The organism is Rhodococcus sp. IEGM 1381, assembly GCF_030056795.1.
In the GTDB taxonomy this organism is placed as follows: domain Bacteria; phylum Actinomycetota; class Actinomycetes; order Mycobacteriales; family Mycobacteriaceae; genus Rhodococcoides.
On the sequence record NZ_JASHKQ010000001.1, the window covers coordinates 858,752 to 1,318,408 of the forward strand.

The window sequence follows — 459,657 nt, forward strand, 5'->3', positions numbered from 1 at the left end:
GCAGCTGGGCGCACAGCAATCCAGGAGGTCGTCCGCGGTGGAACCAGGGTTCGACGACGTGGTGTCCGCGCTGCGCGCTGCCGGGTGTGTGTTCGCCGAAGACGAAGCCGAGATCCTTGTCGAGTCCGCCTCGAACCCGGCAGAGCTCGCGGAACTGCTGGGGCGTCGCATCGCCGGTGAACCGCTCGAGCACGTCGTCGGGTGGGTGTGGTTCTGTGGTCGACGCATCGCCGCCGAACCGGGCGTGTTCGTTCCCCGTCGCCGCACCGAATTCCTCGTGGAATGTGCTGCAGCACTGCATCCTTCGACGCTCCTCGACCTGTGTTGTGGTTCCGGCGCGATCGGGCTCTCGGTCCCTGGCATCTCCGAGTTGCATGCGGCCGATGTCGACGCCGTGGCGGTGGAGTGCGCCGAACGCAACCTGGATGCCGTCGGAGGTACGGTGCACTGCGGCGATCTGTTCGACGCGCTGCCGCCGGAGCTGCACGGCAGATTCGACGCAATAGTCGTCAACGCCCCGTATGTCCCGACGGGCGAGATCGAGCTGATGCCGAGAGAGGCGCGATTTCACGAGCCGCACATCGCGCTCGACGGCGGCGTGGACGGTGCTCGGATCCATCGGCGGGTTGCGGCGCAAGCCCACCAGTGGCTGGCTCCGCACGGCAGTCTGCTCATCGAAACCAGTGCCCTGCTGGCGAATTCGACGTTCGAGGCCATTCACGATGCTGGGTTTGCAGCCAGTATCCGCGAATCCGAGATACTCGACGCCGTCGTGGTGATCGGTTCGGCGAGCGAGTAGTGATCCATCACGTGTTTCGATAGTGGGTCTTGGTGGCATGCATCGGTCATGACTACATTGCTGTTCGCGGTTACCGCTGCCGATCACTGGACCTTGAACGACGGAAGCAAGCACCCCACCGGGTACTGGGCCGAAGAACTCGTCGAATCTCACCGCACGTTCATCGACGCAGGATGGGACGTCACGGTGGCCACGCCGGGCGGTAAGGCACCGGTCGTCGACGAGGGCAGCCTGGCGGTCGACGCCAACGGCGGTGACGAGCAGAAGGTGGCGGATCAGAAGAGCTACCTCGCGTCGATCGAGTCCATCCTGTCCTCCCCCGCAGTGCTGGAGGAGCAGAAGGCGTCGGACTTCGATGTCGTCTTCGTTCCCGGAGGTCACGGACCGATGGAGGATCTCGCCGTGTCCGAGAGTTTCGGCGCGCTGGTGGTCGACTTCCTGGACGCGAACAAGGTGGTCTCCGCTGTGTGCCACGCGCCGGCAGCGCTGCTTCCCGCCGTTCGCTCCGATGGAACCTGGGCGTTCGACGGGTACGAGCTCACCGGCTTCACCGACGAGGAGGAGACCCAGGCCGGGCTCGCGGACAAGGCCCCGTGGCTCCTCGAAACCCGGCTGCGTGAGAACGGTGCGAAATTCGAGAACGCCGACGCGTGGTCGCCGCATGTGGTCGTCGACCGGAACCTCTACACCGGTCAGAACCCGGCTTCGACGCGTCCGCTCGCGGAGAAGCTGGTCAGTGCGCTGAAGTAGTCGCCCTGATGCACAAGATGGCGGCCGGTGTTCTGCCCACGGAGAACGCCGGCCACCGACGGGAACATCACTACTGCTTTCGAAGTTGAGTCCGGATAGCTCAATCTTTGGAGGAGAAGTGACCGAAACCGTTCGTGTCCCCGTACTGTTCCTGACCGACCCGATAGTCCTGCCCGGAATGGTGGTGCCCGTCGAACTCGACGAGGCTGCGCGCGCCGCCGTCGATGCGGCGAAGGCCAGCAACGATGGCACGCTGCTCGTCGCGCCCCGTCTGGAAGACCGTTACGCCGCGTACGGAGTCCTCGCGACGATCGTGCAAATGGGACGCCTGGCCGACGGGCGACCGGCCGCTGTCATCAAGGCCACGCGCCGCGCGCATATCGGCCACGGAGTCAGCGGTCCCGGTGCAGCCCTGTGGGTCGAGGCCGAGACCGTCGCAGACGTAACCGCGAGTGATGACCTCAAAGCCCGTGCGGCCGAATACAAACAGCTTGTCGTGGCGATGCTGCAACGCCGAGACGCCTGGCAGGTGATCGACTCGGTCAACAAGCTCACGGATCCGAGCGCCATCGCCGACACGGCCGGCTACGCGTCCTACCTCACCGATGTGCAGAAGCGCGACCTTCTCGAAACCCCCGACGTGGCAACGCGTCTGGATTCGCTGATCGAGTGGACCAAGGCGCATCTCGCCGAGGTCGAGGTGAACGACAAGATCTCCGGCGACGTGCGCGAGGGGATGGAGAAGACCCAGAAGGAATTTCTGCTCCGGCAGCAGTTGGCCGCCATTCGCAAGGAACTCGGCGAGGACGAGCCCGACGGTGCCGACGACTATCGTGGCCGCGTCGAGGCTGCCGACCTGCCCGAGAAGGTGCGCGAGCAGGCCCTGCGTGAGGTCGGCAAGTTGGAGCGCGCCAGCGATCAGAGTCCGGAATCGGGCTGGATCCGAACCTGGCTCGACACCGTGCTCGACCTACCGTGGAACAACACCACGACCGACAACACCGATATCGATTCTGCTCGTGCAGTTCTCGACGCGGATCATCACGGACTCGACGATGTGAAGGATCGGATCGTGGAGTACTTGGCCGTCCGTGCGCGACGCTCCGAACGGGGCCTGCAGTCCGTCGGTGGGCGCGGATCCGGCGCAGTCATGGTGCTCGCGGGCCCGCCCGGGGTGGGCAAGACCTCACTCGGCGAGTCCGTCGCACGTGCCCTCGGCCGTACCTTCGTGCGCGTCGCTCTCGGAGGCGTTCGAGACGAGGCCGAGATCCGTGGGCACCGTCGCACCTACGTCGGCGCACTGCCGGGCCGAATCGTGCGGGCCATCGGTGAGGCGGGATCGATGAATCCCGTTGTGCTGCTGGACGAGATCGACAAGGTCGGTTCGGACTACCGTGGAGATCCCAGTGCCGCTCTGCTCGAGGTGCTGGACCCGGCGCAGAACCACACGTTCCGTGATCACTACCTCGATCTGGATCTCGACCTGTCCGACGTGGTGTTCCTCGCCACGGCCAATGTGATCGACCAGATTCCCGGCCCGTTGCTCGATCGCATGGAACTGGTGACCATCGACGGATACACCGAGGACGACAAGGTCGTCATCGCCCGGAACTACCTGCTTCCCCGTCAGATGGACAGGGCTGCAGTCACGTCCGCGGAGGTGACGGTGACCGACGCCGCACTACGCAAGATCGCTGCCGACTACACCCGCGAGCCCGGGGTGCGGCAACTCGAGCGGCTGTTGGCAAAGGGCCTACGTAAGGTGGCGACGAAACTCGCGGGTACCGCCGACGTTCTGCAGATCGACGAGCCGGATCTGGTGACCTACCTCGGTCGTCCTCGCTTCACCCCTGAGGCGCACGAGCGAACCGAAGTACCCGGTGTGGCAACGGGTCTGGCGGTCACCGGACTCGGCGGCGATGTGCTGTTCATCGAGGCGGCCTCGACCGACGGCGATCCCGGTTTGAAGCTCACCGGTCAGCTCGGCGACGTGATGAAGGAATCCGCGCAGATCGCGTTGTCCTATGTGCGTTCGCACGCAGCACAATTCGGCGTCACGCCCGAGTCGCTCGATCGCAGCATCCACGTGCACGTTCCGGCGGGCGCGGTGCCGAAGGACGGCCCGTCGGCAGGCGTGACCATGGTGACGGCACTGGTGTCGATGGCCACTGGCCGGCCGGTGCGATCGGACGTCGGCATGACCGGGGAGGTCACGTTGAACGGTCGGGTGCTGCCGATCGGCGGGGTGAAACAGAAGTTGCTCGCTGCGCAACGAGCGGGGCTGAAGACGGTGTTCATTCCGGCTCGCAACGAACCAGATCTGGACGACGTGCCCGCAGAAGTGCTGGAAGCGTTGGACGTCCGTCCGATGACCGATGTCGCCGACATTCTGGCGCTCGCGCTGGAACCGGTGGCAGCAGCCGCGGCGGCTTGATCTCCGCAAGGGGAGCCGCGCTTGACCTCGAGCTAGGTCGAGGTTCTACCGTGATGACATGAGATCGACGACATGAGGGTGATGACATGAGGGTGCTGACATGAGCATGGAGATGACCGCCTGGAACCAGATGTATCGGTCGATGAACAGGCCCGATACGCAGTCGTCGTTCTCGAAGGAGACGGCCCGCAGGATTCTGACGTTCGCGGCGCCGCATCGCCGCGCTCTCGGCGGGTTCCTGGTGCTCAGCGTGGCCTCCGCCGTTCTCGCGGTGGCCACGCCGGTACTCGCCGGCCGAGTGGTGAACGCCATCGTCGACGGACGAGAGCTGCGCGTGGTGGCGATGTTGGCGATCGCCATCGCGGCGATCGCTCTGGTGGACGCCGTGGTCGGTCTGATCAATCGGTGGCTCTCGGCGAACATCGGCGAGAGCTTGATCCTGGATCTGCGGACCGCGGTGTTCGACCATGTCCAGCGGATGCCGATCGCCTTCTTCACGCGAACGCGCACCGGTGCGCTCGTGAGTCGGCTCAACAACGACGTGATCGGAGCGCAGCGCGCATTCAGCACCACGCTGTCCGGGGTCGTCAGCAACCTGGTGACGTTGGCGTTGACATTGGTGGTCATGATCGGGATTTCCTGGCAGATCACGCTTCTCGCACTGATTCTGCTGCCGGTGTTCGTGCTTCCCGCGCGACGGATGGGTCGACGCCTCGCGCGGCTGCAGCGTGAAGCAGCAGCACACAATTCGGCGATGAGCACGCAGATGACCGAGCGTTTCTCGGCTCCTGGGGCGACGCTGGTCAAGCTGTTCGGTCATCCCGAGCAGGAATCGGTCGAGTTCGCGGTACGCGCCCGGCGCGTACGCGACATCGGCGTCCGCAGTGCCATGGTGCAAACGGTGTTCGTGACGGCACTGACGCTGGTCTCGGCGCTGGCTCTGGCCGTGGTGTACGGCTTGGGCGGCTTCTATGCGCTCCGGGGGTCACTCGATCCGGGTTCGGTTGTGGCACTGTCGCTTCTGCTTGCTCGGCTCTACTCGCCACTGACCGCGCTGGCGAGCGCGCGCGTGGAGGTCATGAGCGCACTGGTGAGCTTCGAGCGGGTTTTCGAGGTACTCGATCTCGTTCCGCTCATCACCGACAAGCCCGATGCGAAGACTCTGCCGGCGGGACCGGTGGCCGTCGAACTCGACGATGTTCGGTTCGCGTACCCCTCGGCAGACAAGGTCTCGCTCGCCTCGCTGGAAGAGGTGGCGACCTTGGATTCGCGCGGCGGAGAACAGGTTCTGCACGGTGTGTCGTTCCGCGCCGAGCCGGGCCAGATGGTGGCGTTGGTCGGGTCCTCCGGTGCCGGCAAGTCCACGATTGCGCAGATGATTGCTCGCCTGTACGACGTCGACGGCGGCGCTGTCCGCCTCGGCGGTGTCGACGTGCGAGATCTGACGGCCGAATCCGTCCGCGGCACAGTCGGAATGGTGACCCAGGACGGTCACCTGTTCCACGAGAGCATCCGGTCCAACCTGTTGTTGCCGAGGCCCGGCGCCACCGACGACGAAGTGTGGGATGCCCTGTCGAGGGCGAGGCTCGCGGATCTCGTACGGTCCCTGCCCGACGGCCTGGACACGGTCGTCGGCGAACGTGGATACCGGCTCTCCGGTGGTGAGCGTCAGCGCCTGACGATCGCGCGGTTGCTGATCGCGCAGCCACGGGTCGTCATTCTCGACGAGGCCACGGCGTCACTGGATTCCACGTCCGAGGCCGCGGTGCAGGCGGCGTTGGCCGAGGCGTTGGAAGGCAAGACCTCGGTGGTGATCGCGCACCGACTGTCGACCATCAGGGCAGCCGACGTGATCCTGGTGATCGAGGATGGGCGAATCGCCGAGCGCGGCACGCACGACGAGCTCCTCGCTGCGGGAGGCCGCTACGAGGAGCTGCATCGGACGCAGTTCGCTCAGTCGGGCAGGTCGGACCAGGCACTTCAGGGTGCCGGCACCACGGTGGACGGGTCGTCGTCGGTTGCCGCGGCGAGCATCGGGGTGAATCCGTCGATTGCGTAGTCCAGCGACAGCGGGCTCGAATAGCCAAGAGCCGAGGGCAGATCCGTGCTGAACGAGCCGATGTAGACCGTTCGATCCTGCTTCACGACGTCGAGGGCCGCGATCAGTGGGTTCGCCTGGAGTTGCTCGCGGCTCTGGCCGGCGATGACGAGTACGTCGGTGTCGAGACGCCCGAGGTTCTCGGGACTGATCGTCTCGGATGCGTCGGGAATCTCGAAGCCGAGGTCGGTGAAGAAGAGCGCGCGGATGTCGTCCTTGCCGAGCAGCAGGTAGCTGCCGTCGTCCATGACGAACGCGAGAGACAGTGACTTGCCGGTGAACTGGGGGTTCTCGGCCTCGGTGGTGGCGAACTTCTGCTCGAGCGTGGCCGTCTGGTCCTGTGCTTCCTGACTCTTGCCGAGAGCTTTGCCGACGACCGCGAACTCCTGTTGCCAGGTTGCCGCGGGTACGTTGTCGTAGCCGCCGATGTCGGCGATCGTGGGAGCCATCCCCGAAAGCTTGTCGTATTGACCCTGGTCGATGAACGAGTACGGCCCGAGAATCAGATCGGGTGCCTGCGCGGCGATCTGTTCGAGGTTGAGATCGGTGCTGCCGACCTCGGGAATCTCGGTGCCGCCCAGTGCCTCCTGGGCCCAAGGGCGTTGCCGGTAGTCGTAGCTCAGGTTGCCGCGCGTTGCAACGGGCTTGACCCCGAGAGCAAGCGTGAAGTCCTGCTCGTTGAACCCGATCGTCACCACGCGGGTGGGCTCGGCGTCGACGACCGTCTCGCCGAACTTGTGCTCGATGGTGACGGGGAAGCCCGCCTCGCTTCCGGAATCACCGGACGGGGCGGTTGTGTTGTCGGATGAACAGCCGACCGCCAGTGCCAGAACTGAGGCACCGGCGGCGACGAGCTGTACAGACTTTTTCATGTGATCTCCTCGCGCAGGAACTGAGCGAGGTTAGCCTAACCGACCTATCAAAGCGTCAATCACGTGCCATGGATCGGTGGTGCGATCAGCAGTTGGTCGTGGCCGGCACACCCGCGAATCGCTGGTCGATCCATTCGAGGGCCTGTGGCAGGCCCAGCACCGCAGCGGTCAGATGATCGTTACTGGGCACCTTCACCTCGGTCACCAGCACCCCGGCGCGGCAGTATCGGGCGATTGTGTTGTCGATGGCGCTGACCGGGATCAACGCATCGGTGGGGCTGTGCCACTCGAAATACGGTGCCTTCGGAACTCCGGGATACAACTCGACGCTGTTCTCGTTGACGGCGGCGATCATCTCCGGGCTGTTGATCAGGTCCAGCGTGCCGGCGACCTCCATGGCACTCTTGCCTGCGCCCGCGGCGATGATGTCGTTGGTGCACCCGTTCTGGATCTTGCTCTCGATCTCCTTACCCACAGGGTTGAGCTGAGAGCTGATCGGGATGCGGGTGGGGTATTCGCGTTCGATACCGAGCGCGGCCGCGAACGCGAGTCCGAACATGGGGTGCGGGGCAAATCCGAGATCGCGGGCCATGCGCTCGAGGTTCATCGGAGCGCCACCGTTCGCGCTGCCGACGATGTTCAGCTCGGGCGCGTAGTCGTTCTGCAACGCTGCGGCCCACGCCGTCGCCATGCCGCCACCGGAGTACCCGGCCAAGGCGACCGGGCTCTGCTGAACCTGGATGGGGTCGAAGCGCTGCGTAGCTCGAATGCTGTCGAGCACGATCTGTCCGCCGAGCTTGGCGGCGCCGTAGGCGCTTCTCGGTCCGAGATGATCGGCGATGGCCACAGTCCAGCCGCGCTGCAGTACAGCGTTGAGTGCCGGTGCCTCGCGAATCGCCAAATTGGGGTCATTGGACCAGAGTGCTTGTGAAGGTGCACATTCGAGACCGAGTGCATTGATGATGTGTTGGTAAGAAAGCAATGGGCCGTTGGGTGCTTTGTTGTGCGGAACCATCACAGTATTGATTGCCGCAATGGGATCACCCGCCGAATCGGTCGAGCGGAACTCGAGCTGCCACACGTCGATATCGAAGAATCCGGGCGGCGGTGGCATGGGTCGGCTGGAGATCACATCGCCCGGCTGTAGGGCGTCCAGATCGGCGGGCGGTGCACCGAACCCGTCTGCGATGGGGGTCGGCATCAGCGGCTCCGCTGCCGCCTGACCTGCGCCGACGAGCGACGAACACAGTACTGCTACTGCCGTCAATCCGGCAGCGCCTGCCAGCTTGAGAACCCGCATGTGGTAAACCCCTCCGTGCCTGAATCGAAACGACGTGCGCTCCGATGATCCGGCAAGCCCCCCGTGGGACCGGCCCGCAAATCGATATAGCTGTTACAGCATGAATTGTTACGCTCCCCCCGGAAACGATAGGACGAACGGTACGCACTCGAGGATTTTATGGCAACAGAAGAACGGTGTTTGTGCCGGTTTCCCTCGAAGGTGTCGAACATCGTGACGGGCGTGACGGTCTCGCTATTCGGGAGCGACGTCCTCCGGTGATTTGTCGGAGCGCAGACCGCGCCAACTCGGATGCCGTAGATGACCCGATTCGGTCGATTCGTAGAACCGAACCTCGCCGACGAGACTCGGTTCCACCCACACCGCTCCGTTCCGATCGGCGGTCGGCAACACCGAGGAGAAGGGACTGTCCGACGTCTCGAGAGGCGTGAGAAGGGCGGCGAGCGTATCGAGTGCACGGTCGTCGAACCCGGTCCCGACGCGACCCACGTAACGAAGGCGGTCGCCGTCGGGGATTCCCATCAACAACGAGCCGAATCCGCCCGCACGACGACCCTGGCCCCGACGCCATCCACCGATCACGACGTCCTGCGTTCGCCAGTTCTTGTGTTTGATCCACGTGTGGGCGCGCTTGCCGGGTTGGTAGACGGAGTCGGTTCGCTTGGCGACGACGCCTTCCCACCCACGTTCTCGGCTTTCGGCGACGGCATCGGCGGCGGAGCCGGTCAGTCGCGGAGGCACCAGCACCGAGTCGAGTCCGGTGGTGAGCAGCTCGAGCAGCCGTCGACGATCGGAGTACTTCTTGCGCAGTAGTGAGGTGCCGTCGAGGTAGAGCAGATCGAAGGCGATGAATCGGATCTGGCCGGAGTTGGCGTTCTGCAGCATCTCGAAGCTGCTGGTGCCGTTGTCGTCGAACACGACGACTTCTCCGTCGACAACGGCGTCGTGGTCGGATAGGTCGTCCGCCAGAGATTGGAGTGCACCGAACTTCTCGGTGTAGTCGTTACCGCTGCGGGTGCGGAGCGTCATGGACCCGTGCGTGAGTTCTGCGACGATGCGGAATCCGTCCCACTTGCCCTCGAACGACCACTCGTCGTCGCCGAGACCCAGAATGTCGCCGGCGGTGGCGAGCATCGGCGAGATGTTCTTGGGTGGGGGATTGTCGCTGGTTGCATTCTCGCTCGTCTTATTTTCGGTGGCTGCGCTCGATGCGTCCTTCATCAGATGCATCAGCCACTGGTTGCCCTTGGTGCGAATCAGGGCGAACCTGCCGCGGGCCTTCGACCCGTTCAGGACGACGATGACTTCGTCGTCGCGCCATTTCTCCAGCTCGTAGGTTCCGCTGTCCCAGATCGACACGTCGCCACCGCCGTACTCGCCCTTGGGTATCCGACCCGAGAACGTCGCGTACTCGAGTGGATGGTCCTCGGTGTGTACGGCCAGCCGGTTCTGCTTAGGATCGTCCGGGATGTTCTTGGGGACGGCCCACGAGACCAGGACGCCGTCGTGCTCGAGTCGGAAGTCGTAGTGCAGGCGCCGGGCATGATGCTCTTGGATGACGAAGGTGTCGTTGTTGCCCTGCGGCTCGGCGGTCGCGGGCACTGGCTCGGGAGTTCGGTCGGCGCTCCGCATGCTGCGGTACTTGTCGAGTTTGTCTGTGGCGGTGATGCTTTCGGCTCGCTGCTCGCCCGTGGTCACGGCGGGATCCAAGTCGGCCAGTAGATCGCCGGCATCGGTGAGACGCTCGAGGACTTCTTCGAACCGAAGCTGTTGCAGACCAGGCGCTTCCAGTTCGTCCCAGGTGCGAGGTGCCGCGACGGTGGGGAGTGTTCGCCCGCGAAGCGAGTACGGTGCGACCGTCGTCTTCTTGCCGTTGTTCTGACTCCAGTCGACGAACACTCTCCCGGTGCGCTTCGCTTTTGCCATGGTGGCGGTCACCCGATCCGGCGAACGCTCTTCGAGCAGCGTGGCAACACGTTTGGCGACGGTGGACGCGCCCGACGTCGACAATGGCTTCTCGAGTGGGACGTACAGGTGAATTCCCTTGCTGCCGCTGGTGACCGGATATGCCGTCATACCGATATCGCCGATCAGATCTTTTATCTCGCAGGCTACTTCGGCGCACCGGGCGAGGTCGACGTCATCACCGGGATCGAGATCGAAAACCATGCGGGTGGCGGGGCCGGGCTGGGTGCCGTCGAATCGCCACTGCGGCACATGCGCTTCGATGGCTGCCTGTTGGCCGAGCCACGCCAGATCGGCTGCGGTGGAGAACAGCGGGTAGGTGACCACGCGGTCCGAATGTTGCATCGACCGGCGATCGAGCCAGTCGGGTGCGGATGCGGCGAGGTTCTTCTCGAAGAACGACGACTGGTCGACGCCGTTCGGCCACCGTTTGCGGGTCACGGCGCGGTCGACGAGATGAGGCAGCATCGCATGCGCGACGGCAACGTAGTACTCGATGATGTTGCCCTTGGTGGTGCCGGTGTCGGGGAACAGCACTTTGTCGAGGTTGGTGACGGAGACCTTCCGTCCTTCGATCTCGAGCGTGGCCATCGTCTCAGGTTAGTGGCCGTCGTCAGAACCTGCGGGCGAGTTGTGACAGGCTCTTTTCTCATGGCGACGATCAGTGTCTCGGTACAGATGCCCGAGAATCCGCAGGGCGCGTGGGACAAGGCTTCCGCGCTCGACCGGTTCGACGAGTGGATGACCATCCACGGTGGGTGGTGCAGCCCACCACCCAAGAAGGTCGGCAAGGGCACCGAAGTGGAGTCGCTGGTGAAGGTGAAGGGCTTCAAGAACACGATCAACTGGACCTTCACGCAATACGACGAGCCCAAGCTGATCGAGATGTCCGGCCGAGGCAAAGGCGGGGTGAGAATCTCGCTCACTGTCCATGTGCGTGAGGCCGAGGGCGGATCGGAGCTGACGCTCGACGCGAAATTCGGCGGGGGTGTGCTCTTCGGTCCCGTGGGATCGGTGGTGGCGCGCGCTCTCGACACCGATGTCAAGAAATCCGTTGCGAACCTTGCGGCCATGAAGTGACATATCCTTGCTGAAGTAGCTGCAGAACAACCTCTTCCAGCCCCGCACCGTGTTCTCGGTGCGGGGCTGGTCTCGGTTTGCGCGGGTGGCAGGTGGCCGGGTTATGCGATGTGTGGGCCGGCTCGGGCGTGGGATTGTCGGGGTTCTCGGTAGGGGTCGACGGTGGCAGGTGGGATGAACCAGGGGTGGTTGTCGGTGCCGATGAACACTTCCCAGTCACTGTGGTGAATGAGTTTGTGGTGGAATCCGCACAGTAGAACGAGGTTGTTCATGTCGGTCGGTCCGCCGTCGGTCCAATGCCAGATGTGGTGGCCTTCGGTCCAGGCTGCGGGTTTGCCGCAGCCGGGGAACGCGCAGCCGTGGTCGCGCGCGGTGAGGGCGCGTTTCTGTTTCGCGGTGACGGTGCGGGCGGTGCGGGCAAGGTTGATCGGGGATCCGTTCTCGTCCATGACGATGGCGGTGAGGATGCAATCACACGCCAACTGCCGGGACGTGTTGCGGGAGAGTGGTCCCATCCAGGGCAGCCACCCGACTGTGGTGCCGTCGCCGAACAGATCCCGATACGCGCCGCGATCGGCGGTGGCTGCATGGGTCTCGTTTCCGGATTCGTTTGCGGTGCTGCCATTCTCGTTGTTGTCCACGCCTGCGCCTGCTGCAGTGTTGCGGAGGTTGGTGAGGTCCTGCAATCGGATGTGCAGGTTGAGGTGCGGTTTTTCTCCGCCTTCGGTGGGGCGGTCTTTCGTAGCGAGGTAGTGGTCGATGATCTGCCCGAACGCCTCGGCTCTGCGTAGGGCGGGGCTGCGGTCGTCTCCGGTTCTGGGTGTCTCGGTGCCGTCGGCGGCGGGTCGGGGTTCGGTCAACGGTGAGAGGGCGGTGAGGAGTTTTTCTCCGGTGATGGCATCGAAGTCACCTTTCAACGCCAACCGCCCATTCAGGGTTTTCGAGGCGAAGAGTTCGTTGCGGTCGGTGTCTTCGGGTGGTGGTTTCTTGCCACCGTAGGTGTCTTCGAGTTTGGTGATCGCTTCGCGGATGCGGCCGGTGCGCGCTTGTGGTCCGGTCGCAGCGGTGATCATGGCGGCGCGGGCGATGTCTTGGCCTTCTCGGGGGAGGTTTTTCGGTGGGGTTTCGGCGAAGGTGAGGATCAGGGCGGCGTGGTCGACGGTCATGACGCCGGTGTTGACGGCGTCGGCGATGTCGGGGAAGTTCTTCAGTCCGCGCCCGAGTGCGACGATCTTGGTGGCTTTGCCGGGGCTGAGCAGGGTGGTGGAGGTGAGCCAGCCTGCGGGGCCGGGGAAGCCGAGCTTCTCTCGGGCCACGCGGGTGTCGATTTCGGCGACGAGGGCGATACGTCGGGCTTCCATCAACTGGATTTGGTGGGAGACATCAGCAGCGTCGGCGAGGAGTTCTGCCTCGCTCAGTTGCCAGATCTCTGCGGTCATGGAGACAAGTGTATCGAACATGTATTCGACTGGCAATGATAGTCGAATCGAAAACTATTGCCCTGCATAAGGATTCGTGAAGTGGAACCTGTCGGTGTCCTGTAGTAAGGCCCCATCCGCGCACTCCAAGCCCGCCGCCGGGATCCCAGCGTTTCACGGTTGGAAGTCGTCTGGACCGGCCCATGTATCCACGTCGGTCGAGACTTGCCGTATGTCTGGCAACAGACTCTTACTGCTGTCGAGTCTTTCGCAACCACCACAGTCCCGCGATGGGGAGTACCACGGGGATGAAGACGTATCCGGATCCAAAGTGCGACCACACCGTCGGCTCCGGGAAATCCTGGGGCTGGATGTAGCTGAGAGTGCCGATACCGATGACTCCGACGAGTTCGATGATGCAGGACACCGTCACCACTCGTCGGGATGCTTCCGTTGCTCGTGCGAGTCCCACCGTCGCGATGATGTAGACCACCGCAGCGAACGCCGACAGCAGGAACGCCACCGGGGCGTTGTCGAATCGGGTGGTGAGCTGCACTATCGAGCGCGATGTCGCGGCAACGGCGAACACCGCGTAGACGGCGATGAGAAAGCGCCCGAAGCCGGTGCGCGTCGCTTGCTGGAGGTTGTCAGGCATATCCGGCCCAAATCTGGCTCAGGCGCAGCACCATGGCTGCGAGGGTGAGGACGGCGACGAGCAGGACCGCTGTGCCGCCGCGGGAACGGTCACCCAGGGACCACCACGTTCCCAATGGAAGCAGGAACAGCAGTCCGACGAGATACGAGCCGAACGTCAATCGGTGTATCTCGCGATCCGAGGTGAACATCATGACGAACCCGATCACGGCCTGAAGCGCTACGACGGCCTCGGTGGCTGCGATCGTCCAGAACAGTGCTCGGTCGGCCTTGTTCTTCAACAGAACGGGTCGGTTCGTGGCGAGCTTCACGAGCACCCAGATGCCCACTACCAGGGACAACGCGTACAACAAGCCGGTGACGGCGCCGATCATCGTGTTCCTCGTCCTGCTCGCAATGTATGGGTGGACCGGCCTTCACAGTAGCCGCGTAACGCCACGTCAACACTGTGAGGCCCTCGAAACACGGCGTTGTTCCGAGTGTGACCAACCGGAAATGGATGGGGCTTGTACTTGTCCCATGGCCGAAGAGGATCTGCTCTCTCGCCGGACATGACCTCTCTTCCTCAGGTGGCCACCGGTGTCCACCGCATCTCGAGTAGTTGCCCACTGCATTCAGCCCGCTCTGCGAACCTCAGGAGATACCAGTGTCAGACCTCGACCAGTCCATCGCCGAGAACATCAAGAAGTCCCTCGAAGAGATCCCGCACCCTTCACTTCCCAAGGGCAGCAACATCTACGGCTCCACCAAGATCTTCCCCGACTACAAGGCCGAGAACGGCGAAAGCTACTTCACGCTGGTACACGGTATCGCCCACGAGTCCTCGGTATCGTTCGTCGCGGTACTCCAGGCGACGCGCGCCCTGCGTAAGGGCTTCGAGTCGGCCATGTACTTCTACGGCCCCGGTGCCATCAATTGCCTTGCCACTCGCGGATTTCCGACCACCGGTGACTCCGGCTTCCCGGGCGAGCAGAACATCAACGACTCCCTTGCGACGTTCATCGCCGAGGGTGGCACGGTGTTCTGCTGCCGCTTCGGGCTGGCTCTGCACGGCGGTCGTGAAGAGGACCTCATCGAAGGTGTCATCCCGGCCCATCCCCTCGACGTGCAGGACGCGCTGATCCACTACGCGCGCAAGGGTGCCATCATCAACTCGACCTACATGGTCTAGGAGCGAACCATGTCGGTCAGTACGCGTGTAGATCTGGCGTTGCTCGGAATCCGAGGATCCACGCCGGTCTCGAGAACGGCAGGCGCCGGGCCGAGCGACGACGGGCATGTCACCATCGATGGCCTCGGCGCAGCCATCCCACGCAATCCGCTCAGCCCGTACGTTCTCGAAGAAGGACGAGTGTTGTTCGACGGCAACGACATCGGTCTCGACGTCCAAGCCGTCGACCGTCCGAAGTTCTACGACCTCGCCACCGCAGACGGGATTGCCTACGAAAAGATCGCCAAGCTCCACGGCTCCAGCGTTCTCGCTACGACCGTGGTGCAGACGTGCATCCGTTACGACGCCGACCAGCGGTGCCGATTCTGCTCCATCGAGGCCTCGCTCGAGGCCGGCGACACCATCGCCGTCAAGACCCCGGCGCAACTGGCCGAGGTGGCAGAGGCGGCGGTACGGCTCGACGGCGTCACCCAAATGGTCATGACGACAGGAACTTCGGCCGCGAAGGATCGCGGTGCCCGTCATCTGGCCCGCTGTGTGCGCGCCATCAAGGCCGTGGTTCCTGATCTGCCGATTCAGGTGCAGTGCGAACCCCCGGGTGACCTGCAGACGATTCAGGATTTGTACGACGCGGGAGCCGAATCCATCGGCATCCACGTCGAATCTCTCGATGACGAGGTTCGACGCCGGTGGATGCCGGGCAAGGCGTCGGTATCGATGGACGAGTACCGCGCAGCCTGGAGAGAGGCAGTCCGGATCTTCGGGCGCAACCAGGTCTCGACCTACATTCTGGTCGGCCTCGGTGAGGATCCGGACGAATTGGTTTCCGGTGCTGCGGAACTCATCGAGATGGGCGTGTACCCCTTCGTCGTTCCGTTCCGTCCACTTGCCGGCACGTTGGCAGTCGATATCGATCGCGCGACGGCCCCGGGCCGAGACGTACTCGACAGCGTCACCCGACGCGTCGCCAAGGAGCTCCAGGCAGCAGCGATGCTCGGCTCCGATCAGAAGGCAGGCTGCGCGGCATGCGGTGCGTGCAGCGTCCTGCAGAATGCGGGAGGCTGAGATGTACAGGGTGGACGCGCAGGATCTTGCCGGATTGTCGGGCGCTGCAACCACTGTCGTGGAGCCCGAGTTCATGGTCCAACCGTGCGACAGCCCGGCGCAACTGAGCTCGTACCGCGCGCTACGCAGGGCAACGTTCGTTGCCGAACAGGGTCTGTTTTCCGGGACCGATCAGGACGATGTCGATGACGACCATCGCACTGTCGTTCTGGTCGCCACCGACCGGGACGGCACCGTGCTCGGTGGAGTTCGCCTTGCGCCCTGCACCGCAACAGATCTGGGATGGTGGGCCGGCAGTCGCCTGGTGGTGTCTGCTTCGGCGCGCACCTCCGGTGTCGGGCCCGCACTGGTTCGCGCAGCCTGTGCGCATGCCGAGAGCCGAGGCGTACTTCGGTTCGATGCAACGGTGCAGAAGCGCAACGAGAAGCTGTTCACCGGTCTCGGGTGGATCAGACGCGGTGACGTGGAGGTCGCCAACACGCCACATGTGGCGATGTACTGGCCCATCGACCGAATCGAACGGCTGGTGTCGTCGACCAAAGCGATGCTCGCCGGAGTACTCGCACCTTTGACGGCACAGCCGCTCGGGCTCGGGGCCAAAGGCTTTCGAGGCGACGACGGGGTACCGGTACCGGGAAGCGACATGATCGCGGCCTGCGACGCGATCATTCCTTCGATGGTCGATCGTGACCCGGAGTGGGCCGGGTGGTGCGCGGCCCTGGTGAACTTGAACGACCTGTCGGCGATGGGAGCCCGAGCCGTCGGGATGCTCGATTCCGTCGGCGCACCCACGCAGTCCCGACTGACTCGTATCATTCGCGGACTCGCCAATGCCTCTGCGGCATGGCAGGTCCCGGTACTCGGTGGCCATACCCAGGCCGGCGTGCCGTCCTCGCTGTCGGTCACTGCTCTGGGGCGCACAGTGAATCCGGTGCGGGCCGGCGGCGGCAACGTCGGCGACCGGCTGACGCTCACCGCCGATATCGAAGGTGAATGGCGACGCGGATACTCTGGTCAGCAATGGGATTCGTCCTCACGGCGCAACACCGAGGAACTGACAGCAATGGCGTCGTTCGTTGCCCGAACCGCACCCAAGGCAGCCAAGGACGTCTCGATGGCCGGCCTGGCAGGTACTACCGGGATGCTGGCCGAGGCAAGCGGAACCGGTGCCGTATTGGACATCTCCTCGATCCCGAAGCCCGACGCCGCGTCGATGGGCGAGTGGATCACGTGTTTTCCTGGGTTCGCGATGATCACCGCGGACCGTCCCGGTGCACCTGTTGCACCGTCCGGACCTGCACTGTCCGCAGTCTGCGGAGAGCTCACCGATATTCCGGGCGTCGCGCTGCGATGGCCCGACGGAATCACCACGCGCGCGGTCACGTCCACCGTGACCGGATTGGGAGAAGCATGAACAACGTCACCATCTCCGTCGCCGCAGCCGAGTTCGGGCGCGACATGGAACAGGGCTACGCCACCATCGCCGCGTTGCTCGAGGAAGCGCGCAATCGAGGCAGTCAACTGCTCGTCCTACCCGAGGCGTGCCTGGGCGGATATCTGCCCAGCCTCGGCGGCGGCGACGAAAGCGAGGAATCGCGACAGCGCCGGTTGAAGGCACTGCCGCCCGCCCTCGAGCTGGACGGGCCCGAAATCAAGCGTGTCATCGACATGGCGGGCGATACCGTCGTCACCTTCGGTTTCTGTGAGAAGGACGGCGACGCCCGCTTCAACGCCGCAGTGACGGTCGACGGCAGCGGAATCCTCGGCTCGTACCGCAAGGTGCACCAGCCGCTCGGTGAAAACCTTTGCTACGACGCGGGAGACAGCTACTCCGCCTTCGATACTCCGGTCGGCCGAATGGGCATGCAGATCTGCTACGACAAGGGATTTCCCGAAGCGGCTCGCGAGCTTGCCCTCGACGGTGCCGAGATCGTTGCCTCCATCTCCGCATGGCCGACGGCACGTACCGCGACGGTAGAGAACATGGAAGAGGACCGCTGGAAGCAGCGCTTCGACATCTACGATCGCGCTCGTGCTCTCGAGAACCAGATCATCTGGGTCGCGGCGAACCAAGCGGGCACCTTCGGATCCCTTCGATTCGTCTGCAGCGCCAAAATCGTCGGTCCCGGCGGAGAGATTCTGGCCGGCACCGGCGTCGAACCGGGACTGGCGACGGCCACCGTCGACGTCGATGCGCTCATCGGGGCAGCACGTGGCGGCGGTATGTACAACCTGCGTGATCGCCGGCCGTCGGTCTATCGGACCATCACCAAGGAGCCGGTCCATGCCTGAGATGTCGTTTGTCGTTCGCTGGCCCGACGGGCGCGAACAGTCCTGTTATTCACCGTCGCTGGTGATGCACGACTACCTGACGCCCGGCGCGGAGTACACGGTCGAGGAGTTCGTCGAGCGCACGTCCGAGGCGCTGACGGTGGCGAGTGATCGAGTTCTCGCCAAGTTCGGTATGCGGTGCACCTCGGCCGCGCAGCAGATGGAAGAGATTCACGGCGTCAGCGCCTCGTACCGGGCCGGTGCCGTTCGCGTACTGAGTATGTCTGGAGCTGAATTGCTATGACAGAGAACCACAATGCAATAGACCACCACAGGGTGATTGTCATCGGCGGTGGGCAAGCCGGCCTGTCCATCAGCTGGCATCTGACGCAGCGTGGCATCGAACATGTCGTGTTGGAGCGCGACACGATCGCGCACGAGTGGAAGGACTCCCGGTGGGACAACTTCACCCTCGTGACGCCTAATTGGCAGTGCGCACTTCCTGGATACTCCTACGACGGTGACGATCCCGACGGATTCATGCAGCGTGACGACGTGTACGCATTCGTGCGCCGCTACGCCGAGAGTTTCGATGCACCGGTGCGAGAGCATGTTTCGGTGGATCAGGCGTTGCAGTCATCGGCGGGTGGCTTCGATCTGCAGACTTCAGCCGGGCCGATGCACGCCGACCAGATCGTCGTTGCGGTCGGCGGCTACCACATCCCCACCATCCCGCGTTTTGCCGAGAAGCTTCCACGTGACATCGTCCAGATCCACTCCTCCGAATACCGCGGCTCGCATCAGTTCCCGGACGGCGACGTGCTGGTGGTCGGCACCGGCCAGTCCGGCGCGCAGATCGCCGAGGATCTGCACCTCGACGGCCGCCGCGTTCACCTGGTCACCGGCACCGCTCCCCGTGTCGCGCGTTTCTATCGTGGCCGCGACTGTGTCGCCTGGTTGCACGACATGGGCGTCTACGATGTCTCCATCGAAGATCAACCCGGCGGCGTCGGCAAACGCGAGAACACGAACCACTACGTCACCGGACGTGACGGTGGTCGAGACATCGACCTGCGTGCATTCGCCACCGAGGGCATGCAGCTGTACGGCCGTCTGCTCGGAGCCGAGGACGGCGTGCTTCGGTTCGCGCCCACTCTCGAGGCGTCCCTCGATGCTGCGGACCGTGTTGCCGAGAGCATCAAGGACAACATCGACGCGTACATCGAGCGTGAGGGAATCAGCGCGCCCACCGAGGAGCGCTACGTACCGGTGTGGCGTCCCGAGGCCGAGACCACCGAACTGGATCTCGCTACCTCCGACGTCAAGGCCGTCGTGTGGTCGGTGGGCTTCCGTACCGACTATCGGTGGCTGAAGGTCGGAGCCTTCGACGGTGAGGGGCACCCGACGCACAACCGAGGCGTCACCGCGGTCTCCGGCCTGTACTTCCTGGGCCTGCCGTGGCAGCACACCTGGGGTTCGGGACGTTTCGCCTCGGTGGCCAGAGATGCCGCGTTCCTGGCCGATCAGATCGGCCTGGAAATCAGTGCCGCGCAACCGCAGAGCCAGATGGTCTGATTTCGACGTGGCCCCCATCAAGATCGGCGCGCTGGCAGCGCATTTCGGCAGAGATGTCGATCGGGCCGTACTGAAGATCACCACGATCATTTCCAGTGCGGCCCGAGAGGGTCTCGATCTCCTGGTGCTGCCCGACGCCTCCCTCGGGGGCTACATCGACAGTCTGAGGAATCCGGATCCCGCGGAGTTGCCGCCGACGCTCGATCCGGACGGTCCCGAGCTGGCCGCGATCATCGCGGCGGCAGGGGACATGACGGTCTGCATCGGATATACCGAGTTGTCGAAAGGCCTGCGGTACAACGCTGCTGCGTGCCTGACTGGAGACGGGATTCTCGGCAGTCACCGCAAGGTGCACCAGCCACTCGGAGAGTCCTTGGCCTATGCGGCCGGCGATCGGTTCGAGGCCTTCGATACTCCGGTCGGACGGATGGGCATGCTGATCGACTACGACAAGACTTTTCCGGAATCGGCGCGAGCGTTGGCGCTCGACGGCGCGAGAATCATTGCGGCACTGTCGGCATGGCCCGCCAGCGTCACCGATCGGGCGTCCTCGCTGCCGAACGACCGGCAGTCCCGGCTGTTCGATCTGTACGACGCCGCCAGGGCCGCGGAGAATCAGGTGGTGCTGGTGTCGTCGAACCAGACCGGGGTGATGGGGTCGCTACGCTTCCTGGGGCAAGCGAAGATCGTCGGACCCGGTGGTGACGTACTGGCGAAAACGTGGTCCAAAGGCGGCCTGGCCGTGCACGAGATCGATGTCGACGCCGAAGTCGACCGGGCCCGCAGAGGATTGCACCACCTCGCCGAACGTCGCGTCGACGCCTACCCCAATTTGCTGCAGGAGAAGCCGGATCAGTGAAGATCGCACTGTTGACCTACTCGTCCAAACCCCGCGGCGGTGTAGTGCATACGCTGGCCTTGGCCGAGGCGCTGGCGCGCTACGGGCAGGACGTTTCGGTGTGGTCTCTGGGCCGCGGCGGCGACAGTGAGTTCTTTCGTACGGTCGACCCGGCCGTCACCGTGCGGATGGTGCCGTTTCCGCAGCGGGAGAACGAAAGTGTCGGTCAGCGGATACTGCGGTCGATAGACGTTCTGCGACAGGCGTTCACGCCGGACCAATACGACATCGTCCATGCTCAGGACTGCATCTCCGCAAACGCCGTCGGTCGTTGTATCAGGACCATCCATCATCTCGACGAGTTCACCACGCCCGAACTGGCGGCGTGTCACGAACGCGCGATCACCGCGCCCTACGCACGCATCTGCGTATCGGCAGCGGTAGCGAGCGATGTACACCGAGGATGGGGAGTCGAACCCACGGTCATCCCCAACGGCGTCGACGCCGAGAGATTCACTGCCGCTGCGCAGTCCGGTCGAACGCACTGGCGCGAAAAGTTCGGCCGATACGTGCTCGCCGTCGGCGGTATCGAACCACGCAAGGGCAGTCTCGATCTACTCGACGCCTTCGCCGGGCTGTCTCGACGCAACGTGCAACTGGTGTTCGCCGGCGGCGAGACGCTGTTCGACTATCGCGACTATCGGACGGAATTCGACCGTCGTGCAACAGAACTCGGCATCGAGCCGGTGATACTCGGAACCGTCGACGATGGCGAACTGCCGCACCTCGTGGCGCAGTCCGCCGTGCTGCCGTTCTTCTCCACGAAGGAGGGCTTCGGCCTGGCTGCCATGGAGGCGCTCGCCGCGTCGATCCCGGTGGTGGCGCGTGATCTGCCGGTATTGCGAGAAGTATTCGGAGACAGCGTCACCTACGCATCGTCGGTGCAGGCCATGTCGAGCGAGTTGGACCGTGCGCTCCACGAGTCGCGAGATCCACTACCGGGGCTGGCGTTGGCGCGCAGCCTTACCTGGGACGGGGCCGCGCGTCGGCACATCGAGTTCTACTCCTCGCTCTTGTGACCGCCCCGCTTGTTGCGTTCGAGTCGATGAGGCTTGAGCTTGTGGAAACCCTTGACCCGCAGTGAGCGAATCGATTTCAAGTAGAACTCGGAATCGTGGCGCAGTTCCTCGGTCATCACCGTGTCGACGAGAGTCGTTCCCGGATAAGCAGAACTGGTCAGACGCGCGGCCATGTTGACCACCGAGCCGTACAGATCTCCGTACCGTGCCAGCACCGGTCCCCAAGCCAGCCCGACGCGCAGATCCGGCATGTCTTCCTGCTCGGCGAACGCGTCCTGCAGATCGAGTGCGATGTGAGCGGCGTCCTCGGGGCTCTGCGCGCTGAACATCACCTCGTCGCCGACGTTCTTGATCACCGAACCACGCCCGCGGGCAATGATATTGGTGGCCAGCGACTCGAATTCCTCGAGCAGAGTCGTCAACTCACCGATGTCCAGCCGACGCGTCAGGCTGGTGTATCCCACCATGTCGGCGAACCCGACGGCCATCGTGGGACTTTCGGTGGCGTCGTCGGGCGCGGCGATGGATCGACCGGCGGCTGCGGCCAGGTGCCTACGCCAGGTGTATCCCTGCAGTGCTTCGAGGGTGGGGACGGTTTCTGCCGCGATCGCGCGGGCGTTGCGCCGGATCGCGTCGATGTCGTTCTTGTCGTCGTCGCTGTCGATGATGCGCTCGAGTATGTGAGAGTTCACAACGCCCACTTGCCATTCCGCGAGCCTGGACATGGACTGCCCGAGCGTCCGCGCGATCGCGACCTCCATCTCGGGCTTGATCACCTTCTGCGCGGTCAGTGCAGTGATCAGCTTCAGAGCTTCCAGATCGGCGTCGGTGTAGACGAGTGCCTCGGTATCGGTGTGGATGGGAAAACCCATCCCGATCCACAGGGCAATGACTCGCTCGAGTGGAATGCCGGACTTCTCGACGATGTCCGCACGGTTGTACTTGGGCTCGCCGCCCAGTAGATTTCGCTCGATTTCCGTCTGTACTACCGAGTTGATCTGGTTCTCAGGCATATCCCAACGTTCTGTCGAAATAGGAACGAACATCGTCCACGTACTCGTCGATCTTGTCGGGCTCCCAGTCCGTGGTGGGGATGGGCTCGCCGACGGTGACCCTGACCGTACCGGAGTGGACGGTGAAATCCTTTTTCCACATCACGTCACCTGCGTTGTGGATGACGATGGGCACGATGGGCACACCTGCTTGCATAGCCAGGTGGAAGCCGCCCTTCTTGAATCGGCCGAGACGTGACGTCGGCATCCGTGTCCCCTCGGGTGCGATAGCGACGGAGATACCGCTGTGGAGCTTCTCGATTGCGGGGCGCATCGCTTCGCGCGCTTGTGAGGGATCACCACGATCGACGTAGGCGACGTCGAAAATCCTGCCCAGCAGCGCGAATCGCGGGTCGCGTTCGAGTTCGCGTTTCGCCACTGCGGTGATGTCTCGCCGAAGGATCGACGTGACGATGATCGAGTCCGCAGTGCTCTGGTGGTTGAACATGAAGACGGCCGGGCGGGCCGACCAGGCATTTGCCGTACCGGTGACGTCGAGCTTGACGCCGGCCAGAGTGAGCGCGATGTCGGGCGCAATGGTGCTGGTGATGTTGGCACCGGTGCGGCGACTCCGCGTCAGAATGCCAAGGCCCAGTCCGATCGACGCGCTTGCGAGCACCGATCCGAGCGCCGCTGTGCTGCGTACGGCCGAGGTGATATCCGTGCCGCGCTTCGGGCTTTCCAGCGTCAGCGCGGGCCAGTTCTTCTTGGCGGCATAGCGCGCGAGATCGGGGTCGGGATTGAGGGCGACGGGGCGTCCCACGGCCTCGAGCAGCGGCACGTCCTCGCCGCCGTTGGAGTAGGCGAAGCAGCCTGCCAGGGCGATGCCTTCACGCTCGGCGTAGTCGATCGCTGCCTGCGCCTTGCGCGGACCCCACAGTGAATCGCCGACGAGTTCGCCGGTGAGGATTCCGTCGGTGACGACGGGGGTGGTGCACAGCAATTCCTCGAACATCATGTCCTGCTGCACGGGCAGTGCCTGGTACGGCGTGGCCGAGGTAGCCATCACCAGGCGGTGCCCGGCATGTCGGTGAGCCTCGACGAGGGCACGAGCCTGCGGGTAGATCATCGGCGCAATCTCGTTGCGGAACAGCGTGTATGCCTGTTCCATCAGATCTTCCTCCCGACGGCCCTCCAAACCGCGGACGGCTTTGCCCATCAGATTGTCGACGGGGGAGTTGCGCATCCGCATCTCGACGACGGCGCTGGAGATCTCCCACAGCTCTTTCACCGTCACGTCGAGGGTCTTGAGACGTTCGAGAAAGACTGCGCGGGCGGAGAATCCGTTGATCAGCGTGCCGTCGAGATCGAAGAATGCCACGGTGTCTCGGCCCGGTGGTGCGGCGGCGATCGCGATCAGTCGATCGTCGAACTCGGTCATGAATTGTTCTCCTCGGGGGCCGAGATCGGTTCTACCTCACGCAGCATCTGGTGGGCCATGTCTCGGATCGTGCGAACCTTGCGGGCCCACTCGTCGATCTCGAGTGCAAAGTCTCTGCGTCGGCGCGCGACACCGTCGGAGCCGGAATCGACGAGATCCCTGTTCTCGGCCAATTGCAGTGCAGTGTCGAACAATTCGCCGGAAATAGACTCGCTGTGATCGAGTTGCTGACGCAATCGCCTGGCCTGAGCGGCGCCGAGGCACTCCGCGATGAACTTCGGCTTGTCGAACTCGCCGCTCTGCGGCAGCAGCATCAGCTGGTCTGCCACTACCTGATACGCCTCGAAGATCGGCTGCAGTACACGGTGCGCCAGGTGCAGATCCTGCGATCGTAGTTGGTGCGCAGCATAATCGGGGTCGCTGATCTTGGTTCGCCAGTCCGGGTCGATCAGGTCGACCTCGGATTCCAGCCGCTGCCCGAAGTCCTTCTTGTCGCCGAAGAAGAACTCGAACTTGAGCAGATCGCGCAATTGCAGCGCGGACTGCCACAGCAACTCCTGCGTCAGAGGTGCCGAATCGCCGCTGGTCGGCAGCACCACCAGTTCTCCGATGGCACGCATGACGAAGAAGTGAATTGCGTTGTTGCGGAAGAATGCTGCGACCAGATGCTTGTCCTGAGCCAGATAGAACAGTGGCTCGGGGCCATCGTCGAATCGCTTGACCACGTTGGCGTTGACCTGTGCGACGACGGCCGAACGCACCACATCGACGTCGGCGATGTCGACGCCGCCCGCGGTGGGCAGGTTGCGGCGCTTGATGTAGCGGGCGAGCGGGGCGATGATGGCCCACATCTCGTTGACGTTGAGTGCGCGATCCTCGATGCCCAGCAGGGCCATCGTGACCAAGGCCGCCGGGGTCACCGGTGTGGCGTCGTTGATCGCGTGGGAAACGCCGAGCGCGATCTTCTGGACCGCGACTCGCTTGTCGGCGTTCTCGGCGACGATCGACGCCACCGACATCGGTTCGCCGAAGTTCAGATACACGTTGCCGCGCAACGTGCCCTGCGCACGGATGTACCCGATGGCCATCCGAATGCCCTCGGCCTGCTTCTTCGCCCCGTGCGATTCCTCGGCCATCGCGCCGACCTCGTGCAGACGGTCGTAGGTGATGGACGTCGGAATCAGATAGACGTCCTCGGCGTCGCTCGACTCCAGGGCGTCGACCAGATAGGTGAGCAGGCCGAACCTCGGCGGACGAAGCTTCCCGGTGCGGCTGCGTCCGCCTTCGATGTACCACTCGAGGTTGAACCTCTTGCTGAGCAGAAAACTCATGTACTGACGCAGCGTCCACTTGTAGATCGCGTCGGAGAACTTGCGCTGAATGAGCACGACGCCACTGCGTTTGGCGATCGGACCCAGCGGCCAGAAGCCGACGTTGATGCCGCCCATGACGTGATTGAGCGGCAGACCCTCGGCCAGCAGCGCCGGGCGCAGCACGAGCGGGTCGAGGTAGGAACGGTGATTGGGTAGGAACACCAACGGATAGTTCTTGTTGAGTTCGCGGACCTTCTGCAGCTGATCGCGATCGACGTCGACCTTGTACGCCCGCGAGAAATACGCCCCGAGGGTGCCCCACATCTCCACTGCCCGGCGGGTCTCGGTTGCGACCATTTCACCGAGAATGTCGTTGACGCGCTTGTCGACTGCGTCGCGGTCCTGACCGACCTCGTCCGCAAGCGCGGTGATGCCGTCGCGGAACTTCTTCTGCTCCGTCATGTCCTCGACGACGAATCGCGGAATCTTGTACTCGGAGCCGATGACGCCACGCTCGGCCTTGTCCAACGCCAGACTGGCCTGGCGCAGGATGAACGACGAGAGCGAGGTGCCGCCGCCCCGTTCGAAGCGATCCTGCAGATCACGGAGGGTCGCGGGCTCGCCGACCAACACCGCCGAATGATCGGGATCGTCGTTCGCCACCCACCGCTGCCATACCTGGGTGGGCTTCGATCGACCGCGCGGAGCGAAGATGCGGTGCAGAATGCCGTTCTTGCGATCGGACAGCGTTACGCGCAACGGAATGAGGAGCGGATCGTCGGCGTACCCGCGAACACTCTCCGCCAGTGAGGTTCTCGCTTCACCGGACAACACGACCGACGGCGGCCGGGGCTCGCCGTCGGGAGTGGTCGCATCGATCCACTGATTCAGAGCCTGAACCTCGAGGGTGGATTTGGCGTCGAGCAAATACACGTGCGGACCGTCGCTGAGCGACTGTTCGTCCGCGTCGAGGTGGTACATCGAGGCTCCTGTTCCGTACCGACAGAAGAAGGCACGTCGCCAGGCTACGCGGGAGATACCGGCCGCGAGGGTGGTTCGGCGAGGTCGCGACGGGACGATATTTCTCGACGACGCGCACAGCTACTCGCGGGTACCACGCCGGCAGTCGATGTGACGTTCAGTGTCCCGGAGTGGAGCTTGCGGAACGACCACGGGCACTTTTCGAGAGTGAATGTCACGTCGAGTGGACTCGGCGGGCGCTCGGGACGGCCGTCGTATAAAGTGAGAGCCATCGGCTTTCTCGGCCACCAAGTCTATGCGTTAATCCAAGTAACAGTTACTTGCGGTTACAGTTACTCGGATTAACAGACACTTCGCGATATTCCCCCGACGGTAAGCAGTCGACGTGTCCCGCGCCCGGTCGATGACATCGACCGAGTATCTGTGCGACAGTATTCGCAAACACTTTCGAGAAAGGCCGGTAGTCGATGCCACCCCGTGGGCGCGCCGTGAACGATTCGTTGACCCCAGAGAATCTGACGACGCTGGCTGCGGCGCTCGCCGAGGGGCGTCGGGCCACCGTCTATCTCCGTGAACCGAACCCCAGCCTCGGACTGTCCGACGGTACGTCGGCGAAGGTGGTCTCGATCGACGGCACCACGGTCACCATCAGCCCGAAGGGTGTCAACGACGAATTGCCCTACGAGGCAGAGGAATTGCGCATCACCCGCAACGCGGCAACCCCGCCTGCACCGGCCAAGCGCGTCCCTGCGAAGAAGGTCGCGCTGCCGGTGGCCACCGGCCCGGTTCGGACGGAAGCAGTCGCGGCAAAGCCGACAACAGCGCCGGTGCCTGCCAAGGCAGTGGTGGAACAACCCAAGGCAGTGGTGGAACAAACCAGGGCGCAGCCGCAACAGCAGGCTGCTCGTCGCGCCAAGAAGGCTCCAGGCGGGGTCAGCGTCACTATTCACGCCGGGGCGGACAACGACTGGTCGGTCACGGTCACCCAGGGTGCGAAGCGGCCCACCAAGGCGCAACCGGTGAGTCCGGAGTCGGTGAGCAGGGCCGTGCGAGAGTTGGGCGACCCCATCGCACGCGACGCGGTCGAAGCCGTCATCTCCCACGCGCGCGAGGAGGCTGCTCGCCGCGTTGCAGAACTGAGTCGCCAACTGGAGGAGGCGCGCACCACCCTTGCAGCCCTCGAGCAGGACGTATGAACCACTCGCTCGTGTTCGTACACGTGTTGTTGCTAGGGTTCTGCCGACACCGCTGAGAGGGAGTACATGTTCAAGAAATTCATGCTCGTCGTCGTGGGGGCGGCTGCAATCGTAGCCAGCGTCGGCGTGGGGACCGCATCCGCGGCCGCTCCAGCTGCTCTCGGCGGCGGCTCGGGGATCATCGTCGGTGGACAGGCCGAGTGCACGCTGACCACGATCGGAAACGACCGCAACGGCAACCTCGTCGGCTTCACCGCCGGCCACTGTGGCCAATCGGGCGATACCATCGTTCCCGAGTACGACACCTCCCTCGGCGAGGTCGGCCGCATCGCATTCTCCAACCCGGAGTACGACTACGCCGTCATCGAATTCCAGCGCGACAAGGTTGCTCCGATCAATCGCGTCGGCAACGTGACCATCTCTCAGGTCGGCCCGCCGACGGCGTTCCCGAACATCGTCTGCAAGGAAGGCCGTACCACCGGCAACACCTGCGGCCTCGCGTACGGCGACATCCTGCAGTCGCAGGAGACCTGGGCTCAGCTGTGCGTCGTCGAAGGTGACTCGGGCAGCCCGGTCGTCGTCGGCAACACCCTCGTCGGCATGGTCAACGCTTACCTCGGCGTAGCGTGCTTCGGCCCCGAGGTCGGCACCAACTTCGATGCGATCCTTCGCAATGTAGATCAGGGCAACGGACTCGGCGCAGGATTCGTCCCCGCTCCCTGACGGTCCACAGTTCGTACCGAATGTCCCGCTCGAGCAATCCGTTGCTCGCCGGCGGGACATTCGTCGTTTCGAAGGTCCCGGAGTTGTCAGCGGGCGCGTGCAGACGAGTCGACCGCCCGGACATCGGCGACGATTCGTTCCGCATCCTCCGGGGCGATCCCCAGCAAAACAAGGCTCGACGTCGTGGCGGCCCCCGCTGGGTCGGTGAGCAGTCCGGCGTTGGTGGCCTCGAGGATGGACAGCGCAATCGCCTCGATATTGAGGATGAGTACCTCTGCGGCTTGATACGAGGAGAACACGCCCTCCCGCTGACCGCGTCGGATGACGGCGGCGGCCGCTTCTCGCATCGGGCCGAGAAGATTGTGAATACCGTTGTGGCCCAGATCTGTTCGTGCGACAGCGAGAAGCAGGCGGTACTGGTCGCCGACCCGCGTGAGGGCCAGCGTCTGCCGGACGAAGACCGTCACGGCCGATTCGTCGGCGGCGGGAACGCGGCCGAGAGCCGACGCGATGCTGTCGGCCGCCTCCAGTGCAATACCGTCGATCAGGGCTTCGCGAGAGGCGAAGTGGGCGTAGACGGTTCGCCGAACCACCCCTGCCGCGGCCGCGACGTCGTTGATGGTTGCATCCGGATTGTCCGCCAACACCCGTTGTGCGACATCGAGAATTCTCGCTCGGTTCGATCGGGCGTCACTGCGCTGCACGGGCGGCGTTGCGGCACCGCGTGCAGTCGATCTCGACTCCGTCGTCTTTCGCACAGGTCAACAACTAGCACGATCATGCGCGGAGAGTGTGGTTGCCGCCACAAAAGATTGCCGATCTTAGACGATCCTTCCTAAGCTGCACAGCACTGTGCAAGGTGTGTCGGCACTTTGCCAACGGGGGGGAACACAATGACGTTGCTTGCGATGACGCCTGTCCAAGATATGCACAAACCGTATCCACGACGCTGGTCGGCTCTGGTGGTCCTGTGTCTGAGCCTGCTGATCGTGGTCATGGCCAATACGTCCCTGTTGGTCGCGGCACCGTCGATGACTCTCGACCTGAGTCTGACGAGCAGCGACCTGCAGTGGGTGATCGACGGTTACACCGTCCCCTATGCGTCACTGATGCTGCTGTGCGGCGTGATCGGCGATCGCTACAGCCGTCGTGGGGCACTGATTCTCGGCTTGATCATCTTCGTGGCAGGTTCGATCGCCGGGGCACTCACCGACGCCACCCTCGGCGTCATCCTGGCGCGCATCGTCATGGGAGTCGCCGCGGCGATCGTCATGCCCGCAACCCTGTCGCTGTTGGTCGCCACCTTCCCGAAGCGCGAGCGCGCCACCGCCGTCACCGTTTGGGCGGCCACCTCGGGACTCGCCATCGCGGCCGGACCATTGCTGGCGGGTTGGCTCCTCGAGAGCTTCACCTGGCATTCGACTTTCCTGATCAACGTTCCTATTGCGTTGGCGGCCATCGTCGGAGCCGTCGTTCTGGTTCCGCCGTCGCGGGCCGTGGGCCCCGGCGCGATCGACTGGGTCGGTGGACTGCTGTCGGTCCTGTCCGTATCGACCGTCGTCTACGCCATCATCGAGGGCATGCACTTCGGCTGGACCGTCGGGCCGTTGTACTTCGGGCTCGTCGGACTGCTGTCGATCGTGGGCTTCGTGGGATGGGAACTGCGTCATGACAATCCGCTGCTCGACGTCCGAATGTTCTCCTCCCGCATCCTCGGTGGTGCCACCCTTGCGGTGCTCGTGTTCTTCCTGGTCACGTTCGGTGCCATCTACTTCGTCGCCCAGTACCTCCAGTTCGCCCTGGGCTACGGCCCGGTGTCGACCGGCGTGCACCTTCTCCCGTTGGCAGGAGCAGTATTCGTCGGATCCGGAATCACGATGTGGCTGACGCCCAAGTTCGGGCCCCGCGTCACCGTGACCGCAGGCATGATCGTGGGAACGCTGTCGGTCGTCTCGCTGATCGGAATCGACCCGACCGCAACGTACTCCGACTTTCTACCCGTGCTGACCCTGCTCGGTCTCGCGATCGGATTGTCCGTCTCGCCATGCACCGACGCCATCATGGGCGAATTCCCGGACAGCAAGCTCGGTGTGGGTGGCGGACTCAACGACACAGCGCTCGAACTCGGCGGCTCGCTCGGAATCGCCGTGCTCGGTTCGGTGCTCGCCGCGTCCTATCGCCAGGGAATCGAAGGCTTTCTGCGCACCTTCCCCGGTAAGCAACCGAACGGCCAGTACACCGGGCAGGCCGCGGAAGGGCTTGCTGCTTCGCAGGATTCGCTTGCCGGTGCAGTGATCGTGTCAGATATCATCCGGGCCCAGAATGCGTTTCTCAGTGGATTCGCAGACAACTTGCAGGCCAATGCCATCGCCGCGTTCGGCGACGCAGTAGCGCACACCAGCCTGGTTGCCGCCGTGGTGTTCGGCGTCGGCACGGTGATCGTGGCGCTGCTGATCCCCTCGCGGAGCGCGGCACTGGCGACGTCGTCGGAGAGGATCGCGTTCGAGCCGATCGTGCCCTTCGCCGTTCCGCCGGCCAAGGATGGAGCAGCCGAACGTGAGGTAGCCGAACTCGAGCAGCTACTGGAACGGCCGTCGGCCGCGAAAATCGAAAGGCCCAGTGCGCGACACGCACTACGTGCCGCCGAGGAGGACGCACCGAAGGTCGTGCCGAAGACTGTACCGCCGCGCACCGTGGCCGAGCCGGCTCTGGTGGACGCAGAACTCGAACGCCCCAGCATCTACCAGCTGGCCTCGAAGGTGTACGAACTCGATGCATCGGTCGCCCGACAGGCCAGTGTGAACGCCAAGTCCGGTGAGCGGGTGACGATTCACCAGCTCGCGTTGTCGAACCTGGCGCGCACCCGACGCGTCGAGGCAGAGGAAGCCCTCGACGCCGCACTCGAACTCAGCGACCTCCCGGCTGCGCCGGAGCCGGTGCAACGCGATGCTTCGCTGCAGACCTTCTACCAGAGGGCGAGCACGCAACATGCGAACTGCACCGAGTTCAAGGAACGCTCGAGCTCGATGTGGGCAATGCCGCTGTAGCTCTCCCCGCCCGCCCACCCCACTGGGATCACACCCGCCCGCGTGAATGGACCATCGCACCGCCGAGACGTATGCAATGTGCCATCGACGCGCACGGTGTACTCGCGTGAATGGACCATTGCACCGCCGAGACGTATGCAACGGTCCATTGACACAGCGGGGAGGTGAGCGGGGGAACGGCGGGGGTGGGGAGCAGGGGATGGGTGAGTGCTAGATCAGCACCGCACCGTGGGACGCCGAGCCGACCAGCTTCGAGTACTTCGCCAGCACTCCCCGGGTGTAGCGCGGCGGCAACGGAGCCCAGCCCTGTGCGCGGGACTCCAGTTCGGCTGCATCGACCAGAAGATCGAGGGTGCCCTTGCCGACGTCGAGTCGAATTTGGTCACCGTCTTCGACGAAGGCGATGGGGCCACCGTCCACGGCTTCGGGGGCCACGTGTCCGACGCACAGGCCCGTAGTGCCGCCGGAGAACCGTCCGTCGGTGAGCAACAGGACATCCTTGCCCAGGCCCGCGCCCTTGATCGCACCGGTGATGGCGAGCATCTCACGCATTCCCGGTCCGCCCTTGGGGCCCTCGTAGCGAATGACCACGACGTCGCCTGCCGCGATGGTGCCGTCTTCGAGAGCATCCATGGCCGCGCGCTCACGCTCGAAAACTCGTGCGGTACCGACGAATACGTCGGAGTCGAAGCCCGCAGACTTGACGACGGCCCCGCCCGGAGCAAGTGAGCCCTCGAGGATGGTGATGCCGCCTGTCGGGTGGATCGGCTTGTCGAGTGCGCGCAGCACCTTGCCGTCGGGATCGGGCGGTGCGATATGAGCGAGGTTCTGCGCCACGGTCTTTCCGGTGACCGTCATGCAGTCGCCGTGCATCAGGCCGGCGTCGAGCAGGGCCTTCATCACGACGGGTACTCCGCCGATGGCGTCGACGTCGGTCATGACGTGCTTGCCGAACGGCTTGACGTCTGCGAGGTGGGGAACCTTCGCGCCGACGCGGGTGAAGTCGGCGAGAGTCAGCTCCACCTGAGCTTCGTGGGCGATGGCCAGCAGGTGCAACACAGCGTTGGTCGAGCCACCGAAGGCCATGACGACGGCGATTGCGTTCTCGAACGCTTCCTTGGTGAGGATGTCGCTGGTGCGGATGCCGCGTCGGAGAAGGTCGACGACGGCCTCACCGCTGGCGTGGGCGAACCCGTCGCGTCGACGGTCGGGTGCGGGTGGAGATGCGCTGCCGGGCAACGACATTCCCATGGCCTCGGCTGCGCTGGCCATGGTGTTGGCGGTGTACATGCCGCCGCAGGCACCTTCGCCGGGGCAGATGGCGCGTTCGATGGTGTCGACGTCCTCGCGGGACATCAGTCCGCGCGAGCACGCGCCGACGGCCTCGAACGCGTCGATGATCGTCACCTGGTGCTCGCTGCCGTCGGACAGGGTCGCGAAGCCGGGCAGCGTGGAACCGGCGTAGAGGAACACGCTCGCCAGGTCCAGACGTGCTGCGGCCATGAGCATTCCGGGCAGAGACTTGTCGCAGCCGGCGAGCAGGACGGAACCGTCGAGACGCTCGGCGCTGATGACGGTCTCGACGCTGTCGGCGATCACCTCGCGGGAGACGAGCGAGAAGTGCATGCCCTCGTGCCCCATCGAGATGCCGTCGGATACCGAGATGGTGCCGAATTCCAACGGGTACCCGCCGGCCGCGTGGACGCCCTTCTTGACGGCCTTCGCGAGGCGCTCGAGAGAGAGGTTGCACGGGGTGATCTCGTTCCACGACGACGCGACGCCGATCTGCGACTTGCCCCAGTCGCCGTCGCCCATTCCGACGGCGCGGAGCATGCCGCGGGCGGCGGTCTTCTCCAACCCGTCGGTGACGTCGCGACTGCGCGGTTTGACGTCGATGTCGGTGGGTTGCTTTTCCGTGGGATTCTGCGGGGTCGTCATGACTCTCCTGAGCGGTCGGCGGATCCGCGTCCTCAGGTTCCGCTCCTGAGTCGCATTCACCGTCAACACTAAACCTGTGGTTGCCGTCGTCGATCGGCCTGCACCCAACTCCTCTGTCTCAAATGCCCTCCACCGAGTGACGAACGGCCCTGTCGAGCACCACGAGCTGGGGGCGACAGTGGTGTGGAGCCACCGCATCGCGGTGGGAGGTCGAGGAGAGACGATGAACGATCAGCCGGATACGGCCGTGGTGGAGATGCTGGTGGAGCTCGCGTGTCGGGCGCCGTCGGTGCACAACAGTCAGCCGTGGCGGTGGACCTACTCCGCACGCGGACTCGATCTCTACACCGACAGCTCGCGGTTGCTCGGGGTGATAGACCCGACCGAGCGACAGATGGTGTTGAGCTGTGGGGCAGCGTTGGACCACCTCGACAAGGCTGCTGCGGCGTTGAGGTGGACTACCGAGATCGATCTGCTGCCCACACCGGGTGCGCCCGATCATCTCGCGCATGTTCGGTTCGTTCACGACGCGCATCCTCGCTCGCACGAGTTCGATCTGTTGGCTGCGATCAACCGCCGCCACTCGGATCGGCGGGCGTTCGGACCGGTGCCGAGCAATCGCATTCTGACGCGGTACCTCGGTCAGGCGCACTACGGCACCGAGACGACCGTCCTGTCGGCGGAGTCCAAACAGACGTTGGCGAAGGCCTCGACGCTGAGCGCGAGCGTGCGAAAGTACGACGCGACCTATCAGGCGGAGATCCGATGGTGGGCCGGGCACTCGTTCCGCTCGGGAGGAATTCCGCCGGAGGCCCTGACAAGCCGGGCCGACGCGTCGAGGGTGCAGGTCGGGCGACAATTTCCCGAACCGCATCGGGTCGCCAGAACTGTCACAACCGAGCCGGTCGAGGACGAGTCCACCGTGGTGTTGCTCGGCACGGCAGCGGACGAACGCCTCGATTGGTTGCAGTGCGGCCGAGCCATGTCCGCATTCCTCTTGGCAGCAACCGCGGACGGGCTCGCGACGTGCCCCTTGACGCACCTGACAGAACAGTCGGGGAGCAGGCACCTGGTCGAGTCCCTGGCCCCGCAAAACGGCCTGGCGCAGGTGCTGATTCGAATCGGCACCCCCATGATCGGCTCGCCGCCACCCCGAACCCCGCGACACGCCGTGGCGTCGGTGCTGTCTGCGCCCGCCCGCACACCGAACAGGAGACGATCGTGATTCTTGCAGCTCATCAAAAAATCGTTGTGGGCGTCGATGGTTCGCCCAGTAGCGTCAGCGCTGCGCTCTGGGCAGCGACCATCGCAGAGAGGTTGGGCTCTCCGATGCACATCGCCCAGGCCGTGCAGCAACCCGCGTTCTACCCGGGCGAGCCCGCATCGGTGATACCGAGGGAGGTGTGGGACGAGCAGCGGCGCGCGGCCGAACTCGTCGTCACCGACGTTGCTGCCGCTGTGCTGGCCCGGCATCCGAACAGTGCCGTGACCACCTCGGTGGAGGAGACGTCCGCATGCGCGATGATGATCGAACTCTCTCGTACCGCGCGGATGCTCGTCGTCGGCAATTCCGGTTCGGGCCCGATCGTGTGCGCATTGTTCGGGAGTACGGCGCAGGAGGTCTCGAACGCGGCCCAGTGCCCGGTGATCGTGTGGCGGGAGGGAGCCGACGCCGTCGACGCACCGATTCTCGTCGGTATCGACGGCAGTGCGACCAGCGAGGTGGCCGTCGAGCAAGCCTTCGAACTGGCCTCGTTGTTCGGCGTGTCGTTGATCGCCGCGCTTGCGTGGAACTCGTTGTCCCAGGGTGCGGCATCGTCGCTACCTGGATCGGCCGACACCATCGAGATCGAGCGTGAGCAGCGGATGCTGATGTCGGAATGTCTGGCCGGGTGGGCCGAGAAATATCCGGATGTCGGCGTCGAACATATTGTGCAACAGGGTAACCCGGCACACCTGCTGGTCGACCTGTCCAAGCGAGCCGGTCTCGTGGTGGTCGGCAGTCACGGTCGAGGAGTGGTGGCCAGAGCACTGTTCGGATCCACCAGCAGCAACCTCACGCGGCACGCCCGCTGCCCGGTGATGATCTGCAGAGACTCGACGACAGAAGGAGCCCGGCGATGACGAACGACGGAGCACCGGTCTGAGCGGCGCCGACCCGCGCGGCTACGAAACCTTTTACGTCGAGCACGAATCGAGCGGATGCCGCACCGATATCGACACAGACGCAGAACTGGTTATGCGATGACACCCTCTATTCGATGCGGCGCGGTGCCATCGGCGGTGACGCCATGTCGCAGTGCGGTGGGCAGTTCGACGTGTCGCCGGTACCGCGGATCAGTACTGCCGCGATGACGGCACCGATCAGCAACAGTCCGGCACACAGCAGCATCGCTGTGTGGAAGCCGGCCGAGAACACCTCTGGCGCAGAGTAATCGGAGCCGGCGATACCGGCGAGGGCAGGCAACGCAGCCACGGCCAGTAGTTGGCTGGTGCGGGCCACGGCATTGTTGACCCCCGACGCGATGCCGGCGCGGTCGGTGGACACCGCACCCAGTACGGCTGCGGTCAGTGGGGCGACGAGCGCGGACAGGCCGAGACCGAACACGATGACCGCAGGCAGAATGTCCGTGACATAACTGGATCCGGGACCGATGCGCAGCATCAGCAGCAACCCGAGAGCCGACAGCAGCGGCCCGACCGTCATCGGAATTCGTGGTCCGATGCGCCCGGCCAGTCGGCCTGCGCGGGCAGACAGTACGAGCATCAGGGCTGTGATCGGCAGCGTCGACATGCCGGCCGCGATCGGTGAGTAGCCCACGGCGAACTGCAACTGCAACACCAGAAGGAAGAACACTCCGCCCAGGGCCGCATAGACGGTGAACGTGACGAGGTTGGCCGCCAAGAACACTCGGGAGGCGAACAGTGCCGGCGATACCAATGGATCGTGCGAGCGGCGCTCGATCACCACGAACACCCCGACTGCGACTACCCCGAGCACCAGCGCCAGGGTGTGCGACTCGATCAACCCGTACGTGAGCAGACCCAGTGCCGCCGCGACCGTCACCGCGCCCGGCACGTCGAGGCGACCGGACGCGTGCGGATCTCGGCTCTCCGGAACATGTTTCGCGGCAACCGACACGACCACGACAGCGAGTGGGATGTTGATCAGGAACACCGCACGCCAGCCGACGGCGTCGACCAACCAGCCGCCGAGCAACGGGCCGATGGCCGACGCGACGCCGCCCAATCCCGACCACAGCCCGATAGCCGCTCCCCGATCCTCGGCCTTGATCGAGGCCGAGATCAGCGCGAGAGAACTGGGAGTGAGCAACGCCGCGCCGACGCCTTGCAGCAGCCGCGCCGCGATCAGCACCTCGATGTTGGGAGCGAGGCCGCACAGCACCGACGCGGCCGTGAACCAGACGGTGCCCCAGACGAACACACGTCTGCGCCCGAGCCGGTCACCGAGTGAGCCGCCCAACAGAATCAGCGACGCCAGGGCCAGGGTGTAGCCGCTCAGAGTCCATTGCAGACCGGTGACTCCGGCACCGAGGTCGCGGCCGATCGCAGGCAACGCGATATTGACCACGGTGGCGTCGAGCATCGCCAGAGCCGAACCGAGCACGGTGGCGGCGACGATCCACCGACCCCTCGCACTGGAGAGCGGGACTGCCGGGGTGTCGGTCACAATCGTTCGACACAGACGACGAAGTTGCGGGTCTCTTTCTCGTACCCGTAGAGAGCCGGGTCGGGGCAGTCGTCGACCGAGAAGGTGCCCTGCAGGATCGTCACGACGCGGCGAGTGTCGGCACCGGGGGTGGCGCAGTCGACGCGTTGGGCGAACTCACCGACGATGTCCATGCATCCGCCGACAACCCAGTCGATGTCGAGGCACAGGGCTCCCTGCTCGATGTCGAAGTAGGTCTCGTAGTAGTACTGATCGGCGTCCGCGGGGCATTCGGCCGATGTCGGCGTCTTGGCGAAGACGACGTAGTTGGACTCTGGCGATCCGCAGTTCGCGTTGGCGATGGTGGCCTCGTCGACCGTTCCGCCGAGGTTCACGCATTCGCCGATCTCCACATCGATGTCGACGCTGCCGCCGTCGTCGATGTCGGGGGTCGGGGCGCTGGTGGTGGTGCGAGGAGCACTCGTCGTGGTGGGCGCGATGGTGGCGCCCGAGATGGCGACGGCGGTCCCGGATACTTCCGAGGCGCACCCGGCGAGCATCAGGGCCGTGCACGCCGTCAGCGCGAGAACGAGAGCGCGGACCGAACGGTTGGATGACGCCATGGTGAGTCCTGCCCTCGTGAATTCAACCGTGCTGTGTGCATCGATCGTCTGTGTGTAGAAAATATCGGACTTGGTTGTCGGCCGCATGAGGCAGGATGATCTGCGTGGATCTTCCTCTTGCCGTGCCGGTCGCGCCGATGCTCGCCAAAGCCGCAAAAGTGGTGCCCGCCCAGCCGGAGGACGGGCCTGCGGTGTGGTCCTACGAGCCGAAATGGGACGGTTTCCGCGCCATCGTCTTCCGCGACGGTGACGAGGTGGTGCTCGGTTCACGCGGGGGTAAGGACCTGGCCCGCTACTTCCCTGAGTTGGTCGAGGCGGTCAAGGCAGAGTTGCCCGAGAAGATCGTCGTCGACGGCGAAATCGTCGTTCCCCGGGAGAAGAACGGGTCCACCCGCCTGGATTGGGAGTCCTTGTCGGAGCGAATTCACCCCGCGGCGAGTCGGGTGACGATGCTGGCGGAGAAGACACCCGCGCAGTTCATCGGATTCGATCTGTTGGCCGTCGGACACGAGGACCTGACGAGCGAGCCGTTCTCGACGCGACGAGCGAGATTGCTCGACGCGGTCGGCACCGGCGGGCCGAGTTGCTTCGTCACCTCCGCCACCGATGATGCGGCGGTGGCCGAGGATTGGTTCGAGCGGTTCGAGGGTGCCGGGCTCGACGGTGTGGTGGCCAAGAAGCTCGACGGGCTTTATCTCCCGAACAAGCGTGAGATGATCAAGATCAAGCACGCCCGCACCGCTGACTGCGTGTTGATCGGTTATCGTATTCACAAGTCCGGCAACGGTATCGGATCGTTGCTGCTCGGTCTCTACGATGGTGACGATCTCAGGATGATCGGCGGCGCATCGGCGTTCACCGACAAGCGGCGGCTCGAACTGCTCGAGGAACTCGAACCGCTCCGACTCGGCGAGGACGTCACCTACGACGGTGAAGCGACCCGCTGGAATTCGTCGAACGACCGCAACTGGATTCCGGTGCGCATCGAGCGGGTCATCGAAGTGGCCTACGACCAGATGGAAGGGGCACGGCTACGGCACGTGGCGCGGTTCCTGCGCTGGCGACCCGATCGCGAGCCGCGTTCGTGCGCCTACGACCAGCTCGAGGTTCCGGTGCGCTACGACGTTGCCGATGTCATTGCCGGGGGCCGGTAGTCATGGCCGCGAAAACTCCACCGGCGTTCGTGCAGGCCGGCGAACGTGAAGTGCGAGTATCGAGCCCCGATCGTGTGATCTACGAGGCAACCGAACGCACTCCGGCGATCACCAAACTCCAGGTGTGCGAGTACTTCGCGGCCGTCGGGGAGCCGCTGATGCGGGCGATCGGAGACCGCCCCACCGCGATGGAGCGATGGCCCGACGGCTATCGCGAGGGCATGCGATTGGCGCTCGGCCCACAGGACAAGGAGGGCGACGGCTTCTATCAGAAGCGGTTGCCCAAGGGTGCGCCCGAGTGGATCGAGACGGTGAAGATCGCGTTCCCCAGCAAGCGCACTGCCGAGGAACTGTGTCCCTCGGAACCGGCTGCGCTGGTGTGGGCGGCTCAGATGGGCACGCTGACCTTTCACCCGTGGCCGGTGCGGCGGCCGGAGGTGGACCATCCCGACGAGTTGCGTCTCGATCTCGATCCGCAGCCGGGCACTACGTTCGCGGACGCCCTACGGGTCGCCGATGTGACCCGAGAGCTGTTGGAAGAATTGGGCTTACGTGGCTACCCGAAGACGAGCGGCAATCGGGGCATTCACATCTACGTCCGCATCGAGCCGCAATTCACCTTCGAGCAGGTGCGCCACGCGGCCATCGGTCTGGGCCGCGAACTCGAACGCCGCGACGGCGGGGTGACTGTCAACTGGTGGAAAGAGGAACGCGGAGAACGCATCTTCATCGACTACAACCAGAACAACCGTGACCGGACAATCGCCAGCGCATGGAGTCTGCGGGCTCGACCGGGCGCGCCCGTCAGTACTCCGATGACGTGGTCGCAGTTGGCCGACGTCACCGATCCGCGTGAATTCAACCTCGTCACAGTGCCGGAACTGGTGCAGGACGGCGACCCGTGGGCCGATATGGATTCCCAGGCCTACTCGCTCGAACCCCTTCTCCACCTGTGGGAAACACTGCCGGGCGGGGAGCTGAACTTCCCACCCGACTATCCCAAGATGCCTGGCGAGCCGCCGCGAGTGCAGCCGTCGAAAAAGGTCGCCGAGCATTGGGATGCAGAGGGTAACCGCACCTGATCGCGCGGGCATCCGGCTGCGTCACCATCGTGGTTGTTCGGACCGGCGCGCTTTGCCTATTGGTGATCGCCGCTCACCAGTAGAGGGTTCGATATCGAACGCTTCCCTGAATTCTGCCGACCAGGTTGCCGGTCACCCACATCCATGCGCCGCGGCGTCGTCGCGACCAACCCCATGGCCATACGGGGGCGGTTGCGGCGACCACGGCGACGTGAATGGGAAACCACCACCATTGCCGGCCCGGTGCACCGTGCTGCTTGGCTGCGCGTGCCTCGGCGCATCCGTACTGTGCTGCCTGCGAATAGGATTGGCGCATGCTGGTCCGAAATCGATATGCCACCGTAGCAGCGGATGCCCAGCCGAAACGGTATCCGGCGGCCTGCACACGCCAACAGAAGTCGACGTCGCTGCCCGCCGTCGGATACGACTCGTCCCACCCGTCCACAGCGTCGAACACGGTTCTGCGAACCGCGAGATTGCATCCGAAACTCATCGGCAGGTGCCGCCCCAGCACCACCGGTGCCGAGGGGTCCGGTAGAGCTCGCCACGATGCAACGACGGGGTCGTTCAGCGTGTCCCGCTCGAGCGGGCCGCCGACCAGATCGGCCGACCTCATCGAATCCACCAACGACTGAGCCCATTCGGGATGCACCGCGTCGTCCTGATCGCAGTAGGCGATCGTGTCGTATTTCGCAGCCCTCGTACCCACGTTGCGCGCATGCGAGGTTCCGGGAAGATCGAACGAGTCGACTACTCTGAGCGACAACTGCTCGCGCGACGGATGGGCTCCGACGTACTCGTGTAGTTCGGGGCTGTTCTCGTTGTCACTGATGATCACCTCGAGCGCATCGCAGTATGTCTGTTCGGTCAGGGCGGCCAATTGCACCTCGATGTCCGGCAGGGCGTCGAAGGCCGCGATGACAACCGACAAACCTTTCATCGCATGTCCTCTCGCAACTCTCCGACTGTGGGGGTGCCGCTGCCGTCCACGACACGGGTCAGCAGGGCGATCATCGCGTCGGCGACTCGGCGCACAGTCGATTCATCGAACAACGCAACCGGGTACAGGATGTTTCCGGTGACTCCGTTCGGTTCTCGTCCCGATCTGTGTTCGCGCAAGGTCACCTCCAATTCGTGTTTGGCGACGGTCCCCTCGACCACCACCGGCGAAATCCGGGTACCGCCGATATCGATCCCGTCACCCGTGTCGAGCGCATCCTGAACGATGAGAGTTGCAGGAAACAGCGGGTTTTCGGCAAGTGAGGCTGTGATGCCCAGTGCGTCCAGGAGAGTCGGTGCCGAAATGTCCGGAGCCGACAGCGCGGCCGAGAGTTGTTTGCGCACGTGCACCACGAGGTCCGCGAACTCGACGTCGTCCCGCACGTCGAGACGCATCGGTACATCCTCCGAGAAGTTACCGACCACGTGCTCCAGATCGGGGTGCGGACGGTTCGAGTTGGCCGTGGCCACGCTCACGTCGCCGTCGCCTGCCACATCGGCGAGCACCACTGCAAACGCGGCTTGGAAGACCGCGAACGAACCGCTTCCGAGTCGTCCGGCGTAGGCGACCAGATCGCGATGGAGATCGGCACCGATCTCGAGTTCGACCACTGCCCCCTCCGACTGCCAAGATGCAGGCTTCGGCCGGTCGGTCCGCAGTTGTGGCCGCGGCGATGTCCGTCCGAGGCGCTCGACCCAGTACGCGAGTTGCCTCGTGTACTCACTGTTCTCGTCTTCTGTTGAGCCCAGCACGTTCCGACGCCACGCTGCAAAATCACGAAAGCGGATGGCCGGCGGCGGTACGTCGTATGTTCGTCCGGCGTTTCGTGCTGCAAGTGCGCCCAACATGTCCGCCACGAGCGGACCCATCGATTGTCCGTCCGCGCTGAGGTGATGCACGACGAGCGCCAACACCACGACATCGCTCGAAAGGCGAAAGATGCTCGCCCGCAGCGGAAGTTGGGTCTCGACGTCGAACGGTCGCCAGCCGAAGTCTCTGAGCTCCGCCGCAACTCGGTCGGTATCGCAATCCACGGCGAGAACCTCGATCCTCGCCGCGTCGGCAGCCACGACGTCGAGGCGATAGCCGTCCGGGCCGGTGGGGTGAAGGGTGCGGAGGGATTCGTGCCGTGTGACGACGTCGGCGATGGCTCCTCGCAGAGCGTCGAGGTCGATCGCCGCCTCCAGTCGCACCGCGAAGGGCACGTTCCAGTCACCTGTTGCGCGTTGGGCCATCGCTACCCGAATTCTTTCCTGCGATGGTGCCAGCCGTACGTCCGGATCGCCGTTCAGACGTACCAGAGGAATCGCGTGTTCCGATGCCCGCGTTTCGATGTCCGCGGCCACGTCCTCGACCGAGTGGTGATCGAACAGGACGCGAACCGGCACTGCCCTACCCAGTTGTTTCTCGACGAGAGCGATCACTCTGGTCGCCCCGAGTGACGTGCCGCCCAGCTCGAAGAAGTTGTCGTCCAACCCGACTCGAGCCGTCGATGTCACCTCCGCGAGCGCGTTCGCGACCACCGTCTCCTCGCGCGTCCGGGCGGCGCGGAACGGGCGTTCGGCCATCTCGGGCAACGGCAACCGCGAGCGGTCCACCTTTCCGTTGGCCGTCGTCGGTATCGAATCGATCCGAAGAACACGACGCGGAATCATGTACTCGGGGAGCGCACCTCGTAGTCGTCCGGGCAGCGCATCGAGATCGAGGTCTGCGGTGCCGACCACGTGAGCGACGAGCCAGGCATCCGCCGTTCCCGAAGCGACGACGCCCACAACGGCCTCGTCCACGTCGTCGTACTTGCGCAACGCCGATTCGATTTCCCCCGGTTCGATCCGGAAGCCTTGCACCTTGACCTGCCGGTCGGCGCGTGAAATGTAGTCCATCGACCCATCCGTACGCATGCGCACCAAGTCCCCGGTGCGGTACATCCGCGTCGACGGCGAGTACGGGTCGGCGACGAACGACGTAGCCGTGCGAGCGGGGTCTGCGTGATATCCGCGGGCCAGCTGATCACCGGTCACGTACAGCTCGCCGACTGTCGACCGCGGCACCGGCCGAAGCCGTCGATCGAGCACCCGGACTCCCACGGCCGGTTGCGCTGTGCCGATGGGCACGGTCGCACCGCTACCGTCGGCATCGATCACCTCATGTCCTGTGACGCTGACAGTGGCCTCGGTCGGTCCGTACAAGTTGTGTACCGCCGCGTTCGACACCGCGGCAAGGCGACGGCACAGGTCAGCGGGCAGCACCTCGCCGATGCAGAGCACCAGTCGAACCGTCGGGGGAAACGTGGGCCGTTCGAGGAGCATCGCAAGCGATGTCGGAACCAGGCAGAGCACAGTGACGCCCGAATCGGTGATTGCCTGGGCTGTTGCCGCTGCGTCTCGCTCGGATCCTTCCGGTGCCAGTACGATTCGGGCCCCGACACCGAGCGCCCACCAGTACTCCCACACCGACAGGTCGAATCCGGCGGGGGTGTGCAGCAGAACGGCGTCGTCCGAGGTCAATCGGTAGCGATGTTGCATCCACTGCAACTGCGTCGTGACCGCGCGGTGTGGAACGGCCACGCCTTTCGGAACACCTGTAGAACCCGACGTGAAGAGGACGTAGGCAGTATCGAGCGCACGGGGAACCGGCAGTGCGACCGGCCCGCTCGTGCGGTCACCGACCGCCACCACCTCCAGACCAGCGAAGACTGAATGACTCGATGCGTCGGTCTCGGCGATCACCACCGCCGGGGCGGCGGCCGCGAGGACAGTTGCCGTGCGCTCGCGATCCGCGGGGTACACCGGGACGTACGCACCACCGGCGGCGACCACCGCATACAGAGCAACGATCTGGTCGACGCTGCGGGGGAGTGCGACAGCGACCGTCGTGTGCGGACCCACACCGCGGTGTACCAATACCTCGGCAAGTTCTCGCACGCGCGCGCAGAGCGCGCCGTAGCTGTGTTCGCTGGGTCCGTCCACTATCGCGATCTCAGACGGTTCGAGTGCCGCACGATCGAGAAATGACTGCGGCAGAACAAGATTCGACTGAGCAACCGACGTAGAGTCGATCAGTGCGAGGGTTTCCCCGACTGCGATGTCCAGGTCGCCGACCGGCGTTGTCGGCGACGCAACGAGGCTACGAAGCAGCGAGACGTATCGGGTCGCGATGGTGTCGACGGTTGTGTGGTCGAACACGTCCGTCGAATACGCCAATTGCGCATCGAGACTTCCGTCGACAGAAGGAGCCAGCGTCAGATGAAGCTCGAACTCGGCCACCGCAGTGTCGGTGTCGACAACGTCGATCGTCAGTCCCGGCAGTTGCAGGTCGAGTCTGCCGATGTTCTGAAACGACAGGGCGACTTGAAACAGCGGATGGTGTGCGCGGGTGCGCGGCGGGTCGAGCATCGCGACGACTCGATCGAACGGGGTTTCGGCGTGAGCGAAGGCTGCGAGATCTGTCTCGCGGATCGACTGCAGCACAGCATTTCCCGTAGCAGCGGGATCGACGGCTGCGCGTAACGTCACCATGTTGACGAACATGCCGACCACCGGGTCGAAACGGTCGTCGCCTCGACCCGACACCGGCGTGCCGATGAGCACATCGGCGTTGTCACCGATCCTCGACAACAGCACCGCCAATGCCGTGTGCGCGATCATGAACACGCTGGCTCCGGTGGCAGCGCCCCAGTCGCGCATGGCTGCGTGCACGTCCGCATCGACGGAGAACTCCGTGCGGCTACCGCGTCCCGACATCACCGCAGGTCGAGGGCGGTCGAAGGGGAGATCGACCGCCGCAGGGCCGGCCGCCAGCGTGGACCGCCAGAAACGCTCTTCCACCGAGACCGGCGCGGAGCCTTCTGCGAGGGTGGCGCGCTGCCACACCGCGAAGTCGATGTAGGTCAGTGCCAGCGGCGGGAAGTCGGGGCGGAGTCCGGCCGTCCTCGCGGCGTAGGCGAAAGCAAGTTCCTCGGCGAGGCGAACGACCGATACTCCATCCACCGCGATGTGGTGGAAGACCAGCGCGCACAGGTACTCTCGATCACCGGCATGGCCAGGATCCTCGACGCGCAGCAACTCGGCGCGGACGGGTGGTTCGCGCGTGACGTCGAATTCGGTATCTACCACCAGACGCACCAGTTCTGGATACGACTGCGAAGTAGCCGTTCGGGTCAGCAGTGCGCCCGCCGCACAGTCGGGTGGCAGCACTACCTGGTGCGGGCCCTCCTCGGAATCCGGGTACACCGTTCGCAATACCGCGTGACGACGCACCAAGTCGCTCAGAGCCAGGCCGAAGGCAGCCTCGTCCAGCTCACCGGTCAAGCGCATCACGAGGGGAATGTTCTCGGCCGTCGAGGACGGATCCAACCGGTTCAGGAACCACATGCGCTGCTGGGCCAGCGACAGTGGGATTCGATCCGGTACTGCCACCGTGCCAGGGACCGGGCCGACGTCGCGCGCAGACTCGGCGACCGCCTGCGCGAACGTGCGCACATCGGGTGAGTCGAACAGCGTCCGAACCGCAACGGCGCGACCCGTCGCGGCTCGCACCCTCGAGACCACCCGTGTCGCCGACAACGAGTCGCCACCCAGATCGAAGAAATTGTCCGCGGCGGAGATCCTCGTTGTCCCCAGCACGTCGGTGAAGACACCGGCCACGAGAACTTCGAGATCGCTGGCGGGAGCGACGAACTCGTGCCGAGGCAGTACCGGCTCTGGTAGTGCGTCCAGGTCGATCTTGCCCGCTCGGGTCAGTGGCAATTCGTCGATCGTAGTCACCGCTACCGGGACCATGTACCGCGGCAGCGTCTCGGCCAGCCGGGTTCGGACCGAGGTCACGTCGACCTCGCATCCGGCCACCGCGGTCACGTACGCAACGAGGGCTCGGTCGACTCCGAGGTCCCGCACGACGACTGCGCCGGCGGCGATGGTCGGATCATCGCGCAGTGCGGACTCGATCTCACCGATTTCGACGCGCTGGCCGCGAATTTTCAGCTGGAAGTCGCTGCGCCCGTGATGGAACAGAGCACCCTCCGACCAACGAACCAGGTCGCCGGTACGGAATGCACGCGACCCGGGAGGCCCGAACGGGTTCGCGACGAATGTCGCCGCAGTCAAGGCAGGTCGGCCATGGTACCCGTCCGCAACACCCGCACCGCCTACGTAGAGCTCGCCGACCACGCACGAGGGGACCACCGACAGCGCCGCATCGAGCACCTGGACTGTCGTGTCGCGCACCGGTATTCCGATCGGAACCGAACCCGTGATCTCGCCGATCGGACCGGCAACCGTCGCAGCAATGGTTGATTCGGTGGGTCCGTACGCGTTGAACAACCGTATTCCGCTGCGCACCCACCGTCGGGCGAGCTCGGGCGGACACGCGTCGCCGCCCACGACGACGACCTCGAGGTTCGGGAAGGCACTGGTTCCCGTGCCGTCGAGCGCGGTGGGGTCCAGGGCGATGGTGTCCAGGGCGCCGGGGGTGAGGAAGGCATGGGTGATTCGCCCGCGCACCAGTAACTCGGCAAGATCGTCGCCGCCGTACAGGTCCGCCGGAGCGACCACGAGCTCCGCACCTGCGCTCGAGGCGAGTAGCAGCTCCAGGATCGACGCGTCGAAACTCTGTGCAGCACCCCGCAGTACGCGGTGCTCCGGACGCACCTCGAAGCGCGTGCGCTGTTCCTCGGTGAACGCGGCCAGTCCTCGATGCGATACGGCTACCGCCTTGGGTGTGCCCGTCGACCCGGACGTGTAGATCAGGTAGGCCGTCGCGTCGACATGCAGTGATCCGACCCGCTCTGCGTCGGTCACCGGGCTGGGGTCGAGGCCGTCGAGATGGTTCAGGACAGCGGTCGAATCGACGACCACTGCCGAATCGGAATCGCAGACCGCCGCATACGCGTGCACTGTCACCACGGCTCGAGCACCCGAGTCTGCGAGCATGTGCGCAATCCGAGCCGGCGGTGTCGAAGGATCGATGGGAACGACGGTCACCCCGGCCTCCGCGACAGCGCGTACTGCCACGACCGCGTCGACGGAACGACTCATACAGACTGCGACGACATCGCCCACGCCCAGGCCCCGTCCGATGATTAGCCGTGCGAGCCGCGCGACTGCAGCTTGCACCTCGGCGGTCGACATCGTCCGTCCGGTAGCACCATCGGTCAGTGAACCGCTGCCGCGCAACAGCTCCGGGAACGTTCGTGCCGGTACGGCACAGTCGGTCGGTGGATCGGTCGGACGTTCGCGGCGCGCGCGAACGTCGATTTCGCGGACGGGGCGGTCGGGGGATTCGACGACGGCAGCGAGTACCGTCACCCAACGGTCGAGCAGCACCTGTGCAGTGGACGCGTCGTACAGGTCCGGCCGATAGATCAGTGTCAGGTCGTAGTTTCCCTCGGGTCGGCGGCGCGCGGTGAACTCGAGATCGAACCGTGCGACCGCAATGTCCATATCCGTAACGCTCACACCGGCAGGAGCGGACGCGGCATCGAGCGAATCGTCGACGTCGAGAGTCATCTGAAAGATTGGGTGGTGTGTCGGTTCACGTTGCGCAGCAACAGCATCGACAACGTCTTCGACATCGACATCGGCGATGTGCAGCGCATCGAGAAGCACGTCCCGCGCGTGCTGCACGGATTCGGTGAAGGTCGACGTCGGACGGTAACGGTCCCGCAGCGTCACCATCGTCACGAACATGCCCACTGTTCCTCGACTGGCCGGATCGGCACGGCCGGCGGTGGGCAGCCCGAGGACGATGTCGTCTCCTGCGCCCGATCGCGCGAGAGTGGTGATCAGTGCTGCATACAGAACTGCGAAGGGCGACGCCGCGACGCGACTCGCGACAGCGAGCAGATCATCGCGATCCACACCATCGGTGTGTGCCCGCGCGATCGCGCCGCGATAGGTCGGTGCCAGCGGGCGCGGGTGGTCGGGAATGGGCACACCGAGAACCGGCGCGTCGCGCAGAACGTCGATCCATCGGGCGATCTGCGCACCACGGTCGGCTTTCGCTCCTGCAGTGCGGTGCGCGAGCCGATCGTGGAATCCTGCTGCTGGAGCTGCCCATTCGGGGATCTCACCCGTGCTGCGTGCTGCGTACGCGTGCACCAGGTCGCCGCCGAGGATGCGCATCGACCAGCCGTCCGCAGCGATGTGATGCACGACGAGCACCAGCAGGGTCTCCGACTGCTTCGGTACCACCACCAACCGCACCGGCACGTCGGTCGTCAGATCGAACCCGGTGGTGACGACGGCCGTCTGTTCGTCCTCGGTGACAACACGCACGAGTAGCTCGCACGCTCGATCGTCGATTTCGGCCAGCACCAGCGGAGACGGTCCGTCGCCGTTGTCCGGGTAGATCGTCCGCAACGCCTCGTGCCTGCAGACGACGTCACGCAGCGCCCATCCGAGCGCCACCATGTCGACGTCCCGGCCCGGAACGGTCAGCGGCAGAACGATGTTGTAGGCAGCCGAACTCGGATCGATACGATTGTGTACCCACATGCGACGTTGTGCAGCGGTCATCGACAACGATTCTTCTGCAACGGCATTCGGCTCGAGAGTCGTCTGTGCGCCGCCCGCGTCCACGAGCTCGGCGAGGAGCGCTGCGGAGCGGAACTCGAAGACCGTCCGCAGTCCGATGTCGACACCGAGTCGGTGGGCAATTCCGGATACGACCACCGCAGCGGTGAGGGAGGTGCCGCCGACGTCGAAGAAATCCGAGTCGACGCCGATCGACTCGACATCGCCGTGTCCAGTATCGACAGCGGAACGCACTACCTCCAGAACGACTCGCTCGGTGTCGGTGCGGGGTGTGGTTCTGGTGCGTTCGGTGCGCACCGGTGCGGGAAGCGCTCGTCGATCGATTTTGCCGGCGGAGCCCAGTGGCAACTCGTCCAGGATCACCGTGCGGCTCGGAATCATGTGTTCGGGCAGCTGATCCCGAGCGCAGCGAGAGATGATCTCGTGATCGACGAAGCGTCCACTCTCGGGCACGACGTAGGCCACCACCTCACCGGCGGCGGACAGTTCGGCACGCACGACGACGACGACGCGTGCCACCGCCGGGTGACGGCGGAGGGCGGCTTCTATCTCGCCCAATTCGATGCGTAGACCGCGAATCTTGACCTGAAAATCCGTGCGGCCGAGAAACTCCAGAACGCCGGGGACCGTCCGGGACCACCGCACGAGATCGCCGGTGCGGTACAACCTGTTTCCCGCATCGTATGGATCGGCCACGAACCGTCCCGCAGTCAGGGCAGCACGGGATACGTAACCGAGTGCGAGTTGAACACCGCCCAGGTAGAGCTCGCCGGCGACACCCGAGTCGACAGGGTTCATCCGGGTGTCCAGCACGAGAGTGCGCGTCCTGGCCACCGGTCGACCGATAGGGACGGAAAGACCGTTCGACGGCTCGGTTCCCACCTCGTGTGCGGTGACGTCGACGGCAGCCTCGGTGGGGCCGTAGAGGTTGTGCACCGTTGCCGGCAGCTGCATCCGCGCTCGTGTCGCAGTGCTGCTGCCCAACGCCTCGCCACTGGTGAACAGAAGGCGCAGAGTCGGATGCCGACTCTCGGTCGACGCCAGGAATACATCCAGCACGGACGGCACGAAATGCACGACGGTGATGCCTTCGGCATCGATGATCGAGGCTATCCGGGCCGGATCTCGGTGAGCGTCGGGTTCGGCTACGACGGTGCGGGCACCGTTTGCGAAGCCCCAGTACAACTCCCAGACCGACACATCGAACGTGACAGGCGTCTTGTGCAGCACGGTGTCTCCTGCACCGATGGGGTACTTCGCCTGCATCCAGTCCAGGCGGTTGACGATACCTGCGTGCGGCACCGCAACGCCTTTGGGCTCACCGGTGGACCCGGAGGTGAAGATGACATAGGCGGGGTGCGAGGAATGAAGGGAGGCAACGCGATCCCGGTCCGTCACCGGTTCGTCGGAGCCGCTGTCGAGCTGCGCGGGAGTGCGCACCAGATCGGCCAGCGAAGCCGGAATGCGCGCTTCGTCCGGCGCCACTATCAGCATCGGTTCTGCGAGGTCGGCCATGGTGAGCAGTCGCGAGGACGGTTGCTCGAGATCCAACGGCAGCGCGGCACCTCCAGCTGTGATGACGGCGTGCATGACGATCATCAGCTCGATCGATCGAGGTAATGCCACACCGACCACGGCACCGGGGCCCACGCCTTCGGTGATGAAGCCACGGGCCGTACGGGCGACAGCTCGCGCGAACTCGTCGGCATCGAGAGTTTTGCCGGCCATCGTCAATACGGGATGTGCTCCGACCGGACGGATCACATCGGCGAGCGTGCGATTCGAGTCCGGCGTGTCGGGACCAGCGCTCCACTCGGATATTTCGGCGCGGCGGCTCGGGCCCAGCAGATCGAGATCGCCCACCGGGGTGGGGGCGTCCCGTACCAGGGCGTCGAGAACGCGGCGGAAGGCGGCGGCAAAGCCCGTGACGGTCGACTCGTCGAACAGATCGGTGGCGTAGGTCCACCGGATACCGAGCGGCCGGCCACTCCCGGGGGAGGGCTCGTCGACCGTGATGTGCAGATCGAAGCGCGCTACGGGTAGATCCAACGGACGGACTTCGACGTGCAGCCCGTCGTGGTCCCAGGCGGGCGGCAAGGCTTCCTGGATCGAGAGCATGACCTGGAAGATGGGATGGTGGGCCGCAGATCGATCGACGGGCAGCATGGTCACGAGGTCTTCGAAGGGTACTTCCGAGGCCGCGAGGGCAGCGACGAGCGCATCGCGGCTTCTCGTCATCGTCCGACGTACCGTGGCACCCGCGTCCACCTGAATACGAAGTGCGACGGTGGAGACGAACATGCCGACGAGGTCGTCGAGCTCCGGCAGCCCGCGTCCGTCGACTGGGGTTCCGATGACGATGTCCGACGTACCGCTCAGACGTGACAGTGTCACCGCGAGAGCCGAATGCAGTGCCGCGAACACTGTTGTGCGGTCTCGGCCCGCCACCGAGCGAAGCGACTCGACGGTGTCGGGGTCGATTTCGTCGAGCACCGACGCGCCTGCATGGGTCGGAACCGGCGGACGCGGTCGATCTGTCGGCAGAGGAAGTGGGCCGGGCAGATGCGCGAGGGTGTGTTCCCAGAATCGGTAGCGCTGCGCGATGCTCGGGTGCCGGTCGGTGTTACCGGTGCCCAACAGATCCCGTTCCCGCATGGCGTGATCCGCGTACTGGACCGGCAACGTCGGGCGGGCGAAGGGCTCACCCGAGGTACGCGCCGAATAGGCCGCGAGTACGTCGAGAAGCAGCGGCCGGAACGAGCCTGCGTCGGCTGCGATGTGGTGCACCACCACGACGAGGGTGGTTGCTCCGTCCGAACCCCGGTCGAGCGTCCAGCGCACGGGGGGATCGACCGTCACATCGAATCCGCGGCGCACCGTCGTCTCGACGTCGAGCTCGGATGCCATCGACTCGGTCGTGTCGGTGAGGGGGAGCACCCGCTGTGTGGGCTCGCCGTCGACCGCGGGATACACGGTGCGCAGCACCTCGTGCCGTTCCACCACGTCATGGATTGCTGCGGTCATCGCGTCGATGTCGAGCGCACCGGTGAGCCGAACTGCGAGGGGCAGGTTGTACAGCGGCGAAGTGAGGTCCAGCTGATTCAGAATCCACATTCGGCTCTGGCTGCGTGACAGTGGGATCGGCCCGATCCGTGGACGAGCGACCAGCGCCGGACGGGGCTGATGACCGGCCGCGTCGATCCAATGCGCGAGCCCCCGCACCGTCGGGGACTCGAACACCGCCGAGACCGGGACATCGGCCCCGAGGTCCGCGCCCAACCGAGCTGCCAGCCGGGTGGCGGCGAGAGAATTGCCGCCGAGATCGAAGAAGTCGTCGTCGATACCCGGGCCCTCGGCATCCATGCCGTCGATGCCGAGTACGGCGCGAAAAGTGTGCGCCACACGATGCTCGGTGGCGGTGTTGGGCGGACTCGCTCCGGTCTCGGGAAGCACAGGCTCCGGCAGAGCGTCTCGATCCAGTTTCCCGTTGGTGGTTCGAGGTAGCGCCTCGAGAACCGTGATGCCCGACGGAATCATGTACACCGGCAGCCATCCGCGCACCCGCTCGGTGACCGACACGGTGCTCAGATCGGCCACGTCGGTTCCCGCGTCCGGAACCACGTAGGCGTGCAGCCGCTGACCGCGTAGCACGACTACGGCGACCGCACCGATTCGCGAATCGCGCGTCAGGGCGGCTTCGATCTCGCCCAATTCGATGCGTTGACCGCGCAGCTTGAATTGTGAGTCGTTCCGACTCAGAAATTCGAGCTCGCCGTCGCCGCGTAGGCGAACGAGATCCCCGGTGCGATACATGCGATCACCGGCACCGAACGCGTTGGCCACGAACCGCTCTGCGGTCAGATCGGGCCGTCCCTCGTAATGCGACGCCAGTTGAGCCCCGGACAGATACAGCTCACCGGGTACACCCGCCGGGACGGGATGGAGCCGACGGTCGAGGACGTGAACACCGGTGCCGGACATGGGGCGTCCGATAGGCACCGACGCGCCTGCATTCGATGTACCGACGTGATCGTCGTCGCGGTGCCGCCGTCGATGAACCGTGACACCGACTGCCGCCTCGGTCGGACCGTACAGATTGTCGACCACCGCGCCGGTCGCGTCCATCGCGAGGTCGGCGGTGGCTGCGGGCAGTGCCTCACCGATGCACATGATTCGCGTCGATCGGCCGGGCGCGGTGTCGAGGTGAGCGACGAGCAACGATGGAACGAAATGGACGTTGCCGATCTCGTTGCGGCGCAGAAGATCCGAGATGTACCTAGGATCGCGGTGACCGTCTGGGCGGGCAACGACGGTGCGCGCTCCGCTGAGGACAGGCCCGAACAACTCCCACACCGAGAGGTCGAACGTCAGGGGCGTCTTCAGGACGCCGGCGTCGTCCGGGCCGGATGGGTAGTACCGCGTCTTCCAGCGCAGTTGGTGAGCAACGGCCCCGTGCGAGAGCGCAACGCCTTTGGGTGTCCCGGTCGAGCCCGAGGTGTAGATCACGTAGACATCGTGGGCAGGCCGCAGGGGCGCGATTCTGTCGGCGTCGGAAAGCGGAGCCGACGAGTGCGTACCCGAGCTCAGAGTTCGTAGATCCAACGTGTCTACGCTGGTGCCGAAATTGATTGCATCGCAGTCGGATTCGGCGATCGCAAGCTTGGCCCCGGAAGACCCTACCACCGTGGCCGCGCGTTCGCCCGGAGCATTCGGATCGAGCGGAACGTACGTTCCCCCCGCGAGCACGACCGCCCACACGGCTTCGATCATGCGCGCCGAGCGTGGAAGTGCCACCAGCACACGGGTTCCTGGGGCCACTCCGTGAGAGATCAGCGCGCGCGCCGACCGATGGATGCGTGCCGCGATCTCCTCGTAGGACGTTTCGGTACCGGTTTCGTCCTCGACGATCGCGATCCTGCCGGCACCCTCGACGAGTCCGGCCGCGAGCAGATCGGCGACGGTGCAGGCCGGTTCGTCGGTCACAGTACCGACGGATTCGACTTCGGTCGGTGTGGCGACGGCGAGATCTCCCAGTGCTGCCGTCGGATCGGCCATCGCGGCGTCGAGGATATCGGCGAACAAGTCGGCGAACCTCTCGACGGTGTTGTGGTCGAACAGGTCGTGGGCGTACTCCCATTGGATGTCGAGGCCGGATGATCGCTCGACGACGGTCATATGAAGGTCGAATTTTGCGACGGACGTCTCCAGATCGACTACCTCGACGTCGATGTCGTCCAGCTCGAAAGAGACCGGTGCCAGGTTCTGGTACGAGAACCCGACCTGTACCAGTGGATGGTGACTCGCCGCGCGGGGAGGGTTCAGGAGCTCGACGATGCGCTCGAACGGGACGTCCGAATTCTCGAACGCCTCGAGGTCGTGTTCGCGAATTTGCCGCAGCAAATCTGCGAAGGAGCGGTGATCGTCGACCTGCGATCTCAGCACGACGGTGCCGACGAACATGCCCACGAGGTTCTCGGTTGCCGGATCGTCGCGTCCAGCGACGGGAGTACCCACGGCGATGTCTATGGTTCCGGACATCCGGGCCAGCAACGCCGCGAGGGCCGCATGCACGACCATGAACGGCGTTGTCGAGTGTGCCGCCGCGCATTGTGCCAGCGCGGCAACCTGCGCGGCGTGGACGCGGCGAACCACCCTGCCGCCTCGAAGTGACGCCACCGCGGGACGCGGACGGTCGAAGGGCAGATCCAGTCGCTCCGGCAGGTCGCGCAACCGTTCCTTCCAATACGCCAGCTGTTGCGACGCAAGAGAATCCGGATCGGTGTCTCGGCCCATCTGATCGTGATGCCACATCGTGTAGTCGGCGTAGGTGACCGGCAGTGCGGGCCAGTCCGGCTCGCCACCCTCTCGGCGGGCGCGGTAGGCCGTGGCGAGATCGCGTGCGAGCGGCAGAGTGGATGACCCGTCGGCTCCGATGTGGTGCACGACGCAGACCAACACGACATCGTTGGGTTCGATCTCGAGAAGTTCGATGCGCAGCGGGATCTCACGGCTGACGTCGAAACCGGTCATCGCGACGTCCAGGGCGCGGCGGGCCGCATCTTCCTCGGACACCTGCAGCGTGACGATGTCGACCAACGCGCTCGCCTCGTCGACGTCGTGCACCTGCTGCACGGGTCCATCCGGGGTGTCCGGATAACTCGTGCGCAGGGTTTCGTGTCGACCGACCAGGTCCGTCACCGCAAAGCCCAGCGCTCGAATGTCGATCGGTCCGCGCAACCGCAACACGATCGGAACGTTGTAGGTGGCAAGTCGAGTGTCGAATTGGTTGCTCACCCACATTCGGTGCTGCGCAGGAGACAACAGAGCCGGTCCGACTCGACCCTCGGCTCGAGTCAGTGGCCGCCGCACCCTGCCACCGGTCGACGCGTCGACGGCCATCGCGTCGAGTGCGGACGCCATGCCTGCGACGGTGGGTGCCTCGAAGACCACCCGCATCGGAACGTGCACGCCGACCTTCGTGCCGAGCAGGGAAGTGAGTCGTGTTGCCAAGAGCGAGTTCCCGCCGAGTGCGAAGAAATCGTCGCCTGCTCCGTACGACTGACCGCCGGGTCGCGGACCGAGTACCGATGCGACGATCTCGGCCACAGCGCGCTCGGTGGGGGTTCGCGGTGCGACGTGTTCGGCCGGCGTCAGGTCGGGAGTGGGTAGTGCCCGACGGTCCACCTTGCCCGACGTGGTCAAGGGCAGCGTGTCGACGACGACGACGGCCGAGGGAACGGAGTGGGCAGGCAGAACGTTTCGCAGATATTCGACCACTCGGGTCCCGAGTTCGTCGGAACCGGTCCGATCCGGTTCCACGTACGCCACCAGGGTCGGTTGTCCGGCCACGGTCCGCACGTCCGCGACACCGCGTACCACTCCGGTTACGTCGTGCAGAGCTGCATCGACCTCACCGAGTTCGATGCGGAACCCGCGAACTTTGATCTGATCGTCGGAGCGCCCCAGGTAGGAGTAGGTGTCGTCGGCATTGACTCGGACGACATCACCGGTACGGTAGATGCGAGATCCGTTCTTGTCCAACGGGTTCGCGATAAATCGCGCGGCGGTCAGGCCGGCCCTGGCGTGATAGCCGATGCCTATGCTGGCGCCGAGAACGTACAGCTCTCCCACGCCGCCGTCGGGTACCGGTCGTAGGCGGTGGTCGAGCACCGCGATGCTCGTGCCCGTGATCGGACCGCCGATCGTGACGCGTTGGCCGGGAACGAGAGGGCCTGCCACCGTGGCCATCACGGTGCACTCGGTGGGACCGTAGGCGTTGTACATTCGGCGACCCGGTGCCCAACGTTCCGCCAGGGTCGGTGCGCAGGCCTCACCGCCGACGATCACGACCTCGAGGTCGACGGTTCCGGCGGGATCCACCGATGCGAGCGCCGCAGGGGTGACGAACGCATGGGTGACCCGCTCGGTGACCAGAAGCCGCCACAGGTCTTCACCGCCGTACACGTCGGTGGGGGCAATGACCATCGTGGCACCGGATGCAATTGCGAGAAGCAATTCGAGGACGGAGGCGTCGAAGCTCGGTGAGGCAAAATGCAGTGTCCGCGAATTACTTCCGACGCCATAGCGGTGTATCTGCTCGGCTGAGAACGACGCGAGCCCACGATGGCCGACGACGACGCCCTTCGGCAACCCGGTGGAACCGGAAGTGTAGATCATGTAGGCCGGATCGTCCACGTGCAGCGGACGTGTTCGTTCGGCGTCGAGGACCGGTGCCGGGGATTCCGTGAGGAATTCATCGGTCAGGATCGGCGATCCGATCTGGAGCCAAGTGATGCCGGGGTGGGTCGACACCGGCTCGTCGCTGATTCCGAGTAGTACGCCGCTGTCGGCGAGAAGATAGTCGATGCGTTCGTCCGGCAATTGCGGATCGATCGGAACGAAGGCTCCGCCGGCCTTGGTCACCGCCAATTCCGCAGTGACGGAATGCAACCCACGGCGCAGCAATACGGCCACGAACGTTCCGGGGCCCACGCCGTGATCGACGAGGACTCGAGCGAGACGGTTGGCACGCGCATCCAGCTCTCGGTAGGTATCTCGACGGTCGTGCGCGACGACCGCAACTCTGTCGCCGTGGAGTCGGACAGTGCGATCGAACATGTCCGGCAGCAGGGCAGGTTCGATCGCGGGCGGTCCGGATCGCGTCGGGACGACGGCTCGGCCCATCGGTAGGTCGACGGCCACATCGTCACCGGAAGACGAGACGAGTGCGGTGAGCAAATCGAGCAGCCGTCGATGGTGTCCTTCCAGCTCGGCCTCGCCGTACGCTGTGGGGTTGGCCTCGAGATCGATGCGAAGTCCACCGGCACCGGTGTGTACGTTCACGGCCAGATCGTCGATCGGGCCCGTCGTCAAGATGTGGGCCCTGCCCGTGCACGGTCCGAGTGCCGTGTCGCTGCGGAAGGTCATGATGTTCACCGGGGTACCGAAAAATCCACGCCCGGTGCCGATTCCAGTGGATTGCGTTGCCGCGCGCATGTCTTCGAAGCGGTAACGCTGGTGCCGCAACCCGCCCATGATTTCGCGGCCGGTGACGTCGACCAGGGAAGCGACAGTGGTCGCCGACCCGATATGCGCACGTACGGGCACCACGTTGGACACCATGCCGCCGGACCGTCGCAGCAACGCGTTGGTGCGCGCCGATACAGGTAGCGACAACGACAGATCGGACACATCGGCCATCCGGGCGACGTACAGAGCCGTAGCGGCCGCAACGAGTGCAGGCACCGTCGTGTTCCAGCGTGAACAGGCATCGTCGACGGCTCGATACAGGGCGGGTTCTATCTGGGCGCCGACCACGCGGGACCGGACGTCGTACCGGCCGCTCGATTCCGCCAACCGAACGGGCGGACCGAGATCGGCCGTCCGTTCGGCCCAATACAGAGCATCACGGTCGAAACGCGTGGACTGCCGGTAAGCGGCCTCGTCCGCGACGAGATCGGCAACCGATCCCGCCTTGTTGGGCGATACGGCACCGCCTGTGACTGCAGCGGTGTACAGCTCCGCGACGCGGTCCGCGAACACCGTGGCCCCGTAACCGTCGAGCAGCACGTGATGGATGCGGGTGTACCAGAACCACCTGTCCTCCCCGATGCGCAGCGTCGCCACTTCGATGAGGCGTGAGCCGTACATATCGAACGGCGCGGCGAACTCGGCCGACATCCACGCCAGTGCCTCGGAAACGGGGTCGTCGCGATCGCGTAGGTCGAGGTGCACCATCTTGTCGCGGAGTGTGCGGTCGACAATCTGTCGGGGTTCGGAATCGCCGCGTTCGAGGCGGACCATGACGGTGTCGAATTCCTCGGCGACGGTGCGGCCCGCGTCGTCGAGAATCGCGGTGTCCAGCGGACCACGTACGTCCACGTACTGCGCAATGGTCAGGGGCGTGAACGGGTCCAGTTCCTGCGCAAACCAAATGCTTCGCTGCGCAGCAGAAAGTGGAAACCCGTTGCCGGGATTGGACATGAGTCAGCGTTCGCCCACGCCGGCGAGAATGTGTTTATCGATTGTCGGTGTTACCGAATTGCACACGTAACTGAGCGTAACATCGCATTCGCAGGCGTGATGCACTTGTCCACGTGCATTCGGCATTCTCGAAAGATCTACATCCTCTTATCATCGACAGTTGTCGTGGCACAGTAAGTTGATTGCGAGCGAACCGCTCCGATGGATTCCCCGCCGACCTCAGGAGCGCAGCGAGTCGATGTCCCCCACAAGTCAATCCGACGCCGTTGTGGTATCGGACCTGAGGAAGACATTCGGCGATGTCGTTGCGTTGGATGGGTTGTCTCTATCTGCGGAGCGCGGGACTGTTCTGGGCATTCTGGGCCCCAACGGTGCAGGTAAAACAACGTTGATCGAGATCTTGTGCACGCTTTCGGTGCCCGATTCGGGGAATGCGCTCGTTTGTGGTTACGACGTGGTCACCCAGGGCCCCGATGTTCGGGAACGTATTTCGATGACCGGGCAGTATGCCGCGCTGGACGAGACTCTTACCGGTGCGGAAAACCTTGTCTTCTTCGGAAGGATGTCGGGTCTACGCCGAGCCACCGCTCGCGAGCGCGCGAAATACCTGCTCGATCTGTTCGACATGACCGGGGCGGCGCAACGCCCGGTGTCGACGTACTCCGGCGGCATGCGCCGACGACTGGACATAGCGTGCGGGCTCGTCGCGAAACCGTCGGTTGTGTTCCTCGACGAACCCACCACCGGATTGGACCCCCGCAGTCGACAGAGTGTGTGGGAGCTCGTCGAGTCACTCAAAGCCGACGGCATCACGACGGTGCTGACGACTCAGTATCTGGATGAGGCGGATCGATTGAGCGACCGCATCGTCGTCATCGATCACGGCAAGGTGGTCGCCGAAGGCAGCCCGGACGACCTCAAGACCCGGGTGGGTGACACGTTGTGCGACGTGATGCTGACCGATGCCGCCGATGCACTCCGGTTGGCCGCCGTACTGACAGTCCACCTCGATTCCGCATGCAACGTGGTTGCGCGTGAGTCGACTATCCGCCTGACCGCAATCGACGGTGTCGACACCATGGCGGAGGTCATTGCCGCAGCCTCGCGAATCGGCGTCGGATTGCGAAATATCGGGCTCCGCACACCCTCGCTCGATGATGTGTTTCTCGCTCTCACCGTGCCGAGCACTCGGTGACGACGCCGGTAGTGGATCCGGTGGCGCGGTCGTTGCAGTGGCCGAGCGAACGCGCGCTTTCCCGCGACCGGTCCGCCGTGGTGCGTCAATGCGTGGCGATGACCTCACGGGCAGTGACTTCGGCTCGCGTCGAGAACGAGTTCCTGATTGCGGTCATAATGCCGGCAGTCTTTGCTCTCGGCCTCTACCTTCCGCTCCGATCGATCATGCAACAGCAGGATGTGAACTACATCCAATTCCTGCTGCCGATCGTCGTGCTGCAGACAGCGGCGTTCACTGCGGTCAGTGCTGCGCAGCGGTCGGCGATGGATGCCATGCGGGGTATGAACAAGCGCCTGTCGGCCATGCCGGTCAATCAGTACGTTCCGCTGATTTCCCGCATGCTCACCAACACGCTGCGCTCGATCGTGTCGGTCTTCGCCGCAATATTCTGCGGAACTGTGCTCGGGTTCCGGTTTTCTGGATCGCTTGCATCGACAATCGGATTCGTTGCATTTGCCTTACTCGTCGGCACCGTATTCGCACTCGGCGCGGACGCGCTCGGTCTGATCGCCCGCCGCCCCGAAGCGACGTCGCAGCTGTTGGTTCTTCCTCAACTCGTGCTCGGCCTACTGTCCACCGGATTTGTTCCGGAAACCGGTTTCCCGGAGTGGGCCAGGCCGTTCGCACGCAATCAGCCGGTCTCGCATTTCGCCGCCACGCTTCGTGAATTATCAGACGGGACAATCAGGTTCGCGACGATTCTGCCCGCCGGCCTGTGGCTGGTAGGGCTTTCGGTGGTGTTCGTCCCCGTGGCTGTGCTCGCGCAGAGGAAACGCACGTGAGTGAACTGACATTCGTGCCCCGCGACGGGCGGCTGCCGGAGGGGTCGGCCGGGTCGTTGATGCGTGCCTCGTGGCTGCAATGCTCACGAATTCTCGTCAAGTGGATTCGAGACCCTGTCACGCTCCTGCAGGCCTTGCTGTACCCGGGAATCATGGTGCTGCTGTTCTGGCTCGTTCTGGACCGCTCGGTGTCCCAAGCGACAGGACGCTCGCCCGTCGACGGGATGGTTCCGATGGTCGCTCTCGTAGGTGCCATGTCCGGAGCCTCGATCAGCGGTATCGGCCTACAACGCGAACGGGACAACGGCCAGCTGACCAAGATGTGGGCCTTGCCCGTGCACCGCGCGTCGGCGATGGTGGGACGGCTGTGCGCCGAGGTGATCCGCGTTCTGGTGACGGTCCTGGTCATTCTCGGCGTCGGGGTGGTCGTCGGCTTCCGCATCGATACCGGGGCGGCCGGACTGATCGGTGTGCTCGCGATCGCCTTGCTGTTCGGCCTGTCCTTCTCCGTCATGGTGACGGCACTCGCTCTGCGCGGTGACAAGACCAAGGTGGTGGAGTGGACTGCCGTCGGCACCAACATAGCGCTGTTCTTCAATTCGGGATTTGTGCCGGTGTCTTCGTATCCCGGGTGGTTGCAGCCTGTCATTCGGTATCAGCCGCTGAGCTGTGCTGTCGATGCCATGCGAGCCGTCGCCACCGGGTCCGATCTGACACGATCTCTCACGGCCACCGCTGCGTGGAGCACCGTCTTGGTGGTGTTGTTCGCACTGCCCGCCGTCCGCGGCTACCGCCGCGCGGCCCAGCGATGACCGGCGATCAGACGTAGAAGACCCTGTTCTCGACACTGCCCCAGACGCGGCCGACGAGGTTGCCGGCGAAGAACACCCACCTTCCGCGATCGAGGCGGGTGATCAGCTTCGGCAACAACGGGTTTCGCAACAAGACGAGGGCGATCACGTCCATTGTCATCACTGGGTGCCGACGCGGCATGCCGTAGGACCGGTAGTCGGCGTAGAGGCGGGCATCGCCGCGGCCGCACATCACCGACTGATGCCATAAGCCGCGTCGAGTCGGCCGAAGCCTGTATGCGGTCTCGGCGTCTCTGGCGTGAGTGAGGCCGAAACCCGCGAGCTGCAGGCGGAAGGCCAGGTCGGTGTCTTCTCCGCCGCTTCGATACGACTCGTCGAAGCCACCCACGGCCCGATATGCAGCCGCCGTGACTCCGAAAGAAGCACCGGTCAACACCGGTAGAAACTTCCACCATTCCTGGAGCGCGTCTCGCGGGGGTGCCTCACGCCAAGCCCGCACCCTAGGGCTGTTCACGTCACTTGTCACCAGGGTGCCCGCCACCGCCTCGGCGCGTCGAACTCCGTCGACCAACGCCTCGAGCCACATCGGCGATACCTTGTCGTCGGCATCGCAGAACGCGAGGAATTCACCCCTGGCAACGGATGCACCCGTGTTTCGGGCATACGAGGCACCGGGGGTCGCAGAGGCATCGATCACTCGGAGCTCGTAGGCCTCACACCGAGGACGGGCGGCGACATGCGCGGCCGTCCCGTCCGTGGATCCGTTGTCGCACAACAGAACCTCGAACGGTCGGTCGTATGTCTGCCGCTCGAGCGCGTCGAGTTGCTCGTCGATGGTCGTACGTGCGTTGTACGCGGGAATGACGACGGTGGCAGTCGTCAGTACGGTCACGACAGTCGTGCGCGCCGCAGAACGCGCTCCGGGACTCGGCCGGTATCGCCTCGAATTCCGGCACGAAGACCACTGAGCGTCAAATAGATTCGCGCAAGTCGATGGTCACCGGCAACGAAGAGGCCACCGCGCGCCAATGAATCCTTCAGGACGGACACCATGCACCACAGGGGCTCGCTCCGCGCGTACCGCCGGTACACGGTCCATCGGTTTCGCATGATGTAGTAGTGCCGGAACGGCGCGTCACCGCGAAACTCGAGACGCCCCGACGACGATCGCAGAAGCAGCGAGATCGGCCACCGTGGAGACCACACCATGGGGCGGCCCATCTGGTGTTCCATCCGAGATCCTGGGATCACCAGCGCATGACCTCCGTTGGCTCGTGCCCGAAGATAGAACTCGGTCTCCACGCAGTCGATGAACAGCTCTTCCTCGAACAGACCGATCTTCTCGAACAGTGATCGGGTGATGATCATGCCCGACTGAATCGGTTCGAATGCGAGGGTCAACCCCTTGTGCGCGAACCAGAAGGGGGCAACGAGGTCGTTGATGAGCGACGTCGAGAGCATGACGTCGGGCAGACCGAGCGACCGCGCGAGTTCGAGGTGCGCGATGCCCTTCTCGACGTAGTCGTCGTCGAGCACCGTGTCCTGATCCAGCGTGAGCACGGCGTCGGCCCCGGTGTCGAGCGCATGCTGCACCCCGACGTTCAAGGCATGGGCGATCCCCTTGTTGGTTTCCGATTCGATGACGACGTAACCGAGTTCGCGGCAGTGATTCAACACGGTGGAGACATCGCTCGGAGATCCGTCGTCGACGACGATGATCTCGTCCACCTGACGCGCCGCGACCTCGCAGGTGTCGAGTAGGGACTGTCCGGGTTCGAAAGCGGTGACCACTGCGGTGATGGTCATTCGGTAACCCCGGCGCCGCCGAGCGCGTCGCGCAGTAGAGGCCAGGCGGAGTGAAGTTCGTCCTGCCAGTACAGCCAGGAGTGCGTCCCTACCGTTGGACGGTGGATGGTGGCCGGAATGCCGAGGGCCTCGAGACGTTCGGCCATCGAGTCGGTGCAGTACCGGGCGGCCGCCTCGATGGCTCCACCGACCACGATCTGTTCGTACAGGGGCGGCGATCCCGGACGGCGCGGTGCCTCCGGCGTGTCGTACGGACCGGCTAGCCCCGAGCCGCTGGAGATATAGATTGCCTTGCCTCGCAGCGCTTCTGCCCGTAGATAAGGATCACGCGCCACCCATTCCGGTCCGTTCCACGGGCCCCACATGTTGGTTGCGTCTGCGCCGGAAGCGATCTGGACGACCCCGCGAACGGCGGCCTGACCATCGAGGGTCGACGTGCGGGCGCAACCGCTGAGCGATGCGACTCCGACGTAGCGTTCCGGCGTCGTGGCGGCGAGGTCGAGGACAGACGTCGCCGACATGGATATCCCGGCGATTGCGTTACGCCCTGTCGTGCTCAGTGCGGCGTCGATGACCTCGGGTAGTTCCTCGCTGAGGAACGTTCGCCATTTGGGCTGCCCGACAGCTGGATCCGGTGAAATCCAGTCGGTGTAGTACGAGCCGATGCCGGCGGAGGGGACGACAACGTTGACGTGCTGCGGCGCGAAGAACGCCTCTACGTCGGTTTGTGCGAGCCACGTTGCGCCATCCTCGCCGCCGCCCGCCCCGTTCAGCAGGTACAGCGTGGGCGCGGGTTCCGCGGAGTCCGGCCGCAGCACATCGAGCGGTATTTCGCGGTCCATGGACGGCGAGTAGACCGTCATCGACCAACGGTCTCCCGACACGTGATCGAAGGACGTCACCCTGGCTGCACCTTCTGTTTCGTCCGCGTACGCCACACCACCGGACGTCAGGGGCAGAAGTATCAGCGACGCCGCAAGAATTCCCCCCAGGGAACGCAGTCGCAGGGCGAAGGCATTCATGGTTGTGAGACTACCCAATGAAGCGCGCACAGCGCAGTGAACGGCATCGGGCGATTCGAAGTCGCGGCGTCTCCCGATGTACGTTGTCGGGTCGGATCGCCCTCAGGTGAAACGCCGGACGGTTTTGCGAAGGCTCAGTGACTTTCTTCCAGTGCTTTGATCAGTGTCGCCGCATCGTACGGTCCGATGTGTCGGGTCAGGTTCTTGTCGCCGCGACCCAGGTAGAAGGTCGGGGTGCCGCCCACATCGGAGGAGGTGGCGTCGAGTTCGTCGTCCTCGACGCGCACCACGTAGTCGCCGGTGCGGATGTCGTCCTCGAATCTGTCCATGTCGAGGCCGAGTTCACGTGCGTAACCGTCGATGTCGTCGGGTTCGAGGGCGTCACTGTTACGGAACAACACGTCGGCCATCTCCCAGAACTTGCCCTGCGCTGCCGCGGCCTCGCTGGCGTAGGCCGCGTAGCGGGCATGGGGGTGATAGTCGTCCAGCGGGAGGTGGCGGTAGACGTACCGGAGGTCGTCACCGAAGTGCTTGCGTACCTCGGCGACGCTGCCGGTTGCCTTGCTGCAGAACGGGCACTCGAAGTCGGCGTACTCCACGATGGTCAAAGGAGCGTCGACGGGACCACGGATGTGATCGCGCTTGGCGCTGACCGGACGCAGAATGCGCAGCGACGCTTCGGCTTTCGGTGGGTGAATCTTCGCGTCGATGCGGAACAGGATCCAGCCGAGCAGCGCGGCGATCACCGAGGCCGCCAACACGCCGACGCGGGCCTCGTCGGCCAGTAACGGGTCGTCGAGCGCGAGGTCGATGATGAACAGCGAGATCGTGAATCCGATTCCGGACATCGCCGCACCGCCCGCGATGTGCGAGAGCGTCAGGCCCGGTGCCAGGGCGGAGGGCCGTAACTTGGCGAAAATGGCTGATGCGCCGGTGATTCCGCCGAGCTTGCCCAGGACGAGACCGGCGATGATGCCCCAGGTGAGCGTCGATGTCGATGCAGCCTTCAGGGTCTCGGAGCTCAGCACCACTCCGGCGTTGGCGAGTGCGAAGATCGGCACGATGATGAAAGCCGTGTACGGCTGATAGAGCCGCATCAGCCTCTCGTTGACCGAGACAGCTTGATCCAGGCCGAGTCTCGCTGCTCGTGCGTATTCGGGATTCGGTGATTGACGGAAGGCGCGGGTGAGGTCCGATGCTCGCTCCACCTCGGAGCGGCGCGGCGGGTAGACCGGAAGAATCAGCGCGATCATCACGCCGGCGAGAGTGGGGTGAACTCCCGACTCGTACATCGCGACCCACGTGAACAGTGCGACGACGAAGTATCCGACACCGCGCCACACCTCGAGCCGACGCAGTAGGAAGATCAGCCCGAGCCCGATGAACGCCAACACCAACGGCACCACATCGAGATCGTCGGTGTAGAAGAACGCGATGATCGCCAGCGCGCCCACGTCGTCGGCTACCGCGAGCGTGAGCAGAAAGATCCGCAACCGCGCGGCCTTCTTCGGGCCGAGGACGGCGAGTGCCCCGAGCAGGAACGCGGTGTCGGTGGAAATGACGACACCCCACGCCTGCGCTGCGGGGCCGGAGGGGTTGAAGGCGAGGAACAGCAGCGCGGGTGCGGCCAGGCCGGCGAGTGCAGCCACGATCGGGATGGCGGCGCGTGATCGGTCGGTGAGCTCACCCATCGCGAACTCGCGCTTGACCTCGAGACCGACGACGAAGAAGAACAGCGCCATGAGCCCGTCGTTGACCCAGTGGGCCAGATCGAGAGAGATGCCGTGCTCGCCGACGGTGACCGAGAGCTCTGTGTGCCAAAACGATTGATACGTCTCACCCAGGGGTGAGTTCGCCCAGATCAGGGCGATCAGGGTGGCGGCCAATAGGAAGCCTGCCGCCAAGGTCTCGCTGTTTCTCTCGCCGCGAGCCCGCGAGATCCGTTCGACGAAGCGTGCCATCGGCCGGTTCGTCGGCGTGATCTGATCTGCCATCTGCAGTCCGAGTCCTTCTTCGAGGAGTGTTGTGAAGCAGTCTGTACCAACACCACCATCGGCGCTTTCCTTCCATGCACTCGAGTAGGGTTGTCGGGCCGCGGGCCCGAAGCGCCGGGAGAGATATGCACGACATATTCGGGAAAAGGCATTAGTCCGCGGACAAACGGGAATACGAGCCCGACTCACCCCTGCCACGAAGGAACATCCATGCGTGATTTCATCTGCCGCAAATGCGGACAGAAGCTGTCGTTCGAGAACTCACTGTGTCTGAGCTGCTCGAGCGCACTCGGCTTCCATCTGCCGAGCAGGGCGCTGCTGGTGCTCCCGGACAAGGCCGACGACGGCGTCGCCGAAGCCGAGGTGGACGGTGCCATCTGGAAGACGTGCGCCAACCTCAACACCGCGCGCTGCAATTGGCTGGTCGACGCATCCGATTCCGACGACCTCTGCCTGTCCTGCCGGCTGACGCGGACTCGTCCGGCCAACGACGACCTGGACGCGATGGCGGCCTACGCGGACGCGGAGACGAACAAGCGTCGCGTCATCCTCGAGCTCACCGAGCTGGGCCTGCCGATCGTCGGCCGGGACGAGGACGCGTCGACAGGTCTGATGTTCGATCTGCTCTCGAGCGCCAACCAACAGGTAATGACCGGGCACGACAACGGTCTGATCACCCTCGACCTCGCCGAGGGCGACGACGTGCACCGCGAGCAGCTCCGCGTGGAGATGTCGGAGCCCTACCGCACGCTGGTCGGGCACTTCCGTCACGAGATCGGCCACTACTACCAGATGGTGCTGGTCGGAAACGGCGAACACCGCGCGGCGTTCGAGGAACTGTTCGGCGATCCGGATTCGAGCTACCAGGATGCACTCGATCGCCACTACAGCGAAGGTGCACCGGAGGGCTGGGAAGACACCTACGTCTCGTCCTACGCCACCATGCACCCCGCCGAGGACTGGGCCGAGACCTTCGCCCACTACCTGCACATCCGCGACACCCTCGACACGGCCGCGGCTTTCGGGATGGCACCGGCCGGATCCACCCTCGAAAGTCCGTTGCCCGGCGAGGTCGGCTTCGATCAGATCATCGAGTGGTGGCTGCCGTTGTCGTGGGCACTGAATCAGATCAACCGCTCGATGGGCCACCAGGACCTCTACCCGTTCGTGCTGCCGCCGACCGTGGTGAAGAAGATCGGATACGTTCACTCCCTGATTGCACCCAGCACACTCTGATGCTCCGCTAACGGTTCTTGAGCTTCGCCGCCTGGGGCGTATCCTGTGTTGTCGGCATGCCGCCGACACCGGGTACGCCCCGTGCAGTAGCGGGCAGAGTGCAGCAGTAGGACGAGGTGACCACCATCAGCGAGCAGACACTGAACGCGTCGGGCGCGATCCCGCGGGTTACCGACTTCCAGCTGAGTCGACGGCTGGCCGAGGTGGCCGAGAAGCTGCGGCGTCAGCATTCGGATCCCGATCGGGTTCTGGCCGTCATCACCGAGTCGGCGGTCGCCAATGTCCCGTCTGCGGAGTTCGCGTCCATCACCACCGTGCTGCAGGGCAAGTTCGTGCACAGTGCTGCGCTGTCGGGTGAGCCTGCCGGCCACTGCGACAAGATTCAGGAGCAACTGGGCGAGGGCCCGTGCCTCGAATCGGCCGTCGAACAGAAGACCATCAGAATCGACGACATGGACAGCGACACCCGCTGGCCACTGTTCGCAGACGCCGCGTCCGCGCTCGGGGTCAAGAGCATGATCTGCTTCCAGCTCTACGTCGAGGGAATCAACTTCGGCGCTCTGAACTTGCATTCCACCCGCACGAACGCGTTCTCGGAGGAGGCCGAATCCATCGGCTCACTGTTCGCTGCCCATGCCGCCATCGCGTTCTCCACCGCACGCGAGGAGCAGCAGATCCGGGCCGCGTTGACGAGCCGAGACCTGATCGGTCAGGCCAAGGGCATGTTGATGGAGCGGTACAACCTGAACTCGCAGGCAGCATTCGCGTTGTTGGCCAAGCTTTCTCAGGACACCAACGTCAAACTCGCCGACCTCGCCGAACAGCTTGTGATCGACGCGGCGAAGTCGACCGACTGAGCCCCACCAGTAGAGATCGAGCGCAGTCAGCGCACGTCGAGGCCGTCCGTACTCGCGACCGACACCGCCGGACCGTCCGAGACGACGAAGACTTCGATTCGGACGTCCTCGTCCAGGTAGCGGCTGAGCAGAGCCAATCCTGGTGTTGCGGCGATGATCTCGTGTACTCGATCGCCCGAGATCGGATAGTCGTCCACATCGTGACGCCAGTGCGCTGCCACCAGCGTGCCGCCGGTCTCCAGATGCTCGACGACGCGATTCATGGCCGACGCCAGATCGGCGGCATCGAGGTAGTACCCGACCTCGCTGACGACGACCAGATCGAAGGTCTCCTTCGCGTCGGGCAGGGCCGACCAGTCGTCCGTCAGAGACCACAGCGCGAATTCCACTGCAGCAGAATCCTGTACGCGAGCCCGAGCAGAGTCGAGGGCGCTCTGCACCACGTCGGTCGAGACCACGTGCTCGCACCGTGCGGCCAACTGTTCGGTGAGTACACCGATCGAACAACCGGGCTCCAATGCCCGCCGGTACTGCGGCTTGGGTAGCGAGGCCATGGTCAACGCGTACTTGCGCCGCTCGTACCACTTGCTGTCGAGCATGAACGGATCATCCTTTGCCGCATAGACATTGCGGAAGTACTCGGCGCTCAGGCTCGTTCGAGAATCCTGGCTCATGCGAACACCACCTCGAACTGTCGCCGGTAGCGGGCCAGGATATGCGGCGGCAAGACGGCTCGATCCGCGGGGTGATCGGACAGGGGCCGGATCTGAGAGTCGAACTGCTCGATGGATGCCCGTTTGGCCTCGAGGGTGTGCGGTGGAAGATCGATCCGGCGACACCGTGTCCACGGGACCGCAGGATGCTCCGGAGTTGCCCAGTGCCACATCCAGATCGGGTATTCCACCACCGGTATTCCGACCGCGTTCGCCGCGGTGAGGCACGCTCTCGCGGTGGCTTCGTGATCGGGATGGCCGTCCCCACGCCACGGCGTCAGGCACCAGGTACCCGGGGTGGCGTCGAGCAGCGGCATCAACGCGTCGGCCACTGCACTTTCGTGGTGCTCGACGGCACCGTCGGTGATCTGCAATCGCGTCGGAGAGTGGTCGATTCCCAGCTCGGCGAGCGCACGTTCGGACTCGATGGGGCGTCGTGCACGCAGGTCCTCCGCTGTCACCGTCGGGGATCCGGGATGTGAGCCGTCGCCGTCGGTCACCGCGACCACCCGCACGTCGACGCCTGCCGCGGCCGCCAACGACAGCAATCCACCGACACCGAGAATTTCGTCGTCCGGGTGTGGGGCGACGACGACCATGGTGACGACGTCATTCCACTCGAGGCCGGGGACGGACCAATCGGCCGTCATCCAGTCCGATTCTGCGGTGCCGACATCGACTTCCGAGTCGAAGGCGTTCTCTACCATGGGTTGTCTTCCTCGGCGATGTCGCGGCCGAGGGCTTCGAGGTCGCGCTCGGCGTGGCTCTGCCGCAGGTAGACGGTGAGGTCGGCGACGCGTCCGGCATGCTCTGCATCGCTGCACAGGGGGCCGGCACCGAGAGCCCGACCGACGCGGTCGATGCACTGCGTGGCCGCATCCTCGACGACAGCGCGTACGATCCGCGCCCGCGTTCGAGCGCGACCGGAGCGGTCGAACGGATCTGCGTCCACCTCGGCCGCCGCGGTGGTCAGCGCACTCGATGCCGCGCCGAGTGCTGCCGCGATGGCACCGAGATGGGCCGCGCGATGTGGATCCGGCCGCTCTCGCACGGCAGCGTGCAGGGTATCCGCGACAGCGCACGCGCTGCCGAACCATGCCGCCGAAACTCCGATCGCCCCGTGCCAGAATCCCGGCCGAGTCAGGTAGTCGGTCGGACCTCCGACGGTGACGGCGGGGACGGCATCGAATGCAACCGAACCCGAATCGCTCTCGCTCATGCCCACGGCATGCCATGTGTTCGGTACCGGGGCGACGCCCTCATGGGTCAGATCGACGGCGAACAACCGGGGACTTCCGTCCACGCGGGCGGTCACCAGAGCATGCGTACACAGCGATGCGCCGGAGCACCAGGGCTTGGTTCCGGTCAGAACCCAGCCCGAATCCTGTTGGACCGCTTCGAGAATCGGTGCCGGCGGTTCCGCTGCCCACACTCCCCAGATCTGCCCGCGCTCCGGCGTCGGGCCGTCGAGTTCGTGCAAGATCGCGATCGCATCGGTGTGCGCCTCCGACCATCTGCCGAGAACGGTGTTGTGCCGACTGAGGGCGGCGAGCGATTGCCATCGCAGGTCTGTGTAGCCCGAGCCGGGTAGGGCCAGGTCGAGACGCCCGTCGGCCTCGAAAGCCAGGAAGGCGGCGCGCAGCCCCGTGTTCTGTTTCGGGGGGTCGATCGATGTGCGGAATTCGGTGTCGATCATGCGGAAGGCTCCAGAGAACGTAGGAATTCGGCCATACCTTCGGGCGCTCTGCCTCGGAGTCGTCCCGACGTGGTGACCGAGATGTCGCACACCCGACGGCACGCGATGCCGCCGAGCTCGAGGCGTCGGACCAGGTCGTGATCCTCGCCGGTGGCCAGCGGCGCGAATCCGCCGACGGAGAGGTAATCCGTCGCTCGGATACCGAGATTGGCGCCGTGTACGTGTGGATGGCCGAGTTCGTGTCGGTAGTGCGCGTCGTAGGTCGATCGCAGCCGTACGTCTTCTCCGACGCGGCCCTCGAACTCGACGGACACCGTTCCCGCCACCGCCCGAGCGCCGTCGGTGGCGTGCCGAAGATGGCCGAGTAACCAGTCCTCGCCCACCCGGGTGTCGGCGTCGGTGGTGGCGAACCAGGTCGTGGCTGCGAGTTCTGAAGTGTGGTTCGAGAATCCGGCTGCCCGGGCTGCTCCGACGTTGCGGTGTTCGACTGTCACGGTCGACACCGATGGGTGACGGGCGGCGATCGAGGCGGACTCGTCGGTGCACGCATCGAGCACGACGATCGTCGATACGGTCACCGGGGCCACCTCGACGACGCGACGCTCTGCCCGCGACAGTGCCGTCAGGCAGGCGTCGAGCAGATCCTGTTCGTTGTGCGCTGGTACGACGACGACGATGTGACAGACGGGGGTACGGCTGGGGATACGGGGAGAAACTTCGACGACCACGGTCCACCCTTTTCAGACACCGGACTCAGGACAGTCCGCGAACGGGAAACCGCCGGTGTCTGGACGGATGAGGTTCATTCTCTAGTACCCGTTCCCGGCCTGTCGACACATGCGCTCTGGCCAGCTGAGACAATGTCCGGGTCGGGTTGAAGCAAGGTACTCGTACTCGGGGTTTCTTTCGGCCGTTTCGGAAATATCCGATTAGCAAATGTCCGAGCGGTATGTGTTAATGGGCGTTGCCCCGCGGTAGCACTGCTGATGGGCATCACGACGCAGTACGAAGGATGGTCGGGTCACATGGCAACACAGGTTCGCACTCGCAGGTTCGCCCGTATCGGGGCAATCGTCGCAGGTACAGCCCTTGCTGCATCTGCAGCACTCGGATCGGCGCAGGCCGCACCGCTGTGGCCCGGTGGCCCGGATATCTCCATTCCCGGCTTGCCCGGATCCTCGGATCCCGCAGCTCCCGCACCGCAGCAACTCGTTCCGCAGCTCGCACCGGCCAACTTTGCAGATCCGAGCATCAGCCCGTCCGGCGGCGAGGTCGTCGGAGTTGCGCAGCCCATCGCAATCCGCTTCGACGAGGCCATCGGCGATCGCGATGCCGCACTGCGGGCCATTCGCGTCACGACGAACCCGTCCGTCGACGGCCACTTCTACTGGATCAACGACAGCCAGGTCCGGTGGCTGCCCAACGAGTTCTACCCGGCGCATACCCAGGTGACCGTCGAAGCGGGCGGCGCGAAGGCCGAGTTCTCCACCGGAGACTCCATCATCACCACGGCCGACGACAACACCAAGCAGATCACCGTGACCCGCAACGGCGAGGTCGTCAAGACCATGCCCACCTCGATGGGCAAGGTCGGCCACGAAACTCCGAACGGCACCTACATCGTCGGCGAGCGCTTCCGCGACATGTACATGGACTCGTCCACCTACGGCGTCCCGGTGGACTCCGAGGAGGGCTACCGCACGTACGTCGAGTACGCCACGCGCATTTCCTACAGCGGCATCTTCGTGCATGCAGCCCCGTGGTCGGAATCCCAGCAGGGCTACTCCAACGCCTCGCACGGCTGCCTCAACGTCAGCACCGAAGACGGCAAGTGGTTCTTCGAGAACGCCCAGAAGGGCGACCCCGTCGTCGTCGTCAACACCGACGGCGGCACCTTGAGCGGATCCGACGGCCTCGGAGACTGGAACCGCTAGAGCGGCTTCGCCGCATGTGACTGGAACTTCGTAGCCCACTACGAAGTTCCGCTCACATAGGTTGGTCTGAGCGTCAGGGGACGTTGGGGCTCAGTTCACCATTCGTTAGCCGAGACTGAGCACAGTCCTCGCGGTGAGTGCAACAACCGAACGAGTGCTGCCCACGGCACGCAAGAACGGGCCTGCTGGTCGTTCCGGCAGGCTCCACTCCGGTCTCTTCTCGCGGCCGTGGACCGACTACGCACTGTTCCTGATTCTCGTGGGCCCAAACCTGGCCTTGCTGGCGGTGTTCACGTATCGGCCGCTGGTGGAGAACTTCCAGTTCTCGTTCTTCGACTGGAACCTGTCTTCACCCACGTCCACGTTCGTCGGCTTCGACAACTACCGCGAGTGGGCCTCCCGCGACGACACCTGGCAGATCGTCGGCAACACCGTCGTGTTCACGGTCGCGGCCGTCGTCGGGTCGTTGGTGCTCGGCCTGGTGCTCGCCCTGCTGCTCGATCGAAAGCTGAGGGGCCGCAACTTCGTTCGCTCCGCCGTGTTCGCCCCGTACGTCATCTCCGGCGCAGCGATCGGCATCGCATTCCAATTCGTCTTCGACCCCAACTTCGGCCTGGTGCAGGACCTGATGCGACGCTTCGGCCTCGGCGCGGTCCCGGATTTCTATCAGGACCCCAAGTGGGCGATGGTCATGATCACCGTCACCTACCTGTGGAAGAACCTGGGATACACCTTCGTCATCTACCTTGCGGCTCTGCAGGGTGTGCGCAAGGAACTGATGGAAGCGGCCGAGATCGATCAGGCGAGCCGCTGGACCACGTTCCGAAAAGTGCTTCTACCGCAGCTACGTCCGACGACGTTCTTCCTGTCGATCACAGTGCTGCTCAACTCACTTCAGGTCTTCGACATCATCAACGTCATGACGCGCGGCGGCCCACTGGCCACCGGAACGACCACGATGGTCTATCAGGTCTACGAGGAGACGTTCCGCAACTTCAGGGCCGGCTACGGAGCAACCGTCGCGACGATCCTGTTCCTCGTGCTGTTGATCGTCACCCTCGTGCAGGTACGAATCATGGATCGGGACGATCAGCGATGACAGTGGTGGACAAGCCCGCGACGACCGCGGCAAAAAAGACCTCCGGCGATCCGCAGCGCACGCGCCGAAGCGCGAACATCCTCGGTTACGCAGCCATGGTTGCCGTCCTGTTGATGATCGGGCTGCCGCTGTTCTGGATCCTGATCACCTCCTTCAAGGATCGACCGGATATCTACGTGCAGCCGGTCACGTGGTGGCCCAGCGTCTTTCACCCGCAGAACTACGACGAGGCGACGACGGAGGTGCCGTTCTTCACCTACCTGCGCAACTCCATCATCATCACCACGGCCGTGTCGTCGATCAAGTTCGTTCTCGGGGTCCTCAGCGCCTACGGTCTGGTGTTCCTGCGGTTCCCGGGCAAGAACATCGTCTTTCTCGTCATCATCGCCGCGCTGATGGTGCCCAATCAGATCACCGTCATCTCGAACTACTCGCTCATCTCCGAGTTGGGCTGGCGGAACTCGTTCCAGGGCATCATCATTCCGCTGGCCGGTGTGGCCTTCGGTACCTTCCTGATGCGCAATCACTTCCTGTCGTTGCCGCCGGAGATCATCGAGGCCGCCCGCATGGACGGTGCTGGGCCGGTACGGCTGATGTTCCGAGTGATCCTGCCCCTGTCGGGTCCGACGATGGTGGCCTTCGCCATCATCACGATCGTCACCGAATGGAACGAATACCTCTGGCCGTTCCTGATGTCGGACGACTCGTCGGTCGCGCCGCTCCCTGTCGGCTTGACCCTGCTGCAGAACAGCGAGGGCTACACCAACTGGGGCGCGGTCATGGCCGCGACAGTGCTGACCATCCTGCCGATCCTTCTCGTTTTTCTCGTCCTGCAGCGCCACATGATCAAGGGCCTCACCTCCGGTGCGGTCAAGGGCTGATTCACCTCACTATCAGGAGTCGAACACCATGGCACACATCATCAATCGGCGTGGCTTTCTCACGCTCACCGGTGCGGCTGCAACCGCTGCCGCCCTCGCAGCCTGCAGCGGACCCGGATCGGGCTCGTCCGGCGGCGGCGGTGTCGAGGGCGATGCGAGCACCATCAACTTCTGGTCGAACCACCCGGGCAAGTCCCAGGAATTCGAGAAGGAACTGATCTCGCGCTTCCAGGCTCAGAACCCGGGCCTGACGGTCAACCTCATCGACGGCGGAAAGAACTACGAGGAGGTGTCGCAGAAGTTCAACGCGGCACTCTCGGGCGACGATGTGCCCGACGTCGTCGTACTCTCGGACGTCTGGTGGTTCAACTACGCACTCACCGGTGCGATCGAGCCCCTCGACAAGCACTTCTCCGCGGCCGGAGTCGACCAGTCCGACTACGTGGATTCGCTGCTGGCGGACTACAACTGGAACGGCAACCACTGGGCGCTGCCGTATGCGCGTTCGACGCCGCTGTTCTACTACAACAAGGCCGTCTGGTCGGCCGCCGGACTCCCCGATCGCGGACCGGCCACCTGGCAGGAATTCGACGAGTGGGGCCCACGCATCCAGGCCGTCGTCGGAAACGGCAAGCTCGCCCACGGTTGGGGTAACGCCGTGGACTACCTCGGGTGGACGTTCGAGGGACCGATCTGGACGTTCGACGGTTCGTACTCGGATCAGTTCCAGCTCAAGTTCGACGACCCCAATACCATTGCGGCAGGCAAGTTCCTGCAGGACATGATCCACACCAAGAAGTACGCCGCGGTGTCCAACGACATCGCCAACGACTTCGCAGCAGGCATCATCGCGTCCACCATCGCCTCCACCGGTGACCTGTCGACCATCAAGGGCGGCGCCGCATTCGAGTTCGGTACCGCCTTCCTTCCCGCCACCGAGGGAACACCCGGTTGCCCCACCGGCGGTGCGGGCCTGGCCATCCCGGCGAAGATCTCGGACGAGCGAAAGGTGAACGCGCTCAAATTCATCGACTTCGTCACCAATGGTGCCAACACCGCCTACTTCTCGCAGAACACCGGGTACATGCCGGTCCGCAAGTCGGCGCAGCAGGACCCGTCGGAGATCGCGTTCCTCGAGGCCAACCCCAACGCGAAGACGGCCGTCGACCAGTTGGCGCGTACCCGCTCACAGGACTACGCCCGGGTGTTCGTTCCCGGTGGCGACAAGATCATCGGTAGCGGACTCGAGCAGATCGCACTGCAGAATGCCGATGTCGCAACGACATTCGCGTCCATCTCGGAGCAGTTGCAGCAGATCATCGACCGCCAGATCACCCCGAAGCTGCCGAAGTAATGGCCGCCGTTCACTACGCCGGTGTCTCGCACCGGTACCCGGGAGCCGATGCGCTCGCTGTGGACAGCCTGGAACTCGACATCGCGGACGGTGAATTCATCGTCCTGGTCGGGCCTTCGGGCTGCGGGAAGTCGACGAGTCTGCGGATGCTCGCCGGCCTCGAATCCGTCGAGAGCGGTCACATCGACATCGGCGGAGTGGACGTCACCTCGTTGGCCCCGCGGGCCAGGGACGTCGCGATGGTGTTCCAGAACTACGCGCTCTACCCCAACATGACCGTCGGGGACAATATGGGCTTCGCGCTGCGCAACGCCGGAATGAGCAAGGTGGACACCGCAGCACGGGTGCTCGATGCGGCGAAGATGCTCGAGCTGGAGCCGCTGCTCGATCGCAAGCCCGGCAAGCTCTCCGGCGGCCAGCGCCAGCGAGTAGCGATGGGGCGCGCCATCGTGCGTCAACCCAAGGTGTTCTGCATGGACGAGCCGCTGTCGAACCTCGACGCCAAGCTGCGAGTGTCGACCAGAGCCCAGATCGCCGGTCTGCAGCGACGATTGGGCACCACCACGGTGTACGTCACCCACGATCAGGTCGAGGCCATGACGATGGGTGACCGGGTCGCGGTGTTGCTCGACGGCAAGTTGCAGCAGATCGCCGCTCCGCGGGAGCTGTACGACAACCCCGTCAACACGTTCGTCGCGGGATTCATCGGGTCACCCGGCATGAACCTCGTCGACGCCCCCGTGCACGACGGTGCCGCCGTACTCGGCGAACTGCGCATCCCGGTCCCGTCGTCGGCGCGTGAGCGCGTGGTGGTCGGAATTCGTCCGGAATCGTGGGATCTGGTGGGCGACGGCCTCGGGCTGCAGCTGACCGTCGAGCTGATCGAGGAACTCGGTGCGGAGTCGTTCGTCTACGCATCCGCACCCAGTATCGACGGTGGGTGGACGACGACCTCCGGACGTATCTCGGTTCGCGTCGACCGCAAGCTGTCCATCGCACTGGCCGAGACGGTTCGACTGGTACCCAAGCTGGACGAGCTGTTCTTCTTCGACTCTGCTACCGGCCTGCGGTTGTCGTAGCAGGTTCACCGAGATCGATCGGCAGGGTGGCCCATCCGTGAAGGACACGGGTGTTGCGACGGGTTCCCTCGCCTGCCGAGCGCAGGTGGGGGAACCTGTCGAACAGCGCTTTGAGGCCTACTTCCGATTCGGCCTTGGCCAGTGCTGCGCCGAGGCAGTAATGGCGGCCGCCCGAGAACGACAGGTGCTTGCCTGCGTTGGCGCGGGTGACGTCGAATCTGTTCGGATCCTCGAACACCAGCGGGTCTCGGTTGGCCCCGGCGAGCACGAGGATCACCAGTGATCCCTCCCTGATCGGCACGCCCTCCACCACGACATCGTGTTTGGCGGCTCGCGCGGTCAGCTGCACCGGAGATTCCATCCGCAGCATCTCGTCGATGGCAGTGGGCCAGTGCGACGGGTCCTGCTGCAGTACGGCGAGTTGATCGGGGTGATCGAGCAGCAACCGGATTCCGCTACCGAGCAGGTTGACGGTCGTCTCGAATCCTGCTGCCAGCACCAATCCTGCGGTGGCTTTGAGCTCTTCGTCGTTCAGGCCGATGCCCTCGTCCTTCGCGGCGATCAGCTGGCTCATCAGATCGTCGCCGGGAGTGCGGCGCAGCTCGGTGATGTGCTGGGAGAGCCAGGCGTCGAATCCGATCAGCCCACGCTCGACCTGCTTGAACTGGGTCCATGACAAGCCGATGTCGAGGCTCGGTGCGGCCATCTCACCGAATTCGAGAACCCGCTGGTTGTCTTCCACCGGAACGCCGAGGATTCGCCCGATCACCGCGACCGGCAGGCGCGCGCAGTAGCGATCGACTATGTCGACAACCGGAGAACCGTCGGACAGTTCGTCGAGCAGTGCGTCGGCGGTTTCCTGTACCTGATCGCGCATCTGCGCCACGGCCCGAGCGGTGAACACCGAGGACACCAGTTTGCGGTACCGCGTGTGATCAGGCGGTTCGACCGAGAGGAGAGACGGCGGCAGAATCGGGTGCAGGGCACCGGATCTGGTGTGTCGTTCGATCCACTGCAGCGGTGCGGGCAAGGTGCCGCCCAGTCGAGTGACTCTGAAGTCGTCGGAGCGGAGCAGGTCGAAGGCCACCCGATGGTGCACGGTGATGTTCGAGATGCGGGTCTTCACCAGCGGTGCCGTGCCGCGCAGCTTTTCGTAGACCGGCGTCGGATTCACCCGCGTCGCTGGATCGGCCACCAGCATGGCCTGTGGATCGCCCGCTGCCGCTGCTCGTTTGGCCGCGAACCGAATGACCCCGTGCGCTGCAAGCCATCGCAGAAATTCCCTCATCCGAACACCCTCCCCTTGTCCTACCCGGTACTACCAGATCTTGACGCGCTCACCCGGCTCCAAGTACAGCGCATCTCCGGGCTGTACGTCGAAGGCTTGGTGAAAACTGTCCAGATTGCGCACGACGCCGTTGCAGCGGAACTCCGGCGGCGAGTGCGGATCGACGGCGAGACGACGGATCGCCTCGGCATCTCGTGCCTTGGTGCGCCACACCTGCGACCAGCCGAAGAACACGCGCTGCAACCCGGTCAGGCCGTCGAGCACCGGTGCTTCTTTGCCCTCGAGCGAGATCTCGTAGGCGGCGACTGCGATGGACAGGCCGCCCAGATCACCGATGTTCTCACCGATAGTGAATTCGCCGTTGACCTTGTGCCCGGGCAGCGCCGCGGGCTCGAACGCGTTGTACTGCTCGATCAGGGCCGTGGTGCGCTTGCCGAACTCGGTGCGGTCGCTGTCGGTCCACCAATCGACCATGTTGCCGTCGCCGTCGTACTTGGCACCCTGGTCGTCGAATCCGTGGCCGATCTCGTGGCCGATCACCGCGCCGATGCCGCCGTAGTTGGCCGCGTCGTCTGCCTCCGGGTCGAAGAACGGTGGCTGCAGAATGGCTGCGGGAAAGACGATTTCGTTCATGCCGGGGTTGTAGTAGGCATTGACGGTCTGCGGCGTCATGAACCACTCGTCCCGATCGACCGGACCGCCGAGCTTGTCGAGATCGCGCTGGTGGTCGGCGGTGTAGCCGCGGCGGTAGTTACCGAGCAGATCGTCGGCGCTGATTTCCACGCCCGAGTAGTCGCGCCAGCGATCGGGGTAGCCGATCTTGGGAGTGAACTTGTCCAGCTTGTCCAGAGCCTTTCGACGCGTCTCCGGACTCATCCATTCGAGCTCGGAGATGTTGCGGCGGTACGCCTCGGTGAGGTTCTCGACCAGCACCTGCATCCGAGCCTTGGAGTCGGCGGGGAAGTGGCGGTCGACGTACAGCTTGCCGACGGCCTCGCCGAGAACGTCCTGCACCAGGGAGACTCCACGCTTCCAGCGCTCTCGGTTCTCCTCGGTGCCGGTCAGCGTGGTTCCGTAGAACGCGAAGTTCTCGTCGACGATCGCGCTCGTCAGGAAAGGCGCGCGAGAATGTACGACGCGCCAGGCGAGCCACGCCTTCCAGGCTTCGATGTCCTCGGAGGCCCACAGCGCAACGAAAGTGCTGAGGAACGACGGCTGCCGCACGACGATCTCGGCGAACTGATCGGTCGAAGCTCCGAGACCGGAAATCCATGCAGCCCAATCGAACCCGGGTTCATTCTCGACGAGGGTGTCGAATTGGACGAGGTTGTAGCTCTTCTCGGCATCACGCCTGGCGACGACATCCCAGTGGCCTGCGGCAATTTTCTTCTCGAGGTCGAACACCGTCTGTGCGTCGTACTCGATACCGCTGAGCGCGAACATCTTCGAGATGTGCGCGATGTAGCTCGTACGAATCTCGGCGTATTCGTCCTGGCGGTAGTACGACTCGTCGGGCAGACCGATGCCGGACTGGCTGAAGTGCACGAGGTAGCGATCGGACTGCTTGGCGTCGGTGTCGACGTACTGGCCGATGCCACCGCCCACGCCCGTGCGTTGCAGTGAACCGAGAACGCCTGCGAGCGTGACCAGATCGGCCGCGTCGGCGACGGCGGTGAGCTCGTCGGCGATAGGCGTGACGCCGAGCTGCTCGGCACGGTCGGCATCCATGAAGCTCGAGAACAGGTCGCCGATCTTCTGTGCGTCGCTGCCCACGGGGGGATTCGCGGCGGCGGACTCTTCGATGATGGTCTGGACGTCCACTTCGGCGCGGTCGTACAACGTCCGGAAGGCCCCGTCGACGGCGCGGTCTGCCGGGATGTCGTAATCCTCGAGCCATTTGCCGTTGACGTGCACGAAGAGGTCGTCCTGCGCGCGTGTGTTCTCGTCCTGGTAGCTGAGATCGATGCCCGAGTTCACTACTGAAGTCATGCGTCCATCTTTACACTCTTGCGCTTGATTGAACGGGTGTTTAATGTGTTGTACATGCGTACAGCAACCGAGGATCTCACGACCAGGGCGCGAATCCGCGATACCGCGATCGACGTCTTCGGCGCACAGGGCTTCACCGCCGGGTTGCGGTCGATCGCCACGGCGGCAGGCGTCTCACCTGGGCTCGTCAACCACCATTTCGGATCCAAGGAGGGTCTACGCACGGCCTGTGACGAGCACGTTCTGCGGGTGATCCGGGAATCGAAGTCTGCGTCGGCCGGCCCCGCCGGGATGATGGAACAGCTCGCTCGCATCGACGAGTACGCGCCGCTCGTCGCGTACATCGTGCGGAGCTTCTCGGCGGGCGGCGCACTGGCGCGAGAGTTGTTCGAGCACATGGTCGACGACGCCGTCCGGTACATCGACGACGGTGTCCGCGACGGCCGGTTCACGCCCAGCCGAGACCCCGCGGCCCGCGCCCGATTCATGACCCGACAGAACGTGGGCGGCCTACTGCTGTACGCGGCGATGGCAGGCCCCGACGTCGACTTCCGCGAAGCCCTCACCGCGCTCGGAGACGAAATCATGCTCCCGGCGCTCGAGCTCTACACCGACGGATTGTTCACCGATTCACAGGCTTTGGACGCGTACCTGGAGGCCAAGAAATGACCGAGGCAATCGAAGTCGCCGGATTGGTGAAGACGTTCGGTTCGGTCCGGGCGCTCGACGGACTCGACCTGCGCGTCGAAACCGGGGAGGTACACGGCTTCCTCGGTCCCAACGGAGCAGGAAAATCCACGACGATTCGCGTACTGCTCGGGCTCGTCCGTGCGACGTCCGGCACCGTGCGACTGCTCGACGGAGACCCATGGGCCGACACCGTGGCGTTGCACCGACGTCTGGCCTACGTCCCGGGCGATGTGACGCTGTGGCCGTCGTTGACCGGCGGTGAGGTGATCGATCTTCTCGGCCGAATGCGCGGCGGCATCGACGCCACGCGCCGCGCCGAACTGCTCGAACGGTTCTCTCTCGACCCCGGCAAGCGCTCCCGCACCTACTCCAAGGGGAATCGGCAAAAGGTTGCGCTGATTTCGGCCCTGGCGTCGAACGTCGAGCTGCTGATTCTCGACGAACCCACATCAGGACTCGATCCGCTGATGGAACAGCACTTCGCCGACTGTGTGAAAGATGCTGCCCGACGCGGAGTCACGGTGCTGCTGTCGTCACACATCCTGTCCGAGGTCGATGCGCTGTGCAGCTCGGTGACCATCGTCAAGGACGGTCGAACGGTGGATACCGGCACGCTGGCATCGATGCGTCACCTCACCCGAACCACCGTGACTGCAGAGCTCGACCGGCTGCCCGACGCCCTCGACACACTCCAGGGAGTCAGCGCAGTGAGCGTGGACAACTCGACTGTCACGTGCACGGTGGAGAACGAGGCCCTTCCCGCGGTACTGCACGTGCTGGCCGACGCGGGCGTGCGAAGCTTGGTCAGTTCGCCTCCGACTCTCGAGGAGCTGTTCATGAGGTACTACGCATGAGCGGCACGGGAGCACTGCTGCGGTTGTATCTGCGCCGCGATCGCCTGGTATTGCCGCTCTGGGTCGTTCTGCTCGGAGCGCTCCCGCTGCTGTACGCGGTCAGCTTCGAGGGGCTGTATCCGACGGCGGCAGACCGCCAAGCGTTCTATCTCGGCACCGTGGCAGTGCCGGCACAGGCGGCGCTCGTCGGCCCTATCTTCGGCAGCGACCTCGGTGCCCTGGTGTCGTGGCGCGCCGGACTGGTACTCACACTCGTGCCGTTGGCGGCGATCCTCACCGTCGTTCGGCACACCCGCGGTGAAGAGGATGCGGGGCGTACCGAGCTGATCGGGTCGACTGCAGTGGGCAGATACGCAGGGCTGACAGCGGCCGCGCTGCTGGCGGGCGGCGGCGTTGTGGCGACAGGAATGTTGTCGTTCGTCTCGCTGTGGGCATTCGGTCTGCCGGTGGCCGGGAGCCTCGCGTTCGGCGCGTCGATCGCCGTCGTCGGTGCGGTGTTCGTCGGCTGCGCGGCGCTGGCAGCACAGGTGGCGTCCGGGGCTCGCGCGGCTCGCGGCTACGCCCTCTGTGTTCTGGCCGCAGCGTTCGTCCTACGGGCGATCGGCGACATCGGCTCGGGAACCCCGTCGTGGTTCTCACCGATCGGGTGGTCGGCGCAGGTGCGGCCGTTCGCCGACGAGAGGTGGTGGCCGTTGCTGCTGTCGCTTGCGGCTGCAGCCGCGTTCTGCGCTGCAGCGTTCGCGGCCGCGAATCGACGCGATCTCGGCAGTGGTCTGCGGGCCGAGCGTCGTGGCCGGGTGGCCGCAGTGCCGTCACTGGCCGGGCCGGTCGCCCTCGCCTGGCGACTGTCCCGCGGAACCATCGTGGTCTGGACCGTCGGGCTCGCCTTGTTCGGTATCGCGATCGGATCTTCCACGGACGGAATCGGTGACCAACTCGGCAGCAGCACCGCAATCAGCGACGCACTGAACAAGTTCGGGGGCACCACACTCGAACAATCGTTCATCGCCGCAGTGCTGAGCATCGTCGGCATCATGGTGGCGGCCTATTCGGTATCGGCCCTGCTGCGGCTCCACGGTGAGGAAGAGGCAGGTCTGGCCGAGATCGTTCTTGCCACCAGCGTCTCGCGGATCCGATGGTCGGCAGGGCATCTACTCCTGGCCGTCCTCGGCCCGGCGTGGCTGCTGCTGGTCGTCGGCCTCACCATCGGGCTGACGTACGGGTCGGCAACGGGCGACGTCTCAGGCGAATTGCCGTCCGTCGTGGGCGGCGCACTGGCTCAGCTCCCTGCCGTGTGGGTGGTGGCGGCCATAGGCGTGGCTCTGTTCGGCGCTGTACCTCGGTTCGCGACAATCCTGTGGGCCGTCCTGGGCGGCTTCGTCGCGCTCGGCCAGATAGGTGCGGTTCTCGGGCTGCCGCAGTGGTTGCAGGACATCTCGCCGTTCACCCACCTGCCCAAGCTGCCTGGTGCAGAGTTTTCAGTGCTGCCATCGCTGTGGCTCGTCGCGATCGCTGCAGCAGCCGGCGGCGTCGGAACGATTGCGTTCAGGAGAAGGGACGTCCGCGGCTGAGTCCATCAGCCACGACTCAGTTCGGTGTCGAGTCGTCGTACTGGTTCTCGACGTTCTGCTGGAATTCGTCGGCACATTGCTGTTGCGCTGCAGAATCGCTGCCTGCGTTGCTGATGCAGTCGGTGAAGTCTTGTCCACCGACTGCGTTGAACAGGCCGACGCCGACGACGACGAGAACGATCGACAATGCTGCGGCCACAAAACCGAGAATGATCGCGATGAGTGACACGGTGCCATTGGTGGCGACGCGCTTTTTGTACCTGGACCGTCCGATGAAGCCGAGAACGATGGCGATCAGGCCGAGAAGAATTCCGCCGACAATGGTCCAGGAGAACAACACACCCAGAATCGCCAGGACCAGAGCGATCGTGCCGACGGTGTTCTTCGGGGCTACCGGCTGCTCTTGATATCCGCCCTGCTGGTACCCGCCCTGCTGGGGGTATTCGCCGGGTGACGGATAGTTTCCGGGTGGGGGATAGTCACCGGGCGGCGGGTTCTGATTCGACACGTTGAGTACCTCCGAAATCGGCGATCATGAACGCTGGGAGTGTATGCGGGTGTCTGCCGTGCGCACAGGCGACGCGTGCCCCCGTGATCAACTTGTCATCGAACGTACATGTCAGCCGCCGAGACGCGAGTGCATCTCCCAGATCAGGATCTCGGCTGGTTCGGTGGCAGTAATGCTTTGTCCACCAGTCGAACTCATACGGACAGCATCGCCCTCGTACAGTTCACCGACGCCCTCCATCGAGACGGTGCCGCGGGCGACGAAAACGTGGACGAAAGGCGCGTCGGGCACCGTTACCGATCTCCCGGGCATCAACCTGGCCGCGTGCAGCGCTGCCGACTTCTGCGAGATCCCGATCGCGGCCTCACCGCGGTGCTTGTCCATACCCGACGCCACCGTGACCAGCCCGCCGCGCAGCAACTCGTCGCCGATTTCGAGTTGCTCGTATCCGGGTGTGGTGCCGGGACTGTCCGGCAGCACCCACATCTGCACGAAGCGAACGGGTTCGGTGTGCCGGTTGCCGTCGATGCTCCAGGAGTCGTTCTTCTCCGAGTGCATGATGCCTTTGCCCGCGCTCATCCGTTGCGCGAGCCCGGGATAGATGATTCCGGAATGACCGATGGAGTCCTGATGCACCAGCGAACCCTGCACCACCCAGGTGACTATTTCCATGTCGCGATGCGGGTGTGTCTCGAAACCCTGACCGGCAGTGACGATGTCGTCGTTGTTGACCAGTAGTAGTCCGTGATGGGTGTTGTCCGGGTCGTAGTGCTGGCCGAAGGAGAACGAATGTTTCGAGTCCAGCCAGGACACACGGGTTTTCAGTCGATCACCTGCGCGGTGCACATCGATGTGAGCGGTCAGTGGGGCGGACATGTGACCACTCTACGAGCATGTCGGTGTGCCGGCGTACGACCTGCATAACGTTCGGGTGTCTTTGCCGTCGGTGTGTGAGCGTCGCCGGGAGTGGGTAGGTTTCGCTTCGTACGGTCACAGCTCCGCACACTCCAAAGAAGGCGGCGAGACATTTTCATGGTCGGTTCCAGCTCGAGTGCTTCACGCACGGTCGAACCTCAGCTCGCGGAGGCTTTGGCGACGTGGCTACCGGCGCAACGGTGGTTCGGTGCCAAGGGATCGACCGTGGATTCGGTGCAGATCATCGAACGCGAAGTTCTCCACGACGAACCACATTTCGCGGCCGAGCACCTGCTGGTGGAGGTGCAGCTGACACAGGACGGCGCGGTGGTGACCCAGACCTACCAGGTGCCGCTGGGCTTCCGCACCGAGCTGACCGACGAGCTCCGGCCGTGGGTGCTTCCGGTTGCGGGTGAGATTGCCGTGTTCGACGGGTTACGGGACCCCGAGATCATCGGCCTGTACGGCGACGCCTTCGCTTCCGGAAATTCCACGGGCAGCATCGAATTCAAGATCGTCGATGGTTCGAGTGTGCCGAGCGGTCTGCCCGGTCGGGTTCTGGGAGCCGAGCAGTCCAACACCTCGGTGATTCTCGGTGATCTGCTGTTGCTCAAATTGTTTCGACAGGTTCCACCGGGCGTGAGCCCCGATGTGGAACTGCATCGCGCCCTGGCGGAGGCAGGCAGTGCCAACGTCGCACCGCTGCGGGGCTGGCTGGAAGCGGTCGTCGGCGGCGAGCCGACCACTCTGGGCATGATTCAGGACTTCGCTGCGAACTCCACCGAAGGCTGGACCGCAGCGCTGGCAAGTGTTCGCGAGGCGTTCGATTCCCCCGATACGCCGATCGAAGAACTGCCCGGCGATTTCGCGGGGGACGCGCATCGAATCGGAGCTGCCGTCGCGCACGTGCATTACGACCTGGCCTCGGTGCTGGGCACCGTCGAACGCTCGGTGGAGTCGACCGCCGTCGAGGAGATCCTCGCCCGCATCTCGGGCGTTGCGCGGGTCGTGCCGGAGATCGCTCGATTCATTCCGGCGGCGACTGCCCTGATCTCGCGGGCGGAGGCGTCGAACAGCACCACCGTGCAGCGCATCCACGGCGATCTGCATCTGGGGCAGGTGTTGGGGACTCCCGAGCGGTGGCTGCTCATCGACTTCGAGGGTGAGCCCGCCAAGACCTTGGCCGAGCGTAAGCAGATGGACAGCCCCTTGCGTGACGTCGCCGGAATGCTGCGCTCGTTCGACTATGCCGCCAACCATCTGCTGGTCGATCAGCCCGAGGACCCCTCGATGCGGGAGCGCGCGGACCAGTGGGCCGCGCGCAGCATCGCCTCGTTCTTCGATGGATACGCCTCGGTGGCCGGGCACGATCCGCGGGACGAGGCCGATCTGTTGCGCGCATACGAACTCGACAAGGCCGTCTACGAGGTTCTGTACGAGGCGCGCAACCGGCCGACCTGGTTGTCGTTGCCGATGCGTGCTGTGGAGCGCTTGGTGAGCTGATCGGTGAGCTGGGGGTGCACGTCGACGAGCCTGTCTACGGCAAGTACCGTATTTCCTGACACGGGAGGCAGGACATGAACGGTATCTTGGCAATTTTCGGCATCGCGGTGGTCGTCATCACCATCCTCGTTGTGGTGGTCCTCGTTGCGGTGTTGTTCGTCGCGTCGATCAAGCCCAACAGTCTCAATATCGACCTGGACCGCAAGAAGCGCGCTCGGGAAGAAAGTTCCTCCAAAGCCTGAGATGTCCGTCACGTCCGGGACCGATTCGGTCGTGCTCGGAGTTGTATCGAATCGAAGCGCCGACTGACGCTTCCGGTTCTACAACTGGAGATCTCGTGAGCACTTCGCTGAAAGCCTCGGCCACGGCCGGGCCGTCGGGCTGTTCGCCCCGGATGAAGTCGAGGATGCTCGGAGAGTCGGTTCTCGCTCAGTTCACTCGGTTCGTTGTCGTCGGGGTATCGAGCAACGGTGTGTACGCCCTGTTGTTCGTTGCCCTCGCATCCCTTGGATCGTTCACCGCAAATCTTGCAGGCGTCGGTGCCAGTACCGTCCTGGCCAACGAACTGCACCGCCGTCACACCTTTCATGCGACCGGCAGGGTCGGCTGGTTTCAGGCACAGTGGGAAGCCGGCGGGCTCGCTCTGATCGGTCTCGGTCTGAGTACCGCCTCACTGGCCGCGATGCACGTTCTCTTTCCGGGCGCACCGGCCTATGCCCAGGTTGTGGTGGTGATCGCTGTCAGCGGTCTTTTCGGTGCCGCCCGATTCCTCGCGCTTCGCGGTTGGGTCTTCCGCACACCGAACTTCTCGGGTATCGAACCTGCCCGACAATGACCTGTGACGTCGCACCACGCGGTGTCGGCGTCGGTTGCTACGTCTAACAGATTCTCGGCGAGGCTCCACACCCGTCGGATTCTTGGCTCTAGGCTCGTGAGCTGACGTCGATGCGAGGAGACATGCCAATGGCGAGGGATCTGACACAGCTCGAGCTTCTGCAGGAGCTGGTACCCACTGCCGAAGACAACGTGAACCGTCACATCACGATGGCACGCGAATGGCATCCCCACGACTACGTGCCGTGGGACGAAGGCCGCAACTTCGCCGCCCTCGGTGGCCAGGACTACGACCCGGAGCAGTCCAAGCTCTCCGACGTCGCCCAAGCCGCGATGATCACCAACCTGCTCACCGAGGACAACCTGCCCTCCTACCACCGTGAGATCGCCGAGAACTTCTCCCGCGACGGCGCCTGGGGCACCTGGGTGGGCCGGTGGACCGCCGAAGAGAACCGCCACGGCATCGTCATGCGCGACTACCTCGTCGTCACCCGCGGCGTCGACCCCGTCGCCCTCGAAGAAGCCCGCATGATCCACATGACCAACGGCTACGCCTCCCCCGCCGGAACACAGGTCGGACTACTGCACTCGGTCGCGTACGTCACCTTCCAGGAACTCGCCACCCGCGTCTCGCACCGCAACACCGGCAAGGTCTGCGACGACCCGATCGCCGACCGGATGCTCCAGCGCATCGCCGCCGACGAGAACCTGCACATGATCTTCTACCGCAACATCACCGGCGCAGCGATGGACATCTCCCCCGACCAGACGCTGCAGGCCGTCTCGGACATCGTGATGAACTTCGTCATGCCCGGTGCCGGGATGCCGAACTTCCGCCGCAACGGTGTGCTCATGGCCAAGCACGGTATCTACGATCTGCGTCAGCACCTCGAAGACGTCGTCTGGCCGGTGCTGCGCAAGTGGAACGTCTTCGAGCGCAACGACTTCACCGCCCGCGGAGAGAACAAGCGCGAAGAACTCGCCGCGTTCCTCGAAGACCTCGAACGCCAAGCCACCAAGTTCGAGGAAATGCGAGACCGCTCCCTCGCCCGCGAACGCGCCAAGGCCGAAGCACGCGCGTCGTAAGTTTCCCAGGTGAACGGAACTTCGTAGTCCGCTACGAAGTTCCGTTCACATAGGGTGTGGTGTGAACGAATTCTGGGACCGCATCTCCGCGGTGAGTCCTGATCCGCCGGTGTGGATCGTCCAAGTTGCGGCTCTTGTTGCACTCGTCATCGTCGTGTTGCCGCAGACGTGGCGGATCGCGCGCAACGTGGTCACCATTGCGCACGAGGGCGCGCACCTGTTCGTCGCGCTGATCACCGGCCGGCAGCTGATGGGGTTGCGCCTGCATTCCGATACCTCCGGCGTCGCGATCTCGAAGGGCAAGCCCACCGGTGTCGGCGTCATCGCCATGACTTTTGCTGGCTATGTCGGGCCGTCGCTACTCGGCCTCGGTGCCGCCTTGGTGCTCGGGACCCAACATGCGGTGGCGGTACTGTGGATCGGCGTGATCTCGATTGCGTTGATGCTGTTGATGATTCGCAACATCTACGGCTTGCTGTCACTCGTCGTCGTCGGCGCTGCTCTGTTCGTCGTGTCCTGGTGGGGTACGGGTGAACAGCAGGTCGCGGCGGCGTATTTCATCACGTTCTTCCTGCTGATCGCCGGTCCGCGGCCCGTTCTCGAACTCCAGAAATCCCGCAGTGCCGGACGGGCGCGGGACTCGGATGCCGATCAGCTCGCCCGACTGACCTTTCTGCCCGGCATCGTCTGGGTCGGGCTGTTCCTGCTCGTCACCGTCGGCTCACTTGCATTGGGCGCGTGGCGCATTCTCGTTCCGGTGCAGTGACGGTAGGTCAGCTGTCGGTCTGCTGATTCGTCGTCAACGACCCCACCAGTCGCGCTATGCGATCTGCGCGGGTCCGAGGTCTTGCAGCGTTGTCGATCGGCATCAACAACTGACGCCGTTCGCTCGCACGCGTTCGCTCCCATGCGGCCGTGCAGTGTGCGTCTTCCATCGCTCGAGCCAGGTCCTCGGGGACCGGCACCAGATCGGGGTCGGCCGGCGCGAATTCGCACGACACCAGATCACCGGCAGCCACGCCCAGTCGGCGCTGTAGCTCCGCGCCGATGTAGACGAAGGATCCGGTCATCACATCCGGATCTGCTTTGTTGAGACCGAGGTTGACACTCGACCCGTCGATCCACCCGTAGATCCGGCGAGTCGGCCACCGCTCCGCTGCTTCGGCCAAGTCTGCTGGGATGCAGATGATCGTGTAAGTGTTCCTGCCCCAGGTCAAGGGTTCGAGAACACCGTCGAACCGTATGTGATCACTCACGGATGCCTCGCATCGTCGACACGCCATCGATGGGAATTCCGCCCACAGTCGCAGCATAATCGAGTGACGTCTCCGAGACGGGGACGGATTTCGGAGCCGACGAACGAAGGGGTGCGCATGACCGTCATGGACGACGCACCGAGAGTGCATGCCGAGACTCGTGCGCAGTGGCGGACTTGGCTGGCCGCCCATCACGGAACTGCGGAATCCGCGTGGCTGGTGTCGTGGAAGAAGGCCACTGGGAAACCGGCGATCAGCTACGACGACGCCGTCTTGGAAGCACTCGCGGTGGGGTGGGTCGACAGTCGACCCCGCAAGCTGGACGACGAGCGAACCATGTTGTATTTCTCGCCCCGGAAACCCGCGAGTGCGTGGTCCCGTCCGAACAAGATTCGCATCGAGACCCTTCGCGAAGCAGGCCTGATGTTTCCGGCGGGGGAGCGAGCCGTCGAGGCTGCCGTGGCCAACGGAGCATGGACCGTACTCGACGAGGTCGAGGATCTGATCGTTCCCGAGGATCTCTCGGCCGCTTTCGCCGAATACGCAGGCTCGGAAAGCAATTGGACCAAGTTTCCGCCGTCCGCGCGTCGAGGGATTCTGGAGTGGATCGTCACCGCGAAACGGGCCGAGACCCGAGCCGCGAGAGTGCAGGAGACCGCTCGGCTCGCTTCGATCGGCGAGCGGGCGGCTCGATGGCAACCGAAGCGCGTCATGGACGACGACAACGGCCGATGACCGTCACGGTCGAAGCGACCCTCGAAAGAGTATGTCCAGCAGTTGGTGTCGCGCCTCCATCGGGGACATCAATTTTTTCAGAACGTGAGGCGTCATCGAAGTGATCCCCGCGATGACGAGGCCCGCCAGTAAGTCGACATCCACATCGGCCCGCAGCCGTCCCTGTCCGTGCAGAATCTGCAGCAGGCTGCGCACATCTGTGCGGAAGCGCTCGACATGTTCGGTGACCGACTGTGGCGGTGATCTCAGCGCGGCAGCCGTGAGCAGTGCCCTCGTCGGAGATTCGACGAAATAGGTCAGTTGCAGGTCGATGTAGTTCTCCAACAATGCGATCGGGTCAGATCCGGCATCCGCGTCGAGCACGCCCTGAAGCCGTGAATCGACCTTCGCTACCTCCTGCACGACCCAGGCGTCGAGTATGCGAGACACGTTGGGGAAGTAGCTGTACAGCGTCGGTCTCGAGACCTTCGCGCGGACAGCGACGGCCGACATGGTGACGCGACCGGTGCCCTGATGGTCGGCCAATTCGATCGCGGCAGAGATGATCCGTTCGCGCGCGGACACCTCGCTGTCTTTCGCCACAGACGCCCTCCGCCCGCTCCTTGTCACTAGCCTTACAACCTGTAAGGCTAGTGGGTATGGCACACACACCGAACTCGGGCCCGGACTCCGCCCACGGCGAGTCGGGGTCTTCGTCGACCACGGCAGAACACACACTCGCACCGGACAGGCTGCGTCGTCTCCGCATCTGGAACATTTCCCTGTCGGCGCTTCATGCGATTCAGGCCGTTGTGGTTCTCGTCATCGCATCCGACTTCGCTATCGACCTGACCACCGCGTACCCCGCCGGACCCCCGGGAACCCGGGTCCCGGAGGCCCAGGCGGCGTTCGCGGTTTCCATCGGAATCGCCGTCGCAGTCTTCCTTGTGCTGGCGGCGGTGGACCACTTCGTCACCGGGGTACCGCTGCGAAAAGCATACGAGCGCAACCTCTCTCGCGGCATCAACCCGTTCCGGTGGCTCGAGTACAGCGTCAGTGCCACAATCATGGTCATTCTTATCGCCCTCTACGCCGGCATCACCCAGGTCACCGCCATCATCGCGATCATCGGTGCCAACGTCGCCATGATCCTGTTCGGCTGGCTCCAGGAACGCTCCAACCCGCCCGGGGGCCGGCCTGATCTCACCGCGTTCTGGTTCGGTTGCATCGCCGGCGCGGCACCCTGGGTAGCGATCACCGTGAACCTCGTCGGGGCCTCGGAAGTCCCCTCGTTCGTGTACGGAATCTTCTTCTCGTTGTTCATCTTCTTCATGAGCTTCGCCGCCAACCAGTGGCTGCAGTACCGAGGGGTCGGACCGTGGAAGGACTACGTGTTCGGCGAGTTCGTATACCTCGTCCTCAGTCTCGCCGCGAAGTCTGCTCTGGCGTGGCAGATCGTGGCCGGATCCCTCGCTTGATCGGACGGAGCAGAAACCAGCATCCGCGACACTTCGATGACGTCGTCCTGATCACCGGCGCGACATCCGGTATCGGTGCCGGACTCGCCACCCGATTTCACGCGCGCGGTGCCCAAGTCGTTGTCACCGGCCGCGACCGCACCCGACTGAGCTCCATGGCCGCCGAACACCCTGGCATGATGCCGGTCGTCATGGACGTCGCAGACCCGGAATCCGTGCGCCGCGCCATGAACGACATCGAATCAGCGCAACCACACGTCACCACTCTGATCAACAACGCCGGAGTTCAGCGCCCACTGGACTTCTCGGCGAAGGAGTTACCGGCGATCACCGACATCGCCGCCGAGATCGCAACCAACTTCACCGGACTCGTGGACGTCACCTCGACCGCGTTGCCTCTCCTGCGCCGAGCCCCTCGCGCACGGGTGGTGCACGTGGGCTCCGGTCTCGGCTTCGTTCCACTCACGGCCGCTCCCGTGTATTCCGCGACCAAAGCGGCCGTGCACTCGTTCGCCGTGAGCCTGCGTCATCAGTTGCGTTACAGCAACATTCAAGTTGTGGAACTCATCCCGCCGGTGGTCGACACGCCGCTACACCGCAGCATGCAGGCTGCGCCGCCGATGGCGATGCCATTGGACAAGTTCCTCGACTCGGTGATGGCCGGACTCGACAGCGGGGGCGACGAGATTGCGATCGGACTGGGTCGAGTGTCGATCATCGGATCACGGCTTGCCCCGTCGATCCTGCTCAGGCTCATCAATCGAGACAGTCCGCCCCCCTAGAACACCACCCACAGCAGCGACGCGAGTGCGAATATCGCGAGACCGAGTGTCGTTTCCATGACGGTCCATGTCTTGAGCGTCGTCTTCTCGTCCATGCCGAAGAAGCGGCTGACGAGCCAGAAGCCGGAATCGTTGACGTGAGAGAGAACGGTTGCTCCGGCAGCGAGTGCGAACACCAGCAGCGCGATCTTGAAGTTGCTCAGATCCAGCTCGGCCACCTGGGTCGAGATCAGTCCGGCCGTGGTGGTCAATGCGACGGTCGCCGAACCCTGCGCGACGCGAAGAGCGGTGGCGATCAGGAAGGCCTGCAGCAGGATCGGCAGTCCGAGGCCGGACAGCGAGGTGGTGAGCGACTGTCCGATCCCGCTGGCCCGCAGCACTCCGCCGAACATGCCGCCGGCACCGGTGATCAGGATGATCGAGCAGATCGGTCCGAGGGCCTGGTCCATGTACTTGGCACCGTCGGCCACCGGGAAGCGTCCGGGCGCGAGGATGAACAGGGCCAGCAGCAAGGTGATCAGCAGCGCGATGGGCGTCTGGCCGATGAGAGTCAGGGCAGCCGCCCAGGTTTCGTCGCCGGTCAGCACACCGGAGGTGGTCAGTGTGTTGACGACAGTGTTGAGCGAGATGAGCACCAGTGGCGTCAAGAGAATGAACAGCACTGCGGCGAACTTCGGGGCCGGGTCGCGGAGCGCGGCCATTTCCTTGTCGTGTTCCTCGGAGTTCTGCGACCCGTCTGCGAAGAGGTCTGCAGGCATGGTGACGAATCGTTTTCCGAGCTGGGTGCCGACGAGGTAGGAGCCGACGAACCAGGCGACGACGGCGACGGGAACGCCGATGAGCAGTACCGATCCGATGTCTCCGCCGAGCAGTTCGGTGGCAGCGACCGGGCCGGGGTGCGGTGGGACGATGGCGTGCATCGCGGCGAACGCGCCTGCCGTCGGGAGTGCGTAGAGCAGGACCGAGCCGCCGAACCGTCTGGCGACCGTGAAAATTATGGGTAGAAAGACCACGAGACCGGCGTCGAAGAAGATGGGGAAGCCGAAGATGAGTGCGGCGACACCGAGTGCAAGTGGTGCCCGTTTGGCTCCGAACCGGTTGATCAGGGTATCGGCCAATACTTGAGCGCCACCGGTGATTTCGAGCAGTCTGCCGACCATGACGCCGAGGGCGACCAGTAGCGCCACCGAGCCGAGGGTCGAACTGAAGCCCGAGAGCAGTGCCGACGGCACGTCTGCAAGTGGGATTCCCGCGGCGACGGCGGTGAGGGCGCTGACCAGGACCAGGGAAACGAAGGCGTGCAGTTTCACCTTCATGATCAGGAAGAGCAGGATTGCGACGGCCGCGGCAGCGATCAGCAGCAGCGCCGTCGTGCCGTAGGCCGGTTCGATCGGATCCATCGGTGTACCTCGTTCGCTCGACTCGAATTTCGACCATAACGGACAGTCGTGACGTCGCGCGGGGTAACGAGCGCCGGTTGTCGGTCGGCGGTGGGAGTGTGGAGTACCGTGCGGGTATGAGTGATGGGGATCACGTAGTGGGTGGGGATCGTTCCGAAGAGCCGTCGAAGGAGCAGTTGCGCGAGCAGGCACAGCGCTACGCAGCGGCGGCCCGGCTGAAGATGAAGGAGCGGCGCGAAAAGGCGTCCGGGGGACTCGGAGCCATAGTTGCCGAACGCGCGGGCGGTTGGGACCTCGACGATCAGAACACCGTGGCGATGGACCGTCAGCAGAAGCTCTGGAACGGGGTGATGGACCGCTACTTCCGGATGGAGATCGACGGGTGGGAGACCATTCCCGAGTCGCCGGTTCTCGTCGTCGGCGTGCATTCGGGTGCGCCGTTCGTGTGGGATGCGTGGACCGTTGGTGCCCAGTGGTGGCGACACTTCGGCGAGAAGCGCATTCTGCACGGCACTGCGCACGACGCCCTGATGGCGTTTCCGTTGATCGGCAAAGTTTTTCGATCCATGGGTGTTCTTCCGGCGGCGCCGGACTCGATGTCGACGGCGCTGGCCGAGGGCCGAGACGTCATCGTGTGGCCGGGCGGTGAGGTCGATTCGTTGCGGCCCTGGAGCAAGCGCGACGAGGCGACTCTCGGTGGCCGAACCGGCTTCATCAAGCTCGCCATCCGGATGGGCGTACCCATCGTTCCGGTCGCGACAGTCGGAGGGGCCGACGCCATGCCGGTACTCATTCGCGGCGACAAGCTGTCGAAAGCGTTGAAGCTGGACAAGATTGCGCGGTTGAAGGTCTTTCCCATCGCGATCTCGCTTCCATGGATCATTGCGCCGGCGGCGCTACCGCAGATTCCTTTGCCCGCGAAGATTCGTACCCGATTCATGCCGCCGATCGAACTCGACCACGATCCGGCACGGTGCGACGACGAGGCTTATGTAGACGCGAAGTACGAGGAGGTGCGCTCGAGCATCCAATCCGGGATGGATGCCTTGGCCCGCAAGCGGAAGTTCCCTGTCTTCGGCTGATTTCGGCTCACCTGGCAACGCGGACCGAAGCTGACCGCGATCGTTCCTAACGTCTTCGTCGTACGGATTCACTCAGTGCGACGAGGGGCGTCACAGATGATCGAAACATCGGGATTGACCAAGACTTTTCGGCAGGGCAAGAAGACCGTGGAGGCGGTGCGCGGCATCGATCTGACGATCGGTGAGGGTGAGCTGGTGGCTCTGCTCGGCCCGAACGGGGCCGGCAAGTCGACGACTCTGCGCATGTTGACGACGTTGCTCGAACCGACGTCGGGCTCGGCGCGGATCGCCGGATTCGATGTGGCGAAGGACCGGGACAGTGTTCGACGCAGTCTCGGCTACGTCGGCCAGGGCAACGGTGCGGGGCACAATCAGCGCGTCCGAGACGAACTGGTGGTGCAGGGGTTGTGCTACGGCATGACGCGTCGACGATCACGCACTCGCGCAGACGAATTGATCGAGGCACTCGAACTCGGCGAGCTCGCGGCTCGCACTGTGTCCACGCTGTCCGGTGGGCAGCGGCGTCGACTCGACATCGCGTTGGGGTTGGTGCACCGGCCATCGTTGCTGTTTCTCGACGAACCGACCACGGGTATGGACCCGCAGAGCCGAGCAAATCTCTGGGATCACATTCTGCGGCTCAGAAGGGAGATGGGCACCACCATCGTGCTCACCACGCACTACCTCGACGAGGCCGATTCGATGGCCGAGCGGGTGATCGTCGTCGATCGCGGCACCGTCATCGCCGACGACACCGCCACGGCACTCAAATCGGAGCTGGCCGGTGACCTGATCGTCCTCACCGTGTCCGACGCGTCGGCGCTGAGTGCGCTCCTCGTCGGTGCTGCCGGGGTCAGAGACGTGACGGTTGCGGGTTCGCGGTTGAACATTCGGGTCGAGCGGGCCGAGGTGGTTCTTCCGGATCTCCTGCGGCTCAGCGAGTCTCATGGAATCACGGTGCACACGGCAGACATGACGCGACCTACACTCGATGATGTGTTCCTCGGCCTCACCGGGCGCAGTCTTCGTGAGAGCGCCGCAGCGGGCAACCCCGATATCGACAACACTGCCCTCGAAACCGCAGGCGCGGCAGGAGAACTCCGATGAACGTACTCTCTGGAAGTGTCTTGGTGATGGGCCGCGAATTGCGGCCGATGGTGCGCGATCCGTTCACCGTCATCTTCAGTCTCGTGCAGCCGCTGATCCTGCTGGCGCTGTTCGGCCCGCTTCTCACCGAGGTCCCGGGTCTCGGCAGCGGCAACGTGTGGGACTGGTTCGTTCCGGGGGTGCTTGCAATGATCACCATCTTCGGAACGTCGATGACGGGCTCGAACCTGCTGGCCGAATTGCAGCAGGGTTCGCACGAACGGATGTTGGTGACGCCGCTGCCGAGGTCGTCTCTGCTCGTCGGTCGCGCGTTCAAGGAAATGGTGCCGCTGGCCGCTCAAGCCGTGCTGATCGTCCTGGTGGCACTGCCGCTCGGGTTGTCGGTGAATCCCGTCGGCGCGGTCGTGGGTATCGTGCTGCTCGGTGTGTTCGGTGTCGGGCTCGGCGCATTGTCCTACACGCTGGCTCTCGCTGTGCGCGGGCAGGATTGGGTGTTCTGGTCCATCCAGCAGACATTGATGTTCCCCCTGCTCATCCTCTCGGGCACCATGCTTCCGCTGACCGCAGCCCCGGGATGGATGCAGTTCTTGGTGAACATCAACCCACTCGGGTATCTGGTCGATGCCGAACGTGCACTGTTCGCGGGCGAGTTCACCGGTTCGACGGTGACGGCAGGTGTCGTTGCGGCCGCGGCCACCGCGGCAGTCGGACTTGCCGTCGGGATCCGGGCTATGGGCTCTTCGCGGGTGTGAGGCTAAGCTCGCGTCATGGATCGGCCTGCGGTAATTCTCGAAAACGATGTGACCGTGTACGACTTCTACCTGCGCCACCAGCAGAATCGTCAGGTCGCGAGGTTGGCGTACGCCACCTTGGCCAGGCGCTTCCGCCCGCGGGTGTCGTATCCCGACGGTGCCCGTGAGGAATTGCGTCGTCTGGTCTATGACAACACCAGGCTGCTCATCGCCGTCAATCATCTGACCGAGAACGATCCCTACACCCTCGCAGCGGCGGCCTGGGCATCGCCGCTGCGTCCGGTGATCGGGCGTACGAGGGTATTGGCCAAGGACGAATTATTCCAGGAACCCAAGCAGCGCAAGCGAATCGACATGATGGGCGGCATCCCGGTCTTCCGTGGGAAGAATCATGGAATGCGCGCAGTCAGCGCTGCAGGTAACCGCATGATGGATGTCAGTGCCGAGCGCATGAAGCGGGGCGACGACCTCGCAGTGTTCCCCGAGGGCACCTGCAACCTGGAGGATCCGACGACGGTGCAGCACGTCGGCAGCGGCATCGGCCACATCGCGCTGCGGGCACGCAAGCTCGGCGTCGAGCCGGTGCTGGTCTGTATCGGGTTGAGCTACGGTCCTGGCACGCCGAAGGTGAAGCAGGCGAGCGTCTACATCGATACGCCCATCACCGAATTGCCCGAGAAGCCGATCGATTTCACTCGGGTGGTGGCGGAGGGAATGCAGAAGGCACTCGACGGGGCAGTCGCCGCGTACTGACGGAGCTAGCGCGATCGCTTGGCGGGGCGGTGTGTCAGCGCGTCGAAAACGCCCGAGATGATGGCTGCAACTTTGCGGCCCTTCTCTCGCTCGAACAGGGTGATCGTGGCGGCCCGTTCGGCGAGAGCGAGCAGGTGCCCGAACAGCCCGTGGTCGTAGGGTTTGAGCGATTTCGGGGATCGGCGGTGTTTGATCGCGTAGTACACGATGTCGCGAGCCATTGTGTAAAGCCGGCGGCTCGAGTAGTTGTAGGTCGTGAACCGCCAGTGCACTCGGCCCGCACCGAATTCGTGCTGGATGCTCGCGGCGGTATCGCGCACGATCGTGTACCCGGCCATTCTCAGGCGTAGGCAGAACTCGAAGTCGACGTAATCGACAAACATTTGTTCGTCGTAGCCTTCGACCACGGACCACGCCGTCACGTTGCAGAGGGACCCAGAGGTGATGCAGGCATCCACCTCGTAGACAGTGGGACCCGTGGGGTCCGAGCCGGACCGGACATTGGGATCGAGGATATTCGAGCACACGATTCCGACTCGGTCGCCGGTTCGGCTCATCAGTACGTCGATCATGTTCGTGCTGCACACCGAATCTTGATCCAGTAACAGAACCCACTGTGCCTCATCGGCAGCGGCGTTCTCGACGATGATGTTCAGGGCCGCTGCTATGCCGTGATTCTCGAGGCGTTCGATGACAACGACGTTCCGATAGCGCTCCGTCAGTCGACGGATTTCGTCGATGTTGCTGGAATTGTTGTCGATGACTCGGACGATATCGACTTGATCGACTATCGCGTCGAGGTTCTCCTCGAGCCTGGCCACATCGGGATTGAACGTGACGATTCCCGCAGCGATTGTCATCTACAGCTCTCCGTAATGTGCCGTTCGCACGACACCGGGGGTGCGAGGGTAGTCGAGAGACGAAAGTACCGCAGAGTGACCGCGGCAGGGCAGTTGCCCGTCGGCCGTGGGCTCGGCCTGATACAAACAGGTGACAGGTAATTCGGATCGGCGTCTTCGTAGGAGATATTCGTGAGTGATCAGATCAAGACGGCCATCGTCACCGGTAGTGCGCGTGGAATCGGCGCAGCGGTGGCGAAACGGCTGGCCAAGGACGGGTTCGGAGTAGCCGTGGTGGACCTCGATGAGGCCGCATGCAGCGACACTGTCGGTGCCATTGCGGCCGCAGGCGGGCAGGCGGTGGCCATCGGAGCCAACGTCGCCGACGAGGAATCGGTCCAGACCGCGGTCGATCGCATCGCGAGCGAGTTCGGTGCGCCGACCGTGCTGATCAACAACGCCGGTATCACTCGCGACAATTTGCTGTTCAAGATGACGGTGCAGGACTGGGATTCCGTACTCGGCGTGCACCTGCGTGGGTCGTTCCTTATGACCCGCGCGGTGCAGAAGCACATGATCGACGCCAAGTGGGGCCGAATCGTCAACCTGTCGAGCACGTCCGCCCTCGGTAACCGTGGACAGGCCAACTACTCCGCCGCCAAGGCCGGTATGCAGGGATTCACCAAGACCCTCGCTATCGAGCTCGGCAAGTTCGGCGTCACCGCCAACGCCATTGCCCCTGGGTTCATCGAGACCGAAATGACAGCGGCGACTGCAGAACGCGTCGGAATGCCGTTCGAGGACTTCAAAGCTGCTGCAGCGTCGCAGATTCCGGTCAATCGTGTCGGACACCCCGACGACATCGCGCATCTGGCCTCGTTCTTCGTCAGCGAGGGTGCCGGCTTCATCTCGGGTCAGGTCGTCTACGCCGCTGGTGGTCCGAAAGACTGATCTCTCCAGATGCGTCAATGGACCATTCACGAGCCCAGACGGGTGTGAATGGTCCATTCACGCGGTTCGACGGGCCACCGACTACGGCAGGATCGAGTCGACGTAACCTCCGTCGACTCGTAGTGCACCACCGGTGGTCGCGGAGGCTTGTTCCGAGCTCAGGTACACGATCATGTTGCCGATTTCCTTCGGCTCGATCAGCCGTCCGATGAGCGACTGCGGACGGTGTTCCTTCATGAAATTCGCCTGAGCCTCGTCCCACGGCAGTTCGTCGCCGACGAGTTCTGCGACGAACTGCTCGACGCCCTCGGTGTGGGTGGGTCCGACGATGACCGAGTTGACGGTAACCCCTTTCCCTGCAGCAGCTTTCGCGAATCCGCGGGTCACCGCGAGCAGGGCGGTCTTCGTCATTCCGTAGTGGATCATTTCCTCGGGAATGACGACCGCGGAATCGCTGCAGATGTTCTGGATTCGGCCCCAGCCGGCTTCGGTCATCGCTGGTAGATACGTGCGGATGAGCCGGATGGCGGACAGTACGTTCACCTCGAAGTAGCGACGCCATTCGTCGTCGTCGATCTCGAGAGCCGGCTTGGCTCCGAAGATTCCGAGGTTGTTCACCAGAATGTCGACCACCGGGACCTTGGCGAGCAGTGTTTCGACTCCTTCGGCCGTCGCGAGATCTGCCGCTACGACGATCACTCGTGCGCCGGGTATCTCGGTGAGGAGTTGTTGCTCGGCCGCATCGAGTGCGGCTGCGCTGCGTCCGTTGAGTACGACACGCGCACCGGCACGGGCCAATTCGGTGGCAATCGCCAGTCCGATGCCTTGGCTGGAGCCGGAGATCAATGCGGTTCGGCCGTCGAGGTCGATGTTCATGGAGCCTCCCAATGTTGTGGAACGACTCCAGTGTGCGCCTCCTCGAAGATGTGAATGGTCCATTCACCGGCCCTGACGGGGGTGAATGGACCATTCACGCAGAATCGAGCGCCACTACGAATACGTGTAGAAACCCTTGCCGGTTTTGCGGCCCAGCATTCCCGCGTCCACCATGCGCTGCAGCAGGGGCGGCGGCGCGTAGTGCGGTTCGCGGAACTCGGCGTACAGCGATTCGGCCACCGCGAGGGTGACGTCGAGGCCGACGGTGTCGGTCAGACGCAGCGGACCCATGGGGTGAGCGCAGCCGTTCACCATGCCCTCGTCGATGTCCTCCGCACTCGCGAATCCGGACTCGAGCATGCGGATGGCCGAGACCATGTACGGGATGAGCAACGCGTTGACGATGAAACCGGCGCGATCACCGGCGCGAATCGTCTTCTTGCCCAGGGTGTTGCCCGCGTAATCCGTCACCGCGGATACTGTCTCTTCGCTGGTGAGCAGACTGACGACGATCTCCACCAACGGCAGCACCGGCACGGGGTTGAAGAAGTGCACCCCGACCACCTTGTCGGGACGCTTCGTTGCGTTGGCCATCTTGATGACCGGGATCGACGAGGTGTTCGTGGCCAGGATTCCCTCGGGCTTGACGATGGAATCGAGCTTGCCGAACAGTTCGAGTTTGAGCGATTCGATCTCCGGTGCCGCCTCGACCACAAGGTCGCGGTCTGCGAAATCGTTGATGTCGAGCGTCAACGTGATTGCAGCACGGGCCTTCTCGGCCGCGTCGGATTCGATGCGGCCGGACTTGACGGCGCGAGCGAAGGACTTGTCCAGGCGGGCTTCTGCGGCGTCGGCCGTCGCCTGGCTCGTTTCGAGGATCAGCACGGAACTGCCGGAGCGAGCACACATTTCGGCGATACCGGCACCCATGGTGCCGCCGCCGATGACGCCTACGAGTTCGATATCGCTCATTTGAGCAGCGCCCGCGACATGACGACACGCTGAATCTGGTTGGTGCCCTCGTAGATCTGGGTGATCTTGGCGTCGCGCATCATGCGCTCGACCGGGAAGTCGGTGGTGTATCCGGCACCGCCGAAGAGCTGAACGGCGTCGGTTGTCACTTCCATGGCCACGTCGGAAGCGAAGCACTTCGCTGCCGCGGAGATGAATCCCAGGTTCTTCTCACCGCGCTCGGCGCGAGCCGCGGAGCTGTAGACCATCAGACGAGCGGCTTCGACCTTCATCGCCATGTCGGCGAGCATGAACTGCACGGCCTGGAAGCTCGAGATCGCGTTGCCGAACTGCTTGCGGTCCTTGGTGTATGCGATGGCTGCGTCGAGGGCGCCCTGTGCCAGACCGACGGCCTGTGCGCCGATGGTGGGGCGCGTGTGGTCGAGCGTTTCCAGCGCAGTCTTGAAGCCCGTGCCGGGATCGCCGATGATGCGATCGCCGGGGATCTTGCAGTTCTCGAAGTACAGCTCGGTGGTGGGCGAGCCCTTGATGCCGAGCTTCTTCTCTTTCGGGCCGATGCTGAAGCCCTCGTCGTCGATGTGCACGATGAACGACGAGATGCCGTTGGCACCCTTGTCGGGATCGGTCACGGCCATGACCGTGTACCACTCGGACTTGCCACCGTTGGTGATCCAACACTTGGCACCGTTGAGGATCCAGTCGTCACCATCGGCCTTGGCTCGGGTTCGCATAGCGGCGGCGTCGGATCCGGCTTCGCGCTCGGACAGGGCGTACGAGGCCATCGCGCCACCAGCGAGCGACGGCAGGACCTGCTTCTTGAGCTCCTCGGAGCCCTTGAGGATCAGGCCCATCGTGCCGAGCTTGTTGACGGCGGGGATCAGCGAGGACGAGCCGCAGACGCGCGCGACCTCTTCGATGACGATGCAGGCCGCGACCGAATCGGCACCCTGACCGTCGTATTCCTCGGGAACGTGGATGGCATTGAAGCCGGAAGCGTTGAGGGCCTTCAAGGCCTCTTCCGGGAAGCGTGAGTCCTCGTCGACCTCTTTGGCGTACGGAGCGATCTCCTTCTCCGAGAGTGCCCGAATGGCGGCACGCAGTTCGTTGTGCTCCTCGGGCGATTGGTACAGATCGAAGTCGGGATTTCCGGCCATATCGGCCACGCTCCTTGAATGTAGGGGGTCGGCACTACCCAATCAGGGCACTCAGTGCCAAGGATGCAACCATCCTACGTCCGCAGCCCGCTGGTTTCAAGGACAGGTCCACGTTATGCGGCACTGAGTGCCACCTCTCGGGTTAGTCAGTCTGTTGTGTGATCGGCCAAGGCGTCGACGACTTTGGCGACGGACACGCCCCGCGGAAACGAGGCGACGACGATCTCGCCGTGGAATTGCGCACGTACATGCGCCAACGCAGTCCGCAGGTCGCTGACGGACGTGGGCAGGCCGTCGCGAATCATCCGTCGGAGGATGTAGTTGTGCGTTGCGGTCACCGAGGCCGAGAACTGCAGAATTTCCAAGTGCGAATGATTCGGCCGCACTCGCTGCAGATATTCGACGAAGAGTCGGTCGTAGCGAAACACGGTGACGATCTCTCGATCGCGCAGCGCAGGGTTGCGGTGCACCACCTGGTAGCGCAGGCGCGACATCTCGATCCAGTCGGAGAATCGCTCGTACACCTGCTGCGCGGCGTCGCATACCGCCTGCCAGGGATCGCCTTCGTTCGAGTCGAGGAATGCGCCCGCCTGCTCGAGCAGGATTTCGTGATCGGCGAAGACAACGTCTTCTTTGGCGCGGAACTGACGAAAGAACGTCCGTCGCGAGATTCCGGCGGCTCCGGCGATGTCGTCCACCGTCGTCGACTCGTAGCCCTTGACCGAGAAGAGGTCGAGAGCCGCCGTGGCCACGGTGAGCCTGAAGTCGGTGGATTCGTCGGGTTCTCCGCGCATGTCAGTGAAGGTAGCGGAGTTTCGGCGAGGGCAGGGAGGGCACTCGTCGCGTGAGCTGATTGCTAGTGTTCGCAAGTAGCCTGCTGCGCGGCGGTGGGTGGCACGGAGGGACGTCATGGTCACGGATTCGAGTCGACCGCTGTACCGAATGAAGGCCGACTTCTTCAAGACGTTGGCTCATCCCGCACGCATTCGAGTGCTGGAGTTGTTGAGCGAACGCGAACACGCGGTGTCCGAGATGCTGCTGGAGGTGGGCATCGAACCGGCGAATCTGTCGCAGCAGTTGTCGATTCTGCGACGCGCAGGTCTCATCGAGGGGACTCGCGAGGGGTTGTCCGTGACGTACACGCTGACGTCGCCGAAAGTGGCAGACCTCCTGGTGGTGGCCCGAGAGATTCTGTCCGGGGTAGTGGCCAACCAGGTCGAACTGCTGGACGGCGAGTCCGGATCGCGCACCTGACCTGACGGTCCGGAACGGTGTCGAGCGTCTCCCTGTTGTCTTGATTCATTACTTGCTAAACTTAGCAATCAGGTAGATCAGGTTCGATGAGTTGTCAGGAAGCGTCGCATGTCCGAACCGACGAAACACACCCGCACGAACGACGCACTGACGGCTGTGTCCGCACTCCTGCCCCAGTGGAGCGAGTGGAAGCCCGCGTTCCGCGCACCGGGCGCGGATCTGTTGGCAGGCCTGATCGTGGCACTGGTCGCGTTGCCTCTGGCCCTCGGATTCGGCGTCAGTACCGGGCTGGGTGCCGCGGCGGGTCTGACGACGGCGATCATCGCGGGAGTCGTGGCCGCGGTGTTCGGCGGATCACGGTTTCAGGTCTCGGGTCCCACCGGTGCCATGACTGTGGTGCTCGTGCCGATCGTCGCCGAGTGCGGGCCGACCGGAGTGCTCGCCGTCGGATTGATGGCCGGGGTCATCCTGCTCGCCCTTGCCGTTGCGGGCGTCGGCCGAGCTGTGCGGTACATGCCCGCACCCGTCATCGAGGGTTTTACCGCCGGAATCGCCGTTGTCATTGCACTGCAACAGGTTCCATCGGCACTGGGTGTCACCGATGCCGAGGGTGAGAAGGTGTGGCAGTCCGCGTTCGACGCCGCCCGTTCGTTCGTCTCGCACGCGAGCGTCCTGACGCCCACCGTGGCTGTTGCCGTCGCGATCGTCATGCTCGTCGGCGGCCGGTTCGCTCCCAAGGTTCCGTTTTCGCTCGTCGCGGTGGCCGCAGCAACGGTGGCCACCCAGCTGTTCGACCTCGACATCGCCACGATCGGCACGATTCCGTCGTCGTTGTCCGCCCCTGATCTGAGCTTCTTTCACATCGGTGACGTCACGGCACTGCTGGCTCCAGCGTGTGCCGTCGCCGCGCTGGCGGCCTTGGAATCGTTGCTGTCCGCCACTGCCGCGGACTCGATGGGCGTCGGCGCACGACACAACCCCGACAGAGAGTTGTTCGGACAGGGTCTTGCGAACATCGCCGCTCCCTTGTTCGGTGGGATTCCCGCCACCGGAGCCATCGCACGGACTGCGGTCAACGTCCGATCCGGGGCCCGTACCAGGCTCGCAGCCCTCGTCCACGCCGTGATTCTCGCCGCGATCATGTATTCCGCCGCCGGGCTCGTGGCCCACATCCCGCTCGCGGCCCTGGCCGGGGTGCTGCTGGCGACCACGGTGCGCATGGTCGAAACCGCATCGATCCGGGCGATCACTCGCGCCGGGCGCGGCGACACCGTGGTGATGGTGTCGACCTTCCTCGTCACGGTCGTCTTCGATCTGGTGACGGCAGTGGCCGTCGGGGTCGGGTTCGCTGCCGTATTGGCCCTGCGAGCCGTCGCGCGATCCGCCACGGTCGAGCAGGTTCCCCTGGACGCACTCGACGCGGTCTCGAAGGAAGAAGGCGACCTGCTGCGCGAACACATCGTCGCGTATCGAATCGACGGCGCTTTGTTCTTCGGTGCAGCGCACAGCTTCCTGCTCGAACTCGCCGACGTCTCGGACGTGAAGGTGGTGATCCTGCGCATGTCGCGGGTGACCACGATCGATGCCACCGGAGCCATCGTCCTCAAGGACACGATCACCGAACTCGAACACCGTCACATCGCCGTTCTCATTTCCGGAGCCAAACCCGAACACCTGCGTCCCCTGGCGGCGTTGGGCGTGTTCACCACCAAGGACGACGATGCTCGACGCGTCTTCGACACCACTCCGCAGGCCATTGCCTACGCGCGCACGCTGGTGACCGAGGTAACCACTCTTCGCGGGTAGGGTCTTAGATCACACTTGCGTAGGAAAGGACCAGCTCACCGTGGCTCTCGTTGCCGGAATCGACTCCTCCACCCAATCGTGCAAAGTTTTCGTTCGTGATGCCGAGTCGGGGGAGTTGATCCGCCAGGGTCGAGCCGGTCATCCCGACGGCACCGAGATCGATCCGCAGCGGTGGAAGGACGCGCTCGACGAGGCGGTCGCCGACGCGGGCGGGCTCGACGATGTGGACGCGGTGTCGGTCGGTGCGCAGCAGCACGGCATGGTCTGTCTCGACGACGCGGGTGTCGTGGTCCGTAAGGCGTTGTTGTGGAACGACACTCGGTCGGCTGAGGCGGCAGTCGATCTGATCACCGAGTTGGGCGAGCAGACCGGCGGGGACGGCGGGCAAGCCTGGGCCGACGCCGTCGGAGTGGTTCCGTTGGCCTCGATCACGGTTGCCAAATTGCGGTGGCTGGCCGACAACGAGCCAGAGAACGCCGATCGCACTGCGGCGGTGTGCCTTCCGCACGATTGGCTCAGCTGGCAGCTCGGTGGCGCGTCGGGGCTCGACGCCTTGGCTACCGATCGCGGTGACGCGAGCGGCACCGGCTATTTCTCGGCGGCGTCCGGCGAGTATCGAACGGATCTGTTGCAGTTGGGTTTTCGTGGGCGTAACCCGATGCTGCCGCGCGTGGCTGCGCCGAACGAGGCGATCGGCCGCACGTCGGGGGGTGCGCTGATCGGGCCGGGAACCGGAGACAACGCCGCAGCAGCGCTGGCTCTCGATGCGCAGCCCGGTGACGTGGTCGTGTCGGTGGGCACCTCTGGCGTCGTCTCGGCGGTGACCTCGGTTGCCGCAGCGGACGGTTCGGGTCTGGTCGCCGGATTCGCCGATGCCACGGGTCGTCAACTGCCGTTGGTGTGCACCCTCAACGCAGCTCGGGTGTTGGACGCTACGGCACGCCTGCTGGGCGTCGACCACGACGAGCTGTCCCGGCTGGCACTGTCGACGACGAGCGAGGGGCTGGTCTTGGTGCCGTACCTCGAGGGTGAGCGCACCCCCAACCGTCCCGATGCATCCGGTGCGATTCATGGCCTGCGACTGAACAATTCGACGCCGGGCCACCTCGCGAGAGCGGCCGTCGAGGGGCTGCTGTGTGGTTTGGCCGACGGTATCGACCATCTGCGTGTCCAGGGTGTGGAAACGAAGCGGGTGCTGCTGATCGGGGGCGGTGCAAAATCGGCTGCACTCCGCGAGCTGGCCCCGGCGATCCTCGGCGTTCCGGTGATCGTGCCCGAGCCGGGTGAATATGTCGCCGACGGTGCCGCGCGTCAGGCTGCATGGACGTTGGCCGGTACGGCTGAGCCGCCGACCTGGGCGCAGGCGGCGTCGAAGACATTCGAGGCAGACCCCACCCCGGCGGTGCGAGAACGCTACGCCGAGGTGCGGGATCTGACCGAGGGCACCACCGCCATGTGAGCGGAAACTCGTGACCCACTACGAAGTTCCACTCACGTGCGGCGCAGCCGCTCTCACGCTCTACGGAATCAGGCGTGCGTCTCGGTAGCGCTGGATCACCGAGGCGATGGCATCGGGCGTGGATCGGAAACCGAGGAAGCCGGCCTTCTTCGACTTGTTCATGTCGGTCAGGCATTCCATGTCGCGGCCGAGGTCGCCGTCGGTGTGCCACCACGACGCCAGCCGGGAGACATCGCTCTCCACCAGATCGTGCTTCTCCGCGATGCGCTTCCACGCAGCAGCCGCGTCGGACATGCGGGGTTCGAGTGGACGCGGTTCGGTGTCGAAGCCCTCGGGCTCGACACCGAACATCTCGGCGAACTGCGGCCACAGCCAGCGCCAGCGGAACACGTCGCCGTTGGCGATGTTGAACGCCTCGTTGTGTGCATTGTCATCGGTGGCGGCCCAGACCATCTGCTCGGCGAGCAGGTCGGCGTCGGTGAGGTCGGTGAGTCCATTCCACTGGGTTTCGGAGCCGGGGAACACGAACTTCTCACCGAGTTCCTTGCAGATCGATGCGTACACGGACAGCGTCAGCATCATGTTCATCGCGTTGCCGACCGCGAATCCCGAGATGGTGTGCGCGCGGTGCACGCTCCAGCCGAATCCGAACTTCTCGGCACCGGCGAACAGTTCGTCTTCCTGCGCGTAGTAGAAGTTCGGGGTGTCGAGGCGGTCCTCGGTCTCGTGGAACGGCGTCTCGGCCATCACCGCTTCGCCGTAGGCGTCGAACGGTCCGAGGTAGTGCTTGAGACCGGTCATCAGTGCAACGTGCTTGACCGAATCGAGGGGGCCGAGAACGTTCAGCACATTGCGTAGGGTCGCCGAGTTGACCTCGATGTTCTCCTGCTCGGAGTCCTTCTTCATCCATGCGGTGAAGAACACGATCTCGGGTCGTACTTCCTTCAGTGCCTCCTCGAGCGAGGTCACGTCGAGCAGATTCGCAGCCACCGGCACGACGCCGTCGACGGGGGTACTTCCGCTGCGACTCAGTCCGTAGGTGGTCCAGCCTGCATCGAGTGCGGCATGGCACAGGGCCTGCCCGGAGATGCCGGTGGCACCGACGATCAGCGCGCGCGTGCTGTTCGTAGTCATCGTGCCCGGTTACCCAGTGCGACCGATGCAACACGTGACACGGCCATCACATCAGGGCGAGTACCTGCTGTCCGACGAGAACGACTGCGCCGGCGGTGGAGACGCTGATTGCGGTGATGCGCAGGCGTCGACGGTCGAGAACGCGATTGACCAGTCGGGAGAGCAGGAATCCGAGAACGGTTGCAGGTGCCAGGAACACGAACAGCGTCGCGGTATGGGCGTCCACCGCGCCTGCTACCGCCAGTACCGCCAGCGAGATGATCGAGCCGACGAGGAAGAAGCAGCTCATGGTGCTGCGCAGTTCGGCTCCGGTGTTGCGTTGCCACACCAGGGCCATCGGCGGTCCGCCGATGGAGGTGGCCGTTCCCAGAATTCCCGACGCGGCCCCGGCCACCACCAAATTTCGTCTGTGCGGCAACGGGACCCAGCCGAAGGAGGTCAGGGCGACGCCACCCAACACCACGAGTGCGAGCAGGATGGCCAGACCACGCTCGGGTAACAGGACGAGCAGCAGTGCTCCCACCGCTGAACCGGGTAGGCGGCCGGCCAGCGCCCACCCCGCGCCCGAGAGGTCGAGGGCGGTGCGATCACGAACCAGAACGAGCACACTGACGACGACGGCGAGCATGATGAGCGTCGCCGGGATGAGGCCGGGGTCGACGATGGCCACGATGGGCGCGGCGAGCATGCCCATGCCGAATCCGATGGACGCCTGCATCGCCGATGCGAAGAAGACGGCCAGGGCGATGACGACGAATCCGGTGACGCTCAGGTGTGTCGCCATCACGTCCCGACAGCGACGAGGCCGAGATTGCCTGCGACGAGCGGATAGTGGCATTCGGCAATGTGATCGGCCTCGTCGGCGTCGAGCGCCACCGGGGGTGCCTCACTGGCGCACAGTTCGGTTGCTTTCCAGCAGCGCGTGCGGAACCGGCATCCCGACGGTGGATTGAGCGGTGACGGTACCTCGCCCTTCAACAGGATCTTCGTCCCACGGGTCGACGCGTCGAGTGTGGGTGCCGCCGACATCAAAGCCGCCGTGTACGGGTGCGCGGGGCGCTCGAATACTGCTTCGGTAGCTCCGGATTCGACGATACGGCCCAGGTACATCACCGCGACACGGTCGGCGACGTGGCGGACGACCGACAGATCGTGCGAGATGAACACATACGAGATGCCGAGCTGCTTCTGTAGGTCGTTGAGCAGGTTGAGCACCTGCGCCTGGACCGAGAGATCGAGTGCCGAGACAGGTTCGTCGCAGATGATCACGTCGGGGTTCAACGCCAGGGCCCGGGCGATGCCGAGGCGCTGGCGTTGACCGCCGGAGAACTCTTGCGGGAACCGGTTCTCGTCGCTCGGTCGCAGGCCGACCAGATGCAGCAGTTCGCGCACTCGTGCAGAACGATCGCGTCGAGTCTTGTACAGGCCCTTGTGAGTTCGCCACGGCTCGCCGATGATGTCGCCGGCCGTCATCCGCGAGTTCAGTGAACCGTACGGGTCCTGAAACACCATCTGTACTCGTCGACGCCACGCGAGGAGTTCCTTGCCGCGCAGAGCGAACGGATCGATGCCGTCGAAGGCGACGGTTCCCGAGTCGGGTCGCTCGAGCATCATCAGTGTGCGCGCGAGAGTGGACTTGCCGCAGCCTGATTCACCCACCAGGCCGAGTGTCTCGCCGCGTCGCAGATCCAGGTCGATGGCGTCGAGAGCACGGAGCTTGCCGCGGCCGACGTCGAAGGTCTTGTTCAGGCCGCGCACGGTCAGCAGTTGCTCAGACATGGCTGGTTACCTCGTTCGGGAAATGGCATGCCGACGTGCGGCCGGTGCCGACGGATTCGAGCGGCGGGCGAGTGCTGATGCAGATCTCCCGGGCGAGAGGGCAGCGGGCCTGATACACGCATCCGTCGGGGATGGAGTGCAGGTCCGGTGGGGTGCCGCCGATCGACTTCAGATCCTCACCGCGCACGGCGTGGACGGGTACCGAGTCCAGCAAGCCCTTCGTGTAGGGGTGGCGCGGTTCGCCGAACACCTCGGACACCGGTCCGGTTTCGACGACGTTGCCCGCGTACATGATCGCGACCCGGTCGGCCTCCTCGGCCACCAGGGCGAGGTCGTGGGTGATGAGTACGACGGCCATGTCGTGTTCGGTGCGTAGTTCCTTGAGCAGAGCCATGATCTGCGCCTGCACCGTGACGTCGAGGGCGGTGGTGGGTTCGTCGGCGAGCAGTACCGACGGACTCAGGGCCACGGCCATCGCGATCAACAGGCGCTGACGCATGCCACCGGAGAACTGGTGTGGGTAGGAGTCGGCGCGGGATTCGGGCTCGGGGATGCCCACTCGGGCCATCAGCGCGATGGCTTCTGCCCGCGCTTGTTTGCCGGACATGCCGCGGTGGATCCGAAACGGCTCGGCCAGTTGGGTTCCCACGGTGTAGACGGGATTGAGTGCCGTCAGTGCATCCTGGAAGACGATGGCCAGTTCGGTGGCCGCGATGGTGCGTCGCACCTTGGTCTTGGCCGTCACCAGGTCCACCTCACCCATCTCGACCGAGCCGCCGGTGATGTCGGCGATCGGTTCGAGCAACCCCACGATGGCCTGTGCCGTCATCGACTTGCCGCAGCCCGATTCACCCAGCAGAGCGAGGGTTTCACCGCGGCGGGCGCTGAAGGTGACGTTGTCGACGGCGCGGATGACGCCCGACGGCGTCCGCAGGTCCACGGTCAGTCCGCGCACGTCCAGGGCGACGCTGCCGGTGTCCGGTCGCTGAGGTGCAGCTGCCGGTGCGCTCATGAGACGACCTTTCGTACGGGGAGCAGGCGGGACCGCTTGGAGCGCGGGACATTGAGTCGCCAGCGCTGCGCCGGGTCGGTGGCGATGCGGGCCCAGGCGGCGAGCACGGTGGCCGAGACGGTCGTCAGCACGATGGCCAGGCCGGGGAAGAACGAGAGCCACCACGCGGTCTGCAGGTAGGTACGGCCCTGCGAGACCATCAGGCCCCAGGAGACATCCGGCGGCTGAATGCCGATGCCCAGGAAGCTCAATGACGATTCGGCGAGAATGACGAAGCAGAAGTCGAGGGTGGCGACGGTGAGCAGGGTCGGCAGCAGGATCGGGGCCACGTGGCGTCGGATCACCGATCCGCTCTTCGCGCCGAACGTACGGGCGGCATCCACGAACAACCGACTCTGCAGTTCTGCGGACTCGGCGCGGGCGGTACGCAGGTAGATCGGGATACGCGTGACCGTCAGGACCAGAACGATGTTCGCGGCGCTGGGCGAGAAGACGTAGAGCACCACGACGGCCATCAGCAGGGAGGGAAAGCTGAGGATGACGTCGGCGACGCGCATCGCCGCGGTCTCGCGCCAGCCGCGATGGAAACCGGCCCACATACCGATGAACGAGCCGATGATCGCAGAGAGGATCACGGCCGGAATAGCCACCGAGAGTGTGGTTCTGCTGGCCACGATCAACCGGGCCAGCATGCTGCGCCCCAGTGGATCGGTGCCGAGGATGTTCATCCAGCCGGTGTCGAGGGTGAACGGTGGCAGGTTCGAGCGGTCGAGATCCTGATCGGTGGCGGCGTCACCGACCAGCATCGGGCCGAAGATCGCGGTGAGGAAGACCAGCACCAGGATCGCGGCGGCGACGGTGGCCACCCTGTCTCGCAGCAGCAGCTTCCACAGCGGAGCCGACGCCTTGCGGGCTTCTACCGGAACCATAGGTGGAACATCCTCTGGCTCTGACGTTTTCGGGGATTCGAAGTCGAGTGACATGTTCTTACCTAGACCTTCACCTTGTCGCGAACCCGGGCGTCGAGCAATGCATAGCAGGCATCGATGACGATGTTGAGCACGAAGATGCTCACCGCCGTCAACAGCACGGCCGCCTGCAGAACAGCGAAGTCGCGCTGCAGGATGGCGTCGATCATCAATTTTCCGATGCCGGGCCAACCGAAGATGGCCTCGACGACCACCGCACCGTTGACGAGCCCGACCATCAGGTCGCCGGCCACTGTCAGCGCCGGTGCCGCGGCGTTGCGCAGAGCGTGGTGGGTGACGACTCGAAGATCGCCTGCTCCTTTGCTTCTCGCGAGCCGAACGTACGGTGCAGACAGTGCCGAGACCATCGCACCGCGCACCACCTGTGTCAGTACTCCGAGCGGGCGGATGAGCAGCGTGGCGATCGGCAACACCCAGGAGAGCATTCCGCTGTCCACGCCGGAGGTAGGCAGCCAGCCGAAGACGATAGCGAAGACGTAGACGCCCATGATGGCGAACCAGAAGTCGGGGATCGACGCGGCCGTCATCGACAGCAGGCTCGAGATGCGATCGGCCAGCGAGTTCGGTCGGTACGCAGCCCAGCAGCCAATGATCACGGCGCCGAGGATGGCGAGGAACATCGTCGCGAAGGCGAGCTGCAGCGTTGCGGGGAAGGCGCGCAATGCCATCGCCGACGCGTCCTCACCGGTGCGGAGCGACTGCCCGAAGTCGAGTTGCACGACGCCCTTGAAGTAGTCCAGCAGCTGCGTCAGCACCGGCTGATCGAAGCCGTTGGTGGCGCGAAACGCCTCGCGCTGTGCCTGGGTGGCCGACTCGGGCAGGTACAGGCTGGTGGGGTCGCCGGTGAGACGAGCGAGGAAGAACACGCCGAGCAGGACGACGAACAGTGGGATCAGGCTGGTGTAGATCCGTCGGCGCAGAAATCTGAACATGTCAGGGCCTCTCGGTATCGGCGCGCGTCATCGCGGCCAGGTGCATTTCGTCGACCGTGGCCGAGTCCGGCGTGTAGTCGACCGAGGCGGCCTTGGCGAGCACCCCGTTCATGTGTGCGATGTAGGCCATCTGCATGATGTCTTTCGGTTCGTCCGCGAACACCTGCGCGTAAGCGGCCTGCCTGTCTTCTCCGGTGAGTGCGCCGGCAGCGGCGATCTCCTTGTCGAAGTCTGCTGTTCCGTAGGCACTCTGGAACCCGTCACTGGTGAAGTACTGATCGACCGTGAACGCGGAGTCGCCGGCCTGGTTGCCGTGCTGAATTACCAGCAGATACGGCCCGACGTCCGGGAACGGACGTTCCTGGTATTCGGCGGTACCGGCGGCGTCCATCATTTCGATCTTGACGTTCATGCCGATCTTGGACAGTGAGTTCTGGATGACCTCCACTGTCTCGTTGATCTTGGGGAACTGTCCGGTGCGTCCGATCAGGCGGATCTCGGTGTCCACCGGTACCCCGTCTGCCCGTGCCTCGTCGATCAACGTGCGGGCCTGGTCCATGTCGTACGGCCACGGCGTCAAGTCCTCGTTGTAGCCGACGACACCTTCGGAAATCAGTTGTGCTGCAGGTGAACCGAGACCCCTGAACAAGGCCTTGACGATGCCGTCACGATTGATCGCGTAATTGATCGCCTGCCGCACTCGCATGTCGTCCAAGGGTGGCTGCGCGGCCTGGATGCGCAGCGCCGTGGTCTCGTTGTTGGGGTACGCCACCCCGAGGTCGCCCGCACCGTCCTCCGGTCCGACTGACGTGGCGATCTCGGCTTCGCCGTTGGTCACCATCGAGGCGCGGACGCTGCCCTCGCTGCGCCACTGGTACTCGGCCCTGGTGTACTCGGGTTTCGGGCCCCAGTAGGTCTCGTTCCGTACCAGCGAGAGCTTCTGGCCGTAGTCCCAGCGCTCGATCGCGAACGGTCCCGTTCCGATGGGCTCCCGCACCCGCTCGGTGTAACTGGCTGTGCGCGGGACCATTTCCACGAACGAGAGGCGAAGCGGCAGAATGGGGTCGGGTTCGGGAGACTGCACGGTCAGCGTCATGGGGTCGACCACCGTGACCACCAGGTTCGCGTCGCCGAACACGTACCCCTCGACGTTGCATCCCAGTTCCGAATTGACCGTGCGGTCGATGGAGAACGCGGCGTCCTCGGCTTCGAAGGGGCTCCCGTCGCTGAACGTCACGCCGGGGTGGATGGCGAACGTCCACTCGGTGTCGGAGGTCTGCTCCCAGGAGTCGGCGAGCTTGGGTTCGAGATCGCCGGTGCTGGGATTGCGCTCCATGAGCGGCTCGGTGATGTTCGAGCGAGTGACGACTCCGACCGACGTGAGCGAGACGTCGCAGGCTTCGAGGGTCGGAGGTTCCTGGGGCAGGACGATGCGAAGAGTATCGGCGCGGGCGGCTCCGCCGTTGTTGGAGTTGGCGACGGTGCAGCCGCTGGCGATCAGTGAAAGTGACAGTGCGCCAACAGCAAGTGCCGCGACGCGGTGGGTCCGTCCCTGCTGCACGAAGAGTGCAGGGCTCATGGTGGCCTCCAGTGGGAAAAGGATCCGCGTCTGCGAGTTGCAGCCGAATCTGTGACGGTAGACACACGGTATGAGCGGGCTGTCTTCACCGTCAACCGGACGAAATGCCCTTTCGGGCCAGTTCCATGGGTCACAAGGACAGTTGTGATGAGGTCTGAATCACATTTGTAGTGGGCTGACCAGGCCGGATGTGGCGAAGGCTGGACAAGCCTGCATCGGCAATGCGTCGTTCATGCCGTTTGGGTATCGGTCCATGTTATTTCCGTGTTGGACAGGTATTCGAGAAGCGGCATACCGTACAGGAAACGCGCACGTTCCACCATCTCGCGAGGAGAACAATGGTCACCGTCAGCTCGCAGAGTTCCTCTGTGTCTCAACCGGATTCGCAACAGGGCGGTCGAGTGCTCCGAGTCGGACCGCTCAAGCCGTCGCTGATGGACACGTTGGTCACCGAGTACGACGCGCTGGTTCTTCCCGAGGGCGACGAGCGCGAGCGTTTCCTCACCCAGCACGGTGATTCGGTCACCGCGGTCGTCACCTCCGGCCGCACCGGCGTCGATGCCGCGTTGATGGAGCGATTGCCGCAGCTCGGAGCTGTGGTGAACTTCGGGGTCGGATACGACACCACCGATGTCGACGCGGCAGCTGACCGCGGCATCGCCGTCAGCAACACTCCCGATGTGCTGACCGACTGTGTGGCAGACCTGGCCGTCGGCCTGGTGATCGACACCATGCGTGGGCTCTCGTCCGCCGAGCGGTTCGTGCGCGCAGGCCGATGGCCTGCCGAGGGCAACACGCCACTGACGCGCCAGGTCACCGGCAAGCGTGTCGGAATCATCGGGCTCGGCCGCATCGGTTCGGCAATTGCCGATCGGCTCAAAGGGTTTCGCTGCGAAATCTCGTACCACAATCGCAACGAGATCGACGGTTCGCCATTCGCATATGCAGCCAGTCCTCGAGCGCTCGCCGGCGGTGTCGACGTCTTGATCATCGCGGCGTCGGGCGGCTCGGGAACTGCGCATCTGGTCGACCGCGCGGTACTCGAAGCTCTTGGACCGCAGGGGTACTTGATCAACGTGGCCCGCGGAAGCGTCGTCGACGAGGACGCGCTGATCGAGTTGCTCGCCGCGGGGAAGCTGGCCGGTGCCGGTCTGGACGTCTTCGCCCACGAACCGAACGTGCCGGACGCGCTATTGGCGATGGACAACGTGGTGCTGCTGCCGCACGTGGGCAGCGGAACGGTGGAGACCCGCGCCGCAATGGAGGCGCTCACGCTCGAAAACCTCGATCGATTCCTAGCCGACGGCACCCTCGTCACACCGGTGACACGATGACCGTCATCGTCGGCTACTCGCCGACCACCGAAGGAAAAGGCGCACTGCCCTTCGCATTCCGTGAGGCACACATGCGCGGGACCGATCTGATCGTCGTCGCCGAGGACAACAGCGCGTCCGACGCCGAGTTCGGTGCCACTGTCGAATCGGCTCGCGACGAGGTGTCTGCTGTCGGTGTGACGACCAAGGTCCACGACAACGAGCCCGGCCGCTCGCACGCCGACAACCTGATCGACCTGTCTTTCGACGAGCAGACAGAACTGGTCGTGATCGGCATCCGACGCCGATCTCCCGTCGGAAAGCTGTTCATGGGCAGCATCTCTCAACGCGTTCTCCTCGAGGCGCATTGCCCGGTGACGGCCGTCAAGCCGCCGGTGGGGTTGCCGCGCTGAGTGCTGTCGGTGTGACGTCGACTGAGGTCGTGTTGGACTACCGCAGCCGAGCAAGGGTGTTGAACAGTTCGGCGGTGAGAGCAGTCCCACTGTTGGTGCTACCGCCGTCGGTGTGGATAGCGTCCGCGATATCGTTGTCGTCGGTAGTCGCAGCCGCTCCGCTCTGTCCGCCGAAGGTGTCGGTCGCGTAGGACAGCGTGCGGTCGGTTCGACTGTCGATGGTATCGACGGCCTGCCACATGGTTCCGGCTGTTTTGTCACCGGGGTATCCGATGATTCGGCTCTGGCGACCGACCAAGTTCACGCCGTCGACCGATTCGATGCCGTACCAGCCGACACTGTCACCGGCTGGGGCATCGAGTTTGATCAATCCCCAGTCCCTACCCGGTGCACCGTACTGGGCATCAAACCAGACTTCGGTTGCCAGGAATGTCCCGTAGGGGTTGTTGCCGACACCGTTGCGTGCGGGCGCGAACACTATGTCGACCGTGGGGGCGGTGCCGTCGGAGAGGCAGTGTCCCGCGGTCACGACGGCGGTCGGCGAGATCAGCCAACCGGTGCAACTGCCGGTCATTGTCCGTGTGCTGTCGAGGAAAGTGATCTGACCCGAGCGACGGTAGGGGGTCAGCTGTGTGTTGTAGACCTGAGCGCGATCGTCGGGGCCGATAACCGAACGGGGGCTGGGTAGAACGGGCCCGTTCGACGAGTCGGTCGCCGAATATCCGACGTCTGTAGTCAGGTCGTCGTGAGGAAGAGGATCGCTCAGGTCCGCGTTGCCGTTGACGACTCTGTAGCCGACCGGGTCGATCGACAGTCCCGTGGTGGGTGCGGCGCCCGCCGCACCACCGACGCCGGCCAATGCGGGGATCATCAGTGCCAGCGTTGCGATCGTCGTCGTGGTCGACGACCGCAGTCGAATCGGTTTCTTCATCTCTCGCCTCTCTCGCGGCTGTGCGACGGTGTTGAGAAACGAAAAGCCTGTCGGCGCAAGATTATTGTGCCGGCAGGCTTTCCTATGTTTCGTCAGAACAATTTCAGCACCGAGTCATTGGCGAACCGTGCGGTTACGAATCAGCACAGCAACTCCCATCCCGGCCGAGGCCAGGATCAGCGGTGCAACTATCGCCATGTTCGAACCGATGGCAGTGAACAGTACGAAAGCCGCGAGAGCCGCAAGAAAATACACGGCAGCGAAACGTGGTGCCCAGAGAACAGAACTCACGGTTCCTCCTAGGTCAGAAGCACGATGCAGCGGCACCGGTGGCGGCACCCGACACGCCACCGATTATGCCACCGATGCCTGTGCCGAGCACTGGGACGGTGGAGCCGACCCCCGCTCCTGTAAGCCCACCGAGGCCGGCGCCGCCGGCAGTGCCCAACGCGCATTGGAAGAAGCCTTCTTGGGTCTCGGTGCCCGGGGCAGATTCGGGGGATGACTTGGCGGGGTCGATCACCTGGATGTGAAGCCCGTCCGAGCCCTGCACGTATCGAAGGTTCACCGGCGCGCCGGTTTTGTCCGTTGTCGCTGTCGGCAGCGTCTCGGACGTGTTGCCGTCGGTGAGGGATACACCGGTATCGGTGACCGCGACAGACACGCCTTCGCTGGGATGTAGCACGAACTCGGCTTGCGAGACCTGAGTCAATGTTCCGACGCTATGGTCGGCCGCAGAGGTGACCGGCGTGGGTGCGCTTGAAACGTCCTGGGCCTGCGCCATTCCCGACGACAATGCAAGAGCAGTGAAGCCCATGGCAGCAACGACGGTCGAGCGTCGAGCAGTGCTGCGAGACAACATGTATCCCTTCCTCAGGGGTATCGACAGTCCGACGACCGTCGATTGCTCGACGTGCAAGAAAGCTGACCACACGACGAGCCGTCCAATCTGGCGGTACATCCGGGCGGTATCGAGCCGATCGGATGCACTCATGAATCATGAGGGTAAGCAACGACTATCCGCTACAGTTGTCGCGTAGACGGGATGATTGTTGACAAGGGGATGTCGAATTGGTGAAGGCCGTTCCGCAACGTGGGGCTCGACTCCAGCGTCCGCGGCCGTTGGAGTCGATCGCCGACGAGGAGTCGCTCACCATGGCCGATGTGGTCCTCCTGTCCGGAGTCTCGACAAGTACCGTGTCGAGGCTGTGGTCCGACCACTTTTGGCTGGACAGGGTCGCGGGTGCGACATTGCAAAACTTGGTCGCCGTCATTCCCGACCTCGCCGAGTACGTCACTCGGCGAAGTAGAGCACGCGTGATCGAAGCGGCGCTTCTCCAGTGCGCCGATGTGGGCCTGGAAGTGTCGATCTCCGAGCTCGACGCACTGATGAGACGACCGGACTCAGGGCGTCACGTGGCTGCGGTGCTGAGTGCGGCCACGAGCGTGATGCGCCAGGACCGGCGCTCGGCGAACGCGTGGTTGACGCGCTCTTGGGGATCCGCCCCCGACGTCGCGCTCGACGCGCTGTTCTCGTCGGGTCCGAGCTCGTTGCTGATCAATCAGAACTGCTTCCTTTCGCAGGCAACTCGGATGGTGGAGACCGGGACCAACACCTCCGACAACTCTCTGTACAGCACGGTGGGTTCAGGAATTCTGGTTCACAAACTCGCCAAAGTTCATGGGGCATCACCGATCACCGTGACCGACGCACCACAGCGCAGCTCCGCATTTCTCTACCGAAGCTCCAGGATCGGTACGATTCTCGCAAATGCTGACGTCGACGTCGCCAGGCGCTACGCGGCGGACGTGAGGGCAAGCCCGTTGTTGCAGCGCAACGAAATATGGTCACTTGCCTCCTACAGTGCCGACCTCGCGCAGTCGACGGACTTCTCACTTCCCCCGACAACAACGCTCATCGATACCGTGGAGATCATCCTGCACGACCTCGAAGACAGGAACGAGGCGTACGTGCACTATCTGGTGACCACAGCGATCGTGGCAGTTCTGGCTCACGACAATGGATTCGGGACCTCCAAGTCGCGGTTGGCCGACACGCTGAGACACAGAATCGACGACGGTATCCATGACTCGGGGGTGCGTTCTGCGTGCGATGCGTTGCTCACGGTCATCACATCAACAGGTGACACGGGGAGACGAGATGCTGGGTGACCTCGAAGTGTCGCGCGGGTATCAGCAGAACGCGGCGTACTGGGAGCGCATCGTTCGGCAACGGCTCGACAAGTTTCAGACGGAGGTCACCGACGTCGCCCTGCTGGATCTGGTCGGTGACCCCGAAGGCGTGCGCGTACTCGACGCGGGTTGTGGCGAGGGGTATTTCACTCGCGAACTCATCGCACGCGGGGCTGCGCACGTGCACGGCGTCGATACCTGCGCCGAGCTGATCGTTGCAGCTCGCGAGCACCCGAAGAGTGGAGACAGCCGCGCGGAATATCATCACGCCGATGTGGCCGACCTACCGTTGCCGGACGCGAGTGTCGACGTCGTCGTCGCGAATCGTCTTCCCCACGGGATAGCCGACCCAGCCAGAAGGTTCGTCGAGTTTCGCAGAGTCCTGCAGCCTGCGGGGCGGTTGATCGTGCTGTCCATGCATCCCTGCTTCTACGCCGCCCGCACAGATCGAGAGGGGATCGGCTTCGCGTCCACGATCGACGACTACTTCGGTGTCAGAACGGTCCAGCAGCGTTTCCACGTTGCGGGTCTGACCTCGCCTGCAGAGTCCTTTCAGCAGTTCTATTCGTTGGAAGAACACATCGGGATGATCACCGCGGCAGGGTTCGCCGTCACGAACCTGCGAGAGCCTCGCCCGTCTGCTGAGCAACGACAATCCGACACATTCTGGGCAACCAATTTCACCCGTCCACTCTTCATGCTGCTCGAATGCGCGCCGATGGTTGCCAGATGAGGTCGGTGCGGTTCCGTAGTCCACGGCGGTTGTCGGACCATCGATCACGCTCCCTGCCGACAAATTATTCATCTGCCCACCGTCGAAGGTGGGCATCTGGACAATAGGTTGGCAAACGGCAACCTCACACCGCTTCTACCGACTGCGCGCCCCCGCTATGACGTGATCGGGGGCGCGCAGTCGATAAAAAGGGCGCTCACTTGCGGTTTCGGGCACGCTCTCGATCAGAGGCGCGTCACGACCATTCCCGTGTCGGCAGCACGTCGGACATGAAGCGGTGCAGTGCCGGGTTGTCGTTGTCGACTCGCCAGGCGGCGTCGAGTTCGACGGGGCGTTCCTTCACGGTCCGAACCGGCCGGAAGACAACACCTTCCGGCCGCATGGTCGACGCGGACTCCGGCACTAGAGCGAGTCCGATGCCGGAACGAACGAGCACCAGCATCGTGTGCACCTGGGTCACGTACTGCACGTAGCGCGGAGACACCCCGACGATGGTGAAGGTGCTGATCAGCAGTTCGTGGAAGTACCGGGCATCGACCGGCGAGTACATGATGATCGGCTGCTCGTCGAAGTCCTCCACCGACAGTTCGTCTTTCTCGGCCAGCGGGTGATGCTCGGGCATCGCTGCGATCAACGACTCGTGCAGCACCGGCCGGGACGCGATGCCCGGTCGCTTGAGTGGTGGCCTGGCCAACCCGAGATCCAGATCGCCGACGGCCAACGATTCCATCTGTACCGCCGAGACCATTTCGCGCAGAACGAGTTTCACGTCCGGTAGTTTCTCGCGTGCGGCGTCGAGCAACTGTGGGAGCACTGCATGCGCCGACGCGCCGGTGAATCCGACGACGACGGTCCCCAGGTCTCCGGTGGGAACGCGTCGCACCGTCAGTAGTGCGCCCTCGGCGAGGTCGAGGATGCGTCGGGCCTCGGGAAGGAAAGCCAATCCCGCGGCCGTCAGGGTCACCGATCGGCTCGTGCGGTCGATCAGCTGAACACCGACTTCGTTCTCGAGCTGTTGGATTTGCCTGCTCAGCGGCGGTTGCGTCATGTGCAGCCGTTCGGCAGCGCGGCCGAAGTGCAGTTCTTCGGCGACGGCGATGAAGCAGGACAATCTATTGAGCGAGAACATCGATTCATTCCTTGCATCGCGGAGTGAGATTCGTTGTGCCTTTGTGTATGAATCTAGCGCACTGCTCGATGCCTCGACGATTGACAACCTTCTCTCCGGTAAGAGTAGAGTTTCCCGCGGAGTGGACGCCGTGTCTGTCGCAGTCCCTCGCACCCATCGAACGGAGTTGTCGTGTCTCGAGCTGCCCAGGTGCCTGCCACCGCCGTCGAAGACGTCTCGGTGCTGGGTGCGTTGCGCTCACCGAGGCGGCTCAAGACCGAGGTTCTGGCGGGTCTGGTGGTGGCACTGGCGTTGATTCCGGAAGCCATTTCGTTCTCGATCATCGCTGGGGTCGATCCCCGCGTCGGGCTGTTCGCGTCGTTCACGATGGCCGTCACCATCTCCATCGTCGGTGGCCGACCGGCGATGATCTCCGCAGCCACAGGGGCGATCGCGCTGGTCGTGGCCCCGCTGGCACGTGAATACGGCCTCGACTATTTGATCGCGGCGGTGATCCTCGGCGGACTACTGCAGATCCTGCTCAGTGTGCTCGGCGTGGCCAAGCTGATGCGCTTCATCCCACGCAGCGTGATGGTCGGGTTCGTCAACGCGCTGGCGATTCTGATCTTCTCCTCGCAGATCCCGTATCTGATCGGTGTGCCGTGGTTGGTCTATCCGATGGTCGCGGTGGGCCTGCTCAGCATGTTCTTCCTGCCCAAGCTCACCACCATCGTGCCGGCACCACTGATTGCCATCGTGATACTCACTGCTGTCACCCTCGTCTTCGCGCTGGCCGTGCCCGACGTCGGCGACGAAGGTGAATTGCCGTCCTCGCTGCCGTCGTTCTTGATTCCGGACGTGCCGTTCACCGTCGACACGCTGTCGATCATCGCGCCCTTCGCGCTGGCCATTGCGCTGGTCGGGCTGCTGGAATCGCTGATGACGGCCAAGCTCGTCGACGACATCACCGACTCGCACTCGAACAAGACCCGCGAGGGTTGGGGACAAGGTGTGGCGAATCTGGTCACCGGCTTCACCGGCGGCATGGGCGGATGCGCGATGATCGGCCAGACCATGATCAACGTCAAGGTCTCCGGTGCCCGCACCCGTATCTCGACGTTCCTCGCTGGTGTCTTCCTGCTGATTCTGGTGGTCGGTCTCGGTGACATCGTCGCGCTGATCCCGATGGCCGCGTTGGTCGCGGTGATGATCATGGTTTCCGTTGGAACTTTCGACTGGCACAGCATCAACCCGAAGACGTTGCGCCGCATGCCCAAGAGCGAGACCCTCGTCATGGTGGCCACCGTGGCGGTCACCGTCGTCACCCACAACCTCGCGTACGGGGTCGTCGTCGGGGTGATCACTGCGATGGTGCTGTTCGCTCGCAGGGTCGCTCATCTGACCGAGGTGGTCGACGTGGCTCATCCCGACGACGACACCCGCGTCTACGCGGTGAAGGGCGAGTTGTTCTTCGCGTCGAGCAACGATCTGATCTATCAATTCGACTACGTCGGAGATCCGAAGAACATCGTCATCGACATGTCCGAGTCGCACATCTGGGACGCATCCACGGTGGCGACCCTCGACGCCATCTCCACCAAGTACGCGGCCAAGGGAAAGACGGTGGAGATCGTCGGCTTGAACGCGCCGTCGACCGAGCGGCACGATCGTCTCAGTGGAAACCTGGGCGGCGAGCACTGACTAGGGTGGTTGGTCGGGCGAAGAGAGGCGGCACATGGCAGACGACGGCATACACATGCAGATCGGGCAGGTAGCTCAGAAAACCGAGCTGTCCATCCGCACTGTCCGTCACTACGACGACGTAGGCCTGGTCACGCCCTCTGCCCGCTCCGCAGGCGGATTTCGGTTGTACACCGAGACCGACGTCGAACGCCTGCTCGTCATTCGCCGGATGAAGCCCCTCGACTTCACGTTGGCCGAGATGAAGCAGCTACTGGAATCCCTCGACATTCTGGGCGACGAGAACGCGGCCGACGACGCGAGGTCGTCGGCCGCGTCTTTCGTTCGCGAGTGCCACACCAAGGCCGAGGACAGCTGCCGCACGTTGCAGCGGCAGCTCGCCTACGCCGAGGAGCTGACCGAGGTGTTGTCCACTCGCGGTGCAGCGGCCCAGCTCTAGCCGTCCACGACCACCGGGACGATGAGCGGCTGACGGCCCAGGGTCTGCTTGGCCCACCGGGCCGATTCCTGGACGATGCGCTTCTCTATGTGCTCGCGCGAGGCGACGTTGACGTCGCTCTCGCGCGTGAGAGTCTTGCCGATCGCTTTGGCCAACGAGTCGAAAGCGTTGGCCTCGTGGGCAAATCCGCGTCCGATGAAGTCGACGTCGTCGACCAGCAGGCCGGTGTCGGGATCAACGATCGCAATGACGGTCAGCACACCCTCGTTCGCAAGCAAGCGACGTTCGGCCAGCGAATCCTCGGTCACCCCACCGACGGCACTGCCGTCGACGTAGATCAGTTCGATGGGAACGCTTCCGGTGATCTGCGCGACGCCGTCGAACAGGTCGATGACGCTTCCGTTCTCGGCGATCAGCACGCGATCGCGTGGCACGCCGGTTTTGATCGCGAGATCGGCGTTGGCGCGCAGGTGCCGCGATTCCCCGTGTACGGGAAGCACATTGGCGGGTTCGAGGATGTTGTAGCAGTAGACCAACTCGCCGGCGCTGGCGTGACCGGACACGTGCACCTTCGCATTTCCCTTGTGCACCACCCGTGCACCCTTGTCGACGAGGCCGTTGATGACGCGGTAGATCGCATTCTCGTTTCCGGGAATGAGGCTGCTGGCCATCAGCACGGTATCGCCGTCGCCCACCTTGATCTGATGCTCACCCGACGCCATCCGTGACAGCGCGGCCAGTGGCTCGCCCTGTGATCCGGTGCAGATCAGCGTGATCTTGTTCGCGGGAAGACGATTGAGCTTCGGCAGGTCCACGACGAGCCCGTCGGGCACATCGAGGTAGTTCAGGTCGGTCGCAATCTTCATGTTGCGCACCATCGATCGACCCACGAAAGCAACCTTGCGGCCTTGCGCATGCGCGGCGTCGAGTACCTGCTGAATACGGTGCACGTGACTGGCGAAGCTCGAGACGATCACCCGTCCCGATGTTTCGCGGAATACCTTCTCGATGGCCGGGACCAGATCGCGTTCCGAGACCATGAACCCGGGAACCTCGGCGTTGGTCGAGTCCACGAGGAGGAGATCGAGCCCTTCCTCGCCGAGGCGCGCGAACCCGCGGAGGTCGGTGATGCGACCGTCCAGCGGGAACTGGTCCATCTTGAAGTCGCCCGTGTGCAGTACCAGTCCGGCGTCCGTGCGAATCGCGATGGCGAGACCGTCGGGGATCGAGTGGTTGACGGCGAGGAACTCGAGCTCGAACGGGCCTTCCTGACGCGTCTGCCCCGCTTCGACCTCGATCAACTTCGTCGAGACCTTGAACTCCTCGAATTTGGCGGCCAGGAAGTTCAGCGTCAGCCTCGCCGAGATGACGGGAATGTCGCCACGCTCGCGGAGCAGGTAGGGGACGCCGCCGATGTGGTCCTCGTGACCGTGGGTGAGGACGATCGCGACCACGTCGTCGAGACGATCCCGGATGCAACTCCAGTCGGGGAGGATGACGTCGACGCCGGGCTGGTGCTCTTCCGGGAACAGCACACCACAGTCGACGATGAGCAGTTTTCCGTCGTATTCGAACACGGTCATGTTCCGGCCGATCTCGCCGAGACCGCCGGTCGCGATCACGCGAAGGTGCCCTGCCGAAAGCGCGGAAGAGGATCGCTTTCTCGGTGCGGCGGGGGATCTGCGGTTGCGTGGTGATCTAGACATACCACTTACGCTACGGGGGGCCTCCGACCTGGTGTCGACCCCGGTCCAGAGATCTCGGGATTCGCGTCACGATGCACCGTTCCGGTCGGCCGGTCAACGTCGTGCTGTGCCCATGACATCACGGGGACTTTTCGAGGTATTCGGTGGTCCAGGGCCCGATTGCGGTGCCGATGAGGATTGTGTCTTCGTCAGCGCCGTCGAAGTGAGCGGCTCCGGCAGGAACCAGGAGAAACGAACCCTGCGGGAATCGGCGCGTGGCGCTCACGTCCAGGGCAGTGCCGTAACCCAACCGGAGCTCTCCGGCGGCGACGACCAGGTGGACGTCGGCGCTGTGGGAGTGGGCTGCGTCGAATACTCCGGCGGGGACGAAGAATGCATAGCTGAACATGATGCCGGGATCTCTGGTCCCTGCGAGTGTCGCCGACCGCGTGCCGTCGTCGTGGAACGCATCCCAGGGAATGGCCGCTGTGTCGAATGCGATCGGATCGATACTCGGACGAATCATGGGTGCCACGCTAGGGACCGTTGTTCGGCAACGCTGGCGGCTTCCGGACGGCGCATTCGCCCACCGAGTATCGCAATGGTTGTGCGCACCATTGCGGAATCACGCGTCATCACTTTAAAGTGATGACACGCATCATCGGATTGCGTCTCGTGCGGGAGAGGTTCGTCAGCATGCACATTCACACCGTGGTGATCATCGGCAGCGGCTTCGGCGGCCAGTGCGCAGCGAAGGCATTGCTCGATCGAGGCATCGACGATCTCGTCATTCTGGAGCGACGCCCGTTTCTCGGCGGCACGTGGAAGCAGAACCGCTACCCGGGTGCAGCCGTCGACGTGCAGAGTCCGCTGTACTCGATCGCGTCGGAACCGTTCGAATGGTCACGCATGTTCGCCGAACGCGAGGAGCTCGAGCGGTACACCGACCACGTGCTCGAATCGAACGGTCTGCCGGCTCGCACGCATGTCGATACCGATGTCCAGAAGATCGAATGGGTGGGAGACCACTGGGTCATCGCCACCTCGCGCGGCGGTTACGCGGCCAAGTTCGTCGTCAACGCGTCGGGGCCACTGAGCACACCCGTCGTACCGCCGTTCCCCGGACGTGAGCGGTTCCAGGGCACCCAGTTCCACACCAACGACTGGCACACCGAGTACGACCACGCAGGCAAGCGCGTCGCTATCGTCGGCAGTGGTGCCAGTGCCGCGCAGGTGATTCCCGCGATCCAACCCGACGTGGCGCAGCTGCACGTCTTCCTGCGCACCCCGCACTGGGTGATGCCTCGAAACGATCGCGAGTTCACGCCGTTGCAGCGGAAGCTGCTGCGGCTCGGGCCTGTTCGCAGACTGGTGCGCGCGGGCATCTACTGGAGTCTCGAGACCCGCATCATCGGGTTCAAGTACTCGCGGAGAATGTTGAAGGCCGTGGCCCAGCGAACTGCTCTCGAGCACATCGAGTCTCAGGTTCCGGATCCCTTGCTTCGAGCGAAGGTCACCCCGGACTACGTCATCGGGTGCAAGCGGGTTCTGCTGTCCAACACGCTCTATCCCGCGCTGGGGCAGGCGAACGTCACCCTGCACGACAAGAACGACGGCATCTCGGAGATCACCGAGACCGGAATTGTCACTACCACAGGCGAACACGTCGATGTCGATCTCCTGGTGTGGTCCACCGGATACGACGCCACCGACGGCGTAATCTCCTACCCCGTGATCGGACGCGGCGGCCGGGCCCTGTCCGATGTCTGGGATCCCTACCCGCGCGCCTACCTCGGCACCACGATTCCTGGCTTCCCCAACCTGTTCGTCGTCACCGGACCGAACACCGGAATCGGGCACACCTCCGCGATCTTCCTCATCGAGGCTCAGATGGAGTACATCGTGCGGGCCATCGACGCCGTCCGACAGGTGGGTGCGACCGCCATCGAGGTCACCGCTGCCGCCGAGCAGGAGTACACCGACACTATTCATCGCGAGATGGACGGCACCGTCTGGAAAGACAGCGGCTGCCACAGCTGGTACCAGTCCAAATCCGGACACGTGGTCGCCATGTTCCCGGGATTCAGCTTCACATTCCGCCGCTGGGCCAAGCGTTTTCGGCCGGAAGCCCATCACATCCACCGGTCATCCACCGAGGTGACGACGAAAGACGAGGTTTCGGCATGAGCAAGCACACCGGACAGGTAGCGCTGATCACCGGAGCGGCAGGCGGTATCGGTTCCGCCGTGGCGACCGCACTGCATAGACGCGGTGCCTCGATCGTTCTGGTCGACATGGCGTCGACCGATCTCGAGTCGGTAGCGGCGAAGCTGGGCAACCAACGCGTGGCAATCGCCTATGCCGACGTCACCGTGCGGGAGCAGCTCGACGCGGCCGTCGCGACCGCGATCGACACCTTCGGCAAGCTCGACGTCGTGATGGCCAACGCTGGAATCTCCAGCGGTGCACAGGCATCGACCGTCCGTTCCATCGACGACGGAGTCTTCGAGCGTGTCATCGGCGTCAACCTGATCGGCGTGTGGAACACGGTGCGCGCCGCCCTCCCACACATCGTCGAATCCGGCGGATACGTGTTGCTCACCTCGTCGACGTATGCGTATCTCAACGGACTGGCGAATGCGCCGTATGCGGCATCGAAGGCGGCCGTCGAACAGCTCGGTCGTGCTCTGCGTTCGGAACTTGCAGGCACGAAAGCGACGGCGGGAGTGTTGTACCCGGGATGGGTGGCAACGCCGATCGCCGAGGTTGCGTTCGGCGGCGACACCGTCGCGACGGCCATGATCGCCCGAGCCTTCCCCACTCCGCTGCTCCGCCCGATCACGCCTGACAAGCTGGCCCGTGTGGCGGTTCGAGGTATCGGTCGCCGAGCTCCACGCATTGCCGTACCCGGCCGGTGGATCCCGATCTCGATATTGCGCGGCATCGTCAACCCGATCATGGACGCCGCGATGGAGCGGGACGCCGAATTGATCCGTCTGACTGCCGAACTGGATGCCCGACGGCGATGAGTGCAGTGTCCGACGCGGCCGGCCGGGCGTACGGCGGTGAGAGTGCCGCTGATCGGGACGATCGCAGACGTAGGCAGTTGATGGACGCGGGCCTGCGGATGTTCGGCAGCGGCGGGTATCGAGCCGCAACCGTCCGCGGACTGTGCCGCGAGGCCAAGATCGCCGACCGGCACTTTTATCAGTACTTCGACAAGACCGAGGACCTACTGCTAGCAGTCTACGCCGAAAGCATTGCACGCCTCACTGATTCGGTGTCCGACGCGATTGTGCAGGTGAATCGGGACGGCGATCTGAGGGAGGTTGCGAAGCAGTTGCTCGACCCCTTCTTCCAGGTCGTCGAAGATCCGCACCTGGCTCGAGTGGTGTGGATGGAGGTGCTCGGGGTCAGCCCTCGTGTGGAGCAGACGTACCTGACGGTGATGCAGGAGTTCGGTGCGCTGTTGCTCGGTTACCTCCGCACGTTCGCGGGCGACGTACCGTCGGGCCCCGATATGGATGTCGACCTGCTCGCGACCGCCGCAATCGGCGGCATAAGCCACACCGCGATGACCTGGTATCAGAGCGGTTATGTCGCAGAGCGTCGCATCGTCGTCGCCACCATCGCGACGATGCTCGCCAACATCGTCGCGCCGCTGAAGGCGTAGAGCCCGATCACCAACGCGGGCAGGTGTTCTCGAAGCTAGGATCGATGCTCTGCATGTAACCGGTGTCGTCGCGGTCGCGAATACCGCAGTCGAGGTACTGCTGATGCAGCGCCGCGAGCGCATCCTGGTCGATCTCGATGCCCAGACCGGGCCCGGTGGGAACGGCCACTGCGCCGTCGACGAAGTTCAACACCCCCGGCACGACGACGTCCTCGTGCTTCCACGGCCAGTGCGTGTCGCAGGCGTAGGTCAGGTTCGGTGTTGCTGCGGCAAGGTGGACCATGGCCGCCAGACTGATGCCGAGGTGGCTGTTCGAGTGCATCGACAGTCCGAGCTCGAAAGTGTCACAGATTCCGGCGAGCAACCTCGAGCGCTGCAGGCCACCCCAGTAGTGATGGTCGGACAGCACGACCTGCACCGAGTCCTTCACCACGGCAGGCTTCAGGTGATCGAAGGCCACGACACACATGTTGGTCGCCAGTGGCATCTTCGCCTCGCGCGCGACCTCGGCCATCCCGTCGAGTCCGGGTGTGGGGTCTTCGAGGTATTCCACGATGCCGTCCAGCTCGGAAGCGACTCGGATGGAGGTGTCGACCGTCCACGCGGCGTTGGGGTCGAGCCGAAGCGGCAGCTCCGGGAATGCTTCGCGGAGCGCCTTGATTCCGGCTATCTCTTCGTCGGGTGAAAAGACGCCGCCCTTGACCTTGATGGCTCCGAAGCCGTACTCGCCGATCATCTTTCGGGCCTGCCGTACGAGGCCGGCCGGGTCGACTGCCTCGCCCCACTCGTCCGGCTGTGCGCCGGGATGCGCTGCCCACTTGTAGAACAGGTACGCACTGAAGGGAACCGAGTCCCGGACCTTGCCGCCGAGCAGGTCGGAGACCGGTCGACCGAGCACCTTGCCCTGAACGTCCAGGCAGGCGATCTCGAACGGCGAGAACACTCGGTCGGTGGTACTGGCCGTGGTGATCATTCCTGCGACGCCGTCTCCGCCGGTGATGGACAGCGTCCCGAGGGCCGTATCGACGGCATCTCGAATGGCGTTGAGAACGAACACGTCCAGGCCGGTGATGGCCTGAGCTGCGGCATCGAGTCGGGCAAGATGCGCAGCGTCGGCGTAGGTCTCACCGAGCCCGACGACGCCGGCATCGGTATCCAATTCGATGATGGCGCGCAATGCGTAGGGCTGATGCACCCCGACGGTGTTGAGCAACGGGGGATCGACGAAGGCGATCGGAGTGATCCGGGCACCGGTGATCAGAACCGGATCCTGCATCAGTGCACCGCGAGCTCGTCCGCCAACACGGCCCGGCCGGCGGCAACGATTGCGGTGAGTTCCTCGAGATGCGGTGCGCTGATGTCCACCAGCGGCGGGCGAACGGGTCCGGCCTCGATGCCCTCCATCGTCACGCCTGCCTTGATGAGGGAGACGGCGTAACCGGGCACCTTGTCGCGTAAGCGCACGAGCGGGTGGAAGAACTCGCGAAGCAATGCGGCAGTGAGCTTCTCGTTACCGCTGTCGAGAGACCGGTAGAACGCCAGCGCCAGCTCGGGTGCGAAGGCGAACGTGGCCGAGGAGTACAGCGTGACACCGATCGCTCGGTACGCCTGCTGGGAGACCTCGGCGGTGGGTAGTCCGTTGAAGAACTGGAAGGGCTTGCCCGACGGCTCCAGGGCATCCAGAACTGCGCGGACGATGCGGCCGACCATATCGAGATCGCCTGTACCGTCTTTGAATCCGACGACGGTGGGCAGCTGCGCAACCTCGACGGCCGAGTCCTCGGTGAAGCGAGCGTTGCCGCGGTTGTAGACGATCAACGGCAGATCGGACGCTGCGGCCACGGCCTTGGTGTAGTTGACCAGACCGGCCTGCGGCATCGTCACCAGGTACGGGGGCAGCAACAGGATGCCGTCGGCTCCGTTGGTTTTCGCGCTCGCCGCGAACGCCTTTGCTTGGGCGACGGATCCGCCGGCACCGGCGTACACCGGCACACGGCCCGCGACGACGTCGACTGCAGTGCGCACGATCTTGCCGAACTCCTCGCTTTCGAGGGCATGGAATTCGCCGGTGCCGCAGGCGATGAACACTCCACCGGGTCCGGCGTCGACACCCTTCGCGATGTGCGCGGCCAGCAGGTCGTAATCGACCTCACCGGAGGCGGTGAACGGGGTGACGGGGAAGAACAGGACTCCGTCGAGCATGGTGGTCTCCTCGAGAACTAGGTGGGGTGAGTCAGTCTTGGGTGAGTCGGCCGTCGACACGACGGAAGATCCCGTCGGGATTTCCGTCGGCAATTGCGCTGGGCAGCAACGATGTCGGCACGTCCTGGTAAGAAACAGGACGCAGGAAGCGCTCGATTGCGAGCGATCCGACCGAGGTGGTGCGGGAATTCGAGCTGGCGGGGAAGGGGCCGCCGTGGACCATCGCGTGGCCGACCTCGACGCCGGTGGGCCATCCGTCGAACAGGATGCGGCCGGCCTTGAGTTCGAGGACCGAGAGGAGCTTGCCCGCCTCGGTGTGATCGGTCTCGTCGGCATGAACGGTGGCGGTGAGCTGACCTTCGAGCAGCGTGGCGACGTCGCGAACCTGCTGCGCGTCGGTGCACCGAACGATGAGGCTAGATGCGCCGAACACCTCGGCCTGGGCCGCCTCGGAAGTGAGGAATGTATCGGCGTCTGTCTCGAACAACGCTGCGCGGCAGGCGTTCGGGGCCTGGGTGTCGGTACCGCGGGCGAGTTCGGTCACGACGCCGCTCAGTGCGTCGACGCCCTCGGCGTAGCTCGTGGCGATGTTCGGGGTGAGCATCGTGGTCGGGGCAGAGTCGGCGACGGCAGTAGTGGCCGCCTCGGTGAAGGATTGCAAGCCCGGGCCGTCGACGGCGATGACGAGACCGGGGTTGGTGCAGAACTGACCCGAGCCCATCGTCAGCGATGCGACGAAGGCACGGCCGAGTTCGGCTCCGCGGGTGGTGAGAGCGCCGTCCATGACGAACACCGGGTTGATGGAACTCATCTCGGCGTACACCGGGATGGGCTCGCGACGACCGGCTGCGGCGGCGACGAGAGCCGTTCCACCCGAACGTGATCCGGTGAATCCGACGGCCTTGATACGAGGGTCGGTCACCAGAGCGGTTCCGAGTCCACGGCCGGAGCCGAAGAGCAGAGAGAATGTGCCCGAGGGCATTCCAGTGGCGGACACCGCGTCGGTGATGGCGCGGCCGACCAATTCGGACGTTCCCGGATGGGCATCGTGTGCTTTGACCACTACGGGACATCCGGCAGCGAGAGCGGAGGCGGTGTCGCCGCCGGCAACGGAGAAGGCGAGCGGGAAGTTGCTGGCCCCGAACACCGCAACGGGGCCCAGCGGAATCTGTCGCTGGCGGATGTCGGCGCGCGGAAGCGGTGTGCGCTCGGGCTGCGCCGGATCGATGCGGGCACCGTTCCAACTACCCTCGCGCAGAACCGAAGCGAACAGGCGGAGCTGGCCGGTGGTGCGGCCGACCTCGCCGGTGATGCGGGCCAATGGAAGTCCGGACTCGGCGACGGTCCGCTCGATCAGCGTGTCGCCGAGAGCTGCGATGTTGTCTGCGATGGTTTCGAGGAACTGGGCGCGGGTCTCCGAAGAGGTGGCACGGTAATCGGCGAATGCTTCGGCCGCTGCGGCACAGGCCTTCTCGACGTCGGTATTGTCGCCGTGACCGTAGGCGGGTTCGAGGTTCGCGCCGGTGCTGGGGTCGATTCCGTGAATCTGCGTGCCGCTACCGAAGACCGGGACGCCTGCGATGATCATCCGGCCGGTGAGGTGGGTGGACTGTGTCGTCGACGCTGTCATGGGGTGACTCCTAAGGCTGTGGTGCGGTCCGTACTCTGACGCCGAGGCGTGACCTGGCTCATAGCTCACCACGGTAGAAGGCCGATCGATACATGTCCAAGTCAAATGATGTCGCGTTTGATTCAGTCTCGGTATCGATCTTGCTGCCAGGCCCGATGGGCTCGGTCCGCGATCACCGATACCACTACGGCATCGGTCGATGCGCAGATGGTCTTGGACAGGAATCGATCGGGACTTCTACTGTCGTCTGTGAGCCGAGTCACCGATGGCGTACGAGAAAGGTCGGACATGAACGTCCACACCAGCACACCCGTCGTCTCCGAGATGCGCGTCATTCCGATCGCGGGGCACGACGACATGTTGCTGAATCTCAGCGGAGCCCACGCCCCGTACTTCACCCGCAATCTGGTGGTGCTCACCGACTCGGACGGGCGCACCGGCGTCGGCGAAGTGCCGGGAGGCGAGGCGATTCGGCAGACGCTGGAGGATGCGCGCGTGCTCGTAGAGGGCCAGGGCATCGGCCGGTACAACGCAGTGCTGGCCGAGATGCGTCGCGCGTTCGCAGATCGTGATGCCGGTGGCCGCGGCGCGCAGACGTTCGATCTGCGGATCGCCATCCATGCGGTGACCGCCGTGGAATCGGCGCTGCTGGATCTGTTGGGTCAGCACCTCGGCGTCAGCGTCGCCGCGCTGTTGGGTGACGGACAGCAGCGCGAGAAGGTTCAGGCTCTGTGCTATCTGTTCTTCGTCGCCGATCGGACCAAGACCGACCTCGCCTACCGCGGTGCAGACGATGAGGTCGCGGGAGCCGATGACTGGATGCGTATCAGGCACGAGGAGGCGATGGATCCCGAGTCGATCGTGCGCCTCGCCGAGGCGGCACAGGCCCGATACGGGTTTCAAGACTTCAAGCTCAAGGGTGGTGCGCTGCCCGCGGCCGAGGAGGCTGCCGCGGTGCGCGCGCTGGCCGAGCGATTCCCCGAGGCTCGAATCACGTTGGATCCCAACGGCGGCTGGCTCCTGAAGGACGCAATCGAGACCTGCCGCGGCCTCCGCGACGTGCTGGCCTATGCCGAAGATCCTGTCGGACCCGAGGGCGGTTTCTCCGGACGTGAGGTGATGACGGAGTTCAAGCGTGCCACCGGACTGCAGACCGCGACCAACATGATCGCTACCGACTGGCGCGAGATGGGCCACACCATCCGGTCCGGTGCCGTGGACATCCCGTTGGCCGACCCGCATTTCTGGACGATGTCCGGGTCCGTACGAGTCGCGCAGCTATGTGACGCGTGGGGCCTGACGTGGGGATCGCACTCCAACAACCACTTCGACGTCTCACTGGCCATGTTCACCCACGTGGCCGCGGCCGCTCCCGGGAACATCACCGCCATCGATACACACTGGATCTGGCAGGACGGCCAGCGAGTCACCAAGGAGCCCTTCACGATCGAGGACGGGTACCTCACCGTGCCCGACAAGCCTGGCCTTGGCGTCGAACTGGACTTCGAGCAGATCGACGCGGCACACGAGCTTTACCAGAAGGAAGGTCTCGGTGCCCGCGACGACGCCATTGGCATGCAGTATCTGATCGAGGGTTGGACCTTCGACAGCAAGCGGCCGGCTCTGGTTCGATGAGTTCTGGTGCGCTGATGAAGATCGTCGTCGGCGATCGTAATGTTCTCCCGCACCGCGAGCAGTTCGAGGCGGGCTTGCCTGCCGAGGCTCAGGTGATCTGGTGCGTGCCTTTCGACGAGAGTCGGGTCATCGACGAACTCGCCGACGCAGACGTCTACGTCGGCGGCAAGTTCAGTGCGGCCATGGGTGCCGCAGCGCCGAAATTGCGTATGGTGCACGTCGCGGGTGCCGGCACGGACAACGTCGATCGCTCCGGATTGGGCCCCGATGTGCAGGTGTGCAACACCTTTCATCACGAGCAGTCGATTGCGGAGTACGTCGTCGCAGCAACGGTGATGCTGCGCCGCAAGTTCTTGGAGCAGGATCGCGCACTCCGCGCGGGGGTGTTCGCCACTGCCGTCTACGACCCGAGCATCGCGCAACCGTTGTCGCTGAGTGGTGCTCGCATCGGATTCGTCGGGTTCGGACACATCGGTCGGCGAACCTGGCAGCTGTTTCGGGCATACGGCGCAACCGGTGCAGCGGTCACCGGAAGCGGGCGGGCACCGGATGAGGGTCTGGAGTGGGTCTCGGGTACAGACGATCTGGGCATGTTGATCGATTTCGCGGATGTTCTCGTGGTCTCCGCACCGCTGAACGAGCGCACGCGCGGCATGATCGGTGCCGAGGAGCTGAGCAGGCTCGGCAGCGATGGGGTACTCGTCAACGTCGGTCGTGGGCCCTTGGTGCAGGAGCAACCGCTGTTCGACGCGTTGTCTTGCAACGCGATTGCCGCGGCCGCCATCGATGTTTGGTACCACTACCCGGGTCCGGATGGGATAGGGGAGCCGAGCTCCCTGCCGTTCCGCGATCTCGACAATGTGCTGATGACTCCGCACTCGTCCGGCGTTACGCATCACACGTTCGTGGGCAGGGTCGCCGATATCGCGTCGAACATCGATGCACTGGCGGCATCGATCGGCCGTTAAATAGTGTTGGACGAGTATTGGTAACCGAAATAAGCTGTGAGGCAGTGTAACTCGATGACGACGCCAGGAGCCTGAGATGACCATAGCCCCCGACAAGCCCACCAGTGGCCTCACTGCCCCGGATGCTGCGATCACTGCGCTGGCAGCCGGTGCGGCGACCATCGACCGCATCGTCGAGGTGACACTGTCCTCGATCGTATTGCCGCTGCGGAACCCGATCAGTGACGCCAAGGTCCTCACCGGCCGACAGGAGGCGATGACCGAGGTGGTGTTCCTGTTCGCTGAAATTCGTACCGAACAGGGCCATGAGGGAATCGGTTTCGGGTATTCCAAGCGTGCGGGCGGGCCGGCCCAATTTGCGCATGCCCAGGAGATCGCTCCGGTACTCATCGGCGAGGACCCGAACGACATCGGCAAGATCTGGACCAAGCTGGTCTGGGCCGGAGCCTCGTTGGGCCGCAGTGGTGTTGCCACGCAGGCGATCGCCGCGATCGACATCGCGCTGTGGGATCTCAAAGCCAAGCGTGCCGGGTTGCCGCTGGCCAAGCTGATCGGCTCCGCACGCGATTCGGTGCAGACGTACAACACCTCCGGCGGATTTCTGCACACTCCGATCGAGGAGGTCATGGAAAACGCCGCGATCTCCCTGGCCAACGGTATCGGTGGCATCAAACTGAAGGTGGGGCAGCCGGATTGGCGTACCGACATCGCCCGCGTCACCGCGGTGCGCGAGTTTCTCGGCGACGACGTTCCGTTGATGGTCGACGCCAATCAGCAATGGGATCGGCCGACGGCGCAGCGTATGGGCCGCATACTCGAACAATTCGACCTCGTGTGGATCGAGGAGCCGCTCGACGCCTACGACGCCGAGGGGCATGCTCAGCTCGCTCGTAGCCTCGATACCTCGATCGCGACGGGCGAGATGCTGGCCAGCGTCGGAGAGCACGTCCGCCTCATCGAGGCAGGCGCAGTGGACATCCTGCAGCCCGACGCACCCCGCATCGGCGGAATCACGCAGTTCCTGAAGTTGGCCACCCTGGCCGAACACAACAATCTGCAGCTCGCCCCGCATTTCGCCATGGAGATCCACCTGCACCTCGCGGCTGTGTATCCCCTGCAGACATGGGTGGAGCACTTCGACTGGCTGGACCCATTGTTCGACGAGCACCTCGAAACACGGGACGGACGGATGCACCTGTCCGCTCGACCGGGTCTGGGCTTCACGTTGAGCGAGCAGGGTCGGGCGTGGACGGTCGCGATGACGGTGGTGCGCTAGCTGGTACCAGCCCCAATCACATGGGAATGATGCGGCGCATGAGCGATCTGGCTGCGGCGACGACTAGCTGACGATTGTGCGTGTGCACGAATTCGAATCGTCGATCCGCGTCGGCGCAGTCTTCATCGCCCAGATCGCGGGCGATGAGCGCCGAGAAATAGTGCTGACCGACCGCGGTGATCGTCCACTCTCGGGTGAACTCCTCCGTGGGGTCGAGATCTGCTCCGCGCACACCCGGCGCGGGTTCTCCTCCCAGACCGACGCCCACGGCCGCGACAAATGCGTGCTTGGTAGCCAGAAATGCGTACTGCTCAGCGACAGGCGGGCTGAACCATCGGTAATGCTGGAACGTGGACATGAGGGCCAGCGAATCATTGGTATCGCGGGCGTGGTCCTCGATCTGGCGGGAGATGGCGCGGATGAAGGCTTTGGTTCCGATCGACGGAGCCACGAGCTCGAACAGATCCGATGGCAGGTTCGGCACCAGACCGGAGTTCGCAACGGGCTCGCTCAGAATCGACAGCGCACCCGGTGCGGTCCGCACCGACTCGGGCAGCGGACCGGGCCTTCCGAACAGCCATCCCTGGCCCAGTACCGCCCCGAGAGAGTGAGCGCGGGCGAGGTGTTCGTCGGTTTCGATGCCCTCTGCCAGAACAGTCGCCCCGGTCGCCTCGGAATGCGCTCGTACTGCGGCGATCACGCGCGCCTGCGCTCGATTCGGATCTCGCTGCACCAACGAACGGTCGAGCTTGATGATGTCCGGTGCGACGAACTCGAGCATGGTCACCGTGTCCGGATGCACGCTGATGTCGTCGAGAGCGATGCGGCATCCTGCCCGCCGCCCGTCGGCAACCACGGCCAACAACACCGCGGGATCGGCCAGCAGTGACCTCTCTGTCAACTCGAGCACCACGGAAAATCGGCCTTCGGCTGCTGCGAACGCGCGCCTGGCGGCGTCGGTCGGTCCTGTCGCGGTGTGGGGTTCCACGTTGACGAACAAACACAGTTCCTGTGCCATCCCTGCAGCGAGTGCCGCGTCGACCGCGCCTGTGCGACACGCCCAATCGAGATCGTCCACCACGCCCAGATCTGCCGCCGTCGAAAACACGGAATCCAGGTTCAGTAGGGGCAACTCGGGCCACCGCGCCAGAGCCTCGTACCCGAGGACGGTTCCCGTGCCGAGCTCGATCACGGGTTGGAACACCGGGCGGACAGCGTTCACATCGGCGAGGGCAGAGGCAATCGCCTCGTGCGAGGAACGCTCGCGCACAGCGTCGTCCGGCATGGAGGTGTCCTTCTTTGCGATCGAACAATGATTTTTCAGCTCATTTGGACGTTACCCGCCTGGTCGGTGTTCGGTAGAGGTAGGACACGCATCCGGGTGCGCGTCAGCGAACTCCCTCGGCGCGCAGTTCTCGCGCCCAGGCGGCCGCGTGATCGGTGAGCACCGCGGCGATGCGTTCGAGTTCGCCCGGGTACGAGGCGACTTCGGCGGGCATCGAGACGCTGAGCGCATCGGTGGCCGGGATGCGGTACGGCACGACGGTGGCGATGCAGACGACGCCGACGGTGCCCTGCTCCTGCTCGAGTGACCACCCTCGTCGGCGAACCTGGCCGAGTTCGGCGATGAGGGCGTCGCGATCGACGATGGTGTTCTCGGTGTACCGCTCGAGCTTCTCGGGTAGCAGCGCAGTCACCTCGTCGGTCGTCAGTTCGGCGAGCAGAGCCTGACCCAACGCGGTGACGTGGCATGGCAGCTTGCGTCCGACGCGGTGCATGCGGCGCACCTCGAGCTTGGAGCCGCGGCTGGCAAGGTAGATGACGGAGTCCTCGTCGCGTCGGGCGAAGTGGACGGTGTGCCGCACGTCCGATCGCAGTGCTTCGAGCACTGCGGCGGCTCGGCTGACCACCGAGTCCTTGTCCAGGTAGGACGTTCCGGTCAGCAGGGCGTGCGTGCCGATGCCGTAGCGGGAGCCGGTCTCGTCGGCCTCGATCCAGCGCAGTTCCTTGAGCGTCCGCAGCAAGGCGTGCAGACTCGATCGCGGATACCCGCACGCTTCCTGCAGTTCGCCGAGGCTCATGCGCGTGGGGGACGCGGCCAGCGTCTCGAGGATGTGGATCGTGCGTTCCGCGGATTTCACCGGCTGGCTCTCGGACACCGTTGCGCCCGTGACATCGTTCACCATGGAGACAGTGTCCCTCATGATGAACGATGCTTCATACGCGGACACGAATGTTGTCGACGAACACTAGTACTCGGCGATCAGATTGTTCGAGACGTACTCGAGGTCGATGTCCTCACCCAGGCCCGGTCGGGTCGGCATCTGCACCATTCCGTTCACGTCGATGGGGTCGACGATGGACTTCAAGTGCGGCGGCACCCAGTCGTAATCCACCAGCGGGTGCAGCAGTCCGCGCTCGTACCACTGAATGTTCGACGCGCCGCCGACGAGCGCGAGGTTGGGAGCGCCGTTGCCATGGATCTCGCATTCGAGCCCGAACCCGTCGGCCATGTGCACCGTCTTGAGTGCAGGGGTGATGCCGCCGCCGTTCATCGCGCCGACCCGCAGAATGTCGCAGGCGTCGCTTGCGATCCAATCCGCCCGCGAACGATGCCGACCGGGAGTGGTCTCCGGGCCGATGACGGGAGTATCGATCTGATCCGCCAACCACTTGTACGAGCGCATCGAGAACTCGTCCATGGGCTCCTCGAACCAGTCGAAGTTCAGTGCGTCGAGTTCCCGCCCGAGCTTGAGTGCATCGGTACGCGAGTACCAGTGATAGCCGTCGAGCATCAACGAAAATCCGGGTCCGACGGCATCTCGCACCGCAGCGCAGGCCTCGATGTCGCGTGTGAGGCTCGGGGCCCCTTCGAGCGGCGGCATCCAGGTGTGCAGCTTGATTCCCTGGTAGCCCCGATTCTTCAGTGTCACCGCGAAATCGGCATACTCCTGCGGGCTCGACAGCCCGCCGTCGATGTCGTCCCCGCACATGGTGCTCGCGTAGGCCTTGACCTCGCTGCGGGCTCCGCCGAGGAGCTTCCACACCGGGGTGTCGAATCGGTTGCCGGCCAGATCCCACAGCGCCTGATCGACGTAGCTGCATGTGTGCTCGGGAAGTTCGACGGCTCTGGTGCGTTGCCTGACCGCGAACTTGCGGTCCATCTCCTCGCGGTGCAGCGGATCGGTGCCGATGAGGACCGGTCGAAAATGTTGATCCACTTGATCTTCACGCAGATAGTTTGTCTTGCCCAGGACGTAGCCGCTGACGCCGTCGGAATCGGTGATCCGCAACAGTGCCTGGGTGGTCGGGACGGACGGTCCTGGGTGTCGATGACCGTAGGAATCGACTGCGGTGCGTGCCTCGGTCTTGAAGACCTGGACGGCAACCTCGGTGATGACGCTGGACATGGCGGTGAATCCCCTATTTACCCTGTCGGGCATCGTATTTGGCTTTGGAGCGGTTGAGTTTCTCGGCGAAGTCGTCGGCGAAGTCCTGAGCGCTGAGCTGCCCGATGAGCACCTTCTGCCACTGGCCCAGCATCTGGACCTGCACGATCTTGCCGAAATCGGGCAGGTAGTCCGGCGGGGTCACCAGCACGGTGCTCGGGTCGTCGAGCGCGGCCTGAGCCGCCTGCACGGACGGCATCGCCTGGAAGGCCGGCGCGGAGCGAGCGGTCGTGTTGACCGGAATCTGGCCGACGTTCTCGTTCCAGTAGGCCTGCGCGTCCTGCGAGGTCATGTATTCGAGGAACTTCCAGGCCGCGGCCTGATGCTTGCTGCTCTTGAACACCGTGTACGACGGGAACGGGTCCGTCATCACCGTGCGAACACCATTGTCTGCCAATGGGAGTGCTACCGCTCCCACCTTGTCGCCGAGCGACTTCTTGTGATTGCTCAGAGATCCGAGGTTGTGCTGCATCATCGCCACCGAACCGCCGCCGAAGCTGGCGACCATCTGCGGAAAGCCATTGTTGACGTCGGCGGTGGGGGTGTCTACGTCGTAGAGAGCTGCGAAACGTTCGATGGCCTCGACCATCTCGGGTCGGTTGACAGTAGCCTCGCTGCCGTCGAAGAAGTTGTCGATGCCGGTGGTGGCGAACATGTGCTGCAGCAGCGGGTAGATCGAGCCCGCGCCTCCGCGGATGGTGAACCCGTAACGACCCGCGGACTTGTCGGTCAGTTCGTCTGCGGCCTCGTAGAATTCGTCCCAGGTGTCCGGTGGCTCGATGCCGGCCTCGTCGAACCAGTCCGCGCGAAACCACAGCGTGGCGTTGTTACTGGTGAACGGCAGACCGTACAGGTTCTCGCCGCCGCCGGATTCCATCGCCGACTCGATGATCTTGGGGTCGTACTGGTCCTTCTGCGGTGAGGTCGCCATGAAATCGTCGAGGGGAATGACCGCGTTCTGCGCGACCAGCGGTGCGAGGTACGCGGTGGACACGATACCCAGATCGGGAGCTGACCCACCGGCGAGCGCAGTTTGGTACTTCTGCTGAGCGCTGTCCGACGGCAGGCCGACGTACTCGATGTCGATGCCAGGGTTGACCTCTTCGAAGCGCCGAATCAGCTCCTCGTACAACGGGGTTCGATCCGGTCCGGCATTGTTGTCCCAGAAGGTGAGGGTGCCGCTGTTCGGATCTCCGAGTTCACCGTCGGGCAGGGAGGTTTCGGAACTGCAGCCGGCGAGAACGAGCGTGGCGACGGCACCGACGAGTACTGCGCGTCGCGAAAAGTGTGTGCGTTTCATGATCAGCCCTTCACCGCTCCGGCACTGAGGCCCTGGACGAGGTACTTCTGAATGACGGCGAACACTGCGACCACCGGCACCGCGGCGATCAGGCCGCCGGCCGCGAGGACGCCGAAGTCGACGTTGTACGAGCCGATCGTGTAGCTCAATCCGACCGGGAGGGTGAACTTGTCCTGGCTGCTGATGAACATCAGGCCGAACAGGAAGTTGTTCCAGCTGCCGATGAAAGCGAACGAGCCGACGGCGATCAAGCCGGGTCGTAGCAGCGGAAGCATGATGATGCGGAATGCCTTCAGGCGTGAGCAGCCGTCGACCATCGCGGCTTCCTCCAGTTCCACCGGGATCTGAGAGATGAAGCCCGCCATCAACATTGCTGCCAGCGGAAGTTGGAAGACGGTGTCGGCGACGATCAGTCCGAACAGGTTGTTCACCAGTCCCATCTCGCGGAACACCTGGAACAGCGGAATGAGCAGCATCGCACCGGGGACGAACTGGCTGCACAGCAGCGCCATCACCAGGGGGATCTTGGCACGGAACTTGAAGCGCGCCAACGCATAACCCGTTGCCAGCGCAACGAAGGTGGTGAGCACGAGAGACAGGCCGGCCACGATGAGGCTGTTCTTGAAGAAGAAGCTGAAGCCCAGGGTGTTCCAGACGGTGTCGAAGTGGTCGAGCGTGATGGGCCAGGGAAGCATCGAATTGGAACCGGCGGGCCGGAACGCGAAGACGATCATCCAGTAGAACGGGACGAGCGTGAACAGGAGGTAGACGGCCAGCGGGAGGCCGACGCTGAACACGCGGGGCTTGGTGCGGTGCACGCGCACCTTGTCGGAACGGTCCAGCGGCGGAGTGGTCACGACGGGACGGTCTGCGGTAGTGGTCATGTGCGTCAGGCCTTATCGCTGTTGAATTTGCTGAGGCGCAAGTAGAGGATCGAGCAGAAGAGCAGGATGAGGAAGGCGACGGTGGTGAGCGCCGACCCGTATCCGAAGTCCTGCGCGGTTGTTGCGAGCTGAGAGACGTAGAGCGGCAACGTGGTTGTCACGTCGGCCGGTCCGCCCGCGGTGAGGGTGTAGAGAAGATCGACGTTGTTGAACTCCCAGACACCGCGGAGCAGGGTAGACAGGATGATCACGGCCTTGAGGTGCGGCAGTGTCACGAAGCGGAAGCGCTGCCAGCGGTTCGCGCCGTCCACGTTCGCTGCCTCGTAGAGGTCCTTGGGCGCACTCTGCAGTTCGGCGAGGATGAGAATGGCGAAGAACGGAACGCCGCGCCAGAGTTCGGCAACGCTGGTGGCCCAGAACGCGGTGTCCGGATCGGCGATCGGCGCGGCGGTACCGTCGCCGATGCCCATGTTGCCGAGCAGTTTGAACAATCCGGTCGACGGGTTGTAGATCAGCAGCCAGATGCCGGTGGTCAGCACGCCGGAGACGGCCCAGGGCGAGAACACCAGGGCTCGGGCCAGGCCGCGTCCGCGGAAGACCTCGTTGACCAGCAGGGCCAGGCCGAGGCCGAGGAACAACTGGAACACGACCTGCACGCCGACCCACTTGGCGGTGACGACGAGGCTGTTCCAGAAAGCGTCGTCGGCGAACATGAGCCGGAAGTTCTCCAGGCCGGCGAAGCCGTTGTCCCACGGCGTCGTCGGGTTGTAGAACTGCGTGCTGTAGTAGAAGACGCTGCCGACCGGGTAGAAGATGAACACGGCCAGCAGGATGACGACCGGTGCGATCAGGATGTACGGGGCCGAGATGCGGCGCTTGCGTTTCGGCCGCACGGGAGGGACGGCCGCGCTCTGCGCGCGGGTGCCTCCCGACCGGGGTGGTGTGGTGGTGACCATGGGGACGCTCCGAAGCGTTCGGGGCCGGATGGGGGAGCCGGCGAGTGGGTCTGGCGGGGTGCTTCCGGCCCTGGGGATTTGGGCCGTGGAAAGTCTTCGTATGTTCACATATATGAACTCACGTCTGCTATGTGAATTTCTGGACCAACTATGACGGCTGTCACAAGCACTGTCAAGCATGACCGGTCACACGTGCAGGCCGAGCCAGCTCGCCGCGGCATCCTGCATCGTCCTCGTGAAGCGGTGTGGCTCCGAAAACCACTGTGTAGACAGCGTTTTCGAGTCTCGGTAGTCGCGGCGCAGTGACGCCTCGGCCTCGCGCATACCTCCCGTGCCGAAATGGGAGTCCTGCTCGGCGAATTGGACCAGTAGTGGAGTCGGTGCAGCCGAGCCGGCAATCTCCGGCCAGTCGCACACCGCGGGCAGGCCCGGGGTGATCATCAGCCAGCTGGTGTTGTCCGCATGACCGTCCGCGATATCGGCGTACGTGCTCATGGAAGCGGTGATCACCGCTGCTCGCAGACGGTCGGTGCAGGCCAGCAGGTGTGCGACGCGGGCTCCGCCACCGGAGAATCCAGCGGTGGCGATGCGGTGTGCGTCCACCTCGGCGCAGTCGCTCAGTACGTGCAGTGCTGTCAGATCTTCCAGCAATACCCGTCCGGCCAACGAACTGCCCTGTAGCGCTGCTATTTTCGCCAGGCCGTGCTCGTGCTCGCGGGCGGCTGCCTCGTATCGCTGCTGTCCCTCGAGGTTTGCGCCGGCTCGACGGGCCCGCTCGGGGAGGTCCTCCCACGGCACCCGGCGACCGCCCCACGGGAACACGTCGTGGATCAGAACTGCGAAACCCGCAGCAACCAGGCGTGCTGCGGGTGCGCCGCCGCCGTACCCGTGCTCGCGCAGTGCGGCGATGCCGGGCGCGATGCCGTCGGGACCGTCGGCCACCTTCTCTTTGCCGTAGAACTTCACACCGTCGTGGCCGTGCATGAGCAGGATCGCGGGCAGTGGGTGCTCTGCTTCCGGGGGCGTCAGCAGCCACGCGGACGTGTCGTTCCAGGTCAACTCCACTCCGCGGACGCCGTCACGTGTCCACCTGCGACCGCGTGTCACCTGCCGGGGTGGTGGGGTTTCGGCGATTCCGAGGGCATTCCCGATTGCCGCGCGACGGGCGAATCGTGGACAGCCGAGGTCGAATTGTGTTCCCATGTGTGAACTCTGTTCTCTCTATCGAACAAATCAGCCATCGAAGGATGACCCCTATGACCGTCGACCGCATCGTCGCGCACGCCTATCCCTGGGACGTACTCGGTGATCCACACTTCGTCGAGCGCGCCCGCAGGCTCGGGGTGCGCGAGATCTCGCTCGCCGCGACGTACCACTCGACCAGGGCGGCAACTCCGCTGCACCCCCAGCACAAAGTGGTCGATGCTCACCATGCCGCGCTGTATCGACCGGTTCGTCCCGAGGGGTGGGCCGGGCACACGATCACTGCGCGGACAGCCGACTGGGGCGGGGCAGAGGATGCGTTCGGCCAGGCCGCGGCCGTTCTGCGCGACGCCGGGTTCCTGGTCAACGCCTGGATCGTGCTGACGCACAGCACAATTCTCGGCCACGCCCACCCCGATGCAACGGTCGTCAACTGCTTCGGAGATGCCTATCGCTATGCCCTCGCTCCCGGGCATCCCGACATCGTGCGGTACTGCGCCACGCTCGCGGCCGAAGCGATCCGCGGCGTCGAGGTACATGGTATGTCCGTCGAGGCCTGCGGACAGCTGGGTTTCGCGCATGTCGGACCACATGAGAAGACGGACGGCGCGTTCCCTGGAATCGGCGACACACTGATGTCTGTCAGCTGCACGCAGCGTGAGCTCGACGCATGGAGCGCGCGAGGCATCGACTCGGCGAAGGTGATGCAGAAGTTGCGCGACGGCGTCGACGCCTTGTCGGCCGGAACCTTGCCTGCGGGTGCTGCGATCACGGACGTGTTGGACGCCGACGAGATCGACGCGGTGGTGGCGGTCCGACACGCCGACGCTGACCACCTTCGTGCGGAAGTGCTTGCCGCGGTGCGTGAACAGGCACCATCGGCACGCGTGACGCTGCACGGTCACCCGGATCCGTGGAAGACCGGACCGTCGCCTGCGCTGACCGCTGCCGCACCGGCCGATGTCGACGCGGTGCTCGTGTCGGCCTGGCCCGGTACTGCCGAGACGGTTGCGGTGGTCGAGGCCACCCGCGCGGCCGTCGGCGACGGGGTTGATGTGGGTGCTTACGTATCGGTACTGCCGCCGAAGAAGCTGGACGAGGTGGCCGCGCATGTGGCGGCCACCGTCGACGCCGGGGCGAACGAGCTGCACCTCTATCACCTCGGTCTCGTCAATCGACCCCAGCTCGATGCGCTGGGGTCGATCGTCACAACGTATTCGTAGGGGTCCGCAACGGGTGCTCCACTCGACCGGCCTCGGCGCGGAATCCCGCAGTCTGGGTGGTCGAGTGGAGCAGAACGTGCATCACCGCATCCGTTGGCCGAGCGGGTGATCACAGAACGCTCCGCCGACTCGCTGCAGGATCGGATCGCTGAACGTCCACTCGTGTTCGGCCAGGAACTGCTCGGCGAACTGTTCCGCATCGTCGCGAGGCAGGTATCCGATCTCCGCACCCTCGTTGCCGGACCACCACGCGCGCGAGTTCTTCGAGATGCCCCACACTGTGTGAAAACCCTTGGCGCTGTCCGACAGTGACGCCTCGATCAGTCGAGCAGTGTCGGCGGGTGACATCCAGGTGGCAAGGCCGCGGTAGTTCGGCGGCGCGTCGAAGCTCGAGCCGATACGCAGATTGACGACGTCGATGCCGAAGCGGTCGTGGTACATCCGGCCCAGGGCTTCGACCGCGGCCTTGCTCCACCCGTAGAAGCCGTCGGGTCGCGGCGCGGCGTCCCCCGGAAGCGGTGCGCCGCCCGTCTCGTCGTGCGTCCAGAAGCCGACGGCGTGATTGCTCGACGCCACCACAACGCGGGTGACTCCGTGCGTCACCGCGGCCTCGAAGACGGCCTGAGTGCCGTCGACGTTGACCGACAGGATGTTGGCCCACGAGTCCTCGGTGCTCAATCCGCCGAGGTGCAGAATCGCGTCGACACCGTCCACCGCAGCGGCCACGGCGGCGCGATCGGTGACCGATCCCTGCACGAATTCCTCGGTAGCAGAATCGATGTCGGTGATCTCGGCGATATCGAACAGGCGCAGCGTGCGGCCGGGAGCCGCCAGCAGAGGCCTGAGCATCGCACCCATGTTGCCTGCGGCCCCGGTGATGAGCACTCGTGAAACGGTGTCGGTCATTCTTCTCGAACTCCTTCGGTGGAAACCTTGTAATGGGGATCACAGTAATACATACTTCTAAACGAAGTCAGCATTCTGGCATCCATTCACATATATGAACACCACTCGGATCGTCCGGCACGTTCCTGCCGGTGAAGGGACCACCATCATGGCCACCGTTGCATTTCAAGGCGTCACCAAACTCTTTCCCGGCGGAGACAAAGCTGCCGTCGACCAACTCGATCTCGACATCCAGGACGGTGAATTTCTCGTCCTCGTCGGCCCGTCCGGCTGCGGAAAGTCGACGTCGCTGCGGATGCTCGCCGGTCTGGAAGAAGTCGACAGGGGAGCCATCACCATCGGCGGCAAGGACGTCACCGACCATCAGCCCAAAGACCGCGACATCGCGATGGTCTTCCAGAACTATGCCTTGTACCCGCACATGACGGTCGGCGAGAACATGGGATTCGGACTTCGCATCGCCGGCGAGGACAAGGCCGAGATCAAGCGTCGCGTCGAGGACGCAGCCAAGATCCTCGATCTCACCAAGTTTCTCGACCGCAAGCCCAAAGCGCTCTCCGGTGGTCAGCGTCAGCGAGTTGCCATGGGCCGCGCCATCGTTCGCAAGCCCCAGGTGTTCCTCATGGACGAGCCGCTGTCCAACCTCGACGCCAAACTTCGGGTGCAGACCCGCGCGCAGATCTCCGCGCTGCAGCGTCGACTCGCAACGACGACCGTGTACGTCACCCACGATCAGGTCGAGGCCATGACCATGGGCGATCGCGTGGCCGTCCTCAAAGACGGTGTGCTGCAACAGTGCGACTCGCCGAGGCGCATGTACGAACACCCGAACAACGTGTTCGTCGCCGGCTTCATCGGATCGCCTGCAATGAATCTGCTCGAGCTGCCCCTCGTCGACGGCGGCGTCCGCTTCGGCGGCGAAGTCGTCCCGGTTCCCCGCTCCGCCATCGCCGGAATCGGGGAGAGTTCCGTGACACTCGGCGTGCGGCCCGAGGACCTGCAGATCACCACCGGGGCAGGCCTCGAAGTGACCATCGACGTCGTCGAAGAACTCGGAGCCGACGCCTACGTCTACGGCCAGGCCGATATCAACGGCACGCGTCAGCCCATCGTGGTCCGCGCCGACGGCCGCATCCCACCCGAACGCGGATCGACGATCACGCTCTCCTACGCCGCCGAGCGCACCCACCTGTTCTCTACGGTGACCGGAGAACGTTTGGTCGACTAGCACCACTACGCGTTGCGCACAGTACTGTCTCCCGAGTGACAGACGCGCACCAGGTATCGCGATGGTCCGCGATCTTCAGACCGACGCCGCTCCGGTTCATGGCAGCAGGGTTTGCACTTGCCATGGTCGTCGGTGCGGGCGTGCTGATGATTCCGGCGGCCACCATGCCCGGGTACGACACGGATTTTCTGCAGGCGTTGTTCACGTCGACATCGGCCGTCAGTTTGACCGGCCTGATCGTGGTGGACACGCCGGTGTACTGGTCGGGTTTCGGGCAGGGCGTGATTCTCGGCCTGATTCAGATCGGCGGATTCGGGATCATGACGATCGCGTCGTTGGTCGGGTTGGTCCTGGCCGATCGAATCGGTTTGCGAGGCAGGCTCAATGCGGCCGCCGAGGTACGCACATCCGGGCTGGGCGACGTCAGGAGTGTCATCGTCGGTGTGTTCCGCACCAGTCTGATCATCGAGAGCGTGATCGCGCTCTGTTTGGCCGCGCGATTCTTCGTCGGATACGACGAGCCATTCGGCCGCTCGCTCTGGCTGGGGGTCTTTCATTCCGTGTCGGCATTCAACAATGCCGGATTCGCCCTCTTCAGCGACAACATGATCGGGTTCGCCACCGATCCGTGGATCTGTGTGCCGCTGCTGATCGCGGTCGTGTCGGGAGGTATCGGATTTCCGGTCCTCTTCGAGATCGCCCGTCATGTCCGATCGCGGACCCGCGGCGTTCGGTCTCGCAAGCGGTGGTCGCTGCACACTCGAATGACGCTGTCTGCCACCGGTGTTCTGCTGGTTCTCGGACCGACGGTGGTGTTGCTCTTCGAGTGGTCGAGGACTCTGGGCGGCTTCGGCTTCTGGGACAAAATGCTCGTCGCGACGTTCCAGGGCATCATGCCGCGCACCGCCGGATTCAACAGTGTCGACTATGCGGATGTGGACAACGCGACCCTGCTGATCACCGACGTACTGATGTTCATCGGTGGTGGCAGCGGCGGTACGGCGGGTGGCATCAAGGTCACGACGTTCGCATTGCTGCTGTTCGTCATCCTGGCCGAGATCCGCGGAGACCGTGAGGTGGCGGTGTTCGGTCGTCGAATCGACGCGCGCGTGCAGCGTCAGGCGTTGACCGTCGCGTTGATCGGCGTTGCGTTGGTACTGGCCCCGGTAGTGGCGTTGCTGGCGGGTACGAACTTCGACCTCGATGTGCTCCTTTTCGAGGTCGTCTCGGCATTCGCCACGGTGGGGCTGTCCACCGGCATCACCGCACAGTTGCCCGGCTGGGGTCAGGTGGTTCTGATCGTCCTGATGTACCTGGGCCGCGTCGGTTCCATCACTCTGGTCAGCGCCCTTGCTGCCCGCGACCGCGGTCGGCGTTACACGCTCCCCACGGAAAGGCCGTTCATTGGCTAGGAAATCGTCGTCCGAAGTCGTTGTCGTTCTGGGTCTCGGCCGCTTCGGCACATCGCTGGCACTCGAACTGATGGAGCAAGGAGTCGAGGTTCTCGGCATCGACAGCGACGACGCTGTGGTGCAACGTGTCTCGGATCAGCTCACGCACGCGGCCGTAGCCGATACGACGGACGAGGAATCGTTGCGGCAACTGTCGGTGCACGAATACGACCGCGCCGTCGTGGGCATCGGATCCGATCTGGAGGCCAGCCTGCTCACCGCGTCCGCGCTGATCAACCTCTCGGTGCCCATCATCTGGGCCAAGGCGATCAGCGTCGCGCACGCCAAGATCCTCGACCAGATCGGCGTCCACCACGTGGTCCGGCCCGAGCACGACATGGGTAAACGGGTGGCTCACCTGGTGCGTGGCCGGATGATGGACTACATCGAGTTCGATGACGGGTTCGCCATGGTCAAGACGTCACCGCCGGCCTCGCTCATCGGAAAGAAATTGGGCGAGAGCGGGATCCGCGCCAAGCACCGTGTCACCGTCGTTGCGGTCAAGCGTCGAGGCGAAGGATTCACCTACGCCACAGCAGATACGGTGATCGGCGCAGGCGATACCGTCATCGTCTCCGGTCAGGTCCGAGACGCCGAGCGATTCAGTGAGTCGACGTGAGTGACTCCAGGGTTGCGCGCGCACCGTTTTCCTGAAGTGATGTCAGCTGTTTCGTGTACTCGGCGACGAAGCGTTCGTTGTCGATCAGATCCCCGAACACCGCGCGGTTGGCGATGAAGGCCGTCGGATTCTCGCGCTGACTCTGCGCGATGGGGATCAGTGAATCCTTCAGCTGATCGACGATCTCGATCGGCTCTCCCGATTCGTCGACGGCCTCGGCGTAACGAGCCCAACTCGCCACGACTGCGGTTGACCGTGCGATCTCGCCGCCGGTCTCGAGGTTCTTGCGAATCACGGGCAAAAGCCACTTGGGAATTCGATCCGAGGACTCGGCGCACAGGCGTGCGACGGTATCGCGGATCTCCGGATTGGAGAATCGTTCGATCAACGTCCGCTTGTACTCGGTCAGATCGATACCGGGGACGGGCTGCAGCGTCGGCGTCGCCTCGTTGTCCATGTACGCGAGCAGGAACTCCGAGAACAGCGAGTCCTGGCAGACCTCGTGTACCAGGCGATAGCCGCTGAGGTAACCGAAGTACGCGAGTGCCTGGTGACTGGCATTGAGCAGGCGAAGCTTCATCAGCTCGTACGGGGTGACGTCATCGACCACCTGTACGCCGACATCTTCGAACGGTGGTCGACCGAGCGTGAACGAATCCTCCAATGCCCACTGCGTGAACGGTTCGGCCGCGACCGGCCACGCGTCCTCGATGCCGTAGCGATCCGAGAGCTCCTGCATCACTTCGGGAGTGGTCACCGGGGTGATGCGGTCGACCATCGAGTTGGGGAACGTGGCCTCGGACTCGATCCAGTCCGCGAGCTCCGAATCCTTCAACCGGGCGAACGCGAGGAACGTGGACTTCGCGATGTGGCCGTTGCCCTCGATGTTGTCGCAGGACATGATCGTGAACGGCTTCATGCCACGATCCTTCCGACGCGCCAATGCCTCGACGACGAGTCCGAAAGTTGTTGCCGGCACGGCACCGTCAGCGAGATCCGCGACTATCGCCGGATTCTTCTCGTCGAACTCCCCGGTGGTCGCGGAGAAATTGTACCCACCTTCGGTGATGGTGAGCGAGACGATCTTCACCGCCTCGGACGCCATCTTCTCGATGACCGCCTCGGGGTCCTCGGGGGCGAACAGATACTCCACGATCGACCCGATGACTCGAGTTTCCCAGGTGCCGTCGGCGTGCTTGAGGGCGAGAGTGTAGAGGCAGTCCTGTTCCGCCATCACCTCTTTCATCTTGCGATCGTTCGGCAAGACACCCACACCGCAGATCCCCCAGTCCGACGCCTCGCCGCGCTCGAGCAAGCGGTCTACATACATCGCCTGGTGGGCGCGGTGAAAGCCGCCGACGCCGAAGTGCACGATCCCCGTGGTGACTGCGGCTCGGTCGTAGGTCGGTACCTCGACGTCGGTGTGGACTTCTGCCAGAGTGCTCGCCCGAAGCTTCATGCGTTCTTTCCTTCTCCTCGAAAACCAGGTATCACAACAGCTTTGATGCTTCCGGACTGCTTGTCCGCGTTCAAGGCATCTTCGACGCCGTCGAGTCCGAACCGCGCCGTCACCATCGCGTCGAGATCCACCATGCCCGACGCCACGAGGTCGCGTGCGATGGGCCAGGTGTTGGCGTAGCGGAAGACACCGGTGAGCACCAACTCTCGGTTCTGAATCACCGAGATCGGCAGGGGGTAGTCCGATCCGCCCATGCCGACGAGGACGACGGTGCCGGCCGGCCGGACCGCTTGAATGCCGTCGAACACCGCGCGCGCCGCACCGGAGGCGTCGATGAAGGCATCGACCGACAAGGTGCGCACGTCCTCGGTGGTGGGGTCGAGGACTCGTGTTGCGCCGAATGTTGTTGCGTTGGCACGTCGGGAGGCGTCTAGGTCGGTGACGATCACCTCGGTGGCTCCGAAGGCGCGGGCCACCTGTGCGGTGACGATGCCGACGGGGCCTGCGCCCGCGATGAGCACGCTCGAACCGGCCGAGATTCGCGCCTTCTGTACCGATGCGATGCCGACCGACAGCGGCTCGAAGAGAGCTGCGGCCTCGTCGGAGATGGTGTCCGGAATGCCGTGCGCGAACGTCGATTGGATCAGCACGTATTCCGCCAGTGCGCCGTCGATGGGCGGGGTCGCGAAGAATTCCATGGCCGGACACAGGTTGTAACGGCCGGCGCGGGATTGGGCGCTGGTGGGATCCGGCCGTTGCGGCTCGATGGATACGCGCTGCCCGACGCGGGTGCCGGGGATATCGGAGCCCACGGCCACGATCACGCCCGCGGCCTCGTGCCCGAGCACGAGGGGGCCGTCGACCACGTAGTCGCCGATGCGTCCTTCGCGGTAGTAGTGCGCATCGGATCCGCACACCCCCACGGCCGTGACCTGCACGAGGACCTCATCGGACGCGGGTGTGGGGACGGGCCGTTCTTCGAGCCGGATCTCGTGCACGCCGGTGAGCACGCTGGCCTGCATGGACTGTGGCACGGGTCGCTGCTCGCGAGGGGGTGTTGTGTAGATCACACCTTAATGTTAGCTTAGTGAGCAGATGAACACGAGCTGAGCATCTGCTCACCAGTTGGGGAGGCGTAATGAACGGATCGGAGCCCAGTGGGGCAAAGTCCGCGCGGTCCGGAGAGGATCTCCGTCTGGCTCTGCGCGCCGCCACGATGTACCACCTCGAAGGTGCGACGCAGGCCGAGATCGCTGTGAAGCTGGGGGTCTCGCGACCGACCGCAGGACGATTGGTCGCTCGTGCTCGTAGTCAGGGTCTCGTGACGATCGAGATCAACGTTCCCGACGATTTGCAGGGCACGGTGCATGCCGACGTCGAGCGAGAGCTGGAGGCGAAGTTCGCGCTCACCGAGGTTCTGGTCGTCTCGGACGTCATCGACGGAACGGACGCAGGCTACGGGTCCCTGGGCCGCGCGGCAGCGACGTTGCTCTCCCGTCGACTCAAGGATCAGGACGTTCTCGGTTTCACCTGGGGACCCGAAACGGTGGCGGTCGCCAGTTCGCTCAGGACCAGGTCCACCAAATGTGCTGCGGTGGTACAACTCGACGGTTCCATCACCTCGGCCGACTATCAGACCGGTGTCGAGTACACACTCGGACGGTGCGCTGCGTATCTGCAGGCGACACCCATCCGGCTCAACGCGCCGCTGTATGCCGATCAGGCGACAGTCGTTGCATTGGAGCAGGATTCCGTGATCTCGCGCGCCCTCAAAGCCGGGACCGATGCTGATGTGATGATGTACGGCATCGGTCCCGTTTCCACGTCCACCACGTTGTTCGAGGGCAGCTTCATCGACCTCGACGTTCTCGACGAACTGCGCCGCCTCGGTGCCGTCGGCGAAATCGGCGGACGGTTCTACGACGCCGACGGACAGGACACCGGAGGATCGCTCCCCGGCCGAACCGTGTCGGTGGGGCTCGACGCCATCAGGGCGTGTGATCGGGCTGTGCTCGTCACCGGTGGACAACGTAAACACGAGGCGCTGCTCGGTGCTCTGCGCGGCGGACTGGCCTCGATCCTGGTGACCGACATCGAAAGTGCACGTTGGCTCGTTGCGCAAGCTCCTGCAACAGCAACCTCCAATGGAAAGGTATTTCAGTGAGGGTTCTACCGAAAGTGGCTGTCGCGGCCTCGCTCGCGACGACCTTGGTGTTGTCCGGATGTGCCGGAGCCGGCTCGTTCGGTGGTGACGGTGACGGCAAGACGATCACCGTTGCGATCGTCTCGAATTCGCAGATGTCCGATGCCATTTCACTCGCTCCGGAGTTCGAGGCGGAGAACCCGGGCATCAATCTGAAGTTCGTGTCGCTGTCCGAGAACGAGGCGCGTGCCAAGATCACGGCGTCGGTGGCCACCGGCGGTGGTGAGTTCGATGTGGTGATGATCAGCAACTTCGAGACCCCGCAGTGGGCGGAGAACGGGTGGCTGACCAATCTGTCCGAGTATGCCGACGCCACCCCGGGATACGACGAGGACGATTTCATCCCCACGTTGAAGGAGTCGTTGTCCTATGAGGGCAGCATGTACTCGGTGCCGTTCTACGGTGAGTCGTCGTTCCTGATGTACCGCAAGGATCTGATGGAGGCCGCCGGCATCACGATGCCCGAGGAGCCCACCTGGCAGGAAGTCGCCGACGCCGCAGCGAAGCTCGACAGTCCTGACGTCTCGGGTATCTGCCTCCGCGGAAAGCCCGGTTGGGGTGAGGTTCTGGCACCGCTCGACACCGTCATCAACGCCTTCGGTGGACGGTGGTTCGACGAGAACTGGAACGCTCAGCTCAACAGCCCAGAGGTGGAACAGGCCGTTCAGTTCTACGTCGACTTAGTGCGTGAGCACGGTCAAGCCGGTGCAGCGACAAGTGGTTTCAGCGAGTGCGGAACGCAGCTCTCGCAGGGAAACACCGCTATGTGGTACGACGCAACGTCCGCTGTGTCGGTGTTGGAGGATCCCACCTCGAGCAACGTCGTCGGCAAGATCGGCTATGCCAAGGCTCCGTCGGCAGCCAAGGGCGACAACGGGTGGCTGTACTCCTGGGCCCTCGGCATCCCGAAGACATCCGAGAATCCGGACGACGCCTGGAAGTTCGTCTCGTGGATGACCAGCAAGGAGTACCTGAACAAGGTGGGCAACGAATTGGGTTGGGAACGAGTGCCTCCCGGTAGTCGCTTGTCCACCTACGAGATCCCCGAGTACGAGGAGGCGTCGGCGGCCTACGGTCAGGTCACCCTCGACTCGATCAACGGTGCCGACCCGAACAACCCGACCGTGGATCCGGTTCCCTACACCGGAGTGCAGTTCCTGACCATTCCCGAGTTCCAGGACCTGGGAACCCGCGTCAGCCAACAGATCAGCGCCGCAGTGGCAGGACGAATCAGCGTCCAGGACGCGCTCGAGCAAGCGCAGCAGTACGCCGAAGTGGTCGGCAAGACGTATCAGGAGGGCCAGGGATGACCACCACCGAAACACGATCGGCGCAGGCCGATTCCGAGGAATTCGTACCGAGACCCAGGACGATCTCGAAAGCGGAAGGGTGGCGTCGCCGCGGCCCACTGCTGCCGGCCATGGTGTTCGCTATTCTGGTCACCCAGGTTCCGTTCCTGTTCACGCTGTACTACTCGACGCAGTCGTGGAACCTCGTTCGACCGGGTTCGCAGAAGTTCAACTGGCTCAACAACTACGTCGCCGTCTTCCAGGACAGCCAGTTCCGTGAGGTCGCCCTCAACACGGTGATCATGATCGTCGGAACCGTCATCATCTCGGTGGTTCTCGGATTGTTCCTGGCTCTGCTGCTGGATCGGAAGTTCATCGGCCGCAGTCTGATCCGCACACTGTTGATCACCCCGTTCCTGATCACCCCGGTTGCCGGTGCATTGATCTGGAAGACCACGATGTTCGATCCCGTCTTCGGCCTGATCAACTTCGCACTGAGCCCGTTCGGTGTGGATCAGATCGACTGGGTCTCGCGTTACCCACTGCCTGCCGTCATGGCCAACCTGATCTGGCAGTGGACTCCGTTCATGATGCTGCTCATCCTCGCCGGCCTGCAGTCCATGCCCAAGGACATCGCCGAGGCGGCGCGTGTCGACGGTGCGGGTCCGGTCAAGCTCTTCCGTGAGCTCACCCTCCCGCATCTGCGCCGATTCATCGAGCTCGGTGCCGTTCTCGGTGCGATCTATCTCGTCAACACCTTCGACGCCGTGTACATGATGACCTCGGGCGGGCCGGGTGTCGCCAGCGCGAACCTGCCCTTCTACATCTATCAGCGCGCGTTCCTCGGCTTCGACATCGGGCAGGCCGCGGCCATGGGTGTCGTCACCGTGGTGGCCACCATCATCGTCAGCACCCTGGCGCTGAGACTGATCTTCAAGAGCTTCAGCGGAACCGAGGAGGCAGCGTGATGAGTACCGCAACCGTAGAGAAGTCGACCGACGCCGCGCCGATCAAGCGCAAGAGCAAGTGGGGGCCGGGGTCCATCTGGTCCTTCGTGGCCTGGGTCGCGGGCATCGCGTTCTTCTTCCCGGTGCTGTGGATGGTCCTCACCGGCTTCAAGCAGGAGGCCGACGCCTACTCCGACCCGCCCAAGCTGTTCTTCACCCCGACTCTCGATCAGTACCGCGGCGTACTCGACAGCGGCATCGGCACCACTTTGCTGAACTCGGCGTTCGCGACCGTCGTCTCGACGATCTTCGTTCTGCTGCTGGGTGTTCCGGCTGCCTTCGCACTGTCGCTGCGACCGGTCAAGAAGACGAAGGACGTGCTGTTCTTCTTCATCTCCACCAAGATGCTCCCGGTCGTTGCGGCGATCGTCCCGTTGTACGTCATCGTCGGCGACATCGGAATGCTGGACAACATCTGGACCTTGGTCGTGCTCTACACCGCGATGAATCTTCCCATCGCCGTATGGATGATGCGCTCGTTCTTCCTCGAGGTGCCGAGCGAACTGCTCGAGGCCGCGAGTATGGACGGGGCATCGCTGTGGACTTCGGTGCGCGAGGTTATCTTGCCGCTCGTCTCGCCCGGTATCGCGGCGACGTCGCTCATCTGCGTCATCTTCTCGTGGAACGAGTTCTTCTTCGCGGTCAACCTCACTGCCGTTCAGGCCCAGACGATTCCGGTGTACCTCGTCGGATTCATCACCGGCCAGGGCCTGTACTGGGCCCAGCTTTCCGCTGCTGCGACGTTCGCAGCACTTCCCGTCGTCCTTGCCGGATGGTTCGCGCAGAACAAGCTCGTGCGCGGTCTGTCCTTCGGCGCAATCAAGTAGGAGAAAGTCTCATGGCTGCAATCACGTACAAGAAGGCATCCTGCGTCTACGAAGGTGCCGACAAGCTCGCCGTCGATTCACTCGACCTCGACATCCAGGACGGCGAATTCGTCGTGCTGGTCGGGCCTTCCGGCTCCGGAAAGTCCACTGCACTGCGCATGCTCGCCGGCCTGGAGGAGATCGACGGTGGTGCCATCGAGATCGGTGGCAAGAACATGGTGGGTGTGCCGTCGAAGGACCGCGACATCGCGATGGTGTTCCAGAACTACGCGCTTTACCCCAACAAGACCGTCGGGGAGAACATGGGCTTCGCACTGAAGATGCGCGGTGTCTCTCTCGAGGAGCGCACGAAGAAGGTGGCCGAGGCCGCGAAGATCCTCGACCTCACCGAGTACCTGGACCGCAAGCCCGGCAAGCTCTCGGGTGGCCAGCGTCAGCGAGTTGCCATGGGGCGCGCTATCGTTCGTGAGCCGCAGGTGTTCTGCATGGACGAGCCCCTGTCCAACCTCGACGCGAAGCTGCGAGTCCAGACGCGTACCCAGATCGCGGCGTTGCAGCGACGGCTCGGCACCACGACTGTCTACGTCACCCACGACCAGGTCGAGGCCATGACGATGGGTGATCGCGTTGCCGTGTTGCGCGGCGGCAAACTGCAGCAGTTCGCCTCTCCCACAGACCTGTACGACAACCCCGTCAACGCATTCGTCGCCGGCTTCATCGGTTCGCCGGCGATGAACCTGATGACGGTTCCCATCGGCTCGGGTGGCGTGCAGATCGGTAGCTTCCTGATTCCCCTCGAACGCGACGAGCTGACCAAGCTCGCGAGCCTGGGTCTCGACAACGTCACCGTCGGGCTACGGCCGGAGCAGCTCGGCATCGTGCACGGTGGCGGTGAAGGCTTCGAGGGCAAGGTGGATCTGATCGAGGAACTCGGTAGCGAGTCTTACCTCTATGCGCACCTGGACGACCCGAAGGTCAAGGGTCTCGACGGGGGACCCGTGTCGTTGGTTGCGCGTTCGGCTGTGCGTGCCCCGGCCAAGATCGGCGAAAGCATCGGCCTGACGCGACTCGACGGTGCGATCCACCTCTTCCACCCGGAAACAGGGGAGCGTATCTAGCGCGGTTGGTACGGGGCTTTTCTGGACAGGATCAGCGCCGTCAGAAGCGCAGCACCCCAGGCCAGGAAGATGCCGTCGAAGAACAGGTGACCGTATTTGACGCCATCAGGAGAGGAGCCTGCGGAACGACCCGGGTCCAAGTTCTCGTCCGAGACGACCAACCCGATCACCGCCCCGACGAACGACGCTCCGCCCCAGAGAATCAGCAGTACAGAGCCGGGCCAGGATATGCCGAGGATCAACGACGGCAACCAGGTCCGGTTCTGTGCTGCCAGGCGGGGCCGGTTCATGTAAGCGAGGGCCGGAAGAATTGCCGCTGCGAGTTTGACGAGTGCAAGCACCAGCAGAGCCGTTCGGGCCGTTGCCGGTTCGGAGTCGACCCACTCCGTGGCGAAGGCGCCGACGGTGTCGAGCATCCATCGGCCACCAGCAGCCCAATAGGCGGAAAACGCGGCGTGGACAATCCCCAGTGCACATGCGATAGCGAAGTATCTGATGGTCACGGTGATCGAGGCTAGCCGAGTTGTCACCCCCGTTCAGGGGTAGCGAGGGATTGTTCATCTGCCCTACCGTGGCGGTGATGGGCATCACAGGCGCAGGAGGAAACATGGCCGAGTCGGCATACACGGCATTCAGGAACGCGCGCGATCTACTGCTCGACGCGTACGGCGAGTACGACCGAGCTGTATCGACTTTCGAGTGGCCATCGTTCGGTGAGACGTTCAACTGGGCTGTCGATTGGTTCGACGCGATTGCCCGCGGCAACGACGGCACCGCCCTGTGGATCGTCGAGGAGGACGGCAGCGAGTCCAAATTCAGCTTCGACGACATTGCGCGTCGCTCCGATCAGGTGGCTCGGTGGCTCGAATTACAGGGAATCGGCCGCGGTGACTCGGTGATCCTGATGCTGGGCAACCAGGTCGAACTCTGGGAGTCGATGCTCGCGGTGATGAAGCTGGGTGCGGTTCTGATGCCGACCACCACGGCCATCGGCTCCAGCGATCTGACCGATCGGGTGGTGCGCGGCAATGCCCGCGCGGTGATCGTGAACCCCTCGGACACCGGCAAATTCGACGACGTTCCCGGTGACTACCTGCGCATCGCGACCTCCGCACACGAAGGCTGGCTCGATTACGCCGATGCTCGATCAGTGAAGGCCCGGCCGTTCGAGTCCGTCACTGCGCCCGACGACCGCCTGCTGATGTACTTCACCTCCGGCACCACCAGCAAGCCCAAGCTCGTAGAGCACACTCAGATCTCCTATCCCGTAGGCCATCTGAGCACCATGTACTTCCTCGGGTTGCGGCCGGGCGATGTGCATCTGAACATCAGCTCGCCCGGCTGGGCCAAGCATGCGTGGAGCTGCTTCTTCGCGCCGTGGATCGCCGAGGCGACCATCTTCATCTACAACTACGGCAAGTTCGACGCGTCGGCATTGCTCGAGCAGATCCGTCGCGCCGAAGTGACGACCTTCTGTGCGCCACCGACAGTGTGGCGCATGCTCATTCAAGCTGACCTCACCGGCGGCGGGGGTTCACTCCGTGAGGCAATCGGTGCCGGCGAGCCACTCAATCCCGAGGTGATCTCCACTGTGCAGCGGGAGTGGGGCCTGAACATTCGCGACGGATTCGGGCAGACGGAAACCACTGCGCTGGTGGCCAATACGCCCGGTGCCGTGCTCAAGTCCGGTTCCATGGGCCGGCCACTGCCCGGAGTGCCAGTGGTGATCGTCGACCCCACCACCGGCGAACTCGCCGACGAGGGCGAGATCTGCCTCGACCTGGCCCAGAAGCCGTTCAACCTGATGACCGGCTACCTCGGTGACCCCGAACGCAACGCCGCTGTCATGGCCGACGGTTACTACCACACCGGCGACGTCGCATCGCGGGACTCCGACGGGTACATCACTTACGTCGGCCGCACCGATGACGTCTTCAAGGCCTCCGACTACAAGATCTCCCCGTTCGAGCTCGAAAGCGTTCTCATCGAACATCCCGCAGTGGCCGAGGCCGCAGTGGTGCCTGCCCCCGACGAGACGCGACTGGCCGTCCCCAAGGCATATGTGTCGTTGGCGTCGGGCTGGGAACCGAATGAGGACACGGCATTCGAGATCTTGAAGTACGCCCGGGAGCACCTGGCCCCGTTCCTGCGTGTTCGGCGTATCGAGTTCTTCGAGCTGCCCAAAACCATCTCGGGGAAAATCCGCCGAGTGGAGTTGCGCGCCCGCGAGGACGCTGCCGTCGGACCGCTGGTGGGCGAATGGCGAGACGACCAGTTCCCCGCGCTGAAGAGGTGACGTGAGCGCCCACTATTCGCTGTGGGAAGCGGGATCCCGTTTCTCGAGGCGAATAGTGGACACTCAGGTCAGTTGTGGGTGCGGTGTGGTGCTCGCGTCTCGAGGGCTGGGCCGGGGTGGGTTCGGTTGTCGTAGGTGATGTGAGTGTCCACTATTTGCGGTGGGAGGCGGAATCCCGCTGCTGGAGGCGAATAGTGGACACTCAGGTCAGTTGTCCCAGAACCGTTCGAGGACGCCGAGCACCTCTTCGGAGGCGGCCATCGTTGTCGCATGATCGAATCCGCGAATGAGGTGCAATTCGGAGTTGGGCACGAGCGCTGCGGCAGCCTGCGTGTCGTCGAGTCTGGTGCCGTCCTCGCTCCCGACGTAGAACAGCGACGGCTGAGTGAATCGCTGGAGCGCCGCGTCGGATAGACCGGGATCTGCGTCGCACGCTCGAATGTATGCGGCCATGGCCAGAGCATCGTTGGCAGAGAACACCGCTCGCGTTCCTGCATCGATCGGGAACATACGGTGGCTGTTCCACGCCTGGAGAAATCCGTCCATGCCGCGCTGCTCCAACACATCGGCGCACCCGGGGAAGAAGAGGCGGTCGAACGAGCCGGCCTGCGCGCCGTGACTACCGCCGCCGACGGCCAGTGATCGCACTCGCTCGGGCGCGGCCGCCGTCAAAGCCAACCCGGCCCGTGCCCCGAACGAATACCCGAGGTAGTCGACTGTCGGCGCGCCTACCGCATCGAGTACCGCCGTCAGATCGCCGACGATGTTGCCCATCGCGTAGGCGTCGGGAGTATGCGGCTTCTCGCTGCGTCCATGCCCGCGACTGTCGATCAGAATCAGCGTGCGAGTCGCGCGAAGAGCTTTGACATATCCGAACGTCCGCCAAATCGTGTGCGTCAGAAAACTGCCGTGCACCATCAACAACGGCGGCCCGGACCCCACCACCGTGTATGCGATCCGTGTCCCATCGTCGGCATTCGAGGTGTACTCCACCCCGCGATTGTTGCCCGCCGGGTCCACTCAACGTGACATTGACCCCCGAAAAGGCCACCAAATGTCACATTGAGTCCCTACGGGTGGGCGTTTCTTCGGCGGACTCGGCGGTTGGGGTGAGGTCGATGATGCGAATCGGGGCTATGGCATCGAGGAACGGTCGATCGTGGCTTGCGACGATCAGTGCACCCTCGAATGTCTCCAAGGCTTCGATGAGGTGTTGGCGGCTGGCGATGTCGAGGTTGTTGGTGGGCTCGTCGAGCATCAGTAGTTTCGGAGCAGGGTCTGCCAGTAGGATTCGCGCCAGTGCAGCCCGCAGTCGTTCTCCGCCGGAGAGGGTGGCGACGACGGCATCGGCGTCGGATCCGCGGAACAGGAATCGGGCGAGTTGTCCCCGGATCTGTTCGGCCGTGGCGTGCGGTGCCACGTCGGCGACGTTCTCGGCCACGGTGCGGGATTCGTCGAAGACGTCGAGTCGCTGCGGTAGATACTTCCACGGCACCTCTGCTCCGGCAGCATGCAGACTGCGCAACAGGGTGGTTTTGCCGCTCCCGTTCGGCCCGATCAATGCGAGGCGCTCAGGGCCCACGATGTGCACGTCCTCGTGCGCCAGAACTACTTGCCCAGGATGGACTTTCGTCGCCGGCAGGTCGACGCGGATCTCTCTGTCGTCGCGCAGCAGGTCCTCGGCTGCGGACAGGGACGACCGGGCATCGTCGACGCGATCGGTGTGGGTGCCGCGTAGCTTTCCGGCCGATTCCTGTGCGGCTCGTTTTCGCGCACCCATGATGATTTTGGGTTCGCGCTTCTGCTCTTCCATCTTCTTGCCGTAGCGCAGCCGTCGGTCGAGTTTGATTCGTGTGTCGATCAATTCGCGTTCCTGCTTACGGACGTCGTTTTTGGCGTCGCGAATGCTGGCACGGGCCGCGTCCTGCTCTGCGTCGACGACCGACCGATAGTGCTGATAGTTGCCGCCGAACATGCGTAGTCGCGAGATGCCGCTGCGTTCGGCGCGCACCTCGGCGATGGAGTCGACCCGCTCGAGCAGTTCCAGGTCGTGGGTGCAGACGAGCAGCACTCCCGCATACCCCTGGACTGCTGAGTACAGCCGTTCTTTCGCAACCTGATCGAGGTTGTTCGTCGGCTCGTCCAGCAGCAGAACGTCAGGTTCGACCAACAACTGCGCGGTGAGAGCCAACAACATGGCTTCGCCGCCCGAAAGGGTACCGACTCGCCGATCGAGGTCATCGATCGAGCCGACGATGGTGCCGAGTCCGAGCTTGTCGAGCAGCGCCAGTGCGCGCTCCTCGATGTCCCACGCGGATCCGACGACGGTGAAATCGTCCTCGGTCGATATCCCGGATTCGATGCGGTGCAATGCGTTTCGGATCGAGTCGATGGCCAGTACCGAGTCCACTGGGACATCGGGATCGAGTGCGATGTCCTGACGCAGATAGCCGAGTACGCCGGGTAGCGAGATCGAACCGTGCTGGGGAGTCGATTCACCGGCGAGCAACTTCAGCAGTGTCGACTTGCCGGCACCATTGGATCCGATGAGACCTGTTGTGCCGCTGGGAAATGTGACCGACAAAGCGTCGAACACGGGGTCTCCGTCGGGCCAGGTGAACGTCAGGTTCGAAACGAGCAACGAGGATGAATGAGGCATGGGCGCTCCAAAGGTAAGCATGCGGACGAGCTGCAAGCGTCTAGAACCTTTGGAAGAGCAATGGCCTCTCCGAATCTGTGGGCAACAGGGCGAACGCCACCGTAACCCCGAACCCGAAGGGCACGCAATCGAATTAGATCGACGGGCCCTTCTTGCGTAGCTCGTCGACCGTCTCCATGGCCCCGCGGAGCTCGTCCAGCCACTCCTGAGTGTGTTCGCCGACCAGCTTCACGGCCCAGGCAAGGGCGTCCGCGCGGGAGCGAGCGACGCCGGCGTCGACGAGGGTGTCTAGGACGCGACGCTCGGGCTGACGCAGGCGCGTCATGACCGGAACGGCGAGATGGGTGAACAGGATGACCTCCGATTCGGTCCGAACTCCCCACGCGACCTTGCGGCCGTATCGCTTCTCGGCTTCGGCGGCGATCTGCATGCGGTCGCCGCGGGTCGTTTCCCGGAACCGAGCGATGCGGCCCTCGACGGCCGCGGGTGAACTGTCCTGTTCGGTTGGCAGGGTGCCGATGACGACGATCTCCTCACGATCGACCTCGATCGAGGCGTCCCCGTCGAACCAGCTTCCGGGGAGTCTGCCGCCGAACCACTCGACTACATCGGTGGCATTCGGGATGTCTGCGTGCTGCCAGCCGCCGGGGCGTCCGAACGAGCGTCCGTTGGGTTTCATGAGGTCTCCTCGGTGTGAAGTAATACTGATTACATAATTACTCTCATTTTGGGAATCGCGCCACCATCGGTTCGTCGGTGGCCTGAGGCATGATCGACGTCGTGCGCACATCGAGAAAGTCGACTACTTCGGCCGTCATCCTGACCCTGGTGCTGGTTCTCGCTGCCTGCGGTCAGAGTGGGCCCGATCAGCCGCAGACCGTCGCCGAGCAGTTCGCGGAGGCGGTCAACAGCTCCAACATCGACCAGGCGGCCGCGCTGACCACCGATCCGGCCGGAGCGAGCGCAGCGCTCACCGAGTTGTACGACGGGCTCTCGGGCGGCGGAACGGTCACGGCCACTCCTGATTTCGAGGCTGTCGACGCGAACGAGGATGCCGGCACGTTCACCTTGAACGCCGGCTGGCGTTTTTCTACGACCGGCGACGGCACCGCCGAACCGGACGGCGAGCCGAAGGAGTGGAACTACACCACGTCGGCCACTGCAGCCGAGACCCAGCAGGGGTGGAAGATCACCTGGGATCCGGCGATGTTGGTGCCCGGGCTGACGGCCGATTCTTCGGTACGGTTCACTCCGACGGATGCTCTGGTGGCACCTCGTATCTTCGACGGCAACAGCGTCGAACTCATGTCGCAGCAGGTGGTCACCCTCGTCAACGTCGATGCCACGGCTGATCCGGTGGCCGTTGCGAATCTCGTCGGACCCGTCGTTCCCGGCATCACCGCCGAGTCCGTTGCGTCGACTGTTGCTGCTGCGCAAGGTAATTCAGCGACCATAGTCTCGCTCCGTCAGGCGGACATCGACCCCATCGGTGCCCAGCTCGCTACGATCCCCGGAGTCACACTGGCACCGCAGACGCGGCTGTTGGCCACCGATCGCAATCTCGTCTCGCCGGTACTCAGTGATTTGACGACGCTGTGGGAGCAGGAGCAGGCGGCCAATCGCGGCTGGGCGATCCAATCGGTCGCAGCCGATGGCACCGTCACCCAGCTCGCCGGACGCGATGCAAGCACCGGCGAGGACATCGCGGCCACCGTCGACTCGGCGCTGCAACTCAAAGCCGAGAATGCCCTGGCGTCGTTGCCGCAGCAGGCAGCGATCGTCGCGCTTCGGCCGTCGACGGGAAATGTTCTGGCCGTTGCTCAGAACGCCGCCGCGGACGCCGAGGGCCCGATCGCCTTGACCGGCCTGTACCCGCCGGGGTCGACATTCAAGACGGTCACTACCTCGGCTGCCCTGCAGTCCGGAGCCGTCACCCCCGACACGGTGTTGCCGTGCCCGGCGACCGAGAACATCGAAGGCAGGCAGATCCCGAACGACGACAACTTCGTACTCGGCGACGTGCCGCTGCACACCGCGTTCGCAAAATCGTGCAACACGACGATGGGCCGGCTCGGCGTTGCTCTCCCGCCGAACGGTCTCACCGACGCGGCTGCTCAGTTCGGACTCGGCGTCGACTACGTCACCCCGGGCCTGACGACCGTCACCGGCTCGGTGCCGGCGGCCGATACCCCGGCGCAGCGCGTCGAATCCGCCATCGGCCAGGGTCAGGTGACCGCGTCACCGTTCGGTATGGCGCTGGTGGCCTCGTCCATTGCCAACAACGGCTTGCTTCCGCCGACGATCGTCGCAGGGAAGCCCGGCGTGGGCAACATGCAGCCGGCAGCGGTGAACCCGCAGGTCACCGAGCAGCTGAAGACGATGATGCGCGAGACCATCACCGGCGGCACAGCCACGGCGCTGAACGACATCCCCGGGTTGCTCGGCAAGACCGGCACCGCCGAATTCGGTGCCAACAACGAAGGCGCTCACGGTTGGTTCGTCGGAATTTCCGGCGATCTCGCGTTCGCAGTCTTCGTGAACAATGCGGGCAGCTCGACGCCGGCCATCGAAGCTGCGGGTCGTTTTCTGAGGTAAACCGACCGCGACGTATCTCAATCGTGACCGGCTCGTATGAATACTGTGCTTGTTACTCGTGTGACTACAGTGAATATTGTGACTCATGAGTTCTATGAGTCGTGTCCGTCGTGGCCCGCGCAAGGTTCGCGGTCGCTACCTCGTCGCTGTGGCAGCCTCGGCGACATTGACGGTCTCGGCCGTGTTCTGGATGGTCGATCGGCCACCGAGCGAAGCCGAACTGTTGGTCTCGACGTTCGTCGATGCGCTGGACAACCGCGATGTCGCGGCGGCTGCCGCGCTGACGACCTACCCGAACGCCGCGACAGCAGCTCTGAACCAGATGTTCGACGGCTTGTCGGCCGACGGCACGTCCTCGGGCGATTTCGACCTGACCCAGTACATGGACCTCTCCGACGAGAGCGGCTTCTTCACTCTGGCGTCGGCGTGGAACTTCGGCGAGGGCAAGGACTGGAAGTACAGCGCACAGGGCTCGACCAAGAAACTCAGCGTTGGCTGGCGCATCGCGTGGGATCCGGCCACCCTCGTACCCGACCTCACCTCCGGTGGCTCGGTCCGTTACACCCGCACCGACGCCGCGCCCCCGTTGATCTTCGACGCCGCGAACAACGTGCTGATGAGTGAGCGGACCATCAACGCCATCTCCCTCGACCCGGCGCAGACGAGTGATCCGGTCGCGTCCACTACGCAACTTGCCGACATCATCGATGTCGTCGCGCCGCTCATCACCTCCGAATCTATGCTGGCAGAACTGAATTCGGCCGGCGGTGCACCGATCACCGCGGTGACTCTGCGCGACGACGACTTCGCCGTTCTCGAGGACGATCTGCGCGCCGTGCCGGGTGTGGTGGTCTCCCCGCAGCCGAAGCTCATCGTCGACGAACGGCGAATCACCTCACCGGTGCTCGACTCTCTGCGCACCGCATGGCAAGCCGGGCGCGACGCCACCGCAGGCTGGGCCGTCGACACCTACACCGTCGACGGAACCGGCGAGCGACGCGTCGGATTCCAGGGGCCGGGTGGGCCGGATCTGCACGCGACGCTCGATCCACGCGTGCAACTCGCGGCAGAGAACGCTGTGGTGATGGCGGGAACGTCCGCGTCGATCGTGGCGTTGTCCACCTCGACCGGTGCGATCATCGGTGCGGCACAGAACAGTTACGCCAACGAGCAAGGAGACGTGGCCTTCGGTGGTTCCTACCCGGCCGGCACCGCGTCTGATCTGCTCGAGGCTGTGCAGTCCGATCGTGGTGACGACAGCGGCGAGGACGCAGCCGCGCAGCTCGGCCTGGGAATTCACTACTCCATGCCCGGGCTCGACGCCTACACCGGAACTCCCGCCGGAAGTCGTAGTGCAATCGACGGCATCCGGACCGTGTCCACTGCCTCCGGGGACGAGGCGACCGTGACGCCGTTCGGACTGGCGCAGATGGCAGCCGCGATCTCCCGGGGCAGCGCGCCGACCCCGATGATCGTCGCCGGACAGACCGCGGTCGCCGATCGCGAAGCCGAGCCGATCGGAACGGACGCGACAAACCGGTTGCGCGGCATACTCGCCGACTCGTCGAGCAGCAGTGGTCTCGATACGTTCGACGGCGTCCAGGGCTTCGCCGGGGAAAGCGGCGACGACCGCTTCGTCCTCGCCACCAGTGGTGACGTTGCCTTCGCGGTGTACATCGAGGACGCCGACGGTGGGGATCAGGCAGTGCGGATGACGAGCCGGTTGTTGCAGGAAATGGCGAACCCGGTCGAGTGATTTCGGGCAGGAGTGGAGCCTGCGGAATGACCAGGGAGTCGGCCAGGTAGTTAGTCACGGTAGCTTTGCACGGTGACTGTGCCCGATTTCGGACTACTGGTGGTGGCCGGGTTCTTCGCCGGCCTCATCGGGTTCGTCACCGGCCTCGCCTCGCTCGTCTCCTATCCGGCGCTGCTGGCGGTGGGTTTGCCTGCCGTGTCGGCCAACGTGACGAACACGGTGGCGCTGGTCGCTGCTGGCGTCGGCGCGACGGCGAGTTCCTCGGCCGAGCTGGCCAAGGACGGCAAGCAGCTTGTTCGCTACGCGGCGTACTCGGCGCTCGGCGGTACCACCGGCGCGATTCTGTTGCTGGTCACCCCGGACGGATCGTTCGAGACGGTCGTGCCGTTTCTGGTGGCAATGGCGGCCATTGCGCTGCTGCTGCAGCCGAGTATTCGAAAGCTGTCCGGGGAGAAAGAGTTTCCGAGGCTCTATCCGCTGGCTCTGTTCGCGGTAGCGATCTACGGTGGCTATTTCGGGGCAGGGGCCGGTGTCATTTTCCTCGCGTTGGCGCTGATCTGTACGGCGGATACGTATTGGCGCGCAAGCGTTCTGAAGAGCTTCTTCCTCGGTATCGCGAACCTGATTGCGGCGATCATCTTTTCGTTCTCCGGCCACGTGCATTGGCTGGCCGCCCTTGCATTGGCGATCGGATGTTTCGTCGGCGGTGCCTGCGGGCCACCGACGGTCAAGGTGATCTCGCCGATCGTGCTGCGCATCGCCGTCGGGATTCTAGGTCTCGGACTTGCCGGTTGGCTGGGGTATCAGGCCTTCGGCTGACAGTCAGGTCAGTTGTGCCTCAGCTTCTCGGGGGACGCCGCAGCAGCCACCGGTCGACGGAGCGTCGGGCTCGTCGAACAGGCCTGCGCCGCCACAGACTCCCGTGTCCGGCAATGTCAGCTCGACCTTCCGTGCGCCCTCGTGGTCACCTGCGAGTTCGGCTGCGATGCTGCGAACCTGCTCGTAGCCGGTCATCGCCAGAAATGTCGGTGCGCGGCCGTAGCTCTTCATGCCCACCAGGTAGAAGCCTGGCTCGGGTTGGGTAAGTTCTTCGACTCCGTGCGGGGACACCGATCCGCACGAATGCATGTTGGGGTCGACCAACTCCGCGACGAACTTGGGTGCCTGCAGGGTGGGATCGAGATCGAGGCGAACCTCGGACAGCCACGACAGATCCGGGCGGAACCCGGTCAGCGCGACGATGCGATCGACGCATCCGATGCGAGCGCCGGCATCACCGACAAGGGTCAGCTGATCACCCTCCGCCGCAACGGTTTCGGTACGGAAGCCGGAAACCACGGTGAGGAACCCGTCGTCGACGGCCTTCTTGGCGCGTTGACCCAGAGCGCCGCGGGCGGCGAGTTCGTCGGCTTCGCCGCCGCCGAACACGTCTGCGGTGACGCTTCGGCGCACGGCCCAGGTGAGCGTCGTTCCTGGTTCCTCTGCAGCGAGTTCGGCGAAGGTGATGATGGCGGTCAGGGCGGAGTGGCCGCTGCCTGCGATGACGGTGTGCTTGCCCGCGAACTGGGCGCGAATCGCCGGATCGGTCAGATCGGGGACCCGGTAGTCGATTCTGTCGGCGGACGACTTCTCGCCGATGGCCGGAAGTCCTTCGCTGCCCAGTGGATTCGGTGATCCCCAGGTGCCGGACGCATCGACGACCGCGCGGGCGAGGATGCGCTCCTCGCTGTCGTCGGGATGGCGGATGTGTACCGAGAGGAGTTCGGTGTCGCGTCCGGCGTCGACGACGCGGTCGCGTCCGCGGCGGGCAACGCCGACCACCTCGCAGTCCACTCGAACCGCGTCGCCGAGGACGTCTGCGAGAGGCGCGAGATACTTCTCGACCCATTCGCGTCCGGTGGCGTAGGTGTCACCGTTCGGTGCAGCCCAACCGGTGGGTTCGAGCAGGCGTGCTGCCGCGGGGTCGACGACCTCGGACCACGGGGAGAACAACCGAACGTGAGTCCACTCCGACACCGCCGAACCGGCCGACGGTCCGCGTTCGAGAACAACGACGGCAGAGCCGGTTTCGGTGAGATGTGCGGCGGCGGCAAGACCGATGGGGCCTGCACCGACCACTACTACGGGGTATTCGTTCATGATTGATCTACCTTTCCTCGTCGAGCGGGAATGTTCACTGCTGCGCGTGCGGTACGGCCGACGCCGATGAGCGTGGCCGACGCCGGTCCGGTCCAGTCGCCGTACCCCAGGAACATCAGGGTCGGCTCGCCTCGAACATGGTTGTCGTCCAGAATGATTCCCGACCCGTCGGCCTGTAGGTGCAGTGACCGCAGGTGCCGCAGCGCAGGCCGGAAGCCGGTGCACCACACGATCGCATCCAGCGTCTCCGTCGTGTGCCCGTCGGTGACGCCGTCGGAGGTGATCGCCGTGAACATCGGCCGAGCATGCAGGACTCCTCGATCCCTGGCCTCCTTCACCGGCGGGACCATGACGATGTCGCCCAGACCGGCGACCCCGCCGGAGTCCGCTTCGCCCTCGGCAAGAGCGCGAGCCCGATCGCTGGCGACATCGAACAGCACTCGGCCGTCGACGTCGTCGGGCAGAAATTTCAGTTCGCGGTTGGTGAACCACAGGGTCTCGGCAACGGTGGAGATCTCCGCGAGGATCTGCGCCGCGGAGTTACCGCCACCGACGATGCCGACTCGCTTGCCTGCGAACATGTCCGGCGTGCGGTAGTCGGCAGCATGTAGCTGCGTCCCGTCGAATTCACGCATTCCGGGATAGCTGGGCCAGAAGGGTCGAGACCACGTTCCCGTTGCATTGACGACTGCCGCGGCACCGTACGACTCGCCATCGGTGTCGATTCGATAGCCGCCCTCGACTCGATTCACGGACCTCACGTCGACGGGCCGGTGCACCGGCAACTCGTACTTCTTCTCGTACGCCCGCAGGTAGTCCACCACGTGCGATGCCGGCGGAAAGCCGTTGCGCCATGGCGGCATCGGCCAACCGGGTAGGCGTGAGTACTCGGCCGGCGAGAACAGGTGCAGCGACGGCCAGTAGTCCTGCCAGGAACCTCCGGCATGCGTCTGGTTGTCGAGGATTACGAAGTCGAGCCCGGCTCGCCGCAGGTAGTAACCGGCGGCCAGTCCTGCCTGACCGCCGCCGATCACCACCACCTCCGAAGTCGTTCGAGTCAAGCGTTGGTGCCACGCAATCTGGATGCCAGTTCCTCGACCCGAGCAGCGATGTCGTCACGCACCAGACGCATCCGATCCATGCCGTCGATGCCGCGTTCGGACGGCTCGTCGGTGTTCCAGTTCTCGAACGTCGGACCGTCCACGGGTTCCACGTGCGCCTCGCTACCGAGGGTGACGACGTAGTCCATGCGGGCGAGCAGAGCTGGGTCGATCGGCTTGGGTGCTTCGCCCGACAGGTCGACGCCGACTTCGAGAAGAGATTCGGCCGACAGCGCGTTGACGCTGCCGCCGGGTTTCGTTCCGGCAGAGTGCACTTCGATCGAATCTCCGGCGACCTTACGCATCAAACCGGCGGCCATCTGTGACTTACCGCCGTTCTTGACGCAGACGAACAGCACGCTGGGGGTGTCGGACATCAGGACTCCTTTGTCGCTGTGTTCGCGGATGGATTGGGGGAGAATCGTTTACGCAGTGCGAGCGAGACGTAGACGAGGCCGACCAGTACCGGCACCTCGATGAGTGGTCCGACGACTCCGGCGAGTGCTTGCCCGGATGTCGCGCCGTAGGTCGCGATGGCCACGGCGATCGCGAGCTCGAAGTTGTTGCCAGCTGCGGTGAATGCGAGGGTAGTGGTGCGCTCGTAGCCCAGACCCATCGCGGCACCCAGGGCGTAGCCGCCGCCCCACATCACCGCGAAGTACACCAGCAGTGGCAGCGCGATACGCACCACGTCCAACGGCTGTGAGGTTATCCGATCACCCTGCAGCGCAAAGAGAATGACAATCGTGAACAGCAGCCCGTAGAGCGCCCAGGGGGCGATCCTGGGGATGAACTTCTCCTCGTACCACTCGCGGCCCTTGGCGCGTTCACCGAAGAAGCGCGAAGCGAATCCGGCGATCAACGGTATTCCGAGAAAGATGAGTACCGACTTGGCGATCTGCCACGGCGACGCCTCGATGGTGGTCTGCTCGAGTCCGAGCCAGCCGGGCAGCACCGAGAGATAGAACCACCCGAGGACGGCGAACATGAAGACCTGGAACACCGAGTTGATCGCCACCAGCACTGCGGCGGCTTCCCGATCTCCGCAGGCGAGATCGTTCCAGATGATGACCATCGCGATGCATCGAGCCAGGCCGACGATGATCAGGCCGGTTCGGTATTCGGGGAGGTCGGGCAGGAAAAGCCATGCGAGAGCGAACATCAGGGCCGGACCGAGGACCCAGTTGAGGAGTAGCGATCCGATCAGCAGACGCTTGTCTCCGGTCACGGTATCGAGGCGGTCGTAGCGCACCTTGGCCAGCACCGGATACATCATGATCAGCAGGCCGATGGCGATCGGGAGTGAGACTCCGTCGATCGAGATGGACGACAGCGCGTCGTTCATCCCGGGGATCATGCGTCCGAGCACCAGTCCAACGACCATCGCCACGCCGATCCACACGGGCAGGAACCGGTCGAGGGTGGAGAGTTTGCCGACCACGGCGGTATCGGTCGAGGTACTCATGCCATGACCTCCGTTGATTCTGCAGCGTTCAGTACCGTCGACAGTTGTTGCAGCGCAGAGGGAATTACCGAGTAGTAGACCCAGGTGCCGCGTCGTTCGCAGTCGAGTAGGCCGGCCTCGCGAAGCACCTTGAGGTGATGGGAGATGGTCGGTTGCGAGAGGTCGAATGCAGGGGAGATGTCGCACACGCACGCTTCGCCGCCGGCGTGACTGGCGACGAGACTGAGCATGCGTAGGCGCACGGGATCACCCAGTGCTTTGAACATGCGGGCGAGGTCTCCGGCCCAATCCGCGTTCAGGGGTTCGCGGATCAGCGGCGAGCAGCACTCCTGGTCTTGATTCGACATGCGTCTATATTGACGCTCATCGAATCAGTCGTCAAGTGGACAGTTGCCGAACCCGAAGAAGGCGGTAGGTGACACCGAGCACGACCACGACGGTTCCGACGACGATGGAGGTGGCAGGCAGTGTGGCAATCAGGACGACGCATCCGATACTGCCGACGATCTGCAGAACCTTGGGGTACCGCCGGTGCTGAGAGTCCTGGGTATAGGCGCTCACGTTGGCGACCAGGTAGTACAGAAGAACCCCGAACGACGAGAAGCCGATGGCATCACGCAGATCTACCACGAGTACCAGGACGCAGACGATCGCTGCCAGCACGATCTCGGCCCGGTGGGGGACCGAGTAACGAGGATGGACTGCGGTCAGATACGACGGCAGATCGTCGTGGCGAGCCATCGCCAGTGAGGTGCGTCCGATCCCGGCGATCAGTGCGAGCAATGCTCCCAGTGCGGCTAGGCCGGCGCCGATCCGCATGAGCGGAGACGCCCACGAATGTCCCGATGCCACCACGAGATCGACCAATGGGGCAGACGACGAGGCCAGGAGCTCGGGCCCGAGGACCGACAGCAGAGTCAACGCGATAACGGTGTAGACCAGCAGCGCGATACCGAGGGCGGAGACGATGGCGCGCGGAATGGTGCGCTTGGGTCGGATGACCTCCTCGCCGAGGGTGGCGATACGCGCGTAGCCCGCGAAGGCGAAGAACAGCAGCCCCGCCGACTGCAGAATGCCGTACCACCCGTTCTCGGTGAACGAGCCGAGTTTGCCGACGGCGGGACCGGACGAGCCGGTGAGGCCGAGAACGACCCCGATGAGAAGCACGGCGAGTACCGCGGTGACCAGAACTTTGGTCAGCGACGCAGTGCGAGTGATGCCGAAGTAGTTCACCGTTGTCAGTAGCGCAACAGCAAGCACGGCAACGAGTTCGGTGTATCCCGCGGGTGCGACGTAGGCCGCGAACACCAGTGCCATCGCCGCCGAACTCGCAGTCTTGCCGATGACGAAGCTCCACCCGGCCAGGAAGCCGGGCCACTCGCCCAGTCGCTCACGACCGTAGATGTACGTGCCGCCCGACGTCGGGTACTGCGCGGCCAGCTGAGCCGACGAGGTGGCGTTGCAGAACGCCACCACCGCGGCGATGGCAAGACCGATCAGCAGGCCCGCTCCCGCGACGGCCGACGCCGGGGCGAAGGACGCGAACACCCCGGCCCCGACCATCGAACCGACACCGATGGCGATGGCGTCGAACAGTCCGAGGCGACGGGCCAAGGGCGCCGGGTCGGTCATGCCGGACAACAATTCTCGATCACGGCGGCAACTGTAGGTGCTGCGATCGATTCAGCGCAGTTCCTGGAACTCGGACAGCAGCGCGAAGGTGGACTCGCACAGTTCGGTCTGCGTCAGCAAGATGCCGATTGTCCCGTCCGGGTCGACGAAGAAGTCGGTGCCCTGCCCGCCGGACCAGCCGTACCGACCGAGGTGATCTCCTTCGGTGACGACCGAGACGCCGAATCCCCACCCCATTCCCGCCCAGAAGCCCGGGTAGAAACTCTCGTCGGTCTTGATCGACGCGGGCACCTGGTCATCTTTCATCAGCTCCAGGTGTTCGGTCGACACCGACGTCGCGATCGCGCGAAGAAAGCGGTGAAAATCGGTCACCGTCGACACCAATTCGCCGTGACTCACCTCGACAGGGGGCGGTCCCGCGTAGGGCCCGCCTGCGGCGGGTTCGGTCTCGATCAACGACCCGACCTCGAACCGGTAAGCCGCCGTCAGGCGATGGCACCGGTCGGTCGGTACCCACAGTCCGGTGTCGAGCATGTCGAGTGGCTCGAACAGGTCGTCGCGGAGGTGATCCTGCAGAGACCGGCCGACGATGCGAGAGACGAGGATGCCGAGGATCGCGAAGCCGTGGTGGTAGCGCCACCCGGCACCGGGCTGAAAAGCCAGAGGGAGATCCGCCATGCGTGCCAACCACTCGTCCGCGCCGAGCGGAGACGGCGCGGGGCCGGCTTCGGTGTCGTTGTCCCTCATCGCCCGGGCCAGCGAGGTGTCTCCCATCTGAATTCCGTACCCACTGGTGTTGGTGAGCAAGTGCCGCAACGTGATCGGTCTGTCCTGAGGAACGGTGTCGTCGAGTGCAGCGTCGGGGCGGGTGAGCACGGGGCGGCGGGCGAGTTCGGGTAGCCAGGGCACGACGTCGTCGTCCAGCGTCAGTCGGCCCGCCTCCACGAGCCGCAGGGCGGCCACGCTGGTGACGATCTTGGTCATCGACTGAATCCGGACGATGGCGTCGGCCGACATCGGTGGACCGCCGACCGCCGATGATCCGACCGCGATGGGTTCCGCATCAGGGCCACCCAGGAGCGCTACCGCCCCCGGCATCAGTCCGGCGTCGATGTGCCGGGTCAACAGTTCGCGCACGGTTCCGCTCACGGACTCATCGTGTCACCCGAGCGGTCCGGATTCCAACGATCGCTACTTCTCGTTCTGGTACACGTCCGGGATGCCGTCGTGGTTGTCGTCGCGCGTCTCTTCGATGTAGAAGTCCCGGTACGCCTTGTTGCGGGTTCGCAGAATGATCGAGGCGATGGTGGCCGCAATGATCGAACCGGTCAGCACAGCGACTTTGACGTGATCGTCGCGCTGAGTTCCTTCGCCGAAAGCGAGGTCGCCGATCAGCAGCGACACGGTGAAGCCGATGCCCGCGAGCATTGCGACGCCGAAGACGTCGAGCCATTTCAGTCCGGCATCCAGTGTCGCCCTGGTGAAACGGGATACGAGATACGTGGTGCCGAAGATGCCGATGGCCTTACCGATGACGAGGCCGGCGATGATGCCGATGGCGATCGGATCGGTGAGGGCACTGCGCAGACCGGAGAAGCCTCCGACTGTCACGCCGGCCGCGCAGAAGGCGAAGAGCGGCACCGCGATTCCCGCGGAGATGGGCCGAATCTTGTGCTCGAAGTGTTCGGCGAGTCCGGGGCCCGCATCGGGGCCGCCGTTGGCCTTGCTCCGGATCACCGGGACGGCGAAGCCGAGCAGAACGCCCGCGACGGTGGCGTGGACGCCCGACTCGTGCATGAGCACCCAGGTCACGACCGCCAGTGGGATCAGAATCCACCACGAGCGAATGCGCATCTGCACGGCGACGGCGAACAACGCCAGCGGAATCAACGTCAGACCGAGCGCGATGAAGTTGATGTCGTCGGTGTAGAAGATTGCGATGACACTGACGGCCAGGAGGTCGTCGACCACGGCCAGAGTCAGCAGGAAGGTCCGCAACGCGGTCGGAAGATGCGTGCTTATCACCGCGAGAACGGCGACAGCGAACGCGATGTCGGTTGCGGTGGGAATGGCCCAGCCGAGGAGGGCTCCGTCCCCGGTACCAAGGTTGAACAGCACGAAAATGACTGCGGGAACTGCCATTCCGCCGACGGCCGCGGCCACCGGCAATGCGGCGCGGGCCGGATCGCGCAGATCACCGGCAACGAATTCGCGTTTGAGTTCGAGTCCGACGACGAAGAAGAAGATGGCCAGCAGCCCGTCGGCGGCCCACGTCGACAGCGTCAGATCGAGATGCAGTGCCGAGGGTCCGACGCGGGTGCTCATCAGAGAGTCGTATGCCGCGGACCAGGGTGAGTTTGCCCAGATCAACGCGACCATCGTGGCGACGAGTAGCAGCGCGCCACCGACGGTCTCCTTGCGGAGAATTTGTGCGACGCGTTCGGCCTCGGACCAGGAGCCGCGGGAGAACAGCGGCAAACGCGTCTTGGAAGGTGGTGAATCTGTCATGGTGACAACGCCTTTCGGTAGCTTCGTCGCGCTGTGAGCCACCCGAAAATCAGTCAGTAGGCGCGCAGCACGAAGTTGTTGCCGACCAGACTTCCCGGCGCACCGTAGGCAACACTATCGCGAAAAGGTCCCTGTCACCGAACCGAGGGGATAAATCTGGCGAGCGCGCGCCAGCCGAGCAGCAGAACCGCGGTGGACAGGGTTGCCACGATGATGAACGACCCAGCTGTTCCTTGCCCGGTCACCGCACGCAGGACCATGCCCAGAGCGACCGTCATCACCCACACGACGATGCCCGTCGGGACGATGAGGAACGCGTCGAACTTGTTGCGGTACAGCGCGAACGTGACGATCCAGCCGATGGCCGCACCGACGACGAACGGCCAGGCGGTGTGGAAGAGGCCGGACAGCGCGGCGGCCTCGGCATGGCTGCGTCGGCCGATCGCGGCGAACAGCACGATCATCAGCAGGTCGAGGACGGCAGCAACTGCGGGAGTGCGAAACTTCACGCGCCCCACTGTAGACACCTACGGCGAAAGGCCCGCACCGGCGAATGCGGTGCGGGCCTTTCGGTGGACCTCCCGGACTGGATCAATGCGGGTTTCAGTCGCTTGGACTGCAACAAAGCCGCATTGATCCGGCGGGGGAGAGCTGAAGCTGAAAAATTACGCCTGCAGTCCGGCTTCGATTTCCAGGTTCAGCGTGATCTTGTCGCCGACGACTGCGCCGCCGCCTTCGAGGGGCATGTCGATGCTGATGCCGAAGTCCTTGCGGTTGATGACGGTGCTGGCCTCGAAGCCGGCGACCGGTCCGTTACCCATGCCGGCGTTGACGCCGTTGAACTCGAGCTTCAGGTCGACGGAGTTGGTGACGCCGTGGAGGGTGAAGTCACCGGTGACGATGAAGTCTCCGCCGTCGGCCTTGACCGAGGTGGACTTGAACGTTGCGGTGGGGAACTTCTCGACCTCGAAGAAGTCGGCGGTCTTCAGGTGGCCGTCACGCTGGGCGTTGTCGGTCGTGATCGAGGTGACGTCGATCTCGGCGTCGACCGACGGGGTGCCGTCGGCGTCGACGGTGATGGTGCCGGTGAAGGCCTGGAAACGGCCGCGGACCTTGCTGACCACCAGGTGGCGGACGGTGAATCCGACGGTGGAGTGGGCTGCGTCGATGGCCCAGGTGCCTGCGGTGAGCTCGGGAAGTGCGATGGCGGTGGTCATGGTGACTCCTAGTGGGTTGAAGTTTCAATGCTCATAGTACACAAGCGGACCGGGGTCCGTATATATTCCGTATGAACAAAAAGTGACGAACGCCACCGAGCCCCTGCGTTTATGCCGGCTCCGGATCGCCCTTCGCGTCCCGGATGTTCTCGGTGCGACGCAGCTCGGTGGTCTCCTGCTGTTCGAGTGCAATGTCGAATTCGAGATCGGCGTGCTGATGCTTGCGAAAGAGCATCAGAAAAACGACCCACCCGACGATGGCGACGAGGATGAAGCTGACCCCGCGGTAGACCAGTGCCGAGGCGACGGCCTGCGACGCGGTGATCGATGCGGCGCTGGTCAAGAACGCGATGAGGGTGGCGTCGACGACAACCAGGCCGCCCGGCGCAAGTGGAACGGATCCGACGGCTTTGCCCGCCGCGAAGGCGATGAGCAAACCGGACAGTCGTGGATCTGCGCCGACGGCGAAGCACGCGAACGCCAGGCACGCCACGTCGCCGAGTCGATGTACGGCCGACCACGACAGCGTCAGCGCTCCGTCGCGTTTGCCGAGCTGGACGGACTGAATCTGACCGATGATCTTGTCGATCCCCTCGGCCCCGGCGTCGAGTTCGTGGTTGCGGAACGCGTTGTAGCGACGCAGTCCCCAGCGCGCGATGGTTTTGATCGACTGGGGATGATTCGAGATGTAGCGGACGGCGACGACGATCGCGATGACTCCGGCGATCGGCAGCACCACGGTGAACGTGTTGAACGAACTACCGACGACCAACCCTCCGGCCACCCCGAGGACGGCCAGTCCCGCTGCGGCGATTACGCCGGAGATGGCCAACTGCCACGACGCCACCACCGGGCTCGCGCCCCAGCGACGGGTCTCGCGGTAGGTGAACGCCGTCGAGAAGACCTGCCCGGCGGGGAGCGTGAGCGCCATCGCGGTACTGCCGTAGATGACGGCCACGGACTTGCGCTGACGTACTTTCACGCCGCCTGCGTCGAGCAATTGTTTCTGCACCCGGCCGAACGCGCTCAGTGACACCGCTTGAGCGAGGACGCAGGCCGCCAGCCAACCCCAGTGGATTTCGCGGACGGCGGTCCAGGATTCGTGCAGCCGCGGCCACAGGTAGATCGCCTCGCCCACCAGCAGTGCCACCAGGGCGATTCCGGCGATCCACTTGACCCACCGGAGCCGGTTTCGCGGACGCCGCACTGCGGGTCCGCGGGTGGAGCTGGGGTCGGGCACCTTGTCAGACTAACTGTCGCCGGGTGTGACGTCGGGATACTCGATCGGCCAGGCCAGGTGTGTGGCCCGTCGTCGACCACGCAGTTGAACCTGGTCTCCCAACTCCCACTGTTCCTGTTCCTCGTCGTCGGCGAAGTACAGGGCCGAGGTCGACGCCAGGACGCGTCCGGGACGCAGTTTCGCCAACTCGGTGAGTCGCGACGCCTCGTTGACCGGGTCTCCGATGACCGTGTACTCGAAGCGTTCCGACGCACCGATGTTGCCGGCGACGGCCAGCCCCGCGGAGACACCGATGCCGATGTCGAGGCCGGTGATCTCGTTCAGTGCGAATCGCAGTTCACGGGCGGCCGCGAGCGCGGCGGTGGGGGCGTCCGGGCGATCGAGTGGGGCTCCGAATATCGCCAGGGCCGCGTCGCCCATGAATTTGTTGACGAAGCCGTGATGACGTCCGACGACATCGACGACGACGCGGAAGAACTCGTTGAGCAGCACCACGACCTCGCTCGGTGGGCGCTCGGAGGCCGTGGCGGTGGAGCCGACCATGTCCACGAACAGCACCGCCACGAATCGTGTTTCGCCGCCGAGTTCGGTTCCGAATTGCAACGCCCGACGCGCCACGTCCTCGCCGACGTGCTGGCCGAACAGCTCTCGCAGGACGCGTCGTTCCGCCGATTCCTCCATCATGCGGTTGAAGCCGACCTGCAAGCGCCCGATCTCGCTGCCGTCGAACACGTCGACCTCGACGTCGGTCTCGCCGCGCTGAACGCGTTCGATGGCGCTGTGCAGTTGGCTGATCGGGTCCGAGATCTGGCTCGCAGTGAGCATCGACAGTACGAATGCCTGCACGATGGCCAACACACTGAGCAGGATGATGGCGACGGCGAGCGCGTTGGGGGAGAACACCAGATCTGTGGTCAGCTGGGTGGCGCACAGCAGGATGATGCCGATGACGGGCATCAACGTTCCCAGTCCCCACGTCATGGCCATGCGGGTACCGACGCCGGGCGTCATCGTGCGGTCGAAGCGGCCCTCGCTCAGAGCCAGTGCCGCGACCGGCCGCAGGATGCGCTCGCCGAGCATGTACGTGAATCCGAAGGTGACCGTCGCGGCCATTCCGACGGTGACGATGACCGCGATCGACAGCGATGGCATCTCTGCGATGGTCAGCAGCACGAAGATGATCCCGCCGATGATCCACAGAATCAGGTGCACGATCGCCTGACGCAACGGCGCGTGCAGCGTCGTCATCTGTTCCTTGCGGGTGGGCGGGCCACCGCGGAGCTGCCACCTGATGACCGAGCGCAGCAGTGTGTACGCGTAGATCAGGCTCACCACCAGGGCGACACCCAGATACGCACCGAAGATATACACGTTGCGGACGCGGTCGGCGACGATCGATTCCGATTCGGGGATGGGCAGGCCGTAGCGCACGAACGCGAACACGAGCACGGCCCCGAAGACATTGGCGATGAGCATCGAGAGCATATAGAGCGGCCAGCGACTCTTCAGGGTGAGCGAGACCGCTCGGAAAGATGCCAGCACAGGTTAAATTTAGCGGGTGAGCACCGACGAGTTGCGGGCGCAAGGTACGGGGGCGTCCCCGGACCCCACTTCGGCGGCAGATTCGGTGCACCCGCTGGTGCGGGTCGGGGCTGAATGGACGTGGCGACTGCTTGTCCTGTTCGCCGGATTCATCACTTTTGCCTACGTTGTGGCGAAGCTGAGCACCGTCGTGATTCCGTTGGGCCTCGCGCTGCTGGCATCGGCGATGCTCGTGCCGGTCGTGGACTGGATGCATCGGCGCGGAGTGCCGCGGGCCGTCGCGGTGATCATCGTGATCATCGCCAGCATCGGCGTCGTCGCCGGGATCATGACCTTCATCGTCGAGCAGTTCATCGAAGGTCTACCGCAGGTGGGCGATCAATTCACCCAGTCCATCAACGGCGTCGAGGAATGGCTCAGCAACGGACCGCTGCACATCAGCGAGGACCAGATCAGGCAGGCCACCGACAACCTGGTCAAGGTCATTCAGGACAACCAGGAAGCCGTCACCAGTGGAGCACTGACTACTGCCGCGGTGATCGGTGAGATTCTCACCGGCGCACTGCTCACACTGTTCACCCTCATCTTCTTCCTGTACGGCGGCGATCAGATCTGGCAGTTCGTCACCAGGCTCGCGCCGACCGGAGTCCGCAGGAAGGTCCGCACCGCGGGCATTCAGGGTTTCGGGTCTCTGGTGGGATACGTCCGCGCGACGGTTGCCGTGGCGGCCGCCGATGCCATCGGCATCGGTGCCGGTCTCGCCATTCTCGGCGTACCGCTGGCTCTCCCGCTGGCCTCGTTGGTGTTCATCGGCGCGTTCATCCCGATCATCGGTGCCGTGTTGACCGGATTCGTCGCCGTGTTCATCGCCCTGGTGACGAAGGGCCTGATCACCGCCGTCATCACCCTCGGCATCGTGATCGCCGTCATGCAGCTCGAAGGGCATGTGCTGCAACCACTTCTGCTCGGACGCGCGGTACGGCTGCACCCACTGGCGGTGGTGCTGTCCATCACCGTCGGAATTCTGCTCGCCGGCATCGTCGGGGGCCTGCTCGCAGTACCGATCGTCGCAGTTCTCAACACCGCCGTGCGGTCGCTGCTGGCCGACGATCCGCAAGAGGTCTACGAGGAACTCGAGCCGACCGACCCGCTGTACGCCGCCGACGCGAGTGATCCGCACACACCTCCCGGTGCCGACGAGCCCGATCGACTTGCCAAGGGAGAACTGAAGATCCCGGACCCGAAGAACGATGCGGACGGCTGATCGGGTGCGGACGACGCTCACCTCGTCCGATCCCGACACCCCGCTGTGGCGGGCCTCGCAGGCCTTTCGCCTGATCACCCTCGTCTACGCCGTCAGCTATCAGGCTGCCACCGTCGACAACTACACCAACCCACGGTTGAGCTGGGTGTTCGTTGCCCTGATGGCCGTGTGGTCCGGGGCATCGGCGCTGATGCTCGCGCGCGCATCGCTGCCGCGCTGGCAGGTGGTGCTAGTGGATCAGATCATCGTCATCGCACTGATGGCGTCGACGCGGTTGGTGGCTGATTACGACTGGTACAGCACTCGCCAAACCCTGCCGACCACGCTGTGGGCCACCAATGCCGTCATCTCCGCGGCAATCTTGTTGGGCCCCAAGGGCGGGATTGCATCCGGTGTCGTGATGTCGGTGGTCAGCGCACTCGTTCGCGATCGCTTCGACTCCGACCTCTGGTCCGACGCCACCGCCCCGGTATTGCTCTCGGCCGGGTTGGCATTGGGAATGGCGTCGAACACTGCCCGGCGCGCCCACGAAGAGTTGCGTCGCGCAGCCCGATCTGCCGCGATCACCGAAGAACGTGAACGACTCGCCCGGCAGGTGCACGACGGGGTGTTGCAGGTACTGGCCCTAGTACGCCGGCGAGGGCTCGAAATAGGGGGGCCTGCAGCCGAACTCGCGAATCTGGCCGGTGAGCAGGAAGTTGCTCTGCGGGTGCTGATCTCGGAACAGGCCGCTCCGCGTGGCGATCACACCGGCTCGATCGTCGACGTGCGAGCGCTGCTGCGCACGAAGGCGAGTACCACTGTCTCCGTATCGACTCCGGCGGATCCGGTTCTCGTCGAATCCGAGGTGGCCGAGGAACTCGACGCTGTCGTGGCGACAGCGCTGTCCAACGTCGAACTCCACGCCGGTGCCGATGCCAAGGCCTACGTGCTGCTCGAAGATGTCGACGGTGAGTTGATCGTCAGTATCCGCGACGACGGCCACGGAATCCCGGCTGGACGGCTCGCCGCCGCCGAAGCCGAGGGCCGGATGGGCGTCTCGAAATCGATTCTGGGCCGCGTCGAATCCCTCGGTGGCACAGCACTGCTCGATACCGCCGACGGCGAGGGGACCGAATGGGAGATTCGTCTTCCTCGAACGAAGGAACCGGGATGACAGAGGAAACGAATGCCGAGATTGCGGTGATGGTCGTCGACGATCACCCGATGTGGCGCGACGGCGTCGCCCGTGATCTCGAGGCCGCCGGATTCAGGGTCGTCGCCACAGCGGACGGCGTCGCCGCTGCCGGGCGCCGCGCCCGAGCCACCACTCCTGACGTCGTGCTGATGGACATGCACCTGCCCGACGGCAACGGAGCCGACGCCACCGTCGCTGTCCTGGAGGCGTCGCCCGAGACCAAGATTCTGGTGCTCTCCGCCTCTGCCGAACGCAGCGACGTGCTCGACGCGATCAAGGCGGGTGCGACGGGTTACCTGGTCAAGAGTGCATCGGCGGAGGAACTGTTCGACGCCGTCCGCGCGACATCGGCCGGGCAAGCGGTGTTCACTCCCGGCCTCGCGGGTCTGGTCCTCGGGGAGTTTCGGCGGATGTCGTCGTCGCCCGAACCGGAATCCGACGCTCGCCCGACGCTGACCGACCGGGAAACCGAGGTCCTGCGACTGGTGGCAAAGGGTCTGAGCGCCAAGCAGATTGCGACGCGATTGACGCTCAGTCACCGCACTGTCGAGAACCATGTGCAGGCGACGTTGCGGAAATTGCAGCTGGCCAATCGCGTCGAACTGACCCGCTACGCCATCGAGAAGGGCCTCTAGGGGTTTGTGTCGGCAGCAGCGGGGCACTCTGCATCCCATGACCGACAGCGAAGATGCAGTGGACACCACCGTCGACCCGGCGAAGCACTCGAAAGGTGTCGATGCCGATCTCGATCAGACCGATGCCGAACGCGACGAAGCGATCGACGAGTTCGACGGCCATCTCGACGGATCGGGGGAGAAGCCTTCCCTACCGACGCCCGAGCCGACCCACGTCGCCGACAAATCCGGCGAGAAGACCGTCACGCGCTCCGAGTAGCGCTACTGCGCACACAGTTTGCCGAGCGCGAACTTGGCGACCGGGATGTATGGCAGAACCAAGGCCATCGGTCCGTCGATCGTCAGCCAGGCCCTGGTCCCGTTGGGCTGTGAGACGACTCCGTGCGTCAGGTCGACCCCGATGGCATGGTTCTGGAACCACGCCGACCATGCCCAGGTCCACGAGCGCTCGTCGACCGAATGCACCCGAAAGTCGATCGGCAATCCCAGCGGGCCCAGCACTCGGCCGGTGGTGTCCGGGGTGAGTCGCTCCCCGCGGTATTCGACGCCGATGATCTGGGGAGCCCAGGTCCTCCATGCCGTCGGCTCCATGTAGCGCTCCCAGACATCGGGCGCGGCGGCGTTTCCGGTGAATTGCAGTGTCACTCGCATCTGTTCCATCTACCCGCTGGTAGCGATCCCCACACAGAAATTTCTCGAGGGTTGGGCCACTGTCCATCGCCGCGGTGCCCGGTGGACGCGCGGATGAGGAGACTGAGCGGGTGCGCATCGTCCAAGTGGCAAACTTCTACGGCCCGCGGTCCGGTGGTTTGCGGACGGCCGTCGACCAGCTCGGATCGGGTTACGTCGCTGCTGGTCACGACGTGACGCTGATCGTGCCAGGCGCACTGTGGAGCGAAGAACTGCTGCCCTCGGGAGTGGTGCGCATCGAGGTGCCCGCACCGCAGATCCCAGGCACCGGCGGCTACCGCGTGGCGGACCCGCGCCGGGTGTCCGCAGTGGCGTCCGGGCTGCGGCCGGACGTCATCGAAGTGTCGGACCGGCTGACGCTGCGCGGCATGGGTAGGTGGGCCGCACGGCGGGATGTGCGGAGCGTGATGATTTCCCACGAACGCCTCGACCGTCTGCTCGCGCAGACGATGCCGATGCGCTGCGCCCGGCCCTGTGCCGATCTGGCGAATCTTCGCACCGCCGAGCAGTACGACGCCGTTGTGTGTACCACCGAGTTCGCGCAACGGGAGTTCGAGCGCATCGGCGTCGGCAACGTTCATCGGGTGCCGCTCGGGGTGGATCTCGACCTGTTTCACCCGCGCCGTCGGCGGGTGGTCGACCGATCGGCATGGTTGGGCGACGCCGATCGCCTGCTGGTTCACTGTGGCCGGCTGTCGGTGGAGAAGCACGTCGAGAGAAGTATCGATTCCCTTGCTGCGCTGATTGATTCGGGCACACGTGCTCGATTGGTCATTGCCGGCGATGGCCCCCGTCGCGCTGGCCTCGAACGACGCGCCCGCGGCCTACCCGTCGACTTCCTCGGTTTCGTAGCAGGCAGATCGACCGTCGCCGCGCTGCTGGCCTCGGCCGACATCGCTCTCGCACCCGGCCCACACGAAACCTTCGGACTTGCCGCGCTGGAATCACTGGCAGCAGGTACACCCGTCGTCGTCTCCGAGTCCTCGGCATTGGCCCAGATCGTCACCCCGCACTGCGGGGGATCCTCGAAGAACACTGCAGATGGATTCGCCGCGGAGATCGAGCGAGTACTCGAACTGCCGGTCGACGGACGGCGCACCGCGTCGAGACTGCGCGCCGAAGAGTTCGGTTGGCCCGCGTCGGTGTCCGGAATGCTGTCGGTTCTCGGCGGTCGCGCAGCCTGAGATCTTCGCTACCCTGAGTGCATGGAGGCAAGGGATCTGCGAGTGTCCGATGCCGAGCGTGAACACGTCGGGCAATTGCTGCAGCGCGCCGTGGGCCAGGGCATGCTCTCGCTCGGTGAGTTCACCGAGCGAATGGACACTGCTCTGGCGTCGAAGACCCGCGGTGAGCTGAACTCGGTACTGGCCGACCTGCCCGGGATGCAGATCGCCGAGGAGCACCGCCCGGCACTGAAAACCTTCGCCACGCCGACCCCACAACAGCCCCCACGCCGTGTTGTTCAGGAGCATTGGGGGCACACCAGCGGCGCGTCGGACACACTGCGCGGCACCATGTCCACGATCACCCGCAAGGGACCGTGGGACGTGCCGCCGAGCCTGCGCGTCTCCACCCGCATGTCCACGGTGACGCTCGACTTCACCCAGGCAGTCATGTCGACGCAGGTGGTCGAGATACACGTCGACGACTACTGCAGCACCGTGACACTGATCGTGCCCACCGAAGCGACCGTCGACCTCAACGGTGTCGACACGGTGGCGGGCAGCGCCACCAACAAGGTCCGCACCGGCCCGCCCTACGGGCCGCTGCATCTTGTCGTGTCGGGCAAGGTCCGCCTGGGCTCGGTGACCGCAAAACATCCCTTCGGCAGTTCCATCCGCAGGATGTTCGGCTAGCCGGCCGTTCTACTCGAGACAACCGAGTAGCACTACTCACGCTTTTCGGCGGCAATGCTCGCAGTATCTAACCCATGACTTCTTCCCAGAACTCCGGGCTGGATCCGCAACTCGTCGCGCGACTGTCCAGTCGTTTCGATTCCCTGGGCGACCACATGCGTCAGGTGGCCGTCGATCTGCAGACCCTGCAGTCGCAACTCGGTGCCGCTCCCCAGGCTCCTGCTCCTGCTCGTGCTACCCAGGCCCATGCCCCGGCGCCGCCCGCTCCCGTTGCAGTGTCCTATGCGCCGACGCCTTTCGTGCCGCAGCAGCTGCCGCCGCAGAACTACGGTCAGCCGATGTACCGGACCATGGGACAGCCCGCGGGTCAGCCGGTGGCCCAGTCGGCGGCCCAGCCGGTGGGTCGCACGCAGCCGGTTGCCCCTGGCCCGGTCGCAGCGCCGCGTGGGCCAGTAGTTGCGCCGCGTCCGCCCGCTCCGCCGAGGGAGCCCTGGTGGCAGCGCGACGGGGTCATCAGTCGTCTGTTGGCCGTCGCCGGGGCCGGCGTCACCCTCGTCGGTGTCGTGATGCTGTTGGTGCTCGCGGCACAGGCGGGGTGGTTCGGCCCGCCGCTGCGGGTCGCAGCTGGAGCCGTCTTCTCCCTCGCGCTGATCGGTGCGGGCGTTCGGGTGTTCGGGCGCTCGGGTGGACGGGTCGGCGGAATTGCTCTCGCTGCCACCGGCATCGCGGGCCTGTACCTCGACGTGCTTGCGACGTCCGTTCTGTACGGCTGGCTCGATCCCGTGATCGGGCTGATCGTCGCATTCGGAATCGCAGCTGCCGGAACAGCTCTGGCGGCGGCGTGGAAGTCGCAGCCGATGGCAGTGTTGATTCTGGCCGGCGTCGCGGTGTGCGGCCCGGTACTGACCGAGGGCCTCACCCTGGCGTTGATCGCATTCTTCATCGCCACCTATGTCGCCGGCTTCCCCGCCCAGATCGGTCGGAATTGGCAGATCCTGCAGGTTGTTCGGACCGTTCCCCTCGTCGGCGCGGTGTTGGCTGCGGTCGCCACTGCCGACATGAACGGCTCGACCGATAACTACTGGCTGCTCCTCGCCATCGTGCTCACGGCAGTGCTCGGTATCGGAATGTCGTTGGAGTTGCTGCGCCGCAACGTCTCCGATGTGGTTGCGACCGTGATGATCGCCCTGCCGGCGCTCCCTGTCCTGCTCTCCGTCGACATCTTCGACCGCGGTGTTACCGTCACCCTTCAACTGGTCCTTGCTGCTGCAGCAGTGGCGATCGTGGCTGTGGTGAGCTGGTTGCCGCAACATGCTCGCATCACGGTCGCGGTGATCGGTGCCCTGGCCACGTTGCAGGCTGCAGTCGAGTCGACGACCCTCGAGATCCGTCCGGTCGTGCTGTTCGCTGTCGCTCTCGCTCTGCTCGCCGTGGCGCACAGCACTCGCTCGACACTTGCGTACCTGATCGGCAGCGGGTTCGGCGTGATCGGGGCACTGATGTTCGTCTCGGTCTGCCCGCCCCGGGCGCTGTTGGACTCCGATTTCGCCGTCGGCAGTGCCGGCATCGTGATCGGTGGAATCCTGCTGGCAGCAACGGCCTTCGCCTTCGCCTATGTACTGGCCGAATTGGACCTGGTCGACGACGGAATGCAGACCCTCGCCATCGTCTGCGGTGTCCTCGCGCTCTACGGACTGACGGCGGCGACAGTCACGCTCGGCATCGGAATCGGCGGCGAGACAACAGGATTCACGGCAGGTCACACTGCTGCGACCATCGAGTGGATGATCGCAGCCTTCGCGCTCCTGGCCTTCGGGCTGCGTAGCGTCACGCACGCCCATGTGGCACTCGTGGCCGGACTGGCCCTCACGGCGGCGGCCATCGCGAAGCTGTTCCTGTTCGACCTGGTCGCGCTGGACGGACTGTTCCGCGTCATCGCCTTCATCGCGGTGGGTATGTTGCTGCTGATCGCGGGCACCCGATACGCCAAGGTGTTCGCTGATCGGGAGAGTGCAGCAGTTTCTTCCTGATCCCCTGCTGCGTCAATGGACCCTTGCACACGTCTCGGCGGTGCAGTGGTCCATTCACGCGTTGCGGGGCAGACGCGTCAGTCGTCTTTCGGGACTGTCTCGCCCAGTCCGAGCTTGCGTTGCATTCGTTTCATTCCAGCCGGTGCCCACCAGCTGGCGTCGCCGAGCAGTTTCATCGTCGCAGGCACCAGGAACATGCGGATGACTGTCGCGTCGATGATCAGAGCGGCGATCATGCCGTAGGCGATGTACTTCATCATCACCAGATCCGAGAACGCGAACGCTCCGGTGACGACGATGAGGATCAAGGCCGCAGCGGTGATGATGCGTCCGGTGTGAGAGGAGCCGATATGGATGGCTTCGCTTGTACTGGAGCCCTTTTCGCGAGCCTCTACCATCCGGGACAGGAGGAATACCTCGTAGTCGGTGGAGAGTCCGAAGACGATTGCCGCGATCAGCAACAGGATCATCGCCATGATCGGTCCGGGTGTGAAATTCATCCACCCAGCTCCATGGCCGTCGATGAAGATCCACGTCAGAATGCCCATCGTCGACCCGAGCCCGAGCGTCGTCATCAGTACCGCCTTGATGGGCAGCACCAGCGATCCGAACGTCAGGAACATCAGTACCGTGACGACGATGACGACCAGTGCCGCCATCAGAGGTAGGCGGTCGACCATCGCATCGATCGAATCCCGTTCGATCGCAGGCGTTCCCGTCACCTGCAACGTCGTGCCGTCCGGAGTGTCGATGCTGCGGAGGAATTCGATGGCGGGCGCGCTGTCGTTACGGTCGATCAACCCGGCCTTGAAAACGATGATGCCGTCTTTGCTGGCACCGACCGGGGTGAATTGCTCGATCAGGCCGGGTGCGTTGTTCGCCTGGGTGGTGATGGCTCCGAGTGTGGGACCCTGCGCGTTCTGGATCACCAGCTTGATGGGCTCGGTGCGCTGGCCGGGGAACAACTCGTCGAACTGTTCCTGCGCCACCCGCGTCGGATTGTCCGGTGGCAGATACGTTTCGTTGATTCCGCCGAACGCGAGATTACCGATGGGCAATGTCAGGGCCAGCAGTCCGAGAACGATGGTGACGACCACTTTTTTGGGATTGCGCATCACCCAGTGCGTGAGCTTGCCCCACCTGCCGTTCTCGATCTCCTCCGAGGACTTCGTCTTGCGCATGAACGCGAGGCCGAGGGCATCGACGCGTGGGCCGAGAATCGACAGAATGGCCGGCAGGATGGTGATCGCGTTCAGTGCCGCGAGAGCGACCGTCGCAATCGAACCCAGGGCGACCGATCGCAGGAACCCGTGCGGAAACAGCAACAGGCCACCGAGGCACGCGACGATGATCGTCGCCGAGAACGCCACCGTGCGACCGGCCGTCATGACTGTTCGACGGACCGCATCGGGCGTCGATCGGCCGTCGCCCAGCTCCTCTCGGAAACGGGAGACGATGAACAGGCCGTAGTCGATCGCCAAGCCCAGCCCCACCAGCGACACCACCGGCGCGACGAAGGTGTTGACCTCGGTGACGTGGGTGAAGAGCTTCACGATGCCGTTGGCTCCGATGACCGTCAGCGCGCCGACGATGAGGGGGAGCGCGGCAGCAACGACACCGCCGAAGACGAAGAACAGCAGCACCGCGACGGCGGGGATCGCGAGGACCTCCATGCGATGGATGTCGTCGGTCATCGTCGACTGCAGGGAGGCAGCCACCGCCTGTTGTCCGGCGACCTGCACATCGACACCGTCGATGTAGAAGGCGTTCTGGACGGCCTGGAAGTTCTCGGTCAGTTCGGTGTCGTTGCTTCCGACGATCGCGATACTGGCGATGGCGTGCTGCTTGTCGGCGGTGCCGAGCGCCGCGAGCACGGGTGCTTCCGCGGTTCTGAAATAGCTGCCGTTGATCTTCGCGATGCGGTCGGGGTGGTCGGCGACCAGCGAATCGAGGTTCTCGGTGATGGCTGCATCGAACGACGGATCATCGATGTCAGAGCCCTCGGGAGCGGTGTAGAGCACGATGACATCGCCCTGGGTGTCACGCCCGAACGTCTCGTCAGCGAGATTGCTGGCCGCGGCCGACTGCGACGTCGGATCGTCGAATCCGCTCTGGCTCAAGTGGTCCGGTAGATCCCAGCCGTACGCCGCCAAGATCGCCAGCCCGGCCACCATCACCCCGAGAACGCTGTACCGAAGACGGTGGACGAAGTTTCCCCATCGAACGAACACGTGTGTGTAACTCCCCCTCGGTGCACGCGGCGTCACCGCCTCGCGAATGAAACTCCGACCCCCACTACGAGGCAGGAGTGTAGCCTGCGCAACGACCTATGCAGGTGAGTCGCTCACATGCGCGGCAGCGTTCGATCAACGTGAACGGTTGCGTTCCCTCGCAAGCAATTCGCTGACACTGAGTACGTGCCCGTTCTCGCCGCCGCGATGACGGCCACTGTCGCCACCCTCGGTTGCGGGTGCTGCCCGACGGCCCGACGGCCTGTCCGACTCGTTCGACGCGGATCCGTTGGTGCCATTGCGTTCGGACCCGGTGTGTTCGGATCCATTGGTGCCGTTGTGCTCGGACACATGATGCTCGGACCCGTTGCTGCCGTTGTGCTCGGACACATGATGCTCGGACCCGTTGCTGCCGTTGCCGTTTCGATTCGAGCTGCTTCCGGCGGACCCGTTCGATGCGGAGCCGTTCTGAGCGGAGCCGTTCTCGCCATGACCGTTCCGATGGGATCCGTTGACGGGCGTGTTCGGCCGACTCGGAGGCGACGCACTGGGTGCGCGAAGATCGGCGAGCCAGCTCTCGATGGACCGTGAATCCGGTTCCTCGGCTCGAGGTGCTCGCGCTGGTCGGGGTCGGGGTCGGCTGGGCGGTGCGACCGGCGGCCGCGGTGCACTCGGTGTGCGCGACGGCTCGGCCGACGGAGAATCTGCAACCGGATCGACCGGGGGCGCAGGCCGAACGACGTCTGCGGCCTGGGTCGGCTCCGGCTCGACGGTCGGACGTGGACGTGGCGGCGTCGGCTGACTCGGGGCAGAGCGCGGAGCTTGCTGCGCCGGGGGAGCGGCCGGAGTTGCGCGGGTCGGCTCGGGTGGTGTTGCCGGCCGTCCCGTCACACTGCGCCTGGACTCTTCTTTTGCGGCGTGGGTCGCCCGGATGGGGCCCGAACCATGGGGCGCAACAACAGGAATGGGCTCGGTGAGCGGTTCGCTGCGGCGCGGTGCCGGACGTAGCGGCGGTGCGATCGTGGTGGACGGTGCACCCCCGGCGAGGGCGAGCTCTGGTACGTCGGCGATGGGGAGGAGCTCGTCTTCGAGGATGGTCTCGCCGAGTCCGAGCTTGCGCTGAATTCGCTTCATCCACTGCGGAGCCCACCAGCAATCGTCGCCGAGCAGTTTCATCGTGGCGGGCACGAGGAACATGCGGATGAGAGTGGCGTCGATGATGAGTGCGGCGATCATGCCGTACGCGATGTACTTCATCATCACCAGATCGGAGAATGCGAACGCTCCGGTTACAACGATGAGGATCAGAGCCGCGGCAGTGATGATACGTCCGGTATGCGAGGTTCCGATGCGGATGGCTTCGCTTGTGCTGGCACCCTTTTCGCGTGCCTCGACCATGCGTGAAAGTAGGAACACCTCATAGTCGGTGGACAAGCCGAACACAATCGAGATGATCAGCACCAACACCGGAGCCATGATCGGACCAGGGGTGAAATTCATCAGCCCCGCACCGTTGCCGTCGATGAATATCCACGTCAGAATGCCCATGGTCGCCCCGAGACCGAGGACGGTCATGAGCACCGCCTTGATCGGCAACACCAACGATCCGAACGTCAGGAACATCAGCAGCGTCACGATGAACACCACGAGCACGGCCATCAGCGGCAATTTGTCGATGAGTGCGCTGATCGAGTCCTGCTCGATGGCGGGCGTGCCACCGACGAGGACCGACGCCCCGTCGGGTACGTCGATGCTGCGGAGGAAGTCGATGGCGGGTTTGGAGTCGTTGCGATCGACCAGTCCGGCCTTGAAGACGATGATGCCGTCCTTGCTGGCACCGACCGGCGTGAACTGCTCGACCAACCCAGGCGCGTTGTTCGCCTGAGTCGTGATTGCCGCAAGGTTGGGACCCTGCGCATTGCTGATCACGAGTTTGATGGGCTCGGTGCGCTGACCCGGGAACAGGGTGTCGAATTCGCCCTGCGCTTCGCGGGTGACGTTGTCGGGAGGCAGGTAGGTCTCGTTGATGCCGCCGAATTTGATGTTGCCGACGGGCAGCGTCAGCAGCACCAGACCGAGCACGATGGGCACGGTGACCTTGACTGGGTTGCGCATCACCCAGCGGGTGAGGCGGCCCCACATGCCGTTCTCGATCTCCTCGCTCGACTTGGTCTTGCGCATGAACTTCAGACCCAGCGCGTCCACGCGTGGGCCGAGGATCGAGAGCATGGCGGGCAGAATCGTGATGGCCGTCAGTGCCGCGAGCGCGACGGTGGCGATGGAACCATAGGCCACCGACTTCAGGAAGCCCTGTGGGAAGAGCAGCAGGCCACCGAGCGAGGCGACGATCATCGTCGCCGAGAACACCACGGTGCGACCGGCCGTCATGACCGTGCGGCGCACGGCCTGTGGCGTCGAGTAGCCGTCGCCGAGTTCTTCTCGGAATCTCGAGACGATGAAGAGCCCGTAGTCGATGGCCAGACCGAGGCCGACGAGCGAGACCACGGGCGCAACGAACGAGTTGACCTCGGTGAAGTTGGTGAACACCTTGACGATGCCGTTGGCTCCGACGACCGTCAGGCCACCGATGATCAACGGGAGGGCGGCGGCCACCACGCCACCGAAGATGAAGAACAGCAGCACCGCAACGGCCGGGATGGCCAGTATCTCCATGCGCGCGATGTCGCCGGCCATCGTGGATTGCAACGCACCTGCCACGGCCTGGAGTCCGGTCACCTGCACGTTGACGCCGTCGATGTAGAAGACGTCCTTGACGGCCTGATAGTTGTTCGTCAGTTCGGTGTCGTTGGCACCGTTGATCGCAATGCTGGCAATGGCGTGCTGCTTGTCGGTGGTGCCGAGTGCGGCGAGGTTGGGCGCGCCCGTCCCGGGGAAGTAAGTGCCGTTGATCTTCTCGATCTGGTCCGGATGGTCGGCAACCAGAGAGTTCAAATTATTGGTGATCGCCGACTGGAACGCCGGATCGTCGATGGTCGAGCCGTCGGGCGCGGTGTAGAGGACGATGACGTCACCCTGCTTGTCGCGACCGAACGTGTTGTCCGCCAGACGGGCAGCCTGGGCCGATTCCGAGGTCGGATCGTCCCAACCGCTCTGACTGAGATGGCTGTTGAGATCGAGACCGTAGGCTGCGAAGCCCAGCAGCCCGGCCACCATGACACCGATAACGGTGTACCGCAGCCGGTAGACGATGTCTCCCCATCTGGCGAACACTTAAGAAACTCCTTGGCGCCCGACGAGCAGGGCGGACAGCGGTCGGAAGGGCTGCAGCCACGCGCCCTCGTCGGGGAGGGAATCGAGACTCACCCGTGGCAGCGGCTCACGGAAGACGCCCGGAATGTCCTCGAGATCGAGAAATTCCAGGATGTCCGACGTGACAGCCCAGCTTGCGTGCTCCCGGAAGCCGAGTACCTGTACCGGCACTCCGGTTGCTGCGATGGCCTCCAGCGGGCCCTTGAACGCTTGACCGTCGGCGGACGCGACCATGACCCCGGCGAGGCCGCCGTCACGGTTGCGGAAGTCGATGTGGTCGAGCATGTCGGCGTCGACATCGCTGTCTTCGTCGACCTTGGGCTTGGCGAACACCGCGAAGCCCACGTTACGCAATGCTTCGACCCAGGGTCGGACGACATCGGCACTACCGGGAGCAATATTGGTGAACACCGTCGCCTCGGGTTCGAGAGTGGCGGTGCCCGAGGTGGAAAGTTCGGCGGTGCGGCTGAGCAGCCAACGGCCCAGCGCATCGAACCGTGGGCGGTAGGCGGCGGTGGGTCTACCACCCAGAATTGCGCCCAGCCCCATGTCCAGATTGGGGGCGTCCCAGACCAGCAGGACGCGCTTGCTGTGGCGCGATTCACCGATCGCGCCGAGTGCGGAGGGGTCGACCACTGTGTCGGGCATGTCCGTACTGACGCTCATGCTGTCTTCTTTCCCCAGATCAATTCCGTCACCGAGCTGCCGACCAGCTGTGCTTTGCCCTCGAACTTGGTCACCGGCCGCTCGTGCGTCATGGGCGATTCCCAATCGAGAACGGTCAAACCGGGTTCGGCGTTCCCGGCCTCGGCAATCCACTCAGCGTATTCGGCATGATCGGTGGCCACGTGCAGAACGCCGCCCGGCTTCAGTCGATCCGCGATCATCGCGAAGGTCGGCCCTTGCAGCAGGCGACGCTTGTGGTGGCGAACCTTGGGCCAGGGATCGGGAAAGAAGACCCGGACTCCGGTCAACGACTCCGACGACAGCATGTTCTCGAGCACGTCCATTGCGTCACCGCGAAGCAGCCGGATGTTCTCGATGCCTTCTCGTTCGATCTGCTGCAGCGTCTGCGCCAGGCCGGGACGGTAGACCTCGACGGCCATGAGGTTGACGTGCGGCTCGGCCGAGGCCATCGCCGTGGTGGCCGTGCCGGTACCCGACCCGATTTCGAGAATCGCCGGTCCGCTGCGGCCGAACCAGGTGTCGATGTCGATCTGCTCGTCGGCGACATCTCGGCCGATGCGCGGCCACAGATTGTCCCAGGTGCTCTGTTGAGCCTCGGTCAGCGCTCCACGCCGAGAGCGGAAGCTCGTCACTCGTGGGTACAGCCGTGAGCCCCGTTCGTGGGTGCGCGCTGCGTTCTCCTCGATGTCGACAGAGGTGTCCTGAGACTCGTTCACGGGTCCATTGTCGCGCATCCACGGGGCGTGTGACACGTGGGTCTCGAGTTGAAGTTGAGACTTGGCGTCCTGCCGCTGATCAGGGGCAGGAAAGGCGCGACTAATTACAACAGTGCAATTCTCCGGGGCGGGTCGTCCAGCTCACCGATGTGCCAGAATCGGTGCCGCAGCAGGGGGCTGTGCGCCGCGTCCGGGGGCAGACGGCGGTCGTTCTGGGGGGATCGAATATGAGCGTGGCGAGTTTGGACCGACTGCGTGACCGCACCGCCGCGAGCTCGATCGGGGTACCTGCCGACGACGGTGCTCGGGAGGCGGTCGACACCGCGCTGCAGGATCGACTACGGCCGGTGATCGTGCGCGTGACTGGTCGAACCGGAGTGGGCAAATCTGCGATCCTCGCGATCCTCGAGTCGGTGCGCCTCGACGCGGACGGCCTCGATGTGCGGGTGCACGAAGACAGCGGCACCGACCGCACGGACTTCGACGTTCTCGTCTACGTGATCGCAGGTGCGGTATCGCCGGTCGACACTGCGTTCCTGAGTTCTCCTCCCGGCGGCGCGTCGAACAGGACCGTCGTCGTGCTCACCAAAGCGGACACCCTCGACGATCCCGCGGCAGCGGCTGCAGCGGCCTCGCACCAGCTCGAACGGACGGTCCTGCCGGTGATGGGTGCGACCGCAGCGGGACTGCGCTGCACGGGACTGGGCGGCATGGGTCGGTCCGGGGTTTCGCTCGTCATGGCCGACGTTCGCGCCGTCGCTGCGAGCGCGGTGGGCCCAGCAGACCTGTTGACCGTGGATCGCTTTCTCGCCGCCGACATCACCGTCTCGACGCGTCGCCGAGAGGCGCTGATCGAGTGCATCGAACTGCGCGGCGTGGCCCTGCTGATCGACGTGCTGCGGCAGCGAACCGCTGCGTCCGACGGTGATGCGCTGCGTGAGTTGGCCGATGCCACCGGTGTCGACGCGGTGCTGGCCGCGGTCACGACGGCGGTGTCGGCAGCCGCAGCGAGCCGCGACGCAGACCTGCACTGGAGTCTGCAGCAGATCTGCGCTCGGCATCGGCAGGTGCGCGGCGCCGTCGAGTCGTACCTGGCCTCGGACGAGGCCGTGGCAGCGGAAATGCGCTGCGCTGCTCTGCATTTGAGGGTGCCGATCGAGACCGGTTCCGAGCAGGTCGTGGTGGAGCAGGCGGCTCTGTGGAAGCAGCGCGCGGCCACGGCCTGGGATTCGGGACTGCGTCGGTCGGCACTTGCGCTGTGTCGGGGCTACGTGCGGATGCTGCGGCGATGACTCCACTGTCGGAGGACATGAAAAGTGTTCTGCGGCGCTGGAACTCGGATGCTCTCGACCGGATCGCACGGGCGCGGGAAAGCCGACCCGCCGGGGTTCACCTCACCGGCACGGCCGGATCGGGGAAGTCGGAGCTGCGGCGCGAGCTGTCCCGGCTCGGTGGCATCGAATTCTCGGATTCGGTAGCCGACGCAGCTGTCGTGTTGATCGTCGTCGACGCGTCGGCTCCGGTCGGTCGCTTCGAGATCGAGCGATGGCGAGAGGCACTCGAATCCACGCCGGTCGTGTTCGTGGTCAACAAGATCGACGTGCACAGGCACTGGCGTGAGGTGGTGGCCGCCGACGGTGACGTGGTTGCCGAGTGCGTTCCGCGAGCGGTGGAGTGCACGTTTCACCCGATCTCGGTCCGGTTGGCAGGGGTGGGGAGGGACAGTGGTGACGCGGCAGTGTGCGTCGAATCCGGCCTCGGGGCCGTGACCGACCGGCTCGGCGCGCTGCTGCTGGATGCTACGGCTCTTGGATCGCAGCGCAAATACGCTGCGGCGGTGCAGGACTGCGTCGCAGGAGCCAGAGCATCGATCGTAGCGAGAGCTCGCGCAGTGACCGGGGGCAGCGACTTGGCCCCGCTTCGAGCGCGACGAGCCGCGCTCGTCGGTGAACGAGAGAACCTCGGTGGTGATCGACGTGCGCTGTTGCACAATCGGATCCAGCGGGTTCGGGTGGACTCGCTCCATGCCGCTGCCGAAGATCTTCGCGAACTGGGCGTCGAGGTGAGGCGGTCGATCGACGGGGCCCGACGGGCCGAGCTGAAGCATCTGCCCGCGCACTTCGCCGAGTCGGCGCGCGGTGCGCAGAGTCGAGCCGACGCCGCGCTGACCGCGGGACTGCGAGCGGTGGAGTCCGATCTGGGGCTCACCCCGACGGTCGCCCAGTCGAATGTGGAGGACGCGTCGCTCGACATCGGGGCACCGTCCCGGCGTCGCGGTCTCGAGGACGCCATCATGATCGTGGTCGGGGCGTCGGCAGGGGTCGGGCTCGGACGCCTGGTGGTCTCCCCGATGGCGCTCGTGCAGGCATGGGCGGTGGCCAACACCGTGATCACCCTCGTTCTCGGCGGGGCGCTCGCGTGGTGGTTGACGCGGTCGCGGGCACTGGTGGCCGATCGGGCACACATGCGGAGCTGGACGCAGGAATGCCTGGCCCGGGTGAAGTCCGCGGTGGAGCAGCGGCTGCTCTCCCGCATTCTCGAAGCCGAGTCCGCTCTCGCGGCCGCAGTCGCGGTCGCGGACCGGGAGGCCGCGGTCCGCATCGACGTCGCGCTTGCCGAGGTGGACGGCGAACTGCGCAGGCTTGCCGACCACCGATCGGCGCTGCTGTCGGCGTGCGATCGCGATCTCTCTGCACTCGAACGGGGGCTGGAGCGATTCCGCGGCCCGGTGGAACCGTTCGATGCGTCCGTGCGTCGGAGTCAGTAGGTGCAGTGTGGGTCGAACAGGTGAGGGGCGTCGATGATCGCGGTGGATGGCTTCGCGGCGGAAGGTTTTCCCACGGATGACGTGGCGCAACACGAGTTCGACGCGGGTTCGCCCGGTGTCTCGGCTGATCTCTTGGATCTCGACGGCGACGGTCACTACGAGACCACCGTGCGGCATACCGGTGCCGGGATCACTGTGGCGACCGACGTCGACGGGGATGGTGTGACAGACAAGTTCACTGCCTTCGGACGTGACGGGCAATACCGAAGCTGGGAGATTTTTCGAGAAGCGAACGGTATCGGGCGGGGCGAAATGACCGAATCGGGCGAGCTGTAGCGCGAAAGAACGGACCAGGCATCGCCCCTGCTCGAGGGCTTCTTGCGCGGATCTTTCCCAATCTGAATCGGTCTTGTGACCAATCGGACAACACCCTGTTTCTGGATTCACGTCGCTCGGCGTTAACCTGATGAACAGGACATCCGGCGCTCGGTCCTCGGGTTGCCGTACCCAGTAACATGGTGTACTGCAGCTCGGACGGCCGAGCAGCGCCCCGCCGAGAGGGGAAAACCGAGATCTACTCGTGCGTGCTTGCCCACAGCGATCGTGCGAATTCTTCCCGGTTCCGGCTAACCCCAGGAGAGTTAGATGACCTCAGCGACCATTCCCGGTTTGAGCGGCACCGACAGCGTGCCGACTCGACACAAAGAACTGCTTGCCTGGGTTGCTCAGGTAGCCGAACTGACCGAACCGGACTCCGTGGTGTTCGCTGACGGATCCGACGCCGAATGGGAGCGCCTGACCGGCAAGCTGGTCGAGGCCGGCACCTTCACTCGTCTCAACGACAAGAAGAAGCCCAACTCCTTCCTCGGCAACTCCGACCCCTCGGATGTCGCTCGGGTCGAGTCGCGTACGTACATCTGTTCCAAGGAAGAGATCGACGCCGGTCCCACCAACAACTGGATGGACCCCGCCGAGATGCGGACGCTGATGACCGAGCTGTACCGCGGCTGCATGCGCGGACGCACCATGTACGTGGTCCCGTTCTGCATGGGACCGCTCGATGCGGCCGACCCCAAGCTGGGCGTCGAGCTCACCGACTCCGAGTACGTCGTGGTGTCCATGCGCGTGATGACCCGCATGGGCCAGGCTGCGCTCGACAAGATCGGCGACGACGGCTTCTACGTCAAGGCACTGCACTCGCTCGGCGCTCCGCTGGCCGAGGGTCAGGCCGATGTGCCGTGGCCGTGCAACGACACCAAATACATCACCCAATTCCCCGAGGACCGCGAGATCTGGAGCTACGGATCCGGTTACGGCGGCAATGCACTGCTGGGCAAGAAGTGCTACTCGCTGCGTATCGCCTCGGCGATGGCTCACGACGAGGGCTGGCTCGCCGAGCACATGTTGATCCTCAAGCTGATCTCGCCCGAGGACAAGGCGTACTACATCGCGGCAGCATTCCCGTCCGCATGCGGCAAGACCAACCTCGCCATGATTCAGCCGACCATTCCGGGCTGGCGCGCCGAGACCATCGGCGACGACATTGCGTGGATGCGCTTCGGTGAGGATGGTCGTCTCTACGCCGTCAACCCCGAATTCGGTTTCTTCGGCGTCGCGCCCGGCACCAACTGGGACTCGAACCCGAATGCGATGAAGACCATCGATCAGGGCAATTCGGTGTTCACCAACGTCGGCCTGACCGATGACGGCGACGTGTGGTGGGAAGGGCTCGAAGGCAAGCCCGAGCACCTCATCGACTGGAAGGGCAACGACTGGACGCCCGAGTCCGGAACCGATGCCGCACACCCCAATTCGCGTTACTGCGTGCCGATGGCCCAGTGCCCGTCCATGGCTCCCGAGTGGGACGATCCCCAGGGCGTGCCGATCTCGGCAATCCTGTTCGGCGGACGTCGCAAGACCACCGTTCCGCTGGTGACCGAGGCCCGCGACTGGCAGCACGGCGTGTTCATGGGAGCCACAGTCGGCTCCGAGCAGACCGCTGCCGCCGAGGGCACCGTCGGTACCGTCCGACGCGACCCGATGGCGATGCTGCCGTTCCTCGGCTACAACGTGGGCGACTACTTCCAGCACTGGATCGACCTCGGCAAGAACGCCGACGAGTCCAAGCTGCCGAAGGTGTTCTACGTCAACTGGTTCCGCCGCGGCGACGACAAGCGCTTCCTGTGGCCCGGATTCGGTGAGAACTCGCGCGTGCTCAAGTGGATCGTCGAGCGCATCGAGCACAAGGCAGCCGGCGTCGAGACACCGATCGGCGTGGTCCCCACCGCCGAGGCACTCGACATCGACGGTCTCGACACCACCGTCGAGGACGTGGCCGAGGCGCTCGCGGTGAACACCGACGAGTGGAAAGCCGAAATCCCGCTGATCCAGGAGTGGTTCGACTTCGTCGGCGAGAAACTGCCCACCGGAATTCAGGACGAATTCGACGCCCTCAAGCAGCGTTTGGGCGCGTAGTATTCACGACACGGAACGGGGCTCACCGAGGGGTGGGCCCCGTTCTGGCTGTGTGGGTCAGGCAGTGAGCGCGGCTGCCCCGGCCAGAGTTCCGAGGCCACCCAACGCAGCCGGCACCACCTGCAGGCCGTCCAGGAATTTCAACCGGGCGTGCAACCCGATCGACTCGTGGATGGGATCCCACAGCGGCGGGCCGGCCTGAGCGAAACCGCCGCCGATCACCACCATGCGAACGTCCGTCAGCGCGACGGCCGAGGCAATCGCCTGGCCCAGAGCAACTCCGGCGCGTTGCAGTGCGGTGATGGCGCGCGGTTCACCTGCGGCGGCGTCCGCGGCCAATTCGACACCAGTGCTGCCCGGCCACCCCTGTTCACGCGCCCATCGAACCGCCGACGGCCCGCTCGACACCGTTTCCACGCACCCGATTCCGCCGCACGCGCAGGGCGTCGTCGAACCGGGCACGACGATGTGGCCGATGTGACCGGCATTGCCGCTGGCTCCGGTGACGATCTTTCCGCCCAGCACCAAACCGCCGCCGATGCCGGTCGACACGACCAGGCTCAGTACGTCGGGCACACCGACGGCGGCACCGAAGCGATACTCACCCAGTGCCGCTGCGCTGCCGTCCATCGCCAGACGTATTTCGGCATCGGGAAGCACGGCGGAGATGTGCTCGCCCAAACCGAATCCGTTCTTCCATTCGTCGATGTTGATTGGTGCGACCGATCCGGTCTCGAGGTTCACCGGCCCGGAGCAGGCGACGCCGATGCGGTCGATGTGCTGTCCAGGAGCGATTTTCCGAAGCAACGAAGCGCATGCCGGCCACACCCCGGATTCGGGAGTCGGCACGGTCACCGGGTTCTGCGGCCGACCGTCCTCGCCGACGAGTCCCGCTGTCATCTTGGTGCCGCCGATGTCGAGCGCGAGTGCCGTCATCATTCCAGGTTAATCAGTCGGTTTCAGGACCAGGACCAGGTTGCTGCCGAGGAACTCGCGCAGTATCGGGACGCGCATCATCCACCATGCCCAGCGCGGATGGTAGCGCGGAAAAGCAGCCAGTAGCTCTGCGTTGGTAGTGCTTCGCGCCCAACGTAATCCGTCCGACGCGCTGATGTCGAACAGCGATTCGCCGAAGCGATTCTTCGGTTCGTGTCCGGTGGTGCGGGTGTAGCGGCGGGCCGCGTATTCGCCGCCGAGGTAGTGCCAGGGGCGGGTCTCGTGGCCGCCGAACGGGCCGAACCAAATGGTGTACGAGAGCACCGTGAGGCCGCCGGGTTTGGTGACACGGAGCATCTCCTCGGCCATGGTCCAGGGCTCGCGCACGTGCTCGGCGACGTTGGACGAGAAGCAGATATCGACGCTGTCGTTGCGAAAGGGCAGTGCCATGCCGGAGCCGCGCACCGAACCTGGAATCTGCAGTCCCGCTGCATGCATCTCCGAGGCATCGGGTTCGACGGGCAGGTAGCGCGCGCAACTCGCTCCGAACACCTCGGCGAAATAGCCGGGGCCGCCGCCGACGTCCAACACCGTTGCCGCCGACATGTCCGTGCCGGTCAGGCCCCGATACAGGTCGCCGATCAGCTCGACGGAATCGCGCGCCAGGGCCCCATAGAAGATGTCCGGAGCGCTCTGCTCGTGGCCGAAGTCCTTCAGCAGCTCCACCGAGCGGCGCAGTGTCGCGCGAGAGGCGAACAAACGGGTCACGGCGGAAGTCACGAAAACGAACCCTAGCGGTTACTGTGGCAGCGGTAATCGACGGCGGTCGAGACGAGCATGCGGAAATTGGGTGAAGCGAGCTGTGCGCGAGGTTCTGTTGCTGTGCTGGCGCGATACCGGGCACCCGCAGGGCGGCGGCAGCGAGCGTTACCTCGAGCAGGTAGGCGCAGGTCTGGCTCGACGCGGCGTACGCGTCACGCTTCGGACGGCGTCGTACCCAGGAGCTCCGGCCGAGGAGATCGTCGACGGCATCCGCATCAGTCGCGGTGGTGGCCGCCTGTCGGTGTATCCCCGTGCATTGGCCGCCATCGCAGCCGGTCGGCTCGGTTTCGGCCCGCTCAAGGGCATCGCACCCGACGCGGTGATCGACACCCAGAACGGCATTCCCTTCTTCTCACGTGCCGCGCTCGGCGTTCCCGTCACGTTGCTGGTGCACCACTGCCATCGCGAGCAATGGCCGGTCGCGGGACCGATGATGGCCAAGCTCGGCTGGTGGCTCGAATCGACGGTGTCTCCCCGAGTGCACCGTCGCAATCAGTACTTGACGGTGTCGCTGCCGTCAGCGGACGAGCTCATCGCCCTCGGCGTCGACCGCGAGCGCATCGCCGTGGTCCGCAACGGAGCCGACGAGATCCCGCAGTCGGTGTCGGAGGGGGACGAGAGCACCCGCACCTCGCACCCATCGCTCACTGTGTTGTCCAGGTTGGTTCCGCACAAGCAGATCGAGGATGCTCTCGACGTCGTCGCGGCGCTGCGCGGCCGGATCCCCGACATCCACCTCGACGTCATCGGTGGCGGCTGGTGGGAGCAGAACCTCCGCGACTACGTGAGCGAACTGGGGATCGAGCAGTACGTCACTTTCCACGGGCACGTCGACGAGGAGCGCAAGCACGACCTGCTCGGCCGTTCGTGGGTGCACGTCATGCCCTCGCGCAAGGAGGGTTGGGGCCTTGCGGTCGTCGAAGCCGCTCAGCACGGCGTTCCCACGGTCGGCTATCGCAGCTCCAAAGGGCTCACCGATTCCATCATCGACGGTGTGACTGGTGTTCTGGTGGGCGGGCTTTCGGATGGTGAAGAGGACCGGGACGTCTCGGGATTGACTGCCGCCGTCTCCGAGCTGCTGCAGGACGCCGAAGCCCGCACTCGTTTGGGTGAGAAAGCGCGCGTCCGTGCGGGGGAATTCTCCTGGGAGCAGTGCGCAGAAGGCGTCTACTCTGTACTCGACGCAACGACGCGTGGAACGTGGTCGTCAGGTCTTGTCGGAGCGTCTGGCGTTGTGTCGCAAGGTGAATCGGCTGGAGCGTTGAATGCGTCTCAGTCCTATCGCTAGTCCCCCGAGAAGCAGCAGTGCCCAGGCCAGGTGGGCGACGACGACTGCCGTGTTCGAGCGGCTCTCGCTGAGTATCGGATCGGGGACCCGGTAGAGCGTGAGCTGCTCGTCGGAGTACACGGCATCGAGTGGGTTCAGCGTCTGCTCGGAGTTGCCGAGTTCGCCGGGAGTGGGGTGTTCCACCAACACCCACCCGACGCCGAATTCTGCGAGTGTCTCCGCGGATTCGCCTGCAAGAAGGGCATTCTGGACGTCCGTGGCGCGAGTGCCCTCGCCCCGCACGGTCCCGCCTGCAACGATGAGCTCGCCGGTCTGCAACACGTCCAGTGGCAGCATGCGCGGCGCAGGATCGAGTACGGGCGCATCGCCGCTGTACGGAAAGCGACGGAACATTCCGGCTGGTAGAACCGCGACATCGCCGGTGCTGCCCTGCAACTCGGCTGCGACCGCCTGCCAGGACGCCGGGTACTCCACGGGCCGCATCGAGTTCCCGACGCCCCAGCCCAGGTCGGGTAGTGCGATCAGCAGGGCCAATATTGCAACGGCGCTGCCGAATCGGGTGCGCTGGACCGCGCTCAGCGCGGTTGGTTGCACCGGATTCGGTCGACGCCGGGGAGAAAGCGCAGCCGCGGCGGCCAACGCATAGATCGGCATCGCCAACGCGACCCACTTCTGCGAGTCCCGGAGCAGACCGGCACCGGGCACCGTCTCGCCCAGCTCTCGGGCGACTGCCAGCCCCGGTCCCGTTGCTGCCAGCGCAGGGGCCGCGATGGCAAGCAACGCAACGACAGCGAGTCCCAAGATCACCGGATTTCTTCGACGCCTGATGAGCGGCCGCACACCGAACGCGACCACGGTCAGCAGAATCGCGGTGCCCACGAATGCGAAAATGCTTGTACGAGAAGCGGGTACAGCATCGGAGTTCCAGACTCCGCCGAGGCCGGCCAGGGAGCCGAGGGTGCCGAGGCCAGGCTCCGCACGAGCCGCGAACGCCGCCCATCCGGCCGGATCCGACTGCTCGACGCCACTGCCGGACACGGCTGTCGCCACCAGCCACGGCGCCGACGCCACCACCGCGATCGCCAGGGTGATGACCACGCGCAGGCCGCGTCGGGCACCCCCGGGGGCGGCGAGAACGACCACCGCGATAGTGGCGGCAAGCAGTGCGCCGGTGGGGGTGAGGCCGGCGGCGGCCAAGCAGACGGCAAGGGCCCACCAGGAACGACCCTGTCTGACTGCGAGTGCGGCAACCACGGTCCAGGGGAGGGCTGCGTAGCCGACGAGCAGGCTCCAATGTCCCTGCAGCAGGCGCTCGGCGACGTACGGGTTCCACATCGCCACGGTCGACGCGACGAGCAGCGCTGGCAGGGGAGCGGTGGGCAGTACCTTCTGTGCCATTACGGCCGCGCCCCAACCGGCCAGCCACAGCGCCAGCAGCAGGATGATCTTGACGACGAGGCCACCGTCGAACACCGTCGTCAACGCTGCGATTGCGGCGTCCTGCGGGACGGCCCGCGCGGCCGCGTCGGCGATTCCCCAGGCGGAGTCGGTGAAGAAGGAACGGGGAGTACTGACGGCGTCGCGCAGCAGGAGGTAGCCGGGGCCGAGAAGTGGTCCGAGAATGACCAGCGCGAGCACCAGACTGTAGAGCGGTGGCGTCCACCTCGACCTCGACCGCGCCATGATCGGCACCCTATACCGTGGGCTCATGTCTTTCCGCGCCTCGTCCGAGGCAGACCACACGGCGGGCGCCTCTGTCGCCGGGATGGGGATGGTGACGGCCGGTTCGATGTTCGCGAACGTTGCGGCGTATCTGCTGCAGGTGCTCGCGAGTCGGATGCTCGGCGTCGAGGGGTACGGCGAGTTCGCGAGTCTGCTTGCCGCACAACTCGTTCTCGCAGTTCCGGCGTTGGCGTTGCAGTCCGTCGTCGCGCGTGAAGTGGTGCGCGGGCGCAGTTCGCGAGAGTTGCGGACCGTCGGCTATCGGTGTGCGGCGGTCGTGGGCATGCTGGCGGTGGCGCTCGCTCCCGCACTGTCCGCTGCCCTGGACATCTCGATGGCCGCAACTGTGTCGGCGGTCATCGCTGCGCCGGTGTTGGTGCTGCTGGCCGCCGAACAGGGGTTGTTGCAGGGGCGGGGGCGCTTCGGGGCTCTGAGCCTCGTGCTGGCTGCAGCCGGTTTCGGCAAGGTGGCACCCGCAGTGGTGGTGCTTGCACTCGGTGGCGGACCCGGTGCGGTCCTCCTGGCGACGGCTGTCGGAATCGGAGCGGTGGCCATCGGTGCGCGATGGACGGCAGGCGTGCCGGTGAACTCGGTGTCGGAAACCAAGGTGACCGTTCTGGCCGTACTGCAGGCATCGCAGGTGCAATTGGTGCTGATCGCGATGTCGGCGCTGGATCTGGTCCTTGCTCGCACTCTGCTCAGTAGCAACGAAGCCGGGCTGTACGCCGTCGGTGCCGTTGCGTCCAAAGCGGCGTTCTGGTTGCCGCAGGCCGTGGGGGTGGTGCTGTACCCGAGGATGGCGAACCCTCTGCATTCTGCTGCCGCGGTGCGCTCGGCTCTGGCCGTGGTCGCCGGTCTGGGCACGGTGCTGGTGATCGGCGGGGCACTGGCGTCGCCGTTACTGCCGTTGGTGGTGGGCGATACGTATTCCGGTGTGCAGAACTATGTCTGGCTGTTCGTGTTGCAGGGCGCGTGCCTGGCTGTGCTGCAGAGCGCTCTGCTGTGGGCCATCGCAGGCGAGCGCACCCGCATTGCTCTTGTCGCTTGGTTCGCCCTCGCCGCCGAGGTGTTGCTGCTGCTGATCGTGGCCTCGACGCTGGCGCAGTTCGTCACCGTCGCCGCAGTCACGGCCGCGGTGACAATGGTCGTGGTGTGTGCACTGGTGTTGTGGGGCAACCGCGTCACGGCATCGTCGTGACATCACCGCTGCCACCCGATGATGTCGACTGCCGGTCGTGTCGGTGATCGGTCACGAGATGTGTACGGCACCGTCGGCCCGCCGTGTGCGGTGTCCCCACACCAGCAAGCCTGTTCGCAGATCCTCCTGCCAGTTCGAAAGGCACATGGCCACAATGGAATCAGGAGAATCCAGTGGAGAGCCGGAAAAGTCGTCCTCGGATAGAGGAAGCTGCAACGTCATCGCGAACGTAGTCGGATTCTCTGCCCAACGAAAATAGACGCAGACCTGATCCTGCTCGACGTGGACGCGGATGGGGCGAAACCTGCTGGCGACTCGTCCGCGAACCCGCACCCTCCGAATCAGACTTCTCGCGGTAGCGGCCGCCGGCGGCGGGAGACTTTCTGTGTCGGCACCGGTCATGTGGAGACGCCATCCGCCATCGGCCTCGGTATTCGGGTCGCGGAAGTCGTCGGTCTCGAAAAACGGACCCACGGCCTCGAGGTGCGCCGCGACCGCAGGTGATGTCGGGACGATCTTGCGGGCCGAATCGATCCCGTTCCATACCCGCTGGAAAGCGAAATTGTCGGGTGCAAGTGTCGGCTCACCGTCGGCATCGAGCAACAGCGCATAGACGCGCTGTGCGAACAACATTCGCGTCGCCGTGTTCGTCGGTGGCCTCGGAGTGCGCACCAATTCGTACGCATAGTCGGCCCATCGGCGGCCCAGGAGCGCACGCGTCCAGGCCTCGCCTTCGGGATCCGTCACCGAGTCCACGAGATTCGACCGCGCAGCTGTGCGGTCCAGGTATTCGTCGGAGAACCCTTGGACGTGGATACGCAGAAGGAGCGGATTCGATTCGGCCGGAAACGATCCCAGATCGGCCGCGTCCTGGTAGCTGTGCCGTACGTGGATTCGCAGACCTGGAACGGTGAGCGAGGGCCCTTCTACCGGGCGATCGTCGACCGACCGACGCGGGTTGGACAGCGTGCGATCGGCGGCAAGCCGCCGTAAGAAGCGTTGATAGACCGCTATTTCATCTGCGTACACCGACGTGATGTGGTCGGTCATGGCGAAGACATCGGGCGCGCCGTTCGATGGTGCGCCGTCGTTCTCAGTGGGCCGAGACATTCTTTCTGCGTGTTGTCAGCATTCCGACACCGTAGACCATCGTCGGTCCCCGCACAGACGAGTGGCGTGGTTGCGTGCCCTCACGGGCACTCAACCACGCCACGTCATCTGGGTCGTTCCGCAGGCTCCACTCCTGCGTAGCGCACTTACTCCTTGTTGAGGTTCGTCCTCGGAATTTCTTCCGTGCGATCCGTCGTCCAGTCGCGGTTCGGTGCGGTTCCGCCGGTCGGGGTCGGTCGCGGAGCCGCGTCCGTGCGGGCCGGCTGACGGTGTCCACCGTTTCCGCCGCCGCGCAGGAGCAGGAACGCCCCGGCGATCAAAGAGATGACGCCCAGGATGCCGGCGACGATCGGAACCGTGCGGCCGAAGAGCGAGAGCTTGTCCTGGCCGTCCTTGGCCTGCTGGATCTGGTATTCGACGGTGTTCTCGTCGAACGTGATCGGTGCGTTGAGCACGTCGACCTCGGGCTTGCCTGCCTCACGTCCGTAGTACTGGTGAATCTGCTCTTCACCCTTGACGACGACACCGGTCTCGGGCTCGACGTAGAGGGTGCGGGTGTTCTCGTACCAGCGGGTCATCGTGACCGGTGCCGCTCCGCCTTCGACACCCCAGGTGTCGGCGGGCAGGGTCACCTTGTTGGTCGGCAGGTTGACCACCGTCGACAGGTCCACCGGGCCGACGGTCTGCTGGTACTGGTACACCGGCGTGCCGTTGATCTCGGTGGCCTCGACGAAATCGATGTCCTTGGATGCACGAGCGTTGACGTCGAAGTACGGGTAGCTCTTCTGCTCGGAGTTGAACGGGAACTTGTACTGAAGACCGGTGTGGGCAACTTCCTCGGCGGGCTTGTCGCCGGCCACCTGGATGGTGCCGATCGGGCTCTCGACGGGCATCGAGGTCTTGCGGTCGATGGTGACGCGGTCGACGCTGGCGGTCAGCAGTCCGGTGTCGGCCTGCTTGTCGCTGCGGCGCAAGGTCTGACCGGCCTGCAGCGTCATGATGTCGGCGTCGGAGGGATCCTCGACGGTGACGAATCGCTGTGAGACGAGCGGAACGTTCTGGTCGACGACCGCGCGACCGGCGGCGAGGGAGCTTGCGTTCAGCACACTGCCTTCGCCGGTGGAGACGGTAGTGACCTCGAGATCCAGCGGCGTCTTCTCGAGCGCCGAGACCGTGTAGGTAGGAATGAGGATGGCGGCGACCACCAGAAATGCACCCAAGCCGATGAGTACAAGAGCCAATATCCGGCTCGGCCCTGAGCGCTCCGCCATGCTGATTCTCCTTGTTCGACCGCTTCACTGGAAGACACCGCAGGCGGGACCAACGTTCGCCCCCGACCAGATGCCCGATTTCTTACGACACGTCGCAGGTGACAGTAACAGTCGACAGTGGTGCCGGTCTCGTCCGAGCCGGTTCGACACGGCACACTTGAGGCCACCATGAGCACACAGACCCGTTCGGCAAGCGTTGTCCCGCTTCGTGGGTTCGTACCGTCACTCGAGGGGATGCGTGCCGTCGCGTGTATCGGAATCGTTGTCACCCACGTGGCCTTTCAGACCGGTGGCGCGACGTCGCCGATCTTCGGTCATATCTGGGGAAGGTTCGACCTGACTGTGGCGATCTTCTTCTCGCTGTCGGGATTCCTGCTGTGGCGTCCGCACGCGGCGGCAGCTCGCGGTCATCGGAGTGCTCAGCCGCTCGGCCGCTATTTCCGTTCGCGGTTCGCGAGGATTCTGCCCGGTTACTGGGTCGGCGTGATGCTGATCCTGCTGTTTCTTCCCGATACCGGTGGTGACTACCGCGTGTGGCTGGCGAACCTGTCGTTCACTCAGGTGTTCGTGCCGCTGACCCTGACCCAGGGCTTGACGCAGATGTGGTCGCTGTCGGTCGAGATCGCCTTCTATCTGCTGCTGCCGGTGTTCGCTTGGCTGATGGTGCGCCTGCGCGGTGCGGCCGCTGCCCGCCGTATCCCAGTCATTCTGGGTGCTGCGGTGCTGACACTGTCGTGGGCATTTGTTCCGGTGTCGACCCCCGACGGCATTCACCATGACAACTGGCTCCCCGGCTACTTCCCGTGGTTTGCGGCTGGGATGCTGCTCGCCGAGGTCTCGGTGGGGCCACCGACATGGGTGCATCGGTTGGCTCGTCGCCGATTTGTCATGTCGTCCATCGCGGTTGCCGCGTTCGCCTTGTCGGCGACTCCGCTGGCGGGTCCGCAGGGCTTGGTGCGTCCGGCGGCCTGGCAGTTCGAGATCAAAATCCTGCTCGGCGCGATACTGGCCTTCGCGATGCTCGCCCCGCTGATTCTCGCCGAGGACGGTCGCCGGCATCGCTTCCTCGAGCATCCTGTGATGCTGACGCTGGGCCGCTGTTCGTACGGGTTGTTCATCTGGCATCTGGCTGTGCTCGCCGTCGTGTTCCCGGTGTTCGGCATCATCCCGTTCTCGGGCGGGATGTGGTTCGTGTTGCCAGTGACTCTCGCACTGTCGATTCCGGTGGCAGCGGCGAGCTACGCGCTGGTCGAAGAACCCGCTCGACGGCGATTCGCGCCGAAGAAGACACCTCTCACGGACGCCGTATCGCACTGATCGCCAGCGCGACGATCCCGATCAACGCCGCCAGCTGAACTACGTAGGATCCGCCCACGTACCCGTCGGACGATCGCCACGGACCGAGCGACAGCAGCGCGGGGCCGAGCATGGCGAATCCGCCTGCGATGCAGACCAATACACGCGAAGACAACGCGCGGTCGAAACGGCGATCCAGATACACCGCACCTACTCCGATCACGGCGACGGTGACAACGCCGGCGATCCCGGCCAGCACGGTCGTCGCTGCGAGCAGTGCCACGAATGCGGCAGTGATGCTGCGCCACGGGCGCGGCGCCGGACCCGGATTCGGTACCGTGCGGGGCGTGCGAATCGCCGCGAACAGCAACGGGATCAACAGCAGTAGCCCCCCGAAGATGCCCAGCCTGTACCAGCGATCGGTGGTGAAATCCAACGAGATCGTGCCCGACGCCCCCGCCGGAACGATCCAGGCCTGTTGCCACCCGTCGACGACAACCGAGTTCAGCTCGATCCCTCCGGGAGTCGTTGCCCGCCAGCCGCTGTTGTTGCTCTCCGGAATCACCAGCAGACGATCCTCGGTTGCCGACGTGAGCGTCACCTCGCGGTGATCGGGGCTCCATGCGGTCGTCCTGGCCGCCTGTGGTGCGGAGCTCGTCGGCCAGTCGGCCGGAATAGGCATGGTGCGCAACCGAATACCGTCGACGAAGAACGATGCTCCAGGCTCCACCACCACGTCCTGACGGCCCTCGGGCAACGACACCGGGTTGACGAAGTTCTCGTTCACCGGGGTGTCGGCGTCGCACACCGACGCCTTCAGCGGTTCGCCGGAACGGAATTGGTCGGCGGTAGCGGTCACCGACGTGCGCACCGTCTGCCCGGCAATGGAGACGATGGGACCGTTGAAGCAATCCACCGTGATCTGACGGTCACCGTCGTACGGGGCACCGATCGGCTCGCCCGCGGACAGCGGCGTCACTTCGGAAAAACCAGGTGGTTGAGATTGGATGAAGCCCAATGAATTTCGATCCAAGACGCCGTCCCAGTCCACGATGGACAGCACGATCCTGTCGGTCACATACGGTGCCAGTTCGACTGTCGTCGAACCGTCGGTGTCCAGGTCGCGGACCATCGGGCCGTTGCCGAGGTTGACCGCGACCTGGGTCGGATGGGCCGGAAGTGCGCCGAGGCTCGGGCTGAGTTTCAGGCCGTCCACCATTGTGGGAGCGGGCAATTGGATGGTCAAAGTGGGGTTGGTGCCGGCTCGGTCGGTGATCGACTTCTCCGGTGCCGTCCAGGATGTGCGCGGGTCACCGTCGGTGGCGGCGAAGGCGGAACCATGCAGGTCCGCGACGTCCGACGCCCCACTGGCCAGCGGACGACCCGGCTGAGCCAGCAGTGCCTCGAGTTCGGGCGACTGCCGCGTGCGTACCGTCAGATCGGGGATCACCGCGGTACCCATCGGCACGTCGATCGTGCGCGAGAAACGCCCCAGCTCCTCCGGAGACTTGGACAGTCCACTGCTGCAACGGATTCGATCCTCGGTGTCGAGGCATCCCGGGCGCCCAGGAAATTCCTGGCCGAGTTCCCACGCGTCGACGCTCGCCCCGGCCGGAGTATCGGGCAACACTGCACGGTGCACGATCGGCACCGGCTTCGGGTTGTCTCGATCGGAGTAGTCGTCCACCGAGACCTCGCTGATGCCGAATTGGCTTCCGCGGGTTCCATCGACCGTCGACTTCGCAGTGATCCGCAGCCACGGCGTTTCGCCACCCGGCAGTGACACCGTCATCGGGTCCCCGGGCTTGTCGACCCGCGCCGCGGTGGAACCGTTCGGGGTGGTGACCTCGACCCATTTCACTGGGTCGCCGATCGTTCCGGGACTGGTGCGCAGGTGCAGCAGACCGCCGCCAACCGGGGTATCGAAATCCAACTGAAGCCATTGCCCCACAGCGCGTTCGATACCGTTGCTGATCCAACTGGTAGCCAGATCGCCGTCCACTGCGGCCGCGACACCGCTGCCGGGTGCGCTGCCACCGATCTGCGTTGCGTCCGATGCCGAACTCGACGCCGTCAGCGCCGCACCTTCCCACTCGGCGTCCACGGTCTCCGCCCCGTACACCGGGTAGTCGGGAACCTCGTTGAGCGATCGCCGGGGTTCGTCCGCGGCCCGCAGTGCAGAATTGTGATTGTCGACCTGGCCGAAGTCGGTCTCGCGGTTCATCGGGGTGTCCGTCACCGTCACCGAGTCGACGGGTAGTCCGGCGGCAGCCGCGTCCGACGCCAGCAGTGTCGGCCCGGCCGGCACGGGAGTGCGAATCCCGTTGTTGCGCAGCTCATTCGAGCGCAGAATCGACTCCGGCCCGCCCTGTGTCACCGGGACCCGATCGAGATCGACCGTGTACGGGCCGGACGAGGGAGTGTCGGCCGAGCCGTTCACCGAATAGATCTCGACAGCGGGATACGGCGGTCGCAGGTCGCCATCGAGCACGACGCCGTCGACCTGACCGGGAGCAACGTCCTCGCCGAACTCGGCCACTCGGGCCAACCCCGGCGAACCGTCGAGCACCTGGTGCACCGATGCCGGGCGGGTGGATCGGGAGTTCTCGGGATCGAGGTCGTTGCGCACGACGACGTAGCTGATGCCCTGACCTTCGAGGGTATCGGCCAGTCCGCTGGACGGACGCCCGTCGGCGAAGAGTCGTTGCACGGAGTCCAGCGCGCGAATGGCTCCGGGCGGGGTGAGCGGCACAGCGTCGCGGACGGCCCAGGGCGTCGTGGCGAGAGCCTGCAACGGCTCGTCGCGGGTCAGTCCCCAGGTCTGCAGTGCGAACGGTGCACCGGGCACGATCAGTGCGCGCTGCGCGTCGGAACCGTCAGGACTCGACCCGGACGCGTGGGCGGTGAGCCAATCCGCGGCGTCGTGCCAGTACTGCGGAACGGCCTCGTAGGCTCCGCGAGGTGCGAGCTTGCCCGTCCACGCCAGCGAGGTGGACAGCGCCAAGGCCACCAACACCAATGCGGTCACTGCCATCATCGGCTGCTTCTCAGGATGCGCGACGGCCGATCGCCACTGCGGCGGCGGCACCGAACCGGGCAGCGGAACGCGGCCCAACAGGTGAGCCAGGCCCAGTACCAACGGGATTCGAATGACCGGCTCGAGTTTGTGAATGTTGCGTAGCGGCGCGCCTGCAGAATCGAGGAACACCCGCACTGTTGCCGCGAACGGGCCGTCCAGATCGCCGACGAACCCGGCACCGAGCCCGACGAGACCGACGAACAACATGATCGTCAGCCGGCCTCGAGCGGGCATCGATCGCATCGCCAAGCCTGCGATTCCTGCAGCCGCGATCAAGCCCGTTGCGATGACCGCGGCAGGCTGGGTCACCAGAACGGCACCGGCCACCCGCTCGGGTGAGACGAACGGCGTCCAACTACCGGTGCCGCGCAACACTTCCGTCAACGACGTCCACTGGGTGGTGGTGCCCGAGGACTCTATGTAGTCCAGAAACGGTGGAGAGACTTTGCCCAGCAACAACAATGGCACAATCCACCACAGCGTTGCGAGCACGAGGAAGCCGGTCCACCAGGCGCTGAACACGAGCCAACGCTTGTTCGGCCGATGCGAGAGCATCCAGATCACCGCGACCGCGACCGCTGCAGCCGTCGCGACGGCATTGACCGCCCCCATCAACGCCACTGCGAGCGCCGATTGTGCTGCCGCTCGTCGGACGCTGTAGTTCCTGGACTCGGTGTTCAGGCAACGCACGATGGGAATGAGCACCCACGGCGCGAGCATCATCGGCATCGTCTCCGACGAGATCGACGCGAGGGTGGTGATCACTCGAGGAGACAGAACTAACGCCGTTGCCGCGATCAGGCGAGAACTGCGGCTGCCGATGCCGAGGGCCTCGGCGAGTCGGACGATTCCCCAGAACCCGGCGATGAGCAGCAGCGCCCACCAGATGCGCTGGGTGATCCACGGTGGGATCGACAGCAGGTCACCGCCGGCGAAGAACGCTCCGTGCGGGAAGAAGTAGCCGTAGGCCTGGTTCTGCACCTGGCTCAACGGTGCCGCGCTGTTCCACTGATGCGATGCGCGTTCGAGAAATCCGAGGGGGTTCTGCGCCAGGTCGTATTTGGTGTCGGCGACAGTGAAGCCGGGGACCTGCAGAAAGGTGAGAAGAAATGCCAGAGCCGAGACGCCGAGAAGCCATTTACGGCCGAGCGGCTCGGCCGAGATCATCGATCCACGAATGCGACCAGCGTCAGCGGCTGCCGTACTCAACCTGGTTCAGCAAGGACGAGTCGGCGTTTCCGGTGCGATCGATGTCCGGACGAGAGTTGTCGGCTGCAGCGGCGGTCACTCCGAACACGACGCCTGCACCCAGTACGGCTCCGACGACGGCGGCAATGACACCCGGGACAGCGAACTTCATCTCGGTTCTCCAGTCAGTCGGCTCACAGATAAAAGGGTGAGGTGGACCCCCACGCGGGCATCACGGTATCACTTGCGTCACTGAAAACAGTCGTCGGACGCTCTACCTGCCGGGGGGAACGATCAGGACAGGGCGGTGACTGTGTCGCAGCACGTGCTCGGCCACCGAACTTTGCAGTAGCGCACGCAGACCGGTGGTACCTCGGGTGCCGGTGACGATGATGTCGACGTCCATCTCGTCGGCTTTCTCCACTATCGCGCTCCAGATGGCGGTGGAGCATTCGGTGCACTGACCCTCCACCTTCAGGCCTGCGGCCTCGGCCAGCGCGACGCCCTCGCTGTTGGTCACTTTCGCGTCGGTGAGGGCAACGTCCTCGGCCTCGTCGTCGGGCACCCATTCGGGCTGCATGACCCCCGATAGACCGGACATTCGAGCTGCCTGACGCACCATCGGTTCCCATGCCGTGACAACGATCGCGCGGGAGGTGGTGAGAAACCGGCCCGCGTAGTCGATCGCTCGTTTTGCGTTGTCGGAGCCGTCGTAGGCAATGAGTATGAGGTCAGCAGTCATTGTGGTGATTCTCCTCATGTCGCGTTCGTCCAGATTACCCCCACCCCCTTCGGGATCAATGCGGGTTTCAGTCGCTCAGATTGCAACAAAGTCGCATTGATCCCCACCGGAGGGGCGGCAGCAACACCGACGATCTCGACTACCGTCGTGTCCATGCGATTTCGGTACTCGGTTCGGTCCGCTGCAGTGATGACGGTCGGCGTGGGGTTGTTGGTCTCGTGCTCGAGCGAGTCCACTCAGGTCGCGTCGACGCAGGCAGTGCCCCCTGCTTCGACGACGACCGCAGCCGACACGACCGTCCCGCAACCTGTGCCGCCGGTCGACGATTGCGCGGCGTTCGTCGGCGGATTGTCGGAGCGGCAGCGTTTGGCCCAGTTGCTCACTGTCGGAGTCACCGGTACTGCGGACGCGGTGGAAATCATGTCCACCGAGCAGGTCGGCGGCCTCTTCGTCGGCAGTTGGACCGACGAGTCGATGCTCGGCAATCGGGAGGTACCGCAGGTTCTCGACGCGTCCGCGGTCGCTCCGATGATCACGATCGACGAGGAGGGTGGACGGGTTTCGCGGGTCGCGGATCTGCTGGGGGAGGCACCGTCGGCGCGGGTGTTGGCACAGACGATGACGGTGGACGAGGCATATCAGGAGGCGTTGACGCGTGGCCGGGGTCTGAAGGATCTCGGGGTCACCGTCGACTTCGCTCCGGTGGTCGATGTGAGTGCACAGCCCGACGATTCCGTCATCGGCGATCGGTCGTTCTCCGATGATCCGCAGGTCGTCATCGAGTACGCGGGGGCGTACGCGCGAGGTCTCGAAGACGCGGGAATCAAGCCTGTCATCAAGCACTTTCCCGGGCACGGCTCGGGTTCGGGCGATTCCCACACCGGTGCCGTCACCACTCCGTCGCTCGACGAGCTGAAGACCACGGACCTGCTGCCGTTCGCGGCGCTGAACAACACCGGTGTCGGAGTCATGGTGGGGCACCTCGACGTGCCCGGACTGACCGAGCCCGGAGTGCCCGCGAGCATCAGTCCGGCGGCGATGGCGTTGTTGCGCGATGGCGTCGGATACGGTGCCGCTCCGTTCGACGGTCCGATCTTCACCGACGATCTGAGCGGCATGGCGGCGATCACTGCGCGGCTCGGAATCGTCGACGCGGTGGAGGCGGCATTGGTTGCGGGTGCCGATGTGGCGTTGTGGCTCACCACCGATCAGGTGCCCGAGGTGTTGGACAATCTCGAAGACGCGGTGGCAACGGGACGCCTCGCCGCGGCGCAGGTGGACGAGGCCACGGCGACGGTTGCCCGGTTCAAGGGGGCGTGCGGGGCCTGATTGGCAGGTAATGGACCTTACCGTGGAGTAACGTCTAGTACTTCGTACGTATTGGAGGGTCCATGGCTGGCGGCACCAAGAGATTGCCCCGCGCCGTCCGTGAGCAGCAGATGCTCGACGCGGCGGTGGATGTGTTCTCCGACAACGGTTTTCACGAGACATCGATGGATTCGATCGCCAAGAAGGCGGCCATCTCCAAGCCGATGTTGTATCTGTACTACGGGTCGAAGGACGAGTTGTTCGCCGCGTGCATCCATCGTGAGGGCGTCAAATTCATCGAAGCGTTGACGCCGGCCGCAGACCCGACGCTGACGCCGCGCGAGCAGTTGCGCAAAGCGCTGATCGGCTTCCTCGGATTCGTCGGCGAGAACCGGAAGTCGTGGATGGTGCTCTACCGCCAGGCCATCGGCCAGCAGGCCTTCGCCTCACAGGTGCAGAGCAGCCGCGATCGGTTGATCGAACTGACGGCGGGTTTGCTGGCGATGAGCACCAGGGACCCGGAGCAGTCACACAATTTCGGGTTGATGGCCGTCGCGTTGGTCGGTGCAGGCGAGGCCGTGGCCGACAGGGTGGCAGGCGGCGAAATCGAGGTCGACGCGGCTGCCGATCTCCTGGAAAATCTGGCGTGGCGCGGCCTGGCCGGCAAGAAGACCGCCGCAACCTAGCTGGCCCCCCGGGTCGTTCCGCAGGCTCCACTCCTGCTGTCCAACTCGAAGTTATGGACGAAAATCCAAGGAAATTCGTCCATAACTTCGAGCTCGGCGAAACAACAGCTACCGCAGCGTTCCCGTCAGATGCGGGTAGCCCTTCTTCGGGTTCTTCAGCGACAGGTCCCAGCCGGTACCGACGGCCTCGGCGTAGGCGTTGATCGTCGCGGGCAGGATGATCGGCTTACCGAAGCGGATGCTGTAGTTCACGGCCTCCGGGATTCGACCCTCGACGGTCTGCAGTACTGCTGCCGCACTCCACATTCCGTGCGCGATGGTCTTCGGGAAGCCGAATGCCTTTGCGCCGAGCGAGGATACGTGGATCGGGTTGCGGTCTCCGGAGATGGCCGCATACCGGCTGATGATCCGCTGATCGACGCGCAGGGTGCGGGTCGGGGGCGGCGGAACCTCGTCTGCAGGCGGTGTTTCGCGGGGTCCACCCGACAGCGAGGTCTTCTGCAGGCTCAGGAAGCTCGAGGTCTGCTTCCAGACCAGCTCGCGTCCTACCTTGACCTCGCTGATCAGGTCCACCAGCAGGCCCTTGCGGTGCTCGCGCAGGTTCTCCGCGTGCACTCTCACATCCAACGGCTCGGTGGCAGAGATGCCACGGAACTGCTCGATGACGTTCTCGGCGTGCACCGAACCGATGGCGGCAAACGGAAAGCCCTTGGAGACCATCAGTTTCATCACTGTCGGGAACACCAGCGTGAACGGGTAGGTCACCGGGAGCTGATCGCCGAATCGCAGACCCGTCGCGCGGCAGTACCCGGCGAGGTTGTCGGGGTCCACTCGCAGACCCTTGAGCTCGTACACCGTGCTGGGAACCGAAGACGACCTGGATCCGAAGAACGGCAGCGCGCCGAGCACAGCCGAGGTGTAGATGTCGGAGGTCTTCGGCTGCGCGGTGAGCGTGACGGTGCTCATGCGCCGAGCAGGCTCTGGCCGCACACGCGCACGACCTGGCCGGTGACGGCGTTGGATGCGGGAGAAGCGAAGTACGAGACCAACTCTGCGACGTCCACGGTCTCGCCGCCCTGCAGCAGCGAGCTCATGCGTCGTCCGGCCTCGCGGGTGGCGAACGGGATTGCTGCGGTCATCGCGGTTTCTATGAAGCCGGGAGCAACGGCGTTGATCGTGATGTTCTTCTTCGCCAGCACCGGCGCGGAAGCATGCACCAAGCCGATGACACCGGCCTTGGATGTGCCGTAGTTGGTCTGGCCGCGGTTGCCCGCGATGCCGGCGATCGAGGAGACGTCGACGACGCGGCCGCCGTCCTTGAGTGCGCCGGAGGCCACCAGTTCGTCGGTGATGCGCTGCGGCGCAGCAAGGTTGACGCCGATGACCGAGTTCCAGCGGGAGTCGTCCATGTTGGCGAGAGTCTTGTCGCGGGTGATGCCGGCGTTGTGCACGATGATGTCGGCCCCGCCGTGACGCTCCAGGAGGTGCTTGCTCAGTACCTCTCCCGCGTCGGGGGAGGTGACGTCGAGTGCGAGCGACGTGCCGCCGACCTTGTTGGCCGTCTGCGAGAGTGCCTCTCCGGCAGCGGGAATGTCGGCTGCGATGACGGTTGCTCCGTCGCGGGCGAGGACCTCGGCGATGGTGGCGCCGATGCCGCGGGCTGCTCCGGTGACGACGGCTACCTTGCCTGCGAGCGGCTTGTCCCACGAGGCCGGTGCCTGCGAATCGGCGTCACCGACGGCGATGACCTGGCCGTCGACGAATGCCGACTTGGCCGAGAGGAGGAAGCGGAGGGTGGATTCGAGGCCGGACAGGCCGGTCGATGCCTTGGGGGAGATGTAGACGAGCTGCGCCGTGGCACCGCGCTTGACCTCTTTGCCGACGCTGCGCGTGAAGCCTTCGAGGGCGCGCTGAGCGATGTGCTCGTCGACGCTCGAGGTCTCTTCGGGAGTGGTGCCGATGACGACGACGCGAGCCGACGGTGCCAGGTTGCGGATGACCGGCTGGAAGAACTTGAAGAGCTGCTCGAGCTCGGCGACGTTGCTGATTCCGGTGGCGTCGAATACGAGTCCGCCGTGCTTGTCGTCGTGCGGCTGCGACTGCGGGTAGTCCGAGAGCAGCTCACGCAGGGGCTCGACGAGGCGGCCGCTGCCACCGATCAGGACCGGGCCGGCCAGTGCGGGCTCACCTGCCTTGTAACGACGCAGCTTCTCGGGCTGCGGCAGGCCTGCCTGCTTGGCGATGAAAGCTCCCGGCGCGGACGCGAGGAACGTTGAGTAGAGATCTGGGGCTCCCTTGGAGGCTGCCACTGTCGTACCTTTCATTCAGCGCTGCTCGCTCGAGGAGCAAGGCGCACGACCGGGTGTCGACAACCAACTTACTCGCCAGTAAGATGAAACTCCACCAGGGCCATTCCCCACATGCTGGGGACGATGTTTGGAGACGTCAGTGACAAGCAAGCAGCTACGACCGGTCGCAATCGTCGGTGGCAACCGCATTCCGTTCGCGCGTTCGGACAAGAAGTACGCGCTGGCCTCCAACCAGGACATGCTCACTGCCACCATCGACGGTCTCGTGTCGCGATTCGGTCTGCAGGGCGAGCGCCTCGGTCTCGTCGCCGCCGGTGCCGTGCTCAAGCATTCGCGCGATTTCAACCTCACCCGCGAGGTCGTTCTCGGTAGCGCGCTGAGCCCGTACACCCCGGCCTTCGACATTCAGCAGGCCTGCGGCACCGGCCTGCAGTCGATCATCGCGGTCGGCGACGCCATCGCGTCGGGTCGTATCGATGCAGGTATCGGTGGCGGTGTCGACACCACGTCCGACGCCCCGATCGGCGTCAACGACGAACTGCGCGAGTTCCTGCTGTCCCTGAACCGGGCCAAGAGCACCGGCGATCGCATCAAGCTCCTCGGCAACGTCCGTCCCGGCATGCTCGGCATCGAGATCCCGCGCAACGGCGAGCCGCGCACCGGCTTGTCGATGGGCGACCACGCCGCCATCACCGCCAAGGAATTCGGCGTCCGCCGCGAGGACCAGGACGAACTGGCCGCAGCGAGCCACCACAATATGGCGGCGGCCTACGACCGCGGTTTCTTCGACGATCTGGTGACGCCGTTCCTCGGCCTCACACGCGACGACAACCTGCGTCCGGGATCGACCGTCGAGAAGTTGGCCACGCTCAAGCCGGTCTTCGGAACCAGGCTGGGCGACGCCACCATGACGGCCGGTAACTCGACGCCGCTCACCGACGGCGCGTCGGCTGCCCTGCTGTCGAGCGACGAGTGGGCTGCCGAGCGCAACCTCCCGGTGCTCGCGCACCTGGTCGATTCCGAGACCGCAGCGGTCGACTACGTTCACGGCAACAGCTCGTTCAAGGACGGCCTGCTGATGGCTCCGACCTACGCGATTCCGCGTCTGCTCGCGCGCAACGGCCTGACGCTGCAGGATTTCGACTACTACGAGATCCACGAGGCGTTCGCCTCGGTGGTGCTCGCAACTCTGCAGGCATTCGAGAGCGACGAGTACTGCAAGGAGCGTCTGGGTCTCGACGGCGCGCTCGGCTCCATCGATCGCAGCAAGCTCAACGTCAACGGATCCTCGCTCGCTGCGGGCCACCCGTTCGCCGCGACCGGCGGACGCATCGTGGCGTCGTTGGCGAAGATGCTGGCCGAGAAGGGCTCGGGCCGTGGCCTGATCTCGATCTGCGCGGCCGGTGGCCAGGGCGTCACGGCCATCATCGAGCGCTGATCACTGCAGCTTCGGCTGCTCACTATTCGGGGGAACACAGGGTCGGCGGATCCGGTAATCGAGGGGTTTTCGGATCTGCCGTCCACTACGTGAAAAAGGGCACGCAGAGTTTCTCTGTGTGCCCTTAGTGTGTCCGAACGCGCCACGATTAATCCGTTTGAATGAATTGACGAGACGATTTTTTGCTCGGTGTAACGCACAGTCGAAAAGTGCATATATTCCAGTTGGCTCCGTGCTGCTGCCTGACCCCCGACCCGGCAGCAGCGCGGAGCCTCTTTCGTTCGGATACCGAACATCGCAGAGTGAGCGTCGCCGTTCGGTTTGCGTAAGCTCGTGCGCGGGGTACTCCGTGCCACGGGTGGAACTTTCATCGAACGGTGGTCCTGGAAGGGTCGAACGTGAGCGAGGGCAAGAGTAGGTCGGGCGACGCTCCGAAGGGCGACGAGCCCCATCCCGACATACCGCCGTACGACGCTCCCACCGAGACGTTCGGAGCTGTCGGGAACGCGGCCGACGCATCGAAGCATGCGTCCGAGGCCGATCGTCCGTCCGACGACGCGCACGTAGACCGTGTGGTCGAAGTCGACGGCACGGACGCCGCAGAATCAACGGTTCACGAACCCTGGATCACAGATTTCGCCACCACTGATTTCGACACCACTGATTCCGACAGCACGGAGGTCGTCGAATCTGCCGGTCCGCCGGACGCAGTCGAATCCGATTCGGCGACGTCGACCCCGCAGCAGACCCCGGTCGCGGACGAATCTCCTACCGTGGCACAGTCCGTCGTTCCTGGGCAGCCTGTTGTTGCTGAGCTGCCCATCATTGCCGAGCAGCCCAAGTCGGCTGGTGAACCGCCCTCGATTCCTCCCAGCGACGGTAGTGCGCAGGCAGATGCAGCCGGCGTCACGCCGCCGTGGCGGAAGATTGCCATCGGCACCGGTGCAGTGTTCGCTGTCCTCACGCTGCTGTATGCCGCGGATTGGTTCACGTCGAGTGATCGTGTGCCCCGCGGTGTCACGGTTGCCGGAATCGACGTCGGCGGTAAAGCTCACTCCGACGCCGAAGCCGCCCTGCGATCCGAGCTCGGCCCCCGCGCCGAGCAACCCGTTCAGGTCGACGTCGGCGATCGGCAAGTCGAAGTGCTCCCCGTCGATGCCGGTCTCGGGGTGGATTGGAATGCGACGCTCGACCGCGCGGGATCGCAACCGATCAATCCGATCACCCGGTTGACGTCGTTCTTCGGTAGCCGCGAGATCGGCGTCGTGTCGACCACGGACGAGCAAGCATTGACCGTCGCCATCGACGGACTCCGCGCTCAGACCGATCGCGCTCCCGTCGAAGGTGACGTCGTGTTCGACGGTGTCACTCCTGTTGCTGTTGCACCACTGGAGGGTCGGGTTTTGGATGCCGACGGGACGCGTCGAAATCTGCAGACCGAATGGGCTTCGGGGTCAGCGGAAGTGGCCTACGAGTCCACCCCCGTCTCGGTGACGCAGGACGCGGTCGACCGAGCCATTGCCGACGTCGCCGCTCCCGCGACGTCGGCTCCGGTGATCGTCGCGGGCAGGCAGAACGTCGACGCGACCCTGGCTCCGAATCGCGTGGGTGAGGTTCTGCGCTTCGATCCGGACGGCCAGGGCGGGCTGACTCCGATCTACGACACCGATGTCGCCGCCGGCATTCTCGCTCCGCAACTCGTGCGCACCGAGGTGCCGCCGAAGGACGCGTCGTTCACGTTTTCCGCAGGTGCGCCGACCGTCGTGCCCGGCGTGATGGGCGAGCTGGTGGAGTGGCGGAAGACTCTCGAGCAGCTGCCTGCATTGCTGTCCGCGGACGGTCCCCGCACCACCGAGGCGATCTACGAACCGGCTCCGCCCGCACTGACCACCGAAGCTGCGCAGAATCTCGGTGTGCGAGAGGTGATCGCCGAGTACACCACCGGCGGGTTCGAGTATGCGTCCGGCGTCAACATCGGGCTCACCGCGCAGATCGTCAACGGTGCGCTCGTGAAGCCGAAAGAGACGTTCTCGCTCAACGGATACACCGGTCCACGAGGTACTGCGCAGGGTTTCGTCGAGTCGGGGATCATCGACAACGGCAGACCCGATCGCGCCGTCGGCGGTGGCATCAGCCAGTTCGCGACGACGCTGTACAACGCGTCCTACTTCGCCGGTATGGAAGACACCGACCACACCGAGCACAGCTACTACATCAGCCGGTATCCCGAGGCCCGCGAGGCGACTGTCTTCGAGGGTGCAATCGACCTGAAGTTCACCAATCCCAATGACACCGGAGTCGTGATCGAATCGTTCGCCGATTCGTCCAGCGTCACCGTTCGACTGTGGGGCACGAAGACCGTCGACGTCGAATCCATTACCGGGTCGCGAACCAACCCCACTTCACCCAACACGGTGACGCTGCCCGCCGGTGCAGGCTGTGTCGCATCAGGTGGAGGACCGGGATTCACGGCCAGCGACACCAAGGTGATCAGCGACGCCGCGTCGAACAGGGAATTGTCGCGGAACACCAGAACGGTGAAGTACGACCCGATTCCGATCGTGAAATGCGTCCAGCCCGACCGCCCGGACCCTTCGCCGGCACCTCGACCCGAACCCGAGCCGGATGAGTGACGCCCGAGCTGCAAGGACACAGTTCGAATCACCTCGAGTCGGACTGTGGCGTCGACGCCCGATCGGGTGTTTGCTTGTAACAGGGAATGGCTCGAAATGAATGTGTCCGTGCGGGGGTTGCACTGCACAGGTGCTTCGCTGCACTCGACCACCGAAAGGGAGCATTGCCGATGACGCTCACACGTACCGTCCTCGATCAGCAGACGCTGCGCGAGGCGTACGCGCAGTTCCCCAGCGGCGTCGTGGCGATCGCCGCCAAGATCGACGGCGTGCTGGTGGGGCTGGCAGCGAGCAGCTTCGTTTCGGTGTCCATCGATCCGCCTCTGGTGGCTGTCTGCATTCAGAACACGTCGACGACGTGGCCCAAACTCGAATTGGCACCCAACATCGGCGTCAGCGTTCTCGGTGAGGCGCACAACGATGCTGTCCGCACCTTGGCGGCCAAAACCGGTGATCGTTTCGCCGGTCTCGATCTCACCGTCACCGACGGGGGAGCCGCCTTCATCGTGGGTGCCACAGCGTGGCTCGACACCACCATCGACCAGCAAATCCCCGCGGGCGACCATGCAATCGTGTTGCTGCGGATACATTCCCTGGACGTGCAGAGCGAAGTGAACCCAATCGTTTTCCACGGCAGCAAGTTCCGCAAACTGCAGCAGTAGTCTCTGGTTCGTCGGCTTCTCATCCCGCGGTGCGCTCCGTGTCCACAATTCGCCTCGCGAGGCGGGATCCCGTCATCGACGGCAAATAGTGGACAGTCACCGCACTTGGCTACACCCAGCACACAAAGAACAACGGCCGCACCCGAGAACAGGTGCGGCCGTTGCAGTGTCAGTGGATCAGAACGCTGCTTCGTCGAGTTCCATGATGTCGTTGTCGATGTTGGTAAGGATTGCTCGCGTCGCGGTGAGCTGCGGGAGGATGTTCTTGGCGAAGAACGAGGCCACTGCGACCTTGCCTTCGTAGAACGCCTTGTCCTTGCCCTCTGCACCGTTGTCGAGTGCGGCGATGGCGATTTCGGACTGACGCAGCAGCAGCCAGCCGATGAGCAGGTCGCCGAAGCCCATGAGGAAGCGCACCGATGCCAGGCCGATCTTGTACAGCTCGGTGGGCTGGTCCTGTGCGCCCATGAGGTGCTGGGTCATCGAGGTGACGATGGCCTGCACGTCTTCGAGGGCGGTGGCCAGCAGTGCGCGTTCGGCCTTGAGGCGTCCGTTGCCTGCTTCGCTGTCGATGAACGACTTGATCTGTCCGGCAACGTGAGCCAGGGCCACGCCGCGGTCGCGGGCGATCTTGCGGAAGAAGAAGTCCTGCGCCTGGATGGCGGTGGTTCCTTCGTACAGCGAGTCGATCTTGGCGTCGCGAACGTATTGCTCGATGGGGTAGTCCTGCAGGAAGCCGGAACCACCGAAGGTCTGCAGCGACTCGGCCAGCACCTGGTAGGCGATTTCCGATCCGACGCCCTTGACGATGGGGAGCAGGAGGTCGTTGACGCGGTATGCGATGTCTGCGTCGGCGTCCGAAACCTGCTTGGCGGTGACCGGATCCTGGTGTGCGGCGGTGTAGAGGTACACCGCGCGCAGGCCCTCCGAGTAGGCCTTCTGCATCATCAGGCTGCGGCGCACGTCGGGGTGGTGGGTGATGGTGACGCGGGGTGCGGCCTTGTCGGTCATTTGCGTCAGGTCTGCGCCCTGGACGCGCTCCTTGGCGTACCCGAGTGCGTTGAGGTAGCCGGTGGAGAGGGTGCCGATTGCCTTGGTGCCGACCATCATTCGAGCGTGCTCGATGACGTCGAACATCTGCGCGATGCCCTTGTGAACCTCGCCGACGAGCCAGCCCTTGGCAGGGACGCCGTGGCCACCGAAGGTGAGCTCACAGGTGGCCGAGGCCTTGAGGCCCATCTTGTGCTCGACGCCGGTGACGAAGACGCCATTGCGCTCGCCCGGTTCGCCCTTCTCGAAGTCGAAGTGGGTGGCGGGGACGAAGAACAGGCTCAGGCCCTTGGTGCCCGGTCCGGCACCTTCGGGACGCGCTAGTACGAGGTGGAAGATGTTCTCGAACAGGTCGTCCGAAACGGCGGAGGTGATGAAGCGTTTGACGCCTTCGATGTGCCAGGAGCCGTCGTCCTGCTTGATCGCTTTGGTACGGCCTGCGCCCACGTCGGATCCGGCGTCGGGCTCGGTGAGCACCATCGTGGCACCCCAGCCGCGCTGGACGATGACCTTCGCCCATTCCTTCTGCTCATCGGTTCCGTTGTGGAACAAGATGTTTGCGAAGCCGGGCCCCGCGTTGTACATGAATGCTGCGGGCTGAGAACCGAGGAGCATCTCGTTGATACCCCACAGGAGGTTGCGAGGCGCTGCCATGCCGCCGAGTTCCTCGTCGAGGCCGACGCGCCACCACTCACCGTCGTAGAGCGCCTTGAACGACTTCTTGAAGGAGTCGGGCAGCTTCAGGCTGTGGGTTTCCGGATCGAAGACGGGCGGGTTGCGGTCCGTGTCCGCGAAGGACTCGGCCAGCGGTCCCTCGGCCAGGCGAACGACCTCGCGCAACATGTCGCGGGCCACCTCGCCGTCCATGTCTCCGAAATTGTCGCCTTCGAGTGTCTCGTCGAGTCCGAAAAGCTCGAAGAGGTTGAACTCGAGGTCCCGAAGGTTGCTCTTGTAATGGCCCATTGCTCGTTCGCTCTCCAGTCGGTGGTGCGGTCTCGTGAGTACCGCCCAAGTTAGCTACTCGTCGGTAACTTAAGGGATGTTACCCCCGATCCGTGTTGCTGCCAAGGGCGGACCTACTCGCCAGTAGCAATGCGTCGATCGCAGTGCCGCCGCTCACGTCCCGATACCGATTCTCGGCGGTCACAATGGTCAGGCAGGAGTCGATGTCGGACACCAAATCCTTTGGCGTGTAGAGGATTTCGATCTCCTGGGGTCCTCCGGCTCCGGACTCGATGTTGGATGTGTGATGCCCGAGAATCATGAGGATTCCATCAGGTTTCAGCGCCGACGCCGCGGCCGAGACGGCCTTTCGTCGTGCTTCCGGGGGCAAGTGCAGGTAGAACATGAGAACCAGGTCATAGTTGGGTTCCGTTGCCAATTCCGTCACATCGGCATGAATCCAGGTGAGGCGCTCGCGCACCGACCTCGGGGCCGAGTCGGCAACGTGACTTGCTCGCGTCAGCGCCACCGAGGAGAAATCGACGGCGTCGACGGTCCAGCCGCGGGTTGCCAACCAGATGGCGTTTCGACCCTGGCCGGATGCGAGATCCAATGCGCGACCACGCTTCAGCGTCGTCGCCACTTCGACCAAGGTCGCATTCGGTGCCTCGCCGTACACGAGTTCTCGGCCATCGTATTTGCGATCCCAGTCTGTGGCGTCCACCTCGGGAAGCTTAGTGGGGACTCCTGCAACGTGGCACGCAGCAGTAGAACGTTGTAGTTCTGGTAGACGGTCGCCAGCAACTACGTATTTGGGCACCCATCGAGAACGAGTGGATGTAATGCGCGTGGGCGTAGCCGTTGCTGTTGTTGGGCCCGACATGCCTGTGAGCGGGATCGAGGAATTTCTCGTTTTGCCGAATCGGGCGAATGCACCTCGATGTCGTAATCTGGACATTGTGAGTGATCTACCCGATTCCGGGCTGGCCAGGGATTTGTCCGTCAGTGCGATGCGGCTGAACCGGAGGCTGCGTCTGCGCCATTCCAGCGACAGATTGCCCGTCGCTCAGCTGTCGATTTTGACGACTCTGCTGCGCGAGGGGCCGATGACGACGGGTGAGTTGGCGGCGCGGGAGCGAATAAAGCCACCGTCGGTATCGAGGTCCTCGCACACGTTGGGGGAGTCGGGTTTGATCTCTCGGGCACCGCACCCGACCGACGGCAGGCAAGTGGTTCTGCAGCTGACCGATACCGGGACCGCTACCGCGCGGAAAGAAATCGCGTCTCGGGAAATTGCGCTGGCCGAGCAGTTGGAGAACCTGACGGCCCGGGAGCGGGAGACGTTGGCTGCCGCCGCGAGCATTCTCACCGAGATCGTCGAACAGGTCGACTGAGCTTCGTCAGTTGTCGTTCCGGACTTCGTGATCGAGGGTGTCGATGTCCCACTCGAGAATCGAGCCCAATTCTTCCGAATCGCCCCGGCGTGCGACGCGACCGAGGACGGTGGCGACGACTGCCGCGCACATCATCCATACGGTAACGACTATCCACAACCCGTTCATGACACACTTTCTAGCACCAGTGTCTGTGAAATCGCCGAGAAACGGTGATTCGGCTTTGTTGCGATTCGGTATTGATCGTCGACGGTTCGACAATCAGGACATATCGAAGGCCATGTTCCGCAACAGATGTGGAGGATGGATTCGCTGAAAATTCGGACGAAACAAACTCTACGTAACGGACTCGACATCCCGTTTGGACCGAATTCGGTCGACCGCAATACGGAATCGGCTGTCCGGTGTGCACCTACGCGATACCGGGTCCAGATCCGATTCGAAATCGACATCCCGTAATTCCGCGAGCATTGTCAACGACGCCCCCGCGGCCGTCAGCGCGGCGTGTGTATCGGTGCCCGTCGACGGTGCGGACATGGGCACGTCGAGCAGGGCCCGTGCCATGGCAGGGTCGCGCAGGCCCAGCGCCCACCAACCGCCGTCCTCGGCCGATCCGAGCACGTCGCCACTGCCGAGCCGCACGGCCGCGTCGGACAGTATCTGCGCGGTTACCTGGGGTGTGTCCATGCCGATCTGCAGCACGGCTCCGTCGGTGGCCGCGTCTGCATGTGCATTCGCCAGCCGTTCCCCCAGTCCGTCGCCGCGTTGCGTGATCACCGTGAACGACGCCAGAGCACGAGTCAGTTCGTCGGTGCGGGCCGCGTCGGCAAGGCTGCCGGTGAGAGCCACGACGCGGTGATCGACGTCGGCTGCGGAGACAGCATCGAGGGTGTCCAGCAGCGAGGCTGCGGCCAGCTCGGCCGCAGCGGCATCTCCGATCGTGGCGGCGAGGCGTGTCTTGGCCAGGCCGGGAACGGGAGCTTTGGCTACGACGAGAGCGGTGACGATCACGAAAGAACCTTCCAGAAATCTCGTACGGCGACGATGGTCCCCTTCACCGAGCCCGAGACCTTGGACGTACCAGCCGTTCTCGGCCGGTAGTCCACGTCGTGCTCGGCAACGGTCCACCCGGCTTCGGCTGCCAACACGAGCAACTGCAGCGGGTAGCCCGAGCGACGGTCGGTGACGCCGAGGTCCAGCAGTGCCTGGCGGCGGACCGCGCGGATGGCGCCGAGGTCGTGCACCGGCAGCTTGTATTTGGTCCGGAGCCGAAGGGACAGAATGGCATTGCCGATCCTCGCGTGCAGGGGTGAGCTTCCCTTGGCCGGTCGTCGACGGCCGACGGCGAGGTCGGCGTGATCCAATGCGGCCACGAGCGTCGGTAGGTCACCCGGATCCATCGAGCCGTCTCCGTCGAGGACGCAGACGATCTCGGTGTCGGCGGCGAGGACGCCCGCGTGCACGGCTGCACCGTAACCGGGCACGGATTCGGACACCACGGTGGCTCCGTGGGCCGCGGCGACGGCGGCGGTGTCGTCGGTGGAGTTGTTGTCCACCACGATGGTTCGATACCCCGGCGGCATAGAATCGAGAACTGCAGGAAGCGATTCTGCCTCGTTCATGCAGGGAACGACGACGGTGACCGAGCCCGGGTCAGACACGAGGTGGACCCGTACCCTCGGCGTCGCGCAACGGCGCGTCGGCGAATGCGGTGAGGCCCTCGCGAGGCATGACCTTCGCGCGGAATCCCAGAGTCCGTTCGGCCAGTTCCGAACTGGCGACGATGTGCCGCACATCGCCCGCGCGGTACTGTCCGGTGATCTGGGGTGCCGGTCCACCGCGTGCGTCTGCGAGGATGCCGGCGACTTCACCGATGGTGATCGGTTGTCCCGAACACACGTTCAGCGCAGTGAAGCCGTCCAGCTCGGCAGAGATCGACGCGATGTTGGCTGCCGCTACGTCGTGAACGTGGACGAAATCACGGGCCTGCTTGCCGTCCTCGTAGACCGTCGGGGCCTGGCCGCGTTCGAGGGACGATCGAAACATCGCTGCCACACCGGAATACGGGGTATTGCGCGGCATGTGTGGGCCGTAGACGTTGTGGTAGCGCAGCGCTACCACCGATCCACCGGTAGCGATCGCCCAGGCGGAGGCGTAGTTCTCCTGCGCAAGCTTGCTGGCGGCGTAGGTGCTCCTGGGCTCGAGTCTCGAATCCTCCTCGACCAGAAGCCAATCGAGTGGCTCGCCGGACTTGGGATCGCGGTTGTCGAACATGCCGGCGTCGAGGTCGGCTCGGGTGCGGGGAGGCGGAACGACGGTCTCGCCCGACGAATTGAGGTACCGCCCCTCGCCGTAGACCACCATCGACGAGGCGAGAACCAGTCGGGTGCATCCCGCCTCGTACATGGCTGCGAGCAGGACTGCCGTCCCGTAGTCGTTGTGGCTTGCGTAGGCCGGGGCATCTGCGGCGTCGACACCCGCTCCGACGACTGCGGCCTGATGACACACGACGTCCACCCCGCGCAGTGTCTCGACGAGTGCGTCCTTGTCTCGGACATCGAGGTCGATGATCCCATCGGCACGCGTGCCGGGGCCGTGAGCCGATTCGAGCATCGCGTCGACGGCGACCACGTCGAGGTCGGCGGTGCGCGCGGCGTCGAGGATGTGGCCGCCGATGAATCCGGCTGCGCCGGTGAGGAGTACCCGTGTCATGGCAGCTCGATCGGCAGGGTGATCCCGGTGTGCACACGGCACGTGGGGCACTCACCGGTCGGAGCGTCACGAACGGCCGATCGCACCAGGGACTTGAGTGGTTCGATGTTCTTCTGGAATTCCGCGAACACGTCCACGGCCTTGACGCCCTGACCGGATTCGATGCCGGCATCGAGGTCGGTCACCAGTGCTATCGGTGCGTAACAGAGTTCGAGCTCGCGAGCGAGAACGGCTTCGGGATGACCGGTCATGTTCACCAGTGTCCAACCCTGGCGGGCGAACCACTGGCTCTCCGCGCGAGTGGAGAATCGTGGACCCTCGACGACGACCATGACGCCGCCGTCGATCGCGGTGTCCTGGAGGGCCGCCGCGCGCAACTGTGTGCAGTACGGGTCGGCGAACTCGACGTGGATTCCCCCCTCGTCGAAGTACGTCTGTACGCGCCCGGACGTCCGATCGACGAGCTGATCGGGAATCACCACGGTGCCGGGGCCGTATTCGGGCACCAGTGATCCGACGGCGCACGGCGCGAACACTCGACTCACCCCGAGCATTCGCAGCGCCCACATGTTCGCGCGATACGGCAACGTGTGCGGTGAGTACTCGTGGTTCCTGCCGTGTCTGGGCAGGAACGCGACCTGCCGACCCTCCACCTCACCCAAGGTGATCGGAGCGCTCGGGGCTCCGTAGGGCGTATCGAGCACGATCTCCTCGGCGTCGTCGGCGAAGAACGAGTAGAAGCCGCTACCGCCGATGACGGCGATCTCGGCCCGTCCCTGCGCGTCCTTGTTCATCTACTCATCCTCCATCACCGTCGGTCGATATGCTTGTCCGAGGTCGTGTTCGTCAGTAATTCGCAGGGAGAAAACACTATCCGCTACTGGAGAGAAGCCGTCGCCGGCACGTTGGCCGTCGCGCTCGTCGTGGTCGCGTTCATCGTGCCTTATCTGGGAAACGAACTCGTCACTCCCATCATCAACAGAACCCCACAGCAGGTGCGCGATTTCGCAGACGCGGCACCGCTGTTCGGATTCCGTGAGTTTCACGTCGGCTGGGGAACCCCGTTCGCCGTCCTCATAGCCGTGGCCACCGTGCTGTGGGGCCCTACGGTGGCCCGCCGGTTGTCCTGGACGCGCTTGTTGTTGGTCGTATGGGGCGCATCCGCAGCATGGACGATGTCGTTGGCGATGGTCGATGGGTGGAAGCGCGGCTTCGTCGACAGGCTGGCGTCGACGGACGAGTACTTGCACGAAGTGCCGGGGATCACCGACATTCCCGCAACTCTGCGCGGATTCTCCGAGCGAATCCTGGATTTCCAGGCGGATTCGTGGACCACGCACGTCTCGGGGCACCCGCCCGGGGCGTTGCTGACGTTCGTCTGGCTCGACCGTCTCGGTCTCGGTGGTGGTGCGTGGGCGGCGACGCTGTGCGTTCTGGTCGGGACGAGTGCTGCAGTGGCGGTCGTCGTCACGCTGCGGGTGTTGGGCGACGAGAAGATGGCAAGGCGCGCAGCACCGTTCGTGGCCGTCGCGCCGGCCGCGATCTGGATCGCCGTGTCGGCGGATGCGTTCTATGCCGGGGTCGCCGCGTGGGGTGTCGCGCTGCTGGCGATCTCCACGAAGCGGTACCTGTGGCCCGCATCGATCGGTGCGGGAGTACTCCTCGGTTTCGGTATCTATCTCAACTACGGGCTGGTGCTGATGGGCCTGCCCGCGGTGGCAGTACTGATTGCCGGTCGAAAGATTCTGCCGTTCGTGGGCGCGCTCGTCGGAGCGCTGATCGTCGCGGGAATCTTCACGGCGTACGGATTCTGGTGGTACGACGGCTACGAGCTGGTGCAGGAGCGTTACTACCAGGGCATCGCCAAGGATCGTCCGTTCGAGTACTGGGGTTGGGCGAACTTCGCGGCGCTGTTCTGTGCGCTGGGTGTCGCTGTGCCAGCGGCGTTCCCGCGAATTCTCACGCGAGTGCAGCCGATCAACCTGCTGGTGATCGGCGGCGTGGCGGCGGTGGTGATGGCAGATCTGAGTCAGTTGAGCAAGGCCGAGACCGAGCGGATCTGGCTGCCGTTCGCGATGTGGATGCTCATTGCGCCCGCGGTGTTACCGCTGCGCACGCATCGATTCTGGTTGGCCCTGCAGGTGATCGGCGCATTGGCGATCAATCATCTGCTGTTCACGAATTGGTGAGCGGGGCCGGCGTCATCTGGGCGAACCAGCGCCCGTCGATCGGTGCCACGTCGATCATTCGAAGGCCTGCTGCCCGGGCGAGATCCGCGGTGGCGTCGGCGCTGACACTCGACCACGCGAACCAGTCTCCGACCATAGTGTCGGTTTCCCAGCGCACGGTGCGGTGCCGCACTCCGTAGTTGCTCGGCGCATCCACTTCGGCGATGACGGCTCCGTGCGGAGCCAGCAGGTCGGCAGCGCGGCACAGCAGCCGAACCGGGTCGCCGCCGATGCCGATGTTTCCGTCCGCGAGCAGCACACAGGACCATTCGCCGGTGTCGGGCAGTGGCTCGAAAATGTCTTTCAGGACGGCGTTACCGCCGCGACCGATGGTCAGGTCGACGGCTGCTTTCGAGGTGTCGACGCCGAGAGCCGAAACTCCTCGTCGGGCAAGTGCTTCGGTGAGGCGCCCGGGCCCGCAGCCGAGATCGAGGGTGGGTCCGGTACATCGACTGATCATCGCGTGGTCGGCGCGGCGATCCTCCGCGGACGAGGCATCCCCGCCCATCCAGCGGGCCGTGGGCAGACGTTGCCGAGAGCCGTCGGAATCACCTATCCAACAGGGCAATCCGGCTGCTGCGCGGTTGAAAAGTGTATCGGCGGTAACGCTCATGCTCGGCTCCGTACGAGGATCAATCGAAGGAAGTAAGCGGCTGCGCTCACGGTGAACAACGCGGTGGTGAGCGCGAGCCAACGACCGAGGAAGGGCTCTTGCGTCAAACCGGTTGCGGCCCGGTACGACTCCGCACCCTGAGTGAGTATCCCGGGGAAGAACATGAGAAACGTCAGTCCGGCTCCCAGAGCGGGAACGCGAACGTAGTTGACCGGAGACAGCGTCCAGTTGCGGTGCGTCGATCCGGTGAGAAGTCGGTCGGCGAGCGAGTAGAGCGGATACAGCACGGCGTCGTGCAGCAGTACAGAACCGAAGAACCACACGATGATGGATTGCCACCACACGTCGTTGTTCCACAGTGTTGCCGGTCCTGCAATCGCAATGACATAGCCGACGAGGGCGAACGACAGCAGCAAACCGACTGCGTGCAGTGGGTGCCCACCGTAGATCTTCGTGAACGCTCTCATTCGAGGCTCCTGACCGTGCGATGCAAACACCCGTGCGCGAGCGTCACCGTCTTTCACGGCGACGTCTCGCGCACGGGCGTTCAGGAGATGATTAGGCAGTGCTGACCGTGATGGTCGCAACGCCCACGAGCAGTCCCGGGGTGACAGCGTCGGTCTTGAACGTGTCGTTGAGCAGTCCGGCAGCAGTCTCCGAGATCTTCACCTGGGTGCCCTGCAGGATTGCGGTGTTGTCGGGTCCGGTCGCCAGCGGCTGCAGGGTGCGGCCGTCGAGATCGAACAGCACTGCGTCTGCGGCAGCTTCTGCGCCGTTGACGGATACGTCACCGGTGAGAACCGAAGTGCCCGGGTCGATGTCGAAGTTGGTGAGCTCGACAACGGTCTCGCCGGCGGTCAGCGACAAGCCGCTGCCGTCGTGCATGATCATGCCCTGGACGTAGGGATCCACGGTGCCGGGCTCCCAGTACTTGACGTCTCCGCCTGTGATCGGGAAGCGGATGGATCCGTCTGCGAGAGTTGCGGTACCGACTACGCCGGGCGTGAGGCCCAGGGTGGTCAGTGCGCCGAGGAAGCCGGGATCGAGAGCAACCGCGGTATCGACGCCGTTGCTGAGGTCGGGGACCTCGGCTGCGGGCTCGGGAGTGGCTTCGGTGGTGGCTGCCTCGGACGAAGCCGAAGACGTCTCGGTCGTGGTCGACGAGTCGTCGCTCGAGCATGCGGCAAGCGGGACAATAGTGAGTGCACCGATTGCGGTGGCGGCCAAAGCTTTACGAACAGTGAACATGTCGGTCAACCTTCCGTGCTCGTCTCTCGAGCGTTGTGGGTCATTCGGCGCTGCTTGCCGAGCGGATGGGTCACATCTCGATCCCTGCTGGGAGCGTGACAACCTGTTACCCGACAAACCGGACCGTCAAACCGGAAAGTTTCCGGAGGTTCATTGCAGGTTCAGCGCAGTATCAAATCCGCAGCCCGTTCCCCGATCACCACCGACGGCGCATGGGTGTGGCCGCGGATGATGCTCGGCATGATCGACGCATCGGCCACGCGAAGGCGGTCTACTCCCCGCACCCGAAGCGCGGAATCTACGACGCTGTCCTCGTCGTTGCCCATCCGGGCGGTGCCCACGGGGTGGTACAGAGTGTGCGCATTCTGCTCGAGGGCTTCGGTGAGCAGGTCCGCCGGGGAGATGTTCGACGCCACCCTGGGGCGGACGATGTCGCCCAGCTCTCCCTTCAGTGATGGGGTTTCCGAGATCGCGACGCAGGCCCGGAGCCCTTCGATCATGGCGCGTCGGTCGAGGCCGCCGGGGTCGCTGAGGTAGCGCGGTTCCACGATGGGCTTGGCCAGCGGATCGGCCGAGCGAAGGGTGATCTCGCCTCGGCTCTCAGGTTTGACGAGTACCGCGCCGATGACGGCGGCGTGCGAGTCCTGCCCGACGAGTCCCTCGTCGAAGAACGGTGCCGGTCCGAAGATGAGTTCCACGTCGGGCAGGGCGAGGTCTTCTCGGCTCTTGATGAATCCGTACGCCTCGGCGACGTTCGAGGTGAGCATGCCGCGACGGCGCGTGATGTAGTTGACCAACTCGGGGATCTTCTCGGCGTGGAAGAGGGAGTCCCTTTCGGTTTTCCAGCCGATGAGGGCCGCCAAGTGGTCGAGGAGGTTCTGCCCGACGCCCGGTGAGTGGTGCTGAACGGTGATGCCGTGCGACTTCAGCTGTTCCTGGTCGCCGATGCCCGAGAGCATGAGCAGCTGCGGGGTGTTGATCGCGCCACCGGAGAGGATCACTTCCTTGTGCGCGCGCACGGTGTGTACCTCGCCACCGGAGGTGTATTCGACACCGACTGCGGCAGTGCCCTCGAAGAGGACGCGATTGGCATGTGCCTCGGTGAGGACGGTGAGGTTCTTGCGCTTCTTCGCCGGTCGCAGGTAGGCATCCGCGGTGCTCCACCGTGCTCCGCGCTTCTGGTTGACCATCGTGCGGGTGAAGCCCTTGGGCTCGGGCAGGTTCGCGGTTTCCAGCGGATAGCCCGCTTCTTCGACGCCGTCGAGGAACGACGACGTCAGGTCGCGGGGGCTGCGCTGGTGGGAGACGATGAGTGGGCCGTCGGTGCCGGCGTCGAGTGCTGTTGTGCCCTCGATGTTCTCGATCTTGCGAAAGTATCCGACCAGGTTGCGAAACGACCACGAGTCGTCGGACACAGCCGCCCAATCGTCGTAGTCGGCGGCGAATCCGCGCACCCACATCATGGCGTTCATCGACGACGAGCCGCCGAGCATCTTGCCGCGCGGCCAGTAGATGCTGCGATCTCGGAGCTCCGGCTGCGGTTCGGTCAGGTAATCCCAATCCACCTCGCTACGAAAGAGCTTGGAGAACGCAGCCGGGATGTGGGCGAACTTGTTCTTGTCCTCGGGGCCTGCTTCGAGCAGGATCACCTCGTTGCGAGGGTCAGCGCTGAGGCGATTGGCCACCACTGCGCCGGCGGACCCTGCGCCCACCACGATGTAGTCGGCAGTTTTGTGCTGTGAGCTCATGTTTGTCCTTGAAGTCGGTGCGGGCGCAGAGGTGTCAGCCGCGCAGGGCAGAGGCGAATACCGCAGGCAGTTTGGACCAGGACGGCGCACCTGCGAATGCAGTGAGCAATTTGCCGGTCGACGCTGCGGTCTTGTTGGTGACGAACCACGGTGGTTTCGGGGAGATGGAGAGTTCCCCGTTGATCAGTGAACGCGACAGGGGACGGAATGGGCCGCGCACCACTGTTCTCTCGGCGCCGTCGATCAGCAATGCGTTGTGCACGATGCCGATTCCGCTCTGCACGTCGTCGATGGTGTGACCGGGGTAGGCACCCCAGGTGGCCGTCGCGGTGAGGAATCCGAGCGCCGTCCAGGCGTTCACGGCGATGGTGCCGTAGCGCAGTTCGGCGAGCATGGTGTCGAACTTCTCGCCGAGTCCTTTGATGGTGGCGGGGGTGCCGATGATGTTGATACCGAGGGTGCCGGTGAATTCCTCGTTCGCGGCCTGCACGGCTTTGGCAGCGAATGCAGCACCGCTGTAAGGCAATTCGATGACGCCCATGACCGGCGCGAAGTACTCGGTTTGCAGCAGGGGTGCGTATTCACCGGGGTTCAGATCGGTGATGAGCACGCGGCCACCACCGTCGCCCAGTCGTTCCGCGGCCGGGTAGGTGGCGGTGGCGTCGGACACCCTCCGGTCGCTGCCGGGGTAGTAGGGGGTACGTGCCGGTGCGCGGTCGAGTGCCGCCCGCAGAGCGGCGACGAATTCGTCGCGCTGCTTCCATTCGGACGACAGCACAACGACCTGTGACGCCACACAGTTGTACCCACTGTTGTGCAGGCGTTGGGTGGCAACGTGTTCGGCCTGGAACAAGATGTCGGCGCGGCTCCATTCACCCGGTAGCACGATGGTGGGCGAGACGCCGCCGAGTTCACTGGAGATGTCCTTGGTGAGAATCGGGTCGTTCGCGGCCTTGCGGGCCGCGCCGTCGTTGCCCGTACCGAACACGATCGCGTCGTGCGTGAGGGAACTTCCGGTCATGTGCACGTGGTCGACGCGATCGTGCCGAACCAGATAGGTGCCCACATCGGCTCCGCCGGTGAGCAGGCGCAGTGCGCCGATGTCGACGAGGGGTGCGAGCACCTTCTCGAACACCGGCAGCAGTGGATCCATGATGGGGTTCAGCTTCAGTGCGACCACCCGGTTGAACGCGAGCAACTCGTACAGGGCGTCGAGCGGGGCGATCGAGGTGATGTTGCCTGCGCCGAGTACCACTCCGATGCCCGCGGTGTGGGCGGGATCGAGTTGGGCGAGCCCCGCTGTGCGCTGTGCGGTCGCACGATCGATTCCGGGCTTCAGCCATACCTCGCCGGTGAACCCGTTGAGCAGCAGGCGGTCGAAGATGTTGAGCGGCAGCACCGACACCGTCGTCCGCCCGCCGGGTGCCGTCCCGAACTTCACATCGGCCAGCGGACTGGTTCCCGCTTCCAGAGCCGTGAGTGTGTGGGTGAGCGCCCCGAGTGCGCCGAGGAAGGAGTACGGGCCGGACAGCCATTCCTCGCCGACGAGGCTGGACGAGCTGTCGAGTCCCTTGATCGACGAGGCCGCTGTCACCCATTCCTGGGCGTGAGTCGACGTCAGCGCGTGCATGCGTTCGAGCAGTGCCCGCCGATCGGCCAGGGTGAGCTGTCCCCAGTTCTTCTCACCTTGCGACAGATCGGTGAGAGCAGCATCGACGGCTGGCTGGGAGTCGAAGCCAGTGGTCGGGACGGGGTGCAGGTGCGGGGTGGCTTCGCTGGTCAACTTCTCGGCTCCAGTCGTTGTTCGGATACACGGCGTCGAGTGTGATTGTCGTCGCGTTCGTGGCGCGGACGCTATGGGCCACCGCTCTCAATCGAGACCCACCGTTTGTGCCGTCGCACAGTTGAGGTGTGGCGTGGCTTACACAGGTGCGGCTACTGTTCTGTCATGACCGCGACCGAGCTCGATGTGCATCCGTCACCGACCGATCTGGCCGCGACGATGCTCGACAGCGTCGACGATCTCGCCGGCGAACTGGTGCGTCGGATCCTGGGGGCCGAGCATGCATACCTCGAATCGACGCTGCTCACCCCCGAGCAGCTGTACGAGGCGGCGCGGAGCAATCTGGCGTCGATGCTGGGCAAGCTGTCCGGTCGCGCGCCCATGCGGCTCGAGTCGGCACAGGCCGCAGGTCGACTCAAGGCCGAGCAGGGGGTACCGCTGGCAGCGTTGCTGCACGCCTTCCGGCTCGGCGGCAGGTTGGTCTGGGACGAGTTGATGCAGCGCTCGGACGGCCGGGCGAGTCACGCACTTCTCGACATGGCCGCACAGGTGTGGGCTTTGGTCGACGTGTATTCCGACGAGGCTGCGGAGGCCTATCGGCAGAGCGCAGACATGCGTGCCCGCGAGAGTGCCGAGGCCCGCGGCCGACTCATTCGGGTGCTCTTCGCCGATCACACGGCGAACCCGTCTGCGGCTGCTGATGCGCTGCGCGCATTTCGCATTCCCGACCACGGTTACTTCGCAGTGGTCTCGCAGGAGCCATTGACCACGGCCGTGGGAGTGGACGGGTTGATCGCGCGACTTCGCGCGGCCGGCACCGAGTCCGTGTGGGATGCCGAGGTCGACGGCAGTGTCGGGTTGATGTGCGCTGCAACGGAATCGGAGATCGATTCCGCGCTGGTGACGCTGAGCGAATTGTGTGCGGGGCGGGTCGGGGTGAGTTCGGTCTTTCGGTCTCCGTCGGGTATCGGTGACGCTGTGGGCCAGGCGCGATTGGCGAGGTCCTGTAGCCCTGCCGAGTCGACGCCGGTGCGGTACGACTCCGTACCGGTGCCGCTGTTGTTGGTCCGCGATCCCAAGTCGGGTCGCATCGCCTCGCGTCAGATCCTCGGCAATCTACTGGCGTTGCCTCGCGCCGAGCGGCAGAGCCTGCTGGCCACACTCGACGCGTGGTTCTCGTGCGGCGGATCCACCAAGGTTGCTGCCGAATCGCTGCACTATCACCGCAATACGGTGTTGTATCGGTTACGCCGCATTGCCGAGCTGACCGGCCGAGATTTTCGTGATCCCGTTCAGGCCGCAGAACTGTACGTCGGACTCAGAGCGCATCAACTGCTCACCTGACACATCAATTGTTGGCAAGCACCACGTCGAGGATTCCGGATCCCAGCGGTACCGGGACGCACGTCGGGGGGCGTGCGTTCGCCGGATCCAGGGCGTTGAGCGCCAAGCGCAGTGCAGTGGGATCGTAGGTGAACGTGAAGTGCGCTACCTCGGTGTCGGGGCACACGTCCTGCACCACGATGTTCCGGGCTCCGGGATCCCGAAGTAGCGCGTTGGTATACGGCTGAATCACTTCGTCGACTCTGGTTGCGATGGACGTGTACCCGACGCCGGGCACGGTGTCGCCGCCTGCATTGAGGCGATCGAGAAAGTCGGATCCGGCCATCAGTTGCGTCAGCCCGGGTCCGAATTCGCCTGCCACCAGACTGGTTGCACCGGGCACAGCCTGCACGACGGGGGTGGTTCCGTACATAGTGCCGCCGTAGGTCGGCGATGCTATTCCCACCCAGCGACGGACCATGGCGTCACCGCCGAGTCGATTGACGAAGTATCGTGCGACCGCCGCACCCTGTGAGTAACCGACCACATCGACCGCTTCGGCCCCGGTCGCGTCCAGGATGGACTCGGTCATCGATTTCAGTTGTACCGCACTGTCTTCGATGGCCCCGTAGCCGTTGCTCGTGCCGTCGGGAGATGCACCGTAGTTGATGGCGAACACGCAGAATCCGGCTGCTCGGAGTATGGGGGAGAAGCCGGCCCAATCGGAGTATGCGGTGGAGTCGGTGTCGTGCACCAGAACGACGGGATCGGGGTGCTCTGCGGTGGGTGTGCAGCTCATGTCGTTCGACCCGGGCGGGGCGGCGTCGCGGTTGGTTGCCGCATAGCGGATGGCGTCGGCGTGATCGGGTTGCTCGGGCGCAGCCGCGATGGGCAGCAGCGGAGTCGCACCGGCGGTCGGTGCAGCGATGGCGACAGCAGCAGCAGCGATGACGAGGGTGATCAGACTCTGGCGTGGTCTGCGCATGCATAGACGGTATTCCTGAAGTTGTGACATGTCCCTACGAGAAACGCATTCGACCAGTAAAAGTCATAGTAATTGTTCTGCTACAAAGAACCGAGCGAAAAGAAGAGAAGTGATCGACGCACGACGAGGGGCCCAGCCGATGCGGCTGGGCCCCTCGATCGATAATGAGCTGATCTGCAGGTCAGAGGCGACTGACGCGCAACCAGTCGACGCTCATGGTCTGTGGGTAGGGCGTGCTGTCGGGGGTTTTACCCACCCAGTTGTTGCCCACGGCTACGTTGAGCAGAATGTAATGCGGCCAGGCGCCCGAGAATGCCTTCCAATTGCCACCTTTCGCCTCGTATTGGGCTTGATTCAGGGAGTATCGCGCAATACCGTCCACGAACCAGGTGATGCTGGTCGGCAGCCAGTCGATTCGGTAGGTGTGAAATCCATTCCCGACGGGACCCATGCCTCCGCCGGCTTTGACGTCCTGACCCGAATTCCATGCCGACGGGCCGTGCAGATTGAACGACGGCCCGTTCAAACCGGGAATTTCGACCGCATCTATCTCGCCTTGGCTGGGCCATGAGTATTCACCGCCGGGTTGCAGGCCGAGGGTCCAGAATGCGGGCAACAAACCCTGCGCGCTCGGCATTTTGATCGACGCTTCGATGCGTACCGGCGGTGTTGCCGACTGCTTGTACATGCTGACCACACGGGCGCTGGTGAAGTTGTTCGGTGCCCCCTTGCCGTCCGGCGTATTTTCGCGTCGCGCGGTGATGTTCAGGGCCCCATTGAACTGGTTCGCATTGTTCCAAGAGTCCGTATAATACTGCTGCTCACCGGAACTCGCGCCCCACCGGCCGGTCTGGAACCCCCACTTCGAGGGGTCCGGTCCACCATAGCCGTTGAACTGATCTTCCCATAGAACGGTGCCCGGCCCGCCTTGGGTTCTCGGGGGTGCGGTGAGTGCGGGAGCGGCGGTGGCCGACGATGCGGCAACGGCAATCGTCGTCAGAGTGACCGCAGCAATGGTCAATAGTGATCGCATGAGGGGATTCCTGTCAGGTCATTTGTCGTGTGAACGAACGTCGACATTCGATTTCTAGCACGCCGAAGAAGGCGGAAGAAGACTCTTCTGAAATGCAGGAATTCTTGCGAATACAATGAATGAATTCGCATATGCTTTCGGTCTTTTGTGGGGATACCGACTGATCGACCCGATGGTCGGTTTGTTTCAGGAGTGAATGCAGTGACTCGGGATAGTCGGTGAGTTCAGGGATGCGTACGAGCCGGGGGTGAGGCCGAAGAGTCGGTCCGTGGAGCCGGTGACGGGAATCGAACCCGCCTCTCAACCTTGGGAAGGTCGCGTTCTACCAATGAACTACACCGGCTTGGTGCTGCGGTGTTCAGGTTAGCAGGGTGCTCAGACGTCGATTCGCTCACCGTGCAGCAGGATCAGGGCGTCCTCGGCGGCTATCGGTTTGGAGAACAGGTATCCCTGCGCGCGAATGCAGCCCAGTTCTATGAGGGTGTTTCTGGCGCTCTGTGTTTCGACGCCTTCGGCGATGATGCTGAGCCCGAACGCGTCGGCGAGTCCGATGATGGACTGGACGATGGCGAGGTCGCCGGTGGTTCCGTTGCCGAGTTCGGTGACGAAGGCGCGATCGATCTTGAGCGCGTCGACGGGCAGTTCCTTCAGGTGCGACAGTGAGCTGTATCCGGTACCGAAATCGTCGATGGCTACTTGCACGCCGAGTTCGCGAAGTTCGCGAAGTGTCACGCGAGTGCGTGAAAGATCCTGCACCACCGCCACTTCGGTGATCTCGAGGCAGAGGTTGGGGCCTGCAATCGAGAACTCTTCCAGTGCTCTGGCTACTGCGCCGACGAAACCGTTGGTGACGAGTTGGACCGGCGATATGTTGACGCGCATCGAGATGTCGAGTTCGGGGATGTCGCGCTGCCAGTCGGCCAGCGTGCGGCAGGCATGTTCGAGAACCCAGCGACCGAGTTCGCCCGCGAGGTTCGTCTCCTCGGCGACCGGGATGAACGCGGACGGGGGTAACAGTCCACGGGTGGGGTGTTGCCATCGAACCAAGGCTTCGACTGCGGTGATCCGTCCCGAGACGAGGTCCACCTCGGGCTGAAAATGCAGAATCAACGAGTCGCCTGCGATGGCGTCACGCAGGTGGATCTCGACGTCGTTGCGTAGTTCGGAATCGGCATGCATTTCGTCGGTGAACAGAGCGATGTCATGACCGCCAGCGCGTTTGGCAACCAATGCTGCTCGGTCTGCCTGTCGCAGCAATGATTCCGCGGTGTGCCGGCCGGGTTGGCCGAAGGCGATGCCGATGCTCGCTGTGCGGCTTATCCGTTCGACACCGAGGGTGACGGGTGCACCGATGGCATCGGCGATGACTTCGGCGTGGTGTGTCGCGACGCGGGCCGAGCACGGTCCGGCGAGTACGACGACGAATTCGTCGCCGCCCAGACGCGCGACGATTCCGGCCGAATCACCGACGAAGCTGTGCAGTCGATCGGCGATGGTCTCGAGGAAGTGGTCGCCGGCGAGATGCCCGAGAAAGTCGTTCAGTGCCTTGAGCCGATCGAGGTCGATGTGCATCACCGCGACGGGGCCGGGCATGGACGGGTCGAGTCGTTCGCGGAGGTGCTGGGCGAGAGCTGTGCGGTTCGGCAGTGAGGTCAGCTGGTCGTGCAGTGCCGCGAATCGCAGTTGTTCCTCGGCGATCACTCGTGCCTGTAGTTGCGAGAGCAGTGCCGCAATTGCCTTGAGAGCGTTGAGCTCTACCTCGGACCAGGAGCGGTCGCCGATCTTGATCAGGCCGAGGATGCCGATGGTTCGTTCCGCGTGCAGCAGCGGCACCACGGCCATCGACGTCGCGGAGAATCCCGATCCCTGCTCGACGCGTCGGCGATAGCCTTCCTGTTGCTGGCCCGGCCGAAACACTGCCGGTTCGGTCAGTGTTTCGGCCAGTGCGAACACCGAATCGGCGTCGTCGAATTTCACGACGGCCAGCGGATCCGGATCGGGCTTACTCAATCGTGGGGGCCATTCCGCGCTGAGCACAGTGGCTCTGGCCTCGAAATCGTTGTGCCTGAGGAAACTGAAGTCGATACCGAGGTGGTCCACGAGTCGCCTCAGCACGGATTCGTACGCCTCGCGCACCGTCGCCGCATCGACACCCATGAGTTCGGTTGCGACGCCGGTGACGAGAACCTCGAGCGTCCGTGTGTGCTCCAGTGCCCCGCTCCCGCCTCTTCGCAGACGCAGTGCAGGACTGTTCCCTCTGGTCTTTGCCGGACTCTACCCCGATCCGAGTGCCGAAACAGGCACTCTGCGACTGTAAATCCCGTTTTTCGGGGCGCAACTGAGCCGCAACACCAGCGCTATCGATTCGACGTCGGTGATGTCGAGGAGTGCGCGAAACCTCGAGTTCAACTCCTGCAACGCTTCTCCGCGGTGCATCGACAGCTGCTGATGTTCTTCCGGGGTGCGTGCATACAGGAACGCGGGGGAAACCGGTTGCACGGCGATACCGCGCAAATGCGCAGTTACCCAAACGTTCTCCGTTGCATATCCTCCTCGGATGTAATGTTCTGCGGTCGATCCGGGTACGACGATCACCACGAGTGCCGAACTCGACAGCACCCGATCACGCATGTCGGATCCCAAGGCCGCGCCCGTATCCCAGGCATCGACGAGCGCCATGACGTCCGGCCGCTTGACGATCTCGAGCTTGGACAGATCCGCGTCGTCGATCCCCAGGCTCGATACTTCGATGCCTCGATTCGGATCGGGATCTCCCGGCCATCTCAACTCGGAGAACATCTCTCGGTGCAGATGCGGTGTGAGATACCGAATACGGTCGGCGTCGCCGAGGACGTCCGCAGCCACAGAGATGGATTCGCGTGCCGTCAGCAGCACGGCTCGCCCGCCTTCCGACGCGGCCGCGGCAACGAGGTCTGCTGCGACGCCCGCGTCGAGAGGCTCGGCGGTGCCCAACTCCCGATTTGTGCAGCGTCCGACAACGCCGTCGAGCAGGCGTCGATCGGTGATGTTTCCGGAATCACGTTCACCCAACGCGATCTCGACTCCATGGTCGGTGATGCGCTCACCGAAGAATCTGCCCTGCGCGGCGGCGGCCACGCGAGCGTTGAAGGCCGCGGCACCCACTGCTACACAACTGCCGCGGAAGCCGATATCGAGGGTCGAGGTGCGGGATCGGTCGATGCCGATCGCCACCGTGCGTCCGTCGGTCGACAGCGTCCACGGCTGACTGTTGCCGCCGGACGGTGCGCGTCGGGCAGCGTCGAGAACGGCCTCGTCGAGAACGGCCTCGTCGAGAACGGCGTCGTCGGGATCGAAGGAACTCGGCGGCGAACCGTCTGCACCATCGGCCGGAGGCAGTTCTTCCGTCCGAGTCGGATGTGGAGACGCGAGTGCATCGAGATGGGTTTCGAGGTCGATCCGGATTCGTCCGGACGGCAGGTGGGCTCCGGTGCCGAAGCGTCGAACAGCGGCCGCAACGGTGGCACCACCGAGCTGGACGTCGCCGCCCAGCTGTGGCCACGTCTCGATCGTCTCGCTCACCTCCACCATCGATGCGGCCATGCGCGCCGAGAGCAGTGCGGCGTCGAGCTGGTCGAGCACGATCGGAATCTTGTCGCGAGTGCCGAGGCCTCGCAGGCCCGTCGAGTCGATCTCTCCGAGTACGCCGTGGAACACCGGGCGCTCGGGTTCGAGGTCGAAGCGTTCGACGTCGAGTAACCCACGGTCGGATGTCTCCATCAACACCGGGATACGGCGCGATCTGGCTGCTTCGCGGGCCAGGACCTTGACGTCGAGTGAGTCGCATTCCTCCACGAGCAGGTCCAGTCCGTCGAAGAACCCGTCGATGGTGTCCTCGGTGATTCCGTCCTCGACTATTTCTATGCGCAGATACGGATCGATCTCCGCAATGCGTCTCGCCGCGACGACCGCTTTGTTGATGCCGAGATCGAGGATGGATGCCGGAATTCTGTTGAGATTGGAGAGTTCGATGTCGTCGAAATCTGCGAGGCGCAGCGTTCCGCAGATTCCTTCGAGTGCCAACGTGTGGGCAATGGCGTGTCCGACGCTGAGGCCGATAATTCCGATGGTGAGATCTCCCAATGAATCCTGTTCGGAACGGGTTATCTTGTTCCTGTTTCTGTCGAGTCTCAGGTGTCGAAATGCGGTGGGTCCGAGAACCGCGACAACCGTTTTTCTCCACGGGAAGTACACCCACCGGTCGTTCTCTTCGAGGAGGCTCTGCTCAGGGCTGGGAAGGAGAGTGCGCAAGCCGTTTCTCTGCGTCTCGCGCTCGTCGAGAAATGTCAGGCTCGTGTCCTGTTCGAGTTCCTTCAGGGCGGCGCACTGTGCAGCGTCCGTCTTGTCGAATATCACAGGCTGCCATACCTCGGTCATGATGCCACTGCTTCCGGGAGTTCGATGGACGGTCGACGGTGTGCGAGCAAGGTGACGGTATTGCGACGCATCCGTCGCCAGGTGGACAGTTCGGCGTCGAACGCGAGAGTTTGCCTGTCCCACCAGAACACCTCCGTTCGGTATCGCTCGTCGGGATAGGGGATCGGTTCGATCTGGGAGGCGATGATCGCGCCGGTGTCGAGCCATGCGCTGCGGACATGGGAGGCCGCGGTGGCCAGGGCGTACCGCGCGCCGAGCAGCGCGGTGCTGTACGCGGGCGATTCCGCGATCACTGCCGTGACGGCGCGGCCGCAGTGTGCGTCCGGTGCGACCCATGCCGACTTGAGTTCGACCACCCCGTGCGCGATGCGCTCGTCGAGCATGGCGTGAACGTGGCGGCGGCCGTTGGGATGTCCGGCGAATTCGACGAGTGCGTGTGATTGATCCACCGAGGAATACGGGCCCTGCACGCGCACCCCGCCGACCATCGCCTCGGCGTGATCGAGTGCTGCGAAGAACAGGGTGGTGGTTGTGCCGTCTCGAATTGTCGACATTTCGAGCGCCGAAGCAACACCGTGTCTCATATAACTCTCTTCTGCGCCGTCGAGGAATTGTTCCCACAGTGCCGGATTGTTTCCGGGTGTTGCGGCGACAATGCGGCATCGAGATCGATCGTCCTGGTACGACGGAACGTCGAATGGAATTCTCATTTCACTCTTCCTGATAGGAGTTGCCCGAGTGTGAAAGGTGGTGCCGCTCGATTGTCCGGAATTTCTTTTGCCGGGCTACTCGCCCTGACCGGGACTCGGGTGTGTCGCGAGAGGCGGCGGTGGACCAGTAGCCTGCAGAGGTGCTGCTCTCCGACCGTGACATCCGTGCCGAAGTGACCCTCGGCAACCTGGCGATCGAACCGTTCGACCCCGCGATGGTTCAGCCGTCGAGCGTCGATGTACGGCTCGACAAGCTGTTTCGCGTGTTCAACAACACGCGCTACACCCACATCGATCCGGCGTTGCAGCAGGACGAGTTGACGACGTTGGTCGAGCCCGAGGCCGGCGAACCCTTCGTTCTGCACCCGGGCGAGTTCGTGCTCGGCTCCACCCTGGAACTGACGACGTTGCCGGATTATCTGGCCGGTCGACTCGAAGGAAAGAGCTCACTCGGACGTCTCGGTCTGCTCACCCATTCGACGGCAGGGTTCATCGACCCGGGCTTCAGCGGCCACATCACGTTGGAGCTCTCGAACGTCGCCAACCTTCCGATCACGCTGTGGCCGGGAATGAAGATCGGGCAGCTGTGCCTGTTCCGGCTGTCGTCGCCGGCCGAGAACCCCTACGGCAGCGCCGCCGTCGGATCGAAGTATCAGGGCCAGCGTGGACCGACCCCGTCCAAGGCGTACCTGAATTTCAACCAGTCGAGCGTGGACTGACCCTTAAGTTTGTTTTCGCCCGGTGAAACATGACGAGCGGACGGTTGTAGCGGTACTCTGGTTACCGAACGTGGGTTGGGGCCTACCAGAACGAGGTTTCTTGTGTCCGCGGTTGTCGGTGCGTCTGTACTCGGTGCTTCACTCGGATCGAGCGGTGTTCGCAGCGTGATCAGCAACAACGCTCGCCCCGGTTCCGTCCTGGAAGTACACGAACCGGTGGCGTCCGGGCCCGCACCCAACGGTCTTGCTCCCGATCCCTGGGACGCCGTCATCACCTCGGTGCACACTCTGGCGGCCGAGCACGCGTCGGCAGACTTCTACCCGGTGCTCGCGCTTCGCGAGAGCGACCCCAGAACGGCCTTCGACCAGGATTTCTCCGACGGCGTCGTGCTCGTCTCGGAGCTCGGTGCCCAGTTGGGTGCGCTCCGGGAGACGGGCGTGCTGGCCGGGGAAGACTGCGTCGCACTGTTCGACGTCGGTGCGTCCGGCACGTCGGTGTCCGTGGTGGATGTCCACAGCGGCCGGGTACTCGCCGCGTCTCGCACCGACGAACTGAGTGGTGATGCCTGCGATCGCGTCCTGTGCGATCACCTCATCGCCATGTTCGGGGCAGCAGAGGCACTGACGATCGAGGCCCGTCGACGCCTCGTCCACGACGTTCGAGTCGGCAAACACGAACTGTCGTCACTTCGCAGCGTCTCGGTTGTCGGACCTTTCGTCGGCGGTCGCGCGACACTGTGGCGCGGCACTCTCGATGAGCTCATCGGCGACTCGGTGCACCGAGCCGTCTCGATGGCAGTCGATGTGCTCGACGCCGTCGGCGCGCGGGGCATCCGCGTCGACGCCGTCGTCGCGGTGGGTGGTGGTGCTAACATGCAGATCGTTCGGCAGGTCTTGTTCGACGCGGTCTCGATGCCGGTATTCGTACCCGAGGAACCGGAACTCTTGGCGGCCCGCGGTGCTGCAGGAATTGCTCGGACGTTGGGCGTGCGGCCTGCGCCGACGACGCACGACGCGATCACCGAGCAATTCGCACGCGTCGGTAGCGATTCCGCCGATCAAGAGAAGGCCGCGGTTGTCCCGGTGGGCGCAGTGGTCTCCAGGCGTCCGCGGCACAGCGACGCGTCCTCCAAGCGGATGACCCGAGTCAACAAGTCCCGGCATCTCGGCGGCGCACTCGCCGCATTGGTTGCGGTCTGCGCGGCCGGGACCGTCGTTGCCGCAGCAGCGCGGACCAACAACGACGATCCGGCACCGTCGGTGGGCAGCTCGCAGGATTCATCGCAAACCGTCCGCTCCCAGTCCGTGGAGCCTGCATCGGCCGGTTCCCTGGCAGATCCGGATCGGTCATCGGTGCCGGTCGCGACCACCACGGCCTCGATATCCCCGTCCGGGGACGGCTCCTCCCCGGCGTCCACGACAGCCTCGTCGAACGCACCCACGACCTCCGACGCGGCACGAGCAACCGCGCCGCGGCGGACGACTGCCCCTGACAGTTCGACTTCCGACAACGACGAGTCGACGGCTCCCGTCAGGCCCACGTCGGAGCAGTCGACGGCGGTTCCGACGACGACGGTTTCACCGCCCACCACGACGCAGGCTCCGGCCACCACCACGACGCGTCCGACCACCACCACCCGACCGACGACAACCACGCGCCCGACGACCACCACGCGCTCGACTCGGACGTTCGATTTCCCGTTCCCGAAGCTGGACATGCCGCGAGGCTGACGGGTCTGCGCCTTCCGCCGCCGCCGGACCCGGTACTCGAGGCAGGATGGTCGTATGGAGTCGATTCAGACCGAGCGCGAAGACAAGTTCGACGTCGACGCACATTTCGAGTTGCCCACTCTCGCTTCGCTGGTGCCCACCGACGGGGTTCTGGCGTCGAGTGAGACCGATCTGATCAGCGAGTACTTCGACACTGCCGGTCACGATCTGTTGCGACGGGGAATCACGCTGCGGCGGCGCACCGGAGATTCCGACAACGGTTGGCATGCGAAGGTTCCAGCCGAGAAGGCGCGAACGGAGATTCGACTACCTCTCGGCAGTGGTGCCGACGACGTGGTGCCGGACGAGCTGGCCGACGTCCTTCGCGGTGCCGTGATGGGTGGGCAGTTGTCCGCGGTCGCGACCTTGACGACGCGTCGGACGGTGCATTCGGTGTCCGACTCGGACGGGGCGGTGGTTGCGGAGATCGCCGACGACGAGGTGTCGGTGGTCTTGATCGGCGGCGCGACGGGTCCGCGGTGGCGAGAGGTCGAGGTCGAACTCGGCCCTGCCGGCTCCGAGTCGTTTCTGAAGAAAGCCGGAAAGCTGCTGCGCGGTGCCGGTGCTCGCCCGTCGGCGCATCCGTCGAAGTTGGATCGGGCGCTGTCGGTGGTGCGCGAGGTGCCGGCCGACACCGGAGTTCAGCTGCTGACGGACTACCTCGACGAGCAGGTGCAGGCCATCGTCGCGGGTGATGTGTATCTGCGTCGCGGGTTGGATCCGATCCATTCCACCCGGGTGGCCATCAGACGGTATCGCAGCACTCTTCGGGTGTTCGGGAGTCTGTTCGAGGACGAGGCCGCAGCTCATCTGGAGGCCGAACTGTCTTGGTACGCAAATCTTCTGGGTGAGGTCCGAGACCGTCAGGTGCAGCGCGCCCGGTTCGCGGCGGCGCTGCGAGAACTGCCCTCCGAATTGGTGCTGGGGCCGGTGGCCTCGCGTATCGAGAACGATCTGCTGGCAGAGCAGATTCGGCATCGCGAAACGGCGATGGCCGAACTCGACGGCGACCGCTATCGCGCACTGCTGACGCAGTTGTCGGCGTGGTCGCGTGGACTGCCGATCGACGGCGAGGTCAACGACCGCCTGCTGGTCAAACTTGCGCGCAAGGCCGGGAAGAAGGCGATCGATCGTACGAAGAGTGCGGTGCTCGGTACCGACGACGAGGCATTGCACCGCGCTCGCAAGGCGTCGAAGCGAGCTCGGTACGCGGCCGAGCTGGTAGCGCCGGTGGTGGACAAGAAGGTCTCGAAGGCAAACATCAAGCGTTTCAAGATGATTCAGGAAGTACTCGGCGAGCATCAGGACGCGGTGATCGCGGCGGACATTCTGCGGACGCTGGGTGCGCGAGCAGGAACGACGGCAGGGGAGAACGGTTTCACGTTCGGTCTGCTCTTCGAGCGCGAGCGCCGCGCGGCAGAATCGGCCCGAGACGAGGCGAGCAAGCTGGAGTTCTGATCGTCGCTGAAAACAATTGAATTCCCCGTTTGACCTTCCGAAGGGTACTCTGAGTCGGAATTGGATTCGGGGGAGTCGACGATCATGTCCATAGCGCTCGGCGTACACGTCGGTGTCGAAGAAGTGTCGGCCGTTCTGGTCGAGGCCGATCTGCCCGAACTCGGGCCTATATCCACCCGCACTGTTTCTGTTGCCGCAGCTCCGGGCGGTGTCGGTGACGCTGTCACCACGATGCTCGGAATCATGAGGGTGCAGGCGGCCCAGAACGATCTGCACATCGTCGGTTCCGCGGTGGTCTGCGACAGCATCGCGCTCTGCGGAATCGTTCGCGCCGCCTTGGCTGCCCATGATGTTCGCGACGTCGGGGTGGTGGATGCCGGAGATCCGCGTTTGGACGCCGAGGTTCCGTTCGCAGTGGCAGCCGCACTGTTCGGTACCGCGACCGGCCCTGCGGCGTGGCGGGGCGAGCTGTCGGCTGACGGGCTCGAAGCGGGTGAGGACGTCGGAAGTCCGTTCGTTCGCGATCGGACGGACACCCCGCGCAGTGCGCGACTGACGATGATCGGTTTGGGTGTCGCAGTTCTGGCCGCGCTCAGCGGTGCGACGGTCTGGGCACTGGCGGCGACCGGCCCGGAGCAAAGTCCCGCGGTCGATACCGCAGACGCCATCGTCGTCGCCGAGACGCCGTCGTCGGCGACAGTCGTGGCCGATTCCACGGGCGCACCCCTCGATTCGTCGAGTGTTCCTTCCGTAGATCCGCGGGCCGTGGAGGCACCCCCGTTCGGACCGGTGCCGGTCGGCGCGTGGAGCGAACCACCACCGGCGGGCCTTGTGCCGACTCCGGTGGCCGAAGCGGCGTCGGGCACCGGTGGTTCGGGCGGCGGCGGCTCGGCCGACGGGGGGAGGCCCGACCGAGTGATCGTCGGCGGCGGCGGCAACTCGCCCTTTGATGACGAGGCGGGCGGTGGGCAAACTCCGACCAAGGATCCGAAGCCCGAGCCGGAACCCGAGCCCGAGATTCCGGACACGGATCCGCCCACGACCACCGTGGAGGTTCCGGTGACAACCGAGCCCACGTCCACCCCGGAGGAGCCTGCCGCGGAGCCCACGGTGGACCGATCCGAAGACGCTGTTCCATTGTGAGCGAGCGGGTTTGATACTCGGACAAGTCCTTCTTATGACGGGTGTGTGAATTCCTTTTCGACACCTGAACTTCTGCTCGGGCCTCGCTACGATCGGGTGATCGACCAGTAGACGGTGAGTATCCGATGACCGACAATCCCGCAGCAGAAGTGGTGACCCGCACGACGATCGACAGGGCAGTGGGTGTTCTCATCGCGCTGCGTGGCTGTAGTCCCGATGATGCGTTCGCGGAGTTGGCGGCGCACAGCTTCCGTTTCGATGTGTCTCTGGTGCAGTCGGCTCGTTCCATCGTTGCCGCCGCCCGTGGGATGGACTCGGCCAACGGTGTCGCCGGTGTGGCCATGACGTCGGCGCGGGAGGACTGGGGACCGCTGTTGGCCGACCGCCGTGATCCCTTCGATCACGTGGCCTGACGTCGGTCGCTGTGTCGACGAATCGCATAAAACAAACTTCGAGTTCAAATAAGTTGCTGTTTTGCTGTCCAGAAGGCGGTTCGAGGGCTACTATCGGCAGGTCGGAGTAGCTATTCGAGTCGAGGGAACATGAGAACAGTCCTTGGTGTCTCGGTGGGTTCTGCCACTGCCCGAGGGGTCGCCGTCGATGCGATCGACGAATCCGTGCGGTCGGCCCACATCGTGCACTCGTTCGACCCTGGCGACCATCTCCAGGTCGCCCTCGATCTGCTCGACTCGATGTCGCGCGATCAGATGGTCGAGCGAGCAGACATCGTCCTGGCCGTCCCCGACGATCCTGGTGCCCGTGGCCGGACGTCGGCCTACTCCACGTACGAGGCCGATCGTCTGCTGGTCGCGTCGGAACTCGGTGCTCAGCTGCGGTATCTGCGAGGCTCGGGTCAGCTCGAGGGCGCACGTACCGTCGCGATCTGCGACATCGGTGCGTCCGGCACCACGATGTCCATCGCAGACCCCGCTAGCGGCAGGGTTTTCAGCTCGGTGCGCACCACGCTGTTCGGCGGCATCGGTTGCGATGAGCAGATTTCGCGCTACTTGCTCTCTACCTTCGGAGCTGACGAGTTGGCGTCCGATCACGCGCGAGCGGACCTGATGGTCGCGATTCGCACGGCTCGGGAGCAACTGTCCAGGTTACGGGTGGCCGAGGTGGCCGGCCCGTTCGTCGGTGGTCCGGTTCGTTTGTGGCGCAACACCTTCGACGATGTACTCGAGCGCAGTATCGGTTCGCTCGAGGATTGGGTGGCCAGTGTCATCGTCGATGCTCCCTGTGCCGTGAACGCCTTGGTGATGGTCGGCGGCTGCGCCAACCTTCCGTCGCTTCGCCGGCTGTTTCGCCGCGATCTGATGTTACCGGTCATCGCGCCCGCGAATCCGGAGTCACTCACTGCTCACGGCGCTGCGCTGATGGCCGTCGATGCCGTTGCGTCGCGCCAACACCACCCGCGTGGGGCGATGAGCCGAGCCGGTGGGCTGTCGGCATCGGACGGGATGGTGGGCGTCGTGGGTTACAACGACGCCGCGCGACACCGTTCCGCTTGATCGACCATCCTGGCCAACCAGCGTCGTCGTTGGGTAGGTTTCTCGGGTAATGACGAACAGCAGGGGACGAGACGGTGGGTCAACAGTGGCAGAGCAGGTAGCGGAGTCCGGTGCGGTAGCAACCGACGAACAGGCATTCGACCCGGCGGAGCACGCACGGAGCATGGTCGGTTATCACTACCGCACCGAGGACTACTACGAGGTGGGTCGCGAGAAGATTCGTGAGTACGCCCGCGCGGTCCAGGATTTCCACCCCGCGCACTGGGACGGCGATGGCGCGGCCGCGCTGGGTCACAGCGCTCTCGTTGCACCTCTGACGTTCATGTCTCTGGTCGGCACACTCGCGCAGAAGAAGCTCCTCCAGTCCATCGCCGAGGGCTACGACCTGAGCCAGATTCTGCAGACCGACCAGGTGCTGGTGTTCCAGAAGCCGATCCTCGCCGGCGATCAGTTGACCTGCGATGTTTCCCTCGACGCGTTCAAGACGGTCATGGGCCGAGACATGATGGTCACCAAGAACGTCGTGTCCAACCAGAAGAACGAACTGGTGCAGACCACCTACACCACCCTGCTCGTCGGACGGTCCGGTGAAATCGACCCGGCCATCGCCGAGGCAGCTCGCAATATCGTGATGTTCGGTGCGACGACCGATACCAGCGGTGCCGATTCAAGTGAGCACGACACTCTGTCCACTCCGCAGGAGCACGAGCCGCTCATCGTCGAGGAGTACCGGGGCCAGCCGACGCAGAGGTTCGACGAGGTGAATGTCGGCGACGAGTTGCCCACGCGCACTGTGCGATTGACTCGCGGAGATCTCGTCAACTACGCCGGCGTCGCGGGTGATGCGAATCCGATTCACTGGGACGAGAAGTTCGCCAAGATGATCGACCTCGACAACGTCCTGGCGCACGGCATGCTCACGATGGGCGTCGGCGGTGGATACATCAGCGAGTGGCTCGGCGATCCGGGTGCCGTCAAGGATTACACCGTTCGCTTCACCACCCCGATCCCGGTGGACACGCACAAGCCGGCCGAAATCGTCTTCAGTGGCAAGATCAAGTCGAAGGACGAGGCCACTCGAACCGCAGTGGTGTCCATCGGTGCGACATTCGAGGGCAAGCGAATTTTCGGTCACCGCGCTACGGCAACAGTGCAATTGGGCTGAGATCACGCCCTGCGCCGCGTATCGGCTCCCCAGTTTTGGATTTCTGACTCCGATCGGCGTCGGTTATCCGAATGTGGGGAGCTGATGTGCAGATGCGCCGCGTTCAGGCCCCTACGAAGATGCAGAAGGGGTGGCCCGCCGGGTCAGCATAGATTCGGATCGGCTCCTCCGGATCGTCGTGTAGATCTCGCAGCAGTCGTGCGCCCAATTTCACTGCACGCGAATGTTCTTCGTCGAGTTCGGCCACGGTGCTCACCATGAAATCGAGGTGCGCCATCTGCGGGTGTTCGCCGTCCGGCCACGTTGCTTCGGGAAGAGTGTCGATCTGCTGGAACGCGATGCGCCACGAGCCGTCGGGTGCGTTGATGGCGAGCCAGTCCGGGTTCATCGGTTCGGCGTCGCCGGGAACGTACTCGAATCCCAGGAGTTGCCGATAGAACTCGGCGAGTTGGCGGGCGTCCGTGCAGTCGAGGACTACCTGGCGTACCGAAATGTTCATGATCCGCGTTTCTCCTTTGCGTGGTGTCGTGCCGCACGCGCTCTATTCCCACATGCGCTGCAACACCATTGCTGATTGGGCCGATCCTGCAGAAACAGTTGACCGCATCGCGGAGCGTCGCACAAGGCCAATCGTGTGCGATCAGGCCCATTGAGTAGATCGATGACGGCGGAAGCCGTACGCGCGCACAGTGATTCGACCGGATCTTCGGTTCCCACAACATCTCCGACGCCACCGCAGTCTCCGAGATCGAGCCGTCGGGTCACCGGATGGCGCCGGGCAATGCTGTCGATGTGGTCCACGCTTTCTCGCGGAACATCCATGTTCGACGCCACCGCCCGCAGTAGCGACAGCATGTGATCGCGCGTCACCTTGAATGTGTCGATGTCGGCATCGGCGGGGATGACCTCGGGTACTCGTGCACCCTGTAGTTCGGCCCAGGCCTGGAGGTCGGCGACCGAGTCGATCAAATCGGCGTAGACGCTGCGCTGCAACTGCACGGTGTTGACCACGTCGAGGGCGAAGTGATCGCCGAGCCAGTGCCAATCCATACGTCAAACTCTAACGGTTTACTAATCGAAAAGCATCAGATACGGTCGAGGCAATGACGGACATTCAATGGTTACCGTTCCTCGGCGTCGTGCTCCTGGCCTACGCGATACCCGGTCCTGACTTCGCGGTGGTGGTCCGAGCGGCGGCGAGCAGCCGCGCCGCAGGGTGGCGAGCGGGCCTCGGCGCGCAGACCGGACTGTGCGTGCACATGGTCGCAGCAGTGGTGGGGCTGTCGCTGCTCATCTCTCGATCACCGACCGCGCTGAACATTCTCCAGATTCTCGGGGGTCTCTACCTGGTGTGGCTGGGTATCTCGGCGCTGCGGCAGGCGTCGTCGGAGGGGAGTGTGACGTCCGATGTGCGTTGGTTTCGCATGGGTCTGGTGACGAACCTGCTCAATCCCAAAGCCGTTCTGTTCTTCGTCGCGCTCCTGCCGCAGTTCGTCGATGCCGACGGAGCACTTCCCCTTCAGATCGGTGTACTCGGAATCGTCGATGTGGCAATCGGATTGGCAGTCTGGGCGGTGGTTACCGCGGCTGTGGGCCGCCTGGCCGACGGTTCGTCGAACTCGACATTCTGGAACCGAGTGGTCGGGTTTTTGTTCATCGGTATCGGAGTCGCACTCGCCGTCGAGGCGGTGTGACCCACAGGATGCCGCCGACGCGTGCGAAAAAATCAGCGAACGATCCCGATGTTCGGATCGTATTCGGTAGTCCGGCAGCCATCAGGCAATGCGCACTCGCAGCTCGTTCATCGGCACTTCGGAACCGCGGTCGTCGGTGACGCGTACGCGGACGGGCTCGCCGTGTGAATCGACCACGTCGAGCGGTCCGTCGTCGTCTTGCAGGTATTGGTCGCCCCACTGCATCAGTCCGAGTACGACGGGCAGCAGATCCTCGCCCATCGTCGTCAGAACGTATTCGTAGCGCGTTCTGCCCTTGTCCGGTCGGTAGGGCTGTTTGACGAAGATGCCGACGTCCACCAGCTCTTTGAGTCGGGCCGCACTGCTGGCGTCGGTGATACCGACGCGTCGGCTGAAGTCGTCGAAGCGGGTGGTTCTGTAGAAGGCTTCGCGCAGGATGAGCATGGTCGATCGCGTGCCGACCACGGACAAGGCGCGCGCAATGGAGCATCGGTCGCCTGCTGTCCAGGTGCCGAGGTCGGACAGTGGTCCGTCCATGTGGAGGGGCATGCCACGATCCTACTGACTTTACAAAACTATAGCTAGCTCGTACGGTGGTGACAGCGATCCGATAGGAACGGATCGATCAGACAAGAAGCCGTCATGAGAGACGCAGTCATCGTCGAGGCAGTCAGAACCCCGGTCGGACGGGGCAAAGCGAACGGCACGTTGCATCCCGAGCATCCAGTCGACCTGATGGCCCACAGTCTGCGGGAAGTAGTGCAGCGCAGTGGGATAGACCCGAATGAGATCGACGATGTCATCGGCGGAGTTGTCACCGCAGTAGGGGATCAGGCGTCGAACATGACTCGGCGCGCGGCGCTGGCGGCGGGCTATCCGGAATCGGTGCCCGCAACCACTGTCGACCGACAGTGTGGAAGTAGCCAACAAGCAATACATTTCGCCGCGCAGGGTGTCATCTCCGGTGCTTACGATCTGGCCGTGGCTACCGGCTCGGAGTCGATGAGCCGCATTCCGATGGGTTCGAATCTGGTCGGAACCGAGGATCCGGCAGGTGTCGGTTTCACCGAGAGGTACCCGGAAGGGCTGGTGCCGCAGGGAATAAGTGCCGAATTGATCGCGGCGAAGTGGGGTATCAGCCGCACCGAGATGGACGAGTTTGCTCTGTCGAGTCATGCGAAGGCTGCCGCAGCCACCGAAGAGGGGCGCTTCAAGCGGGAGATCACCGCAATCCGCGGGCTCGACCGTGACGAGGGAATCCGCACCGGATCCACTCTCGATGCGCTGGCGGGACTGCGACCGGCCTACTACAGCGACGCCATGGCGCAGCGGTTCCCGGAAATCGGTTGGAACATCACCGCGGGCAACGCAAGTCAGGTCAACGACGGTAGTGCAGCCGTCATGATCACGACCAGCGACAAGGCTCGACAGCTCGGACTCACCCCGAGGGCCAGGCTGCACAGCTTCGCCGTGGTAGGCGACGATCCGCTGATGATGCTCACCGCAGTCATCCCGGCGACAAAGAAGGTGCTCGCCAAAGCCGGGCTGACCATGAACGACATCGACCTGTTCGAGGTGAACGAGGCCTTCGCATCCGTGGTGCTCGCGTGGGCCAAAGAGACCGGCGCGGACCTGAACAAGGTCAACGTCAACGGGGGAGCCATCGCCATCGGTCATCCCCTCGGAGGCAGCGGTGCCCGCATCATGACAACCATGGTTCACGCACTCGCCGAGCGCGAGCAGCGATTCGGATTGCAGGTGATGTGCGAGGCGGGTGGACTCTCGAACGCCACCATCATCGAGCGCCTGTAGTGCGGCGGAGCCGCACTCACTCCCAGCTGGAGACGACTTTGCGTGTCGGTCGTTCGTTGCTGTTGGAGAACAGGTGTGGGCTCTTGCTCTTGATGTATTCGACATCGGCGAACACGGCACGCAGATGCTCGCGCATCGACCGGGCGGCGGCCTCGAAGTCTCGTGCTTCGAGGCCGTCGACTATTGCGGTGTGTTGTTCGATGAGGTCGGGAATGGGTCGGGTGTCACGCAGCCCCAGTCGTCGTGCTCGGTCCAGATGAGCCTTCGCCGACTCGACGGACCGCCAGGCGGCAGAGTGTCCGCCGGCTGCGAGGAGCAGTTGGTGGAATTGCTCGTCCAACTCGAAGAACTGGTCCATGTCGATTTCGGGCTCGGCCTGCGCAACGAGATTTGCTCGCAACGCGGCCAGATCCTCGTCCGACCGAGACGTGACCGCATCGCTGAGCGACGCGGTTTCTATTGCCTCCCGGACGAATTGGGCATCGGCAACACGCTCGGTGTCGACGCGTGAGACGAATGTGCCGAGTTGCGGAAAGACCTGAACCAGGCCCTCTTCGGCCAGCAGGATCAAGCTCTCGCGGACGGGTGTGCGGCTCACGGACATCTGCTCGGCAAGTTCGTTCTCCGACAGCGGGCTACCCGGGGGGAGCGTCAAGGACACGATGCGTAGGCGTAATTCTCTGTACGCCCGCTCTCGTGCGGTGACTTTCCTGCTGCTCTGTGTGCTCACCGGTCAAGACTAACGCGGGGTGCCGGGTGACCCGCAGTGCCGAACCCTTGACGAAGTGGCCGCCGTCACTAGTATGGTAGTACTGATATTCAAGGAACTACGGCGGAGGCTCTACAGCGATGGCAGTGATCAGCGGCAACGACGAGGCGGCCGTTCTGCACGGTCCACGTGACCTGAGGATCGAGAAGATCGACCGTATGCAGGTCGGCGACGGCCAGGTCAGGGTGGAGGTGCACGGCGTGAGCCTGTGTGGCTCGGACCTGCACTACTACGCCGACGGCCGCAACGGCTCCAACTCGCTGACACAGCCCACCGTATTGGGGCACGAGGGATTCGGGGTCATCACCGAGGTCGGCGCGGGCGTGTCTCAGGACCGAATCGGCCAGCGAGTGGCCATCGAGCCCGCGGTTCCGAACGGCACCTCGCCGCTGAGCCTGAGCGGTCACTACAACGTCTGCCCCAGCGTCGTCTGCTTCGGATCCCCACCGAATCACGGACTGCTGCGGCAATCTGTTGTCCTGACATCCGAATTCGCGCACCCGCTCCCGGATTCGATCGACGACGGCGTCGCTGCGCTGATCGAGCCCTTGGCCGTCGCAGCGTGGGCCGCAGCCAGGGTCGGGTCGGTGTTGGGCAAGCGCATCGCGATCACCGGCGCCGGGCCCATCGGACTGCTGGTTCTGCAGACGGTCATTGCCCTGGGCGCATCGGAGACGACCATCACCGACGTCGCACCCGCGCGGCTCGAGGTTGCGGCAGCGCTCGGTGCCACCACGACGTTGCGCTCGGGCGAAGATGCACTGCCCGAGGGCGCTTTCGACATCGCTTTCGACTGCTCGGGTCATCCCGGAGCCATTGCCGACGCAGCACGCTCCCTCGGCCCGGCAGGCATCCTGGCTCTCGTCGGCGTGCCGGGACGCGCGGTCGCCGAATTCCCCATCGGAGCAGTGCAACGCTGGGAGCTCGATATCCGCGGGTGCTTCCGCTATGGCCCTTCGGCATTCGCCGACGCGATCGCACTCGCCGGATCGGCGCGAGTGGACCTCGCGGCACTCGTCACATCGACGTACCCGTTGGCCGAATCGGCTGCAGCGCTCGAGGCCGCGCTCACCGACCCCACCCAGCTCAAGATCGTCATCGACACCACTTCGCAAGGACCGCAATGAAAATCATCGACGCCACCGTCATCGTGACGGCTCCGGGCCGTAACTACGTCACGCTCAAGATCACCACCGACGAGGGCATCGTCGGGTGGGGTGATGCGACTCTGAACGGACGCGAGCTCGCGGTCGAGTCATACCTGAAGGACCACATTGCGCCGCTCCTGATCGGACGCGACCCACATCGGATCGAAGACATCTGGCAGTACCTGTACAAGGGTGCCTACTGGCGGCGTGGTCCGGTGACGATGACGGCCATCGCAGCGGTCGACGTCGCACTGTGGGACATCAAGGGCAAGGCCGCCGATATGCCGGTCTACCAGCTCCTCGGTGGTGCTGCACGAGACGGGATCATGGTCTACGGTCACGCCAGCGGCGGCAGCATCGAAGAGATGCTCGACGACGTCCAAGCTCACCTCGACAAGGGCTACAAAGCAATTCGTGCCCAGTCGGCCATTCCCGGTCTGAAGAAGACCTACGGAATTCCGGTCGACGGCTTCTACGAACCCGCATCCGGCTCTGCGCCGCAGGAGGATTCGTGGGACACCGCCCCGTACATGAGGTTCGCGCCCCAGATGCTCGGTGCCGTCCGAGAACGTCACGGGTTCGACTTCCATCTGCTGCACGACGTGCATCATCGCCTGAGTCCGATCGAAGCGGGACGACTCGGGCGAGACCTCGAAGAGATGCGCATGTTCTGGATCGAAGATCCCACCCCCGCCGAGGATCAGAGCGCCTTCGCCGTCATTCGTCAGCACACCACCACCCCGATTGCCGTCGGAGAGATCTTCAACTCGATCTGGGACTGCCAGGATCTGATCACCAACCGGTGGATCGACTACATCCGTGCGTCGGTCTCGCACGCCGGCGGTATCACCCATCTGCGCAGAATCTTCTCGCTGGCCGATCTGTACGGCGTTCGATCGGGATCTCATGGTGCGGGCGATCTTTCACCGGTATCTCTCGCTGCCGCGTTGCACGTGGATCTGTCGATTCCCAACTTCGGAGTGCAGGAGTACATGGGTCACGTCGACCCGACGGGCGACGTGTTCCAGACGAGCTACACCTTCACCGACGGCTTCATGCATCCGGGAAACCAGCCGGGCATCGGCGTCGAGGTCGACGAAGAGGCTGCCGCGAAGTACCCGTACAACCCCAAGTATCTGCCCGTCAATCGCCGTCTCGACGGCAGTATGCACGATTGGTGAAGCGACACATGACCACAACGCAGTTCGATGTAGTCCTGCTCGGCGAGCCGCTCGTCGAGGTCTCGACTACCGAGGCCTTTCGGCACGGAGCAGACGGTGTGCTCGGAGTATCGGGAGATGTCGTCAACGCAGGTGCCGCGGTTGCTGCTGCGGGTGCTTCGGTGGCCCTCGTCGCGCGGGTATCCGACGACGAGCTCGGCGACGCTGTCTGTCGGCGAATTCGTGAGCTCGGCATCGATGACACCTACATTCGGCGAGTCCCCGGCCAGCAGGGTGTCTACTTCCTGCACATCGATCCGGAGGGCAATCGTCAGTTCTCCTATGCCCGAGCCGGTTCGGTGGGCAGCCAGCTCGACGTGGCGGACCTGCCCGAGGGCGTGATCGAGCATGCGGGTGCTGTCTTGGGCGGCGGAATCGCTGCGGCACTGTCGCCGACCCTCGCCCGCACGATGCTGCACGTGGCGCAGCATTCGGGCAGATTCGTCTACGACCCCAACTTCCGGCCCCGGTTGACGACGGCCGATCAGGCACGCGACTTCCTGCAGAACATTGCCCCCTACTGCGAGGTGATGGTGCCGTCGGCGCCGAGTGAGATCGAATTGCTTCTCGGCACAGACGATCCGGCGAGTGCTGCGGCGTCCCTGATGGGCTGGGGTGCGCGATCTGTGGTGGTCACCCAGGGTTCCGAAGGGTCCAGCATCTTCACCGAGGAGGGACGGTCCCATCAGCCGGTGATTCCGGCCCTCCAGGTGATCGATCAGACCGGTGCCGGTGACGTGTTCGCCGGCACCCTGACGGCGCGTCTCGCTCTCGGCGACGATCTTCGCGAGGCGGCGGCCATGGCTGCGGCAGCGGCATCGCTGAGCGTCGGTGGACGCGGCGGCACCGGTCTCATTGCACCGCTCGACGAGATCCGCCGCCACAGTGAGCGATACCTCAACGAGCGAGTAGCGACATGACGGCGTCCACACGGTTGTCCGACGCGACGGCCACGGTCGCCCGTCCCACCTCCAGCGGAATCGTGCATCTCGGCGTCGGAGCGTTCCACCGGGCGCATCAGGCAGCGTTCACCTACGAGGCCGCACTGTTGACCGGGGAAACGAACTGGGGCATCACGGGTTTCACTCAGCGAAGCAATACCGTGGTGGAGCAGCTCGCCCCGCAGGACGGGTTGTTCACCTTGGTGCAGAAGGGGATCGAGCAGACTACGGCCACCGTCGTCGGCTCGATGCTCGACGTACGAAACGCAACCGCGAACCCCGACGCGGTTGTCGAGGCCATCGCCGATCCGGCAACGCACATCGTCACTCTGACGGTCACCGAGAAGGGATATCGGCTCGACCCTGCGTCGGGCCGACTGCGTCTGGACGATCCGGAGATCGTGGCCGATCTGAGCGGTAGGCCGCCGCGTACGGTGGTCGGGCAGTTGGTGGCGGGGTTGGCTCGGCGCATCGCAGGCGATTCGCCTGTCACGGTGCTGTGCTGCGACAACCTGCCGTCGAACGGTCGAATTCTGTCCGAGCTGGTCCATGCTTTCGTCGCTGCCCGTGGCCGCGACGACGGCCTGGCCGAATGGATCAGGCGTCGAGTCACGTTCCCCAGCAGCATGGTCGATCGAATCGTGCCCGCTACCACTGACGACGACAGGGCGGACAACGAGCGAAGAACCGGCCTACGCGACGACGCTCTGGTGGTGTGCGAGCCGTTTCGGCAGTGGGTGATCGAAGACGATTTCGCAGGTCCTCGTCCAGCGTGGGAACGGGTGGGTGTGCAGTTCGTCGAGGACGTGGAGCCCTGGGAGACGATGAAGCTGCGCGTGCTCAACGGCACCCACTCGGTGCTGGCGTACCTCGGCATCCTCCGTGGGCACAGCACCATCGCCGAGGCTGTCGGGGATCCGGTGCTCTACGAGATCTGCCGGACCATGGTTCTCCGAGACGTCGCACCGACGGTGGCGGCCGGAATGGACGCTGTCGGGTACGGCGACGAGGTCCGTGTGCGATTCGCCAATCCCGCCCTGAAACACACCACCCGGCAGGTAGCGATGGACGGATCACAGAAGCTCGGTCCGCGTCTATTGGGGACCGTGCGTGACGCAACGTCCGCCGGTGGCTCGACGGGCATGCTCGCTCTCGCCGTCGGGGCCTGGTGCGCCTTCGTGCTCGAGGAAGCGAAAGCGGGACGTGTGCTGGACGATCCGTTGTCGACACAGCTGTCTCGTGCCGGATCGGCGTCGGACCTGCTCGATATCGACTCCATTTTCGGGCCCGATCTCGGGGCCACTTCACCGTTCGGCACGCAGGTCGTTGCGTGGACCGACTTCCTACGGACCGACTCGCTGAGCGAGTGGAAACGAGTGTCGACATGACCTCCGAGCCCACGACTTCTGTCGAAAGCCTCACCGCTCGTGATGTATTGCGCGTGAGCCCTGTTATACCGGTTGTCGTCATCGATCGGGTCGAGGATGCAGTTCCGCTGGCTCGGGCTCTGTATGCCGGCGGTATCGGCATCATCGAGATGACGCTGCGTTCGGAGGCCGCGCTCGGTGCCATCGCAGCAATTGCTGCGAACGTGCCGGAAGTAGTCATCGGGGCGGGAACGGTACTGACCCGCGAGGACGCACTGAGATCGGTGGATGCCGGCTCACGATTCCTGGTCTCGCCCGGATCCCCGAAGGGCCTGCTCGACGCGGCTCGCGCGCTACCGGTTCCGCTTCTGGCGGGAGTGTCGACTGCGACCGAAGCGATGACGGTTGCCGAGGGCGGATCGACCGAGATGAAGTTCTTCCCGGCCGAGTCGTCGGGAGGTGCATCGGCGCTGGGGGCGCTGGCGGGTCCATTGCCGCACTTGACGTTCTGCCCCACCGGCGGAATCACTCCGCAGAACGCCGTCGACTACTTGGCGCTGCCGAACGTGGTGTGCGTCGGCGGTAGCTGGCTCACGCCTCGCTCGCTCGTGCAGGCGGGGAACTGGGCCGTCATCGAGGAACTGGCCCGCTCTGCGAGTGCGTTGTCCAGCGCCTAGTTCGGTTCGCGAAAGGTCATTGACGGATTGGTATAACAGTGCTTGTATATCACTGTGGCGAGCGCCACCAACGGCCCTCGATGAGGCACCGGTCTCAGGTAGGCCCCCGGCGAACTTGCATCATGGACTCATCGATAATCACCAGCAATGGAGCTTCGGATGTCACAGGACACCAACGAATCGACCGACGATCGCGGTAACACCGCCGTCCCGACTCGCAGCACGAAAGACCTCACCAAGGCGGCGATGTCCGGTTGGCTGGGTACGGCAATGGAATTCATGGACTTCCAGCTGTATTCGCTCGCCGCCGCGATCGTCTTCAATCGCATCTTCTTCCCCGACGTCAGTCCGGCGATCGGGTTGATCGCCGCAATGGCCACCTACGGCGTCGGCTATGTCGCACGCCTGGTCGGTGCCATCTACTTCGGCCGGATGGGCGATCGGATCGGACGAAAGAAGGTCCTGTTTATCACCATCGCGATGATGGGTGCCTCCACCACCCTCATCGGTGCGCTCCCGACGTACGACGCGATCGGCATCATGGCCCCGATCCTGCTCGTCGCCCTTCGTCTCATCCAGGGATTCGGTGCCGGAGCCGAAATCGCCGGTGCCACGGTCATGTTGGTCGAGTACGCACCAGACAAGCGTCGAGGCCTCATCGCCTCGCTCGTCTCCCTGGGCACCAACTCCGGAACCCTCGCTGCGTCGGCCATCTGGGCCTTGCTGCTCGCTGTATTGTCCGAGGATCAGTTGCTCAGCTGGGGCTGGCGCGTACCGTTCCTCGCCAGCTTCTTCTTGATGATCTTCGCGGTGTGGTTGCGCTCCAACCTGAGGGAGAGCCCGGTCTTCGAGGAGCGTGCCGATGTGGTCGACGGTGTGGCCCTCTCGCGCGACGAGATCGAGAAGACCGACGAGGAATTGAAGGTCAGCGTTCTCGAGTCCGGCCTCAAGCAAAAGAAGGGGCGCGCGTTCTTCATCGCGCTGGGTCTGCGCTTCGGTCAGGCCGGCAACTCCGGGCTGATCCAGACATTCCTGGTGGGCTACATCGCGTCGACGCTGCTGATCGACCGTTCCATTGCCACCAGTGCGATCGTCTACGGTTCGCTCATCGGCTTCGCCACCATTCCGATCGTCGGCATCCTGGGCGACCGATTCGGTCGTCGCCCGATCTACATGGTGCTCAGTGCGCTGACGATGATTCTGGCTTTCCCGCTGATGCTGATGGTCACCAGCGGCAACACCGTAGCCCTCGTCGTCGCGATGGTGCTGGCTCTCAATCTCGGTGTGCTCGGCCTGTTCTCACTCGAGAGCGTGACGATGGCGGAGCTGTTCGGTGCGCGCACCCGTTTCACGCAACTCGCGCTTGCCAAGGAAATCGGCGGCATCCTCGCCACCGCGATCGGACCACTCCTCGCGGCCAGCCTCACGGCATGGACCGGTAGCTGGTGGCCCATCGCGGCGATGCTCGTGATCTACTCCGCAATCACCCTGGTGTCGGCCTACCTGGCACCGGAAACCAAGGGCCGCGATCTCGTCAGACTCAACGACGCAGCCTGAGTGCCCTACGGCAGTGGTGTGGTTGAGTGCCCCAGGCGGCACTCGACCGCACCACTCGATGACCAGTACGTGGTGGGGTCGGTGATGTGGTGTTCGACTGGCAAAGACTCCCCTCTATGTAATCCACACCCCGTGCGGCAGGTGTGGATTACAAAGTGGGGCGTGGATGTGTTTCGGTCAGGAGATGTTGGGGTCGGATGTGGAATTGCGGCCCCAGAGGGAAGCGCCGTTCTCGTTGGCACTTTTGCACCGGCACCGTCGGTCACGCGTACACGCACGGGCGCGCAACCTGTGAATCGACCATCACCGAGCGCCTGTAGCAAGCTGATACCGCGCATCGAACTTGCAGTTATGCAGACGAATCGGGCTCGAATCCCTGCATAACTGCGAGTTGAGCGTTGGTGAGGATTGCGGCTGCGGCCGATCTCGATGCTTGCGTCGGAATCCAATGCGAGATCCCGGGCAGCACTGTCAGCGTGTACGCCGCATCGACATACCTCTGGGTGGTGTCGATGGCAGCACGGCCGATGAAGGTGTCGCTATCACTCCACACCATGGTGGTCGGCACGGTGATGCGCAGACGGCCGATGCCCGGGCTCGAGAACGGCAGTCCGCGGTACCAGGTGACAGCGAAGGGCAGCGCGCCGTAGTCGACGATGTCCGTCTTCGTGCGCTCGAGGTCCTCTTCGGTCATACCGCTTGCCCTGTACCACTTTTCGGCTCTCTGGCCAGGCCGCGCCATCCATTTCTCGGGCAGAATCGGCAATTGGAAGAACGCGAAGTACCAGGAGTGCAGTATCTGCTTCGAGTTGAAGAAGCCGGTCATGAACGCACCGGGGTGGGGAACCGAGAATGCCGTCAGGGACAACACCAGGTCGGGTCTACGGCCTGCGGTGACCCACGCGATGTTCGCTCCCCAGTCGTGCCCCACCAGGTGCACTGGAGTCCCGATTCTGTCGATGAGAGCGACGACGTCGGCCACCAGTGCTCCGACACGATAGTCGCGACGCCGTGTCGGCCGGGCTCGCGGTGAGTACCCGCGCTGATCCGGTGCAACAGTGCGGAAACCGGCGTCGTTCAGGATCGCCATCACTGCGGACCACGACGACGCTCGCTCGGGAAAACCGTGCAGCAGCAACACAACCGGGCCGTCGAGAGGCCCCTGATCGAGGACGTCGAACACCAGTCCTTCGTGGGCGTACTCGGTGATTCGCTCCACCGCGGAGCCGCCCGTCAGCATGTGCTGGGCACCGACTGGCCGGCAAACACTGCGGCCAGGAACTGCATCGCCGCTTCGTCGCTCACGTCGTGGCCTTGCTCCGGCTGTTCCTGCGCGACGACCGAATCGCCCAGAGCACATGCCCTTTCGACGCCGTCCGCAGTCCACTGCGGCAACACGATGTCGTCCTTTGCGCCGTAGGCCACGAACATCGGCACCTCGGTCCTCACTTGCGGCAATGTGTAGCGTCCGACGACGTCGAGAAGCTTCTGCTCGGATTCGGCCGAGTCGGCGGCGAACTCGTCGGGTGCCATCGCCTGGACTGCCCGCGCCTTGCCTTCCGTGTCTCCACCCTGACAGGTGAGCAGCAGCTCGTTGTTGGCCTCGGCGACGCTACCGCTGTAGTCCTTCGGATCGAGTGCGGGGTCCACCTGCTGTGCGCCGTAGAGCAAGTACGGCAGCAGTTCCTTCTGCGGTGTGGTGAGGGTTCCGTCCATACCGGATCGGACGAAGGGCGTCAGGTCGGTCGGTGGTGAGAGCGATACCGAGCCGACGAGATCGAGTCCCTGGCCGTACGAGGCAGCCAGTTCGTTTGCAGCCCAGGCTGCTTGGCCACCCTGCGACAAGCCAACCGCGGCCCAGCGTGCGGACGTCTCGGGCAGTGCGGTGTGGGCTGCGCGGGCGGCGTCGATCATGTTGTTGCCGGAGGTTCGCGGTTCCAGGTACGGATGCGTTCCACCACCGGTGCCCAGGCCCTGATAGTCGGGGAGCACCGTGACGTAGCCGAGTTCGGTGAAGTCCTGGACCGCGAATTGGTAACCGAGCAGATCCGGATACAGGGTGGGTCCGCAGTCGGCCTGAACACCGGTGGTGCCGTGCCCGTAGACGACGATCGGCCAGCCGCCCACGGGTGCCGTGCCTGCCGGAACTGCCGCGACACCGGAGACGGCAGTCGGTGAACCGTCGACACCCGACGTCGACTCGTAGACGAAGCGGTACAGCGTGGCACCCGTGTCGGAGAGTTCGGTGGATCGCTCTCCGAAGTCCTCGGATTCGAGAACGGTGCCGGGCACACCGGTCAGCTCGTACTCGGGGGCCGGGGTTGTCGTCGAGGCCGTCGATGACGCCGCGACGGGTTGCGAGGGCGTCGAACTGCATCCCGCAGTCACGGCCAGCGCAAGGCAGCAGACGGCGGCGGACATCGAGCGGGAAAAGGAAAGCACAACGCGTGTCTACCAGAACGAGGTCACTGCCGGTCGACGGCTGGAGTTACGCATCACTGCGCTCAGTGGAATTCGGACAGAATTTCGTTCGAGGCCTGCAGCGGAGCATGACCGTCGGGTACGACGCGGCGGCATCCGTCGAGTTCCACGGTCAGATTGCGTATGTTCGACGGCCAACCAGTCGCATATGTCGTCGTCGCCGTCCGCGTTGCCGAGATCGAGCAAGGCCCGGCAGGTGGCAAGTTCTCGATCGATATCCCGGTCTCGTCGGTGACGCCGACGTTGACTGTGCCGTCGAACAGGCAATACGTGTAGCCGATGGTCAGACCGGCGGCGGGATCAGTACCCACGACTGGGTCGGAATAATGAGGGGAGCAGCTCGACACACTGAGCCGGGGCCGTTCGAGAACTGGGTCGCGATATTCCACCACCTCCACCGATTCGAGTGCTCGGATTGCGTCGATCCCTTCTTGTTTCGGGAGGCCGCATTCTCCGATGGGAACAGACGGTTCCATCGCTCGGCCCTGTGCGTCTTCGAGCCAAAGCTGCTCGGGCTCAGCGATGCTGTAGGTCGGACACAGGTCCACAGTCAGTGCGCGTTCGGACGGCTCGTTCAGCAGACGTAGCGCGGTGGAGAGGTCTCCCGCTCGGCGTAGTTCGCGGTAGACGACGGTCCCATCGGACTCGACGGTGTCGCCGCCTTCGCACATGACCGCGGTTACCGGCACAAAATCGTCTGGAATCGTGCCTGGGATCGGCCGATCGACAGCTGGGGTCGGTCGGTCGACTTGCTGGGGAACCTGGCATCGGAATGCGTCCGCCGAGCCGATCTCGGCGACAGGGCGTGCGGGTCCGAGCGAGGTCGGTGAGCCGCAGCTGACGGCAGTGATCGCGACGAGCATCGCTCCCACGAGCCATCTCCGGGTCATCGGCTCACGCTAGTCGTCAATGAAGAAAATCGGGTGCAGTGGACCGCGCTCAGCGCTGCTGATTGCACCCTTGCGATCCAAGGTGTGAGTACCAGGCCGGGAGCTCGGGGAGTCGGCAGACGTTCGCGGCCTCGTCGAGGACGCCGAGCATCGGCACCGGAAGCCGACCCCGGGGGCTGCGGCGCGCGACGCGCTGGGCGGCGTCGATGATCGACCCGATCAACGCCGTCGTCAGCGCCGACGACGAATCGGGGCCTTCCTTCGACAACGCATACAGCGTGTCGGTGCTGGTGACGAAGTCTTCGACCACGAATTCGCGCACCGATCCACCGACCTTGGTGTCCGGTGCGCCCTCGACGGAGATGTCGCGGCGATTCGGTGGAAGAACCGACATCGCGTAGGCCTGCTCCTCGAGCAGGCCGATGAACCGACGAGCCATGTCGTACAGGCCATCTCGCTGGCGCGGGTTGAGTTCGCTGGAGGACTTGAGCCGGTTGGCGATGATGTGGTGGCCGTGGACCTCGAGCAGCCGCTGGGGAAGTTCGTTCGCCTCGTCGGAGAGCCAGCCGTAGACGTGCAACAGATCCCCGTCCGCACACGCCGCTGCGAGCATCATCTGCGCCAACAACTCTTGCGCTCCGCCGTCGAAGTAGGCATCGACGCGAGCCGAATCGTCCTTCGATGCGGCAGCAAAGTAGGAGGCCAGTTTGCGGGCGTCCATGATCGTCTCGATCGCGCGCAGCGGGTTCCACCAGATTGTGGCCACCGTGGCGTACCCGATCTTCAAGTGATCGGCGAGCAACCTCGAACTCCGATGCGTGACGACGTATTTCGCCGGTTGGGGCGTCAACGTCACCGAGATCAAATTCTCGCGATCGAGGATCCGGGGCCGGCCTTCGTCGTCGTCGATCGCACCCACTTCTCTAGCTGGGCACGGCCGGTACCGGCGATCATCAACGGTGCTACGCGCATAACTAGTTTGACCGAACAGCACCGCCCAACTACTTCAGGCGCGCCCCACTAGGTCCGAGTCGATCGCGCTGTGGGCCGTCCAGGCTATTTACCGAACAGTCATGCGTCGGTTGCAGAGCCGGTGAATCACTCGTCCATAGGTTGACCCGCCTGCTAGCCCGATCTATTTCGATTCGACTCAGGTGGTGACTGGGCGAAGTCCGTCGAGAATCACGCCCAACAAGGCCTTGCCTTGGGGACTGTCGGCGCGGACCTGGGCGCTGCGCGCAGCATGTGCGAGGCCACATACGAGTAACAAGACTGTGGTCGCATTGACGTCCGCTCTCAAATAGCCATGAGCAGCAGCATGATTCATCAACTGTTCCAGCTGCCCCAGTAGGTCGTTCCGCACGGCACGTGTTTCCGCGAGCGCTGGAACGGCGCGCGCTGTCACCCTCTCGAAGAGAGCGTCCTCGGTGAGAAGAGTGAAATGCGCGGTCAGCACTTGTACGAGTCCGTCCTGACCGGCGTTACGGAAAATGTCGCCCAACTCCTCGAACCTACGCAGAACAACGGCCTCCTCCAGCCCATCCACAGTTGCGAAGTGCCGATACACAGTCCCGACGCCCACATCTGCAGCACGTGCAATCGCATTGAAAGCTAGCAACTCTCCGCGGTCGGTGAGTTCGCGGGCGGCCTCCACGATACGCGCGCGATTGCGCGCGGCGTCTTTACGTGTATCGGTCATCCCCCGAGCGTAGCGGATTGAGCATCCAATAGGATAGATTATCGAATCGGATAGTTAATCCGTATCTAGCGTTCCGGAAGGACGACCATGACTGCCACCTCTCGACCCCTTGCTGTTGTAACTGGAGCCAGTTCCGGAATTGGCGCGCAGTTCGCCCGCCGCTATGCCAGTGAAGGCTTTGACCTCGTGCTCGTCGCACGGTCAGGCCCGACGTTGAAGGAGTTGGCCGATCAGCTGGAGGTGAAGCACGGAGTGACTGTGGACGTCCGGACCGCTGATCTAGCCGACGCTTCGGACGTCGCGTCGCTCGCTGCCATGCTCGAGAACGAGTTGCCGCGCCTGGACCACCTCGTGAACTGCGCGGGATCGGCCCCTGAAGGCGATCTGTATCGCGCCGACGAAGGAGCGTTGCGGCAGATGATAGATCTCAACGTCACCGCTCTCACACTGTTGACGCGTGCCGCGATCATTCGGATGCGTGCACAGCGCGAGGGCACCATCATCAACATCGCAAGCGGTGCCGCGTACCAGCCGACACCGCACATGGGAGCGTACGGAGCAACGAAGTCATACGTCCTCATGTTCACCGAGGCGATGTACGAGGAGAATCTCGACCACGGATTACGTATCTTCGCTGTCGCTCCGGGTGATACCGATACCCCGATGAACCCGGGCTCAGGCAAGGGCAAACGCACGCCCGACCAGGTAGTAGACACAGCGTGGAAAGCGATGCCGGGCAGAAAGCCATCGGTCGTAGACGGTCGTCAGAACGGGATATTGGCGTTCGCGTCCTCGCGGTTGCTCTCCAGGCGTTCGAGATTGCGGTCAGCTGAGAAGATGATGCGTCACAAGGCATGAGCAACCGAACGACCTTGTGTAGCTTCACCCGCAGGCAATGGCCACGAGATCAGCGAGTGTGGCGCGTTCGGGACTCCGGCTTTGGTTGACATCTAATCCGTGAGGATCGCTCCTCACGGATTGAAGGGTGTTGCCAATGCCGAAAGCATTTCCCGAGGAGTTCCGCCGCGGCGTCATCGCCGTCGCACGCAAGGGCGAGGCTCCGCTGCGCCAGATCGCGAAGGACTTCGGAATCTCCGGAGGATGTCTGCATCGCTGGCTCAAGATTGCTGATCGTGAAGACGGCGTTGCCCGCGGCGGCGGGCAGAACCCTGGTGACGATTCCGCTGAGCTGCGAGAGTTGAGAAAGCGCAACCGACTGCTCGAGCAGGAGAAAGACGTTCTGCGGCGAGCTGAGGCCTATCTGAGTTGGGACATACTCCCAAAATGATTTACCCGCTGGCCCTCGACCTTGCTGCCGACGGAGTACCCGCCACAGTGACCTGCCGGGTGCTCGGATTCTCTACCCAAGCGTTCTACAAATGGAAGAAGCAGCCAGTAACACAACGGGATTGGGACGACGCGCACCTGATCCACGCAGCGCGTTCCATCCACGGCGAAGACCCTGCGTTCGGGTACCGGTTCATCGCCGACGAGCTGCCCGACCACGGCATCACCGCCGGAGAGAACCGGGTCGCGCGGTTGTGCTCACAAGAACGCATCTGGTCCGTGTTCTTTAAGAAGCGCGGCCTGAACCGAAAAGCGGGACCGGCGGTCCACGACGATCTCGTGGACCGCCAGTTCACCGCACAGACCGCGGACGAGCTGTGGCTGACCGACATCACCGAACACCGCACAGACGAAGGCAAACTGTATCCCAGCGCGATCAAGGACGTGTGGTCGAACAGGATCGTCGGATATTCGATCAACTCCAGGATGAAAGCGTCGCTGGCCGTGTCCGCGTTGAACAACGCTGTCGTTCAACGCGAGGCGGCCGGCACATTGTCACTCGGACCGAGGTAGACCAGTGTCATTCTCGCAAGTTCTTTCATGCGTTGTCTCACAATGGTTTACGCGGATCGATGGATCGTGTCGGTGCATGCGGTGATAACGCCGCGATGGAGTCCTTCTTCGCACTCCTGCAGAAGAACATTCTCGACCGTCAACGATGGATCGAGTTTGAGACAATCAACCGGACCGCACACACGGCCTGAATCACTCAACGCCACGAGTCAACCGAAGTGGGGGCAGTCCCGGCTGTCTGAGCCCGCCCCTAGTATGTCGTGATGCCTTCGCGCCGCCCCGATCCCGCTGCACAGATCGTGTTCGACGCCTACCAACGCACCACTGGCCCAGTGGCCTTCCTGGATGAGTCGTATCAGGCTCCAGACGGTGTCGCTACACACCGGGACACCTTCTATGTGTTCACCGCCGTCATCGTCGAACTTGACGCGATGGATGAGCTACGGGTGGGCATCGAGGACATCGCCGACGGAACCTACTGGCACACCACGAAAGCGCTGCAAACCTCATCTGGAATCGACCAGACCCGCGACATGCTCGACTTCCTCGCCGACGGGCACGAAGCATGTGTGATCGCGCATCAAATCCCAGTCGGAGCCGAAGACACCGACGCTCAGACCGCGCGGACCGCCTGCTATCGCCAGCTCGCGATCCAACTCGGAGCCGGCCGCGACGATGTCCGGCCAGCCATCGATCTGTTCGTGCTGGAGGAACGCAATCAGAGCAACTTCCGCAACAAGGACAAGGCTGACCACAAAGCCTTGGTGTCCGAGGAAAAGATCCCCCGCAACACCCGCCTCCTGTCGACGTCACCGCGCCACGAGCACCTGCTGTGGCTGCCCGACCTGTGCTTTACGACAGGCTCGCGCCGAGGGGGAGCGGCAGGTTGCAGCCCTGGCCGAACTCCAGGATCCTCTGCCGCCGCTGGTCGGTGCTGCGATTTCCGGGTGGACCGGATTTCTCGACCGAACAGCCGACACGTTCTTCGACAACTCGCACGTCGACCTCGACGAGTTGGTTGCGTTGATCGTCGACGCATTCGAGGCGGTCACCGATTCTGCGACTCGGAGAAGCACCCCACCTCGGTGATCAGGACGACCAGAAAGCGTGGCCGCTGCACTGCGAAACTGCGCAGAATGCTCAAAGTGATCGACTCCTATTGCGCAGGCCGTGAGCCTCTGGTCGACTGACGCCGGTTGCATCACCGACGCGACTGATTCGGCGCTTCGTAATCCGAACGCTTGCCTCAGGGAAAGACGGGACCCCATCCGGTCCCGTCTCTCCCATTCGATGCACTCTTTCGTCGCCTATCTCAGGAGTGTCCGCCATGACCAGCCTCAGTCCGACCACCGGCAATTCGACCGACGGGGATTCGGCCGCCGGTGGGCGCGAGACTCTGCACGACATTTCCGAGCGGGTGCTGTGGCTGTCGACATCGATGATCCACCACGCCAACCGAATCCGGCCCAATCCGACGGGGCTCAAGGTGGGCGGGCACCAGGCTTCGTGCGCGTCGATGGTCACCATCATGACCTCGCTGTGGTTCGAGCAGCTCTGCGCCGGCGACCGAGTGTCGGTCAAGCCGCACGCGTCGCCGGTGCTGCACGCCATCAACTACCTTCTCGGTGAGCTGGACGAGAAATACCTGACGACGCTGCGTTCGTACGGCGGTCTGCAGTCCTACCCCTCGCGCGCGAAGGATCCCGATACCGTCGACTACTCGACGGGGTCGGTGGGTATCGGTGCGACGGCACCTATTTGGGATGCGATGTCGCGTCGTTTCGTCGACTCGGCCTTCGGCGAAGCATCCAGCGCGACGCGTCCGTTCCAGGGACGGCAGTACTCCCTCGTCGGAGACGCCGAGCTCGACGAGGGGGCCGTCTGGGAGGCCGTCATCGACCCCGGCATCGGCGAGCTGGGCGAGATCGTCTGGATCGTCGACCTCAATCGTCAGTCGCTCGACCGAGTGGTGCCGAACATCGCCGCGCGTCGCCTCGAGAAGATGTTCGACGCCGCAGGTTGGCAGGTCATCACCGTCAGGTTCGGGCGGTTGCTCGAGAACCTTTTCGCCCGCACCGGCGGGGACGCTCTGCGTCGACGCATCCTCGGCATGCCCAATCCCGAGTATCAGCGGTTGTTGCGTTGCTCGGCGTCCGAGCTGCGAGATCGGTTGCCCGGCAATGGTTCCGATGCCGCGGCGATCACCGAACTCATCGGCGACCTCGACGACGTGATGCTCACCGAGTCTATTCGCAACCTCGGTGGCCACGATCTCGACGCACTGCGAGAGGCCTACGCGCAGATCGACGACACCCGTCCTACAGTCATCATCGCCTACACGGTCAAAGGCTTCGGGCTCCCCACTCAGGGGCATCCACAGAACCATTCGTCGCTGTTGACAGTCGAGGAATATGTCTCTCTCGCAGACACTCTCGGCACGGACGCCGCCTCACCCTGGGGCCGCTTCGGCGACGCCAGTGCGGCCGCGCGTTTGTGCACCGAGGTCGCGGAACGTCTGCGCCGCGAGCCGGTCTCCATCAGCCGGCCGCCCGCAGTTCCCACCGACATCGGCCGTACTCCGAAGGGCACGGCAACGACGCAGGCCGCGCTGGGCCGCACCCTGATCGATCTGACCCGTGAGGCCCCTGATGCGGCACGTCGCGTCGTCACGGTCAGCCCCGACGTCAGCTCGACCACCAACCTCGGTGGTTGGGTCAACAAGGTCGGTGTCTGGTCGTCGGCCGAACGCCACGATTGGTTCGGCGACGACGCCGAGACGATCATGCACTGGCGCGAAGGACCCACCGGTCAACACATGGAACTCGGTATCGCAGAGACCAATCTGGTCGGTCTGATGGGCGAACTGGGCGCGACGTGGAGCCGGTGGGGTGAGCCGTTGTTCCCGATCGGGGTGATGTACGACCCGTTCGTCGAACGCGCCCTCGAACCGTGGTCGTACGGCATTTATGCCGGCGGACAATCCATCCTCGTCGGCACGCCGTCCGGGGTGACCCTGGCCGCGGAAGGTGGTGCGCACCAATCCATCAAGACGCCGTCGATCGGTCTGGAGCAGCCGGGGTGCATCTCGTACGAACCCGCCTTCGCTATCGACGTGGAGTGGACATTGCTCGCCAGTATCGCCAAGCTGGGCCGCCCCGACGGCACTTCGGCGTATCTGCGCCTGTCGACCCGCCCGGTCGATCAGACGTTGGCCGATGTGCCCAGCGATCCCGCGGCCCGCGAACGCAGGCGCAAGCAGGTGGTGGCCGGTGGCTACCCCCTCGTTCGACGTGACGGTGCCACCGTCACGATCGCGGCGATGGGTGCTCTCATGCCCGAAGCTCTCGATGCCGCAGCACGTTTGGAGCAGATAGGAATTCTGACGGACGTCCTGTGCATCACGAGCCCGGGCCAGCTCTATCGTGCCGTTCAGGCGCGGCAGGGGCATGGCGACGCGGAATCGTGGATTCTCGATCAGCTGCTGCCGGCCGATCGGGCGACGCCGCTGGTGACAGTGCTCGACGGCCATCCGCACACCCTGGCGTTCTTGGCCACTGTGAACCGTGTGGCGTCGACATCATTGGGCGTCAGCAACTTCGGTCAGGTGGGATCTCTGGACGAGGTGTACAAGCATCATCACATCGACACCGATTCGATCGTCGGCGCTGCCTTGGATGTCACCGGTCAGTAGCGCAGTCGAATACCGAGGCTCAGCTCGCAGCAGCCGGCGGTTCCGAGGGCAATCCCAGTCCTTCCCATCCACATGCTTCACAGCTGGCGTAGATGCGGTGGGTGGTCGGTGTCGTGCGCTGGTAAAGCCAGACGTTCTCGCCGAACGTGACGGCTGCGCAAGCGGGGCACACGCCTCGCCAATCGAAATTGATGCTGTAGGTGAGCACTCGGACTCGTTCCTGAAAGTCGACCGTCGTATGTCCTCGGTCCGAAGCGGTAGTCGAGGTTCGAGCTGCTAGCCGGTCGTTCGGGTAATCGGTGGATCAACCGAGAACGACGGTGCACCAGCGGGAAATATCCGCGTCGATGTGAGCCACGGTAGACCGCCTCAGGCACTTCCGATAGGGGCCTCGCGGATGTTTCGACGATCGAGGTTCGAGCTGTTATGCGGTGATTGCCTGCCGTTTGACACCCGGCGTACGGTTTGGAGTATCCGGTGAAGGTCATAGCCGTCGACAGGCCTCGTGCACGTCAACAGGTGTAATGACTGCACCATCTGGGATTTGATCCAATGACGGACCGACCATCCGAACGCCGTACGCCCGGCAGGGCCGTCGACGCAACGGCCGCAGCCGATTTCGACAAGGAAATTCTGTCAGCTCTGCCCGAACCTACCCGTCCTGCGGCCGCAGCAAGCTATTTTGCCGAGGACACCTTCGACGCTCTCGACGTCTTCCGTGGGCTGTTGCTCGAACACAGTCGATTCGAGACTCTCCTGCAAGGCCTGTGTGACCAGGTGGTTGCCGCGGTTCCTGGTGCGGATATGGCAGGGGTAACTCTGCTGCATCATAATTCGGAGAATCCGGCAACTGCGGCGTGCTCGGACGCGCGTGTGGTGGACATCGACGCCGATCAGTACAACGCCGACGAGGGCCCATGCCTCGAAGCCTCTCGAACCAACCGCATCGTCTGTGTTCGGGTCGACGAGGTTGCCGCCCGCTGGCCGACGTTCGCATCGAGGGTCGCCGACATCGGCGTGAAGAGCTACTTGTCTGCACCCTTGGCCGTGGACTCCGGGCATGCCGGATCGCTGAACATCTACAGCTTCGACGGCAGTGGTTTCAATGACATCGACGAGGTGCTGGTCAAGATGTTCGTGACGTCGGTGGAAGCGGCGGTGTGGAATTCACGACATGCGACCGAAGCGAGGAACGAAGTTGCCGGTCTTCGCCTGGCGATGAAGACCCGCGCGACAATCGAGCAGGCAAAAGGGATCCTGGCGGTAGTGCGTGGTTTTTCTCCTGACGCAGCGTTTGCCGCTCTGGTCGAACAGTCGCAGCGGGAGAACACCAGGGTGGCGGTGCTAGCGCAGCGGATCGTGACTGCGGTGGCGGGACGACGTCGATTCGGTGAGCCCTCGAAGGTGCGGCCTACGAAAAGCAATGACCGACGACCGACCGGCTAGGCGAGCGGCTGGGCTGTGGGGTCGATAGCTGCGTGAACTCCGCCGCTGTAGGACGTCGGAAGTGCTCGGCTGCACAGAGTTTCGGCTTCGTCGGCGGAGATTCCGAGTGCGCGGAGCACTCGCCGCGTGGTGCCGTCGACCGTCGCTTCTTCGTCACGATCGGGTTGCGCCAGTAGTAGTCGACCCATGGACAACAGGGCACCCGCCACCAGGGCGAGCGCAAGATCGGCGTCCTCGACGTCGAATCTTCCTTGTGCTGCGGCCGATTCGATGTCGCGACGCGAGCGCGGCGCGAGGCCCCCGGCGGCGGCCACCGCGGCGGCTTCGGAATTGAGCAACACGCGGCTCAGTTGCGGTTCGAGTCGGAACAGGCGGCCGGACAGCCGGAAGGATTGGGTGAATTTCTCCACCGGGTCCTCGAGGCCGACGGTGAGCGAGTCGAGGTAGTCGCCGATGGATTCGAGAGCGGAATCGATGGCCGCCTGCCACAGCTCTTCTTTGGTCTCGAAGTAGTTGTAGAAGGAACCGTTGCTGACGTCGGCGGCCTGCGTGATTTCGAGTACCGGTGCGTTCGTGTTCCCGCTGGCGAGTAGCCCTTGAGCGGCCCGGATCAGCGCAGCTCGGGTGTTCGCTTTTCGACGTTCGACTCGGTTGCCTTCGGCCACGGTCTACTCCTGCTCTGCGTTGTGAGTGAGGGCAGCCTATCGCGTACCGATGATGACGAATTCGTCAAAAAGCTTGACTGTGGGCGGTGTCATGGGTGACGATATCGTCAGTGTCCTGCAGGCGCAGGTTTCATCGTTTCTTCCGGCGGCACCGAAGGACCTCATGACATCGAACGCGACGATCCCGCAGTACCGCACCGATATCTACTCCACCGATGCGATCCTCGACCCGTACCCGCACTACGCGAGGCTGCGGGCGCTCGGCCCGGTGGTGTGGCTACCACGGCAGCAGGTGTTCGCCATCTCGCGCTATGCGGAGTGCAAGGCAGTACTGCTCGACGACGGAACGTTCATCTCGGGCGACGGTGTGGCGCTCAATCCCGTTGCCAATCGCCTGGGCCGTGGAACGACGCTCAACAGCGACGGCGACGAGCATGCAACCAAGCGTTCGGTGCTGGCTCATCGGCTCACTCCGAAGGCCGTGCGGAAAATGAAGGCCACCGTGGAGGAGAAGGCGGAAAGCATCGTCGACGCGGCACTGAAGAAGCGATCGGTCGACGGAGTGGACGATCTCGCGACGGCACTGCCTATGTCGATCGTCCCGGATCTCGTCGGGTGGCCGGAGGACGGCCGTGAAGACCTTCTCCGTTGGGCGGGAGCGACATTCGACTCTCTCGGTCCTGTCAATCGGAACTCGATCAAGGCCGCACGGGGTGCCAAGGAAATGCTTGCTTTCTCGCGGCGGGTGGTGCGAGAACGGTCGGTCATTCCGGGGAGTATGGGCGATGACGTTCTCAAAGCCGCCGACGAGAACAAGATCGAGAAGTCCGCGTGCCCTGCGCTCATGGTCGACTACCTCGGGCCCTCTCTCGACACCACTATCGGAGCGATCTCCGGTGCCCTCGATCTGTTCGCGCGACACCCCGATCAATGGCAGGCGATTCGGCAGAATCCTGATCTGATCCCCAATGCCGTCAACGAGGTTGTTCGATACGAGTCGCCGATCAGGGCTTTCTCGCGTCGAGCCGTGCGTGACGTCGAGCTCGACGGATCGCGCGTCCCGAAAGGCGCTCGCGTGTTGGTGGTCTACGCATCGGCGAATCGTGATGAGCGCGAATGGGATCGCCCCGACGACTTCGACATCACTCGCGATGCTGCGCGCCAACTCGGCTTCGGTTCCGGCGTACACGGATGTGCCGGGCAGGGTCTCGCGCGCCTGGAAGCGCAGACGATGCTGCGAGTACTCGCGCGGCGAGTGGATCGAATCGTCGCCACGGGAGCGCCGAAACGGGCCGTCAACAACGTCATTCATCGATACGAACAGTTGCCACTGGAATTGGTGGCGGGAGAAGGGACACAGCAATGAGAGTCGACGTCGACTGGGATCGGTGCGAGGGCCATGGCATCTGCGCCGAGCAGGCACCCAAGGTGTTCAGCCTCGATGACGAGGGCGAACTGCATTATGCGTTCGACGACAACGACATTCCCGACGAACTAGCGGCCTCGGCTCGGTCTGCGATCGGTGTGTGTCCGGTCGCGGCACTGCGAGAACAGGCGTGAGCTCTTCAGGCCGAAGGGTCGTCATCGTCGGAGACTCGATAGCCGGGTGCACGGCCGCCCGTGAACTACGCGCCCGCGGACACGACGGCCCGCTCACCATGATCGGTGCCGACGCGGACGGTTGCTACGCTCGGCCGCCGTTGTCGAAGCACGTTCTCAAAGGTGAAGCAGCCGAGGCGGAAACGTGGGACCTATCGGATCTCGACATCACCACGATCGCCGATCGCGCTGTATCTGTGGACACCACGCTAAGAACGGTCACCACGGCTGCCGGAATCGATGTTCCCTACGACGCTCTGATCGTGGCCACCGGAGCGGCCGCACGTCGCATCGGTGCTCGGGATCAAGCGGGCGAGTCGGTGTTGCGGACATTCGACGATGTTCGGGCGCTGCGCCCGAAGCTGGACGCGGCGCGTACAGCCATCGTCGTCGGTGCCGGCTTCCTCGGAATGGAGGTCGCCAGCGCCTGCGTTGCTCGCGGCATTGCCGTCACCGTCGTCGATGTCGATCCACCGTTGAAACGGCTGCTGGGTATCTACCTGTCCGACGCGATCGCCGCCAGGGCCGAGGCCGCGTCGGTCCAGTTTCTTCGAGCGGAGAGTCCGGTTTCGTTGGCGGGCAACCCCGTCATCGGGATCGAGGTCGCGGGCCGCACACTCGACGCCGATCTGGTGGTCACCTGTGCCGGCGATGTGCCCGAGACCGAATGGCTGGACGGCACCGGCATCGCGGATGCTCGTGGTGTCGCTATCGACGAGCGTTGCGCCACAGCACTTCCCGACGTGTTCGCTGCAGGCGACGTCGCCTACTCACGCAGCGGCTCTGGTCGAGCCCCGTTCTGGTCCAATGCCGTCGCGCAGGGCAAAGTTGCCGCGGCCTCCGCGCTCGGTCTCGAACCCACGTGCGCCCCCACCGACGATTATTTCTGGACCGAAATCCTGGGCCTGTCCATCAAAGTCGTCGGTCCACTCCCGTTGCAGGGAGAACCAACAGTCCTCGAAGGTTCGGTCGACGACGGATCGGCGCTGCTGCAGTGGAACCACGAGGACGGCCGCACCACCATCGTCGCCTACGGCATGAAGAAGGCCGTCGGACTGCTCCGACGGCTCGCCCGCGACAACGCCATTCCCACTACGTAAGGAATCAACTCATGGCTACTGCCTCCACACTCGTTCGCCGTCTCCCCGAGGCAGTTGGACTCGCCCGCGCGGCGATCGGTATTGCCCACATGGTTGCGCCCACCCGCGCCAACGAACTCCTCGCCGGACCCGATGCGGCGGTGGCGACCACGCGAGCTGCGGCCCGTACCTTCGGAATTCGTGAGATCTACATCGGTGGCGGACTTTACGCCGCAACTCGATATGCGCCGAAGGCAGTGCGCACACTGCTGCGCGCGGGCGTGGCTGTCGACGTCTGGGATACCGCGGCGTTCGCGCTCACCGCACACCTGCCGCAACGAACGAGAACAGCCGGCTGCGCAATCGCCGGAGGCTTTGTGATCGCCGGTGCGCTCGCACATCTGCAACTGGACCGGTAGTCGTCGATGGACAACATCGCGCGTGCCCTGCGAGCCGCGAGCATCAGTGCCGTGCGCTTCTACAACAGACTGGAAGTGACGGTGGCGCAGCCGGTTCCGGATACTCCGGTGCTGTTCGTCGCCAACCATGGGTTCGGTGGAATCATCGATCTCAACGTGTTCGCGTTCGCGGCCGCCTACGACGAACTCGCTGTCGACCGTGAATTGATCACGCTGACGCACCAGATCGCCTGGACGCTGCACGCCGAGAAGTTGATCGAGCCGTTCGGTGCCAGGCCCGCAAGCAAACAGACTGCACTCGATGCATTCGAGGCGGGCAGCAACGTCCTGGTGTTTCCTGGTGGCGACGTCGATGCGCTCAAGGCCTGGAAGCACCGGAACGAGATCCTCTTCTACGGGCGCACCGGGTACGCCCGGTTGGCGATGGAGGCGGGGGTGCCGATTGTCCCCGTGGTCACGGCCGGTGCCGGGGAGTCGTTGCTCGTATTGGGCAGCGGTAAGCGCCTGGCGAAGGCGCTGAGGTTGGACAAGGCGCTGAGGCTCAAGACGCTGCCACTGTCGGTGTCCATTCCCTGGGGCGTCAATCTCGGCATGGTCGGCCTGCTTCCGTACCTGCCGCTGCCCACCAAGCTAGAGACGTCGGTGCTCGCCCCCATGCGCCCCGATGTCGACGAGACGGCAGAGCAATTCGCGGGGCGAGTTCATTCGGCGATGCAAGCCGAGCTCGACGAACTGACGAGGGATCGACGGCCCGTCATCGGATGACACTGTGCGGGCCGGTGCTCGACGAGAATGTGCGGCGAGCGCAGGAAAGGCCGTAGGGTTGGGGTTGCGCCATCGACTCGGCGTCAACCATGGTTCAGCGAAGCCGAACCGACCTGAAGTACTCGAGGTCGAGAAGGTCGAGTTTCATGACCGACACACCTATCTACGACGCACTGCAGAAGTTTCTCGAACTCGACACCGGTGGCGGGGATCGGCACGTCGATGCCAAGGCGAAGGCATCGCCGGCAAAGCTGCCGGTGCGTGCCCCCTCACGGCACCGTCGGGACTGACGTCCGCGCGAGAGTCATAATCGGACCATGCGGTCGAAACGCAAGATCCTGGACGCGACGCTCGGGCTGATTGCCGAGTCCGGCTTCGAGGACGTCACCATCGCGGCGGTGGCACGTACTGCGGGCGTGACGAGGCAGACCGTGTATTCGATTTTCACCACCCGTGAGGACATGATCTCCGAGGCAATGGTGGGTCTGGTCGTCGAGGTCATCGGCGGGATACGGGCAAAAGCCGACCAGGCCGAGACGCCGACGGAGTTCGTGGTCGAGACAATCGTGGCTGCGCGCAACCTCATTCGCCGGGAACCGGTGCTCAACTCTTTGCTGCGTTCCGGCAACGCAAACCCTCTTTTCGACGCGGACATGATGCAGCGAGCCGAGCCGGTGGTACGTCAGTTCCTCGACGGATACAGCGAACGCAATCCGGGCTTCGATGTAGCGCAGTTCGACGGCATCGACGGCATGCTCGTGCGAATGGGTCTGTCGGTGATTCTCTTCGACGACCCGTCGATCCGCGAGGACGATGGTCTGCGTCACTACCTGCGTTCATGGCTGGTGCCGGTTCTGCCGTTTCAGTAAAACTTGACACTTACGCCCCCCTCTGTCTAGTTTTGCATCGCGTCCACACGTGACTCAGGTCTCGATGCGCGCTCTACACACCAGCTGGGGGATACGTGTCGAACTTGAACCGTCGGGCATTTCTGGGGGCAACTGCAGTTGCGGGCCTCGCCGCAGTATCGGGACCCGGCATGGCCCGGGCAACGTCTCGACCGCGCACCCAGGTTTCACTCACCCGCGAGGACCATCGCGTGGTGATCATCGGATCGGGGTTCGGCGGCGGCGTCGCCGCATTGCGCCTGGCCGAAGCAGGGGTGCCGGTACTGGTACTCGAGCGCGGAAGGCGTTGGAACACAGGGCCGAATGCGGACACGTTCCCCAACGCCACGTCACCGGACAAGCGCATGCTCTGGCACGGCTCCAGTCCCAACCTGTTCGGCAAGCCGGTTCCGTTCGATCCGTATGTCGGCCTGCTCGAGGCTGTTTCCGGGGACAACATGACGGCGCTGTGCGCCGCCGGTGTGGGCGGCGGATCCCTGATCTATCAGGGGATGACGCTGCAGCCATCGCAGCCGGTGTTCGAGGAGCATTTTCCGGTCGGGCTCGACTGGCCGACTCTGAACCGCGTGCACTACCCACGCGTGGCGCGAATGTTGCAGCTCGAGCAGGCCCCTGACGAATTGATCGATACGCCCAATTACCAAGCAGCTCGGGTGTTCGCGGCCAATGCGCGGCGAGTGGGCCTGCCGGTATCGAAGATCCCGATGCCGATCGACTGGAACTTCGCTCTCGACGAGACGCGCGGGGTGATGAAGCCGTCGTACACCGACGGCTCCGGGGCATTCGGAGTCAACAACGGCGGCAAGCATTCTGTCGATGTCACCTACATCGCAGCCGCCGAAGCGACGGGTCTGGCCATCGTGGCAACTCAACACGATGTCACCCACATCGAACGTGCCGCGGACGGGCGCTGGGTCGTCCATGTCGACCGAATCGACTCCGAAGGAACGGTTCTGGAGAACAAGATCCTCACCACCGGCGCGCTGATCATGGCCGCCGGAAGCCTCAACACCACCAAGCTGCTCGTTCGTGCCGGAGCGACCGGTGCCATCCCCGATCTGCCGGACGAGCTCGGGCAGGGCTGGGGTACCAACGCAGATCGCATCTACGTGTGGTCGAGCATCGAGCAGCAATTCGGTACACCGCAAGGGGGTCCGGTGGTGTTCGGCAGCCTGAACTGGGACGACCCGACCACGGCGCACACCGTCATCCAGGCGTCGATACCACCGTTGTCGTTCGACGCTCACAGCACGATGCTCGTCGGTTACGGAGTGAGCAGCGGTCGCGGGCATCTGGGATACGACTCGACGGCAGACCAGGTGCGATTGCACTGGCCGGCCAACGGCGACAGCGTCATTCAGGATGGCTCCATCGATCCGACGGTACGTCGCATCGCCGGTTCGGGCAGTCTTCTCACCGATACCAATGCGTTGTTCCCGTCCACGTGGCACGCGTTGGGTGGGGCCAACATGGGTGCGGTATGTGATCTCGACGGTCGCGTCCACGGCCAGCGGGGTCTGTACGTCCTCGACGGGGCGCTCATGCCCGGCACCACCGCAGCGTGCAACCCATCCATGACCATCGCCGCACTGGCCGAACGTGCGTTGGACAACATCGTCGCCGACGACATCGGCTCCTACATCTGATCCCACCAGAAAGAGACCGATGCATCTGTACCGCAACATGATCGGCGTCGCCGTCACCGCCGTGCTCGCGTCCTCGGCGACCGTGCTCGGAGCCTCGGCAGCGCACGCCGATTCCGTGGACGACTTCTATGTCCCTCCAGCCCAGGTGGTCGACGACCCAGGTGCCGTGTTGCGAACGCAGCCGATGTCGCTGTTCGCTGCGCTACCGAGTGTTGACGGGGGCTACCCCGTCCAGGCGCAGCGGGTGCTGTACACGTCACGGACGCAGGACGATACGCCGATGGGAGTGTCGGGCACGTTCACCGAGACCGAGGTGCCCTGGCGTGGAGCCGGCCCTCGGCCGACCGTGGTCGTCGCGCCGGGCACGGTGGGGCAGGCCGATCAGTGCGCGCCCTCGCGTGCGTTCCCGACGTCGATCAACGCTGTGGCGCAACCACTGTCGATCTCGTTCAACCAAGAGCTGCTGTCGTCGACGCTGTGGGGATCGATGGGTGCGAACGTCTTCGTCACCGACTACATCGGTTTGGGAACTCCCGGTGTGCACACCTACGTCAATCGAGTCGAGCAGGCTCATGCGGTTCTCGACGGCGCCCGCGCCGCGAACGAGCTCATCGGTGACGCAGACGCGCCGATCGGTATATGGGGCTACTCCCAGGGCGGTGGAGCGGCGGCCGCGGCGGCCGAACTCGCTTCGGGATACGCGCCGGATCTGAATGTGAAGGGCACCTGGGCCGGAGCGCCCACGGCGGACCTGCTCGAGGTGCTGAAGACCGTCGACGGAACGCTGATCGGAGGAGTGATCGGCTACGCCCTCAACGGTTTCGTCGAGCGTGACCCGAGCTTGCTGTCGCTGATCGACGAACGGCTCACCGATCATGGCAAAGCTGTTTTGAGTGATCTGTCGACGCAGTGCATCGGCGACACCATCCTGAAGTACCCGTTCCTGCGAACCGAATCGCTGACCGCGGACGGCAAGTCGATGCTCGAGAATTTGGGCACCATTCCGCAGGCGGGTCGTATCCTCGAGGCTCAGAGGATCGGTCGCAGTACTCCCAACGCACCGGTGCTGATCACCAGTGGACTCAACGACGACACGGTTCCGTACGGTCAGGCCCGGCAGTTGGCTCAGGATTGGTGTGGGCGGGGTGCCACGGTGGAGTTCCGAACCAATCCGTTGCCGCCGATCCTGCAGGGTGCAGTGTTGCCCAACCACTTCGGGCCGCAGTTGATCGACGGCTACGGCGGCGACGCCGCGGCGTTCCTGATGGACAGGTTCGCCGATGCCCCGATGGCATCATGCTCGGTGGACTGAGCGACCGCAGGCGACACGTCTATGGACAGCAGGTTGGGGATGTCCACGGCTGCAACCGGGCGCGACCACCAGTATCCCTGTCCACGAGCCGAACTCAGCGCCGCCACCGCACGTGCCTGCTCGGCAGTTTCGACACCTTCGACGGTGAAGTCGAGTTTCAGGTCCGTTGCGAGTAGGTGCAACGAGCGAATTATCGCGTCTCCTGCACGCGTGCCGAGCCGTCCGGTGACGGCTCTGTCCACCTTGAAGCCCGAGAGTCTGAACTCCAGGAGCCGTTCCAGACCGGACCATCCGGCACCCAGATCGTCGAGAACGATGCCGAAGCCCGCGTCGCGCAACTCGGCGACGAACCGGATATTGGACGGGTTGGCTGCGAACGAGACCGATTCGGTGATTTCCAGGACTACCGACTTGGGGTCGCATCCGGCGTCGTGGACGGTGGTGATCAATCGGTCCACGCAGTCGTGATGAGCGAAGTGCACGCCGGACAGATTGACATGCAGACGGAGGGAGCTTTCGCTGGGTAGCCAGGTCAACAGGTCGTGTAGGCCTTGGGTGAGCACTGCCAGATCGAGATCGATGATCAGTTCACTGGCCTCGATCCGGTCGAGGAACTTGTCGGGAGTCAGTAGCCCTCGGGTGGGGTGGTTCCACCGCACCAATGCCTCGACAGCGACGACTCGCCCGCTGTCGAGGTCCACGATCGGCTGGTACCAGGGTCTGATGTCCCCGTCCGAGATGGCTGCATCGAATTCGGCTGCACTGGCAGAATCCAGCGGTGAATACGAGCGGTCGCGGTGCGCAGAGAGTTGCTCCTGAACCGACCCGGCCAGCAGCGTCAGCAGGTGTTCGTGCGCCTCGGTCACCGGGTGGGGCTCGGTGTCGAATACGCAGAGTGTGCCGATGACCATGCCTTCTCGCCCCACGATCGGGATTCCGAGGTATGCCACGAGCCCGGCGTCCATAATCATCGCTCGTACCGTGTCGTCCGGCAGGGCGGACGAACCGGGAGTGCCCGCGTCCTCGACGGCGACGATCCTGCCTGCGTCCACGGTGTGCGCGCAGATGGTGTGGGCGCGGGGTATCACCGAGCCGGCACTGGACGGAAACCCGTGTTGCGCCAGCGTGTACTGCGAATCGCTGTCGGCGATGTTGATCATCGAGATGGGGAAACCCAATGCGACCGCGGTGAGCTGTGCGGCCGCGTCCAGAGCCGGTGTGAGAGAGGAAAAGTCCAGATAACGACGAGCGGAGTCACTTTGACGGCGTGCGGTCGACCGAAGCATCGTCGGGCCCCTCTCGATGCTCGTCGAGGACATTCCGGCCGCGCCGCTGCGTCTGCGAGCAGTGTTCTCATCGAACAGTAGCGAGGGGAGGCTCGCGGAGTCGGCCGGAGTGCAAAGATGCGCCGAAATATCGGAATTTTTACGGTGAACTGCGTGGTCGCGAGCCGCAGACATCGTGTATCCGATGGTTGTGCTCCACTCCTGGCCTCGGCTGCGGGGATTCCACGACCGGGGCTCAGGAGTGGAGCACCGTGCTCACACGCGCAGCCGACCCGACTAGCGCAGGCCGGCCGAGAAGCTCTCCCTCTTGGACGCCTCGCGTGCCACCACGTCCTCGGCAGCGACGATGACGACGTCCACATCGGAGCTCTTCACGACAACCACGCCGTCTGCGTCGGCGACGATGACGTCACCGGGAGATACGACGACGCCTCCCAGCGCCACCGGCTCGTTCAGCCGTCCCGGCCCGTTCTTGTACGGCCCGGCCGGAGTGACGCTTCGGGCGAAGACGGGCAGGCCCAACTCGGCCAATGCGTCGGCGTCGCGTACGGCACCGTCGATGACGAAACCTGCAATGCCCAGTGATTTGGCGCGGATCCCGATGAGATCGCCGATGAGGGCGCGGGTGTCGTCGCCCGAGCCGTTGACGACGATGACGTCGCCGGGGCGGGCGTCGTCGAGAGCCTTGTGGATGTAGAGGTTGTCGCCCGATCGAGTCCAGACGGTGTAGGCCCGGCCGGTGACTGCTGCTCCGGCCCAGATGGGTCGCAGTCCGGCGATGATGCCGAAACGCTCCTGGGCATCGCCTACGTTGGCTGCGGGTACCCGAGAGAACCGGTCGATCATGTCGTCGGATACGGCAGTGGCGGAATAGGTTTCGGTACTCATGAGATCAATGCCTTTCAGGTGGCTTATTGCTGGTCGGCGAGCAGTTCGGCGATGATCGGTTCGATCTCGGTTTCGCGCTGTTCCCACAGGGTCGCGACGTCGGCCCCGGAGACCCAATCGGGCTGTGTCGCTGCGCCGGTCAGCTTCTCGGCCACGGTCGGGTCGGCCAGCGCGGTCTCGAGGGCGTTCTGCAGCGTGGTCATCGTCGCGTCCGGGGTGCCTGCGGGGGCGCTGATGGCGAAGTTGTTGGTCATGAACGGGGCGTCGTATCCCTCGCTCGCCAGCGTCGGTACATCGGGGATGAGCTTGTTTTGCTCCTCGGTGAGTACCGAGAGGATGTTCACCTCACCCGATGCGAACTGGCCGTAGAAGCTGGACACTCCGCCGAGGGCGAAGTCGGTTTCACCGGAGACCAGTGCCGAGATCTTGTCTGCACCACTGTTGTAGTGAACGATGTTGAAGTCCAGGCCCAGAGTGTCTTCGAGGGTACGGAGGTTGACGTGGTCGTCGCCGGCGCGGGAGTCGGTGCCCACCGTGATGGTGCCGGGGTTGGCCTTCACCGCATCGAACAGTTCGCCGATGTCTTCGTAGGGGCTGGACTTGTTGACCCCGATCACGATGTCGTTGGACGCGAACGAGCCGATGGGCGAAAAGCTTTCACGATCGAACCCGGCTTTCTTGCTCGGGTCCAGGTATCGCCCGAGGATCGACGGGATATTGGTGAAGCCGATGGTCTCGCCGTCCGGCTTGGAGTTGGCCAGGTAGTTCAGCCCGACGACCTGGCTGCCGCCTTCTTTGTTGACCACCTTGACCGGGACTCCCAGTTCGGCTTCCATGGCCGGGGCCATGATGCGGGCGAGGATGTCGTTGCCTGCGCCTGCGGCCGATGGGACGACCCATTCGACGGTGGCACCGTCGCGTGGGAAAGGCGCACCCGAATCGGTTGTGCCCCCGCTGCATCCGGCAATCAGCGCGGCAGTGGAGATGGCCGCGACGAAGATGGGGATTTTTCTCATGAGACGGGCTCCTTGATGGGGTGGTTCGCGGTGGCGCGGCGGGAGAGGATGCGAGCCAAGACGGGGCGCAGCATTCCGAACAGAACGGCTGCGATGAAGACGAGCAGAAGAACCTTGTTGATGGGGCCTTCGACGAAGACTCCGTAATCACCGCGGGACAGTGACAGTGAGCGTTGGAAGTTCTCCTCCAGCAGTGGTCCGAGGATCAGGGCGAGGACGAGAGGAGTGAGCGGAATCTTGGTGAGGTGGAACAGGTATCCGATGACACCTGCGCCGAGCATGATGAAGATGTCGAAGACGCTGCCGTTGATGCTGTAGACGCCCAGGAACATGAAGGCCAGGATCATCGCCATCAGGTAGTGGAACGGGATCTTCAGTACAGCAATCCACAGCCGAACCAGCGGCACGTTGAGGATCAGCAGGATGATGTTGCCGACGAGGAAGCTGGCGATGATGGTCCAGGCGACCTCGGGGTTGTCGCGGAACAACAGTGGGCCGGGGATCAGACCGTTGATGGTGAAGGCGCTGGCCATGATGGCGACGGTGGCGGAAGTGGGGATACCGAGGGTGAACAGTGGAATCATCGACGACAGTGCGAGCGCGTTGTTGGCCGCTTCCGGTCCGGCGACACCCTCGACGGCACCCTTACCGAATTGCCCGGGACGCTTGGTGAGCTTCTTCTCCATCGCGTAGGAAGCCAATGAAGTTGCGGCACCCGGAGATCCGGGGAGCAGTCCCATGAAGAAGCCGATGACCGAGCCGCGCATCGTGGGGCCTGCGGACCTGGTGATGTCCGTCTTGGTGGGCAGCAGCTTGCCGACGGCGAGTGGTCGTCGGCCGGCACCGCCCGCCGAGCGGGCCTGGATGAGGATCTCGGTCAGGCCGAAGCAGCCCATCACGACGGCCACGAGTGCGACGCCGTCGAACAGTTCCGGCATGCCGAAGGTGAATCGCTGGATGCCTTGGCCGGAGTCGATGCCCACCGACGCGATGGCCAGTCCGAGGCCGACGCTGATGAGCGCCTTGGCGGGGTTGTTGCCCGAGAAGCTGGTAATCAGCGCCATGCCGAGTAGGGCGACGAGAAACAGTTCGGGAGCACCGAATTCGAGTGCGAATCGGCTGAACGGGGCGACGACGACGAATCCGATGACGCCGACCAGTCCGCCGACGAACGATGCGAGTGCGGCGACGACGAGAGCGGGTCCGCCGCGTCCGCTCTTGGCCATTTCGTAGCCGTCGAGTGTGGTGGCGATGGACGACGCCTCACCCGGAATGCGTAGCAGCACAGCGGTGACGGTGCCTCCGAATGCGGCGCCGTACAGGATGGCGGCGAGCATGATCAGTGCCGTGGTGGCGTCGAGTCCGAAGGTGATCGGGATCAGCAGCGACACCGCAGCGGCCGGGCCGAAGCCGGGCAACACACCGACGAGCATGCCCAGCACGCAGCCGAGGAGTGCGAACAGCAGATGCGTCGGAGTGAGGACGTTGACGAAGCCTGCAATCAGATCGGGAAAGCCCATGACTCACAACCCCCAATCGGCGAGCAACGGAATGGAGGAAGCCGGCAGTGCCGTGCCGAGCCAGACGTCGAACACCAGCCGGGTGGCGAATGTGGTCGCCACGGCGACGCCGACGGCGACCAGTGGAGTTCGCTTGCCCACGAACGTCAGTACGACGGCGAGCATCAACGCCATCGACAGGGTGTAGCCGAGGGTGGGGAGAACCAGTGCCGCTCCGGCGATCGCGGCCACGACCACTCCGATTCTGATCCAACCGGCGCGATCGGGCAGCTCGGCCTCGTCGCCGTCCTCCTCGTTGTCACTGGAGAGGAACGCGACGGCTGCCGACGTGGCGGGTTCGAGTTCCGGCTGGGGTGTCGAGGTGCGTGGTGCGCGGATGAGCTGGATCGCCCACATCGCACCGCCGAGGATCATGCCGAGGCCGCCCACCAAGGGCAGGAAACCCGCACCGACGCCGGGGTCGGCGGTGACGCCGTACCCGGTTGCCATGGTGACCGTCGCCAGGCCGACGACGAGGGAGTCGACTGTCGTGCGGTTGGCACAGAAGCTGGGATACAGCGGCTTCCCGGACTTGCGTGCCGATCTCGAACGCGACAACCCCGAACCCGCGACCGCATCGGCTCTGATGCGCAGCGATACCGGTCACGAACTGGCTGTCTTCGCGCGCGACGAGGCCCGTGCACTGGATCGGTTGTCGAGCTTCATTCCGCAAGAACAGCTGGTGGACATGGCGACCTCCATTCATCGGTCGCGGGTGGTCTATCTGTTCTCCAAGGCCGACGAACGCCCTGCCCTGGACATGCTTGCACGACGACTCCGCAGGCTCGGGTTGGTCGTCGTCGAGCTCGGCCTCGGGGGAAAGGATCTCGCCGAGCGGTTCGTCAGCTTCACCGAGGACTCCATCCTTATTGCGTTCGCACTGCGCGAGGCACCGTCTCAGCTGCCGGCGCTGGTTCGTGAAGCGGAACGACGCGGCGGCACGTCGATTCTGATCAGCGATGCGCCGGGATATCACTTCAGGCCGGCGCCGACGCATCTCCTCGTCGCGCAACGGGGAGACGATTCCGAGTACAACACTCTCATCATTCCCATCGCCATTGCGTACGCGCTGCAGTTGGCGATCTTCCACCTCGATCCCGATCGGTACGGGGCGGTGCGCGACGACATCAACGACGTGTCGAGGTTGGTCGGAGGAACCGACGAAATTCCTTTGCGCTGATGGCTTCTCGTGATTCCATTGCTCTGACCGTTCAGGCGACGACGGCGCAGGCCGGGTGGGTCGGTGTGCGGTTGATGATCGGCTATCGGGCGATCGCCGAGGGTGCCGACACTCGGACGCTTGCGGTGATCGCGGCACTGTTCGCTGCGCCCGCAGTATTGGCGGCCCTGCCGATCGGGCGCATCGCCGACAGGTTCGGCGGGCCGGTGGTGATCGTGTCGGGAATCGTGTTGTGCTCGATCGCAACCGGAGTACTCGTTGCGTTTTCGGCAATGTGGTCGTTGCTCGTGTGTACGGCCGCGTTCGGTCTGGGCAATCTGCTCATCATGATCGGGCAGCAGGCGTTCGTCGCACACGTCCACGTCGACGGCAAGAACGAAAGTGCTTTCGGCGCACTGACTGCCGCCGCGTCGATGGGCCAGTTGGTCGGGCCGCTCGCCGTGACGGCCGTCGCGTCGAGATTCGGCGGCGCGAGCGTCGAGAGTCCCAACACGACGGTAGGCATCCTCACTGCCGGGGCCTTCACCGCGGTAGCGCTCCCCACTGCCCTTTTCTTGATGCTCGGCCGCAACCACATTCGCGCACAGAAACCCGGCGAGGGGGAAGCGTCGGGGCTGAAATTGCTGAAGCTGCCGGGCATGTGGCAGTCGTTGACGGTCAGTGGTGCCGTGCTGGTGACGGTCGATCTGCTCTATGCCTTCGTGCCGGCGTGGGCCGTCGAGCGTGGGGTATCGGTGACGACGGTGGGCTGGCTGCTGGCGTTGCGTGCCGGGGTGTCGGTGGTCAGCCGAGTGGGGCTGGGCAGACTCGACGCGAAATTCGGTCGCACTGTGCTGCTCGATGTTTCGCTGGCGGCGGGCGCGATCGCTCTCGCCGTGCTGCCGTTCGTGCAGGCCGTGGGAGCAATAGGAGTCATGATCGCACTCGGAATCGCGTTGGGTATTCCCCAACCATTGACCATGTCGTGGGTGGTGTCGATCGTCCCGAAATCGACGCAGGGCGAGGCGTTGGGATTGCGGATGTCGGCCAACAGATCTGCGCAGATCCTCATCCCGCTGACGGTCGGTGCACTCGCCGGGCCCTTCGGGGTAACGGGCATTCTGCTCGGGAATGCCCTGGTGCTCGGGGGGTCGATCGTCGCGGCCTCCCACCCGCGGAGTCGAGGCTGAGCAACCCTCACATCTCGGGTTCCGGCCAGATGTGGAGCTCGAGATGTATCCGGGGTTCCTCGTCCGGGGCCGTGTAGCTATCGAACCATTGATCACGCCCACGGACATAGACTCGGATGCGGTAGTTGCCTACCGGTAGCGTGAACGGTGCGATGATCTCGCCGGTCGATCCATCCAGGAACATCTCGGGGTCCTCGCAGGAAAAGGTGCACTCCTGCATTTCTTCCCATGCCGCGCGCTCGGTGTTGGTCATCGGGGGCGCGAACGGTTCAATTCTTACCCTGGTGTGGACTTTGCCTCGTCCTCCCGCATCTATTACCGCCAGACCCGGCCCACCCGTCACGAGATTGGGCGGTTGTGGGAAGCGTTCAGTAGGAACGCCCTCCTGTTGTTGACAGAGTCAGGATCAAGGCTCCGGCCATCAAGTCCACATCCACGTCGATCACGTCGCTCATGTTCAGAACGTTACGGCTGCCGTCGGTCGCCGGTTTGAGGCAGTGTTCGTGCGAACGATGCGGACCTCGGGCTCAACGGAGACGAGACAACTCCTGGGTGACTTCAACGCCGCAGGTATGACGCAGACTCAAGCGCCGCGAGTCAGCATCTTGACGTGCGGTATTCCCGCTTCCAGGTACTGCTCTCCCACTCGAACGAATCCGAAGCGCCCGTACCAGTTTTCGAGGTGCGCCTGCGCGGAGATCTCGACCACCCCGGGGTATGCCGTCAGCGCTGCCTCGACAAGTTCGCCTGCATAGCCGCGTCCACGACCCGCAGCCGCGGTCGCGACGCGGCCTATGTGGACCGTGTCGTCGACGAGGACGCGAAGGGTGGCCAACACCTCTCCGTTCTCGTCCTGGATCCAGAACAACTCCGTCGTCGGAAGTAGGTCCACGCCATCGAGTTCCGCCTCGTCGACGATCTTCTGTTCGTGTACGAATACTTCGACCCGAAGCGCCATGATGCGGTACAGAGTGCTCGGGTCTACGCCTGCAAGCGGAGCATGGTGAAGATTCGACACGGAGGTCCATTCTTGGAGGGGTCATCGCCGAGCTCGCGCGCTCAGGGACAGCACAATCCTCGCATGTCAGAGTGTGAATACACGGATTCGAATCACTCAGTGTTGCGGGTTGTGTTCCTCTCGCAATATGCGTCCCTGCTCGACGGCCTGCGCATCTTTCTCGTCGTTCTTGTCCGAGACGCGGGTGTCGCGCGGCGGTAGTTGCAGTCGCTTCTCGGCGACGATTCCGGCTTGGAGTTGACGGCCACGTTCGAGTTCGGAATCCAGTTCGGCTCCGAACAGCAAGGCCAAGTTGGTGATCCACAGCCAGAGCAGGAACACGATGGCCCCGGCGAGGGAGCCGTAGGTCTTGTTGTAGCTCGAGAAGTTCGCGACGTAGAAGCCGAAGGCGACGGTGGCCAGAATCCATACAAAGATGCCGACGGCTGCACCGGTACTGATCCATCTGAACTTGGGCTGCTGCACATTCGGAGTCGCGTAGTACAGAAGCGCTACGGCGAGCACCACCACGATCAGGACCAACGGCCAGCGAGCAATGTTCCAGATCGTCAGTGCGGTGTCGCCGAGGCCGACGGCGTCGCCCACAGCTTTCGCCACGGGGCCGCTGATCGCGAGCATCACCGCGGCCAGAGCGATGAGGGTGAGAGCGATAAGCGTGACCAGGAGCATCACGGGACGCAGCTTCCAGATGGGCCTGCCCTCGTCCACCTCGTACATGCGATTCATCGCGCGGCCGAAAGCGCCGACATAGCCGGACGCAGACCACAGCGCACCGGCGATACCGATGACCAACGCAAAGCCCGCGGTGGGTGCCTGCACGAGTTGTTCGATCGGTTCGCGCAGGTTGTCGACCGCCGATTGGGGTCCGAGGTCGCCGACGATCTGCAGTACGCCGTCGACTGTCGCCTGTCCCTGCCCGAACACACCCAACAACGAGACGATGGCCAGAATCGCCGGGAACAACGACAGCACGGCGTAGTAGGTCAGCGCGGCCGCAAGATCGGTGCACTGATCTCGAGAGAATTCACGAGCCGTCTTCTTCAGGACGTAGATCCACGAGGGTTTGGTCAGATCGGCAGGTGAATCTGCCTTGCGCGGATCATCGGGGTCGGCTTCAGTGGGCGCTGGATCGGTTGCTTGGTCGGCCATTGTGAGCGCATACCCGGGCAGTGTCGATGAAAACAGAGGCGGTTGCGGCAAAAGTTGCAGAGCCGGCTACGTGGAGAGTCGACGCAGCGCTACCTGAGCAGCGTTGTATCCGCCCATTCCGTGTACTCCTCCTCCCGGAGGTGTTGCGGCAGAACAGATGTAGACGCCATCGATGCCGGTCCAGTATGGGTTGATGCTCACCCGCGGGCGCAGTGCCACCTGGCCCGGATCGTTCGAACCGGTGATGATGTCGCCGCCGACATAGTTGGGGTTGTAGGTCGGCATCTGGGTGGTCGATCGGACGAAGCGGGCCCTGATTCGCTTCCGGACACCTGGGGCGAAGCGTTCGATCTGGTCGATGATCACCTCGCTGGCGTCACCGGTGTATCCGTTGGGTACATGAGCGTAGGTCCAGATCGGGTGTATGTTGCCCTGCGACCGGGTGGGGTCGGCCAAGTACTGCTGGCCGAGCAGAATGAACGGCCGACGCGGCATCACTCCTCGATGGACGTCGCGTTCCGCAGCGGCAACTTCCTCGAAAGTTCCACCGAGATGGACTGTTCCGGCGCGTCGGGCGCTCTCGTTCGTCCACGGAATCCCGTCCTCGACGGCAAGGTCGAGCTTGAAAGCGCCTGGACCGTAACGCCATCGACGGTAGGGTCGTGCCACTCGCTTGGGGAGAGCATCGCCGGCGATATCGGCGATCGCGGTCGGTGACAGATCGAGCATGACGATGTCGCTCGTCGGAATCTGTTGCAGCCGAGTCACTCTGACGCCCGTCTCGACCTTCCCACCGTGCTCGGTCAATATCGAGACCAGCGCGTCGCTGATCGCCCGGGAGCCGCCTTCGGCCACCGGCCAGCCGTACTTGTGACCCGCGGCGATCATCATGACTCCGACGGCGGAGGTGGTGGGCCGAGTCAGTGGATACAGGGCGTGGGCCGCGACGCCCGAGAACGCCGCGCGCGCCTCGGGCGTCGTGAACCGGCGGGCGGTCAGCGACGCCGGTGCCAGCGCGTTGAGGCCGAACTTGGTCAACGTGATCGGGTGACGGGGCACGTGCAGCAGCGGCCGGAAGAAATCGGTGGTCAAGTCGTCGAATCGATCCGCCAAGGGTCCGAAGAATCGCTGCCAGGTAGCGCCGTCGATGCCGAGCCCGGCCGCGGTGTCAGTGATGGATCGGTGGATCACCCCGGCGCGGCCGTTGTCGAGGGGTTGAACGGCGGCTATTTCCGGGTGTTTCCACGTCAATCCGTGGGCTTCGAGGTCGAGGCTGTTGAAGAACGGCGATGCCGCTCCCACCGGGTGCACGGCCGAGCAGTCGTCGTGCAGCACCCCCGGCAGCGTCAGCTCGGAGGTTCGGGTGCCGCCGCCGACCTTGTCGGCCATCTCGAAGACCGTCACCTCGACACCGGCCATGGCCAGGGTGACCGCGGCCGCTAGACCGTTGGGCCCCGATCCGACGACTGTTGCTGTCGTCACCGTTGTCCCACAACGTCGGGCAGCGAGGTGACGGTGACGGGAATCGACCCCGTCTCGTCCAGCCACGACTGGCGGGTGATCATGTCGGACACTGCAACCGTTCCTTCCTCGATGACGCCGGTTGCGGCGTCGACGATCCGGTAGCTCTGAGTTCCTCGGTGCATCGGCTGCCCTTCGATCATGACCACCCGGATGTCGCCGTCGGCGAAATGGCACTTACGTTGCACAGCCTCCAGCAACTGTTGATTGTGCAGATGGCCTTCGCCGAAGTTCCAGCCTAGCAACGCGCCCGCCAGGAACTCGCCCTCCCGCACGACGTAGTCGTCGCGGTTGTCGACTGCTCTCGAAATCAGGCCCATGTGCGCCCGGCCGTGACTGTGCATCGACCGCCAGGCACTGAACTTCTGCATCATGAACTCGGCAGTGTCCTCGTCGTAGAGCTTCAACAGCTGAAACTTGGTCATGGGCGCGGACTTGACGATCTCCGCTTGCAGTCGCTCCTCGACACCGGGGCGCAGGATCCAGGTGTTGGTGGCCCAGTTTCCGGCGTAGTACCGCATGCCCATGAGGAACGAGATCCACTGCGGCTTGGTTCCTCCGACGATGATGCCGGCGACCAACGCGGCGACGATCAAGTACGGCCAGATGCTGGTGGCGTTCCATAGCGAGTACTCGCTGCCGGTGTAGTTGCCGAACAAGAACCACGCAGCTCCGATGACGAAGAGGTTCCATTCCAGGGGCACTCCGGCAGGGAAGGTCGAGAGGATGAACAGGTGGAAGATGGTCATGCCGATCAGCACCACGGTCGTCAGCGTCGAATTCATCGAGAAGATGAGGATGGCCGGCAGGATGTATTCGATGACGGTTCCCTGATGGGCGGCGATCTTCGCAAAGGTGGACGGCCGCATGTCGTCGGGGAAGTTGCGGTACAGCTTTCGCTTGATCCACGTGCTCGGCAGCAGCGGGCTGTTGGAGATCATCACGGCGACCACGAACGGGAAGTGGTGGTTGAGCTTGGATGTCGCAGCGCCCCACCAGATGGCCAGCATGATCAGCTTCAGCGCGATGATCATGTCCACGAAGGGGAACAGGAACGCGATCACCATGACGAGGTATTGATCCGAGCGGGCGGCCAAGAAGATCGTCTTGTCCCGCAGGCCGACGAGCGCCAGGAGCGCGATCACGGCTATCGGTACTGCCGGTGCGAGCATCCCGGCGCTGCCGATGCCACCGGCGACGCCGTCGGAGATCAGTCCCCAGATCAGCACGGCGAGCAATCCGGCGTACACGATCACGTCGCCGACGGTGCGGGTGTCACCGGATGTGAGTGGAATCTTGTTGGGCCACGGGGCGAGCCGCATCGTTCCGGGGCGGAGCCAATACGTGAAGCCACCGACGGGCGGAAAGAAGCGCATCGTCAACGGACCTGAGCCGCAACCGAAACCGAGAACCTCGAACAGCACCGTGAACAGTACGACCTTCTGGATCACGATCGGCTGGGTCCACCACGATCCGATCTCGGACAGTGTTCCCAGTCCGGGCGTCGAGGACGAGATGACCCACAGCGGGATCGCGACGTACGCGATCATCTTGAACACATAGAACAAATAGGCCCCGACGGGGGTACCGAAGCCGTACTCACCCCAGTGCTGAACCTGGATCTTCAGGCGTTCGAGCTGGGGGAGACGACGCCACTCCGCGAGGTCGATATCAGGCAGGGTTGGAGCTAGCAGACCCATGGTGAGTCCTTTCGGAACAAGTGATGTCGAGCGAGGGTGGGTTACGCGGAGGAGGCAGCAAGTCGCGTGCGCAGCGACGGTTTGTCGATCTTGCCGACCGGATTCTTGGGAACCTCGTCGACGATGATGACGTCGACGGGCCACTTGTACTTCGAGAGAGCGCTTTTGATGTGTTCGTCGATATCGGTCTCGGTGATGGTGGCGTCGGCGGTGAGCGAGACGAAGAGCACCGGCTCCTCACCTCTGACCTCGTGCGGCTGACCGACCACGGCCGCTTCGTATACGCCGGGGAGTTGGTAGACGACGTTCTCGATTTCCTTGGGGTAGATGTTCTCGCCGCCGCGGATGATCATGTCCTTGGCGCGGTCGACGAGCGTCAGGTATCCGTCCTCGTCGAGTCGGCCGATGTCGCCGGTCCGTAGCCAGCCGTCCTGAATGGTTTCGGCTGACTCCTCGGGTCGTCCGAGATAGCCGCGCATCACGTTGGCTCCCTTGACGAGAACCTCACCGGGGCGACCGTCGTCGATGGTGTCACCCTGCTCGTCGACGATTCGAATCTCTTGACCAGGCAGCGGAAGTCCGACGGTTCCCGGCTTGCGGGGGCCGTTCAGTGGGTTGACCGTCGATGCACAGGTGCCCTCGGACAGGCCGTAGCCCTCGACGACGGGTACGCCGAACCTGGCTTCGAATGCGGCCAGCAGTGCCGGGCTCGCCGGTGCCGCTCCGCAGACGGCATACCGCAGTGAGCTGGTATCAGGCACCACGGTGTCGGGGAGGTTGGCCAGCATCGCGTAGATGGTCGGCACGCCCGAGAAGGAGGTCGGTTTCGCCGCTTCGACTCGGTCGAAGAACGTCGACGGGTCGAACCGGCCGGCGATGGTGGCGCGCCCACCGGCGGCGAGGGGCGAAAGAATGCTCACCACAATGCCGTTGACATGGAACAGCGGCAGAATCAGCAGGCTGTGCTCGTCGGCGTCGAGCGAGAAGGCGTCGATGGACATCGACGTCATCGCGGTCAGGTTCGCATGATCGAGCATCACTCCCTTGGGTTTTCCCGTCGTGCCGCTGGTGTAGATCAGCAGAGCGAGATCGTTCGCGGTGGTCTGAACCGGGGCGTCGTTGAGCCCAGCCGCGTCCGGTTGTTCGGTGAGATCGGTCAACCGGGCGACGTCGGATGCGAGTTTCAGCTCCAGTTCCGGGGCAGTGACCGCCAATGCGGCGGAGCAATCGTCGAGCTGGAACCCGATCTCCTGCGCGGTCAACGAGGGGTTCACCGGTGTCGCAGTTGCACCGAGACGCCATGCGGCGAACAGTGAAATGACGAACTCGACTTGATTCGGCAGCATGATCGCCACTACATCCCCGTGGGATATTCCGCGGCCGGACAGCAACGCGGCCGCCGAACACACCGCGTCGTGGAACTCGCGATTCGACAGAGACACCCGGTCGTCGGCGATGGCGGGTGCGTCCGGAGCCGTCGAAGCACGAAGATCGATGAGGTCGGGCAGGTGCATGTGGGTCCTTCACTGGGTGGAATCGGTCGCCACAACGCTATGGATCCGGTGTGATGTAGGCCATATCTTCTGGCGATCAACTTCGCGGCAAGGGTTGTCTCGGGGAGACAATGCGCAGGCATCTTCGATCGGCCACTCCTGGGGTCTGAGACGGCCTATTGTCGATACCGTGCAACCGCCACCGACCGACGCCGGCACCGAGTCGGCCATCGACGCAGTCGTCGCGACCGTGATCGCCGAGATGAGTGCTCACTTGGTCGAGGAGTCACGCAACATTCGCGCCGTCCTCGAACGCGAGATTGCGGAGCTGGGCGGAGACACTCAGTTGGTGGAGCTCCTCGGAGCGAGCATCGAGGGCAACGTCGATACCGTCTTCCACGTCCTTCAGCACGGCATCACCACAGATCACCTGCATGCGCCCTCCGCTGCGATGGAATACGCCCGCAGGCTCGCTCAACATGCCATTCCGGTGACCGCCCTCGTGCGCGCCTACCGGCTCGGGCAGAGCACCCTGCTGGATCGGATCTTCGCGAGAATCCAGGCTTCACCGATCGATCCCGCTCTCGGACTGCAGGTCTCGCATCGAATTGTCTCGGTCAGCTCGGTGTACATCGACTGGATCTCCGAGCAGGTGGTCTCCGCGTACCAGGTCGAACACGAACGGTGGCTGGCCAACCGGAACAATGTGAGGGCAACTCAGATCCGAGAACTTCTGTCGACCGGAGGTCCAACGGATGATCGGCTGGCGACGAAACAGATCGGATACCAACTTGCGCAGCACCATTGCGCTGCGATTCTATGGACCGGTGAGCCCGAGTCGGAGCGAGACGGGCTGTCGTTACTCGAGCAACTGGCAGGCCGGATCTGCCAGTCGATAGACAATCGCCCGACGCCGCTGTTCGTGGCCGCCGACACCCTCAGTGCCTGGGTGTGGATTCCGTTGGGGAATCGACCGGACCGGTTGGATGTCAGCAACATTCGCGCCTCGCTCGGTGCGGACGATTTCGGAGATGCCCAGGTGGCATTGGGCACCGTGCAAGTCGGCAGTGCAGGATTCAGAACCTCACACCTTCAGGCACAGCACGCCAGGTCGATAGCAGCTCTCGCCGAGGGTGCGCGACGCACTGTGACCTCCTATGCCGATCCAGGTGTGGCCGTGAGTTCGCTCGTCGGTTCCGACCTGCCTCGTGCGCACGAATGGATCCGGACCACCCTCGGGCCGCTGGCTGACAATACCGAAGCGGCGCAACGCCTTCGGGACACACTGCGCACCTATTTCGATTGCCGATCGAGCCACAAGGCCACCGCACTCGCGCTGCATCTGCACTACAACACCGTGAAATATCGAGTCAAGAGCGCCGAGCAGATGCTCGGTCACCCGATCAACGAGAACAGATTCGACATCGAACAGGCACTGATGCTGCAGTCCTGGCTCGGCAGTGCGCCCGCCCAGACTCAGTCGTGATTGCGCTCGAGCGAGTCGGTCACTTGGAATCGGGGCCTTGTTCGACCTTCGTTCGCTGTTCGCCCCGTGTAGATTCCCGCGCATGGCATGTCGAATCAGTGAACTCGTCCTCGATTGTCGGGACCCCGAGGCCTTGGCGACGTTCTGGTGTGAGGTGTTGGACTTCGTCGTATTGGACAGGGAGGACGACGGTTCGGTGGAGATCGGTGCGCGCGACGGGTTCGGCGGCGCGCAGCCGACCATCATCCTCAGTCGCAGTGAGAATCCCGAAAAGGCGAAACCTCGACTGCACATCGACGTGAGCGCAACCGATCGGGATCAGGACGCCGAACTCGAACGACTCCTCACTCTCGGCGCGCGACGAGTGGAGATCGGTCAGACCGGCCAGGAGTCGTGGCACGTGTTGGCGGATCCTGAAGGTAACGAATTCTGTTTGCTGCGAACGCGACTCAGCCCGGTCTGAAACGAGGGTCTATCCACTGCAGCCGTCTTAACCTCACCACCTTCATGCGCGTAATCACTTCAGCATGTCGAGTATTCGCGGCAGGGCGTCGTCGACCGTTGCGGCAATGACGTCGTAATGAGTGGCACCGGGCACGGGCAGGTAGGTGACGTCGCGGGTGCCTCGTGCCACCAGTTCAGCGGCGAGGGCGGTCGTCAGCGCCGGAGGTACGACGGTGTCGGCCAGTCCCTGTTCGATGACCACCGGGCGCGTGTAACCGATGGTCGGCACCGAGAGGTAATCACGGAGAGCCGAGGCCATCACTGGGTCGGACAGCGATCGGGCCAGGAGTTGTTGCGGGGCAACGCCGATGACCTTCTCCCTGAGCTCGCTGATGCAACTGTCCTCTGCCTGTGCCAGGTAGTCGCGGCCCAGTTCGCTGAGGTAGCTGTTCACGTCGACGTCCGGCCGAGAGTCCCTGAGCCCGTGCAGGACGTAGATCAGGGTGGCGGTGATGTTGTCGAGTGGTGCGATCCGGGGAGTGGTGGGAGAGAGCAGAGGAACAACGGCCTCGAGGTTCGACGACGGTGCGAACGACATGACGCCGCGGAAGTCCGACGCTGATCCGTAGATATTCGCGCGAGCTCCCGTGGTGAGTGCGGCTGCGCCGCCCTGAGAGTGTCCGGCGGCGACCCAGGTGCGCGACAATTCGGGCAGTTCGTCCGCTGCCGCACCGACGATGTCGGTGACGGCGTTTGCCTCCGAGACGCTGTTCAGATAGCGGTGGGCATCCGTCGTTCCGAGTCCGATGTAGTCCGTGGAGACAACGGCCGTACCGCTCCGAAGAAGTTGGGTGAGCAGCGGCTTCGACAGTTCGACAGCCAACGGGTCCTCGGCGTCGCCGTCGTCCAGCGCTGTGCTCATGGCACACGAATCGCCAACGCCGACGGTGCCTTTGGCCCACGATACGACCGGCCACCCGCCCGGTGGGGGCGTGCCCGAGGGGAGGTAGATCTGTCCGCGGGCAATCGCAGGACGGCCGTGTTCGTCGGTGGTCGAGTAGGACAGCGCATAGCCCGCCGCGGCACCGTCGATCATTCGCGGAAGTACATCGATGGATGTGGCCGGCGCGGCATCGGCGATGGGGGTCAACAGTCCCGCGCCGCCGATCAGTGCCGCAGCTGTCGACACAATAACCGTAGAGCGAATCTTCATGTCTTCCTCCGGGTTCGACCATCGAGGAAGACCGCTCTGCCCGTGTCCGCCCCCAGCGGGGAAATATACAGGGTCGCGGCTGTAAACCTCGGGGTGCAAGGTCGATCGCTGAAGAGGGCAATAGAACGAGACCGAGTGTCCTCGTTCTGGCAGAATCAACAGCTACGCCGGGGTGCGGCCGGCGAACCGCGGGCAGTGATCGGTCACAAGCGAAGGACAACGAACACATGACGTCACCGTGAACAAACTCTCGACGGTGGTACTGCTGATCCTGTTGGGCGCAGCCGGGACGTTCAACGGAGTGTCGCTGACCTCGGACCCCACCGGTCGGTCGCTGGGCTTGAATGTCGGGATGCTCCCGTCATGGCACACCTGGGACTACCGCATCTCCGGGTTGTTCGTGCTGTTCTTTCTCGGTGTCGGACCGTTGATCTGCGTGGCGGCCGTGCTCGTCGACGCCTCCGAGGCTGCGGTGTACGTCGCGTGCGGGGGGCTGGTGACCATAGGGTGGGTGGTGTGGCAGATCGTCGTACTAGATATCGACGCGCCCCGCGCTCAAGTCCCCCTCACCGCGTTGGGGGTCGCGTTGATCGTCCTCGCGGCCGGCCAATTCCGCGCGCGTGCGCGCGATCGCAGCCGACAATAGAGTCAGAGGCCGACCGCGCCGAGCAGGGCTTCTCCTGGATCAGCGACCGCAACGACGGCAGCGATGAACAGCAGCGCCATCACGATCGTCATCACCGCGCCGAGCGAGCCGAGGGCGAAGAACATCCGACGGTGAGCACCGTCCGACGATCTGTAGCGTCGGAAGGCGATGACGGTTCCGGTAGCGACTACAGCGATCACCACGGCGGTAGCGACAATCACCGCCCAGTTGTAGTGCTCGACCTGTGTGAGCAGCTCGAGCAGTGGCGGCCTGGAGTCTCCGCTCCGCACACCGTTCTCGATCAGAGACTTCGCTGTCTGCCCGTCCGCGTTGTCAGCGGACAGCATCGGCAGCAGGGCGACTACGGGTGCCACCGTCGACTGGATGTTGAGCACAGCCAGAAACACCGAAAACAGTGACAGCACAGTCGTAGTGGTCGCAGCGATCATGTAACTTACGCCGGCCGACAGGGATCGCCGCCACAGAGTCGCCGCGAGCAGACCCAGAACCGCGGTCAGTAGCACCGAGATGACGATCTTGATCGCGTGCCACTCGAACCAGTAGTCCACCATCTCCGCCAGGCCGGGAGGGTAGGTGCGGACTCCGCTACCCCAGTATTCGACCAAGCCGCGGCCGAGCAACTCACTCATGACGGTTTGATCCTGGAATTGCGGATAGCGTCCGCGCAGCAACGCGGCCGGGCCCAGAACGAACGCGGCCACCAACGCTGCCCCGACACCTGCCAACGCAATGACCGACCAGCGGCTTCGGGTGACGGACACACTCATCGAACGAATCACGGGTGAGAGTCAATCACCGGGTACTCGAGAGCGCATCCATCTGCAGTACTAGATCTGACGAACGGGGTACCAGCTCAGGATTCGATGCTCGATTGCTGGATGCGCCGGACTCTGGCAATCGTCACCGCGGCCAGGATCACCCCAGCAACCGTGAGGAAGTCGGATTCGGTCAAACCTCTGTCCGCGTCGACTACGTACAACACTGGGCCTTCGATAGGGGCGTTGAAGAACAGCCACAGAATCGAGACGACCCCCAGCGATAGTGCAGCGGACCACGATGGCTTGGCCAGGGACCATGCGGCCGAGGCGAACACTGCGTTCATCAGAACCAGTGCGTGGAACGGATCGGTAGTCGGCACCGGTACATCATGACCGAATGCGGACGGTCAGACCCTAGTCTGGTTACGTGCACAACGAGGATCATCGCGAAGCCAACCGCGAACTTCTGGACTCGCTCCTGTCGGGAGTAGCCCTCGTTGTCGCAGGCGGCGTTGGAGCGTGATGTTGATGGCTGTCCTGCGGCGTCGATCTTCTGGGTTCCCGTCGCGGTTGCGCTCGAGTGTCGTTCTGCTCGGTCCCACTTTCGTCGCCGCGATCGCGTACGTGGACCCTGGAAATGTCGCCTCCAATGTCAGCGCGGGCGCACAATTCGGTTACCTTCTGGTGTGGGTGATCGTTGCCGCCAACGTCATGGCGGGTCTGGTTCAGTTTCTGTCCGCCAAGCTCGGCATCGTCACCGGGATGACGTTGCCCGAAGTTGTTCGTGACAGATCGAGCAGGCCTGTGCGACTTGCTTATTGGGGGCAGGCGGAGGTGGTCGCCATGGCGACCGACCTCGCCGAGGTCGTCGGCGGCGCGATTGCGTTGTATCTGTTGTTCGATCTGCCGCTTCTGGTCGGCGGGTTGATAACCGGAACCGTATCGATGCTGTTGCTGTTGGTGCAGGATCGACGCGGTCAACGCCCGTTCGAGTTCGTGATCCTGGGTTTGCTCGGTGTCATTGCGGTCGGATTCCTCGCCAGTGTCGTCGTGGAGCCGCCGTCCTTCAGCGCGGCCGCGGCGGGTTTGGTTCCGCGGTTCGACGGCGCGGAAAGCGTGCTGATCGCAGCAGCGATGCTCGGTGCGACGATCATGCCGCACGCGGTCTACCTGCATTCCGGCCTGGCTCGTGATCGACATGGGCATCCCGACGCAGGTCCGGTACGTCGGCGACTGCTGCGCATCACCCGGGTCGACGTCGGATTGGCGATGTTGTTGGCCGGTGCGGTGAACATGTCGATGTTGCTGCTGGCCGCCTCGACTCTCGGGGGCAAAGAGGGCGTGGATTCGATCGAGGGAGCTCATGCCGCGGTGGGCGAGACTCTGGGTCCGGTCGTCGCGCTGTTGTTCGCGTTGGGATTGCTCGCGTCCGGCTTGGCATCGACATCGGTGGGGGCATATGCCGGCGCGATGATCATGGACGGGCTGCTGCGCAAACGCATCCCGATCGTGGTGCGGCGACTGGTGACCCTGATTCCCGCACTCGCGGTCCTCGCCGCGGGGGTCGACCCCAGTCGGGCTCTCGTCGTCTCGCAAGTTGTGCTGTCCTTCGGAATTCCGTTCGCGTTGATCCCCCTGGTGCGGTTCACCTCCGACCGCACGTTGATGGGCGAGGACGTCAATCGCCGGGTGACCGCGTACGCGGCCTGGTTGATCGCAGCGGTCATCGTCACACTCAATGTCGCACTTATTTACCTGACGGTGGCCTGATCTCGGGTTTCCGCTCGATCGAACGCACGGCTACATGGTCGATGCTGGGAAGATTCGACCCCCGCACCACGTCGAATGCCATTGGACGCCAGTCGCAGCGGTGACCGTCCGTTCGGTCAAAGCTTCAGAGTGCGAGCGCGCCGTAGTGCGGCGGCGGCTGCCTGCTGTTCGTATGCGAACAGCAAGCCGTACGTGAAACCGTTCTCAGCGGGTCGGGTTCCCGCTGATGCTCCGAGGCGGCGAAGAAACTGTGCAGCGACCAAGCTGTCCTGGTGTTCGCCGAGGACTTCCTGCACGTGCTTGTACTGCCGAATCGTCGTCTTCGAGCGCTTCTTACCGGTCAGCGGGGTCGCCAGTTCCGAGGCGTACCGCGCACGCTTGAACGCTTTGCGGGCTCGGTGAAACACCTCGTCGTCGCCGATCTCGCTCCCGATCGCAGACTTCAGCCGGGTGCGGGCTTTCTTGCCGGCTTTGTTCGCCAGTGATGTCACCTTCCTGTGTGACAACGAAGGCACCGTGGAGTCAAGGGTGTCGAGCGCACTGATCAGCGCGGCGTACCGGTCGCCGGTGAGAACGGTATCGACATCAGCTCGGTAGGTGCGTTGCTCGGCAGCGAGCGTGGTCTCGATGTCGGCGGCCACGGGGCCGAGCACCCATTCGTCGGGGAGATCGGCTACAGCGTGCGCGAACCGATCCCGCTGCACTTCGTGATCGCGAACATGGCCGAGAATGCCTGCGTACCAGGATAGTTCCTGGTCGAGATGGGTGGCGACGCTCGGGTCGAAGGCATCGGTGAATACACGCAGGGTGCTGCGAAGTCGCCGAATGGCGACGCGCGTGGCGTGGATCGGATCCTCACCGCGCCGAAGCGCGGCATCGCCCTCTCGGATTGCGCTCGTCTGCTCTCGGACGTTCGCGGCAACCGGAGCCGAGTCAACGTCCCGATGTGATGTCGTGGAATTCGTCGATGTCTTCATCGGTATGGATGCCCCGAGTGCGTACCGATCGAAACCACCACGATCGAAACCAACGATGACGGCACTCCCGAAATTCGGGTCGCCCACTGTTCATCTTCCGGCCATCTTGTGGTTGCTTGCGGCGACCGCGCAGGTCGAGCGGCCGGGTGATACTGCATCCATGCCGCCGACGCCCGACAACCCGCACGAGCGAGATCGCATGCTCGCATTTGCTGTCCAGTGGATGCCGTACGGGGGTGGGGATGCCGAGGACATCATGGTCGCTTTCGGAGTTCCGCCGGAGACGTATTTCGGCAGGCTGCGGCACCTGCTGGCCGACCCTGCACAGTCCGCCGACCTCGACGCGCGGACCGTGGAAGCGTTGTTGCGCGTGTGTCGTGGTCGCCTCGAGCTCGGCGCAGTATCCGTTGGCCGACCAGGGGTCGGGCAATGACCGCCACGCCCATAGTGGGCACTGCCGCTGCATCGAGGCGGTTCACCGAGCATTCACTTGGGGTGGACTACTCATCCCGTTCTGGTGACTGGAAGATGAACACACCCAGCACAACACCGTCGACGCCGACCGCATCACGGAGGCAGCCCGACGGCTCCGATCGTGCGCAAGCGCAGGTCTTCGCTGCGATGCTGACCGCCGAAATCGAGACGGTGTCCGCGCTCGTCGACGAAGCCGAACAGTTCTCTCACAATGCCCGACGGGTCGGCCAGGGCAAGGCCCGGTTGTGGCACGAGGAGGAAGCCCGGTCGCAACGACGAATGTTGTACGAGTTGCATCGTCAGCTTGATGCCCTCACCAGGCGTTTCCCTGATTTGCCCGGCTGGATCAACGGTACGGACCGGAATGATTCGGTGCTTACGGTTGACCGCACCCCCTCACAGAGCGGATCGTTGAGATCATGACCACCACTACCGAACACGAGCACATCGACGCCGTCCGCGATCGCCTCTCAGCATTGTTTCCCGATGTCTCGCGTTCGGTGATCGACGAGACCATCGCCGCCGAGCACGCCCGTTTCGAGGGCAACTCCATCCGCGACTTCGTGCCCTTGTTCGTCGAGCGCAAGGCTCGCAAAGTGCTGCAGGCCAAGTAGCTGCCCGCAAAAAGGCGCTGTGACACGCCCGCGAAGGGGCCCTCGAATCACGGCTCGAGCACCGGATCTGAGTGTTCAGTATCGAGTCGAATGCGCGGGATGCCGCATGCAGAGTGCGATCGTGAACGACGATGTCCGCTTCGTTCCGTGGGGGGCTCTGGATGCTCTACGAACCCCGCACCACATCGAATGCCGGCTTGTGGCTGAAGTTCGAGCGCAGTAGTCCGTAGTTCTGCTCGGCATCGGCGGGGTCGGTTCCCGAGTCGCGCAGGGAGTGCACGAACACCGGGCCCACATAGGGCAGTGACGACGCCTTGGCCAGGCTCGAGCCGATGATTGCGGCCTGTGCATCCTCGGTGACGGCCATCGGCCCGTTGCCGGTGGGTGCGCCCAGTTCGGTGATCCAGATCTTCTTGCCACCGTCGCCGTTGGCCGCCATGGTGCCGTAGGCCTGATCGACCTGTGCCCATTGGCCGTTGGGATCGTTCTCGACGGTGAAGGGGAACGTATAAGGATGCAGCGCAACGGCATCCATGAATCCTCCTGCTCCTGCTGTGTACATCTGTTGCAGGAAGGTCACCGGCGCAACGGTCCAGGCTCCGAGGTTCACGGTGGTGGCCAACCCGGCGCTGAGCACGGTCGCTCCGGCGTCGGCGTTGTGGATCGCGGGGTATGCGGCGCGCAACAGGCCGGTGTAGCGGGCGGCGTCGACGGGTGCGAAGAAGGTGGGAATGTTGGGCTCGTTCCACACCTCGTAGCTGTCGACGCGATCGCCGAGGTGCGCCGCTGCCGCACCGGCGAATGCACCGAAGATATTGGGATCCAACGGAACTGCGCCAGGCAGCGGGGAGGCGACGCCACCCTGCGCCCAGCCGGGGGTTCCGCCCAGCACGGCCAGTACCGAGTAGCCCTGTGCCGTCGCGGCATTGATCACGCGATCGGTGTTGCCCCAGTCGAACACCCCCGGTGCTGTCTCGATTGCCGCCCAGTTCACGACCACCCGCACCCACGAGGCACCGATCTCGCGTCCGGCCCCGAGCTCGTTGTTCAGCGTGGCGTCGTCGAGCGTCAGGAATGGTGCTCCGCCGGTGAATCCGAGGTCGGCCGGTGCCGCATGCGCCACGGGTGACGACAGACCGACGGCGATCGTGGCGGCCGCGGCCACGGTGAGCAGACGTGAGCGGAGGGTCATGGCGATCATCCTAGGGTTCGTGTCAGCGGAGCACCGATCAGCGACTCCACGGTGGAGTGGGGGATGCGATCGTGCCAACGTGCGGTGTTCAGTTCGTAGATGCGCTCGCCCGCCTTGACGGCCGCGGTGCGATCGAGCAGGTAGCGGCGGCATTCGGCGACGAACTGCTCCTTGTCGTCGAAGGTGGGCAGCTCGAAGATCGAGTCCAGTGATCCGACGGCCGCGGAGGTTCCCACGACGGGTAGGCCTTTGCTCGCGGCGTCGAGGATCTTGACGCGGACGCCGCCGCCGGTGGCGACAGGGGCGATCAGGGCCCGGCAGGTGCCGAGGAATTCCTGCAGGTCGTCGACGAAGCCGAGGTCGCGAACTCCGGCCGGATACACGGGATCCTTGGCACCCGCGGCCTTCGCGCCGATGATGCACAGTTCGGCACCCTCGATGCCCGCGGAGATGGCCGGCCAGTACTCGAGAGCGATCTTGAAGGCCTCCTGGTTCGGTGGCCAGTCGCGAGTGCCCATGAACACCAGACGTTTTGCGGTCTCGGCCAGATTCAGCTGCGGCGCGGGCTCGAGGGTGAGGTCTATCCAGCGGGCGTCACGTACACCGTTGTCTCGGTACATCTGCGCCTCGTCGGCGTCGTACGTCCCGACGGCATCTGCTGCGCGGGCGACGCGAATCTCGTCGCGCAGGATGCGCGGTGCCTCGATGCGGCCGATCAACCCGCGCGTCACCTTCCATACCTGCGATTCGGTGTTGACGGTGTTGATCGCGAACGGTGACCCCAGTTTGGCCGAGCGCAGAAACGACTCGGCCATATAACTGTGTTCGGCCACATACACATCCGAGGTGGATGCGTCGATGGCATCACGAAAAGCGTCGACATCGTAGCGCCCGTGTACCACCGAGCGGGTCGGCCGAAGGGACTTCGCCAGCAAACCCACGTCTACCCTCGGCTTGGCAACGCGAACGACATCGGGAGCCGTATCGGTCTCCTTGGACAGGCAGATCGAGCGCACCTCGAAGGCCTCGCGGGCCAGCTGCATCATCAAGCGAGACAATGCGATGTCGCCACCGTGTTCGGTGACGGGGTCCTTGGACAACAGGAAAGTCGCGCGTCTCATTGCTTCACTTCTCCTTTCACCAAATCTTGTGGTGCCGCAGCGTGGTATAGGGCGCGCATGAACCAAACGAGGAGCACGGCATCGGTGATCACCGACGCCACTGCTGCGCCGACGGCACCGAAGGGGAACAGACACAACACGAGCACCATCTTCAGCGGTGCGAGTGTTGCGGCAGCCAGCACCCGCGTGCGGTCGCGATGCTGGAGGTACAGCACGGTGGTGAACACGTGGTTCATCACCCGCATCACCACGAACAGCGACATCACCACCAGGGCACCGGCAACCTGCGGGGACGCCGGAGTGAAGAACAGTACGAGTCCGGCTGCCAACAGCAGAGATCCAGCGGCACCGCCGAGAATCGCAGTGTGCTTCAACGCCGGACCGGCGCTGACCAATCCGTCTGCCGCGCGGAGCTTCTCGTGGAAGGTATTGCCGAAGGCTTGGCCGATGAAGGCCACGGCCCAGGCCGTCACCGCGGCGACGGAGTAGTAGCCGGCGATCGTGGAATCGGTGAGGAAGCCCAGCAGCAGCACGTCGCCTTGGATGTAGACCGCATTGGCGAGGTTCTCCGAGAACAGCATCGACATCTCGCGCCACGATCCGGGGATACGCGGTGCCGCGATCCGGCTCTGCAGCGCGGCCAGCACCGCGATGACGAAATAGGGCGCGGCGTAGAGCAGGCTTGCCACTGTCAACGACGGATCGGGGACGGCGAACAGGTATGCCGTCGCGAGCGCGATGGAGGTCGCTTGCCGAGTGGTGTCCAGGCGCTGGGTCAGATCAGGACGGCCGTCGCGCAATGCCCGGCTCTTGTAGGCATTGAAGACCAACTCGCCGCCGCCGATGACGAGAGCGAACCAGGCGATGTAGTTCACTTGAACCAGGCACAGACCGCCGACGATCAACACCGCACCGGCCAGCACACGAGTGGTGCGCTCGCCCAGAAACTCTCGCTCGCTCACACGGATGGAACGCACGGTGAACGGGTGATCCAATGGTGCTGCGAGGATCGCGGCGAGCGCGAACGCCATCGCGTACTGGCCGTAGTCGCTGATCCCCAACTTGGCGATCAGCGCGACGGTCCACAGCAGGCCGATTCCGCGCCCGCCGTAGGTCCACAGGGCGGCGACCCCGGCCTTGATCAGATTGCCGTTCATTTCGACCACACAGCCACGAAGTTCTCGGCCACCAGATAGGGAGCGTTGGCGCTGCGCAGGGTCTCCACTTCACGGCGGAGTCGGGTCAGCGCTTCCCGATCGGTCACGAGGCGAGCGGTGGCGTCGGCGATCTCGACGGTTCCGCCGGCGACAACCAGTGCACCACCGTCGGTTTCGGACAGCGCGCCTTCCTCGAGGCAGACAACCGGGGTCTGGTAGGCGATGGCACGGCTCACCGAGCCGGACGCAGGGAACGCGTCGCCGTAGATGGAGCGTTTACCGTAGGGCACCACGAGTGCGCGGATGGACGCGAAGAAGGCGTCCTCGTCCGGTCCATTCACCTCTCCGAGAATCTCGACTCCGTCCACGGGGTCGAGCAGTTCGGTTCCGCGTCCGGCGATGCGAATGGCAATGTCGTTCGGCAGACGGTCTCGAAGCTGCTGGAGCTGATCGAATCCTTTACCGCGGTAAACGAATCCGAACAGGCCGACGGCAAGGGGGCGATCCTCGGCCGGGGTGATGTCGGGGCGTTCGGGAACGAAATGCATCACTGCTTCTGCCGTCACGGCGGGGTAGCTGCGTTCCAGCGAGTCGGCACCGGAGCGGGTGAGCGCGAACAGTGTTCGACGTCCGACGACAGCGCGTTCCAACCGCCGCCACGCTGCCCGAAGTGGGTAGTGCAGGCCGTGATTGAGAACCTTCTTGCTTGCCAGGAATTTGGTGCGGGCAGGCCACCAGACGATGCCGGGTGGGTCGTGCACGGTCGCGGTCACCCGCGGGTTGCCGGTGAGACGAGCGGTCGCCCAGAACGGCATCACCGAGCCGCCGCTGAGTTCGCAGTGCACAACGGTCCTGCCTGGGTCGGCGTCGACGAGCTCCTGAATTGCTCGGCGGTGTTGCAGAATATCTCGTACCGAGTGCGACCCGGGCCCGTCATGGCGATATTCGATCACCTCGCCGAAGTGGGGACGCACGGCGTCTGCGAAATCGTCGGCATAGTCGCCTACCCCGCCCACTCCGGATCGAGGGGCGAGGTAGACGAGTCGGCAGTCGCGCAGAATCATCAGTAGAACAGCGGCCGATACTTCGGGCGGTAGGCGAGAGCCTTGGGATCGCGCATCGCGCGTACCTTGGCGGGAACTCCGGCGACCACTTCGAGTTCGCCCACGTCTCCGCGCACCATGGAGCAACCGCCGACGACCGCGCCGCGGCCCAGGGTCACGCCGCTGAGAAGCGTGCTGCGACTGGCGATCCACACGTAGTCGCCGATGACGCAGGGCTCGAGGATCGGGGTGAACTCCGGCGAATTGTGATCGTGGTAGCCGGCGATGATGTGGGTGTCACTGGCGATGACGACGTTGCTGCCGATCGTGATGCCTCCGCGGGCGTCGAGCATGCAGCGAAACCCGATGGAGCACGCGTCGCCGATGGTGAGACCCTCGGGATCGAGGATGGTGGTCCCACGGAAGATCGAGACGTCCTTGCCGATCGTCGCTCCGAACGCGCGCAGGAAGTTCTGCCGAATCCAGTGTGACGGAATGAAGGTCACGAACATGTTGAAGCCGAGCGTGCCAATGCGGTTGCGCAGCTTCCGCTTGAACGTGATGTCCTGCATCTTGTAGTTCGACACGTCGTAGATCTCGGGTTCCGCGTCGCCCACAGGCCGTTCCACCGCTGTCATGCTGCCATCTCCTCGCTCATGTCGAACTCCACCATCGCCTTGACGATCTGATCGAAGTCCTTGGTCGGTGCCCAGCCCAACAGGTCCCGGGCTTTGGTGGCGTCGCCCACCATTCTTGCCGAGTCGACGGGTCTGAGCATCTCGGAGTCCGTGCGAACGTGGTCACGCCAGTTCTCGATACCCACGGCAGCGAAGGCGGCGGCCACGAAGTCCTCGACGCTGTGAGCCCTGCCGGTTGCGACGACGAAGTCCTCGCCCTTGCCGTACTCGGCCATGGCGAGCATCGCGCTAACGTAGTCCGGCGCCCAACCCCAGTCGCGTTCGGACGCGAGGTTGCCGAGCTCCAGGGTGCTCCTGGTACCTCGGGAGATTGCCGCGACCGCCTTGGTGATCTTGCGAGTCACGAAGGTATCCGGTCGGCGGGGTGACTCGTGGTTGTAGAGGATGGCGTTCGTCGCTTCCAATCCGCGGGACCGGTACACCTCGACCATGTTGTGACTCAAGGCCTTGGATGCGCCGTAGGGCGAGGTCGGTGCGATGCGCGTGCCCTCGTTTTGCAGGGTGACTCCGGATCCGGCGAAGATTTCGGCGCTGGACGCGTTGACCACCATGACGCGTTTGCCCGACGCTTCCTGGTGGCTGAAGCAGGCATCGAGAAGTGCCGTTGCCGAGATGCCGTTGACCGCGGCGGTGAGTACCGGGTCGTTCCACGATCGCCACACCGACGAGATGCCGGCGAGGTGAAAGACGTAGTCGGGACTCGTGTCTCGGATCAGGACGGTTGCGGCTCCAGGTTCGGTGAGGTCGATGTCGTGCCGCTCGACGAGGGGGTCTGCCGATTCGCTGGGTGTGCCCGGTTTGGAGACGCCATGGACGGACCACCCGCGTTCGAGCAGGAGCTCGCACAGGTAGCTGCCGTCCTGCCCGGCCACTCCCGTGATCAGAGCAGTCGGAGTCTGTCCGGTGCTCACGCGATCTTTACAGCGGTGGGCGACTGTTCTGCGAGATCGTTGCGGACCATCATCGACACGAGCTCGGGGAAGGCAACCTTCGGCTTCCAGCCGAGGACGGCGTGCGCCTTGGAGGCATCTCCGACCAGCAGGTCGACTTCGGCGGGCCGGAAGAAGCGTGGGTCGATCTTGACGTAGGGCTCCCAGTCCTCGATGTCCACTGCGGCGAACGCGTGGTCGAGCAGTTCGCGAATCGAGTGGGTTTCACCGGTCGAGATGACGTAGTCGTCCGCCTGGTCCTGTTGCAGCATGAGGTACATCGCTTCGACGTAGTCGCCCGCGAAGCCCCAGTCGCGCTTGGCGTCGAGGTTTCCGAGGGAAATGTCGGTCTGCAGTCCCAATGCGATGCGGGCTACCGAGCGCGTGACCTTCCGGGTCACGAATTCGACTCCGCGGCGGGGGGATTCGTGGTTGAAGAGGATGCCGGAGCTGGCGTGCATGCCGTAGGACTCACGGTAGTTGATGGTCATGTAGTGCCCGTAGACCTTGGCGACGCCGTATGGCGAACGTGGCCACAGCAGGGTGTCCTCACGCTGGGGCACCTGCTGAACCTTGCCGAACATCTCCGAGCTCGATGCCTGGTAGAAGCGAACCTGCTTGCCCGAGACCTGCTCGTAGAGTCGGGTGCTCTCGAGCATGTTCAGCACGCCGCCACCGGTCACGTCGGTGGTCAGGCGCGCGTTCTCCCACGAATACGCCACGAAGGACACGGCTCCGAGGTTGTAGACCTCGTCGGGCGCTGCCACGGCGAATGCGCGCATCAGTCCGGACAGGTCGAGCAAGTCGCCGTGCAGTATTTCGACCTGGGGCAGCACCTGTTCGAGCATGGGTGCTTTCGGATTGTTCTGTCCGCGAAGCAGACCGAATACCCTGTAGCCCTTGCTCAGTAGCAGTTCGGCGAGGTAGAGGCCGTCTTGCCCGGTGATTCCGGTGATCAGTGCGCGCTTGGTCATCGCGACGCCGTCCTCTCGATTGGTGCCGCGTACATTTCTGTCACTGCGGCGATCAGTTCGGCCGCGAAGCGTTCTTCACTGAACTGCTCCACATGTGCCTGGATCTTCAGGGGTTCCCAGGTGGCTCGTTCGAGAGCAGCCACCGCGTCGCGAATCGAATCCGGTTGTGGTTGGTCGAAATACACCCCGGACACATTCTCCTCGACGGTGTCGAGGAAGCCGCCCCAGCGCAGTACAGCACTGGGCTTGCCGTGATAACCCGCTTCGATGGGGGTCAATCCGTAATCTTCATAGCTCGCGGCGATCAAACCGTTACAGCCCTGGTACAGCCAGCTCATCTGACCCGCGCTGAGGTCGCTGAGCATGAGCACGTTGTGGGGCGCGAGCTTTCGCAACCGATCCGCTTCGGGCCCGCGACCGACGACGATCAATTTGCGATCGGTGCCCGCGAACGCTGCCATCACCTTGTCGACGTTCTTGTACGGCAGCAGTCGTGAGATGCACAGGTAGTACTCGGATGCGCCGAGCCAGGCCGATGCTTCCGGGATCGACTGAGGTGGTGCGGTTTCGACCGTGAACGGTGCCGGCAGCACGGTGGACGGTATGCCGTACGCGTCGGTGATGCGCTGCTGCACCACGGTGGAGATGGCCAGGTAGCGGTCGGCCGAGAGCGCTGCTCGGTTGTCCCACTTGCGTAGTGGCCACGAGAGGAACTTCAGCGCAACGCGTTTGAGTGGGCTGCGGGATTCGCCCAGGTACATCTGAGACTCGTACAACCAACGAGCGGGCGAGTAGCAGTAGACGAGTTTGCGGCCGTTGGTGTGGAACCCGTGTGCCCAGCCGCTGGTGCTGGTGAGAACCACGTCGGCGTCGATCTCGATCGAGGACGAAGCGAACGGCAGCAGGGGGAGGGCCGCGCGGTGGTTCTTGCGCAGGAAGCCGATTCGGTTCAACGAGGACGGCCGGATGTCGAGGCCCGCGAACTCGGGGAACGTCGTCGACGGCTCGTAGAGGGTGGTGTAGACGGGCGCATCGGGAAACGCGCGGGCCATCGCGAGCACAACCTTCTCCGCGCCGCCGCGTTGCGTCAGGTAGTCGTGAGCGATCGCCACGCGAGGACCTGGTCGGTCGGTCATGCGACCGTCCTGTCGTCTCGCTGCACCCGGCACTCAGGCGTGAAAATGTCTGCGTTCATGAGCAACCCATCGTGTCGAACCATTCTCGAGCGGAGCTAAGGGGTCCCGAACACCGAATCGAACTCGGTGCGCAGCGCGCAATCGGAACGACGTGATGACAGCGTCCCCCGACGAGACGTACGAACAATCGACATGATCCTGCCACGAAGAGTCATTTGTTCGCTGTATATGAATATCCGCTATGCAGCCGAATTACCAGCGCCGAGTGAGATGGTTCACAGTGCAAAATAAATGACACGAATCGGGAAACCGTCTCTTCGCGCAGAGTTAACGTGACGGCAATGAATTGAATCGGATTTAGGCGGCGAGTTCGAAATGAGACGCAGAAAAAGGCACGGCGATACCAGTCCGATCGGTATGGGAATGTCGTTTCGGCGTCACCGTGTGACGGTTGTCCCCACCCACGGTGCCCACGAGATGGAGCCGTACTGGAATGTCACTTTCACGCCACCGCCGGGCTGAGGCAGCTCGTCGCTCGTCGCAGGTCCCAGGGTGGGATCCCAGGCCGCGAAGATGCCACCACCGATGTTGTGGGTGCCGCCGATGGCGGTGGAGAACACCCGTAGTCCGACCGGACTGTCGAAGTCCTGATAAGTGCCGTTGAACGACGTCGTGGGTAGATAGCCGGTGTAGCGCACCGCCTCTGCGACCGCACGCGGAACCGCTACGAAGCCGCTGGGCATCTCGTACAGCACGGCGTCCTGCCGGTACTGCGCCCATGTGTCACGGACCGGGAACACCGGGCCCAGTACCGCTCCCCAGCTGTTCGGGGCGGCCGCGAATCGGTTGTATTCGGCTGTGCGGGGAATGCCTTGTTGCAACAGGCCCATCAGTCCCCACAGGGCCGTCTTGGCACCCCAATTGGTCTCGAGCAGCCCGAACGTGTCCTCGGGGTCGCTGCTTCCGGTCACCTTGTCCCGCAGTGTGTAGAGAAAGATCGGTCCGGTGTACGGTAGCTCGCGCCATTTCTGAACGAAGTCGACGATCATCGCGTTCTGTTGGTCGTACGACACCGCGGAGGTGGGAACCCCGTACTCGGTAGCCCAGATCGTCTTGCTTCCATCACCCTTGGCAACCATCAGGTTGCGGATGTCCAGGATCTGTCGGGCTGGTGAATGGTCGACGTAGGGGCCTTCGGAGAACTTCAGCGAGTACTGGTACGGGTGGTAGGAAAACGCGTCGAAGTAGCCCTTGGCGCCAGCGGCGTACATCTGCGTGGCAAAAGTGACGGGGTTGATGTTGCCCCAGTAGTCCTCGGTCGCGCCCAGTACGCCACCGATCACGGTTGCAGCAGAGTCGGCTGCCTTGATCTTGGGGTAGGCGGCCTTGAGCAGGGCGGTGTAGCCCGCGGCGTCGGGTTGTGGTCCGTAGAACGCGACTCCGTTCGGCTCGTTCCAGATCTCGTAATCGGCCACTTTGCCCTTGTACCTTGCGGCGACTTTTCCGGCGAAATCACCGAATGCGGCCGGCGAGGCGGGACGGGTGTTGATGGGTTGGTTCACCGGCGAGGTGGCCCAAGCTGGGGTGTAGGCGATGATTCCCAGCATCGAGATATTGGCTGCTCGCAGCTTGTTCACCACGCGGTCGACGGGTGCCCAGTTCGGCTGCCCCTGGATGGGCTCGACGGTCGACCACGGGATGGCGATGCGCATGGACTTCACGCCTATGGCGGTGACGAATTGGACGGTGGTGTCCAATTCGGCGTCCGTGGACCAGAGCAGACCGCCGCCGTCCGAGATGCCGACACCGGGGGGTGTCGGGGCTGCTTGGGCCGGCGCTTGCGCGCCGAATGCAAGACCGGCAGCGACGATCATCGCTGTTGTCGCTGAAATCAATGTGCGAAAGCCACCACGAAAGTGAACCATCTCGAATTCTCTCCACCAGGGGGTCCGTGCCAACATTCGACGGGCCGGTTCGAGGAATCATTCCACTACAACTGCCGAATTGTGCAATTCACAACAAAAGGTCCGATGGTTATGAAACTGCGAGTGAAGTACTTTCCTGTGAAACCAAGCTTTTGGATTCTGTCGCGTCCGTAAGACCAGCCTGATGGTTGCTTCGAGTGGCCAATTCCCATGCATGGACCAGAAATACGAGCATTACCGAAAAGGCCATGGTCGTCGCCGGAATGGTAACCACCGGGAAGTCGAGTTGCAGCGCGACGATCGAGAAGCCGATGAAGGTGGCACCGTAGAAGCCCAACTCCCAGCGTCCCGATCGCATCAGCTTGTATCCGATGAATGCGCCGACGACGAGTATCGCGGCGAAGGCGAGTCCGGTCAGCAACCCACCGCGGTAGATGGTCAGCAGTGGGGAGTTCGCGACGTAGTTGACCTCGAAAGCGACCACCGGGTCGACGAATTCGGCCCGTCCCCACCCCAGCCCGAACATCCAGTGCCCTTGCATGAGCCGCGGGAATTCCACGAGGGCGTCACCGCGGGCACTCGAGCCTGCGTCCCCGCTACCGAACGACGAGAAGACGCGATTTCGTACGCTGGGCACTGCGAGAGCCCCGATGAACGCGGCTGCGAATGCGCCGATGATGGCCAGACGTTCTCGGGTCCGAAGTTGCTGGAACACGAACATCAGCATCACGCCGAACACCACCGAGAACAAGGCTGCCCGCGAGAGCGTCAGCACGATCGACAGGAACAGCAGCGCGGAGAGTGCGGTACGCAGGTAGCCGCGAAGCAGCAGGATGCACAGCATCAGCGCCAGCACGAAGCCGATTCCCGCCGCATTGGGGTCGACGTACGTTCCCGCCAGACGCACCGTCGTCGCGCCACCCGGGCTGTAGACGAATCGGTTGCTCTCCTCCTCGGTGCCGTAGCCCAGGACGGATAGGTAGCGAATGAGCTTTCCGGCGGGGTCGCCGACGAGGATGACCACTGCGAAGGCGGCGGCCGCCGAGGCGGCGTAGACGTAGATTCGGCCGAACAGCTTCAATTCGTCTCTGGGCATGCGCAGGAGACAGACGGCAACGAGCGTGGACACCAGCCACTTACCGAATTCGACGTAGTCGACCAGTGAGCCACTTGTGGCGACCAATGACAAAGTCGAGGTGACGAGCAGCGCAATGATCGTCATTTCACCCCATGTGATGCGGCTCACCGCCATGCGGTGGATCACAGTTGCCAAGATGACGGCGATGCCGAGTGCGAAGACCAGGGGTGCATGCACTCCCGGGATGTAGCCGAACGGTAGGGCTCCCAGTGAAAATGCAAGAGCGCGAGTCAAATACAGCGGATGACGTAGGCCTATGTACGCTCCTATCGTCAGCGCAGCGAGACCGATTGCGCCCAGTTTCGCTGGTGTTCCGCCGACGATCATTGCGAATGTAACGAAAACGGGAACAACCACGATGGCTGCGACACCGGCTCGTCGAGTCATGCTCATGGACACTGATGTTGTCACGGTTTCACTCACTCGCAACATGTACGTCGTGCCGAATCCTTCGCTGCGCTTTATTCTTTCCCCTTGACCGATGTCTTTCGATAGGAGCACTCGTGGAGATTCGAGAGTACGGGCGGATTCTTCGCGCGGGTTGGTGGATCGTCGCGCTCGTGACGGTCATCGGCATCGCCGGAGGCTGGGCCTACACGTTCTTCACGGCACCGCAGTATCAGGCGTGCGCGCGTTTGTTCGTCACCACCGAAGGTGGCAGTTCGGTCGGGGAGGCGTACCAGAACAACCTGTTCTCCCAGGAGCGTGTGTCGTCCTACGCGGGACTGGCGACCAGCACCCAGGTGGCTCAGCGTGCCGTCGATCAGTTGCAGCTGTCGATGTCGGCGGAAGAGCTGCGCTCACGAGTCACCGCAACGCCCATCGAGAAGACGGTCCTCCTCGACCTCTGCGCCACCGACGCCGATCCAGCGGTCGCTCAGGTGTTGACCAACGCGGTCGCCGGTCAGTTGACGCAGCTGGTGCAGGAACTCGAAACCTCGCAGCGCGGCGGCAGCCCGGCGGCCGGTGCCACCATCGTCGATCAGGGCGACGTCCCGTCGACTCCGATCGGTATGGGTCTGTACACCGCTCTCGGCCTGGGCGCGGCCATCGGCCTCGTCTTTGGCCTGGCTCTCGCTCTCTTGCGCGGTCTGATGGACCGTTCGATCAGAGATCGGCCACGGGCGGAGGAGATTTCGGGCCGCGTGGTGCTCGGGGGTCTTCCGGTCGATGCATCTCGACCCAAATCGGCAGTGGCGTTCATGAGCAAGATGGGTGAACCACTGCGCGCGCTGCGCACCAACATTCGATTCCTCGGTGGCGGATCACCTCCGCGCGTCATCACCGTCACCAGTCCTGCTGCGGGCGAAGGACGGACAAGTACCGCGATCGACCTGGCATCCGTTCTGGCCGAGGCCGGTCACAAGGTGTTGCTCGTCGGCGGCGACCTGCGTGACGATGCCTTGGGCAACCGACTCGGCCTGAGCCAGGGTAGTGGCTTGTCGACGGTGCTCTCGGGTGAGCATCGCGTCGAGGACGCAATTCAGCGTGACGTGTTCGACGGTGTGTCGGTGCTGCCGTCGGGTCCCGTTCCGCCGAATCCGAGTGAGTTGCTGGGATCGGATCGCGCGCAGGTGCTGCTCGAGTCTCTACGCGGCGACTATCGCTACGTGATCGTCGACACCCCGCCCTTGCTGAAGGTGACCGACGGTGCGATTCTCACCGCATTGGCAGACGGCACACTGGTTCTCGCGCGTACCGGCCGCACCACCCGTGACGCGCTGCGTCGGGCCGTCAAGGTGCTCGACGGCGTCAACGGCACTGTGTTGGGCGTGGTCACCACCTTCGAACCAGCGCGCCACCGTTTGCGCGCGGGCTCCGGCCGATCGGCCGGCAACAGCGAAACCGGCTCCAGCGCTTCGCATTCGGCGAGCAAATTCGGCGTGTCATCAGGATCGGACCAGGTGAAGTCCGAGGACAGCACATCTGCGTCGTCGTCGGCGAGCAGAGGGTAGCCCATGGTAGGTAGGTTCGCCGCGAAGGTCGGCGTCGTGCTGATCGTCGCGTCGTTCTCGATCTCCTGTTCGCAGCAGGCACCGTTGGTCGTTCCTACAGGTGCGCCCACCGCCCCGGTCACGGCGGAGGCTCCGGTCCCCGAACCGGCTCCACCGTCGAATTTCGGCGGCTCGGAACCTGGTTCGCTGATCTCTGCGGAGCCGATCGAGGACATTGCCGTCGACATCACCGAACTCGGAGCGACGGCAACGCGTGTCGTCTATCGGTCCACGTCGGGAGTGACGGGGGAACCGACCGAGGTCTCGGGAACCGTCGTCGTTCCGGGGGGCACTGCACCCGAGGGCGGGTGGCCGATCGTGTCGTACGGCCACGGCACCACGGGTGTTCTCGAGGCGTGCGGGCCTTCTCGATATGCCAATTTGCTCGGCAGCGCGCCGATTGTCGCGGCTCTCGCTCTGAACGGTTTCGCGGTGGCGATGACCGACTATCAAGGTCTCGGCCTCTCGGGCTCCTATCACCCGTACCTGGACTCGAAGACGTTCGGCTACAACATGATCGACGCGGTGCGGGCCGCCAGGAACTTCATGCCGACGCTGAGTTCGCGGTGGTCTGCGTACGGCGTGTCGCTCGGCGGCATGGCTGCGTGGGCGGCGAGCGATCGCAACGGTGAATACGGCGGCGGTCTCGAACTGGTCGGCACCGCGGCGATGGTGCCCGTCTCGGACATGGCGGGACTGGCCGACGCGGCCGCGAACGAAACACTGACTCGGGCTCAGTACCCGTTGCTGATGTACGCGCTGCACGGCTTGGCCATCACCCATCCGGAGATGAACCTGGACGACTATCGCTCTGGTCTCGCACGGGATCGGTGGGACGACTTCATGGAGTGTGTGCCGCCGAAGTCGGACGACGTGCCCGAGCTCACGACTCGACTGCAGCCTGCGGACCTGAAGCCGGCAAGCATCGAGGCAACGGATCGGCTCCGCGGCTACCTGGCGGATATGGCTCTACCGCAACAACGTTCGACGACGCCGCTGCTGGTGATGTACGGCACCGAGGACGATCTGATTCTCGAACCCTGGACCGAGAAGGCGTTGAAACGTGCGTGCGACTCGGGCGACATCGTGGAATACGAACTGCATCAGGGTGAAGGGCACGGCAACCTCGACAGCGGTCGGTCGCTTCCGTGGGTCAAGAGCATGTTCGCCGGGCAGCGTCCCGTCAACACCTGCGAGCTGAACCGGTGATCGCCCCCGCTGGCGTACCGACGCTGAAGGACTACGGCCGCATGCTGTTTGCGGGCTGGGCGCTGATTTTGGCTGCGGCCGTTCTGTCGACGGGTGCGGCGTGGCTGGCGACATATTTCGTCGAGCCGTCATACACCGCCTCGTCCAGGGTGTTCGTCACCGCGCCCGGTCCTACCTCGCCCAAAGCGTCGGCGGAAGGAAACCGGTCTTCCCTGGTTCGTGTCGAATCCTATGTCGAGCTGGCCACCGGCGAGCAGGTGCTGCGCCGTGTCATAGTTTCCGAGGGGCTGACCGTGGAGCCGGCAGTACTGAAGAAGGACATCACGGTGTTGCCGAGTCCGGGTTCGGCGTTGATCGGCATCTCGGTCGTGAACGCCGACGCCGAGCAGGCCCGAGACATCGCCAATTCGGTTGCTGTACAGCTCATCAAGCTGGTGGGCGAGATCGATCTGGGAGCAAACGGAGTGGTCTCCGAGGTGACGCTGATCGACGCGGCCACCACACCGAGTTCCGCAACCACTCCTGTGCTGACCAGCAATTTGGTGCTGGGTGCGGGTATGGGTCTGCTTCTCGGCAGTGTGCTGGTACTCGCGCTCGGGATCGCGCGGGATTCGATCGACCACCGTGATCAGATCGAAGACATAGTCAAGCAGGGGGCAGGGGAGATTCGATGACGAACGTACGGGCATCGCGGTTTCGTAGAGCCGGTGTTGCAGGCGCGCTCTCGATGCTGTTGGTGACGTCGGCCTGCGGGTCGGACGAGGCGGCGCCGGATCCGAAGTCTGCTGGGGTCGGTGCCACGTTGTCCGCCGACTACAGCGATACCGGACCGGGTTCGCTCGAGAGTGCAGAGCAGCTGCTCACCATCGACCGCCGAGTCAGCGGTATCTCCTCGATCGCGGCCAGAGTGGTCTACTCGTCGACCTCGGGGGTGGACGGCTCACCACAACGGGTGTCGGGCACCATTTTCGCTCCGCAGGGCACGCCGCCCGAGGGTGGGTGGCCGATCATCGCATACGGCCACGGCACCACCGGTGTACTCAACGATTGCGGGCCGTCCACCGATCCGGAACTGCTCGGAAGTTCGCAGATCGTCGCGGCGTTGGTGCGTACCGGGCACGTGGTAGCGGTGTCGGACTATCAGGGTCTCGGACTCGATGGCACCTATCACCCCTATCTCGATGCAGGGACCGTCGGCAACAATCTGATCGATTCGGTGCGTGCTGCGCGCAAGCTCGTTCCGAACGCGTCGGCGCGGTGGGCTGCTTTCGGAGGATCGCAGGGTGGTCAAGCTGCCTGGGCCGCAAACGAACTCGCCGGTCGTTACGGTAGTGGGCTCGAGATGGTCGGCTCGGTGAGTCTCGTGCCTGCCGCGGACATCGTCGGTCTGGCGGCAGCAGCCGCGAACGGTACGCTCACCGAAGACCAGAAGCCGTTGTTGCAGTGGGTTCTGGTGGGTCTGGCGAAGTCCCACCCGGAACTGAACCTCGACGATTATCGCCGGGGGATCGTCAAGGAGCGGTGGGACGAGCTGTCGGCGTGTGGCGGCGTCCTCGCCGCCGACCGAACATCGTTGGCTGCGCAGATCGGCGACGACGATCTGCGTCCAGCAACACCCGAGGCCACCGCGATCCTCGAGGGATACCTGCGTGAGATGAGCCTGCCGAAGTCGCCGGCGGCGGCTCCGATGTTGGTGATCTACGGCGGTCTGGACACGCTGATCTCTCAGCCGTGGACCGACGCGGCCATTTCAGCGGGATGCGCCAGTGGCGACTCCATTCAGTATGTACTTCAACCGAATTCCGGTCACGCAGACATAGACGGTGCTGCTGCGTTCGGATGGCTGGACGACCGGTTCGCCGGTACCGATGCCATCAACTTCTGCCCCGTTCCTGCGCCATGACCGTCAGAAGGCATCCATGACCGCCACACCAGACAGCACGGCAGCCGCCGCGACAGCACCCGTTACCCCCGCCGCCGGGGAGCCGAAGAGATCGGCCCGCATCATCGGCCTCGACGGACCACGTGGATTCGCGTGCCTGTGTGTGCTCGCGGTGCATGTCGGCGGCCACTATTCGCCGCAGACCGTGCTCACGTACAAACTCGGGCTGCTCGGCCAAGGGCTGATTTTCTTCTTCGCGCTGTCGGGTTTCCTCATCTTCCTGCCGATGGTACGAAAGTTGTTCGCGGGCAAGCCGATGCCGAACAACTTCAGCTACGCGATGCATCGCCTGCTGCGAGTTTTTCCCGCGTATCTGTTCATCTTCCTGTTCGCCAACTTCGTGATGCGTGCGGTCTTCGTCGAGAACGCGGCCGTCGCTGAACGACAATTCACCGACAACGGCCTCGGCATCCTCTCCGACCCACTGACGCTGCTGGCCAACCTGACGCTGCTGCACTCGTACATTCCGAGCATGCTCCAAACCGGCATCAATCCGTCGTGGTCGCTCTCGCTGGAGTTCGCGTTCTACATCGCGCTGCCGCTGTTGACCGGTATCGCATTCTTTCTCCGTAAGCGCACGTCTGTGCCGGCACCGCTACTGGCCATGATTCCCGTGGTAATCATGTTCGTCATCGGAACTACCGGAAAGTTGTACACCGCCTCGCTCGTCGGGCCATCGGGCATCACCGATCCCAAGTTGCTGGATTGGGGACCCAACCAGATCGCCGTGCTCAGTCGTAGCTTCTGGTCGCTGGCAGACAATTTCACGTACGGGATGCTCGCGGCCGTTGTGTTCGTCGCTATCGACAACGGCCTGCTCAGAGGCGCGATCGCGACCAGGATGCGGTGGTGGACGGGCATCGCGATGATCCCCACGGCGGCGATCTCGCTGAAGCTGATAGACGACAATTCGCGTTGGCAGAGCTCCACGGTGGCGTTCGGCTCGGCCCTGCTCATCCTGTTCATCATCGTTCCGTTGGCGCGGGGAGAGAGTTCGAAGCTCGCCGAACGCGCGGACTGGGCACCGCTCAGTTACGTGGGCATGATCTCGCTGAGTGTGTACCTCTGGCACTTCCCCGTCCTGATCATGGTGGGGCGTTTCGGATGGATGGCAGGGGACAGTCCGCTGGGGATGCTGCGCAATTTCGTTCTCGTGAGCGCGGTCAGTATTCTGTTCGGCTCACTCACTTACCGATTCATCGAGAAGCCCTCCCTGACGTACGCACGTAGTTTCAAGGCCAGCAAGTAATTTTATGCGCACTTCTCGTCGATTGATCGCAGCCTCGCTGCTGTTACCCCTTCTGGGAGGGTGCGCCGTTGTCGTGTCTATCGGTGCGGACGCCCAGCGAGCTGTGGCGGAGGCGGTCCGAGGGTCCGATCCCGAGCCCTTGGTGATCGAAGATCTGGGAACCGGCAGTGGGTCGATAGTCAGTGCCGAGACCATGCCCAATCTGCCGATACAAGTGCGGCTTTCGGGTGTGAACGCGGCGAAGGTGGTCTACCGCTCGGTCCAGCCCGGTGTAGGTGAGCGTGAGGTATCGGGGAGCGTCTTCACCCCGGAGGGAGATGCTCCCGACGGCGGCTGGCCCGTCATCTCCTACGCCCATGGCACCACGGGCATCGAGCAGGCGTGTGCGCCCTCGGAGTCCAGCTCGCTGCTCGGTGCGTCTGCGCTCGTACAGGGTTTCACCACAGCGGGATTCGCGGTGGCCATCACCGACTACGAGGGTCTGGGGCATCCCGGGAATCACGCCTATCTGGACAACATTGCGGCCGGTTACGACGTCATCGACGCAGTTCGGGCGCTGCGCATCGTCTTTCCGGATGTCGGTACGAGGTGGGCTGCCTTCGGTGGATCACAGGGCGGCGGCGCGGCCTGGGCCGCAAGCGAACTTGCAGGGTCCTATGCCCCGGAGTTGGATCTGGTGGGCGCAGCGGCGTTGGCACCCGCGGCGAACATGGTCGGTCTGGTGGACAAGGCCATCGCAGGAACGCTCACCACCGATCAGGGTCCGCTGATGCAATGGGTTCTGGAGTCGCTGTCGCGACGGGATCCGGCCCTGAATCTGGATGACTACCGCAGCGGTAACGCCGCCCAGGACTGGTCGGCACTCACCGGGTGCACTCCGGACAAGGCCGCCGCACGTGACGATGCGGTGAAGCGGCTCGGCGACAGGGACTTTGCGCCACGGTCGGACGAGGCCGCGGCAGTATTGCGTGACGCACTGACGGCAATGGCCGTGCCGAAGGCACCGGCGTCGGCTCCGATACTGGTTGCCTACGGTGATGCCGATACATTCATCGATGCGGCGTGGACTGATGCGGCACTCGCGCAGGCCTGCTCTCTGGGTGATGTCATCACCATCGATCGTCAGGTCGGACGGGGGCACGGGGACGTGAACGGGGACGCCGTCAACCAATGGATAGGGGAACGGTTCGCTGGCGTTCCTGCACAAAACAATTGCAGCTGAGTGGGGGATGGACATGGGGTTACGTCAGGATCTGACGGTACGGGCGAAAGATATCGTGAAACGACGCCTCGGACGCGGTGTTCCGGTGACTGCGATCGACGAGCCGTACCTGGTAGTCGCGGTGCTCGGGCAGTCCAATGCACACGGTGCAGGGCTGGGGTTGGACAGATCCGGTCTCGATGCTCCGCATCCGCGAGTGCATCAGTGGGCTGCGTCGGGTCGATCGAAGAACACGATTGTGGCGGGGAGCAACCCTCTGTTCCACGAGGTACCCTCCAAGGCTGTGGGCTTCGCCCCGACGTTCGCCGCGCACCTCGCCGATGCCACGGGTAGGCCCGTGTTGCTGGTTCCCTACGCGCGCGGTGACTCCGCGTTCGCGCGGGTCAACGGCATCTCCTGGGATCCGGACGACACCGGAGCGCGCATCAACCTGTTCCGGAATGCCCTGATGCGCATACGAACCGGACTTGCCACCAAGCCCGGCAACGTGTTGACGGCCGTACTGTGGCACCAGGGCGAAAGCGACGTTCCGCTGACACCGGGGCCGGTGTACGCCGAGAAGCTCGACAGGGTCATCGATGTGCTTCGCGAAGACTTCGGTGATGTTCCTGTCGTCATCGGGCAGATGGTGCCGGACGAGATCGCCTCGGGTCACCCCGACTACCCGATCATCGATGCCGTCCATGCCGACACGCCTCGGCGGCGACCGGGCGTGGTCTTCGTGCCGGGTCCGGCGGGGCTCTACAACAGTGAGACCGAGAAGATTCACTACAGCGCCGCAGGCCAGCGTGAGCTCGGACTAAGAATGTGGACCGCGTTCGATGGAATGTCGCCGACCATCGTCCATTCGATCGATTGAGATTCGGTGTCGATATGGACTAGGTTGTACGCGGGGTGGCAACGCTACGGACGCATTTCATTTACGCAGATAAAACATGTAACAGGCTGCGGCGCAACGTCGATCAATCTATCGTTGTATCGATCCGAGCTCTGTCGAGCGGGGAGTGTAGCTCGACGGATGGCATGGTTCGATCAAGCGCAAGCGTCACAGCTCTACGACAAGGCACGGTGCGGTGCCGATCGCGACAGTTCGGCCACATGAACGTACCGAGGGGACATCAGTGCCAGCCAGTAATGCGGAAACGCTGCAATCATCGGTGTCGCGACGCGACGCACGGAGGTCGCGTCGAGTGACCTCGCGGCGCGAATGGGAAACGCACTACACCGAGGGTTTACGGGTCACGGACACTGTCGTCGTGTTGGGTGCGGTGACCGTCGCACAGATAATTCGGTTCGGCGAGATCGACTTCACCGCAGTGTGGTCGGTTGCCAGCTATGTCGGAGTCTCCGGAGTTCTCGCCGTGCTGTGGCTCGCTTTCCTCGCGATCTTTCGGACTCGGTCGCCTCGGGTGATCGGCAACGGCTCCGAGGAGTATCGGCGCATCGTCTCGGCCACGTTCCGACTCTTCGGAGTCATCGCGATTCTCTCTTTGCTGTTCCGACTCGACATTGCTCGCCTCTACCTGGCCATCGCGCTTCCGGTCGGCCTGATCGGATTGCTGCTGAGCCGCTGGATCTGGCGAAACATCGTCGCACGCAAGCGCGCTCGCGGTGGATATCAGACGTCGGTGTTGATCGTGGGTAGCCGAAGCTCGGCACTCGCCATGGCTAAGTCCTTCGAAAGATCACCGGGCGCGGGTTACAGCGTTGTCGGTATCTGTCTGCCCAACTACGAACCCGGCAACGACTCTTCGTTCACCATCGAGGGTGTCGAGATCCCGGTGCTCGGTGACGAGCACAGCGTTGTGGAGGCAATCGAGGCGTCGGGTGCGGATACTGTCGCTGTGACGGCTACCGAGCACATCGGCCACCACGGTCTACGCAAGATGGTGTGGGACCTGGAGAAGAAGAAGGTAGATCTCGTCGTTTCGCCGGGTGTGGTCGATGTTGCGGGTCCTCGGCTGGTCATGCGGCCGGTGGCGAACTTCCCGCTGATCCACGTGGAGAAGCCGCAGTACAACGGCGCGAAACGGTTCGGCAAAACGGCGTTCGACTTCGTTTTCGCCGCGTGCATCTTGCTGCTCATCGCACCGATCCTGATCACGCTCGCCGTCCTGATCAAGTGCACCAGCAAAGGCTCGATCTTCTATCTTTCGGAGCGAATGGGTATCGACGGCAAACCCTTCCAGATGATCAAGTTCCGCAGCATGGTGCAGGACGCAGACACGCGAGTACAGGACCTGGTCGGTCTCAACGAGGGTGCAGGCGGAGTGTTGTTCAAGATGCGCGAAGATCCGCGAGTGACGCGGGTGGGCAAAGTGATGCGCAAACTAAGCCTCGACGAGCTCCCGCAGTTCGTCAACGTGCTCAAGCGTGAGATGAGTGTTGTGGGGCCCCGGCCGCCTCTGCGTCGCGAGGTGGAGACGTACGACGGTGAGGTGCGTAGGCGCTTGCTCGTCAAACCCGGAATAACGGGCTTGTGGCAGGTGAGCGGCCGATCCGACCTTTCATGGGAAGAAAGTGTGCGGCTCGACCTCTCGTACGTCGAGAACTGGTCGATGACAGGTGATTTGCTGATCATCGCCAAGACGGCCGTCGCAGTCCTCAAGAGTGAGGGCGCGTACTGAGTCGACGAGTGGAGGCTCCTCCTTGACATGCGAACGGTCGGTATTTTCCGTATTGTCTTCGCCAGTCTCCCTTCTCGAAGAACGGACAACCGGTGACCATGACGCAGAATTCTTTTCATGACTACTTGGCAGATCGTGTAGACGAGATCGCTCGCGTTCACCTGAACCGTTCGACTTCGCTGCATGCGGTCATTTCGGACAGTGTGAATGCGTACACATCGGCATTCGCCGAATATCACGGCACCGAGACCCCGTTGGATCTGTTGCAACCCGAGCTGCGTAGCGAGTTGAGCGGATTCATTCACCAATGTGCCGAGGCAGTCGAAGAGCCGGAGAATCCACAGTTTCCTGTTCGCCGCTGAGTCACCTGTCGTTCATGAGTATTCGCCACGGAGCTGTGACGAATGTCCCACGGGTGACGACGCAGACGGCTGTGTGATTGTATTCGGACTGAGTCGAACAGAGCATTCGGTCTGTCCGATACGCAACGATCTACAACACAGTCTTCGATACAAAGATGGGGATCTCCAGCATGCGAATAACTGTTTTCGGTACCGGTTATCTCGGTGCTACCCATGCAGCGTGCATGGCCGAACTGGGCCATGAGGTACTCGGCGTCGACGTCGATCCAGCAAAGCTCGCCAAGCTCGAAGCCGGTGAGGTTCCGTTCTGGGAGCCCGGCCTCGAGGAGGTGCTGCAGCGCAATATCGCGGCCGGACGTCTGCGCTTCACTGCGTCTTACCAGGAAGCTGCCGATTTTGCGGAGGTCCATTTTCTCGGTGTCGGTACCCCCCAGAAAAAGGGGGAGTTCGCGGCCGACATGAAGTTCGTCGACTCGGTCATCGAGACGCTCGCGCCGTTGCTGACCAAGCCGGCCGTCATCTTCGGTAAGTCGACCGTCCCGGTGGGGACAGCGGAGCGGCTGGGCCGCATGGCCCGTGAACTCGCGCCCGCCGGTGACGGCGTCGAGGTTGCCTGGAACCCGGAGTTTTTGCGAGAGGGCTTTGCCGTCAAGGACACGTTGCACCCGGACCGTCTCGTATTGGGTGTGGACCGTGACCGGACGGGGCGTGCCGAGGAATTGGCGCGCGAGGTGTACGCCCAATTGTTGGACGAGAAGATCCCGTTTCTGGTGACCGACCTGGCCACTGCCGAGCTGGTCAAAGCATCGGCCAATGCGTTTCTCGCAACCAAGATTTCCTTCATCAACGCGATCGCGGAGGTGTGCGAGGCTGCCGGTGCCGACGTCACCGTGCTTGCGGACGCTATCGGCCACGACGAGCGCATCGGCCGCAAGTTCCTCAATGCCGGCATCGGCTTCGGCGGTGGGTGCCTGCCCAAGGACATCCGGGCCTTCATGGCCAGGGCAGGGGAGCTCGGCGCCGATCAGGCGCTGACGTTCCTGCGGGAGGTGGACAACATCAACATGCGACGCCGTACCCGCATGGTCGAGTTGGCGCGCGAGGCCTGTGGCTCGCTCCTCGGGGCCAGAGTGGCTGTGTTGGGGGCGGCCTTCAAGCCGGATTCGGACGACGTCCGTGATTCGCCTGCGTTGAATGTGGCCGGGCAGATTCAGCTGCAGGGCGCTGCGGTGAACGTGTTCGACCCCAAGGCGATGGAGAACTCCCGAGCGCTGTTTCCCACTCTCACCTACTGCAACTCTGCGCTGGACGCGTGCCAGGGGGCAGACGTGGTGCTGGTGCTGACGGAGTGGAAAGAGTTCAAGGCGCTCACACCGAAAGATATCGAACCCGTCGTGCGGGCGAAGTCGATAATCGACGGGCGCAACTGTCTGGATCCTGCGATGTGGCGCGCGAGCGGATGGACATACCGGGGACTTGGGCGACCTTGATTCGACGATATTGTTCGTGACCTAATCGAACGATATCGGTCTTCGGATGGCTTTAGATTGTTTGAATGATTTTCCCCGGGCGCAAATGTTTCCTATTTGTTTCGTCCGCCTCACGGAGATTTGTGACGAGTCCCAAGGCGCAACGGATATCGGCGGGTCCAACACCGAAGATTCTATGACGCTCGATGTGATCGGTAACGTTTCCTCCGCTCGAGTCGACCAAGTGTTATAGGCCCAAGCCCTTTTAGCTGGAGATTTGTCAGCGACGGAATGGTCAGTGAGATGGGCAACTGAGCGAGTGATGTGCGAGAAATCGTGCGAAGATCGTGGGGGCTCGAAGATTCCATTCCGAGCTGGTCGGTCGACGTCGACGTCGACGTCGACCACGACTCGTTCAGGTCGATTCGGCGATGCGCTTCGGTGGGTGAAGCCGACAGGTGAAAGAGGACGATCGGTGACAGCTCTCGAAACAACACTCGCAAAGTCGGGGACCGGACGGTCGGGACGCTCTGCGTGGCGCACCCGTCGCCCGACCTCGCGTCGAATCTGGGAGCAGCAATACGTAGACCGCCTGCGATACACCGACGTCGTCGTTGTCGTGGCAGCGGTGGCTGTTGCGCAGTACATCCGATTCGGTGAAGTCGCGGTCGGCACGGGTTCCACGATGGGGCACTTCGGAATGTCTGTCGCTCTGGCCGCGATCTGGATCGGCTTTCTCGCGATCTTCCGCACCCGCTCGCCGCGGGTGATCGGAACGGGAGCCGAGGAGTATCGCCGAATAGTGTCGGCCACCTTCCGTCTCTTCGGTGTCATCGCCATCGTGTCTCTTCTTGCGCGCGTGGATATCGCCCGGCTGTACCTCGCGATTGCGCTTCCGGTCGGTCTACTCGGCTTGCTTCTGAACAGGTGGCTCTGGCGAAGAAGCGTGTCGCACAAACGAAGCAGGGGCATGTATCAAACGTCGGTGCTGATCGTCGGCAGTCGAGATGCAGCGGTGTCCATGGCCAAGCAGTTCGAGCGTGCTCCCGAAGCCGGGTACACCGTGGTCGGACTCTGTCTTCCCGGTTACGCGCCGGAGGACGAAGCCACGCTCACAATCGAAGGCTCCCATATCCCGATTCTCGGCGACGAGACATCCGTGGTCGACGCCATCGAGACGTCCGGCGCGGATACTGTCGCGGTAACGGCAACAGAACATCTGGGCAACAAGGGAATTCGCAAGATGATCTGGGATCTGGAGAAGAAAAACGTCGACCTTGTCGTGGCCCCTGGCGTCGTCGATGTCGCCGGTCCGCGGTTGGTGATGCGCCCAGTGGCCGGGTTCCCCCTGATTCACGTCGAGAAGCCGCAGTACAACGGTGCCACTCGCTTCAGTAAGACGGCGTTCGACCTGATGTTCGCGACGTCGGTGTTGGTTGTCATCGCGCCGGTTCTGCTAGTACTCGCCATACTGGTCAAGGCAACGAGCCGCGGACCGGTCTTCTACAAGTCCGAGCGCATGGGCATCGACGCAAAGCCGTTCCCCATGATCAAGTTTCGGAGCATGGTGCAGGACGCAGACAAGCGAGTCGATGCTTTGCTGGCTCAAAACGAGAGTGCCGGCGGGGTGTTGTTCAAGATGCGGGACGATCCCCGTATCACCGCGGTCGGAAGGGTGATGCGCAAATTCAGCCTCGACGAGTTGCCACAGTTCATCAACGTACTTCGGCGAGAGATGAGTGTTGTCGGTCCACGCCCGCCGCTACGTCGCGAGGTGGAGACTTACGACGGTGACGTTCGGCGACGACTTCTCGTCAAGCCCGGTATCACCGGTCTCTGGCAGGTGAGCGGCCGGTCGGATCTGTCCTGGGAAGAGACTGTGCGACTTGATCTTTCGTACGTCGAGAACTGGTCGATGGTCGGCGACATTCTGATCATTGCCAAGACGGTCAAGGCGGTCGCGGGCAGTGATGGGGCTTACTGAGGCCTTACGCCAGAGGCAACTGCTGTCGGGGGAACAAGCCAAAAGACGGAACCGAACCTGCACATGATGTTGCGCGGTATCGTTTTGTAGCTGTCGGAGTGATCGACTCCCAGCACCCCCGAAGGAGAACCGATGGGCCAGACTTTTGTCGTAGAGGCTTCGCGCGTGACGTGGACCAACAGTGGGGTCGAGATCGTTATCCTCGATCTCGAGGGTTCGCAATACTTCGCGTTGAACGAGTCCGGCTGCGAACTGTGGCCGCTATTGGTGGATGGCACGTCACGTGACGATATGATCGCCAAGCTGGTCGACGAGTACAAGATCTCCGAAGATGTTGCCGCGCACGATGTCGATGCGCTTCTGGACGGGCTTTTGGAACGCAATATCGTCAAGGTTGCCGATGGCTCGAGCTGATGTTGTAGGGACACGTCTGGCACCCCTGTCACCGATCGAGGTCGCGACGTCCAGGCCGATCGGTTTGGATCGATCCCGGCCTATCCTGGGAGAGGTTGCCGCGGCAACACCTCGCGCTGCTTTCCGTGACACTGTCCGGGCGGCACTGGAACACGGGCCGTGCATAGTCAGCTTCTCCGGCGGTCGAGACTCCTCGGCGGTTCTCGCGACCGCGGTCAGTGTCGCCCGAGCCGAGGGGCTTCCCTTGCCGATTCCGGCCACCTTGAATTTCCCCGGTATCGAGGAGTCACACGAGTCGGAGTGGCAGGACTTGGTGCTCGACCACCTCGGCGTCACCGACCGTCTGCAGTACTCCTTGTCCACCGAGATGGATGCGTTGGGTGAGTCGGCCCGAGAGTTGTTGACTGCCTTCGGTGTTGTGTGGCCGTTCAATACCCACTTGCACGGCGTCATCTGTAAGGATACCGCTGGAGGTACGTTGCTGACCGGTTTCGGAGGTGACGAGCTTGCGGCATCGTCATCGACTCGATGGGCCGCCAAAGCGCTGGCGAACCGTCGAACTCTCACGCCACGAAAAGTGATCTCCATCGCACACTTCGGGAGCCCACGCCCCCTCCGCTATCTCGCCGATCTGCCATCGAGCAGACCGGACCGCGAAGACTTCCCATGGCTCACCCGTAAAGGGTTGGCCCAGGCGACACATCAGTGGGCCGCCAACAGTTCGACGATCCCGATGGGGTGGGGGAAGGTGCTTCGGGAGTGGGTTCCTCGGTCGCGCTACTTCGAGATGGTCAAGCAGAGCATGGGCGATCTCGGATCGCTGCACGACGTGAACGTCAGGCACCCATTCGTCGAACCGTCTGTGCTGCAGGCCTTTGCCCACCACTCGCCGTTCGTCGGAATGCCCGGGCGTCGCGCCATCATGCAGCTGTTGGTGGGTGATCTGCTTCCGCCCGAGGTGGTCACCCGCACTTCGAAAGCTTCTTTCACACCGTCTTTGTGGAACGGTGAATCGCGCGAGTTCGCGCAAGAGTGGGACGGCACCGGCCTGGATGAATCCCTGGTTCGGCCGGACATCGTCAAGCGTGAGTGGCTCGGTTCCGATCCGACTGTGCACAGCTTGTCGCTGCTGCAGCAGGCGTGGTTGCACTCGCACAAGATCGGAGCCGTGGTCTGAGAATGGCAGAATCCTTTGCCAGCGAGGCTTTTCGGTCTACGAAGTTCGCCCTTGGACTGGCGTTTCGGGCCGATCCGCGGCGCACTGTCAGTACCGGGTTCTTTCAAATCGTCGGCGCACTCGCCGCCATCGGAACAGTTGTGATCGGCAAGGTGTTGCTCGAGCGCATCCTCGATGACGGTGCCACCTCCCCCCAGCAGCTGCTGTGGCCACTGCTGGGTTTGGCTTTGGTCACGGCCGTCACCGGCAGTATTGCTGTGATCAGGGGACAGCAGGAGAGACTCTTAGGCGAGCGGGTCAGCCAATTGGTGTGGAACAAGGTGCTCGACGTGGTCACGAATGTCGACTTGATGACCTACGAGCAGCCGGGCTTCATCACCGAGTACGCGAATGTCGAGCGCGGCGGTATGACGCGTCCGCTTCCGATGACCAAGAGCGTGTTCGGTCTCATCGGTGCCGGCTTGGGTGTGTCAGCGATGTTGATCGCGCTCATGAGCATCGCACCAGTGCTGGCACCGATTCTTTTCCTTGGGGCAGTACCTGCAGTCATCGTCTCTCGCTTGGCCTCTCGCTCCGAGTTCGCGTTCTCCCGGCGACTCACTCCCGCATTCATGCGTCGTGAATATCTTCGTCGGGTTCTGACACATCGGGAGTACGCGGCCGAGATCCGGTCCTTCGGTGCCGCCCCCAACCTCCGATCACGACATTCGGCGCTCGACGCCGTCGTGGGTAACGGTCTGAAAGGGCAGGTTGCGAGCAGAACCAAGCTGGCGCTGGTGCAGACGGCGGGCTCGGCGCTGAGCTTGGTTGCCGTCCTGTTGGTGATCGTCTACATGCTCGACCGAGGGCTCCTGACCCTGCCGCAGGCCGGAGCGGCAGCCATCGCCGTGAGGATTCTCGGATCCCAGCTCAGTTCGGTCTACAGCTCGTTCAGCGCCCTGACAGAGTCGGCCCCATTCGTGTCGGATCTCAACCGATTCCTCCGCAAACGTACTTCGCCGGCGGGGAGGGCCGAGCCCATGACCCTCCAACATCGTCTGACGCTGTCCGATGTGCAATTCCGCTATCCGGGACGGGACGATGCTGCCCTTGCCGACATCGACATGTTCATCGACCGCGGCGAGGTAGTGGCTCTGGTGGGCGAGAACGGTTCGGGCAAAACGACTCTGGCCAATATCGTCGCAGGCTTGTACGAGCCGGATTCCGGTGAGGTCAGATGGGACGAGGTGCCCCTCGAGCGCGAGCGTGTTCGAGCGAGCGTCACCATGGTGTTCCAGGATTTCGCCCAGTTTTCGTTGAGTGTTACCGACAACATCGATGTGGCAGGGCAGTCGAGCGCCGATCCCGGGCGCGTCCATACTGCCGCGTTCGATGCTCAGTTGACGGACACCATTGCGTCACTGCCATCGGGCTTCGACACCATGCTGGGCCGAGATCTCGATGAGGGGCTCGATCTTTCGGGTGGACAGTGGCAGCGCATGGCACTGGCGCGCGCACTGTTGAAGAACTCCTCGCTGATCGTCCTCGACGAGCCGAGCGCAGCGTTGGATCCCCGGGCGGAGAACGAGCTGTTCAACGACGTCCGCCGCGTGCTTAATGGAAGGGCCGCATTGTTGATCTCTCACCGTTACTCCAATGTCAAACACGCCGACCGTATCTACGTTCTCGACGGGGGCCGTGTCGTGGAATGTGGCAGCCATCGTGAGCTGATGCGCCTCGGCGGTAAGTATGCGGATCTGTTCACGCTGCAGTCCACTGCCTATTCGATGGAGACTGTCGATGACTGAACTTGGTGCATACGGATTGAAGTTGCCGGGCATCCCTGGGCAGAACCTGCTCAAGCCGGCACCGGACGACTGGATTCCCTGGTCGTTCGAGATCGATGCCGACCCAGTGATCAAACGTCCACCACAACAAGTCTCGGTCGACTCTGCAACGTTGTACACCCAGCCTCGCGGTTACGTTCATATAGATCGAGTGTTGTCTCGAACAACGGTGGTGCAGGGAAAGATTCCTGTCCGAGACGCCTACGTCCACCCGTTGCTCGCGTCGACAGCGCTGATGGTCGCAGAGTGGAACCAACGTTTGGTGTTTCACGGCGGTGTCTTTCTCGACTCTGCCGGGTACGCCTGGGGAGTGCTGGGGGAGCGTGAGCACGGCAAGAGTTCGTTCCTGGGCTGGTGTGTGTCGAACGGTATCGAGGTGTTCTCCGATGACTTGGTCGTGACCGACGGGCATCGAGTACTCGCTGGGCCGCGATGCATCGACCTGAGGCAAGGTGCCGCGGAGCATTTCGGTATCGGTGTCGATATCGGGGTTGTGGGAACGCGTCGGCGCTGGCGTGTTCCGCTCAGCGACGGCGGGACGACAGCTCCACTGGGTGGGTGGATTGCGTTGAAGTGGGGCGATACTTCGGTCCGATCGATGACGGCGCAGGAACGAGTGGCCACGCTCGTGTCCAACCGTGGAATCAGCGTGGCGCAGAATCATCAGGTGCCGTGGCTCAATTCGATCTCGGCACCCGCGTTCGAGTTCAGGCGACCCAAGGATTGGGGACACGTTGATGAGGCCATGCAGTCGCTCATGCGCTCGGTCGAGAGGTTCCGAACGAAGGCTGGATCCACGGCGGTACGTTAGTTTTGCTCACTAGTTTCGGGACATACGGTTGTAACACAACGGGCTGGGGTCGAACCGAACCGAAAGTTAGTATTTGCTAGTCGGAACCGGCACAAACCAAAGGAAAAGCAAAATGGCACAGTACTCCGCACCTCAGATCTCAGATTTGGGATCGCTCTCCGCAATGACGCTGCAGGGCGGCTCGGGAACGTTCGACAAGTCGGGTGGCGGCTCTGACGTCCTCTCCACCCTGACCGGCCTGACCGGTAACATCACGGTCTCCGTCGACTCGTAATACGAAGCAGAAAGTCCGGCATCATTTGTGCCGGGCTTTCTGCTGCTTCCGGGAGATGTGTTGGGAACACTCACGTTCAAGGAATACCAAGCAATTCCACGCCTACCCAGGTTGAGTGTGCAGGTGATACGAGCTGCACTGTGGGCGGCGAAGGCTTGCCGCGAGACACGCAAGGCTCTGCCGGCATCAGGCGTGAATACCGAGGTGCGAGCGCCGGCGTCACTGCCAGCCGGAAGCCGTCGCGGGGTAGACGCCGTCTTGCGTCGATTGAGCCCCACTTGTTTGGAGCGTTCGCTCGTCAAACAGCGGTGGCTGGCATCTCACGGTGTCGATGCCGAAGTGATCATTGGAGTCCGCAAAGAGAGCTCCGATTTCAAAGCGCATGCGTGGCTGGATCACGAGACCAACAAGAAGCTGCTTGCCCAGTACTCGATCATCCATCGGCTGCCGGCTCCGCTACCGTCGGACCACTCGAACCGCAGGTGATACAGCCAGTCCGGTTACCCGTGAGATGCGACCATGTCCAGCCACCGGCGGCGATCGGCCTCGGTTCCGCCTGGTAGATGCAGAATACTGCGATCGACCACGTGGCTGCGGCGGTTGGAGCCGGTGCGGACGAGCCGAAAAGCGTTGCGCATGAACTGCGCAGCGCTGTTTGTAGTTGTGGTTCGGGTTGCGCTGAACAACGCACGCCCCGTGTACGCATTCAGGTACTCGGACTCCGGCGGGGCGGCTTTGCACGCCAGTCGGCTCAGGGCAAGCCAGGGTTGGTGTACGTGGGTGATCGGCGCATCGCCATCGAGGAAGGCGGCCGTTCTCGACGCCATGACGGAGACGATCAGTTCTACGTTGTGCTCACGCATCCTGTGATCGACCTCTGCTCTCGATGCTTCGAGAGCATTTGCTGCACGGTGGAAGTCGTACATCCACTTGAGGCGATGCCCGCCGGACAGTATCGCGTGCGTCGCGAGAAAGATCATCGTGTCGATCGGGTCGAGGGTGGTCATTTCGACTCCGCCGAGCTTGGTCGAGATTGCGTGGTCGAATGTGCGGCGAATGTCGAGCGCGAACGTCGTGCGCGTAGCAGCGGAGGAGAAGAAGTGCCAGTGCAAGTCGATCACCGTCGAGCCCACTGCGAGGGTGATCTCGCCTTGATCGCGCTCGCTGATCAAGCTCCAATTTTGATCGATCAAGCGAGCGGGCCCGTCGAGGAGTGCCTCGAGTCCGCGCTCGAAATCTGCGGGGTGGATCAGTATGTCGATATCGGAGTACGCACGCGCACTGGGTACTTCGTACAGCGCCTCGGCAACGGCGGGGCCTTTGAATACCAGCCATCGCACATCAGCGGTCGTCAACACGTTCCTGACGAGGTTCAGCACGGCAAGATGTAGCAGGTGGTTGGCGGCGACGGGCCGAATAGACTCGGCAAGTCCGGCTGGAACGCTCGAGCCCTGAGCGTGCATGGTGTGTGCGATCACGGAGCCGAGTCCGGATCGGAGGGTGCACTCGACGAAGTTCGGCTCCAGAGCAGACGGCACCTCGGGGAGTTGCTGACCGGCAGTGCCTGCCCTCATGGTCTCGAGCAGCAAATCGCGTGCGGCGCGCTTGGACCGCGCCGGGGAAGTCATGGTCCGAGTAAACCAGGAGACAGGAAGGTGTGCGCTGTCATTGGGGTCTTTGGATCGAACGCGTGAGCTCCGGCCGTGGATGTTCCCAACGAGCGCCGGAGCTGGTTGGGTTTTAGGCTAACTTTCACTGAGGGTTGCCGACGCTGTGATGGTGCGGTGTCGTCGATCGGTCCGGGGCATGTGCGAGAGGTGTTGTGTGGTGGTTCGAGTGCTTCAGTCGTTCAATGAGCCGAAGGGCGACGACAATCCATTTCTGCAACTCACTGTGTCGAGCCTCCCGAACGACATCGAGTGCCTGTTCTTCTCGTGGCGCACTGCATTGCTCGGTCGATACGACGTCTTCCATGTGCACTGGGTGGATTCGCTGATCGCAGGCAGGAGCCGACTGCAGACTGCAACCAAGTGGGCCGCATTGTCGTTGTTGCTACTGAGACTTCGCCTGACCCGCACACCGGTGGTTCGGACGTTTCACAACAGATCGGTTCGCGGTGGCCGTGGACGCGCCGTGGAGAAGCTGCTGCGTGGCGCTCTGGACAACGTCACAGTCACGGTCATGCGAATGAACTCCGATCGCGACGGTATCGAGCACGCCCGGAGTGTTCGGATCCCGCACGGGCACTATCGTGATTGGTACTCGAAATTTTCTGTGCCTGAGAGTATTCAAGGCCGGGTCCTGAACTTCGGGTTGATCCGCGACTACAAAGGATTGGACCAACTGCTCCCATCCTTCGCGGGCATTTCCTCGGATGCAGCCTCCTTGCACGTGGTCGGAAAGATCCTGGACGCAGGACTGGGCAGGCAAATGACCGAACTCAGCGCCGAAGACCCTCGCTTCACCGTCATTGCTGGACATGCGTCGGAAGCGACATTGGCCAAGGAGATCGGCGAATGCGAGGTTGTGGTCTTGCCCTACGACGAGCTGTACAACTCGGGATGCTTGTTCCTGGCTCTGTCACTGAACAGACCTGTCGTGGTGCCCGAGGGTGTGTTCGCGACCGAGTTGCAGGCAGAGATAGGCGAGGGATGGATCTACACCTACCCTGGAGCCCTCGATGTCGAGAAGTTGGCCGATGCCATGAAGCAAGTTTCCTCGGATAAGCGGTCCGATGCACCGGATCTCAGCAGTAGAGAATGGAAGCTGATCGGCTCTGCGACGGCTGAAGTGTACAGGTCTGCTACGGCACTCTGAATCCAGGACTGGAGAACGAGTGTCAGTTCTTTCGATTTCTCAGTGCTGAAATGAGTGACTTGTCGAAGATGAACAAGGCAGAGAAGAATGCGACAGACGTTGTTGCGCCGATCAGAACCAAACTGATCAACGGTGCGAAGTGCGTTAGCGTCCGTGCTGCTATTCCTACGACGGCTGCAAATGCGGCAGCGGCCAAGATCCACACCTGGCTGTTCGCCAGCGATCGGACGGTTATACCGGCTAGTCGCATCGCCGGCCAGGTTGTAATTCCGAGATTGAGGTATCCACTGGCCAGGATTCCGACCGCCACCCCGACGTAGCCGAACTGCAATCCAATGACAATGGACACTACGCGTAGAGCGGCGGTAGCCAAGCCGAGTCTGAATTGCAGGCGAGTTGCTCCTAGAGCCAGGAATATAGGCGATGCGTTGCTGGAAAGAATGTAAGCAGGGGTTGCGATCATCAGGATTGTCAATGTGGTTGCCATCGGCAGCCATTCGTTTCCGTAGAGCACCTCGATAAGGTAGGGCGATGCAACAGCGGTGACTATCGCTACCCAAAATCCCACCGCTAGGCCGGCTTGGGAGCTCAGTAACCACCCACGCCGAAAGCGCTCTTTTTCTGTCTGCAAAGAACTCAATGCCGGAAACAATACCGTCGACAATACCCGATTCAAGTTCGTCACTGGCAACTGCATCAAGTTGTAGGCGCGCGAATAATAGCCTAGCGATACATCTCCCAGGAATTTGCCTACGAGCAGGTTGTCAATGTTCTTGCTCCAGTAATTTAGGATGTTAAAGGCCAGTACGTGCCCGGAGTAGCCCCACAGTGACTTGGTAGATTCCCAGGTCGGTCGCCGTCGGGGTCGCCAGGGGCACCATATTGCCGCTGCGATGCTCGAGATCGCGGTCGCAGTGATCGCGCCTATAGGGATTGCCTCGACCCCCATGCCGAGTAGAACAAGAACGACGCTGACGATTGCCGAGATAATCCCGTACATGAAATCAAGTGCCATCACCGCGCCGAAGTTCATCTTCCGTTGCAACAGGCTGCGCTGTACCAGGCTCAGCGATAGAACAAGGGTTAACGATGACAGCGGAAGGATGAATCGAAGATCCGGTGACTCGAAGAAGTCGGCGAGCCACGGGGACGCCGCGGTGATGGCAGACGCCAGCACAACGCCCGCAGCAGCGTTGAGAAGAAATGCGGTTGTCAACGTAGGTTCATCAAGCTTCTTTCGCTGGATTATGGCGGAGCCGATACCCATATCGTTGAAGATCGTGGCAAAGGCGGTCACCAACGTTGCCAGCGCGATCGTGCCGAATGCCGCCGGTCCCAACAACCGTGCAAGTATTGCAGCCGATACGAATTGCACTACAAGGCTGAGAATGCGAAACAGAGTCGTTTGGCGAACCCCTGCGCGGGCGGCACGTCCGAGGTCGTCCCTTGGCGGGTCCCATCGCTCCAAAGAGTGCGACGTCGTTGATTCGGTCACTGGGGCACATTCAGTCTCGCGAGTCGCTTCGCATGTTCGGTGGTTCGTTCCAGAACAGTCCGCGCTGTCGCATGGTCTTCGGCTAGCGCGTCGAATGCCTTGTCGAGCTCGTGTGCATCCAGCGTCTTCGGGTCCGTGAAGTGCTCAAGTTCCAGCATCCTGTAGAGCCCTTCCACCTTTCCCTGATAGGAGATAGACAACGATGGCGTACAGGCGGTAGCGGAGAGTATAGCGAGGTGCATGCGTCCTGTTAGGACGAAGTCGGCTTTGGATGCGATGCCAGCGACATGAGCAGGAGGGACTATGTGGTTGACGACGAACACTCGCGGGTCGAAGTCGAGCATCTCGTGCGCGATTGCCGCCAGCTTCTCGTCACTCTGGTCGCCGCGAGAATCATGGGGCAGAAGAATGAACGCAAAATTGTTGTCCAGCTTGCCCGCAATCAGTGGAACGAAAAGGCCGAGCTGGTCAAACTTGCCGGCCAGGGTGGAGCTCAGATTCACAATTGCGACAGTGCGTTTCGCTTGCCTCTGCTCGCGGAGCCACAGCTCAAGACCGTCCTGTTGCTCGATGGCCGCTGGATCTCCTTGCACAAGGAACGCCAAATCAGCAACCATGTGGACGTTGAGACCGCCATTGGCTCGCAACCGCTCCGCGGACAAAGGATCACGGGCATAGAGGGCGACCCGCTTCGACACTGCTCTCATCTTGCGAGTCACGTCCTCGGGTGGGCTCTCGTTCCACGAAAATCCTAGAACGCGTGCGTCGAGCCCGGCGAAGCTCAGGATGAAAGGGACTTGGAACCGCCGGATCGATGCGCGCCGGCTATAAGCCCCGTCCATCACGTCGGCACCCACGACGGAAACCGTGTCGCTCTTGATCGTCAGTATGAGGGTGCGCACCAAGTCTTTGAGGAAGTTGGGAAGGTTCCCATAAAGGAGCGACGGCATTTCGATGAAGCTGGATCCGTCTGGCTGGCGGGTGTTGCCGTTGGTGAGGACGGTTGCGTCGCGCATCAGAACAACAACGTTGCCTGAGACGTTGTTGGCAAAGGCCTCGAACATTGCTTGGTCGCCGACACTTCCAGAACCAGGTCCAACAACAAGGATGTGACATCTGGCTTCTGCAGGCCTGCGAGTGATGAGACGAACGGGACGGATGGCCAGTGCCAGTGCAATGCCGGCGACCAGTTCGAGAGCATCGCGAATCGAGTCGCGGTTGAGCGATGGCATTTAGAGGATCTCCAACTCGTGGTTGGTCAGTCGTTGCGAAGAACGCGGACAGATTCGGGGGCAATTTGTGGTCTGATCGCAATTAAAGTTGAAGTAGGTGTACCTGGCTTTAAATTTGGAGAGCCCGAAGTGTTCCGAACCCCGGTGCAAATTTATCACGCTTCGAGCTTCTGGCGTCTTTTGGCTAGGCCCCTTCGGTCGCGGATCAGGCACCATGTCAGCATGATTGCGAGTACTGGAATCGGATAGATTGCCATCAAAGCACCTTCCGGCTGGATCGGCTCAATAATTACAAGGATCGACAAGATCAGGTAGCAGTCTAAACTGCGCCGACCAATGGTTGCTGTCAACCCCAAAGGTCCCGGGTATTTGTTACATAGACTGCCGCACAAACGATACGTAACGAATGTAAACAGGAATGCCATTGCGATCGATCCGGGGCCTAGATTTGGCCGCCCGAAGATGTTGAACACGATCCCGTATAAGGGGCTATTGTCCAACATTCCTAAGCGAAAAGCTTGTCCAGAAAGAATCAGGACAAGTGAAATTGCGGCAGATAACAGCAGTGTTCGACGAGACCGCAAAAAATCCTGGATTTTTGACGACTGCCAATACCAACCGGCTAAGAGCGCCAAGAAGAATAATGTCTGCCAGGTGCCCCAGTTTATTGAGCCGTCGCCGCCTGCGCGGCGTGTGAAAGTAAAGGTGTCCCGGGAGACCTGTGCCAGGAAGTAGAGTAGCAAAGAAAGCGCTACCAGGACTCCCCATTGGCCGCGTTTCAGCAACCATATGGCACCTACCGAGAGCAGCAGCAGGATGGCGTAGAGAGATAGAATGGACGCATTTGGGGGGTTAATATTCAAAGTGAGCGTCCGCCAAATCGCCCCCCAAACTCCTGTGTCATCGATACTGGCAGACGCCGCGGCCCGCGACGGAAATAGGACAACCATGAAAAAAGCGAGTGCGCAAAGAAAGACGTGCGAAATGTAGACAAGTCTCGCGCGACGCAGGACCTTGAGTTGGCCGAATCTCAAGCCATTTCGATCTACGATTCCCCGGTACACCATACCCACGACTAGGCCGGACGGTAGCACAAAACCCATGGCGCCGGTGTACCAAACAGGAGCGTGCGTAATGTGCCACCCAATGCTTCCGCGCGCGACGTGATCGAAAGTCATGCTAACGATACACAGCGCACGCACCACGTCGATGGCCTGGTCTCGGCCGGGTCGCCGGACCGTAGCGGACTCAAGTGTCATTTCTAGATTGTCACGCATCGGCGGAGAATTGGCAGTGCAGCCGTCTCTCCCGGGAGGGGCAATCACTTGTATGAACCCGTTGTGGGACCAGCATGCCTGGCTTCTTGCCAAAGCAAACCTCCGGTCCAGGCTGCGGATTGAAGAAAATGCAGGCTGAATGCGTTCAGATCAGATGCGAGTAGTCCCACAAACCTGCACCCGCGTGCGGTGCCGGATTTGCTTTGTCTCGGGTGTCGGCCGTCCACCAGTTGAGTGAAGGCTTGGCTACCGACATGCCGCTCGTCCGGGCAGCGTGCCAGGCGAGCACGCCCACGCCTTGTTCCACGAGCACCCCTGTGGTTGTCACTACGCCGTTCCGAACCACCGAACCTTGCTCATACAGTCCAGCTTTGACACACAGGCTGTCAGCGTCGAATGCGTATGCCTCTACTCCGATCTCGCCGATAAGTAGCGGCAACGATTTGGCGGCCACCCGCTGGCAGTAATCGCGGACACGGTTGCCGAACTCTTCGTCCGTAAGTCGAGTCGATCCTGCCCCACCCCAGTTGACCGCCCACCGAGCGTAGAGATGAACCGAGAAAACTATCGGTCCGTAGCCTTTGCTGGGTCCGAAGTCTGCGGCAATCGAGGGACCGCGCGACAGTACATAAGAGTCGACTTCACTTAAGGCACCTGTGCCGATGGTCGTGGACGTAGGAATGTCGTTCGCAAAAGAGGCGGCGTCAAGAACGATGGTCGAGCGTGGAGCCACCGCGCGTACTCTAGCCAGCATCCGCCGATACTGAGCGTCGAGTTCCGCCTGATTGGGGCCGGGCTCGTTGATCAGGTTGAACCAGACGTACGGATTGTCGCGATACCGCTTGGCGACTTCCACCCACCAGTCGATAGACGCCTGCTCCGACGACCGTCCGCTCGGATCGCCCGAGGACCCCGCGGCCGTGGGCAAGTTGGAGCCGGCACCGCCGCCGCCTACGGCTGAATGCTGGGCGGTCATGACAACGATCTTCTTGGCCGTGTACTCGCTCACGATGGCATCGAGCTGATTGTTGTTGAAATAGGTGTAGCCCTGGGGGGATTCGTAATCTCGGTTTCCGGTACTCAACCGAATACATGTCCACTTCCACAGGTCGGCTGCAGCTGCCGACCGACCGCGCGTGTCGTCGTTCCACACGAATGAAGGTCCATTCAGATTCGCACCGATGGGGACGTATGGGAGCCCAGCCGGGTCGATGATCTTGTTCTTCTGAGTCTTGAAATAGGTCGGCTGCGCAGGCGGCTGCATCACGGGTGAGCTGTAGTACGGGATGGCGTTCGTCTGCGCGGACTGCGCCGATTCGTTGCCGGCGCGGTCGTAGGACGACACGGTGACTCGATGAGTGACTGCATTCTGCAATCCGGCGATGACCAGGGTCGTCGCGCCCTCGACCTGACCCCGGAACAACTGGTTTGCGTAGACCTTGTAACCGAGTACCCCTGACCCGGAGTCCGCCGACGCGGTCCAGGAGACGCGAAGCGCGCTTCTGCCGCTCACAGCCGACACGCCTGTCGGAACCGTCGGTGCCGAGTAGTCGTTGAGGAGAGCTCGCGAATACGGAGTGACCCGAACGCGATTACGTGCTTCCGCAATCACAGCCCCGGCCGTGTCCAAGCTTTCGAGGAACAGTTCTGACTCGATACCCACTGGAAGGCCCGTGACGAAGCAGCTCGTTGCGTCACCCAGCAGCACTGCCAACGGGCTCGCGTCGGCCGTGGACCGCACAATGTACTGAGCAGGTTTTCTGTCCCGGTTGGGGCCGGCGTGTACCCACCGCAGTTGGACACCACCGAAAGATCTCAGGGCGAACAGAGTGGCTGGTATAGGGCTGGAATCATCATCTGGCACAGCGGTTCTGATCACTCCAGATGATCGCTCCGACTCGACGTTGTCCGCGGTCAACGTTGCCACTTCCACATTGTGGACCTCTGTGGTGTCGACCCCGGCGATGGTGGCCGATACGCCCCACGACGTGGCGACCAACATGCCGTCCAGGTACACGTTGCATCGTATCGATCCCGAAGGAATCGAGCCGGGCGACCAGCTGACCGCAAACGTCCCGGGCACCGTGCACTTCACTGTTATCTGGGTCGGCGGGACCGCTCCCTCGAAATCCGACAACAGAGCGAGCCCAGCATCAGGTTGGGCGTCTGCCGTTGGGGTATCGAACTGCGTTGCCAGTCCGAAAGTTCCGACGACAACCGGTGCCGAGACCAGAAATGTACGCCTGCTCACACGATGTTCGTGGAGACCTGGAATTCGTGATTGGTCCAAGATGATCGGTCTCGTTTCTCGGGCAATTTTGTTATTTGCCCTAAATATGACGGAAACTCTTGTCATCAACGCTATCGAGACGATCTGTGATCTGCCGGGCACTCAGAGTTTGTTTCGTTGGGGGTCCGGTGCCTCTGATCACCGCAGGAACGCGCTCATGCGACGAATCCCCTAGGATCGCTTCGATAGCAGGCTTCGCACCGGGAATGTTTGCGGCAAACGCACCCGTGTGATTTTGACGATGGGACTCCATGACGAACAACTCCGGAGCGGCGAAGCGCGGACCGACGCGACGGCAGTTTCTCAAGATGGGTGCCGTGTCTGCTGCCTTGCCTCTACTGGGCGCGTGTTCGTCGGACGATCAAGGCGATATTCCTCAACAGGGCGATGTGGGCGAGAGCGCAGCCGCACTGTTCGATCCACTGAAGCCGCCGACCCAGCTCATTACTGCTGTCAGTGCTGCATCGGTCCTGACGCTCACGTGGTCCGCAGGTTCGGTCTCGTCCGGAGTGCCGAGGTATCAGGTGTACGTCGACGACGAACTCCAGCTCGAGACTGACAAGACACGGATCACTCTCGACGGCTTCGCGGACGATCGAACACATGCATTCTTCGTGCGAACGATCGATACCGACGGCCGTCAGTCGGCTCCGACGGGTCAGTCGGTGCGCGAGGTCGCGACTCCCGACGATGCTTCACGACCTCCCTTCTTGATCGCAATACCGGCGTCCAACGGGGTGCAGTTCCGATGGGCTCATCCCACCGGGGACGGGAGCGCGACTCCGGCCGAGTATCAGTTGTTTCGGGAAGGCGAGGTGCGCCCGCTCGCAGTCCTCGGTGCGGATCGGGTCAGTGGTGCGGCACCTGAAACCCACTTCTTCGCCACCGGGGTGCTTCCATCCATCGAGAACGAGTACTTCGTGGTGGCGTACTCCAACGCGTCGATCGCGATCGGCGAGGCGCTCAATCGCGTCCGAGTCAGCGCTTATCGACGAACCTGGCCGCGCGCGGCCAACGACTTTCAGACACCCGGTTCGATTGAGGCCAAACAGGATTCGGACACAGTCACCGTCTCTTGGGCCTCTGCGGACCCCTCTGCGATTTTCGCATACAACGTCTTCGCCGGCGACACGTTCGTCGGGAGGCAGATTCAGGGGATGGACCTCGTGATTCCGGCAGATCGAATCGCGGCGGGTGCATCCCTGCACGTTATCGCTGTCGATCGCGCCGGTTACAGCTCTCCCCGTAGTGCTGGCATCGGGGTCGCGGGCTCGGACTCGGTGCGGGCCCGCCCGTTCGATGGTGAGTTCCGAACGGACGGCTTCACGATTCTCGATCCGGACGATCGCGCATTCATCCCCGTGGGATCCAATATGTCCGGGCTGGACTATTTTTGGAACGAAAAGGTCATCGGTGAATCGGCTGCTGCCGCAGAGAACTGGCGGTGGAACACCGTCCGAATCGGCTGCGGTATGTCCGACTGGGGAGCGATATCGGGCGGATACCTGTACTTTCAGAACAACGATCTGCGCCGCATAGTGGATGAGTACACATCGCGCGGAATCGTGGTGATCCTCTCTCAATTCTCCAAAGGCGCTCAGGGACAGGTCGGTTCGACCGATGGACTACTGAACACTGCGCCCGGGAGTGCCCCCGACGGGACCGGACGGTCGATTGCCGAAGCGATGACCGATTGGTGGGTCGAGGTCGCCAAGATCTTTGCCGACAACCCGTACGTGTGGATCAATCCCATCAATGAACCAGGCGGCGACCTGGACGGACTGGAGGGGCAATACCGCAGCATGCTGTCCCGAATCAGGGCTGTCGCGCCGCGGACGCCGATCGTGCTGGACGCGGCGAACTTTGCGAACGATATTCCGAACAGTGCGACCATCGGTGCCGGCCCGGTGGATCCGGAGCAGTCCTTCGTTCTCTCTCGAGGGCCGAACTTGATGAACGACTTCGGTGTAGCGCGCGGTTACGGACCCGTAATGTTCTCGATTCACGCGTACAGCCGCTGGCCGGTCAATTACGGCGGGGACGGTCGAATAACAGACGAACAGCTAGCCGCTCGAATGCGCGCGTTCGTGACGGAGGCACGTCAACGCGGAGTTCCGTTCTTCGTGGGGGAGACCGGTGTGGAGGATTGGGCCACTGAATACGACTCAGCGAGTGTGCGCGTCGGGCTGTACGAACAAGGCCTTCTGGACGGGCGGCCAGTGGGCGTCTGGCAGGAGCAGCAGGTGGGTGTTCTCGCGTGGCACACGTCGCCGTTCAGTGGAATGCCTGTCGCGGCCGATGATCGCGACTGGTTCTCTGTGACAGATGTCTCCGAGGCCTCGCCACAGCCGGATGCTGGAGTCGGTCTGTGGAATTATTCGCACTCTCCGGGTTGATCGACGTGCTCGAAGCAGGAGACAGGACATTGAACGATATGCGAGTAGGCGTTGCGTTCGCTGGTGACGCGGAAGACCCGACGGCGCGCTCCGGTACCCCGTTCGGGGTGCTCTCGGCCATCCGAGAACTCGGGTTGTCCGCGGTCGCTCTGAAAGCAGCACCACCGACCAACATCGATCGAGCAGTGGCGGCGGTCGACGCCGTTGCTCATCTCGTGGCACGTCGATCGGTCCCGACCGCGGCGCAAGCGCGCGAAACGTACAGCGGTGCACATCTGGCCAAGTTGACGGCGAAGGTCCGCGGAGCAGTCCTGGCTCGTCGCCGAGAGCTCGAGGAAATCGATGCGATCGTTGCTCTCGGAACTGGATACGACATCCCGGCCGACATCCCGTACGTCGTCTACGACGATATGACCGTGCAGCAGGCCGTCGCCATGGAGTACCCGGTCTGGATGGCGATGCGCGAATCGGATCGTGCGTTCAGGGTCGAGCAGCAGCGACGTATCTATCTCGGCGCGCAAATGTGTTGCATGACAACGACGTGGGCGGCCGAATCCGTGATACGTGACTACGGCGTGCCACCGTCTCGGGTTGTTGTCGTGGGGGCGGGGACGCACGAGAAGGTTCGGACTGTCGAGAGAGATTGGAGCGTGCCCAGGTTCCTCTTCATCGGGTTGGACTGGAATCGGAAGAACGGTGCCCGCGTGCTTGCGGCCTTTGCTTCCCTGCGTGAGCGCATCCCGGAAGCAACCCTGGACGTAGTCGGAGGGCATCCACCGATCGATCAGGACGGTGTGACCACGCATGGTCGCCTGTATCGGAACGATGCTTCCGATCTGGCGCGACTGAAGGAGCTCTACGATCGCGCCACGTGCTTCGCGATGCCTTCCGTTCACGAACCCGGGGGTGTGGTGTTCGTCGAGGCCGCGGCGGTCGGGGTAGGGTCCATCGCCGGAAACCGTGGCGGATCCGCTGATTTCGTCGGGGACGCAGGCTTCGTGGTGAATCCTTTCGACGAAGGTGCGATCTTCGAGGCCATGGTGTCGATGTCCGATCCGGCCACTGCTCGGAGCTGCGGGCAGCGAGCAAGCGCACGGGCTGGACTGTTCACGTGGCCGCAGGTAGCCGGTCGCATTCTCACGGCGCTACGCCCCGAGGTCGATCTACCGATCATGGTTTCCCCCTTGGGCGGAAGTCGCCCAGCCGAGATTCAGGAGAACGAAACACAATGAGTATGTCGACGCAGTCCGAGTCCATCGCCGGGTCCGTCGATGTGTCCGTGGTGATGGTTACCTACAACGCCGAAGAATGGACCAAGAAGGCGCTGTCCGCGTTGCCGGGAGGCGCTGCGCACAGTTCCACTGAGCTCATAGTCGTCGACAACGCCTCGACAGTGTTGGATCGAGACGACCTGTTGTCCTGGGCCGGCCCCGATGCGAAGGTGACCTTCCTGGACGAGAACATCGGCTTCGGACGAGCCTGCAACTTGGCCGTCACGCAGTCCACGGGCCGAACCGTGTTGTTGCTCAACCCTGATGCGATCGTCGACGAAGGTGCCGTGGACGAATTGTTGGCGTTTCTGGACGAAGATCCGGCCCGCGGAATCGTGGGTGGACGAATTACCGACCCCCAAGGAAATTTGGACTACGGTTCCTGCTTCGGTCACCAGACGACGTGGAGCCTGTTCTGCTTCGCTACTGGGCTGTCCACCGTGTTCGCCCGCAGTTCGGTGTTCAACCCGGAAGGCCTGGGAAAGTGGAAGCGCGACAGCGTTCGTGAAGTGGGAATAGTCACAGGTTGCCTGCTGCTGGCAGATCGCACGCTCTGGGACCGTCTCGAAGGATTCGACCCACGCTTTTTCATGTACGGCGAAGATGCAGATCTCTGCAAGCGGGCGTGGGACTTGGGTTTCCGCCCCTCGGTCACGCCTGCAGCACATGCCGTACACGCGCTCGGCGCATCGTCATCCTCCAGAGTGGCGAAGCAGATTCTGCTGTTTCGCGGCAAAGCCAGCCTGATTCGAAAGTCGCACAGTGGACTGATGGTCGCGGTCGAATCCGCCTTCCTGCAGGCGGGCGTCTGCCTCAGGGGACTCGGGGAACGGGTGACGCGCAAAACAGGTGGTGGCTGGTTGGATCTGTGGAAGCGCCGCGCCGAGTGGAAAGACGGCTGGTGAGTCAGCTCAAGTTGCGAGATGACATGTCCATCGACCATTGCCCGTCGGTGCCCCGGTGCTTCCGATAAGCCGCAAGCAGTTTCGCGGCGACGGTAATGCCGGCGTAGGTCACGACCTCGGCCAACCGAATGTCTCTTTCCCGCGCTACTCGCAGGAGCGACTCGCGTGTGCTGCTGCTGCCGGAACCGGTGATGATGGTATCGACCTGCTTGTTCCCCAATTCGGTGCGCGCACGGCGCCGAATCAGAGCACGCAGTGACACCGGGGCGACGGAGACGAATTCGCCTGCCGTGCTGATCCTTTCGCGCTCGCTGAATAATCCACGTACGTAGGCGTCATCGTTGACGACATCGGGAAACTCCCCGATCCGGTCTCCTCCGGCACGATTGACCGCATAGACGCCCGAGCCGATGACTCCCTCGGCCACGTACGGCATGCGGACCCAGACCTTGTGATAAGCGCGCACCGGCCAGGTGGAATGCCGCCAGTCGACTACCAGCTTCGGCGCAGCGACAGTCGGAGAGTGGGCCGCCTCGAGTTCGTCGACCAAGGCCCGCAGGGTTTCGGTCGTCATCTGAATGTCTGCATCCAGGTACACCCTGGGGTAGTGCGACGTCGCGAGATCGCCAGCACGAAGGGCCTCGATCTTGGACGGGATATCAATGTCCACCACAGTCGAGAGTGGCCAGTCCTGCAACGCCGACGTCGCCTGCGCCACGGTATTGTCCGTCGATCCGTTGGACACCACACAGACGTGAAACTCGTCCGTCTCGGCGCTCGAGAGCAAGGTGCGTATGCAGCGCTCGATTACTGACGCCTCGTTGTGGGCAGGTATGACGACGGCAGAAGGCATCGGTGTGGGCAGCTTCCTCGAACTCGGATAGGTGTGAGCAACGCGGCAGTTGCTTTGGCGATTATGACAGGCGTCGGGACGTTCCGCTTTGTACGGCGAATCGTTTAGTGACGCGAATAATTAGAGAACTGCCGGCACCCGTCGGGGGTGGTTTAATGAGATCGCATCCGGATGGCCGCATGGTCGAAGCGGTGCAACGGCGTACTCGAAGGCTCGTCTGTTCATTCAATCAGATTATTGCTGGATGCTGCACGCTGTGTTTGTCGGTTCGAACACTGATGCATTGTTCGCGCGCGAAAGGTTACCGGGGGCAATGGGTCAAGCAAGAACTCTGTTAACTCTCGCAGAAGATGGTTCGGCTCAGATCGATTCTCGGCTGGACCTGTTCACCGGGTCTCGGGATGAGCTGATCGATGTCATCTGTGACTTGGTAGCAGACGGTGATCCGCATCTCGTGGTAACTCCCAATGTCGATCAGATTCTGCAGTTGAACAGATCTCCTACGGCACGGCAGGCTGTGGAGGCAGCATCGCTCCGTCTCGTGGACGGTATGCCGCTCGTCGGCTTGCTGCGACTGCTCGGGGTTCGTTCTGTGCACCGTCACACCGGTGCGGATCTGCTTCCCATGGCTGCGCGGCTATCTAGGGAGAAGTCCTGGAGCATCGCGCTCGTCGGAGGAGCGGAGGGTGTGGCGGAGGCCGCTGCCCAGCGTCTCCGAGCAGAACATCCTGGTGCCATCATCGAGGCTGTCGACCTACCGATGCTCAGCGGGCCACAGGATCCTGCAGGCAAGGCCGCGGTACTGAGGCTGACCGAGTTGCAGCCGTCATTGGTGTTCTTGTGCATGGGATTTCCGCGCCAGGAGTCGTGGTTTCTGCACTGGCGTGAACTGCTTCCCGGTGCGGTCTATCTGGGCACTGGTGCCGCGGTGGACTTCGCGGCGGGGACCAAGAAGCGGGCACCGAAGTTGATCCAAAACCTCGGCTTCGAATGGGTGTTTCGTCTAGGGCAGGAGCCCAGACGGTTGGCACACCGATACCTGATCACCGGGCCCAGGTTCATCCTCGTCGCCGCGTTCTCCGTGAAGGCTCGGTTACGGGTAGCCCTCGGCAGATGAGGGTTGTGCTTGTACACAAATACAAATGCTCGTACTGAGAACTGCAAAGGATTCGGGTACTGTCCCAGCGGTCGACTGCAGACCAGTTTTCTCGGCGTTCTGATGGTCACTCGCGAAGGGTATTGAGATCGTGGATTTGTTCGATGTAGCGAGAATTACCGCCAAGCGTTGGTACGTCTTCATTCCGCTGGCGCTGGTCACTGCCTTCTTTGCGTACCAGGCCTACAGCGGGGTAAAGCCGCAGTACTACACGAACGTGTCCGTTGGTCTCGTCAGCCCGAGCGTGAAAGATGTCGCCGTGCAATCGAGCCCGAGCGATCCTGTGTTTCAGGTCTCCAACGGTCTTCAAGATGCGGGTGGCGTATCGCTTCTGGCCAACCTGCTGGCTATTGGTCTTCGGGATGCGTCGGTTCAATCCCAGGTGCGGGCCGCGGGCGGATCTGGGAGCTACTCGTCGGAGGTGTTCAACCTTCCCAATGCTGGCCAGTTGCCGATCGTGGTCGTGAGCGCGCAGGGGCCCAGCGCGCAACGCGTGTTCGACACAGTCAATCTAGTGGCTCAACAAGCTGACCAGACGCTGCGCGGAATTCAGGCCCAAGCAGGCGTTCCAGATACGCGACTTATCACTGCCTTCCCGTTGTCGGCGGTTCCCGAGCCGGTCGGTGGACTCCCCGGCAGGACCAGAGAGACTGCATCGTTGGCTGTCGCCGGGCTGGCGGGAGCCGTCGTCGCATCCGTACTGTTCGACGCCATCGTCGTCCGCATCGGCCGTAGTCGAAGGAAGGACGGCATAGGCGCACACGACACCGATGGTCCAGCCGACGAGCGGGTGGACTCCGAGACGCACCAGGATCGTCGAGACCGTGTCTACCCGTAACGGATCTACCACACCCGCACCTGGCCCCGCTTCGAGTGAAGGGAAGCCCTGGCTGGCTGCATCCATGGGGCTCACTCTCTTCCTGCTACCCACGGTCGTCGTGCTGGCCGGGCCATTGCAATCGAACGGTTCTCCGGCAAAAATGCTCTCCTACGTCATGGCTGGTCTGGTAATCCTGACTTTTGTCAACGGAAAGGTTGTGTTCACGCGAGACGGTCTGCTCCATGCAGGAGTAGCGATTGTCGCATTGTTCGCCCTCAGTAGAGTTTTCATCCTTGCCCGCACTCTCGAGAACGGACTCGATACCGAGCAGGACGCGACAGTTCTTCGCACAGTGATGAGTACCGTGGCATTCGTGGGCGTCGCCGTATTCATCATGACTCGCGTGACCACAGCCAAGGCGCGCAACTACGTGCTCGGAGCCATGCTCATCGGTGCGACGTATGCCGCCATTGTCGGTGTGCTTCAGGGTGTTTCGGACATCGACCTCAAGTATCTCCTGCAGCCTCCTGGGTTCGTGCTCAAGGTCGAGAAAACGCTTGCCATCAGGGACGGGTTCACTCGCGTGTTGGGTACCTCTGATCATCCCATCGAGTTCTCTGTCGTCGTCGCCACCATGTTTCCGATTGCGGCACACTTTTTTCGTTTCGGTTCCACCCGAAACGTGCGCATGTATTCCGGTATCTCACTGATCGTCATGATTCTTGCGATCCCGGCCAGTGTGTCGCGAACCGCGATCGTCGCGGTGGTGGCGTCTGCGGTCGTCTACCTCTTTGCCCTCAAGGTACGCGAAATCTTCAGTGCAGCAATACTTCTCGGGATCGCGGTGCTCATCTACTATGTCTCGGTGCCCGAGTTGTTCGATGCCATCGTCAAGCTGTTCGTCGGCGCTTCGGAGGACGACAGTATTACGTCCCGCACCGATGACTACGCCTATACCGGTGATCTGTTTCGTCAGAACCCGGTGCTCGGCTCCGGTTTTGCGGCAACGATGCCCAATCGAACCCAATACTTGGACAATGTATGGCTGGGCACCATCATCAGTGGCGGGATCGTAGGGGTCCTCGGAATCATGGCCATCGTCATCGGCGGCATCATCGGCGCGACAATGGCGTTCCGGAACGTCAGGACGGTGGCAGAACGCGACCTGGTTTTTGCACTCTCGGGCTCGTTCGCGTCTCTGGTCGTTTCCACCACAGTGTTCGACATGTTCGCCTTCCAGCAGGCCGCGTTCTTGCTGTTCATCGTCTTCGGGCTGCTATGGTCGCTCGCCTACCGAACAGACAATCCTGCAGCCGATCTTGCTGCGCAGCAAAGTTGGGCCGGACGCCGCGGCGTTGCACAGCGAGTCCGACAGTGATCGGTACGGACGCTGTCGTTGCGATGGTGTCGGACACGTGGGCAGACAGCGTCCGTCGAGGCTTCTACTCCACTGCCGATCAGACCATTTTGTCGCTCCTCGGTGACGAGCGCATTCGACGGGTGATGGTGGCGGATCATCCGCGCGGGTTGCCATCCAAACTGAAGTCTTTGCATTCCGGCACTGATAAGGCCCCACACACAGCCTTCTTCAGATCGGTGCGCCCCACAGTTCTCACTACACCGACTCCTACTTCGGTCGCTGCCATCGAGCGGCGATATCGAATGTACGACCGGCAGTTGGCATTCGGCGCTGTGCGGCATCGACTGCAGTCACCGGCCCTGGTGACGTTCAACATCTATCATGCGGCCTACGGCGACCATCAATGGGCCGAATCGGTGTGCTTCTACGCCCAGGACGACGAATCGGCAATTCCATACAAATCGGCTCAGGCGCCACTGCTCAGGGAAGCGTACAAGCAGATCGCCAAGAGCGGCATGGACGTTTACGCAGTTTCAGACGTTCTGCTCGATCGGATCGCGCCGACCGGACGTGGGCTGGTGATTCCCAACGGGGTCGACCGCGAACTGTGGGCGTTGTCCTTGCGGTCCCGTCGTGGTGACTCCCGAACCGCTGTGGCGGCCTATGCCGGCACCATCGACGATCGAATCGATGTCGCTGCCGTCGCGAAATTGGCGGCGAGCGGGATTGCTGTTCGCATGGCCGGAGTGATCGCCGATGCGAAGATCGGAACGTTGCTGGCCGAAATACCGGGCGTCGAACTCGTCGGCAGTATCGCCCGATCCGAAGTGGCGGCATTCCTGATGTCGGCCAACGTGTGTTTCATGGCGCACCGTCGGACACCGCTGACCGAGGCCATGTCTCCACTGAAGATCTACGAGTACTTGGCCAGCGGAAATCCAGTCGTCGCAACGAATTTGGGATCTTTCGGTTCGGAACCACTCGTCGGAGCCTCGTGCACTCTCGTCGACCCGGGCGGGGACTACGTGGGCGCGGTGAACCTTGCGCTCGAGCGTGGACGGTTGAGTGAACCCGATCGTCAGAACCTGGTGCAGAGCCTGTCGTGGCGCGCACGCCATGAACCCCTTATCCAGCGACTGACAGGATCGGGCTCGTGACATCGACATCCGTTCGCCCCGTGGTGATCTTCTCGTCGATGTATTTCGATGGGCATCAGCTGTACGACCAACGATTGGCTCGCGCACTCGCTACCACCAACCCCGTTCTGTATGTAGAGCCCCCGACGCCACTTGTGCGTAGGCCAGGTAAAGGCAAGCGTACGTTCGGGTTCGGATCCACCGACGCTGCTGGAGTGACGACATTCACACCCGCCACTTTGCCTTTCGGATCCAGGCGATTGTTGTACCCGCTGTCGGGCCTTCTGATTGCCCTGCAGATCTGGATCGCACTCTTCGGCAAACTGCGTACTCTTCGATTCCAGTCAGTGTTCGTCGCCGTCAATCCAGTCACCAAGCGGCTCTTCCCTGCGCGACGTTCGGTTTCGTTGATCAAGGACGATTACGCCGCTGCGGCGAACCTGATCGGCATTCCGACAGAGGTGGTGCAGAGACGCTTTCGCTCCACGATACGTCGGGCGCGCAACGTAGTGGTCGTATCGCCGGTCTTGCGCAGCATCCTGCTGCGTCGAGGTGTTCGCTCCCGGATCATTCCTGCCGGATGCCACATACCGAACCGGCAGTGGGATGAGCCTGCTGAATTGTCCGGTGTTGCACACCCGCGGGCAGTGTTCGTGGGCATGGTGTCCGATCGTATCGACCTGAATCTGATGCAGGCAGTTGTGGAATCGGGCGTGTCCGTCGTGGGTGTCGGCCAGGTTCAGCCCACCTTCTCCAAGCAGGAGCAATTCGAGCAACTGCGCGGACACAACAACTTTCACTGGCTTCCGCCGCGCTCGGGAGCCGACCTCGAGGCCGTCATTCAGCATTGCGCGGTGGGACTGATCCCGTACGAGTTGTCCGAATTCAACCGTTCCAGCTTCCCGCTCAAGGCTTTCGAGTACCTCGCCTGCGGCAAGGTGGTGGTATCGACCCCGCTGCCGTCCATGACCTGGCTTGATTCCGAGAACGTTCGAACCGCGGCAAGCTCGGTGGAGTTCGTTTCCGAAGTGCACGACGCATTGGCGGAGGCCAGCGATCCGGGCGTCATCTCCGCGTGTACGTCGTACGCGAAGAAGAACACCTGGGCCATGCGCGCCGACGAGTTTCGCGCATTGCTGGGGCGCGGCCAATGACGACGTCAAGGATCGCTGCGTCGGGCGGGAAGCGGCGGTGGCTGTCCAGTCGAGTGATAGCGATCGTGTTCGGAATGACCGCACTGGGTCTCGTCGCATACGCGGTCTACTCGGGACTAAGCCCCTTGCGATATGCCGACGAGAAGCAGTACCTGTCGATTGCACGATCGCTGGCGGACGGTGGTGGGTTCTCGATCTACGGCCGGCCTAGTGCCTATCGTCCGCCCGTGTGGCCGCTGATATTGAGTGCTTTTGTCCTGCTCGGCATCGACGGGAGTATTCTCGTTCTGCTGTCCGCAGTGCTCATGATCGCAGCGGCTGCCCTCGCTGGTTGGATCTGCTCGAGCATCACCGGATCGCGTCTGGGTTACTTGGCGTCGGTGGTAATGCTGGTTTATCCGCTGAACGTGTATACCGCTGGCACTCTCTACCCGCAGGGTCTCGCAACGCTACTGGTGCTGGCGTTGTGGGCAACAGCTATCAGAACCGATCTCAACGGGCTAAAGCCCCTTTCGTTCAAAGCATCGGCTGGCATCGGTCTGATGATGGCAAGCCTGAGCCTGGCCGTGCCAACTTTGGTGTTCACCGCATTTCTGGCGGGGGTGTGGTTGCTCTGGCAGCAGCGGGGAAATCGGGTGAAGTTTGCCACGGTGACGCTCCTGTTCTTCGCCATACCGGTAGTGCTGTGGGCGGCCAGAAACGAACAGCAATTGGGGAAACCGGTTCTCTTCAGCACTACCTCCGGTGAAAACCTGGTGATCGGAAACAATCCGAGCGCCACCGGAAGCTCCGGGGTCGACATCGTCTATCCGCCGGAGTCGATTCCACCGCCGGAACTAGTCGAAGTGGAGAGGGATGCCTACTTCCGGGATGCGGCACTGACCTGGATCGAGAACAACCCAGCCGAGGCTGCGCAGCTGTACGTCGCCAAGACCCTCAACTATTTCGCGCCATACAACAAGCCGACAACGGAGGGGCGTGGAAGTGCCGTCCAGATGGTGGTTGCGATTGTCGCATTCGGGGCCGTCGTGGTGGGTTTGATCACCCGGATCTTGTTGCGTCACAGACTCAAGATGCTGCGATCCGAGTGGGTCTTTCTGGCAGTCTTCGTGATCAACGCGCCGTTCATGGCAATTTTTTTCACCCGTACCCGCTTTCGTCAGCCGCTCGACAGCATCCTCGTCGTCGAGGCGGCGCTCGCCGTGGTGATTGTGCTCGCGGGAATTCGCCATATGCAGTCGGCGGCTGAAACGAGCAGGTTCGAGGATGGGCCGACACACGAACAAGAGGTGGCCGAACGTGAATCCTGAGGCTCTGTGGGCACTTTCGTGCCGACTGCACCGACGTGGCTCGAGACTGCCGGCCAAGATTGTGAAGATCCTCAACTTCGCCGTCTTCCATACCGTGCTCCCCTACGAGGCACGGTTGAACGGTTCGGTGCAGTTGTGGCACCGGGGTCTGGGCGTGGTCATTCACCCCAACACCTCCATCGGAGCCGGCGTTCAGATCGCTCAGAATGTGACCGTTGCGTCCGGTGACTGGGAGGTAGCAGAGGAGCCGACCGTTGTGATCGGCGACAAGGTGATGATCGGTGCGGGTGCCTTCTTGTCCTCGAAGAAGGGGCAGGTGTTGCGAATAGGCACGGGGGCGCGTATCGGTGCCAATGCCGTGGTCACCAATGATGTGCCGGCGTGGACCACGGTAGCGGGGCCGCAGGCCACGGTGCTGTCTGTTCGTCCGGCAGAGGACTGACTTGCCCTCGGTCTCAGGCACTGAACGCAACGGGGAAGTCCAGTAGTGTCAGCCGGAATGAAACGTGCGCTGATCACCGGCATCACCGGACAGGACGGCTCCTACCTTGCGGAGTTGCTCCTGTCGAAGGACTATGTGGTGCACGGACTGATACGTCGATCGTCGACGTTCAATACCTCGAGGATCGAACATCTCTACACCGATCCACACGACCCCGACCGCCGGCTCTTTCTGCACTACGGCGATCTGACCGACAGCGCACGGTTGGTGTCTCTGCTGATGGAGATCGTTCCGGACGAGATCTACAACCTCGGGGCCCAATCCCACGTACGAGTGAGTTTCGACGAGCCCGAGCACACGGGGGCGGTAACCGGGCTCGGATCGGTTCGTCTACTCGAGGCGGTGCGGCAGTCGAAGATCGAATGCCGCTACTACCAAGCGTCCAGCTCGGAGATGTTCGGCTCTACCCCACCGCCACAAGACGAGAGCGCGCCGTTCCATCCCCGATCGCCGTACGCTGCAGCGAAGCTATATGCCCACTCCATGACGCAGATGTACCGCGAGGCGTATGGATTACACGCTGTGAGCGGCATCCTGTTCAACCACGAATCTCCTCGGCGCGGGGAGACTTTCGTAACTCGCAAGATCACCCGCGCCGTGGCCAGGATCAAGATGGGGCTCGAGAAGCGGGTATACCTGGGCAACCTGGACGCAGTGCGAGATTGGGGTTACGCACCCGAGTTCGTCGAGGGGATCTGGCGAATGCTGCAGATGGACGATCCTCGGGATCTAGTTTTGGCGACGGGTGTGGGAACGACCGTGAAGGAGTTCGCACACGCAGCGTTTGCACACGCCGGACTCGACTGGCAGGAGCACGTCGAGTTCGATGATCGGTACCTCCGTGCTGCCGAGGTCAATGCTCTGATCGGAAATGCATCGGCGGCCCGATCTGCCTTCGGCTGGGACCCCACCATCACGGCAAACCGTCTGGCCGGGATCATGGTCGAGGCTGATCTCGAGGCTTTGCAATCCACGGGAAAGCCATGGATCGACCGCCCTATCACCGCGGGGTGGTCATGACCGGGCCCCTCGATCGGCGTGCGCCGATGTACGTGGCCGGGCATCGAGGATTGGTCGGCTCAGCAGTGTGGCGTGCCCTCGAGAAAGCCGGTTTCACCGATCTCATCGGGTTGACTTCGGCAGAGCTGGATCTGACGCACAGACGCGACGTGTTCGATTTCTTCTCGCAGCGCCGGCCCGTCAACGTCGTCGTAGCTGCAGCGAAGGTCGGCGGGATAATGGCGAACGACACGCTCCCCATGGACTTTTTGTCGGAGAATCTCCAGATTCAGGTCAATCTGATGGATGCGGCTGTCGAGTTCGACGTCGACAGGTTGTTGTTCTTGGGCTCGTCCTGCATTTATCCCAAGCATGCCCCCCAGCCGCTCAAAGAGGACTACCTGCTCACCGGTCATCTCGAACCGACCAACGACGCGTACGCAATCGCGAAGATTGCGGGGATCATCGGCGTGCAGTCGGTCAGAAAGCAGTTCGGACGCCCCTGGATCTCTGCGATGCCGACCAATCTGTACGGGCCCGGTGATAACTTCTCTCCGCAGACCTCGCATGTACTTCCGGCCCTTATCCGTAGATTCGTCGACGCTCGCAACCGTGGAGTCGAGTCGGTCACCAACTGGGGAAGCGGAACGCCGAGACGCGAATTCATGCATGTCGACGACATGGCCTCTGCGTGCGTGCATCTACTCGATCACTACGACGGACCGCGTCACATGAACGTGGGCGTCGGCGAGGACCGTTCGATCGCCGAGATCTCGAGTATCGTCGCCGAACTCGTCGGCTACGACGGCGAGGTCATCTGGGACACGTCGAAACCGGACGGTATGGCGAGAAAGCTCCTCGATGTCAGCGCGCTGCACGGCACCGGATGGACCCCTACGATCGAGTTCCGGGAGGGGCTTTCATCGACCGTCCGCTGGTATTACGACAATCTCGAAACGATGAGATCATGATCGTGCATGGCGCTGAGGAGGTGCTCGGTGCCCCTCGACTCCTCGTTGCGTGTAGCGGCAGCTGCCGACCGAGATAGCCCGCTTCGAGTTCCGAACCGGCGCAGCCTCGGATTTATTGCTGTTGGTGCCGCCTCGGGCGTTCCTGTAGCCAACTACACCGTCACCGGTCTGTCCGTCATCTGTGCGCTGCTGGTTCCGGCCCTGATCATGTCCGCATCCATCGGACGGGCCTGGATTCCGGCAGTGATGTCGATCCTCGGATTCCTGGCCTACGCCACATCGGCAACCGTCAACGGGCTGCCGGACGGTGGGCCCAACTCGGTCGTGTTCCTCTCCCTCGCCCTGTACATCGTCGGTATCTCGCTGCTCTGCCGCCGCGTCGAGGACGTCTGTGCGCTCCTGGTTGGAATTGGCATCGGTACCGGTATCTTCTATGCATTCGTGGGCACGCCTCTGACCATCGGGGGCGGATTGGCCGACAATTGGAAGTACGGATTTGCTCCGGCCGTAACTGTATCGATCGTCTACGTTCTGGTGATTCGACAGAAGTCCATCTACGTAATTTCTGCGGCATTGGTGCTGCTGGCTTTGACCAGTTTGGCTCTCAATTTCCGATCGCACGCGCTGGTCTGTGTTGTCGCGGTCCTGATTTTGGTGATCAGCAAGCGCCAACTCACCCAATATCGTCCGCTGCGCATGGTGACGGCAGTCGTGGCAATGGTCGCAGCGTTTGCTCTGATACTTCCCTACGCGTCTCGCTCCGGCTTGTTCGGAAGGGCTCTCGAAACCAAGGTTTCGAGCCAGCTCGGCGAGGGTGTTCCGATGATCTTGTCCGGAAGAACCGAGCCGCCACTGTCGTTCAGTGCGATCGTGGAGAAGCCGTGGTTCGGCTGGGGGAGCGCGCACAACATTCCCGAGTACGTCTTCGCGCACGCTCGACTCTTGGCGGTCGACATCGGATTTCCACGCGACTTCAGGTTCGAGTTCGTGTGGAAGTTGCCCGACGGTTCTGCGTCCTTCCACTCGATCGTCCTGGGAACGTGGGCCGAGGCCGGAATCTTCGGAGCTCTGCTTCCGCTGTGGTTGCTCGCCTCGTGCTTGGTCATCATCATCAGGCCGGGCCGAGCTGGACGGTGGATGCCCGTCACCACTCTGGTTGCGGTACAGGCCTGTTGGGATCTTGTGTTCTCGCCGTGGTCGTATAACCTCGCCACTGTGTTCGCGGCAGTCGCGGTGCTGTGCGTTCTTCTCCGCCCGAAGCGGCCTGTGACGGCAGGTTCCTCGCAGTGATATCGGTGAGCGTCGTCATCCCTACCGTGGGGCGCGCGTGCTTGGTCGAGGCAATTGGGTCCGTCCTGCAACAGAGCGTTCCGATACTGGAAGTCATCGTGGTGGCAGATACAGTCGATGATCTCGAACTCTCGACTTCCGAGCAGGTGCGAGTGTTGCGCTGCGGTCCGGGATTGGGCGCACCGGGAGCGCGACAAGTGGGTGTCGATGCTGCCCGTGGTGACATGATCGCACTGCTCGACGACGATGATCTGTGGCACCCGTTCAAGATCGAAGCTCAACTACTGCGTCTTGGCTCGAATCCCACTGAGGTGTCGATTGCATCCTGCGCGTGCGCGGTACGGCGCGAGGATGGTCACGAAAAACTATTGCCCCGCAGCCCGATCGATCCTCTGCAGGACATCGCCCAATATCTTTACACCTACTCACTTCATCGGTCCGGTCCTGCCAACGGATTCGTGCAGACGTCGTCGCTACTGTTCCCCCGACACCTTGCGCTCGAGGTCCCGCTGGACGAAAAGCGTGATGCTGTGCACGACGAGTCGACGTGGTTGCTGGCCGTCCGGTCGAAGTATCCCCACGCTCGAATCGAACAACTTGCAGACCCTTACGTCGTCTATCGGGTTGGCTCGAACTCATTGTCCAACAATGCGTTTACGTCAGTCGATCGGTACATCGACTGGGGTCGGCAGTATCTCCGCGGTGCCAGCGCCCGTACTCGCGGTGACTACTACCTCACGAGTCCAGTGGCTGCAGCCGTGTCGGCCGGTTCTGTGGCAGGGCTACTCCGGGCTGTGCGGGCCGGATTTCGGCATGGTTCACCGGGAGTATGGGCAGTGCTTTATGCGGTCGCAAAACTCGGTGCGCTGATGACCCGGACGGCGCGCAGACCGTGACCGAGGGAAATCGTCTGCCCGTCGTTTCGGTGATCACCATCTCCTACCGTGACGCCCCGGGCTTGCGGGCGACCATCGATAGTGTTCGTGCGCAGAAGTATCCGCACATAGAGCACATCGTCATCGACGGAGGATCCGGCGATCTCGTCGAACGCTACTTGCAGAGTCAAGGTCATCTTCGTTACTGGCAGTCCGAACAGGATGGCGGCCGGTACGACGCGATGAATCAGGGTGCGGGCCAGTCGTCCGGCGATATTCTGTGGTGGTTGCACTCCGGCGACAGCTTTGCTGATTCGGGAACGGTCGCAACCGTTGCAATCGAACTGTCCAAGAACGGAACTCGTAGTACTGCGGACCGGTGGGGTTACGGCAAGGTGGTACGCAGGCTCGATGGTGCATCGCTGGGGGAGTGGGGATACATGCCGTTCGACCGCGTTGGTTTTGCGCTGGGTATCCGACCCATTCCCCATCAAGCCGCGTTCATCGGCCGCGACGTGGTCACGGCGCTCGGTGGATACGACACGACATTCGGACTGGCCGCCGACCAGCTGTTCATGCTGCGAGCCGCGTTGTTTGCCGAGCCCGATGTGGTGCCGGTCGTGCTTACCGATTTCGATGCCTCGGGTGTGGGATCGGTGCGGCCGCAGAAGGAACATTTCGCAGATGTCCGAAGGTCATGGGACCTTATCGGCTACTACCCGTACGGCGGACGCGCCAGGTCTCGCGTCATGTCGGCCTGGGTCGAATGGACGGCCCGCACCAAGGCGACGATCAGACACATATCCGGGCTGGTTCGTGTTGAACTGCCGCGACGACGGAGCGATCGATGAGCGCGGGAGCCGATGCCTCGGGCGCATCGTCGCCGATGCTCGATCACGCTGAGCGGCGATCGCTGTTGCGGAGCACGGCTTTTCGAGTCGGCGGTACCCCGGTCATCGCGGTTGCCGGGCTAGTCACCACCGGGATCACCATCGCGTCCACCGGCGAAATCGGCTTCGGCCTGGTAGCCCTCGTCGGGTCGGTTGCTGTGCTGTTTCCGTTCGCCGACCTGGGAATCGGAGCCACCGTCACCACTGCGTGCTCCCGCAGCTCGAATCTGCGTCAGGACTTGTCGGCGCAGGCAGTGATCGGTCGCGCCTACCGAGTTCTCGGGTTGGTGGCGTTGTCGGTGATCGCTGTTGCTCTGGTGGTGATGGCCGTCGACGGCTGGGGAACAATCCTCGGTATTCGGTCCGGCGCGAACGACCGATGGGCGGTAACGCTCGCGGTGGCGTTGTTCGGGCTGTCGATTCCGGCCGGTCTCGGATTGCGCATTCTCGTCGGAATCGATCGGACGTCGACGGTAGTGCTCGTGATGATGAGCAACTCGTTGCTTGGTATGGGCGTTGCGCTCGTGCTGTATTCGGCCGGCGTGGAGGGTATCTGGTTCGTCCTTCCGCCGATCGTGGGTGCACTGCTGGGCAATGCCGTGGGAACTGTGGTCGCAGCCAGGGCTGCGGGACTGGGTCCGCGGGTGGTGGGCTTTCGGGTTGCCGAGCGTCCGGTGGGTGGTTTGCTTGCCGGATCTTTGTGGATGTTCGTCATCTCGATCGGAATTCCGTTCGGTCTCCAAGTACAGCGGGTGGTGCTGGCGCACCGATCTACCCCCGATCAGTTGTCGCAGTATTCGTTGTTCGCGCAGATGTACGCGATCGGCTGGACGGTCTTTTCCACCGCAGCCCTGACGATGTGGCCGATGTTCGTTCGGCGTCGGTCCGACGCGACGGCGACGGTGACGCTGTGGCTGACGGCGACGGGCGCGTTCGCGGCCGGAGGAGCGGTCATCGCCGTTGCGTTCGTGCTTCTGGGGCCGTGGGTGGGGACGATGCTGTCCGGTGGTGACATCGGTACTCCGGTCACCCTCGCCGCGGCTTTCGCTGTTCTGCTCGTGCTGCAATGTGCTCACCTACCGGCGGGGATGCTGCTGACTACACCGCGAGAGGCCAGATGGCAGGCGGGCTGCCTCGCAGCGATGGCAGTGATCACCCTGGTCGGCACTGTTCTGGTGGCACCGACGTACGGTGCAGTCGGCGTCGTTGGTGTCACCGCGATTGCGGTCCTGCTCGCCCAGGTGCTACCGGATCTGCTCGGAGTGCCTCGGCTCGTGAGGCAGCGCCGGCCGGTCGACGGGATGCGAACGTGAGACCACTGCGGATCGGCATCCTTGGCCTGAACTACGCGCCGGAACCGACCGGAATCGCCCCGTACACAGCCGATTTCGCATCGGGATTGAACGAGCGGGGGCATGAAGTCAGCGTCATCACCGGCTATCCGCACTATCCTCAGTGGTCGGTCGACCCTCGCTACGGCGGTACGACTCTCCACGAGGTCATCGACGGTGTCCCCGTCACTCGGCTACGCCACGTCGTTCCGTCGGGTGCTGGCGCTGCGGGCCGGGTGCGTATGGAGGCGTCCTTCGGCGCGCGATTGGTGACCGCGGCCTGGCCCGAAGTCGATCTGCTGGTCTGTGTTTCGCCGGCCCTGCTGGCCACGGGGATGGCGAGCCTGCGTGCGCGGGTATCGGCCCGGTTCACTCCAATCGGGATTTGGGTGCAGGATCTATATGGACCCGGAGCCAGTGAAACAGGATTGGTGGGAAGCCGAGGTGCTCGTTGGACCGCGACACTGGAGGGGAGAATTCTGCGATCGGCAGATTCGGTCGTCGTGGCACACGAGCAGTTTCAGCAGCAGTTGGTAGGCCGGTACTCGCTGGACCCCGAACGTGTTGTTGTGATCAGGAACTGGACCCATCTCTCGGTCGTGCCCAAGGTCGACCGTGACTGTGTGCGTGCACGTTTGGGCTGGGCGCAGGACGAGATCGTGGTGCTTCATACGGGCAATATGGGCGTGAAACAGGAGCTCGACAATGTGGTCGAGGCAGCTAAATTGGTCGATCAACAGTCGTTGCGGGTTCGTTTTCTCCTGGTGGGGGACGGCAACCGCCGCACCCATCTGGAAGGCGCGGCACGAGGAGTGCGGTCGATCGAGTTTCACCGACCATATCCACAGGGGCAATACGCGGAGGCACTTGCTGCGGCCGATGTGCTGCTCGTCAACGAAAAACGTGGGTTGTCGCAGATGTCGATTCCCAGCAAGCTGACGTCGTACTTCTCCAGTGGCACAGCAATACTGGCAGCAACCGATGCCGGCAGCATCACCCGTCGTGAGGTGGAGCGCTCCGGTGCCGGAGTTGCTGTGGCAGCGGGGGATCCTCATGCCTTGCTCGATGGCGTTCTGGGGCTGGCGGCGAACCCCGGGCGTGCGGCTGCGATGGGGCGGCGCGGGGTCGAGTACGTCAGCGACGCCCTGACTCGGACAGCAGCACTCGACAGATTCGAGGCGTGGGCTCACGCTACTGTTGCGTCGCACAGTGAGCGGAGGAGGCGGTAGATGGCGTATTCGAGAAGCAAGATCTGGTTGCTGCGGCTCGGGTATCTGTATGCATACCCACTCGAGATCGGAGTCTCCCGAGCAAACGCCGGTGCCATCGTGCGCGCGGACGTCGATCGATGGATCGAGTGCATCGGCCTGCCCGAACTGAACGAACTCGGACCGTATGCTCGGTTCTGTTATCTTGCAAGTGCTTTGAGGGAGTTCCGCTCGTTGCTGCACTACCGTATTCGCGCGGCACCCACGGTGATCAGGGCGGTTCTGAAAGTGGTCTACCGAGGAGAGCCCACTCTCATCCTGGAAGCGGACTCGATCGGACCCGGGCTGTTCATCCAGCACGGATATGCAACCCTCGTCTCGGCCGAATCCATTGGATCGAACTGCTGGATCAATCAGAATGCGTCGGTGGGGTATTCGTCGAAGGGGCGTCCGACTTTGGGCGACGATGTCACTGTCGGTCCTGGAGCGGTGGTGACCGGACCGATCATGCTGCACGACGGGTGCAGAATCGGCCCGAACGCCGTTGTCTTTCGCGATGTTGAGCCGGCCACCACTATGCTCGCCGGCCCCACTGTGGCGAGGAAGTCAAGCAATGACCAGTAGTGCGGGAGGCGACTCGGCGTGGTCTCTGGCCGGGTTCCGTGGCCACGGTTACGACAAGGGACGGGGCCCCGTCGTGCAAGTCGCGTGGCTGTTGGTCTCCGGTGCAGTTGCGATGAGATGGTGGTGCCCCAATTCGGTACGCATAGCCATTCTTCGAGCGTTCGGCGCGAAAATCGGATCCGGCGTCCTGGTTCGCCACCGGGTGCGTGTTCACTGGCCGTGGAAGCTGACCGTGGGGGACAACAGTTGGATCGGTGAGGGTGTGTGGATCCTGAACCTCGAGCCGGTGGAGATCGGTCACGACACCTGCGTGTCTCAAGAAGTATTGTTGTGCACCGGAAGTCACGACCGGCATTCCCCAACGTTCGAGTTCGACAACGCCCCGATCCGGCTCGGTGACGGGGTGTGGCTCGGTGCCAGATCCACTGTGCTGCGGGGAGTTACGGTGCACGACAACGCCGTAGTGGGTGCGACTGCGTTGGTGTACCGAGACGTTCCAGCCGGTACGGTCATCACGGCTATTGCACCGTCGTGAGAATCCTTCACGTCGTCACGCTGATCTCCCCCGACCGGGCGTACGGAGGCCCGGTGACGGTCGCGTTGAATCAGGCCGTCGAGCTGACCCGACGGGGTCACGAGGTGACGGTGTGCGCGGCCACCCGCGGCTACGAGGTGGTGCCAACGGAGCGTAGTGGGGTGGATCTCCGGCTATTTCCCGCAATACAATTGATTCCGAAGGCAGGATTCGCCGGGTTGACATCGGTGGGTCTGATTCGCTGGGTGTATGCGCATCTGGACAGCTTCGACGTCGTCCACGTACACCTCGCACGGGATCTCGTGACAATGCCCATCGCCCGACTCGCGAGTCTCAGAAGCAAGCGGGTGCTCAGTCAAACCCACGGGATGATTCTGCCCGACAGTCGTTTTGTTGCCAGAGTATTCGATCGGTTTCTGACTCGACCCGTTCTGCGCAGCGTCGCTGTGGCGCTGTGTTTGAACCAACGTGAGGTGGAGGCGGTACAGCAGGTCGACGGTTCGGACTTGCGGTGCGTCGAGCTGCCGAACGGGGTTGCGTTCGTGGACATGAGAATTTCCACCGCGTCGGAATCGAGGGAGATTCTTTTCGTCGGGCGCTTACAGAAACGAAAGAACGCACCGGTCTTCGTAGCGGCGGCGAAGCTCCTGATCGGGCAGGGTTCGACTGCACGCTTCACTCTCGTCGGCCCGGACGAGGGCGACGGTCCGGGAATTAGAGAGGCGATCCGAGGCGAACACCAGATCCAGTGGATCGGTGCACTCGAACCTGATCAGGTGTTGGACAAGCTCCGAGAAGCCGCCGTGTATGTACTCCCGGCCGTGGATGAACCGTTTCCGATGACAGTCTTGGAGGCGATGGCCGTTGGTCTCCCTGTGGTCATCACCCGTTCTTGCGGACTCGCCGGCTTGGTGACCGTGCACGATGCCGGTCTTGTTGTCGATCCGACCCCACGCGACGTCGCGGATGCTATTGACGAACTGCTCGATGATCCTGAGCGAGCACGCGACATGGGCACGCGAGGGCGATCTGCGGTGCGATCCCGATTGAGCATCGAGACTGTCGCCGCTGAGCTGATCGACTTGTACCGGTGATTCCATCGTCGATGCTGTCTCACTATCCGGTTGGTGCTTTCGGTAGACGTGTGCGGCCCGCTCCGTTCTGAGGGGTGAACGAACCGGCGAACAGCCGTGCGTTGCGGCATGATGCCGTTGTGAGCAACCCTTCCGTCGATAGACACGTGCGTTATCTCGACGGACTACGCGCTCTCGCAGCACTGTTCGTGCTCTTCCACCACGCGTTCATGATGGCGTACCCGATCAGCCTCGGTGTACGCGCCGAGGGATGGGTTGGCAACGTCTTCGGCTGGCTCGTGTTCGGACACTTTGGAGTGACTGTATTCATCGTCTTGGCCGGGTGGTTGCTGGCAGGCGGCATTGCAACCGAGCGAGGCAATCAACCGTGTGGCTGGGCCGCGTACATGATCGATCGGTCGTGGCGGATCATCCCGCCCTACTGGATCGCACTCGCCCTGTCGATCGTTCTGGTCATTGTGTACATCGGCGACGAAACCGGAACACACTGGGATTTGGTAGTGCCGACCGATCCCAGGAGCTGGGTCGTCAACGCGCTACTACTGCAAGATGTGTTGCCGCTCAATGTTTCCTACACCTTTTGGTCGATCTCGGTGGAGTGGCACATTTACCTGTTGTTGCCACTCATCCTGCTTCTACGTCGGCTCTCGAACAGCTGGGCGGTGGCGGTTGCGGGAGGTGTGGCAATCGGTGTCGCTGGTCTCGGTCTGTTCTTTGCTCTACCAGCGGTCTTCACTTGGTTCCATTTCGAGTACTACGTACTGTTTGCTCTCGCGGTCGGCGCGAAGGTTGCGTCCGTCAACTACCCGCAACTCGTGGCCAAGGTTCCGCTTCGGTCGTTGGCTGCACTCGGTGCGACGGCTGTTGTCGCGCTGTGTGTCCTTTACCCCTACGTTTGGGTCGAAGCGCGTTTCTACTGGATCGACGTCGTTCTCGGGATGGCCGTCATTGCATTGATCGCGTCACTCGATCGTGGACAAGTCGGCCCGCTGCGCAGGTCACTGTCTTCCCGGCCGTTTGTGTTCACCGCTGCGTTCTCGTACAGCTTGTATCTGGTGCATGCCCAGCTTCTGCAGGTCGGCTGGCAGGCGTTGGTCGAGCCGCTCGATGCGGATCGCGCTGTGCAGTGGGCGATTCTGGCGCTTGTGATCTGCCCCGCTGTGCTTGCTGCCAGCTATGGGTTCTCGCGGATCGCCGAGCGCCCGTTCCGCCGAGAGAACCGGGCCAAGTGGAATCGTCGCCCCAAGCCCGGTACTGCGCTCTGACTTGGAAAGGGTGACGTCTTTCTCAGGAGTTGCCCGGTAGAAGACCTCGCGTTCTGTGCCCGATCGGCGGAGTCATTGTCTCGGATGACTCGACGTGCCGACAGGTCTTGTTTAGGGCATGATGCGCGAATACCGAAGGAAAATACGGGTGGTCTCGCAGAGCCCATTGCGCCGTCGTCCGGGCCCCGCATTCTGGGAATGGAAGGTCTGCGCGGAATCGCCGCAGTCACAGTCCTCGTCGGGCACGTCAGCATTCACCTTGCGAGATCCGTCGACAAGGGCGTAGTCGACCCACTGTTCGCTGTCATGGGCCAAGGTCTAACCCTCTTCTTCGCGCTGTCAGGCTTCCTGCTGTACCTGTCATTTGCGCGGGCGATCGTGACCGGGCAGAGATTCCCGCGCATCGACCGCTTCTTCGAGAACCGCGGTCTCCGGATCTTCCCGGCGTACATCGTGATCCTGCTCCTGGTTTCGCTCGTGTTCGGTGTCGCTTACGCGAATTCGGTCGGCCCCGACGTTGGCCCGGAGGGCGCAGAGTCGTCGGTCGGCTACATGACGAACCCGATCAAGCTGCTCGCGAACGCAACAATGTTGCACACTTTGTTTCCGAGCACGATCAAGACCGGCCTCGGTGTGTCGTGGAGTCTGACCGTCGAGCTGATCTTCTACCTAATACTGCGCGTCCTGGCGATCATCGCGTACCGACTGCGGCGCACGGGCATTTCGTCCGTAATACTCGCGCTCGCTCCCCCCGCCGTCATGCTCGGCATCGGACTGGTGGGCAAGGCCGTGCAAGCGCTGACCGTCAATCCTGTTGATGCCAACGAGCGGTTCTACCTCGAATGGGGCGGCAACTGGACCGCCGTCTTCGCTCGCAGCTTCCTCGTGCACGCCGACCTGTTCGCCTTCGGAATGCTCGCGGCCGTCATGGTCGCGTTCTTCAACGCCGGCGTTCTGCCCGCCAGCCTTCGCCAATACGCACGCTGGGCTGGCCTGGTAGCTGGTCTCGCTGTTGTCGCAATCGGTCGGCATACCGTCGTCGAGGACACCGTGTGGGCCGCGCTCGGCGGCGCGATCATCATGTTCGTCGCACTTCCGAACCGTGCGGACAGCCCCAGCATTCTCGCGAGGGTCTTCGAATTTATACCGTTCCGGTACGTAGGCGAGGTCTCCTACAGCCTGTACCTCTGGCACATCCCGGTGATCTGGTTCCTGGCACGCCACGGTTGGGTGTTCCCCGAGACGTTGCCTGGTTTCTACGGCAACCTCGCGCTGGTCTTCGTCGTTGCTGTCGGGTTGGCAAGCATCACGTATTACGGCATCGAACGCCCTGCCTTGAAGCTCAAGCGCAACACAGTCTCCACCAGAAGTGGCAGTCACGCAGCAACGTCAGCGCCGTGACCGCTGCATTCCGATGGGTGAAGTACCGCGTCGAGCTCCACCGGATGCGCCGCGCCCACTGCCGTAACTGTGGCTGTCCGATCCCCGACGACTCCACACAGACGACCTACACGTGCTCGGCCGACTGCGCGGAGATGTACGAACTCGAACGTTCGGTTACCTGGCTCGCAGCGACTGAGAAGTCATGAACTTTGCTGTGGTGTCACCCGAAAGCCGCAGGCCGTGCTTGGTCGAGGCACTGACGCGCGGCGCGCACACTATCGCCATCACCACGACCGCCGGAACCGTGCGGGAGAGGACCACACGTCCTGCGCTGTCGTGGTCACCGCTTCGGCTGCGCCCGCCGTCTATGGAGACGGTGATCGCAGAGCCGGAACCGGCCTCGAAGTACAGGTCGAATCCTGCCGTAACTGCTGCGGAGTGGGTGATCGCCCCACCCGAGGCGAGGTTGCGGGACTGCGAGCAGAAACCTGCGGAGCTGACCGAACTCTGCGCGGTGCCGGTGAATAGTGACGTGTCGACGGCGATCAGCACGGTGTAGCCGCCTGCGACGCCGGCCGGATTGGTCTGTGCTTGCAGGAGGTCTTCGAGGCGCGACGGAATGCGCTGCGACGGCGGCGACGCGCCTGTGCCCTCGTAGCTCGACGTTCCCCACGCGACGCCGACGAGCTTGCGGGAGTTGCGGACGGTCTGAAGGTATTCCCACCGAGAGATGCCGGATGGGCGCGCGACTTTCGCTGCCACCATCGCCACATCGGACGTCACCATCGCTACCTGAGCGACAACCGAAGTGGGTGCATAACACCTTTTGACGCCTGCTTGGCGCCGAGATCTGATCAACCCGGTTCTGATCTGAGTGACCATCGGTTGTGCCGGGCAGACGTCCGGCCCGGGCCAATCCGCCACCAGACCCCCGCGCCGAGCACCGCAGCATCCCACGTCGAGTTGTCCGAGACCACGGCGTCCAGTGCCCCGTGGGTCCACATGATCGGAGGCTTGGTCTCGAGCTCGACGATCTCGTTCCAGTGCAGATATTTGGGTGACAGGGCGTTGAGGATTCCGCGAGTTCCGGGTGCATACCCCGGCCAGTTGTTCGAGGATTCGACGTCGCCGGGAACGTTGTTCTCGTCGATCCAGGTGGTCATCGATTCCTCGAAGAGCGTCGTCGATTGTTCGGACGGGGCGAGAGGATCGCCTCCCCAGAACGTGGGTGCCATGACGTTGCGCGGTGAGAAGGGGCTGTCGGTGGATCGGTCTCCTGCGGCGAGATGCTCGAGGAATGTCGGATTGACCATGCCGGCACCGCTGCCGGCGTAATCGTCGTACCACGGTGTTCCGTCGGGGTTTGCGCCGCCGAATCCGTAGGGAGCAACGGGGTCGATCAACGTCAGCGACGCAGCGGTGTGGCCTTCGATCACGAATCGTGCGATGGCACCGCCCCCGGTGGACCACCCCACGAGATGGGGTGGGTGGTCGACGCCGATCGGGTTGGGTTTCGCCACAACTCAATTCGTGATCTTCGAGGTGCCGTTGCCGACCTGGACGGACATCTCTCGCCCACCTACAGAGTCCATGGAGAACCTACTTCCAGGCATCTTGGATCGTTGCCAGACCCGCCTGTACGATTGGATTCAGTCACATCAAGCATTGACATTTTCCTGTGCATTGTCACTGAACCTGTCATGCTGTTTGGATGCTCTGGTGGGTTGTCGGCATCGTCGCCGTATGGGTCGTGCTCGGCGCGGTTGCAGCAGTGTGGATCGGCCAAGCCATCAGCCACACCAAGCTCGAGGAAGCCGCCGCCGAGCTGCGCCGCGCAGAGAAGCACGAGACGCAGCTTGTCGACGACGAGCGTTCACCGTCTAGCTGCCCGCCTCAAAGTTGTCCTAACGGAACGCGAGAGCGTCGCCCTTGATTTGAAGACGATGTCGTTTCCGTTCCTCGAGCGCATATTCCCCCGATGCGGGATGATCTTGTGATGTGTAACAACGAGCCGCTCGGATGACGTGGAATGGGTGGCGTCTCGGGACCTCAGTCATAGTGGTCGGTGCGCTCGTGTTTCTCGGAGTGGCGGTTGTTACTGCGATCGGTAGAACTGAGCCCGACTATGTATCTACCTATACGTCGCCCCGACTGGAATCTTCGCAACCGACCGTAGTGATGCTCGGCGACTCATACTCCGAGGCGACGGGAGACGCGGACGCCCAGTTTCCGGCGCTACTGGCGAGGAAGTTGTGCTGGTCCGTGGTGGCCAACGGCCACGGCGGCACCGGATACGAGGCCGATGGGCAGTCCGCCGAGAACGAAGGAACATACGGCAGCCGACTGGGCAGCGTCATCGAGATCGATCCCGACATCGTCATCGTTCAAGGCAGCACGAACGACCCCGGAGGTCAGAGCACCGCGGCCGCAGCAGACACCGTTCTGAGCCAGTTGCGTTCGGAACTCCCGGACGCCGACGTGATTGCCGTCGGACCCGCATCACCGCCCGGTGTGAGTATCGAAAGATCTACCGCAAATCGCGACGCTGTTCGAGCTGCCGCCCAGTCCGCGGATGTTCCATTCATCGATGCGCTGACTTGGTTGGATCCTGCAGAGGCCTCGTTGTGGTTGTCCGATGACCTGCACCCCACAGGGGAGGGGCACTCGCTCTTCGCTACGGCGCTGGCGAATGCGATAGAAGATCTCGGTACGGTGCCTACCTCCTGTTCCACCTAGTCGCTATCCATCTGCAGATCTTTCTTCCACTGAGCGGGTACACCCGCATAGAGACTGTGCGGCTTGCAGTCCTTGATCACCACCGCTCCAGCGGCGATGATGCAGCCGGGGCCTATGGTGACGCCAGGAAGGATGAATGCGCCCGCACCGATCCACGTCCCGTCTCCGATGAACACCGGCGACGCCACGATCGGACCGGCGCGCCGTTCGGGATCGACCATCGTGTGGCCTTCGGTCGTGATCATCACCCGGGAGGCGAGGGACACCCGCTCACCGATGGTCACGTGCGCGAGGTTGCTGATACGGCAGTCGTGATTGATGAACGACTTGGAGCCGACGGTCAGGCGCTTGGTGTCGATCCACACACCACTGCAGACCCGAACGTCGTTGCCGATCGTGATGCCTGCGCGGCGGTAGACCTTCACCCGGCTCATGTTGGGCACGACAGCACTGGCAATCGCTGTATTGATGAGAATTCGCCATAACCGAATCTTTGCCTGGCCCATGCCTGAATTATCCAGTGATGCAGTTGTTTCGGCTCACTGAGGCATCGGCTTGCCGATTTCGAGGAAGCCATCGGTTTATTTATCGCTCGATAAGAAATGCATTCACCGGTTAACAGAGGAAGAACGTAGTAGCGACAAGGTTCGACGCGGCATCGCCCTACATCCGGTCCACTCCCGAGTACACGGCGCAGCCGTCGACCACGGGCTTCCGGCCGGAGTAATTCAGCCGATACCGCGAATCTGCGCCTCAGTTCGAGCCTCGGCCTCTGCGTATTCGCGTGCCGATGCTTGCAGTTTTCGAGCGAGATCCTTCACGTCGGTCGACAACGTCGAGTCGGCTGCCTCCCATGCCGACAGCAGGGCCGAGAACGCCGCCCCTGCTGCTCCCGGCCAGCACGCTGTAGACGCCGACATACCGCGTGCCACCACGGCCAGATCGTCGGACGCCATCTCGATCGCGAGGTCGGTTCTGGCTGCTGCGTCGAGAAGCACCGCCACACCGACTTCCAGACGATCCCCCATCACATTCCTCCCCCGAGGCTGTTGGTGCCTGTCACTACGGTGAACGTAACACCCGGTTGGGAGGGCAGCGGGCTGGTACCTTGACCGCGTGGTTGACATCGGGGGAATCAACGACTGGGACACGGCGGGGCTCGAACGGCTCAGCAGCTCGCTCACCAGCAGAATCAGCACACTGATCGATCTGGGCGATCAGCTCGATCGCATCGGGCTCATCGACGGCTGGGTGGGGGAGGCAAGTGAGGTGGCCCGTCGGGCATTCGACGCGATCGTCGATCACCTGACCGACTCCGCCGCGCAAGTCGGAGCAATCAAGCGACTGACCGACGACACCGAAGATTCCGTCATGGCTTTGAAGCGTGCGCTCGCCGAGGTCTCATCGCTGGCCTTCGCGAACGACTTCGCCGTGTGCAACGACAACACGCTTTGGGACAGATGGGCTTTCGAGCGACCGGCGAATCAGACCGACGCCGAAGCCGCGGACCGTCAGCGAATGAAAGTCGAGATCCTCGAACGCGTCAGCGAAATCGTCCGTCGCGGAACGGAAATCGAGGAGAACGCGGCTGCGATCATGACCGCAGCTGCTCGAAACCTGATCAGCGACAACGGCAGTACCGATGTGCGCGAGGCGCTCGGGATCGGCGACGATCAGGGCGCGACGAAAGCCCCTCAGCCGCCGGCACAGGGGCATCCGGCCGAGAACAACCAATGGTGGAATTCGCTCACCGACGATCAGCGCGACTACGTACGAGAAGAGCGGCCCCACTGGATCGGTGACCTCGACGGCATACCGGCGGCCGATCGGTCGACCGCCAATCTTGCTCGCTTGGACCTCGATCGCAGCTCCATCGACGGTCAGGTCAACGAGGCGCAGGCTCGCTTCGACCAGACCGGCAGTGCGATGGACGAAAAGCGGCTGCAACTGGCGCTCGACAAACGATCGTCGCTCGATGCCGTCGAACATCTGCTGTTCCAGACGGGAACGGACGGGAACTTCGTGCTGGGCGCGGACGGACAGCGCATTCCGTTTCCTGATCGGCAACTGCTGGCCTTCGATGCCTCGCCGGAACGGACGCTGGCGACTGCGGTGGTCGCGACCGGTGACATCGATTCTGCCGACCACGTCTCGGTCCACACTCCGGGGTTCACCAGCACCGTCGATGGTGGGCTGGAGAACCTCGTGCAGGATTCCGACCGCATCCGCAGGCTCTCGCAGTGGCAACTCGACCACTACAGTCCCGACGTCGCCGGGCAGACCGTCGCGTCGGTCGCCTACATGGGATACGAGGCCCCGCAGAACGTCGGGGTGTTGTCCGACGACATGGCCCAGACCGGAGGCGGCAAGCTCGCCTCGTTCCTCGACGGCATCGACGCGTCACGTTCGGACGATCCGCACCTGACCGCCGTCGGGCATTCCTATGGTTCTCTCACAACAGGATTCGCGCTGCAGGACGGTACCGGTGTGGACGACGCGGTGTTCATGGGATCGCCCGGGGTCGGCACCGACAACCTGGGTGCGCTGCACATCACCGGTGACGCGTACACCCTCGCATCCGGCGGGGACGGTGTCGCGGCCCTGGCCGCATTCGACGGCGATCCACGCGAGATCACCGGAGTGCACGATCTCTCGACTCGCGCCGCCGACGTGGTGATGCCCGACGGCACCGACGTCGCGCTCATGTCCACCGATCGATTCACGGGTCCCGTCGTAGAGCGGATGGGAAGTCACAGCGATTACTACAAGCTGGATACCACGAGCCAGTTCAATCAAGCCGCCGTGATCGCGGGCATTCCCGATGTGGCGGTGGCCCGATGACCCGATCGAGAACCCTGTGCGCAGCGGCAGTGCTCGCGGCGGTGCTTCTAGGAGGATGTGTGAGTAATACGCCGGAGCCCTATGAGGGAGAGCATCGTCCGCGTGGGAAGGCCGACTCGGAGATCAAGGCCGAGGAGACCGCAGCCTTGTTCGAGGAGCTGAAGCAGCGGCCGGGCAGGCAGAGCGTGGTAGAGCCCAGGTTCGAGCGGATGCAGGAAGACATCAAGACGGCGATTTCGACGCTGGTGCCCGGCCTGGAATGGTCCACCACCCGAACGCGTGGCGAATCACCCTGCGCTGCGCCGTATTCGAGTACCCCAGGGATCGAGGTGAGTCTGCTGCCGTTCAGCTCGGATACTCCGGTTCCGGCCGATCGGTGGCCGGCCGTGCTCGAGGCCGTCAACTCGATCGCAGTGGCCAACGGTTTCGAGGGAGTCGATCTCACGCGTGACGACGGGTTACGGCGATCGGTGAGTCTGCGTGACCCTGACGGCGGCCAGATACTGCTGGGTGCAGGCGGACGCACCGCGCTGATGATCACGACAGGCTGCTACCTACGATGATTCGTTCGGGTACTACACCCGATCCATCCCTGCCTGATGTGTCGGATCGATGAGGAACAGGCTGCTTCCGTCCAATCCATCTCTGCGGTGGATGTTTCCGCGCAATCCGGCTTCGACCAAGCGCACTGCGATTTCGTAGATTTCGTCGAGTCGTTCATCGGTGAGGTCAGGCCTTATGGCGAGATGGATCTCGTCACCGATGTGCCGCATCACTGCCTGGAACGACGGGCTCACCGCGCTGTAGAGCTCCTCGCATTGGGCCAGCAGGGCGTCGGACATCACGTAGTCGTCCGCCGCACCCAGTAGCGGCGTCACACCGAAATCCTCGAGCAGGTTGATCAGCTGCACCCCACTGCGTCCGGCGGCCGTCGACCGATCCGACAGCACACCCGTTTCCACTTCCTTCGTGGTGAAGATCAAAGTGGCCTCGGCACTGGGATCGAGTAGACCCAGATCGGCACGCATCGCTTTGAGCAACAACGAATGCATTCTGATGATGTAGGCGTGCTCGCTCTGCAGGCGTTCGTAGGCGGGCCCGGCAATTCCGGTCTCGGGTGCCAGCGGAGTCAACACACGGCGATCGATGCCCGTGGACAACTCCAGTGCCAATGGATGGACGCGTCGGCGAGCAACCACCAGTGCTGCGGTGAGTGCCAGGTTCAACTGGTCGTAGGCCTTGTTCAGGGCCCGAGTCGCAGCAGCGAGATCGCCTACCGGCGTCGAGATCACTGCTGCCGAAATATCCTCGGCCACAACACGGTCGACATTCGACAGGGCGAAGAGCAGCTCTTGATAACGCGCGGTCACCTGGTCGCGGTTCCACGAGTCGTTGTCGCTCGACTGACGCACCTGACGATCGACAGCATTGTGCAGTGCAGCCACCTCGCGGGAGATGACGTCCTCTTTCGCGCCGACCCGACGCACGCTCAACGCTGCCCACGCAGCACCGACGGCGGCGATCACCACGACGATCAAGGTCCACAACGCAATTGCGGACACACCCGACTCCGAAGCAGCCAAGACGCTGGTAGTCATCGCTACATCATGCCGGAGTGTGTTACCTATCGTCCCTCTTTCGCCGTTCTACCTGCAGCTGCGACATTCGGGACTACCTGCGCCGCGATGCGACGTGGGTCGTTCTCGGGCAGCGAATCGATGAGGATTCGGCGTGGATACGACGCCGGCCCGATGATCAGATACTTCTGGCCGGGTCGTACGCGGCCGGCCTCCGCGAGGACTTCCTCGGGCCACTCTCTATTCGGGGCGACGTCGGTCTCGCGTAGTGCGTCGGCGACGATGCGACGCGGGTCGTACTGGCGCACGTCCATCGTTTCCCATTGGCTGCGGCGCAGCGGAACGCCCATCTCGTCCTCCGCTGCACTGCGAGTGGTGTCGACGAAATGCCGAACAGAGCGCACGGCCCGTCCGAGTCGATGGGCATAACCGGGTAAGCGCGAGGGGCCGAGGACGAACCCGGCGATGATCGCGACCAGGAACAGTTTTTCGAAGGTCAAGCCGAACATGATGTGAGCTCCGGTTTCGGGGGTGTCAGGGCGCGTCTGGCAGCTCGCCTGTCGTGTATCTCGGTGATCGCAACAGCGGCACCGAACAGGGTCGCCATCGGCAGCGCGACCAGGAACATGGACAGGACGTCGGCAGCGGGAGTGACCAGTGCGCTGAACAACGCAATGGCGACGACGCTGAGCCGCCAGCTGCTGCGCAGTCTGTGTGCGGAGAGGATGCCGAGGCAGTTGAGCATCACCAGCACTGCGGGAAGGACGAAGGCGATACCGGTCGCCAACACGATCTTCATGACGAAATCCACGTAGTACGAGGCGTTGAGGATGGTGCTGTCCTCGTCGGAGGAGAAGCCGGCCAGGACGCTGACCATGCGCGGGAAGATGGTGAACCCGAACATGCACCCGGCCACGAACAGTGGGGCCGCGGCGGCGGAGAATCCGTACACGTACTTCTTCTCGCGACGCGTCAAACCGGGGGTGAGGTAGGCGAACAGCTCACGCAACCAGACCGGACTCGACACGATCACGCCGGTGAACAGAGCGATCCTCAGTTCGAGATCGAAAGCACCGGTGACCGTTTCGAAGTTGAGACTGGCTTGGCGCGAGAGGGCGAGCTCTTCGACGGGTGCGCGGAGGATGTCGAGAATCTGGTCGGAGAGGGTAAACCCGATCGCTATGCCGACGAGCAGGGACACCGCCGCGCGGATCGCGCGGCGACGTGCCTCGCGCATATGCCCAGCCAGGGGCATGGTGCCCCTCGGAGCTCGCGCGGCGGTGGCCGTGGTCATGACGCCTGTCGGTACGGAACTGTGGCGTCGCCCGTCGTCGATGCTGTCTTGTCCTCACGCACTTCGTCTTTGAGGATGCGAAGCGATTGGCCGACGCCCTTGGCGAGTGACGGCAGTTTGGTCGAGCCGAACACGAGCAGCAGGATGGCGAGAACGATGAGGGCGTGCCATCCGGTGAGGTTGTGCAACATGGTGTTTCCTTCGGGGGTGAGGGGTGAGGGGGGTCAGTTGGTGGGTGGTGTGCCACCGGCGGGAGGAGTACCGCCGGTCGGGGGCTGACCGCCGCCTCCGCCGGGGGCAGCGCTCATCGTGGGTTCGGTGGTGGTGTCGATGGCTACGGCGAGCGATCCGACGTAACCGGATGTGAGGTCGCCCGAGAACGTCCCCATCTCGAGGTCGTAGCCGTCGCCGAAGACGTTGTCGTTGTCGAGGCTGCCGAGCTGGGCCAGGTTCGTCGCGGAGTTCGGGTAGGTGTCGAGCTGGTAGATCGCGTCGAGTACGTCCTGAGGGAACGCGACCTGCGAGGTGGCAATGGCGTTGTCCGCGTTCGTTGCCGACGCCGCGTCGGGATAGACCTCGAAGTGCATGTGGGTCCAGCGACCGGAATAGCAGCCGGGGACGATGGTCTCGAACGTGACCGTGCCGTCGGCACCGGCAGCTTGAATGCCGCGCAGGTACGTCTCGTCTTCGACGCCCTCGGAGTACATCGAGTACCGGCCGTCCGCATCGCACTGCCACAAATACACGGCCGCACCCTCGAACGGTCGATTGTCGTTCGCCATATCGGTGAGTGTGAAGGTGAACGAGAGTGGCGTTCCAGCGACTGTGGTGCCGCCGTCGAGGCTCGAGGTGATGTCGCTGCGCACAATCCCTGATTCTTCGAGCACATTGACGCCGTTGGTGCCGTCGGCCGGGTAGGGGCCATTGGTCTCCTGGGGGATTTCACTTGTTGCGCTCGCCGTGGCCGTCGTCGTGGAAGCGGCTGTGCTGGTGACACTTCCAGTGTTCGACGTCGTGGAGCAGGCGGCCAGTGCAACCGCTCCGGCACCCGCGCCGACGATGCTGAGCACGCGACGGCGAGTGATCAGGGTGGTGATATCGAACCCGGCACCCTGATCGACCACTTCCTCGGTGGGGCGATCGAGCAGTCGTCCCTCGTATGTCGGTCCGGCGGAAGTGTTGGTGGGCTCGGGGATTGGGGGCGTAGGAATTGGGGTCATCGTCGGATCTCCTCAATAGATGGCATCGGTTCTTTTCGGTAATGCCAATACTCTGGGACGTTCCGGTGAGGACGCTGAACCGTGGCTGGAAGGTTGCTGTGAGCCGAATGGGGTGGTGTCACAGTCCTAGAGAAGCTAAGGCTAACCTATGGGTCCGATCGCCGACTAACAGGACATTCATGACTCACCGCGCAACTACTCGACTCGCTGCCGTGCTCACCGCCGCGGTGGCCGCATCCATCGCACTCGCAGGCTGCAGCTCCTCCGATGCCGCCGAGGCTCCGACCGTGGAGTCGGCCACCGGCTCGTCCCCGCTGACCGTGCAACACATGTACGGCGAGACCACCCTCGACGCCGTGCCCGAACGGGATGTGTTCGCCGCGGGAGTAGCAGTGGGGTGGCGAAGAGGAGCGCGCCGGAACAGGTGATGGCAGTGAGTGGGCTGGTAAGTGTGGCAAGCACTCCCCAGATCACCATGAGCGCGGCCTGCACGAGTTTGCCGAGTGCGTTCCAAGTGCTGAGGACTTGTGCTGCTTGCTCAGGTGGGGTGCGGCGAAGTCGCTGAGTGGCGTAAATCGGGTTGAACACCCCCATGCTGGTGATGAGTAGGGCTTCGACGGTGATCACGGTGAGAAGGCCGCCGACACCGGGGTGGATGAACGTGAGACCGATCGGAAAGAGTGCGCGCAGCCAGCCCGAGGTGAGCATGACCGTGTGTTCGTCGTATTGGTCGACCAACCGGGGAGCAAGCCTCGCACCAAGGAAACCGCCGAGTGCGGGGAGGCCGAATGCGAGGCCATATTGCCAAGCCGAGAAGTGATATTCACCCAGCATCAGGACAGCCAACAGAGGTCCGGTGGCCATGATCAGGCCACCTACGAGAACCGAGTTGAGGAACAGTCGAAGCAGGACATTGTCGCGGTTGATGGCCTGCCAGCCGACCCACAGATCCGCGGTTCTCGACCTGGTGCGAGTGCCGGACACAGACGCGACGTCGGTACCGCTGATGCGAGCGACCGCGAATGCGGACAACAAGAAGCTGAACGCGTTGGCGGCAACGGTGACGACTGGGCCGAGTAGTCCGACGAGAGCTCCACCGACGGGTGGGCCCGCCGCTATGGCCACCCAATTGGTTCCCTCGAACTTGCTGTTTGCGGCCAGCAGATGATGTTGCCCAGCAAGGTGCTTGAGGTGTGCGCCCGATGCAGCGGTGAACACGATGCTTGCCGATCCGGAGACAACGGATACAACCAAAAGTTGACCATAGGTCAGTGCGCCGAGGGCGTACGTAATGGGCACACTCGACATCGCGACACAACGGACAGTGTCGGCGGCGATCATCACTGGTCGTTTCATTCGACGCTCCACCCAGGGGCCCAAAGGAAACGCGATCAGAGCGGCGGCCATCAACGCGGCGGCGTCCAGCAGTGACACCGCGAACGCCGAGGCGTCCAACACCTGAATCGCGATCAGTGGGAACGCGCCGAAGGCTATCCACGTGCCGTAGGTGCTCGTTGCGTAGGCCGCCCACAGCCATCTGAAGTTGCGGCCCAACGTGGCAGGCATTCGACTCCTCGATGTACAACTATGACGATTGTGGGCGGTCACATCACATCAGTCCGCCGTCCTGCGGATCAATCAACTGGAAGTCCGCGCGTCACAACCAACAGTTGTAAGGCCACCTATCCTGAGGAAATGGATACCGAGGCTGTGCGGTCGTTCGTATGCGCCGCTGACTGCGGGCAACTGCAACATGCGGCGGCTGAGCTCGGAGTAACGCAGCAGGCCGTCTCCAAGCGAGTTGCGGCCCTCGAACGCCAGCTCCAGGTTCGGCTGTTCCATCGCACTGCCCGTGGCGTCGAGTTGACGCTCGACGGTCGTACTTTTCTTCCGCACGCTCGTGGCATCGTGAGCGATGTCGATCGGGCCGTCGCTGCGATCAGCCCCGGCTCGCGGGCTTTGCGGATCGATGTCCTCGGGCTGCGCAGTGCGCAAGCTGTTGTGTTGCACGAGTACTGGCGTGCGCACCCCGACATCGAGTTGGATGTGGTGGCCCTGCTGGTCAACGACCCGCAGGTGGCCGTTGCAGCTGTCCGGACGGGTGAGGTCGATGCCACGTTCCGTACGATTATCGACCCGGCTGCGGTCCCGCGTGACGTACGGATGGTCCACATGTTCGATTCTCCTGTGCACTTGCTCGTCGGCCCAGACCATCGTCTCGCTAAATCGAAAAGCGTTACGCCCGAGCAGCTTCGGAGTAACCGGATCTGGGTACCAGGTATCGCGCCTGGAAGCGAGTGGCAACTGTTCTATCAAGAGCTGGTCGCCGAATTCGGTCTTCGGATCGACGCAGCTGGACCGCATTTCGGCGACGAAGTACTTCTGGATACCCTTGCCGAGTCATCCGATGTTGCCACCCTGGTCGGTGCGCGTGATCGGTACATGTGGCCGGCCAGCCACGATCTGCGTCGGATCCCCATCGTAGGACCGAGCATTGTGTACCCAATATCTTTGATACACAGAGTGCCTCCGCACCCGGGACTCGCGGCAGTCGTAGATCATTTCGCCGCACTCGAGTTGGACACAGCGCTGAGCTGGCGTCCCTCGTGGGCCATCTCGCGGGGGAACGATCGATAATCGATTGTGCGCGAGCAGATACCGCTTGAATGCAGTAGCGCGACTGTGCTTGTTAGCTTGCTCGCGCACAGATCGCCTCGTATTCGTGCCCCACGATCGCAGGGCTGATGCGGTCCGCCGTGGCGGTCCGACCGAAGCGGCGATAGCTTTGCGGATGTGTTCACCGACATCGAAACTACCCGGCTGGTCCTGCGTCCTCTGCGCGAAGAGGATCGACTGACGATGATCGAATTGCACACCGATCCCCGCACGACCCGGTTCCAGTCGGATCCGCCCGACGTCGCGCAGGTCGACCTCCTGGTCGACTTGTGGCTCGCACACTGGACAGAACACGGGTACGGGTACTGCGCGGTGAGCACCCGCTCCAGCCCGGACGTCATTGGGCTGGCCGGGATTCGGGTCCGGTATTTTCACGGCGAACGTGTGCTGAACCTCGCCTACCGCTTCGGTCCCGAGGTGTGGGGCCGCGGCTACGCGGCGGAGGCGGCGACAGCGATTGTGGACTGGCGTGCCCGTACGCTGCCTTGGGTTCCGTTGGTGGCGAGCGTGAATGTGGCGAACGAACGCTCGGGCCGAGTAGCCGAACGCGTCGGCTTCACCGAGTACACAGAGGAGTTCTACGACGGTGCGCACTCGCGCCACTACCGACTCGAAGCGATTCACCCAGACGCTGGGAGCGCGGTCTGATGTGACGCATCGCGAGCCGCTTTACCCGATACTCGTTGTCCAGCGCAGATGCCACAATCGGACTGTGGCTGACGAGACGAAAAAGAAGTGGGCGAACCCAGAGGAATCGATTCATCAAGCAATCGCGCGATGGGCGGCGAAGTGTGCTGACCGTGTCCTACCAATTTTCGAGAAGCAGCGGCCTGGTGACGATCGGCCACGTGCGGCCCTCAAGGCTCTCCGGGCTTGGGAGGACGGGACACTGCCGATGACCGAGTGCAGAACGGCAGCTTTCGCCGCGCACGCAGCCGCGCGAGAAGCGGCCGCTGCAGACGCACCCGCTGCAGTCGCGGCAGCGCGCGCATGCGGGCAGGCTGCTGCCGTTGCCCACATGTTCGACCATGCGCCACACGCTGCTGCCTACGCCTCCAAGGCTGCAGGACTGCACAACGGCGGGGACGAAGCGCGCATCGCCGAACGGACATGGCAATGGGAAAACCTCGAACCCGAACTGCGGCCGATAGGCTTTCCTGGCGGCCCCCAGTGAGGCAGAGAGTCACCGTCTGATCTCCGGAAGCGTGCACGGTCTGATCCGGGAGATTCGAATGCGGGCTGAATGGGCCTTGGCCATCGGGCGATAGACGCCGCTGCGCCGCCGGATCAGATCAGACGGGTGACGCGAACCACCGCGTCGCGCAACGTTTTCGAGTGCACACCTGTGCCGACGACGGTCCTGGAACGCTCGGCCGCCGTGGCGATGCGCCAGGAGGCGTCGAACAGGGCGGTGATGTCTTTCGCGGTGACGGTGGCCTCGTGCGGCGGCTGCTCGCCATCTCCATGTGAATGATGGTGCGCGCCATCGTGCAGGTGCCCGACGATGAGCAACGAACCGCCCGGCGCTACCCACTGCGCGATGTGTCGATAGAAGTCCAGTTGCGGAATCGACGGATGCGCGTAGTGGGTCATGACCAGATCCCATTGTTCGGCTGGAGTCCACGACGTCAGGTCGGCTTCGATCCAGGTGACGTCGACGCCCGCCGCCCCGGCCTGCCGCGCGGCGGCGTCCAGAGCAGCAGCGGAGATGTCGGCACCGGTGACTCGCCAGCCCTGTCCGGCAAGCCAGATCGCTTCCGCTCCGGCACCACATCCTGCGTCCAGCGCGGTGCCGGGCGTCGATCCGGCTGTTTCCTCCACGAGATACGGATTCGCTGCGACGGTATGGGATGTTCTGTCATCCCAGTGGTGCTCCCAGTAGTTCTTGTCGAAGGCGTGCGTCATGTGAGGGCCTTTCGTGGTGGTGTGACTTCAGAGTGGCAGCCCGTACGCGGTATGGCAAGTAATTTTGCTATAACGGCAAGTTCGACGTTGCGTTTGCGCTGTGTCAGCGAGGTGCGTCAGTGACCATTCGGTTGCGGCCGGCGCGTTTCGCCTGAAACATCAGTGCGTCGGCTCTGTCGAGTGAGTTGCGAAGACCTTCGTTCGGCCGCTGGAGCGTGTATCCGGCCGAGAACGTCACCCCCGAAGGCGTGGTGGCGGCTGCAAGAGCCTCGAGTGAACGAAGAGCCCCGCGACGATCGCAGTTGCGCAGAGTGATCACGAATTCCTCTCCGCCCCATCGTGCTAGGAGTCCATCGGAGCCGATGCAGTTGCGGGCAGCCGACGCGAAGTCGCGGAGCAAGGCGTCGCCGGCTGCGTGGCCGAAGTTGTCGTTGAACTGTTTGAAATGGTCCAGATCGAGAACCGCCACGACTGTGTCGACCGAATGGTCGTCGACGACGGATACTGCGTAGTCCGACCAGCCGCGACGGTTGAGAGCCCCCGTCAGTTGATCTGTTCGGGACGCAAGCAGGATGCCGTCCTCGACCTCTTTTCGTTCGGTGATATCGAGAACGGCAGCGAGTGTCCACTCGGCATCGGACGGGCCGGCGAAAGGAACCAGGGTCAGGAGAATCCAACGAATCTCGCCGTTCGGTCGAACGACCCTCACCTCGACCTTCACGGATTTGTCCGCGGCCGTCCCGGCGGCCATCAGATCCTCGACGCTGCCGTGGAGTGCGAGGTCGTCCGGGTGAGTGTGCACCGTTGCGGATCGACCTATCAGTTCCGAGGAGGACAAGCCGACGAGTTCGCAGTAGGCGGCATTGACGTCGACAAAAAGCCCGTCGGCGTCGGAGAGAGCTTGCGCCACGGGGCTGGAGGCGAATATGCGCCTGTACCAGTGATCCTCCATGACGCGACGACCTGCTTTCTCCCCTTCCCGCATCGAGAGTCTAGTCGAGGTCGGGTCGAATCCAACGGCACTCGCGTCTGCGGGAACTGTCTCTAGTCAGCAAAAATGGCACGAATGTACGACTTTTGGGAACCGTTTGCCGTCGGGTGCCGTCGAAGTAGTGGGATCAGCCGGCCGACGATGGGGGTTTTCGATGATGACGAAGTGGCGAGAAGTGACGAGCGCCGAATGCCAAGAAGATTTCGACGATCTACTCGACGTGTGTGTCGAGATCGCCGCCGAACGAATCAGCGAAAACTGGGGACTCGACCCGGTGGCTGTCGTGAATCGCATCTCTCTCGGGCTGAAGATCTTTCCGTTGGAGGGGGAGGCGGGTACGTCGTCGACCATGACGGTTCATGACCGACTCGTCGGACAGTTGCGTGCTGCGTCCGACGATCTTCGGTCGTACGCCATCGTGTTCGACGCGACTGCCGAGGGGGCGTCGGACACTCATCTCGAGGTTCTGCTCGAACACCGCGAGTACGCGATGCGGATCTGCGTCCCGTACGTGATCTCCGATGCGAGAGCATTCGATCTGGGACCGATGAAAGCTGCTGTGGGACAGAGGTTGTTGTGGGGTTGACCATGGATGAAGACGTCAAGCGCGGGTGTCGAGCGTCGGCGTCAACGCTCCGTCGATGACGGTGCGGTCGCTCGTGACGATGGTGAGTTGTCGACGAAGGGCTTGAGCCACGATCATTCGGTCGAACGGATCGTGGTGATTCCAATCGAGCCGTCCGGCCGCCGATGCATCCGCAGAGTCGATCGCAAGATCTGTCGCGTTCATTGCTGTCAAAGTCTCGGCCCACGTCGACAAGAGCGTTTCGCCGTCGAGTCGGCCGATTCGGGTCTTGATGGCGATCTCCCACGCCGAGGCCGCCGAGACGACCAACTCGTTCCCCTGATCGGCGAGGGTGGTCCGCACGTCGTCGGAAATCCTGTCCGGATCGGTGACGAGCCACAGCAGTGCATTGGTATCGAGTAGGAACGAGGTCACTCCGACGACCCCCACGCGGTCAACTCGGACGTTGGGAGGGGTTCATCGAACGACTCCGGGACAACGAGGCCACGCAGCTGACCGAAGACGCGGGGCTTGGGCTGAGTCGGTGTCAGTACCGCGACCGGCCGACCGTGGTTGGTGATCGTGACCGAGATGCCGGTCCGCTCGACCTCGGCCAGAATCGCATTGAGCCGCGTCTTGGCCTCTGTACTGGTGATCGTCCTCATCCGGCGAGCCTAGACCAGTGCAACTGGTCCGAATAGTGCTTTTTCATGTTGCCTCGTCCAGGGGATTAGCAACCTAGACCGCTGAGTGCCAAAATGGAGGCACATTCTCGTCTGAAAGGAGTTCGACAGTGACCGTCACCTCTTCCAACCTCGATGCACGTGAGTTGGACGAAAATACTCCGCCGAAGTGGTGGACTCGGCGCATCCGCACTCGTGCCCAGGTGACTGAAATTGCCGTGATGTTCGGAGCTTTGTCGATCGTCTCGTTCTGGGCCGCTGGGCTCGGCATTGCCGCCGGCATGATTGCCGTCGCCACGGCGTTGTGGGCCGATCGCAGTCCCGATCTCGCCGGGGAGCGCGCCGAACGCACCGACACCGCGTTGGCCGTCGGCACCGGAATTCTCGGCATCATCGTCGGCGTGGGCTTCCTTGTGATGGTGCTGTAGAGCGACTTCGTCGCATGTGCACGGGAATTCGTAGCCCACTACGAAGTTCCACTCACGACCAGTGCCTGACGAGCTCATGAGCCGGGACCGTACCCACGTGTTGCTGAACGTCCCCTGAGGATCACCCGCCGTGGGTGCCGACCTCTTCGAACCACCCGTCTACGGCCTCCGGTGGACCGATCCCCGCGCGACGAGTTCCACGGTCAGCGCGACGGCCACGGTCTGTGCGAGCAGCAGCCCGGTGAGCACCAGAATCTGTACGGCCCCCGCCTGCAGGGCCGAACCACTGGCCAGCAGAACCCCCAGGAACGCCCCCGGCAGAGTCACCAGCCCCACCGTTCGCGTCTGGTCCAGGCCCGGCAGCAGCGCATCGTTCGCGGTGGGCCGTACCACCTCCAAGCGCGAGTCACGTTCGGTCATGCCCAGGCTGAGCGCCGCCTCTACTTCGCCGTGTCGGTCGGTCAACGCAGCCAGTGCACGTCGCGCGGACAGCGATGTTGCGGTCATCGTCCCGCCCAGGATGATTCCGCCGACCGGGACGATGGCGATTCCCTGCGCCGGCACGACACCGGTGAGCAGGCACAAGGGCACGACAAGACCGATGCCCACCGCAAGTGGAACGATGAGCCAGATGCCGGACCTGCCCGACTCCGACCGCCGAATCGACGTGAAAGCCGCAGCCCCGAACATCACGAGTAGCACCAGTAACGACGACCACAGGTGCGCAAGCGCCGCGGCGAGAACGAGCGAGATCGCCGCCAATTGAACGAACCCGCGAAGGGCAGCAGCGGGAGCGGTGATCATTCGCCCGATCGAGGAGACCCGATAGATGATCGCGGCGAGTGCCACCATCACGAGGCAGAGAACCACGAGCGGCAGACCAGGCTCGGCCAGTGAGGAATTCACGGTCCAAGTATGTGGCTTGGCCCTGGCACATTTGTCGCAGCGATCTTTCAGTACGGCTGCACGTCGTCCGATGCGTCAGGCGAGACCATAGGAATTGTGATCTCGAAGCGTGCGCTCCCGAGCGGAGAAAAAAGTCGAACGCGGGTGTCGAGAGTGGGCGTCAATGCCCCGTCGATGACGATTCGGTCGCTAGTGGCGATCGTCAGGTGTCGACGAAGCGGTCGGCCGGTTCATCGTTTCGCCGAGAATCCCTCGGGTATCTGCGACGGTCCGTTGCACTAACTCGGTTTATGTGTGACGCTGTGTTGCGTACACATTCTTCGTCATCTTGTTCGGACGCAGGCGGAAGGACCACCATGACTGCAGTCGACGACTCACGAACGCTCTACCGAGATACCTTGCATGCGCTGTCGACGGCATCGGTGCATCAGCACTTCGACGCCTTCCTCGACATTCCGTGGGACGAGCCCGAGTACGCGATCGTTCCCAACGACCCGCGCTGGGTGCTTCCCGACGAGGACCCTCTCGGTCACACCGATTGGTACAAGTCGCTTCCGCTGAGTGAACAGATCCACGTCGGTATGTACCGCCAGGCCAGCATGGTCAAGGTGGGATTGCAGTTCGAGCAGATCCTCATCAGCGGCCTCATGCACTACGCCCTGACGCTGCCCAACGACTCGCCCGAATTCCGGTACTCGACGCACGAGGCCACCGAAGAGTGCCACCACACCCAGATGTTCCAGGAACTGGTCAACCGCATCGGCATCGACGTGCCGGGCGGGCCCGCGTGGTTCCGCAAGATCGTCCCGGTGCTCGCGCTGTTCGCCAGCCGATCGGCACCGTTCGGATTCTTCGTCGGCGTCCTCGCGGGTGAGGAGCCGATCGACCACATGCAGAAGGGCATCCTGCGCAGCGGCGCTGTGGGGCACCCGTTGGTGATGCGCGTGATGCAGATTCACATCGCCGAAGAAGCGCGGCACATCGGCTTCGCTCACCAGTACTTGAAGCACAAGGCCCCGCGGCTCGGTCGGTTCGAGAAGGCGTCGATCTCGGTGCTCATGCCGGTCATCATGCGAATCCTGTGCGACATGATCATGAAGCCGAGCAAGCAGATGCGACGCGAACTCGCCATCCCCGACGACGTCGTCGACGCGGTGTGGTGGAACAGCGACTCGTCACGAAAGGCATTGCGCGACACGTTCGGTGACGTGCGGATGTTGGCCGACGAACTCGGACTGATGAACCGCGTGTCCCGACGCGTGTGGCGCGCTCTCGGTATCGACGGACGGCCGTCGCGCTACCGCAGTGAGCCGTCGTTCGGCTGAGTCACGGGTGTTTCGAGAGGGACGGTTTCGAGAGGGATTTGGGGAATGGCGATTCCGCGGGACGCCCCGAGTCCCTTGACCTGAAGCCAGATGGTGTCGGCCAGGAACGTGGCGAAATGGTCCAGACCGGTAGGTGATTCGGTTTGTCCGCTCCAACTGCGCACCGCGCCCATGCATCCGGAGACCAGTCCGGCCACCCATGGACCCACCAACGACCAGTCCTCGGGCGACAGATCCGCGTTCACGATCGCGAGGAACGCGGCAACGCTCACTTCCAGCTGCTCGGCCAGCATCGCGTTGGTTTCTTCGAGGGGAGTGGGCGATTCGGCGCTGACGTCCTGTTCGACGAAACGCGTCCACGCGGGATGTTCGGCAACCCACCGCACGTAGGTGCTCACCACGCGGTGCACCACATCGCGAGGGGTGCCGGTCAACTCGAACGAGGTGACCAGTGCGGCCGTCAACTGATCGCAGATGGCCCGCTGAATGGCAGTGTCCAAGTCGGTGCGATCCCGGAAATGACGGTAGAGCCCGGTGCGATGAACTCCGGCCTCCGCGGAAATCTGAGCGGTGGTGAGCCGTTCACCGGGTGCGATATCGCGGGCCAGCACCGTCATGGCGGCCGCGATGATATGGCGTCGACGATCGGTGTTGTGCTGTTCCCAACGCCGCTTGCGGCCGTCGGACTTGGGGCGTGGGCCACCGTCACTCATGCTGCATGGTCTCACGTCCGTAGTGGTCGAGGCTGTCAGTGGGTGCGTTTACGCAGCGCGAACAGGACGCCCGATGCGCCGACCGCGACGACGACCACCGCAATGATCCAGATCGGGAAGCCGCTGTTGTCCTCGGTGTCTTGCGTGGCTTGCGGTTCTGCTCTGTTGGTGAAGTCCAGGTTCGTGGCCGGCGGTGTTGTCGCCGCCGGTGATGCCTGGGTGAGCTGGAACGGGATGCTGCCGGTGATCGGATGCCCGTCGGCGGAGACCACTCGGTAGCCGATGGTGTATTCGCCTGCCGCGCCGAGGCCGTCGAGATCGACCGTCACCGTGCTGCCGTCGACGACGGGTTCCGATGCTGCCCACTGGCTTTGATCGGATCCGACGACGGTGACGGTGGCGAAGTTCTGCTGAACGTTCTGGTTGAACGTCAATGTCACTTCGTCCGGCGCGGCGTCGAGCACGGCATTCTCGGCAGGATTGCTCGACTGCAGCGCCGCGTGCGCGGACGCGGGAGCGATCGACAGTGCCGTCGCGGCGAGAACAGCGGCTGCAATAACGGCCAGGCGTTTCATTGACTGCTTCCTTGCTATTCGTGCGGAGGTTCGCCGGTTACCTTGTGGTCGGCGAAATTGAGGCCCTCCCGCACGAGACGGGCGAGGTGGCCGTCGGCCAGGCGGTAGATGACGTTGCGGCCCTCGCGTCGGGTCTCGACGAGTCCGGTGAATCGGAGTTTGGCGAGATGCTGGCTGACGGCGGTACGCGAAGTTCCGGTGGCTGTAGTGAGTGCGCTGACGTCCGCGGGGCCGCGATCGAGTAGCCAGAGGATGTGGAGTCGGGTGGGATCGGACAGCATCCGAAAGGTGTCACTGGCAGTAGCCAGGCGCGCGGAGTCCGGTTGAACGGAATGGTCGAGACTGATGCGCGGTTCCTTCTTCGGTGGCATCGAACGTCTTCTCCCTACGCGGAGACGACGACCGGATCACGGGAGCGACTCCACAGGCGTGCTGCGGACAGTCCCGCTAGTGTAGCCAAGCCGGTGAGCACCGCAGCCGCGGTGAACTGTCCGAATTGCGCGCCCACCCAGCCCGCGACCGGATACGTGATCAGAAACGCCGCATGAGACAGCGAGAACTGCGCGGTGAAGATCGACGTTCGAGTGGTCTCGTCGGATTCACGACGCAGAATTCTCGCCGACGGCGTGTTGATCATCGAGGTTCCGATGCCGAGAATCGACCACGTCGTGGCGAGAGCAATCCAGGCCGGCGGTCCTCCGCTCAGGGTCGAGACCGCCGTTGCTGCGGCGGTTCCCACGACAGCTACCGCGGCACCGGTGAGCATGAGGGTGTGATCGTTCGTAGATCTGAGGGCTCGTGGGATGAACAATGCTGCGACCATCGAGCCGGCGCCGTAGAAGCCCAGCGCGAAAGCCAGTGAGCTGCTACCACCTCCGAACAGATCGCGAACGTAGACCACGGAGTTGACGGTCACCAGTGCGGTGGCTGCAGCAACCACCGTGTTCAGTGCCAGCAAGCCCTGCAGCTCATGGCTTTTCACGAAAGTCCTGATTCCGTCGGTCGGCCTGTTGTGCTCGGCTGCAACGTGTTTCGGCAGACGAGTTCCGATCACCATCACCGCGGAGACGACGAAGCCCAGTGCCGTCCCGACGAACAAGGTGTGAAAGCTGATCACCGTCAACAGTGCCGCCGCGATCAGCGGGCTCACCAGGGATTCGAGATCGTAGGCGAGCCGGGACAGCGTCAGTGCGCGGGTGTACAGCCGTGTGTCCGGAACGACCGACGGGATGACGGCCTGGAAGGTGGGCGTGAATGTCGCCGACGCTGCCTGCAGAACGAAGATCAGGACGTAGATCTGCCAGACCTGATCGACGAAGGGTAGTGCCACCGCAGTGAGTGCCCGGACGGCATCCGCGGAGACGAGTACGAGCTTGCGGGGGAGCGCGTTCGTCAGAGACGAAACAATGGGTGCAACAAACACATACGCGATCATCTTGATCGCCAATGCAGTGCCGAGGACCGCTCCGGCGGAGCTGCCGGCGATGTCGTAGGCAAGTAGGCCCAGGGCCACCGTCAACAGTCCGGTGCCGATCAGCGCAACGACCTGCGCCGTGAAGAGGCGTCGGAATGCGAGATTAGCGAGAAGCATAGGTTCAACGTACACATATGTGCGCAAGTGCGCACTCACAGGTAAATGATCCGTGTCGTCGCCACCAAACGCACAAGTACCCGCTACCTTCGGTAACGTTGACTCGGTCGGTCACATCGAGGGTCCCGGGGGTGCTTCATGGCCGATCCACGCGCGGTCTCTGCGGGACGTATAGCCAGCGCCATCGATCAGCTGCCGTCGATGATCGGGTACTGGGACAGCTCGCTCCGAAATGTCTTCGCCAACCGCGTGTATGCGGACTACTTCGGTATCGAACCGCCCGATTTGGTCGGTAAGCACATCCGCGAACTACTCGGCGAGGCGCTCTACGAGCTGAACCTGCCGTACATTTCCGGCGCGCTCGCCGGAGAACAGCAGCAATTCGACCGGACGCTCATCGACGTCAACGGTGCTGTGCGCGTTACTCAGGTCACCTATGTGCCCGATGTCGTCGACGGGGCCGTCGTCGGATTCACGGCCATGGTGGTGGACGTCAGCGCTCGCGCGGAAGCCGAACGGGAGCGAGACCGCGCGATTCGGCTGTTCCGGATAGCCATGGAGAACGCCCCGATCGGCAAAGCCGTGATGACCTGCGACGGACGATGGCTGCAAGTGAACAATGCCCTGTGCGAACTTCTGGGATACACCGCAGAAGAATTGCAGCACAAAATGTTTCGCGACATCACGCATCCCGACGATATTCCCCTCGCCGACGAACATCTCAAGGGACTGGCAGAGGGGACACTGACGAACGTGGCGTCCGAGAAGCGGTACATCCGCAAGGACGGTGCCACCATTTGGGTGCAGCGCAACGCGACCGTGGTGCGCGACGCCGACGCCGGCGATGTCATCATCGCGCAAATCCAGGACATCACCGCACGCAAGATCGTCGAAGCCGCGCTGGAGCGGCAAGTGCTGCTCGACGACCTCACCTCACTGGGAAATCGTCGCCGATTGATGGCCGAGTTGCAGGCGCTGAAGGAGGCGGTCGACTCTCGTCCGGTGGGAATGCTCTTCGTGGACGTCGACGAGTTCAAATCCATCAACGATCGTTTCGGGCACGCAATGGGCGATCGTGTACTCGCCGCCATCGGCCATCGAATTCTCGACAACGTGCGCGCGGACGATGTGGCCTGCCGGATCGGCGGAGACGAATTTGTCGCCCTGCTGTACACCGCTACATCAGCCGACGGAGTCGAACGCCTCGCAGACCGAGTCCGCAAACTCCTCGCCGGTCCCTACGACATCGACGGCGCCGACATCCCGGTCACCGTGAGCGTCGGATGGAGTTGGGAACCGACCACCGACCCGGATCAGCTGCTACGTATCGCAGACGAGCGAATGTATTCATCGAAGCGCGCCTGAATTCGGGATCAATGTGGATGCCACTCGCTCAGAGTGCAACAGAATCGCATTCATCCGCCATCGGGTGTTCGAGTCGGTCGGGTGAGTACGCCAGCGCAGATGACGGGTCGACCTAGGTTCGCTTGCAGTCGACCCGGTACGCGAGATATAGGTACAGAATTCCGGTGATCGCCCCGCCCAGGCATCCGACGGCGACGTCGAGGGAAATCGAACCGAAACTCACCACGAGTTGAGCCAGGAGAAATCCGACCAATACCGCGGGAACCAACGCGAGAGCATTGATGTAGTCGCTGCGAGTAGCACCGGTCTTCTTGCTCATAGGGCCGGTCATCACATACTCGCGAAACGTTCGCTGGTTCGACACGTCGATCCTTCTGTGGTGCAGTCGGTACGGCAACAATATACCGAGCGGTCGAATTTGTCCGGTTCAAGTGGTGAGGTGGTGAAGACATGCGTGCGGTTGTCTTCTTCGTAGTGTTGGGCGTTGTGTACAAGTGGCCGCTGTTCGGAGACGGTCCTGATCAATGGTCGGCGCTGTCTCAGGGCATCGCCTTCGGGATAATCGTGAGCACGGTCGCGACTCCCGCGGGCTGGAGGGCCGTCCGTCGTCTCCGGAGTCGACTCGATGGGTCGTACAGATCGGATTCCGAAGTCCCTGAGTGAAATCGGGTGCATCTGACCGCGCTCACCGCGCTCCAGTGCACCCGATTCGAGCCGTAAGTGGCAAACGTCCTAAACGTTCACGTCCGTCTACTCGCGCACTTATATTGGTGCGCTTGTACTTTGGAGATCGACTGCGGCAGCTGCGTCTCTCACGCGCACGCGTCGTGTCCGTCGAAAGCGCCCACGAATCCACAGGCGAACGCGCGGGAGACTTTCCATTCGTTGTCCCACCGGACGAAGGGAATTGGTCCGACCGGATAGGGCTCGATATTTCCCAGGTGTCCTTGCCCGCTCGCGTTGACGGCGTCCGGGCCTGCAGGCTCGACCGTCGTGAATTCGATGTGTTGTGGATCGGGCTGGGCACCCCACGCGCGTGCGAGAGACACGTTGCGTTCGACGGGGCCGTCGAACAGTCGAGCCCGATTATCCTCCCGTATCGCATAATTCAGGCTTGCGGCGAGGAGATTCGTCAGTTGCTCGGCGGTGGGAACAGTATCGGTGACCGGCGGAGGGGGAGGGGAGAACTGGGTCGAACGAACCGATGCGACCGGAAGCCGAGGTTCATCGACTTCGGCGGGCGCGCAGGCGCAGGCGCAGGCAAGCATCACGAGAGCTATGGCGGCCATTCCAGTACGTCTCATCGGTTCATCTCTGCTTATTGCCAACGCAATTGGCCGTTGACCACGAAGGGAGTCTGACCATCGAAGACTGTGCCGTTCTCGAGGCTGTCGGCCAGGTCCGTCAACATCGCGCTCAACGACGGCCACTTGGGGCCTGCGCCGTCGGCATCGACCTTCTGGAATTCTGTGACGCAACCTTGGAGAGGGCCCGGCCGAGCGTCGACGAACAGCAGATACCCGTCTGCTCCCGCGAACGGAAGGAAATGAGGCAAATAGGTTCCGACGTAGTCTCCAGCGGACGTATCGGTCTGAGGTTCGGCACCCATCTCGGCGTCGATCTCACCCCAGATGTTGAGCTCCAGCTGACGTTCGCTGACCGCGCGGTCGAGGTCGAACAGCTCGTGCATGGGAAACATCGATACCCAGCTTTCGCGGGGAAAGCCGTTGACCAGACGGAAGAACGACGTCAATTCCTCGGGCCACAGGCCGCCGGTTGCGCGCATCGCGTCGGTGATCTGTTCCTCCGTGGCACCGGCGATCGAGACGGACGAGAGGTTGCCTCTGAGCCAATGGGAGATTCGGCCCCATTGTTCGTCAACTGATCTCGACGCGGTCTGATGTGGAGTTACGTTCGCGGCTTCGGCGTCGTACTCGAGTCGCAGCTGCATGCGAAGTCGCAGATCATCCTCGCGTGCGGTGTAGCCAGTCGACACCACCTCACCGTCGCCGATTCGATAGTTTCGTCCGGGCTGGAGCGGCGAGCCGTCGTCCGCGTGCGTCAACTCGCGACCGGCCCGTATTGCCTGTGTGACAGCCCCGTCCCAATCCACTGTTTCGCCTGTGCGGATGGTGCTGCTGATGGTCTCGGCACTGCGGGCCGACACGAACCACTTCATCGAGGTTGTTCTCCTTTGGTGCGATCGGGTAGACGACCATGTCCGACAACGGGATCATCGATCTCGCCGTCCGGAAACCAACACAAGGCCCAAAAACAATATGGGCAGTATGTTACGCAACGGTCGGGCTCTAGGGTGGAAACATGACCATTGCACGTGAGACCGACATCGGCGACGCCCCACGACGCCGAGTTCCGGCCTGGCTGCGTGAGACGGCCGTCCTCGTCGTCGTGGCGCTTGTTCTGAGTGTGCTGCTACAGACGTTCGTCGGCCGGGTGTACTTCATTCCGTCCGAGTCCATGGAGCCGACGCTGCATGGGTGTACTGGATGCACCGGCGATCGAATTGCCGTGGACAAGATGACTTTTCGCTTCGGTGATCCGCAGCCCGGTGATGTGGTGGTCTTCGAGGCCCCGACCTCGTCGTGGAACGTCGGCTACAGCTCGACGCGATCGACCAACCCGATCGCTAAGGCGTTGCAGGACACGGGTTCGTGGGCCGGATTGGTCGCGCCCGACGAGAACGATCTGGTGAAACGAGTCATCGCCACCGGCGGGCAGATCGTGCAGTGTTGCGACGCCCAAGGTCGCGTCGAAGTCGACGGGCAGCCTCTCGACGAGCCATACGTCGTCATGGACTTCCCGTTCGTCGAGAACACGCTCACGTGCGAGACGATGCCGCAATCCGGTCGCTGCTTCGGGCCGGTGACCGTGCCCTCAGGAAATCTCTGGATGATGGGCGACAATCGAAGCGGCTCAGCCGATTCGAGAGCTCATGCCAGGGATGAACTGGGCGGCACTGTTCCGGTCGACGATGTCATCGGAAAGGCGCGTCTGATCGTGTTGCCACCCTCGCGCTGGGGAACCATCGAGTCGCCGTCGATTCAGCAACGCTGACGCCCATCTGGTCAGAACCCGAGATCGCGTTTGCGACGCTCACGCTCGAGTTGTCTCTGCTCCTCTGCTCGTTCCCGGCAGCGACGGAGAAACTCGGCGTCGGCTTCAGGATTCTGGGCAGCTTGGCGGCCGGGTCGTGTCTCGTACTCCGGAAACGTGGAGTTGTCGGCCCGCCGGTAACCGCCGCCGCCGGGGCCTCCCCAGATTCCGCCGCCTACGGGGCGTCCCGCGAACAGCCAGGCCAGCGATCCTGCCAACGGTAGGAACACCACGAGCAGTAGCCAGACGATCCTAGGGAGATATCGCACACCGCCGTCATCGGCTGTGATCACGTCGATCAGGCAGAACACCCACAACAGCATCACCAGCAAACCGACGTACGGCATTGGGATCCTCCAGGCTCGAGACCATCCGGTCTGTTGTATCGAGGATCGTAGCGGGGTCGTCGGATTTTGGACAGGTAAGGGCGAGGCTTCTGGTCTGTAAATAATCGTTGGCGAAGAGCCCGTGCCGCTTGTTAGCGTCTACGAGCCGTACACAAACGAGGAGGTGATACCCGTGAACGCAGTACCGACATGGGTGCTCCCTCGAAGTGGCACGATCTGACAGCAGGTCGGTCCGGGAGCGCCGTTGAACAGCACTCCCGAAAGGCGCGACCATGCATTTCACGTCCGAACAACGTCTCGATGATCATGTTCTCGAACGCAAGTTCACGCTCGGCGACATTCCCGGAATCCTGTGGACCCCGGTATTCCTCACCGCTCCAAAACCTTTGATTCTCATCGGCCATCCCGGTGGTCTGGACATGATGTATCCGCGTCTCGCGGCTCGGGCACGCCATGCGGTGGCTGCAGGTTACGTCGCGGCCACCATCGAACTACCGGGCAGCGGGGAGCGTCCGCGATCCGCCATCGCCGAGCAAGCTCGAGCAGATTTGCGAAACGCGATCGGAGCCGGCGAGCCGGTCACCGACGACATCATCGACCGACTCGTCCTTCCGTTGGTCGAGAAGGCGGTACCGGAGCTGCAGGCTGCTCTGGATTCTCTGCTCGCGCTCCCGGAAGTTATTGGTCCTGTTGGCTATTCGGGAGGTGTGATGGCCATCGGCGTTCGACTCGCTGTTGTCGAGCCACGCGTCGCGGCCGCGCTGCTGTTCGCCGGTAGCTTCGTGCCCCGCAATATGTTCGACGAGGCCAAGCAGGTGAGAATTCCGCTGCAAGTTCTACTGCAATGGGACGACGAAGGAAACGACAGGAACATGGCGTTGAATCTGTTCGACGCCTTCGGCTCGACCGAGAAAACGTTGCACGCCAACATGGGTGGGCATACCGGTGTCCCGCACTTCGAAGGCGATGATGGAAACAGATTCTTCGACCGGCATCTGAAGTAGCTCCGATCGAACCGGCACAACTGTAAGGTTTGCGAACATGTCGATGACGTGGCCACAGGTTCGGGGACTCAGCTACAGCACGATGGGCAGGTCCGTTCGTGCAGAAATCTACGGACCAGGCGATTACTCGCTGAGAGTGTGGCATACGCCGAAATCGCTGTGGCGACACGAAAACCTTTCGGGTGAGGTCGCGTTCGTCGAGAACGACTCCGACCTGTATCACGTCGCGGACGACGGCGTAATGGTGCATTCCGAGAAGTCACCGCACCGGATGATGTCGACCATGGGCGGAGGTCCGGCGCGGCTGTTGCATGCATACGCCAGGTGGCCTCACGTGGAGGCGCATTCCAGGCGAGAATCGGTTGAGGCGATCACTGCACCTCATCGAGTGGAAGTTCGTGGCCGTGCGGGTTGGGAGGTCAAGATTCATGATCCTTCCAACGGACAGGAAGACACGTACGTTATCGACGCAGTCTTGGGCATCGCTCTGTCATGGAGGCGTGATTCGGCCTGGTTCGAGCTGGCGAACCCGGTTCTGGACAAAGATTTCGATCCATCGATCTTCATGTGGTCCGGTCCCATCCGAGAACAGGCCGACGAGGCTGTTCCATCAGGGCAAGCACAGCGCGAAGCTGAACTCCGTGAATTGGCTGGCATGCCTCAACCGGTCATCACCTGGCTCCCCATGCGGATTACCAACCAGCCACAGAGTGGAGACGTGCGCACCGGTGCACTCGATCTGCACGTCACAGGTCAGTTCGTTCAGATGCTGCTTCGTCAGTGGATCTCCGAACTCGGTGAACCGCAATTGGATTGGTCCGTTCAGAACATGCCGGCCGTGTATCGGGCGGACAACGGGCCGTGGACCTACGAGATTCGGGGGTTCACGGCTATCTCTCCCGAGGACTGCGAGCGCATCATCGCATCCATCGAGACGCCAGATCCACCCAACAGATCAGTGGATCAGATTCGAGATACGTTGGCGCAAGACGACGAAGAGCGGCGCCGGTCGGAGCTGGATTCGATGCTCGGCACCGGCCGCACGCTGGACGACTATCTCGACGACCAGGGAGGCGTATCGCTGCTGATACGTACGGACTTCAGCGACGATGCCGCATGGCGTGAGCTGGTGGCGGCCGTTACGGCATCCGGTGGCGGGGACGAGACGGACTTCTATGTCAACCTGACGTGCATCGATAATGAGCGGTACAACGGTCTTACGATCGATGCCCTTCTGGCGTCGATCGGTGAGAGTCTCATCTACTACATCTTTCTCGCGGACCACCGGACGATCACCGATCCGGAGAGCCCGATCGTGGTAGTCGATACCGGACCCGAACAGACGGGTCATCAACCTGGACAGTCATTCCGAGTAGTTCTGTCCGAGATCGCGTCAATTGAGAACAACCTCTCCATTGCGAACATGGATTTCGAGGACTTCTCCGAGAACACCGACGACGATGGAGTGTTCCGAGGATTCGCAGGGTAGGGGCCGGTCTATCGGTGACCGGCATCGGATCTTGCACGAGTAGTCGATGTCATTACCGATCTCGGGTCAGGATGTCGTATGCGGAAATCGGTAGTTCACGGAGGGGTCCCAATCCTGCGACTCGTCGACACCCGTCCAATTCGATTGCGATCCTGGCAGTTCCGGAACCGTCGGGGCGACGCAGGTCGGTCCAGGCAAACCGTGTAGCGGGAGTCGAGCACGGCTGCGCGACGGGTGCGTCTACGATGTAGCCGAGCAATTCGATGCTGGCCGGCCGGTCGAGGGTGAGCGACGTTGCTGGAACGGTCCCGTACTCGGGCGGCAGGGCAGAGGCGCGGTCGAACACCGGGTACATACAGATCTGCAGGAATCCGACGTCGTCGGTAGGTGCCACCAAAGCGGGCGGAAGCATCGAATCGCCAGTGCGTCGGCGCTCAGTTGCATTGGCAACTTCGCTGTCGGAGTACCCATGAAAATCGGCGGCCGTTGCTGGGCCCGAACACAAGGTCGCGTAGTCGTAGTCGTACCCGGTGGGATAGACGGTCCGAGAGAATTCGTTCAGGTTGTTCAACGTACGCAGCGGCGCGTCTCGTAGTCCGCACGGTTCGGCAGGCCAGGCCGGCCGAAATGCTCGACCCGATGCGTCGACGAACCACAGTCCGACGGGTGCTCAGACCTCATTGCACAGCTCACCGAGATGCCGCTGACGTAGCGTTCGGAGGCGGTTGCGAACGCGTCCATCGCGGCGTCGACGTCCCCGCGGAGACGAACCAAATCCAACGTCAGAGCGTTATCGGCACTGAGCGCCCGTTCGCATCGGAGTACTTCCACCGGCTCGAAATATCGCGGAGGGTAGCCCAGCGTGGGGGCGTCGCCGGTGATGTTCGGATCACACGGCCCAGAGCCGGTGAGTGCCGTGGCGATGTCCTCTGCCGTACAGTTCGGAGTCCGCGTAGTGCTTGCGGTGGATGGACGATACGACTCGGTGTCGATTCCTACGAACGGCAGAACGTGGCCGCAGGATGTCAGTAATCCGCACAGAGCGACCACCAGAATCGCACGAGCAGATTTACTCGTACCTCAGGTTACTCACCATCGCGTCGCGCAGCGGTCGGATGCCGCACCCACACATTCGGTTCGGTGTACACGGCCGTCCCCTGCTCCACGTCTGCTATCACCGGTACCAGTGCCCCCGCCACGTGCACCGGCCCGGATCGGTCGAACGGCAGACCCGTCCACTCCCGCCACTCGTCGAGTGTTCCTGGTACAACCATCGACCGCGGCGCGACACTGTCGATGCGACCGCCCGCACGGACGTGGACGCGGAGCCACGGGTCGACCGGCAAGCCGTCCGGCCGAGTTCGGTGGATGTACGACGAGATCGGTTCATCGAGATCGGTTCTGCCGTTGGGGCGGAGCGGAGCCACGAGTTCGCTGAACCCCAGCCGTCTTGCGTTGTCCCGAAGGGCGGCCAGCAGGGTCATCGACAGGCTTCGTCCCTGGGAGCTCGAAGTCAAGGAAATCTCGAGCGCCGACACAACATTGGCGGTCTCGCCGGTGAGTCGAGTGGAGATGCCGCGTCTGATCGCGCCGTCCCAGCCGTCGGCAGGAAGCGCGGCGGCGTCCGGCAAATGGAACGGTACGGACACGGCCTTGCCGACCACGGCACCTGCCTCGTCCTGACACACGAGGACGTGGTCGGCGAACAGCTCGAAGATGGCGGGATCGAAATACATCGAACCGATCGGGTCTTTGGTCATGAACGCCGGCCACGACGAGTGCATGTTCCACAGCGGGTTTAGGAGATCAGGACGATCGGCGAGAACGGAAACGGTGACGGTCACCTGTTCATCGTGCCGCGGCGGAACGAGGAAAGCAGGGTGACGGCAATGGTTGCGAGAAACACTGCCGGGTAGGTGAACTGAACGGCCGCCGCGAATGCGGGGGACCCCTCGAACATGAAGATTCCGATTGCTTTGATTCCGCGGTAGTCGGTGAAGTACCAGGCGATCAGGGGTGCCGTGACCGCTACCGGTGCCAACCAACTCCACCAGGTGCGACGGCGAATGGAGTAGTCGATGGCGACGATGGCCAACGGTACGCACCACACCCAGTGATGACCCCACGCGAAGGGCGACACCATCGGCGTCGCGAGCCCGCAAATAACCAAGGCCAGCAATGTCTTTCCGGCTTTGTGAGCGCGTGCAGCTGTCCACAGGGCGAGGGCGGCAACGGCGGCAGCAAGGAGAAACCAGACCACGAACGGCGGTGTATGGCCCGGCCACAGACGAGCCAGAGCTCCATGAATCGACTGATTCGCCGGTGACGCGAGTGCGCCGATTCGTTCGGAGTCGACCATGGTCGCAGTCCAGAACTTCCAAGAATCAGAGGGAATGATCAGGAATCCTGTGGCAACGGTGACTACGAAGGTGGCACTCGCGGTGACCGCTGCACGCCACTGCCTGATCGACAGCAGGTAGAGGACGAAGAACGCGGGGGTGAGCTTGAGCCCCGCAGCAATTCCTACACCTACACCGCGCAGGCGACTGCCCTCGTCTCGGCTGAGGTCGAACAGGACCAGGACGAGCAGCAGGAGGTTGATCTGGCCGAGCCAAATGGTCATGCGTACCGGTTCGAGCCAGGTGAAGGCAATCGCCATTCCTACGCTGGCGAGATACATTGCCCCGCTGCGATAACCGAGGGCGCGCCAACTCAGAACCACTGTCGCGTAGACCAACAACGCGTTGATCGCTTGCAGTAGCGTTACGGCGCTCGTCACGGTGACTAGCGCAAGCGGGGTGAAGGCCAAGGCCGCGAACGGCGGGTAGGTGAAGGGTAATCCGACGTCGAACAGCGCGAACTCGTACAACGGTTGACCGAGCAGAACGACATCGCCGCCGTGCCGGTAGACGATGGTGTCTATTCCGTTGCCGAAGAGGCCGAACGGTACTTTCCATCCCAGGAAGTACGCATGCGCGGCGATCGCAATGCACGCTGCAAGCAACGACCCCGCCAGCCATCGACGACCAAGATGATTGGGCGTGGTTTGTGCAGGGGTGACCAGGCTAGGTGGAACAACCTGTGCGCGTGCGCCTCCGGCAAAGGTTTGCTGCCCAGCATGCGTACGCGAGCCAGTTCTGGCTCGCAGCGGCATGAAGCTGGACGACGTCATACATGTGACGATAGAACGTGGAGGTTGCAACAATGGATGCGACACGGACTGACCGGTCGTTTTATAAAATAGTCTCCGTGGCAGGCGGAACCCAGACCCTGAACCGGTGACGAAAACCAGACTTCATACTTGTTTCTCGCCAGGAACGAGGAGCTCTGTTGATGTCGGCGGCGATTCGATGAGGCGCGTTTCATTCCGTAGGACCTGCTTCGGGCCCGTGTCGCGGCGGACGCGTAGTAACGAACTGCCCGGCTATCGAACCGATGAGTGCGATACCGAACCCGATGCACTGAATCCCGGTCATGTTCTGTCCCAGCACAACCCATCCGATGACAGCCGCAGTCACTGGGCTGAGCACGCCAAGGAGCGTGACGTTGGTGGTCGGAAGAGCGCGGGCACCGCGAAACCACAGTGAATAGGCCAAGGCGCCACCTACCAACGCGAGCCAGGCATAGCCGACAACCGCCTTGATGTCGATGGCCCATGGGCCATCGTCGACGATCGGAATCAGCGGAGTAATGACAATGCCGCCGACAAGTAGTTGCCACGCAGTGGAATTGAGTGGGCTGGTGTGGGGTGGCACGCCCCATCGCTTGGTAAGGGCGACGCCGGTTGCCATGCTGACGGCTCCGATCACTGCGGCGGCGAGGCCGATGGCGTCGAGTCGGATTGTGCCGGACACTGCCGTCAGCGCAACCCCGACGACGGCCATTGCGGCCCATCCAACCTGGATGGGTCGCGTCCGTCCCCAGCCGAAGATCACCGATATCGCGACGATGACAAGCGGCTGCGCGGACCCGACGACGGCGGCGATTCCGCCGGGTAGCCGGTAGGCGGCCACGAACAGCATCGGGAAGAACAAGCCGATGTTGAGAAGGCCGAGGGCCGCGGTCTTCAGTCGCCACCCCTTGCTGGGGATGCCCGGTGCGATGAGCAGTAGAAGTAGCCCGGCGGGCACCGCACGCAGCACGCTGGCGGTCATCGGCCGATCAGGGGGAAGAAGTTCGGTGGTGACCAGGTATGTCGTGCCCCAGAGGATGGGGGCAAGTGCGGAAGCGGCCGTCAATCCGAGAGTCGAGGGCAGGAGGCGTCGGGCATCGACTGGTTGTGTCTGCATGCGGGGCGTTCGCATTGTGGGCTCATCTCCGGAACATTGTCGGCCAACATCTTAACGCTAAACTATCTAGCGTTGAACGCTAGGACCGGCGTGGCAGAATGTCAAACAATTTAGCGCTGAAGTTTTGAAGGGTGGTGAGTCGATGGCGAACGAGGAACTCGATGCAGTGGACCGGATCGTGCAGCAGTGGCAGGCCGAGCGGCCCGATGTGGATGTCAGCCCAATGGCCGTTATCGGCCGCATCAGTCGGGCAGCGTCCGTTCTGGACAAGCGCACGCAGGCTGTGTTGATCGAATTCGGTTTGCAATCAGGTGAATTCGACCTGATCGCGACGCTGCGTCGCGCGGGGGCTTTACATCGCCTCACTGTCGGACAGCTGTTGGACAGCGCGATGGTGACGTCGGGCGCTGTCACGCACCGTTTGAACCGTCTGACCGACAAAGGACTGATCGAACGAGAAATCGACCCTACCAACCGTCGGGTGGTCATCGTGCAATTGACGCCGGCCGGAGTGGACGCAGTGGATGCCGCGCTGCCCGCGCATGTGGCCAACGAGGAAGCTCTGCTCAGGTCACTGAATCCGGATGAGCGGAGCCAACTTGCAGACTTGTTGAAAAGGCTTCTCCTGGACCTCCGGTAGGGGTACGGCGATCAGTCACTCGCACAGGCTCTTCCGCATCTCGACGAACTGTGGTACTTGTTGTCGTATGAACAAATTCGACACGTCGAAAGGCGCATGAGCGCCCGTAGTCATTCCACCTGCGGTTCCAGTACGCCGAGGTGTAGATCATGAAGCTTGCCGAGGCCCTCGCTGAACGAGGGGAACTGATCAAGCGCACCGAACATCTGAAGGTTCGGATTCTGGCGAATGCCCGCTACCAGGACGGTGAGTCACCGGCCGAGGATGCATCGATTCTGTTGTCGGAGTATGCATCTGCGCTCGATCGACTCGAAGTGCTCATCCGCCGAATCAACCGGACCAACAGTGCCGCGGCCGTGCGGGACGGAACCGTCACCGATGCCCTCGCGTCCCGTGACGTGCTCCGTATGCGCCACAAGGCGATATCCGCGGCGGCGGATGCGGCATCGGGACGCGATCAGGAGCGTCGATATGGTCCACGACAGCTGCGGTCGGAGTTGGTGTATGTCGCAGCCCTTCCGGTTGCCGAATTACGCTCTACTGCAGACGATATCGCGAGACAGATCCGGCTGGTGGATCTGGAGATCCAACGCGTGAACTGGGAATTCGACCTGATCGAGTAGTGAGTCAGGTGCCGGGTAGTAGGTAGTTTTCGTTCGAGGCGAGCACGTGCCGCGGCCGGCGGTTTTCCGGCCCTTCTCCCGCGTGGTGAGCAGCGTCACGGGTATTTACCCGGTCACAGTGCAGCTCAGTACAATTCACGGAGTACGGCGCACGTCATACATCGCACTACCGTGTGCTGATCGAACGGGAACGAGGGTGGGTAAGGGGCCACCCGGCATCATGGTCTGCGCCGCTGTTCGCGGCTAGTCTGCACAGTATGAATGCTCCATCGATATCACTCCAACGGCCCGCACTGATCGTCGTCGACGTGCAGGCCGGATTCGACGATTCGGAGTTCTGGGGCCCGCGGGACAACCCGTCGTGCGAGAACAATATCGCTGCACTCGTGCGCAAGTGGAGGGCGGAGTCGTGGCCGACCGTGTTCGTTCGACACGACTCCGACAACCCGCAGTCGCCGTTGTCGCCGGAGGGTGCGGGGCACGCCTTCAAGGACATCCTCGTGGGGACACCTGATCTGTTGATCAGCAAGCGGGTCAACTCGAGCTTCTACGGCACGCCGGATCTGGACGCCTGGCTTCGGAATGAGGGCATCGAGCAGGTGGTGATCTGCGGTATCACCACCAATCACTGCTGCGAGACAACCGCGCGGATGGCAGGCAACCTCGGCTACGAAACCTATTTCGTCATCGACGCGACGCATACGTTCGATCGCGTCGCACTCGACGGGAGCATTGTTCCAGCCGCGACGCTATCGGCCATGACTGCGACCAACCTGAACGGTGAATTCGCGACAATCGTGACGACGGCCGATTTGCTCTCGAGTTGATCCAATCGAAATTTGATACCGCTCGGTATGGCTGATCGGGAGACGCTAGGTGGTTTGGGCTCCCTGCAGATGATCAGAGACTCGATCGTCTCGCTAGCAGCCCGCGAGCTGCAGAAGTCGCCGCGACCAACGCGACGAAAGCTATGGCGATGATGACTGCTGCTGTATCAGCGATCGAGTCGTTCAACAGCAACCAACACCATGTGAGAAGGCCGGACACGAGCCCGGCCAAGGTGCCGTGAAGCGAGGCAACCGATTGCGCGTTTTCCTTCGAGAGCGTTTCCCTCATCAATCGATCGGCAACTCTTGTTGCGGCAACCGCGAAGAAGCTCACGACCGCTCCAGGGATGAGGGACAGAACAACGAAGACCGCGCCGAAGAGAATCACGGCTGGATTCGACACAATCGCTCGAAGATCGACACCGATGAAGGTAACGGTGAGTGCAAAGGCCAGCGTAATCGGAAGCCACACCGCCGACTCACGCCGGAAGCTCGCCGGTTGCCGCTGAACGCAAAGGTGCTCATCGCCGTCGCTAGTCACGGTCATAGTGTGACAGAAATGGTCACGTGAACAGTGAGGACGCCGTCCGCACGATGCCCCTTACTGATCTCGACCACTGTCGCGAGTGCCTGGGTATTTTTGCTCCGGATGTTTCAGCCGCACCGTTCCCAGGCCGTCCAGATGAAGTCAAAAAAAGATAGCGTCGAAGGACGAACCAACATCCGCGATAGTCGGTAGAGAAACAGGAGATGACGATGTGCGAGAACGGTGCGATGGTTCGGCAGGCAAGTATCGGTGATGTCGACGCGCTCGTCGAGTTACGTGCCGAAATGTTCCGAGCGATGGGAAGTGTCACCGACGACGAACGCTGGCGCACCAATGCAGTCGATTGGTTCATCGGCCGATTGGACGATTCCGATTACAGCATCTTCGTCGTCGAGCAAAACGGTGTTGTCGTGGCCTGCGCCGTGGGTGCCGTTCGAGATGCCGCACCCTCACCTATGTCACCGGATGGGGGCGATGTGTTGATCAGCAACGTGTGCACTGCACCTGATGCTCGCGGAAACGGAAACGGATTCGGTCGCAGAGCGTTCGAGTCAGTGATGGCCTGGGCTCGTGAGACCGGGATTGCGCGCGCCGAGCTGATGGCGACACCGTCCGGAGAGGGCATCTACCAACGGAACGGTTTCGTGACCAACGCCTTTCCTGCCATGCGTGCCCAGTTGTGACGTAGCTCGACAAGCTCGTAATCATCGGATGTACGCCGTCGCGACCATGGCCACGCCGACCACCGCGGTGGTACTGAGTGCCGTACCGATGGCGTTGTATGCCGCAAGCCCGTAGCGCCGACGTTCGAGTAGACGCACGGTTTCCACACTCGCGGTGCTGAAAGTGGTGTAGCCACCGCAGAATCCGACGCCGACTATCGCCTGGACCTGTTCCGGAGCCGACCTGAACGCGACCAATCCCGCCACGACACCGAGCACGGCCGAACCGGTGACGTTGATCAACACTGTGGCGTAGGGAAACTCGGTTTTCAGTCGTGATCGGATGAAGCCGTCGAGCACGAATCTGCTCACTGCCCCTGCACTTCCGGCGAGAACGACCCACAGTGCGATCATCGCTTCTCCTCCGCCCGGGTACCGAACCGTTGCGCGAGAACGATGCCCGCTCCGGCTGCGAACGTACCGATGACCACGCTGACGGTCATGTACACCGCGGCAGCCACGACGCGATGATCTCGCAACAGCTCCACGGTCTCGAGGGCGAACGAGCTGTACGTGGTGTACGAGCCGATTACCCCGGTGCCGATGCACAGCCGGATTCGGCGTCGCCAACCGTCTTCCGGGCCGGACAGTGCGAGGCGCTCCAGCAGCATTCCGAGGATGAACGCACCGGTGAGGTTGATGACGAGAGTGGTGAACGGGAACGAGCCGGCGACGGCTGGGTACGCCGACTCCGCGCCGTAACGAATACCGGTGCCCACCTGGCCACCAAGGGCTACCGCCGCGATCGCTTGTGGTTGGAGGTGCAGTGGACGCGATGAACCCGGGCTGTCGGGGTCTACCGGAATGGATCGGTCGGCGGAGGTACCGCCGTGCGTCTCGTCGAAATCTTTCATCGAACTTCTCCCTATCTGCGGACATGCCAGTGCCGAGACAGGGACTGTTGTCGGTCCTAAGACCGAGGTTCGGTTACGGCGAGCCCCACCGCCGCTGCGCACCGAGGCGCGTTTTCCATCATGGCACTTACTGAGGCGTCGAGCAATCCACCATCGCAAAAGCGGAGCGCAATTGTGCTCGTGCGGCATCGATCTCGTCTGGCTTTCCCGCGAGGTGGTGCAGAAGGGCCCGCTGAAAGATGCCGTCGAGAAGCACGTACGCCGACGCCCGATCGAGAGAAGGCGTGGTTCCGCGAAGCTCGCAATAGCGAGCAACCACGCGCCAGATCATGTCCACCCGACGCTCTTCGATTTCAAGCACCTCGGCACGGAACGAGTCGTCGAACAGGGCTTGATTCCGCAGGTCGTACCAGAGTCGATGGATGCCGGCGTCCGCAGCGAGAGTGGCGAAGTACTTGGCCTCGAAGTCTGCGTAGAGGCCCGTGGCGTCGACCGCGTTGGCCACCACCTCGTCGTAGCGGGTGACGCAGATGGCCTCGTACTGGCGAACTGCGTGCGTGATGAGGTCGAGTTTGTCGGTGAAGTAGTAGTGCAGGACGCCATGCGAGAATTCGGAGTTCTGCGCGATCTCTCGTAGTGAGGTGCGCGCGTAACCCAGCTCGGCCAGCGTGTGCAGCGTCGCCTGAGCCAGTTCGGTTCTTTTGGACTCGAACTTGTTGCGAGCGCGCTCTTCGATACGCGCGCGCGGATCGACCGTCTGTGTCATGGTCCGGGTCCTTTCCGCGCGTAGTTGTCCCAGTGTATGCCCGACGGCGAGTTCGCGAACCACTGCATTTCGCACGTTCTGGACAGTTGTCAAGAAAAAGCTTGACGTCTGTTCAAATTCTAGCTTACTGTGACCCACAGCACACGCCGGAACGGTGGATGAACATGCGTCCCCTCTGGTGCTCGAACTCGCAACCCAACTCGGTCCGCCCTGCTGACGGGCCGTCCACGAGAGGACTTTCCATGCCAACGGACAAGCGCGTCGTCGTTTACGGTGCATCGGGATATACCGGCCGACTCATCTGTGAGTACCTGCGCGAGTACAACATTGCCTTCCTGGCCGCCGGACGTGACGAAGGCCGCGTCAAAGGCATTCTCGACGCGGTGCCCGGTATCGAGACCGTCGAACACGACGTCGTCGAGGTCGAGCACACCGCTGCGGCCCTGGCCGAGGCATTTCGAGGGGCCGAGATCGTCCTCAACACGGTCGGGCCGTTCTCTCGATTCGGGCACGAGGTGGCCCAAGCCTGCCTCGAGATCGGCGCGCACTACACCGACACCACCGGTGAGCAGGACTGGATGATCGACGCCGAAACCAAATACGGTGCCGAGTTCGCCTCCCGAAACCTGGTGCTCACGCCAGGTTTGGCGCAGATGTACAGCATCGGTGAAATTGCCGCGAACATCTGCCTCGAGACACCGGGGCTGGACACCCTCGACATCGAGGTCTTCTGGAAGGGTCATCCGACGGTCGCGTCGACCAATACGATTCTCACGAACGCCGCGTTCTCCAAGGCCTATTACCTCGAACAGAACGAGTACGTGGAGTGGCCGGACGACGGAGTCATGCAGGTGGTGGTGCCCGGCCAGCACGATCTGGGCCTGGCGCTTCCGTGGGGTGGGACGTCCCATCCGGTGTGGTTCAAGAACGATCCTCGCGTTGCGAACGCTCGCGCCCTCGGCGGCGTGATCAACAAGCCCCTCATGCTGGCGGTACCCCAAATCATCTCCGCCGCAATGGCTCAGATGGAGGGCAAGTCCGATGCGGAGAAGTACCAGATCATCGACACGGTCTCTGCCTCGGTACGGAGCGAGACACCACCCCGGGAGAATCCGCGCATCAACACCTCGCTGGACTCGGTGTATGCGTCGGGACCGCTCGGGCGCGTGCACACGGTGATTCACGGCAACTGCAACTACAAGCAGACCGCACTGCTCAACGCCTTCGCCGCGGCGCATCTGCTGCAGGGGCCGCCGAAGAAGGTGGGATTCGCGTCCAGCTGCCAGGCATTCGGGCATCGGGAGCTGCTCGGCGTTCTTCGCGCTTTCGGGCTGGTGCTCGAGCCCATCGTCACCGTGCACAGCTGAGGACAGGGCCGATGCGTTTGTCCGACTACCTCGACAAAGGGGTGTCGCTGGGCCGAGATGCCCCCTGTCTCACCATCGGTGATACCACTCGAAACTACGGCCAGGTGTACGACGACACGGTGGCCATCGCTGCTGCGTTGCAGCACAACGGAATCGAGGCCGGCGATCGGGTCGCCGTGCTCTCCGCCAACGATCCGCTGGCGCTGACCTGCGTGTTCGCGATCTCGCGGGCTGGGGCGGTGTGGTGCCCCATCAATCCACGGAACGAAGCAGACGAGAACCGTCAACTGTTCGACTTGTTCGGCTGCCGATTCCTGTTCTTCCAGAGTGCCTTTGCGGACCTCGTCGGTCGTATTCGCGACCAGCTCCCTCGGCTGGAATGGCTCGTCTGTCTGGACGGGGACGTGCCCGGAGCGCTCTCCTACGAGCGATGGCTCGTCGAACACGGCTCCGATTCTGTTGCCGAAAGACGACCGGCCGACGGCTTGTGCATGATCGCCGGTACCGGTGGCACGACCGGAAAACCCAAGGGGGTGAGGCTGACCGAGGAGAACATGATGACCTCCACGGCAACAGCACTCATGAGCTATCCCTTCGGCGACCGGCCTCGGTACCTGGCTCTCGCGCCATTGACTCACTCTGCTGGAGTGCTGACGTTCCCCATCCTCAGTCTGGGTGGACACGTCGTTGTCATGGGCGCTCCTGACGTCGGAAAGTTCCTTACCCTCATCGAGAAACACGGAATCACCCACGCGTTTCTTCCGCCGACAGTGATCTACGGTGTGCTCGATCATCCGGATCTCGACATCACGGACCTGTCGTCGCTGCGGTGCCTCTGGTACGGAGCCGCACCGATGTCGCCGACTCGACTGGAAGAGGCGCTGACACGAATCGGGCCGGTTCTCGGACAGCTCTTCGGGCAGACCGAGGCACCGAACATGATCGCTACGCTCGCTCCGGCAGACCACTTCCGCAGTGACGGTTCCATTGCGACAGAGAGGCTGAGCTCGGCCGGCAAGCCGACGCCCCTGACGACTGTGGCGATCATGAACGCCGACGGTGGATTGGTCGATGGTGGCGAGCGCGGCGAGATCGTGGTTCGCGGGCCACTGGTGATGCAGGGCTATCACGAGAACCCAGACGCCACAGCCGAAGTCGGCGCACACGGCTGGCACCACACCGGCGACATCGGGTATCTCGACGGCGACGGCTATCTGTATGTCGTCGATCGTGCCAAGGACATGATCATCACCGGCGGGTTCAACGTCTACTCCGCCGAAGTGGAGCAAGCTCTGTTGTCGCATCCGGCGGTGAAGGAATGCGCCGTCGTCGGTCTGCCCGACGACAAGTGGGGTGAACGCGTCACCGCCGCAGTGCTTCTGCGTCCTGGCCGGGATGCATCCGACACTGACCTGATCACCCATGTGAAGGCAATGATCGGAAGTATCAAGACGCCCAAAGAGATTCAGATATGGACCGACCTTCCCCGCTCGAAGGTGGGAAAGATCCTCAAGACCGAAGTGCGCAGCACCATGTCTCACTCACTATCGAAGGGAAGCACACCATGACCGAGTTCGAGGGCAAGCGAGTATTCGTCACCGGATCCGGAGCCGGTATCGGAAAAGCCATCTCCACGATGTTCATCGAGCGCGGTGCACGCGTCGTCGTCAGCGACATCGACGAAGGTGCAGCGGCCAAGACGGCACAAGAGATCGGTGCCGCCGGTATCGCGAACTGTGATGTGTCCGACGAGGGTCAAGTTCAGACCGCGGTCGCCCAGGCCGTCGAGATTCTGGGTGGACTCGACATCGTGATCAACAACGCCGGCATCGAAGTATCGTCACCGCTGCTACAGCAGTCGACGGAAAGCTTCGACAAGATCTACGCCGTCAACGTCAAAGGCACGTTCTTGGTGATGAAGGCCGCGATCGGCGCACTGATCGAATCGAAGGGGAACATCGTCAACATCGCGTCGTTGGCCGGCGTCGGTGGAACAGCGTTGCTCGGTTCCTATTGCGCCACAAAGGCTGCGGTCATTCAGCTCACCCGTGTGGCGGCCATCGAGATGCGGGCATCGGGAGTGCGAGTGAACGCCGTATGTCCCGGATTCGCCGATACCGCAATGGTCGACCGCTTGGTCCCGGACTTCGAGGCCGCGACACAGATTCCATTCGGAGACCTGGTCGCCGCGAAGCAGGGACGACTGGGAACACCCGAGGACATCGCGGAAGTGACGTTGTTCCTCGCATCCGACCGGGCATCGTGGATCACCGGTAGCCACTACATCCTCGATGGCGGGCTGTCTGCGTCGCTGGTGTAGAAGTCGCGGTGCTCCCCGTCATCCCAGGGCGACGGGGAGCAACCCACGGGGCGTCTCGGACGCGATGTCGGCCAGCGCGTCGTCCAGCTTCGGGTATCGAAATTGATAACCGCTGTCTGTCAGCACATGTGGATCCACCCATCGGCTCTTCAAGACCAGCTCTGCCTCGGTGCGAATCACCCGAGCACCGAATTGCAGCAGCCACGCCGGAGTCGGCAATCCGCGGCTCCGGCCCATCGCGTTCCTGACCTGATGCATCAGCTCTTCGTTGGTCACCGGGAACGGAGTGGCAACGTTGACAGGACCGGAAATGCCTCGGTTGTCGTGAAGATGATCGAGCACACGTGCAACGTCCGCGACGTGCACCCAGCTGAACATCTGACCGCCGTCGCCCATCGTGCCGCCGAGACCGACTCGTGCCAGATCGATGATCGGATTGATGGCCCCGCCGCCTGCGCCCAATACGATCGACAGACGAAGCGCCACTCTGCGAATGGCCACATCAGCGTCGAACAATTCACGTTCCCAGGCGCGAGCTACCTCGACCGAGAAGCCCGACCCCAGCTCACCCGATCGCTCGTCCATCGGCCGATCACGCGAGTCGCGATATATGGTTCCGGTGCTCGCGTTGACCCACAGCTCGGGTGGGTTCGGTACCTGAGCCAAGGCACGCCCGAGTTGGGCGGTCGTCTGAATTCGCGACGACATGATCGCGTCGGCGTTGGTCTTGTTGTAGCGACAGCTCACCGACCGGCCCGCGAGGTTGACGACGAGATCGGTGCCGTCGAGTACATCGACGACGCTGCGGTGGTCGGACCACGTTGCGTCGCTCGAGGTTCCGCGGCCGATGGTCCGGACTCGAATTCCGCGCGCTTCGTAGGCTCGACGCAGATACTGCCCGATGTAGCCGGAGGCACCGCAGATGACGACAGTCGCTAGTGAATCATTCACTGGTCCAACCCTTCCGAAGTGGTCATTCGTTTCAACAGACCGGCCACGTCGGTGACCAGCCCCCGCGCCACGGGGAGACGAGCAAGGCGGACGGCCTTGGATACGACGGGCACGAGCCCGTCGACCAGTGCGCGAGTGCGTCGCTGGTTGTCCGAGGAGTCGGTCACCCAGTGCAAAGTGACTCCCATGTAGATCATCCAGAGCAGTGTCGGGAGAGCGTCTTTCAGGGACGCAGGAACCTTCTGTTTCGACGCGCTCAGGGTGGTTCGCATGAGGTCGATGGCCATAGTTCTGGCGTCGGACGATTCTTCCGAGAACGGACTGGAGCTCGTGCTCGTCGGCAACGCCAAATGCAGGAAGGATCCACCGAACGCGTGATAGGGCTCCATCACGTCCAGGCCGGAATGCAACATGGCGGCAAGATTTTCGGACAGTGAGCTGCCGTCGACGAGAACGCTCAACGCACGCTCGCGATGATCGCGCTGAATCACCATGTACAGCTCGTTGACGAGCTCATCCTTGCCGGCGAAGTAGTAGTAGGCATTCCCCAGTGAGACGCCTGCTTCGTCGGCAATGCGACGCATGGTGGTTGCCTGAAACCCCTCCTCGCGAAACAGGCGAAGAGCTACCTCGACCACCTTGTCTCGGGTGTCGGACGTGCGAGCCATCGATTCGCCTCATTTCTGAACGTGTTCAAATTCGACCATAGACCGGTGTTTGAACATGTTCAAGTCCCTGGCCGTGAGGTTCACCCGGGGCGCCCTGCCACACCGCGATGCACGGAACTCGGCAGGCTCTACGGTGTACATATGGTCTATTGGGCGATGTCACAGGTGGATTCGACGGCCGGCATCGCGGTCCGTGACGGCTACGTCGACGGCGACGACGCTGCATTCGGCGAGATCGTGGATGCCGCGTCGGCGTCCCTGGCGGAGGGGCCGTCGGCCGTCGTCTGGGCGACATTGAGCGCGACGCATGTCCCGGTACCCGAGTTCGGTGATTTTTCGAAGTCTCGCGTCGACCTCATCGCTGACGTGGAGCGACGAATCCGCGACGAGGAGAAACGGCAACGATCCAGCGGATCGATGCCGTCGAGCAGTCTGCATCAGACGCCACCGGGTTCGGTTCGGGAACAGTGGTCGCGCATCGCGGACTGGCTGCACGATCGGTTTCCGGAAAACTCGATCTCGGGTGCCGAATCCGAATCGATCGAACAGGCGATATCCGCGACTGGGCAGAAGTGGCCTGCGGAACTCGTCGAGTTCTTCGAGTTGGTCGACGGCGATACCTCGGGGCCCGCATTCGTCGCGATCTTGCCGCGCTTCCAATTCTTGAGTCTCGACCACGTGGTTGGGGAGCGAGCAAGAATGATCGAAATCTGGGCCGACGTGTGGAGCTCACGTGGGCTGGAAGTGCCGCCCTCCGCAGGGGAGAATGCATTCACTTTCGCTCCTGCATTCGTCCCGTTTGCAGGCATGGACGGTAACTTCCTGTTCGTCGACACTCGACCGGGTGGGTTGTATGGATGCGTCTCCGAGTTCGACAAGTCGGGCTCGGATGAACGCGGTCCACGTTGGCTGTCGATCAGCGCCATGCTGACAGATCTGGCAGACAGTCTCACCCAGAACAGAGAGTTCGACGAGGGCTGGATGTGGTCCGTCGAAGGCGGCGCGCTTCAGTGGGATTGGAGCCGCGCAAAGTCGGTTGCACGGGACATCAGGCGTGCCATCCATGACGGCCGTAGTTGAGGCCCTTAGTGGCGGGTCCGATTTCTGGAAGAACGCCGCGGCCCGTCGTCGTAGGGTCGCTGCTATGAACCGCGAACCCTTTGTGGCAAGTCGACATGTGGCTCGAGTCATCAGGCGCACTCCCGAGGAGGTGTACGAGTTCGCAGCGAATCCTGCGAACCTACCCAGATGGGCAGCAGGATTGGCGAACAGTCCTGTGACCATCGACGGCGATCGACTTCTCGCCGAATCGCCGATGGGGCGGGTGACAGTCCGCTTCGTTTCACACAACGAGCTCGGCGTCCTCGACCATGACGTGACGTTGCCGTCAGGGACCGTAGTGAACAATCCCGTCCGAGTGCTGAGCCATCCGAATGGCGCGGAAATTCTGTTCACGGTCCGCCAGATCGAGCTCAGCGACGAAGAATTCGAGCGTGATCTCGGCATGGTCGCCGAAGACCTGAAGAGACTCGCGGAGGTGTTGGAAGCTCACTGACCACGTGCGTCCATCAACATGGAGATGTACGCGTCCAATCGATCTTCGACAACACGTGGCGTCAAGTCGGTGCGGCCCGCTTCGCGCCACGGGGCAGCCCACAACTGCACCTCCTCGGAGCAGGCCAGCGCGTCACGCACGCGCCAGTACTGCCGCGTTCGTCCGTTCTGGGAAAGCACGCCGCCGGCCTCTTCGTAGGCAAAGGCGAACCGCGGTCCCCACTGTGGCCCGTGCAGCAGAGCAAGATTGGTCGAGCAGTGCGCTACGTCGAGGTCTGTCGGACCCCACGAGGCGCCCGCCCAGTCGACAACTCCGGTGATGCGGGCTGCGGAGTTCTGCGATACGTCGAACAGAACGTTGCCGGGTTGGAAGTCGCGATGCAGCACTCGCCCGTCGTATGTCGGCACAGGCCCGCGAAGTAGGTCTTGTGCGGCGGCCCATACTTTCGTGTCGGCCCGTGCGGGCACCACGACGGTATCGGCAGTCGTCATCGCTTGATACTCACGGGGCCTGGTATCGGAATTCACCGCATGAATCTCGACGAGTTGCCGGGCAAGAAGGGGGACCCGTTCGTTCACGCCCTCGTCGGTGAGGACCGTCGAACCCGGCAGTTGGGTCATAAGGAGCGACGGGTATTCACAATGGGCAGCGGTGGGATCGACTGCCACCAGTTGGGGAACCGGCATGCCCGAGCCCGAAAGAAGTGTCAAGGCTGCGCTTTCCCGGCGCAACCAATCCTCGACGTGTAGCACGCGGGCTGAATCTGTATAGGTGCGCAACACCAGGTTCCGACTGAATCCATCTGTCGTTCGGACGGTCAGCTTCCGCATCTCTGCGGTGATACCGCCGGACAGTGTTTCGGATTCGACGATTCGTTCACCTGCGTTCAAGTGACGACTCACCCATGCTCGACTGGACGCACCCATGGTCGAGGGAGATTCGGCTCCGGTCACGGTGTCACCGTCTCACATCGATCGAACCTGCGTGGCCGAGTACTCACTGCACTGCGCGCATCGGGTGAGCAGGTCGTGTGTGCACGAGACGACGTGTACGAGGAAGCGCTCGGCATAGTCGAGTTGAGCTTGTTGTCGTCGTATCCGAGCCAGTTGTTCTTCGATCACTGCGGTTCGCTCGGGCTCGTCTCGATGAAGTATCAGGCGAATATCGGCCAAGCTGATCCCCACGCCTTGACAAGCACGCAACACCCGCAGTCGTCGCACATGTTCCTCGTTGTAGTCGCGGTGGCCCGACGGTAGGCGCTGTGGCACAACGACACCGACGTCGTCCCAATGCCTGAGGACGTGGGCGGGAACGTCGAGTTCCTGCGCAACCTCTCCGATCTTCACCCGCCGATGTTCTCACGTTGACTTCAGGTCGACCTGAAGTTCTAGATTCATCGCCATGGTGACCGACAGATTCGACCTACCAGAGCCCATCTTCGCATCCGTTGGCGGCGACACGGTAGCGACTTACGAGATGAGACCCGAGACAACGGAACCGTCCGCCGATGTGGTGTTCTGCCAAGGAACACCCTGGTCTGCTCAGGTCTGGGCCGAGGCCGCTCGACATCTCAGCGGTGGACATCGGGTCTACCTGTGGGACATGCCCGGATACGGCTGATCCGCACAGGGATCCGATGTGCGGACCGACCTACCCACCCAGATGCTGCGCTTCGCAATGTTGCTCGACCACTGGCGGTTGGAGCGGCCCTTCGTCATCGCGCACGACATCGGCGGTGCAGTCGCCCTGGGCACCCATCTGATGCGCGGCCGCGACTACAGCAGTTTGTACTTGTGGAACGTGGTGACGCTGGACCCGTGGGGATCTCCATTCTTCCGGCTGGTTGCGAACCACAGTGACGTCTTCGCTGCGTTACCGGCGCCCTTGCATACGGCGCTGGTCTCCGAATACATTGCGGGAGCGGCACATCAGCGGCTGGACCGAGACACCGTGGCGATGTTGGCCGAACCCTGGGTATCCGACGAGGGTCAGCCTGCGTTCTACCGACAAATCGCCCAGCTACACCCCGAACACACGCGACCCATCGTCGACGCCCTACCTCGAGTCCGCTGCGCCACCTCCATCGGATGGGGCCAGCAGGACCCCTGGATTCCCGTCGAACAGGCATATCGACTGAAACAGTTGTTGCCGGGACAATCGAATGTGATCACTCTTCCCGGCGTGGGGCACCTGAGTCCGCTCGAAGCTCCATCACTCGTCCAACAAGCATTGGACGCGTGGTTGGCGTCAACGTGAGCCGGGCCATCGGTCAAGAGGACCGAAGCTGTCCGCATCTACTCCTACCGTCGGCATCGCACCTGGAAAACCGGGTCTCGCACGCCGTCGAGAGGGACAAAGATGAACTCAACCGAAACCGCAGCGGTAGTTCTGCGCGCGCACCGCACCGATGTGGGTCAGCGGCCGTCCGAGCTGCTGGAAGTTCGGGTCGCGTCTCAGCGGCCTATCGGGGATGGAGAAGTGCTCGTAGAGAACATTTTTCAGCAGATTGTTGCTGTGAATGCCGACCTGATGTTCGAGAACCCGGGTCTCCCACTGCCGGCCTTCGAGGTCGGTGCGCCTCTGTACGGGCCGGCGATCGGGCGGGTCGTGGAATCTCGATCGGATACTGCGGTCGGAACCGTCGTGCAGCACAACCAGGGGTGGAGGGACCTGACTGCGATCGCGTCGAACGCGGTATTTCCCGTTCCCGACGGAGTGTTCCCCGGCCCCGAGTACATGCTCAATCAAGGAGTGACGTCCTTCCATGGCATGGTCGACATCGCAGGAGTGGGTGCGGGCGATGTGGTTCTGGTCAGCGGGGCGGCAGGTGGAGTGGGGTCGATCGCGGGGCAGATCGCCAGGGCGCGAGGAGCCGCGCTGGTGATCGGTATCGCGGGTGGTCCGGACAAATGCGCTTACCTCACCGAGCAGCTCGGCTTCGATGCGGCGATCGACTACAAGAACGAGGATCTCGACGCTCGCCTAGATGAACTCGCACCGGAGGGCATCACCGTCTTCTTCGACACCATCGGCGGCACGCAGTTCGAGACGGCCGTCCGACACGCAGCCTTCGGTGCGCGACTTGCGCTGTGTGGGGCTCTCGCCGGACAGATCGGCGGCGGTCACGGCGGACATCCGCGCTTGGACATCATGACCGCGATTGTCAAGGAAATTCAGATTCGGCCGTTCACAACCATGCATACCCCCGAGCAGATCCAGGCTTGGATCGGGCATTACGTCCCCTCGTTCTCGCAGGGCACGATCACCTTTCCACACACCGTGCTGGAGGGGCCACTGGGTCGAACGATTACTGCGCTGGACGAACTCCTGGCAGGTGACCATCGTGGAAACCTGATCGTGAAGCTAGCCAATTGACGTGATTCATCGAGCCGGTGTCGGCATGCCTCGTGGATACTGGGTTCCGTGGTGCTGAGACGAATGGGGACGTCCCTTATCGGAGGCAGAGGGGCCCGGTGGCTTCGCGAGCTGAACGAGCGACACGCATGGAGCCACAACGACTACTTTCACAGTTGGATTCTGGCGAACCTGCCCCAGATGCGCGGCAGTGCGGTCGACTTCGGTTGCGGACGTGGCGGCCTGGTGCGTGCCCTGGCTCCCCATTTCGACCAGGTCGTCGGGGCGGACCGCGACTCGGAGATGCGCCGGATCGCAGAGATCACCTCTGCCGATGTAAACAATGTGTCGATCACGGATCACCAACTCGACTCCTGGGCAGACGATTCGATCGATCTTGTGACTATGGTCGCCGTCCTTCATCACCTCGACATCGACGATGCCCTGCGCCATGTCGAGCGAATTCTCGCCCCACACGGTCGCGTGCTCGTCGTCGGGCTCGCACCACCGAGAAGCGCACGAGATTTGCTGTGGGATTCCGTCTCCATCGTCACCAATCCGTTGATCGGATTTCTGCACCGCCCATGGCCGAGCCCGGTGACAGCACCGCCGCCACCGTTCCCGGTGAAGGACCCCGTGCTGAGCTTCGACGGGATCGGACACATGGTGGAAAAGCGGCTCCCGGGCGCGGTCATGCGACACCGCATAGGGTTTCGACACACGATCGAGTGGACCAAGCCGGGTGTGTAGTCACACCCACGGTGCTCGGCGTTCCCACCATGGCATCGTTCTGGACCGGTCGATTTCGACAGTCACGTCGCGATACCGCTGATCCAGTCGAGTTACCGCGACGCGTAATCGGTGGGCCCGACGCCCATCGCGTCGCATGAGTCGTTCCAATGCGTCGCGCGGCCCGTCGCCGAAGAAGTGGCCGTCGCACCCTGGGCAACCCGTGAATCCGGCCAAGATCGGCACCCGATTGTCGAACAACGCTCTGGGCTTTTGATCGACGCGATCCTCGAGATACTCGACTCGTCGACGCCACTGCGCCAGATATTGGAGTGCCCAACCATCGGTCCGCGCCCTGCGCGGCCTGTGGGGGTTCATCGGACGAACGGGGGCATTGCCCTCTCGTGCAGAATTGTCATCATAAGCGCCGTGTCGGAGGCGGGGCCGGTGAGTGATACGGATTGGTTGAGCGAACGATACCGCAGTATCGACACTTCCAGAAGTCCACGCAGGGGAAGGGGGAGTCAGATGTGGGATGTGCAGACGGCGGGTGTTCTGCAGTTGCCGTCGGGCAGCCTGGTTCGCGGACGTGCCCTTCGTCATTCGATTCCCGACGGCCCGCGGCCGGATCTCGGGGTCTACCTGCAGGGCAGGGATCCTGGCGACTTCGACTGGGACAGCCGATGGGTTCGTTGGCCCGACTTCTGGCTCCCGTCCGACTCGAAAGAGCTCGCGGTGATACTACGAGAAGTATTGCGTCGCTGCGTAACCGAGAGAGTCGAGATCGCGTGCACCGGTGGTGTGGGTCGAACGGGCACAGCGCTGGCGTGTCTTGTTGCGCTCGACGGTATTCCCGGCAGTGCAGCCGTTGACTACGTTCGGCACAACTACGCGCGTCGGGCAGTGGAGACGCCCTGGCAGAAGCGCTTTGCGAAGACATTCGTGAAGCCGGGTTCTCTGCTCTGAGCAGAATCTCCGACACCTCATGGAATCGAGGCCTAGGCTCCGATCATGGGCGAGGTCATACGAATCGATGAGCGCCGAGCAGCGCGAACAGTGGAACCGTTGTGGCGTGAGGTGGTCGGCCGGAGGTTACGCGAGCGCAGGCACGCCCGAGGCGACACTCTGGCCGAGACCGCTGCCCGCGCAGGCATTGCGCCGCAGTACTTGTCGGAGGTCGAACGTGGCCGCAAGGACCCGTCGAGCGAAATCCTTGCGGCCGTCGTGGGTGCGTTGGGGACGTCCATGGCAGACATCTCACGCCTTGCGCATCACGACCTGTCGCGAGGAGACGCGACGTTGATGGCTGCCTGACGCCCCTCGAGAACCTGGTCGACGACGCCGTACTCGCGTGCGGCGAAGGCCGTCAACACCAGATCCCGGTCGGTGTCGTGGCGCAGTGTCGCCGCGTCGCGTCCCGTGTGTTTTGCGAGGATCGATTCCATCTCAGCTCGGACTCGGACGACCTCGTCTGCAGCCAGAATCAGGTCGGGAATGGTGCCGCGGCCCTGCGCCGCAGGTTGATGCAATACCACCCGACTGTGGGTCAGCGCAGAGCGTCGCCCCGGTGCCCCGGCGGCGAGTAGCACTGCGCCAGCTGCAACGGCTTGACCCACACACGTTGTGGCAACCGGTGATCCGATGAACTGCATGGTGTCGTATACGGCCAGCATGGCGGCCGTGTCACCGCCCTCGCAGTTGATGTACATCGAAATCTCCTGATCGGGGGAGTCAGCCTCCAAGTGCAGAAGTTGCGCGATCATCGCGTTCGCGACACCTGCATCGATCCCGGTACCGAGGTAGACGATGCGCTCACTGAGCAAGTGCGAATAGACGTCGACGACGCGTTCTCCGCGCGAATCTCGCGTGATGACATTGGGAATCGTGTACGTGCTCATCGGGCCATCTCCATTCCGAAGGCTACCCGTCGCGCGGGCATGACCTGATCGAACGAGTCGACGATCGTGTCGACGAACCCGTAATCGCGGGCAGCCTCCGCAGTGAACCAGCGGTCGTGAAGGGAGTCGTCGAAGATCTGCTCACGTGTTTGCCCCGTGTCGTCGGCGATGAGACCGAGCACGGTATCGCGGGTGTGCCGCAGATCGTTGGCCTGCACTTCCACTTCGACGGCCGACCCTCCGATGCCTGCCGAGCCCTGGTGCATGAGAATCCGTGAATGCGGCAGGGCGTACCGCTTTCCGCGAGTGCCGGATGAGAGCAGGAATTGACCAGCGCTGCAGGCCAATCCGAGCGCGAGGGTCGAGACGTCGCAGGGCACGAGTTCCATCACATCGCGGATGGCGAGCATTGCGGGAACCGAGCCTCCCGGAGAGTGAATCCACAGTGCAATGTCGGCGGAGGAATTCTCGGCCGCCAAAGTCAGCAGGTGAGTGGTGAGGACGGTACCGTTGTCGTCGTCGAGTGGGCCGTCGAGCACGAGAACTCGATGACGGAGGAGTTGGTTGCGGAGTTCGGGCGGGAACATTCGAGGCGATTCGCTCATGTCCCGAGTGTGAATCCGAATTCGGTTGCACACCAGCTGTTCTGCTGTGGGCAGCGACTCTGCTCACAGCTGCGTCGGCCGCCGAGGGACAATGGTGAGATGACTGCACTCGAGTTCTCCGAATCCATTGCCGTCTCCGCGTCGGTCGACAAGGTGTACGCCGTCGTCTCCGACGTCACCCGAACGGGTGAGTGGAGCCCGATCTGCCAGGAGTGCTGGTGGAACGAGCCCGACGGCGGTGGCGTCGGATCGACGTTCACTGGCCGCAACGTGGTGCCGGGCCGCACGTGGGAAACGGTCTCGACGGTGGCAGCAGCCGAGCCCGGACGCGAATTCGCCTGGGTGGTGGGCGACAACTTCGTCCGCTGGGGCTACACCCTCGAGCCGGTGGACGGTGGCGCACGCCTGACCGAGAACTGGAACTTCCTGCCCGGAGGCATCGCCCACTTCCACCGCAAATTCGGCGACGACGCGCAGCAGGAAATCGACACTCGTAGCCAGGCTGCACTCGATGGCATCCCTCGAACGCTGGCGGCAATCAAGCGAATCGTGGAAGCCGGGGCCTGACTGGCCTTCGACGGATAGCCTGTTTGCATGGCGGCAACCGTTCTGCGAATGTCCACGGTCCTCGAATCACGAGGCCCAGCAGCAGCAATTGTGCTCAGTGACGAGCAGGTCGCATCCCTCGGTTCCACCAAGACTCCGCCGGTTCGGTTCACGATCGGTGGACAAGCGGTGCGCGGGCGTATCGGACGCATGGGCGGCGAGAATCTGCTCGGACTCAACAAGAGCGTTCGCGCCACATTGGGCGTCGAGGCCGGCGACACTGTCGACGTGACCATCGAGTTGGACGACCAACCGCAGGTGGTGGAGGTGCCTCCGGTGTTGGCGGCAGCCCTGGACGCGGATCCCGCTGTCCGAGCAGCGTTCGATGCGCTGGCACCGTCGACGCGTAAAGAGCATGCCCGATCTGTCGCGGACGCCAAGCGTGACGACACCCGCGAGCGGCGTGTCACGGCCATCGTGCAGGCTCTTCGGCCCTGAGTACTGCCGGCTCCGTGACACCACCAAGGCTTGACGTGACACCATGGTGGTGTCATTGTTGATCCATGGAACTTGGGCAGTACGTCAACGATCTCCAACGTCGACTGGTCGAATCGGCAAGGACCGGAGACGAGAACACTCGTGTCGCCGCTGAACGACTCGTCGACGGTATGGATGCGGCAACGCGTCTGGTGATGCTCGACGTGCTGTCGGCCGCGGTAGGTGACATCAACCGCGACCTTGCCCCTGGTTCGGTGGACATCAGGCTGCGTGGACGTGAGATCGAATTCGTCGTGGCGGCACCTGTGGCGGAACCGGAAGATGACGAGCACACATCTCCCACAGTCGAACTCGACGACACGAGCACATCTCGCACGACTCTTCGGCTGCCGGATGCGCTCAAGTCTCGGGTGGACGAGGCCGCAGCCTCGGACGGCATGTCCGTGAACACCTGGTTGGTGCGAGCCGTCGCCGCTGCTCTTCAACCCAAGCAACGCCGCGCTGCGCAACGCACGGTCCGTACCGGTGACAACTTCGCCGGTTGGGCGCGCTGAGTCTCCGAACCACCACACCTTTTCAGTAGCTCTGCACCGAGCAGGGTTTCACAACCATGCCCATAGGGAGGCATCGCCATGTCCGAATTCGCTACCCCGACGCCGATAGACCTGGCCATCGATCTGCAGGTCGGCAGCATCGAAGTCGTTGCGGCAGAACGCACCGACACCGTCGTGACCGTCACACCCACCAACCCATCGAAAGCCGTAGACCGCAGAGGGGCCGACAACACAAGGGTCGAGTTCGACGGTGAACGGCTCACCGTGATCGGCCCCAAGGCGCGCATCAGCTTTTTCGGGCCGACAGAGTCCATAGAGGTGAAAGTCGAACTGCCGCAGGGATCTCGATTCACCGCAGAACTCGCGGCTGGAAGTCTGCGGACACGGGGCGATCTCGGTGCCGTGCGCATCAAGAGTTCGATGGGCCCGGTCGAATTGGATTCGGTAGAGGATCTGTGGGTGCGGGCCGGGCACGGTAACGCGACGGTCGCTACGGCGCTGGGCAATATCGACATCACTGCCGACCATGGACAGATTCGACTCGGAACGGTCGTCGGCGATGCGACGGTCAAGGCGTCGCACGGCTCGATCATGGTGCGCGAGTCGGGCACCGACCTCGACGCCAAGCTCTCCTATGGAGATCTCGATATCGAGAAGTCACTCGGCGCAGTGAGTGCGAAGACTGCGTACGGCAGCATCACACTCCACGAAGTATGCAGTGGTGCCGTCCAAGTCGAGAGCGGATACGGACAGATCACCGTCGATGTGCAGCGAGGCGTGCCGGCATGGCTCGACCTGTCCTCGAAGGACGGGCATGTTCGCAACGAACTCACTCCCGAAGGCGCACCCGACGAGACGGAGGAAAGTGTCACGATTCGCGCTCGCACACGGTACGGCGACATTGCTATCCGGCATACCCAGCACAGCTGAGAAGAACAGGCACCCCGTGACTACATCTGTCATTCACGTCCGCGGACTGCGAAAGTCTTTTGGCGACAAGCGTGTACTCGATGGCGTCGACCTCACTGTCGGCACTGGTACCGTCACCGCGCTGCTCGGATCCAACTCGGCTGGCGGTGGCGATGGGTATGGCGTCGAAATCGGTGGAAACCGCGAGCAACCTGCCGATGTTGTTGTTGCTGTTACCTTTTCTGGGCAGTGGGTTCGGTCCGACCGACACGATGCCGTCGGGACTGCGATGGTTCGCCGACTACCAACCTTTCACGCCGTTCGTCGAAACCCTGCGAGGACTGTTGGACGGGGAGCCACTGGGGGCGAATCTGCCACTGGCACTTGCCTGGTGTGTGGTGATCAGCGCCGCAGGCTATACGTGGTCGATGGCGACCTACGAGAAGAAGTCGGTTCGCTGAGAACTACCGGTCGTGCTTCGGTGATCAAGGGCCGTGAGATGCAAGTCCGGGCCATGCCTGGTACTCGCATCGGCAACCCGGTCACTGGTGAGGTGACGTACAGCCCGCCTGAAGGTCGTGACTTGATCGAGGCGAAGCTCAGCGAGTGGGAACGCTTCGTGCATGCCGACGACGGGATGGACCCACTGGTGCGAATGGCCGTCGCGCACTATCAGTTCGAGGCGATCCACCCGTTCGCCGATGGCAACGGCCGAACCGGGCGAATCCTCAATGTGATGCTTTTGATCGAGGCAGGTCTCCTCAGGATGCCTGTGCTGTACCTTTCGCGCTACATCATCGACACCAAGAACGACTATTACCGTTTGCTACTGGCGGTGACGTCCGAAGCGGCGTGGGAGGCGTGGGTCCTGTACGTCCTCGCAGGCATCGAACGCACGTCGAACGACACACTCCGCAAGATCGAGGCGATCCGTGCGCTTCAGGACGACTTCAGCGTGCGAGCCCGTGCTGTCACCAGGGGCGGGGCCGATTCCGAATTTCAGTCGGTGCTGTTCGAGCAACCCTACTGCCGAATCAACACCGTCATCGCGAGATGCGGTGTCTCGCGGCCGACGGCAACTGGTTGGTTGAACGCACTGGTAGAAGCCGGTCTGCTGCAGGAAAGCAAAGTTGGGCGGGATCGTCTGTTCATCAACCGAGAGTTCCTTCGACTACTGGTCAGAACAGAAGGCCCCGCAGGTCGAAGTTGAATGGCAAGAAACTTCACATATCGTGGAGACGTGTAATAAATCGAGACCATTTTTTACATAAGACCAGGGCGTCAGGGCTCAGACCACCGCCTCGGGTCTGCTCGACGCTATGGCCTGTGTTGGCCCGAAACCCGAGGACAGGCGAGCAAGGATCTCTACGGCTGCGCTGATTTCGGGCAGTGAACGGGTGAAGGGAATGCGCTGATGATCGTCGAAGGCGTATCCCGTGCCGAAGCGCAATCCGGGTGCTAGCAGCAAGCCGTGAGAGTGGGCTTCGGCGACCAGTGCACTGGATCGGATGCCGTCGGGCAGGGAACACCACAATGCCAGGCCTCCGTCCGGAACGCGAAAGTGCCAATCAGGCAATCGATCTCGCATCAGCGTAACGGTGTGATCGCGCGCGACCCGCGACGTGTCGGCGCGCGCCCGGCGTACCTCGTCGTACGTGCCCATCAACTCGACCGCAGCGAGCTGATCGAGAATGGACACCGAAAGTTGGCGTCGCGCATAGGTCGCGGCGATTCTCGCCAGTAGTCCTGCTTCGGCGCGAACCCAGCCGACTCGCACACCGCCCCACACCGTCTTGCTCGTGGACCCGATTGTCACCGTCGCAACGTCCGGGGTTGCCGCTCCGAAGGGTTCGATATCGGGCACTCCGTCGAGGGCCAGATCGGCCGCTACCTCGTCGACGATGGTCAGTACTGCGTGGCGGTGCATGGTCGCGGACAACTGCCGGCGAGTGCCGAGGGGGAGTCGAGCTCCCGACGGATTGGAGAAGTCGGGCATGAAATACGCCAGTGTCGGCGCACTTTGACGTGCGGCCCGGTCTGCGGCCGGCACGAACTCGTCGGTGTCGTCCGGGTCGATGGGCACCGGGATGCATCGGCCACCGAGGGAGTGGACGAGTTCGACGACACCCGGATACGTCGGGTGCTCGACCAACACGCGGGCACCTGGCTCGATGAACGTCGCCAACACCGCATGGATGGCGTCGGTGGCACCGGAGGTGACGAGAATGTTGTCTGCGGTGGTCGGCACTCCACGCCCTCGGTAGTAGGAGGCGATCGACTCGCGGAGCTCGAACAGGCCGGACGGAGCGTAGCCACCCGAGGCGAACCGGTCTCGAATCCTCTCGGACGCAACGCCGTACGCATCGGCCAGCAGGGGAGAGGCAGCGGGGGATGCGTTGACGAATTCCAGTGTCGCAGTGTCACGATCGCCGGCGAGCGAACCCCAGGACGGCAAGGAATCCGTCGGGGAAACATATGTGCCAGAGCCCCGTTGGGCGCTGATCCAGCCACCTTCACGGAGGTGACGATAGGCCGACGCCACCGTGACCCGACTGACGTCCAAACTGATCGACAGCGCCCGCTCGGCGGGCAACCGCGTCTGAGCCGACACGTCACCGTTCTCGATCAACCGCCGCAACTCGTCGGCGATCTCGAGGTAGAGCGGACCGCCGGATCTGTTCCGAAGCGTCGACGGGCCGATACGTGCTGCCAACTCCGGGGCCGAGATCGCGGTGTCGTCGAACGAGGCCATGCAGTCCACTGTCGCACACTGGACTGCACTATTCGCGGTAAAAGCAGTCCATTGTTGTCACATGATCGCAATTGGAGCTGTATTGGCCTTGTCGTTGGTGGGAGCGGGATGGACTGTGGTCGCACTGCGCGAGGGCGGGAGAAGTGCCCCCACTGGCCCACCACGTAGCCGTGCGCACGTCGACTGATGCGGCCGTGCCTCCGAAAATGCGCGCGCATTCGTCAGACGCGTCCGAGTTCGCTACCGATTCGGGCCTACTTCGCTCGCACCTGGCAAACGCGCTCGTGTTTGCGAGATCAGTGGGGCCACGGGCTGGGGCAAACTATGGACGCCGAGGTCAGCTGTCGGCGGTGATGGAGTCGATGAAGGGCGTGAGCAGCAGAGCCAGATCATCGGCTGCCGCGTGGATGTCCTCCGGCGGTTCGGGGATGTAGCTCAATGCCAATCGAACGATGGCCTTGCTGACGACGTCGGCCTGTCGCGGGCTCGCGCCCACCCACCCGCGCTGAAATGTCTCTGCCAGACGCTCTCCGGCACGGTCGATGAGCACCTCACTGTCCGTGGTGATCAGACGCAGAAGATCCTCCGGTGCGTCGCCGCTGTGCAGCGACCGTACGAGTGGGTCCAGACCACTCAGCTCGAAGAACGACGAGAAACCTTGGTGGAGAGCGGCCGACGCATTGTTCTCGTGTTGATACAAGGCTGTTTCGCACATGGCGACGAAGAGGTCCGTCAATCTGATGGCGTAACCCTGTGCGACGCCGCGCCGTGAACCGAACTCGTTGTACAGGCTCTGTCTGCTCAGGCCGGCAGCCTTGGCGATGTGACTCATAGTCACGTTGCGCCAGTTGCGCTCGTGCAACAACTCGCGCAGCGCATCGAGCGCTGTATCGCGCGCAAGGGTGGACGCTGCTTCACGGTATCGACCGGGGGTCGACGTCTGTTCGGCTGCGGGCATGAGAACGACTCTATCGAACGACCGCATGCGGCTGATCCAGCCAATCTTCTCCGAGGAGATTCCGATCGATGGGGTCTGCGCGCGCGATGAGGGAGCGGATCTGCCGGATGTCCTTGGGGTACCCCACCCCTATAGCTCCGACGAGCGCATCGCCGCGTAGTGCACAAGCGGTGAATCGGCGGTCTTCGATGGAGCCGCGAACCACGACGTACTCGTCGTCCGCGCTGGTCCACCCCGCGAACTGCAGGTTGACGCCGTGCTGAGTGGACCACCCCCACGGAACGTCGAGATCGCCGACGTCGAGACCGAGGATGGACCGAGCGGCCCGGGTGGCTTGATCGGCGGCCCCGTTCCAGTGCTCACTTCGATAGGTACCGCCCAGGACCGAGTTGGGAACTTCGGCGACGTCACCCGCGGCGTAGATGCCGGCCGCCGATGTCCGCATCTCGGCGTCCACCAGGATTCCCGACGCGGTCTCGAGGCCCATGTCGGCCCCGAGCTCGATGTTGGCGACCGAGCCGACGGACACCAGCACGGTTCCGGCAGACCATGAGCGTCCGTCCTGAGCGGTGGCAAGGAGCGTGCCGTCGGGCAGCTTTTTCAGGTCGGTCACGGAGACGTCGGTGTGCATCGTTATGCCGTTGTCGGCGTGCAGGTCTCGATACATCTGCGAGATCGCGGCCGGTGCGATCCGGTTCAGCGGAGCCGATGCTGCCTCGAGCACCGTGACCTCGGCACCGAGTGATCGGGCTGCTGCTGCCGCCTCGCACCCGATCAGGCCGCCACCGATCACCAGCAGTGATCCGGTGCGCTTGATGTCGGCATACAGCGGTGCAACATCGGCGACAGTGCGCAGAGTGAACACATGAGCCGACCCTGGCAGGTCGAGTTGCCTTGCCCGCGAACCGGTTGCGAGCAGCAACGCGTCGAACGGAAGCGGGTCGCCCTCGTCGAGCTGCACGGCCGAGTCGGTGACGGCGACCGCCGTGACGCCCGCGCGGACATCGACGCCCTCGATGGCTGCACCCAGCAGAACCTGATCGATCGACTTGGTGCCCAGCAGCAGCTCTTTGGAGACCGTCGGACGACGATAGGTAGCCTCCTGCTCGCTACCGATCAGCGTGATGGACCCGGCGAAGCCCTCGGCGCGTAGGACTTTGGCGGCGGTGTATCCGGTGGCACCGGTGCCGACGATCACGACTTTGCCGGGTTGGCGAGTAGTCACCCGCGTTCTACCTCGACCATCTCGAAATCGGCCTTGGCAGCACCACAATCGGGGCACGACCAGTCGTCCGGAATATCGTCCCAGCGCGTGCCTGGCTCGATGCCGTCCTCGGGCCAGCCGAGTTCCTCGTCGTACTCGAATCCACACTGAACGCAGCGGTAGAGCTTCATGCCTTACTCCTGAAGTCGATTTTTTCGCGAACACCGCAGTCGGGGCACGGCCAGTCGTCCGGTACGTCGGACCATGCGGTTCCAGCCGGGAAGCCCTCGCGCGGTGCGCCGTTGGACTCGTCGTACACGAACTCGCACACCGGGCACTCGAAGGCGGCCATCACTTGGCTCCGTAGGCGGCGAGGATCTTCTCCCGCTTGGACGGCTGGATGTTGACGCGAGTGATGTCGCCGTCGTAGTGATCGAGAACGCGGTGGTCCATCACCTTGCGCCACACGGGCGGGAAGTAGGCCAGCGAGATCATGCTCGCGTAACCGCTCGGCAAGTTGGGTGCTCCGTCCATGCTGCGCAGCGTCTGGTAGCGCCGAGTGGGGTTGGCATGATGATCACTGTGTCGCTGAAGGTGATACAGAAAGATGTTGGTCACGATGTGATCGGAGTTCCAGCTGTGCTCGGGGGTGCATCGTTCGTAACGGCCGTTGTCCTTCTTCTGACGCTGCAAGCCGTAGTGCTCGAGGTAGTTGACCGTCTCCAGCAGCGAGAAGCCGTAGATTGCCTGAATGACCAAGAACGGCAGCACGATCGGACCGAACACGGCAACGAGAACTGCGTAGAGGACGACCGACATCAGCCAAGCGTTGAGCACATCGTTGTGAATGCTCCACGTACTCTTGCCCAGTCGCTCCATGCGAGTCTTCTCTAGCTCCCAGGACGATCGCAGACTTCCCCACACGCTCCGGGGGAGGAAGGCCCAGAAACTCTCACCGAACTTCGAGCTCGCCGGATCCTCGGGAGTGGCGACGCGAACGTGGTGGCCACGATTGTGCTCGATGTAGAAGTGGCCGTAGAACGTCTGTGCCAGAGTAATTTTCGACAGCCAGCGCTCGAGCTCGTCCTTCTTGTGCCCGAGTTCGTGAGCGGTGTTGATGCCCACGCCGCCCATGACGCCGATGCTGATGGCCAGGCCGATCTTCGAGACCAGCCCCAATCCGCCGTCGATACCGAGCCACGACAGGTTGTCGGTGGACCAGAGGTAGCAGGCGAACACCAGGCTCGCGAGCTGGAACGGAATGTAGGCATATGTGCAGTAGCGGTAGTACTTGTCTTCTTCGAGCGCCTTCATCGCCTCGTCGGGTGGATTGTCGCCGTCGGGACCGAAGAAACGGTCGAGAACCGGGAGCATTCCATAGACGAGCAGCGCACCGATCCACCACCAGACCGGGGCCACTGCATTCCAGCCGAGCTGGTTGAAGGCCCACACCAGACCGGTTGCCAGGAACACTGCCGTGGGCGGAATCAGGCCCATGAGCCAGAGATGTCGCTTGCGGTCGTGCCACTCGTCGATCGGCGTCTGTGCCTGATCGTCGATGTTCGATGCGGTCATCGTCACTCCTCGTGTAAGTCCGATCACTATGGATTGGACAATACATCAGATTTGTCAGTCGGATGGACAAATTACTAGATTTGTACACGCAGTCGGTCAGCGGCGGTCTGCCGGTCTGTCTGTCGTGTCGCGGGGAGGAGGAGTCGTTTGTACTGTTGGCCGCAACGAGGGGACGGCAGGCAGCCATGAGCTATGACAACGATTACCCGGACCGCGACAGCCGTAGCTCTCGCGGTCGAGGCAGGCGTGGGCGTTCCAAGAAGAAGGCGGGTCGACGCATCCTGCTGGGCTTCGGGCTGGCGGCGGTTGTCGTCCTCGCCCTTGGTGCCTGGTTGGCCTACACGGCGAACACCGCGTACACCAATCTGAACCAGGCCCGCGATTACGCTCAGGTGGCGAAAGCTGGACTGCTGGAGGGGGATACACGGAAAGCCGAGACCTCCGTCGGCGATGCGGTGCGGACTTCGAACCAGGCGAAGGATGCCACCGAGTCACTAATCTGGAAGGCCGCCGCAGCGATACCGTACGTGGGCCAGCCGTTGGACGTCGTCTCGCAGATCACCGACGTTGTCAACGGGCTGACGGTCGACGTTCTCATGCCGTCGGTCGAGGTGGGTACCACGCTCGATCCCGGTCGGCTACGGGGGCCGGACGGCACCATCGACATCGCTGTTCTGCGCGACGCCTCGCCCGCGCTGTCGCAGGCCGCCGCCGCGGCGAGTGTGCTCGACGCGGAGTCTCAGGCCATCGAGGAGCCGACGTTCATCGCGCAGGTCGGCGATGCACGGGCCCAGTTGCAGGATCAGACGCACGAACTGACGACTCTGCTGACCAACACCGACATCTCGGCCAAAGTGCTTCCGGCGATGCTCGGGGCGGACGGCCCGCGCAGTTACTTCATGGCTTTCCAAACGCTGTCGGAAGCCAGAGGAACCGGTGGACTGGTCGGCGGCGTCAGTATCGTGCGGGCTGCGGACGGACGAATCAGTGTGGACAACATGGCCAGCAACGACGAGCTTCGGATTCCCTATGCACCGATGGATCTGGGGGTCGATTTCGCCAATGCGTACGAAAGTCGCTATCAGTCGACGCAGAACTGGCAAAACAGCAATCTGAGTCCGCACTTTCCTTATGCCGGACAGATTTGGCAGTCGATGTGGCAGCAAGAGACGGGCGAGCGTGTCGACGGCGCGCTGGCCACCGATCCCGTCGCCCTCGGCTACATCCTCGACGTCGTCGGCCCCATCACGATGGGCGACGGAGAAGTAATCGACGGATCCAACGTCGTGCAGATCACCCAATCCGACGCCTACTTCCGCTTCGACGACGACAACACCGCACGCAAGGCGTACCTCCAAGACATCGCCGCCAGGGTCGTCGCAAAGATGCAGGGCAACATTGGGTCGGCGAGCGGCCTTCTCGAGGCGCTGGGAAAAGCGACCAGCGAAGGCCACATCGCCGTGTGGAGTGCAGACCCGGCACTGCAAGCCATCCTGGGGCCGACCAAGATCGGCCACGAGGTACCCGAGAGCCCCGATCCCTACGCCGCCGTGGTGGTGAACAACGGCGCAGGCGGCAAGCTCGACTACTACCTGCAGCGCAAGGTCACCTACACCGCCCAATCCTGCGACGGCGCGACGCGGACCACCCGCGTGGTCGCCGAGATCACCAACAACGCCCCCGAGCTGGACTACACCACCTATATCGCCGGCAGGCAGAACGAATCGACTCGATACGACGGACCGCCGGGAACCAACCGATCGGTGGTGGCGCTGTACGCAACTCAGGGTGCGACGTTGACGAACGCCACCAGCGACGGCACTCCGCTGTTCTTACTGACCGCCGCCGAACGCGGCCACCCGGTGTTCTACGTGCCTGTCGTGATCGAGCCGGGCCAGACGAAAACCATCGAATACAACCTCGTCGAACCCACCGTCGACGGTGAGGCGCTGGCGCCGGTTCAGCCGCAATCGGTTCCGGCATCGACAGAGGTGGAATTCCCGAACTGCTCCTGATTGCTGTGGATCGCGATGCTCAGGACTCGTACATATGTTCGATCGAGAGTAGTGTTGCTGTCGGCGGGGTTGGGAGGGAAGCCTGACCCCGCTGCCGAATCTGTGTACAGCTCCAGCGAAGTGGACGGTGATCCGATGGACGACGTGCTTCAGAAGGTCGAGGAGCTGAAGGTGCTCGTCGCCGAACTCCAGGCCCTGGATCGACGGCGCGTCGACATGGGGGATCGATTGGTGGATCTGGAGTATTTCTTTCGAAAGGCCGGATGCCCCGAACTGTCCCAGCAAGCGCTCGACGCATTCATGGTGACCTACGCCGGACGCGTGCTCGAGCTCGCAGACGGCATGCGCGGCTGACACGACCGGCGATGTCTGTCTTCGCAAACCCCGCGGGTTTGATCTGTGGTTCACTTGTGGATCCAAGTCGGGACACTAGGAAAGCTGCTCGAGACCTGTGAACAGTCTTCGCCGATGGTGGTCACTCCCGGTCGACTACGGGTGGAACGTCGCATATGCGCGGTCCCAACAAGCGCTGCGCATCACCAGGATTCTCATCGGGATCTGGTGCTGGATCTACACGGCTGCAGCGGTAATCGGATTGGCAATTCTCGGCCTCGGCCTCGGCGACGGTGATCCCGCCCGGTGGGCGCTGTGGTTCACCATCGTGACCACAGTTCCTGTGGGTGCGGCGTGGCTGATCCGCGGGTGGCCGAGTTGGCGAATGTCGTGTGCATTCGTGCTGTACGCCGACATCGTGCTGGCGGCGGTTCTGCTCACGTTCGAGTCACCGTCCGTTGCGCTTCCATTGTCGGCATTGTTCACGGTGGTAGGTAGCTACGTAGTGGGGTTCCACGGTCCTAAGCTGTTCACTGCACACCATCTCTTCGCGTTCGTCACCGTCGCCGCGTTGTACGCCTCGACCATGGTGAAAGACCCGGCGCAGCGTTTACAGACCAGCCTCTACCTCCTGATGCTGATCCTGGTGATGTTTTCTGCTCCCCTCATTTGTCACACCTTTCTCATGTTGTTACGTCGCGACGCCACGGGCGCGTTCTACGATCCCCTCACGGGAATGCAGAACCGACGGGGATTCGATGCGTCGATAGGCAATCTTCAACTCCGCTCGATGCCGGAGGCGACGGTGAACGTTGTAGTGATCGACATAGACAACTTCAAAGCCGTCAACGACCGTTTCGGCCATCAACACGGCGACGTTGTCATTCGATTGACCGCAAGCCGCATTCTGGACGTGTTTCCGTCACCGGCTGTCGCCGTCCGCCTCGGTGGTGAGGAATTCGCAGTCGCCTGCGTCGACAATCCGGAGGCGGTGAAAGAACGATCCGCTCTACTGCGAACCCGATTGCGCGACGAAACCGACCGGTCACCGCTGACCGCGTCGATCGGCGTCGCGCATGCGGTGGTCGGGACTCGGAACATCACGGACCACGTAGTAGACCTTCTGGGTTGGGCGGACGAGGCCATGTACCAGGCGAAGAGGCTCGGCGGCGACCGCATTGCCGTGAGCGACGAGTCGACGAGGCCCACACCGATCGTCGACCGTTCGTGATCTGTGCGGACAATGCCGATCACTGACCAGCCGCACGGAGAGCCACGAGTCATGTAACGATTGACGCTCACAGTCACGCGCCGCAACGTGTCGTGGCGGATGGGGAGCGCACGTACATGGAGATACAGGATTACTTGAAGATCCTGAAGGGGCGATGGGTCATCATTGCCATCACCGTACTGGTGGCAGTTCTGGGAGCACTCGGTGTATCCCTGTTGACGAAGCCTCTATATCAGTCCACGGCCAAGATGTTCGTATCGGCGACTGGTGGCTCCACGGTTGGCGAGGCTTACCAGAACAATCTGTTCTCGCAGCAGCGCGTTGCGTCCTATTCCGAGTTGGTTACCGGTGAAGCTCTCGCAGAACGAGTGCTCGATGTGTTGCCGCTCGATCTGACGCCGACCGAACTCGCTGACAAAGTCGAAGCCAACTCCACTCCGGACACCGTTTTGTTCGACATAACCGCTACAGACGCGTCACCCGCCATTGCTCGCGACATTGCGAATGCGATGGCCGCCGAGCTCGTCACACAGGTGCGGGATCTCGAGACTCCTGCCGATGGTGGTACTCCCGCAGCGGGGGTCAAGATAGTTCAACTCGCTGGGGAATCGGGAACTCCGGTCAGTCCGAAGACACTCCGCAATCTGGCAATCGGAGCGGGTCTTGGGTTGCTCCTGGGAATTGCCATCGCTGTGCTTCGAGACCGACTCGACAACACGGTCAAGGACCGGCGTGACATCGAGGCTGTATTCGGCAAGACGCAGGTGGGCAGTATCCCGTTCGACAAGAGGCGTGCAGAACATCCGGCAATCGAATTCCACGATGCTGGACAGTCTTCGAGTGCCGAGGCGTTTCGCGAACTGCGCACCAACCTGCAGTTTCTCGCAGTAGACAATCCGCCACGAGTTGTCGTCGTGACAAGCGCGATTCCAAGCGAAGGCAAATCGACCACGGCGGTTAATCTTGCGTTGGCTCTGGCAGAGGCCGGCCACCACGTCGCGTTGGTCGAGGGCGATTTGCGGCGCCCTCGAATCTCGAAGTACCTCGGAGTCCTCGGATCGGTCGGTCTCAGTACCGTGCTCGCGGGACAGGCAGAGTTGAACGATGTGATGCAGCCGACCAAGTACGAGGGGCTCGAAGTGATGGCGTCAGGCCAGTTGCCGCCCAATCCCTCCGAACTTCTGGGTTCGGAGGCATCGAGGACGCTGATGGATCAGCTTCGCAGACGCTTCGACTACGTGATCGTCGACGGCGCGCCCCTGTTGCCGGTCACCGATTCGGCCGTCCTCACGACCCATACCGACGGTGCCCTGATCGTGACCCGCCACGGGCACACCAAGACTCAGGAGTTGGACAGAGCGATCAAGAATCTCGAGGCTATTGGAGCACGGGTATTGGGTGTCGTCATGGCCATGACGCCCACCAGAAAGGGTGATGCGTACAGCTATTCGTACAATTACGCCGCCGATTTGGACCGGCCGCGTGTCGGTATTCCCCCGACTCCTGCCCCGACTCCGCGCACCGCCGTAAAGAAAGTCCCGGGAAAGAAATGGCCGGAGACAGAGCGCAAACAACCGTTACGGCCCTAATTCGACCGTGGTGTGGATCCGAATTCCGCCGCTGCGCAGTGAATGTGCGGCATCATTGACGCCGTGAGTGGGTGTTGCGTCGTTCTAGCGGGCAACCTCGGCTGCGATCGCGGACTGCGTTCCGACGTCGAAGACCGGGTTGGTCAGGTGAACGTCGAGGGCGTTGCCGGGGCCGGCGATGATGGCGTTGAGCACCGAGGTGAACGCGCCACAGTTCTGGAACTGCGGAATCGTGGAGGTGCCCTTGATATGTGAGACGGTCTGATTGTTCTGGATCAGATCGATGGCATCAAGCGAACTGGTGAGGTTGGCGGTGGTTTCGGCGGTGACACAATTGGCACCCGCGGGGATCAGATCGAGTGAGGCCGACCCTGCCGATCCGGTTTCGATACCCAGCGGCTTCACCGAATCGATTCGAATCTTGAAGCTCTGCTGAACATCGAGATCCAATGTGGGTGCCTCGGCGGGTCCGCCCTGGACGAGGGTGCCGGACACCGGGGTTTCGTCGACGATGGAGATGGTGAACTTCGCCAGCGTTGCAGGGCCGAGCTTCAGGTTGGCGGATGCTTGCGGGAGGACGAGCGAACCGGTGACTGTGCCGCCGACCAGGTCGACGTCGGTGACCAGGTCGGTCGTCGGGAACACCACCGGCTGACCGGTCTTGGCAATGAGCGTCGTCGTGTCTGCCTGGAACGTGATGGGAAGCGTGTCGGCTGCGTTGGCCGGGGCGGCTACCATCGTTGCCAAAGCGACGGACGATGCCAGTGCCGCCATGGTGACGACAGTCTTGTTGCGGATCTTCACGTGGTTTCCTTTTCAATGATGGGTTGTTTTGGACGAGGTCGAGCGTCAGGACAGGGTGAAGGCCGGATTCGGTTGGACCGACAGGCTGTTGACCGTGCAGTTACCGGACATCGGCTGGTTGGTCGACGTCAGAGTGTTGGTCATGTTGTCGAACGAACCGGACAGGGTGGCCGGTCCGCAGTTGTAACCGACCAGCGAAAAGCCCACGTTGGACACTTCGCCGGTGGTGGCGCTGGTGGGGGTGAGGGTCCAGGGCAGGTTCTCGAGCTGCGGCAGGTTGCACAGAGATTGGAGCCGCTGATCTTGGCGTCGGTGATCGATGCCGAGGAGCCGTCGGCGCTGGTGGTACCGGTGAGGGCGATGGAGCAACTCACCGGCACTCCGAACGAGGCCGGGGTGCTCACGACGATTGTTCCGGGTGCAGTGAAGGCGGTTCCGGCAGGCGAGTTGGTGGCGGCACCTGCGGCGAGTGTACGAGAGCGGGTGGGCGGGTTGAGCGTCATCGATCGATCCTCCAAGTCCAGAAGCGGCTCCGGAGCCCTCTCGGGGCGGCCGGTGGCACCGGAGCTCCGGTAGCCAGGAGGGACGTTAGGACGACGAAACGTATGTCGGAATTGTTTCATTTCAACTCTGTGACAAGTCGCAATACGGTCGGTACGTTTGTGGTACGCAATAGTAATGAAGCTGGGCTAGAACTTCGAAAGTCAACTCCGTCATGGGTTTTCGGCCCGGTTTCTCGTTGTCGACGATTCCCAGGAAGCGCGGTCAACGCTTGTTATTGAAAAGTTATGCAACGTTACCCAAACGAGATAGTCGCGATGTCGTCCGTGACACCTCCGTCGTACACCATCGTGAGTGCGAAAAGAAGCTGACGAAAAGTAATGTTTGAAACGCCGATCACCCCCGCCTGACGGGGGTCGATTTCTCGTGCCAAACTGTGGTGTGACGTTCGCGCTGGCCGAAGCAGGATCCGCAGTCGACACGGACACGGGAGAGTTGACGGTGCAGCCGTATTTCGCCCCGGTCTGTCGGCTGGACAACGGCGCGCTTGCAGCGATCGAAGTGCAGTTGCGTGGGCCCGAGGACGGCCCCCTTGCCTCGGCCGATGCCCTCAAGCGTGCGGCCAGGGCCATGGACGCCAAACGTGAGCTCGACGCCCTGGCATGGGGAGTCGCTCGACTCAACCAGTCGGTGCGTCTGCCGATGCTCGTCTCCATGGATGTCGGCTCCCTCGCCGCCATCGACTCCGCCACCGAAGAGCAACTCCGTCGCGATATCGTCGTCGTCACCGAAGCGGCGCTCGTGGACAGCCCGACTCGTACTCTCGCAGCGATCGACAAGGCCCGGCGCGACGGCAAAGTGATCGCCGTCGACGACGTCGGCCGTCGACCGCAGTCGATGACGCTGCTCCCGCTCATCGAACCGGACGTGATCATCCTCGCGGGAACGATGGTGTCCACACGCCCCGACCTGTCCATCGCGCGAACCGCCCACGCAGTGTCTGCTCAGGTCGAACGAACGGGCGCGGTTGTCGTCGCCAGCGGAGTCGACACGGCGCTGCACCGGAGCCGCGCACTCGGACTCGGTGCGACGTACGGGGTAGGCGAGCTGTACCCGGCCGCGCAGTCGACCGAAGAGCTTCCGGCCGACGCCGCCGAGGTGATGCCTCCGTTTCCTACGTGGAGCACTCCGGAACTTGCTCAGGAATCGCCATGCGACATCGCATTCGCGGGCAAGACGGCCATCCGAAGCACCAAGCGACTACTGGTCGCGATGAGTACGTCCCTCGAGATGCAGGCCGCATCTTCAGGACCGGAAACGTTGGTACTCGGCACTTTTCAGATGGCCGAACACTTCACTCCCACCACCCGTGCACGCTGGGTGTCGATGGCCGAGCAGATCTCGTATGCCGGCGTGTACGGGGTAGGTATGGGATACGTGCAAGAGGGCGGCATCGTGCATGCACCTCTCGATCCGACGGACTCGCTCGTCGAGGAGTGGAACGTGGTGGTGCTCGGGCCACACTTCTGCGCTGTGCTCGCTGCAATCGACCTGCACCGCGGTGAGGCCGACGCAGACCGTGAATTCGATTACGTGATGTCGTACGACCGAGCAACCGTAGTCCGTTGTGCGCGTGCAATTCTCGCGCGTTTCTGAAATACCCGTGATGGCGTCACCGGAAGGGATGTTTCGGGCGGCCATGGCAGGGCATACGGCATTGCAGGTGATGAAGTAGTCCGGACTGCCACATTGCTCAGGCCCCGCACGTTGAAAAAGCAGCGTGCGGGGTCGCATGGACAGTCAGCGTTCTGTCGAGGCCTTGTCCACCATTTCTTGCGCGATATCGCGCAGCTTTCGATTGGTGCCTTGCGATCGGTCGACGAGCAGAGCGAACGCCGCGTCGGCGGTGATGCGATGTATTGCCATCAAGATCCCCTTGGCCTGTTCTATCGGTGCTCGCTGCGAGAGTGCCGTCCGAACATCGTCCGGCAGCCCGAAATGGGTTACGTGCGCTGCGGTCATGGAAGCATTGTTGCGCGACTTGCTCCGACGCAGGTCAGACACGGGAAGACACACCGAATTCGCGTCGAACAGAGCTGTTCACGTTACCGAATTCGTAGCTTTTCGTGACCGCAGTGTTATCGAACGACTGCGTGATCAGGCAGCAGGGTTGGACAGCGGGCGCCCGATCAAGAATTCGAGAGTTCGGTAGGCATCGGTCCGGCGGCCGTTGCTCGCATTGTCGTGGTACGCGGCACCGGCGACGACAACGCCGACCGGAATGCGACCCGACTCGATGTCGCGCGCCGTTTGCTCCGCGCAATTACGCAGCACCGGGCAGTCGGCACACAAACGCCATGCCTTTTCTGCGCGCTTGCGTCCATGGCGGGGAAGTTGCTGCGAGTCATAGGCATCCATGTCGTCGATGCACGCACCCTTGAGGCGCCAGACCTGGTCATCTGTCATCGTCGTGATCCGTTTCGCGTCGTGCCGATCGTTCCACGTCCTTTGTTCCCCGTCTCGGCAAACTCGAAACACCCAAATGCCTTGCGCCGCCGCAGGCTCGCGGGGTCAGGCAGGACGACGAGCGGCAAACCGAGATGCCACGGCCGCGGCCGCGATGGTCACCAGGGCTCCGAGTACGATGGCAGGGCCCTCACCGGGAGCCAGGACGCCGCTCTGCGCGCCGAGTGTCACGGCTGAAACCGGAACGCCGAGTTGGGCTGCCGCGAGTATCCCGAGTCCGACGGGTTGGCCGGTCAGGCGCATGGTGCCGTGCACCGCGATGGCACCGAACCCCAATGCGAGCCCCAGCACGATCATGTCCGGATGGTCGCCGAGGGCGCGCAAGTCCAGTGACGCACCGAGCCAGACGAAATACAGCGGTCCCAGAAATCCCTCGGTGATGGCGAAGAGTTGTTTCGCCAAGCGTCGCGGTTCTCCGATGGCGGCGATCGCCAGACCGAAGCCGAAGCCAGCCAGCATCACAGATGCGTGAGTGTGGACGGCGAGGGCCGCGAGGCCGAACAACAGAACCAGGTTGAGTCGCAGTTCGATCGCGAGCTTGCGCTGGGCAGAGACGTGGTGGATTCGGCGGCGCAGTCCCGTGATGTCGAAGTGTCGCAGAACAACGAAGATCAGGGCGGCAACGGCGATGACCGTTGCAGATCCGAGGGCGGCGGGAAGGGCGCGCGGTGGATCGATCACGAGGGGCAGCACGACGATGCAGACTGCGTCCGCGAGCGCGATCTGCGGCAGGAGGGCCATCAGTCCGGGTGTCGTCGTGGAGCTGGATTGGACGATCGGCATGATGACCGCGGCCGAGGACGATGCCATCAACACCGCATAAAGGCCGAGGTGAGGCGGATCGAACGCAGCGGAGACTGCCCAGCCGACCATAGTGGCCAGCAGCCCGACGGCCACAGCCCGCGCAGCGCCTGTTCTGAGGCCGACCCGCAGCCGCGGGTCGCGAATCGGTACCTGACTGCCGGCCACGAACATGACGAGCGCAAACCCCACCTGCGCCAGGAAGCTCAGCGTCTGCTCACTCGGATCGATGAGGCCGAAGCCTGTGTAGCCGATGGCAATTCCGGCAGCGAGCTCACCGATGACAACGGGTATCCGGAGCCCGCGGGGAAGTGCCAGCAGTGGGCCGAACAATCCCACCGCGGCACACAGGGCGAGCGTCTCGAAGGTCATGCGACCGCCATGGCGTCAGGCAGAGTTCAACGTCAGGCGTCGACTCGACGGCAGGGCCGACGCAACGAGATCGCGAGGGTGCAGCGCCCTCTGTTCGGTCATCATCACCTGGATTCGACAATGGACCACACGCAGTTGCGCAGCCAGTGGGCTGCGCATGAGCGTGCGCTCGTAGTCGGTACCGGCGGGGCCGCTTTCGGTGTCGAGATCGGTCATGTCATCGTCTCCTCGAACGTGAGTATTTCGTATCGACGACCTATAGGACGACAGTTCTGATCGTACGACGGCTCACGTGCTGGGACGTCGGCACAAATGCTCTCTTTTCGAGGACGCTCGGCACTTCTCGCGATGTCCGGCCGCGTTGCCGGAGGTCACAGCACGATGACTGCGGCACCCGCGAAACGACGTTTCCGCCCGAGTCCGGCGTTGGAATGTGTCATCGAGTGCCAACGGCGGCGAGTGATTCGGCAACGGTTCCGGCGGTGTCGATCACGGATGCACGCGGCCAGGGGCGTCGGGTACCGGCCATGGCGTCGTACACGTGCGTGGACGCATCCGACGCGCCACGTGGACGAGTCGCGATACGTTCTAGGGCAATGTGTTTCGGAACTCGGCATTCGAGCTCGACGAAATCACTGTGGGTGGTGACGGCGAGTGTCCGCGCCTGCTCCCGCGTCTGCTCGTCGTTCCACGATGCGTCGATGACGACCGAACGGCCCATCGTGACCTGCTCGTGCGCGCGATGCATCAGCTCGGTATAGGTGGCTGCTGTTCTGTCGGCGGTGTATAGCCCGCATCCGACGGCCGACGGATGCGGAGTCTGTGGGTCGAGCCCAGCGCTCTCCTTGCGCACCACATCGCTCGACAGCACCACGGCCCCGGTACGTTCCGCCAGTGCGGCTGCCACCGTGCTCTTGCCAGTACCCGGCAGGCCTCCCACCAACGTGATGGTGACCACCGACGACGCCAGGTGGTCCAGCGCGAGATGCATGTGGGCGAGCGCGTCGGTCTGTGAAGACCGATGACCCTGATGAAAGCGAAGGCACGCCACCTTGGCGCGCACGGTGGCACGGTAGGCGACGTAATGATCGATCAGCGAGCAGGGGGGACTGTCCTCGGTCGCCTCGAGGTACGACGCCACGAAGCGTCGCGCCGCATCGGGACGGCCCTGAAATTCCAGATCCATTGCCAAGCAGGCGACGTCGTCTACTCCGTCGAGAAAGCGAAGTCGGTCGTCGAAGTCGAGGCAATCCAGTATTCGGGGGCCGTCCGGAAGGCAGAAAATGTCGTCCGAGAGAAGGTCGCCGTGACCATCGACTTCGCAGCCCCGAGAAATCCGATAATCGAAGAGGGCGTCGCGGCCGGCGACGAAGCGCCAAGAAAGACGTTCGAGTCGGTCGACGAGCTCGGTGTCGAGGACGCCGACCGCGAGTCCACGCAGTTCGCGGATGTTGTTGCGCCACCGCTCGTCGAGAGCGCTCTGTCTGCCTTCATCGTCGATGCGGGTGCTTCGGTGGCTGGTTTGGTGGGCGGCTGCGATCGTACGCGCCACGAGGTCGATGACGATGCCGATATCGTCGCCGTCTGCAGCGCGGGTGGACAATCGAGTGGAATCGGGGAGGCGACGCATTTTCAGTAGCGGTTCGGCGGGCCCGCCGTCCGGGTCGGTGAGCTCGGCGATTCCGAGATAGACATCCGGTGCGAATCGAGAATTGAGCGTGAACTCCCGGTCGCATGCGGTCCATCGGGAATCGACGGTACGAAAGTCGAGAAAGTCGGTTTCGATCGGCTTCTTCATCTTGTAAGCGACATCACCGAGTAGAAAAATATAAGCACTGTGCGTTTCGTGGACTATTGCGGCACCGACGGCCGTCGGACCTGATGGATCGCACTCGACGGCTGCAGACATGGTTGATCCTTCGCATGATGTTGGGGGTTGGGCGGAACTAGCGAGCGGGCTGATCGCGCGCCTCGAGGAACCGCTGCCAGTCTCGGTCCCAGTGCCGCATTCGGGAGCGATCACCGGCAAGCGTGGTGAGCAAGACAAGGCCACCGATGACGACTGCCCCGAGAAACCATACGAACACGGCCGTGGCAGCACCGTTGACGACGGCACCGGCAGCAGTGTCGGGGGCGCGCACGAGATTCCCGTCCGCATCACGCCAGATCGGAGTCGTGGCACCGATTCGTACCGCCGAGGGTACGTCGGTCGCCCCCGAGCGCAGGGAGCCGTCCGGCGCGCTCCACTGCACGGTCGCGGTACCGGCCACGGTCGTGACGCCGTCGGTATCGGACCGAGCGGATCTCGTGGCGTCGATGACACGGGCATCGACCAGAACGTACTGTGCCCGTTGCTGTTGCGACCGCAGCGACAGGTCGCTGTAGGTCACCGAACCGATGGTCGCGGCGACGGGAATCAGCAACAGAAGTGCCGCGACACCGACGACGACTGCTGTTCGTTCGATCCTGTCCGGCAGCCGCATCAGTGGATTGGAGATCCAAGGACTTCGTCGCCACCACCGGTGAACCTGTTCTGTGAACATGCCCGTCACCTGCTCCCGCCCGAAGTGCATTCGTCTTCCACGAGTCTCCAATGCCGAGATGTGGATCCGTAAGGGCACAAGGTCCCGATGCCCCGGAGGCTGTCGGCAGTACGAGGACTCAGCGCACCACGAGAATCGGACCACCCGAGCGTGCCCGGCGCGGATTGCGCGATGTAGGGCCATTCGTCGACAAGCCTGTTACCGAAGGCCCTCTGTCGTCGCTGCCGGCTTCGCAGGTCGTCCATGTTCCCTCGTCCCTGAATCAGCCTGTGCAACAGGGACCTTGTGCCCTAGTTCGCGGCGGGTGCTACGGCCAAGCTGGACCGATGATATCGACAACGCGAGTGGCCACCGAACGCAATCGACGATGGCCGTGGCTCGGTGCTGTCTGTGGAGGCGTCTCGATCAACGCGTTCGGTGCTGCGGTCGGGTTGGTCTCGGGTGCAATCGATCTGAGTCCCGACATACAGGCGAAGTTGCCCATGTCGAGCACCGTGCTCGCCGGACTCGCGCTGGTGTTGGTCGTCGGCATTCCTATGGGGCTTGCTGCGGTGTCTGCTTTCGCGGGCGGCGGAAGGTCGGGTCCGATGGCTCACATCGCCGGCGTACTCCTCGTGGCATGGATCGTGGTGCAACCGGCCGTGACCGGTGAGACGAGTTGGCTGCAGGGATCATTCGGTGTGCTGGGGCTTGTCGTTGCTCTCCGCGGATGGCGGATGACGATTGCCGCGGGCAGGTCCGCGAATCTCGTATCGGCCGACGCGTGAGGATGCTCGTCTGCACCGCTGGTCGCCACGGAGCGACGGACACGCTGGGTCAGGAAATGGCTCGAGTCCTCGAGCACGGTGGCGTCGATGTCGACGTACGTACACCGGAGTCCGTGACCCGTGTAAACGGCTACGACGCGGTGGTCATCGGAAGTGCCGTCTACTCCGATCGCTGGCTTCCGGTCGCCAACGCGCTGGTCGAAAGGATATCGAGGTCTGCGCATCCGCCCGTGTGGCTGTTCTCCTGTGGACCGCTGCACTCGAGCGACAGGCCGGTCAACGTCACCTCTGATGCGGCGCACGCAACAACGGTGTTGCATGCCACCGCGCACCGAACGTTTCCCGGAAAGCTCGATCCCGAACGGCTTTCGGTGGGGGAGCGTCAGATCTTCGACAACTCCGGTGCGGTGGCGGGAGACTTCCGAGACTGGGTACTCGTGTGCAACTGGGCACGAGAGATCCTTGCCTGTCTCACGGCTGGGAGACCGGGCTTGTGACCTTCTGGGACTTGCCTGCACCGACACGCTGGGCTGACGGGCAGACGTGTTCGTGTATCTCTGCCGCCAACTGCGCCACCGATTCGGTCAAGACGGTATTGGTCTCGATCATGTCCTGGAGGAGGGCGGTGTTCGAAAGCGTGTGTACGGCAACCTCACTGCTCACCGAGTCTGCGCGTTTCGCCGAGATCAGCAGAATCGCTCCCTGAAGTCCCGCGATCATCGACAGGAACAGGTTGAGCAAGATGAAGGGGTACGGGTCGAATCCGTCGCTCCGGTTGTAGGCGGCCCACAGCGTCATCACGCCCAGGAACAGAAAGACGAAGGGCCAGGAACCCATTCTGTTTCGGACGTAGTCCGCCGCTCGCTCACCGTTGGTCAGTGCATCACCGGTTCGGACGCCCGGGTGTTTTCTCCACAGGTTCATCGCTCGCAGGTCTTCGATCGGGAGTGTGCAGCAGAATCCATGACGCCGAGTGTGGTCCACATCGTCGACGAGCGTCAGGGACGAAAGCCACTGTTCTCCGTGCCTTTCGACTCCTGACCCGGCGTTTCAGGATACGTCCCGAACCGGCGGTGACTTCCGGCCCTACATGCCGATCGCGGGAGCGCCGACCATCGACAGTGTGCATTGCTCGATGGTCGAGAACGGCATTGGTTTCGATAGTTGGAGGTAGTCCACGATGAAAGCTGCTGTTGTCACCGAGTTCGGCGGACCCCTGGTCGTCAAGGACATCCCTATCCCCGAACCCGCGCCCGAGCAGGTGCTGGTGAAGATGGAGACGTGCGGGGTTTGCCACACCGATATTCATGCTGCGCAGGGGGATTGGCCGGCCAAGCCGACCTTGCCGTTCGTTCCCGGACACGAAGGCGTCGGGGTGATCGAGGCGGTCGGGTCGCTGGTGTCGAAGGATCGAATCGGTGAGCGGGTCGCGATCGCGTGGCTCGGTTCGGCGTGCGGCGAATGCGATCACTGTGTGTCCGGTTGGGAGACACTGTGCGAGAAGCAGCAGAACAGCGGCTACTCGATAGACGGCGCGTACGCCGAATATGCTGTGGCGCATGCAAAATACGTCGTTCGAGTACCCGACGGCATCTCCTCGTTCGACGCAGCTCCACTGACCTGCGCCGGAGTGACGACGTACAAGGCCGTCAAGGTCGGTGGCGTCACACCGGCGCAGCGCGTGGCCATCTTCGGCGTCGGCGGACTCGGCCACATGGCGGTGCAGTACGCCAAGATCGCGGGCGGATTCGTCACCGCCGTCGACATCGAGGACGAGAAGCTCGAACTCGCTCGTGAACTCGGAGCAGACCACACCGTCAATTCGGCGACGACCGACCCGGTGGAAGCCATCCAGGCTCTCGGTGGTGCCGACGTCGTGATCGTCCTGGCCGTGATCCCCAGCGTGTTCGATCAAGCCTTCCGGTCACTGCGCCGCGGAGGTCGGCTGGTGTGCGTGTCGTTGCCGGCCCACGGTGTGTTCCCGGTGCCGATCTTCGAGACGGTGGTCGGCGGAATTTCGGTACTCGGTTCGATCGTCGGTACCAGGAAAGATCTCCGTGAGGTGTTCGCACTGCACGAGGCCGGACGCACTACGGTGTCCGCGGTCTCGCGGAAACTCGACGAGGTCAACGACTGCTTCGAGGACCTGCTGGCCGGACGCGTCACCGCTCGTCAGGTGTTCGAGTTCTGACATCGCAGCCCGGTCCGGTTCGAGCGATGCCCACACGGTCGTCCCTGGTGCAGCTTCTCTCAGCAATCAAAACCCTCGTCGCCTGACGGGGGAACCCCACGGTAGGAGCCGAATGTCCTACGCATCGACCAACCCCTTCACCAACCGAACCGTTGCCACATTCCGCGACATCACCGACCACGAGCTGGACAACGTTGTGGTCCAGGCCCAATCCACCTTCGAGTCGTGGAAGAACGTCCCGTTCGCCGAAAGGACGCACGTCATGAAGCGAGCGGCTGTGCTGCTGCGGGACAATGCCCGCGAGTATGCTCACCTGCTCACCCTCGAAATGGGAAAGCTGTTCTCCGAGAGCCTCGGTGAGGTGGAGCTGTCCGCGTCCATTCTCGAGTACTACGCCGACAACGCCGAGACCTTTCTCGCTCCCCGCACTCTGCCGTCGGCACCGGGCGAGACCGGCAACGCGGTGGTGCACAGCGAGCCGTTGGGAATTCTGTTGGGCATCCAACCGTGGAATTTTCCCTACTACCAGCTGGCCCGCGTCGCCGGACCGAATCTGATGGCGGGCAACGTCGTCATCGTCAAACACGCCTCCATCGTTCCCCAGTCGGCCGCCGCGTTCGAGAAGCTCTTCCTCGATGCCGGTGCACCGAAAGGCCTGTACTCCAACGTCTATGCGACCAAGGAACAGATCTCGTCGTTGATCGACGATCCCCGTGTGCGCGGTGTTGCGCTCACCGGAAGCGAACAGGCCGGCGCGATCGTCGCGGCCCGGGCAGGTAAGAACCTGAAGAAATCGACGATAGAGCTCGGCGGCACCGATGCCTTGATCGTCCTCGCCGACGCAGACATCGACAAGACCGTGCAGTGGGCGCTGTGGGGACGGATGAACAACGGGGGACAGTGCTGCGTGGCGTCCATGCGCATCATCGTCGAGGAGAGCGTGGCCGACGAATTCACCGCGAAGTTCCTCGACGCGATGGCCGGACTGAACGCAGGAGATCCCCTACTGGTGACGACGACCCTGCCGCCGATGTCGTCGCAGAGCGCTGCCGACAATCTCCGCGCACAGGCCAAGATCGCGCGCGAACACGGTGCCATCGTCACCGAGGTGGGCGCACCCGTTCCCTCCTCGGGTGCCTTCATGCAGCCCACCGTCATCACCGAGGTGTCCTCGGACAACCCGGTGTACGACATGGAGTTCTTCGGACCCGTCGCGCTGATCTTCCGAGCAGCCGACGCCGAGGACGCCGTCCGCATTGCCAACGACTCCAGCTACGGGCTCGGCGGCTCCATCTTCACCGCCGATATCGAACGCGGCCAGGCCCTCGCCCAGCGAATCGACACAGGCATGGTCTTCGTCAATCACCCGACCTGGACGCGGGCCGACCTTCCGTTCGGCGGCGTCAAGAAATCCGGTTACGGTCACGAACTGTCTTCGTCGGGCATCGAGGAATTCGTCAACAAGAAGCTGATCAACACCGTCCCCATCGACGCACCCGCCTGAGCGTAGGGCCGGATCGGATCACCGGTGGATTTTCCCGCGCCGCTTCGTACGCCGTAGGGTTCCCGGTGGGCAGACACGTGCTCGACCAGCGCGTGTGCCCACAACGAATCGAGCAGCGATGAATTCAGGGCACACCGGTGATTCGGATCGGGCGAACCCTGTTCCAGACCGCACCGGCTCGGAGCACCCAGGAACGAACGAGCTCGACGACGATTTCAAGGCCAGCCTGGCAGGTCTCGGACGCTTGGCGATGAGCACGATGTCGCTGCCGGAAACCCTTTCTCATGTGGCCGAATTTGCGGTGCGCGCCATTCCGGGGGCCGATGGGGCCGGTTTGGCGCTGCTGCATCCCGACCTGCCCGCGACGATCGTGGCCAGCGCAGATTTTGTTCGTGTTGTCGACGACATCCAGAACGAACTGGGCCAGGGCCCGTCCGTCACTGCAGCGGCGGAGGGAATCACCGTACGGTCGGGTTGCCTCGACGCCGATCCCCAGTGGCCAGAGTTCGGACCTCTGGTGCGCGAGTTGGGTGTGCACAGCGTCCTGTCGCTGCCGTTGACGACAAAGTCGGTGCTGCTCGGGTCTATGAACGTCTACGCGCATCGACCCGATGCCTTCGACGATCAAGCGGCCGCGCTGGGCGAGCTCTTCGCGGTTCCCGTGGCGATCACGGTGCAGAATGCGCGCGCGTTGGACAGCGCCGTGCAGTTGACAGAGCAACTCGAGAAGGCGTTGAGTACCCGAGCAGTGATCGACCAGGCCATCGGCATACTGATCAGTAAAACTGGGTGCAGCGATGTCGAGGCGTACGACACGCTGCGGTCCATCGGTCACACCGAGCACGAGAAGCTAGCGGTGGTTGCACAGTCGATGGTCGTCGAGGCAATGAAGGCAGCGCGCACGCGTCACCGGAGCACCTAGAGCGGGTGTGCGAAAGCGCGTAGCGTCATAGATGCGGGTGAATTCGAGGCTGAGAGTCCGACTCGAGCCTCGCACCAGTGCCGGACGGTGGAGTCCCACCCTGTCAGGATCCAAAGTTACCGAACAGGCGGTCGGGCCGCATGGGATTTTCGATGGAACTGCAGCCTCGTCTGCTCGCCGAATTGTCGCGATTGACCACAGCACTCGACAGCTCTACGGTCGACCTCGCTCAACTGGTCGACCGGTTGTCTGCCGACATCGACGCGGCCGTAGCGGCCGTGGTCTCTATAACCCTCACCGTGATCGTGGACGGTGAGCACTTCGAGGTCTCGGCAGCGACGGGGAACGACCAGGAGCCGGCCTCGTCGCTCAGGCTCACCCTCGCCGACCCGCGGAGCACCGGCACCGAAAAGCACCTGCTGATTCTGTCCGGCACGGCGGGCGCTCTCGTGGATTTCGCGGCCAATGTGAGCTACTCGCTGGAGCTCGGTGGCGACTCCGCAGTTCTCGACAGACACTTGGGGAGTGTCGGCGAGTCGGCATCGACGGAGCCGGGTGCCCGTGAGCTGGCTGCCGTGAGCGAGGTCAATCAGGCGATAGGGGTCCTCATCGCGGGCGGGCGCAGCGCGACCGAAGGACGTGCCCAACTGCACAGGTTGGCCGCGCAATCGAGAACGCCGACAGCCGAAGTTGCCCGGCGAACCCTGCGTGACGCGCGCGGATGGTTTCCCCCGAAGGGCTCATGACCGACGGAGCTCACCGGAATCGATGCGCAATGACGCTGCGCGGCAACTGCAGTGGGCTAGGATAAGCCACGAGAACTCGATTTCCGTCCGGGTCGCAACCGTCGACATAGCTGACCCCGTCGGCTGTGTGAATGTAAGTGGCCGGATAGTGCTTGCGCAGCCGAATCCCGATCTCGTTGAGTGACTGTGCGCGTTGCGCCGACCACATGATCTCACTGACTCCCAGAGCGATCACCGGTTTCGGTACCGACAGAGGGTCTGCGTGAAGGTAGATCTGAAAGCCGTTGCGAGCCAGCAGTAACGCTGCATCCGTTTCTCTGATGGAGACAGTGAACTCGAACACCGAGCAGTAGAAGTCGATCGACCGGTCGAGGTCCCGCACTCTGATCAGCGCCGACGCCACAGCCACCGTCGCGATATGCGAGGGTGCGGGCACGGCGGCCGCGCTAGTGATGATCCCTCGAATGAACGACGAGAACCGGACACCATGCGTGTTCGGTGCACTGGGAACTGACCGATCCCAAGAGCAGACCGACGAAGCCTCCATGGCCTCGGCTTCCGACGACGAGCATCTCGGCTTCGGTACTGGCCTCGATCAGTACCTGCGACGGAATCCCCCGTGTGATTATCTCTTCGAGGTCGACCGGTAGATCGTCTCCGAACGCGGCCTCGATCGAGTTGTGTAGAAATTGCCGGGCGTCGTCATCGGGGTGGATGTCGCCGATTGCTCCGGCTCCCAGATAGGACGGGTACTGCCACGCGGCCACTGCGTCGATCCCCCAATTCGACGCATCGGCGATGGGGCGTGCGCGCTTCAGGGCGAGTATCGAGCATGGGGAGCCGTCTACCCCCACCACTATTCGACCCGAGGTCGGTTTGCTGTTCGTCATGAATTTCTGCTTCCGCGCATTGATGATCTTGGCATGACTACTTCCAAAGAGGCTGAGGGATAAAGGGATCGATGCTCGGGACTGTCAAAGGGTGCTAGGGGTGGAGGCAGCCAAGGCGGCGCAGATGGCACCCGCCCACTCGTCGACCTCGGCGCGTGACCTGTCGTCTCCGTCGCCGGCCTCGATCATCCGAACCACCACTCGCTCGAACCTCGACAGCGTCGACCGATCCAACTTGCCGCCGAACACCTTGTGCTCGATCGCCCAGGACGCCTCACTCCATTTGGATTTCGTCTTGGGCTGCAGGCCGGCACCGATGGGACCACTCGAGAACAGCCACACCGGCCTGGTCTCGAGTTCGGCTTGCTCACGGGCAACCAAGGATCGGGCATCGCCGAGCCAACGGCCCAGGTAGACACCACTTCCAATGACTACGGCGTCGTACTCGGCGATGCTGTCCACATCGGCGGCGTCACGGACATCGACTGTCGCCGATACCGCGGAGCTCGCCAGCCGCTTGGTGATCGACGAACCCAGCCATTGCCCGAGTTCACGGGTGGAACCATGACGGCTTGCCGTCGCGATCAGGATGCGCATGATGGCCTTTCTTTCTCGAGTTTCCAGGGACCGGTCATGGTGTGCGATGTCGCCCGGATGCGCGTTCTGACACCAGACTGCCGGGCTGAAGCGTCGGACAACAGGGACTTAGGACCCAGACCGGTCGCCGAACTGCTCGACATGGCCAAGGCTCCCATCGAGGTATTCGGTGCCATTACCAGTGATTCGCGCGAGTCGGCGACCGGGCGACGGGACGACGGTGACCGGGCAATGCGCGCGTGCCAGCAACGACCGGCTGGTCGAGCCAAGCATCATCTCTCCGTAGCCGCCGCGCCCGTGACTTCCGATCACGAGTAGTTGAGCGCCCTGTGCATGATCGAGGAGTGCCTGCACCGGCCGGTCTTTGACCACCACGGTTCGCACTGGCACCGTCGGGTACCGAACTGTCTGCGGCCCGAGCATGTGGGCCAGCTGACCGGCGGCAGCCGGACGATTCTCCGGCCATTCCAGTCCTCGGATCGGGAATCCGATCGACAGATCCGCGTCGGACCAGGAGTGCACCGCGGTCAGCGGGGCCGATCGCACATCGGCCTCCTCGAATGCCAGCTCCACCGCCGCCGCGCTCGCCGTCGTTCCGTCCACCCCGACGACCACCGGATGACTCGAGTGGTCGACGCCGTCGCCGGACCAGCCACGCACCACCGTGACAGGGCATCGAGCATGGGTTGTGACGGCAAAACCGATCGACCCGAGTGATCGCTGTTCGGCACCGCCGAGGCCCCGGGTGGCGATGACGACCATGCGGGAAGTGGTCGACAGGTCGAGCAGTGTCGCAACTGCCGAGCTTTCGGACGAGACGGTTTTGGTGTCGACCGTCGCATTCTCATCGGCAGCTATCGCCGCTGCCTCGTCGAGTATTTTTCTGATCTCGGAATTCGATTGCTCGACAACGGGTTCCGGGAGTACGCCCACCCCGGTCAGGGCCTTCGGTAACGACATCGCCGAGACGAGAACCAGATCGGACATGTGCAAGTGCGCGTCGAGAACTGCCCAGCGCACCGCATCCAAGGCTGCAGCTGATCCGTCGACTCCGACGACGGTCGGTAGTGAACCCATCGTGTGACCTCCTCGGTCGTGGTGTCGGAACATTCATCAGACGCCTCGCACGGCCTCGGGCGCGGCAGGAGAAGAACACCGGCACAGAGGACTTCGGTCACCTGTTTCGGTGACGAAAGGTCAGGCTGCCCGTGCCTACGACCCGTAGGCTCGGGAGTCGAGGCGCCCACCGTGGACGCAGGTGAGGGGTGTCGCCGTGGTCACGGTGTTCTTGGTAGACGATCACGAGATCGTGCGGCGCGGTCTGATCGACCTCATCGACTCCGATCCTGACCTCGAGGTCATCGGTGAGGCGGGCAGTTGTGCGCAGGCGCTGGCCCGTATCCCGGCCTTGCAGCCGGACGTTGCCGTGCTCGACGTGCGCCTGCCGGACGGCAACGGCATCGAACTGTGCCGCGAACTTCTCGATCGCCTGCCGAACCTCAAGACCATGATGCTGACCTCGTTCACCGAGGACCAGGCCATGCTCGACGCGATACTCGCGGGCGCGAGCGGCTATGTCGTCAAGGACATCACCGGCATGGAACTGACCCGAGCGATAAAGGACGTCGGTTCCGGACGGTCGCTGCTCGACAATCGTGCGGCCGCGGCGTTGATGGACAAACTGAGGGCCGGAACGGCGACCCCCGGACCGATCGATCATCTGACCAGTCAGGAGAGGACACTGCTGGATCTGCTGGGTGAAGGCCTGACCAACAGGCAGATCGCGGCCAGGATGTTCCTGGCGGAGAAGACGGTGAAGAACTACGTCTCGCGGCTGCTCGCCAAGCTCGGGATGGAAAGGCGTACTCAGGCTGCGGTGTACGCGTCGAAGCTCGCCGATACAACTCCGGCGACCGGGCAACAACAGGGGTCGCGGGATGGATGATCCGCAGGAGAACAGTGGATCGTCCCTACCGCAACTGAGACTCGGCGAGCTGTTGGCCGAGGTTCAGGTCCGGATAGGCCGGATCGCCGATGCCAGGATTCAAGCCGATGGACTGCTCGACGCCATGCTCGTCATCACGTCCGGCCTCGATCTGGAAGTGACGTTGCGCTCGATCGTGGAATCGGCCGTCGAACTCGTCGACGCTCGGTACGGTGCGCTCGGAGTGCGGGGCGACGGTCATGGATTGAGTGCGTTCATCAATCACGGCATGGACGAGGATACCCGCGTCGCGATCGGCCCGCTTCCTACCGGCCGCGGGGTGCTCGGGCTGCTGATCGACGAGCCGAGAGTGCTCCGCCTGAAGGACCTATCTGCGCACCCCGAGTCGGTGGGGTTCCCGCCGCATCATCCGCCGATGAAAACATTTCTGGGCGTGCCGATTCGGGTTCGTGACGAGATTTTCGGCAACCTCTACCTCACCGAGAAGACGAACGGTAAGCAGTTCACCGAGGACGACGAGGTCGTCACGAAGGCTCTGGCGTCGGCGGCCGGTATCGCCATCGAGAATTCCCGACTGTACGAGGACTCGCGTGTACGTCAGGCGTGGATGGAGGCAACTCGGGACATCGGCACCGAGCTCCTCGCCGGGACTGATATCGACGAGGTGCTGCAGATGGTGTCTCGTAAGGCGTTGCATCTGACCGATTCCGACGCGGCGTTCATTGCGGTTCCCGAGGACGTCGACCAGACGTTCGAAGAGGTCACGCACCTCGTCGTCACGGTCAGCGAGGGGCTCGGGTCCGATCTGATGGTGGGCGCGGTCATTCCGATCGAGGGTTCGAGCTCAGGAATGGCGTTTCGACGCCGAACACCCCTGCGTAAAAAGCGACTCCAATACGGAACGAAGAAGTTGGGCTCTGATTTCGGGCCCGCACTGATTTCACCTTTCCGCGTTGCCGAGGGCGTCAGTGGTGTCTTGGTGGTGCTGCGCACCGAGGGGCGGGAAACGTTCGACGATGCCCAACTCGAGCTGGTCTCGAGCTTCGCGAATCAAGCGGCACTGGTGATGCAGATCGCCGACGCCAGCCGTCGGGTGCAGGAACTCGAAGTGTTGTCCGACCGAGACCGCATCGCCCGCGACCTGCACGACCACGTGATTCAACGAATCTTCGCTGCCGGCTTGGCTTTACAGAGCACCTTGCAGCGCACCGAATCCGAGGACATCAGGCAGCGGTTGTCGCGAACGATCGACGATCTGCAGGACACTGTGCAGGACATTCGGACGACGATCTTCGACCTGCAGAGCACATCTCACTCGGCAACACGGTTGCGCCAACGCGTCAACAGTGCGGTACTCGAACTCACCGAGAACGTCGATATCCGTGCCGTCGTGCGGATGTTCGGACCCCTGTCGGTCGTCGACACCAAGCTCGCCGATCATGCCGTTGCCGTCGTCCGCGAGACGGTCAGCAACGTTGTTCATCACGCTCGGGGCGACACTGTGACCGTTGCTTTGTCGGTGGGCGACGACATGCAGATCGTCGTGTCGGACAACGGGATCGGAATGCCCGAGGACACCACCGCCAGCGGACTGTCCAACCTCGGTGCCCGTGCCGTCGAGTGCGGTGGATCGATGAACATCGGCCCCGGCCCTTCCGGCAGCGGCACCGAGGTGACCTGGTCGGTACCGCTGCCCTGACAGGTGCAGTCGTTGGTCACCTGTTTCGGTGACCTCTGGCCGCTGCATCGAGTGGGTGTGCGCTCGTAGCGTTCTCGATGAAGCTGCAGAACCTATCGTCGCAGCACCGAGAGGAACCGATGAACATCGCATACACCACCGGACCCGTTGTGGTCGGAATCGACGGATCGACGGCCGCGCTCGATGCAGTCCGCTTTGCCGTCTGCGAGGCTCGCGGTCGCGGAACGTCTTTGCGTCTGGTGCACGTGATCCAACCCCACATTCAGCGCGAAACAGTGTACGGCGCACCCGACGTGGACGGTGACTACGCCCGCACCGTATTGGACCGTGCCGCGATCGTGGCGAAGACGAGCGATCCGACCGTCATCGTGGAAGCAGTCGTGCTGCAGGGCCGACCGGAGACGGTGATGCTGTCCGAAGCAGCATCTGCGTGCCTGACGGTGTTGGGTACGACTACCGAGAACTCCATAGCCGCATGGATTCTCGGATCCGTGGTGCATACCGTGGTCGAATGCTCGGCCCATCCCGTGGCGATCGTCCGTACCTTCGACGCCGAACGCGGCGGCGCAGTCGTCGCCGCATTGGGAGACGCGAAGGTCTCGGCAACAGATGTCGTCGTGGCGCAGGCATTTCGGGAAGCCGCTATACGCGGGGCCAACGTGTTGGCCGTGCACACCCAGAAGGTCTCGACCATTCTGGCCAGCGCCATCAGTGGTCCGGTCGACCATCTACACCCCGAATCGGCGATGGACGTCCGGCTGGAGCCCTTCGGTGCGGACTACCCCTCGGTACGCGTGGCGTCGCTCTACGCCGAGGCCGACTCGGGATCGGAGTTGATCGCGGTGTCCGACACCGCACAGCTGCTGGTGCTCGGCCACGAGCGCGATCGCGTTCCGGGAAATACATTGACCACCGTCCTGCGGCACGCAGAGTGCCCCGTCCTCGTCGTCCCGCACGCATGAGTACCTCCGGCTCGAAGGCGATCGTCGTCGGTGTCGACGGGTCCAGTTCGTCACTCGACGCGGTCGGCTGGGCTGCACGTGCGGCAGAGCTACGCTGCGCCCCGCTGAAGTTGGTGTCCGCGTATCAAGTCAAAGCGCTGTACACCAGCTTCGTCGCACTCCCATCCCACATCGGGTCCGAGGAGAAGGCAGCCGCAGAGTCGATTCTGGCATCGGCGTCGCTGGTGGCAAGGCGATCGGTCGAGAATCCGAACGCACTGACGATAACGACCGAATCGATTGTCGGACCGACCATTCAGTCCATGCTCGACGAGTCCTCGGATGCTTCGATGATGGTCGTCGGCTCGCGCGGCAACGGCGAGTACTTCGCCGAACTGCTCGGCTCGGTGAGCACGGCGGTCGCCGTGCAGGCGCAGTGCCCGGTTGCCATCGTGCCGGGAAGCGTCGAGTTGCACTCGGTGCGAAGACCGGTGGTCCTCGGAGTCGACGCGTCGGCGCACATCCAGAAGGCCGTCCGGTTGGCTTTCGAGGAAGCCTCGCTTCGAGGTACCGGACTGGTGGCAGTGCACGTGTCGACGGACCGACTCGTCTCGTCGCCCGACGCGTCCGCGACGGACAGGTTCGACGCGATCGAGTCCAACGGCCGAACAGTGTTGGCGGAGAGCCTGTCCGGCTGGAGCGAGCAGTATCCCGATGTGACGGTGGAACGAACCGTTCTGCACGGCAACATCGTCGAGAAGATACTCGAGGTGTCGCTGCGCGCGCAGGCTGTCGTCGTCGGATCGAGTGGACGCAGTGGCTTCAGCGGTCTGCTGCTCGGGTCCACCGTCAGATCCCTGGCCCACCGCGTCGACTGTCCGTTGATCGTCGCCCGCGGGTAACCGTTCTCGGTTCGATTGATTGTCGTTTCAGTGCCGCGGTCGTAACACTGTCGCCTCGATCGTCGCTGTCAGATGCCTTTGCCCACTTGCGGGCGTCAGCCGTCCCAACCGCACACTGTCGGCACTTCCGACCATCAACCAGGTCGACATCGTCAGAAACCATTCCGGGTCGACCTCCACCCTGAATTCGCCAGCTTCCTGCCCGCGGCGGATCAAGTGGCGCAAACGTCCTTCCGCAGCGGAGATCTGTTCCAGCAGTGCCGATTCGACATGTTCGGCCAGCGGCTGTAGCCCAAGCAGGCCGACCATCGGGCCGAGCTCCGCCAACTCGGACACGACCCGCGCCAGGGCCGCCGTCGGTGTGCCCCGGCCCGGGTCGGTCGCGTCGACAATGCCGACGAACGCCCGCACCGCGGCTTCGCACAGCTCCACCACCAACGCTTCCCGAGACGGGAAGCGGCGAAACAGCGTCGCACGGGAGACGCCGGCCGCGGCAGCCAACTCCTGCATCGACGCGGCGGGGAACAATGCAAGGTGTCTCGCTGCCGCAGCGGAAACGGCGTCGTCGAACACATCCGCCCCCTTGGGTCGCGTGGCTCGATCGCTGCTCATGGACCCATCCTACGCATATGAGACGTATGAGTCTCATATGCTCTACTATCGTCTCATGCTGACCGCTGGACTGCTCGCCACTATCGCTGGACTCGCCGCCGTGGACTCGCTCAACCCGGCCACCATCGCGGGCGTGACCTTGATTCTGCTCGCCCCGATCCGCCGCCCCGGTGTCACGGCCGGGGCGTCCGTCGCAGGTGCCTATGCAGTAGTCCTCGCCGTCGGTGCCGGACTGTACGTAGGAAGCGACGCGATAGGCGGTGTCGTAGAGTCCGGTGCGGCCTGGGTGCGTCGGATTGCCCTGCTCCTCGCCGCTGTGATCCTGCTGATCAGCGCGGTCAAGCGACTGCGTCCGCGGATTCGAGCCGCGGTGCGCCTTCCGCCGTGGTTCGGTCCGTGGACAGCGGCGCCGCTGGGGGTCGTCGCGACCGGCGCAGATCTACCGAACGCCTTCCCTTACCTGATCGCCATCGAACGACTCAACGCCGAAGAAGTCCCGGTCGGCACCGGTATCGCAGTGCTGGCGGTCTACGCGCTCGTGTACTGCATCCCGTGCCTGACCCTGCTCGGCGCGGGGCTGGTCTGGCGCGACCGCATCACCGCACGATTGCAGCGCGTGTACGACCGACTGGGCGGTGAGCGCCCGCAGCCACGATCGGTGCCGGTCGCAGCCGCTCTTGCGCTCCTTGCGTGCGCTGTCGGAACCGTGGCGTTCGTGATCTGACGCTCCGTTTCCAGAGCCGCTCATCGCACCGCGAACACAGTCACGACCACCGCCACTGCCGAATCTCGGGCATATCCTCGAAATGCTCCCGGATGTAGCCGTCGTGCCGGATCAGTTGGTCTTTGCAGAACTGTCGAAGCTCCGCACCACCGTTCGGTTCGCTCGACGCGCGATCGAGCGCTTCGAGAGCCAGGTGGTACCGACTGATCTTGTTCAGCACCACCATGTCGAACGGCGTTGTGGTGGTGCCCTGTTCGATGAAGCCGCGAACATGGAAACGCTGTGCGTTCGGGCGGCCGTGCAGCAACTGGTGCACGGCCCGCGGGTAGCCGTGAAACGCGAAGACCACATCGACCGCATCGGTGAACAGATCGACGAACTGTTCGTCGGAGAAGCCGTGCGGATGATCGACGACGGGCAGCAGTGCCATCAGATCGATGACGTTGACCACGCGCACCCGCAGGCCGGGCGTCCACGTACGAAGCAGGTCGGCCGCCGCGAGGGTTTCCTCGGTCGGCACGTCGCCGGCGCACGCCAACACGATCTCGGGATCGGTTGGTATATCGGTGTTCTCGGTACCGGTGTTCTCGGTACCGGCCCAGTCCCACCGCGATGCACCGGCTGCTGCATGCGCGCGAGCCTCGGTGAGCGTCAGATACTGGGGATGGCTCTGCTTGTCCACTACCAACACGTTGACGTGACCACGGCTGCGGAAGCAGTGGTCGGCGACGGCGAGCAGCGTATTCGAGTCGGGCGGGAGCCACACGCGCACGACCTCGGGGGCCAACGGAATCACCGCGTCGATCAGTCCGGGACCCTGGTGGCTGAAACCGTTGTGATCGTTGCGCCAGCATGTGCTGGTGAGCAACACGTTCAGTGACGCGACGGGCGCTCGCCAGGGGAGAGAGCTCGCATGCTGCAGCCACTTGGTGTGCTGGATCAACATCGATACGCTCACCATCGCGAATGCCTCGTAGCTGGCGAACAATCCGTGTCGACCCGACAGCAGGTACGCCTCGAGCCAGCCCTCACAGAGATGCTCGCTGAGGACCTCCATGACGCGGCCGTCGGGGGCCAGGTTGTCGTCGAACTCGGTGGTCGGTAGCTGCCAGCATCGATCGGTCGCCTCGAACACGGCCTGGAGTCGGTTGCTGG

434 protein-coding genes, 1 tRNA gene and 1 pseudogene (1 of these 436 running past the window's edge) are annotated in these 459,657 nt (G+C 63.5%); 225 read left to right on the plus strand and 211 right to left on the minus strand.

What is annotated here, in order from left to right:
• Positions 1-37: 37 nt before the first annotated feature.
• The 4 genes from QM797_RS04225 (at position 38) to QM797_RS04240 (ending at position 6,042) form a co-directional block, all read left to right on the plus strand.
• A complete protein-coding gene (locus tag QM797_RS04225; protein ID WP_283273883.1) occupies positions 38-799 on the plus strand; it encodes a putative protein N(5)-glutamine methyltransferase in 762 nt (253 codons plus the stop codon).
• Between the two features lie 48 nt (positions 800-847).
• Positions 848-1,549, plus strand: coding sequence for a type 1 glutamine amidotransferase domain-containing protein (locus QM797_RS04230; RefSeq protein WP_283273884.1), 702 nt, complete (start codon positions 848-850; stop codon positions 1,547-1,549).
• A 178-nt stretch (positions 1,550-1,727) separates the two neighbouring features.
• Positions 1,728-3,983, plus strand: a complete 2,256-nt coding sequence (gene lon, locus QM797_RS04235) for an endopeptidase La (protein WP_283275265.1) — start codon at positions 1,728-1,730, stop codon at positions 3,981-3,983.
• A gap of 100 nt (positions 3,984-4,083) precedes the next feature.
• The gene (locus QM797_RS04240; protein WP_283273885.1) at positions 4,084-6,042 is read left to right on the plus strand and encodes an ABC transporter ATP-binding protein; all 1,959 of its coding nucleotides are present in this window, start codon (positions 4,084-4,086) and stop codon (positions 6,040-6,042) included.
• Here the strand turns inward: QM797_RS04240 and QM797_RS04245 are convergent.
• The 3 genes from QM797_RS04245 to QM797_RS04255 all read right to left on the minus strand — a co-directional run bounded on the left by QM797_RS04245 (position 5,964) and on the right by QM797_RS04255 (position 10,809).
• Complete coding sequence (locus tag QM797_RS04245) at positions 5,964-6,953, minus strand: ABC transporter substrate-binding protein (protein WP_283273886.1); 990 nt, start codon at positions 6,951-6,953, stop codon at positions 5,964-5,966. The two genes, QM797_RS04240 and QM797_RS04245, sit on opposite strands and share 79 nt — an antisense overlap.
• Before the next feature lie 85 nt (positions 6,954-7,038).
• Entirely contained in the window at positions 7,039-8,253 is a 1,215-nt protein-coding gene (locus QM797_RS04250; RefSeq protein ID WP_283273889.1) for a lipase family protein, read from the minus strand.
• A 234-nt stretch (positions 8,254-8,487) separates the two neighbouring features.
• Positions 8,488-10,809: an ATP-dependent DNA ligase gene (locus QM797_RS04255; RefSeq protein ID WP_283273890.1), complete on the minus strand. Its 2,322-nt coding sequence runs from the start codon at positions 10,807-10,809 to the stop codon at positions 8,488-8,490.
• 60 nt (positions 10,810-10,869) lie between these two features.
• Here QM797_RS04255 and QM797_RS04260 point away from each other — a divergent pair, with 60 nt between their 5' ends.
• Positions 10,870-11,298 (plus strand): type II toxin-antitoxin system Rv0910 family toxin, encoded by a 429-nt coding sequence (locus QM797_RS04260; protein WP_283273891.1) that lies wholly within the window; start codon positions 10,870-10,872, stop codon positions 11,296-11,298.
• 101 nt (positions 11,299-11,399) lie between these two features.
• On the opposite strand, the gene QM797_RS04265 is transcribed toward QM797_RS04260, so the two are convergent.
• The 3 genes from QM797_RS04265 to QM797_RS04275 all read right to left on the minus strand — a co-directional run bounded on the left by QM797_RS04265 (position 11,400) and on the right by QM797_RS04275 (position 13,744).
• On the minus strand, positions 11,400-12,737 hold the full coding sequence (locus QM797_RS04265) for an HNH endonuclease signature motif containing protein (RefSeq protein ID WP_283273892.1): 1,338 nt from the start codon (positions 12,735-12,737) through the stop codon (positions 11,400-11,402).
• Between the two features lie 229 nt (positions 12,738-12,966).
• Positions 12,967-13,371 carry a hypothetical protein gene (locus QM797_RS04270; RefSeq protein WP_283273893.1) on the minus strand — a complete coding sequence of 135 codons (405 nt, stop codon included), beginning with the start codon at positions 13,369-13,371 and terminating at the stop codon, positions 12,967-12,969.
• The gene (locus QM797_RS04275) at positions 13,364-13,744 is read right to left on the minus strand and encodes a hypothetical protein (protein ID WP_032378550.1); all 381 of its coding nucleotides are present in this window, start codon (positions 13,742-13,744) and stop codon (positions 13,364-13,366) included. Before QM797_RS04275 ends, QM797_RS04270 begins: the two co-directional genes overlap by 8 nt.
• Positions 13,745-14,016: 272 nt before the next feature.
• Between QM797_RS04275 and QM797_RS04280 the strand changes: the two genes are divergently transcribed.
• Genes QM797_RS04280 through QM797_RS04315 form a run of 8 tightly spaced genes read left to right on the plus strand, consistent with a single transcriptional unit; the run spans position 14,017 to position 21,369 of the window.
• A complete protein-coding gene (locus QM797_RS04280) occupies positions 14,017-14,541 on the plus strand; it encodes an MSMEG_0572/Sll0783 family nitrogen starvation response protein (RefSeq protein WP_027495238.1) in 525 nt (174 codons plus the stop codon).
• Positions 14,542-14,550: 9 nt separating this feature from the next.
• Positions 14,551-15,606, plus strand: a complete 1,056-nt coding sequence (locus QM797_RS04285) for an MSMEG_0568 family radical SAM protein (RefSeq protein WP_283273894.1) — start codon at positions 14,551-14,553, stop codon at positions 15,604-15,606.
• Position 15,607: 1 nt separating this feature from the next.
• Positions 15,608-17,020, plus strand: a complete 1,413-nt coding sequence (locus QM797_RS04290) for an MSMEG_0567/sll0787 family protein (protein WP_502942258.1) — start codon at positions 15,608-15,610, stop codon at positions 17,018-17,020.
• Positions 17,017-17,898: a carbon-nitrogen hydrolase family protein gene (locus tag QM797_RS04295; protein WP_283273895.1), complete on the plus strand. Its 882-nt coding sequence runs from the start codon at positions 17,017-17,019 to the stop codon at positions 17,896-17,898. The genes QM797_RS04290 and QM797_RS04295 overlap by 4 nt, the downstream gene beginning before the upstream one ends.
• The gene (locus tag QM797_RS04300; RefSeq protein WP_283273896.1) at positions 17,891-18,181 is read left to right on the plus strand and encodes an MSMEG_0570 family nitrogen starvation response protein; all 291 of its coding nucleotides are present in this window, start codon (positions 17,891-17,893) and stop codon (positions 18,179-18,181) included. Before QM797_RS04295 ends, QM797_RS04300 begins: the two co-directional genes overlap by 8 nt.
• Positions 18,178-19,452 carry an MSMEG_0569 family flavin-dependent oxidoreductase gene (locus QM797_RS04305; RefSeq protein WP_283273897.1) on the plus strand — a complete coding sequence of 425 codons (1,275 nt, stop codon included), beginning with the start codon at positions 18,178-18,180 and terminating at the stop codon, positions 19,450-19,452. The genes QM797_RS04300 and QM797_RS04305 overlap by 4 nt, the downstream gene beginning before the upstream one ends.
• Positions 19,453-19,459: 7 nt before the next feature.
• The gene (locus QM797_RS04310; RefSeq protein WP_283273898.1) at positions 19,460-20,311 is read left to right on the plus strand and encodes a carbon-nitrogen hydrolase family protein; all 852 of its coding nucleotides are present in this window, start codon (positions 19,460-19,462) and stop codon (positions 20,309-20,311) included.
• Positions 20,308-21,369 carry an MSMEG_0565 family glycosyltransferase gene (locus QM797_RS04315; RefSeq protein WP_283273899.1) on the plus strand — a complete coding sequence of 354 codons (1,062 nt, stop codon included), beginning with the start codon at positions 20,308-20,310 and terminating at the stop codon, positions 21,367-21,369. Before QM797_RS04310 ends, QM797_RS04315 begins: the two co-directional genes overlap by 4 nt.
• Here QM797_RS04315 and QM797_RS04320 read toward each other — a convergent pair.
• The 3 genes from QM797_RS04320 to QM797_RS04330 are packed head-to-tail and all read right to left on the minus strand — an operon-like array spanning position 21,351 to position 26,096.
• Positions 21,351-22,382: an adenylate/guanylate cyclase domain-containing protein gene (locus QM797_RS04320; protein WP_283273900.1), complete on the minus strand. Its 1,032-nt coding sequence runs from the start codon at positions 22,380-22,382 to the stop codon at positions 21,351-21,353. The genes QM797_RS04315 and QM797_RS04320 overlap by 19 nt on opposite strands.
• Complete coding sequence (locus QM797_RS04325) at positions 22,375-23,802, minus strand: HAD-IB family hydrolase (RefSeq protein ID WP_283273901.1); 1,428 nt, start codon at positions 23,800-23,802, stop codon at positions 22,375-22,377. The genes QM797_RS04320 and QM797_RS04325 overlap by 8 nt, the downstream gene beginning before the upstream one ends.
• The gene (locus QM797_RS04330) at positions 23,799-26,096 is read right to left on the minus strand and encodes a glycerol-3-phosphate 1-O-acyltransferase (protein WP_283273902.1); all 2,298 of its coding nucleotides are present in this window, start codon (positions 26,094-26,096) and stop codon (positions 23,799-23,801) included. The genes QM797_RS04325 and QM797_RS04330 overlap by 4 nt, the downstream gene beginning before the upstream one ends.
• 467 nt (positions 26,097-26,563) lie before the next feature.
• Between QM797_RS04330 and QM797_RS04335 the strand changes: the two genes are divergently transcribed.
• Positions 26,564-27,292: a DUF6319 family protein gene (locus QM797_RS04335; protein WP_283273903.1), complete on the plus strand. Its 729-nt coding sequence runs from the start codon at positions 26,564-26,566 to the stop codon at positions 27,290-27,292.
• A 66-nt stretch (positions 27,293-27,358) separates the two neighbouring features.
• Positions 27,359-28,015, plus strand: coding sequence for a chymotrypsin family serine protease (locus QM797_RS04340; RefSeq protein WP_283273904.1), 657 nt, complete (start codon positions 27,359-27,361; stop codon positions 28,013-28,015).
• A gap of 86 nt (positions 28,016-28,101) precedes the next feature.
• On the opposite strand, the gene QM797_RS04345 is transcribed toward QM797_RS04340, so the two are convergent.
• Positions 28,102-28,773, minus strand: coding sequence for a TetR/AcrR family transcriptional regulator (locus tag QM797_RS04345; RefSeq protein WP_283273905.1), 672 nt, complete (start codon positions 28,771-28,773; stop codon positions 28,102-28,104).
• 135 nt (positions 28,774-28,908) lie between these two features.
• Between QM797_RS04345 and QM797_RS04350 the strand changes: the two genes are divergently transcribed.
• Entirely contained in the window at positions 28,909-31,062 is a 2,154-nt protein-coding gene (locus tag QM797_RS04350) for an MFS transporter (RefSeq protein WP_502942259.1), read from the plus strand.
• A 210-nt stretch (positions 31,063-31,272) separates the two neighbouring features.
• Here QM797_RS04350 and ilvD read toward each other — a convergent pair whose 3' ends face one another.
• On the minus strand, positions 31,273-33,000 hold the full coding sequence (gene ilvD / locus QM797_RS04355) for a dihydroxy-acid dehydratase (RefSeq protein WP_283273907.1): 1,728 nt from the start codon (positions 32,998-33,000) through the stop codon (positions 31,273-31,275).
• A 223-nt stretch (positions 33,001-33,223) separates the two neighbouring features.
• On the opposite strand from ilvD, the gene QM797_RS04360 reads away from it, so the two are divergent.
• Both QM797_RS04360 and QM797_RS04365 read left to right on the plus strand, forming a co-directional pair.
• Positions 33,224-34,225, plus strand: coding sequence for an Acg family FMN-binding oxidoreductase (locus QM797_RS04360; RefSeq protein WP_283273908.1), 1,002 nt, complete (start codon positions 33,224-33,226; stop codon positions 34,223-34,225).
• A complete protein-coding gene (locus tag QM797_RS04365) occupies positions 34,222-35,124 on the plus strand; it encodes a universal stress protein (RefSeq protein WP_283273909.1) in 903 nt (300 codons plus the stop codon). The genes QM797_RS04360 and QM797_RS04365 overlap by 4 nt, the downstream gene beginning before the upstream one ends.
• 130 nt (positions 35,125-35,254) lie before the next feature.
• On the opposite strand, the gene QM797_RS04370 is transcribed toward QM797_RS04365, so the two are convergent.
• Positions 35,255-36,691 (minus strand): MFS transporter, encoded by a 1,437-nt coding sequence (locus QM797_RS04370; protein ID WP_283273910.1) that lies wholly within the window; start codon positions 36,689-36,691, stop codon positions 35,255-35,257.
• Positions 36,688-37,293: an LppU family putative lipoprotein gene (gene lppU, locus QM797_RS04375; protein WP_283273911.1), complete on the minus strand. Its 606-nt coding sequence runs from the start codon at positions 37,291-37,293 to the stop codon at positions 36,688-36,690. Before lppU ends, QM797_RS04370 begins: the two co-directional genes overlap by 4 nt.
• Before the next feature lie 104 nt (positions 37,294-37,397).
• Between lppU and QM797_RS04380 the strand changes: the two genes are divergently transcribed.
• Together QM797_RS04380 and QM797_RS04385 are read left to right on the plus strand one after the other, a co-directional pair.
• Positions 37,398-38,447: an ATP-dependent DNA ligase gene (locus QM797_RS04380; RefSeq protein WP_283273912.1), complete on the plus strand. Its 1,050-nt coding sequence runs from the start codon at positions 37,398-37,400 to the stop codon at positions 38,445-38,447.
• A 2-nt stretch (positions 38,448-38,449) separates the two neighbouring features.
• The gene (locus tag QM797_RS04385; protein ID WP_283273913.1) at positions 38,450-39,529 is read left to right on the plus strand and encodes a DNA polymerase domain-containing protein; all 1,080 of its coding nucleotides are present in this window, start codon (positions 38,450-38,452) and stop codon (positions 39,527-39,529) included.
• A gap of 73 nt (positions 39,530-39,602) precedes the next feature.
• Here the strand turns inward: QM797_RS04385 and QM797_RS04390 are convergent, their stop codons facing one another.
• Both QM797_RS04390 and QM797_RS04395 read right to left on the minus strand, forming a co-directional pair.
• Entirely contained in the window at positions 39,603-40,469 is an 867-nt protein-coding gene (locus QM797_RS04390; protein WP_283273914.1) for a glycosyltransferase family 2 protein, read from the minus strand.
• Positions 40,466-57,544, minus strand: a complete 17,079-nt coding sequence (locus QM797_RS04395) for a non-ribosomal peptide synthetase (protein ID WP_283273915.1) — start codon at positions 57,542-57,544, stop codon at positions 40,466-40,468. Before QM797_RS04395 ends, QM797_RS04390 begins: the two co-directional genes overlap by 4 nt.
• 238 nt (positions 57,545-57,782) lie before the next feature.
• Here QM797_RS04395 and QM797_RS04400 point away from each other — a divergent pair, with 238 nt between their 5' ends.
• From QM797_RS04400 to QM797_RS04410, 3 genes are read left to right on the plus strand one after another with little or no spacing between them, the layout of a single operon-like run.
• Positions 57,783-58,739 carry an ATP-binding cassette domain-containing protein gene (locus tag QM797_RS04400; RefSeq protein WP_283273916.1) on the plus strand — a complete coding sequence of 319 codons (957 nt, stop codon included), beginning with the start codon at positions 57,783-57,785 and terminating at the stop codon, positions 58,737-58,739.
• Positions 58,736-59,563, plus strand: a complete 828-nt coding sequence (locus QM797_RS04405; protein WP_283273917.1) for an ABC transporter permease — start codon at positions 58,736-58,738, stop codon at positions 59,561-59,563. Before QM797_RS04400 ends, QM797_RS04405 begins: the two co-directional genes overlap by 4 nt.
• The gene (locus tag QM797_RS04410; RefSeq protein ID WP_283273918.1) at positions 59,560-60,375 is read left to right on the plus strand and encodes an ABC transporter permease; all 816 of its coding nucleotides are present in this window, start codon (positions 59,560-59,562) and stop codon (positions 60,373-60,375) included. Before QM797_RS04405 ends, QM797_RS04410 begins: the two co-directional genes overlap by 4 nt.
• A 7-nt stretch (positions 60,376-60,382) precedes the next feature.
• Here the strand turns inward: QM797_RS04410 and QM797_RS04415 are convergent, their stop codons facing one another.
• The 4 genes from QM797_RS04415 to nhaA (QM797_RS04430) form a co-directional block, all read right to left on the minus strand.
• Positions 60,383-61,267, minus strand: a complete 885-nt coding sequence (locus tag QM797_RS04415) for a glycosyltransferase family 2 protein (RefSeq protein WP_283273919.1) — start codon at positions 61,265-61,267, stop codon at positions 60,383-60,385.
• Positions 61,264-62,181 carry a glycosyltransferase gene (locus QM797_RS04420; protein ID WP_283273920.1) on the minus strand — a complete coding sequence of 306 codons (918 nt, stop codon included), beginning with the start codon at positions 62,179-62,181 and terminating at the stop codon, positions 61,264-61,266. The genes QM797_RS04415 and QM797_RS04420 overlap by 4 nt, the downstream gene beginning before the upstream one ends.
• Complete coding sequence (locus QM797_RS04425; RefSeq protein ID WP_283273921.1) at positions 62,178-63,203, minus strand: alpha/beta hydrolase; 1,026 nt, start codon at positions 63,201-63,203, stop codon at positions 62,178-62,180. Before QM797_RS04425 ends, QM797_RS04420 begins: the two co-directional genes overlap by 4 nt.
• A 134-nt stretch (positions 63,204-63,337) precedes the next feature.
• Positions 63,338-65,197, minus strand: coding sequence for a Na+/H+ antiporter NhaA (gene nhaA, locus QM797_RS04430; protein ID WP_283273922.1), 1,860 nt, complete (start codon positions 65,195-65,197; stop codon positions 63,338-63,340).
• Between the two features lie 210 nt (positions 65,198-65,407).
• Here nhaA (QM797_RS04430) and QM797_RS04435 point away from each other — a divergent pair, with 210 nt between their 5' ends.
• Together QM797_RS04435 and QM797_RS04440 are read left to right on the plus strand one after the other, a co-directional pair.
• Positions 65,408-66,433 carry a zinc-binding metallopeptidase family protein gene (locus tag QM797_RS04435; RefSeq protein WP_283273923.1) on the plus strand — a complete coding sequence of 342 codons (1,026 nt, stop codon included), beginning with the start codon at positions 65,408-65,410 and terminating at the stop codon, positions 66,431-66,433.
• Between the two features lie 116 nt (positions 66,434-66,549).
• Positions 66,550-67,290: a GAF and ANTAR domain-containing protein gene (locus QM797_RS04440; protein WP_283273924.1), complete on the plus strand. Its 741-nt coding sequence runs from the start codon at positions 66,550-66,552 to the stop codon at positions 67,288-67,290.
• 26 nt (positions 67,291-67,316) lie between these two features.
• Here the strand turns inward: QM797_RS04440 and QM797_RS04445 are convergent, their stop codons facing one another.
• Genes QM797_RS04445 through QM797_RS04460 form a run of 4 tightly spaced genes read right to left on the minus strand, consistent with a single transcriptional unit; the run spans position 67,317 to position 70,427 of the window.
• On the minus strand, positions 67,317-67,964 hold the full coding sequence (locus tag QM797_RS04445) for a class I SAM-dependent DNA methyltransferase (protein WP_283273926.1): 648 nt from the start codon (positions 67,962-67,964) through the stop codon (positions 67,317-67,319).
• The gene (locus QM797_RS04450) at positions 67,961-68,710 is read right to left on the minus strand and encodes a PIG-L deacetylase family protein (RefSeq protein ID WP_283273927.1); all 750 of its coding nucleotides are present in this window, start codon (positions 68,708-68,710) and stop codon (positions 67,961-67,963) included. Before QM797_RS04450 ends, QM797_RS04445 begins: the two co-directional genes overlap by 4 nt.
• The gene (locus tag QM797_RS04455; protein WP_283273928.1) at positions 68,704-69,699 is read right to left on the minus strand and encodes an acyl-CoA dehydrogenase family protein; all 996 of its coding nucleotides are present in this window, start codon (positions 69,697-69,699) and stop codon (positions 68,704-68,706) included. Before QM797_RS04455 ends, QM797_RS04450 begins: the two co-directional genes overlap by 7 nt.
• Complete coding sequence (locus QM797_RS04460; RefSeq protein ID WP_283273929.1) at positions 69,696-70,427, minus strand: glycosyltransferase family 2 protein; 732 nt, start codon at positions 70,425-70,427, stop codon at positions 69,696-69,698. The genes QM797_RS04455 and QM797_RS04460 overlap by 4 nt, the downstream gene beginning before the upstream one ends.
• 297 nt (positions 70,428-70,724) lie before the next feature.
• On the opposite strand from QM797_RS04460, the gene QM797_RS04465 reads away from it, so the two are divergent.
• The 5 genes from QM797_RS04465 (at position 70,725) to QM797_RS04485 (ending at position 76,046) form a co-directional block, all read left to right on the plus strand.
• Positions 70,725-71,633, plus strand: coding sequence for a L,D-transpeptidase (locus tag QM797_RS04465; protein WP_283273931.1), 909 nt, complete (start codon positions 70,725-70,727; stop codon positions 71,631-71,633).
• Positions 71,634-71,787: 154 nt separating this feature from the next.
• Positions 71,788-72,732, plus strand: coding sequence for a carbohydrate ABC transporter permease (locus QM797_RS04470; protein WP_502942291.1), 945 nt, complete (start codon positions 71,788-71,790; stop codon positions 72,730-72,732).
• The gene (locus QM797_RS04475; protein WP_283273932.1) at positions 72,729-73,613 is read left to right on the plus strand and encodes a carbohydrate ABC transporter permease; all 885 of its coding nucleotides are present in this window, start codon (positions 72,729-72,731) and stop codon (positions 73,611-73,613) included. Before QM797_RS04470 ends, QM797_RS04475 begins: the two co-directional genes overlap by 4 nt.
• 28 nt (positions 73,614-73,641) lie before the next feature.
• On the plus strand, positions 73,642-74,967 hold the full coding sequence (locus tag QM797_RS04480) for an ABC transporter substrate-binding protein (protein WP_283273933.1): 1,326 nt from the start codon (positions 73,642-73,644) through the stop codon (positions 74,965-74,967).
• Entirely contained in the window at positions 74,967-76,046 is a 1,080-nt protein-coding gene (locus QM797_RS04485) for an ABC transporter ATP-binding protein (protein ID WP_283273934.1), read from the plus strand. The genes QM797_RS04480 and QM797_RS04485 overlap by 1 nt, the downstream gene beginning before the upstream one ends.
• On the opposite strand, the gene QM797_RS04490 is transcribed toward QM797_RS04485, so the two are convergent.
• Entirely contained in the window at positions 76,024-77,334 is a 1,311-nt protein-coding gene (locus QM797_RS04490) for a cytochrome P450 (RefSeq protein ID WP_283273935.1), read from the minus strand. The genes QM797_RS04485 and QM797_RS04490 overlap by 23 nt on opposite strands.
• Positions 77,335-77,364: 30 nt before the next feature.
• Entirely contained in the window at positions 77,365-79,323 is a 1,959-nt protein-coding gene (locus tag QM797_RS04495) for a M13 family metallopeptidase (RefSeq protein WP_283273936.1), read from the minus strand.
• Positions 79,324-79,377: 54 nt separating this feature from the next.
• On the opposite strand from QM797_RS04495, the gene QM797_RS04500 reads away from it, so the two are divergent.
• Genes QM797_RS04500 through QM797_RS04510 form a run of 3 tightly spaced genes read left to right on the plus strand, consistent with a single transcriptional unit; the run spans position 79,378 to position 82,438 of the window.
• Positions 79,378-79,992: a TetR/AcrR family transcriptional regulator gene (locus QM797_RS04500; protein WP_283273937.1), complete on the plus strand. Its 615-nt coding sequence runs from the start codon at positions 79,378-79,380 to the stop codon at positions 79,990-79,992.
• On the plus strand, positions 79,989-80,867 hold the full coding sequence (locus QM797_RS04505; protein ID WP_283273938.1) for an ABC transporter ATP-binding protein: 879 nt from the start codon (positions 79,989-79,991) through the stop codon (positions 80,865-80,867). Before QM797_RS04500 ends, QM797_RS04505 begins: the two co-directional genes overlap by 4 nt.
• Positions 80,864-82,438, plus strand: coding sequence for an ABC transporter permease (locus tag QM797_RS04510; protein ID WP_283273939.1), 1,575 nt, complete (start codon positions 80,864-80,866; stop codon positions 82,436-82,438). The genes QM797_RS04505 and QM797_RS04510 overlap by 4 nt, the downstream gene beginning before the upstream one ends.
• 16 nt (positions 82,439-82,454) lie before the next feature.
• On the opposite strand, the gene QM797_RS04515 is transcribed toward QM797_RS04510, so the two are convergent.
• On the minus strand, positions 82,455-82,946 hold the full coding sequence (locus tag QM797_RS04515) for a DUF4190 domain-containing protein (protein ID WP_283273940.1): 492 nt from the start codon (positions 82,944-82,946) through the stop codon (positions 82,455-82,457).
• Between the two features lie 111 nt (positions 82,947-83,057).
• A complete protein-coding gene (locus tag QM797_RS04520; protein WP_283273941.1) occupies positions 83,058-83,822 on the minus strand; it encodes a pirin family protein in 765 nt (254 codons plus the stop codon).
• Positions 83,823-83,978: 156 nt separating this feature from the next.
• On the opposite strand from QM797_RS04520, the gene QM797_RS04525 reads away from it, so the two are divergent.
• The 5 genes from QM797_RS04525 to QM797_RS04545 all read left to right on the plus strand — a co-directional run bounded on the left by QM797_RS04525 (position 83,979) and on the right by QM797_RS04545 (position 88,050).
• A complete protein-coding gene (locus QM797_RS04525) occupies positions 83,979-85,364 on the plus strand; it encodes a maltokinase N-terminal cap-like domain-containing protein (protein WP_283273942.1) in 1,386 nt (461 codons plus the stop codon).
• A gap of 74 nt (positions 85,365-85,438) precedes the next feature.
• A complete protein-coding gene (locus QM797_RS04530; RefSeq protein WP_155289282.1) occupies positions 85,439-85,606 on the plus strand; it encodes a hypothetical protein in 168 nt (55 codons plus the stop codon).
• 152 nt (positions 85,607-85,758) lie between these two features.
• Complete coding sequence (locus tag QM797_RS04535; RefSeq protein WP_283275269.1) at positions 85,759-86,199, plus strand: GtrA family protein; 441 nt, start codon at positions 85,759-85,761, stop codon at positions 86,197-86,199.
• A 128-nt stretch (positions 86,200-86,327) separates the two neighbouring features.
• Positions 86,328-87,284: an acyl-ACP desaturase gene (locus tag QM797_RS04540; RefSeq protein ID WP_283273943.1), complete on the plus strand. Its 957-nt coding sequence runs from the start codon at positions 86,328-86,330 to the stop codon at positions 87,282-87,284.
• A gap of 61 nt (positions 87,285-87,345) precedes the next feature.
• Positions 87,346-88,050 carry a M50 family metallopeptidase gene (locus tag QM797_RS04545; RefSeq protein WP_283273944.1) on the plus strand — a complete coding sequence of 235 codons (705 nt, stop codon included), beginning with the start codon at positions 87,346-87,348 and terminating at the stop codon, positions 88,048-88,050.
• Positions 88,051-88,057: 7 nt separating this feature from the next.
• On the opposite strand, the gene QM797_RS04550 is transcribed toward QM797_RS04545, so the two are convergent.
• Complete coding sequence (locus tag QM797_RS04550; RefSeq protein WP_283273945.1) at positions 88,058-88,540, minus strand: YdeI/OmpD-associated family protein; 483 nt, start codon at positions 88,538-88,540, stop codon at positions 88,058-88,060.
• Positions 88,541-88,657: 117 nt separating this feature from the next.
• Between QM797_RS04550 and QM797_RS04555 the strand changes: the two genes are divergently transcribed.
• Positions 88,658-89,275, plus strand: coding sequence for a YdeI/OmpD-associated family protein (locus QM797_RS04555; protein ID WP_283273947.1), 618 nt, complete (start codon positions 88,658-88,660; stop codon positions 89,273-89,275).
• A gap of 3 nt (positions 89,276-89,278) precedes the next feature.
• Here QM797_RS04555 and QM797_RS04560 read toward each other — a convergent pair whose 3' ends face one another.
• A complete protein-coding gene (locus tag QM797_RS04560; protein ID WP_283273948.1) occupies positions 89,279-89,857 on the minus strand; it encodes a TetR/AcrR family transcriptional regulator in 579 nt (192 codons plus the stop codon).
• A 56-nt stretch (positions 89,858-89,913) separates the two neighbouring features.
• Here QM797_RS04560 and heR point away from each other — a divergent pair, with 56 nt between their 5' ends.
• Both heR and QM797_RS04570 read left to right on the plus strand, forming a co-directional pair.
• Positions 89,914-90,732 carry a heliorhodopsin HeR gene (gene heR / locus QM797_RS04565; RefSeq protein ID WP_283273949.1) on the plus strand — a complete coding sequence of 273 codons (819 nt, stop codon included), beginning with the start codon at positions 89,914-89,916 and terminating at the stop codon, positions 90,730-90,732.
• Positions 90,702-91,514 carry an SDR family oxidoreductase gene (locus tag QM797_RS04570; protein ID WP_283273950.1) on the plus strand — a complete coding sequence of 271 codons (813 nt, stop codon included), beginning with the start codon at positions 90,702-90,704 and terminating at the stop codon, positions 91,512-91,514. Before heR ends, QM797_RS04570 begins: the two co-directional genes overlap by 31 nt.
• On the opposite strand, the gene QM797_RS04575 is transcribed toward QM797_RS04570, so the two are convergent.
• Positions 91,511-92,914, minus strand: a complete 1,404-nt coding sequence (locus QM797_RS04575) for a GntP family permease (protein ID WP_283273952.1) — start codon at positions 92,912-92,914, stop codon at positions 91,511-91,513. The two genes, QM797_RS04570 and QM797_RS04575, sit on opposite strands and share 4 nt — an antisense overlap.
• Positions 92,915-93,030: 116 nt before the next feature.
• Here QM797_RS04575 and QM797_RS04580 point away from each other — a divergent pair, with 116 nt between their 5' ends.
• The 4 genes from QM797_RS04580 to QM797_RS04595 all read left to right on the plus strand — a co-directional run bounded on the left by QM797_RS04580 (position 93,031) and on the right by QM797_RS04595 (position 96,608).
• Positions 93,031-93,996, plus strand: coding sequence for a lysophospholipid acyltransferase family protein (locus tag QM797_RS04580; RefSeq protein ID WP_283273953.1), 966 nt, complete (start codon positions 93,031-93,033; stop codon positions 93,994-93,996).
• 96 nt (positions 93,997-94,092) lie between these two features.
• On the plus strand, positions 94,093-95,103 hold the full coding sequence (locus tag QM797_RS04585; RefSeq protein WP_283273955.1) for an ATP-binding cassette domain-containing protein: 1,011 nt from the start codon (positions 94,093-94,095) through the stop codon (positions 95,101-95,103).
• Positions 95,100-95,855, plus strand: coding sequence for an ABC transporter permease (locus QM797_RS04590; RefSeq protein ID WP_283273956.1), 756 nt, complete (start codon positions 95,100-95,102; stop codon positions 95,853-95,855). The genes QM797_RS04585 and QM797_RS04590 overlap by 4 nt, the downstream gene beginning before the upstream one ends.
• A gap of 15 nt (positions 95,856-95,870) precedes the next feature.
• A complete protein-coding gene (locus tag QM797_RS04595; protein ID WP_283273957.1) occupies positions 95,871-96,608 on the plus strand; it encodes a lysophospholipid acyltransferase family protein in 738 nt (245 codons plus the stop codon).
• Between the two features lie 5 nt (positions 96,609-96,613).
• Here the strand turns inward: QM797_RS04595 and QM797_RS04600 are convergent, their stop codons facing one another.
• Positions 96,614-97,468, minus strand: coding sequence for a glycosyltransferase family 2 protein (locus tag QM797_RS04600; RefSeq protein ID WP_283273958.1), 855 nt, complete (start codon positions 97,466-97,468; stop codon positions 96,614-96,616).
• A gap of 171 nt (positions 97,469-97,639) precedes the next feature.
• Between QM797_RS04600 and QM797_RS04605 the strand changes: the two genes are divergently transcribed.
• Positions 97,640-98,398, plus strand: a complete 759-nt coding sequence (locus QM797_RS04605; RefSeq protein ID WP_283273959.1) for an SDR family oxidoreductase — start codon at positions 97,640-97,642, stop codon at positions 98,396-98,398.
• A gap of 81 nt (positions 98,399-98,479) precedes the next feature.
• Here QM797_RS04605 and QM797_RS04610 read toward each other — a convergent pair whose 3' ends face one another.
• The 4 genes from QM797_RS04610 to QM797_RS04625 all read right to left on the minus strand — a co-directional run bounded on the left by QM797_RS04610 (position 98,480) and on the right by QM797_RS04625 (position 102,194).
• On the minus strand, positions 98,480-99,274 hold the full coding sequence (locus QM797_RS04610) for an SDR family NAD(P)-dependent oxidoreductase (protein ID WP_283273960.1): 795 nt from the start codon (positions 99,272-99,274) through the stop codon (positions 98,480-98,482).
• Between the two features lie 114 nt (positions 99,275-99,388).
• Positions 99,389-100,237 carry a 3-hydroxybutyryl-CoA dehydrogenase gene (locus QM797_RS04615; protein WP_283275271.1) on the minus strand — a complete coding sequence of 283 codons (849 nt, stop codon included), beginning with the start codon at positions 100,235-100,237 and terminating at the stop codon, positions 99,389-99,391.
• Between the two features lie 5 nt (positions 100,238-100,242).
• A complete protein-coding gene (locus tag QM797_RS04620) occupies positions 100,243-101,409 on the minus strand; it encodes an acyl-CoA dehydrogenase (protein WP_283273961.1) in 1,167 nt (388 codons plus the stop codon).
• Between the two features lie 137 nt (positions 101,410-101,546).
• The gene (locus tag QM797_RS04625; protein ID WP_283273963.1) at positions 101,547-102,194 is read right to left on the minus strand and encodes a TetR family transcriptional regulator; all 648 of its coding nucleotides are present in this window, start codon (positions 102,192-102,194) and stop codon (positions 101,547-101,549) included.
• 115 nt (positions 102,195-102,309) lie between these two features.
• Between QM797_RS04625 and QM797_RS04630 the strand changes: the two genes are divergently transcribed.
• The 3 genes from QM797_RS04630 (at position 102,310) to QM797_RS04640 (ending at position 105,919) form a co-directional block, all read left to right on the plus strand.
• Positions 102,310-102,654: an ArsR/SmtB family transcription factor gene (locus tag QM797_RS04630; RefSeq protein ID WP_283273965.1), complete on the plus strand. Its 345-nt coding sequence runs from the start codon at positions 102,310-102,312 to the stop codon at positions 102,652-102,654.
• Between the two features lie 108 nt (positions 102,655-102,762).
• The gene (locus tag QM797_RS04635; protein WP_283273967.1) at positions 102,763-104,460 is read left to right on the plus strand and encodes a SulP family inorganic anion transporter; all 1,698 of its coding nucleotides are present in this window, start codon (positions 102,763-102,765) and stop codon (positions 104,458-104,460) included.
• 40 nt (positions 104,461-104,500) lie between these two features.
• Entirely contained in the window at positions 104,501-105,919 is a 1,419-nt protein-coding gene (locus QM797_RS04640) for an FGGY family carbohydrate kinase (RefSeq protein ID WP_283273968.1), read from the plus strand.
• 60 nt (positions 105,920-105,979) lie between these two features.
• On the opposite strand, the gene QM797_RS04645 is transcribed toward QM797_RS04640, so the two are convergent.
• Genes QM797_RS04645 through QM797_RS04675 form a run of 7 tightly spaced genes read right to left on the minus strand, consistent with a single transcriptional unit; the run spans position 105,980 to position 113,344 of the window.
• On the minus strand, positions 105,980-107,053 hold the full coding sequence (locus QM797_RS04645; RefSeq protein ID WP_283273969.1) for an SDR family oxidoreductase: 1,074 nt from the start codon (positions 107,051-107,053) through the stop codon (positions 105,980-105,982).
• A gap of 46 nt (positions 107,054-107,099) precedes the next feature.
• Complete coding sequence (locus QM797_RS04650) at positions 107,100-107,837, minus strand: sulfite exporter TauE/SafE family protein (RefSeq protein WP_502942260.1); 738 nt, start codon at positions 107,835-107,837, stop codon at positions 107,100-107,102.
• Positions 107,837-108,832, minus strand: coding sequence for an ABC transporter ATP-binding protein (locus tag QM797_RS04655; protein WP_283273970.1), 996 nt, complete (start codon positions 108,830-108,832; stop codon positions 107,837-107,839). Before QM797_RS04655 ends, QM797_RS04650 begins: the two co-directional genes overlap by 1 nt.
• The gene (locus QM797_RS04660) at positions 108,825-109,844 is read right to left on the minus strand and encodes an ABC transporter ATP-binding protein (RefSeq protein WP_283273971.1); all 1,020 of its coding nucleotides are present in this window, start codon (positions 109,842-109,844) and stop codon (positions 108,825-108,827) included. Before QM797_RS04660 ends, QM797_RS04655 begins: the two co-directional genes overlap by 8 nt.
• Positions 109,841-110,827 carry an ABC transporter permease gene (locus QM797_RS04665; RefSeq protein WP_502942261.1) on the minus strand — a complete coding sequence of 329 codons (987 nt, stop codon included), beginning with the start codon at positions 110,825-110,827 and terminating at the stop codon, positions 109,841-109,843. The genes QM797_RS04660 and QM797_RS04665 overlap by 4 nt, the downstream gene beginning before the upstream one ends.
• Before the next feature lie 8 nt (positions 110,828-110,835).
• Entirely contained in the window at positions 110,836-111,765 is a 930-nt protein-coding gene (locus QM797_RS04670; RefSeq protein ID WP_032377499.1) for an ABC transporter permease, read from the minus strand.
• 1 nt (position 111,766) lies between these two features.
• Positions 111,767-113,344 carry an ABC transporter substrate-binding protein gene (locus QM797_RS04675; protein WP_283273973.1) on the minus strand — a complete coding sequence of 526 codons (1,578 nt, stop codon included), beginning with the start codon at positions 113,342-113,344 and terminating at the stop codon, positions 111,767-111,769.
• Positions 113,345-113,682: 338 nt separating this feature from the next.
• On the opposite strand from QM797_RS04675, the gene QM797_RS04680 reads away from it, so the two are divergent.
• Both QM797_RS04680 and QM797_RS04685 read left to right on the plus strand, forming a co-directional pair.
• The gene (locus tag QM797_RS04680; protein ID WP_283273974.1) at positions 113,683-114,678 is read left to right on the plus strand and encodes a 2-hydroxyacid dehydrogenase; all 996 of its coding nucleotides are present in this window, start codon (positions 113,683-113,685) and stop codon (positions 114,676-114,678) included.
• Positions 114,675-115,070, plus strand: coding sequence for a universal stress protein (locus QM797_RS04685; RefSeq protein ID WP_283273975.1), 396 nt, complete (start codon positions 114,675-114,677; stop codon positions 115,068-115,070). Before QM797_RS04680 ends, QM797_RS04685 begins: the two co-directional genes overlap by 4 nt.
• A 37-nt stretch (positions 115,071-115,107) precedes the next feature.
• On the opposite strand, the gene QM797_RS04690 is transcribed toward QM797_RS04685, so the two are convergent.
• From QM797_RS04690 to QM797_RS04700, 3 genes are all read right to left on the minus strand, one after another.
• The gene (locus QM797_RS04690) at positions 115,108-116,001 is read right to left on the minus strand and encodes a trypsin-like serine peptidase (RefSeq protein ID WP_283273976.1); all 894 of its coding nucleotides are present in this window, start codon (positions 115,999-116,001) and stop codon (positions 115,108-115,110) included.
• A 114-nt stretch (positions 116,002-116,115) separates the two neighbouring features.
• Complete coding sequence (locus QM797_RS04695; protein ID WP_283273977.1) at positions 116,116-116,292, minus strand: hypothetical protein; 177 nt, start codon at positions 116,290-116,292, stop codon at positions 116,116-116,118.
• A 13-nt stretch (positions 116,293-116,305) separates the two neighbouring features.
• Complete coding sequence (locus QM797_RS04700; RefSeq protein ID WP_283273978.1) at positions 116,306-116,995, minus strand: hypothetical protein; 690 nt, start codon at positions 116,993-116,995, stop codon at positions 116,306-116,308.
• Positions 116,996-117,075: 80 nt separating this feature from the next.
• Between QM797_RS04700 and QM797_RS04705 the strand changes: the two genes are divergently transcribed.
• Complete coding sequence (locus tag QM797_RS04705) at positions 117,076-118,173, plus strand: LacI family DNA-binding transcriptional regulator (protein WP_283273979.1); 1,098 nt, start codon at positions 117,076-117,078, stop codon at positions 118,171-118,173.
• Positions 118,145-118,927: a class I SAM-dependent methyltransferase gene (locus QM797_RS04710; RefSeq protein WP_283273980.1), complete on the plus strand. Its 783-nt coding sequence runs from the start codon at positions 118,145-118,147 to the stop codon at positions 118,925-118,927. Before QM797_RS04705 ends, QM797_RS04710 begins: the two co-directional genes overlap by 29 nt.
• Before the next feature lie 235 nt (positions 118,928-119,162).
• Here the strand turns inward: QM797_RS04710 and QM797_RS04715 are convergent, their stop codons facing one another.
• Positions 119,163-120,056: a LysR family transcriptional regulator gene (locus tag QM797_RS04715; RefSeq protein ID WP_283273981.1), complete on the minus strand. Its 894-nt coding sequence runs from the start codon at positions 120,054-120,056 to the stop codon at positions 119,163-119,165.
• A gap of 171 nt (positions 120,057-120,227) precedes the next feature.
• On the opposite strand from QM797_RS04715, the gene QM797_RS04720 reads away from it, so the two are divergent.
• Entirely contained in the window at positions 120,228-121,736 is a 1,509-nt protein-coding gene (locus tag QM797_RS04720; protein WP_283273982.1) for a SulP family inorganic anion transporter, read from the plus strand.
• Positions 121,737-121,770: 34 nt separating this feature from the next.
• Positions 121,771-122,175: a MerR family transcriptional regulator gene (locus QM797_RS04725; protein WP_283273983.1), complete on the plus strand. Its 405-nt coding sequence runs from the start codon at positions 121,771-121,773 to the stop codon at positions 122,173-122,175.
• Here QM797_RS04725 and QM797_RS04730 read toward each other — a convergent pair.
• Together QM797_RS04730 and QM797_RS04735 are read right to left on the minus strand one after the other, a co-directional pair.
• A complete protein-coding gene (locus tag QM797_RS04730) occupies positions 122,172-123,797 on the minus strand; it encodes a ribonuclease J (RefSeq protein WP_502942262.1) in 1,626 nt (541 codons plus the stop codon). The two genes, QM797_RS04725 and QM797_RS04730, sit on opposite strands and share 4 nt — an antisense overlap.
• A gap of 202 nt (positions 123,798-123,999) precedes the next feature.
• Positions 124,000-124,386: a cupin domain-containing protein gene (locus QM797_RS04735; protein WP_283273985.1), complete on the minus strand. Its 387-nt coding sequence runs from the start codon at positions 124,384-124,386 to the stop codon at positions 124,000-124,002.
• 122 nt (positions 124,387-124,508) lie between these two features.
• Here QM797_RS04735 and QM797_RS04740 point away from each other — a divergent pair, with 122 nt between their 5' ends.
• The 3 genes from QM797_RS04740 to QM797_RS04750 are packed head-to-tail and all read left to right on the plus strand — an operon-like array spanning position 124,509 to position 127,533.
• Complete coding sequence (locus QM797_RS04740; protein ID WP_283273986.1) at positions 124,509-126,047, plus strand: flavin-containing monooxygenase; 1,539 nt, start codon at positions 124,509-124,511, stop codon at positions 126,045-126,047.
• Positions 126,044-126,889 carry an SDR family NAD(P)-dependent oxidoreductase gene (locus QM797_RS04745; RefSeq protein ID WP_283273987.1) on the plus strand — a complete coding sequence of 282 codons (846 nt, stop codon included), beginning with the start codon at positions 126,044-126,046 and terminating at the stop codon, positions 126,887-126,889. The genes QM797_RS04740 and QM797_RS04745 overlap by 4 nt, the downstream gene beginning before the upstream one ends.
• The gene (locus tag QM797_RS04750; protein ID WP_283273988.1) at positions 126,886-127,533 is read left to right on the plus strand and encodes a TetR/AcrR family transcriptional regulator; all 648 of its coding nucleotides are present in this window, start codon (positions 126,886-126,888) and stop codon (positions 127,531-127,533) included. The genes QM797_RS04745 and QM797_RS04750 overlap by 4 nt, the downstream gene beginning before the upstream one ends.
• Positions 127,534-127,540: 7 nt before the next feature.
• Here the strand turns inward: QM797_RS04750 and QM797_RS04755 are convergent, their stop codons facing one another.
• From QM797_RS04755 to QM797_RS04765, 3 genes are read right to left on the minus strand one after another with little or no spacing between them, the layout of a single operon-like run.
• Positions 127,541-128,809: a glucarate dehydratase family protein gene (locus QM797_RS04755; protein ID WP_502942263.1), complete on the minus strand. Its 1,269-nt coding sequence runs from the start codon at positions 128,807-128,809 to the stop codon at positions 127,541-127,543.
• Positions 128,809-129,735, minus strand: a complete 927-nt coding sequence (locus QM797_RS04760; protein ID WP_283273990.1) for a 5-dehydro-4-deoxyglucarate dehydratase — start codon at positions 129,733-129,735, stop codon at positions 128,809-128,811. The genes QM797_RS04755 and QM797_RS04760 overlap by 1 nt, the downstream gene beginning before the upstream one ends.
• Before the next feature lie 31 nt (positions 129,736-129,766).
• On the minus strand, positions 129,767-131,365 hold the full coding sequence (locus QM797_RS04765; RefSeq protein WP_283273991.1) for an aldehyde dehydrogenase (NADP(+)): 1,599 nt from the start codon (positions 131,363-131,365) through the stop codon (positions 129,767-129,769).
• A 288-nt stretch (positions 131,366-131,653) separates the two neighbouring features.
• On the opposite strand from QM797_RS04765, the gene QM797_RS04770 reads away from it, so the two are divergent.
• The 3 genes from QM797_RS04770 (at position 131,654) to QM797_RS04780 (ending at position 135,244) form a co-directional block, all read left to right on the plus strand.
• Positions 131,654-133,000, plus strand: a complete 1,347-nt coding sequence (locus QM797_RS04770) for an enolase C-terminal domain-like protein (protein ID WP_283273993.1) — start codon at positions 131,654-131,656, stop codon at positions 132,998-133,000.
• 14 nt (positions 133,001-133,014) lie between these two features.
• Positions 133,015-133,968 (plus strand): 2-hydroxyacid dehydrogenase, encoded by a 954-nt coding sequence (locus QM797_RS04775; RefSeq protein WP_283275276.1) that lies wholly within the window; start codon positions 133,015-133,017, stop codon positions 133,966-133,968.
• Positions 133,969-134,044: 76 nt separating this feature from the next.
• Positions 134,045-135,244 (plus strand): L-talarate/galactarate dehydratase, encoded by a 1,200-nt coding sequence (locus tag QM797_RS04780; protein ID WP_283273995.1) that lies wholly within the window; start codon positions 134,045-134,047, stop codon positions 135,242-135,244.
• Between the two features lie 16 nt (positions 135,245-135,260).
• On the opposite strand, the gene QM797_RS04785 is transcribed toward QM797_RS04780, so the two are convergent.
• From QM797_RS04785 to QM797_RS04815, 7 genes are all read right to left on the minus strand, one after another.
• Positions 135,261-136,529 (minus strand): sensor domain-containing phosphodiesterase, encoded by a 1,269-nt coding sequence (locus tag QM797_RS04785; RefSeq protein WP_283273996.1) that lies wholly within the window; start codon positions 136,527-136,529, stop codon positions 135,261-135,263.
• Between the two features lie 103 nt (positions 136,530-136,632).
• Positions 136,633-137,448 (minus strand): IclR family transcriptional regulator, encoded by an 816-nt coding sequence (locus QM797_RS04790; protein WP_283273997.1) that lies wholly within the window; start codon positions 137,446-137,448, stop codon positions 136,633-136,635.
• Between the two features lie 45 nt (positions 137,449-137,493).
• Positions 137,494-138,654 carry an enolase C-terminal domain-like protein gene (locus tag QM797_RS04795; protein WP_283273999.1) on the minus strand — a complete coding sequence of 387 codons (1,161 nt, stop codon included), beginning with the start codon at positions 138,652-138,654 and terminating at the stop codon, positions 137,494-137,496.
• Positions 138,655-138,667: 13 nt separating this feature from the next.
• Positions 138,668-139,993 carry an ABC transporter substrate-binding protein gene (locus QM797_RS04800; protein ID WP_283274001.1) on the minus strand — a complete coding sequence of 442 codons (1,326 nt, stop codon included), beginning with the start codon at positions 139,991-139,993 and terminating at the stop codon, positions 138,668-138,670.
• Positions 139,994-139,995: 2 nt separating this feature from the next.
• Positions 139,996-140,877 (minus strand): carbohydrate ABC transporter permease, encoded by an 882-nt coding sequence (locus QM797_RS04805; protein ID WP_283274002.1) that lies wholly within the window; start codon positions 140,875-140,877, stop codon positions 139,996-139,998.
• 5 nt (positions 140,878-140,882) lie between these two features.
• Positions 140,883-141,833, minus strand: coding sequence for a carbohydrate ABC transporter permease (locus QM797_RS04810; RefSeq protein ID WP_283274003.1), 951 nt, complete (start codon positions 141,831-141,833; stop codon positions 140,883-140,885).
• 186 nt (positions 141,834-142,019) lie between these two features.
• Complete coding sequence (locus QM797_RS04815; protein WP_283274005.1) at positions 142,020-143,036, minus strand: dienelactone hydrolase family protein; 1,017 nt, start codon at positions 143,034-143,036, stop codon at positions 142,020-142,022.
• 53 nt (positions 143,037-143,089) lie between these two features.
• On the opposite strand from QM797_RS04815, the gene QM797_RS04820 reads away from it, so the two are divergent.
• Entirely contained in the window at positions 143,090-144,259 is a 1,170-nt protein-coding gene (locus tag QM797_RS04820; protein WP_283274006.1) for a hypothetical protein, read from the plus strand.
• Between the two features lie 81 nt (positions 144,260-144,340).
• Here the strand turns inward: QM797_RS04820 and QM797_RS04825 are convergent, their stop codons facing one another.
• Positions 144,341-145,165 carry an NAD-dependent epimerase/dehydratase family protein gene (locus QM797_RS04825; protein WP_283274008.1) on the minus strand — a complete coding sequence of 275 codons (825 nt, stop codon included), beginning with the start codon at positions 145,163-145,165 and terminating at the stop codon, positions 144,341-144,343.
• A 148-nt stretch (positions 145,166-145,313) separates the two neighbouring features.
• Between QM797_RS04825 and QM797_RS04830 the strand changes: the two genes are divergently transcribed.
• The 3 genes from QM797_RS04830 (at position 145,314) to QM797_RS04840 (ending at position 148,463) form a co-directional block, all read left to right on the plus strand.
• The gene (locus tag QM797_RS04830; protein WP_283275277.1) at positions 145,314-146,393 is read left to right on the plus strand and encodes an ABC transporter ATP-binding protein; all 1,080 of its coding nucleotides are present in this window, start codon (positions 145,314-145,316) and stop codon (positions 146,391-146,393) included.
• Positions 146,394-146,491: 98 nt separating this feature from the next.
• Complete coding sequence (locus QM797_RS04835) at positions 146,492-147,805, plus strand: TrkH family potassium uptake protein (protein WP_283275278.1); 1,314 nt, start codon at positions 146,492-146,494, stop codon at positions 147,803-147,805.
• Positions 147,798-148,463: a potassium channel family protein gene (locus QM797_RS04840; protein WP_283274021.1), complete on the plus strand. Its 666-nt coding sequence runs from the start codon at positions 147,798-147,800 to the stop codon at positions 148,461-148,463. Before QM797_RS04835 ends, QM797_RS04840 begins: the two co-directional genes overlap by 8 nt.
• On the opposite strand, the gene QM797_RS04845 is transcribed toward QM797_RS04840, so the two are convergent.
• Positions 148,447-149,922, minus strand: a complete 1,476-nt coding sequence (locus tag QM797_RS04845) for a mannitol dehydrogenase family protein (protein ID WP_283274022.1) — start codon at positions 149,920-149,922, stop codon at positions 148,447-148,449. The genes QM797_RS04840 and QM797_RS04845 overlap by 17 nt on opposite strands.
• Positions 149,919-150,944, minus strand: coding sequence for an NAD(P)-dependent alcohol dehydrogenase (locus QM797_RS04850; protein WP_283275279.1), 1,026 nt, complete (start codon positions 150,942-150,944; stop codon positions 149,919-149,921). The genes QM797_RS04845 and QM797_RS04850 overlap by 4 nt, the downstream gene beginning before the upstream one ends.
• Before the next feature lie 116 nt (positions 150,945-151,060).
• On the opposite strand from QM797_RS04850, the gene QM797_RS04855 reads away from it, so the two are divergent.
• The 5 genes from QM797_RS04855 to QM797_RS04875 are packed head-to-tail and all read left to right on the plus strand — an operon-like array spanning position 151,061 to position 156,366.
• A complete protein-coding gene (locus QM797_RS04855) occupies positions 151,061-152,086 on the plus strand; it encodes a sugar-binding transcriptional regulator (protein WP_283274023.1) in 1,026 nt (341 codons plus the stop codon).
• On the plus strand, positions 152,083-153,435 hold the full coding sequence (locus tag QM797_RS04860; RefSeq protein ID WP_283274024.1) for an ABC transporter substrate-binding protein: 1,353 nt from the start codon (positions 152,083-152,085) through the stop codon (positions 153,433-153,435). The genes QM797_RS04855 and QM797_RS04860 overlap by 4 nt, the downstream gene beginning before the upstream one ends.
• Positions 153,432-154,382, plus strand: coding sequence for a carbohydrate ABC transporter permease (locus QM797_RS04865; RefSeq protein ID WP_135046710.1), 951 nt, complete (start codon positions 153,432-153,434; stop codon positions 154,380-154,382). The genes QM797_RS04860 and QM797_RS04865 overlap by 4 nt, the downstream gene beginning before the upstream one ends.
• Positions 154,382-155,248 carry a carbohydrate ABC transporter permease gene (locus QM797_RS04870; protein WP_283274026.1) on the plus strand — a complete coding sequence of 289 codons (867 nt, stop codon included), beginning with the start codon at positions 154,382-154,384 and terminating at the stop codon, positions 155,246-155,248. The genes QM797_RS04865 and QM797_RS04870 overlap by 1 nt, the downstream gene beginning before the upstream one ends.
• Before the next feature lie 11 nt (positions 155,249-155,259).
• The gene (locus QM797_RS04875) at positions 155,260-156,366 is read left to right on the plus strand and encodes an ABC transporter ATP-binding protein (RefSeq protein ID WP_283274027.1); all 1,107 of its coding nucleotides are present in this window, start codon (positions 155,260-155,262) and stop codon (positions 156,364-156,366) included.
• Here the strand turns inward: QM797_RS04875 and QM797_RS04880 are convergent.
• Positions 156,363-156,869: a DUF3995 domain-containing protein gene (locus QM797_RS04880; RefSeq protein ID WP_283274028.1), complete on the minus strand. Its 507-nt coding sequence runs from the start codon at positions 156,867-156,869 to the stop codon at positions 156,363-156,365. The genes QM797_RS04875 and QM797_RS04880 overlap by 4 nt on opposite strands.
• 77 nt (positions 156,870-156,946) lie before the next feature.
• On the opposite strand from QM797_RS04880, the gene QM797_RS04885 reads away from it, so the two are divergent.
• On the plus strand, positions 156,947-158,662 hold the full coding sequence (locus QM797_RS04885) for an AMP-binding protein (protein WP_502942264.1): 1,716 nt from the start codon (positions 156,947-156,949) through the stop codon (positions 158,660-158,662).
• A gap of 207 nt (positions 158,663-158,869) precedes the next feature.
• Here QM797_RS04885 and QM797_RS04890 read toward each other — a convergent pair whose 3' ends face one another.
• The 3 genes from QM797_RS04890 to abmR form a co-directional block, all read right to left on the minus strand.
• Complete coding sequence (locus QM797_RS04890) at positions 158,870-159,655, minus strand: alpha/beta fold hydrolase (RefSeq protein ID WP_283274029.1); 786 nt, start codon at positions 159,653-159,655, stop codon at positions 158,870-158,872.
• Positions 159,656-159,719: 64 nt separating this feature from the next.
• Positions 159,720-161,321: an ABC-F family ATP-binding cassette domain-containing protein gene (locus QM797_RS04895; RefSeq protein ID WP_283274030.1), complete on the minus strand. Its 1,602-nt coding sequence runs from the start codon at positions 161,319-161,321 to the stop codon at positions 159,720-159,722.
• A 133-nt stretch (positions 161,322-161,454) separates the two neighbouring features.
• Positions 161,455-162,000: an ATP-binding transcription factor AbmR gene (gene abmR / locus QM797_RS04900; protein ID WP_283274031.1), complete on the minus strand. Its 546-nt coding sequence runs from the start codon at positions 161,998-162,000 to the stop codon at positions 161,455-161,457.
• An 89-nt stretch (positions 162,001-162,089) separates the two neighbouring features.
• Between abmR and QM797_RS04905 the strand changes: the two genes are divergently transcribed.
• The 3 genes from QM797_RS04905 (at position 162,090) to QM797_RS04915 (ending at position 166,491) form a co-directional block, all read left to right on the plus strand.
• Positions 162,090-163,916 carry a penicillin-binding transpeptidase domain-containing protein gene (locus QM797_RS04905; RefSeq protein ID WP_283274032.1) on the plus strand — a complete coding sequence of 609 codons (1,827 nt, stop codon included), beginning with the start codon at positions 162,090-162,092 and terminating at the stop codon, positions 163,914-163,916.
• A 94-nt stretch (positions 163,917-164,010) separates the two neighbouring features.
• The gene (locus tag QM797_RS04910; protein ID WP_283275282.1) at positions 164,011-165,672 is read left to right on the plus strand and encodes an NTF2-like N-terminal transpeptidase domain-containing protein; all 1,662 of its coding nucleotides are present in this window, start codon (positions 164,011-164,013) and stop codon (positions 165,670-165,672) included.
• Positions 165,673-165,744: 72 nt separating this feature from the next.
• Positions 165,745-166,491: a sulfite exporter TauE/SafE family protein gene (locus QM797_RS04915; protein ID WP_283274034.1), complete on the plus strand. Its 747-nt coding sequence runs from the start codon at positions 165,745-165,747 to the stop codon at positions 166,489-166,491.
• Positions 166,492-166,494: 3 nt separating this feature from the next.
• Here QM797_RS04915 and QM797_RS04920 read toward each other — a convergent pair whose 3' ends face one another.
• From QM797_RS04920 to QM797_RS04975, 12 genes are all read right to left on the minus strand, one after another.
• On the minus strand, positions 166,495-167,811 hold the full coding sequence (locus QM797_RS04920; RefSeq protein WP_283274035.1) for an NAD(P)-binding domain-containing protein: 1,317 nt from the start codon (positions 167,809-167,811) through the stop codon (positions 166,495-166,497).
• Complete coding sequence (locus QM797_RS04925; RefSeq protein WP_283274036.1) at positions 167,808-168,872, minus strand: ArsO family NAD(P)H-dependent flavin-containing monooxygenase; 1,065 nt, start codon at positions 168,870-168,872, stop codon at positions 167,808-167,810. Before QM797_RS04925 ends, QM797_RS04920 begins: the two co-directional genes overlap by 4 nt.
• Positions 168,869-169,288, minus strand: a complete 420-nt coding sequence (locus QM797_RS04930) for an arsenate-mycothiol transferase ArsC (RefSeq protein WP_283274037.1) — start codon at positions 169,286-169,288, stop codon at positions 168,869-168,871. The genes QM797_RS04925 and QM797_RS04930 overlap by 4 nt, the downstream gene beginning before the upstream one ends.
• The gene (gene arsB / locus QM797_RS04935; protein WP_283274038.1) at positions 169,288-170,376 is read right to left on the minus strand and encodes an ACR3 family arsenite efflux transporter; all 1,089 of its coding nucleotides are present in this window, start codon (positions 170,374-170,376) and stop codon (positions 169,288-169,290) included. Before arsB ends, QM797_RS04930 begins: the two co-directional genes overlap by 1 nt.
• Complete coding sequence (locus QM797_RS04940) at positions 170,373-170,723, minus strand: ArsR/SmtB family transcription factor (RefSeq protein WP_283274039.1); 351 nt, start codon at positions 170,721-170,723, stop codon at positions 170,373-170,375. Before QM797_RS04940 ends, arsB begins: the two co-directional genes overlap by 4 nt.
• Before the next feature lie 31 nt (positions 170,724-170,754).
• A complete protein-coding gene (locus tag QM797_RS04945; RefSeq protein WP_283274040.1) occupies positions 170,755-172,008 on the minus strand; it encodes an APC family permease in 1,254 nt (417 codons plus the stop codon).
• Positions 172,009-172,059: 51 nt separating this feature from the next.
• Positions 172,060-173,157, minus strand: a complete 1,098-nt coding sequence (locus QM797_RS04950) for a serine hydrolase domain-containing protein (RefSeq protein ID WP_283274041.1) — start codon at positions 173,155-173,157, stop codon at positions 172,060-172,062.
• Positions 173,158-173,199: 42 nt separating this feature from the next.
• The gene (nhaA, locus tag QM797_RS04955) at positions 173,200-174,516 is read right to left on the minus strand and encodes a Na+/H+ antiporter NhaA (protein WP_283274042.1); all 1,317 of its coding nucleotides are present in this window, start codon (positions 174,514-174,516) and stop codon (positions 173,200-173,202) included.
• 134 nt (positions 174,517-174,650) lie between these two features.
• A complete protein-coding gene (locus QM797_RS04960; protein ID WP_283274043.1) occupies positions 174,651-175,025 on the minus strand; it encodes a DUF3054 domain-containing protein in 375 nt (124 codons plus the stop codon).
• 156 nt (positions 175,026-175,181) lie between these two features.
• The gene (locus QM797_RS04965; protein WP_283274044.1) at positions 175,182-175,733 is read right to left on the minus strand and encodes a YceI family protein; all 552 of its coding nucleotides are present in this window, start codon (positions 175,731-175,733) and stop codon (positions 175,182-175,184) included.
• Between the two features lie 109 nt (positions 175,734-175,842).
• Complete coding sequence (locus QM797_RS04970) at positions 175,843-176,973, minus strand: lysylphosphatidylglycerol synthase transmembrane domain-containing protein (protein ID WP_283274045.1); 1,131 nt, start codon at positions 176,971-176,973, stop codon at positions 175,843-175,845.
• Between the two features lie 9 nt (positions 176,974-176,982).
• Positions 176,983-178,458: an adenylate/guanylate cyclase domain-containing protein gene (locus QM797_RS04975; protein ID WP_283275284.1), complete on the minus strand. Its 1,476-nt coding sequence runs from the start codon at positions 178,456-178,458 to the stop codon at positions 176,983-176,985.
• A 73-nt stretch (positions 178,459-178,531) separates the two neighbouring features.
• Between QM797_RS04975 and QM797_RS04980 the strand changes: the two genes are divergently transcribed.
• The 4 genes from QM797_RS04980 to QM797_RS04995 are packed head-to-tail and all read left to right on the plus strand — an operon-like array spanning position 178,532 to position 181,850.
• A complete protein-coding gene (locus QM797_RS04980) occupies positions 178,532-179,779 on the plus strand; it encodes an AI-2E family transporter (RefSeq protein ID WP_502942265.1) in 1,248 nt (415 codons plus the stop codon).
• A complete protein-coding gene (gene macS / locus QM797_RS04985; protein WP_283274046.1) occupies positions 179,766-180,935 on the plus strand; it encodes a MacS family sensor histidine kinase in 1,170 nt (389 codons plus the stop codon). The genes QM797_RS04980 and macS overlap by 14 nt, the downstream gene beginning before the upstream one ends.
• Before the next feature lie 29 nt (positions 180,936-180,964).
• Entirely contained in the window at positions 180,965-181,591 is a 627-nt protein-coding gene (locus QM797_RS04990) for a response regulator (protein WP_283275286.1), read from the plus strand.
• 37 nt (positions 181,592-181,628) lie between these two features.
• Positions 181,629-181,850, plus strand: coding sequence for an autophagy-related protein 2 (locus QM797_RS04995; protein WP_283274047.1), 222 nt, complete (start codon positions 181,629-181,631; stop codon positions 181,848-181,850).
• 2 nt (positions 181,851-181,852) lie between these two features.
• Here the strand turns inward: QM797_RS04995 and QM797_RS05000 are convergent, their stop codons facing one another.
• Entirely contained in the window at positions 181,853-182,251 is a 399-nt protein-coding gene (locus QM797_RS05000; protein WP_283274048.1) for a MarR family transcriptional regulator, read from the minus strand.
• Between the two features lie 101 nt (positions 182,252-182,352).
• On the opposite strand from QM797_RS05000, the gene QM797_RS05005 reads away from it, so the two are divergent.
• The 3 genes from QM797_RS05005 to QM797_RS05015 all read left to right on the plus strand — a co-directional run bounded on the left by QM797_RS05005 (position 182,353) and on the right by QM797_RS05015 (position 186,167).
• Complete coding sequence (locus QM797_RS05005) at positions 182,353-183,465, plus strand: glycosyltransferase (RefSeq protein ID WP_283274049.1); 1,113 nt, start codon at positions 182,353-182,355, stop codon at positions 183,463-183,465.
• Positions 183,466-183,486: 21 nt separating this feature from the next.
• Positions 183,487-184,137: a DUF1707 SHOCT-like domain-containing protein gene (locus QM797_RS05010; RefSeq protein WP_283274050.1), complete on the plus strand. Its 651-nt coding sequence runs from the start codon at positions 183,487-183,489 to the stop codon at positions 184,135-184,137.
• Between the two features lie 74 nt (positions 184,138-184,211).
• Positions 184,212-186,167 carry a DUF2339 domain-containing protein gene (locus QM797_RS05015; protein ID WP_283274051.1) on the plus strand — a complete coding sequence of 652 codons (1,956 nt, stop codon included), beginning with the start codon at positions 184,212-184,214 and terminating at the stop codon, positions 186,165-186,167.
• Between the two features lie 77 nt (positions 186,168-186,244).
• Here the strand turns inward: QM797_RS05015 and QM797_RS05020 are convergent, their stop codons facing one another.
• From QM797_RS05020 to trmB, 4 genes are all read right to left on the minus strand, one after another.
• Positions 186,245-188,398 carry an MMPL family transporter gene (locus tag QM797_RS05020; RefSeq protein WP_502942266.1) on the minus strand — a complete coding sequence of 718 codons (2,154 nt, stop codon included), beginning with the start codon at positions 188,396-188,398 and terminating at the stop codon, positions 186,245-186,247.
• 135 nt (positions 188,399-188,533) lie between these two features.
• Positions 188,534-191,629: an MMPL family transporter gene (locus tag QM797_RS05025; RefSeq protein WP_283274052.1), complete on the minus strand. Its 3,096-nt coding sequence runs from the start codon at positions 191,627-191,629 to the stop codon at positions 188,534-188,536.
• Positions 191,630-192,334: an NYN domain-containing protein gene (locus QM797_RS05030; protein WP_371833796.1), complete on the minus strand. Its 705-nt coding sequence runs from the start codon at positions 192,332-192,334 to the stop codon at positions 191,630-191,632.
• A complete protein-coding gene (gene trmB, locus QM797_RS05035) occupies positions 192,331-193,089 on the minus strand; it encodes a tRNA (guanosine(46)-N7)-methyltransferase TrmB (RefSeq protein ID WP_283274053.1) in 759 nt (252 codons plus the stop codon). Before trmB ends, QM797_RS05030 begins: the two co-directional genes overlap by 4 nt.
• A 209-nt stretch (positions 193,090-193,298) precedes the next feature.
• Here trmB and QM797_RS05040 point away from each other — a divergent pair, with 209 nt between their 5' ends.
• The 4 genes from QM797_RS05040 (at position 193,299) to QM797_RS05055 (ending at position 198,313) form a co-directional block, all read left to right on the plus strand.
• Entirely contained in the window at positions 193,299-194,363 is a 1,065-nt protein-coding gene (locus QM797_RS05040; RefSeq protein WP_283274054.1) for a hypothetical protein, read from the plus strand.
• The gene (locus QM797_RS05045) at positions 194,360-195,838 is read left to right on the plus strand and encodes a P-loop NTPase family protein (protein WP_283274056.1); all 1,479 of its coding nucleotides are present in this window, start codon (positions 194,360-194,362) and stop codon (positions 195,836-195,838) included. The genes QM797_RS05040 and QM797_RS05045 overlap by 4 nt, the downstream gene beginning before the upstream one ends.
• A 33-nt stretch (positions 195,839-195,871) precedes the next feature.
• Positions 195,872-196,174 carry a DUF6802 family protein gene (locus QM797_RS05050; RefSeq protein WP_283274057.1) on the plus strand — a complete coding sequence of 101 codons (303 nt, stop codon included), beginning with the start codon at positions 195,872-195,874 and terminating at the stop codon, positions 196,172-196,174.
• 309 nt (positions 196,175-196,483) lie between these two features.
• Complete coding sequence (locus QM797_RS05055; RefSeq protein ID WP_283274058.1) at positions 196,484-198,313, plus strand: phosphoenolpyruvate carboxykinase (GTP); 1,830 nt, start codon at positions 196,484-196,486, stop codon at positions 198,311-198,313.
• Positions 198,314-198,370: 57 nt separating this feature from the next.
• Here the strand turns inward: QM797_RS05055 and QM797_RS05060 are convergent, their stop codons facing one another.
• Entirely contained in the window at positions 198,371-199,249 is an 879-nt protein-coding gene (locus QM797_RS05060; protein ID WP_283274059.1) for an ROK family protein, read from the minus strand.
• Between the two features lie 9 nt (positions 199,250-199,258).
• Positions 199,259-200,017 (minus strand): class I SAM-dependent methyltransferase, encoded by a 759-nt coding sequence (locus QM797_RS05065; RefSeq protein WP_283275288.1) that lies wholly within the window; start codon positions 200,015-200,017, stop codon positions 199,259-199,261.
• Between the two features lie 94 nt (positions 200,018-200,111).
• On the opposite strand from QM797_RS05065, the gene QM797_RS05070 reads away from it, so the two are divergent.
• Positions 200,112-201,359: a glycosyltransferase family 4 protein gene (locus tag QM797_RS05070; protein WP_283275289.1), complete on the plus strand. Its 1,248-nt coding sequence runs from the start codon at positions 200,112-200,114 to the stop codon at positions 201,357-201,359.
• Here the strand turns inward: QM797_RS05070 and QM797_RS05075 are convergent.
• Positions 201,279-203,042 (minus strand): MmpA family trehalose lipid delivery protein, encoded by a 1,764-nt coding sequence (locus QM797_RS05075; RefSeq protein ID WP_283274060.1) that lies wholly within the window; start codon positions 203,040-203,042, stop codon positions 201,279-201,281. The two genes, QM797_RS05070 and QM797_RS05075, sit on opposite strands and share 81 nt — an antisense overlap.
• Positions 203,043-203,067: 25 nt before the next feature.
• Between QM797_RS05075 and QM797_RS05080 the strand changes: the two genes are divergently transcribed.
• The gene (locus QM797_RS05080) at positions 203,068-204,279 is read left to right on the plus strand and encodes an MATE family efflux transporter (protein ID WP_283274061.1); all 1,212 of its coding nucleotides are present in this window, start codon (positions 203,068-203,070) and stop codon (positions 204,277-204,279) included.
• Positions 204,280-204,330: 51 nt separating this feature from the next.
• Here the strand turns inward: QM797_RS05080 and QM797_RS05085 are convergent, their stop codons facing one another.
• Entirely contained in the window at positions 204,331-205,389 is a 1,059-nt protein-coding gene (locus QM797_RS05085; protein WP_283274062.1) for a hypothetical protein, read from the minus strand.
• A 146-nt stretch (positions 205,390-205,535) separates the two neighbouring features.
• The gene (gene pgfA, locus QM797_RS05090) at positions 205,536-206,660 is read right to left on the minus strand and encodes a cell envelope lipid trafficking protein PgfA (protein ID WP_283274063.1); all 1,125 of its coding nucleotides are present in this window, start codon (positions 206,658-206,660) and stop codon (positions 205,536-205,538) included.
• 168 nt (positions 206,661-206,828) lie between these two features.
• Between pgfA and QM797_RS05095 the strand changes: the two genes are divergently transcribed.
• The gene (locus tag QM797_RS05095; RefSeq protein WP_283274064.1) at positions 206,829-207,977 is read left to right on the plus strand and encodes an acyltransferase family protein; all 1,149 of its coding nucleotides are present in this window, start codon (positions 206,829-206,831) and stop codon (positions 207,975-207,977) included.
• Here QM797_RS05095 and QM797_RS05100 read toward each other — a convergent pair.
• The 3 genes from QM797_RS05100 to QM797_RS05110 all read right to left on the minus strand — a co-directional run bounded on the left by QM797_RS05100 (position 207,955) and on the right by QM797_RS05110 (position 212,965).
• Positions 207,955-212,202: a DUF3367 domain-containing protein gene (locus tag QM797_RS05100; protein ID WP_283274065.1), complete on the minus strand. Its 4,248-nt coding sequence runs from the start codon at positions 212,200-212,202 to the stop codon at positions 207,955-207,957. The two genes, QM797_RS05095 and QM797_RS05100, sit on opposite strands and share 23 nt — an antisense overlap.
• A 22-nt stretch (positions 212,203-212,224) precedes the next feature.
• Positions 212,225-212,395: a DUF2613 domain-containing protein gene (locus QM797_RS05105; RefSeq protein ID WP_080730504.1), complete on the minus strand. Its 171-nt coding sequence runs from the start codon at positions 212,393-212,395 to the stop codon at positions 212,225-212,227.
• 102 nt (positions 212,396-212,497) lie between these two features.
• Positions 212,498-212,965 carry a universal stress protein gene (locus QM797_RS05110; RefSeq protein ID WP_283274066.1) on the minus strand — a complete coding sequence of 156 codons (468 nt, stop codon included), beginning with the start codon at positions 212,963-212,965 and terminating at the stop codon, positions 212,498-212,500.
• Between the two features lie 153 nt (positions 212,966-213,118).
• Here QM797_RS05110 and QM797_RS05115 point away from each other — a divergent pair, with 153 nt between their 5' ends.
• Both QM797_RS05115 and QM797_RS05120 read left to right on the plus strand, forming a co-directional pair.
• Positions 213,119-214,294, plus strand: a complete 1,176-nt coding sequence (locus tag QM797_RS05115; protein WP_283274067.1) for a glycoside hydrolase family 3 N-terminal domain-containing protein — start codon at positions 213,119-213,121, stop codon at positions 214,292-214,294.
• A 62-nt stretch (positions 214,295-214,356) separates the two neighbouring features.
• Positions 214,357-214,959, plus strand: a complete 603-nt coding sequence (locus QM797_RS05120; protein ID WP_283274068.1) for a TetR/AcrR family transcriptional regulator — start codon at positions 214,357-214,359, stop codon at positions 214,957-214,959.
• Between the two features lie 108 nt (positions 214,960-215,067).
• Here the strand turns inward: QM797_RS05120 and QM797_RS05125 are convergent, their stop codons facing one another.
• Together QM797_RS05125 and QM797_RS05130 are read right to left on the minus strand one after the other, a co-directional pair.
• Positions 215,068-215,925: a MaoC/PaaZ C-terminal domain-containing protein gene (locus QM797_RS05125; RefSeq protein ID WP_283274069.1), complete on the minus strand. Its 858-nt coding sequence runs from the start codon at positions 215,923-215,925 to the stop codon at positions 215,068-215,070.
• Positions 215,922-217,268, minus strand: a complete 1,347-nt coding sequence (locus QM797_RS05130; RefSeq protein ID WP_283274070.1) for a 3-oxoacyl-ACP reductase — start codon at positions 217,266-217,268, stop codon at positions 215,922-215,924. Before QM797_RS05130 ends, QM797_RS05125 begins: the two co-directional genes overlap by 4 nt.
• A gap of 139 nt (positions 217,269-217,407) precedes the next feature.
• Between QM797_RS05130 and QM797_RS05135 the strand changes: the two genes are divergently transcribed.
• From QM797_RS05135 to QM797_RS05145, 3 genes are all read left to right on the plus strand, one after another.
• Positions 217,408-218,706: an acetyl-CoA C-acetyltransferase gene (locus QM797_RS05135; RefSeq protein ID WP_283274071.1), complete on the plus strand. Its 1,299-nt coding sequence runs from the start codon at positions 217,408-217,410 to the stop codon at positions 218,704-218,706.
• A gap of 398 nt (positions 218,707-219,104) precedes the next feature.
• The gene (locus QM797_RS05140; protein WP_283274072.1) at positions 219,105-221,339 is read left to right on the plus strand and encodes a VanW family protein; all 2,235 of its coding nucleotides are present in this window, start codon (positions 219,105-219,107) and stop codon (positions 221,337-221,339) included.
• 170 nt (positions 221,340-221,509) lie between these two features.
• Positions 221,510-222,001: a flavin reductase family protein gene (locus tag QM797_RS05145; protein ID WP_094618905.1), complete on the plus strand. Its 492-nt coding sequence runs from the start codon at positions 221,510-221,512 to the stop codon at positions 221,999-222,001.
• A gap of 177 nt (positions 222,002-222,178) precedes the next feature.
• Here QM797_RS05145 and QM797_RS05150 read toward each other — a convergent pair whose 3' ends face one another.
• Positions 222,179-224,014 (minus strand): acyl-CoA dehydrogenase, encoded by a 1,836-nt coding sequence (locus QM797_RS05150; RefSeq protein ID WP_283274073.1) that lies wholly within the window; start codon positions 224,012-224,014, stop codon positions 222,179-222,181.
• 79 nt (positions 224,015-224,093) lie between these two features.
• Positions 224,094-224,717 (minus strand): class I SAM-dependent methyltransferase, encoded by a 624-nt coding sequence (locus QM797_RS05155; protein WP_283274074.1) that lies wholly within the window; start codon positions 224,715-224,717, stop codon positions 224,094-224,096.
• A gap of 235 nt (positions 224,718-224,952) precedes the next feature.
• Between QM797_RS05155 and QM797_RS05160 the strand changes: the two genes are divergently transcribed.
• The gene (locus QM797_RS05160; protein WP_283274075.1) at positions 224,953-225,387 is read left to right on the plus strand and encodes a MarR family winged helix-turn-helix transcriptional regulator; all 435 of its coding nucleotides are present in this window, start codon (positions 224,953-224,955) and stop codon (positions 225,385-225,387) included.
• A gap of 6 nt (positions 225,388-225,393) precedes the next feature.
• On the opposite strand, the gene QM797_RS05165 is transcribed toward QM797_RS05160, so the two are convergent.
• The 5 genes from QM797_RS05165 to QM797_RS05185 form a co-directional block, all read right to left on the minus strand.
• Entirely contained in the window at positions 225,394-225,555 is a 162-nt protein-coding gene (locus QM797_RS05165; RefSeq protein WP_283274077.1) for a hypothetical protein, read from the minus strand.
• Between the two features lie 168 nt (positions 225,556-225,723).
• Positions 225,724-226,398 (minus strand): TIGR04282 family arsenosugar biosynthesis glycosyltransferase, encoded by a 675-nt coding sequence (locus QM797_RS05170; RefSeq protein ID WP_283274078.1) that lies wholly within the window; start codon positions 226,396-226,398, stop codon positions 225,724-225,726.
• Positions 226,395-227,048: a glycosyltransferase family 2 protein gene (locus tag QM797_RS05175; RefSeq protein ID WP_283274079.1), complete on the minus strand. Its 654-nt coding sequence runs from the start codon at positions 227,046-227,048 to the stop codon at positions 226,395-226,397. The genes QM797_RS05170 and QM797_RS05175 overlap by 4 nt, the downstream gene beginning before the upstream one ends.
• Positions 227,041-228,099 (minus strand): NAD-dependent epimerase/dehydratase family protein, encoded by a 1,059-nt coding sequence (locus QM797_RS05180; RefSeq protein WP_283274080.1) that lies wholly within the window; start codon positions 228,097-228,099, stop codon positions 227,041-227,043. Before QM797_RS05180 ends, QM797_RS05175 begins: the two co-directional genes overlap by 8 nt.
• On the minus strand, positions 228,096-228,893 hold the full coding sequence (locus tag QM797_RS05185; protein ID WP_283274081.1) for an S-methyl-5'-thioadenosine phosphorylase: 798 nt from the start codon (positions 228,891-228,893) through the stop codon (positions 228,096-228,098). Before QM797_RS05185 ends, QM797_RS05180 begins: the two co-directional genes overlap by 4 nt.
• A 45-nt stretch (positions 228,894-228,938) precedes the next feature.
• On the opposite strand from QM797_RS05185, the gene QM797_RS05190 reads away from it, so the two are divergent.
• Positions 228,939-230,288 (plus strand): hypothetical protein, encoded by a 1,350-nt coding sequence (locus QM797_RS05190; RefSeq protein WP_502942267.1) that lies wholly within the window; start codon positions 228,939-228,941, stop codon positions 230,286-230,288.
• On the opposite strand, the gene QM797_RS05195 is transcribed toward QM797_RS05190, so the two are convergent.
• The 5 genes from QM797_RS05195 to QM797_RS05215 all read right to left on the minus strand — a co-directional run bounded on the left by QM797_RS05195 (position 230,275) and on the right by QM797_RS05215 (position 235,695).
• Positions 230,275-230,940 carry a methyltransferase domain-containing protein gene (locus QM797_RS05195; protein WP_283274082.1) on the minus strand — a complete coding sequence of 222 codons (666 nt, stop codon included), beginning with the start codon at positions 230,938-230,940 and terminating at the stop codon, positions 230,275-230,277. The two genes, QM797_RS05190 and QM797_RS05195, sit on opposite strands and share 14 nt — an antisense overlap.
• Positions 230,937-231,407, minus strand: coding sequence for a hypothetical protein (locus QM797_RS05200; RefSeq protein WP_283274083.1), 471 nt, complete (start codon positions 231,405-231,407; stop codon positions 230,937-230,939). The genes QM797_RS05195 and QM797_RS05200 overlap by 4 nt, the downstream gene beginning before the upstream one ends.
• 91 nt (positions 231,408-231,498) lie before the next feature.
• Positions 231,499-232,188 (minus strand): hypothetical protein, encoded by a 690-nt coding sequence (locus QM797_RS05205; RefSeq protein WP_283274084.1) that lies wholly within the window; start codon positions 232,186-232,188, stop codon positions 231,499-231,501.
• A 161-nt stretch (positions 232,189-232,349) separates the two neighbouring features.
• On the minus strand, positions 232,350-233,936 hold the full coding sequence (locus QM797_RS05210; RefSeq protein ID WP_283274085.1) for a GMC family oxidoreductase: 1,587 nt from the start codon (positions 233,934-233,936) through the stop codon (positions 232,350-232,352).
• Between the two features lie 34 nt (positions 233,937-233,970).
• Positions 233,971-235,695: an aldehyde dehydrogenase family protein gene (locus QM797_RS05215; protein WP_283275291.1), complete on the minus strand. Its 1,725-nt coding sequence runs from the start codon at positions 235,693-235,695 to the stop codon at positions 233,971-233,973.
• 189 nt (positions 235,696-235,884) lie between these two features.
• Here QM797_RS05215 and QM797_RS05220 point away from each other — a divergent pair, with 189 nt between their 5' ends.
• Complete coding sequence (locus tag QM797_RS05220) at positions 235,885-237,063, plus strand: PucR family transcriptional regulator (protein ID WP_283274086.1); 1,179 nt, start codon at positions 235,885-235,887, stop codon at positions 237,061-237,063.
• Between the two features lie 4 nt (positions 237,064-237,067).
• Here QM797_RS05220 and QM797_RS05225 read toward each other — a convergent pair whose 3' ends face one another.
• The 6 genes from QM797_RS05225 to QM797_RS05250 all read right to left on the minus strand — a co-directional run bounded on the left by QM797_RS05225 (position 237,068) and on the right by QM797_RS05250 (position 244,186).
• The gene (locus QM797_RS05225) at positions 237,068-238,027 is read right to left on the minus strand and encodes an esterase/lipase family protein (RefSeq protein WP_283274087.1); all 960 of its coding nucleotides are present in this window, start codon (positions 238,025-238,027) and stop codon (positions 237,068-237,070) included.
• 181 nt (positions 238,028-238,208) lie between these two features.
• Entirely contained in the window at positions 238,209-239,060 is an 852-nt protein-coding gene (locus QM797_RS05230) for a glycoside hydrolase family 16 protein (protein ID WP_283274088.1), read from the minus strand.
• A gap of 269 nt (positions 239,061-239,329) precedes the next feature.
• Positions 239,330-239,403: transfer RNA gene (locus tag QM797_RS05235), tRNA-Gly, on the minus strand.
• A gap of 32 nt (positions 239,404-239,435) precedes the next feature.
• Entirely contained in the window at positions 239,436-241,217 is a 1,782-nt protein-coding gene (locus tag QM797_RS05240; protein WP_283274089.1) for a putative bifunctional diguanylate cyclase/phosphodiesterase, read from the minus strand.
• A 117-nt stretch (positions 241,218-241,334) separates the two neighbouring features.
• Positions 241,335-243,476: an Rv1355c family protein gene (locus tag QM797_RS05245; protein ID WP_283274091.1), complete on the minus strand. Its 2,142-nt coding sequence runs from the start codon at positions 243,474-243,476 to the stop codon at positions 241,335-241,337.
• Entirely contained in the window at positions 243,473-244,186 is a 714-nt protein-coding gene (locus QM797_RS05250; protein ID WP_283274093.1) for a hypothetical protein, read from the minus strand. Before QM797_RS05250 ends, QM797_RS05245 begins: the two co-directional genes overlap by 4 nt.
• Before the next feature lie 140 nt (positions 244,187-244,326).
• On the opposite strand from QM797_RS05250, the gene dcd reads away from it, so the two are divergent.
• The 7 genes from dcd (at position 244,327) to QM797_RS05285 (ending at position 251,952) form a co-directional block, all read left to right on the plus strand.
• Positions 244,327-244,905 (plus strand): dCTP deaminase, encoded by a 579-nt coding sequence (dcd, locus tag QM797_RS05255; RefSeq protein ID WP_283274094.1) that lies wholly within the window; start codon positions 244,327-244,329, stop codon positions 244,903-244,905.
• A gap of 165 nt (positions 244,906-245,070) precedes the next feature.
• The gene (locus QM797_RS05260; RefSeq protein WP_283274095.1) at positions 245,071-246,636 is read left to right on the plus strand and encodes a DUF7159 family protein; all 1,566 of its coding nucleotides are present in this window, start codon (positions 245,071-245,073) and stop codon (positions 246,634-246,636) included.
• Between the two features lie 54 nt (positions 246,637-246,690).
• Positions 246,691-248,133, plus strand: coding sequence for a CYTH and CHAD domain-containing protein (locus QM797_RS05265; protein WP_283274096.1), 1,443 nt, complete (start codon positions 246,691-246,693; stop codon positions 248,131-248,133).
• Between the two features lie 84 nt (positions 248,134-248,217).
• Positions 248,218-249,276 carry a hypothetical protein gene (locus tag QM797_RS05270; protein WP_283274099.1) on the plus strand — a complete coding sequence of 353 codons (1,059 nt, stop codon included), beginning with the start codon at positions 248,218-248,220 and terminating at the stop codon, positions 249,274-249,276.
• A gap of 125 nt (positions 249,277-249,401) precedes the next feature.
• Entirely contained in the window at positions 249,402-249,689 is a 288-nt protein-coding gene (locus QM797_RS05275) for an ANTAR domain-containing protein (RefSeq protein ID WP_283274100.1), read from the plus strand.
• Positions 249,690-249,818: 129 nt separating this feature from the next.
• Entirely contained in the window at positions 249,819-250,787 is a 969-nt protein-coding gene (locus tag QM797_RS05280) for an Hsp70 family protein (RefSeq protein ID WP_283274102.1), read from the plus strand.
• Positions 250,788-250,836: 49 nt separating this feature from the next.
• On the plus strand, positions 250,837-251,952 hold the full coding sequence (locus tag QM797_RS05285) for a fused (3R)-hydroxyacyl-ACP dehydratase subunits HadA/HadB (RefSeq protein ID WP_283274103.1): 1,116 nt from the start codon (positions 250,837-250,839) through the stop codon (positions 251,950-251,952).
• 103 nt (positions 251,953-252,055) lie between these two features.
• On the opposite strand, the gene QM797_RS05290 is transcribed toward QM797_RS05285, so the two are convergent.
• Both QM797_RS05290 and QM797_RS05295 read right to left on the minus strand, forming a co-directional pair.
• A complete protein-coding gene (locus QM797_RS05290; protein ID WP_283274104.1) occupies positions 252,056-252,451 on the minus strand; it encodes a VOC family protein in 396 nt (131 codons plus the stop codon).
• A complete protein-coding gene (locus QM797_RS05295; RefSeq protein WP_283274105.1) occupies positions 252,448-253,002 on the minus strand; it encodes a CGNR zinc finger domain-containing protein in 555 nt (184 codons plus the stop codon). Before QM797_RS05295 ends, QM797_RS05290 begins: the two co-directional genes overlap by 4 nt.
• A gap of 53 nt (positions 253,003-253,055) precedes the next feature.
• On the opposite strand from QM797_RS05295, the gene QM797_RS05300 reads away from it, so the two are divergent.
• Entirely contained in the window at positions 253,056-253,646 is a 591-nt protein-coding gene (locus QM797_RS05300; protein ID WP_283274106.1) for a LysE family translocator, read from the plus strand.
• Positions 253,647-253,727: 81 nt separating this feature from the next.
• On the opposite strand, the gene QM797_RS05305 is transcribed toward QM797_RS05300, so the two are convergent.
• The gene (locus QM797_RS05305; RefSeq protein WP_283274107.1) at positions 253,728-254,195 is read right to left on the minus strand and encodes a winged helix-turn-helix transcriptional regulator; all 468 of its coding nucleotides are present in this window, start codon (positions 254,193-254,195) and stop codon (positions 253,728-253,730) included.
• Between the two features lie 93 nt (positions 254,196-254,288).
• Here QM797_RS05305 and QM797_RS05310 point away from each other — a divergent pair, with 93 nt between their 5' ends.
• Positions 254,289-255,458, plus strand: coding sequence for a thiolase family protein (locus QM797_RS05310; protein WP_283274108.1), 1,170 nt, complete (start codon positions 254,289-254,291; stop codon positions 255,456-255,458).
• A gap of 16 nt (positions 255,459-255,474) precedes the next feature.
• Here QM797_RS05310 and QM797_RS05315 read toward each other — a convergent pair whose 3' ends face one another.
• Complete coding sequence (locus tag QM797_RS05315) at positions 255,475-256,188, minus strand: GntR family transcriptional regulator (RefSeq protein ID WP_283274109.1); 714 nt, start codon at positions 256,186-256,188, stop codon at positions 255,475-255,477.
• Positions 256,189-256,307: 119 nt separating this feature from the next.
• Here QM797_RS05315 and QM797_RS05320 point away from each other — a divergent pair, with 119 nt between their 5' ends.
• The 6 genes from QM797_RS05320 (at position 256,308) to QM797_RS05345 (ending at position 263,137) form a co-directional block, all read left to right on the plus strand.
• Positions 256,308-257,354: an alcohol dehydrogenase catalytic domain-containing protein gene (locus tag QM797_RS05320; RefSeq protein ID WP_283274110.1), complete on the plus strand. Its 1,047-nt coding sequence runs from the start codon at positions 256,308-256,310 to the stop codon at positions 257,352-257,354.
• Positions 257,351-258,556 carry a D-mannonate dehydratase ManD gene (manD, locus tag QM797_RS05325; RefSeq protein WP_283274111.1) on the plus strand — a complete coding sequence of 402 codons (1,206 nt, stop codon included), beginning with the start codon at positions 257,351-257,353 and terminating at the stop codon, positions 258,554-258,556. The genes QM797_RS05320 and manD overlap by 4 nt, the downstream gene beginning before the upstream one ends.
• 8 nt (positions 258,557-258,564) lie before the next feature.
• Entirely contained in the window at positions 258,565-259,515 is a 951-nt protein-coding gene (locus tag QM797_RS05330; RefSeq protein WP_283274113.1) for a sugar kinase, read from the plus strand.
• Positions 259,512-260,924, plus strand: a complete 1,413-nt coding sequence (locus QM797_RS05335; protein ID WP_283274115.1) for a mannitol dehydrogenase family protein — start codon at positions 259,512-259,514, stop codon at positions 260,922-260,924. Before QM797_RS05330 ends, QM797_RS05335 begins: the two co-directional genes overlap by 4 nt.
• Positions 260,921-261,580: a bifunctional 4-hydroxy-2-oxoglutarate aldolase/2-dehydro-3-deoxy-phosphogluconate aldolase gene (eda, locus tag QM797_RS05340; protein ID WP_283274116.1), complete on the plus strand. Its 660-nt coding sequence runs from the start codon at positions 260,921-260,923 to the stop codon at positions 261,578-261,580. The genes QM797_RS05335 and eda overlap by 4 nt, the downstream gene beginning before the upstream one ends.
• A gap of 159 nt (positions 261,581-261,739) precedes the next feature.
• The gene (locus QM797_RS05345; RefSeq protein WP_283274117.1) at positions 261,740-263,137 is read left to right on the plus strand and encodes an MFS transporter; all 1,398 of its coding nucleotides are present in this window, start codon (positions 261,740-261,742) and stop codon (positions 263,135-263,137) included.
• A 349-nt stretch (positions 263,138-263,486) separates the two neighbouring features.
• Here QM797_RS05345 and QM797_RS05350 read toward each other — a convergent pair whose 3' ends face one another.
• From QM797_RS05350 to QM797_RS05370, 5 genes are all read right to left on the minus strand, one after another.
• Positions 263,487-264,377, minus strand: a complete 891-nt coding sequence (locus QM797_RS05350; protein ID WP_283274119.1) for an alpha/beta fold hydrolase — start codon at positions 264,375-264,377, stop codon at positions 263,487-263,489.
• On the minus strand, positions 264,371-265,579 hold the full coding sequence (locus QM797_RS05355; protein WP_283274120.1) for a lipase family protein: 1,209 nt from the start codon (positions 265,577-265,579) through the stop codon (positions 264,371-264,373). The genes QM797_RS05350 and QM797_RS05355 overlap by 7 nt, the downstream gene beginning before the upstream one ends.
• A 62-nt stretch (positions 265,580-265,641) precedes the next feature.
• Positions 265,642-266,508, minus strand: coding sequence for a hypothetical protein (locus tag QM797_RS05360; RefSeq protein WP_283274121.1), 867 nt, complete (start codon positions 266,506-266,508; stop codon positions 265,642-265,644).
• A gap of 49 nt (positions 266,509-266,557) precedes the next feature.
• On the minus strand, positions 266,558-267,427 hold the full coding sequence (locus QM797_RS05365) for a type IV secretory system conjugative DNA transfer family protein (protein ID WP_283274123.1): 870 nt from the start codon (positions 267,425-267,427) through the stop codon (positions 266,558-266,560).
• 231 nt (positions 267,428-267,658) lie between these two features.
• Positions 267,659-268,207, minus strand: coding sequence for a TetR/AcrR family transcriptional regulator (locus tag QM797_RS05370; protein WP_283274124.1), 549 nt, complete (start codon positions 268,205-268,207; stop codon positions 267,659-267,661).
• Positions 268,208-268,294: 87 nt separating this feature from the next.
• On the opposite strand from QM797_RS05370, the gene QM797_RS05375 reads away from it, so the two are divergent.
• The 5 genes and pseudogenes from QM797_RS05375 to QM797_RS05395 all read left to right on the plus strand — a co-directional run bounded on the left by QM797_RS05375 (position 268,295) and on the right by QM797_RS05395 (position 275,204).
• Positions 268,295-269,065 (plus strand): SDR family NAD(P)-dependent oxidoreductase, encoded by a 771-nt coding sequence (locus QM797_RS05375; protein WP_283274125.1) that lies wholly within the window; start codon positions 268,295-268,297, stop codon positions 269,063-269,065.
• A 136-nt stretch (positions 269,066-269,201) separates the two neighbouring features.
• Positions 269,202-270,258 (plus strand): annotated as a pseudogene (locus QM797_RS05380) (IS3 family transposase).
• 72 nt (positions 270,259-270,330) lie between these two features.
• A complete protein-coding gene (locus QM797_RS05385; protein WP_283274126.1) occupies positions 270,331-271,257 on the plus strand; it encodes a hypothetical protein in 927 nt (308 codons plus the stop codon).
• A 137-nt stretch (positions 271,258-271,394) separates the two neighbouring features.
• Positions 271,395-273,758: a thiamine pyrophosphate-binding protein gene (locus QM797_RS05390; RefSeq protein ID WP_283274127.1), complete on the plus strand. Its 2,364-nt coding sequence runs from the start codon at positions 271,395-271,397 to the stop codon at positions 273,756-273,758.
• 552 nt (positions 273,759-274,310) lie between these two features.
• A complete protein-coding gene (locus QM797_RS05395; protein WP_283274128.1) occupies positions 274,311-275,204 on the plus strand; it encodes a GAF and ANTAR domain-containing protein in 894 nt (297 codons plus the stop codon).
• Here the strand turns inward: QM797_RS05395 and QM797_RS05400 are convergent.
• Complete coding sequence (locus tag QM797_RS05400) at positions 275,201-275,869, minus strand: TetR/AcrR family transcriptional regulator (protein ID WP_283274129.1); 669 nt, start codon at positions 275,867-275,869, stop codon at positions 275,201-275,203. The genes QM797_RS05395 and QM797_RS05400 overlap by 4 nt on opposite strands.
• 163 nt (positions 275,870-276,032) lie before the next feature.
• On the opposite strand from QM797_RS05400, the gene QM797_RS05405 reads away from it, so the two are divergent.
• The 9 genes from QM797_RS05405 (at position 276,033) to QM797_RS05445 (ending at position 283,597) form a co-directional block, all read left to right on the plus strand.
• Positions 276,033-277,235, plus strand: coding sequence for a cytochrome P450 (locus QM797_RS05405; RefSeq protein ID WP_283275292.1), 1,203 nt, complete (start codon positions 276,033-276,035; stop codon positions 277,233-277,235).
• Positions 277,232-277,429, plus strand: a complete 198-nt coding sequence (locus QM797_RS05410; protein ID WP_283274130.1) for a ferredoxin — start codon at positions 277,232-277,234, stop codon at positions 277,427-277,429. The genes QM797_RS05405 and QM797_RS05410 overlap by 4 nt, the downstream gene beginning before the upstream one ends.
• Positions 277,426-278,568: an NAD(P)/FAD-dependent oxidoreductase gene (locus tag QM797_RS05415; RefSeq protein WP_283274131.1), complete on the plus strand. Its 1,143-nt coding sequence runs from the start codon at positions 277,426-277,428 to the stop codon at positions 278,566-278,568. Before QM797_RS05410 ends, QM797_RS05415 begins: the two co-directional genes overlap by 4 nt.
• Before the next feature lie 11 nt (positions 278,569-278,579).
• Complete coding sequence (locus QM797_RS05420) at positions 278,580-278,966, plus strand: hypothetical protein (RefSeq protein ID WP_283274132.1); 387 nt, start codon at positions 278,580-278,582, stop codon at positions 278,964-278,966.
• 6 nt (positions 278,967-278,972) lie between these two features.
• The gene (locus tag QM797_RS05425; protein ID WP_283274133.1) at positions 278,973-279,731 is read left to right on the plus strand and encodes a 1-acyl-sn-glycerol-3-phosphate acyltransferase; all 759 of its coding nucleotides are present in this window, start codon (positions 278,973-278,975) and stop codon (positions 279,729-279,731) included.
• A 146-nt stretch (positions 279,732-279,877) separates the two neighbouring features.
• Entirely contained in the window at positions 279,878-280,021 is a 144-nt protein-coding gene (locus QM797_RS05430; RefSeq protein WP_283274134.1) for a hypothetical protein, read from the plus strand.
• A gap of 27 nt (positions 280,022-280,048) precedes the next feature.
• Complete coding sequence (locus QM797_RS05435; protein ID WP_283274136.1) at positions 280,049-280,600, plus strand: TetR/AcrR family transcriptional regulator; 552 nt, start codon at positions 280,049-280,051, stop codon at positions 280,598-280,600.
• Positions 280,601-280,695: 95 nt separating this feature from the next.
• Positions 280,696-282,285, plus strand: a complete 1,590-nt coding sequence (locus QM797_RS05440; protein WP_283274137.1) for a GMC oxidoreductase — start codon at positions 280,696-280,698, stop codon at positions 282,283-282,285.
• Between the two features lie 19 nt (positions 282,286-282,304).
• Positions 282,305-283,597 carry a lipase family protein gene (locus tag QM797_RS05445; protein ID WP_283274138.1) on the plus strand — a complete coding sequence of 431 codons (1,293 nt, stop codon included), beginning with the start codon at positions 282,305-282,307 and terminating at the stop codon, positions 283,595-283,597.
• Here QM797_RS05445 and QM797_RS05450 read toward each other — a convergent pair.
• From QM797_RS05450 to QM797_RS05470, 5 genes are all read right to left on the minus strand, one after another.
• Entirely contained in the window at positions 283,522-284,883 is a 1,362-nt protein-coding gene (locus QM797_RS05450) for a sensor domain-containing phosphodiesterase (RefSeq protein WP_283274139.1), read from the minus strand. The genes QM797_RS05445 and QM797_RS05450 overlap by 76 nt on opposite strands.
• A 276-nt stretch (positions 284,884-285,159) precedes the next feature.
• Positions 285,160-285,771 (minus strand): RraA family protein, encoded by a 612-nt coding sequence (locus tag QM797_RS05455; RefSeq protein ID WP_283274140.1) that lies wholly within the window; start codon positions 285,769-285,771, stop codon positions 285,160-285,162.
• 23 nt (positions 285,772-285,794) lie between these two features.
• Positions 285,795-286,787, minus strand: coding sequence for a Bug family tripartite tricarboxylate transporter substrate binding protein (locus QM797_RS05460; protein WP_283274141.1), 993 nt, complete (start codon positions 286,785-286,787; stop codon positions 285,795-285,797).
• Positions 286,784-288,307, minus strand: a complete 1,524-nt coding sequence (locus tag QM797_RS05465; protein ID WP_283274143.1) for a tripartite tricarboxylate transporter permease — start codon at positions 288,305-288,307, stop codon at positions 286,784-286,786. The genes QM797_RS05460 and QM797_RS05465 overlap by 4 nt, the downstream gene beginning before the upstream one ends.
• 3 nt (positions 288,308-288,310) lie before the next feature.
• Positions 288,311-288,904 carry a tripartite tricarboxylate transporter TctB family protein gene (locus tag QM797_RS05470; protein ID WP_283274144.1) on the minus strand — a complete coding sequence of 198 codons (594 nt, stop codon included), beginning with the start codon at positions 288,902-288,904 and terminating at the stop codon, positions 288,311-288,313.
• Between QM797_RS05470 and QM797_RS05475 the strand changes: the two genes are divergently transcribed.
• Together QM797_RS05475 and QM797_RS05480 are read left to right on the plus strand one after the other, a co-directional pair.
• A complete protein-coding gene (locus QM797_RS05475) occupies positions 288,795-289,526 on the plus strand; it encodes a MurR/RpiR family transcriptional regulator (protein ID WP_283274145.1) in 732 nt (243 codons plus the stop codon). The genes QM797_RS05470 and QM797_RS05475 overlap by 110 nt on opposite strands.
• The gene (locus tag QM797_RS05480; protein ID WP_283274146.1) at positions 289,526-290,695 is read left to right on the plus strand and encodes an MFS transporter; all 1,170 of its coding nucleotides are present in this window, start codon (positions 289,526-289,528) and stop codon (positions 290,693-290,695) included. Before QM797_RS05475 ends, QM797_RS05480 begins: the two co-directional genes overlap by 1 nt.
• Before the next feature lie 7 nt (positions 290,696-290,702).
• Here QM797_RS05480 and QM797_RS05485 read toward each other — a convergent pair whose 3' ends face one another.
• From QM797_RS05485 to QM797_RS05510, 6 genes are all read right to left on the minus strand, one after another.
• The gene (locus QM797_RS05485; RefSeq protein WP_283274147.1) at positions 290,703-290,948 is read right to left on the minus strand and encodes a hypothetical protein; all 246 of its coding nucleotides are present in this window, start codon (positions 290,946-290,948) and stop codon (positions 290,703-290,705) included.
• Positions 290,949-291,278: 330 nt separating this feature from the next.
• Entirely contained in the window at positions 291,279-291,713 is a 435-nt protein-coding gene (locus QM797_RS05490) for a GNAT family N-acetyltransferase (protein ID WP_283274149.1), read from the minus strand.
• Positions 291,714-291,809: 96 nt separating this feature from the next.
• A complete protein-coding gene (locus QM797_RS05495; protein WP_283274150.1) occupies positions 291,810-292,862 on the minus strand; it encodes a YihY/virulence factor BrkB family protein in 1,053 nt (350 codons plus the stop codon).
• 66 nt (positions 292,863-292,928) lie between these two features.
• A complete protein-coding gene (locus QM797_RS05500; protein WP_283274151.1) occupies positions 292,929-294,344 on the minus strand; it encodes a phytoene desaturase family protein in 1,416 nt (471 codons plus the stop codon).
• Positions 294,341-296,083 (minus strand): DUF3556 domain-containing protein, encoded by a 1,743-nt coding sequence (locus tag QM797_RS05505; RefSeq protein WP_283274152.1) that lies wholly within the window; start codon positions 296,081-296,083, stop codon positions 294,341-294,343. The genes QM797_RS05500 and QM797_RS05505 overlap by 4 nt, the downstream gene beginning before the upstream one ends.
• A 41-nt stretch (positions 296,084-296,124) precedes the next feature.
• A complete protein-coding gene (locus tag QM797_RS05510; protein ID WP_283274153.1) occupies positions 296,125-297,597 on the minus strand; it encodes a class I adenylate-forming enzyme family protein in 1,473 nt (490 codons plus the stop codon).
• Between the two features lie 169 nt (positions 297,598-297,766).
• Between QM797_RS05510 and QM797_RS05515 the strand changes: the two genes are divergently transcribed.
• A complete protein-coding gene (locus QM797_RS05515; protein WP_283274154.1) occupies positions 297,767-299,062 on the plus strand; it encodes a PucR family transcriptional regulator in 1,296 nt (431 codons plus the stop codon).
• Between the two features lie 82 nt (positions 299,063-299,144).
• Positions 299,145-299,525, plus strand: coding sequence for a VOC family protein (locus QM797_RS05520; RefSeq protein ID WP_283274155.1), 381 nt, complete (start codon positions 299,145-299,147; stop codon positions 299,523-299,525).
• Between the two features lie 54 nt (positions 299,526-299,579).
• Here the strand turns inward: QM797_RS05520 and QM797_RS05525 are convergent, their stop codons facing one another.
• Positions 299,580-300,719, minus strand: a complete 1,140-nt coding sequence (locus QM797_RS05525) for an alpha/beta fold hydrolase (RefSeq protein WP_283274156.1) — start codon at positions 300,717-300,719, stop codon at positions 299,580-299,582.
• 238 nt (positions 300,720-300,957) lie between these two features.
• On the opposite strand from QM797_RS05525, the gene QM797_RS05530 reads away from it, so the two are divergent.
• Positions 300,958-301,365, plus strand: a complete 408-nt coding sequence (locus tag QM797_RS05530; RefSeq protein ID WP_283274157.1) for a hypothetical protein — start codon at positions 300,958-300,960, stop codon at positions 301,363-301,365.
• A 2-nt stretch (positions 301,366-301,367) separates the two neighbouring features.
• Here the strand turns inward: QM797_RS05530 and QM797_RS05535 are convergent, their stop codons facing one another.
• A complete protein-coding gene (locus tag QM797_RS05535; protein WP_283274159.1) occupies positions 301,368-302,153 on the minus strand; it encodes a hypothetical protein in 786 nt (261 codons plus the stop codon).
• Between the two features lie 86 nt (positions 302,154-302,239).
• On the minus strand, positions 302,240-302,524 hold the full coding sequence (locus QM797_RS05540; protein ID WP_283274160.1) for a hypothetical protein: 285 nt from the start codon (positions 302,522-302,524) through the stop codon (positions 302,240-302,242).
• 148 nt (positions 302,525-302,672) lie between these two features.
• Between QM797_RS05540 and QM797_RS05545 the strand changes: the two genes are divergently transcribed.
• Positions 302,673-303,914: an Nramp family divalent metal transporter gene (locus QM797_RS05545; protein ID WP_283274161.1), complete on the plus strand. Its 1,242-nt coding sequence runs from the start codon at positions 302,673-302,675 to the stop codon at positions 303,912-303,914.
• Between the two features lie 116 nt (positions 303,915-304,030).
• On the opposite strand, the gene QM797_RS05550 is transcribed toward QM797_RS05545, so the two are convergent.
• Complete coding sequence (locus tag QM797_RS05550) at positions 304,031-304,891, minus strand: CHAD domain-containing protein (RefSeq protein ID WP_283274164.1); 861 nt, start codon at positions 304,889-304,891, stop codon at positions 304,031-304,033.
• Between the two features lie 55 nt (positions 304,892-304,946).
• Here QM797_RS05550 and QM797_RS05555 point away from each other — a divergent pair, with 55 nt between their 5' ends.
• The 3 genes from QM797_RS05555 to QM797_RS05565 are packed head-to-tail and all read left to right on the plus strand — an operon-like array spanning position 304,947 to position 305,979.
• Complete coding sequence (locus tag QM797_RS05555) at positions 304,947-305,324, plus strand: hypothetical protein (RefSeq protein WP_283274165.1); 378 nt, start codon at positions 304,947-304,949, stop codon at positions 305,322-305,324.
• Positions 305,321-305,788 carry a hypothetical protein gene (locus tag QM797_RS05560; protein ID WP_283274166.1) on the plus strand — a complete coding sequence of 156 codons (468 nt, stop codon included), beginning with the start codon at positions 305,321-305,323 and terminating at the stop codon, positions 305,786-305,788. Before QM797_RS05555 ends, QM797_RS05560 begins: the two co-directional genes overlap by 4 nt.
• Complete coding sequence (locus QM797_RS05565; RefSeq protein ID WP_283274167.1) at positions 305,785-305,979, plus strand: three-helix bundle dimerization domain-containing protein; 195 nt, start codon at positions 305,785-305,787, stop codon at positions 305,977-305,979. The genes QM797_RS05560 and QM797_RS05565 overlap by 4 nt, the downstream gene beginning before the upstream one ends.
• A 166-nt stretch (positions 305,980-306,145) precedes the next feature.
• Here the strand turns inward: QM797_RS05565 and QM797_RS05570 are convergent, their stop codons facing one another.
• From QM797_RS05570 to QM797_RS05615, 10 genes are all read right to left on the minus strand, one after another.
• Positions 306,146-307,171, minus strand: coding sequence for an alpha-amylase family protein (locus QM797_RS05570; RefSeq protein ID WP_283274168.1), 1,026 nt, complete (start codon positions 307,169-307,171; stop codon positions 306,146-306,148).
• A gap of 5 nt (positions 307,172-307,176) precedes the next feature.
• The gene (locus QM797_RS05575; protein WP_283274169.1) at positions 307,177-308,292 is read right to left on the minus strand and encodes a glycosyltransferase; all 1,116 of its coding nucleotides are present in this window, start codon (positions 308,290-308,292) and stop codon (positions 307,177-307,179) included.
• Entirely contained in the window at positions 308,289-309,449 is a 1,161-nt protein-coding gene (locus QM797_RS05580) for a lipopolysaccharide biosynthesis protein (RefSeq protein WP_283274171.1), read from the minus strand. Before QM797_RS05580 ends, QM797_RS05575 begins: the two co-directional genes overlap by 4 nt.
• Complete coding sequence (locus QM797_RS05585; protein ID WP_283274172.1) at positions 309,446-310,513, minus strand: glycosyltransferase; 1,068 nt, start codon at positions 310,511-310,513, stop codon at positions 309,446-309,448. The genes QM797_RS05580 and QM797_RS05585 overlap by 4 nt, the downstream gene beginning before the upstream one ends.
• The gene (locus tag QM797_RS05590; RefSeq protein ID WP_094703050.1) at positions 310,513-311,130 is read right to left on the minus strand and encodes an acyltransferase; all 618 of its coding nucleotides are present in this window, start codon (positions 311,128-311,130) and stop codon (positions 310,513-310,515) included. The genes QM797_RS05585 and QM797_RS05590 overlap by 1 nt, the downstream gene beginning before the upstream one ends.
• A complete protein-coding gene (locus QM797_RS05595; RefSeq protein WP_283274173.1) occupies positions 311,127-312,101 on the minus strand; it encodes a GDP-mannose 4,6-dehydratase in 975 nt (324 codons plus the stop codon). Before QM797_RS05595 ends, QM797_RS05590 begins: the two co-directional genes overlap by 4 nt.
• The gene (locus tag QM797_RS05600; RefSeq protein WP_283274174.1) at positions 312,098-313,093 is read right to left on the minus strand and encodes a GDP-mannose 4,6-dehydratase; all 996 of its coding nucleotides are present in this window, start codon (positions 313,091-313,093) and stop codon (positions 312,098-312,100) included. Before QM797_RS05600 ends, QM797_RS05595 begins: the two co-directional genes overlap by 4 nt.
• The gene (locus QM797_RS05605) at positions 313,090-314,229 is read right to left on the minus strand and encodes a glycosyltransferase (RefSeq protein WP_283274176.1); all 1,140 of its coding nucleotides are present in this window, start codon (positions 314,227-314,229) and stop codon (positions 313,090-313,092) included. Before QM797_RS05605 ends, QM797_RS05600 begins: the two co-directional genes overlap by 4 nt.
• A gap of 437 nt (positions 314,230-314,666) precedes the next feature.
• Positions 314,667-316,103: a cellulase family glycosylhydrolase gene (locus tag QM797_RS05610; protein WP_283274177.1), complete on the minus strand. Its 1,437-nt coding sequence runs from the start codon at positions 316,101-316,103 to the stop codon at positions 314,667-314,669.
• Positions 316,104-316,263: 160 nt separating this feature from the next.
• Complete coding sequence (locus QM797_RS05615; protein WP_283274179.1) at positions 316,264-317,679, minus strand: O-antigen ligase family protein; 1,416 nt, start codon at positions 317,677-317,679, stop codon at positions 316,264-316,266.
• 116 nt (positions 317,680-317,795) lie between these two features.
• On the opposite strand from QM797_RS05615, the gene QM797_RS05620 reads away from it, so the two are divergent.
• From QM797_RS05620 to QM797_RS26290, 17 genes are all read left to right on the plus strand, one after another.
• Positions 317,796-319,247 (plus strand): tyrosine-protein kinase domain-containing protein, encoded by a 1,452-nt coding sequence (locus tag QM797_RS05620; protein WP_283274180.1) that lies wholly within the window; start codon positions 317,796-317,798, stop codon positions 319,245-319,247.
• Positions 319,248-319,250: 3 nt separating this feature from the next.
• A complete protein-coding gene (locus QM797_RS05625) occupies positions 319,251-320,495 on the plus strand; it encodes an alpha/beta hydrolase family protein (protein WP_283274182.1) in 1,245 nt (414 codons plus the stop codon).
• Positions 320,492-321,169 (plus strand): YveK family protein, encoded by a 678-nt coding sequence (locus QM797_RS05630; protein ID WP_283274183.1) that lies wholly within the window; start codon positions 320,492-320,494, stop codon positions 321,167-321,169. Before QM797_RS05625 ends, QM797_RS05630 begins: the two co-directional genes overlap by 4 nt.
• Positions 321,166-322,398: a lipase family protein gene (locus QM797_RS05635; protein ID WP_283274184.1), complete on the plus strand. Its 1,233-nt coding sequence runs from the start codon at positions 321,166-321,168 to the stop codon at positions 322,396-322,398. The genes QM797_RS05630 and QM797_RS05635 overlap by 4 nt, the downstream gene beginning before the upstream one ends.
• A 16-nt stretch (positions 322,399-322,414) precedes the next feature.
• Positions 322,415-323,686 carry an acyltransferase family protein gene (locus QM797_RS05640; RefSeq protein ID WP_283274185.1) on the plus strand — a complete coding sequence of 424 codons (1,272 nt, stop codon included), beginning with the start codon at positions 322,415-322,417 and terminating at the stop codon, positions 323,684-323,686.
• Positions 323,687-323,759: 73 nt separating this feature from the next.
• Entirely contained in the window at positions 323,760-324,908 is a 1,149-nt protein-coding gene (locus tag QM797_RS05645; RefSeq protein ID WP_283274187.1) for a lipase family protein, read from the plus strand.
• Between the two features lie 13 nt (positions 324,909-324,921).
• Positions 324,922-325,767 (plus strand): sialate O-acetylesterase, encoded by an 846-nt coding sequence (locus QM797_RS05650; protein ID WP_283274189.1) that lies wholly within the window; start codon positions 324,922-324,924, stop codon positions 325,765-325,767.
• A gap of 286 nt (positions 325,768-326,053) precedes the next feature.
• A complete protein-coding gene (locus QM797_RS05655; protein WP_502942292.1) occupies positions 326,054-327,535 on the plus strand; it encodes a sugar transferase in 1,482 nt (493 codons plus the stop codon).
• A 125-nt stretch (positions 327,536-327,660) separates the two neighbouring features.
• Entirely contained in the window at positions 327,661-327,897 is a 237-nt protein-coding gene (locus tag QM797_RS05660) for a hypothetical protein (protein ID WP_283274191.1), read from the plus strand.
• A 170-nt stretch (positions 327,898-328,067) separates the two neighbouring features.
• Positions 328,068-329,387 carry a UDP-glucose dehydrogenase family protein gene (locus QM797_RS05665; protein WP_283274192.1) on the plus strand — a complete coding sequence of 440 codons (1,320 nt, stop codon included), beginning with the start codon at positions 328,068-328,070 and terminating at the stop codon, positions 329,385-329,387.
• Positions 329,388-329,841: 454 nt separating this feature from the next.
• Positions 329,842-331,350 carry a sugar transferase gene (locus tag QM797_RS05670; protein ID WP_502942268.1) on the plus strand — a complete coding sequence of 503 codons (1,509 nt, stop codon included), beginning with the start codon at positions 329,842-329,844 and terminating at the stop codon, positions 331,348-331,350.
• A 132-nt stretch (positions 331,351-331,482) separates the two neighbouring features.
• A complete protein-coding gene (locus tag QM797_RS05675; protein WP_283274193.1) occupies positions 331,483-331,764 on the plus strand; it encodes a PqqD family protein in 282 nt (93 codons plus the stop codon).
• On the plus strand, positions 331,751-332,941 hold the full coding sequence (locus tag QM797_RS05680; RefSeq protein WP_283274195.1) for an asparagine synthase-related protein: 1,191 nt from the start codon (positions 331,751-331,753) through the stop codon (positions 332,939-332,941). Before QM797_RS05675 ends, QM797_RS05680 begins: the two co-directional genes overlap by 14 nt.
• A 2-nt stretch (positions 332,942-332,943) precedes the next feature.
• Positions 332,944-334,728, plus strand: coding sequence for an ABC transporter ATP-binding protein (locus tag QM797_RS05685; RefSeq protein WP_283274196.1), 1,785 nt, complete (start codon positions 332,944-332,946; stop codon positions 334,726-334,728).
• The gene (locus QM797_RS05690; protein WP_283274197.1) at positions 334,721-335,578 is read left to right on the plus strand and encodes a hypothetical protein; all 858 of its coding nucleotides are present in this window, start codon (positions 334,721-334,723) and stop codon (positions 335,576-335,578) included. Before QM797_RS05685 ends, QM797_RS05690 begins: the two co-directional genes overlap by 8 nt.
• 112 nt (positions 335,579-335,690) lie before the next feature.
• Positions 335,691-335,852, plus strand: coding sequence for a hypothetical protein (locus QM797_RS05695; RefSeq protein ID WP_283274198.1), 162 nt, complete (start codon positions 335,691-335,693; stop codon positions 335,850-335,852).
• Positions 335,853-336,044: 192 nt separating this feature from the next.
• Positions 336,045-336,338, plus strand: coding sequence for a lasso peptide biosynthesis B2 protein (locus tag QM797_RS26290; RefSeq protein ID WP_502942293.1), 294 nt, complete (start codon positions 336,045-336,047; stop codon positions 336,336-336,338).
• Positions 336,339-336,352: 14 nt separating this feature from the next.
• Here QM797_RS26290 and QM797_RS05705 read toward each other — a convergent pair whose 3' ends face one another.
• Positions 336,353-337,480 carry a nucleotidyltransferase family protein gene (locus tag QM797_RS05705; RefSeq protein ID WP_283274200.1) on the minus strand — a complete coding sequence of 376 codons (1,128 nt, stop codon included), beginning with the start codon at positions 337,478-337,480 and terminating at the stop codon, positions 336,353-336,355.
• A 199-nt stretch (positions 337,481-337,679) separates the two neighbouring features.
• On the opposite strand from QM797_RS05705, the gene QM797_RS05710 reads away from it, so the two are divergent.
• The gene (locus QM797_RS05710) at positions 337,680-338,669 is read left to right on the plus strand and encodes a glycosyltransferase family protein (RefSeq protein WP_283274201.1); all 990 of its coding nucleotides are present in this window, start codon (positions 337,680-337,682) and stop codon (positions 338,667-338,669) included.
• A gap of 22 nt (positions 338,670-338,691) precedes the next feature.
• Here QM797_RS05710 and QM797_RS05715 read toward each other — a convergent pair whose 3' ends face one another.
• The 4 genes from QM797_RS05715 to QM797_RS05730 all read right to left on the minus strand — a co-directional run bounded on the left by QM797_RS05715 (position 338,692) and on the right by QM797_RS05730 (position 344,924).
• Positions 338,692-340,164, minus strand: coding sequence for a lipopolysaccharide biosynthesis protein (locus QM797_RS05715; protein ID WP_283274202.1), 1,473 nt, complete (start codon positions 340,162-340,164; stop codon positions 338,692-338,694).
• Positions 340,161-341,396 (minus strand): polysaccharide pyruvyl transferase family protein, encoded by a 1,236-nt coding sequence (locus QM797_RS05720; protein ID WP_283274204.1) that lies wholly within the window; start codon positions 341,394-341,396, stop codon positions 340,161-340,163. Before QM797_RS05720 ends, QM797_RS05715 begins: the two co-directional genes overlap by 4 nt.
• A 155-nt stretch (positions 341,397-341,551) precedes the next feature.
• Positions 341,552-342,673, minus strand: a complete 1,122-nt coding sequence (opgC, locus tag QM797_RS05725; protein WP_283274205.1) for an OpgC domain-containing protein — start codon at positions 342,671-342,673, stop codon at positions 341,552-341,554.
• 145 nt (positions 342,674-342,818) lie between these two features.
• On the minus strand, positions 342,819-344,924 hold the full coding sequence (locus QM797_RS05730) for a cellulase family glycosylhydrolase (RefSeq protein ID WP_283274206.1): 2,106 nt from the start codon (positions 344,922-344,924) through the stop codon (positions 342,819-342,821).
• A 290-nt stretch (positions 344,925-345,214) separates the two neighbouring features.
• On the opposite strand from QM797_RS05730, the gene QM797_RS05735 reads away from it, so the two are divergent.
• Genes QM797_RS05735 through QM797_RS05745 form a run of 3 tightly spaced genes read left to right on the plus strand, consistent with a single transcriptional unit; the run spans position 345,215 to position 349,535 of the window.
• Positions 345,215-347,359 carry a cellulase family glycosylhydrolase gene (locus tag QM797_RS05735; RefSeq protein WP_283274207.1) on the plus strand — a complete coding sequence of 715 codons (2,145 nt, stop codon included), beginning with the start codon at positions 345,215-345,217 and terminating at the stop codon, positions 347,357-347,359.
• Positions 347,332-348,591 (plus strand): glycosyltransferase family 4 protein, encoded by a 1,260-nt coding sequence (locus QM797_RS05740; RefSeq protein ID WP_283274208.1) that lies wholly within the window; start codon positions 347,332-347,334, stop codon positions 348,589-348,591. The genes QM797_RS05735 and QM797_RS05740 overlap by 28 nt, the downstream gene beginning before the upstream one ends.
• Entirely contained in the window at positions 348,588-349,535 is a 948-nt protein-coding gene (locus QM797_RS05745; RefSeq protein ID WP_283274209.1) for a glycosyltransferase family 2 protein, read from the plus strand. Before QM797_RS05740 ends, QM797_RS05745 begins: the two co-directional genes overlap by 4 nt.
• A gap of 1 nt (position 349,536) precedes the next feature.
• Here QM797_RS05745 and QM797_RS05750 read toward each other — a convergent pair whose 3' ends face one another.
• Positions 349,537-350,388 carry a glycosyltransferase family 2 protein gene (locus QM797_RS05750; RefSeq protein ID WP_283274210.1) on the minus strand — a complete coding sequence of 284 codons (852 nt, stop codon included), beginning with the start codon at positions 350,386-350,388 and terminating at the stop codon, positions 349,537-349,539.
• A 313-nt stretch (positions 350,389-350,701) separates the two neighbouring features.
• Here QM797_RS05750 and QM797_RS05755 point away from each other — a divergent pair, with 313 nt between their 5' ends.
• The 19 genes from QM797_RS05755 (at position 350,702) to QM797_RS05845 (ending at position 370,309) form a co-directional block, all read left to right on the plus strand.
• Positions 350,702-351,505, plus strand: a complete 804-nt coding sequence (locus QM797_RS05755; protein ID WP_283274211.1) for a WecB/TagA/CpsF family glycosyltransferase — start codon at positions 350,702-350,704, stop codon at positions 351,503-351,505.
• A 130-nt stretch (positions 351,506-351,635) separates the two neighbouring features.
• A complete protein-coding gene (locus tag QM797_RS05760) occupies positions 351,636-352,382 on the plus strand; it encodes a hypothetical protein (protein ID WP_283274212.1) in 747 nt (248 codons plus the stop codon).
• Positions 352,383-352,446: 64 nt separating this feature from the next.
• Positions 352,447-353,742 (plus strand): O-antigen ligase family protein, encoded by a 1,296-nt coding sequence (locus tag QM797_RS05765; protein WP_283274213.1) that lies wholly within the window; start codon positions 352,447-352,449, stop codon positions 353,740-353,742.
• A complete protein-coding gene (locus QM797_RS05770; RefSeq protein WP_283274214.1) occupies positions 353,739-354,881 on the plus strand; it encodes a glycosyltransferase in 1,143 nt (380 codons plus the stop codon). Before QM797_RS05765 ends, QM797_RS05770 begins: the two co-directional genes overlap by 4 nt.
• Positions 354,878-356,014, plus strand: coding sequence for a glycosyltransferase (locus tag QM797_RS05775; RefSeq protein WP_283274215.1), 1,137 nt, complete (start codon positions 354,878-354,880; stop codon positions 356,012-356,014). The genes QM797_RS05770 and QM797_RS05775 overlap by 4 nt, the downstream gene beginning before the upstream one ends.
• 125 nt (positions 356,015-356,139) lie before the next feature.
• On the plus strand, positions 356,140-357,324 hold the full coding sequence (locus tag QM797_RS05780; RefSeq protein WP_283274216.1) for an ArnT family glycosyltransferase: 1,185 nt from the start codon (positions 356,140-356,142) through the stop codon (positions 357,322-357,324).
• A complete protein-coding gene (locus tag QM797_RS05785) occupies positions 357,314-357,766 on the plus strand; it encodes a serine O-acetyltransferase (RefSeq protein WP_283274217.1) in 453 nt (150 codons plus the stop codon). Before QM797_RS05780 ends, QM797_RS05785 begins: the two co-directional genes overlap by 11 nt.
• A 57-nt stretch (positions 357,767-357,823) precedes the next feature.
• Positions 357,824-358,846, plus strand: a complete 1,023-nt coding sequence (gene gmd / locus QM797_RS05790) for a GDP-mannose 4,6-dehydratase (RefSeq protein ID WP_283274218.1) — start codon at positions 357,824-357,826, stop codon at positions 358,844-358,846.
• Positions 358,843-359,796, plus strand: a complete 954-nt coding sequence (locus QM797_RS05795; protein WP_283274219.1) for a GDP-L-fucose synthase family protein — start codon at positions 358,843-358,845, stop codon at positions 359,794-359,796. Before gmd ends, QM797_RS05795 begins: the two co-directional genes overlap by 4 nt.
• Positions 359,797-359,823: 27 nt before the next feature.
• Positions 359,824-361,086, plus strand: coding sequence for an O-antigen ligase family protein (locus QM797_RS05800; protein WP_283274220.1), 1,263 nt, complete (start codon positions 359,824-359,826; stop codon positions 361,084-361,086).
• A gap of 5 nt (positions 361,087-361,091) precedes the next feature.
• Positions 361,092-361,982, plus strand: coding sequence for a glycosyltransferase family 2 protein (locus QM797_RS05805; protein WP_283274221.1), 891 nt, complete (start codon positions 361,092-361,094; stop codon positions 361,980-361,982).
• Positions 361,979-362,812: a glycosyltransferase family 2 protein gene (locus tag QM797_RS05810; protein ID WP_283274223.1), complete on the plus strand. Its 834-nt coding sequence runs from the start codon at positions 361,979-361,981 to the stop codon at positions 362,810-362,812. The genes QM797_RS05805 and QM797_RS05810 overlap by 4 nt, the downstream gene beginning before the upstream one ends.
• Positions 362,809-364,164, plus strand: coding sequence for a lipopolysaccharide biosynthesis protein (locus QM797_RS05815; RefSeq protein ID WP_283274225.1), 1,356 nt, complete (start codon positions 362,809-362,811; stop codon positions 364,162-364,164). Before QM797_RS05810 ends, QM797_RS05815 begins: the two co-directional genes overlap by 4 nt.
• Positions 364,161-365,411 (plus strand): glycosyltransferase family 4 protein, encoded by a 1,251-nt coding sequence (locus tag QM797_RS05820; protein WP_283274226.1) that lies wholly within the window; start codon positions 364,161-364,163, stop codon positions 365,409-365,411. Before QM797_RS05815 ends, QM797_RS05820 begins: the two co-directional genes overlap by 4 nt.
• Complete coding sequence (locus tag QM797_RS05825; protein WP_283274227.1) at positions 365,412-366,014, plus strand: LbetaH domain-containing protein; 603 nt, start codon at positions 365,412-365,414, stop codon at positions 366,012-366,014.
• Positions 366,004-366,549, plus strand: a complete 546-nt coding sequence (locus tag QM797_RS05830) for a DapH/DapD/GlmU-related protein (RefSeq protein ID WP_283274228.1) — start codon at positions 366,004-366,006, stop codon at positions 366,547-366,549. Before QM797_RS05825 ends, QM797_RS05830 begins: the two co-directional genes overlap by 11 nt.
• Entirely contained in the window at positions 366,546-367,643 is a 1,098-nt protein-coding gene (locus tag QM797_RS05835; protein ID WP_283274229.1) for a glycosyltransferase, read from the plus strand. Before QM797_RS05830 ends, QM797_RS05835 begins: the two co-directional genes overlap by 4 nt.
• A 119-nt stretch (positions 367,644-367,762) precedes the next feature.
• On the plus strand, positions 367,763-368,908 hold the full coding sequence (locus QM797_RS05840) for an acyltransferase family protein (protein ID WP_283274230.1): 1,146 nt from the start codon (positions 367,763-367,765) through the stop codon (positions 368,906-368,908).
• A 198-nt stretch (positions 368,909-369,106) separates the two neighbouring features.
• Positions 369,107-370,309, plus strand: a complete 1,203-nt coding sequence (locus QM797_RS05845) for an acyltransferase family protein (RefSeq protein ID WP_283274231.1) — start codon at positions 369,107-369,109, stop codon at positions 370,307-370,309.
• Between the two features lie 156 nt (positions 370,310-370,465).
• Here the strand turns inward: QM797_RS05845 and QM797_RS05850 are convergent, their stop codons facing one another.
• Positions 370,466-371,077: a hypothetical protein gene (locus QM797_RS05850; RefSeq protein ID WP_283274232.1), complete on the minus strand. Its 612-nt coding sequence runs from the start codon at positions 371,075-371,077 to the stop codon at positions 370,466-370,468.
• A 68-nt stretch (positions 371,078-371,145) separates the two neighbouring features.
• Complete coding sequence (locus tag QM797_RS05855) at positions 371,146-371,811, minus strand: hypothetical protein (RefSeq protein WP_283274233.1); 666 nt, start codon at positions 371,809-371,811, stop codon at positions 371,146-371,148.
• 191 nt (positions 371,812-372,002) lie between these two features.
• Between QM797_RS05855 and QM797_RS05860 the strand changes: the two genes are divergently transcribed.
• Positions 372,003-372,224 (plus strand): hypothetical protein, encoded by a 222-nt coding sequence (locus QM797_RS05860; RefSeq protein ID WP_283274234.1) that lies wholly within the window; start codon positions 372,003-372,005, stop codon positions 372,222-372,224.
• Between the two features lie 245 nt (positions 372,225-372,469).
• Positions 372,470-373,027, plus strand: a complete 558-nt coding sequence (locus tag QM797_RS05865; protein ID WP_283274236.1) for an SGNH/GDSL hydrolase family protein — start codon at positions 372,470-372,472, stop codon at positions 373,025-373,027.
• Here the strand turns inward: QM797_RS05865 and QM797_RS05870 are convergent.
• On the minus strand, positions 373,024-373,533 hold the full coding sequence (locus tag QM797_RS05870; RefSeq protein ID WP_283274237.1) for an acyltransferase: 510 nt from the start codon (positions 373,531-373,533) through the stop codon (positions 373,024-373,026). The two genes, QM797_RS05865 and QM797_RS05870, sit on opposite strands and share 4 nt — an antisense overlap.
• Positions 373,534-373,755: 222 nt before the next feature.
• Positions 373,756-374,055, minus strand: coding sequence for a WXG100 family type VII secretion target (locus QM797_RS05875; protein ID WP_283274239.1), 300 nt, complete (start codon positions 374,053-374,055; stop codon positions 373,756-373,758).
• Between the two features lie 88 nt (positions 374,056-374,143).
• Between QM797_RS05875 and QM797_RS05880 the strand changes: the two genes are divergently transcribed.
• Positions 374,144-375,868, plus strand: a complete 1,725-nt coding sequence (locus QM797_RS05880) for an alpha/beta hydrolase (protein ID WP_283274240.1) — start codon at positions 374,144-374,146, stop codon at positions 375,866-375,868.
• 59 nt (positions 375,869-375,927) lie between these two features.
• Positions 375,928-376,431, plus strand: coding sequence for an LppA family lipoprotein (locus tag QM797_RS05885; RefSeq protein ID WP_283274242.1), 504 nt, complete (start codon positions 375,928-375,930; stop codon positions 376,429-376,431).
• A 12-nt stretch (positions 376,432-376,443) separates the two neighbouring features.
• On the opposite strand, the gene QM797_RS05890 is transcribed toward QM797_RS05885, so the two are convergent.
• The 6 genes from QM797_RS05890 to QM797_RS05915 form a co-directional block, all read right to left on the minus strand.
• The gene (locus tag QM797_RS05890) at positions 376,444-377,466 is read right to left on the minus strand and encodes a hypothetical protein (protein ID WP_283274243.1); all 1,023 of its coding nucleotides are present in this window, start codon (positions 377,464-377,466) and stop codon (positions 376,444-376,446) included.
• Between the two features lie 26 nt (positions 377,467-377,492).
• A complete protein-coding gene (locus tag QM797_RS05895; protein ID WP_283274245.1) occupies positions 377,493-377,954 on the minus strand; it encodes a Sec-independent protein translocase subunit TatA/TatB in 462 nt (153 codons plus the stop codon).
• The gene (gene tatC, locus QM797_RS05900) at positions 377,942-378,739 is read right to left on the minus strand and encodes a twin-arginine translocase subunit TatC (protein ID WP_283274247.1); all 798 of its coding nucleotides are present in this window, start codon (positions 378,737-378,739) and stop codon (positions 377,942-377,944) included. The genes QM797_RS05895 and tatC overlap by 13 nt, the downstream gene beginning before the upstream one ends.
• A complete protein-coding gene (locus tag QM797_RS05905; protein WP_283274248.1) occupies positions 378,736-378,930 on the minus strand; it encodes a twin-arginine translocase TatA/TatE family subunit in 195 nt (64 codons plus the stop codon). Before QM797_RS05905 ends, tatC begins: the two co-directional genes overlap by 4 nt.
• 33 nt (positions 378,931-378,963) lie before the next feature.
• Entirely contained in the window at positions 378,964-379,959 is a 996-nt protein-coding gene (locus tag QM797_RS05910; protein WP_283274250.1) for an intradiol ring-cleavage dioxygenase, read from the minus strand.
• A 216-nt stretch (positions 379,960-380,175) separates the two neighbouring features.
• On the minus strand, positions 380,176-381,525 hold the full coding sequence (locus tag QM797_RS05915; RefSeq protein ID WP_283274251.1) for an MFS transporter: 1,350 nt from the start codon (positions 381,523-381,525) through the stop codon (positions 380,176-380,178).
• Positions 381,526-381,654: 129 nt separating this feature from the next.
• Here QM797_RS05915 and QM797_RS05920 point away from each other — a divergent pair, with 129 nt between their 5' ends.
• From QM797_RS05920 to QM797_RS26220, 3 genes are all read left to right on the plus strand, one after another.
• A complete protein-coding gene (locus QM797_RS05920) occupies positions 381,655-382,596 on the plus strand; it encodes a LysR family transcriptional regulator (RefSeq protein WP_283274252.1) in 942 nt (313 codons plus the stop codon).
• Between the two features lie 156 nt (positions 382,597-382,752).
• Positions 382,753-383,283 (plus strand): GNAT family N-acetyltransferase, encoded by a 531-nt coding sequence (locus tag QM797_RS05925; protein ID WP_283274253.1) that lies wholly within the window; start codon positions 382,753-382,755, stop codon positions 383,281-383,283.
• Between the two features lie 64 nt (positions 383,284-383,347).
• Positions 383,348-383,809, plus strand: a complete 462-nt coding sequence (locus QM797_RS26220) for a putative immunity protein (protein ID WP_349307181.1) — start codon at positions 383,348-383,350, stop codon at positions 383,807-383,809.
• A 113-nt stretch (positions 383,810-383,922) separates the two neighbouring features.
• Here QM797_RS26220 and QM797_RS05935 read toward each other — a convergent pair whose 3' ends face one another.
• Both QM797_RS05935 and QM797_RS05940 read right to left on the minus strand, forming a co-directional pair.
• A complete protein-coding gene (locus tag QM797_RS05935; RefSeq protein ID WP_283274256.1) occupies positions 383,923-384,540 on the minus strand; it encodes a class I SAM-dependent methyltransferase in 618 nt (205 codons plus the stop codon).
• A 103-nt stretch (positions 384,541-384,643) separates the two neighbouring features.
• Positions 384,644-385,525, minus strand: coding sequence for a GGDEF domain-containing protein (locus tag QM797_RS05940; RefSeq protein WP_349307182.1), 882 nt, complete (start codon positions 385,523-385,525; stop codon positions 384,644-384,646).
• Between the two features lie 160 nt (positions 385,526-385,685).
• Between QM797_RS05940 and QM797_RS05945 the strand changes: the two genes are divergently transcribed.
• Positions 385,686-386,117: a hypothetical protein gene (locus QM797_RS05945; RefSeq protein ID WP_283274257.1), complete on the plus strand. Its 432-nt coding sequence runs from the start codon at positions 385,686-385,688 to the stop codon at positions 386,115-386,117.
• A gap of 15 nt (positions 386,118-386,132) precedes the next feature.
• Here QM797_RS05945 and QM797_RS05950 read toward each other — a convergent pair whose 3' ends face one another.
• Both QM797_RS05950 and QM797_RS05955 read right to left on the minus strand, forming a co-directional pair.
• Positions 386,133-386,546 carry a type II toxin-antitoxin system VapC family toxin gene (locus QM797_RS05950; RefSeq protein ID WP_283274258.1) on the minus strand — a complete coding sequence of 138 codons (414 nt, stop codon included), beginning with the start codon at positions 386,544-386,546 and terminating at the stop codon, positions 386,133-386,135.
• A complete protein-coding gene (locus tag QM797_RS05955; RefSeq protein WP_283274259.1) occupies positions 386,528-386,761 on the minus strand; it encodes a type II toxin-antitoxin system Phd/YefM family antitoxin in 234 nt (77 codons plus the stop codon). Before QM797_RS05955 ends, QM797_RS05950 begins: the two co-directional genes overlap by 19 nt.
• 128 nt (positions 386,762-386,889) lie before the next feature.
• Between QM797_RS05955 and QM797_RS05960 the strand changes: the two genes are divergently transcribed.
• Positions 386,890-387,207: a hypothetical protein gene (locus QM797_RS05960; protein WP_283274260.1), complete on the plus strand. Its 318-nt coding sequence runs from the start codon at positions 386,890-386,892 to the stop codon at positions 387,205-387,207.
• 159 nt (positions 387,208-387,366) lie between these two features.
• Here the strand turns inward: QM797_RS05960 and QM797_RS05965 are convergent, their stop codons facing one another.
• Entirely contained in the window at positions 387,367-388,113 is a 747-nt protein-coding gene (locus QM797_RS05965; RefSeq protein WP_283274261.1) for an ABC transporter permease, read from the minus strand.
• A 356-nt stretch (positions 388,114-388,469) separates the two neighbouring features.
• Here QM797_RS05965 and QM797_RS05970 point away from each other — a divergent pair, with 356 nt between their 5' ends.
• Positions 388,470-389,438, plus strand: coding sequence for an AurF N-oxygenase family protein (locus QM797_RS05970; RefSeq protein ID WP_283274262.1), 969 nt, complete (start codon positions 388,470-388,472; stop codon positions 389,436-389,438).
• On the opposite strand, the gene QM797_RS05975 is transcribed toward QM797_RS05970, so the two are convergent.
• Genes QM797_RS05975 through QM797_RS05990 form a run of 4 tightly spaced genes read right to left on the minus strand, consistent with a single transcriptional unit; the run spans position 389,411 to position 392,317 of the window.
• Positions 389,411-390,151 carry a TetR/AcrR family transcriptional regulator gene (locus QM797_RS05975; protein WP_283274263.1) on the minus strand — a complete coding sequence of 247 codons (741 nt, stop codon included), beginning with the start codon at positions 390,149-390,151 and terminating at the stop codon, positions 389,411-389,413. The two genes, QM797_RS05970 and QM797_RS05975, sit on opposite strands and share 28 nt — an antisense overlap.
• A 35-nt stretch (positions 390,152-390,186) precedes the next feature.
• The gene (locus QM797_RS05980) at positions 390,187-390,726 is read right to left on the minus strand and encodes a copper resistance CopC family protein (RefSeq protein WP_283274264.1); all 540 of its coding nucleotides are present in this window, start codon (positions 390,724-390,726) and stop codon (positions 390,187-390,189) included.
• Between the two features lie 14 nt (positions 390,727-390,740).
• The gene (locus tag QM797_RS05985; protein ID WP_283274265.1) at positions 390,741-391,097 is read right to left on the minus strand and encodes an ArsR/SmtB family transcription factor; all 357 of its coding nucleotides are present in this window, start codon (positions 391,095-391,097) and stop codon (positions 390,741-390,743) included.
• 14 nt (positions 391,098-391,111) lie between these two features.
• Positions 391,112-392,317 carry an MFS transporter gene (locus QM797_RS05990; protein ID WP_283274266.1) on the minus strand — a complete coding sequence of 402 codons (1,206 nt, stop codon included), beginning with the start codon at positions 392,315-392,317 and terminating at the stop codon, positions 391,112-391,114.
• Between the two features lie 138 nt (positions 392,318-392,455).
• On the opposite strand from QM797_RS05990, the gene QM797_RS05995 reads away from it, so the two are divergent.
• Positions 392,456-393,682 carry a diguanylate cyclase domain-containing protein gene (locus QM797_RS05995; protein WP_283274267.1) on the plus strand — a complete coding sequence of 409 codons (1,227 nt, stop codon included), beginning with the start codon at positions 392,456-392,458 and terminating at the stop codon, positions 393,680-393,682.
• A 112-nt stretch (positions 393,683-393,794) separates the two neighbouring features.
• On the opposite strand, the gene QM797_RS06000 is transcribed toward QM797_RS05995, so the two are convergent.
• The 3 genes from QM797_RS06000 to QM797_RS06010 form a co-directional block, all read right to left on the minus strand.
• A complete protein-coding gene (locus QM797_RS06000) occupies positions 393,795-394,001 on the minus strand; it encodes a hypothetical protein (RefSeq protein ID WP_283274268.1) in 207 nt (68 codons plus the stop codon).
• 493 nt (positions 394,002-394,494) lie between these two features.
• Positions 394,495-394,986, minus strand: coding sequence for an MTB12 C-terminal domain-containing protein (locus QM797_RS06005; protein WP_283274269.1), 492 nt, complete (start codon positions 394,984-394,986; stop codon positions 394,495-394,497).
• A 14-nt stretch (positions 394,987-395,000) separates the two neighbouring features.
• Positions 395,001-395,861: an SMI1/KNR4 family protein gene (locus tag QM797_RS06010; protein WP_283274270.1), complete on the minus strand. Its 861-nt coding sequence runs from the start codon at positions 395,859-395,861 to the stop codon at positions 395,001-395,003.
• A gap of 143 nt (positions 395,862-396,004) precedes the next feature.
• Here QM797_RS06010 and lepB point away from each other — a divergent pair, with 143 nt between their 5' ends.
• A complete protein-coding gene (gene lepB, locus QM797_RS06015) occupies positions 396,005-396,757 on the plus strand; it encodes a signal peptidase I (protein WP_283274271.1) in 753 nt (250 codons plus the stop codon).
• Between the two features lie 11 nt (positions 396,758-396,768).
• Here lepB and QM797_RS06020 read toward each other — a convergent pair whose 3' ends face one another.
• Positions 396,769-397,143, minus strand: coding sequence for a PLD nuclease N-terminal domain-containing protein (locus QM797_RS06020; protein WP_283274272.1), 375 nt, complete (start codon positions 397,141-397,143; stop codon positions 396,769-396,771).
• Positions 397,144-397,415: 272 nt separating this feature from the next.
• On the opposite strand from QM797_RS06020, the gene QM797_RS06025 reads away from it, so the two are divergent.
• Together QM797_RS06025 and QM797_RS06030 are read left to right on the plus strand one after the other, a co-directional pair.
• Positions 397,416-398,147, plus strand: a complete 732-nt coding sequence (locus QM797_RS06025) for a dienelactone hydrolase family protein (protein WP_283274273.1) — start codon at positions 397,416-397,418, stop codon at positions 398,145-398,147.
• A 43-nt stretch (positions 398,148-398,190) separates the two neighbouring features.
• The gene (locus QM797_RS06030; protein ID WP_283274274.1) at positions 398,191-399,636 is read left to right on the plus strand and encodes a DUF6924 domain-containing protein; all 1,446 of its coding nucleotides are present in this window, start codon (positions 398,191-398,193) and stop codon (positions 399,634-399,636) included.
• A 52-nt stretch (positions 399,637-399,688) separates the two neighbouring features.
• Here QM797_RS06030 and QM797_RS06035 read toward each other — a convergent pair whose 3' ends face one another.
• The 4 genes from QM797_RS06035 to QM797_RS06050 form a co-directional block, all read right to left on the minus strand.
• Complete coding sequence (locus QM797_RS06035; protein ID WP_283274275.1) at positions 399,689-400,207, minus strand: hypothetical protein; 519 nt, start codon at positions 400,205-400,207, stop codon at positions 399,689-399,691.
• A gap of 514 nt (positions 400,208-400,721) precedes the next feature.
• Entirely contained in the window at positions 400,722-401,480 is a 759-nt protein-coding gene (locus tag QM797_RS06040; protein ID WP_283274276.1) for a hypothetical protein, read from the minus strand.
• Entirely contained in the window at positions 401,477-402,808 is a 1,332-nt protein-coding gene (locus QM797_RS06045; protein ID WP_283274277.1) for a glycosyltransferase 87 family protein, read from the minus strand. Before QM797_RS06045 ends, QM797_RS06040 begins: the two co-directional genes overlap by 4 nt.
• A gap of 190 nt (positions 402,809-402,998) precedes the next feature.
• Positions 402,999-403,925, minus strand: coding sequence for an EamA family transporter (locus QM797_RS06050; protein WP_283274280.1), 927 nt, complete (start codon positions 403,923-403,925; stop codon positions 402,999-403,001).
• 142 nt (positions 403,926-404,067) lie between these two features.
• On the opposite strand from QM797_RS06050, the gene QM797_RS06055 reads away from it, so the two are divergent.
• The 3 genes from QM797_RS06055 to QM797_RS06065 all read left to right on the plus strand — a co-directional run bounded on the left by QM797_RS06055 (position 404,068) and on the right by QM797_RS06065 (position 406,015).
• On the plus strand, positions 404,068-404,565 hold the full coding sequence (locus QM797_RS06055; protein ID WP_283274282.1) for a MarR family winged helix-turn-helix transcriptional regulator: 498 nt from the start codon (positions 404,068-404,070) through the stop codon (positions 404,563-404,565).
• 149 nt (positions 404,566-404,714) lie between these two features.
• Positions 404,715-405,188, plus strand: a complete 474-nt coding sequence (locus QM797_RS06060; protein WP_283274283.1) for a DIP1984 family protein — start codon at positions 404,715-404,717, stop codon at positions 405,186-405,188.
• 257 nt (positions 405,189-405,445) lie between these two features.
• Complete coding sequence (locus QM797_RS06065) at positions 405,446-406,015, plus strand: cysteine hydrolase family protein (RefSeq protein WP_283274286.1); 570 nt, start codon at positions 405,446-405,448, stop codon at positions 406,013-406,015.
• A gap of 73 nt (positions 406,016-406,088) precedes the next feature.
• Here QM797_RS06065 and QM797_RS06070 read toward each other — a convergent pair whose 3' ends face one another.
• The gene (locus tag QM797_RS06070; protein ID WP_283274287.1) at positions 406,089-406,562 is read right to left on the minus strand and encodes a hypothetical protein; all 474 of its coding nucleotides are present in this window, start codon (positions 406,560-406,562) and stop codon (positions 406,089-406,091) included.
• Positions 406,563-406,771: 209 nt separating this feature from the next.
• Between QM797_RS06070 and QM797_RS06075 the strand changes: the two genes are divergently transcribed.
• Entirely contained in the window at positions 406,772-407,245 is a 474-nt protein-coding gene (locus QM797_RS06075; protein ID WP_283274288.1) for a GNAT family N-acetyltransferase, read from the plus strand.
• A gap of 21 nt (positions 407,246-407,266) precedes the next feature.
• Here the strand turns inward: QM797_RS06075 and crcB are convergent, their stop codons facing one another.
• The 3 genes from crcB to QM797_RS06090 form a co-directional block, all read right to left on the minus strand.
• Positions 407,267-407,638, minus strand: a complete 372-nt coding sequence (gene crcB / locus QM797_RS06080; RefSeq protein ID WP_283274289.1) for a fluoride efflux transporter CrcB — start codon at positions 407,636-407,638, stop codon at positions 407,267-407,269.
• The gene (locus QM797_RS06085) at positions 407,635-408,138 is read right to left on the minus strand and encodes a fluoride efflux transporter FluC (RefSeq protein WP_283274291.1); all 504 of its coding nucleotides are present in this window, start codon (positions 408,136-408,138) and stop codon (positions 407,635-407,637) included. Before QM797_RS06085 ends, crcB begins: the two co-directional genes overlap by 4 nt.
• A gap of 127 nt (positions 408,139-408,265) precedes the next feature.
• Positions 408,266-408,904, minus strand: coding sequence for a TetR/AcrR family transcriptional regulator (locus tag QM797_RS06090; protein WP_283274292.1), 639 nt, complete (start codon positions 408,902-408,904; stop codon positions 408,266-408,268).
• 242 nt (positions 408,905-409,146) lie between these two features.
• Here QM797_RS06090 and QM797_RS06095 point away from each other — a divergent pair, with 242 nt between their 5' ends.
• Genes QM797_RS06095 through QM797_RS06105 form a run of 3 tightly spaced genes read left to right on the plus strand, consistent with a single transcriptional unit; the run spans position 409,147 to position 412,591 of the window.
• A complete protein-coding gene (locus tag QM797_RS06095) occupies positions 409,147-410,271 on the plus strand; it encodes a DUF5938 domain-containing protein (RefSeq protein WP_283274293.1) in 1,125 nt (374 codons plus the stop codon).
• An 11-nt stretch (positions 410,272-410,282) separates the two neighbouring features.
• Positions 410,283-411,839, plus strand: coding sequence for an acyl-CoA synthetase (locus QM797_RS06100; protein ID WP_283274294.1), 1,557 nt, complete (start codon positions 410,283-410,285; stop codon positions 411,837-411,839).
• Positions 411,836-412,591 (plus strand): SDR family NAD(P)-dependent oxidoreductase, encoded by a 756-nt coding sequence (locus QM797_RS06105; protein WP_283274295.1) that lies wholly within the window; start codon positions 411,836-411,838, stop codon positions 412,589-412,591. The genes QM797_RS06100 and QM797_RS06105 overlap by 4 nt, the downstream gene beginning before the upstream one ends.
• 18 nt (positions 412,592-412,609) lie before the next feature.
• Here QM797_RS06105 and QM797_RS06110 read toward each other — a convergent pair whose 3' ends face one another.
• Complete coding sequence (locus tag QM797_RS06110; RefSeq protein ID WP_283274296.1) at positions 412,610-413,542, minus strand: TIGR01777 family oxidoreductase; 933 nt, start codon at positions 413,540-413,542, stop codon at positions 412,610-412,612.
• Complete coding sequence (locus QM797_RS06115; RefSeq protein WP_283274298.1) at positions 413,539-414,210, minus strand: TetR/AcrR family transcriptional regulator; 672 nt, start codon at positions 414,208-414,210, stop codon at positions 413,539-413,541. Before QM797_RS06115 ends, QM797_RS06110 begins: the two co-directional genes overlap by 4 nt.
• Positions 414,211-414,366: 156 nt before the next feature.
• Between QM797_RS06115 and QM797_RS06120 the strand changes: the two genes are divergently transcribed.
• Positions 414,367-415,290 (plus strand): SMI1/KNR4 family protein, encoded by a 924-nt coding sequence (locus QM797_RS06120; protein WP_283274300.1) that lies wholly within the window; start codon positions 414,367-414,369, stop codon positions 415,288-415,290.
• 64 nt (positions 415,291-415,354) lie between these two features.
• Complete coding sequence (locus QM797_RS06125; protein WP_283274301.1) at positions 415,355-415,765, plus strand: SRPBCC family protein; 411 nt, start codon at positions 415,355-415,357, stop codon at positions 415,763-415,765.
• Here QM797_RS06125 and QM797_RS06130 read toward each other — a convergent pair.
• The gene (locus tag QM797_RS06130; RefSeq protein ID WP_349307191.1) at positions 415,759-416,691 is read right to left on the minus strand and encodes a phosphotransferase family protein; all 933 of its coding nucleotides are present in this window, start codon (positions 416,689-416,691) and stop codon (positions 415,759-415,761) included. The genes QM797_RS06125 and QM797_RS06130 overlap by 7 nt on opposite strands.
• A 39-nt stretch (positions 416,692-416,730) precedes the next feature.
• Positions 416,731-417,111 (minus strand): MerR family transcriptional regulator, encoded by a 381-nt coding sequence (locus QM797_RS06135; protein WP_283274302.1) that lies wholly within the window; start codon positions 417,109-417,111, stop codon positions 416,731-416,733.
• 55 nt (positions 417,112-417,166) lie between these two features.
• Here QM797_RS06135 and QM797_RS06140 point away from each other — a divergent pair, with 55 nt between their 5' ends.
• From QM797_RS06140 to QM797_RS06155, 4 genes are all read left to right on the plus strand, one after another.
• Entirely contained in the window at positions 417,167-417,385 is a 219-nt protein-coding gene (locus tag QM797_RS06140) for an alpha/beta fold hydrolase (RefSeq protein WP_283274303.1), read from the plus strand.
• An 18-nt stretch (positions 417,386-417,403) separates the two neighbouring features.
• Positions 417,404-418,021, plus strand: a complete 618-nt coding sequence (locus tag QM797_RS06145) for an alpha/beta fold hydrolase (protein ID WP_283274304.1) — start codon at positions 417,404-417,406, stop codon at positions 418,019-418,021.
• 102 nt (positions 418,022-418,123) lie between these two features.
• Positions 418,124-419,140, plus strand: a complete 1,017-nt coding sequence (locus QM797_RS06150; RefSeq protein ID WP_283274306.1) for an MDR family NADP-dependent oxidoreductase — start codon at positions 418,124-418,126, stop codon at positions 419,138-419,140.
• Positions 419,141-419,203: 63 nt separating this feature from the next.
• Complete coding sequence (locus tag QM797_RS06155) at positions 419,204-419,869, plus strand: class I SAM-dependent methyltransferase (protein WP_283274308.1); 666 nt, start codon at positions 419,204-419,206, stop codon at positions 419,867-419,869.
• On the opposite strand, the gene QM797_RS06160 is transcribed toward QM797_RS06155, so the two are convergent.
• A complete protein-coding gene (locus QM797_RS06160; RefSeq protein WP_283274309.1) occupies positions 419,870-420,226 on the minus strand; it encodes a hypothetical protein in 357 nt (118 codons plus the stop codon).
• A 150-nt stretch (positions 420,227-420,376) separates the two neighbouring features.
• Between QM797_RS06160 and QM797_RS06165 the strand changes: the two genes are divergently transcribed.
• A complete protein-coding gene (locus tag QM797_RS06165; protein WP_283274310.1) occupies positions 420,377-420,814 on the plus strand; it encodes a protein-tyrosine phosphatase family protein in 438 nt (145 codons plus the stop codon).
• Positions 420,815-420,859: 45 nt separating this feature from the next.
• The gene (locus tag QM797_RS06170; RefSeq protein WP_283274311.1) at positions 420,860-421,162 is read left to right on the plus strand and encodes a helix-turn-helix domain-containing protein; all 303 of its coding nucleotides are present in this window, start codon (positions 420,860-420,862) and stop codon (positions 421,160-421,162) included.
• Here the strand turns inward: QM797_RS06170 and QM797_RS06175 are convergent.
• Together QM797_RS06175 and QM797_RS06180 are read right to left on the minus strand one after the other, a co-directional pair.
• Positions 421,120-421,746 (minus strand): ClpP family protease, encoded by a 627-nt coding sequence (locus QM797_RS06175; protein ID WP_283274312.1) that lies wholly within the window; start codon positions 421,744-421,746, stop codon positions 421,120-421,122. The genes QM797_RS06170 and QM797_RS06175 overlap by 43 nt on opposite strands.
• Positions 421,743-422,351: a ClpP family protease gene (locus QM797_RS06180; RefSeq protein WP_283274313.1), complete on the minus strand. Its 609-nt coding sequence runs from the start codon at positions 422,349-422,351 to the stop codon at positions 421,743-421,745. The genes QM797_RS06175 and QM797_RS06180 overlap by 4 nt, the downstream gene beginning before the upstream one ends.
• A 99-nt stretch (positions 422,352-422,450) precedes the next feature.
• Between QM797_RS06180 and QM797_RS06185 the strand changes: the two genes are divergently transcribed.
• From QM797_RS06185 to QM797_RS06210, 6 genes are all read left to right on the plus strand, one after another.
• Positions 422,451-422,918, plus strand: coding sequence for an SRPBCC family protein (locus QM797_RS06185; protein ID WP_283274314.1), 468 nt, complete (start codon positions 422,451-422,453; stop codon positions 422,916-422,918).
• Positions 422,919-422,945: 27 nt separating this feature from the next.
• Positions 422,946-423,395 (plus strand): YdeI/OmpD-associated family protein, encoded by a 450-nt coding sequence (locus QM797_RS06190; RefSeq protein WP_283274315.1) that lies wholly within the window; start codon positions 422,946-422,948, stop codon positions 423,393-423,395.
• 65 nt (positions 423,396-423,460) lie between these two features.
• Positions 423,461-423,949 carry a histidine kinase gene (locus QM797_RS06195; protein WP_283274316.1) on the plus strand — a complete coding sequence of 163 codons (489 nt, stop codon included), beginning with the start codon at positions 423,461-423,463 and terminating at the stop codon, positions 423,947-423,949.
• A gap of 78 nt (positions 423,950-424,027) precedes the next feature.
• Positions 424,028-424,879: a DUF4097 family beta strand repeat-containing protein gene (locus QM797_RS06200; RefSeq protein WP_283274318.1), complete on the plus strand. Its 852-nt coding sequence runs from the start codon at positions 424,028-424,030 to the stop codon at positions 424,877-424,879.
• Positions 424,880-424,959: 80 nt separating this feature from the next.
• Positions 424,960-425,319: an ABC transporter permease gene (locus QM797_RS06205; RefSeq protein WP_283274319.1), complete on the plus strand. Its 360-nt coding sequence runs from the start codon at positions 424,960-424,962 to the stop codon at positions 425,317-425,319.
• A gap of 53 nt (positions 425,320-425,372) precedes the next feature.
• Positions 425,373-426,068 (plus strand): Fic family protein, encoded by a 696-nt coding sequence (locus tag QM797_RS06210; protein ID WP_283274321.1) that lies wholly within the window; start codon positions 425,373-425,375, stop codon positions 426,066-426,068.
• A gap of 78 nt (positions 426,069-426,146) precedes the next feature.
• Here the strand turns inward: QM797_RS06210 and QM797_RS06215 are convergent, their stop codons facing one another.
• The 6 genes from QM797_RS06215 to QM797_RS06240 form a co-directional block, all read right to left on the minus strand.
• The gene (locus tag QM797_RS06215) at positions 426,147-427,610 is read right to left on the minus strand and encodes an aminotransferase-like domain-containing protein (RefSeq protein WP_283274323.1); all 1,464 of its coding nucleotides are present in this window, start codon (positions 427,608-427,610) and stop codon (positions 426,147-426,149) included.
• Positions 427,611-427,947: 337 nt separating this feature from the next.
• Positions 427,948-428,568, minus strand: a complete 621-nt coding sequence (locus QM797_RS06220; protein ID WP_283274324.1) for a TetR/AcrR family transcriptional regulator — start codon at positions 428,566-428,568, stop codon at positions 427,948-427,950.
• A 10-nt stretch (positions 428,569-428,578) separates the two neighbouring features.
• Positions 428,579-429,793, minus strand: coding sequence for an NAD(P)/FAD-dependent oxidoreductase (locus tag QM797_RS06225; RefSeq protein WP_283274326.1), 1,215 nt, complete (start codon positions 429,791-429,793; stop codon positions 428,579-428,581).
• A complete protein-coding gene (locus QM797_RS06230; RefSeq protein WP_027495558.1) occupies positions 429,790-429,963 on the minus strand; it encodes a rubredoxin in 174 nt (57 codons plus the stop codon). Before QM797_RS06230 ends, QM797_RS06225 begins: the two co-directional genes overlap by 4 nt.
• On the minus strand, positions 429,960-430,124 hold the full coding sequence (locus QM797_RS06235; protein WP_283274333.1) for a rubredoxin: 165 nt from the start codon (positions 430,122-430,124) through the stop codon (positions 429,960-429,962). The genes QM797_RS06230 and QM797_RS06235 overlap by 4 nt, the downstream gene beginning before the upstream one ends.
• Positions 430,124-431,347 carry an alkane 1-monooxygenase gene (locus QM797_RS06240; RefSeq protein WP_283274334.1) on the minus strand — a complete coding sequence of 408 codons (1,224 nt, stop codon included), beginning with the start codon at positions 431,345-431,347 and terminating at the stop codon, positions 430,124-430,126. The genes QM797_RS06235 and QM797_RS06240 overlap by 1 nt, the downstream gene beginning before the upstream one ends.
• A gap of 185 nt (positions 431,348-431,532) precedes the next feature.
• Between QM797_RS06240 and QM797_RS06245 the strand changes: the two genes are divergently transcribed.
• The 4 genes from QM797_RS06245 to QM797_RS06260 all read left to right on the plus strand — a co-directional run bounded on the left by QM797_RS06245 (position 431,533) and on the right by QM797_RS06260 (position 436,515).
• The gene (locus QM797_RS06245; protein WP_283274336.1) at positions 431,533-433,362 is read left to right on the plus strand and encodes a DUF4012 domain-containing protein; all 1,830 of its coding nucleotides are present in this window, start codon (positions 431,533-431,535) and stop codon (positions 433,360-433,362) included.
• Between the two features lie 135 nt (positions 433,363-433,497).
• Positions 433,498-433,716 carry a hypothetical protein gene (locus tag QM797_RS06250; RefSeq protein WP_283274337.1) on the plus strand — a complete coding sequence of 73 codons (219 nt, stop codon included), beginning with the start codon at positions 433,498-433,500 and terminating at the stop codon, positions 433,714-433,716.
• 97 nt (positions 433,717-433,813) lie between these two features.
• The gene (locus QM797_RS06255) at positions 433,814-434,926 is read left to right on the plus strand and encodes a GGDEF domain-containing protein (protein WP_283274339.1); all 1,113 of its coding nucleotides are present in this window, start codon (positions 433,814-433,816) and stop codon (positions 434,924-434,926) included.
• A gap of 116 nt (positions 434,927-435,042) precedes the next feature.
• Positions 435,043-436,515 (plus strand): tyrosine-protein kinase domain-containing protein, encoded by a 1,473-nt coding sequence (locus QM797_RS06260; protein WP_283274340.1) that lies wholly within the window; start codon positions 435,043-435,045, stop codon positions 436,513-436,515.
• A gap of 84 nt (positions 436,516-436,599) precedes the next feature.
• Here QM797_RS06260 and QM797_RS06265 read toward each other — a convergent pair whose 3' ends face one another.
• Genes QM797_RS06265 through QM797_RS26295 form a run of 3 tightly spaced genes read right to left on the minus strand, consistent with a single transcriptional unit; the run spans position 436,600 to position 437,729 of the window.
• A complete protein-coding gene (locus tag QM797_RS06265) occupies positions 436,600-437,319 on the minus strand; it encodes a hypothetical protein (RefSeq protein ID WP_283274341.1) in 720 nt (239 codons plus the stop codon).
• 45 nt (positions 437,320-437,364) lie between these two features.
• Complete coding sequence (locus QM797_RS06270; RefSeq protein ID WP_283274343.1) at positions 437,365-437,526, minus strand: PraA/PraB family alkane oxidation protein activator; 162 nt, start codon at positions 437,524-437,526, stop codon at positions 437,365-437,367.
• Positions 437,460-437,729, minus strand: a complete 270-nt coding sequence (locus QM797_RS26295; protein ID WP_502942294.1) for a PraA/PraB family alkane oxidation protein activator — start codon at positions 437,727-437,729, stop codon at positions 437,460-437,462. Before QM797_RS26295 ends, QM797_RS06270 begins: the two co-directional genes overlap by 67 nt.
• Positions 437,730-438,261: 532 nt before the next feature.
• Here QM797_RS26295 and QM797_RS06280 point away from each other — a divergent pair.
• On the plus strand, positions 438,262-439,476 hold the full coding sequence (locus tag QM797_RS06280; protein ID WP_283274346.1) for an EAL domain-containing protein: 1,215 nt from the start codon (positions 438,262-438,264) through the stop codon (positions 439,474-439,476).
• Between the two features lie 144 nt (positions 439,477-439,620).
• On the opposite strand, the gene QM797_RS06285 is transcribed toward QM797_RS06280, so the two are convergent.
• The 6 genes from QM797_RS06285 to QM797_RS06310 form a co-directional block, all read right to left on the minus strand.
• Positions 439,621-439,842 carry an ANTAR domain-containing protein gene (locus QM797_RS06285; RefSeq protein WP_283274348.1) on the minus strand — a complete coding sequence of 74 codons (222 nt, stop codon included), beginning with the start codon at positions 439,840-439,842 and terminating at the stop codon, positions 439,621-439,623.
• 135 nt (positions 439,843-439,977) lie between these two features.
• A complete protein-coding gene (locus QM797_RS06290) occupies positions 439,978-440,286 on the minus strand; it encodes a WhiB family transcriptional regulator (protein WP_032405493.1) in 309 nt (102 codons plus the stop codon).
• 105 nt (positions 440,287-440,391) lie between these two features.
• Positions 440,392-441,519, minus strand: a complete 1,128-nt coding sequence (locus tag QM797_RS06295) for a cation:proton antiporter (protein ID WP_283274349.1) — start codon at positions 441,517-441,519, stop codon at positions 440,392-440,394.
• Between the two features lie 15 nt (positions 441,520-441,534).
• Positions 441,535-441,735, minus strand: a complete 201-nt coding sequence (locus QM797_RS06300) for a hypothetical protein (protein WP_283274350.1) — start codon at positions 441,733-441,735, stop codon at positions 441,535-441,537.
• A gap of 220 nt (positions 441,736-441,955) precedes the next feature.
• Positions 441,956-443,428 carry a bifunctional aminoglycoside phosphotransferase/ATP-binding protein gene (locus QM797_RS06305; RefSeq protein WP_283274351.1) on the minus strand — a complete coding sequence of 491 codons (1,473 nt, stop codon included), beginning with the start codon at positions 443,426-443,428 and terminating at the stop codon, positions 441,956-441,958.
• Positions 443,429-443,465: 37 nt separating this feature from the next.
• A complete protein-coding gene (locus QM797_RS06310) occupies positions 443,466-444,245 on the minus strand; it encodes an Rv1733c family protein (RefSeq protein WP_502942269.1) in 780 nt (259 codons plus the stop codon).
• Positions 444,246-444,388: 143 nt separating this feature from the next.
• On the opposite strand from QM797_RS06310, the gene QM797_RS06315 reads away from it, so the two are divergent.
• Together QM797_RS06315 and QM797_RS06320 are read left to right on the plus strand one after the other, a co-directional pair.
• Positions 444,389-444,829, plus strand: coding sequence for a hypothetical protein (locus QM797_RS06315; protein ID WP_283274354.1), 441 nt, complete (start codon positions 444,389-444,391; stop codon positions 444,827-444,829).
• A gap of 2 nt (positions 444,830-444,831) precedes the next feature.
• Positions 444,832-445,326 (plus strand): flavodoxin domain-containing protein, encoded by a 495-nt coding sequence (locus QM797_RS06320; RefSeq protein WP_283275299.1) that lies wholly within the window; start codon positions 444,832-444,834, stop codon positions 445,324-445,326.
• Here the strand turns inward: QM797_RS06320 and QM797_RS06325 are convergent.
• A complete protein-coding gene (locus QM797_RS06325) occupies positions 445,301-445,753 on the minus strand; it encodes a DUF1003 domain-containing protein (RefSeq protein WP_283274355.1) in 453 nt (150 codons plus the stop codon). The genes QM797_RS06320 and QM797_RS06325 overlap by 26 nt on opposite strands.
• A gap of 256 nt (positions 445,754-446,009) precedes the next feature.
• Here QM797_RS06325 and adhP point away from each other — a divergent pair, with 256 nt between their 5' ends.
• The 4 genes from adhP to QM797_RS06345 all read left to right on the plus strand — a co-directional run bounded on the left by adhP (position 446,010) and on the right by QM797_RS06345 (position 450,192).
• Complete coding sequence (adhP, locus tag QM797_RS06330) at positions 446,010-447,020, plus strand: alcohol dehydrogenase AdhP (protein ID WP_283274356.1); 1,011 nt, start codon at positions 446,010-446,012, stop codon at positions 447,018-447,020.
• Positions 447,021-447,132: 112 nt separating this feature from the next.
• Entirely contained in the window at positions 447,133-448,524 is a 1,392-nt protein-coding gene (locus tag QM797_RS06335) for an NAD-dependent succinate-semialdehyde dehydrogenase (RefSeq protein WP_283274357.1), read from the plus strand.
• Between the two features lie 118 nt (positions 448,525-448,642).
• Positions 448,643-449,446, plus strand: a complete 804-nt coding sequence (locus tag QM797_RS06340) for a GAF and ANTAR domain-containing protein (RefSeq protein WP_283274358.1) — start codon at positions 448,643-448,645, stop codon at positions 449,444-449,446.
• Positions 449,447-449,598: 152 nt separating this feature from the next.
• Positions 449,599-450,192, plus strand: coding sequence for a hypothetical protein (locus QM797_RS06345; RefSeq protein WP_283274359.1), 594 nt, complete (start codon positions 449,599-449,601; stop codon positions 450,190-450,192).
• Between the two features lie 10 nt (positions 450,193-450,202).
• On the opposite strand, the gene QM797_RS06350 is transcribed toward QM797_RS06345, so the two are convergent.
• The 4 genes from QM797_RS06350 to QM797_RS06365 all read right to left on the minus strand — a co-directional run bounded on the left by QM797_RS06350 (position 450,203) and on the right by QM797_RS06365 (position 452,756).
• Positions 450,203-450,628 carry a VOC family protein gene (locus QM797_RS06350; RefSeq protein WP_283274360.1) on the minus strand — a complete coding sequence of 142 codons (426 nt, stop codon included), beginning with the start codon at positions 450,626-450,628 and terminating at the stop codon, positions 450,203-450,205.
• Positions 450,629-450,638: 10 nt separating this feature from the next.
• A complete protein-coding gene (locus QM797_RS06355; protein ID WP_283274361.1) occupies positions 450,639-451,082 on the minus strand; it encodes a universal stress protein in 444 nt (147 codons plus the stop codon).
• An 84-nt stretch (positions 451,083-451,166) separates the two neighbouring features.
• Positions 451,167-451,679, minus strand: coding sequence for a flavodoxin domain-containing protein (locus QM797_RS06360; protein WP_283274362.1), 513 nt, complete (start codon positions 451,677-451,679; stop codon positions 451,167-451,169).
• 108 nt (positions 451,680-451,787) lie between these two features.
• Complete coding sequence (locus tag QM797_RS06365; protein WP_283274363.1) at positions 451,788-452,756, minus strand: universal stress protein; 969 nt, start codon at positions 452,754-452,756, stop codon at positions 451,788-451,790.
• Positions 452,757-452,952: 196 nt separating this feature from the next.
• Between QM797_RS06365 and QM797_RS06370 the strand changes: the two genes are divergently transcribed.
• The 4 genes from QM797_RS06370 to QM797_RS06385 all read left to right on the plus strand — a co-directional run bounded on the left by QM797_RS06370 (position 452,953) and on the right by QM797_RS06385 (position 457,166).
• Positions 452,953-453,624: a response regulator gene (locus QM797_RS06370; protein WP_283275300.1), complete on the plus strand. Its 672-nt coding sequence runs from the start codon at positions 452,953-452,955 to the stop codon at positions 453,622-453,624.
• Positions 453,617-455,323, plus strand: a complete 1,707-nt coding sequence (locus QM797_RS06375; protein WP_283274364.1) for a sensor histidine kinase — start codon at positions 453,617-453,619, stop codon at positions 455,321-455,323. The genes QM797_RS06370 and QM797_RS06375 overlap by 8 nt, the downstream gene beginning before the upstream one ends.
• Before the next feature lie 119 nt (positions 455,324-455,442).
• Positions 455,443-456,285, plus strand: a complete 843-nt coding sequence (locus tag QM797_RS06380) for a universal stress protein (RefSeq protein WP_283274366.1) — start codon at positions 455,443-455,445, stop codon at positions 456,283-456,285.
• On the plus strand, positions 456,282-457,166 hold the full coding sequence (locus QM797_RS06385) for a universal stress protein (RefSeq protein ID WP_283274367.1): 885 nt from the start codon (positions 456,282-456,284) through the stop codon (positions 457,164-457,166). The genes QM797_RS06380 and QM797_RS06385 overlap by 4 nt, the downstream gene beginning before the upstream one ends.
• A gap of 27 nt (positions 457,167-457,193) precedes the next feature.
• Here the strand turns inward: QM797_RS06385 and QM797_RS06390 are convergent, their stop codons facing one another.
• On the minus strand, positions 457,194-457,778 hold the full coding sequence (locus QM797_RS06390) for a TetR/AcrR family transcriptional regulator (RefSeq protein ID WP_283274368.1): 585 nt from the start codon (positions 457,776-457,778) through the stop codon (positions 457,194-457,196).
• Between the two features lie 55 nt (positions 457,779-457,833).
• Here QM797_RS06390 and QM797_RS06395 point away from each other — a divergent pair, with 55 nt between their 5' ends.
• On the plus strand, positions 457,834-458,502 hold the full coding sequence (locus QM797_RS06395) for a GAP family protein (RefSeq protein ID WP_283274369.1): 669 nt from the start codon (positions 457,834-457,836) through the stop codon (positions 458,500-458,502).
• 40 nt (positions 458,503-458,542) lie between these two features.
• Here the strand turns inward: QM797_RS06395 and QM797_RS06400 are convergent, their stop codons facing one another.
• A protein-coding gene (locus tag QM797_RS06400; RefSeq protein ID WP_283274370.1) for a phosphoketolase family protein crosses the window boundary here: on the minus strand, positions 458,543-459,657 show its 3' end. The gene runs 1,291 nt beyond the window's last position; 1,115 of the gene's 2,406 nt are visible here — the last part of the coding sequence; the start codon falls outside the window, past its right edge; its stop codon occupies positions 458,543-458,545.

What these genes read in the sequence shown, in the direction of transcription:
- QM797_RS04230 (WP_283273884.1), top strand. Translation starts at nt 848, where the DNA reads ATGACTACATTGCTGTTCGCGGTTACCGCTGCCGATCACTGGACCTTG.
- lon (WP_283275265.1), top strand. Translation starts at nt 1,728, where the DNA reads ATGGTGGTGCCCGTCGAACTCGACGAGGCTGCGCGCGCCGCCGTCGAT.
- QM797_RS04240 (WP_283273885.1), top strand. Translation starts at nt 4,084, where the DNA reads ATGAGCATGGAGATGACCGCCTGGAACCAGATGTATCGGTCGATGAAC.
- QM797_RS04245 (WP_283273886.1), bottom strand. Translation starts at nt 6,953, where the DNA reads ATGAAAAAGTCTGTACAGCTCGTCGCCGCCGGTGCCTCAGTTCTGGCA.
- QM797_RS04250 (WP_283273889.1), bottom strand. Translation starts at nt 8,253, where the DNA reads ATGCGGGTTCTCAAGCTGGCAGGCGCTGCCGGATTGACGGCAGTAGCA.
- QM797_RS04255 (WP_283273890.1), bottom strand. Translation starts at nt 10,809, where the DNA reads ATGGCCACGCTCGAGATCGAAGGACGGAAGGTCTCCGTCACCAACCTC.
- QM797_RS04260 (WP_283273891.1), top strand. Translation starts at nt 10,870, where the DNA reads ATGGCGACGATCAGTGTCTCGGTACAGATGCCCGAGAATCCGCAGGGC.
- QM797_RS04265 (WP_283273892.1), bottom strand. Translation starts at nt 12,737, where the DNA reads ATGACCGCAGAGATCTGGCAACTGAGCGAGGCAGAACTCCTCGCCGAC.
- QM797_RS04270 (WP_283273893.1), bottom strand. Translation starts at nt 13,371, where the DNA reads ATGCCTGACAACCTCCAGCAAGCGACGCGCACCGGCTTCGGGCGCTTT.
- QM797_RS04275 (WP_032378550.1), bottom strand. Translation starts at nt 13,744, where the DNA reads ATGATCGGCGCCGTCACCGGCTTGTTGTACGCGTTGTCCCTGGTAGTG.
- QM797_RS04285 (WP_283273894.1), top strand. Translation starts at nt 14,551, where the DNA reads ATGTCGGTCAGTACGCGTGTAGATCTGGCGTTGCTCGGAATCCGAGGA.
- QM797_RS04290 (WP_502942258.1), top strand. Translation starts at nt 15,608, where the DNA reads ATGTACAGGGTGGACGCGCAGGATCTTGCCGGATTGTCGGGCGCTGCA.
- QM797_RS04295 (WP_283273895.1), top strand. Translation starts at nt 17,017, where the DNA reads ATGAACAACGTCACCATCTCCGTCGCCGCAGCCGAGTTCGGGCGCGAC.
- QM797_RS04300 (WP_283273896.1), top strand. Translation starts at nt 17,891, where the DNA reads ATGCCTGAGATGTCGTTTGTCGTTCGCTGGCCCGACGGGCGCGAACAG.
- QM797_RS04305 (WP_283273897.1), top strand. Translation starts at nt 18,178, where the DNA reads ATGACAGAGAACCACAATGCAATAGACCACCACAGGGTGATTGTCATC.
- QM797_RS04320 (WP_283273900.1), bottom strand. Translation starts at nt 22,382, where the DNA reads ATGCCTGAGAACCAGATCAACTCGGTAGTACAGACGGAAATCGAGCGA.
- QM797_RS04325 (WP_283273901.1), bottom strand. Translation starts at nt 23,802, where the DNA reads ATGACCGAGTTCGACGATCGACTGATCGCGATCGCCGCCGCACCACCG.
- QM797_RS04330 (WP_283273902.1), bottom strand. Translation starts at nt 26,096, where the DNA reads ATGTACCACCTCGACGCGGACGAACAGTCGCTCAGCGACGGTCCGCAC.
- QM797_RS04335 (WP_283273903.1), top strand. Translation starts at nt 26,564, where the DNA reads ATGCCACCCCGTGGGCGCGCCGTGAACGATTCGTTGACCCCAGAGAAT.
- QM797_RS04340 (WP_283273904.1), top strand. Translation starts at nt 27,359, where the DNA reads ATGTTCAAGAAATTCATGCTCGTCGTCGTGGGGGCGGCTGCAATCGTA.
- QM797_RS04350 (WP_502942259.1), top strand. Translation starts at nt 28,909, where the DNA reads ATGACGTTGCTTGCGATGACGCCTGTCCAAGATATGCACAAACCGTAT.
- ilvD (WP_283273907.1), bottom strand. Translation starts at nt 33,000, where the DNA reads ATGACGACCCCGCAGAATCCCACGGAAAAGCAACCCACCGACATCGAC.
- QM797_RS04360 (WP_283273908.1), top strand. Translation starts at nt 33,224, where the DNA reads ATGAACGATCAGCCGGATACGGCCGTGGTGGAGATGCTGGTGGAGCTC.
- lppU (WP_283273911.1), bottom strand. Translation starts at nt 37,293, where the DNA reads ATGGCGTCATCCAACCGTTCGGTCCGCGCTCTCGTTCTCGCGCTGACG.
- QM797_RS04385 (WP_283273913.1), top strand. Translation starts at nt 38,450, where the DNA reads ATGGCCGCGAAAACTCCACCGGCGTTCGTGCAGGCCGGCGAACGTGAA.
- QM797_RS04390 (WP_283273914.1), bottom strand. Translation starts at nt 40,469, where the DNA reads ATGAAAGGTTTGTCGGTTGTCATCGCGGCCTTCGACGCCCTGCCGGAC.
- QM797_RS04395 (WP_283273915.1), bottom strand. Translation starts at nt 57,544, where the DNA reads ATGTCCAATCCCGGCAACGGGTTTCCACTTTCTGCTGCGCAGCGAAGC.
- QM797_RS04400 (WP_283273916.1), top strand. Translation starts at nt 57,783, where the DNA reads ATGTCCCCCACAAGTCAATCCGACGCCGTTGTGGTATCGGACCTGAGG.
- QM797_RS04420 (WP_283273920.1), bottom strand. Translation starts at nt 62,181, where the DNA reads ATGACCATCACCGCAGTGGTCACCGCTTTCGAACCCGGACAGTCCCTA.
- QM797_RS04425 (WP_283273921.1), bottom strand. Translation starts at nt 63,203, where the DNA reads ATGAATGCCTTCGCCCTGCGACTGCGTTCCCTGGGGGGAATTCTTGCG.
- nhaA (WP_283273922.1), bottom strand. Translation starts at nt 65,197, where the DNA reads ATGGCAGATCAGATCACGCCGACGAACCGGCCGATGGCACGCTTCGTC.
- QM797_RS04435 (WP_283273923.1), top strand. Translation starts at nt 65,408, where the DNA reads ATGCGTGATTTCATCTGCCGCAAATGCGGACAGAAGCTGTCGTTCGAG.
- QM797_RS04445 (WP_283273926.1), bottom strand. Translation starts at nt 67,964, where the DNA reads ATGAGCCAGGATTCTCGAACGAGCCTGAGCGCCGAGTACTTCCGCAAT.
- QM797_RS04450 (WP_283273927.1), bottom strand. Translation starts at nt 68,710, where the DNA reads ATGGTAGAGAACGCCTTCGACTCGGAAGTCGATGTCGGCACCGCAGAA.
- QM797_RS04455 (WP_283273928.1), bottom strand. Translation starts at nt 69,699, where the DNA reads ATGATCGACACCGAATTCCGCACATCGATCGACCCCCCGAAACAGAAC.
- QM797_RS04465 (WP_283273931.1), top strand. Translation starts at nt 70,725, where the DNA reads ATGGCAACACAGGTTCGCACTCGCAGGTTCGCCCGTATCGGGGCAATC.
- QM797_RS04475 (WP_283273932.1), top strand. Translation starts at nt 72,729, where the DNA reads ATGACAGTGGTGGACAAGCCCGCGACGACCGCGGCAAAAAAGACCTCC.
- QM797_RS04480 (WP_283273933.1), top strand. Translation starts at nt 73,642, where the DNA reads ATGGCACACATCATCAATCGGCGTGGCTTTCTCACGCTCACCGGTGCG.
- QM797_RS04485 (WP_283273934.1), top strand. Translation starts at nt 74,967, where the DNA reads ATGGCCGCCGTTCACTACGCCGGTGTCTCGCACCGGTACCCGGGAGCC.
- QM797_RS04490 (WP_283273935.1), bottom strand. Translation starts at nt 77,334, where the DNA reads ATGAGGGAATTTCTGCGATGGCTTGCAGCGCACGGGGTCATTCGGTTC.
- QM797_RS04495 (WP_283273936.1), bottom strand. Translation starts at nt 79,323, where the DNA reads ATGACTTCAGTAGTGAACTCGGGCATCGATCTCAGCTACCAGGACGAG.
- QM797_RS04500 (WP_283273937.1), top strand. Translation starts at nt 79,378, where the DNA reads ATGCGTACAGCAACCGAGGATCTCACGACCAGGGCGCGAATCCGCGAT.
- QM797_RS04505 (WP_283273938.1), top strand. Translation starts at nt 79,989, where the DNA reads ATGACCGAGGCAATCGAAGTCGCCGGATTGGTGAAGACGTTCGGTTCG.
- QM797_RS04510 (WP_283273939.1), top strand. Translation starts at nt 80,864, where the DNA reads ATGAGCGGCACGGGAGCACTGCTGCGGTTGTATCTGCGCCGCGATCGC.
- QM797_RS04520 (WP_283273941.1), bottom strand. Translation starts at nt 83,822, where the DNA reads ATGTCCGCCCCACTGACCGCTCACATCGATGTGCACCGCGCAGGTGAT.
- QM797_RS04525 (WP_283273942.1), top strand. Translation starts at nt 83,979, where the DNA reads ATGGTCGGTTCCAGCTCGAGTGCTTCACGCACGGTCGAACCTCAGCTC.
- QM797_RS04530 (WP_155289282.1), top strand. Translation starts at nt 85,439, where the DNA reads ATGAACGGTATCTTGGCAATTTTCGGCATCGCGGTGGTCGTCATCACC.
- QM797_RS04535 (WP_283275269.1), top strand. Translation starts at nt 85,759, where the DNA reads ATGAAGTCGAGGATGCTCGGAGAGTCGGTTCTCGCTCAGTTCACTCGG.
- QM797_RS04540 (WP_283273943.1), top strand. Translation starts at nt 86,328, where the DNA reads ATGGCGAGGGATCTGACACAGCTCGAGCTTCTGCAGGAGCTGGTACCC.
- QM797_RS04555 (WP_283273947.1), top strand. Translation starts at nt 88,658, where the DNA reads ATGACCGTCATGGACGACGCACCGAGAGTGCATGCCGAGACTCGTGCG.
- heR (WP_283273949.1), top strand. Translation starts at nt 89,914, where the DNA reads ATGGCACACACACCGAACTCGGGCCCGGACTCCGCCCACGGCGAGTCG.
- QM797_RS04575 (WP_283273952.1), bottom strand. Translation starts at nt 92,914, where the DNA reads ATGGATCCGATCGAACCGGCCTACGGCACGACGGCGCTGCTGCTGATC.
- QM797_RS04580 (WP_283273953.1), top strand. Translation starts at nt 93,031, where the DNA reads ATGAGTGATGGGGATCACGTAGTGGGTGGGGATCGTTCCGAAGAGCCG.
- QM797_RS04585 (WP_283273955.1), top strand. Translation starts at nt 94,093, where the DNA reads ATGATCGAAACATCGGGATTGACCAAGACTTTTCGGCAGGGCAAGAAG.
- QM797_RS04590 (WP_283273956.1), top strand. Translation starts at nt 95,100, where the DNA reads ATGAACGTACTCTCTGGAAGTGTCTTGGTGATGGGCCGCGAATTGCGG.
- QM797_RS04595 (WP_283273957.1), top strand. Translation starts at nt 95,871, where the DNA reads ATGGATCGGCCTGCGGTAATTCTCGAAAACGATGTGACCGTGTACGAC.
- QM797_RS04600 (WP_283273958.1), bottom strand. Translation starts at nt 97,468, where the DNA reads ATGACAATCGCTGCGGGAATCGTCACGTTCAATCCCGATGTGGCCAGG.
- QM797_RS04610 (WP_283273960.1), bottom strand. Translation starts at nt 99,274, where the DNA reads ATGAACATCGACCTCGACGGCCGAACCGCATTGATCTCCGGCTCCAGC.
- QM797_RS04625 (WP_283273963.1), bottom strand. Translation starts at nt 102,194, where the DNA reads ATGCGCGGAGAACCCGACGAATCCACCGACTTCAGGCTCACCGTGGCC.
- QM797_RS04630 (WP_283273965.1), top strand. Translation starts at nt 102,310, where the DNA reads ATGGTCACGGATTCGAGTCGACCGCTGTACCGAATGAAGGCCGACTTC.
- QM797_RS04635 (WP_283273967.1), top strand. Translation starts at nt 102,763, where the DNA reads ATGTCCGAACCGACGAAACACACCCGCACGAACGACGCACTGACGGCT.
- QM797_RS04645 (WP_283273969.1), bottom strand. Translation starts at nt 107,053, where the DNA reads ATGACTACGAACAGCACGCGCGCGCTGATCGTCGGTGCCACCGGCATC.
- QM797_RS04650 (WP_502942260.1), bottom strand. Translation starts at nt 107,837, where the DNA reads ATGGCGACACACCTGAGCGTCACCGGATTCGTCGTCATCGCCCTGGCC.
- QM797_RS04655 (WP_283273970.1), bottom strand. Translation starts at nt 108,832, where the DNA reads ATGTCTGAGCAACTGCTGACCGTGCGCGGCCTGAACAAGACCTTCGAC.
- QM797_RS04660 (WP_283273971.1), bottom strand. Translation starts at nt 109,844, where the DNA reads ATGAGCGCACCGGCAGCTGCACCTCAGCGACCGGACACCGGCAGCGTC.
- QM797_RS04665 (WP_502942261.1), bottom strand. Translation starts at nt 110,827, where the DNA reads ATGTCACTCGACTTCGAATCCCCGAAAACGTCAGAGCCAGAGGATGTT.
- QM797_RS04670 (WP_032377499.1), bottom strand. Translation starts at nt 111,765, where the DNA reads ATGTTCAGATTTCTGCGCCGACGGATCTACACCAGCCTGATCCCACTG.
- QM797_RS04675 (WP_283273973.1), bottom strand. Translation starts at nt 113,344, where the DNA reads ATGAGCCCTGCACTCTTCGTGCAGCAGGGACGGACCCACCGCGTCGCG.
- QM797_RS04680 (WP_283273974.1), top strand. Translation starts at nt 113,683, where the DNA reads ATGGTCACCGTCAGCTCGCAGAGTTCCTCTGTGTCTCAACCGGATTCG.
- QM797_RS04685 (WP_283273975.1), top strand. Translation starts at nt 114,675, where the DNA reads ATGACCGTCATCGTCGGCTACTCGCCGACCACCGAAGGAAAAGGCGCA.
- QM797_RS04690 (WP_283273976.1), bottom strand. Translation starts at nt 116,001, where the DNA reads ATGAAGAAACCGATTCGACTGCGGTCGTCGACCACGACGACGATCGCA.
- QM797_RS04700 (WP_283273978.1), bottom strand. Translation starts at nt 116,995, where the DNA reads ATGAGTGCATCCGATCGGCTCGATACCGCCCGGATGTACCGCCAGATT.
- QM797_RS04715 (WP_283273981.1), bottom strand. Translation starts at nt 120,056, where the DNA reads ATGTTCTCGCTCAATAGATTGTCCTGCTTCATCGCCGTCGCCGAAGAA.
- QM797_RS04725 (WP_283273983.1), top strand. Translation starts at nt 121,771, where the DNA reads ATGGCAGACGACGGCATACACATGCAGATCGGGCAGGTAGCTCAGAAA.
- QM797_RS04735 (WP_283273985.1), bottom strand. Translation starts at nt 124,386, where the DNA reads ATGATTCGTCCGAGTATCGATCCGATCGCATTCGACACAGCGGCCATT.
- QM797_RS04740 (WP_283273986.1), top strand. Translation starts at nt 124,509, where the DNA reads ATGACACGCATCATCGGATTGCGTCTCGTGCGGGAGAGGTTCGTCAGC.
- QM797_RS04745 (WP_283273987.1), top strand. Translation starts at nt 126,044, where the DNA reads ATGAGCAAGCACACCGGACAGGTAGCGCTGATCACCGGAGCGGCAGGC.
- QM797_RS04750 (WP_283273988.1), top strand. Translation starts at nt 126,886, where the DNA reads ATGAGTGCAGTGTCCGACGCGGCCGGCCGGGCGTACGGCGGTGAGAGT.
- QM797_RS04755 (WP_502942263.1), bottom strand. Translation starts at nt 128,809, where the DNA reads ATGCAGGATCCGGTTCTGATCACCGGTGCCCGGATCACTCCGATCGCC.
- QM797_RS04760 (WP_283273990.1), bottom strand. Translation starts at nt 129,735, where the DNA reads ATGCTCGACGGAGTCCTGTTCTTCCCCGTCACCCCGTTCACCGCCTCC.
- QM797_RS04765 (WP_283273991.1), bottom strand. Translation starts at nt 131,365, where the DNA reads ATGACAGCGTCGACGACACAGTCCACCCACCTCACCGGCCGGATGATC.
- QM797_RS04770 (WP_283273993.1), top strand. Translation starts at nt 131,654, where the DNA reads ATGAACGTCCACACCAGCACACCCGTCGTCTCCGAGATGCGCGTCATT.
- QM797_RS04775 (WP_283275276.1), top strand. Translation starts at nt 133,015, where the DNA reads ATGAAGATCGTCGTCGGCGATCGTAATGTTCTCCCGCACCGCGAGCAG.
- QM797_RS04780 (WP_283273995.1), top strand. Translation starts at nt 134,045, where the DNA reads ATGACCATAGCCCCCGACAAGCCCACCAGTGGCCTCACTGCCCCGGAT.
- QM797_RS04785 (WP_283273996.1), bottom strand. Translation starts at nt 136,529, where the DNA reads ATGCCGGACGACGCTGTGCGCGAGCGTTCCTCGCACGAGGCGATTGCC.
- QM797_RS04790 (WP_283273997.1), bottom strand. Translation starts at nt 137,448, where the DNA reads ATGAGGGACACTGTCTCCATGGTGAACGATGTCACGGGCGCAACGGTG.
- QM797_RS04795 (WP_283273999.1), bottom strand. Translation starts at nt 138,654, where the DNA reads ATGTCCAGCGTCATCACCGAGGTTGCCGTCCAGGTCTTCAAGACCGAG.
- QM797_RS04800 (WP_283274001.1), bottom strand. Translation starts at nt 139,993, where the DNA reads ATGAAACGCACACACTTTTCGCGACGCGCAGTACTCGTCGGTGCCGTC.
- QM797_RS04805 (WP_283274002.1), bottom strand. Translation starts at nt 140,877, where the DNA reads ATGACCACTACCGCAGACCGTCCCGTCGTGACCACTCCGCCGCTGGAC.
- QM797_RS04810 (WP_283274003.1), bottom strand. Translation starts at nt 141,833, where the DNA reads ATGGTCACCACCACACCACCCCGGTCGGGAGGCACCCGCGCGCAGAGC.
- QM797_RS04815 (WP_283274005.1), bottom strand. Translation starts at nt 143,036, where the DNA reads ATGGGAACACAATTCGACCTCGGCTGTCCACGATTCGCCCGTCGCGCG.
- QM797_RS04820 (WP_283274006.1), top strand. Translation starts at nt 143,090, where the DNA reads ATGACCGTCGACCGCATCGTCGCGCACGCCTATCCCTGGGACGTACTC.
- QM797_RS04825 (WP_283274008.1), bottom strand. Translation starts at nt 145,165, where the DNA reads ATGACCGACACCGTTTCACGAGTGCTCATCACCGGGGCCGCAGGCAAC.
- QM797_RS04830 (WP_283275277.1), top strand. Translation starts at nt 145,314, where the DNA reads ATGGCCACCGTTGCATTTCAAGGCGTCACCAAACTCTTTCCCGGCGGA.
- QM797_RS04835 (WP_283275278.1), top strand. Translation starts at nt 146,492, where the DNA reads ATGGCAGCAGGGTTTGCACTTGCCATGGTCGTCGGTGCGGGCGTGCTG.
- QM797_RS04845 (WP_283274022.1), bottom strand. Translation starts at nt 149,922, where the DNA reads ATGAAGCTTCGGGCGAGCACTCTGGCAGAAGTCCACACCGACGTCGAG.
- QM797_RS04850 (WP_283275279.1), bottom strand. Translation starts at nt 150,944, where the DNA reads ATGCAGGCCAGCGTGCTCACCGGCGTGCACGAGATCCGGCTCGAAGAA.
- QM797_RS04855 (WP_283274023.1), top strand. Translation starts at nt 151,061, where the DNA reads ATGAACGGATCGGAGCCCAGTGGGGCAAAGTCCGCGCGGTCCGGAGAG.
- QM797_RS04865 (WP_135046710.1), top strand. Translation starts at nt 153,432, where the DNA reads ATGACCACCACCGAAACACGATCGGCGCAGGCCGATTCCGAGGAATTC.
- QM797_RS04870 (WP_283274026.1), top strand. Translation starts at nt 154,382, where the DNA reads ATGAGTACCGCAACCGTAGAGAAGTCGACCGACGCCGCGCCGATCAAG.
- QM797_RS04875 (WP_283274027.1), top strand. Translation starts at nt 155,260, where the DNA reads ATGGCTGCAATCACGTACAAGAAGGCATCCTGCGTCTACGAAGGTGCC.
- QM797_RS04885 (WP_502942264.1), top strand. Translation starts at nt 156,947, where the DNA reads ATGGGCATCACAGGCGCAGGAGGAAACATGGCCGAGTCGGCATACACG.
- QM797_RS04895 (WP_283274030.1), bottom strand. Translation starts at nt 161,321, where the DNA reads ATGCCTCATTCATCCTCGTTGCTCGTTTCGAACCTGACGTTCACCTGG.
- abmR (WP_283274031.1), bottom strand. Translation starts at nt 162,000, where the DNA reads ATGAAACCCAACGGACGCTCGTTCGGACGCCCCGGCGGCTGGCAGCAC.
- QM797_RS04905 (WP_283274032.1), top strand. Translation starts at nt 162,090, where the DNA reads ATGATCGACGTCGTGCGCACATCGAGAAAGTCGACTACTTCGGCCGTC.
- QM797_RS04910 (WP_283275282.1), top strand. Translation starts at nt 164,011, where the DNA reads ATGAGTCGTGTCCGTCGTGGCCCGCGCAAGGTTCGCGGTCGCTACCTC.
- QM797_RS04920 (WP_283274035.1), bottom strand. Translation starts at nt 167,811, where the DNA reads ATGAACGAATACCCCGTAGTAGTGGTCGGTGCAGGCCCCATCGGTCTT.
- QM797_RS04930 (WP_283274037.1), bottom strand. Translation starts at nt 169,288, where the DNA reads ATGTCCGACACCCCCAGCGTGCTGTTCGTCTGCGTCAAGAACGGCGGT.
- arsB (WP_283274038.1), bottom strand. Translation starts at nt 170,376, where the DNA reads ATGAGTACCTCGACCGATACCGCCGTGGTCGGCAAACTCTCCACCCTC.
- QM797_RS04940 (WP_283274039.1), bottom strand. Translation starts at nt 170,723, where the DNA reads ATGTCGAATCAAGACCAGGAGTGCTGCTCGCCGCTGATCCGCGAACCC.
- QM797_RS04945 (WP_283274040.1), bottom strand. Translation starts at nt 172,008, where the DNA reads ATGACCGACCCGGCGCCCTTGGCCCGTCGCCTCGGACTGTTCGACGCC.
- nhaA (WP_283274042.1), bottom strand. Translation starts at nt 174,516, where the DNA reads ATGACAGATTCACCACCTTCCAAGACGCGTTTGCCGCTGTTCTCCCGC.
- QM797_RS04965 (WP_283274044.1), bottom strand. Translation starts at nt 175,733, where the DNA reads ATGACCACCGCCATCGCACTTCCCGAGCTCACCGCAGGCACCTGGGCC.
- QM797_RS04975 (WP_283275284.1), bottom strand. Translation starts at nt 178,458, where the DNA reads ATGCTCTCGATGCTCATCGCCAATGTCTTCGGGGCCGTGCTCGTGTTC.
- macS (WP_283274046.1), top strand. Translation starts at nt 179,766, where the DNA reads ATGCGGACGGCTGATCGGGTGCGGACGACGCTCACCTCGTCCGATCCC.
- QM797_RS04990 (WP_283275286.1), top strand. Translation starts at nt 180,965, where the DNA reads ATGGTCGTCGACGATCACCCGATGTGGCGCGACGGCGTCGCCCGTGAT.
- QM797_RS04995 (WP_283274047.1), top strand. Translation starts at nt 181,629, where the DNA reads ATGACCGACAGCGAAGATGCAGTGGACACCACCGTCGACCCGGCGAAG.
- QM797_RS05000 (WP_283274048.1), bottom strand. Translation starts at nt 182,251, where the DNA reads ATGGAACAGATGCGAGTGACACTGCAATTCACCGGAAACGCCGCCGCG.
- QM797_RS05010 (WP_283274050.1), top strand. Translation starts at nt 183,487, where the DNA reads ATGGAGGCAAGGGATCTGCGAGTGTCCGATGCCGAGCGTGAACACGTC.
- QM797_RS05015 (WP_283274051.1), top strand. Translation starts at nt 184,212, where the DNA reads ATGACTTCTTCCCAGAACTCCGGGCTGGATCCGCAACTCGTCGCGCGA.
- QM797_RS05030 (WP_371833796.1), bottom strand. Translation starts at nt 192,334, where the DNA reads ATGAGCGTCAGTACGGACATGCCCGACACAGTGGTCGACCCCTCCGCA.
- trmB (WP_283274053.1), bottom strand. Translation starts at nt 193,089, where the DNA reads ATGCGCGACAATGGACCCGTGAACGAGTCTCAGGACACCTCTGTCGAC.
- QM797_RS05040 (WP_283274054.1), top strand. Translation starts at nt 193,299, where the DNA reads ATGAGCGTGGCGAGTTTGGACCGACTGCGTGACCGCACCGCCGCGAGC.
- QM797_RS05045 (WP_283274056.1), top strand. Translation starts at nt 194,360, where the DNA reads ATGACTCCACTGTCGGAGGACATGAAAAGTGTTCTGCGGCGCTGGAAC.
- QM797_RS05050 (WP_283274057.1), top strand. Translation starts at nt 195,872, where the DNA reads ATGATCGCGGTGGATGGCTTCGCGGCGGAAGGTTTTCCCACGGATGAC.
- QM797_RS05055 (WP_283274058.1), top strand. Translation starts at nt 196,484, where the DNA reads ATGACCTCAGCGACCATTCCCGGTTTGAGCGGCACCGACAGCGTGCCG.
- QM797_RS05060 (WP_283274059.1), bottom strand. Translation starts at nt 199,249, where the DNA reads ATGACGGCACTCGCGCTCGACATCGGCGGCACCAAGATGACAGCGGGA.
- QM797_RS05075 (WP_283274060.1), bottom strand. Translation starts at nt 203,042, where the DNA reads ATGGCGCGGTCGAGGTCGAGGTGGACGCCACCGCTCTACAGTCTGGTG.
- QM797_RS05080 (WP_283274061.1), top strand. Translation starts at nt 203,068, where the DNA reads ATGTCTTTCCGCGCCTCGTCCGAGGCAGACCACACGGCGGGCGCCTCT.
- QM797_RS05085 (WP_283274062.1), bottom strand. Translation starts at nt 205,389, where the DNA reads ATGTCTCGGCCCACTGAGAACGACGGCGCACCATCGAACGGCGCGCCC.
- pgfA (WP_283274063.1), bottom strand. Translation starts at nt 206,660, where the DNA reads ATGGCGGAGCGCTCAGGGCCGAGCCGGATATTGGCTCTTGTACTCATC.
- QM797_RS05095 (WP_283274064.1), top strand. Translation starts at nt 206,829, where the DNA reads ATGAGCACACAGACCCGTTCGGCAAGCGTTGTCCCGCTTCGTGGGTTC.
- QM797_RS05100 (WP_283274065.1), bottom strand. Translation starts at nt 212,202, where the DNA reads ATGATCTCGGCCGAGCCGCTCGGCCGTAAATGGCTTCTCGGCGTCTCG.
- QM797_RS05105 (WP_080730504.1), bottom strand. Translation starts at nt 212,395, where the DNA reads ATGAAGTTCGCTGTCCCGGGTGTCATTGCCGCCGTCGTCGGAGCCGTA.
- QM797_RS05110 (WP_283274066.1), bottom strand. Translation starts at nt 212,965, where the DNA reads ATGACTGCTGACCTCATACTCATTGCCTACGACGGCTCCGACAACGCA.
- QM797_RS05115 (WP_283274067.1), top strand. Translation starts at nt 213,119, where the DNA reads ATGCGATTTCGGTACTCGGTTCGGTCCGCTGCAGTGATGACGGTCGGC.
- QM797_RS05120 (WP_283274068.1), top strand. Translation starts at nt 214,357, where the DNA reads ATGGCTGGCGGCACCAAGAGATTGCCCCGCGCCGTCCGTGAGCAGCAG.
- QM797_RS05125 (WP_283274069.1), bottom strand. Translation starts at nt 215,925, where the DNA reads ATGAGCACCGTCACGCTCACCGCGCAGCCGAAGACCTCCGACATCTAC.
- QM797_RS05145 (WP_094618905.1), top strand. Translation starts at nt 221,510, where the DNA reads ATGACGCTCACACGTACCGTCCTCGATCAGCAGACGCTGCGCGAGGCG.
- QM797_RS05150 (WP_283274073.1), bottom strand. Translation starts at nt 224,014, where the DNA reads ATGGGCCATTACAAGAGCAACCTTCGGGACCTCGAGTTCAACCTCTTC.
- QM797_RS05165 (WP_283274077.1), bottom strand. Translation starts at nt 225,555, where the DNA reads ATGAACGGGTTGTGGATAGTCGTTACCGTATGGATGATGTGCGCGGCA.
- QM797_RS05180 (WP_283274080.1), bottom strand. Translation starts at nt 228,099, where the DNA reads ATGACACGGGTACTCCTCACCGGCGCAGCCGGATTCATCGGCGGCCAC.
- QM797_RS05185 (WP_283274081.1), bottom strand. Translation starts at nt 228,893, where the DNA reads ATGAACAAGGACGCGCAGGGACGGGCCGAGATCGCCGTCATCGGCGGT.
- QM797_RS05195 (WP_283274082.1), bottom strand. Translation starts at nt 230,940, where the DNA reads ATGAGCGTTACCGCCGATACACTTTTCAACCGCGCAGCAGCCGGATTG.
- QM797_RS05200 (WP_283274083.1), bottom strand. Translation starts at nt 231,407, where the DNA reads ATGAGAGCGTTCACGAAGATCTACGGTGGGCACCCACTGCACGCAGTC.
- QM797_RS05205 (WP_283274084.1), bottom strand. Translation starts at nt 232,188, where the DNA reads ATGTTCACTGTTCGTAAAGCTTTGGCCGCCACCGCAATCGGTGCACTC.
- QM797_RS05210 (WP_283274085.1), bottom strand. Translation starts at nt 233,936, where the DNA reads ATGAGCTCACAGCACAAAACTGCCGACTACATCGTGGTGGGCGCAGGG.
- QM797_RS05220 (WP_283274086.1), top strand. Translation starts at nt 235,885, where the DNA reads ATGACCGCGACCGAGCTCGATGTGCATCCGTCACCGACCGATCTGGCC.
- QM797_RS05225 (WP_283274087.1), bottom strand. Translation starts at nt 238,027, where the DNA reads ATGCGCAGACCACGCCAGAGTCTGATCACCCTCGTCATCGCTGCTGCT.
- QM797_RS05230 (WP_283274088.1), bottom strand. Translation starts at nt 239,060, where the DNA reads ATGCGATCACTATTGACCATTGCTGCGGTCACTCTGACGACGATTGCC.
- QM797_RS05240 (WP_283274089.1), bottom strand. Translation starts at nt 241,217, where the DNA reads ATGGGTGTCGATGCGGCGACGGTGCGCGAGGCGTACGAATCCGTGCTG.
- QM797_RS05245 (WP_283274091.1), bottom strand. Translation starts at nt 243,476, where the DNA reads ATGACCGAGGTATGGCAGCCTGTGATATTCGACAAGACGGACGCTGCA.
- QM797_RS05250 (WP_283274093.1), bottom strand. Translation starts at nt 244,186, where the DNA reads ATGAGAATTCCATTCGACGTTCCGTCGTACCAGGACGATCGATCTCGA.
- QM797_RS05265 (WP_283274096.1), top strand. Translation starts at nt 246,691, where the DNA reads ATGGAGTCGATTCAGACCGAGCGCGAAGACAAGTTCGACGTCGACGCA.
- QM797_RS05270 (WP_283274099.1), top strand. Translation starts at nt 248,218, where the DNA reads ATGTCCATAGCGCTCGGCGTACACGTCGGTGTCGAAGAAGTGTCGGCC.
- QM797_RS05275 (WP_283274100.1), top strand. Translation starts at nt 249,402, where the DNA reads ATGACCGACAATCCCGCAGCAGAAGTGGTGACCCGCACGACGATCGAC.
- QM797_RS05280 (WP_283274102.1), top strand. Translation starts at nt 249,819, where the DNA reads ATGAGAACAGTCCTTGGTGTCTCGGTGGGTTCTGCCACTGCCCGAGGG.
- QM797_RS05285 (WP_283274103.1), top strand. Translation starts at nt 250,837, where the DNA reads ATGACGAACAGCAGGGGACGAGACGGTGGGTCAACAGTGGCAGAGCAG.
- QM797_RS05290 (WP_283274104.1), bottom strand. Translation starts at nt 252,451, where the DNA reads ATGAACATTTCGGTACGCCAGGTAGTCCTCGACTGCACGGACGCCCGC.
- QM797_RS05295 (WP_283274105.1), bottom strand. Translation starts at nt 253,002, where the DNA reads ATGGATTGGCACTGGCTCGGCGATCACTTCGCCCTCGACGTGGTCAAC.
- QM797_RS05300 (WP_283274106.1), top strand. Translation starts at nt 253,056, where the DNA reads ATGACGGACATTCAATGGTTACCGTTCCTCGGCGTCGTGCTCCTGGCC.
- QM797_RS05305 (WP_283274107.1), bottom strand. Translation starts at nt 254,195, where the DNA reads ATGCCCCTCCACATGGACGGACCACTGTCCGACCTCGGCACCTGGACA.
- QM797_RS05310 (WP_283274108.1), top strand. Translation starts at nt 254,289, where the DNA reads ATGAGAGACGCAGTCATCGTCGAGGCAGTCAGAACCCCGGTCGGACGG.
- QM797_RS05320 (WP_283274110.1), top strand. Translation starts at nt 256,308, where the DNA reads ATGGCAGTGATCAGCGGCAACGACGAGGCGGCCGTTCTGCACGGTCCA.
- manD (WP_283274111.1), top strand. Translation starts at nt 257,351, where the DNA reads ATGAAAATCATCGACGCCACCGTCATCGTGACGGCTCCGGGCCGTAAC.
- QM797_RS05330 (WP_283274113.1), top strand. Translation starts at nt 258,565, where the DNA reads ATGACCACAACGCAGTTCGATGTAGTCCTGCTCGGCGAGCCGCTCGTC.
- QM797_RS05335 (WP_283274115.1), top strand. Translation starts at nt 259,512, where the DNA reads ATGACGGCGTCCACACGGTTGTCCGACGCGACGGCCACGGTCGCCCGT.
- eda (WP_283274116.1), top strand. Translation starts at nt 260,921, where the DNA reads ATGACCTCCGAGCCCACGACTTCTGTCGAAAGCCTCACCGCTCGTGAT.
- QM797_RS05345 (WP_283274117.1), top strand. Translation starts at nt 261,740, where the DNA reads ATGTCACAGGACACCAACGAATCGACCGACGATCGCGGTAACACCGCC.
- QM797_RS05350 (WP_283274119.1), bottom strand. Translation starts at nt 264,377, where the DNA reads ATGCTGACGGGCGGCTCCGCGGTGGAGCGAATCACCGAGTACGCCCAC.
- QM797_RS05360 (WP_283274121.1), bottom strand. Translation starts at nt 266,508, where the DNA reads ATGACCCGGAGATGGCTCGTGGGAGCGATGCTCGTCGCGATCACTGCC.
- QM797_RS05370 (WP_283274124.1), bottom strand. Translation starts at nt 268,207, where the DNA reads ATGACCGATACACGTAAAGACGCCGCGCGCAATCGCGCGCGTATCGTG.
- QM797_RS05375 (WP_283274125.1), top strand. Translation starts at nt 268,295, where the DNA reads ATGACTGCCACCTCTCGACCCCTTGCTGTTGTAACTGGAGCCAGTTCC.
- QM797_RS05385 (WP_283274126.1), top strand. Translation starts at nt 270,331, where the DNA reads ATGCCTTCGCGCCGCCCCGATCCCGCTGCACAGATCGTGTTCGACGCC.
- QM797_RS05390 (WP_283274127.1), top strand. Translation starts at nt 271,395, where the DNA reads ATGACCAGCCTCAGTCCGACCACCGGCAATTCGACCGACGGGGATTCG.
- QM797_RS05395 (WP_283274128.1), top strand. Translation starts at nt 274,311, where the DNA reads ATGACGGACCGACCATCCGAACGCCGTACGCCCGGCAGGGCCGTCGAC.
- QM797_RS05405 (WP_283275292.1), top strand. Translation starts at nt 276,033, where the DNA reads ATGACATCGAACGCGACGATCCCGCAGTACCGCACCGATATCTACTCC.
- QM797_RS05410 (WP_283274130.1), top strand. Translation starts at nt 277,232, where the DNA reads ATGAGAGTCGACGTCGACTGGGATCGGTGCGAGGGCCATGGCATCTGC.
- QM797_RS05420 (WP_283274132.1), top strand. Translation starts at nt 278,580, where the DNA reads ATGGCTACTGCCTCCACACTCGTTCGCCGTCTCCCCGAGGCAGTTGGA.
- QM797_RS05425 (WP_283274133.1), top strand. Translation starts at nt 278,973, where the DNA reads ATGGACAACATCGCGCGTGCCCTGCGAGCCGCGAGCATCAGTGCCGTG.
- QM797_RS05430 (WP_283274134.1), top strand. Translation starts at nt 279,878, where the DNA reads ATGACCGACACACCTATCTACGACGCACTGCAGAAGTTTCTCGAACTC.
- QM797_RS05435 (WP_283274136.1), top strand. Translation starts at nt 280,049, where the DNA reads ATGCGGTCGAAACGCAAGATCCTGGACGCGACGCTCGGGCTGATTGCC.
- QM797_RS05445 (WP_283274138.1), top strand. Translation starts at nt 282,305, where the DNA reads ATGCATCTGTACCGCAACATGATCGGCGTCGCCGTCACCGCCGTGCTC.
- QM797_RS05450 (WP_283274139.1), bottom strand. Translation starts at nt 284,883, where the DNA reads ATGCTTCGGTCGACCGCACGCCGTCAAAGTGACTCCGCTCGTCGTTAT.
- QM797_RS05455 (WP_283274140.1), bottom strand. Translation starts at nt 285,771, where the DNA reads ATGAGTACCGAAACCTATTCCGCCACTGCCGTATCCGACGACATGATC.
- QM797_RS05460 (WP_283274141.1), bottom strand. Translation starts at nt 286,787, where the DNA reads ATGAGAAAAATCCCCATCTTCGTCGCGGCCATCTCCACTGCCGCGCTG.
- QM797_RS05465 (WP_283274143.1), bottom strand. Translation starts at nt 288,307, where the DNA reads ATGGGCTTTCCCGATCTGATTGCAGGCTTCGTCAACGTCCTCACTCCG.
- QM797_RS05475 (WP_283274145.1), top strand. Translation starts at nt 288,795, where the DNA reads ATGGTGACCGTCGCCAGGCCGACGACGAGGGAGTCGACTGTCGTGCGG.
- QM797_RS05480 (WP_283274146.1), top strand. Translation starts at nt 289,526, where the DNA reads ATGGCTTCTCGTGATTCCATTGCTCTGACCGTTCAGGCGACGACGGCG.
- QM797_RS05485 (WP_283274147.1), bottom strand. Translation starts at nt 290,948, where the DNA reads ATGACCAACACCGAGCGCGCGGCATGGGAAGAAATGCAGGAGTGCACC.
- QM797_RS05495 (WP_283274150.1), bottom strand. Translation starts at nt 292,862, where the DNA reads ATGGCCGACCAAGCAACCGATCCAGCGCCCACTGAAGCCGACCCCGAT.
- QM797_RS05505 (WP_283274152.1), bottom strand. Translation starts at nt 296,083, where the DNA reads ATGGGTCTGCTAGCTCCAACCCTGCCTGATATCGACCTCGCGGAGTGG.
- QM797_RS05510 (WP_283274153.1), bottom strand. Translation starts at nt 297,597, where the DNA reads ATGCACCTGCCCGACCTCATCGATCTTCGTGCTTCGACGGCTCCGGAC.
- QM797_RS05520 (WP_283274155.1), top strand. Translation starts at nt 299,145, where the DNA reads ATGGCATGTCGAATCAGTGAACTCGTCCTCGATTGTCGGGACCCCGAG.
- QM797_RS05525 (WP_283274156.1), bottom strand. Translation starts at nt 300,719, where the DNA reads ATGAAGATTCGCTCTACGGTTATTGTGTCGACAGCTGCGGCACTGATC.
- QM797_RS05535 (WP_283274159.1), bottom strand. Translation starts at nt 302,153, where the DNA reads ATGAGTGTGTCCGTCACCCGAAGCCGCTGGTCGGTCATTGCGTTGGCA.
- QM797_RS05545 (WP_283274161.1), top strand. Translation starts at nt 302,673, where the DNA reads ATGGCTGTCCTGCGGCGTCGATCTTCTGGGTTCCCGTCGCGGTTGCGC.
- QM797_RS05550 (WP_283274164.1), bottom strand. Translation starts at nt 304,891, where the DNA reads ATGAAGACATCGACGAATTCCACGACATCACATCGGGACGTTGACTCG.
- QM797_RS05555 (WP_283274165.1), top strand. Translation starts at nt 304,947, where the DNA reads ATGACGGCACTCCCGAAATTCGGGTCGCCCACTGTTCATCTTCCGGCC.
- QM797_RS05560 (WP_283274166.1), top strand. Translation starts at nt 305,321, where the DNA reads ATGACCGCCACGCCCATAGTGGGCACTGCCGCTGCATCGAGGCGGTTC.
- QM797_RS05565 (WP_283274167.1), top strand. Translation starts at nt 305,785, where the DNA reads ATGACCACCACTACCGAACACGAGCACATCGACGCCGTCCGCGATCGC.
- QM797_RS05570 (WP_283274168.1), bottom strand. Translation starts at nt 307,171, where the DNA reads ATGACCCTCCGCTCACGTCTGCTCACCGTGGCCGCGGCCGCCACGATC.
- QM797_RS05575 (WP_283274169.1), bottom strand. Translation starts at nt 308,292, where the DNA reads ATGAGACGCGCGACTTTCCTGTTGTCCAAGGACCCCGTCACCGAACAC.
- QM797_RS05580 (WP_283274171.1), bottom strand. Translation starts at nt 309,449, where the DNA reads ATGAACGGCAATCTGATCAAGGCCGGGGTCGCCGCCCTGTGGACCTAC.
- QM797_RS05585 (WP_283274172.1), bottom strand. Translation starts at nt 310,513, where the DNA reads ATGATTCTGCGCGACTGCCGACTCGTCTACCTCGCCCCTCGATCCGGA.
- QM797_RS05590 (WP_094703050.1), bottom strand. Translation starts at nt 311,130, where the DNA reads ATGACAGCGGTGGAACGGCCTGTGGGCGACGCGGAACCCGAGATCTAC.
- QM797_RS05600 (WP_283274174.1), bottom strand. Translation starts at nt 313,093, where the DNA reads ATGACCAAGCGCGCACTGATCACCGGAATCACCGGGCAAGACGGCCTC.
- QM797_RS05605 (WP_283274176.1), bottom strand. Translation starts at nt 314,229, where the DNA reads ATGACCGACCGACCAGGTCCTCGCGTGGCGATCGCTCACGACTACCTG.
- QM797_RS05610 (WP_283274177.1), bottom strand. Translation starts at nt 316,103, where the DNA reads ATGATCGTCGCTGCCGGTCTTGCATTCGGCGCGCAAGCGCCGGCCCAA.
- QM797_RS05615 (WP_283274179.1), bottom strand. Translation starts at nt 317,679, where the DNA reads ATGACTCGACGAGCCGGTGTCGCAGCCATCGTGGTTGTTCCCGTTTTC.
- QM797_RS05625 (WP_283274182.1), top strand. Translation starts at nt 319,251, where the DNA reads ATGGTAGGTAGGTTCGCCGCGAAGGTCGGCGTCGTGCTGATCGTCGCG.
- QM797_RS05635 (WP_283274184.1), top strand. Translation starts at nt 321,166, where the DNA reads ATGACGAACGTACGGGCATCGCGGTTTCGTAGAGCCGGTGTTGCAGGC.
- QM797_RS05640 (WP_283274185.1), top strand. Translation starts at nt 322,415, where the DNA reads ATGACCGCCACACCAGACAGCACGGCAGCCGCCGCGACAGCACCCGTT.
- QM797_RS05650 (WP_283274189.1), top strand. Translation starts at nt 324,922, where the DNA reads ATGGGGTTACGTCAGGATCTGACGGTACGGGCGAAAGATATCGTGAAA.
- QM797_RS05665 (WP_283274192.1), top strand. Translation starts at nt 328,068, where the DNA reads ATGCGAATAACTGTTTTCGGTACCGGTTATCTCGGTGCTACCCATGCA.
- QM797_RS05675 (WP_283274193.1), top strand. Translation starts at nt 331,483, where the DNA reads ATGGGCCAGACTTTTGTCGTAGAGGCTTCGCGCGTGACGTGGACCAAC.
- QM797_RS05680 (WP_283274195.1), top strand. Translation starts at nt 331,751, where the DNA reads ATGGCTCGAGCTGATGTTGTAGGGACACGTCTGGCACCCCTGTCACCG.
- QM797_RS05685 (WP_283274196.1), top strand. Translation starts at nt 332,944, where the DNA reads ATGGCAGAATCCTTTGCCAGCGAGGCTTTTCGGTCTACGAAGTTCGCC.
- QM797_RS05690 (WP_283274197.1), top strand. Translation starts at nt 334,721, where the DNA reads ATGACTGAACTTGGTGCATACGGATTGAAGTTGCCGGGCATCCCTGGG.
- QM797_RS05695 (WP_283274198.1), top strand. Translation starts at nt 335,691, where the DNA reads ATGGCACAGTACTCCGCACCTCAGATCTCAGATTTGGGATCGCTCTCC.
- QM797_RS05705 (WP_283274200.1), bottom strand. Translation starts at nt 337,480, where the DNA reads ATGACTTCCCCGGCGCGGTCCAAGCGCGCCGCACGCGATTTGCTGCTC.
- QM797_RS05720 (WP_283274204.1), bottom strand. Translation starts at nt 341,396, where the DNA reads ATGCCATCGCTCAACCGCGACTCGATTCGCGATGCTCTCGAACTGGTC.
- opgC (WP_283274205.1), bottom strand. Translation starts at nt 342,673, where the DNA reads ATGCGTGACAATCTAGAAATGACACTTGAGTCCGCTACGGTCCGGCGA.
- QM797_RS05735 (WP_283274207.1), top strand. Translation starts at nt 345,215, where the DNA reads ATGACGAACAACTCCGGAGCGGCGAAGCGCGGACCGACGCGACGGCAG.
- QM797_RS05745 (WP_283274209.1), top strand. Translation starts at nt 348,588, where the DNA reads ATGAGTATGTCGACGCAGTCCGAGTCCATCGCCGGGTCCGTCGATGTG.
- QM797_RS05750 (WP_283274210.1), bottom strand. Translation starts at nt 350,388, where the DNA reads ATGCCTTCTGCCGTCGTCATACCTGCCCACAACGAGGCGTCAGTAATC.
- QM797_RS05755 (WP_283274211.1), top strand. Translation starts at nt 350,702, where the DNA reads ATGGGTCAAGCAAGAACTCTGTTAACTCTCGCAGAAGATGGTTCGGCT.
- QM797_RS05765 (WP_283274213.1), top strand. Translation starts at nt 352,447, where the DNA reads ATGGGGCTCACTCTCTTCCTGCTACCCACGGTCGTCGTGCTGGCCGGG.
- gmd (WP_283274218.1), top strand. Translation starts at nt 357,824, where the DNA reads ATGAAACGTGCGCTGATCACCGGCATCACCGGACAGGACGGCTCCTAC.
- QM797_RS05795 (WP_283274219.1), top strand. Translation starts at nt 358,843, where the DNA reads ATGACCGGGCCCCTCGATCGGCGTGCGCCGATGTACGTGGCCGGGCAT.
- QM797_RS05815 (WP_283274225.1), top strand. Translation starts at nt 362,809, where the DNA reads ATGAGCGCGGGAGCCGATGCCTCGGGCGCATCGTCGCCGATGCTCGAT.
- QM797_RS05825 (WP_283274227.1), top strand. Translation starts at nt 365,412, where the DNA reads ATGGCGTATTCGAGAAGCAAGATCTGGTTGCTGCGGCTCGGGTATCTG.
- QM797_RS05830 (WP_283274228.1), top strand. Translation starts at nt 366,004, where the DNA reads ATGACCAGTAGTGCGGGAGGCGACTCGGCGTGGTCTCTGGCCGGGTTC.
- QM797_RS05845 (WP_283274231.1), top strand. Translation starts at nt 369,107, where the DNA reads ATGGAAGGTCTGCGCGGAATCGCCGCAGTCACAGTCCTCGTCGGGCAC.
- QM797_RS05850 (WP_283274232.1), bottom strand. Translation starts at nt 371,077, where the DNA reads ATGGTGACGTCCGATGTGGCGATGGTGGCAGCGAAAGTCGCGCGCCCA.
- QM797_RS05860 (WP_283274234.1), top strand. Translation starts at nt 372,003, where the DNA reads ATGCTCTGGTGGGTTGTCGGCATCGTCGCCGTATGGGTCGTGCTCGGC.
- QM797_RS05865 (WP_283274236.1), top strand. Translation starts at nt 372,470, where the DNA reads ATGCTCGGCGACTCATACTCCGAGGCGACGGGAGACGCGGACGCCCAG.
- QM797_RS05870 (WP_283274237.1), bottom strand. Translation starts at nt 373,533, where the DNA reads ATGGGCCAGGCAAAGATTCGGTTATGGCGAATTCTCATCAATACAGCG.
- QM797_RS05875 (WP_283274239.1), bottom strand. Translation starts at nt 374,055, where the DNA reads ATGGGGGATCGTCTGGAAGTCGGTGTGGCGGTGCTTCTCGACGCAGCA.
- QM797_RS05890 (WP_283274243.1), bottom strand. Translation starts at nt 377,466, where the DNA reads ATGACTACCAGCGTCTTGGCTGCTTCGGAGTCGGGTGTGTCCGCAATT.
- QM797_RS05895 (WP_283274245.1), bottom strand. Translation starts at nt 377,954, where the DNA reads ATGTTCGGCTTGACCTTCGAAAAACTGTTCCTGGTCGCGATCATCGCC.
- tatC (WP_283274247.1), bottom strand. Translation starts at nt 378,739, where the DNA reads ATGACCACGGCCACCGCCGCGCGAGCTCCGAGGGGCACCATGCCCCTG.
- QM797_RS05905 (WP_283274248.1), bottom strand. Translation starts at nt 378,930, where the DNA reads ATGTTGCACAACCTCACCGGATGGCACGCCCTCATCGTTCTCGCCATC.
- QM797_RS05910 (WP_283274250.1), bottom strand. Translation starts at nt 379,959, where the DNA reads ATGACCCCAATTCCTACGCCCCCAATCCCCGAGCCCACCAACACTTCC.
- QM797_RS05915 (WP_283274251.1), bottom strand. Translation starts at nt 381,525, where the DNA reads ATGCCTGCCACGTTGGGCCGCAACTTCAGATGGCTGTGGGCGGCCTAC.
- QM797_RS05920 (WP_283274252.1), top strand. Translation starts at nt 381,655, where the DNA reads ATGGATACCGAGGCTGTGCGGTCGTTCGTATGCGCCGCTGACTGCGGG.
- QM797_RS05935 (WP_283274256.1), bottom strand. Translation starts at nt 384,540, where the DNA reads ATGACGCACGCCTTCGACAAGAACTACTGGGAGCACCACTGGGATGAC.
- QM797_RS05940 (WP_349307182.1), bottom strand. Translation starts at nt 385,525, where the DNA reads ATGCGGGAAGGGGAGAAAGCAGGTCGTCGCGTCATGGAGGATCACTGG.
- QM797_RS05945 (WP_283274257.1), top strand. Translation starts at nt 385,686, where the DNA reads ATGATGACGAAGTGGCGAGAAGTGACGAGCGCCGAATGCCAAGAAGAT.
- QM797_RS05955 (WP_283274259.1), bottom strand. Translation starts at nt 386,761, where the DNA reads ATGAGGACGATCACCAGTACAGAGGCCAAGACGCGGCTCAATGCGATT.
- QM797_RS05970 (WP_283274262.1), top strand. Translation starts at nt 388,470, where the DNA reads ATGACTGCAGTCGACGACTCACGAACGCTCTACCGAGATACCTTGCAT.
- QM797_RS05975 (WP_283274263.1), bottom strand. Translation starts at nt 390,151, where the DNA reads ATGAGTGACGGTGGCCCACGCCCCAAGTCCGACGGCCGCAAGCGGCGT.
- QM797_RS05980 (WP_283274264.1), bottom strand. Translation starts at nt 390,726, where the DNA reads ATGAAACGCCTGGCCGTTATTGCAGCCGCTGTTCTCGCCGCGACGGCA.
- QM797_RS05985 (WP_283274265.1), bottom strand. Translation starts at nt 391,097, where the DNA reads ATGCCACCGAAGAAGGAACCGCGCATCAGTCTCGACCATTCCGTTCAA.
- QM797_RS05990 (WP_283274266.1), bottom strand. Translation starts at nt 392,317, where the DNA reads ATGCTTCTCGCTAATCTCGCATTCCGACGCCTCTTCACGGCGCAGGTC.
- QM797_RS05995 (WP_283274267.1), top strand. Translation starts at nt 392,456, where the DNA reads ATGGCCGATCCACGCGCGGTCTCTGCGGGACGTATAGCCAGCGCCATC.
- QM797_RS06000 (WP_283274268.1), bottom strand. Translation starts at nt 394,001, where the DNA reads ATGAGCAAGAAGACCGGTGCTACTCGCAGCGACTACATCAATGCTCTC.
- QM797_RS06005 (WP_283274269.1), bottom strand. Translation starts at nt 394,986, where the DNA reads ATGAGACGTACTGGAATGGCCGCCATAGCTCTCGTGATGCTTGCCTGC.
- QM797_RS06010 (WP_283274270.1), bottom strand. Translation starts at nt 395,861, where the DNA reads ATGAAGTGGTTCGTGTCGGCCCGCAGTGCCGAGACCATCAGCAGCACC.
- lepB (WP_283274271.1), top strand. Translation starts at nt 396,005, where the DNA reads ATGACCATTGCACGTGAGACCGACATCGGCGACGCCCCACGACGCCGA.
- QM797_RS06020 (WP_283274272.1), bottom strand. Translation starts at nt 397,143, where the DNA reads ATGCCGTACGTCGGTTTGCTGGTGATGCTGTTGTGGGTGTTCTGCCTG.
- QM797_RS06025 (WP_283274273.1), top strand. Translation starts at nt 397,416, where the DNA reads ATGCATTTCACGTCCGAACAACGTCTCGATGATCATGTTCTCGAACGC.
- QM797_RS06030 (WP_283274274.1), top strand. Translation starts at nt 398,191, where the DNA reads ATGACGTGGCCACAGGTTCGGGGACTCAGCTACAGCACGATGGGCAGG.
- QM797_RS06045 (WP_283274277.1), bottom strand. Translation starts at nt 402,808, where the DNA reads ATGACGTCGTCCAGCTTCATGCCGCTGCGAGCCAGAACTGGCTCGCGT.
- QM797_RS06050 (WP_283274280.1), bottom strand. Translation starts at nt 403,925, where the DNA reads ATGCAGACACAACCAGTCGATGCCCGACGCCTCCTGCCCTCGACTCTC.
- QM797_RS06055 (WP_283274282.1), top strand. Translation starts at nt 404,068, where the DNA reads ATGGCGAACGAGGAACTCGATGCAGTGGACCGGATCGTGCAGCAGTGG.
- QM797_RS06060 (WP_283274283.1), top strand. Translation starts at nt 404,715, where the DNA reads ATGAAGCTTGCCGAGGCCCTCGCTGAACGAGGGGAACTGATCAAGCGC.
- QM797_RS06065 (WP_283274286.1), top strand. Translation starts at nt 405,446, where the DNA reads ATGAATGCTCCATCGATATCACTCCAACGGCCCGCACTGATCGTCGTC.
- QM797_RS06070 (WP_283274287.1), bottom strand. Translation starts at nt 406,562, where the DNA reads ATGACCGTGACTAGCGACGGCGATGAGCACCTTTGCGTTCAGCGGCAA.
- QM797_RS06075 (WP_283274288.1), top strand. Translation starts at nt 406,772, where the DNA reads ATGTGCGAGAACGGTGCGATGGTTCGGCAGGCAAGTATCGGTGATGTC.
- crcB (WP_283274289.1), bottom strand. Translation starts at nt 407,638, where the DNA reads ATGATCGCACTGTGGGTCGTTCTCGCCGGAAGTGCAGGGGCAGTGAGC.
- QM797_RS06085 (WP_283274291.1), bottom strand. Translation starts at nt 408,138, where the DNA reads ATGAAAGATTTCGACGAGACGCACGGCGGTACCTCCGCCGACCGATCC.
- QM797_RS06090 (WP_283274292.1), bottom strand. Translation starts at nt 408,904, where the DNA reads ATGACACAGACGGTCGATCCGCGCGCGCGTATCGAAGAGCGCGCTCGC.
- QM797_RS06095 (WP_283274293.1), top strand. Translation starts at nt 409,147, where the DNA reads ATGCCAACGGACAAGCGCGTCGTCGTTTACGGTGCATCGGGATATACC.
- QM797_RS06100 (WP_283274294.1), top strand. Translation starts at nt 410,283, where the DNA reads ATGCGTTTGTCCGACTACCTCGACAAAGGGGTGTCGCTGGGCCGAGAT.
- QM797_RS06105 (WP_283274295.1), top strand. Translation starts at nt 411,836, where the DNA reads ATGACCGAGTTCGAGGGCAAGCGAGTATTCGTCACCGGATCCGGAGCC.
- QM797_RS06115 (WP_283274298.1), bottom strand. Translation starts at nt 414,210, where the DNA reads ATGGCTCGCACGTCCGACACCCGAGACAAGGTGGTCGAGGTAGCTCTT.
- QM797_RS06120 (WP_283274300.1), top strand. Translation starts at nt 414,367, where the DNA reads ATGTCACAGGTGGATTCGACGGCCGGCATCGCGGTCCGTGACGGCTAC.
- QM797_RS06125 (WP_283274301.1), top strand. Translation starts at nt 415,355, where the DNA reads ATGAACCGCGAACCCTTTGTGGCAAGTCGACATGTGGCTCGAGTCATC.
- QM797_RS06130 (WP_349307191.1), bottom strand. Translation starts at nt 416,691, where the DNA reads ATGGGTGCGTCCAGTCGAGCATGGGTGAGTCGTCACTTGAACGCAGGT.
- QM797_RS06140 (WP_283274303.1), top strand. Translation starts at nt 417,167, where the DNA reads ATGGTGACCGACAGATTCGACCTACCAGAGCCCATCTTCGCATCCGTT.
- QM797_RS06150 (WP_283274306.1), top strand. Translation starts at nt 418,124, where the DNA reads ATGAACTCAACCGAAACCGCAGCGGTAGTTCTGCGCGCGCACCGCACC.
- QM797_RS06155 (WP_283274308.1), top strand. Translation starts at nt 419,204, where the DNA reads ATGGGGACGTCCCTTATCGGAGGCAGAGGGGCCCGGTGGCTTCGCGAG.
- QM797_RS06160 (WP_283274309.1), bottom strand. Translation starts at nt 420,226, where the DNA reads ATGAACCCCCACAGGCCGCGCAGGGCGCGGACCGATGGTTGGGCACTC.
- QM797_RS06165 (WP_283274310.1), top strand. Translation starts at nt 420,377, where the DNA reads ATGTGGGATGTGCAGACGGCGGGTGTTCTGCAGTTGCCGTCGGGCAGC.
- QM797_RS06170 (WP_283274311.1), top strand. Translation starts at nt 420,860, where the DNA reads ATGGGCGAGGTCATACGAATCGATGAGCGCCGAGCAGCGCGAACAGTG.
- QM797_RS06175 (WP_283274312.1), bottom strand. Translation starts at nt 421,746, where the DNA reads ATGAGCACGTACACGATTCCCAATGTCATCACGCGAGATTCGCGCGGA.
- QM797_RS06180 (WP_283274313.1), bottom strand. Translation starts at nt 422,351, where the DNA reads ATGAGCGAATCGCCTCGAATGTTCCCGCCCGAACTCCGCAACCAACTC.
- QM797_RS06185 (WP_283274314.1), top strand. Translation starts at nt 422,451, where the DNA reads ATGACTGCACTCGAGTTCTCCGAATCCATTGCCGTCTCCGCGTCGGTC.
- QM797_RS06190 (WP_283274315.1), top strand. Translation starts at nt 422,946, where the DNA reads ATGGCGGCAACCGTTCTGCGAATGTCCACGGTCCTCGAATCACGAGGC.
- QM797_RS06195 (WP_283274316.1), top strand. Translation starts at nt 423,461, where the DNA reads ATGGAACTTGGGCAGTACGTCAACGATCTCCAACGTCGACTGGTCGAA.
- QM797_RS06200 (WP_283274318.1), top strand. Translation starts at nt 424,028, where the DNA reads ATGTCCGAATTCGCTACCCCGACGCCGATAGACCTGGCCATCGATCTG.
- QM797_RS06205 (WP_283274319.1), top strand. Translation starts at nt 424,960, where the DNA reads ATGGCGTCGACCTCACTGTCGGCACTGGTACCGTCACCGCGCTGCTCG.
- QM797_RS06210 (WP_283274321.1), top strand. Translation starts at nt 425,373, where the DNA reads ATGCCTGGTACTCGCATCGGCAACCCGGTCACTGGTGAGGTGACGTAC.
- QM797_RS06215 (WP_283274323.1), bottom strand. Translation starts at nt 427,610, where the DNA reads ATGGCCTCGTTCGACGACACCGCGATCTCGGCCCCGGAGTTGGCAGCA.
- QM797_RS06220 (WP_283274324.1), bottom strand. Translation starts at nt 428,568, where the DNA reads ATGCCCGCAGCCGAACAGACGTCGACCCCCGGTCGATACCGTGAAGCA.
- QM797_RS06230 (WP_027495558.1), bottom strand. Translation starts at nt 429,963, where the DNA reads ATGAAGCTCTACCGCTGCGTTCAGTGTGGATTCGAGTACGACGAGGAA.
- QM797_RS06235 (WP_283274333.1), bottom strand. Translation starts at nt 430,124, where the DNA reads ATGGCCGCCTTCGAGTGCCCGGTGTGCGAGTTCGTGTACGACGAGTCC.
- QM797_RS06240 (WP_283274334.1), bottom strand. Translation starts at nt 431,347, where the DNA reads ATGACCGCATCGAACATCGACGATCAGGCACAGACGCCGATCGACGAG.
- QM797_RS06245 (WP_283274336.1), top strand. Translation starts at nt 431,533, where the DNA reads ATGAGCTATGACAACGATTACCCGGACCGCGACAGCCGTAGCTCTCGC.
- QM797_RS06250 (WP_283274337.1), top strand. Translation starts at nt 433,498, where the DNA reads ATGGACGACGTGCTTCAGAAGGTCGAGGAGCTGAAGGTGCTCGTCGCC.
- QM797_RS06260 (WP_283274340.1), top strand. Translation starts at nt 435,043, where the DNA reads ATGGAGATACAGGATTACTTGAAGATCCTGAAGGGGCGATGGGTCATC.
- QM797_RS06285 (WP_283274348.1), bottom strand. Translation starts at nt 439,842, where the DNA reads ATGACCGCAGCGCACGTAACCCATTTCGGGCTGCCGGACGATGTTCGG.
- QM797_RS06290 (WP_032405493.1), bottom strand. Translation starts at nt 440,286, where the DNA reads ATGACAGATGACCAGGTCTGGCGCCTCAAGGGTGCGTGCATCGACGAC.
- QM797_RS06295 (WP_283274349.1), bottom strand. Translation starts at nt 441,519, where the DNA reads ATGACCTTCGAGACGCTCGCCCTGTGTGCCGCGGTGGGATTGTTCGGC.
- QM797_RS06300 (WP_283274350.1), bottom strand. Translation starts at nt 441,735, where the DNA reads ATGACCGATCTCGACACCGAAAGCGGCCCCGCCGGTACCGACTACGAG.
- QM797_RS06305 (WP_283274351.1), bottom strand. Translation starts at nt 443,428, where the DNA reads ATGTCTGCAGCCGTCGAGTGCGATCCATCAGGTCCGACGGCCGTCGGT.
- QM797_RS06310 (WP_502942269.1), bottom strand. Translation starts at nt 444,245, where the DNA reads ATGGCCCTACATCGCGCAATCCGCGCCGGGCACGCTCGGGTGGTCCGA.
- QM797_RS06315 (WP_283274354.1), top strand. Translation starts at nt 444,389, where the DNA reads ATGATATCGACAACGCGAGTGGCCACCGAACGCAATCGACGATGGCCG.
- QM797_RS06320 (WP_283275299.1), top strand. Translation starts at nt 444,832, where the DNA reads ATGCTCGTCTGCACCGCTGGTCGCCACGGAGCGACGGACACGCTGGGT.
- QM797_RS06325 (WP_283274355.1), bottom strand. Translation starts at nt 445,753, where the DNA reads ATGAACCTGTGGAGAAAACACCCGGGCGTCCGAACCGGTGATGCACTG.
- adhP (WP_283274356.1), top strand. Translation starts at nt 446,010, where the DNA reads ATGAAAGCTGCTGTTGTCACCGAGTTCGGCGGACCCCTGGTCGTCAAG.
- QM797_RS06335 (WP_283274357.1), top strand. Translation starts at nt 447,133, where the DNA reads ATGTCCTACGCATCGACCAACCCCTTCACCAACCGAACCGTTGCCACA.
- QM797_RS06340 (WP_283274358.1), top strand. Translation starts at nt 448,643, where the DNA reads ATGAATTCAGGGCACACCGGTGATTCGGATCGGGCGAACCCTGTTCCA.
- QM797_RS06345 (WP_283274359.1), top strand. Translation starts at nt 449,599, where the DNA reads ATGGAACTGCAGCCTCGTCTGCTCGCCGAATTGTCGCGATTGACCACA.
- QM797_RS06355 (WP_283274361.1), bottom strand. Translation starts at nt 451,082, where the DNA reads ATGACGAACAGCAAACCGACCTCGGGTCGAATAGTGGTGGGGGTAGAC.
- QM797_RS06360 (WP_283274362.1), bottom strand. Translation starts at nt 451,679, where the DNA reads ATGCGCATCCTGATCGCGACGGCAAGCCGTCATGGTTCCACCCGTGAA.
- QM797_RS06365 (WP_283274363.1), bottom strand. Translation starts at nt 452,756, where the DNA reads ATGGGTTCACTACCGACCGTCGTCGGAGTCGACGGATCAGCTGCAGCC.
- QM797_RS06375 (WP_283274364.1), top strand. Translation starts at nt 453,617, where the DNA reads ATGGATGATCCGCAGGAGAACAGTGGATCGTCCCTACCGCAACTGAGA.
- QM797_RS06380 (WP_283274366.1), top strand. Translation starts at nt 455,443, where the DNA reads ATGAACATCGCATACACCACCGGACCCGTTGTGGTCGGAATCGACGGA.
- QM797_RS06385 (WP_283274367.1), top strand. Translation starts at nt 456,282, where the DNA reads ATGAGTACCTCCGGCTCGAAGGCGATCGTCGTCGGTGTCGACGGGTCC.
- QM797_RS06390 (WP_283274368.1), bottom strand. Translation starts at nt 457,778, where the DNA reads ATGAGCAGCGATCGAGCCACGCGACCCAAGGGGGCGGATGTGTTCGAC.
- QM797_RS06395 (WP_283274369.1), top strand. Translation starts at nt 457,834, where the DNA reads ATGCTGACCGCTGGACTGCTCGCCACTATCGCTGGACTCGCCGCCGTG.